Below are 453,918 nucleotides of genomic sequence, written 5' to 3'. Positions count from 1 at the left end.
TCGCTTTTTGCCGATGCCGCCGGCGAGATGTATGGCGGCAACCGGGGCGGTTTCTCCTGGGTGGTGGCCCGGATCGAGGTCGATTACCTGAAAGAGATGCATTATCCGGGGCAGGTCCGCGTCGGCACCCGGATCGAGAAGCTGGGCAACAGCTCCCTCGTCATGCGTCAGGCCATCGTGTTCGACGGTGATGTTGTCGGACTCGCCCGCGTTGTCGGTGTCTGCTTCGATTTGCAGGCGCGGAAATCGATGCCGATTCCGGATCATGTCCGGGCGGGTCTGACGAAACTCGCCGGTCCGATTGTCGCGGCCTGAGCTCTCACATCAATGCGTCAAAGCTCCATCCGGCGGCGAGCGAGCCGGCAAGGGCGACGAACAGGTAGAGCAGGAACGGCTTCAGCTTCAGGACCGGCAGGACGGCCATGGCCCCGTAGATGCTGACGACGCCTCCCGAAACCAGGAACCCCATGGCCGCGCCGGGTGACATGCCGTGGTCCAGCAAGGACCGCGTCAGGGGCAGGGCGGCGAAACCGTCGAGATAGAGCGGCCCGCCGATCAGCACGGCCAGGGGGATCGACCACCAGTTTCCCGACCCGACATAGGCGGACAGGGCTTCCGGCGTCAGCAGATAGCCGAGCAGATGTTCCATGGCGAAGGCCGGTATCAGGCAGATCAGGACGAGACGCGCCGTCGCCCGGATTTCGCGGTAGAAGCCCGCTCTCCTTTCCGCATGCTTCCATATCGCGAGGATGAAAGTGTCCGGCGGACAGATTCTGCCAAGACCGCCGACGATCGCATTATCCCGCAATGCCTCAACGGCCCATGGCCTGTGTGCCAGCAGCGCCGTCAGGCTTCCCCCGGCCAGTCCGATGCAGAAGGCGGCAAGCGTTTTTCCGACGGCGAATTCCACGCCGAGCGTGGCGGCCGTCGTGGCCAGCATGGCCGGGTCTGTGACCGGCGAGGACAGCCAGAACGCCATGACGGGTGCGAGCGGGACACCGCCGGCGAGGAGGCCGATCATCAGGGGCAGGACCGTGACACCGCAGACCGGCGTGACCGCGCCGATTGCGGAAGCAACCAGAACCGTTCGGTGAATGTTGCCCCTGAATATCTCGGATACCCGCCCACTGGCCCCACTGGCCCGGACCCAGGCCGAAAGCAGCACGCCGGGAATGACGAGGGGAGAAACCTCCAGCAGGCTCCAGCCAACGAAATGCAGCGTGGCGAGGCTGCGTTCCGGAAAAATCAGCGCGAGGCACAGCAATGCGGCCAATGCCGCACCAAGGGCCGAAATGGCGCGGCGTTTCGTGGCCGGGGCGGTGGGGACGCAATCGCTCATCGGGGCGACTCCTGTCTATGTTGACGGACAGATTGTTGCTTGAAGCGAAATTTGAAAAATGAATAATATGAAATCGAGATATTCAATTTATCGATGGATGTGAATGCCCCATCTTGAGAGCGACCTGCTGCGTACGTTCCTGGCGATCAGTGACGCGGGCAGTTTTGTTGGCGGCGCGGCGCGGATCTACCGGTCCCAGTCCGCCGCAAGCACCCAGATTGCCAAGCTTGAGACCCTGCTCGGGGCCAGTGTGTTCGACCGTCATGGTCGTGGCGTGCGTCTGACGGCAACAGGTGAGAAGCTGGAGCCGGTGGCGCGGGGGGTGGTGCGACAGCTCGATGAAACCCTGGCCGAGCTGACGGGGAATGCGCTCTCGGGCAGTTTACGGGTCGGTATTCCCGACGATGATCGCGCGGGACGGCTGTCCCGTGTGGTGGCCGACTTTTCCCGCAGCTATCCCGGTGTGGAACTGAGCGTGCATTGCACCTTCAGCGCGGGTTTTCCGAAGGCTCTGGCCCAAGGCCGCCTTGATCTTGCAGTGCATGAGGTTGGCTGCGTCGGCCCGGGGATGGAGCAGCTCTCTGCCGAGCCCATGGCCTGGGCGGGGTCGGCTGCTCATTCCGTGCAGTGTGACGACCCGCTGCCGGTCGCTCTCTTTGACCGTGATTGCTGGTGGCGGGACATGGCGATCTCGTCGCTGCGGGACAGCGGCCGCCGCTATCGCATTGTCTATTCCAGCGAAACCGCCGTCGGCGTGGCTGCGGCTATCCGTGCCGGGATTGCCGTGGGGGTTCTGAACCGCTCGGCAATCCAGAACGGCCTGGTAGCGCTTTCGCCCGCAGAAGGCTTTCGGGACCTGCCGCCGTCTTTTCTGGTTATAGAACAGGCGGCAGGTGCCGACCCGGCACTGTGTGCCGCGATGAGCGACAGTCTGCGCCGCGCCTTCGCCCGCACATGATCGATGATGCTCAGTTGACGGGAGTCAGCAATTCCTCCCCGGAAAAGAAGGCCTTGATGTTGTCATAAACGAGCATGCCCATGGCCATGCGGGTGTCGTGTGTGGCACTGGCGATATGCGGAGTCAGCACCACGTTTTCTGTCATTGCGAACAACTCTTCCGGCACATTTGGTTCGTCCGGATAGACGTCGAGAGCGGCCGCGCCCAGTCTGCCGTCCTTCAGACAGGCAATCATGGCAGCCGTATCGACGACGGAACCCCGGGCGACATTGACCAGTAATCCATCCTTGCCAAGGGCCTCTATCACGGTCTCGTTGATTAGGCCTTCGGTGGCCTTTCCGCCCGGTGTGATCACGATCAGGATTTCGGAGTCACGCGCCATCTCGACCAGGTCGGGGTAATACCTGTAGGGAACGTCCGGCTTCAAGGCGCGGTTGTGATAGCCGATTTCCATCTTGAAGGCGGCACAGCGGGCTGCAATCTCTGCCCCGATCCGGCCAAGGCCGACGATGCCGACCTTTGAGTGATGTACTTTTTGCGTGAACTGGAAATGGCCGGCCGGCCATTTACCGGCACGAGTGAATGCGTCGGCAAGGGGCAACTTGCGGCGTCCCGAAATGGTCAGGCCGAGAGCGAGATCCGCGACGCAATCGTTCAGCACGTCCGGAGTGTTTGTCACCTTGATCCCGCGCTCCGTTGCAGCATCCACCGCAATCCCGTCGTAGCCGACGCCGAAATTCGCGATCAGCTTCAGGTTGGGGAACCGGGAGACCATCTCCCTGTCGCAGCCCTGAAAGGTTGCAATGGCATCGATCTTGTCTGCGATCTTGGCGAGGAAGGCCGGTTTGTCATCAGCCTTGTGCAGGTGATGCACGACCGCAATCTCGTCCAGTCGGTCCAGTGCGCGCTGATAATAGGGCACAATTGTCAGAACATTCGGTTTGCCGCCCATGGATCGGGGTCCTTTCGGCTTTTAATCGTTCCAGGCTTCAGAAAGCAGAGCCCGGTTGTTTCAGGAATTCCTGCTCAGCGACGGTGCTTTCGCGCCCCAGAACGTCATTCCGGTGCGGAAAGCGCCCGAACCGGGCGATGATGTCCCGGTGGCGCATGGCGTAATCAGTCAAGCTGGCATTGCCGAGGGTCTCGAAAAGGGCAACGCTCCGCTCCTGGTCGGCAAGCTCTTCGCTATGTTCGAACGGCAGATACAGGAACGCTTTCTCCCTGTCTGGAATATCCTGGTCGTAACCGCCCGCGAGGGCCTTGGCGGCTGCGGCACGGGCCTTCGCATCGGCGGCGAAAGCCTTGCCCGATCCGCGGTGAATGTTCCGGGTAAACTGATCGAGCAGCAGGATGTAGGCGAGGGCGCCGCGTGGCGTGTCCAGCCACTCCTCCAGCTCTCCCCGGGACGCGGCTTCGACGAGTGCGCCGAACCGTTCCCGGATCTGCCGGTCGAATTCCGGGTCTTTTTCAAACCACTGCTTCTCGGAAGATTCCTCGAACCAGAAGCTGTGTATCTGATCAATGTCATGCATAAGTGATGTTGGTTCCGCTCCGTTGAAGGGGAACGATAAACCGGCGATGCATGGAAGGTAAATGCGCTGGATTTCCGCCTCGCGGATATCCAGATGATGACAGGACCGAACCCGCCATGGAACAGTGCGCCCGCACCGGAACAATCTTGGAGAAGAGATGATTCGCCCCCTCGGTAAATATACCGCGTTGCTTGCTGTCCTGACGCTTTTGGTCGGATGTGGCACGTCCGTTGTGCAGGCCCCGACCGGGGTCAGCGGAAATGCCAAGAAGACTGTGCTCGCCTTTGCCGGCAAGCAGGGGCCGGTGCTGCTCCAGGTGTCAGGTGAGCCGTTCCGGGAAGGCAAGGGCGAAACGGCAGCGGCGTCGGCACGCATCCTTTCCGGCGTCTATTCCGAGGTGCCGCGCGGTTTCACGCTGAATCCGTCGGCGGCCGGCGCCCCCCAGTTCCGGTTCCGGCTGGCATTCGACCCGCCGGCCGCGACCAGTGCGGAGCAGATCTGCACGGCCGGCGCCCGGAAGCCGCTGACCTATGATCGGCGCGGCGAACGGCAAAGCCTGTTCATGGTTTTCTGCCGGCAGGATGTGGCGATCGCGGCCGTGGTCGCCCGCTCGGACCGGATGGTTTCGGTGAATGATCCAAATTATCGAAATCTGTTGCTGCAGGCCGCCCAGGAGATGTTTCAGGGAGATTCAAATGACAATGGCAGCCTTGGTATTCTGGAATTCGATCCGAAGCCCGGTCTCAGGCTGAACCCCTTTGAGGGAATATTCTGAGGCTCTGTCCCGGTGGCTGTGCTGCGTCACTTCGCCGGGATTGATTGCAGTGCCGGAGCGCCCATGTTCCAACCAGAGGCGCGCGAACTGCGTCGAGCGAGGAGAGAACGGTGAAACAGAGATACAGAATCGGAACGGTGGCCGCTGGTTCCCTGTTGTCGGTCGTCTTGCTGACCGGTTGCGTGACGTCGATGCATGGTTATTCAGGCGTCGACAATGAAGGAAAGCGGGAATTCCTGACCTACGCTGCCGCCGAAACGCCGGTCTGCCTGACGGTTTCCGGAACGCCGTTTGCCGGCGACGAGGCCACCATGGCAACCGCTGCGGCGAAATATGCCAGCGGAGCGGTCTTCGGATCCTCCGCCACATTTACCGCAGATTGCGGCTCGACCGCACATCCGGATTACCGGATCGTGATTCACGCGAACAGGGCGCTGGTCGGCTCGCCGGATCAGCTGTGTGAACTTGCCCCGATGCCGAAAGCCGAGGAAACCGGAAAACTCAGGCTTGATGCCGCCTTCTGTTCGAAGAACGAGCCTCTCAGCACCGCCTGGTCGGAAGCACCGATGCCGTCCGGCATCGACGATCCGGCCTTCCGTCAGATGATCCGCACCACGGTGAACGAGCTCTTCCCCCGCGAGCGTGACCGGGACAGGAATCGCGAGGTCCTGCGTGTATCGACCCTGCCAGTGCCACAAGTCTGGAACTGACGCCTGGTTTCTCTAGGTGACGCCGTACCAGGATACGCGCGCAACCGCATCCCGGTCGGCGTCTTCTGCCGATCCGTACCGCAGTTCCCTGAAACCGCCCACGCCATACCATTCCGATGCATCTTCGGGATCGCGGCGAAACTCCTCGAACCCGAAACTGCCGTCGTGTCTCTGAAAAACGTCGACGCAGAGCAGCCCGTCTGGGCTGTTCCGCGATGTGACGACGAGCGGTTTCTTCACCGTGAGATCAGAACTGGTCCAGCGCCATGGCCATGACGCTGTCGCCCGATTCCGTCATCTGCGTCAGCAGCGACGGGGCCTGGCTCAGGTGATAGTCGGCGAAAAACCGGGCGCTGATCAGCTTGCTCTCCAGGAATGCCGCATTTCCGTTGGCGTTCTGTTTCTGCTCGGACGCTGCTTTCACGCCGCGGGCCAGCAGCCAGCCGGCACAGAGCAGACCCATCAGGTTCTGGAAGGAGACGCCGCCGGATGCCGCTTTGGCGGCGTCTTTGGGGAAGGTCGTGACCAGCCACTGCACGGCGCTTTCCGCAGCCTCCAGGCCTGCGTCCATGTTCCGGACAATGGCACGGGCGGACAGCTCTTCACTGGCGCGCAGCGGCTCCAGGTCGGCGCGAATGTCGGCAAACAGCTCTTTCGCCGCTTCACCGCCGTCTCGGGCGACCTTGCGGCCGATCAGATCCATTGCCTGCACGCCGTTGGTGCCCTCGTAGATCGTGGTGATCCGGGCATCGCGATAATGCTGTGCGGCGCCGGTTTCCTCGATGAAGCCCATGCCGCCATGGATCTGGATATTGGTTGAGGTGATGGCGAGGCCGGTGTCCGTGCACCAGGACTTCACCACCGGGATCAGCAGATCGACCCGGCGCTGGGCCCTGGCTTTCGTTTCCGGATCGGCTTCCCGGTTGGCCCGGTCGATCTCGGCGGCGGTGTAATAGCAGAGACCGCGCATGCCCTCGATCTGGCTTCTCATGCCGAGCAGCATGCGCCGGACATCGGGATGCTGGATGATCGCGACCGGCCCGTCGCTGCCCTGGATGGCGCGGCTCTGTACCCGGTCGCGGGCAAAGGCGACAGCCTGCTGGTAGGCCCGTTCGCCAATTGCCAAGCCTTGCAGGCCGACGGCGAGCCGGGCGTTGTTCATCATCACGAACATGTATTCGATGCCGCGGTTCTCTTCACCGATCAGATAGGCGACAGCGCCTTCATTGTCTCCATAGGACATGACGCAGGTCGGGCTGGCGTGAATGCCGAGCTTGTGTTCGAGCGAGACAGGACGAACGTCGTTCCGGGCACCCAGACTGCCGTCGTCATTCACCATGAATTTCGGCACGATGAAGAGGGATAGACCTTTGCTGCCAGGAGGGCCGTCCGGTGAGCGGGCGAGGACGAGATGGACGATATTGTTCGTCATGTCGTGGTCGCCCCAGGTGATGTAGATCTTCTGGCCTTTCAGAAGATAGTGATCGCCCTTGCGTTCGGACCGGGTACGGATGCTGCCGAGATCGGTGCCCGATTGCGGCTCGGTCAGGTTCATGGTTCCGGTCCATTCGCCGGAAACCAGTTTGTGCAAGTATTTTTCTTTCTGCTCGGCGCTCGCATGCTTGGTCATGGCCTCGATGCCGGCCTGCGTCAGCAGCGGGCAGAGAGCGAAGGCGAGGTTCGAGCTGTTCCACATTTCCCAGACCGCCGTGGTCAGGGACATCGGCAGGTTCTGGCCGCCGAACTCTTCCTCGAAAGGCATGGCGTTCCAGCCACCTTGCCAGAACTGGCTGTACGCCTCGGAGAATCCGTCGACTGGCCGGACAACACCGTTCTCCAGCCGAGCCTTTTCCTTGTCGCCTACTTCGTTCAGCGGGGCCAGGACATCGCGGGAAAATTTACCGGCTTCTTCCAGGATCTGGTCCGCGAGATCCTCGTCGGTGCCGTCGAAACCTGGAAGTGCAGCGATCTTGTCAAAGCCGACGATATTGCGCAGGGCGAATCGCATATCGTCGAGCGGGGCTGAATAGACGGACATTTGCTTCCTCTCGCCAAGTCTTTCTGGGCTGGGCTGCCCGGTTCGCTCGTATGCCGCAGTTTAGTGCCTGAGGCAGGCGTTGTAATTCAAATAGGGCGAATGCGAAATGGGCAAGGCGTGAGGGAACCCGGCTCCTTAGCGGAGCCGGGAAGAGGCATCAGGTGCCGATCTTGATCTTACGCTCGGCATGTGTGCCGTCCTTGCTCTTCGGCATCGAAATGGTGAGGACCCCTTTTTCGAAGGCGGCCTTGATTTTCGCCTCGTCGATATTCTCCGGGACCCTGAAGGAGCGCTGGAACTGGCCATAACGTCGTTCCGTGAGGTGATAATTGTCCTTCTCGTCCTTCTTTTCCTCTGTCTTCTCCCCCTTCACGGTGAGCATGCCGTTCTTCACCGTGACCTCCACATCGTCCTCTCCCATACCCGGAAGCTCTGTCGTGATGGTGATCGCGGTGTCGCCTTCCTTCATGTCCGTTGTGGGAACCACGAGCCCGCTCTGTGCTCCGGTGAACGGCAATGCAAGGGGGAAAGTCGGCGATTGCAGGAACGTATGGAACATCCGGTCCATCTCGGCGCGAAAGGCCGAGAAGGGATCCGCATACGTCTTCGCCGGCTCGGAACTCTTGCTCTCGGTAATGTTTCCCATGGCATCACTCCTTCGCTCAGAAACATTCGGAAATGCTCAATGATGCAAGGATATACGTCGCCGCCGGGCGCTCATTGACCTGAATCAAGCTCGGTCCGGCGAGGGTAACGAGGAGTCAGATAACCTTGCCGGGATTCATGATTCCATTGGGGTCGATCGCGGCTTTCAGCGTGCGCATCAGGTCGAGGGCGACCGGGTCCTTGTAGTGGGCCAGTTCCTCGCGTTTCAGCCGGCCGATTCCGTGCTCGGCGCTGATCGAGCCGCCGAAGGACACGACAACGTCGTGAACGGCCCGGTTGTACTCGTCCCAGCGATTGACGAATACTTTTGTATCGCCGCCTTCCGGCTCCGCCACATTGTAATGCAGGTTGCCGTCTCCGGCATGGCCGAAGGCGACGATCCGGGCCTTGTCGTCGACCTTGCGGATCGCCTCCGCAGCCGCGTCGTAGAATGCCGGCAGGCTGGCGACGGGGACCGAGACGTCATGCTTGATGGAGGCGCCTTCGATCTTCTGGGATTCGGACGCATTCTCGCGCAGTTTCCAGAATTCCTGACGCTGCTGTTCGTTCTGGGCAAGGGCGGCGTCGAGGATCAGACCGTCTTCCATCGCCGATGCCAGAATCGCCTCGAACCGCTCCTCGATACCCGCGTCATTGTCGGACGTGGTGATCAGCTCGATCAGCGTGTACATCTCGTACCGCTGCTCCAACGGGTCCTGGCAGTCCGGCATGTGCTTCAGGACGAGATCGATGACCAGCCGCGGGATCAGCTCGAAGGTCTCGACGCTGTCGCCGCTTTCCGCCCGGGCCCGCTGCAGCAGTTCGATGGCCGCGTCCACATCGCGAATGGCGCAGAAGGCGGTGCGGATATCGCGCGGCTTCGGAAACAGTTTCAGGACCGCGGCGGTGATGATGCCGAGGGTGCCTTCGGAGCCGACGAAGAGATGCTTCAGGTCGTAGCCGGTATTGTCCTTGCGCAGGCTGCCGAGCCCGTTCCAGATCCGGCCGTCCGGCAGCACTACCTCGAGGCCGAGCGTCAGGTCGCGGGTATTGCCGTAGCGCAGCACGTTGGTGCCGCCGGCATTGGTGCTGAGATTGCCGCCGATCATGCAACTGCCCTCGGCGGCGAGGCTGAGCGGGAAGTAACGATCCGCCTTTGACGCTTCTTCCTGCAGGAACTGCAGCACGCAGCCGGCTTCCACCGTCATGGTGTAGTTCAGCGGGTCGATCGACCGGACCTTGTTCATCCGCGCGAGCGACAGAACGATCTCGTTGCCGGTCTCGAACGGCACGGAGCCGCCGCAAAGGCTGGTATTGCCGCCCTGGGGAACGACAGGGATGCCCGCTTCGTTGCACAGTTTCAGAACGCCGGAGACTTCAGCGGCGCTGACGGGCTTGACCACCATCTGCGCACGGCCATGGAACAGCCCGCGATCTTCAATCAGGTAAGGCTCCATGCCGGCGGGATCGCAGGTCCAGCCCTTCGGGCCGACGATTTCCTTGATCTTGTCGAGCGCGGCGGCCTCTTCGGCGGTCGGCGCATAGGGCGCATCGGGTAGGGCCGTGGTGCGCGGGGCGGACATGACGCGGTCTCCGGAACTGCATGGGCGATATGATCGGCGGCAATATTAGTCGTCGGCGCGGGAACGGCAACCCGCCGCGGCGCGAAGGCACCTATGCGCGTGGCGCAGCGGCGCGGCGCAGACGGTCGTTGATGGCGATACCGAGGCCAGACTCCGGAATCGGGGCGACGGCGATGCCGGTCGCATCCGGCCGGTCGAGGACACGCAGCAGGGCGAACAGGCGGGCCGCGGCCTCGGTCAGGTCACCTGACGCGCTGAGGGTTTCCGAACCCGTGGGGCCGGTGACGCCGCCAAAGCCGAGAAACACCTCGCCGTCTTCCGGCGCTGTCGCATTCAGGCGAACCGGAAGCGCGGGCGCATAGTGGCTTTCCAGCATGCCCGGCGCGGTGATTTTCGTGCCGGATCCGGCCGCCTTAACATCCCCCAGCAGCGGCGCCAGCATCTCGGCGGTGATGGCCCCGGGCCGAAGGATGGATGGGATCGGTCCGGAGAGGTCCAGCACGGTGGATTCGAGCCCGACCGAGCAGGGGCCGCCATCCAGGATGATCGAGACTTTCCCGGCGAGACCGGCAAGAACATGCAGTGCCGTGGTCGGGCTGACGCGGCCGGAGGGATTGGCGCTCGGCGCCGCGATGGGCCGTCCGACCGCACGCAGCAGTTCGGCCGCAAGCGGATGGGCCGGCACCCGGATGGCGATGGTATCGAGGCCGGCACTGGCCAGCAGGGAGATCGGGCACTTGTCCCGCCGTTGCACCACCAGGGTCATCGGCCCCGGCCAGAAAGCTTCGGCGACGGTGTGGGCGCGGGCGTCGAAGGCGCCAAGCGCAAAGGCTGCTTCCAGGTCCGGCACATGGGAGATCAGCGGATTGAAACTCGGGCGGGCCTTCGCCTCGAATATCCTGGCGACGGCCGTATCGCTGGTCGCATCGCCGCCGAGTCCGTAGACCGTCTCGGTCGGAAACGCCACCAGGTCGCCAGCCGCGAGCGTTGCGGCGGCCTCGTAAAGCGCCGCGTCGGATGGTTTCAGAACCCGTGTTTCGATCATGATCGCCGCTTATCCGCCGGTCCGGTGGCCACGGTCAAGAGAAGCTCTCATGTTGCGCTGCACAATATTGGTGTTACCCTGACACTTGCGATACAGTCGTGATGCAGCCTGGGAGCGCCGCCATGACGGGAACCATCATCACCATTGCACAGCAGAAGGGCGGCGCGGGCAAGACCACGCTGGCGGTTCAGCTCGCTGTTGCCCTGGCCCATAGCGGCAGACGCGTCGTTGCCATCGATATCGATCCGCAGATGAGCCTTTCCACCTGGTTCGGCATGCGGGCCGAGATGCATGGAAACATTGCCTACAAGGGCAGCGGTGCGCTCGAGATCGTGCAGGTCACCGGCTGGCGCGCGGCGTCGGAAATCGAGCGCCAGGCGAAGAACAATGACGTCGTCATTGTCGATTCCCCGCCGCATGCGGAGACCGAGGCGCGGATCGCGGTGCGCAATGCGCATCTGGCGGTCGTGCCGGTGCAGCCGAGCCCGATGGATGTCTGGGCGACAAAGCCGACACTGGAGATGGCAGCGAAGGAGAAGACACCGGTGCTGCTGGTGCTGAACCGGGTGCCGTCGCGGGCGAACCTGACCGAGCGTATGGTTGCGGCGCTGACTGCGCTGAAAGTGCCCGTCGCGAAAACGCAGATCGGCAATCGCGTCGCCCTGGCCAGCAGCATGGCGGAAGGGCTCGGTGTCGTTGAATTCGCCAGGAGCAGCGTTGCTGCAAAAGAAATCAATGCTCTTGCCAGGGCGGTCCTGAAAGCCGCCGGTTAGTCGGTTTGCAGGCCTAGACGTTGCGGCCCTTGGCGATGAACATGCCGTTCAGGAATTTTTCTTTGGATTTGCCGTAACGGAACGGCGTGCCGTCAAACGCGGTCATGCTGCCGCCGGCAGCATTCAGCACGGCGTGGCCGGCGGCGGTATCCCATTCGCAGGTCGGGCCCGTGCGCGGATAGACGTCTGCGTCACCGCGGGCGACGATACAGAATTTCAGCGCCGAGCCGCGTGACACCGAATGGGCCGGCTTCAGGGTCTCGATATAGTCCTCAAGCTCCGGGGAGCGGTGGGAGCGGCTGGCGACGACGGTCAGCGTCTCCGGCGTGGCCTCACGCACCGCAATCGGTGTCCGGGTTCCGTCGGCTTCTTCCTCGAAGGCGCCGCCGCCGACGAAACCGGCCGATGCGCGCCCGTCCACGGGTGTCAGCACCACGCCAAGCGTCGGCTCGAAATTCTCTATCAGACCGATATTGACGGTGAAGTCGCCGTTGCGCCGGATATATTCCTTGGTGCCGTCAAGAGGGTCGACCAGCCAGAAAGTCCCGCCGGAGACATCGGGATTGTGACCGTCCGCGAAGCTTTCTTCCGAGATGATCGGGATTTCCGGCGTCAGTTTCTCAAGCGCCGGAAAGATCAGCGCATCCGCCGCCCGGTCGGCGGCGGTGACCGGCGAGCCGTCCGTCTTCTCGTCGACCGCAATTTCGCCCTCGTAATATTTCAGGATCAGGGCCGAGGCGTCCCGGGCAATCAGGATGACGTCGTTCAGCAGGGTCTGTTTGTCCATGATCTGTCCGGGAGAATGTTGATGCAATTGCCTGTGGGATCGTAGGGTCGATTTGAAATACTGGAATTGAACGGGTTTGAACAGGCATGTGCGGTCGTTACAGCATCACAACGGCGCCGGAGGCGCTGCGTCGCCTCTTCGCGGTGTCGGACATGATCAATCTCGAGCCGCGCTACAACATGGCGCCGATGCAGACAGCGCCGGTGATCCGTACCCGGGATGGCGAACGCCACATGGACCGGCTGCGCTGGGGATTGGTCCCCGCCTGGGCGCCGGACGAGAGCCGGGCCGCATCCCTGATCAATGGACGCTCGGAAACGGTCGCCGAGAAACCTGCCTTCCGGGATGCCTATGCGAAGCGGCGCTGCCTGGTTCCGGCCGACGGATTCTATGAATGGCAAAAGCGCGGAAGCGGCAAGCAGCCCTACCGGGTTTCGCTGGAAGGCAATCGCCCGTTCGCCTTCGCCGGCCTTTGGGAGCGCTGGCAGAAGGGGGTGGAGCCGGTCGAGACCTTCACGCTGCTGACCACGGAAGCGGATCCCCGGATCGCGCATATCCATCACCGGATGCCGGTGATATTGGCGAGTCCGGACGAGTTTTCTGTCTGGCTCGACGGAGAGTCCGCCGCCCGGTCGGCGTTGCTGCGGCCTTATGCAGAGGCCGACCTGATCTTTGCACCGGTCTCGAAACGCGTCGGCAACGTCCGAAACGATGATCCGGCACTGATGGAAGCCCTGGACGAAACGGAAGACGCGCGCGACGAGGCACCCCTGCCGCCGAAGCAGGGCTCTCTGTTCTGACTATCGCGCCCCCCGTTATTCGCGCGGGCAGCGGTTCAGGATCTGGATCGTGTTACCGCTCGGCATGAAGCCGCCGGTGCCGGTCGAGCCGGCCATCTGGATATCGTTCGGCCCGAGTTTCTGCAGATGTTCCACCAGCGTGGGCGAGCGACGCAGATAGAACTGGAAATCGTCTTCCATCGTTTCCGTGACATCCACTGTCTCCGGCGAGGTCTTGCCCTCGCGGGTTACCGTGTAGCCGGTATCTGTAAAGATGACGTAGTTCTCTGCGCAATTGTCTGGGGACCAGCGTCCCACCAGCGTCGGCGCGACGCCGCGATACCGGATCACATTGCCCGTGGTCAGCGGCAGAACCACCGGCTCGTCGGCGGTAGGACCGCCCATCGCGGACTCGTCTGGTGCCATAGAGGCATGCGGGAACATGCGGGCGTAATTGCCGAGCCCGACCTTGTCGGCAAGAGAGAGCATCGCCGGATGCTGCAGGTACAGCATGACCGAAACGGCGCCGCCGCCGACGAGAAGCAGAACCAGCAGCAGCAGGATAAGAGTCTTCAGCACCGAGCGCTTTTTCCGGGCGGGCGGCTTTTGGAAAATAGGCGGCATACCATCAAAGGCCCCACCGTCGGGATCGGCGTCCCGTTCCCCCCGCCACGGCTCAGGTTCCGTCTCGGGCTCATAGGCCATCGAGACACTCTCGTCCCGGCGCGGCGCCTCGCTGCGCTCCTCATAGGGATCTTCGTAAGGATCCGCGACTTCGGAGTCTTCTCCGAACCCGTCGATCGCATCGTCGTCGAAATCCGGATCAGCCTGTTCGGCTACTGAGGGCAGGTCGATGCAGGTCTGGTCGAGATAGAACAGCTGGGCGTATTGCCAGTCGCCGGATGCGTCATCGTGGTAGGCGCCGACCAGCCTGATTTCAGCGCCGCGATCATTCGCGATCTCCCGCGCCAGTCCGGATTTCAGGACGGAATAGACACGGGCCTGTTCGACGGTTTCCCAATGGCCGCCGCGGGCGGCGGCAGGGCGGGACTGGAGATAGTAATGTGCGTATCTTTTCATGACGGGACCGATGATAACCGCGCTACCAGTTCTTGTCTTCCGCAAGAAACGCCGTGGCGTTCTCGGCGTTCATGGGGCGGGAAAACAGATATCCCTGCGCGTAGTGACAGTCGAGCGCGCGCAGCTGGGCAAGCTGCTCCGGCGTCTCGACCCCCTCGGCGATCACGTCCAGGCGCAGGTTCTGTGCCAGCATCGTGATGGTGCGTACAATTTCATGGTTCTGAAAGTTGCTGGTCATGTCCTCGATGAAGGACTTGTCGATCTTCAGGGTGTCGATCGGGAAGGTGTGTAGATAGGACAGGGACGAATAACCGGTGCCGAAATCATCGACGCAGATCCTGATGTCCGCCGCCTTCAGGCGATCCAGCATCTGGGTCGACAGCGCGACATCCTGCATCAGGGTGCTTTCGGTGATCTCGATCTTCAGCTGGGTCGCCGGCAGGCCGACGCCTTCCAGACAGTCGATGATGCCGGAGACCACTTCGGGACGGACAAACTGGCGGCCGGACAGGTTGACGCTGATCTCCAGCTGGTCGCCCGCAGGCCGGTCGGCGTTCCAGGCTGCCATCTGCATGCCGGCTGTCCGCAGGGCCCATTGACTCAGCGGGAAAATGGTACCGGTTTCCTCGGCGACCGGAATGAATTCCACAGGTGAAATCTCACCGCGCTCGGCGTGGAACCAGCGGAGCAGGGCCTCGAAGCCGGCAATCTTGCCGCGCCGCATATCGATGATCGGCTGATAATGCAGCCGCATTTCATCGCGTTCGAGGGCACGGCGGAGATCCGAATCGAGGTCAAGCGGAGTCACCGGCCAGACCCGCATGTCGTTCTTGAAGGCGATGCTCTGTGACTTGCCGCGTTCCTTGGCCTTGTACATCGCGAGTTCGGCGTCGCGCAGGATGTCCTCGGGCCGCTCATAGCCCTGGTCGGAATGGGCGACGCCGAGGGATGCCGAAACGAAGATTTCCTTCCCGCCGAGACGGAACGGTGTATCCAGCGCCCGGTGCAGGCTTTCGGACAGCCGGGTAGCCTCTTCCGGCGTCTTGATGTCCTCCAGCAGGATGGCGAACTCGTCCCCGCCCAGGCGGGCCACCGTGTCGCTGTCGCGCAGGGTGTTCTCGAACCGCCGGGCCGTGGCGACGATCAGGTCGTCGCCGTGAACGTGCCCGAGGCTCTCGTTAACGATCTTGAACCGGTCAAGGTCAAGGAAGGCAATGGCGAACCGGGTTTCGGGCTCACGGCGCAACCGGGCCAATGCCCTGCGTACGAGATCGAGAAACAGCGTCCGGTTGGCGAGGCCTGTCAGGGAATCATGCAGGGCGTCATGCACAAGTTGCTGTTCGGCCCGCTTGCGCCCGGTGATGTCTGTCTGGCTGCCGGCGACGCGATGTGCGGTTCCGTCCTGGCCGCGGACCGCCAGGCCGCGGGTCAGCATCCAGAGGAAGGTGCCGTCGGCATGGCGGACGCGGAACTCGCACTCGAAATGGGAAATCGTTCCTGCCAGATGGGCATCCATCTGTGTGGTGACCCGGGCGACGTCGTCCGGATGTATCCGGCTGAACCATTCGACAGGGCTGTCTGTGACATCCTCGTCGGCCAGCCCGAGCATCGCCTTCCAGCGCGGCGACAGATAGATCTTTTCCCGCCTGAGATCCCAGTCCCACAGCCCGTCGTTGGAGCCGGCCGCGGACAGGGCATAACGCTCTTCACTCTCGGCTAGTCCCTGACGGGCCGTTTCGGCCAGCGTCACGTCCGTGCTGGCCATGATCACATCGCCGTTTTCCATCTGCATTACGGAATGTTCCAGAACGCGGCCGGAGGCGAGCTTCTGATTGCTGAGCACGGAACGTTCCAGGCGCAGATATCCGAGGACCTCTTCCAGAACCTTCTCCCGGTCCGTTTCCCGGAAGTCTCCCCGCGCCATCATGTAGTCGACCAGTTCGGAGACGGGGGTGCCGATGCGCATCATGTGATCGGGGAAGTCGAACATCTCCATCAGCTTTGCATTCCAGACCCTGAGCTTCAGTCCGGAATCGAAAACGGCGATCGACTGATCAATGCTGTCGAGCGTTGCACGCAACAGCATGGTCTGGTCTTCGGTGTGCTTGCGCGAGGCCTTCTCTTCGGTGATGTCCCTGTGAAAACTCAGCAGGCCACCACTTGCCGTCCGCTGTTCCGTGATCTCGATCCAGCGATCCTTGCGGTCGTGCAGCAGCACACGGCTGCCTGGCTCGCGATGGCTCCTAAGCCGATGTTCCCGCCAACTCTCCGAACGATGCGCGGCTCCGTCGGAAATCCAGCGTTCAATAACGGCCGGCTCATTCAGCAGCGCCGCAAGAGTTCTTCCGGCGAGCGGGATTCCGGTCAATTCGGGATAGAGTTCAAGAAACTGGGCATTCCAGGAGGAAATCCGGCCCGCACGGTCAAAATGGCAAAGCCCGACCTGAATCTCGTCCAGTGCGCTCAGCAGTTCGCTAGGGTGGTTTTCGAGAGCTGCCGGCTTGGTCATGCTCATTGCGTCACTTTGCTTCCCATGCCGCGCATACCCCTTTTCCTGTCAAACTACAGGAGTCGGTTGGTTTGCGTTGTTCTGATTCTCATTCCCGCTTCGTTCACGCATCCGCCAGACCGGAGGTGGCGGAAAGGAGATCGGCTTTTTGGGGTCGGCGGCCCCTGTTTCGTGTCAATTTCTCGAAAGATATCAGGGCGATGCCCGGTCTGTCACGGGAAACACTCCGATTTCGGAGGTTTTCCCGCCGAATTTCAGCATGCGATAGTACTGCCAGAGCAATTGCGCCGCCGCACCGCGGTAGGGGCGCCAGGGCTCGGCGATCGGATGGGTCTCTTTCTCCTTCGGGCGGCTGTCGAGATCCTTCAGGGCGCGCAGCGCTTCCTGAATCGCGAGATCGCCGCCAGGCCAGATATCGAGCCGGCCGAGACAGAACAGGAGGTAGATGTCGCAGGTCCAGCGTCCGATACCGGGAACAGCCGTCAGTGCGCGGGCTACGGCCTCGTCATCCAGGTTCTGCAGGTTATCCAGGTCAAGCCGCCCGTCCAGAACGTGTTCGGCAAGAGCACGGGCATAGCGGACTTTCGGGCGGCTGAATCCCGCCAGCTTGAAATCATCGTCGGTTGCAGTGGAGACAGCAGCGGGAGTGACATCCATCTGCTGGTTGAGCCGCGTCCAGATGGCGCTCGCCGATGCCAGAGAAACCTGCTGTGCCGTGAGGATGCGAACCAGGGAAGCGAAACCGGGAGGCTCCTTGCGCGATGGCGGCGGGCCGAGCCGGTCATACAGCGCTTTCAGGTCTGGATCGCGTTCCGCCAGCGCGATCACCGCCTGATGAAGCGCGTTGTTCTGGCTCTCGGTGCCGGTCATGACCGCCCCCTATTGTTCCGCTGCACGGGCGCGAGCATAGTTCGGACATCGCGTATTGATAAGAGCAGCGGGTCGGGGACGTCAGCATGATGGCATTGGAACGGCAGGCGCAGGACATCCTGACTGTTCGCACGGCGGGCCTCGGGTTCTACGATCTGACCCCGGACGCGTCCACGTGGCTTGCCGGGACCGGTGTCTCGACCGGGCTGCTGACCTTTTTCGTCCGCCACACCTCGGCGTCGCTGACCATCCAGGAAAACGCCGATCCGGACGTCCGCGCCGATCTGGCCGACTATCTTACCGAAATCGCGCCGGAAGACCCGGGCCGCTACCGGCACGGGATCGAGGGGCCGGACGATATGCCGGCGCATATCCGCACCATGCTGACCCAGACATCCCTGCCGGTCCCGGTGGCGAACGGGCGCATGCTGCTCGGTACCTGGCAGGCGGTCTACCTGCTGGAGCACCGCCGGGCCCCGCATCGCCGTGAAGTGGTTCTGCATCTGCTGGGTACCTGACCGGGGACGCGGCTTCATTTCGTCCTTGACCTTCTAGTCACTAGAACCTTTATGCAGGGACATGAGGCCGGATCCTGCCGGCTGGAAGAGTTTACCGACGGAGCCGTCATGTCCTGCCATGAACCGACAATTACCGAGTCACAGAAATCCTGCTGCCATGGCGAGGTGAAAAAGCCCGTCAGCTCCTGCTGCGGGCATGGTCACGAACATGCCGGCGGCGGTTCCGGCAAGGCGGTCATGACGGGCAAGCCGGAAGGCGCTGGCCCCGGCTATGTCTGCCCGATGTGCCCGAGCGTCTGGAGTCCGGAGCCGGACGCCTGTCCGATGTGCGGAATGGCGCTTGAGCCGGAGGTGATCTCGCGGGATACGCCGCCGAACCCGGAATATCTCGACATGCGCCGCCGGTTCTGGATCGGCCTGGTTCTGACCCTGCCGGTCTTTGTCCTGTCCATGGGCGAGATGGTGCCCGGGCTGGGTGATCTTGTTTCCGGTCCGTGGAACGCATGGGTGCAGGCGGTCCTGGCGACGCCGGTCGTCCTCTGGGTCGGCCTGCCGTTCTTCCAGCGCGGCTGGACCTCGCTCCGGACCGGCCATTTCAACATGTTCACGCTGATCGCGATCGGCACCGGCGCGGCCTATCTCTACAGTCTGGCAGGACTGATCCTGCCGGATCTGTTTCCCGCAGGTTTCCGGGGCGGCGACGGCCGCGTCGGGCTCTATTTCGAATCCGCGGCGGTGATCATTTCCCTGGTCGCGCTCGGCCAGGTGCTCGAGCTCGGCGCCAGGGAGCGGACGTCCGACGCCCTGAAGGCTTTGCTCAGCCTGGCGCCGGAGAAGGCACGCCGCCTGACCGGCAATGGCGACGACGAGGAGGTCGACGTTGCCGATATCCGCGCGGGCGACCGCATCCGTATTCGGGCCGGAGAGCGTATTGCGGTCGATGGCCGGCTGCTTGACGGTGCCGGAGCGGTGGATGAATCCATGCTGACCGGCGAACCCCTGCCGGTCGAAAAGAATCCCGGAGACAGCCTGGTCGGCGGGACTCTCAACGGCCGGTCTGCCCTCGTCATGGAAGTGGAGAAGGTTGGCCAGGAGACCGTGCTGTCGCGGATTGTTGCCATGGTCGCCGAGGCGCAGCGCAGCCGGGCGCCGATACAGAAAGTCGCAGATGCCGTTGCCGGCTATTTCGTGCCGGCAGTCCTGCTCTCCGCGGTCGTGGCGTTCGGGGGGTGGGCATTTTTCGGACCGGAGCCGGCTCTGGCGCACGGCGTTGTTGCCGCCGTCTCGGTGCTGATCATCGCCTGTCCCTGCGCGCTGGGTCTGGCGACGCCGATGTCGATCATGGTGGGCGCCGGGCGCGGTGCCTCTGCCGGCATCCTGATCCGCGATGCCGAAGCCATCGAAGGGTTCGAGAAGATCGACACGCTGGTGGTCGACAAGACGGGGACACTGACCGAAGGCCATCCGGAGCTGACCGACATAGCGGCCGCGGGCGATCAGGCAGAGGACCGTATCCTTGGGCTCGCCGCCGCCATCGAGCGGAGCAGCGAACATCCTCTGGCCGCGGCTGTCCTGCGCGCGGCCAAAGAGCGCGGCCTTCAGGTTGAAACCGCAACGGACACTCAGACGGAGCCTGGCCTCGGGCTTCAGGGAAAAGTCGACGGCGCTCCGGTGGCGGCCGGGTCGGCCCGCTTCATGGAGATACTCAAGATCGATATTGCCGCTCTCGCGGCAGCGGCGGAGACGTTCTCGGAGGCTGGGGCGACATTGCTCTATGTCGCCCATGACGGGACGGCGATCGGTCTGCTGGCTGTGCGCGACCGGATCAAGGACGGTGCGGCGGAAGCCGTGGCTGATCTTGGACGGGAAGGCATCCGGGTGGTGATGGCGTCGGGAGACAATCAGAAAGCCGCCGCCGTTGTCGGTGCCGCACTCGGGATTAAGGACGTGCATGGCGGGCTGATGCCGGCGGACAAGGCCGAGCTCGTCCGGCGTCTGAAAGCGGAAGGGCGGAAGGTCGCGATGGCCGGCGACGGTATCAACGACGCGCCGGCGCTGGCGCTCGCCGATATCGGTATCGCCATGGGCAACGGCACGGACATCGCCAAGGAAAGTGCGTCTGTCACCCTTGTGAAGGGGGATGTGCGCGGCCTTGTGAAAGCCCGGCGTCTCAGCCGAGCGACCATGCGCAATATCCGCCAGAACCTGTTCTTCGCCTTTGTCTATAATGCGCTCGGCGTGCCCGTGGCCGCCGGGCTGCTCTATCCGCTGTTCGGTCTGACCCTAAGTCCGATGCTGGCGGCCGCCGCCATGAGCCTGAGCTCGGTGTCGGTCATCGGCAACGCGCTCCGGCTCCGGTCGGCGAAACTCTGAGGAGACGCATGATGCAAATCAGGGAAGTCGAGCAGAGCGCAGGGCTGCCGGCCAAGACCATCCGCTATTACGAGGAAATCGGTCTGGTCCGTCCCGACCGGCGGGATAATGGCTATCGGGACTACTCGACGGAGGATGTGCACCGGCTTCGTTTTCTGCAGCGGGCGCGGGGGCTTGGCTTTTCCATCGAGGACTGCCGTGCGCTGCTGTCGCTTTATGGCGAGACCGAGCGGGAGAGCGCGGATGTCCGGGCCATCGCCGAGGCCCATCTGGAGGAGATCGACCGCAAGATCCGGGAGCTGAAAAGCATGCGCCAGACGCTGGCGCATCTGGTCCAGGCCTGTCACGGGGACGCCCGGCCGGATTGCCCGATCCTTGATGATCTCGCGGGCATCGGAGGCGGCACGTGAACTGGCGCTTTCTGGCCTCCGGTGTCGCCGTATTGGTCCTGCTTGGCCTCGCGGGCTATTCGCGGATCCAGGATCCGGAACGTCCATCCGTGATCTCCCGGTTCGCTCCCGGTGCGGCGGAGGCGGAGCAATCGACCGCTGTCCGGTTGCGGCCGGGGGATACCGGTCTGGTCGCGGATGGCCGCGAGATCTACGCAACCGCCTGCGCGAGCTGCCACGGCGCGAATCTGGAAGGGCAGCCGAACTGGAGACAGCGTAAACCGGACGGCCGCCTGCCGGCGCCGCCGCACGATCCCTCCGGCCATACTTGGCATCATCCGGACGACCAGCTTTTCGCCCTGACCAAGGCGGGCCCGGCCATGATTGTCGGTGACGGTTATGAAAGTGACATGCCCGGTTTCGCGGGATCGCTCAGCGACCGGGAGATCATCGCGGTCCTGTCCTTCATCAAGAGCACCTGGCCCGCGGAGATTCGCGCCCGGCATGACGGCATCAACCGGCAGGCGAACGGTCAGAACTGACGCGTTTGGTCACTTCTGCTGCGCCCGCTGGCCCTGCGCCCGCTTGTCCAGCCACCAGGCATATTGCGGCGGCCAGGTTCTGAATTCGGGATCCAGCCCGAAGGCGTCTGCGGCATGGCGCGGCCAAAACGGGTTGTAGAGCGCCTCGCGGCCGATGGCGATCAGGTCCGCGTCCCCAGCCTGCAGGATGGCTTCGGCATGGTGCGGATCGGTGATCAGTCCGACCGCCTGGGTCATCATGCCGACCTCGCGCCGGATCTCGGCGGCATAGGGCACTTGGTAGCCCGGCTCCCGGACCAGTTTGAAGTTCGTGGCGCCTTTCGGGGATTGTCCACCTGAGGAGCAGTCGATCACATCGACGCCGCGCGCTTTCAATTCCCGGGAGAAGGTCAGGCTGTCCTCCATTTCCCAGCCGCCCTCGATGGCGTCGACGGCAGAGATGCGGACAAACAGCGGCAGGTTGTCCGGCAGCGCGGCACGGACATCCTCGGCGATCTCCAGAGACAGGCGCATCCGGCCTTCAAGGTCGCCGCCATAGGCATCCTTGCGGAAATTGCCGAGCGGGGAGAGGAAGGTCTGCAGCAGATAGCCGTGGGCGCAATGGATCTCGACGGACTCGAACCCGGCATCGACCGAGCGCTTCGTCGCGTCGGCAAAGGCACCGCGCAGCCGTTTCATGTCATCGAGATCGAGCTCGCGGGGTGTCAGCCAGCCGTCGGCTAGGGGCACCGGGCTCGGCGCTTCCGGCTGCCAGGGCGTGGCGCCTCCGGCGATATCCTCGGGGGTGAGGGGCCCGTTACCCTTCCAGGGACGCTGCATGCTGCCCTTGCGGCCTGAATGGCCGATCTGGATCGCGGGAACGCTGCCTTCCGACTTCAGGAAAGCGGCGATCGGGGCCAGCTTTTTCGCCTGCTCGTCGGTCCAGATGCCGAGATCGCCGTGGGTGATGCGGCCGTCCCGGCTCACCGCCGTCACTTCCAGGATGACCATGCCGGCACCGCCGAGGGCGAATTTGCCGAGATGGGCCATGTGGAAGTCGGTGGGAAGCCCCTCTTCGGCGGAATACATGCACATGGGCGGGATCACGATGCGGTTCGGCAGGGTGATGCCCCGGAGCTGGATCGGCTGGAAAAGCAGCGGCGTGGATGCGGTCATTCGGTCCTCCCATTTTTTCGAAAGGATAACCGAAAAGCCTGCATTTCGCGCAAGGCTGGTAGGTTCTGCGATGGTATGTCTGAAGCGCCAGCTCGGCACTTGACAGGGCCGCCCGGCGCGCCATCGTGTGAGCTGTTCCATTTCCAGAGATTTCTTCCCGCCCGCGAGGAGCCATTTCATGCCTATCGTCAACCGTATCGCCGATTTCCATGCCGAACTGACCGGCTGGCGGCGCCATATTCACCAGAACCCGGAGCTCGGTTTCGAGGAGTTCGAGACCGCTGATTTCGTGGCGGAGCGGCTGACGGAGATGGGTCTTGAAATCCATCGGGGCCTCGGCGGCACAGGTGTGGTGGCGACCATCAAGGGAACGGGCGGTGACGGACCGGCCATCGGCCTGCGCGCCGACATGGACGCCCTGCCGATCCATGAGAAAGGCACGCCGGAGCATCGCTCGAAGAATGACGGGAAGATGCATGCCTGCGGCCATGACGGCCACACCACCATGCTGCTGGGCGCCGCGAAGTATCTCGCCGAGACCCGCAATTTCGCCGGCACCGTGCAGTTGATCTTCCAGCCGGCCGAGGAAGGCAAGGGCGGCGGCAAGAAGATGATCGAGGACGGTCTTTTCACGCTGTTCCCGGTGGAGGAGGTCTACGGCATGCACAACCGGCCGGAAATGCCGGTCGGCAGCTTCGGCGTCTCGGCCGGCCCGGTGATGGCGGCGCGGGACAATTGGGAGATCTTCATCTCCGGCCGGGGCGCCCATGCGGCCATGCCGCATCAGGGTGTCGATCCTGTTGTCGTCGGCGCGAACATCGTCATGGCGCTGCAGACCATTACCAGCCGCAATATCGATCCGGCGGAAGCGTTGGTCATCAGTGCGACCCAGTTCCATGCCGGCGACGCCTTCAACGTGATCCCGGACGACATCATCCTGCGCGGCACCTGCCGGGTGCTGAACCCGCATCTGCAGGCAACCCTGCCGGAGCGCATCAAGCGGGTGGCGGATGGCATTGCCGCGACCTACGGCGCGACGGCCGAGTTGAACTATATCTCCGGCTATCCGGCCACCGTGAATACCGAGAAGGAGGCCGATTTCGCTGCCTCTGTTTGTGCGGAGATTTCCGGCGGCATGGGAACGGTCGACCGCGAGCTGCCGCCGAGCATGGGTGCCGAGGATTTCTCCTACATGCTGCTGGAGAAGCCGGGTGCCTACATCTGGTGCGGCAATGGCGACACTGCCGGCCTGCATCACCCGGAATATGATTTCAATGACGAGGCCCTGACGGTTGGCGCCAGTTATTGGAGCAGGCTGGTCGAAACCCGGCTGGCGAAATCGGCCTGATGCGATGACCGGAGGCGGGGCTCTGCCGCCAAGACTGCATGTCTTCGGCGCCTCCGGCTCGGGCACGACCACGTTCGGGCGTGCCTGGGCAGCCCGCTTTGGTCACACACATCTCGATACGGACGATTTCTACTGGATGCCGACGAAACCGGCTTTCCAGGAAAAGCGTCCGGTCCCGGAGCGCCTCCGCCTGCTTGAACAGGCATTCGAGGCGGCGGGCAGGTGGGTGCTGACCGGCTCGATGGTGTCCTGGGGCGACCCGCTGATCGATCTCTTCGATCTTGCGGTCTTCGTCTACACGCCGTTCAATTTGCGTATGGATCGCCTGATCGCCCGCGAGGAAGCCCGGTACGGTGCCGAGGCCCTTGAGCCGGGCGGCGCGCAGTACGACGCCCATATGGCTTTCGTCGAATGGGCTGCATCCTACGATACGGGCGGACCCGAAATCCGCAGCCTGAAACTGCATGAGGCGTGGATCGAGCGGTTGCCATGTCCTGTTGTCAGGGTTTCGGGCACGGACACGACCGACCGGCAAATCGAGCAGGTGGCCTGCTTCGTAAAGGCATAGCATCGCTCGCTGCCGTCGTTACTCCCAATCACCCTCCTACAGCATATTGGAACAAATCCTGCCGCCGGACGTTTATCCATGGAACGAAGCGCACAGCGGTCCCCTGGGGCGCGCACAAGGAGACGAACCATGAAACGCACCCTGATCCTTCCCGCCGTTATTGCCGGCGGCCTGCTGGTCTCCGGCTGCTCCGGCATGGACACGACGGAACAGCGCGTTCTCTCCGGCGGCGCTATCGGCGCTGGCGTGGGAGCGGTCGGCACTGTGCTGACCGGCGGCTGCGTGACCTGCGGCGCGGCAATCGGTGCGGGCATTGGTGCCGGGGCCGGCTATATCCATGATCAGATGCAGAAAGAGGACGATTGATCCTCATACGGCCCGTTCAGAAAACGGCGGGAACCAATTCCGGCGTCCCGTGTTTTCCCTGCAAGCGAGGCAAAAAGCCTCCCCTGAATCCAAGTCGAGGAGATGACGGATGCGACGCACTCTTGTCCTCCCAGTTCTGATAGCCGCCGGTCTGATCCTGTCGGCTTGCGCGGATACCCATTCGACCCGCCAGCATGTGCTTTCCGGAGGCGGCATCGGTACCGGGCTGAGTCCGGAAAGGGCGCTTTACGATGGCTGCGTGACCTGCGGCGTCGGTGTCGGCACCGGCGTTGGCGCCGGAACCGTCTACCTCGTCGACTAGACTAAGATTAAAGACAATTTTCCCCGAGAGCACCTCTTCCCGAGAGAGGTCCTCCCACCGATCGAATGGCCGCTATTCCCCTGGCGGCCATTCTTCGTTTCCGGGCCGGATTCAGCTTTGCAGATGTTCGCGGGTGACAGCGGAAATTGCCGCGTCAGCACCGTCGCGGGCATCAAGTCCGGACATGACGCCTTCCTTGTCCGCCGCCGGGCGATTCTGGCTCAGTTTCCACTTGCCGTCGATCCGGGTGATCGGGATTTCGAAGCCGATGATGCCCTTGAGCTGCGACTGGACAAACTTCTCCGGCGCGTCGTTCAGCGCCCAGGGCTCGGCATTCGCGGCCTCGTGCCGGTCGGTCAGGCTTGAGACCTGGTCGCGCAGACGCTCCGCGTCCTCGAAGAAGCTGATCGGCCCGTAGGCATGCACGGCGACATAGTTCCAGGTCGGCACCACCTTGCCGTGCTCCTGCTTGGTCGCGTACCAGTTCGGGGTGATATAGCCGTCCGGCCCCTGGAAGATCACCAGCGCCTCCAGGTCCGACGCTTCGGTCTTTGTCTGGATATTCGCCTTGGCCAGATGGCCGGTCAGCGTGCCGTGCGTGCCCTTTTCGGCGTCCAGCAGCATCGGCACATGGCTGGCGACCAGGCCGTCCGGGCCGAGCGTCACCAGAGTGCCGAAGGCGATTCGGCGGATGGCCTCATGCATGACGGCGATATCGTCTTCGCGAAAATGCGGCGGTGTGTACATGAGGTCTCTCCGATCGTGAAACGCGCCGGCGCGATATGGCGCCGGCGCGTTCCTCTTTGTGCGTTTCGTCAGATCGGCAGAATATAGGCGGTCTTCACCGTTGTGTAGAATTCCGACGCATAGCGGCCCTGCTCGCGGGCGCCGTAGCTGGAGCCTTTCCGGCCGCCGAACGGGACGTGATAGTCGACGCCCGCCGTCGGCAGGTTGACCATGACCATGCCGGCCTCGGAATTGCGCTTGAAGTCGCTGGCGTATTTCAGGCTCGAGGTGCAGATGCCGGAGGACAAGCCGAAGGTCGTGTCGTTGGCAACGGCCAGAGCCTCGTCATAATCCTTCACCCGGATCACGCTGGCGACCGGGCCGAACACTTCCTCGCGGTTGATGCGCATGGAATTGGTCGTCTCGGTGAAGAGGGCCGGCTGCAGGTAGAAGCCCGGCGTGGACCGCTCCAGGCGCTCACCGCCAAAGGCGAGCTTCGCGCCTTCCTGCTGGCCGATCTTGATATACTCCTCGTCCTGCGCGAGCTGGCTGGCATCGACGACCGGGCCGATATGGGTGCCTTCGGCGAGCGCGTCGTCGATCTTCAGGCCTTTCAGCTTCTCGATGCAGGCGGCGACGAACTTGTCGTGGATGCCTTCGGTCACGACCAGCCGGGAAGAGGCGGTACAGCGCTGGCCGGTGGAGAAGAAGGCGCCGTTCACGGCAACATCGACGGCGGTTGCGAGATCGGCGTCGTCCAGGACAACGAGCGGGTTCTTGCCGCCCATCTCGAGCTGGTACTTCTTCATGGTGGCGGAGCATTTCGCCGCCACATGGGCGCCGGTCGCGACCGAGCCGGTGAAGGTCACGGCGTTGATCTTGGTGCTGGAAAGGATGGCCTCGCCGACGGTGCCGCCGCTGCCCATCACCAGGTTCAGCACACCGTCCGGCAGACCGGCCTTTTTCAGGATGTCGACCAGGGCCCAGGCGCAACCCGGCACTAGGCCGGCCGGCTTGAAGACGACGGCATTGCCGTAGCAGAGAGCCGGGGCGATCTTCCAGGCCGGGATGGCGATCGGGAAGTTCCACGGCGTGATGATGCCGACAACGCCGATCGGCTCGCGGGTGATCTCGACCTCGAGGCCCGGGCGGGTGGAGGCAATCTTCTCGCCGGACAGGCGCAGGCATTCACCGGCGAAGAAATCGAACACCTGGGCGGCGCGGATGGTCTCGCCGATACCCTCGGCCAGCGTCTTGCCTTCCTCGCGGGAGAGCAGGCGGCCGAGCTCTTCCTTGCGGGCCATGATCTCGGCGGAAGCGGCGGCCAGAATGTCGTGGCGCTGCTGGATCGGGCTTCGGGCCCAGGCATGGGAGGCGGCGACGGCGGCGTCGATGGCCTGTTCCGTTGCGGCAGCATCGGCCTGCGCGAACTGGCCGACCACGTCGCCGGTGTTGGACGGGTTGATGTTATCGCTGGCGTTCGTGCCCTCGACCCAGTCGCCGGCGATCAGATTGCGGTGCAGTGTCATGAGTTCCCTCTCTCGGTTCCGGCGCTGTTCGGGCCGGGTTTTGAATCGGAGGGGAGCTTACGCCGCACACGGCAGGGATCAATGGGGTCTGCTGTTTTTATTTTGTGACCGCACGGAAAGGGCCGGGATAGGCGCGCCTCAGACCGCGATGCCGCGTTTCGACAGAGAGCGGAACAGGGCCAGCGCACCGTCCTGCCATTCCGGCAGAGCGTCGGAACTGCCGACCACATTCTCCAGACACCCGAGCCGCGAGCTGGCGATCCGCACCCGGTCGCCGAACTTGTGGGTAAAGCCCTCGCCGGGCCGGTCCTTGTTACGGTCCTCGGTCGGGGCGAACAGGGTGCCGGTATAAAGCACGGCGCCGTCCGGATACTGGTGGCAGTCGAACATCTGCTGCGCCAGATCCTCCGGAGTGCGGCTGATGACCCGCATGGTGCTGGAGCCACTGAGGACGTAGCCGTCCGTGCCGGTGACCTCGAGCGACAGGTCCGCGTTGCGGATGTCGGACATGGTGAAATGATCGTCCAGCAGCCGGATGAACGGGCCGAGGCTGGCCGAGGCGTTATTGTCCTTGGCCCGGCCGAGCAGCAGGGCGCTGCGGCCCTCGAAATCGCGCAGGTTCACGTCATTGCCGAGGGTGGCACCGACGATCCTGCCGTCCGGCGCGCAGACCAGCACGACTTCCGGCTCCGGATTGTTCCAGTCCGAGCGCGGATGCAGCCCGACCCCGGCGCCGTGCCCGACGGACGACATCGGCTGGGCCTTGGTGAAAATCTCCGCGTCCACGCCGAAGCCGACTTCCAGATAGGGCGACCACAGATCCCTCGCCAGCAGGGTCTCGCGCAGTTTCATCGCCTCATCCGAGCCCGGCACGATGGAGAACACATCGTCGCCGATATCCCGGGCAAGCTGCGCCCGGGCCTCGTCAGCCTTCAACGGATTGCCCTTTGTCATCTCCTCGACGACGCGCTCGATCATGCTGTTCGGAAAGGTCACCCCGGCGGCCTTGATGGCCTGCAGGTCGATGGGGGAGAGCAGGCGCGGCCCGGTGGCCTTCGGATCGAAGCTGGTCTCCAGAATATCGCCGATCCTGCCGATCACCGTACCCTCGGCGCCGCGCACGATGCTGGCCGGGCAGGCGGCCTTCAGGGCATGGGTGATGGTCGGGATGCGGGCCGTGATGTCGACAACATCCTCGCCGCGCAGGGTGCACACAGCCGGGCCTTCCGGCGTCGAAACCCGGCCCAGGAGGACCGCCTTGTCCAGATCGACCGGCAGATCCTGCGCGATACGGTTGCTCATCTCTCGTTCCCTCCCATATCCGGTTGCATGACGCTTCGTGCGGCGCGGTGAACCGGTTGAATACTGACTTCGGATCGGATTATGGACTCTCTGGGATACAAAATACCAGAGAAATGAAAGCCTTTTGCACATGACGGAAACCGTGCAGCGCTACAGAGCGTACGGGACGTCTGAAGCATGGCGTCACAGGCTATGATAAGCGCGGAAATTATTCGAGCGGGAATGACGGACGCAACCGGATTCAGCCTGGACAATTGCGCCGTGGCAGCGTCGTATTATAGTATCTGGATGTGCTGCCGTCGTCCGGGATTGCTGGAAACCGGCGGAGGAACAGGGAATTATACATTCCGGAAAGAAATATGTTGCAACAAATGCCGGAACGTGATCGTTTGTCGTCAGTGCGCTGCGCGTGGATGGTGAGTTTTTCGTCAGCAGCGTCATGTTCTCGCAATACGTCGTATCGATCGTTGCCAGAAAGCCCATCCGGGCAGAATAACAAGACGGCAGCTGATCTACGCAAGCTTCCAGAACAAAGAGGTTATCTTCCGCAGCCAGTGTGGCGCGATTAGATGGTGACCGTTGAAAGAGCCTACTTGAAACAGTTTAACGACCTTGGCCTCGCCAAGTCCCTCCTTCGAGCCGTAACCGCCGAAGGCTACACCACTCCCACTCCCATCCAGAGCGAAGTGATTCCCGTCATGCTGGCCGGTCGCGATGTCATTGGCATCGCCCAGACCGGAACCGGCAAGACCGCCTCCTTCGTCCTGCCGCTCCTGCACCGCATCGCCGGACAGGAAGGCAAGCCCGCGCCCAAGACCTGCGGCGCTCTCATCCTGACGCCGACGCGCGAACTGGCCCAGCAGATCGCGGAAAACATCCGCATCTACGGCAAGTTCATGCAGGTTTCGGTGACGGTCGTCGTCGGCGGCGTCAAGCCGGGCCCGCAGATCCGGTCCCTGGCCAGCGGTGCCGATATCGTCGTCGCCACGCCGGGCCGTCTCCTCGACCACATGAACACGGGTGCCATCCGGCTGGACCGGACGACGCGCATCATTCTCGACGAGGCCGACCAGATGCTCGATCTCGGCTTCATGCCGGCGATCCGCAAGATCATGGGCAAGGTGCCGAAAGAACGGCAGACAGCCCTGATGTCGGCCACCATGCCGCCGCAGATTCGTGCCCTGGCCCGTGACTTCCAGACCGATCCGGCTGAAATCGCCGTGGCCGCCATTTCCCGGCCGATCGAGCGCATCGTGCAGACCGTTCGCCACACACCGGCGGCCAACAAGCGCGACGTGCTGACCAGGATTCTTTCCGATGCCGACTCCGTGCGGGCCATCGTGTTCACGCGGACCAAGCGTGGCGCCGACAAGGTCAGCCGCCATCTGGAGAGTGCCGGTCTTTCCTCCGCCGCCATCCATGGCAACAAGAGCCAGTCCCAGCGGGAACGCGCCCTGGCGTCGTTCCGCAGCGGCGGGACATCCATTCTCGTGGCGACCGACATTGCCGCCCGGGGTATCGACATCGACGACGTGTCGCACGTGATCAATTTCGAGCTGCCGAACGTGGCCGAGGCCTATGTGCACCGGATCGGGCGGACAGCCCGTGCCGGCCGCACCGGTATCGCCATCTCGCTGTGCGATCCGGCCGAACGCGATTTGCTGCGCGCCATCGAAAAGCTGATCGGCAACCGGCTCGACAGTGACGCCGGCCAGTCCGCCGCCGCGCCCGTCAATCGGGTGGCGCATCAGGCGGTTGCCGAAACCATCACGGAGAAGGCTCCGGCCAAGTCCCGGAACCGGTCCCAACCCAAGTCCCAATCCAAGCCTCGGCGCGCCGGCTCTGACCGGCCTGCGCCAGGCGACAAGAATGCGGCGCTTCCCGACGCGTCGGGAGAACGCATACCCGGCCCCGATACTTCGACAGCGGGCCTTGCCCGCATCCTCGGCAATATCGGCGCCGCAACACCGGCTGTCGCTGCCTGAGGGCGGCATACAGAAACGTCAATCCAGACGTAACGATCAGTATAAGGAATTACGATCATGGCTACAGGTACAGTGAAATGGTTCAACACCACCAAGGGTTATGGCTTCATCGCACCGGATGATGGCAGCAACGACGTGTTCGTTCACGCCACCGCCGTCGAGCGTGCAGGCATGCATGGTCTGAACGAAGGCGACAAGATCAGCTACGACATCGAAGAAGACCGCCAGCGCGGCAAGTCTTCCGCTGTCAACCTGCAGACCCAGTAATCAGTCTCTGCCGGTATAACCCTTAGGTCGCTGTTCTCCGGAACAGCGGCTTCGGGGCGGCCCTTCGGACAAGGCTCGCAGAGCCGCGTGCGTGACGGTCAAAAAACGCCAATCCATTCGTGGGTTGGCGTTTTTGTTTTCAGCTCAGCCGCCGTTGCGGACGATCCGTTCGCGGTGGAAGGTATAGATGCCGCTGGCGACGACGATGGCGGCGCCGATGATGGTCGCCAGGTCCGGCAGGTCGTCGTAGAACAGGTATCCCCACAACACGGCCCAGGGCAGCATCAGGTAGTTCAGCGGCTGCAGCACGCTCGCCGGTGCCAGCGACAGGGCCTTGATCAGCAGCCCGTGGCCGGTCATGCCGAGGACTCCGATCGCCGCCATAATGGCGAGCCCAGTCCAGTCCGGCGTGACCCAGAAGAACGGCCCGACGCAGCTCATGGAGACAAGCCCGGTCACCCCCGTATAGAGCACCGTCGTGCTGGCGTCGTCATAGCGGGCGGCCTTGCGGGTCAGCACCTGGTAGAGGGCGTAGAGCGCAATGCCGAAGAGCGGCAACAGAAGCATCGGATCGAAGGCGGCAAAACCCGGCCGGATGATGATGAACACCCCGATGGCGCCGACGCCGATCGCGCTCCAGCGCCGGATCCCGACCTGCTCCTTCAGCAGCGGGACGGAGAGCGCGGTGGTCATCAGCGGCCCGGCGGCGGCGATGGCCTGTATGTCCGCCAGCGGCAGGTAGCGGAAGGCGACGATGAAGATGAGAATCTCGCCGGACAGCAGGAAGCCGCGGAAGAGCTGCAGGACAATGGCGCGGGAGACGAAGAGATACCGGCCGCGGCGGCGCAGTCCGTGCGCCAGGGTCACACCCGCGAATACCATGTAGCGGATCCAGAGGATCTGAGGCGCCGGATAGATCTGCACCGCCATCTTGGTCAGCGCATCCATGACCGAGAAGGTGAAGGTGACGGCGAACATGATGCCGATGCCGGCACGGGTGCCCTCGGCATCCTCGCGCGCTCCGAACCGATCATTCGTCATGTCTGCACCGCGCTCCTGCCGGTGCCATGCAGTCCCAAACGCCTGCCGCTTCCGGAGAGAGTCAATTGACAGGGATCACCGCCCGCTGTCCAGCCAGTTACGGCAAAACAGACCTCACAAAAACTTCCGAACAAGCTGAAGTCCGAAGAGCTTCCCGGCCAGACGGCCAAACAGCGAGCTATCGCGATACCGGCAGAAAGCTTCCAGATATCCGTAGACTTCCGGTCTGGAAAGACGCGCGCGTGTCTGCCCGATATAGTTTTCGCAAACCCGGTAAGCCCCCTCCATCGGGCCCCCGCGCAGATGACTCGTCACCTTGTAATCCAGATTCCCCATGAATATGGACGTGCAGACCATTTCATAGAAATCGAGGAGATCGATGACGGTACTTTCCTCCTCCGTGCCGATGGTCTCGCCGTCAAATTTATGACCTGTCTTTATCCATTTCGCGAATTTCCGGTCCGCGACCGCCAGGCGCTCAATGCTTTCCAGGGATAAAAGAACACTGAGCGTTTGATTCCGGCGTTCCGCTTTTCTTCTTTGCCTCGATTGGATGAGGAAGATCAAAACCGCAGAAAAAACGGAAACACTGGTCCCGTATCCGCCGTCGTGAAACAGCGTTTGCAGTATTTGGAGTATGTTGTCCGGCATTTCGATCTTCAGCATGTCGCGATGTCTCAGGATAACCGGATTGTCCGGCAGGCGCGCATCTCAGTTCAAGCCGCCGTCCGGCCGGTCTTGACCGTTTCCCGCAGGCTCCAATTCACAGGGATCGCCGCCCGCTGTCCAGCGCAATGGCGGGCGGCGAAGACCTGAGCGGTCAGACCGTGGCGACCGGCGTGGCCGGCGAGCCGACGACGCCCGGCAGGCGCAGCGGCGGGGCGGTCAGCAGGAAGCGCGAGCGGTTTTGGGCGCGCAGCCACAGGGCCAGGTCGTGCAGGTACCAGAGCTCGCCGAGATGGACGCCGAGCTTGAAGATGCAATGGTGGTGCAGCGGCATGAACACCGTCGCGTCCTCCGGCAGCTCGGCATGCGGGTCCTCGACGCCGTAATTGTCGGCGATCAGGACCGACAGGCCGCTGTCGGTGATCCAGTTCAGCAGGCGCTCGTCCCGGCCGTCCAGCACGCAGCAGGCATGCAGCAGCGTGTCCTCGTCCGGCTCGAGCTGCATGTCCATGACGACCTTGCTGAAGGCGGTGTGCAGCAGCACCATGTCGCCCGTCTCGACGGTCACCTTGTCCGCCTCCATGATTTTCATCAGCTGGTCGTAGCCGACATAGGTCCGCTCGCGGCCGAGATGCTTCTCGATATCGATCAGCACGCCGCGGCCCTGGACGCAGGTCTCGGCCATGTTCTCGATGCCGAGCCGCTTGGCGTCTGTGCCCTCGAAGCGGGTATGCTCGTTGCCCGGCTGGTCCATGGTCGGCCCGGCGATATGCTCGCCGCCGCGCCAGCCGTTGTAATAGACGATCTCCGCCTCGCCATCGCCGTCCGCATCGAAGCGCGCGCCGATATGGCACAGGCTGTCCCACTGGGTCGAATATTGCAGGCAGAGCAGCACCGCATCGTCCGAGATGACATCGACCAGGCGTTCGTCGTTGAGGCTGAGCGGGAAGTTGAAATTCGCCAGCCCGCCGCGCGCGGTGGCGAAATGCCGGGGCGGGAAGCGCCGAGGGTTCAGCAGCCGCTTGCCCGGATAGTCCAGCGGCAGGGACAGGCAGAAGGTCTCGCCGGTCTGCACCTCGGCCACGCCCTGGCGGACCTTCTCGGCCGTCAGCAGGTTGATCCGGCCCTTCTCGTCATCCGCCCCGAAATCCCCCCAGGTCGACCCTTCGGGACGGTTTTTCCACCGCTTGTTCATGGTTTCCTCGCTATTGATTTTTGTTTATGGGCGCCGGTCGGGCGCAGGACACATTCAGATGGACCCGTTGCTTTAGTATAGCTAAAAGTTGATCACTCTATTTTCATAATTTTCACTCAATTCGCGCCGAAAACATCCGTCAACACGTGATTGAGTATCGTGTTTGTGGATGACCTCTGTGTTTTCGTGTTGATTGAGTCATGCTTAGGTTGTATTTATTAAGGTTGTATATCACGTTAAATTGGAGGGAGCGATGACCATGCTCGGGCCAATTGATGTCGCAGTTGTATTTTTTGGCTCTATATTAGTTTGTTTTTACGTCAGTTTTTTATTTCCTAATCATATTAAGGAATCGGGAAAGGGAGTTCTTCCTCCAAATTTTCGAGCACGCTTGTTGTTTTCGATGTTTAATTTATTTTTCTATTTATTCTTGCTGGGTTTTGTTTTTGTGGTGTCTCATTTTCCAGTATTTTTAGAGATTCTTTTGGCCGTTAGCCCTGAGGATTTTAAGAAAGTTATCTCGGTTATCCAAGAAAATGAAAAGCTTAGTATGGGAGGGGACGCGTTTGCTGTTACTGCGACCGCCGTTTTTTTTAGTCTCTTCGCGCTTCAAAGGTGGAGAAAAATTGAAGAAGGAATACTCCGGCAACTCCATAACATTAGTCTAATTGAAGAAGACGGTATAAATTTGGCAAAGAAACTGGAAACGGGTAATTTTGAACCTAATGATATCTCTTGGCCTGACGGTATTGCGGCTTTGGAATGGTTGGAGAATCGGACATTACAATCCGACGGGAAGCCAGGCGCCGGTTCAGATCTCGCCACAATTACACGAAAAGTAGATGTTCTTTTGAATCTAAGTGGGGATGCAATTTGGTTTGCCGCTTTACCTAATGATGAGATGCCAAATCGGGAAGTGGCAATAAATGCTCATGAGCGTAGAATGATTCTTGCATGTCGGATTAAGGGACATATTGAAAAAATTCAGTCTGGAGTTGCTGATCCGGAGGATTTGGAAAAATTAATATCTTTAGTTGGGAAAAATGATGAAATATTTTATCAATCTGTCGGAGATATAAAGAAAGCAATAGAAAAAAAACATCAATAAGCGCGAAATTTGTAAATCAAATGATTAGTCCTGTAATGGATTTTTTTAAAGATGGCTATGAAAAACTCTTATCGGAATTATCATTAGCTTTTGCGAGGTCGGTGATTTTATCTGGAGATAAATGTGAGTTGAAACTCTCAAAATTAAGAGAGTCTGGATTTAGCGGCTTGGGAAAAATTTACGTGATTGATGTGAATCGGGCTATTTTTATAGCGTTTTTGGTGTATGTGTTCGCTCTTTCAATTTTTTTTGTCGCTCCAATTGTGATTGGCAATAATATCCCTGAGCGGCCGCGGCCATTTATATTTGTGATTTCAGCAAGTATTATTCTGGCTGTTGTTGTTGGTGCAATGGTTGGAGGTCTGAGGCGTTTTGCAGAGTCGGAGAATGCGCCTTTTTTATGGTATGCAATTGCAGCAATTCTTACCGCAATTGCACATGTAATCGCGGTTTTTATGGCTGTATCTCTTAATATTTCTATTGAAGGCGGAAACCCAAATTACAGCCCTATACAATTTTCGATCGCCGCTTCGATTGTGCCAGCGTCTTTGGTTTTGGGGTTGTGCTGGCAGAGTCGGAAAAAATCTTCGACTTCAGCGGGGCTACAAAGATGTTGGGATGCCTTGTGGCTCGGAGGGATTTTGTTGGCGGGTGGGGTTATGTTTAATATGTTTGTACAAATTCTACATCTAGAGGCGCCGATGAAAGGTGCGGAGTTCTTTGATAGAATGAAATTGATAGGTTTTGTTACATTAGGAATTGGTGTTTTTGTCGGACTACTGATCGTACCGCATGTTCGAGCTGCTGCAACGTCCAGAATAGTCGCAAATGAACCGGAATATTGAGTGTAGACTCATTTAGGATTCCGAAACTAGAGAGACACAATACTCATTTTCGACGGTCAAAAAACCATAGGCGCCACAGATCGGTTACACGAACCTCCTGACTTAAACATCGTGCTCCCTCAACCGCAGTCGACATCGCAGTGATCCAGCTGGCGGTCCCTTTTCATTTATATCCTGTCTTCCATACTTTCCGTCACCCTTCCTTGCCCCCCAGCATCACCCTGTTCCGCGCGCCGGCGATCTCTGTCCAGTGTGCCAGGTCCGCCTCGGTCATCAGGCCCGTGGGCGGGCGGCAGGGGCGGAAGTTCTTGTGCCGGTCCGCTCCGCGCACCAGCATGGCCGCCATGTTGCCGCCCTCGGTCTGGCGTGCATGGGCCGGGATGTAGCGGATGGCGAGGCCGATGCGGCGGTCGTCGGTCCGGTTCGGGTGGGAGGCGTGGAAGACGCGGCCGTGATGGATCGACATCTGGCCGGCCTGCAGCGCGGCCTCGGTCGCCTCGGCCTCGTCCACCGTGACCGCGACCTCCTGGCCGCGGGTCAGCAGATTGTCCTCGGCGAAGGTGTCGCTGTGCTCGACCCGCCGGTCCTGCGAGCCGGCCACGAAACGCATGCAGCCGTTCTCCGTCGTCGCCGGCGTCAGGGCGACCCAGGCGGTGACCTCTTCCTCGGTCTCCAGCCCCCAGTAATGCAGGTCCTGGTGCCAGGAAACGAAGCTTTTGGTATTGGCCTCCTTGATGAAGAAGGGGGCGTCCAGCACCAGCAGGTCCGGCCCCAGGATCTCGGCCACGACATCGGTGATTTCCGGGCGCCGGCTGATCGCGTCGACGAAGGGCAGGACCAGGTTGGGATAGCGCCGGAGGATCTTGTGGAAACTCTTGTCGGCGCCGTACCGGGCCTCGGCCTTTTCCAGTTGCCCGCGATAGCCCGCCGCCTCCTGCGGCGACATCACGGTGATCGGGCAGACGAAACCGTCGCGCTTGAAGGTTGCCGTGATGGTGGTTTCGGGGGCGGTCGCCATGCTGCTCATGCCCCGATCTTCTCGCGCGGCGTGAAGGCGCTGCGGGCGCCGCCGGATTTCTGCGTCTTGAAGATCGAGCCCGCATCGGGGGCGGGAGGCAGCGGCAGGCGGACCGGCACGGCCTCTACCCGGGGCTGCATCGTCGCCTCGCCGGTGATGACGCTTTCCGTCACATGGTCCCAGAGAGCCTGCAACCCGCCCGCCGCGAGCTTGGCGAAATGCGCCGAGCCGACCAGCGGCCAGGCATCGGCGGCGCGGCATTCGTAGAACAGGATCAACCGGTTCCGGTCCGACAGGTTCGGCGCCGAGCCGTGCAGGGCGCGGACGTGATGCACCGTCATCGACCCGGCCTTGCCGGTCAGGGTGACGGCCTTCTCCGGCTCGAACAACGGGTCTTCCGGGTCGATCGCGCCGCAGAACACGCCGCTGTCCCGGCCGTGGTGGGAGAGCACCGGGCCCTTGTGGGTCCCAGGGATGACCTGCAGCGGCCCGTTCTCCTGCGCGACATCCTCCAGCATCAGCCCGAAGGCGAGCATATCGTCGTTGCTGTGCGGATAGAAGGCCCAGTCCTGGTGCCATTCGACCGCCGCCCCGCCGCCGGGGGCCTTGGTGTTCAGCTTGCTGGTCTGCAGCATGGTGTCCGGGCCGAGCAGGGCGGTCAGCACGCCGGTCATGCGGGAATCTTTCAGCACCTCCCAGTAGTACGGGTCCTGCTTGTGCGGCAGCTTGATCCGGGTCAGGCGCGGCGCGGCGGCCGCGTGGCCCTCGTCGAGATCGTAGACGTCGTCGCTCTCGGTGACGGTGCGGGATTTCTCGATCAGGCCGTAGGTGATGTCCCGCAGCCGGTCGAGCTGCGCGGCGCTCACCGCATCCTCGACCATGAGATAGCCGTTCTCGCGATAGAACGCGATTTCGTCCGCCGTCAGCATCGCCCTGTCCTCCCTGTTTGCCGGCGCCGTTTTCACCTGCCCCGATGGCGCCTGAAGGCGGGGGCAGGCCAGCGCGTGTCCTGTTTGAAGGGAAGTATGCCCCGGAAAGCGCGCGCGGGAAGCGTCAATTTGCCCGGGCGCGCAGTGAAGGAGCGGGGCACCGCATGGTTGCGGCCAAAAATCACAGGCTCCCGCAATCCGTTGCGGGCCTTCTTGAATTCGGTATCGTGTCTGTCCAACTCCAGATGCGTAACCGAAGAGAAAGAGTGTCACCGTGGCGGACGAACTATACGAGGTGCTGGGCGTCTCCAGGGATGCGTCCGGCGACGAGATCAAGAAGGCCTACCGCAAGCTGGCGAAGAAGTACCACCCCGACCTCAATCCGGGCGACCGGGCGGCGGAGGAGACATTCAAGAAGCTGCAGGCCGCGAACAACATCCTGTCCGATCCGGAAAAGCGGAAACAGTACGATGCCGGCGCCATCGATGCGGAAGGGAACGAGACCCAGCAGCGCTATTACCGGGACTATGCCGGTGCGGGCGGCGACCATCCGTACCGGTCGAGCGCGGGATACGACGATATCGGCGATATCTTCTCCGACCTGTTCCGCTCCCATGCCCGGGGCAGGGGTGCGGGGGGCGCCGACGGTGCTGACGGCGCCGAGTTCCGCATGCGCGGCGGCGATGCCCGCTATTCGATACAGGTCTCCTTTCTCGAGGCCGTGAACGGCGCGAAAAAGCGCGTCACCATGTCGAACGGCAAGGCGCTGGACCTCACCATTCCGCCGGGCCTGCACGAGGGCCAGATCCTCAGGCTGCGCGGCCAGGGCATGCCGGGATATGGCGGCGGCGCGGCAGGCGATGCCTATGTCGAGGTGCACATCGCGGCGCATCCCGGCTTTCGCCGCCATGGCAACAACATCCATTCCGACCTTCCGATCACCCTGCATGAAGCGGTGCTCGGCGCCAAGGTCCGGGTGCCGACCGTGACGGGCGCCGTGACCATGTCTGTTCCGGCCGGCTCCAACAGCGGCGACACCCTGCGGCTGCGCGGCAAGGGCGTGCCGGCCGCGGGAGGGCGTGCGGCGGGCGATCAGGTGGTGACGCTGATTGTGCAGCTGCCGAAGCAGCCGGACGAGGCGCTGAAGAGCTTCCTCGCGGAGTGGTCGAAGACCCATTCCTACGATCCGCGCGCCGAGAAGGAGGGCTGAGCCATGCGGGAAGAAGCAGAAATCCTCGGCCTGTTTTCCGGGCTGCGCCGCGAGACGCTGCATGTCTGGATCGAGCGCGGCTGGCTGGCGCCGGCGCGCGGCGGCGAGGGATATGTCTTCCGGGAAATCGACGTCGCCCGCCTGCGTCTGATTGTCGAATTCCGCACCGATCTGGCGCTGGAGGACGACGCCCTCGATGTCGTCCTGCCGCTGCTCGACCAGGTGCACGGCCTGCGCCGGGAGCTGAACCGGCTCGCCGACGCGGTCAATGCCCAGCCGCAGGACGTGCGGGCACGGATCACGGCGCATCTTTCGGAGAGCTGATTTCCATCCGGGAACGCGACCGGCAACCGCGGGTTTTCAGGTGATGAGGAAGCTCGCGCTGTCGAGCTGGACCGGTGCGATGCCGATCAGGGTGACATTGTTGCCCGAAGCGAGATCGAGTACGGCATTGCCGAACGCGTCCGTAATGACATGGGCCAGCATGTCGGCGGCTGTGGTGATGCCGTTGGTGCCGAGCGCGACTTCGATCTTGTCTTCGCCGACGGTGAAATCCAGTACCAGGTCGGCGCCGTCGCCGTCGCCGAAATGGAACAGGTCGGCGCCGTTGCCCCCGGTCAGGTGATCGTTGCCGCCGCCGCCGACCAGCGTGTCCGCGCCATCGCTACCAGCCAGCGTGTCCGCGCCGAGATTGCCGCACAGGGAGTCGTTGTCCGTGCCGCCGCCGAGATAATCCGCCCCCTGACCGCCATAGAGAATGTCGGCACCGTCATCGCCCCAAAGGGAATCCGGGCCCTGATTGCCGTAGAGCGTGTCGGCGCCATCCCCGCCATGTAGCCGGTCGGCGCCGAGATTGCCGCAGAGCAGGTCCGCACCCTGATTGCCGTAGACGACATCCGCATTCTGGCCGGAATAGACCCGATCGGCATCCTGTCCGCCATAGATCGTGTCCATGCCGGTATTGCCGTAGATGACGTCCGCGTCCTGGTTGCCGTAGATCAGGTCATTGCCTGTATACCCGGACAGAAGGTCCATCCCGGCGCCGCCGGAAATCGTGTCGTCGCCCTCGAGCCCGGAAATCGTATCGTCGCCGCCGAGCCCCCTTATATGGTCTGCGGCGGTTCCTCCGATGAGGAGATCGTTCCCCTCCGTGCCGGACGTCACCCCGTCATTGCCGGCCACGACAGGCGCGGCGGGCAGCGTCAGGACCACGTCGTTGCCGGTCCCGCCCGCATAGCTGATCGTGTAGGTGGCGCCGCCGGCGGTAATCGATGCGCCTTCCGCCAGGCCGGAGAAGGTCCCGGTGACCGCGTCCACCCCGTCATTGTCGATCAGGATGTAGCTGGCCCCGGCGGCGGGAATGTCGGTGACCGTCAGGCTCAGGGTGGCGCCCGAGATGGTGACGGTGCCGGTGACGGCGATCTGGTCGTAGCCGGTGCCCGGCACCGTGCCCTCGATCTCCATGTTCGCCGTGGAGCCGGAGGCCAGCGTCAGGTTGCCGGTCGAGATCTTACCCGGGCTGTTGCCGGGCGCGATGGTGCCGCCGCTCGCGACCGTGACCGCTGTCGAGAAGGTGCTGGTGCCGGCGAGGGTGGCGCCGGATGCGACCGTATAGGTGCCGCCGCCGGCGATCGTGCCGGTGCCGCTGATGGTGCCGGAGAAATTGGTCGCGGCGGCGTTCGTCAGGGTGAGCGTGCCGGTGCCGATATTGAGCGTGCCGCTGCCGGTGAGGCTGCCGACGGTCTCGCTCGTATTGTTCAGATCGAGCGTCGCCCCGGACGCGACGGAGACCGCGCCCGCGTCGGCGAGGGCGTTGCCGCCGGACACCTGCAGGGTGCCGCCGTTCACCGTGGTGCCGCCGGAATAGGTGTTCGTGCCGCTTAGGATGACGGTGCCGGTACCCGACTTCGTCAGGCCACTGGTGCCGGAGATGTCGTTGTCGATCGTGGTCGCGCCGGTCACTGTCAGCCCGCCGCCGTTCAGGGCCACATTGCCGGTGCCGAGATTGCTGTCCGTCGACACCGAAATCGAGCCGCCGGTGACGGTGGTGCTGCCGGAGTAGGTGTTCGTGCCGCTCAGCGTCAGCGTGCTGGCACCGGTCTTGGTCAGGTTCCCCGTGCCCGAGACCACCCCGCTCATGGTGACATTGGCGCCGACATTGACGGTGCCGTGCGACGCTCCGAGTACGATGGCATTATCGACCGTCGTCGCCCCGGTCACCGCCAGCGTGCCGCCGTTGATCGTGACCGCGCCCGCGCTCAGATTACTGTCCGCCGCGACCGAAAGCGTACCCTGGCTGACGGTCATGGTGCCCGAGGCGGAGTTGGTTCCGGACAGCGTCAGCGTGCCGGTGCCGGTCTTGGCCAGTACGTTCGTGCCGTCATCGGTTACGGTGCCGCTGATGCTGACGGTGTTGGCGCCGGTATCGATGGTCGCCGTATCCTCGATCTCGATGTTCGAGGTGTAGGCGCCGCTGGTCGTGAACCGCACGGTCGAGTTGCCCAGGATATCGATCAGGGGCGCCGAGGTCGTCGTCCCGATCTCGGCAGTCGTGCCGCCGAGGACCCAGATCTTGCTCGTCCCGCTGACCGAGCCGTTGAGGGTGACGGTGCCGCCGCCGGCCGTCTGAAGGATGTAGGACCCGCCGGTGAAAGAAACCCCGGAATTGAGGGTCAGCGTCTGTCCCGCTGATATATTGAAGTAGAGATGCGAGTTCGCGACGATGTCCGAGCCGCCGATCGTGAGAGATGTCGTCGTTCCGGTGAAGTCGAAGCTCGTGGCTGCGCCGTTCGTGAAAGTCGGCGAGGCCGCGAGGGTGATCGTGCTGCCCGCTCCTAGATTGCTGAAATGCACGATTTGATCGGGAGGTGTATCGGCGGCCTGGAGCGTTCCCGCGCTGGCGTCGCCGAGCGTGCTCGTGACATCCACGGCGAGCAGGCCGGGCCAGCGTGCGGCCCGTTCCGGATCGAGCAAGGCTGGGAATATGCCCGCGCGCGCACCGGCCGCGACATCGAAGATCCAGTCCCCGCCGCGTGCCTTGGCGCCGGTCGGCGTGCTGGAGGCGAAGACGGGCGCATCGAGCGCAAGCGAGAGCGCCTCGACGAACCTGCGCCCGGTCGCGCCTCGGCCGACGGAGCAGCCGTAGAGAGTAAGCGGCCTGCCGGCGAGCGCCCGCCGGAGACCGTCGATGAGGCGTCCGCCCCGCACCAGTGTCTCCAGCCCGATCTCTCCGGAGGAAAGCGCGAGCACCCCGGGCCTGCCATGACTGAACAGATGCATGGACGCGGCATCCGGTCCCGCCTCGCGCACCGCGCGGCAAAGGGTTTCGAGCGCGCCGGCGTCCCGGCCGAGCCGAACGATCTCCGGCCCGCCCGTCATGGCCCGGATCAGCAGATCGGGCGCGGGGAGTCCGGCGTCAACAAGAACCAGCGCCGGTCCGTCATGCCCCTTGATGGCACCGTTTACGCCGGACCATGGAGCGGAAGGTGACAGATGCCCCGGATTTTGTTTTGAAAGGAATATGTTCATTTCACTTTAATTCTTAAAATCAGAACGCCGGTTGATTTTAATGATTAATGATCAAGCCGCCAAAGGGCCATAGGAATAATTGGAATTCCAATAATGCTGATGATGGAAATTCCAAACGGTACGTCACCGGGTTTTGCAGGAGATCGGGGATGCCAAGCACGCCGCCGGTTCGGTTGAATGGCCGAGCACGGCGCCTTGGTCCGGGAAAGCGCAAACAGGCGGGGTAGCCGCGAAAGGGGTCGCGCCTTGTAGCCCCTGCTGTGTGACGGTGCGTCAGGCAAGCTGCTCTAGCCGGTGCGGTCACCGGCGAGACCCTGGGGCCGCAGCAAGCGGAAGACGACAAGCGCGGCGGTCATCAGGATGGCCACGCCGAGAAATGCGGAACCCCATCCCGTCGTCGACATCCCGCCGGCGAGATCCAGCGTCCAGCCGATCAGCAGGGGGCCGAGGAAGCCGCCGCTGTAGCCGAGCATGGAATGAACGGCGAGGGTGGCGCCCCGACGCCCCGGTTCGGCGGACCCGGCGGCGCCGGCGGTCAGGGACGACGAGTCGAGCCAGATGAAAATGGCATAGAAAAACAGCAGTGCCGCCGCGAGTGCATATGAGATACCGCCGAGAAACCCGATGCAGCCGCCGAACAGGATGGATGCCAGCATCGCCGTCTGAACAAGCCGGCGCCGGCCGAAGCGGATGGCTGCCTCGTTGCCGGCAATGCTGGCCACCGTTCCGGCGAGGCCGAGGCCGGTAACGACGACGGCCGGGGCGATCAGCGAGGCCGTGGCTCCCGTCGTCAGCGCGACGTAGCCGAGAAACGCGACGGCCCATCCCCGCACGGCACTCATCTCGAGGGTATGGACGGCATAGGCAATGGCATAGGCCATCGCCGAGCGGTTTCTGAAGACGGGCCGGAAGTCGAACAGGCGACCGCCATCCTTGCGCTGCGGCGGGTGCCCTTCGCGGCGCGGCATGACGACGGCGATGACCAGCCACGCGGTGCCGGCACTCGCGGCCGCGGCGATGAACGCCGCCTGCCAGCCGAAGGCCCCTGCGATGGCATCGCCGAAGGCGAAGGATAATGCGCCGGACAAGCCGATGCTCGCGGCATGCCCGGCCGTCGCCCGTGACATCATCCGGGCATCGACGCGATCGGCAAGCAGCTTCAGCCCGGTCATGTAGGTCCCGGCCCAGCCCATGCCGGTCAGCGCGCGGGCGGCCATTGCCGGCCAGAAACTGTCCGCGAAGAGGGCGAAGCCGAGATGGCCGATGACCGTCACGCCAACGCCGAACAGGTAGATGGCCTTCGGGTCTATCCGGTCCGTCGCCGTTACCAGGACCGGCACGGAGATCATGTAGGCACCGTAGAAGATGGCCGTGATCCAGCCGGCGTCGCTGTTACTGAGCGCCCATAGCGGCATCATGGTCGGCAACAAGGCCGGCCAGAAGAAGGCGCCGATCTGAACCATCACCTGTGCAGCGCACATGACAGCGACGAGGAACCAGGATTTCGCGGCAGGGACAGGGGTACTGTCAGACATGCACGGGGCAGCTCGATTTCAGGAACAAACAGCGCCGGAAAGGACGCTTGTTACGCTAGCAGTGCGGCTATGCCCCGTCAAAGGCGGCTGGATAACGGCCGCATCCGAAATTTTCGGCGGCTCTCTGCTAAGTATTTCGATTGAAAAAGCTGGTGGGCGCGACAGGGATTGAACCTGTGACCCCTGCCGTGTGAAGGCAGTGCTCTCCCGCTGAGCTACGCGCCCGTCGCTTGACGGACCGCTCTCTTAAGCGGAGCGCTTTTCCCTGTCAAGCCAGCGATGCGATGGCTTTCGGCAAATCGCGGAAATGGTCGAGCCGGGCGGCGGCGGGGATCTGCTCCAGCGGGGTGCGGGCATAGCCGTAGCGCATCAGGATGAAGGGCATGCCGGCGCCCCTGGCGGAATGGGCGTCATGCTCGTTATCGCCGACCATGCAGGCCGTCTCCGGCGTGGCGCCAAGGCGTTCCAGGACGGCGGCCGGGTGGGCCGGATCCGGCTTGCGCACGGGCAGGGTGTCGCCGCCGACAATGGCGTCGAACAGATGGTCGAGGCCAAGCAGGGCGAGCACCTTGTGGGTCGCGCGTTCCGGCTTGTTGGTGCAGATGCCGAGGCGGAAACCGGCGTCTTTCAGGGCGGTCAGGGTCTCCGGCACGTCCGGATAGGGGATGGTCCGGTTGCTGGCGTTGGCTTCATAGAGCGCGATGAACCGTTCCGTCGCGGCGCTGAGGGCGGCCGCGTCCGGTGTCTGGCCGCGCAGCTCCACGGCGCGCCTGACATAGACCTGCCCGCCATCGCCGATGAAGCTGCGCGCGGTCGCAAGGTCGATCGGGGCGAGGCCCAGCTCTTCCAGCAGCAGGTTGCCAGCGGCATGCAGGTCCTGCACGGAATCGATCAGGGTGCCGTCCAGGTCGAAGACGATGTGGGAGAGGGTGCGGGTCATGATGTTCGCCGGGATCGTTCGGGTGGGTGACGCGTCGGCTATAGCACGGACCGGTGCCGCATTGTGCCCGAATTCACCGCGCTATATACCAGATGAGCGATCGCGCCGTGCCGGTGCAGCAAGCTGTTGTGAAGAGTAAGAAATCGTGACTGTCCCGGCGCCGGGCCCTATGGCATTTTTGCCCTGCGATTAACCTTTTTGGACTCTCTCGGAAATTCGCCCCTTCATGAACGCTCCCGTCGCCGTCGTTATCCTTGCCGCGGGCAAGGGCACCAGGATGAAATCGGATCTGCCGAAGGTGCTGCACCGGATTGCTGGTAGACCATTGCTGCATCACGTCCTGGCCGCCTCGGAAACCCTCTCGCCGGAGCGCCGGGTCGTGGTGCTGGCGCCGGGCCAGGAGGACGTGGCGGCCAGCGTGGCGCCGATCCCGACGGCGATCCAGCATCCGCCGCGCGGCACGGGAGACGCGGTCCGGGCGGCGCTCGGGGAGCTGGACGGCTTTGCCGGCACCGTGCTGGTGCTGTTCGGCGACACGCCGATGCTGAGCCAGGACACGCTGACGCGGATGGTGGCGGAGACGGAGGGGCCGGACGGTGCGGCCTTCGTTATTCTCGGCTTCGAGAGCGACGCTCCGGGGCGCTATGCACGGCTGGTGCTGGATGATGCCGGGAACCTGCTGCGGATCATCGAGGCGCCGGATCTGACGGGCGAGGAATCCGCGATCCGGCTGTGCAATGGCGGCGCGCTGGCCGTCGACGGGGCCCGGCTGGCGGACTGGCTCGGCAAGCTGGAGCCGCATAACGCGCAGGGCGAGTTCTATCTGTTCGACCTGCTGCAGTTCGCGCGCGAGGAAGGCCGCCGGGGCGCCGTTGTCTGGGTCGATCCGGTGGAGACCATGGGCGTCGATTCCCGCCTGGGCCTGGCCGATGCGGAGGCCCGCATGCAGCAGAGATTGCGCCGCCGGCTGATGGAGGAGGGCGTCACCCTGGTCGCGCCGGAGACGGTGTTCCTCAGCCATGACACCAGGATCGGCCGGGACAGCGTGGTGCAGCCGCATTGCGTCTTCGGGCCGGGCGTGACCATCGGTGAAGGTGTCGAGATCAGGAGCTTCTCCCATCTCGAGGGCGCGACGGTCGCGAACAATGCCCGGGTCGGTCCATATGCCCGGCTGCGGCCGGGGGCGCATCTCGGGGCCGGCGCGCATATCGGCAATTTCGTCGAGGTGAAGAACGCCACCTTCGGCGCGGGTGCCAAGGCCAATCATCTGAGCTATGTCGGCGATGCCAGCGTCGGCGCGGGGGCGAATATCGGCGCGGGCACCATCACCTGCAATTACGATGGTTACGAAAAGCACCGGACCGAGATCGGCGCGGGCGCTTTCATCGGCTCGAATTCCTCGCTGGTGGCGCCGGTCAGTATCGGCGACGGGGCGCTGGTCGGAGCCGGCAGCACGATCGGCGACGATGTGGGGCAGGACGATATCGTGGTCGTGCGCGGGGAGCGGACGGTCGGCGAAGGCGCCGCCAAACGGTTCCGGGAAACACGGGCGGCCCGCAAGGCCGAGAAACGTAAATCTGACTGACTCTGACTGAAAGGACGCCCGACGGATGTGCGGCATCATCGGAATGATCGCGAACCGGCCCGTTGCCGGACCCATTGTCGACGCGCTGAAGCGGCTGGAATATCGCGGCTACGATTCCGCCGGGGTGGCGACGCTGAATGGCGGTCCGGCCGAGCGAAGACGGGCGGAGGGAAAGCTCTACAATCTGGAGAAATCCGTTACCGAACAGCCGCTTGCCGGTTCGATCGGCATCGGCCACACCCGCTGGGCCACCCACGGTGCGCCGACCGAGCGCAATGCGCATCCGCACCGGGCCGGCCGGGTGAGCATCGTGCATAACGGCATCATCGAGAATTACCAGGAACTGGGAGCGGAGCTCGCGGCCGAAGGCATCACGCCTGAAAGCGAGACAGACACCGAGATCGTCGCACTCTATTTCGAGAAGCTGCTGAACGAGGGCAAGAGTCCGGAAGCGGCGATGAAGCAGATCGCCCTCAGGGTGACCGGCGCCTATGCGCTGGTGCTGATGATCGATGGCGAGGAAGACCTGCTGCTCTGCGCCCGCCGGGCCTCGCCGCTGGCCATCGGCTATGGCGAGGGGGAGATGTTCATCGGCTCCGACGCGCTGGCGCTGGCACCCTTCACCCGGAAGATTTCTTATCTGGAGGACGGCGACTGGGCGATCATCCGCCGGGCCGGTGCCGAGATCCATGACGAGACCGGGGCTCCGGTTCAGCGCAAGATCAGCCTGACCGAGGCGACCGGCGCGCTGATCGGCAAGGGCAATTACCGGCATTTCATGGAGAAGGAAATCCATGAGCAGCCGGAAGTCATGGGCTATACGCTGTTCCAGTATTACAGCGCCACCGACCGGTCCATCAAGCTGCCGGACCTGCCGTTCGATCCGGTTACCCTGCCGAAACTCACCATTGTCGCCGCCGGGACCAGCTTCTATGCCGGCATGGTGGCGAAATACTGGTTCGAGACCCTGGCGCGTGTGCCGGTGGATATCGATATTGCCTCGGAATTCCGGTACCGGAATCCGGTGCTGCCGGACGGCGGGGCCGCGCTGTTCATCTCCCAGTCCGGCGAAAGCCTGGATACGCTGATGGCGCTGCGCCATGCACGAGAGGCCAGCCAGCATATCCTCTCGCTGGTGAACCAGCCGGAAAGCACCATCGCACGGGAATCCGACGTGGTGCTGGAAACCCTTGCCGGGCCGGAAATCTGCGTCGCCTCGACCAAGGCCTTCACAACCCAGCTCGTCGCCCTGCTGACCATGGCCGTGGATTTCGCCCGAAAGCGCGGCACCGCCTCCGACGCGGTGCTGAACGGGGTGCTCGACAGTCTTGTCCATCTCCCGGCGCAGGTCGGCGAGGTGCTGAAGGACATGGAGCGCTGGCAGCCGGTCTGTCACGAGCTTTCGAAGGTCCGCGACGTGCTCTATCTCGGCCGCGGCCTGTCCTATCCGGTCGCTCTGGAAGGCGCGCTGAAGCTGAAGGAGCTGAGCTACATCCATGCCGAGGGCTATGCCGCCGGTGAATTGAAGCACGGTCCTATCGCGCTGCTTGAAGAGGGCCTGCCGGTCATCATGGTGGCGCCGATGGACCCTTGGTTTGAAAAGGTCGCCAGCAACGCCATGGAAGTGCGCGCCCGTGGCGGCAAGGTGATCCTGCTGTCCGACAAGACCGGAGTTAAGCGGCTCGGCGACCTCGCGACATGGTCGTTCGAGTTGCCGGAATGCGACCCGATGGTGGCCCCGATCCTCTATACGGTGCCGGTCCAGCTGCTGGCTTATTTCACCGCGACGGAAAAAGGCACCGACGTCGATCAGCCCCGCAACCTTGCAAAGAGCGTGACCGTGGAGTAACGCGGTCGGGTACATTTGCAGCGGGAGCCTGGGCGATGACGATGGAACGAGAACTCTTGGCGCCGGAACTGCTGCGCCAGCACGTTGCGCATGGCACCGTCGGCGGCACATATCCGCGTGCTCTGGAGGCTGAATTTCCAACGGGGATGGCGGAAGCCGCTGTCGCGGAGATTTCATCCTGGCCGGGCTACGCGCCGACACCGCTCTATTCTCTGACAAAACTTGCCGACGATCTTGGCATTGGGGCGGTGCTCTACAAGGACGAGGGGCCGCGCTTCGGCCTCGGCAGCTTCAAGGCGCTGGGCGGCGCCTATGCGGTCATGCTGCTGGCCCGCAAGTGGCTGGCCGAGAGGGGGCACGGCGATGCGGCGCTGGCCGACATCCGTTCCGGCAGATTTGCCGACGCGCTGAAAGAGATGACCGTGACCTGCGCGACCGACGGCAATCACGGCCGCTCCGTCGCCTGGGGCGCGGAAATGGCGGGCTGCGGCTGCGTCATCTTCATCCATGCCGAGGTCAGCCAGGGCCGCAAGCAGGCCATGGAGGCTTTCGGCGCCGATGTCCGGCGGATCGAGGGCGACTACGACCTGTCCCTGAAACATTGCGAGAACGAGGCCACGGCAAACGGCTGGTTCGTGGTCTCCGATGCCTCCTATCCCGGCTATCTCGATATCCCGCGCGACGTAATGGCCGGCTATACGGTGATGGCGAGCGAAGTGCTGGGGCAGGCCGAAGAGGCGCCGACCCACATGTTCGTGCAGGCCGGTGTCGGCGGTTTCGCTGCCGCGATGGTGGCGCGGCTCTGGCAGGGTTACGGGGAGAAGGCCCCGCGCACAGTCATTGTTGAGCCCGACCTTGCCGCCTGCGCCATCGAGAGCGCCCGACAGGACAAACCCGCCATCGTGCCGATCCATGAAGAGACCCTGATGGCGGGGCTTTCCTGCGGAGAAATGTCCCTGGTTGCCTGGCCGGTCCTTTCCGCCGGATGCAGCGATTACATCACTGTCGGTGAAGAAGGCGTCGGCCCGGCCATGCGGCTGCTGGCCTCGGGGGAGACAGGCGCACGGATCACCGGCGGCGAGTCCGGCGTTGCCGGGTTGCTCGGCTTTCTGGCCGTCGCTGCCAACCCGGCGCTTAAGGAACAGCTCGGGCTCGGGCCGGACAGCCGGGTGCTGCTGATCGGCAGCGAGGGTGCGACGGATCCCGAAATCTACAAGGCGATTGTCGGCGATCTGGCGGCATGAGCACCGGACGCGGCTTTCCCGTCTCCGAATTCGAGGCACGGGTTGCACGCGCTCAGGCGCTGATGTTGGCGGAGGGGCTCGACCTGCTGCTGCTGACCACCGAGCCTGAGGTGCGGTATTTCAGCGGTTTTATGACCCAGTTCTGGCAGAGCCCGACCCGGCCCTGGTTCCTGATCGTGCCGCGTGCGGGCAAGCCGGTGGCCGTGATCCCGGCGATCGGCGCCGTCGCCATGCAGCGCACCTGGCTCGAGGATATCCGGACCTGGCCGTCTCCCCGTCCAGAGGATGAGGGGCTGTCGTTGCTGGCCGCGACGATGATCGAATTCGGCGGCAGGGCAGCTGTTGTCGGTATGGCGTCCGGGCCGGAAACCCATCTCCGGCTGCCCCTGTCGGACTATGCGGCGCTGCAGGCATCCTTGCCGGATGCCACCTTCCGGGATGACGCCGGAATTCACCGGCGTCTCAGGATGATCAAGTCCGAGGCGGAGATCGGCAAGATCCGGACCGCCTGCGAGATGGTCTCCGGCGTGTTCGAGGATTGGCCGTCCTGGCTCGCCCCGGGCATGACCGAACGGGAGATTTTCCGGGATTTCAAGATCGCCTGCCTGAAGGCCGGGGCCGACGATGTCTCCTATCTGGTCGGCGGCGCCGGGCCGGGCGGATATGGTGATATCATCTCGCCGCCCTCCGAGCGGCCTGTCCGGGACGGGGATGTCCTGATCCTCGATACGGGCACGCTGCATGACGGTTATTTCTGCGATTTCGATCGCAATTTTGCCATCGGAACGCCGACCGATGCCGTGCGTTCTGCCTATGCCACCGCTTATGCCGCGACCGATGCGGGCCTGGCCGCGGCCAGGCCGGGCGCGACCTGTGGCGACCTCTTCCGGGTGATGGCGGAGGTGCTGGAAGCGGGTGGTGCCCAGGTCGGCGATGTCGGACGGCTGGGGCATGGCCTCGGCATGCAGCTGACCGAATGGCCGTCGATCACGGCCAGCGACCGGACGGTGCTGGAGCCCGGTATGGTCCTGACCCTCGAGCCGGGCCTTGAATACGCGCCGGGCAAGATGATGGTGCATGAAGAGAATATCGTGATCCGGGAGGATGGCGCGGAACTCCTCACGCGCCGTGCCGCCCGCGACATCCCCGGTGTGACTTAGGATCCCCCTGCGACCTCGAGAACGATCTTTCCCGTGTGGGATTTTTCGGCGAAGGCTTTCTGCGCCGACACGATGTCGCGGAGCTGATAAGTCGCCGCGACGAGAGGGCGGATTGCGCCGCTTTCGATCAGACGCACCAGATTTGGAAACACCTCCGGCTCCAGACCGGTGCACCCGTAGAAGCTGAGATCCTTCAGATAGAGCGTTCGCAGATCGAGCGGGACGGTATGGCCGCCGATGGCGCCGGCGACGGCATAGCGGCCACCTGGCTTCAGGAGGTCCAGCAGGTCGGGCCAGAACTGACCGCCGACCAGATCGATAGCCACATCCACAGCATCCTCGCCCAGAGCCTCGGTCGGCTTCGTATCCCGGCCGACGGTGCGGGCGGCGCCGAGTGCGAGCAGGCTTTCCGCTTTCGACGCGCTGGTGACCGCGATCACCTCGGCGCCCCGGGCCCGGGCAAGCTGGACCGTTGCCGAGCCCACCCCTCCGGAGGCGCCGGTTACAAGGACCCGCTCACCGGATGTGACCCGGGCACGCGTGAGCATGTTTTCGGCGGTCGAGTAGGAGCAGGGGAAAGAGGCGAGTTCGATATCGGTGAGGCCGGTCTTTATCGGATGTGCGTGCCGGGCCGGAACGACAGCGTAATCGGCGAACCCGCCGTCACATTCCGAGCCGATATAGGCGAAATTCTCGACGGTTTCACCATGCAACTCCCGCAGGCAGGGTTCGATCAGAACTCTCTCGCCTGTCCGGGAAGGATCGATGTCGCTGCCGACGGAGACGATGTGGCCCGCGATGTCGGCGCCCTGGATACGCGGCAATTCAAGAGCGGAGCCGCCCCAGCCGGCGTCGGTTGAATCACTGTCGCCTTTCGAGTACCAGCCGTTTCGCGTGTTGATATCGGTATTATTCACGCCTGCCGCGCCGACACGGACAAGAACGTCCCGCGGGCCGGGTACCGGAACCGGGATATCGGTGCGGTAGCTGAGTTGGTCGTAGTCGCCATGCCCCGTCAGCAGGACTGCCTGCATTGTTTCTGGTCGTTCACTCATCACATAAACTATCAGTCTCCGGTTTCGCTTTGGAGATGAGTGTGGATCGGGTGTAGGAAAAGGAGCAATCCGTTCGTTGCGCGGGGTGAGCATTTTTGCGTTCCGGCGCGACACGAATCCCGTCCGGAGTTTCTGTAACGAGGCCAATATGCGCGATCACGAAATTGATCCGGACCTGCCCTGGCAATATCGGGTCGGGCTGATTGTCCTGAAGACGGACGAGACGATCGAGCAGGATTTCCGGCTCTTCGCCGCCGATCCTTCTATCGCGCTTTACCATAGCAGGATCGAGAGTGCCCCGAATGTGACTCCGGAAACCTTGCGCCAGATGGAAGAGCGCATTCCCGGCGCGGCCGCTCTGTTGCCGCAGGACACACCGCTGTCGGTTGTTGGTTATGGCTGTACATCCGCATCGACGGTGCTTGGAGAAGTGAGAGTCGCTGAACTGGTTCGTACAGCGCATCCGGCGAGTGCCGTGACGAATCCGCTCTCGGGACTGAAAGCGGCAGCGTCCGCACTTGGTATCAAACGATTGGGGCTGGTCAGCCCCTATATCCGCTCCGTTACCGATGCGCTGGAAAGCGAGATGGCCGAGAGCAGTTGTCCATTCGTTGAAGCAGTGGTGTTCGGTGAAGAAGAAGAAAGAGCCGTAGCAAGGATTTCGCTGAACTCGATTCTCGCTGCTGCGATAAAGGTCGCGGCGAATGCTGCCGTGGATGCGGTCTTTGCCTCATGCACAAATCTGCGCGCAGCATCTGTCATTAAGGAGGCGGAGCGGGTGACCGGAAAACCTTTCCTGTGCAGCAACCAGGTTTTGGCCTGGCACATGCTGCGTCTTGCGGGCATTGATCGCCCAGTGCCGGAACTCGGGCGGCTGGGAAGTCTCGGACTTGCCCCGGGGAATGCTGCGTCTCACGACCGTGATTGCGTGGCCTGAGGGCACATCCTGTCAGGCCTGAAATATTGAGCATCCCGGTGCCTCTTCGAAGGTGGCGGGATATATGGTCCGGTGATGCCCGGCTGGAAACGGTTGTCGGCTACCGGTTGAAAGAGGGAGGAGCCCCTTATGGATATCAGAAGCAAACTTTCCGATCCGTCCCTGTTCTGCGAGCAGGGCTATATCGACGGCGCCTGGGTCGACGCGGATGGCGGCGGCACGGTCGACGTCACGGATCCGGCGACCGGTGATCTGGTCGGCACGATCCCGGATATGGGAACGGACGAGACACGGCGCGCGATCGAGGCGGCGAATGCGGCCTGGCCGGCCTGGCGGGCCAAGACGGCGAAGGAACGCGCCGCGCTCCTGCGCAAATGGTTCGACCTGATGATGGCGAACCAGCGCGACCTCGGCATCATCATGACCGCCGAGCAGGGCAAGCCGCTGGCCGAGGCCATGGGCGAGATCGCCTATGGCGCCTCCTATGTGGAGTTCTTCGCTGAGGAAGCGAAGCGGATCTATGGCGACATCATTCCGAACACGGCCGATGGCAAGCGGATTGTCGTGCTGAAGCAGCCGGTCGGCGTCGTCGGCTCGATCACGCCGTGGAACTTCCCGAACGCGATGATCGCCCGCAAGGCTGCCCCGGCTCTGGCCGCGGGCTGCACCTTCGTCGCCAAACCCGCCAAGCTGACGCCGTTCTCGGCCATTGCAATGGCCGTGCTGGCCGAACGGGCCGGCATTCCGAAAGGCGTTTTCAACGTCGTGTGCGGCGCCAGCTCTTCCGCCATCGGCAACGAGCTGACCCACAGCCCGCTGGTTCGCAAGATCACCTTCACCGGCTCGACCGAGGTCGGCAAGAAGCTGATCGCGCAGTCGGCCTCGACAGTGAAGAAGGTCTCCATGGAGCTCGGCGGCAACGCGCCGCTGATCATCTTCGACGATGCGGATGTCGATGAGGCCGTGAAAGGCGCGATCATCTGCAAATACCGCAATGCCGGCCAGACCTGCGTCTGCGCCAACCGGATCTTCGTGCAGGACGGCATCTATGATGAGTTCGCCAGGAAGTTCGCGGCGGCGGCCAAGGCGATGAAGATGGGCAACGGATTCGATGACGGTGTCACTGTCGGCCCGCTGATCGAGGCGGCGGCCGTCGACAAGGTCGAGGAGCATGTTCAGGACGCGGTTGCCAAGGGCGCGCAGGTTGCCACGGGCGGTGCCCGCAGCAATATCGGCGCGCTGTTCTATGAGCCGACCGTGCTGACCGGGGCGACCCGCGACATGGCGATTTTCCGCGAGGAAACCTTCGGCCCGGTGGCCCCGCTCTTCCGCTTCAAGACGGAGGAAGAGGTGATCGAACTGGCGAACGATACCGAGTTCGGCCTTGCCTCCTACTTCTATGCCCGGGATATCGGCCGGGTCTGGCGGGTTGCCGAAGCGCTGGAATACGGCATGGTCGCGATCAATGAGGGCATCCTGTCCTCCGAAGTCGCACCGTTCGGCGGCGTCAAGGAATCCGGTCTCGGCCGCGAAGGCTCGAAATACGGCCTCGATGATTATCTCGAGATCAAGTACCTGCTGATGGGCGGCCTGAACGGCTGATCCATCCGGATGACTGGGGAAAAGGCGGTCCTCGGGCCGCCTTTTCTGTATGCGGCTCAGGCTTCGACGCGCAGGAAGCCGGTCAGCCCGGTTTCACGCAACAAGCGGACAGGGGCATCCTGTTCAGGGCGATTAGGTTCCGCTTCGTTGACTGTCTTGTGGCGGACAGGCATCAATTGCGTTCCTATTTGTGAGCCAGACATCAACCAGTCCTGAAATCCGACCCGACCCCTGGAGCGAGCCCGTGTCCGACTATGATTTTGACCTGATTACCATTGGTGCCGGCTCCGGCGGTGTTCGGGCAAGCCGTCTGGCGGCCGGATTTGGCGCGAAGGTTGCGGTGATCGAGGAAGAGCGTGAAGGCGGTACCTGCGTGCTGCGCGGCTGCGTGCCGAAGAAACTGTTCGTCTATGGCTCCCATTTCGGTCACGACATGCAGGACGGTGCCGGCTACGGCTGGTCTGCGGGCGATATCAGCCACGACTGGCCGGCCATGATCGCCGCCAAGGAAACGGAACTGGACCGGCTGCACGGCATTTATGTCAGCCTGCTGGAGAACGCCGGGGCGACCCGCATTCACGGGCGCGGGACGGTTGTCGACGCGCACACGGTGGCGGTGGGTGACAAGCATTATACGGCCGAACGCATCCTGATCGCGGTTGGCGGCTGGCCGAGCGTGCCGGATCTGCCGGGCGCCGAACATGCCATCACCTCGAACGAGGCGCTTGAGCTGACGAAGCGGCCGGACCGGATCGTCATCGTCGGCTCCGGCTTTATCGCCGTCGAATTTGCCGGGATCTTCAACAGCTTCGGCTCCGAAACCCATCTGATCTATCGCGCCGACAAGGTGCTGCGCGGCTTTGACGAGGATGTGCGCGACACACTGACCGTGGAAATGTCCAAGAAGGGCATGCATCTGCATCCGGGCACCCTGCCGGACCGGATCGAGAAGGCCGGTGATGTCTACAAGGTGCATCTGAATGACGGCTCGACCCTCGAAGTCGATGAAGTGATGTATGCCACCGGGCGGCGTCCTAACACCAAGGGCCTCGGCCTCGCCGAAGCCGGTGTCGCTCTGACCGGAGGCGGCGCCGTCGTGGTGAACGAGTGGTCGCAGACCTCCGTGCCCAGCATCTATGCGGTGGGGGACGTGACGGACCGGATCAACCTGACCCCGGTTGCCATTGCCGAAGGGCATTCCTTCGCCGAGACCGTCTTCAACAACCGGCCGATGCAGGCCGATCACCGGGACGTGCCGAGTGCCGTCTTCAGTCAGCCGCCGATTGGCACGGTCGGTCTGACGGAAGCCGAGGCGCGGGACCAGTACGGAGAGATCGACGTCTATGTCGCCGGGTTCCGGCCGATGAAATATTCCCTGACGGACAACCCTGAGCGCGGCATGCAGAAGCTGATCGTCGACCGGGCCTCCGACCGGGTGGTCGGTGCGCATATGGTCGGCCTCGACGCGCCGGAGATCATCCAGGGCCTCGGTATTGCCATCAAGGCCGGCGCGACCAAAGCCGAGTTCGACGCCACCATCGGTATTCATCCGACGGCAGCGGAGGAGTTTGTCACCATGCGCACGAAGCGGCCTGATCCGGAGCGTCAGGCGGCGGAATGAGCCGCCGCTTTTCGGCCCCGAAGCTATGGCTTTCTTTCTGACGGGTTGACGCCGGGGCGGTTGTAATGCGCTGCTAGGCTGTACTCGCACTGGTATTCGCGGAAAACCGCTGATACAAAACTCGTCCGTATTCGCCAAAACCGGCAGGAAAGCGGCAATTTCGAACCTTGGGAGAACAGCAATGTCCGGCACATGGAGCCCCGACAGCTGGCGCGGTAAACCGATCAAGCAAGTTCCGTCCTATCCGGATGCGGCCCGTGTCGCGGCCGTCGAGAAAGAACTGAGCGGTTATCCGACCCTGGTTTTTGCCGGGGAAGCGCAACGCCTGAAGGCCTCCCTTGGCCGGGTGGCAAAAGGTGAGGCATTCCTGCTGCAGGGTGGGGATTGTGCCGAGAGTTTTGCCGAATTCTCCCCGAACAATATTCGCGACACCTTCCGGGTACTGCTGCAGATGGCGGTGGTGCTGACTTTCGGTGCGGCCATGCCAATCGTGAAGGTCGGCCGGCTCGCCGGCCAGTTCGCTAAGCCGCGCTCGTCCGACGTGGAGACGATCGAGGGTGTCGAGCTGCCGAGCTATCGCGGTGATATGGTGAACGGCATCGATTTCTCCGAAGCGGACCGCGTTCCGGACCCGGACCGTCTGCTCAAGGTCTACAACCAGTCGGCCTCGACCCTGAACCTGCTGCGGGCTTTTGCCCAGGGCGGGTTCGCCAATCTGGAGCAGATCCATCGCTGGACCCTCAGCTTTGTCGAGAATTCGCCGCAGGGCGAGCGTTTCGAAAACGTGGTGTCGCGCATTGACGAGGCGCTGGAATTCATGCGGGCCTGCGGTATCACGGCCGAGAACAACCAGCAGCTGCGCGAAACTGAATTTTATACCAGCCATGAAGCCCTGTTGCTTGGCTACGAGCAGTCTCTGACCCGCAAGGACACCATCACCGGGCATGGCGGCTGGTACGGTACCTCCGCCCACATGCTCTGGGTCGGGGACCGGACCCGGCAGCTGGACGGCGCGCATGTCGAGTATTTGCGTGGCATCGCCAACCCGATCGGCATGAAGTGCGGTCCGAGCCTCGAGACCGACGACATGTTGCGTCTGATCGACATCCTGAACCCGCAGAACGAACCGGGCCGCCTGACCATGATCGTGCGCGTCGGCGCCGGTGAGGTGGACAAACATCTGCCGCGCTTCATCCGGGCCGTCGAGCGCGAAGGCAAGAATGTGGTCTGGTCGTGCGACCCGATGCACGGCAACACGATCAAGGCGTCCAGCGGCTACAAGACCCGTCCGTTCGATCGCATCCTCGGCGAAGTGAAGGAATTCTTCGAAGTACACCAGGCCGAGGGCACCCATGCCGGCGGCGTGCATTTCGAGCTGACCGGTCAGGACGTCACCGAATGTATCGGCGGCGCCCAGGCGATCACGGCTGATGCCCTGGCGGACCGTTACCATACGCATTGCGATCCCCGGCTGAACGCCTCCCAATCCCTGGAGCTTGCTTTCCTGATTGCGGATATGATGAAGCAGAGCCGGGCCAAAGGCGGCGCTGCCAGCATGGCTGCGGCTTCGTGACACGACTGACTGGGACTGTGGCTCATGGACGGCTCTGAAGGTATCGCGGCCCTGACGCCGAACGATGCTCCGCGGACGGTGGTCCATCCGGCGGAATCCGATCTGCCGCGTTTCGTCGACAAATACTTCCTGCGCACGAAGGAAGTGGTTGCGAAATTCGGGGATGTGGACGTGACTTACGCCGTCTTCATGCGGCGTCCCGTCACGTCTGCGCCACGGCTTGCCATGCAGTGGCTCGACAGGATGGCCTCTGCGCGCGGCGTCGCGCTCGATGTCGACCTGAAGCAGAAGGAAGGGTCCTGGGTTGGGGCGGGCGAGCCGATCATGTATGTCTCCGGCTCGCTCTATCATCTGATCGACCTGGAAACGCAGTTCCTCCAGAAACTCGGGGCCTGCTGCGTTGCCGCCTACAACTCCTATGTGATGTGTGCGGAAATGCCGAAGACCGCCTTTCTTGCCATGGACGCCCGGCATTGTGCCGGCACCGAAATGGCGGAGATGATGGCCTATGGCGCCAGCGTCGGCTCCGCCAAGGCACAGCGCAAGCTGGGCGCGATCGGCTTTATCGGGAACGCATCGGACGAGACGGCGCATTTCTTCGCCAAGGACCGGGGCTATGGCACCATGCCGCACGCCCTGATCGGCTATGCCGGCTCGACCGTACGTGCGGCGGAAATGTTCCATGAGACCCATCCGGAAGAGAACCTGACGGTTCTGGTGGATTATTTCGGCCAGGAATTTACCGATGCCCTGGCGGTGTGCCGGCGGTTTCCGGAACTGGCCGCGGCCGGCAAGGTGGCCGTACGGCTCGATACCCATGGCGGGCGCTATGTCGAGGGTATGGATATCGGCATGTCCTACGAGGTCCTCGATCGCACGGCGCCGCAGGCTATCCGGGGGTACCGGACGGACAACGAGCTGCGGTACCTGATCGGCACCGGGGTTTCGGCGGCGGCGATCTGGCATATGCGCGAGCGGCTGGACCGGGAAGGTTTCAAGGCCGTGAAGATCGTCGCCTCGAGCGGTTTCTCCCCCGAAAAATGCCGGGTCATGGCGCTGGCCAACGCCCCGATTGACGTCATCGGCACGGGCTCCTACCTCCCAGAGAAGTGGAGCGAAACCTATGCGACCGCCGATATCGTGCGCTATGGTGGCGAAGAGCGGGTCAAGGTCGGCCGCGAGTTCCTGTTGGACAAGACCAGATAGGATTGCCGTGACTTCCAAGGTCCTGATCGTCGTACACCAGAAAACCTCGGTCGCAGGACATGTCGGGGTTCTGCTCGAGGAACGCGGATACACGCTGGACCGGCGCTGCCCGATGATCGGTCACGAGTTGCCGGAGACCCTTGACGATCACGCCGGTGTCGTGGTCTTCGGCGGTCCGATGAGCGCCAATGACGAGCATCTGGATGGCATTCGGACCGAACTGAAGTTCATGGACACGGTGCTGGAGTCGGATACGCCGTTCTTCGGCATCTGCCTCGGCGGCCAGCTCCTGGCGCGGGCGCTGGGGGCGCGGGTCTATCTGCATGATGAAGGCAATGTCGAGGTCGGCTATACAAAGATCCATCCGACAGAACAGGGCCGGCCCTATTTCCAGCAGTCCGACCATTTCTATCAGTGGCACAAGGAAGGCTTCGATCTGCCGGAAGGCGCCAGCCTGCTGGCCACGGGGGCCCGTTTCCCGAACCAGGCCTATCTCCATGGTAGCAACAAACTCGGGATCCAGTTCCATCCGGAGATCACGCTGGAGATGATCCAGCGCTGGACGGCCGGGGCGGCGCATCGCATGGAATTTCCTGGCGCACAGCCCAAGGAAGCCCATATCAAAGGCTTCGAGATGTTTGGCGAGCGTATCGACCGCTGGGGCAGGGCAACGCTGGACTGGCTCGGTCTGGGCGGCTCCCGCAAGGCAATCATGGATGCGGCGGACTAGACGGAGTATCACCCCCCGCCGACGATGATCGGGAATTGGCGACGCCTTGCGCTCTGCCAATCCAATGCGCCTCCTGGAAGCGAAGAATGAATCAGAAGACATCGACCGTATTTCAGGCTCCGTCGGAGCTCAGCGACGACAAGTTGCTTGAACGGCTGCTGGAGCTCCAGCAGCGGACGCGCGGCGTGCTGATGAAGTACAAATTGCGGCCGGCCTCTTTCAGCGTCATGGCCCGGCAGGCACGGCAGTCCATTTCAAACACCGAAGAATTGTCGGAACTGTTCGAACTGCTGATCAATCTTCAGGAACTCGGCACCGAGGCAAAGCAGCGCAAGGTGCTGAATGAGGCATCGATGACGCAATCCGGCGAGCAGTCGCAGAGCGCCGTGGCGGCGACCTCCCGGCGCCGGAACGGACCGTCCGAAACCGGGGAGCCCGAAACGGCGGCGCCGGCGAAGAGTCCGGAAGAAATCAGGGTCACGCCGGAGACCACGTTCGACGAAGACGCCACGCGGGATTTCTTCAGCCAGCTCGACAAGTAATCGCCATCGGCTTGTCTGCCCGAAACGAAACGGGGCCGGAAAAACCGGCCCCGTTCCTGAATGATTTGTTTCGGGCTTATTTCAGCTCAAGGCTCAGGCCCTTGTAGAGGCCGGCACCGTAGATGCCGTGGGCCTCGACCGGCTTCAGGCGCGGGCCGGCGGCGACGAACATCGGCTCGTGCACGATCGGGATCCAGACCACGGCGTCATGCACCTGCTTCTGCACCTTGCCATAAGCCTCGGCGCGAGCGACGTCGCTCAGGGCGCCCCGGCCTTCCTTCAGCCATTCGTCGGTCTGGGCATTGTCCCAGTTCATCCGGTTCGGCGTCGGCATGTTGGTCGACGGGAAGTACAGGTTCAGCGCATCGCCGGCGGAAACATACGGATAGCTCATGGTGTAGAGATCGAAGTCCTGGGTCTTCAGCTTGCCCCAGATCACCGTGGCGTCGAACACCTCGACCTTGAGATCGACACCGACCTTCCGCAGGTCGCCCTGCAGGGCCTCCATCACCTGGCGCCAGATGTTGGAGAAGCTGTAGGCCACCAGTTCGAGTTTCTTGCCGTCCTTGTGCCGGAACCCGTCGTCGCCCATTTTCCAGCCGTCGGCATCCAGGATCGCGGCGGCCTTTTCCGGATCGTAGCCGAACAGGCTTTCGTCGATCACGTCGGCTGCATAGTCGAGCGTACCGGAATGGGTGTAGGCGTAGGCCGGCGCGGCCTTGCCGAAGAATGGACCCTCGGCCATGGCTTTCTGGTCGACTGCGAGATTGATCGCCTTGCGGACCTCGAGGTCATTCACGATGTCTCGGGTGATCTTGAAGCCGACATAATAGGTCCAGAAATAGTATGGCGGCGAGGTCACCGAGATCTGCGGATTGGCCTCGAGCTGGTCGACCGACCAGTAGGGCAGGTACTGGGTCACGTCGCCCTGGTTTGTCTGGATGCCGGCAACCCGGTTGTTGTCTTCCGGGACGATTTTCCAGACCACCTTGTCGATCTTTGCCGGTCCCTGGTTGGCATAGAAGTCTGGGCCCCAGTTGTAGGCGCCGTGTTTGGTCATGACCAGTTCGTTGCGCGGCTCCCAGTTTTCGAAGCAATAGGGGCCGGTGCCGTCAAAGCCCTTCACGCCGAAATCGTCGCCCAGCGTATTGACCTGGTCGATATTCAGGATCGTGTGGAAGTGCTGGGTCATTTGATAGAGCAGCTCGGAATAGGGCTGTTCCAGCTCGTACTCGACGACATAGTCGCCGACAGCACGGATTTCCTTCACGTCACCGGCGCGGTTCTTGACGACACCCTTTTCCAGTGCGAGCCAGCGGTCGATGGTGGCCTTCACATCGGCGGCGGTGAATTTCTTGCCGCTGCAGAAGGTGACGTCCTCGCGCAGCTTGAAGGTATAGAGCTTGCCGTCTTCCGAGACAGTCCAGGATTCGGCGAGCAGAGGACGGATTCCCTTCATGTCCGGAGCGAGCGCGACAAGCGTGTCGCCCATCATGAACATGACCTCGGCAGTCGCCCGGGACGTCGAGGTATGCGGATCGTACCGGTCCGTGTCGATGGTCCGCATGACACTGATCGAGGTTTCCGCGACGGCCGGGGCCGCGAAGGGCAAGCTCGCGGTCAGGGCTATCGCCCCGGCGCGGAGCAGCAACTTGCGAAGTTCCATTTTCAAGCCTCCTTTTATGGTTCCGGGGTGCCGGTCGGCATCCCGCTTCGGCCCGGGTTGTTCCCGGACGCGTTCCTACTGGCGCAACCGGGGGTCGAGAACATCCCGGAGCGCATCTCCCAGCACGTTGAAGCAGAGCACGATGACCAGGATCGCCAGGCTCGGGATCGTGGAAACATGCGGAGCGAAAAACAGAAAGTTTCGGCCTTCGGACGCCATCGTCCCCAACTCGGCGGTCGGGGGCTGAGCGCCGAGGCCGATGAAGCTGAGCGCGGCGCCGAGCAGGATGGTCTGGCCGAGCTGAAGCGTCAGATAGACGAAAATGGTCGAGGCGCTGTTCGGCAGCAGATGAAAGCAGATGATCCGGGCGTCGCTCATCCCGATGGCGCGGCTCGCCGTGATGTATTCCATCTGCATCTGGACCACGGCGGCGCCGCGGGTGATCCGGGCGATGGTCGGCACGGCGGAGACGGTCAGTGCGATGGTGATGGAGAAGATTCCCGAGCCGAGAACGGCTGCAATGGCAAGGCCGAACAGGATGGAGGGAAAGGACAGCAGGATGTCGACAACCCGCATGATCGGGCCTTCAAGCCATTTGTAGTAAGCGGCGAGCAGTCCGAGAAAAGAGCCGATGAGACCGCCGGCAAGGACAGCCATCAGCCCCATGATAAGGGTGGTCCGGGTGCCGTATAGCAGGCGGCTGAGGATGTCCCGTCCGAGGCCGTCAGTGCCGAGCAGGTGCCCCGGGATGGCACCCGGCGCCCAGATCGGCGGCTTCAGCATGTTTCTCAGATTATTGTCATAGGGGTCGTGTGGCGAGATCCAGGGGGCGAGAAAGGCCGCCAGCAGGACGATGGCAAGCAGGACCATGGAAATGACGGCCCCTTTGTCCCGCTTGAGCTTCTGCAGCGTGGTCCGGCGCGCCAGGATTGCCGAAACGGGCAATTCCTCGTCCGGTGCCATGGCGGGGGAGGGCGCGGGAATACTGTTCATGACACCCTCAGGCGCGGATCGAGGATCACATAGAGCAGATCGACGATGATGTTGACCGCGATGAAGGAGACGGCGAGGACAAGGATCGCGCCCTGGCTCAGGGCATAATCGGCAGAGACGATCGCGCCGACAGCGAGCCGGCCGACACCCGGCCAGGCGAACATCGTCTCGGTGACGACTGCGCCGCCGAGCAGGAAGCCGATCTGCAAACCGACCAGGGTCACGACAGGAATCAGTGAGTTTCGCAGCGCGTGACTCAGCACAATGGACCGCTCTGGCACGCCCTTGGCGCGCGCCGTGCGGACGAAGTCGCTGTTGAGCACCTCAAGCAGGGAGGTTCTGGTCATGCGCGCCACAGGACCGATAAAGACGCCGCCCAGGGTGATCGCGGGAAGCATGATGTGCTCGATGCCTTCAAGCGTCCAGAGCGGCCCGCCGCGGCCCTGGAATGGCAGCAACTGCCATTTGAAGCCGACATACTGGATCAGTATCAGGCCGAACCAGAAGATCGGCATTGAGACGCCGGCCACGGAGCCTGCCATGATGATGCGGTCGGAAATCTTGCCGCGCCGGACGGCCGCGAGGGTTCCGAACAGAATACCGAGCGGGATCGCCCAGATCAGGCTGGCGGCCATCAGCTCGATCGTCGGACCGACAGTATTGGCAAGTTCGTCGACAACGGCACTGTTGGAAATCATGGAACGGCCGAGATCGCCCTGCAGAACCCGTCCGAGATAGATCCCGAACTGCACGATGACGGGCTCGTTCAGCCCCATGGATTCCCGGATGGCCTCGATATCGGCCGCGCTGGCGGTGGGGCCGGCCAGGACCGTTGCTGGATCCGTCGGAACCACTTGCATCAGCATAAAGCCGATGAAGAGAACCCCGAACAGGACGGGGATCGAGACGAAGAGTCTTTTAACGATATGTCTGAGCATGATTCCGCGATCTGGTGTCGCTTGGAGGGTGGGGTGGGTAACGCAACGGATGTGCCAAGTCGCTGCGAGAAGGGAAAATCAGATGAATGTGGCAGGACGCCACCGAACAGAGTGACTGGAGATGACTTTCAGGACAATCCGGTTCGTTCCGGAGTGCCGATAATTTAGGCGCGAAGTGTGTTGCGGTGCACAAAAACATATCATTGTGCTCTCCCCGTTCAGGCGCCTGGAGAGAACGGGTGGTCTGTGCGGCTAGACGCCTTCTACCAGCACGGCATTCCCTGTCGAGGCCGCTTGACGCAGTGCCTTCGGCTTCTCGTATTCGTCTGAATAATACCATTTGCGTGCCTGCTCGAAACTGTCGAACCGAACCACCACTGTGCGCGGGTTGGGAGACCCTTCCAGGTTTTCCTGTTTCCCGCCGCGCACGATATATGCGCCGCCATATTGTTCGATCGTAGCGGGGACCAGGGCGCGATATTCCTCGAATGCCTTTGCGTCCGATACGTCGATCTGGGCGATGATGAAACCGGCCGGCATGATGTTTCCCCTCGTATTGTTTGCCTTTCCGATACTGTAGCTCTTCCGGACCTCCTGTTGCCAATCGACGGGGCGAATGCTTCAGTTCTCGACATGCATCAATCATTCGACGCGGGAGGACATTATGGGTGCAGGAGAAGGCGAAATTCTGCTGACGGTGTTTCTGAAGCACCAGAAGGATAAAAACCTTAGTGAAATCAACGAGAAGCTGGAGAATTCGGAGTTCTGGAAACTGTTCCCGCCGAAAGGGATCGAAGTGGTCAACTGGTACGTGATGATGGGGATCGGGCAGGTCGCTATCCTGCGTGTGCCGGGGCACCGCTTGCGGGAGGTCAATCTGGCGATTGAGAAAAGCGCCTGGGGGGCGTTCGACACGGAATTCTATCCGACCTATGACTTCATGCCTGTCCTGAAAGACATCAAAGCGCGGCATGGTGTGGAGATGTGAGGGCCGAGACCTCCGTTTTCGCTTTGTGAGCCTGCCCGCGCCGCGCTAAGAGAGGCGCCATGACCGAGACACTTACGATTGCATTGGCCCAGTTGAACCCGACTGTCGGGGACTTCCAGGGCAATCTCGAACGGTTGCGCGGCGCGCGGGCCGAGGCGGCGGCGCAGGGCGCGGACCTGCTGCTGACAAGCGAGCTGTATATCTGCGGCTACCCGCCGGAAGACCTGATCCTGAAGCCGATGTTCGTCGACAGCATCCGTATTGCCGTTGATGCCTTTGCCGGGGAAACTGCCGATGGCGGACCGGCCGTGCTGCTGGGCACGCCGTGGCGCGGCGACGACGGCCGGGTCTACAACGCGATGGTCCTGATCGAGGACGGCAAGGTCACGGGCGAACGCTACAAGGCCGATCTGCCGAATTACGGCGTGTTCGACGAGAAGCGCGTATTCGCCGCCGGCGACATGCCGGGGCCCATTGCCTTCAAGGGGGTGCGTATCGGTATCCCGATCTGCGAGGATATCTGGACCCCGGACGTGGTCGAGTGCATTGCCGAGACCGGTGGTGAGATCCTGCTGGTCCCGAACGGCTCGCCCTTCGAGGCGGGCAAGACGGACCAGCGCCAGCAGCTCGGCATCGCCCGGGTGATCGAAAGCGGCTTGCCGCTGGTCTATCTGAACCAGCTTGGCGGCCAGGACGAGCTGGTGTTCGACGGCGCATCCTTCGTGCTCAATGCCGACCGCACTCTCGCGGCGCAACTGCCGGCCTGGCAGGAGAAGGTCGTCGTCACGCACTGGCGGAACGGGCCGAATGGCTGGGTGTGTGCGCCGACGGAAACCGTCGAGGTCGAGACCAAGGATGCGGCGCTGTATCAGGCGCTGATCTGCGGTGTCCGCGACTATGTGAACAAGAACGGCTTCAAGGGTGTGCTGATCGGCATGTCGGGCGGGATTGATTCCGCCCTGAGCGCCGCCGTCGCCGTTGACGCGCTCGGCCCAGACCGGGTGCATTGCGTGATGATGCCGTCGCCCTATACCAGCCGGGAAAGCCTGGAAGACGCGGCCGAAGCCTCGCGGCTGCTCGGCGTGCGTCTGGACGAGATCAATATCGGCCCGGCCATGAGCGCGTTCGAGGAGATGCTGGCGCCGTTCTTTGAAGGCACCAGCAGGGATATCACCGAAGAGAACATCCAGTCCCGCTCGCGCGGCATGGCCCTGATGGCCCTGTCCAACAAGTTCGGCTACATGGTGCTTTCGACCGGCAACAAGTCGGAGATGTCGGTCGGCTACGCCACGCTCTACGGTGACATGTGCGGCGGCTACAACGTGCTGAAGGACGTCTACAAGATGTCCGTCTTCGCACTCTGCCGCTGGCGCAACGGGAACAGGCCCGCCGGCGCTCTCGGACCGGACGGTGCGGTCATGCCGGAACGGATCATCACCAAGCCGCCGTCCGCCGAACTGCGTCCGGACCAGAAGGACGAGGATTCCCTGCCGCCCTATCCGGTGCTGGATGCCATCCTGGAAGAGCTGATCGAGAACGAGACACCAATCGCGGTTATCGTGGACAAAGGTTACGATCCTGAGACCGTTCTCAAGGTCTGGCGTCTGCTGGACCGCGCGGAATACAAGCGCCGCCAGGCACCTCCAGGTGTGAAGGTCACACTCAAGGCCTTTGGCCGTGACCGTCGTTATCCGCTCACGAACGCATTCCTCGGCGCTTATATCGCGTCTCCCGCAGCCAAGGCGGCAGAATGATCTCTTCGAGTGATGTGATAGTCCGTTTCGCGCCAAGCCCGACGGGCCGCCTGCATGTCGGCAATACCAGGACGGCTCTGGTCAACTGGCTGTTTGCCCGCAAGGCCGGCGGGACCTTCCTGTTGCGCATGGATGACACGGACGACGAGCGCTCGACCAGTGAATACGAGCAGGGCATCAAGGAAGACCTGACCTGGCTTGGACTTACCTGGGATCAGTTCGCCCGCCAGTCAGACAGGCTGGACCGTTATGATGCGGCGGTTGAGCGTCTGAAAGACTCCGGGCGGCTCTATCCCTGCTACGAGACCCAGGACGAACTCGGCCTGAAGCGCAAGGCGCAACTCTCCGCCGGACGGCCGCCGGTTTATGACCGCTCGGCGCTGAACCTGACCGATGCAGAGAAGGCGGCGAAGGAAGCGGCGGGCATCCAGCCGCACTGGCGTTTCAAGCTGATCCATGAGGAGGAGCGCTGGAGCGATCTGGTGCGCGGCGAATCCCACTATCACATGGCCAGCCTCAGTGATCCGGTGCTCTTGCGGGCAGACGGAAGGCCGATCTACACGCTGGCCTCCGTGGTCGACGATATCGAGCTTGGCATCACCCATATTCTGCGCGGTGAAGATCATCTGACCAATTCCGCGGCGCAGATCCAGCTCTTCAAGGCGCTCGATGCCGTGCCGCCGCAGATGGGCCACCTGTCCCTGTTGACCGACGCCGACGGGCAGGGGCTTTCCAAGCGGCTCGGATCGCTCGGCCTGCAGCAGCTCAGGGACGATGGTCTCGAGGCCATGTCGATCAACACGCTGCTGGCCAAGATGGGCACGTCGGACCCGGTCGAGCCCCGGCAGTCCCTCGACCAGCTTGTCGCCGATTTCGAAATTTCCAAGTTTTCCCGGGCAACGCCGCGCTTTGATCCGGCAGAGTTGCATGGCCTGAATGCCAAGATTCTGCATGCAGCGGAATTTGCAGCCGTTTCGGATCGGCTGACGGAAATGGGCATCACCGGCGGAGAGCCGTTCTGGATGGCGGTGCGCGGCAATCTCGAACTGCTGCCGGACGCGAAACTCTGGTGGACCGTCTGCGCGGGCGAAATCGACCCGTTGATCGAGGACGCTGCCTATGCGGCGGCGGCTGCACCGCTTCTACCCGACGGCCCGTGGGACCAGGGGACATGGAAGGCATGGGCCGATGCGGTGAAGGCGGAGACCGGCCGGAAGGGCAAGCAGCTCTTCATGCCGCTGCGCGAGGCCGTGACCGGGCAAAGCCGTGGACCGGACATGGCCGACCTGTTACCCTTGATCCCGCGCGAAAAAGTGCTCGCACGGCTGCAAGGCTCTCGCGCCTGAGGAACAATTTCAATGTTTTCGCGCAAATTGCATGATGTGATCGGTGTTCCGGCTTTTCTGGCCGGTGATCTCTGTCGCGCCTAGGCGCCCGGACCGGCACCGCCCGGTTCTCCCCGATATTCTCTATTTAACGCGAAACGGAAGCCCGCGCGATGTCCGCCATCACTATCAAGTTGCACAACACGCTGACGCGTCAGAAGGAAACCTTCGAGCCGATCGATCCGTCAAACGTACGGGTCTATGCATGCGGCCCGACCGTCTATGATTATGCCCATATCGGGAATGCGCGGCCCGTGGTCGCCGTCGACATACTGTTCCGCCTGTTGCGCATGGCCTATGGCGAGGAGCATGTGCTCTATGTCCGCAACATCACGGATATCGACGACAAGATCAATGCACGGGCCAAGGAGTCCGGCATCACAATCCGCGAGCTGACGGACGGTACGGCCGAGATTTATCGCGCGGATATGGCCGCGCTGGGCGCGCTGACCCCTTCGGTCGAGCCGCGTGCGACGGAGAATGTCGCCGGCATGATCGAGATGATCTCGGTCCTGATCGACAAGGGCCATGCCTATGCGGCGGACGGCCACGTCCTCTTCAGCGTGCCGTCCATGGAGACCTATGGCGGGCTGTCCCGACGGAACCGGGACGAACTGATCGCCGGGGCCCGCGTCGAGGTGGCGCCGTACAAGAAAGATCCGGCCGATTTCATCCTCTGGAAGCCGTCGGAGGACGAAACCCCGGGCTGGGAAAGCCCCTGGGGATACGGCCGGCCGGGCTGGCATATCGAATGCTCGGCCATGAGTGCGCGCTATCTCGGCGAGGAATTTGACATTCATGCCGGCGGGCTGGACCTGATCTTCCCGCACCACGAGAACGAGATCGCCCAAAGCTGCTGCGCGCACGGTACCGACCGGATGGCCCGCTACTGGATGCATAACGGCTTCGTCACCGTCGAAGGCGAGAAGATGTCGAAATCGCTCGGCAATTTCTACACCGTCAACGACCTTCTGAAGGACTGGCAGGGCGAGGTGATCCGGTATCACCTTCTGTCCACCCATTACCGGGCGCCGATGGATTTTTCCAAGGACGGCCTGAAGGAGGCGAAAGCGGCGCTCGACCGGTTCTATCTGGTGCTGCGAAACGTTGAAGTCGACGAGCTTCCCGACGCGAAGCCTGACCGGCACATGGTCGACGCATTGGCGGATGATCTCAACACACCGCTCGCGATTGCCCGGCTGCATGTGATCGCGACCGAGGCCAACAAGGCACCGACCCGGCGCAAACGGGCGAAGGCCCAGGCCAAGCTGAAAGCGTCGGGCGAATTGCTCGGCCTTTTTGCCAGCGATCCGGACGCCTGGTTCCGCTGGACGTCCGACGCATCGGAAAGCCTCAGCGATGAAGCGATCGAGGAGTTGGTCGCGCAGCGCATCGCGGCGCGCAAGGCGAAGGATTTTGCCGAGGCCGATCGGGTTCGCGATCAGCTTACCGGGGCCGGAATCCTGCTTGAGGACGGACCCGGTGGAACGGCCTGGCGGCGCGGCTAGGGTGGAACGCGGCGCTCAGACGCTGTTGAAGGGGATCTCGGTCGCCACCATGCTGACCAGGATCCGCTTCACCTGGGCGTCTTCATCGACGAGGGGTAGGATCAGGCGTGACCAGCGGTCCCAGCGCGCGATCTTGTCCGGCTCCCGGGGCCTTTCCTTGTCGTGCTCGGTATAGACCGTGATGTTATTGCGCGCCGCGGCCTGATATTGCGGCCGTACATTCCGGGTTGCTTCGGTATTCAGCTGCTGGCTTGTCTGGCCTGTGAGATCTCTGCCGTATGTATCGGCCACTTGTGACCCATAAAGGCGGTAGCGATAAGCCGTGTAATTGTCCATCGGTTCAAGCACGACGATCGAACCAAGCGCCGGTCTGACATCCAGTGGATCGAACTGCTTGTAGAGGACACCGCCGACATCGCTGCGAAATCTTGACCTGAACCAGTCGGCAAGGCAGCGATGCTGCGGATGTATAAACTGGTGGCTGTGCAGCGCGTCGTTGCGGAATGCGACAATCGCGTAATTCTTCAGGGAATATTGCTTCGGATCAGGGAGCAGATCCTGCGTGGGCGTGTCGGCTGATTCGATATATGCATAGATAAACGGCTCGTCTCTGGGGGGAATGGTCATCGATATAGCCGCAGCCCAAATCATTTGGTTTTCTTGCCCATAGGTTTACAGGATTTTCCGGGTAAATTACTTCTGTTTTTTGCAAATCAGCTTTGTCTTGCACCCGGAACGGGTCGCCTGCAGCCATTGCCGCCGTTGAGCCGGCATATGCCTTTGTACCGGCGGCAATGGCGATGCTAGAACACCGATAGCAAATATTGGATCGGGCTTATGACGGACAACCGCATCTATCTATTCGATACGACCCTCCGGGACGGGCAGCAGACCCGCGGCGTTGATTTCACGCCTGCGGACAAGATTGCGATTGCGCGTGCCCTGGACGAGATCGGGATCGATTATGTCGAGGGCGGCTGGCCCGGTGCAAACCCGACGGATGACCGGTTTTTCTCCGAGCCGCCGGAACTGAAGCGCGCGACTCTGGTGGCGTTCGGCATGACGCGCCGCCCGGGGCGCAGCGCGGAGAATGATCCGGGATTGTCCGTTGTGCTGGGCTCGAAGGCCGGGGCCGCCTGCCTTGTCGGCAAGACCTGGGACTTCCATGTCGATGTCGCGCTGGAGATCGAACGGGACGAGAACGTCCAGATGATTCGGGACAGCATGGTGCTGGCGATCAAGCGCGGCTTCGAGCCGATGTTCGACTGCGAGCACTTTTTCGACGGTTACAAGGCCAACCCTGAATATGCGCTGTCCTGTGCCGCGGCGGCCTATGAGTCCGGCGCCCGCTGGGTTGTGCTCTGCGACACCAACGGCGGCACCTTGCCGCACGAGGTCGAGGAAATCGTTTCCGCGGTGATCAAGGTGGTCCCGGGCACGCATCTCGGCATTCACACCCATAACGACACCGAGAATGCCGTGGCCAACACGCTCGCCGCCGTGCGCGCCGGTGCGCGCCAGGTCCAGGGCACGATCAACGGTCTGGGCGAGCGCTGCGGCAACGCGAACATCGTTACCCTGACGGCGATCCTCGGCCTGAAGATGGGATACAAGACCGGCGTCGATGCGAAGGGCATGAAGCAGCTCAGGAAGCTGTCTCGGATGCTGGATGACCGCCTGAACAGGTCGCCGAACCCGCATGCGGCCTTTGTCGGCGAAGCGGCCTTCGCCCATAAAGGCGGTCTGCATGTTTCGGCTGTCCAGAAAGACCCGCGGACCTACGAGCATATCGATCCGGAGCTTGTCGGCAACCAGCGCCATATCCTGGTCTCCGATCAGGCCGGCCGCTCGAACATCCTCGCCCGTTTTGCCGAGATCGGGGTCGAGATCGACCCGAAAAACCCGAAGGTCCAGCGTCTGGTCGAGGATGTGAAGGAGAAGGAGTTTCTCGGCTATTCCTACGACACCGCCGAGGCCAGCTTTGAACTTCTGGCCCGCCGGACCATCCAGTCCGTACCGGACTATTTCTCAATCGAGCGTTTCCGGGTGATGGATGAACGCCGCTTCAATGCCAGGGGCCAGATGGTCATCGAGTCCGAGGCGACGGCTACCGTTGAGGTTGCCGGCCAGCGCCTGCACGAGGTCGCGGTCGGCAACGGTCCGGTCAATGCGCTCGACCTTGCCATCAGGAAGGCGCTGAGCAGTGCCTATTCGGATCTCGATGGGGTGAAACTGATGGACTACAAGGTGCGGATCCTGCCGCCGCCGCCGAACAGTGACGGCACGGACGCGGTGACCCGGGTGATGATCGAGAGTGCCGGGCCGGATGGCAGCACGTGGCGCACGGTCGGGGTTTCGGCCAACATCATCGACGCGTCCATCATGGCGCTCTCGGACAGCCTGAATTACCGGCTGCTGAAATCCGGCACCGTCGCGAAGGTCGACGCCTGAGCCATGGCCGGAACCGATCAGAGCAAGGCGGTCGCCCGCGGCGATGCGGACGTGCCGGTTGTCATTCTTGTGCGCCCTCAGCTGGGCGAGAATATCGGCGCCGCTGCCCGGGCCATGCTGAATTGCGGGCTGGACGAGATGCGTCTGGTGGCACCGCGTGACGGCTGGCCGAACCCAAAGGCGGAATCGATGGCCGTGGGGGCCATCGCGGTGCTGGAGAACGCGAAGGTCTACGAGACCACGCAGGATGCGGTCGCCGACCTCAATCTGGTGCTGGCGACAACCGCCCGGAGCCGGGAGCAGGTAAAGCGCGCCTTCACCCCCCGCGCGGCGGCGGCCGAGATGAAACGGCATATCGCCAGCGGCCACCGGGGCGGTCTCCTGTTCGGGCCGGAACGGTCAGGGCTGGAGAATGACGAGGTGGCGCTGGCCGATGCCATTGTCCATGTGCCGCTGAACCCGGCCTTTTCGTCCCTCAACCTCGCCCAGGCGGTCCTGCTGCTCGGCTACGAATGGTTCCAGACGGGAGACGAGACTCCGGATCTTGCCCTGAGCGGTGTCAGTGCGCCGGCCAGCGTCGAGGACCGGGAGTATTTCCTTGGCCGGCTCGAGAAGGAACTTCATGACGGCGGCTTCCTGTATCCGGAGACGCTGGCACCGACGATCCGCCGCAACATCCGCAACCTGTTCAACCGGGCGCAGCTGACGGACCAGGATGTCCGGACGATGCACGGCGTGGTCAGCACGCTGCTGAAGATGCGCAAGCGGGGCGACGGCACGGCCGACTAGGGTCAGTCGGCCGCCTTTCTTCTGCGCTCCCGTGCCACCAGGTTCAGCACCTCCACGGTCGCCGAGAAGAACACGGCGAAGTAGATGTAGCCGCGCGGGATGTGGAAATGCAGGCCGTCTGCGACCAGCGCCACGCCGACCAGCATGAGAAAGCTGAGGGCCAGCATCTTGGTGGTCGGGTGCTTTTCGATGAAGCTGGCGATCGGATTGGCGGCAGCGATCATCACCGCCATGGCAATGACGACGGCAGCGATCATGACGCCCAGATCGTCGACCATGCCGACGGCGGTGATCACCGAATCGATGGAGAAGACGAGGTCGAGGACGATGATCTGGCCGATCACGCCGGCAAACCCGGCAGAGACCTTCGCCTTTGTCTCCCCGTTATCGCCCTCGACGGAATTGTGGATCTCGTGCGTGCCCTTGTAGAGCAGGAACAGCCCGCCAAGCAGCAGGATCAGGTCGCGCCAGGACAGCGTGAAGCCCTGGATTTCCGCCAGCGGTGCGGTCAGGCCGACGATCCAGGCCAGCGCCGACAGCATCAGCAGCCGCAATATCAGCGCCAGGCCGAGGCCGATCCGGCGCGCCAGCGGCCTTTGGGATTCAGGCAGGGTTTCGGCGACGATCGAGACGAAGATGATGTTGTCGATGCCGAGGATGATTTCCAGCGCGGTCAGGGTGGCGAGACTCGCCCAGATCGCCGGGTCCAGAATCCAGTCCATGCGCGGAAATCCCTCTTTGGCTGCGTGGCTCTAATACGGGTCTAACAGCCTGCCTTTTATCCGGTTCCGGCGTGCCGCGCATTGTTTCCGTGCGGCAGCGGTTCCGGCGCTTGACTTGGAGGGTGCGATCCGTATAGTGCGCGCCTCAATTCCTGAGAATGTGGGGCAGGCGGATAAGCCGTCGGTCCCCGGCCCGAGACGGTCAAATGTCACGGGCACTATCGGGACAAAAGTAAAGAACTCTGAAGGAGATGGGTTATGGGCAAGCGCCTTAACTCGAAGCATAAAATTGACCGGCGCCTTGGCGTCAATCTCTGGGGCCGCGCGAAGTCCCCGTTCAACGTCCGTGAATATGGCCCGGGCCAGCACGGCCAGCGCCGCCGCAAGCCGTCCGATTTCGGCATTCAGCTCATGGCGAAGCAGAAGCTGAAAGGCTATTACGGCAATATCGGCGAGAAGCAGTTCCGCAAGTATTTTGCAGAAGCCGAACGGCGCCGCGGTGATACCGGCGAGAACCTCGTCGGCATTCTGGAATGCCGCCTGGACGCCGTCGTCTATCGCATGAAATTCGTTCCGACCGTTTTCGCCGCCCGCCAGGTTGTCAGCCACAACCATGTCCGTGTGAACGGCAAGCGCGTCAACGTGCCGTCCTACATGGTCAAGGAAGGCGATGTCGTCGAGCTGAAGGAAAAGTCCCGCGAGCTGCCGATGGTGATCGAGGCCGCGCAGTCCAACGAGCGCGACATTCCGGACTATATGGATGTCGATCTCGACAAGAAGACCGGCACCTTCACCCGCATCCCGAAGCTGGAAGACGTGCCGTATCCGGTCCATATGGAACCGAATCTGGTGGTCGAGTTCTACTCCCGATAAACCGGGTCCAGACAGTTACGGAAAAGGCCGCTCCTCGAAGCGGCCTTTTTTGATTCTATTCGGGTTTGTGTCGGTGTTTGGTGCCTTCGCTTATTCCCCGCCCGCCATGCTCGCCGCGCGCTTCGGCAGCACCCAGTTCGGGCGCGGGAAGTGGCAGGTATAGCCGTGCGGGATGCGCGCCAGGTAATCCTGGTGCGCGGGCTCGGCCTCCCAGAAATCGCCGGCGGGGGTCACTTCCGTCACCACCTTGCCGGGCCACAGGCCGGAGGCCTCGACATCGGCGATGGTGTCCTCGGCCACCTTCTTCTGATCCTCCGACAGATAGAAGATGGCGGAGCGGTATTGCGGGCCACGGTCGTTGCCCTGGCGGTCCGGTGTGGTCGGGTCGTGGATCTGGAAAAACAGCGCCAGGATGTCGCGGTAGCTTGTCTCCGACGGATCGAACTGGATCTGGATGGATTCCGCATGCCCGCTCTTGCCGGTCTTAAGATCCTCGTAGGTCGGGTTGGCGACCGTGCCGCCGGTATAGCCGACGCGGGTTGCGGTGACGCCCGGGTGCCTGCGGATCAGGTCCTGCATGCCCCAGAAGCAGCCTCCGGCGAGGAGGGCGGTTTCTTGTTCCGTGCTCATAATTCAGCTCCCTTTCCGTTCAGCATGGCTCATTACCCGTTATAGGGCAAAATTTCCGCATTTCAGGTCACAATGCCGCGTCATTGGATCGGCCTTTTCCTTGCCGATCATGACAGTTTGCCTATACTCCCGCGCCGTCGGTGGTTGTCGCATGCGTGTGCCGCACCCCCGCTTGTGTTTCACGGGCCCCGCCGGGCCCTCTACCATCTAAGGCGAACCCATGTCCGAGAGCGTCAAAAAAGTTGTGCTGGCCTATTCCGGCGGCCTGGATACCTCCGTCATCCTGCGCTGGCTGCAGGATACCTATAATTGCGAGGTGGTTACCTTCACCGCCGATCTGGGGCAGGGAGAGGATGTCGAGCCGGCGCGCGAAAAGGCCCGCATGATGGGCATCAAGGAAATCTATGTCGAGGATCTGCGCGAGGAATTCGTGCGCGACTATGTTTTCCCGATGTTCCGCGCCAACGCGCTTTATGAAGGCACCTATCTGCTCGGCACCTCGATCGCCCGGCCGCTGATCTCCAAGCGCCAGATCGAGATCGCCCAGGAGGTCGGCGCCGATACGGTCTCCCACGGCGCGACGGGCAAGGGCAACGACCAGGTCCGTTTCGAGCTCAGCTATTACGCGCTGCAGCCGGACATCAAGATCATCGCCCCGTGGCGGGAGTGGGATCTGACCTCCCGGACCAGGCTGATCGAGTTCGCCGAGAAGCACCAGATTCCGATCGCCAAGGACAAGCGCGGCGAAGCGCCGTTCTCCGTCGACGCGAACCTGCTGCACTCCTCCTCCGAGGGCAAGGTGCTGGAAGATCCGTGGAGGGCGCCGGAAGAGTACGTGTTCCAGCGCACGGTCTCACCGGAAAACGCCCCGGACAAGCCGACCGAGATCGAGATCGATTTCGAGCATGGCGACCCGGTCGCGATCAATGGCGAGCGGATGTCGCCGGCGACCCTGCTGACAGCGCTGAATGAATATGGCGGCAGCAACGGCATCGGCCGTCTCGATCTGGTCGAGAACCGTTTCGTCGGCATGAAGAACCGTGGCGTCTACGAGACCCCGGGCGGCACCATCATGCACCATGCCCATCGGGCGATGGAAAGCCTGACGCTGGACCGTGGCATGGCCCATCTGAAGGACGAGATGATGCCGCGCTATGCGGAGCTGATTTATAACGGCTTCTGGTTCTCGCCGGAGCGCGAGATGATGCAGGCCGCGATCGACCACAGCCAGCGCAACGTCACCGGCACCGTGCGGATGAAGCTCTACAAGGGCAACGTCACCTGCACCGGCCGCAAGGCGGACCGCAGTCTTTATTCCGAGGATATCGTGACTTTCGAGGAAGGCACCGGCACATACGATCACAAGGATGCCGCCGGTTTCATCAAGCTGAACGCCCTGCGTCTGCGCCTGAACAAGATGCTGCAGGGGTAGCCGGTCCGTTCCCTGTCGTCATCCCAATGAAAATCGGGATCCACGGATGGCGTATATCGCCTTATGATCCGTCGATCTCGGATCGGGTCCGGGATGATGAAGGGAGAGCCCGATGACCGGTCTGATCTTCTCGGAAGAGGTTGAGAGTGCCCTGGCAGAGGGCCGTCCCGTCGTCGCGCTTGAATCCACCATCCTGACCCACGGCCTGCCGAAGCCGGACAATCTTTCTATCGGCCGGGAAATCGAGGCGGAAATCCGGTCCGCCGGGGCCGTCCCGGCGACCATCGCCGTGCTGGACGGGACCGCCCGCATCGGGCTCTCGACTCCGGACATGATCCGGCTCTGTTCTGCGGACGAAGCGGTCAAGCTGTCGCGCCGCGATCTCGGCGTGGCGCTTTCCCAGGGCTGGTCCGGTGGTACCACGGTCGCCGCCACCATGATCCTCGCCGCGAAAGCGGGGATAGAGGTCTTCGCCACCGGCGGTATCGGCGGCGTGCATCGCGGCGCCGAGCTGGACTTCGATATTTCCGCCGATCTCGACGAGCTGGCCCGGACACCTGTGCTTGTGATCTCCGCCGGAGCGAAATCCATTCTCGACCTGCCGAAGACGCTGGAAGTCCTGGAGACGAAAGGCGTGCCGGTGATCGGTTACCGGACCGACGAGTTTCCGGCCTTCTTCTGCGGCTCCAGCGGGCTGCGGGTGCCGCTGCGACTGGAAAACCCGGAAGAGATTGCCGCTGCCTGGCGCGCCGGGCGGGATCTCGGCCTCGAGACCGGCATGCTGGTGGCCAACCCGGTGCCGGAGGAACATGCCTTGGACCGCGCGACGATGGAGCGGATCATCGACGATGCCCTGTTCGAGGCCAAGCGGACCGGCACCATGGGCAAGCAGGTGACGCCCTATCTGCTGGCGCAGATCCGCACCGCGACAGGCGGCGCCAGCCTGACAACCAATATCGAGCTGGTCCGGGCGAATGCCCGTCTCGGGGCCGGGATCGCGGTCGCACTCCGTGCGCTGCGGCAAAACTGACCAGCGTCAAAATCGCACATTGTTGCGGAGCGGCATCCTCGAATAGGCAGGGAGCCCGACGGCGGGATGCCGTCATGCCCATCTATCGAGGATTTTGAGAATGTTCAGGCTTATCTACACGGTGCCGGTCATCGGATGGTGTCTCCGCGACCTGCAAACCGGCGGAGCATCCGCTTTCACCTATTTCCTGGTCAATTGCGGGCTGCTCTGGGTCTTTTCCGCGGTCTTCTTCGGCTATCCGGGAATCATCATTCCGGCTCTCTGTGCAGTGCCGACGATGTTCGTGTTGCTGATCCTGCTGACGCGGGGCCGCTACGAGGTCAGCTGACCGATCAGGCGCACACGTTCAAGACGGTATCGCGCTGACTCCGGCGATATAGGGATGGGCGCCGTGCAGCACGGCCCAGAGCAGCAGCCCGCCGCCAAGGCGGCGCCAGCCGATACCGGGCCAGTCGAGTTTCGTCCGGCCTTCGATGATCGCCCTGAACGGCAGCACGGAGGTTGTGAGCTCGAACGGCGCCCATTTGGCGCCGAACTCGGCCCGCTTCTTGGCATCGATCTTCAGCATGCCACCGAAGGCCAGCACCGCCATACCGCCGAACAGCATGATCGAGGCCGCATCGCCGCGCACGGTCAGATGGGCCAGTGCCCAGAGACCGATGGCCATCATCACCGGATGGCGCGTCACTGTCAGGATGCCGCGCACCAGGTGCGGATCGTCGAAATCCTCTTCGGCCATCATCGCCGTCGGGCTGAACGGATTGTAGCCGCAGACCAGCAGGATCGCTGCCAGCGGCATCACCACATTCGGGATCCAGCGGGTCCAGTGCGGCGGTTCCCAGACCGTGACATAAGGCGCATCGCCATAAGCCAAAACCATCCAGACCATGGCGACACCAGCGGCGAGGGAGAACAGGCCCCGGAACCGGTTGGTGCCGATCTGTTCGATCAGGGCGGCGCGGACGCTCGGCCAGCCGAGCAGGAAATGTCCGCCGACGAAGGCCACGACAGCGGCGAAGAGTGCGTCCAGGCTTCCAGTCATACCGCTCCCCAAGGCAGTTGGTCCCGCGGCGCCCGACTCTTACGGTGGACGGGTCGCCTGTTTCAGGCCATCACAGGCCATATAAGTATAGCCGGTATGGATGCAAAGATGGATGACGATAACCTGAAAAAGCTGATGCGCGAGATGCTCGGCTCCGCCGGGGGAGACGGCCGGTTGTCTCCGAACCAGATCGGTGTTGCCGCTGGCGGCGATCCGGCCGGACCGAAACCGGCCTGGCGGGCGCTGCTTCGGCAGATAGAGCGTGTCGCCATGGTGCTGGAAGCCGAGGGCACGCTCGTGGCGCTGCGCAAGGGCAAGCCGGTTCCGCTGGCCGAGGCGAAGGGCGTGATTCGCTACGCGGCTGCGCCCGCCTCTAAGGTTTAAAGCCTGGAATCAGAGGTCCGGCATTTTCCAGCCGCGGCGGCGGCAGGCGGCTTCGACCGTGTTGCGCAGCAGGCAGGCGATGGTCATCGGCCCGACTCCTCCTGGAACCGGCGTGATCGCCCCGGCAACCTCGGACGCGCTGGTGAAATCGACATCGCCGACCAGCCGGGTCTTGCCCGCGCCCTTTTCCGGCGCGTCGATCCGGTTGATGCCGACATCGATCACGGTCGCGCCCGGCTTCACCCAGTCTCCCTTGACCATTTCCGGACGGCCCACGGCCGCGACCAGAATGTCGGCCCGGCGGCATTCGGCCGGCAGGTCCTTGGTCCGGGAATGGGTGACGGTGACAGTGCAGCTTTCGCGCAGCAGCAGGGCGGCCATCGGCTTGCCGACGATGTTGGAGCGGCCGACGATGACGGCATGCTTGCCGCTGAGGTCGCCCAGCCGGTCGCGCAGCAGCAGCAGGCAGCCGAGCGGGGTACAAGGCACCAGTGCGTCTCCCCCGGTGGCCAGACGGCCGGCATTGATGACATGGAAGCCGTCCACGTCCTTTTCCGGTGCGATGGCGTCGAGCACGGCCTGGGCATCGATATGATCGGGCAGGGGGAGCTGTACCAGGATGCCGTCGACCGCCGGATTGGCGTTCAGATCCGCGATCAGCTTCAGCAGGGCCTCCTGGCTGGTCGCCGCGTCGAGCTTGTGCTCGAAGGAAGCCATGCCGCTCTCGAGCGTCTGCTTGCCCTTGTTGCGGACATAGACCTGGCTCGCCGGATCCTCGCCGACCAGCACCACGGCAAGGCCGGGAACGGCGCCGTGCCTGGCTTTCAGATCCGCGATCGCGGCGCCGATACGGTCCCGCAATCCGGCCGCGAAGGCCTTTCCGTCGATCAGTGCGGCTTTGCCCATGGATGATGTTTCCCCTCTATGGCCCGGGCGCGTGCTGCGTGAGCCAGTGTTCCAGTTGTGCCGTCAGGGCCGTGCCGTCACCCGCGATCAGCAGGGTCTTGCGCCGCCGGGTTGCGCCGGAGCGGACCTCGAAGCTGCTTTTTGGAATCTTCCAGGCCTTCGACAGCAGCTTGATCAGCGCCTTGTTGGCGCGGCCATTCTCGGGAGCGGCGGTGACCGAGGCTGTCAGCCATGCGACCTCTTCCGCATCCATGGCGACACACCCGATGCCATCGCGCGATGCATTGGGTGTCAGCCGGACGCGCAGGCGCAGCCCTTCCGGGACGGCGTCGAAGGGCACGGTACTCACAACGTGCGCACAGGCAGCGGCGTCGCTAGACGAGATATTCCCACATCAGGCTGCGGATGAAACTCAGGGCGAGCACCAGGACGATCGGGGAGAGATCGAGGCCGCCGAGATTCGGCAGCACGTTCCGGATCGGCCGCAACAGCGGCTCGGTGACGCGGTACAGGAAATCCATCACCAGATAGACGAAGCGGTTCTGCGCATTGATCACATTGAACTGCACCAGCCATCCCAGGATGATGAAGATGAAAAGCGCGTAGATATAAAGCTGGATGACTGTACTAGCGAGTTGTACCAACGACATCATGAGCGAGTTTCCGTCCTTCGGGGAGGTTCAGTGAGTCGGACCGTACCGCCCGCTTGCGCAGACAGCAAGCTCTTGGCGCGGCTCACTTTAGCCTAGCATATATGGGACGTGTGCCAGCATATGCAAAGCCGCAGAGCGAGGGCGCTTTGGTCTTGCAAAGCAAAGATCCTTCGATTATCTGTCAGCACCTTGTCGGCAATGGATATTGCCTGGCATCGGTGGGGCCGTAGCTCAGCTGGGAGAGCGTCGCGTTCGCAATGCGAAGGTCGGGAGTTCGATCCTCCTCGGCTCCACCAAAATATCCCCCAAGATACTGACGTAGAAAAATGACTGCACGCTGCTGCTGGCCGCTTCTGCCATCAAGCAGAGCAGCGCGTTCTATCGACAGCAAGCCGGTCGGTCGGAGGCGAGGCAGAACATGACGTTCCGGGGCTGTCTGCCTGCACCGGAGCGAATGGTTGGGACGGGGCGAGTTCGGCAGCTCGCCCCGTGAAGAGCATGTCTCCGATCCGATCGCGCGCTCTGCCGGTTACAAGAACAGCGTCACGATCGACGGCCAGATCAGCAGGACAGACAAGGCCAGAAGCTGGAGCGCAATGAACGGCAGGAACCCCCGGAATATGGCGGTCAGGGTGATATGCGGAGGCGCCACCGATTTCAGGTAGAACGCGGCCGGACCAAATGGCGGTGACAGGAAGCTGACCTGCATGTTCATGCAGAAGACGACACCAAACCAAACCGCCACGAATTTGGGATCGAGGCCGCCCAGAAACCCGATCTCCTCGACCGGTAGCTTGAGGACGATGGGCAGGAAGACGGGCATGATCAGAAGCACGATCCCGATCCAGTCCATGAACATGCCCATCATCAGGAAGATCAGCATCATCACCAGGATGATTCCCATCGTCGGCAATTCCGCCGAAATGATGGTGTTGGCGACATAGGTCGGGCCGCCGGAAAGCGTATAGGCTGCGGCCAGAGACGCTGCGCCGATGGTGACCCAGATGATCGTTCCTGTGGACTTAAGGGTCCGCATGAGGCTGTCCCAGACAATCTCGAACGTCATCTCGCGCCGAAGCAGGCCGATGACGAAGACCGCCACAACGCCCATGCCAGCCGCTTCGGTGATGCCGGTGATCCCCATATAGATCGATCCCAGCACGACCCCGATCACCACGGTCGGTGGAACGAGCCCCTTGCCCATCTCCCAACCGAGTCGGGAGCGTTCCTTGCCAACCAGAAACAGCATGAGAGCGAGCGCGATGGCACCCGCCCCGGCAATGTAGGGAATGTCGGAGACCATACCGAGCGCGATCGGATCGACTCCTTCGCGCACGGCATTTTCTCCTGTGACGGTGAAAAACAGCGCACGGAGCAGCAGGAACCCGGTCAGCCAGAGCGCGAACCGTGACAGAAACCCGATGAACAACAAGGCTTTCTCGAGGCCTTTGGGCGCGTCGGGTTCCTCCTCGGGGAGCGGCGCCAGGCTGGGGTTCAGATTGGTCCGGATCAGAATGTAGAGGATGAAGAACGTGGCCAGGATAAAGCCGGGAAGAAAGGCGGCGGTGAACAGGGCCTTGATCGATGTCTCGGTCACCAGGCCGTAGAAGATCAGGACGATGGATGGCGGGATCATCGTGCCGAGCGAGCCGGAGGCGCAAATCGTTCCGATTGCGAGATTCTGATTGTAGCCGAGCCGCAGCATCTGTGGCAGGGCAATGAGGCCGAGCAGAACGACTTCGCCGCCGATGATGCCCGACATTGCCGCCATGATAACCGCCATGATCGAAGTCACGATCGCAATGCCGCCCCGCGTCCTGCTGAGCCAGACATTCAGGGAACTATACATGTCCCTGGCGATGCCGGAGCGTTCGAGCAGCGCCGCCATGAAGATGAACAGCGGCACGGAAATGAGGACGTAGTTGGTCATTTGTCGATAGACCGCCTGGCCGACGACCGAGAGCGGCCCGTGCCCGAACCTGCTGAACAGCAAATCCGGCCCGAACTTCATGATCAGGACCAAAACGGCGAGGAACGCGGAGGCGAAGCCAAGCGGCATTCCGATGGCAAGCAGGAAGAACATCACCAGCAAGAGAATGATGCTGAGTGTTGCAACGTCGCCGACCTTCATCCACGCGAGCAGATCGAGAAATTCCATGCGGTCAGGTTCCCAGCGTCTTTCGGATCTTATCGATCTCGGTTTCGTCGATCTCGTCCGCCGGGCTGTGATGCTCAGGCTCTTTGTTCCAGTCCGCGATCAGGTTCGAGACCGCCTGAATGGTGACGAGCAGAATAATTATCAAAATAGCGGGCTTCAGCGTGCCGGGGAGGGGCGGGTCCCAGGCCGTGCCAAAGGTCTCCAGGCGCATCATGCGCCGCATCGCATCCGAATAGCCGCCCCAGACGAGGGCGAAAGTGAAGAACAGGAGCAGATTCAGCGACAGCACGTCCGCCGTCTTCTGCATCCAGCGGGGCATCATGTCGTAGATCACGTAGATCCGGATGTGGCTGCGTTGCTGCATTGCGTACTGGCCGGCGAACAGGAACAGAAAGCCGGCGATCCATAGGGACAGCTCATTGGCCCAGAGCGTCGGCCGGGCGAATACGTAGCGGGAGACCACTTCGTACAGCATGACCAACACGATGCAGGCGACCATGATCATCGAAAGCCGCGATGTCACCAAGGACACGATGTCAAAGAAGCCGTCTGCTTCCTGTTCGATGGCACCTCGCGTGTCCGAAAAGTAGATCGATGCAAGCAAGATCGCACCGGCCAGGGAAGCCAGCATTGCCAGAACAACAAACCGTCCTTTCGGGCGGATCATGTCAAACATGTCGATGGCGTCTTCAAACAGAAGCGCGTTCACGACGAGCCATGCGTACAGCAGGAGGGTCGCACCGATGAAGACCAGCATGGCTAGCCGGACCGGTCTCCGCATGCCGCCCAGCCACAAGCTTTCCGAATTCATTCCAATTGTCTCCCCGGACATATGGATGGCCCAAGAAACCGAAAATACACGAGCCCTGCGGGGCTCGCGTTGTTCATTTTCCAGGAATTAGGTTGTCAAAACCTATTTCAGCAGGCCGAGCTGCTTCAGGTAGGCGCGGTGGCTCTCGACGAGCTTACGGGTCTGCTCGTTCTTCTCGGCCCAACGACCCCAGGCTGTCTGAGCGGCTGCGCGGAAGGTGGCGCGATCTTCAGCAGACCAGTCATACAGCGTGATACCTTCGGCTTCGAGCTTGGCTGCGGCTTCGGCATTCAGCTTCTCGTTTGCCAGGGCGACGTGGAAGCCCAGCTTCTGCATCGCCGTCTCGATGATCCGGCGCTGTTGCTCGGTCAGGCCGTTCCAGACATCCAGATTGCACGCCAGATGATCCGACGGCATCGAGTGGAAGCCGGGATAGGTTGCGTGCTTGACGATATCGTAGAGGCCGAGGCCCACATTGTTGTTGAGGCCTGAGGCATCGGCGCCGTCGATAATGCCTGTCTCAAGCGCGGTGAAGATTTCCGTGAAGTCCATCACGATCGGCGATGCACCCAGCTCTTCGAAAATCTCGGTCTCCATGCCGGGCGGGGACCGGAACTTCCAGCCCTTTAAATCCTCGAAACCGGCGATAGGGCGCGAAGAGGACAAGGATTCCTGACCGTAGATCGTCCAACCGACCAGATGCATGTTTTGCTCGTTGTAGAGCGCCTGCGCCGCGGCGTCGCCGCCGCCATAATGCAGCCAGCTGTATTGCTGCCACGGCGTGTCGTAGCCGCCCATAATGTCGCCGACGAACTGGAAGGCCGGGTTCTTGCCGGTCTGATAGGCGCCGCCGGTCATATCGCAGTCCAGAATGCCGCTGATCGCGGCATCGAAGGTCTCGGTCGTCGCGACGACCGAGGAGGCATAGAACATCTCGATCGTGATATCGCCGCCCGACATTACTTGAACATCATCGACGAATTCGGCGATGGCTTTGCCCATCGGGTGTTCAGTCGAATAGTGGTTCTGGATGCGCAGGGTAACCGGCTCCGCCATAACTGTGGTCGCCAGCAGTGCCGCTGCACCAACCCCCATGAATGCTGATTTAATGGTCACGATTTTCCTCCCTTGGCGATTGAGCTCGCCTGTCATTTGTTCGCGTGCCAGTTTTGGGCCGCTAATTTTGATGGTATGGTAGCCACCATCGGAAAACTATCGTGAGTGCGCCTTGCGAGCAATGTTTAGTATGATGTGTACATAATCAATTTCCGCCCAATTGACTCACCGTGCGATAATTGGTGTGACTTATTTTTTCTTGACTAATCGTCTCGCGCTCCGCGTTCAGCGAAGTTTGTTTGCGGTTGCATGGATGAAAAAAAATCGTCTGAAGGCCGTGCGGTGCATCGATCGACGACGGCAACGATCCTCCCTTATGTTTTTCAGACGTGAACCCGGGCGAGACAGCACCCGGGTTTGGTTAAGTGAGGCGTGTCACAGGCCGTTCACCATCAGCGAGGCGAGTCCTGCGCAAATAGCCGGTACAGCCACGCGCCAGTCAAATGTTGCACGCTCGGGAGCGCGATCCTCCTCGTCTCCACCAAATCTCCCCTCTGTTGCCATAGCCCGGTCCAAACCCGCCGCGTCACTCCACCGTCAGCAGTACATCGACGACGGTGACGTCACCGGAGCCGGCGTGGATCATGACCGGGTTCAGATCGCAGGACGTGATCCGGTCACCGAGATCCAGCGCCATCAGAGACAGGGTCGAGACCAGTGCGGCGAGGGGCCGCATGTCGGTTCTGGCGATGAGGTTCCGGTAGCCGTCCATGCGCGTGCCGAGCTTGGTCGAGGCGATGAGCGCCTGCGCATCCTCCACCGTCAGGGGCGCCAGGCCCATTGCCAGATCGTCTGTCAGTTCGACGAGCGTCCCGCCGGTGCCGACCATGACCTTGACGCCGAAGGGGGGCGAGGCGACGAAACCGACGACGGCTTCAAGGTCGCCGCGGGCTTCCCGCTGCAGCTCGTAGCCGTCGATCCTGGCGTTGGGTGCGGCCGCCGAGACGTTCCCGGCGATCTGTGCGATTGCCGCCGAAAGTCCCTCCATGTCACGCACGCCGAGGACGACACCGCCGAGTTCCGAGCGATGCGCGATGTCTCTGGATGCGATCTTGACGACCAGCGGGAAGGTGATCTCTGCGATCCGCTCCGCCGCTTCCGCTGCATTCCTGACTATCAGGGAAGAGGGGGTCGGAATGCCGTAGGCGGCCAGGATTTCCAAACCGCTTTCCGGTGTCAGCTGGGATCTGCCGCTCTTCAGTTCTTCCTGGATCAGGCTCAGGGCACGGGTCTTCCGGGCCGGTGTCCCTGGCGTTTCCGCCGCGTCGGCACGCGGGCACGGGTGCGGGCGTGAAATGGTTCCAGTTCCGACGATGCCCTCGCGCAGGCCGCTGACGATCGGAATGCCGTGGCTCTCGAATTTCGCCCGGATGTCGGGGTGAATCGCCTCGGAGGTGGCCGAGATCGCGACGATCGGTTTTGCGGCAGCGCGCGCGCTCCGGCAATAGGCGTCGATGGGTGTGCTGTAGGACTCGAGAGACTTCTCGTGCAGGCCTGCCTGACAATCCTGGATCACGGCCAGCATATCGACGCCGTCGTCATCCAGGATGGCCTTGATGGACCCGGCGATGTCGCGGGCGGCTTCGTCCGTCACCGAGCCGAAATCGATCGGATTCTGGGCCAGCGTACCGGGCGACACCTGGCCGATCTGGCGGACCACATCGTCGCTGAAACGCGCCAGCTCGATACCGGCAGTCGCGGCGACGTCGCAGGCGAGCGCCGTCTGTCCGCCCGAGATACCGACGATCGCGAGCTTTTCCCCGCCGTAACGGTGGCCGTGCCGGGACAGGATTTCCAGGGCTGCGTTCAGCTCGTCGTAATCCCCGACGGCGGCGATACCGTGCGCCTCGAAAAACAGGCGGTAGGTGTCGGCGTCGTTTGTCATGGAACCGGTATGGGCGAGGGTCGCGGCCGATCCGACCTCGGAATTGCCGACCTTCAGGATGACAAGGGACTTGCCGTTCTCGTAGATCCGGTGTGCGGCGCGGGCGAAGGCGTCCGGGTCCTTGATCGCTTCCAGGACCACGCCGATCGCTGCCGTGTCATCGTCTGTTGCCAGCCAGTTCATATAGTCGGCGGCGGTCAACTGGAACTCGCTGCCGACGGTGATGATCTTCGAGATGCCGAACTCGGCCGAGTTCATCAGGGTGATCGCCGCGGAGCCGGATTGCGCGATGAAGGCGACCTTGCCCGGCCTGATCTTGCTCGAGGTTGTCGCCGGATAGAGGAACAGCCTGTCGCTGAGATTGATCAGGCCCATGCAGTTCGGCCCCTGGATATTCATGGCGCTTTCGGCGGCGAGGGCACGGAAGGCGTCCGCCTCCTCCGGTGAGAATCCGGCGGCAAAGAAGATCGCCGATTTCACGCCTTGCGCCTCCAGCGCCCGCGCTGTTTCGGCGGCGGCGGAGGCCGGGACCGAGGCAATGGCGAGATCGACATTGTCGGGCAGGTCTCCGACGGAGGCGACGGTTGCCAGGCCCTGGACCGTCTTTGCGCTGCGATGGACCGGGATGATCCGGCGCGCGCAGTCGCGGCTCAGCAGATTGTCGATGACGGCGTTGCCCTGCGCCCTTTTCGTGGCGGACGCGCCGATGACGGCGATTGTCGCCGGGCGGATGAGGGAGGTGACATCCCTGATCATCGTGACCTCTTGGTTATGCGGTGACGGTAAGCGGACGGAGGCGGAGCGCCGGGTTCAGTTGCCTTCGAAGAAGCGTTTGGCGTTGTGATAGAACCATTTTTCCAGGACTTTTTCCTTCAGCTGAAGCTGGCTGTATTCCCTGATCAGTTCCTCGAACGGGCAGCCGAACAGATAGCGCGACATGCCGATCATGATCTTGTCCTGCAGGCGGCTGTTGCCGAACTGCATGAACATCTCCCACCCGGCGCCCGGCTGGGCGAAATAGCGCGGCCGGTGGGCCGAGGTATCGCAATAGAGGTTCGGATGGCGGGCGAGCAGGCCGACCATGTCCGGGACCCAGGGCCAGCCCCCGAGCCCGGCGACGATCTTCAGCTCCGGAAAGTCGATGGCGACCTGGTCGAGATGGCGCGGATGACCGAGATCATACGGCCGGTCGTTGGCGTAGTTCATGCTGCTGTAGATCTTCACCGGCAGGTTCAGCTCGACGCTCTTGGCATAGAGCGGATAGTAGCGCCGGTCGCTGGCCGGCAGGCAGTTGCTGAGCGCGGTCACGCGAAAGCCGTTGGCGCCGTCCTCCTTGACCAGCCGTTCGAGTTCCCGTACTCCGCGCATGCCGTCCATCGGGTCGATCAGGGCGAACATCCTGAAGCGGCCGGGATGTTTGCTGTGGATGGCGCCGATCTCACTGTTCAGCATGTTGCACAGGAAACCGTATTCGATGTTCGCCCGGTCCATGTCGGCGACGATCGCCGCGAGCCGCCGGTCCCAGTCCTCCGGCGCGTATCCTTTCGTCGCCGAACCGGTCGAGCCGCCGCCGAAGACGGTGCCGTAATTGGCGAAGCCGTACCCCGCCGGCCGGTCCAGGTGTTCTCCCGTCGGGGTGCCGGGCCGGCCCTTGCCGATTTCCTGGACGCGCAGCGCGGCCTCGGAAAGGGGGGCTTCGATTTCCATGTCGATAATGGGGGGCATGTTCTTTCCCTTCTGAATTTTCTTGAAGGGGCTGTCCCAGATAACCTGCTTTGAAGGTTGTCTGGGACAGCCCCATGGGTCTTGTTTTTTTGGGCCGGTATTCAGAGAGTGTCTTGATTTTGAGCGAATGCTCGGCTGATGCATTTTTATATCAAGAATTATGCTGAACGACGCGGGTGAATTACCGATTGCACATTGTTCGCCACTTGAGATCAATGGTTGGCCGGTACATGAGAAGATGTGCCCGAGCTGCGAAATTGGCACGGGCCAGTGTGATTGCTTTTCTTTAAAGGTCTGAATTTATTTATAGAATAAGGTTTCCGATGGATCGCTTCGGTCCTCATTGGCAAAATCGATCTGGCCTCAGTCAGCTCAGTACTGCCTGAACCTGCACCCGGGCGCGCAAGCGCCCGGGGCTGGCGTGTCACAAACCATTGACCATTAGCCAGGAGAGCCCCGCGCAAAGCGCAAGCACCCGGCCGATACCCCAGTGCAATCGTAACAGGAGCAGACCGCTGAGCGCGGCCAGCACGGCGACGCGCCAATCGAAGGTTGCAAGTTCGGGCTGCCAGAGCGTGAATGGGCCGAATTCCTGCCGAATGACGTCCCCGAACATCACATGCAGGCCGAACCAGAGCGACAGATTCAGGATCACGCCGACCACCGCTGCAGTGATGGCCGAGAGCGCCCCTTTCAGTCGGGGCTGGGCCGAAATCCAGTCGATATAGGGAGCGCCGGCGAATATCCAGAGGAAGCAGGGCACGAAGGTGACCCAGAGCGTCAGGATGGCCCCCGCTATTCCCAGCGTGATGCCGCCGTCACGATAGGCTGCGAGGAAACCGACGAATTCCGTCACCAGGATGAGTGGACCGGGCGTGGTCTCTGCGAGACCGAGACCGTCCATCATTTCGCCTGCATTGAGCCAGCCGAAGGCACCGACCACGTCCTGCGCCATATAGGCCAGCACGGCGTAGGCGCCACCGAAGGTGACCACCGCGAGCTTGGAGAAGAACAGGCCGAGGTCGGTCAGGACCTGAAACCCGGAGAGCTGGGAGACGAGCAAGACTGGAAGCCACCATATGGCGAGCCAGATGGCGATCGTGAGCATGGTTCCGCCGAGTGAGCGGCCAATCGGCACGGCGGCGGCATCCGATGGTGAAACTCTGCCGCCTGCCGCCCAACCCCAGAGGGCAGCGGCGACGACGATGAGCGGGTAGGGAAGGTCGAGGACGAAGATCCCTGCAAAGGCGAGACCGGCAATAATCCAGTCACCGCGCCCGCGGAGCGCTCGTTTCGAGACTCGCAATAGAGCTTCGATCACGATCAGCAGGACTGCCGATTTTACACCGAGGAACAGGCTGCCGATCAGCGGTAGCTCGCCGAACAGGGCATAGATTGCCGCCAGGGCAAGGATCAGTATGGCTCCCGGTATGACGAAAAGCAGACCACCGATCAGTCCACCGGCGATGCCGCGAAGACGCCAGCCGGCATAAGTGGCAATCTGCATCGCCTCGGGGCCCGGCAGAAGCATGCAGAAGCTCAGCGCGTTCAGGTATTGCTGCTCGGTGAGCCATTTCAGCTCCTCCACCAGCAGCCGGTGCATCAACGCAATTTGCGCAGCCGGGCCGCCGAAAGAGAGCAGTCCGATTTTCAGGAAAACCTGGAACAGGGTGCCGAGCGACGGGGCATCGCGCCCCGCCGCGACGGCTTCGGTCGATCTGTCGGTCATGATGCTATGCCTTGGCTCGGGAAGCGGGCCAGTTATGCCCTTCGTCGACCGCGTCCCGGCACCACCGGTAGAAGGCATCGTAAAGCGTCATGCCTGCCTCGAGTTGGCGCAGGTCGTCCCGGTACATCCGCGACAGGCCAAGCGACGCTGCCAGCAGTCCGGCTGCCTGCGGTGCCAGATCGTGACGGTCGGTATCAGCGCCGCGGACAATGGTTGCAAGCAGGTTCAGCGGCTCCGTCCCGAGCCCGAATTCCGAAACCATCGTGTCGAAACTGCACTCTTCGCCGCGGTGGCTCCAGAACACACCCTCAACATCGAACGGGGTGGCCCCGAACCGGTCGGCGACGTCGGTCACTTCGGCCGGGGCGACGAAAAGAAAACGTGCTGACGGATCGACGAAACGGCGAATAAGCCAGGGACAAGCAATCCGGTCCACCTTCGGACGATGGCGTGTCACCCAGAGAGTCTCGCCGGAAATCCTGCGCGGCGGTATGGCCGCTTCGGGGATCGCGGGTTCACCGGCCTCGTGCCAGGCAAGGACTCCGCCTTCCAGGCACTCGGCTGCAACTCCGTTGGTTCTTAGAAGTGCCGCAGCCCCTTGGCTGAGTTTGCGGCCCTTCTGGCAGACGATAACCACCCTGCGGTCCTGAAGCCGGGGTGCCAGCGCTTCGATGTCATTAAACGGGTACCGGAATGATCCGGGTATCAGGCGCGGGTCGGCATTGAAGTCATTATCGACGCATACATCGACAATGACCGGACCTTCTGGCGTCCCGATAAGGCGGGCGAGTTGGGGTACGGTAATAATGTCTGGTGACGGCATGGCGCGTCCTCCCAAAATGGGTTTAAAGGACGCGAAACTTGAGCTGTCGCCTCACGAGGCGCTCGCGAGCCCCATGAGACGAAAATGCGAGAAGAGATTGTGTCTGTCAAGGATGTCCGGGTCAGCTGACCCGGGCTGCCGAGAGCTTCCCTTCATCAATTCCGATCCCGAGGCCTGGTGTATCCGGTACAGTCAGATAGCCATCTCTCGGCACGGAAGCTGATCCGCTGATGCAACGGATGATCGACTCGTGGCCTTCATGATATTCCATCGCTCCATGCTCCAGAGCACCTGCCATCAGGTGCAGGTTGACGAAATCCCATCCCCCGGCAGGGCTGGTCTTGCGGTTGTGGCGGTCGGCCAGGCGGATGACGTCGAGCGCTTTCCGGAAACCGCCTGCAAAGACGGCGTTCGGTTGAATGACGGAGACTCCACCTTGCCGGATCAGTTGCTCGAACCGGTAGTCCGACTGTTCCATCTGACCGGCGCCGACGGGGCAGTCTATTTCGGCGGTCAGTTCCGCCAGTTGTCGCGGGTCGTTGTCACGCAAGGGCTCTTCCAGCCAAGTGAGGCGGGCGTCCGAAACGGCATAGGCAAAGTTGCGGGCAGTGGCGGGATCGAACCCGCAATTGGCGTCGGCGATGAGATCGGCGTCCGGGCCGATGGCCTCGCGAACCGCGAGAATGCGTTCTGCGTCTTCCTGCCAGGGGCGGCCCTTGGCGGCGATCACGATCTTCACTCCGGCAGCGCCGGCCGTGACGGCGCGTGCTGTGGCTGCCTGCAGGGCTCCAATGTCGAGATGGGGCAGGCCGCAGGTAACATGCACGGGAACGCGTGTGCGCTTGCCGCCTAGCAGGACGGCGATACTTGTTCCGGCTGACTGGGCCTGGATGTCCATCAGCGCGATCTCCAGGGCGGAAAGGGCGGAGACGACCACGCCGGTCATGGCACGTGGATTGAAGCGCCGCTCGATGGCGGTCATCAGACCCGGCCCGCGCGCATCTTCCCCGGCAGTGGCGGCGGCCAGCGCGTTGTTCAGGAAATGTGCGACCTCGGCGGCAAGGAAGCGTCCGGTGAAGCCGTTGCCGGTGATGCCCTCGTCTGTATCGACGCGGCAACGGACGAAGACCGGGCCGTCGGTTCCGGCATAGGTGGCCTTGCTTTCCTGCTCGCCTGCCGCGACCGGGCGATGGACGCTGGCGGCGATCCGGGTAACGCGCATCTTGGGGCCTCGTGATCGTGAAAAGCGACGGGGCGGCTCGAAGCCGCCCCGTGAAGAGTATGTCTAGTTCTGGGCCGCGTTCGCGGCCTTGCGTTCCTGCCGCCGGGTCCGGAACAGCGTGACCAGGGGCCAGATCATCGAGGCCATGGTCAGGACCAGGAAGGTCACCACGATCGGCCGTTCGAGGAACTGGATCCATTCGTGATCGAAGATGATCAACGACTGTTTCAGGCTGTTCTCGACCAACTCGCCGAGGATCAGCCCCATGATGATCGGGGCCGCGGAGAAGCCGTAGCGCTTCAGCACGAAGCCGAACAGGCCGGCCAGCACCATGATCCAGACATCCATGATCGACTGGTCCATGGCATAGGCACCGATGGACGCCAGCACAAACACGGAGGGCCAGAGGAACTCGGTCGGGATCAGGGTGACGCGGGCGAACAGCTTGGCGCCCAGGAAGCCGAACGCCGCGAAGGCAAAGTTCGCGATCAGCATCGACAGGAAGATGGCATAGAGCAGGGACGGCGTCTCGATGAAGAGATGCGGCCCCGGCCGCAGGCCATGCGCCAGCAGCGCGCCAAGGATGATTGCCGTCGTCGCGCTGCCGGGAATGCCGAGCGCCAGGGTCGGGACCATGGCGGCTCCGGTGGCGGCGTTATTGGCGGCTTCCGGGCCGGCAATGCCGCGGAGATCGCCCTTGCCGAACTGGCTCTTGTCCTTGGCCCAGCGTTTTGCCTCGTTGTAGCCGATCATGGCCGCAACAGTGCCGCCCTCGGCCGGAAGCAGGCCGATGAAGGAGCCGATGCCGCAGGACCGGCAAATGGTGCCAAAGCACCGCTTGAAGTCGGCCCAGCCGGGCAGTTTGACGGCTTCGAGGACGGCCCGCACCCTGCTTTGCTTGAGTTTCGATGCCTGGGTCAGGAATTCACAGCCTGCGAACAGGCCGATCATCACCGGGATGAAGTGAATGCCTTCCGTCAGTTCCCAATAGCCGAAGGTGAAGCGGTCGACACCGGTCGTGAAATCCATGCCGACAGTGGCAAGCAGAACGCCGAAGGCACCGCCGATCAGGTTCTTCAGAGCCGATTCACCACTGATTGTCGCCAGCATGGAGAGGCCGAAGAGCGCCAGGGCGAAATATTCGGGCGGCCCGAAATTATAGGCGACACGGGAGAGCAGGGGGGCCGCCACGATCAGAACGACGACGCTGAAAACGCCGCCGATCACGCTGCTGACAGCCGCCATGCCGAGGGCCATGCCGGCTTGTCCCTTCTGCGCGAGGGGATAGCCGTCGAACGCCGTTGCCGCGGCCGGCGGAGCGCCGGGAGCATTGACGAGGATCGCCGTGATCGATCCGCCGAAAGTGCCGGCGCAGTAGAGCGCGCTCAGCAGGGAGATCGCCGGGATCGGATCCATGGTCAGGGTGAAAGGCAGCAGCAGTGCCGTCGCCATCGTGGAGCTCAGTCCGGGCATGGCGCCGACCAGAACGCCACCCAGAGTCCCGATCAGAATGACCGTGAGCAGGTACGGGTCTGAAAAGGCAGAAAGTGCGGTGAGGAACGCATCCATCAGTTCGAACCAATCTGAACGCTAGAAACCGAGAATGCCGGCATCGAAATGCACACCGAGCCCGAGGGCGAACAGCGCATAGATCGCACCGGGGAAGAGCACGGCAAACGGAATGACCGCATGCCAGCGCCGCTCGCCCCAGATCACGGGCATGGTGAAACAGAACAGCACCATGGTCAGGATGAAGCCAAGGACCTCGAAGGAGATCACGAAGGCAAGCATCATGGCGCCGGTCATGGCGACCATCGCCGGCACGGATTTTCCGGGACGTGAATCCTTGCGGAACGAAATCGCCATAAGGACGACGGCAAGGATGGCGATCACGGAGATCACGAGACGGGGGAACGTCGCAGGTTGCACATTCTGGGCTACCGCAGCGGGAGCCTCGGCGATGCTGAGGGTGATCCAGTAGGCGATCGCGCAAAGGACCACGATACAGAAACCGATGACCATATCACGCGGAAACCGGGCTGCTGATGCAGCCCGGTCGACGGAGGATTTGCTCGACATGTTATCCTCAGAGCATTCCGAGTTCGGTCAGAGCGGTTGTGCTCTCGTCATAGATCCGGCGGATATGCGCAGTCCATTTCTCGGCGCCGATCACACTGGATTTCGGCATGCCGCCGGAAGCCAGATAGCCCTGGTAGACGCTGTGATTCATGGCTTTGACGAGGCCATTGCTGAGTATATCGATGCGGTCCTGCGGCACGCCGGAAAGGCAGGCGAAACCACGCACCGTGGAAGCGACTGCGTCGACACCGGCATCGCGGGCGGTCTTGACGCCGCCGAGGGCATCGATCGGCTCCTCCGAGAGGCTGACAACAGCGCGGAAATCGCCTGCGCTGTACTGGGATTCACCCTCTGCATAGTTCAGCAGGGCCACGTCGATGTTGCCGGAGACCAGGTTGGTGACGATGTCCCCGCCGCCTTTGAACGGAACGATCGTGTACGGCATCTTGCCGCAGGCCTTGGCGAAGTTGTGGATGCCGACATGATCGGCGCCGCCGGCGAAGGTGGTGCCCCATTTCAGGCCGCCTTCCTTGGCGCTGGATGCGGCGATCAGATCGTCGAGGGTCTTGATCTTGCTGTTCGCGCTCACGGTGACGATCTGCGGATCGTCGGTCGCACGGGCGAGACCGACCATTTCCTCGATCTTCAGCGGCACCTTCTTCTGAATGATCTGGAAGATGTGCGACTGGGTGATGGTCATGAAGGTGTAGCCGTCACGCGGGCGTGAGTTGGTGTACATCAGCGCGGCCGATCCACTGCCGCCACGCTTGTTCACGACCACGAGATCCTGTTTGAACTCCCTGCGGGCCCGCAGCATCATCATCCGTGTGGTGATGTCCGTGCCGCCGCCCGGACCCGCATGGGTCACGACGTTCAGGGTTTCTGCCGGAAAATCGGCGGCGAAAGCCCCATTGCCGAAAGTGGCGGCGGATGCGCCGGCGGCGCTTGCCAGTGCGGCGGACTTCAGAAAGTCACGGCGATTAAAGAAAGCTGAATTGGACATAATTTCCTCCACTGTCCTACTCGTAGAAAGGTGCATCGGATATTGCCCTGTTGCGGGACTCCCGTTTATGCACCGGTGATTGTTGGGTCGGCTGGTTTAAAGTCCGTCTATGTAAGTCTTTTGAGGGTCCGCCTTGGAGAGCCCGGACGGGTCTTCTGTCAGAGTGCCAAGGAAGCGCTTGCACCCCTGTTCGATATGAACGCGCCCGGCTTCGCGGGCCGCATCGGGATCCCCGCTAAATATGCCGTCCAGAATGGTCTCGTGCTCTTTCACCGACTCCGCGATGTTCGGCACGTTGGACAAACCGCGCCGGCGGAACAGGTGCATTTCCTTGACGACGCTGTGGTAGACTTCGATTGCCCGCTGGTTGCGCGAATGACCGATAATTGCGAAGTGGAAGTCGACATTGAGGCGGTAGTAAGCCTCCTTGTCGTCGCATGCGAGTGCCGCCCGCATCGCGCTCATGTTTTCGCGCAACAGCGTAACGGTTTCACTGTCGTGTCGGCGGGCGACTTCCTGACAGGCCAGGGCGAAAAGCGCGCCGCGCAGGGCGTAGAGATTCTTGACCTCGTCGAGACCGATCGTGCGCGCTATGGCGCCCTTGTTCGGCAGTATTTCCACCAGCCCCGATTGCGCCAGGCTCCGCAGGGCTTCCCTGACGGGACCGCGGCTGACGCCGAGCTCTTCAGCGATGAGTGCTTCCCCAATCCGCGCACCGGCAGCGATTTCGCCGGTCAGAACGCGCCTCTCGATCTCACGTTCGACGTGAGTTGTGAGAGTCGCGTATTCGCGAGCGTGGAAGGGTTTATTCTGCATTGCCATCTTTTTTATGAGCGTTTCCTCGTTCTGCAGACAGTAGATAGTCGAAATGCAGATTGTCAACAATCAACAAATTACATACTGTCTGCGCGCTGCCAGATTCGCTGCAACATTCTTCGCGGTGCCCTGCAAGCAGGGTCCCAAGCTGTTGAGAAACCGGAGGAAAGCGTTCAGATATGGGCATTTCTCATGCCAGTACGGTACTGAATAAATACAAGGTTCTTGATCTTACGCGGGTGCGCTCGGGCCCGACCTGTGTCAGGCAATTGGCCGATTGGGGTGCCGACGTTATCAAGGTCGAGATGCCCGCGACGGACAATGCCGGGCAACTGGGCGGTCCGCGCGAAGGCGCTGATTTCCAGAACCTTCATCGCAACAAACGGAGCCTGACGCTCAATCTGAAAGACAAGCGCGGACTCGAGGTTTTCCGGAAACTCGCCCGCGAGGTCGACGTGATCGTCGAAAACTTCCGGCCGGATGTGAAGAACCGGCTGGGTATCGATTACGAGACCTTGTCCAAGGATAATCCGGGTCTGGTCTATGCCTCGATTTCCGGATTCGGTCAGGACGGCCCGTTGGCCAAGCGCCCCGGATTCGACCAGATTGCACAGGGCATGGGCGGGCTGATGTCCATTACCGGAAAGCCCGGCGAAGGGCCGATGCGGGTCGGTATTCCGATCGCGGATCTGACAGCGGGAATTTTCTGCTCGCAGGCAATCTTGCTGGCATTGCTTGAACGTGAGCAATCGGGGAAGGGGCAGTGGGTGCAGACCTCGCTCCTGCAGGCCCAGGTCTTCATGCTGGATTTCCAGGCCGCGCGCTGGCTGGTTGATGGCGATGTCCCGAAGCAGGCCGGGAACAATCATCCGACCAGCATTCCGACCGGTGTCTTCAGGACGTCCGACGGCTACATGAACATCGCCGTTGCGGGACAGGCCATCTGGGAGAAATTCTGCGCTGCCATGGGCAAACCGGAATGGAACGAAAACCCGGACTACGCGACCGGCGACGCCCGGTCCGAAAATCGGGAGGCCCTGAATGCGGAGATCGAGACGGAGACGCTCAAGGATACCATGGTCAACTGGATCGAGCGGTTGAACGCCGCCGGTGTTCCGTGTGGTGAAATCAATGACATCCAGCAGGTCTTCGAAAGCCCGCAGGTGGCACATTTGGGCCTTGCGCAGCCGGTCAGGTCACACGAGCGAGGCGATACGCATCTGGTCGGCCAGCCGATTATCATGAGCCGGACCCCGTCGACCATTGCTTCCCCGCCGCCGATGGCCGGCGAACACAATCAGGAAGTACTGACAGATCTCGGCTTTACAGCGGATGACATCGAAACATTGAAACGCGACGGCGTTATCTGAGCGCCGAACTATCAAAGGGAAAGAGACAGACCATGACTGACAAGATCCTCACCAGCCAGGACGGCGCGATTGCCCGGATCATTTTCAACCAGCCGGAAAAACGCAATGCCGTGTCGCTGGAGATGTGGGAGGCGGTCGAGGCCGCGCTTGACCGGTATTCGGCCGACGACAGCGTCCGCATCCTGATCCTGTCCGGCGCGGGCGGGAAGGCCTTCGTTTCCGGAGCCGATATTTCCAAGTTCGAATCCGAGCGCGCCAGCGCCGACGGGGTTGCCCGCTACAATGCAACCACCAAGCGGGTCTATGACAAGGTCGCCGGCTTTCCGAAACCGGTCATCGCGCAGATCAGCGGCTTTTGCGTCGGAGGTGGTGTGGCGCTCGCGGTCTGTTGCGATCTCAGGATCTGCGGTGAAGGCTCCAAGTTCGCGATCCCGGCCGCCAAGCTCGGTCTGGGATACGGCTATCCGGGGATTGCCCGCCTGTCCGCGCTCGTCGGGCCGAGCTTTGCCAAGGAAATCTTCTTCACCGCCGGTCGTTACGACGCCGAGGATGCCCGCATCATGGGCCTCGTGAACCGGGTTGTTCCGGACGATCAGGTCGAGCAGTTCTGCCTCGATTATGCGAAGACCATCGCCGAGAACGCGCCGATGACCGTCAATTCGGTGAAGTTCATCGCCAACCAGACGGTGGTGCCTGAAAGCGAGCGGGATCTGCAGAAATGTGACGATCTGGTCACCGCCTGCTTCGCCAGTGAAGACTATATAGAAGGCCGTCGCGCCTTCATGGAAAAGCGTAAGCCCGAATTCAAGAACCGCTAAAATCAAGAGACATGCGGACGTGGCTTTGCTGCGTCCGCATTTTTTATGCCGGACGCTCATGGCCGGTGGATGATGGTAAACCTTTCTGAAATCCATTCTTAAACCCGCTGCTCAGGATGCTAGGTTTTCTCCAACAGAGGGAGAAAGCAGCAATGGCACACGAAAAAATCATACGGACCGATGGAAAAGTGTCCCGCAGCGGCGCGGTCAATGCGGAAAGCTATGATGAATGGGCCAGTGACTATGACCGGGAGCTTGCCAGCTGGGGTTACGATGCGCCGGAGCAGGCAGCCGGACTGCTAAAAGGTCATCTTCCCGGTTTCGAGAAAGCGGCGATCCTCGATTGCGGATGTGGGACCGGATTGACCGGCGCGGCACTTAGGGCCGCTGGCGCTCGTGGTGCATTGACTGGGTTGGATGCGTCAAAATCCAGTCTCGAGACGGCGAAACTCAAAAATGTCTACGACCGCCTGGAATACGCGGACCTCAACAAACCGCTCCCGCTTGATGACGTGTCCGTGGATGGCATCCTTTGTATCGGTGTTCTGACCTATCTTGAGGAAGCGGCCATCTTCAAGGAATGGCTGAGAGTGCTCCGTGCTGGCGGTGTCGCGGTGTTCACCAGCAGGGATGATTTCTGGCAGTCGCGCGGCATTGCCGAGATGCTGAGCCGGCTGGAGTTGGAGGGCCGCTGGGAGGCGTTGCACGTCTCTCAGCCCATGCCTTACTTGCCGGGCAACCCTGATTTTGCGGACAAGGTGAAAGCCATCTATGCCGTTTACGGAAAGCTCTGATCAGAGCTTTCCAGCGTCCAGGGGCCAAATGCAATAGCTTACCCCTGGAAGCTTGTTAGGTAAAAAAAACCTGCTGAAATCCAATCCTGAAAACCCAAATCTGGTCGGTACACAGGCGAACATTTGTTCGCCTGTAATGATTAATACAAAATCAACTATCTTGTTCTAACAGTTCTGCCACGCTCGAAAATCGAGGTACCGTACGGCGATTTCAGAACAGGAACCAGATATGAAAATAAGTCAAAAAGTCACTGCGGCGCTCGGTCTTGTCGTTGCGCTCATGATCGGACTTACTGTTTATATAGAATACATTGTCCTTGATGTGGTTCCGGATATCGAGTTGCAGGTCGAGAAGACGGTTGAGCAACGGGAGCACGTCTATCCCCTCGCGATCGAAATACAGAATATCAAGTTCCATGTCGTTCAGGTGCAGCAGTGGTTGACCGATATTTCCGCCACTCGTGGCCTGGACGGGCTGAACGATGGTTTTGACGTCGCGGCCGAGCATGCGGCTTCCTTTCGGAAGGCTGTCGCGGCGGTCGAAGGACACCTGCAATTTCTTGGGCTGGCGGAGCAACTGGCTTTGGTAGAGCCAGTCCGCGCCGCCTTCGGTCCATATTACAATGCCGGTCAGGCCATGGCGAAAGCCTATATCGAGGGTGGACCGGAGTCCGGCAACAAGATGATGGGCGGTTTTGACAGTGCCGCCGAAGGCATGGCCGAGAGTGTGGATGCGCTCGCCGGTTCGGTCTTCGCGGTTGTGAAGGACAGGATGGACCAGTCTGTCATTCAGTCCCAAGGGGTTCTTGATAAGCAGAATTCCATCAGTGGTGCCGTTCTTGGTATCTGCGGCGTCATTATCGTTCTTGTGATTGGTGTTAGCTTCTATATCCGTGTGGCTGCGCTCGCGAAGTTTGATCAGCTTGGCAATGCGATGCGGGAAGTCGCAGAGGGTAATGTTGGGCTGGACGTTCCATTCGTGGCGCGCCGCGATGAGGTCGGCACAATGGCGAAAAGCCTGGAAGCGTTCCGCCAAAACGAGATTGAGCGGCGCGCGCTGGAAGAGCGCAACAGAGAGGCCGAAATTCAAGCCAAGCAAGAACGTGACACTGCAGTCCGCGCTATGGCCGATATTGTGGAAAAGGAGGCAGAGAAAGCTGCTTCAACCGTTTCTGATACGTCCAAGCGCTTGTTCGATATTGCGAAATCGATGGCTGACTCCTCGGCGAATGTGCAGATGAAGGCATCTTCGTCAGCTGCCGCTGCGGAACAGGCTCTCAACAGTTCAGAATCTGTTGCCAGTTCTGCTGATGAACTCTTCGCTTCAATCCAGAGAATCTCCAGTCTTGTGAATAACGCGTCTGAAATTTCAGGCCGCGCCACCACAGAAGCGGGCCGATCACGTAAGGTCATTGGCGGTATGGCCGAGGCGGCCGGAAAGGTGACTGAGGTTGTCGGTCTGATATCGGATATTGCGGAACAGACTAACCTTCTTGCCCTGAACGCGACGATCGAAGCCGCGCGAGCTGGTGAAGCAGGTAAAGGTTTTGCGGTCGTTGCCAGTGAAGTGAAGGCTTTGGCCAACCAGACACAGAGCGCAACTGGCGAAATCACCTCTCAGATTTCGGAGATGCAAGCGATCACGAATGAGGCTGTTGCTGCGATTGAATCGGTTCTTGCCATTGTTAGCGATATTAGCTCGTCGACCGGCGATATTTCCGCGGCTGTCAATGATCAGCAAGTTGCGACCGGTGAGATTGCCAGCACTGTGCAGGGAGCGTCGGATGGCGCGCGCGAAGTGACGAAGCTTGCCGGGGATGTGTCTGACGTCGCTGACCAGGTCGATAGCAAGGCTGGCGAACTGCGGAGCGTTGTCTCATCTCTATCCGATGATATCAGCGGTCTTCGTAATTCCATCGTCAACGCGGTTCGCTCTGCGTCGAGTTAGTTCTCGCCGTCGTAATTATAGATATACGGCAGGAACAGGCGGGCTATCGATGGGTGCTTCAGGGCGAGATCGCGGATGTCGGTCTCGCCCGGATAGGTTTCGAGATGCAGGCCGACCTGGCTGGTGGCGACGATATTGATCTTCAGGCCGGAAACCTCATCGCCTATCGAGAGTAGGGCTTCGCCGCGGAATTCAATCGGCGTTTCCGATGTGAACAGAAAGCCGATCAGCGAGACGTTGACGATCTCACCCTTGATGACGGTTCCGTCCGGAAGTGCCAGTTCTGCGTCGACATGGAATGCCACGCGATCGAATGCGCGGCGCTCCTGGTCCGTCATGTCACGCATCCAGCCGGTCCTGTTGTATCTCTCGTTCAGCTTGTCACTCATGTTTGATCCCAGGGCGGTTGGCTGTACTGATTTGTCCGGTACGTTCTCTGATAACCCAACTTTCAAGTTAGCGGAATGGGGCGCGACGACCTTCTTCGAAACTATGCGTCATCCTGAAGCATTGAAAGGGCTCGTTAAAGGGGCCACTCTTCACGTGTATCTTCAGAAGGAGGCCGGGTCGTGCATCTCAAATCTCCCATGCTGCGGTTCCTGTTCGGTCACGGGGTGATCGGTGGCGGGGCCGGTATCGCGATTGCGATCAGCCTGCTCGTGTTCGATGTTGCCGGGCTTGCAAGTCTGAGCATGAAGTCCGAGCCGACGTGGCTTGGCCCGTTTCTGCTGTGCTTTTCCTTCTTTGCGTCCTTCAGTGCGCTGGCAATGGGGGCTGCGGTCATGAGTTATGGCGATGATGGGAATGATGGAGATGACGACGGAACGACCGTCCAGCATCGCATCGTCCCGGATACGCAAAACTCAGAGTCCGGCCGCGCCGAGAGAGCAGTTATCAGAGTCCGTAAATAGGTCTGGCTTCTAACGGGGCAGGGCAGCTTCAACGGCCTTGATCAGCTTTGCGGCAGAGGGGGAAGTCGTCGATGCAAACCAGTCGATGGCCTTGCCGTCCGGGCCAATCAGAATCTTGTAGAAGTTCCAGCGGGGCTTCGAGAGTGGCCCCAGTTCTTTCGCTGCCCAACGGTAAAACGGGTGCGCCTGTTCTCCGGAGACCGTCTGTTTTTCCGTCATGGGAAAGTCCACGGCAAAGTTTACCGCACAAAACTCCTTGATCTCAGCCGTTGTTCCGGGTTCCTGCGCGCCGAAATCGTTGGAGGGTACGCCGAGCACCACAAGGCCGCGCTCCCTGTAACGTTCCCAGAGTGCCTGCAATCCATCATACTGCTTCGTAAAGCCGCAGAATGAAGCTGTGTTCACCACGAGCACCGTCTTTCCTGCGTACTCCTTCATGGAAAGCGGATCGCCTTCTATCGAGACGAAGGAGAAATCGTGGGCACTCGTTGCCCCGGCTTGACCGGCGGGCATCAGGAGCAGCCCGAATAGGATTGCACATGCAAGGCGCGCTGCGCGAATGTCCATGTCCGTGACCTCCAATCCTTCTTGATACGAAGCCCGGCCCGCATCGGATGACCTTTCCGGTCGATCATGTCGACAGCAGCAGGAAGAAGATCCCGGTGATCACCAAGCCGATCCCGGCGAGTTCCAGCGGACTGCTTTTCTCCTTGAAGAAGAGATAGGAGGCCGCGAAGGTGAAGACGAGCTCAATCTGGCCGAGCGCACGGACATAGGCGGCATTCTGGATGGTCATGGCGGTGAACCAGCAGGCCGAGGCAGCCATGCCGCTGAGCCCGACGATGCCGGCGATCTTCCAGTTCCGCAGCGCCGCCGTGATCTGCCCTGGGTCACGGATCCGCATGTAGCTCGCCATGGCGACGGTCTGCATGATGGTGACGCAGGCGAGGGTGTAGCCGGCCTGTATCAGGAACCCTTCGCCGCCAAGGGAAAGCGAGGCTGCCCGGTATGACACCGCCGAAATGCCGAAGCAGGTACCCGACGCGAGACCGATCATGGCCGTCCGGCTGGTCAGGGAACGGACGATGCCGGAGATCCCTGTGGCCTGCTTGGCGGCGGAAATGGCCAGGACCCCGAAGAAGCTGATCAGGATCGCGACCATCGCGCCGGCAGTCAGGGGATCGCCCAGAATGACGATGCCGAAGACCGCCGCCTGGACCGTTTCGGTCTTGGAGTAGGTCGTCCCGACGGCAAAGTTCCGGAAGGCAAACAGATAGACGAGGAGGGCGGTGGCCGCGATCTGGGTCGATCCTCCGATGGCCGCATAGATCCAGAAGACCGGTTGCGGCTCTGGCATGGTGAGGCCGATGCCGTCATGCAGGAACCAGACATAGAGCCAGGCCGGCAGGATGGCATAGAAGAAGCGTATGAAGGTCGCTCCGGAGGTGCTGAGCTTCGATGTCAGATGCTTCTGCAGGGCAGAGCGCAGGTTCTGGCAAAAGGCCGCCGCGATGGTGATCGGAATCCAGAGTTCGATCATCAAAAAATGTCCATAAATCAGTATCTTGTTAATATTTCTAGAGTGAGGAACGGCGGATATGGCAATCCGGACGCTTGAGCGTTTCGGGCTGCAGGCTGAGCCCGTGCCCGCTGCCGTCGGGTGCCGAGATCTGGCCGTTGACGATCGGGGGGAGTTGGGTAACCAGGTCACCATACCAGCCGTAATAGAAGGCGCGCACCATTTCCTGGATGAAGCAGTTATGGGTGTGCAGGGCCAGGTGGGTCGAGGCGGCGAGGACGACCGGACCGGTGCAGTCATGGAAGGCGACGGGGACATGCCAGGCATCCGCCATGGCCGCCATCTTGCGGGCCTCGGAAATGCCGCCGCCCCAGGCAATATCGGTGATGATCAGGCTGAGGGATTCCATCTCGAGCAGCTGCCGGTAGTCGGCGCGGCCGCCGCGGGTCTCGCCGACCGCGATGGGGCAGGCAGTGGCACGGGCCACCTCGTCGAGGCTGGAGAGATTGTCCATGAAGACCGGGTCCTCGACCCAGAGCGGGTCGATGGATTCCAGGGCACGGCTGATCTTGATCGCGGTCGGCCGGTCCCACATGGAATGCAATTCGGCCATGATATCCATGCGCTCGCCATGCGCCTCCCGGATCTTCTCGAACGGCGCCATGGCGGTCGCCAGATCGCGCGGACCGATATGATGGCCGCGGCTTGCTTCGGCGGCATAGTCGAAAGGCCAGATCTTCATCGCCGTGATGCCCATTTCGAGCAGGCTGGCGGCGAGCTCGTCCGCATGATTCAGGAAGGCATCGAGATCTTCATAGCCGCCCCGGTTGGCATCCAGACCGAAATTGTCCGTTCCCTGGGTCGGCCGGTTCTGCACGTAACGCGTGCCGGCGCAGGTATTGTAGACGCGGATGCTGTCCCGCACCGCGCCGCCGAGGGCCTGATGCAGCGGCATGTCCTTTGACTTGGCGAACAGATCCCAGAGGGCGATGTCGACGGCGGAGCGGCCACGCATTTCCGCACCGGCGCCGCTGAAGCCGACATAGCCGGTCAGGTCGCGCTGGTGCTGTTCGATCCGGTGTGGATCCTTGCCGAGCAGGTAGGGGGCGATAATGTCGTGGATATGCGCCTCGGCGGCGCCCGGGCCGTAAAAGGTCTCGCCCAGCCCGTCCGATCCGTCATCGGCGATGATGCGGACCCACAGCAGGTTCGGGAATTCCTCGATCCTGATGGTCTCTATTGCGGTAACTTTCGCCGTCATTGCTTCTCTCCCCACCACATTCGCCGCGGTAATCCGCCATTGGGCTGATTGTGGAACGAAGAGGGGGCGAACGCCAGTCGGTGGCGGGAAAGAGGCGCGTTATTCTAGAGCACCAATCCAAGTCCGGTGCGGATGATTCCGATTGCCGTGCCGATCGCGTCTGCCCGGCGGGCTTCGGCGGCCGTCGCATCCTTTGCCGCCTGAATTTTCTGGTCGATTGTCTCCAGGTGCGGAAGCTCCATCCGGTTGAGTCGGTCGAGAATGTCCGCATTTGCGAGTCCGTCGATATCGTTTTCCAGATTTCGGATCTCGATCCGTTTCAGGACGCGCTCGGGCCCGGTGAGACTGGAAGCCGCGTCCATCAGCTCGCCGATCTTCCTTTCAAGCTCTTCTACATTCATATGGTGTCTCCTGACATGCGCCATATCCTGGTTGGGACGCTTAAGCCCTGGGCAGGTTTTCCAGCAAGCGGCGTAGACTGTCCGTGGTGCCGGCGATTTTCGGAAGTGTCGCGGAGACGGTGCCGAGCAGGTCATTCACGGTCGGGTGCTTCAGGACTGTGGTCAGGACACCCTCGCCAGCTTTCTCGGACTGGATATAGGCGTTCAGCGCCACCTGTACATCCTTCATCTTGACGATGTAGCTGTTCAGCTGTGCGACCCGGGCCTTGATCTCGCCGATATGTGCCTCGAGCTTGGCGATGTTCTGCTGTTCGCTCTCTTTGGCGCTTTCCAGCCCCTTGAGCAGGTCATCCACGGTCGTCGGGTCTGGCGGACTCTGGCCGGGCGGCGGACTCAGTGCGTCCCGGATATCCGTCCTGCTGCGTGCCGTGCGCGCCTTGATGCGCGCTTCCGCATCATTCCTGATCCTCTCGGCGGCCAGGATCAGCGCTTCTGACTGGGCACGGACGGCTTTGATCGCTGTGTCGAAATAGGCGATCTGCGCTGTGGAGAGTTCCTTGACCTGCGGCGGTGTCGCGCAGGCTGTGAGGCCGACCAGAAATATTGCGGTCAGGACGATCCGGAAAATGCGCATGCGATTTCCTTTCTTCGAAATTCACCGAATAAGTGTATTTCGAAGTGCGATCAACCGCAACGAAAAAATAAAAGGTTACTCACCTATTGGATGTGCCGAACGTGTAAAGCCACCTGTTCAGTCGTAGTTTCTGGCATCCTCGATCACCTTGCCGTCATTGGCGAGACTGCCTTCCGGGACCAGCGTGACCGTGCCGCGCAGCTTGGTGATGGTCTGCAGGCTCGTCGAGATCGCGTCGGCCAGGCCGTCGCCGCCTTCGGTCGTCTCGCAATGCAGGGTCATGACGTCCTCGCCGGTCCGTCCGGTTACGACCAGCCGGCCCTTGGCGATCTCTGGGTGCCGTTTCAGCACTTCGGCGACCTGACCCGGATGGACGAACATGCCCTTGACCTTGGTGGTCTGGTCGGCGCGCCCCATCCAGCCCTTGATGCGCCGGTTGGTGCGTCCGCACGGGCTGGCTCCGGCGAGAACCGCCGACATGTCCCCGGTCCCGAAACGGATCAGCGGATAGCACTGGTTGAGGCTGGTGACGACGATTTCGCCAACCTCGCCGTCGGCGACCGGATCGCCGGTGCCCGGTCTGACGATCTCCACGATCACGCCTTCATCCAGGATCATGCCTTCCAGAGCCGGGCTCTCGTAGGCGACGAGCCCGAGGTCGGCTGTGCCGTAGCATTGCAGCACATCACAGCCGAGCGCGGAGAGTTCCTTGCGCAGGCTCGGGGGCAGGGCTTCGCCGCCGACAAGCCCCTTTCTCATGCTGGAGATATCGGCGCCAAGGCCGCGCGCTTTTTCCAGGATGATCTTCAGGAAGCTGGGAGTGCCGCCATAGCCTGCTGGCTTGAGGTCGGCTGCCGCCTGGACCTGCATATCGGTGTTGCCAACGCCGCCTGGAAAGACGGCGCAACCGATGGCGCGGGCCGCGCTGTCTACCATCATGCCGGCCGGGGTCAGGTGATAGGAGAAACAGTTGTGCAGGATCTCGCCCTTGCGGAACCCGGCGGCGTAAAGTGTGCGCGCGAACCTCCAGGGATCGGACTCGGGGCCCTCCGCATCGTAGATCGGTCCGGGCGACATATAGAGCCGGGCAAGGCCGTTCGGTGCGACAGTCGTCATGCCGCCGAACGGAGGCGTGCTTTTCTGCAGGTCAAGCAAGTCACCCTTGCGGGTGACGGGCAGGGCAGCGAGGGCCGTGCGGCTGGTGATCGCGCCCGGATCGACATCCGCCAGCAGCCTGCCGAAATAGGCGGTCTTGTCTTTGGCCAGGGCGACCTGAGCGGACAAGGCCTCCATCTGGGCGGCCTCGCGTTCGTCTGTACTGCGGGTTTCCAGCGTGTCGTAAAAGTCGCCGCTCATTTCGGTACGGTCCCCAATTCGTGAATGCGTGGGATGGATCAGCCGAGCCAGCGCTTGCGACGGCGGTAATGCTTCACGTCGCGGAAGCTCTTCCGGCCGCCGGTGCTGATGCCGAGATAGAATTCCTTCACATCCTCGTTCGAGCGCAGGCTTTCCGCATCGCCTTCCATGACGACCCGGCCGCTCTCCAGAATGTAACCGTACTTGGCGTAGCGCAGCGCGACGTTGGTGTTCTGCTCGGCCAGCAGGATGGAGACGCCTTCCTGCTCGTTGATCTTCTTCACGATCTCGAAGATCTGCTCGACCAGCTGCGGGGCGAGGCCCATTGAGGGTTCGTCCAGCAGGATGGTCTTCGGCCGGCTCATCAGCGCGCGTCCGATGGCGACCATCTGCTGCTCGCCGCCGGATGTGTATCCGGCCTGGCTGGTGCGCCTGTCACGCAGGCGCGGGAAATAATTATAGACCATCTCCAGGTCCCGGGCGATGCCGGCCCGATCGCTGCCGCGGGTGAACGCGCCGGTCATCAGGTTTTCCTCGACGGTCAAATGCTCGAAGCAGTGCCGGCCTTCCATCACCTGGATGACGCCCCGCTCGACCAGATGGTGCGGGTTCATCGACTGGATCGGCTGGCCTTCGAATTCGATGGAGCCTTTCGTAACCTCGCCTCGTTCTGACTTCAGCAGGTTCGAAATGGCCTTCAGCGTTGTTGTCTTGCCGGCGCCGTTGCCGCCGAGCAGGGCGACGATGCCGCCGCGCGGGACTTCAAGGGAAACGCCCTTCAAGACCAGAATGACGTGGTCGTAGATGACCTCGATATTGTTGACGCGGAGTATCGGCTGATCCGCCCCGGTTTCCTGTTCGACCGCTGTCACTTCCTGTTCCTCCGGATGGTTGGATGCGGCGCCGGGTGTCGGCGCCGCATCCGTATCAGGTCATCAGCTGCAGGTGCGCGGCGTGATGTTGTTTTCCTTGGCGTAAGCCGCGGCATCTTCCTTCACGAGCGCCCGGACGACATCGTGCATCGGCTCGATCCACTCGGAGACGATGTTCCACTTGCCGGCAGCAGCATCCCACTGCTGGATCGCGATCGGCCCACCACCTTCGTGGTCTTCGCAGGTGATCTTGATCGGCTTCATGAAGTTCTTCAGGCCGAGCCTGTCGAAATCGGCTTCCTTGAGGTCGATTGCCTCGAAACCGTCACGCACATGCTCACCGCGAATGTCCTTCGTGCCATGGATCTTGATGGCATTCCGCATCGCTTCAGCCGTGAAAATGGCTTCGAGCATGCCACGGTTATAGAGAACTTCGCCTACACGACCTTCTTCGCCCGCGCCGTTGCCCTTGGCGTAAACGTGCGCCTTGATCTCGTTCAAAGCTTCGAAGTCAGCGCCCGGAGCGTGCATGGTGCCTGCGAGATAGCCGTTGGCAGCCGGCCCTGCCGGTGCGACGTCATTCTCTGAACCGGACCACCAGACGCCGATGAACTTGTCCATCGGGAAACGAATGGCAGCGGCTTCCTTGATGGCAACCTGGTTCATCACGCCCCAGCCCCACATGAAGATCCAGTCGGGCTTGCCGCGGCGAACCTGCAGCCATGTGGCTTTCTGTTCCTGACCCGGATGGTCGACCGGCAGAAGCATCAGCTCGAAGCCGTATTTCGCACCAAGGGTTTCCAGCGTCTTGATCGGCTCTTTACCGTAAGCGGAATTATGGAAGACGAGGGCGATCTTTTTGCCCTTCAGGTTCTCCATGCCACCTTCCTTTTCGCCGACATATTTGACGAAGGCGCTGGCCTGGGACCAGTAGGTGGCCGGGAAGTTGAAGATGTACGGGAAGACGGTGCCGTCAGCGGCGGAGGTCCGGCCGTATCCCATGGAGAGAATCGGAATTTTGTCTTCGCTGGCCTTCGGGATCAGCGCGTATGTCACTCCGGTGGAGTGCGGGTTGAAGACGAGGGCACCTGACTGGCCTTCGTTTTTCAAGTTCTCGTAGCACTCGACGGAGACCTTGGTGTTGTAGCCGGTCTCGCACTCGACGACATCGACCTTGATGCCTTCGATGCCGCCATCACGCTCGTTGAGCATGTTGAAATAGTCGATGAAACCGTTCGCCAGCGGAATGCCGTTCGGGGCATAGGCGCCCGTCCGGTAGACCAGGTTCGGAACGGTATATGCGTCGTAGTCCGCCCGGGCAGTTTCTGCCCATGCCGCGCCGGCGATAACGCCGGCCGCCGCGATGGCAATGCTTGCCTTCGTTAGTCTCATAGTCGCCTCCCTTATATGGCCGCACGTTTCGCGGTCCGTTTAGGTTAGTGCGTGAAGTGCCACGCGGAGCCAGTTCCCCTGCCCGAAGCGGCGGGTCAATAGGGGAAGGGCCAAAGTCGGAGCTTCTCCTTTGTGATCTGCCACATGCGTGCCAGACCGTGCGGCTCCTTGATGAGGAAGAAGATGATCAGCGAGCCGACGAGCATGAACTCGATATGTTTCGCTGTCACTGGAACCATCCCGATCCAGTCGACCAGAACAACCTTCAGCCCGACCGGCATCAGCGCCATGAATGCGGCACCGAGGAACGATCCTAGCACGCTGCCGAGACCACCGATGATGATGGCGAACAGCACGAAGAAGGATTGCAGGATGTCAAAGGCTTCCGTGGCTTCGACAGTGCCGAGCCAGATATGGAAGATGATTGCGCCGCCCATGCCGATATAGAAAGACGAGACCGCAAAGGCGAGCAGCTTTGTCTGCAGTGGCCGGATGCCCAGCAACTCGGCCGCGATATCCATGTCCCGGATCGACATCCAGCCGCGCCCGATGCGACCGCGGACCAGATTCAGGGCAATCCAGGTAAAGACGATGATGAAACCGAGCACGAACAGATACTGTGCGGCGGGCTCGGCCTGCGGTCCGGAGACGAGGAACCCGAACACCTCGCGCGGAGGCGCGGTGATCTGGCTCATTTCGTAATTGTAGAACCATGGCACTTTGTTGAACATCCAGATCAGGAAGAACTGGGCCGCCAGCGTTGCCACGGCGAGATAGAATCCCTTGATCCTGAGGCTGGGCAGGCCGAACAGCACCCCAACCGCCGCGGTGCAGCCACCGGAGAAAATGATCACGAAGATCAGGTTCAGCTCCGGAAAGGCCGTGCAGAGCTTGTAGGAGCTGTAGGCGCCGACCGCCATGAAGCCGCCAGTGCCCAGAGAGATCTGGCCGCAATAGCCGACGAGGATGTTCAGGCCGAGCGCGACCAGCGCATAGACCATGAAGGGCAGCAGGATTGCCTTCGACCAGTAGTCGTTGATGACAAAGGGGATGACGGCCAATGCCACCACCAGAATGGCTGCCAGCAGGATCTTGTCCTGAAAGATCGGAAAGAGCTGCTGATCGGCCGCATAGTTCCGTTTGAACTGGCCGGTTTCACGGTACAGCATGGACTTAAACCCTCTCGATGATCTTGTCGCCGAACAGTCCCTGTGGCCTGAACATCAGGAAGGCCAGAGCGAGCATGAAGGCGAACCAGTTTTCCACGGCACCGCCATGGACGCTGTACCAGAAGACTTCGACGACCTTTTCCCCAAGCCCGATAATCAGACCGCCGATAATGGCGCCGGGGATAGAGGTGAAACCGCCGAGGATGAGAACGGGCAGGGCCTTGAGCGCGATCAGCGACAGGCTGAACTGCACGCCGGACTTGCTGCCCCACATGATTCCGGCCACCAGCGCGACGATGCCGGCGACAGACCAGACAATGACCCAGATCTGCTGCAGAGAAATGCCGACGGAGAGGGCCGCCTGGTGATCGTCGGCCACGGCGCGGAGCGCACGGCCAATCCGGGTCTTGGTGAAGAATATCGCGAGGACGGCGACGAGTGAGCCGGCGGCGACGGCCGCGGTCACATCGAGTTGCTCGACATAAACTCCGCCGATATCCCAGATGTCGGTCGGCAGACCGATATCCAGAACCTTCACATCACTGCCCCACATCAGGTCGCCGGCGCCCTCCAGTACGTAGGAGAGGCCCAGCGTGGCCATGAAGAGGATGATCAGCTCCTGGTTCACCAAGGGTCTGAGCACGACCCTTTCGATTATCACGGCGAGAAGGATCATGATCACAACCGTGGCCCCTAAGGCGACGATAACGCTGAGCCATTTGGGCAGGCCGTCCGGCAGATATTCCATGATGCCTGTGAGGGTCAGCGCGGCAAACAAGGCCATCACGCCCTGGGCAAAGTTAAAGACGCCAGATGCCTTGAAGATCAGCACAAAGCCGAGGGCGACGAGGGAGTAAAGCACTCCGGCCATCAGGCCCTTGATTACGGTTTCGATGAAGATGAGCGGGTCGAGGTACATGTCCACGAAGGGCTGCACAAGCACTGCATAAATTAGTTCCACGTTCGGACTCCCTTGGCGCGCCGTTTCAGTCGTGGCTCACGCCGAGATAGGCATCGATGACATTCTGATTGGCGCGCACCTCGTCGGGCGTGCCATCCGCGATCTTCACGCCGTAATCCAGCACGACGACACGGTCGGACAGGTCCATGACCACGCCCATATCGTGTTCGATCAGGATCACGGTGGTGCCGAACTCCTCGTTCACGTCCATAATGAAGCGGGACATGTCCTCCTTTTCCTCGACATTCATGCCGGCCATCGGCTCGTCGAGCAGGAGGATGTCTGGGTCCATCGCCAACGCGCGGCCGAGCTCGACCCGCTTTTGCAGACCGTAGGGCAGGCGGCCGACCGGCGTACGGCGGATCGGCTGGATCTCCAGGAAGTCGATCACCTTTTCCACATGCGCCCGGTTTTCCATTTCTTCCTTCTGGGCCGGGCCGAAATAGAGGCATTGCCAGAAGAAATTCCTGTTCATCTTCAGCATGCGTCCGGTCATCAGATTGTCCAGCGTGCTCATGCCGCGGAACAGGGCGATGTTCTGGAAGGTCCGGGCGATGCCGTGTGAGGCCGCAAAGTGTGGATCCATTGACGGAAAGGTCTCGCCCGCGAAATGGATTTTCCCGGTCTGAGGCTTGTAGAAGCCGTTCAGGACATTCAGCATCGACGACTTGCCGGCACCGTTCGGGCCGATGATGGCGCGAATCTCGCCCTCGCGGACGTCGAAACTGACATCGTTGATGGCGGTCACGCCGCCGAACTTGACGACGATATTCTCGACGGCCAGAACCGGCGCGCCGATGGTGCGCGTATCGACGCTTCCGGAGGCGCCGGGGCTCCCGCCGGACTCTATTACCTTTGCTTCAGCCACGGCTCAGCCCGCCTTTTTCATTGCCGGCGCGCCTGCGCCGTCGACTTGCTCGATATGCATGGACGCCTTGATGTTGCCCTTGCGGCCATCCTCGAATGTTACCTCGGAATTCATCTCCGCCCGGTCGCCGTCGCCGTAGAGCGCCTCGATGATCGGGCCGTACCTGTCGGAGACGACGCTGCGGCGAACCTTGCGGGTGCGGGTCAGCTCGCCGTCATCCGCGTCCAGTTCCTTATAAAGGAGCAGGAACTTCCGGATCTTCTGGGTGTCCGGAAGACTCTCATTCACATGCGCAATCTCGCCGCGGATCAGCTCGTAGACTTCCGGCCGGTCCGAGAGATTGGTGTAGGAGGTAAACGGAATGCGGGCTTTCTCTGCCCATTTCGAGACGATCGAGAAACGTATGCAGATGATCGCTGTCAGATAATCCCGATCGGCCCCGAGGATCACTGCCTCGCCGATATAGGGCGAGAACTTCAGCTTGTTCTCGATATATTGCGGCGAGAATTTCGTGCCCGTGCGGGTCTGGGCAATGTCCTTCACCCGGTCGATCACAGTCAGCCGGCCCTTATCGTCGAAGAAGCCGGCGTCTCCGGTATGCATCCAGCCGTCCTTCATGTCTTCCTTGGTGGCTTCCTCGTTCTTGTGGAAGCCCCGGAACATGTTCGGGTGCCGGGTGATGATCTCGCCGACGCCGTCCTGGTCCGCATCGATGATCTTGATCTCGCAGCCCTCGAACGGAACACCGACCGTATCGACATCGATTTCCTTGCCATCCTGAAGGGTGTAGGCGCCAAGCAACTCGGTCTGGCCGTAGAGCTGTTTCAGCGGCACGCCCATGGCGAGGAACAGTTTGAAAGTGTCAGGGCCCATGGCGGCACCGCCGGTCGCGGCGGAACGGACATTGGCGAAACCGAGCCGGTCCCGCAGCGCGCCGAAGAGGGCGACTTCGGCCAGCCAGGAGCGGCCGCCGTTTTCGACCGCCTTGCGGCCGATCTCCACGCCTTTCTCGAAAATCCACTGGGTCAGCGGCCCGGCATCCATCACCCGGGCCCGCATGTCGGCGGCTATCTGTTCCAGTACACGAGGGGCCAGCAGCAGGAAGGTCGGGCCAATCTCGCGGAGATCCTGCATCGCCGTTTCCTCGCTTTCCGGGAAACTGACCTTCATGCGGGAATTCAGGCCGAAGCCTATAGTATAGACCTGCTCCATGATCCAGGGCATCGGCAGCACCGAAACATACTCGTCCGTCGCGTCTTTCGGATCGTGCTTCAGGTAAAGCTGCGTGTGGCGCACGAAATTACCGTGCGGCAATTCTGCCAGTTTCGGATTCGATGTGGTGCCCGATGTGGTGCAGAGAATGGCGACATCCTCTGCAGTCACATTGTTGACCAACTGGTCGAACAGCTCCGGTTTGGCGGCATGGATTTCGGCACCGCGGGCGACCAGATCGTCGAAGCTGACGATGCGCGGGTCGTCGAACTTCCGCATGCCGCGGGTATTGGAATAGATGATCTTCTCGATCGTTCCGGCGCGGTCGCCGAGATTGAGGAACTTGTCGACCTGTTCCTGATCCTCGGCATAGGCCATCCGGGCCGCGCTGTAGCCGGTAAGATAGGCGATCTCGTCTTCCAGCACGTCGCGATAGAATCCGATGGTCATCGCGCCGACGGACTGGGCCGCAAGCTCGGCACAGATCCAGTCGACATTGTTGTCGCCGATAATCGAGAAGACATCGCCCTTGACCAGCCCGGCTTCGTTCAGGGCCAGCGCGAGATTACGGACCCGCTCCAAATAGTCGGCCCAAGTGAATTCGGTCCAGACACCGAAATCCTTCTCACGCAGCGCAATGTCATTGGGAAACCGTTCCGCATTATAGCGGAGGAGCTTCGGCAACGTATCGTAAACCGAAGCGTCCGGGTATTCGTACGCCATGTTCCGTCCCTAATACACGGACCGAAACCGGGGCAGGTGCAGACGGAGTGCCGCAATCGCTGGTGGCTGTGGACAGACCCGTGGCCTGATGCCGCGAGCCGTTCCTCCCTGTCTGTCCTGGCCCTTGATCTCCCCGTTTGCCGCGGATGATCAGTTTCGGACCTTCGTTATTTTTTCCGGGTCCGACGGCATTGCGCCGGGCCGCGTCATCGGTGCCGATTTTTGGATGCACTCGTGCCGAGGTCAACAAGATAATTTCAACTGGGGCAATTTGCGGAACTGAATTTCGCAATTTCATAGGACCCATTGATGCACTGCGCGCTGGTACTCTTCGACGGAATTTTCTATAAACAACTGGCGCGGCTTGGAGCGCTCTCCGCCCGCGCCACAAAGACTAATGGAAGAGACCGGGCCGAGGCGCTCCTCGGGCGGCCGCCATCACCAATCATAGGAGATGATAGTGACTGCTGGCCAAGACAGCCTGAAAACCCGCCGTACGCTCAAAGCGGCCGGTAAAAGCTACGATTACTACAGCCTCGAAGCCATGGCGGATGCCGGTTTTCCGGAGATTCGCAAGCTTCCGCACTCCCTGAAGGTGCTGCTGGAAAACCTGTTGCGCTACGAAGACGGGCGCACTGTGACCCTGGATGACGTCAAGGCGCTGTCCGAATGGGTAAAGAACAAGAAGTCTTCCCGTGAAATCGCCTACCGCCCGGCCCGGGTCCTGATGCAGGACTTCACCGGTGTGCCGGCCGTCGTCGATCTCGCCGCCATGCGCGACGCGATGACTGCTCTCGGCGGCGATCCGGAAAAGATCAATCCGCTCTCGCCTGTCGATCTTGTGATCGACCATTCGGTCATGGTGGATGCGTTCGGCGGTGCCGACTCGTTCAAGAAGAATGTCGATCTGGAGTTCGAGCGCAACGGCGAGCGCTACGAGTTCCTGCGCTGGGGCTCCAAGGCATTTCGCAACTTCCGCGTCGTCCCGCCGGGGACCGGCATTTGCCACCAGGTCAATCTGGAGCATCTGGCCCAGACCGTCTGGACCAAGGACGAGGACGGCAAGACGATTGCCTATCCGGACACGCTGGTTGGTACTGACAGCCACACCACCATGGTGAACGGCATGGCCGTGCTCGGCTGGGGTGTCGGCGGTATCGAGGCGGAAGCGGCCATGCTCGGCCAGCCGGTCTCCATGCTGATTCCGGAAGTCGTCGGCTTCGAGCTGACCGGCAAGCTGCCGGAAGGCGCGACGGCAACCGACCTGGTGCTGATCGTGGTGCAGATGCTGCGCAAGAAGGGCGTGGTCGGCAAGTTCGTCGAATTCCACGGCTCCGGCCTTGGCCACCTGTCGCTCGCGGACCGGGCGACCATCGCCAACATGGCTCCGGAATATGGCGCCACCTGCGGTTATTTCCCGATCGATGACGAGACACTCAGCTACCTGAAGCTGACCGGCCGTGAAGACGACCGGATCGCGCTGGTGGAAGAATATGCCAAGGCCCAGGGCATGTGGCGGGACGATGCCCAGGAAATGGTCTTCACGGACACCCTGTCGCTCGATCTCGGCACCGTGGTGCCGTCGATTGCCGGCCCGAAGCGCCCGCAGGACCGCGTCCTGCTGACCGAAGCCGCGCCGGAATTCGCCAAGGCGTTCAAGGATCTTGCCGGCGGTGTCGCGCCGCGCACGATGGAAGTCGAGGGCGAGGACTACACGCTGAGCGACGGTGATGTGGTGATTGCCGCCATCACGTCGTGCACCAACACCTCCAACCCGTCGGTGCTGATCGCCGCCGGCCTGGTTGCCCGCAACGCGGCGGCCAAGGGGCTGACTGCGAAACCCTGGGTGAAGACCTCGCTGGCGCCGGGCTCCCAGGTGGTTACCGACTATCTGGTGGCCGCCGGTCTGCAGGCCGAACTCGACAAGCTCGGCTTCAACCTGGTCGGCTATGGCTGCACCACCTGCATCGGCAACTCGGGTCCGCTCGATCCGCATATCGCCGAGGCGGTGGAGAAGGGCGATCTGGTCGTTACTTCCGTGCTGTCCGGCAACCGGAACTTCGAGGGCCGGGTGAACCCGCACGTGAAGGCGAACTATCTTGCCTCGCCGCCGCTGGTCGTCGCCTATGCCATCGCCGGAAACCTGAACGTGGACCTGTACAAGGATTCGCTCGGTGAAGACCCGGACGGCAATCCGGTCTACCTGAAGGACATCTGGCCGACCAACAAGGAGATCAGCGAGATCCTTGAGGCCAATCTCAGCCGCGAAATGTTCCGGAACCGCTATTCGAACGTGTTCGAGGGCACCCCGGAATGGCAGGCCGTGCAGACCACCGGCAGCCTGACCTACAACTGGAACGACGGCTCCACCTATGTGCAGAACCCGCCCTACTTCCAGGGCATGACGATGGACCCGGATGCGCTGGCGGACATCCGCGATGCCCGCGAGCTGGCCATTCTCGGCGACTCGATCACCACCGACCATATCTCACCGGCCGGCTCTATCAAGTCGGACGGCCCAGCGGGCGATTATCTGCGCGAGCGGCAGGTCCGCCCGGTCGACTTCAACGCCTACGGCGCCCGGCGCGGCAATCATGAGATCATGATGCGCGGCACCTTCGCCAATATCCGGCTGAAGAACGAGATGGTGGAGGGCGTGACCGGCGGCTACACGGTGCATTATCCCTCCGGTGAGCAGATGGCGATCTACGATGCCGCCATGCGCTATGAGACGGAAGGCGTTTCCCTGGTCGTCATCGGCGGCAAGGAATACGGCACCGGCTCCAGCCGGGACTGGGCTGCCAAGGGCACCCGTCTGCTCGGTGTCAAGGCCGTGATCGTCGAGAGCTTCGAGCGTATCCACCGCTCCAACCTCGTCGGCATGGGCGTGCTGCCGCTGCAGTTCAAGGACGGCATGAACCGCGAGACGCTGGGGCTGAAGGGCACGGAGACGTTCGATATCACGGGGATTGCCGACGGCATCACCCCGGGCATGGACGTGCCGTGCAAGATCACCTACGCGGACGGTACGTCCAAGGACGTGACCCTGCTCTGCCGCATCGATACAGCGGATGAGGTGGATTACTACCGCCACGGCGGCATCCTGCAGTACGTGCTGCGGAACATCGCCAAGGCCGCGTAAAGCGTAAAGCGTTCACACGCCCGAGATCAAATATGGAGACGCCCAGCTTCGGCTGGGCGTTTTTTTATGCCGGACCGCGGCGGCTCACCTCCACGGGTTCCTTTTCTCACTTCTCACTCGCTCGTCTCTGGTGCCGGTGGCGGCACGCGCTCATTTGGGAAGCTTGAGCAACGTAAGGATTTCGGAGCAGTTCTCGACCTGGCCGTCGCAGCAGTCCGCGAGAAGGAAGCTCACCAGATTATTCACCGAGGCGAGGTTGGCGGCGTAGCGTATTTCTCGCTGGCGTCGGGTGGCGGTCAGGACATCGGCACGTTTGAGGATCGCAAGGTGACCGGACAGTGTCGAAGGCACGGTACCGAGCCGGCGCGAGATCTCCAGCGCCGGCAGCCCGTCGGGCCCGACCTGAACCAGCAAGCGGAAGACTGCAATTCGTGTCGGCTGGGCGAGTGCCGCGAAGGCATCTATGGCGCGTTCCTGATCCATGTTTCGGTAGTACCCAAAATATCGAACCTTGACTAGATCCATAATGCCGACGTACCCATAGACAATTCGGTAGTCGCCGAAATAACAGCTTCCGGAAAAGCCAGATCTTAGATCTCGTGACCCGGAATGCTGACTGAACGCAAGGAACCACGTTGCACATGACTCATCCGGTTTCACTCGAGGATATTCGCGAGGCGGCGCCCGCGCTGCACGGCATTGTCAACCGCACACCGCTTCTCGAAAACGCGGATGTCAATGCGATGCTGGGCGGCAGGCTGCTGCTGAAGGCGGAGAATCTGCAGAGAACCGGTGCGTTCAAGATCAGAGGCGCCTACTGGCGGATCCTGCATATGAGCGCGGAAGAACGGGCGACGGGCGTGGTGACCTATTCCTCAGGTAACCACGCGCTCGGCGTGGCCCGGGCGGCGCAGCTGCTGGGATCTTCCGCCGTGATCGTCATGCCCTCGGACGCGCCCGCAGCGAAGATGGCGGCGGTGCAGGCGCTTGGGGCGGAGATCGTGACCTACGACCGGGACAGCGAGAACAGCGCCGACGTGGTCCGCCGCATCGAAGAAGAGAGTGGACGGATAGAGGTTCCGCCGAGTGCGCATCCTCTGGTGCTGGCCGGCGCCGGAACGGCTGCTCTCGAACTGTTCGAGCAGGCCGGGGAACTGGAGGCGCGGCTCGATGCCGTGCTGGTGCCCTGCGGCGGCGGCGGGCTTACGGCGTCGACCGCGATTGTCATGGCGGAGGCCTCGCCTGGCACGAAGGTCTATGGGGTCGAACCGGTGCTTTTCGACGACACCCGTAGGTCTCTCGCGGCTCGTGAGCGGGTCGGCAATCCCAAGGGGCAGCGGACGATCTGCGACGCCATCATGACGCCAATCCCGAACGACGTGACCTTTCCGATCAACCTGGACCTCCTCGCAGGTGGGCTGGTCGCCAGCGATGCGGAGGTGCGGGAGGCAATGCGGTTCGCCTTCGAACATTTCAGGATCGTCGTCGAACCGGGAGCGGCAGTCGGTCTCGCGGCGATCCTCAGCGGGCATTTCGATATATCCGGCAGGACCGTCGCGACCGTGATCACCGGCGGAAATATCGACGCTCACCGCTTCCACACTCTCTTGGAGACCGAATGATGACCCTGGACCGGCGGCTGATGGCCGAATGGCTTGGAACCTTTTCGCTTTTGGCTACGGTGGTTGGCTCCGGTATCATGGCGGAGCGGCTGGCAGGCGGGAATGTGGCCGTCGCGCTGCTCGGCAATACAATTCCGACCGGGGCTATCCTGGTCGTGCTGATCACTGTGTTCGGGCCAATATCCGGGGCGCATTTCAACCCGGCGGTGACGCTCTGCTTTGTGTTGCGGCGGGAGATCGAGCGGAGGGATGCGGCACTCTATGTAGCGGTTCAGGTAATTGGCGGGATTTGCGGTGTGCTTGCAGCCCATTTCATGTTCGAGCACCCGCTGATCGATCCCTCGATGAAGGCGCGCACGGGGCCAGGGCAGTGGGCGGGAGAGTTCGTCGCCACCTTTGGTCTGGTCGGGACCATCCTGGCCTGCCTGAAGGCGCGGCCGGCAGCGGTGCCAATGGCGGTCGGACTGTATATTACGGCGGCTTACTGGTTCACCTCGTCGACATCCTTTGCCAACCCGGCCGTTACCATCGCACGTGGTTTTTCCGACACTTTCGCCGGAATCGCGCCGGCGGACGTGGGGGCCTTCATCGCGGTGCAACTGGCCGCGGCATTGCTGGCGACATACTTCTTCCGCTGGCTTCTCGACGAAGCCGGAGAAACACGATGACGGACGTCCCGAACCTCGAAGAGAGTTATTTCCGGGCAATCGACCCGGCAGGACTGTTTCCGGAAGAGCGCGCCATGCACGCGCCGCGAATCCTGCTTCTCTACGGTTCCCTGCGGGACCGCTCCTTCAGCCGCCTGATGACGGAAGAGGCGGCCCGGATACTGACACGGCTCGGTGCGGAAACACGGAACTTCAATCCAAGCGGCCTTCCGTTGCCGGACGACGCGGGCGCGGATCATCCCAAAGTACAGGAACTGCGGGACCTCGTCTCATGGAGTGAGGGCATGGTCTGGTGCTCGCCGGAGCGCCACGGAGCGATGACCGGGATCATGAAAGCGCAGATCGACTGGATCCCGCTCTCCCTGGGCGCGGTCCGCCCCACCCAGGGCAAGACCCTCGCGGTGATGCAGGTCAACGGCGGCTCACAGAGCTTCAACGCCATAAATCAGCTCCGCATTCTGGGGCGCTGGATGCGCATGCTGACGATCCCGAATCAGGCTTCGACACCCAAGGCGTTCCTTGAGTTTGACGAGAGCGGCCGGATGCTGCCGTCGCCCTATTACGACCGCATGGTCGACGTCATGGAAGAGCTGGTGAAATTCACCCTGCTGACACGGGACCGGACAGACTATCTCGTCGACCGCTACAGCGAGCGGAAGGAAAGCGGTGAGGACCTAATCGCACGGGTGAATCGGAAGGCTCCGGCTGCCACCGATGTCGATTCGAGGCCTCCGACCGCAAAGCGGGCAGCGGGCGCAGATCTGGCCAACGAATTACGGGACCACGGCAGAGGCTAGCTGCCACCCGGGACGTGACCCTGCTCAGGGCTTGTCTACGAAGATGGCGAGGAATACCTGGCTGGGATCGCCTTCCTCTCTTGACGAGACGGGCAGGAGAAGGCGGATCGCGGATGTGAAGTTTTTCTGGAAGATTGCAATCCGGTGGATCACGGGGCCTTGTGCCGCGTGTGCTGTCTGCAGGTCCTGCTTCAGGCTGGTGCCATAGCGGGCGTCAATCTCCGATGCCAAGCCGTTCGTCCAGTCTTCGCCGGTAAGATCCGTAATTCCCGTGCCGTCGAGACGGTTTCGGAAGTCGAGTGTGCCGGCTACCGGCTCGTAGATGCTTAACAGGCCAAGCCATTGCCTGAGGTTGAATGGATCGAAGGCGTCACGGTCCGGAATCCCGCCCTGTCTGACGGACGCATGCCAGTAATCCAGCAATGCCGTCGCTCGCGGATCGGCATCCACGGGCAGTCTCACCAGTCGTTGGTTTCAGGATACAGGTGGAAGGCTCATCGGCGCGCGCCCAACTGGACAGTGACAGGCGATGGTAGCCCAGTCACGACGCTACGGGCACACTGGAGCGCTGGCGCGGCACCTCTTTCAGAATTGCGGTCAATATGATCAAAGCGTTTCAGGAAATGTGCCGTTCCATGGTGGCAATCGTCTGCTCAAGGTTCGACGCAAGAACCGGCAGCTGATCGCTCACGCTTTCCATGTCGCGCTCGCGAATGTACCGTTCTATTTCGCTGGCGGTTTTCGAGACGGCCATGGCGCCAAGATTGCCGGAGACCCCCTTCAGGTTGTGCAGGAAGCTGAGGGCCTCGTCGAGTTTGTCGTCGCGGATGAGATCGCCGACCATCCGGCCGCTGTCCCGATTGCCATCGATGAAGCGCTGAAGCAGTGGTGCCAGGAGCTCTTTCGGAACGCCGAGGCGCTGGACGGTACTGTCAAAATCGTAGAATGGTTCGCTCTTGTCTTCGGAAGGGGCATCCTCGGTCGGGATTTGCGCGCCAGCGGTAGCCCTGTAAATGACGTTGTCAATCGAGCGGGCCAGTTCGTCGCGGTCAATCGGCTTCGCGACGCAGTCATTCATACCGGCCTTGAAATAGGACTGCCGGTTCTCGCTGACCACGTCGGCGGTCAAGGCAATGATCGGGATCTGCGCGCCGGGTCCGTCCTGGGCGCGGATGGCAAGCGTGGCGTCCAGTCCCGACATCACCGGCATCCGGATGTCCATGAGGACCAGGTCATAGGTATTGTTCTGCACGGCCGCGACGGCCTCGCGTCCGTTCTCCACGAAGTCTGACCTGTGGCCAAGTCCGCTCAGGATGGAGGCGATGATGGTGCGGTTCACGTCATTGTCCTCGGCGACGAGGATATGCAGGGGGGCGCTTTCGCCATCCGATGTTCTGTGCTTGACCAGGGCGTCCTGCGGAATGTCGTCGATGCTTGCGGCATCGTAGGGCAGGGTGAACCAGAATGTGCTGCCGGTGCCGGCCTTGCTTTCGACACCGATTTCACCGCCCATCAGTTCGACCAGCCGTTTGCAGATCGACAGCCCCAGGCCCGTGCCCTGATGGGTCCGAGATATCGAGCTGTCCGCCTGGGTGAACGCGTCGAACAGGGTTTCAAGCGCGTCCGGCGCGATGCCCATGCCAGTATCGCTCACCTCGAAGCGCAGCAACGAGCCGGCCGTGTCCGCATGGCATTTCAGATGCACCTGGCCGTTTTCCGTGAATTTTACCGCGTTGCCGACCAGGTTGACGAGGATCTGACGCAACCGCATGGGGTCGGCTTTTACGAATGGCGGAGTACCGTCGTCGATTGTGTAGCTGATCTGGACTTTGTCCTGCTTCGCCTTCGAGGATACTTCCTGGAACAGGCTGATGACGTCCGCAACAACATTCCGGGTCTCGAACGCCCGCCGTTCGAACGCCATTTTCCCGGCGTCGAGCTTGGAGATGTCCAGCACGTCATTGAGGATGCTCAGCAATGACTGGGTGGCGCTCTTGATCTGCCGAACCTTCTCTGCGCTGCCCGCAGGAAGACCGTCGTCCAGCAACATGTCGGCAAATCCCATGACGCCGGTCATTGGCGTCCGGATTTCGTGGCTCATGCTGGCAAGAAACTCGCTCTTGGCCTTCTCCGCGGCCTCCGCCTTGATTCTGAGCCCGGCCTCGTTCTCGGCGAGTTCGACGAGCTTGATCGATTGCTGCTCGATGCGGGCGTGCGCCTCCTGGGTCTGCTCGAGCTGTGCCTCGAGCTCGCGCCGGCTTTCCGCCAGCAGCAATTCGGTCGCCTTGCGCCGGGTAATGTCGCGTTGCATGGCAATGAAGCGGAGCGGCTCGTCCTCTTCTTCGATCGGCTGACACAGGATGTTGGCCCAGAACGGTTCGTTGTTCTTCGTGTAATTGAGAGCCTCGACCTCGAACCCCTTCTGTTCGGCCAGCCGCTCGTGCATGTTGGCGACAGCCTCGGGATCGGTGTCCTCACCCTGCAGGAAACTGCCCGGCTTCAGGCCGAGGACTTCATCAAGCTCATAGCCGGTCATCCTGGTGAATGCCTCGTTCACCCATTCCACTTCGCCGGCGGCATTGGTGATCACCACCGCGTTGGTCGTCTTCCTGGCCACTAGGGAGACCTTTGCATCTTCCAGTCGTTGCGTGGAGATCTTGTTCTGCAACCGGGCGAAGGTTTTGGCGTAGTCGACGGCGAGGCCGACGATCAGGGTGCTGGCGAGATTCTGCACCAGCAGCATGGCGCCGGCCTTCTTCAGGATGGCGATAGCGGTCGGCACGTCGGTACTGACAAAGAATGCGGGCAGCACGGCGAGCGTACCGGCGACGGCGAGGACCATGAAGGTAATGCCGTTGATCCGCAGGCTCAGTCTGCGGATCAACAGCCCCGCTGCAATGCCGAACAGGCCATACAGGGCAAACCCGACGACGCCGCCCGGGGCAAAAGGACCGCCGACAAGATAGTAGCGCCCGAGGGCACCGATCACGGCGGCGGTGACACCGCCGACCGGGCCGGCGAAGACGCCGGCCAGGATGGCCGGGCCGCCGCGCGGATCGAAAGTCGCGCCGCTGGGCAGGGAGATCGGGCTCAGCATCACCACAACGATGATCAGGCCGAACAGCAGGCCGGAGAGCAGGTCCCGCTGGATCCGCCCGGCCTTGCCAAGTGCAACGGTCTGGATATAGGCGATACCGGCGGCAAGAATCATCAGAACGCCCAGATTCTTGACGATATCCGGTAGCCAGCCAATCATCTCGTATTCCCGTCTTCGCGCGTTCAGTTTTCCCGGGACCGCGCCGCCGCCCGATCCCGCGCGGGCGGCTCATGGTCAAGCTCCCCGCATACGCACTGCAGACTAGACCGGGAACCGTTACCCAATGGTAAAGCTGGGTCGGGGATCCGGGATAGTGGAAGAGAACGGCGGAACAGGGCTCTTCAGGCGCTGCTCTCCAGCAGTTCCGTCAGCTCGAATTTCGTCACGTCCACCAGCCCGAGATCGCTGATCCTGAGCTCCGGAATCACCACCAGCGCCAGCAGGGAATGCTGCATGTAGGCGTTGTTCAGCGTGCAGCCGCATGCCGCCATGGCCGCGACCATGCGGTCCGCCTTGGCCGCGACCTCGATGGCCGGGCGGTCGGACATCAGCCCGGCGATGGGCAGCTCGACCAGGGCGATCTCTTCCCCGTCCTTCCACACCGTAATCCCGCCGCCGACCTCCCCGAGGCGGTTCGCGGCCAGCGCCATCATCTCCCGGTCGGTGCCGACGACGATCATGTGGTGGCTGTCATGGGCGACGGTGGAGGCCATGGCCATCCGGCCCGTGTAGCCGAAACCTGAGACGAAGCCGTTCACCACGCCGCCGGTGGCCCGGTGCCGCTCGACCAGCGCGATCTGGCAGACCTCTCCATCTCCCTCAACCACCCCGTCCACCACCGGCAGCTCGGCGGTGAGTGCCTTGGTCGGCGCCTGGTTCTCGACCACACCGATCACCTTCGCCGTGACCGCATTTGCGCCCTCCGGCGCCGGGACGGCGAAATCCGCCGCCGCCAGGGACTTGCCCAGATGCACCGTGTGACGGGCGGAGTCCGGCCAGTTGTAATGCGGGCAGTCGACGGTGATCTTGCCGTCCATCGCCACGGTCTGCCCGCGCGCGATGACATGCTCGATCGGCAGGCTGGTGAGGTCCGAAGTCAGGATCATGTCGGCCCGGCGGCCCGGCGTGATCGAGCCCAGCTCCCGCTCCAGCCCGAAATGGCTCGCGGTGTTGATCGTCGCCATCTGCAGCGCCACCAGCGGATCGCAGCCGCAGGCGATGGCATGGCGGACGACGCGGTTCATGTGGCCGTCATTCACCAGCGTGCCGGAATGGCAATCGTCGGTGCAGAGGATGAAGTTGCGCGGGTCCAGACCCTTCTCCGTCACCGCCGTGATCTGGCTTTCGACATCGTACCAGGCCGAGCCCAGCCGCATCATCGAGCGCATGCCGTTGCGCACCCGGGCGATGGCGTCCGCCTCTTCGGTGCCCTCGTGATCGTCCGCCGGCCCGCCCGCCACATAGGCGCTGAAGGCGATGCCCTTGTCGGGGGAGGCATAATGCCCGCCGACGGTCTTGCCCGCCCGCATGGTGGCCGCGATCTCCGCCAGCATCTGCGCGTCGCCATTGATGACGCCGGGAAAGTTCATCATCTCGCCCAGCCCGATGATCCCCGGCCAGGCCATGGCCTCGGCCACGTCCTCGGCGCCGATCTCGAAACCGGTGGTCTCCAGCCCCGGCGCGGAGGGGGCGCAGGAGGGCATCTGGGTGAAGATATTGACCGGCTGCATCAGCGCCTCGTCATGCATCATCCGGACGCCTGCGAGCCCGAGCACGTTGGCGATCTCGTGCGGGTCGGTGAACATTGTCGTGGTGCCGTGCGGGATCACGGCGGCGGCGAACTCGGCCGGCGTCAGCATGCCGGACTCGATATGCATATGCGCGTCGCACAGCCCCGGGATCAGATAGCGCCCGCCGCCCTCGATCACCCGTGTCTCCGGGCCGATGCAGTGCGAGAGGTCTGGCCCGATACCGGCAACCCGCCCCTCGGCCACGGCGACCTGCCAGTCCAGCACCTCGCGGCTGTGCACATTGACGAGGCGGACGTCGCGGATGACGAGATCGGCCGCCTCCCGCCCGGCGGCGACGGCCACCAGACGCGGCGCGGATTCGGGCCAGCTCTTGAGCGGGGTGGGGGACATGGGCGCGCCTCCGGAACAGGGGATGGCTCGGTGGAGCCTTGTTCTTATTTATGGCGGAGGCGGCGGGGATGCAAATGGGCAGGAACGGGTAAGGGTCGATTTGGCGGGCAATATATTACCCAACAATATATTGCCCATTGATATAACATATTTGCCGCGCTAGGATGATGGCATGAGCACGACACTTTCATCTGGCCGCGTGAAGGCGGCTCCGGTTACCGAGGTTGACTACACGGATCGCGGATACTGGAACGGCCTCATCAAGATGAGCCTCTCCAAGTTCTTCATCCTGTGCGTTCTCAACCAGCGCAGCCTGCATGGTTACGACATCACCAGGGCCGTCGAGGGGCATACCCGGGGCTGCTGCGCCCCGACTCCGGGCGCGCTCTATCCCGTCCTGAAGGAATTCGAGGCCGGCGGTTATGTGACGGCAGAGGAGCAGGTCGTGGGCGGCCGGCGGCGCAAGGTCTATTCCATCACCGACAGGGGCCGGACGGCATTTCGGGTTGCCGTCGAAGCCTGGAGCGATATCGGAGCCTGTATCTCGGCCAGTTGTCCGGACCAATGCGATCCAGGTGCCTGCGGCTGAGTTTTTTATCTTGTAATATCACCCATCGATATATCGATGGACAATATGGAGACATGCGGATGACCATGCCGAAAGCTTCCCCCCGCGCGCTGCCGGTTGCGATCATAGGCGCCGGGCCGGTCGGCCTCGCGGCCGCGGCCCACCTGGCGGAGCGCGGCGTGCCGTTTCTCCTGCTCGAAGCCGGCGATGCGGTTGGCGCGGCGATCCGCGCATGGGGGCATGTCCGGCTGTTCTCCCCCTGGATGTACAATATCGACCGGACCGCGGGCCGGATGCTCGCGGAGGCCGGCTGGACGGCACCGGAAGGCACCGCGCTGCCGACCGGTCTGGAGCTTGTCGAACGCTACCTCGTCCCGCTCTCCCGCCTGGACGCAATCGGGCCGCATCTGCGCTTCGGCGCCCGCGTCTCCTCTGTCGGACGCCGGGATTTCGACAAGGTCCGGACAGTGGGGCGCGAGCAGCAGCCCTTCGCGCTGCGCCTGGCGGACGGGAGCAGCGTGGAAGCCCGGGCGGTGATCGATGCCTCCGGCACCTGGCACACCCCGAACCCGGTCGGCTCGGGCGGCATCGGGGCGCCGGGCGAGGAGGCGCTGGCGTCGCGCATTTCCTACGGCATTCCGGACGTGCTCGGGCAGGCCCGCGCCGGGTTTGCCGACAAGCGCGTGCTGGTGGTCGGCAGCGGTCACTCGGCGATGAATGTGATCCTCGACCTGCTCACGCTGCAGGACCAGGCGCCCGGCACGAAAGTGACCTGGGCCTTGCGGCGCGACAGCCTCGATGCGGTCTTCGGCGGCGGCGCGGCCGACGCACTCCCGGCCAGGGGTGCGCTCGGCACCCGCGTGCGCGATGCGGTCGAAGCCGGCCGGCTGCAGATGCTGATGCCGTTCCGCATCCGCGCCATCGACGCGGACGGCGCGGCTTTGCGAGTGACCGGCCTGCTCGGCGAGAGTGAGCATGGCGTCCCGGTCGACCGGATTGTCGGGGCGACCGGGTTCCGTCCGGATCTCGCCATGCTGCGCGAAATCCGTCTCGGCCTCGATCCCTGGCTGGAGGCGCCGGCCGCGCTCGCGCCGATGATCGATCCGAACCTGCATAGCTGCGGCACCGTGCGCCCGCACGGCGCCCGGGAGCTGGCACATCCGGAACGGGATTTCTTCGTCGCCGGCATGAAATCCTACGGCAGGGCACCGACCTTCCTGATGGCGACCGGCTACGAGCAGGTCCGCTCCATCGCCGCCGCACTGGCGGGCGATCACGAGGCCGCGGCCCGGGTCGAGCTCGACCTGCCCGAGACCGGGGTGTGCAGCGCGCCTGCAGAACTGGAAGCCGCGGGCGGATGCTGCGGACCCTCCGCGCAACCGGAACCAGCCGAGACTTCGGCCTCGACCTGCTGCGGCGGCCCGCCGCCGTCCGGTGTGGAGGCGTGCTGCCTGCAGGATGCAACGGCAAAGGCCGCCGGCGAAGCGGGGTGCGGCTGCAGCGCAGCCTAGGGCATGCCGCGGCGCGGAAGGCGGACATGGGCGCCTCCGGGCACCGGAATACGGAAATACCGCTTCCGGATCGCAGCCCGGTGATGCTTTGATGACATCACATGGGTGAGCTGACCGAAGACCGCTATATGCTGGCCGGAAACCGCATTATTGAGGGCGACCTGATCGAAACCGGGGCGATGCAGGGGTTCGAATACGCCTCCTATCGGGTCGGGGCGGAGGTGCTGCACCGGATCCGGGCGGTCGCCCCGATCGGCATCAAGGAACGCCTGCCGCTCTTCCGTGCGCTCGCCCGGCTGAACCCGTCGGGCGCCATGTTCGCCATCCTCGACAACCGCCAGCGGCACGCGAACAGTTTCTCGATCCAGGACATGGACGCGATCGTCGCGGTGCTGAAGGCGGGCGGCATCGGCGCTTTCTACGGCGCTACCGTCACCCTCGATCCCGACTATGGCAAGATCGGCAAGCTCACCAACGCGCATATCTCGCTGAACGGCCTCGGGGGTCGGGTGATCGTGACCGGCGATCCGGAAGAGGCGGAAATCTTCATGCGGGAGATGCTCGCGGCCCGCGCCGCCGGCCGGAACGCGTGAGCGTAAGGCCCGAATTACTCCATGGCGGGGCAGGAATTGCGGGCGCTTCTCAGTCTGCAAACCGGGTCGAGGTCGACAGGAAGGTTTTGAGCAGGGCGGTCCCGGTGGTTTCTGATGAAGCGAGCCAGCCATTGCCGTCCCTGATCTGGCTGGCCAATGCCTCGAGGGGCAGGATATCCGAGTCGTTCGCAACATGTGCGGCCATGGACCAGGACGGGAAAGCCCGCTCGGATATGGTTCCTGACATTGCCTTGATGATGCCGGTATGTGAGCGCGCCGGCTCGATGTAGTTGTCGAATATGGTCTCGACGGAAGTGCGCGGCCCCTCGATGACCTGGAAGAACGACTGCTGCCAGTAGATCAGCATGCCCGTCACGCCGAGCTGGCTATTGCGACGGCGCGAGGCCCCGATGATGCGACGCAGATCGGCGGTCTCGTGCTGGTACGCGGCGGAACTGTAGTAGGCGACCTGCCAGATAGTTGCCTCTGTGCCCGGCTTAATGACTGTTGGGGAACCGCTGGCGCAGCCGGTGGCTTCGCTCTGTATTCGGGAGGGTGGCATAACGCTGTTCAATCCAGTTCGACGATGCTGGGCGGGATCCTAGGACTTAAGCGTTAAGGGCTGGTTAAGGGCGTGTGTCCGGAATGGCTTGGCGGCGCCGTGCCGTTCTTTATGGTGAAGCGGGCGGAAATCTGGATGCGGGAGGGACCGATAATGGCAGGACGCTACCGGATCTGCTGTCTGACCAAGAACAGAACCAATCCGGCCTATGTCGGCGCGCAAATCGCCGCAGCACGGCTGGCTGAGACCCTCGGCTGCGATCTGACCGGGGCCGCGCCGGACACCCCGGACGATATCGGCGAGCAGCGGGCATTGCTCTCCCGGGCCATCGACAGCCGCCCCGACGCCATCCTGATCGCCCCCGTCCACCCCTCGGCCCTCGACGAGAGCTTGCAGCGGGCAAAGGATGCCGGGATCCCGCTGGTCTGTTTCGTCGCCCATTCGGACCGGGTGACGCCCGCGAGCGTCGTCACCTCGGACAATTACGCCCTGGCAGTGGCGGCGGCGGAGACCCTCATCCGGGAGCTGGGCGGGCGCGGCCGGATCGGCATCATCGAGGGCGCACCGAACTCCCCGACCACGGCGCCGCGCACCAGGGGCTTTCTCGACGCCGCGGCGAAGCACCCGGAGATTTCCGTCGCGGCCCGCGAGACCGGCCAGTACCAGCGCCCCGGCGGTCGGGAGGCGATGGCGCGGATACTGGCGCAGCACCCGCAGCTCGACGGCCTCATCGCCGCCAATGACGCAATGGCCCTCGGCGCGCTGGAGGTCCTCGACGCCGCCGGCCTCGCCATCCCCGTGGTCGGCATGAACGCCATGCCGGAAGCGATCACGGCCATCCGCGCGGGCCGCATGCTCGCCACGGTCAGCTTCGACGCCCCGGCGCTGGTCTGCACCGCGCTGATGGCGGCGCTGCGGATTCTGGAGGGGGAGGCGGTGCCGGAGGTGATCGCGCTTCCGGCGGAGGTCATCGGGCGGGAGAACTGCGCGGTATGGGATTGCCCGTATGAGGAGCGTCCGTTGCCGGGGTGGGGGAGTTAAGTCGTGTGTCCCCTTAATTCCGGCACTGGTCTGCACCGCGCTGATGGCGGCACTGCGGATACTGGACGGGGAGGCGGTGCCGGAAGTGATCGCGCTTCCGGCGGAGGTTATCGGGCGAGAGAACTGCGCGGCCTGGGACTGTCCGTATGAGGAGCGTCCGTTGCCGGAGTGGGGGAGTGGTCTATAGAGTGACGGAGAGGGTGCGACGGAGCGATGAAGCAAGGCGTGCAGCCCCTTAATTCCATACTGGAACATCGTAGCAAAGCGATCATCTAAGCCTAAATTCCCTTCCAGCATCGAGGTCATCCACAAGAGTGGCTATTGCGCGGGCCGCTAAATGGCGACAGGGAACAACAGAAACTCGCTGTACGTCGCGTAGAGTCCCCAAGTGAAAACGCCGTAACAGGCAATGCCGCTCGCTATACATGCGATATTCAACCCGAAGCCCCATTTGCGTTGTCCATAAGCGCCGAGCCATTGCGACAGGTAGGTCATTCCCGAGACGATGGTTGCCAATAGAGCGCCAAAAACAAAGATGGCCATGCAGAATGCATAATCTGGAACAAGCGCTGGATGCCCTTTTGCCAAATCGGCGATGAAAGCCAGCATCGCGACTGAGGCACCGCCATTGAGCAGTATCGAGGCTCGTATCGCGTTCTGGCCCATGGTGATAACCGAACGGAAATTTTCCAAATCTTGCTCGGCGTTATGCCTATGATCTGCGATCCATTTCTGAAGCGAGGCCTTGTATTTTTCTATTTCAACCGCTGAAACATCTCCGTTCACCGACATTCGGATGAGGTTGTCCAAGTATTGGATTAGCGCGGAAGATGAGATTTGCTCCTGACCTTTTTCGAGTAAATCAATCACTTCTGTACGTATGTGAGTCAGGGTCTCAACGGTCTTCATTATGTTGCGCTCCTTCATGGCCTGCGGTTGTATCTGGGCGCCGCTTATCACGGTCCGTGAAATATGAGAATCCGTCTTCCTGGACGATGATCCACCTACCTTGACGGCATGGGCCTCTACGGCGATCTGCTCCGCAGCCCGGCCCGGGACTGGGAGTGAGGGGCTTTGGCTGTGGTGCCCCCGATGCTAGAGTTTTGCGTGCAAAGATAACTCATTCGGGGGAGGTGTCATGCGGAACGAGAGGGAAGGTGTGGCGCGATGACTGATGCGGATCTGCCTGAGACTCCGGAGCCGGTTGTTCTGAGAGGTGATGAGCCGGTCGATCGCGGCATGGAGCGGAAATCTCGTTTTTTCTACCTCGAACACTTGGACGAAGATGGTGGGACTCTCAATTGGAATGCAAATTGGGAAAGCATTTTCCTGTGTATTTATGCTCCGGAACTTGGAAAGTCGGAGAATCTTTACGGGGAAAAACGTGGTGTTTCTGGAGGCGATTTTGTCGAGTTTCTAAAGCCTGACGGGGAATTCGAATCTATTTTGGGTTGGCAGGAATTTGGTGATGCCGGATCTAGTGATGCCGACGCTGAGGAATTGAGACAGCTACTTTACAATAAAGCTTTCTCAAAAGAAGAGCGCACCGAGATATCCATTTCCGGGAGTTTTTCACTTTCTGACGACAGTCATATCGGTGTGCTGGAAGACGGGAAGGGGCCTTCAAGGTTCGGTGTTTCCAGGCGCGGTAGTATTAGAATTCATGCCAGCGGCGAGGATTCACTCGGGATGTTAAGCATTATTGGTGAATCGGACTTGAAATGGTCAGGCATGGATGGGGTGGAGGAAGGGGAGCTCGATGTCGATGTTTATATGCCTTTATCATCGGTTCAAAGAATAGCCGCGGATTTGAAAGATCACGACTATCGGGCACACATCATTGTCCGTCTGAGAGTGTTGGCTTTCCGATCTGAGATGGACCGAAGTCTTTCCGAGCCTTGGCACTCAACAACATATTATCTCGAAAAGAGGGAATACCGCACATACGGTGACGCGATTGTAGAAAGCGCTGCAGTCGTGGCGCCGGTCGATGAGCCTAATCAACCGGCGATAGGTTACCGAGATGCATTGGAAGAGCAAGATGAGTCGCAGGACCACGGACAGGAGAATTCCTCAAACCCTGATGTGGTTCCAAATAGTCAGATTTTTGCCGGTCTGAAATCCATCGAGAACGCTATTAGGGAGCGTGAAACCGTGATTTTCAAATTCGGTGTAGGGCCGTTTTTCTGGGCTTTGATTGGCGGTTTAATCGTGCTCGCGATCTACCAGTTTTGAGGCACCGGAAATAAGAGTCACTTTTTGCTGTCATCACGCCACGGCAAGGTATCGCAATTGGGCTGATAACCGCGATTGCGATAAAGCGATTCAGGTATAGGCATGTCTATTCCGCCATCAGTTACCTGCACATCGTCTTCCATACCATCGGGATTTTTGATTCGATATTGTCCTGTAGGTCTGACTGGAGTCATCGCTTTCTCCCGTTTATATTTTCAATCGTAGTTTGAGTGGACAGAAGACAATTTATCGAAAAATAAAGTGACGCAATACTTAATTGCCGATCAAGCCGTTCGCACCGCGATAGGGAACAAGCAGTCAATACCATCCACCCCTTTCCCTCACGCCCCCGCATGTCCTAATATCCCGCCCAAACAACCTGGCAGCCTCGCCGCTGCCGTCCGAGTGATATGCGCCCACCCTGAGGAAATGCTCCCGTGAAGAATTCAAAGACCGTCCTTATCGACCGCCATCCGGGCCGTTCGGCCCAGACCATCGGGCTTGCCAATGCGCTCGGCACCGATCCGGAGCTGATCCACGAGCCGTCCGTCGGCGTGGTCGGCACCAAGGGGGACAGCCAGTGCTATCTCGGCGTGGCGGAGAAGGTGGAGGCGATCCACGAGGCGCTGAAGGGCCGGATCGGCCGCGAGGCGGGCAAGCTGCCGTTCCGTCTGGTGCAGCCGGAATTCACCATCGCCACCTCGGACGGGGTGCGCAACGGCACGCCGGAAATGCGCTACTCGCTGATCGGCCGCGAAGTCACCAACGACGCGCTGTGCGAGCATCTGGAGGCCACCGGCCTCGCCGGGACCATCGCCGTCGTCGCCTGCGACAAGCCGCCGGTCGGCACGCTGGCCGCGCTCTTGGAGCATAACCAGCCTGCCATCATCATGTCGGACGGGCCGATCCATCCGGGCAAGGACCCGGAGACGGGCGAAGCGCTCGATATCGTGTCGGCCTACCAGGTCGCCGGGAACCCGGACGCCGAGTTCCGGCACCGGATCTCCTGCAATGCCTGCCCGGGCATGGGCAGCTGCGGCGGCATGTTCACCTACAACACGATGCAGACCTTCATCGGCGTCGTCGGCATGCAGCCGCTGCACATGGTGGCCCCGGCCTCCGACGATCCGCGCCGCCTGAACGAGTTCCCGGCCGAGCTGGTGCAGATCCTCTCCGAGATGATGAAGAACGACCTGAAGCCGCGCGACATCGTGGTCCGGGACAGCCTGCGCAACGCGATGATCGTCGCCATGGCCATTGGCGGCTCCACCAACGTGACGCTGCACGCGCCGGAAATCGCCCGCGCCGCCGGGTTCGCCGATTTCTGGAAAGAGGTGATCACGCCGGAAGAGTTCAACCATCTGGCCGAGCATGTCGTGCCGGTGCTGACCGACGCGCGGCCCTACGGCAAATACTCGATGGTCGATATCGACGGCGTCGGCGGCGTGCAGGTGATCGTGCGCGAGCTGCTGGAAGCGGGCCTCTTGAACGGCGACGTGCTGACCTGCACCGGCGAGACGCTGGCCGAACAGGTGAAGCGGCTGGAGACCAGGAAGGCCGACGGCACGGTGATCTATCCGGTCGAGAAGCCGTACAAGCCGACGGGCGGCCTGCGGGTGCTCGGCGGCAATCTCTCCCCCGATTTCTCCGCCATCCTGAAGCTGGCGGGCGTCGAGGGCGGTCTCGAGGACAACAAGTTCATCGGCAAGGCCCGGGTGTTCGAGGGCGAGCCGGCCCTGCTGAAGGCGCTGGACGAGACGCCGGACGTGTTCGAGAACAACGACATCATCATCATCCGCTATGCCGGCCCGAGCGGCGCGCCGGGCATGCCGGAAATGCTCGACCCGACCTCGCGCATCACCACGCTCTGCCGCGAGCGGGACATCGTCGTCGCCCTGATGACCGACGCCCGATTCTCCGGCGGCTCGGTCGGTCTGGTGATCGGCCATGTCGGTCCCGAAGCGGCGCTCGGCGGCCCGATCGCGCTGATCGAGGACGGGGACGAGATCGTCGCCGACCTGACCACGAACGAGCTGATCTGCACCGCGCTGAACGACAAGGCGGTGATGAGTGCCCGCAAGGCGGCCTGGGACAAGGTCGTGGCCGACAATGGCGGGGTGCATCCGCTCTGCGGCGTCGCCGACACCCGCCTGCTGCACCGCGCCCGGCACACGGCGGTCCCGGCAAGCCGCGGCGGCGGCCTGCACCCGAACCGCGAGGTCTGGGTCCGCGAGCCGCGCGAGGCGACACGCTCCGGCTTCGTGCCGAAAAACAAGTACCGCCCGGACAGCGTCAAGGCGTTCTGATCCGGGACGGGGTGAGAAAAGAGGGCCGGGGCATCGCGAGGTGCCCCGGCCTTTTTTATGTGCGGTGCTGCGGCTGGACCTCCCGCTGATCGTCATCCCCCGCCCTCATCGTCATCCAGACCTCCCTCGTTGTCATCCCGACGCAGGTCGGGATCCATAGCTCGGAGGGTAAGCCGCAACCATCCGGGCCAGATTTTCCGGTCTTGTTTCGCGTCACCACCGTGTGGATCCCGACTTGCGTCGGGATGACGGTGAGGGTGGGAGGGTGAAGGAGCGAAAGGACGAAGGGACGGGACCGGGGGCGGCTATTCCAGCGCTTTGCGGCGTTCCTCGAATTCTTCCCGGTCAATCTCGCCCTTGGCGAACCGTTCCCGCAGGATCGTCAGTGCGCTGTCATGCGCCGAGTCCGCGTCCGGCTTCGCCGTCTGGCCGAGATATCGCAGGGCGTAGATCCCGGCCCCGACCAGGAAGACGATCAGGACCATCATCATGAACGGCCCCATGAACCAGCCGCTGCCCATCATGTGGTGATATCCGCCATAGCCCTCTCCAGCGTCCGCCATTGCTGCCGGGGCGGTAAGGCTGAGGGTGGCGAGGGCGGCTGTCGCCGTCGCCAGTAACAGGAAGGGCTGCTTCATCGCGGATTCCTCCAACCGGTGTTTGGTAAAACTCCAGTCTGTCGCTTCAGGCAGGGGGAAGGTCAATAGAGAAATACGGGGGCTGGTTGCGCTGGGCCGTGAAGGCGACACCAGTTCTCTTCCCCGCCACCTGACCCGGTGCTATCCTTCGATTGTATACAAAAAAACATCAGGGAGACTCCCATGGCCAAGCTCGGCCTGTTCATGATGCCGCTGCATCCGCCGTCGCGGGAGTTCGCGGCCGTGCTTGAGGAGAACCGGCAGCTTGTGATCCTGGCGGACCGGCTGGGCTATGCCGAAGCCTGGATGGGGGAGCATTACACCTCGACCGCCGAGCCGGTGACCTCGCCGCTGCTGTTCAACGCCTCGCTGATCGCCGAGACGAAACAGATCACCTTCGGCTCGGGCGTGATCTCGCTGCCGCAGCAGCATCCAGTCGTGGTCGCCGGGCACGCGGCCCTGTTCGATCATCTGGCGCGCGGCCGGTTCATCTTCGGCATCGGCTCCGGCGGGCTGTCGAGCGACTGGGAGATTTTCGGCAATCTCGACCACAAGGCCCGGGCCATGGCCATGGTGGAAGCCGTCGACCTGATCCAGAAGGTCTGGAGCGAGGACCCGCCCTGGAGCCATGAGGGCGCGCATTTCACCGCGAAGATGGCTGACCGGGTGTTGCCGGAGATGGGCATCGGCCGGTTCATCCGGCCCTTCCAGCAGCCGCATCCGCCGATCGCCGTTTCCGTGCGCGGGGCTAATTCCATGACTGCGAATTTCGCCGGCCAGCGCGGCTGGTGCATGCTGTCGGGCAATTTCGTTCCCGCCGCCGATATCGCCACCCACTGGCCGACCTATGCCGCCGGGGCGGAGAAGGCGGGGCGCAAGCCGGACCCGTCGGTCTGGCGCGTCGGCCGGTCCGTGCTGATCACCGATACCGATGCGCAGGCCGAGGAGATGCTGGCCGATCCGGACGGCGTCTTTTCCTGGTACTACCAGTATCTCGGGGCGCAGGGCCGTCTCGCGAACGGCGACGCGCCTGCCTCCATCGACTGGCAGGCGGTCAGGCGCGAGGCGATGGAGAAGGCGCGGGAATTCGTCATTGCCGGCACCGTGGAGACCGTGCTCGACAAGCTGATCGCCTTCCGCGACGAAATCGGCGACTTCGGCACCCTGATGCTGACCGGGCATGACATGGAGGGAACGCAGGACATGTGGCGCCGCTCCTTCACGCGCATGGCCGAAGAGGTCTGGCCGGCATTCGACCGATACATGGAAGACAAGCGCGGCAGCCGGGCGGCGGAATAGGCCTGTCGCCGGAGCGGGCGTCGCCGGCCCGCCGCCGCGCTCACTCCGCCTTGCTTGTCAGCATCCGTTTCGTCAGGTCGGTCCCCGCCGTCATATATTGCTGCATCAGCCATTTCTGCGGGGTGTCCGCGCCGTAATAGACCGGCCGGGCGATGTTCTCGACATCGAACAGGGGGTGCCAGGGCTCCGGCGCGAGAAAGACCGGCAGGCCGCGTTTCTCGCTGAACGGGGTGGCCCCGTAGGTCGAGATGTTCCATTTCGTCGCCTGGTGGGTGGCATAGTCCGCACCGTGCCGGCCCTTGGCGCCGAAGCCGGTCCAGACGCTGCCGATGCCGGGCCAGCCCTCAAGCTGGAAAAACGTATTGTAGTCGCTGAAGCGGGACGCGGTGCGGTCCACCAGCAGGGCGCAGATGAAGGGGCAGGGAGAAGGAGCGCTGTCCGTGGTGATGTTCGCCGGATAGGCCCAGCCGGTCCGCAGGGCCACCGTCGATGTATAGTGGGAATGCCCGATCGCTGTGGAGGAATGGGGCTGCAGCGGGGCCTGGCCGAACAGGTCGTAGAAGGACGGCAGCGGATTGCGCAGATCGTCGGCGGAATGGATGACGACGACATGGGCGCCGGACAGGAAGAGGCGCAGGAACTTGGCGACATTGCCGGCCTGCGCGGTGCCACCGCCGGCGATCTCCGTCTGCGAGTGGTACAGCCGGAATTTCGAATACTTGTTGAGCGCATAGGCGGGAACGCCGCGGATCATGCTGAAAAAGCTGATGTCCGGGACCCACATGGCGAGGCTGTGAGCCTGGATGTACTTGACCAGCTCATAGATGAAGACCCAGTCGGTCTGCTGCGTGCCCGCCGGGGTCGGTGGCATCGGTGTCGGCGGCAACGCGGTCACGGTTCTGTTCCATGACGTCCAGAGGCTTTGCTGCATCAGCTGCAGGGCCTGATCAGTGACCAGCATGACGTCCGTCTCGTCGGCCGCGGCGGCCGTGCCGATGGCGGTTTCGAACCCGGCGGCGCCCCGGATCCGCGGCGCGAACAGGGCGTCGACAAAGGACGGCACGGAATTCTGACCGGCGGTGAAGGTATAGTTCGGGCTGAGATCGACTTGTGGCATGGCGTGCGGTCCTCTGCAGCGTTGCGGGCATTCATGACGGAGCGGGCGACGGGCTCACTCTCCGGCTCAGCTCGTCTTCAGCCAGTCGGGCGGTGGCAGGGTTTCTTCCTCGACCGGCAAGCTGATCGGCGCGTCCGAGGCGCTGCCATCCCCGCCCATCATCTCGATTTCCAGTGCCGTGCCGGCGGCGGCGAGCTGCCCGGCGAGCGCGGTCAGGCCGGGATTGGCGGTGGCGGCCGGGCCGTCCTGGGGCAGCTGGAACTGTCCGAGCGGCGTGGACTTGTTCGCGGTGATCTGCTTGTCGAGCGCGGATTTCAGAGCGCCCAGCTGTGTCTGGATGGCTTCGGCCCCGGCGCTGACCTTCTGCTGCAGTGGCTCCCGTGCGTCCGGCTTCGCGGCGTTATAGGCGACGACGAATTGCTGCCAGGAGGTGGCTGCGCTCTTCAACTTGTCGAGCATGCCAGGGATTTCCGCGGTGACGCCCTTGACCGTCACACCGAGTTTCAGGGATTTTCCAAGCTCCCAGACCTTGTCCCATTCGGCTTTCTGATCGTCATACATTCGTCGCCTCGCTTCCGGTGCCGTTGGCTGTTCCATCCGGTAGACGGCGCAAACGCGGATTCGTGAAACAGAACGCAAACCGATCCGTCGGTCCGGCGCGTCGGTCTTTCCGGGCTGATCACGGAAACCGGCGCCGAGGCGGCGGAGATCCTCGCCGATCCAGACGGCCCGGAAGGTCTGGCCGACGCGCTATCGCTGCATGGAAGACTGAGGCGGTCACTCCGGCATGGCCGAACAGGCAGCACGCTCATTCCTGAGAGAGCCGTCTTACCTCTGCTCGGAGTCATTGTTTGGGGGTAGAGTGACTGTCCGCCCTGCCGGGTCATGCGCTGCCTGGCGGACCACAGATGAAACCCCGAGCCGGAACGAAGGCCATGCGTCTGCATTCCTCATACACCTCTCCCTATGTCCGCAAGGTGAAGATCTTCCTGATGGAAACCGGTCTGATGGACAGCGTCGAGGAGGTCTACACGAACCCGGCGGAAGAGGTTGTCCTGAGGCCTCTCAATCCGCTTGGAAAGATCCCGGCGCTGGAAGTGCGGGATGGCAGCGCGCTGTATGATTCGACCGTGATCTGCGGCTATCTCGATACCCTGCACCGGGGGCCGCGCCGGATTCCGGAGGAGGGGCCGGAGCGCTGGCGGGTGCTCAGGACGGAGTCCCTGGCGGACGGACTGGCGGATGCGGCCAATCTGCGCCGCAACGAGGCGCTGCGGGAGCCGCGCAGCCTGATCTCCCGGGAATTTATCGACCGTCAGGATCTTGCGATCTCCCACGCGCTGCTGGCGCTGGATGGTGTGGCGGCCTCGTGGCATGCCGAAGCAGCCGTCGGCCATGACCAGATCGCGACCGCAGCGGCGCTGGGCTACATAGCCTTCCGCTACGAGGAGCTGGCCTGGCGCGGGCATTGTCCGGTCCTTGCAGACTGGTTCGGCCGGTTTGTCGCGGGCGACAGTTTCCGTCTCACCATGCCCCGTAACCCGCCGGGTCGCCCGGTTCCGCCGGCGCAGTCCGTGCCGCCAAAATGGTGTGTCGTCTCATGATGCTTTTACAATGACCGCGCCTGCCGGGAACGGCGATGCGGGCAGCCGGACCGCCGGTCCGCTTTCCCTGATCGCCGATCCGACCTTCCGCAAGCTCTGGCTGATCGGCGTGCTGATGGGCGCGATGCGCTGGCTCGAGATGCTGGCGGTCGGAATCTGGGTCTACGATCTCACGGACTCGCCGGTGCTGGTCGCGCTGATGACCATGCTCCGTCTGCTTCCCATGGCACTTTTCGGGTCGTTCACAGGGGTGATCGCCGACCGTCTCGACCGCAAGCTACTTCTGGTGCTGTCCCTTTCCCTGATGGCGGGGGCGGCCGGTGTTCTGGCACTCTCGGCCTGGGCCGGAACACTGACGATCTGGCAGGTCGGGCTCGGCGCCTTCCTGTCCGGTCTCGGCTGGTCGACGGATCTGCCGGTGCGCCGGACAATCCTCGGTGAATCCGTCGGTCACGATCGGCTCGGCCCGGCGATGTCGATGGACAGCGCCTCCAACAATGCAACCCGGATGGTCGGCCCTATTGCCGGCGGCGGACTTTATGCCGCGATCGGCATGGCCGGCACCTATGCGGTCGCTGCCACGTTCTATTTCGTGGCCGTCGTTCTGGCGCTGCTTGTGGTGTACCGGGTGGCGGACAAGGAGCCGCGCCCGTTCGCGCTGTTCCGGGAAATCGCCGAAGGCTTTGCCTATCTGCGGCGCAGCCGGGCCTTGCTGGGGCATCTCGGAATTACCATCATCGTTAACCTGTTCGCCTTTCCCTATGCCTCCATGGCGCCGGTTGTGGGGCGGGAGACCTTCGAGATCGATCCGGTGCGGATCGGCCTGCTGCTGACGGTCGAAGGGGCTGGGGCCTTTGCCGGTGCCATGCTGATTGCCTTTCTCACGTTCCCGAACCGGTTTCGCCGGGTCTATCTGCTGGGCTCGGTCCTCTTCGTCTGCTGTATCCTGGCCTTCTCTGTGGTCACCAGTTACACGGCGGCCCTGCTGATCCTCGCGGTCGGCGGTTTCGGCATCGCCGGGTTCGCCTCGATGCAGAGCGCAATCATGTTCTCGGAGGCGCCGCCAGAGATCCGGTCCCGGCTGATGGGGATACTCTCGGTCTGCATCGGTGCCGGGCCGCTCGGGATCCTGCATGTCGGCTGGCTTGCCTCGCTGATCGGCGGCTCCCAGGCCCTGACTGTGATCGCGCTCGAGGGGCTCGTGGCGATCGCTGTGCTGGTCTGGCGTGTGCCAGAGCTGCGCCGGTAACCGATCGGGGACCTGCGACACTATGTGTGCAGATTGTTTGGCATTTGCCTTTGCCTTCCGGCGTTCAAATGGCACTTATGGACATATCGTAAGCTCCGAGACGGGGAGATTTGCGGTGGCGTCATGAGCGTGAGGTGCGTTGCGTGCAGAGCTGGATCGATCACTTCCCCGAACTTTCGGGACTTGAGCCGGAACTGAGAGCTACGCTCGATCGGCAGAGCCGGGTCGTTGAGGTGCCGCGGGGCACTGTAATCTTCGGTCCGGGTCAGGCGCCTGATGCCCATCTGATGGTGCTCGAAGGCGTGGTCCGCGTTCACCAGGTGGCGGAGAACGGTCGGGAGATCGTGCTGTACCGGGTACATTCCCACGAGAGTTGCGTGCTGACCACGGCCTGTTTGCTTGCCTATGAGGAATACAGCGCCGAGGGGATCGCGGAGAGTGACGTCTCGGCTGTGGCCGTCCCGAGGACCTGCTTCGAGGAGATGATCGGGCGATCGGAAGTCTTCCGCCGCTTTGTCTTTGCGGCTTATTCGAAACGTCTCACCGACCTTTTCGTCACTATCGAGGAGGTTGCATTCCGCCGCGTCGATCTGCGCCTAGCGCAGAAGCTGCTGGAGCGGCAGGGCGAGGATGGCGATATCCTGTTAACCCATCAGCAGCTTGCGACGGAACTCGGCACCGCACGGGAGGTCGTCTCACGCCAGCTTCAGGAATTCCAGCGCCGGGGCTGGGTCGCGGTGGCGCGCGGCCGGGTTCATGTCGCGGATGCCGCAGCCCTGGAGGCATTCTCCCGTTCCGCCTGAGCGTGTTTCTGTCTGTTGGTGACTAAGTCACCGACCCGGCGCACCGCGGCGCCTAGTCTCCGGTTCTCGCATGTTCCTGACCGGAGAATTCACCATGACCGCGAATGTTGGAAATCTCGATCGCCTGCTTCGTCTGGCGCTCGGTGTCGTATTGATCGTCGCCCCCTTTCTCCTTGATTTGCCGCTCTTCGCCAACGCACTGGTGAAGTTCGGCATGCCGATGGTTGGCCTCGTCTTTGCCGGCACCGCGCTGTTCCGCTTCTGCCCGCTCTACGCGATGTTCGGTTTTAAATCGCATCGCGACTGAGAGTCCCCCCGCCCCGTAAGAGCTGGAGTTACCGATATGCGCATTTCTTCCTTCGCCTTTCTCGCTGCAGTTTTCCTCGCGATAGGCATGCAAACGGCCAAGGCTGATGACGATTACAGAGTTGTCACCGTGCTCACCTCACCCGAACCGCAGACCCAGCTGATGGCTATGGTGCTGACCATGCAGGCCGTTAAAGGCGGCGCGGCCGGACACATCCTGCTTTGCGGACCGGCCGGCGACATTGCTCTGAAAGACGCCCCGGCTTCTGCCACGGCACCGCAGCAGCCCAAAGGCATGAGCCCGAAAAGCCTGATGCAGCAGATCATGACAAAGACCGGCACCCGGGTTGAAGTCTGCGCCATCTACCTGCCGAACAAGGGTGTTGGGCCGGAAGCCCTGATCGAGGGTGTTACCGTCGCCCGTCCGCCGGAGATGGCGGCACGGCTGATGGCGGACGACACGCGCGTACTGAGTTTCTGAGGAGGATGGCGAGATGACCCGTTTCCGTATGTTTGTCGCGGCCCTATGTCTGCTCTGCCTCTCCGTTTCGGCCATGCCGGCTGTGGCTGCCGGGGCACCGAGTGATCCGAAGAAACAGACATCCTGGGGGCTCTATCTGACCGCGCGCGAAGCCTTCGATATGAAGACAGCTGAAGGAGATAAAGTGCTCTTCGTCGATGTGCGTGATCCGGTCGAGATCATGTTCACCGGCTTCACCGACGTGGTGGATGTGAATGTGCCGTTCCTGCTTTCGAACCCTGCGAAATGGAATGACAAAAAATCGGTGTTGTTGATGGAGCGCAATCCTGGTTTTGCAGACGGGATCGAGGCGGCCCTTGTGGCCAGAGGGCTCGAGAAGTCGGCGCCGGTCATCCTCATGTGCCGTTCCGGCGGGACGCGGGGGGCGCCATCTGCCAAATCCCTCGAGGGCCGGGGCTTCAAAGCGGTCTATGTCGTCGTCGATGGTTTTGAGGGGGCACGCTCAAGGGCGATCCGAGAGGCCCCTGGCGGCTCAAGGACGGCTGGAAGAATAGCGGTTTGCCGTGGAGCTACAAACTCGACCGCGAAAAGATTCATCTGCGCGACAACTAGTTCCGGCTTGCGAACCGGTTGCGGACCCTCAATCCTGATCCAGATCAAAGACCGTTGCATTCCTGCTGGTTACCCTTATCGGGAAACTGAAACCATGAAACGCAGGGTGACGGGATGGACGAAACACCGAAAGACTGGAGGCCGCACTTCATCAAATGGGCGATCATGGCGCTCGCGGTTATCGCCATCCTCTCTCTTTCCCGTCTCCTGCCCGGAACCGACACACGAACGACACGGAGCTACACGGACTTTAAGGCGCTGGTTGCTTCGGGACAGGTCGAGAGTGTGCTGTTCCGCGGGGAGCGGATCGAGGGTATGCTGCAGGATGGCTCAACGGGCCCGAACGGCATGCCGGGGACAGGTTTCGTTTCCTACCTGCCGCCGACCGGCGACCCGGCTCTTCTCGATTCCCTGCAGGCTGCAGGCGTCGAGGTTCAATCCCGCCCCGCTGACGAAGGATCCTGGCTCATCAGCCTGTTGCCGTGGCTGCTGATCGTGGGATTCTGGGTCTTCATGTGGTCGCGTATGTCCGGAATGATGCCCGGCGGGCTCGGCGGCCGGGGCGGTCCCGGTGATTTCATGCGTGGCCGGGTGAAATCCGTCAAGAAGGCGGAGACACCGACAATCCGTTTCGCCGATGTTGCCGGGCAGGAGAATGCCAAGGCCGAAGTCTCTGAATTGCTCGAGTTCCTGCGCGACGCGGAGCGCTACCAGCGGCTCGGCGCCGAAGTGCCGCACGGCATCCTGATGCAGGGACCGCCGGGCACGGGCAAGACCATGCTGGCCCGCGCTCTGGCAGGCGAGGCCGGGGTGCCGTTCTTTCATATGTCGGCCTCCGAGTTCATCGAGATGTTTGTCGGGGTTGGTGCCTCGCGGGTCCGCAATCTGTTTGACGAGGCCAAGAAGGCGGCGCCGTCCATCATCTTCATCGACGAGCTCGACAGCGTCGGACGGGTCCGGGGCGCCGGGCTTGGCGGCGGCCATGACGAGCGCGAGCAGACCCTGAACCAGATCCTGGCCGAAATGGACGGCTTCGAGGGGCACGAGGCCGTGGTCGTCCTCGCCGCCACCAACCGGCCGGATGTGCTTGATCCGGCGCTGCTGCGGCCCGGCCGTTTCGATCGGCATGTGACGCTGGAACTGCCGGACCTGAAGGGCCGTGAGGCCATTCTGAAGGTGCATTGCCGCAATGTGCCGGTCGCCGACAATGTCGACCTGCACAGCATCGCCGCCGGGACGCCTGGTTTTTCCGGTGCGGACCTGAAGAACCTGGTGAACGAGGCGGCGATGGCGGCGGCGCGGGAAAGCCTGACGAAAGTGGCGCCGCGGCATTTCGAAGAGATGCGCGACCGTATCATCATGGGCGCGGTGCGGAGCCTGGCCATTCATCCGGACGAGATGCATCGCCTCGCGGTGCACGAGTCCGGCCATACGGCGGTGGCCTATTTCCTGCCGGGCACCGACCCGCTGCACAAGGTGACGATCATTCCGCGCGGCCGTTCTCTTGGCGGCACGCACCAGCTGCCGGAAATCGAACGGCATACTTTGTCGGAAGCCTATCTCAGCGATCGGCTCGCCGTCATTCTCGGTGGCAGGGCAGCGGAAAAGGTCTTTCTCGGATCCGTGAGTTCGGGCGCAGACGAGGATATCCGCATGGCGACGCAGATTGCCCGTTCGATGGTTGGACGCTGGGGCATGTCAGAGGAGGTCGGTCCTGTGGATGTGCGCGAAAGCGATTCCCATCCCTTCCTCGGTCGGGAGATGGCGCAGCCCCGGCATTTCTCGGAAGCAACGGCAGCGCTCGCCGACGGGGCCGTGCGCAAGTATCTCGTCGATGCCGAGGAACGCGCAGTGGCGTTGCTCAAGGAGAATGAACCAAAGGTCGCGCGCCTGATCGCGGATCTGGAAGAACGGGAAACTCTCGATCGCAATGAGATTGCGGTCTCCCTAGGCCCGAAGGAAGTTGCTGGCGGGGCCCTGGACGGATCGACGTCGAAGGAAACAGCGCGGCGCAACGAAACCCACGGCGGATAGGGTGGCATCGTCGATCCGGGCGCCGCTGCGCCGGCGCCATCTTTTCGGCAGCAGGGCGGCGCACAGCCTGTCCGACGATTGGTGTAGGCATGGCAATTGAAAACCCGGACCTGCCGGCCGTGCTGAACCCACACGCCTTGCCACCCGAACAGGTGCTCGAAGGGTTCGGCGTTGACCTCGATACCGGATTGAACGATTCGGAGGTCCTGCAGCGGCGCCAAGGGGCTGGACCGAACCAGCTGCGCCCCGCCAGACGCAAGACCATATGGAGCATCCTTGCGGCGCAGATCCGGAGCGTTGTCGTCTACCTCCTGATTGCAGCGGCAGCGCTTGCTCTCTTCCTTGGCGAATGGGTCGAGGGGGGCGCCATTCTCGCCGTGCTCGCGATCAATTCGGCAATCGGCTTTGTTACCGAACTGCGGGCGGTCCGTTCCATGGAAGCGTTACACCGTCTGGCGAAAGTCCAGGCGACGCTGCGCCGCGAGGGACGCAGCGTTACGGTTCCGGCCGAGGAGATCGTTCCCGGAGACCTCGTCCTTCTGGACGCAGGGGATGTCATTCCGGCGGATCTCAGGCTGGTTGAGAATGCCGGACTGCATCTTGATGAATCGACACTCACCGGAGAGTCCGTGCCGGTCAGCAAGGATGTCGAAGCCGTGCAGTCCGATGCTCCGGTCGCCGACCGTCACTGCATGGCCTTCAAGGGGACCGCCGTTACACGCGGCAACGGGCTTGGTGTCGCTGTTGCAACCGGCATGGCCACGGAGCTTGGTCAGATCGCTGCCCTGGCCGACGAGGCCGAGGCGGAGATGTCTCCGCTGGAGAAGCGCCTGGACCGGTTGGGCGGACAATTGGTCTTCGTTACGCTCGGGCTGACTTTGCTCATTGCCGCAACGGGTCTCTATGCCGGGCATGCGTTGATGCCGATGATCAACACGGCCATCGCCCTGGCAGTTGCGGCTGTTCCCGAGGGGCTTCCGATTGTCGCAACGGTGGCCCTGGCCCGCGGCATGTGGCGCATGGCACGGCGCAATGCGCTGATCAAGAACCTGTCTGCGGTCGAGACGCTGGGTGCAACGACGATCATCCTGACCGACAAGACCGGTACATTGACCGAGAACCGGATGACCGTCGTGCGGCTGCACCTTGACGAGGGGGTGTTCGATGTCTCATCGGGCGTCGACGGTGCCCCGCCGACGATTTGCCAGAGCGGCGAAAGCGCCGATCTGCTTCCGGACTCGCCGATCCATATGGCGTTGCGCATCGGCGTTCTCTGCGGCAATGCCGAGCTTTCGGAAGGCAAGGACGGTACGCCGGGTTTTGGCGATCCGATGGAGACGGCCCTGCTTGTTGCGGGCCGTGCTGCAGAACTCGATCGTGACGCGCTGTTGTCCCAGATGCCGGAAGTGCGGGAGGAGCCGTTCTCGACGGAAACCAGGATGATGGCGACCATCCATGCGACGGGTGACAGCTTCCTGGTCGCGGTGAAAGGCGCGCCGGAGACAGTCCTTGAGCACAGCACACAGGTTTTAACGATGGATGGTCCTGTGGCGTTGAACCAGGCCGGCCGGCAGGCATGGATTCACCGCAACGATGCCATGACCGGCGATGGCTTGCGCGTTCTGGCACTAGCGATGAAGTCCGCCGGGACTGAGGAGGAAGCACCTTACCAGGATCTGACGCTGATCGGGCTTGTCGGCCTGCTTGACCCTCCCCGGGCGGACGTGGCGGATGCAATCGCTGCCTGCCGATCAGCCGGAGTCCGGGTCGCTATGCTGACCGGCGACCATATTGGCACGGCGAAGGCGATTGCCGTCCAGGTCGGTCTCGCCGACGCGGACGCTTCTGCCATGGTGCCGGACGATCTGAAAGGTCTGGGAGATGGCGCGCCGGCTGACCGCGCGCGGCTCCTCGCCACATCGATTTTCGCCCGGGTCAGCCCGAGAAGCAAACTGGAGCTGGTCTCTCTCCATCAGCAGAGCGGGGCCGTTGTGGCGATGACAGGCGACGGGGTTAACGACGCACCGGCTCTCAAGAAGGCGGATATTGGAATTGCCATGGGGCGTCGCGGCACCGATGTCGCCCGCGAGGCGGCCGACATGGTGCTGACGGACGACGCTTTTCCGTCGATCGTGGCGGCGATGCAGCATGGCCGGGTGATCTTCGCCAATATCCGCAAGTTCGTCATTTATCTGATGTCCTGCAATCTGAGCGAGATCCTGGTCATTGGCGTGGCCACACTTGCCGGCTTGCCGCTCCCGCTTCTGCCGTTGCAAATTCTCTATCTCAACCTCGTTACGGACGTGTTTCCCGCCTTCGCGCTCGGGGTCGGTGAAGGCGGGGCCGACGTCATGCGCAGGCCGCCCCGTCACGCGAAGGAACCCATCCTGGACGGCACGCACTGGCTTTCGATCACGCTATTCGCCGCCGCGATCACAACAGCCACGCTCGGCGCCTTCATTTTCGCGCTCGGAAGCCTTGCCTACGCGCCTGAGGACGCCGTGACCGTCGCGTTTTTGACGTTGGCCTTCGCCCAGCTCTGGCATGTCTTCAACATGCGGAATCCGGGCATGGGACTGATCCGGAACGAGGTCACCGCAAATCCCTATGTCTGGGGGGCGCTGTTGCTGTGTATGGCGCTGATCATCGGAGCGGTCCTGCTGCCCGGCCTGTCGTCGGTGATCGGTCTGCAGGCTCCGGGTCTCGAAGGCTGGGTATTGAGTCTTGGCGCCAGCGTGATTCCGGTGATCGCCGGACCGGGAATCAATCTGGTCACGCGATATGTCCGCACTGCCTCGGCTGTTTCCAAGCGTCACCAGAGCGCTGTTTCTTCCGGTCCGAAGGACGTCGCGGGCCACTCATAAGGGCGGGGAACGGAAGGTCCGCGAACTTGACTAGGCGCCGTCAAGGGGGCGGTCGGGGATTTGTTCGCGCTCTGCTGCGATCGACGCCTTCACTCGGTTCCGCCCCTCCTGCTTCGCCTTGTAAAGCGCTTCGTCTGCCTGCCTGATCTGTTCGGATATATCGATGCCGGGACCGGTCGCGTGGGAAACGCCGATGCTGACCGTCAGTCGCGCTGTCCCCGTATCCGGCAAGGCGAAGGTCTGGTCTTCAACGGTACGACGGATACGTTCCGCGACGATTATGGCGCTCTCGAGATCGGTTTCCGGAAGAAGGGCGACAAATTCCTCCCCTCCCGACCTGCAAAAGCAGTCGATTGTTCGCAGATCGTTGCGAACAAGTTCGGCGAAGCTCCGCAGAATGATGTCTCCCGAACTGTGCCCAAAGCGATCATTCAGAGCCTTGAAGTGGTCAATGTCGAAAAACAGGCAGGCCAGGCTCGTGCCGTGTCGGTTGGCGCGTTCACATTCATTTGCGGCAATCTCTAGGAAGCTCCGGCGGTTCAATTGCCCTGTCAGCGGGTCGAGCCTGGCCTGTTCCGACAAATCGTCAAGCAGCTCGATGCGCCAGCTTATATCCCGCAGGATTGCGGCATACACGTAACCGCTGCCGTTGCGAACGCGTACGATACTGGCGCCGAGTTTGATTTCATGGCCGTCGGCGTGGAGTCCAACGACATAGCTTTTTCGGTCTCCCATATATCGGGAATCCTGGTCCGTGTTCAGGAATTCCGCAATATCGGCATCATGTTTTTTGTGAAATCGGTCAGGTATAATTGTATTAAGATGTTTTCCGACAATATCATAAAGTTTTTTTCCAAATAAAATTTCAGCAGATTGATTTAGAAAAATGATACATTTATTTATATCTATGGCAACAATCGCATCACTTGTTTTGTTTATGATGTCTTTGTAGAAATTATCTTCAATCTTCATGAGAAATGTATCGTTCGTGCTGGCGTGGAGGCATGGCCAAATCCTAGGGAAGGTGGCCGGTCCATGGTCACTGAACCGGGTAAATTATCCGTTAATCTGTCGGCAACCGATACATTGCGATCATTTACCTTCGTTTCTTCCGGTGATGGAAACGCTGACGGTGCGCAGGCTGCGAGAAGCAGGACGAAGATGTTCTGGAATGTTATGTGAGGAAATATCATTCGAGACAGAGCGCCCATTCGGTGCGGGAATGTCCAATCTCTATGGGAGAGCAACATGAACAAAGCCATCGTCACCGGACACAGCAAAGGCCTCGGCGCGGGCATCACGGCCGCGCTGCTGGCGGAGGGATTCAACGTGCTCGGTCTCTCGCGCTCGGCCTTGCCCGGCTTCGAGGCGGGGCTGGAGCAGGTCGCGCTCGATCTTGGAGATGCGGACGCGCTTTCTGCCTGGCTGGATGGCGGCGAGCTGGAGAGTTTTCTCGAAGGCGCGGAGAGGGCGCTGCTGATCAACAATGCCGGGATCGTCGAGCCGATTGCGCCGCTTGGCCGGCAGGGAGCGGTGGCGATTGTGCGGGCCGTGACCGTGAATATCAGCGCCGCTCTGGTGTTGGCGGATGCTTTCGCCGCGGCGAGTTCCGGCATCGGCGACCGGCGGCTGGTGCATGTCTCCAGTGGTGCCGGCCGGCACGCCTATACCGGCTGGAGCGTTTATTGCGCAACCAAGGCGGCGCTCGACAACCATGCGAACGGGGTGCGCGAGGACGCGCTGCCGGGATTGAAGGTCGAAAGCCTGGCGCCGGGCGTCATCGATACCGGAATGCAGTCCACCATCCGCGGCACATCGGAAGAGGATTTTGCACTACGCGGCCAGTTCGTCGAGCTGAAGGAGACCGGCGCGCTGGCCGATCCCGATACAGTCGGCGCGAAGATTGTTGCCCATGTCATCGGGACCGGCTTCGGCAAAGAAACACTCACCGATATCCGTCAGGTCTAGGGGCGAGGAGACTATCCCCGCAGCCTTGCATCATATGCCGGCGCCGGAAATTAACGCGATTTCGATGAATTGAAGCATAGGTTCTATTGCGTTTGTGAGAGTGCACCGGTCGCGCAGGGACCCGAGTATCCGTATGTCGGCTTGAGGGCAGCCTGACCAATCATGGCTGCGTGATACCCTGCGTCTTCATATGTTCGCCATCCGCGATGCGTTCATCACTCTGTTGCCCCTGGCATTTTTCCGGGTGCTGCCATTGACCGCCATCTGTCATTCATCTCAGCCTTTGAGGCGGGACATCAGTCACTCGCCCGTGACGGATGGTGATTCGAGCCGGGACGAGAGTCTGCATATCCTCACCCACCATGATGATTACGCGACGCACTCTTCTCGGCGGCTCGGCTGCCGCAGGCGCTCTCGGCCTCGCGGCGCTGATTCGCCCGGCCCGGCCTGTGATGGCGGCAAGCAGCCGGTCCGGGCCGATCGTTCTGGAGCTGTTCACCAGCCAGGGCTGTTCCTCCTGTCCGCCAGCGGATGAACTGCTGGGCGAACTGGCGCAAGAGCCGGATGTGATCGCGCTCGCCTACCATGTCGACTACTGGAACTATATCGGCTGGGAGGACCCGTTTTCCTCCAAGGAAATGAGCGACAGGCAGCGGCGCTATGGCCATGCCATGAAGCTTCGCACGATTTACACCCCGCAACTGGTGATCGACGGCGAGGTGGATCTGGTCGGCTCCCGCCGCTCTCTGGTGCTGCAGGAGCTGGAGCGGCGCCGGGCACAGCGTAGCGGTCCCGGTCTTGCCGTCACGCTCACCCGGGACGGTGCGGATTTCGAGTTGCTGCTGAATGCGGAGCAGGGTGCCGATTATGCCGGCGCCGAGCTTTTCCTTGTCGGCAGCGACGAGCGTCATGTGACCGAAGTCCCGCGCGGAGAGAACCGGGGGCGCACGCTGGAGGATTTCGCCGTGGTCCGGTACTACCGGTCGCTCGGACACTGGGACGGCAAGGCGGGCACGCTACGCATCCCCGGCAACGCCGCCAGCATGCAGACGGACCGGCTTTCAGTGCTCGTGCAGGCGCCGGGACAGGGCCCGATCCATGGCGCTGGCTCGCTGGAGCTTCGTGCTGTCTGATCAGGCCCGCAGGGCGTCTTCGAAGGGAAAGTGCGAGAGCAATTCGATGCCGGTTTCCGTGACCAAAATCTGTTGCTCCAGTTTTACCCCTTCACCGCCACTCTCTTCGCCGATGAAACTCTCGACGCAGAGTGTCATGCCGGGCTCGATCACGCCGTCATAACCGGCGTCCGGGAAATCGGCGCGGTGGTAGAGATAGGGATATTCCCCGGTCATGCCGACGCCATGGGCCGAGAGGTAATAGCGGTTGGCGTGATATCGCTCCGGGATGTTCCAGGCTCGGTCGGCATAGTCCCGGAAGGACATGCCCGGCTCGATGATCCCCATATTGTGGTGCACCTGTTCATGCGCGGTCTTGTAGAGCGTGCGCTGGGTTTCGCTCGGTGCATCCGGGCCGGAATGGAAGGTGCGGGAGAAATCGGCGTAGTAGCCGTGGCAGCCGACCACGTCCGTATCGAGGGCGATCAGCTCGTTCTCCCCGATCACGCGCATCCCGGTTTCCTGGAACCACGGATTGGTGCGCGGCCCGGAATTCAGCAGCCGGGTTTCAATATAATCCGCGTCCTGTGCAATCACGGACTGATGCAGTACGGACCAGAGCGCATTCTCAGTCAGTCCGGGCCGGATTACCGCGCGCAGTTTACCGACACCGGTTTCGGTGGCCCGCAGTGACGCGCGGACGCATTTCATCTCTTCGGGCGATTTGATGCAGCGGGCCATCTCGAGCGGCTCCTGTGCATCGACCAGTCGAAACCCTTCCGCCGCCAGCGCTGCCGCCGCGCCTGCATTCATGCGCTCGACACCGATGGTGGATTTCGCGCCGACCAGCTCCCGGAGAGCCGCTGCCGTTTCCCGGGCCCAGAGTATTTCCCGCTCGGCGATCTTTTCCCCGGCGGCAACGAAACTCGCGGTGATCGCCGGGCGCACGTCGGTGATGGTCTCAAGCCCGTCCGCCAGATGCATGGCGCCGGTGAATTCGTAGAGGATCGCGTCGCGCTCGGTCAGCAGCAGGTAGCGGCCGGTATTGCGGGAGCTGAAGACCTGCATGTTCCGCGCGCCGGTAGCATAGCGGATATTGACCTGATCATGCAGCACACAGGCGGCGATACTGCGCTTTTTCATCTCGGCCCGGACGCGGCCGAGCCTGTAGGCGCGGACCGCTGCGAGATCGATCGGCTCGCCCGCATTGTCGGTATCCAAAAGCGCAAGATTATCCAGATCCGTGCGTTCTGCGTGCCAGTCCAGTTCCATGGTGGATCTCCCGAAATGCTGGGACCAGAATAAGAGAGACGGATCGCACCGGCTTCCCTCACGACGACTTTCCGTTGGTAGTGCTTGTCGCCCGTTCAATAACAACATGACAACGGTCATCCCCGCGCAGGTGGGGACCCAGAAATCGTAGAACTGCGACCTTTATTGCTAGGTTCCCGCTTTTATTCCTAGGTTCCTGCTTTCGCGGGAATGACGACTTAAGAAGAAAGAGCGATCGGGTTTGCCAACCCCTCGACCACTTCCGCCATGGGCTGGTCCGTCAGCAGTTTCGGGTCGACGATCAGTTTCGAGGTTCTGTTTCCGCCGCCGAGGATGATTTCCTTACGGGCCATGACGTCCGCATCAATCCAGAGCGGCAGGTCCGCAGGCAGGCCGAGGGCGGTGACACCGCCGATCTCCTGGCCGGTCAGCTCTTTTGTTTCCTCCGCGCTGGCGAAGGAGACTTTCCGGGCCTCGAGCTTCTTGCGCACCACCTTGTTCACATCCAGCCGATGCGTCGCCAGCACCACGCAGGCGGCATATTTCAGGTCGCCGGTCTTGGAGCGGACCAGAATCGTATTTGCCGAATCTTCCGGCGCCTTGCCATACCGTTCACAGAAGACGGCCGTGTCGGCAAGGTCGGGGTTGCATTCCATCACCTCGAAAGCATGAGGGGAGGCTTCGAGAATTGCGCGGATTTCCGGAAGGGTATCGGACATGGGTAAGGCCCCGGTCAAAGACTAACGACGATCTTGCCGATATGCCCCGCCTGCTTCATGTGGCGGAATGCATCTGCTGCTTTTTCGAGCGGGAATGTGCTGTCGATCACCGGCTTGATGCCATGCAGGTCCATCGTCCGGGCGAGATCGCGCAGCCCTGCCTGGGAGCCGACGACGACGCCCTCCAGCCGCACGTTCGGGCCGATGAGCTGCATCACGTTCAACGGCACTTCCGCGCCACCGACAAAGCCGATCACGCCGATAAAGCCGCCAAAGGCGACGGCCGCGAAGGACTGGGCAAGGGTGCTGCCGGTGGTTTCGACCACGATGTCGACGCCGTGCCCGCCGGTGACTTCCTTCACCGCGGGCCCCCATTCCGGCGTCTCGCGGTAATTGACCACCTGATCGGCGCCGAGCTTCTTCAGCATGGCCGCCTTCTCGGCTGTGGAGGTGAGGGCGACAACTTCAGCGCCCGCTGCCTTGGCGAGCTGCAGGGCGAAAAGGGCGACGCCGCCAGTGCCTTGCACAAGCACCCGGTCTCCGCTTTTCAGGCCGCCCCGCTGGAGGCAGGTCCAGGCGGTCAGGGCGGCGATCGGGAGTGTTGCGGCCTCGGCATCGCTGAGATTTGCCGGAGCCGGGATCACTTCGTCGGCGGGGACCGCGATATATTCCCGGAGCACGCCCGGGAGCGGGCCGCCGAGGGTCTGCTTCGTACGCTGCTGCTGGGTCACCTTGCCGTCGCGCCAGCCCTGGATGTAACAGGGCACAACCCGGTCGCCTTCCTTGAACAGACTGACATCCTCACCCAAAGCGACGACTGTGCCGCAGCAATCGGAGCAGGGCACATAGGGCATCGGCAGGGTCGGCATGTAGGTGCCGCTAAGCACGGCAAGATCGCGGTAATTCAGGCTGACGGCCTTCACCCGGATCAGGATCTCGCCGCGCCTCGGGGTTGGTATCGGTCGTTCCACGAGGCTCAGGCTGTCGATGGAGAAGGCCGAGGCCTCGATCGCTTTCATGGTGCCGGTCTGTTGGGGCATGTCTGTCTCGTTGTCTGGGGCGTGGTCGCGGCTCAGGCGGGCAGCACCTTGCCTGGATTCATGATGCCCTGCGGGTCGAGCGCCTGCTTGATCGCCTGCATGGTGTTGAGGGCCAGCCCGTGCTCGGCTTCCATGTAGCGAATCTTGCCCTGGCCAATGCCGTGCTCGCCGGTACAGGTGCCGTCCATGTCCAGTGCCCGGAATACCATGCGTTCGTTATGGCCCTTGGCGGCGGCAACTTCTTCGGCGTTGTTCGGATCGATGCAATAGCCGACATGGAAATTGCCGTCTCCGACATGGCCGACGATCCCGGCGGTCAGACCGTTCTCGATCAGGTCATTCTGGGCTTCCAGAATGGCTTCCGCCAGACGCGAGATAGGCACGCAGATATCGGTCGCCATCACCTCGCAGTTCGGGCGCATGGACTTGATGGCGTAATGCACATTGTGCCGGGCTTCCCAGAGCTTGTTGCGGTCCTCGGCCTTCTCCGCCCACTGAAAGGCGCTGCCGCCGAATTCGGTGGCGATCCCCTCGACCATTTCGGCCTGTTCCTTCACGCCGGTCTCGCTGCCGTGGAACTCGAAGAACAGGGTCGGCTTTGTCTCGTAGCCTTCCAGCTTGGAGAAGCGGATGCAGGCGCGCATCTGGTCGGCGTTCAAGAGTTCGATCCGGGCCATCGGCACGCCGGACTGGATGGTCAGGATTACCGTGCTGACGGCGCTCTCAAGATCGTCGAACTGGCAGACGGCGGCGGAGACCGCTTCGGGAATGCCATAGAGCTTGAGGGCAACTTCCGTGATCACGCCGAGCGTGCCTTCGGAGCCGACAAACAGCCGTGTCAGGTCGTATCCGGCGGAGGATTTCCGGGCCCGGCGGGCGGTGCGGATAATCTCGCCGCTCGCCGTCACCACGGTCAGGGACAGCACGTTCTCGCGCATGGTGCCGTAGCGCACGGCGTTGGTGCCGGAAGCGCGGGTCGCCGCCATGCCGCCGATGGAGGCATCGGCGCCGGGATCGATCGGGAAGAACAGGCCCTGGTCGCGCAGATGCGTGTTGAGCTGTTTGCGGGTGACGCCGGCCTGCACCAGGCAGTCCAGGTCCTCGGCATTGACTTCGAGGACCGCATTCATGTTCGAGAGATCGATGCAAATGCCCCCGGCGACGGCGCCGATATGGCCTTCCAGCGAGGTGCCGGTACCGAAGGGAATGACCGGAACGCCATGGGCGGCGCAGAGCGTCACCACTTCCGCGACCTCTTCGGTGCTGTTGGCAAAGACAACGCCTTCAGGCGGCAGGGCCGTGTGATAGCTCTCATCCTGACCATGCCGCTCGAGCACGGCGGGCGCTGTCGAGAGCCGGTCCCCGAAGCGGTCTTTCAGGATTTCCAGAACCGGTGCGATCTTTGATGCGCTTTCGCGGGCCTGCATGGTATTTTCTCCCTTGGATTTGCGCCCAGCCTAGAGAGAGGCGGGGCCGCGCTCAATCAATGAATTGGCATGAAGGACAAGCCGCGCAAGAAACGGAGATCCGTCCCGGTGCGGGTATGATATCAGCACGGTCAGTCATGCCCGTTCTGCGGCGGCACTCTTGTCCACGATCTCTAGAGAGCCAGCGGTGACGAAACCAATGTGAACCGAAAAGGCTTGGACCGGAGATGAATGCCAAGGTCAATCTCACCATGGGACCGGTGGAATGGGGTATCCTTATCCTGCTGTCCTCCGTCTGGGGCGGGTCGTTCTTTTTCGTCGAGGTGGCGATCCACGAGGTGCCGCCGCTGACCATGGTGCTGGTCCGGGTCGGGCTGGCGGCCATCGCCATGCAGATCGCCTTGCCGCTGTTCGGTCTGCGCATGCCGACGGACTGGAAAATCCTGCGGGCATTCCTGTTCATGGGGTTGCTGAACAATGCCGTGCCGTTTTCCCTGATCGTCTTCGGCCAGACCCAGATCGCCAGCGGCCTCGCCTCGATCTTCCTCGCCGCCACGCCGATCTTCGGCGTTCTGGTGGCGCATTTCCTGACTGACGATGAACGCATCACGCCGCTGCGTGTCTTCGGCGTGGTGTTCGGTTTCGGCGGTGTTGCACTGATGATCGGCGATGACGTGCTGGAAGGATTTTCCGGCACGCTTATCGGCCAGCTCGCGCTTCTGGGGGCGGCGCTCAGTTACGCCTTTGGCGGTGTTTTCGGACGCCGCTTCAAAGGTATGGGCGTCAAGCCCGCGCAGACAGCGGCGGGGCAGGTGACGGCGTCGAGCATTCTCATGATACCGGCTGTCGTTCTCATCGACCGGCCGTGGGAATTGCCTGCTCCAAGCGGGACAACCATCGCCGCTCTCATCGGTCTGGCCCTGCTCTGCACAGCCTTCGCCTATATTCTCTATTTCGAGCTGCTGAAGCGGGCCGGGGCGATGAACCTGCTGCTGGTCACCTTGCTGGTGCCGGTCAGCGCCATCCTGCTCGGCGTGACGTTCCTCGGCGAGTCCCTGGCGCCAAGCCATTTCGCCGGGATGGGGCTGATCGCGGTCGGGTTGCTGGCCATTGACGGGCGGTTGTTCCGGCCGCGATCCCAGAAGGGTTGAATTTACTTCGGGTTGCTCTCAATAAGTAAGAAACCAAGATCTATTGCGACGGCAGGGATATTGGGTATTCTTGTTCTGTAGCCAAAGATTAATCAACCGCTCCCCAAATACCCTTTTGCAATCTGACCGCCGGCGCCAACCGCATAGAGGGCATCGTCTTTATCTCTTGTCACCATTTTTACTGTCCAAGTACTTGGAATTTTTGTGGCTGTTAAGTATGGAGCGTCAGTATTGCTGATATTGTTTTGATCATCTACAATGTAAAATAGACTCTTGTATTCGAATGCCCAGATTGGTGTTTTTCCGCCTGGTCGCCCTTTCTGATAAGAAGTTCCTCTTTCCCTCATCGGTTTAAGAAACCAAGATCCGTTCAATGGTTTTGGAGCCGTTTCCCAACCGATCAGTCGATTGTCGCTTTGGATCGCGAAGACCTTATCGTCTGACATTGGGCAAAGCGCGTTGACGCTTCGGTCGCCAATATGTCCGAGGTCATAAATCTGTTCGTCTCCGGTGTAAACACCAACATTTCCCTCGGTACCAACAACAAACAAAATACCTTCAAAAAAAGATAATGAAGATAAAGACCAAGATATTGGAATCACCGTATCGTTTAAATTCTCATCAAACCGAATTAGTTTATTGTCATCTCGAACAGCCCACATCGCATTTGCTGTCCAATATGGTGAACTGTTGGGGGTGAACGCTATGGCGTTATATTCTTTGCCGTCATTGATATAAAAATCCCATATGAAAATGGGTGATTGAACTCTTGAGCTATCTGACACAGAGAGGACCTTTCTATCGTTTTCTTTCCGGATTCTCGGAAAGGTGCAGTTGCAGAGATTGTCGTGTGGTATGATTTGCATTAATTGTATTAAATTACAACCAAAAATAGTCAAGCTTGAGTTATCTGATTCTCGAGGAATTCAGATAGAAAATTCTCTATGAAAATGATTTTATTGGCCGCGCGCATCGATAAATGCGGCTTTCTTTGCATCAGAACATTTTTCTGCGGACTGACGTAATATCTGGGTGTGCCCGGAATAATTGTTGTTAGCCGCTTCTCTTTTTCCACTTCACCGGCATTTCCAGCGGACCCCGGAAGGCCCAGCCGCCGAACGGGACATCGCCCGCGAGCGAGAGGTCCGGTAGGCGCTCGAAGATCATCGGCAGAGCGACCTCCGCGATCAGGCAGCGGGAAGCCCAGGCGCCGGCGCAGAAATGCGGTCCCGCGCCGAAGGCGATGGAGGCGGATGTGTCGCGGGTAATGTCGAATTTCTCAGGCGCGTCGAACACGGACTCGTCCCGGTTGCCGGAACCGAACATCAGGAACACCCGGTCCTCCGGCTCGAAGGTCACACCTTTCAGCGTGTACGCTTGCGCAACCCGGCGCGGGGACATGCCGATGGGCGAAATCCAGCGGGCATATTCCTCGAAGGCCTGAAGCCAGGTGGCGCCGCCGGTGCGGATCAGCGAGAGTTGTTCCGGGTGGGTCAGCAGGGTCCAGACCAGGCCTGCGATCACGTCGCGCGGTTCGTTCTGTCCGCCGGAAATGGCCAGCTTGATATTTGCCCGGGCGGATGCTTCGGGCATTCCGGCCTGAATCTGCACGGAGAGCATCGAGCTGTCCGGCGTCTTGCGCAGCAGCGGAAGCATTTCGTCAATGTGGCGATCGATGGAGGCCGTGCAGTCGTGGCAGCGCGCTTCCACGTCCCGGTCGCCGGCATAATTGGCGCAGCCGTCGATCATGCCCTGGCTCACGCGGTCCATTTCCTGCCAGCTCATGTTGGTGAGCCCGGTGATGGATTTCAGCGCCTCGCCGGAGATCCGTTTCGCGATATCCTTCACCATGTCGGCCGCGCCGAGGGGGCGGAGCTCCTCGAGCGCCTTCCCGGTCTGCTTTTCGAACGCGGCCTTCCAGACCGCCTTCACCGTCTTCGGGGAGACCGAGGGAAAGATCGCCTTGCGCTCGGCCATGTGGGCGGCTCCGTCCTTGCGCATCAGATTCTGCCCCATGAGGACGGTCATCAGCCCCTGCGGCTGGTCGGAGGAGAAGATCTCGATCTTCTTCTCGTTCTCGAAGATGTCATCGCGGCGGGTGAGCAGGGTCGCGGCGAGCTGCGGGACATAGGCGATTGGCGCCCCGACGCGCATCCGTTCGAGGTCCGGATAGGGATCCTTCCAGAAGGCTTTCGGATCGATCTCGTAGGCGGGGGCGTTGGACATATGGTCTCTCCGTCGGGCGTCAGGGCACGCGCAGCAGGATGCCGTCGAGCTCCGGCACGGCGACGAGCTGGCAGGAGAGGCGGCTTGTCGAAGTGCGTTCCGGCTCGGCCATGTCGAGCATGTCGTCCTCGTCCGGCGCGATTTCCGGCAGGGAGGCTGGCGCATTTTCGACGATGACGTGGCAGGTCGCGCAGGCGAGGCTGCCGCCGCACTGGCCGACGATGCCATCGATCCCGTTGTCGAGTGCGGCCTGCATCAGGGTCCCGCCGGTCACGACCTCGGCGCTCTGCCGCGAGCCGTCCGCGAGGACCCAGGTGACGCTGATCGTTTCCATCCCAAAACCCTCTTTCTTCCATTTTGTTGTCATGTCAACAGAGCGGTGTTGTTGAGTCAACAAGCTCTCTCTGGGATGCTGGTCAAGAACGGTGCGGTGCGAAAAGGCGACACATGGCGGACGAGATAAAGGACCTACCGGATTCACTCTTCCTCGTTGCCGTGGAGGACATGGCGGGCGGGGAGACGCAGGAGACGCTGAGCTTCAGCCGTTCGCCGACAGTGCTGCTGACTTTTGCGGCCAACCGCTTCACCCGCAGCGCGGCGCGGCATTACCAGGAACGTTTCGGGATTGGAGCGATGGACTGGCGCATGCTGGTCATGCTCACCCGAGAGCCGGGCAGCAGCGTCAGCCATGCCGCGCGTACCATCGGCATCGACAAGGCGGCGGTCAGCCGCTGCCTGAAACGACTCGAGGCGGACGGCCTTGCCGCCCCGGACGATGTCGCGCGGCGGCGTGACTGGTACCTGACGGCGAAAGGCCATGCCCTGCATGCCGAGGTCCTGGCGGTCGCACTGGCGCGTCAACGCAAGCTGCTGGATGGGTTCTCCGAAGAGGATGTCGGCCGTCTGAACCGGTACCTCTCACGTTTCCTCGATAATCTGGACGCGCTGAGCGGGGAAGACCGGGAGGGGTAAGGCTGTTCGCGTGCTCCTGAAGCGTCGTCATCCCGCACCAATCGTGGAATATGGTTCACCAGCGGGGGGAAGAATAATAACCAGTCAGAGATTTGCTCTCGTTTTCGTGTTGTTTCCCAATCTGAAATAAATATTGCGTCTCTGTTTCCAGGTGTAGAACCCGTTGTACCGTCTGCAAGTGGCGCTGAAGAGAAGCCGGCGGTCGATGGCAGGCTCGAGACTGTCGCGCTCAGCCTCGTCGGTTATCTCCGCAATCTCAAGCAGAGCAAGGTGAGCGCGGAGCCGGGTGAGGGCACGGTGCTGACGCTGCGTTTCCAGGAGAGCGACCGGACACTCAGTGTTCTCCAGGGCGACCGGGTGCTCATGCAGGATGCCTGCGATCCGACCAAGTGAGGCCGGCATAGAAAGGGCCGGCGATGAGCCGGCCTTTTTGTTCTTTTCATCATTTGCCGTCATCCCGCACTTGATGCGGGATTTGTGTGGCGAAAGAGTAGCTCTACGATCATCGAGGTCCCGGCTCATTGGCCGGGATACGGGTAAAGATGGAAGCTGCTTACGCCTCGGCGCCGGTCTGGACGTCGATGCCCTTGCTGCTGAAGGCTTCCAGCAGTTCGCCGGTCTCATACATCTCGCGGATGATATCGCAACCGCCGACAAACTCGTTCTTCACGTAGAGCTGCGGAATGGTCGGCCAGTTGGAGAATTCCTTGATGCCCTCGCGCACGGCCGGATCCTCCAGCACGTTGATGCCCTTGAATTTGACACCGACATGGCTGAGCACGCCGACAACGGCAGCGGAGAAACCGCATTGCGGGAACACGGGCGTGCCCTTCATGAACAGGACGACATCATTGCCGTTGATTTCGTCCTGGATTCTCTGGCGGGTGTTTTCGTCAAGCATGGCGTGGTCCTTTCATGGGTCCGTGTGCCGTCGGGTTGGGGAATGAATTCTGTATGGTCAGATCAGACAGGCGTACCGGTTTGCAGGGCGAGAGCGTGCAGCTCGTTGCCCATCCGGCCCTGCAGGGCTGCGTAAACCATCTGGTGCTGCTGGATGCGGGTCTTGCCCTCGAACGCAGAAGACAGAACGTGGCAGGAATAATGATCTCCATCTCCGCGCAGATCCTCGATCGTGATCTGGGCATCGGGAAACGTCTCCTTGATGAGGCGTTCGATCTCTCCGGCTTCCATTGCCATGTGGTCTTGTCCTTGTTGCCCGTTGGGTTTCTTGTCTCGCCGGCCTCAGGATACGGCCATGTAATCCGGCAGCCAATTCTCGAATGTGGACCGTAGCACTGAGACGGATATGGAGTCACCGGTGCCGAGTTTCAATTCACCTGTGCCGGTTGTCGTCCCAATCACGGTGGCCGAAACGCCCGCATCCGCCGCCGCTTTCAGAATGCCGTCCGCGTTTTTGGCGGTGACAACATAGCGCGCCTGATCCTCGCCGAAGGCCCAGGCATGGGTGGGGAGACCGCTCTGCGGCGCAACATCCGCGCCGAGTCCCTTGGCGCCGAGGGCCATCTCCGCAAGGGCGATGGCGAGGCCGCCGTCGGAGACATCGTGGCAGGCAGTCACTTTGCCTGTTTCGATCAGGCCGCGAACGAAATCGCCGTTCTTCTTTTCCAGCGCGAGATCGACCGGCGGCGGAGCACCGTCCTCGCGGCCCTCGACTTCACGGAGATAGATGGATTGGCCGAGCCAGCCCGTGGTCTCGCCGATGACGATGATCGCCTCGTCCGTTGCCTTGAAAGCGACGGTGCCGCGCTTCTCGATATCGGCGATGACGCCGACGCCGCCGATCACCGGGGTCGGCAGGATCGCCGCGCCTTCGGTCTCGTTGTAGAGCGAGACATTGCCGGAGACGACCGGGTAGTCGAGCGCGTTGCAGGCCGCCCGCATGCCGTTGATGGCACCGACGAACTGTCCCATGATCTGCGGTTTCTGCGGGTTGCCGAAGTTCATGTTGTTGGTGATAGCAAGCGGCCTGGCGCCGGTTGCGGTGATGTTCCGCCAGGTCTCGGCGACGGCCTGCGCACCGCCGGTTTCAGGATCGGCTTTCACATAGCGCGGCGTGCAATCGACGGTGAGGGCGAGGCCCTTCTTGCTGTCGCGCACACGCACCATGGCGGCGTCGCCGCCGGGGCGGATCGCAGTATCGCCCATGATCAGGTGATCGTACTGTTCCCAGACCCAGCGCCGGCTGCAGAGATCCGGGGTGCCGATCAGTTTTTTCAGGGCGCCGGTCAGGCTGGCGGGCGCCGGGACTGTTGAGGCGACCACGACTGCGGAAGCCGGTGTCGGCTCCCACGGGCGGTCATATTCGGGGGACTCGTCGACCATCGGCGCGATCGGAATATCGCCGACCAGCTCGTCACCCATCTTCAGGACCAGGTGGCCCGTGGTGGTCAGGGTGCCGATGACGGCGAAGTCCAGCTCCCATTTGTCGAAGATCGCCCGGGCCTCGGCTTCCGATGCCGCATCCGGCTTCAGGATGATCAGCATGCGCTCCTGGCTTTCGGAGAGCATCAGCTCGTACGGCGTCATGTTCTCTTCGCGGGCCGGAACCTTGGCCAGGTCCATCTCGATGCCGAGACCCCCCTTGCCCGCCATTTCGACGGCGGAGGAGGTAAGGCCGGCGGCGCCCATGTCCTGGATGGCGATGATGGTGTCCGTCGCCATCAGCTCCAGGCATGCTTCCAGCAGCAGCTTTTCAGTGAACGGATCGCCGACCTGCACGGTCGGGCGCTTTTCTTCGGAATCCTCGTTGAACTCGGTCGAGGACATGGTCGCGCCGTGAATGCCGTCGCGGCCGGTCTTGGCGCCGACATAGATCACCGGGTTTCCGGCACCGGCGGCGGCGGAATAGAAAATCCGGTCTGCCGGGGCGAGCCCGACGGTCATCGCGTTAACGAGGATGTTGCCGTTATAGGCCGGGTGGAAGTTCACTTCGCCCGCGACCGTCGGAATACCCATGCAGTTGCCGTAACCGGCGATGCCGGCGACCACGCCGCCGACCAGATGCCGGGTCTTCGGATGATCCGGGCTGCCGAAACGCAGCGCGTTCAGGTTGGCGATCGGCCGCGCGCCCATGGTGAAGACATCGCGCAGGATACCGCCGACACCGGTCGCCGCGCCCTGATAGGGCTCGATGAAGCTCGGGTGATTGTGGCTCTCGATCTTGAAGACAGCGGCCTCGCCGTCGCCGATATCGATCACGCCGGCATTCTCGCCCGGACCCTGGATGACATGCGGCGCTTCCGTCGGCAGCGTCTTCAGCCATTTCTTCGAGCTTTTGTAGGAGCAATGCTCGGAATACATGGCGGAGAACACGCCGAGTTCCGTCATGTTCGGTTCGCGGCCGAGGATCTTCAGGATGCTGGCATATTCGTCTTCGGAAAGGCCGTGTTCGGCGACGATTTCCGGGGTGATCGCCGTATTGGAAATGCTCACGAGAGGGCCCTCACCAGTCCGTCGAAGAGGCCGCGCCCGTCGGTGTTGCCGACGGCGGGGTCGATGGCGTTTTCCGGGTGCGGCATGAAGCCGAGCACCGTCTTGTCTTTGTTAAATACACCGGCGATGTTGCGGGCGGAGCCGTTCGGGTTACCAGCTGCGCTGGTCTCGCCAGTCTCGTCGACATAGCGGAACGCGACCTGACCGTTCTGTTCGATCCGGTCCAGCGTCTCACTGTCGGCGAAATAGTTGCCGTCATTGTGGGCAACCGGGATTGACAATACCTGACCGTCTTCGTAGCCGCCGGTGAAGAGCGACCGGCTGGTCTCGACCCGGAGGCCGACATTGCGGCAGATGAATTTCAGGCCGGCATTGCGCATCAGCACACCCGGCAGCAGGCCTGTTTCGGTCAGCACCTGGAAGCCGTTGCACACGCCCATCACCGGTGTGCCCTTCGCGGCCTTTTCCTTCAGGCTGCGCAGCACCGGGGAATGGGCCGCCATGGCACCGGCGCGCAGATAGTCGCCGAACGAGAACCCGCCGGGGACCACGATCAGGTCCACATCGGGGATTTCACTGTCTTTGTGCCACACCATGAACGGCGCCGTGCCGCTCGCTTTTTCAAGCGCGATCGCCATGTCGCGCTCTCTGTTCGTGCCTGGGAAGACGATGATCGCTGATTTCAACGCGGGGGGCCTCTTATTTGGGGCTGGATCGGCGCGGCGGAAAGTACGGGAGGCCGGGCGGAAGTGCAAGCCGGGACACCTGATCGGCGGAGTATTTTGAATCATTCGCAGCGCGTCACTGCGCAGGAATCACTGCCGCCTCTGTCGTCCGGTGTTCCGTGTAAAAAGTTGATTTCCGCCGAACCTGAATAATAGAGTGTGATGGACCGGTGCAGGCGGCTCGGGGAGCACTGGCGAAAGGTGGGGACAGTGTCAGCGGAGCAAGTCAGGCCCTATTGCACGGACAAGATTGCGCTTATTGAATCGATACTGAACCCGATGAACCGTGGCATGCTGCTGCTGGATGATCGGCTATGCGTGCTTGCCGTGAACCCGCGTTTCTCCTGTCTCTTTCCGGATACTGGGAATCTCCCGCTGTTTGAAAAGCCGCTGGGGTCTCTGCTCGGCGCGATGGACCGGGCCGGTGCCGGCAAAGATGCCTGGGCTGAGGCGCTCCAGTCAGCCGCGAATGGCGGCAGCGCGTTCACCCACCGGCATGATTTTGGTGCAGGCGTGATCTGCGATCTGCTGGGAATTCCTCTTTCCGGGGTCGGGTATCTGCTGACTTTCGACGATGTCAGCGAGCAGGCGCGCGCCGAAAAGGCTGTGCTTCATCAAGACGGGCGAATCCAGGAGATTCTGGATCACAGCCCGATCGGGGTGAACATCATTGGCCCTGATGGCCTGCGCCGTTATTCGAACAGGAAAATGTCCGAGATACTGGGTTATGCGGAGTCGGAACTGAGGCAGACGAATGTCCGCGAGCACTATGTCGACCCATCCGATCGCGACCGGCTGTTCAAGAACATGAGTGTGACCGGCGCTATCGAGAACGAGGAGATCGAGCTTCTTCGCAAGGATGGTCAGCATTTCTGGGGCTTGCTGTCCTGCCGGCCGTTCCCGTTCGATGGCGAGGACTGCATCCTAGGCTGGGTCTACGAGATCACCGATCGTCTGGAGCTGGAGAGAAGCCAGATTCGCAGCCGCGAGGAACTGGAGATGCAGGTTCTGGAACTGCGGGACAGGGAAGACCGGATGACCAAGCAGGCAGCGGAGCTGGAATCCCTGGCATTCCGTCTTGCCGAGTCCGAAAAGAAGATGGCGGAATTCGCCAACCACGACACGCTGACCGGCTTGCCGACCCTGCGGCTTTGTCACGACCGCTTGCAACAGGCCATTGCCCAGTCGCAGCGTGGCCAGACCTTGATGGCGGTTTTCTATGTCGATCTCGACGGTTTCAAACTGGTCAACGATACTTACGGCCACGATGCCGGAGATCGGGTTCTGAAGGAAGCGGCGCTAAGGATGCGCAAATGTTTCCGGGAGGTTGATACGGTTTCCCGGATCGGGGGAGATGAATTTCTGATCGTCCTGACCGGTCTCGGGTTTCGTGACGCGGTTGTCCCACTCGCCCAGCGGCTGCTGAGCCGTTTCTCCGACGAGTTCATGCTTGATGACGGTGGCGCCATGATCGGCGCGAGCATCGGTATCGCTTTCTTCAACGGCGCTTCCGATACATCCGAATCCCTGATCAAGCGTGCGGACAGGGCGATGTACGATGCCAAGAAGAATGGGAAGAACCAGTATTCTATTGCCTAGCGGTGCAGGTCCTTGATCATCAGCGCGAACTCGTCAACATCGAGCTTGAAACGCTCTCTGACTGTCCAGCCGAGGCGCCGATAGAGTGTTTCGGCCGTGTGCGTGTAGAGGTGAAGACGCTCGATGTTCCGAGCGGCGGATTCACGCTCAACCGCACTGACCAGTTCGCTGCCGAGGCCCGTTTTACGAAACTCCGGCAAGACATAAACGCTGGCCAGCCAATGTAAAAGGTCCGGTCGCTCCGCAAGATCATGGTCGACGAGGCAGGCCATGCCGAGCACTGTGCCGTCCTGCTCTGCAATGACGCATTCCTCGCTTGGTTTCCGGATCATGTCCCGGAACCAACCCTCGCTATCGGACCGGGACCGGCCGGCAGTCACACCCCATTCGGTGTGGTTCCACTCGACAACGGTCTGTAGATGCCGCGGGGCGTCGGCAAGGCGAAGCAGATGAAGGCCAGCCATTGTGCGGCTCTTAACCTTCGATCTCGACCGTGTAGTTCTCGATGACAGTATTGGCCAGGAGCTTCTCGCACATGTTGGTGACCTGTGCGCGGGCCTTTTCCGTATCGGTCTCGCTGAGGTCAAGTTCGAGGAACTTGCCCTGGCGGACCTGATTGACACCGTCGAACCCAAGGGCGCCGAGCGCATGTTCGATGGCTTTGCCTTGCGGATCGAGGACGCCGTTTTTCAGCGTGACATGGACAGTGGCTTTCATGTTCTCACCAATTGATGTGTCGCTGTTTGCCGGCTTGCGGCGTTACTGGATGGCCTTTGGACCCTTGAGGTCCATCGGCCCGGCTTCGGGCAGCACGCCGAGACGGCGGGCAACTTCCTGATAGGCCTCGCGGACACCGCCGAGATCGCGACGGAAACGGTCCTTGTCGAGCTTTTCGTTCGTTTCCGTATCCCAGAGCCGGCAATTGTCCGGACTGATTTCATCCGCAAGCACGACCTGCATCGTGTCCTCGGTATAGAAGCGGCCGAATTCAAGCTTGAAGTCAACCAGACGCAGGCCGATGCCGACAAAAAGTCCGGTCAGGAAATCATTCACCCGGAGCGACAGGGCGACGATATCGTCGATATCCTGCGTGGTCGCCCAGCCGAATGCCGTAATGTGCTCTTCGGAGATCATCGGATCCCCGAGTTCATCGGACTTGTAATAATACTCGATGATCGAGCGCGGCAACGGAGTGCCTTCATCGAGTCCGAAGCGCTTTGCGATGGAGCCGGCAGCGACGTTCCTGATCACCACTTCGACGGGGATGATCTCGACTTCGCGCACGAGCTGTTCGCGCATGTTCAGACGGCGCATGAAGTGCGTCGGGATACCAATCTCGGCGAGTCTGGTCATCAGGTGCTCGCTGATGCGGTTGTTCAGCACACCCTTGCCGGTGATGATGCCCTGCTTCTCGTTGTTGAAAGCGGTCGCGTCATCTTTGAAGTACTGGATCAGGGTACCCGGCTCGGGGCCTTCGTAAAGGACCTTTGCCTTGCCTTCGTAAATTTTTCTGCGTCTTGCCATGAGTTCCCCGCCTGTCTGGCTGGCGGTCGGTTTCCGGAATGCGAAGACCCTGCATACCGCAGCGGCAGGAAAAGCGCGCTCCATATAAACATAAGGTAGGACAAACACAATCGGTGAAGCGGACAGGGGCCGGTCAGCGCTAAATTCCGGTGTGTCCGGAGGCAATTTGGAAGGGGCTGAAGGAGAGAGAAGGAGGGATTAAGCCGCATCCGGATTATGCCAATTTTGAGATAATCACGACGATCCGAAGATATGAATACTATTTTATGTTCAAACCAATCCAATCCGTAAAAATGGACTTATAAATCGCTTTGGTTCGGGTCCGCCTGGACCAGGGCACTCTTTTGCAGGGACGTATATAATGTCTATTATGCTTTTTGGCGGCAGCAATGCAGCCAAACTGGCTGCCTTGGACAAATCGCAAGCGATTATCGAGTTCAAGACAGATGGGACGATCATCCACGCCAACGAGAATTTCCTCAAAACGATGGGCTATGAGCTCAAGGAGATTGTCGGCAAGCACCACGGAATATTCGTCGATCCTGAATATCGCAGGAGCGGAGAATACAAAGAATTCTGGGACAGGCTCGGACGCGGTGAATTCCAGGCGGCGCAATACAAACGCGTCGGCAAGGGTGGCAAGGAAGTCTGGATCGAAGCATCCTACAACCCGCTGATGACCCCACAGGGCAAGCCGTTCAGGATCGTTAAATATGCGACCGACGTCACGGCAAAGACGGCCGAGCACACGGAATTGCTGGGCAAGGTAGACGCCATCAACCGTTCTCAGGCGGTGATTGAGTTCAATCTTGATGGCACGATCATTTCGGCCAACGAGAATTTTCTGACGACGGTGGGCTACCGCCTTGAAGAGATTGCCGGTCAGCATCACAGCATGTTCGTTGACCCCACGGAGAAGTCGAGCCCTGCGTATCAGGCCTTCTGGGAAAAGCTGCGGCGCGGTGAATTCCAGGCGGCGCAATACAAGCGCATCGGCAACGGTGGCAGGGAAGTGTGGATTGAGGCGTCCTACAATCCGATCTTCGATCCCAACGGACGGCCGGTAAAGATCGTCAAATTCGCGACCGATATCAGCGGCCGCAAGGATGACAATGCCCGGCTGGCCGATGAGTTTGAGCTGGGCGTCAAGCGCACCGTCGAAAACGTCTCCGCCTCGTCTGGGAACATGGAAGTGACGGCGCAGACCCTGGCCGCGACATCGGAGCAGAGCAACCAGCAGGCCGCGACCGTTGCCGCTGCGACGGAGCAACTGTCGGCCTCCGTTGATGAAATCGCGCGGCAAATCTCGGAATCCACACGCGCCGTGGGAACCGCTGTCGATGCCGCCGGAAAATCCGAAAAGATGGTCGGGGATCTCTTGTCGGCGGCCCAGAAAGTCGGCGAGATCACCAAGATCATCGCGGATATCGCGGAGCAGACCAATCTGCTCGCCCTCAATGCCACCATCGAGGCCGCGCGCGCCGGTGAAGCCGGAAAAGGATTCGCCGTGGTGGCCTCGGAGGTGAAGAGCCTGGCCAACCAGACCGCGAAAGCCACCGAAGAGATCGGGCTGCAAATCAAGGAGATCCAGGAAACCAGCCAGATCACGGCCAGTGCCATCGGCGAGATTGCGGGGATCATCGGGCAGGTCAACGAGATCGGAACGACGATTTCCAGTGCTGTCGAAGAACAGGCAGCAGCAACGCGGGAGGTCTCCCAGAACATCAACGGCGTGACCGAGGCGGCCGAGGAAAGCGGGCAGTCTGCCAAGAATGTCCTGCAGGTGGCCGAAGAACTATCCTCGCAGGCTCGGGATCTCAACGGTCAGGTAGACCTGTTCCTGGACAAGGTCCGCGGGATGTAGGCGGCCACCTGTCCGGTGACTTGAAAGGGCCGGTTGGACGCCCGGACCCCGGCCATGCCGGGGTCCGGAATCCCCCTAATCCGTCTCGCCGGACCGGGGTTGATAGATCTCGCTCCCCTTGTCGCGGAACAGCTCGGCCATGGTTTCCATGCCTTGCTTCGCCTCGTCCTTCAGTTCGTGCGAGATCCGCATGGAGCAGAATTTCGGACCGCACATGGAGCAGAAATGCACCGTCTTGTGCGCTTCCTTCGGCAGGGTCTGATCGTGAAAATCCCGGGCGGTTTCCGGGTCGAGCGACAGGTTGAACTGATCCTCCCAGCGGAAATCGAAACGCGCTCGTGACAGCGCATCGTCTCGCCGCTGCGCACCGGGATGGCCCTTCGCCAGATCCGCTGCATGGGCGGCGATGCGGTAGGTGATCACCCCGGTTTTCACGTCGTCCCGGTCCGGCAGGCCGAGATGCTCCTTCGGCGTCACGTAACAAAGCATGGCGCAGCCGAACCAGCCGATCATGGCAGCCCCGATGCCGCTGGTGATGTGGTCGTAGCCCGGCGCGATGTCCGTGGTCAGCGGGCCAAGCGTATAGAACGGAGCCTCGTCACAGACCTCCAGCTGCTTGTCCATGTTCTCCTTGATCTTGTGCATCGGCACATGACCCGGCCCCTCGATCATCACCTGCACATCGTGCTTCCAGGCGATCTTGGTGAGCTGCCCCAGCGTTTCCAGCTCGGCGAACTGGGCCTTGTCGTTGGCATCCGCGATGGAGCCTGGCCGCAATCCGTCCCCGAGCGAGAAGGAAACGTCATAGGCGGCCATGATCTCGCAGATTTCCTCGAAATTCTCGTAGAGGAAGCTCTCCTTGTGATGGGCCAGGCACCATTTCGCCATGATCGAGCCGCCCCGGCTGACGATCCCGGTGACACGGTCCACGGTCAGCGGGATGAAGGGCAGCCGGACACCGGCATGGATGGTGAAATAGTCGACACCCTGTTCGCACTGCTCGATCAGCGTGTCGCGATAGATCTCCCAGCTCAGCGCTTCCGGAACACCGTCGACCTTCTCCAGCGCCTGATAGAGCGGCACGGTGCCGATCGGCACGGGCGAGTTCCGGATGATCCATTCGCGGATATTGTGGATGTTCCGTCCGGTGGAGAGGTCCATCACCGTGTCGGCGCCCCAGCGGATGGCCCAGACCATCTTGTCGATCTCGTCCGCGACGGAGGAGGTGACGGCGGAATTGCCGATATTGGCGTTCACCTTGACCAGGAAATTGCGTCCGATGGCCATGGGTTCAGTTTCGGGGTGGTTGATGTTCGCCGGGATGATGGCCCGGCCCCGGGCTATCTCGGCGCGCACGAATTCGGGCGTCACCACATCGGGGATGGAGGCGCCGAAATCCTCGCCGTCCCGCGCGGTCCGTTTCAGCTCTTCACGGCGCTGGTTCTCGCGGATGGCGACGAATTCCATTTCCGCCGTCACGATACCGGCCCTGGCATAGGCGAGCTGGGTCGGCCGCTTGCCGCTCCTGGCACGCAGTGGCGGCTGAATGGCGCCGAATTCCGCCACCAGATTGCCGTCGCCGACATTGCCGTTATCTTCCGGCTTCACGACGCGGCCCTGATATGTCTCGACATCGCCGCGGGCCGTGATCCAGTCCCGGCGCAGGGCAGGCAGCCCCGCCTCGATATCGATCTTGGCATCGGCGTCGGTATAGGGGCCGGACGGGTCATAGACGGTCACCGGCGGCTCCCCGGCGGAGGGATGCACGGCGATTTCGCGCATCGGCACGCGGATATCGGGGTGGATGCTGCCGGGCACATAAATCTTGCGCGAGGCGGGCAACGGTCCCGTGGTGACGGTGGCGATGGGGGAGTGTTTGTTCATCAGATGGATCCCTTGCAGTCGGTTGCACAGAGATCCGGGGAGGCTTCAGGATAAATGGGGTGCGTGTGGCTGCAAGAGCGGTAACGCGTTTCCATCCCTACGCCGGCATGACCCGGATCAGGTTCGAAGGGTCGGCGCAATGCCTCTCAGCCCGTACGGGCACCCCTTGGAGTGCGTGAAGCCTAGGCGGGAACCATCCCGATGAAAAGGGTTAATCCAGCTCGTTTTCGAAGGCGGCGAGAGTCTTGCCGAGGCGGATGACGATTTCGTCCACCTCTTCTTTGGTGACGGTGAGGGGCGGGGTGACCATCAGCCATTCGCCATATTTGCCGTTCGCCGTGCGCCGGGAATAGAGCAGCAACCCGTTCTGCATGCCGATCTCGATCAGCCGGAAGACCGCCTGCAGGCTGGCGGGCAGGATTTCCTTGGTCTGCTTGTCCCGGACGATCTCGATGGCGTTCAGCAGGCCGAGGCCGCGCACGTCGCCGAGAATGGTGCTGCGGGTCTGCAGATCGCGCAGACCGGCCCGCAGGCGCTCGCCCATCTTCGTCGCATTGGCCATCAGTTCGTTGTCGATCAACTCGCTCACCACCGCATGGCCGACGGCGCAGCTCAGCGGGTTGGCGACATAGGTATGGCCGTGCATGAAGCCGCCATTGCGCGTGACGGCATCGACCATGGTGGCCGGCGCCAGCACCAGGCCAAGCGGGGTGTAGCCGGCCGCGATACCCTTGGCCAGGGTGATCATGTCCGGTTTCGCATCCGGCCAGTGATCGGCGCAGAGGAACGTGCCGGTGCGTCCGGCGCCGCACATCACCTCGTCATAGATCAGCAGCACGCCGTGTCTGGTGCAGATGTCCCGCACGGCCTTGTAATAATGGTCCGGCGCCACCAATGCGCCGGTGGCAAGGCCGCCGACCGGCTCCATGATGAAGGCCAGCACCGTTTCCGGACCTTCATCGAGAATGATCTGTTCCAACGCAGCGGCGGCATGGCGGGCATAACTGTCCGCGTCGTGATTGTCCGGCAGCCGGTAATTGAAGGGGGCGGGGACTTTCGGCATCACCCGCATCATGCTGGAAAACACCGAGTCCGAAACCGGATCGCCACTGATGGCGGCCGCACCGAGGGTGGAGCCGTGATAGCCGGGATCGCGGCCCAGCACCTTGCAACGCGCGGGCTGGCCTTGAGTGATGGCGTACTGCCGGGCCAGCTTGATGGCGGCTTCGTTCGCTTCCGATCCGCCGGAGCAGATGAACGCGCGCTCGAAGCCGGGGCCCGCATGTTCCGTGACGAGATCCGCCAGATCGATATTGGGCTGGTTCTCGAAATGCGGCTTGCCGGCGAAACAGATCTTCTGCGCCTGATCCATCATGGCGGCGATGACGCGTTCGTTGCCGTGGCCGATATTGGTCGCCACCGGCCCGCAGCAGGCATCCAGATACTGCCGTCCGTCCGTATCCCAGATCCAGGCGCCCTTGCCGTGGGAAACGGTTGGACGGCGCTTGCCGCCGTCCGGCGTATAGAAAACGTCGATCGGCCCGCCGTGGCTGCCGAATGTTCCGCCGGTGCTGTTGAGTTCTGCCGCCACTATCCGCTCCTTAAAAGACTGGAGATCATTTTCAGAGGGGAGGAAATCATATTATTGTACACTGTACAATAAATGTTATACGGGATTCCGCCCGTGCTCGATTTTCGCCGCAAGTCCGGCAATCAGTGCGTCGGTGAACATCTCGAAACCGGACTCAAGAGGTGCCTCCGTGCCGTTTTGCCAGCGCAGCACCAGCGCCCGGTTCAACAGGCGGTGGCGTTCCGCCGCCAGGGTCGGGTAAAGCGCCGGGTCTGCCTCATCGACGCTGGCCGTGAGGGAGGCTTCCAGGTCGCCGTCCGGATCGGGAAAGACATGGGCGAATTCCTGGGTGGCATAGCCGCACAGGCCGGTAATCACGGAGTTGTATGCGGCGACCAGATCCTCACCCGCGAACCCGGCCCGGGTGAGGGTGGCGAGAATGCCTTCAACCAGATTCAGGTCGACGCTGGCGCTGGAGACCAGATGGCCGCCGATTAGGGGAGATATGTTCGGATGCGTGCGGACCACGTCCCGGTAGCGCCGGAACAGGGTCTTCAGCCAGGCCTGCCAGTCCGGATCGGGCTCGGGCAGCACATCGGCGAACAGGGCAGCGATCAGTCGGGCGATCAGATGATGGCGGTTCGGCACATGCCAGTAAAGCGCGGTCGGATAGACGCCGAGGGCCTTGGCGATATTGCGGATGGAAAAACTGTCCAGCCCCTCCCGGTCCAGCAAATCGATGGCGGCGGCGATGATGGCATCGCTGGAGAGCGGGGTGCTCTTCGGTTTGCGTCTGGCGGGTTTCTCCTGGACCACAGGTTCAGCCTGACAGATCGACAGGGGAGAAGTCGGATTCGTCCGGCCGCCCGGGCGCGAACCGCCAGACCGGCTTACGGCCTGGATCGGCCGGCAAGGCGATCAGGGATGAGGAGATGGTGGCGAATCCGGCGCCGCTATCGAGATTGATTGCAGAGCCATATTCACCCGATACCGCGCGTGTCCGGTCGGCGAGCAACCTCTCCCAGCCTGCCCAGTCGTCATTATCCGGGTCTGGCACGTCCGCGATGCGGAAGCGGGGCAGGGCCCGCCGCACGCGGGGGCTGTCGGGGTCGTTGACATCGTAAGCCGTGAAAATCGAGACCCCGTCGGGGATCTCGAAGACATCGATCTCGCCGTCTTCCGTTGCTTCATTGCGGAGCCAGAAAGCCTTTTCCGCATCGGCGATCAGCATGTTGAAACTGCGGTAGCTGGTGCCGTCAAGTTCGCCCAACGCCTTGGCGGCTGCTTCCGCCTCGGCATGGTCCAAGGCTTCAAGGACGACTTCTCCGCGGGACCGTTTCCCGTCGGCCGGGCCGAGCGAGCCCTGGCGGTTGAGAATCCCGGCCGCAAGCCCGTATTCGTTCAAACCAATCCAGGAGCCGCGGCTCAGCTCATCGAGACCGGCGATGACATGCGGCCGATCGGGCCAGTGCCGGGCCGGTTTCTGCCAGGGCCGGGACTGCATTTCATCGCGGTTTGCGGCGATCAGGACCGGCCAGATGTGGCCTGGGCGGCGGAGGATGACGAGGGTACACATGGCCGAGACCCTACGCCGGGCGAAAGATCACCGAAACATTTTTTGACAAGCGCCGGAATTGCGGCAATCTGCCCTTTAACAGAACATGCCGCGCCTGATAGATTGCCGCCGCATTCAAGATTCTGAGCCATGCCGAAGTTTAGTCATTAGGCCGGTCTGGTGTTCAGCACGGGAAAGAGACGAAGGGGTATTCGACCGATGTCAGGTTTCGACAAACGCCAAAAAGGCGAAGAAGCAAAGTACGCGCACGATTCCGAACTAAACTTCAAGGCCAGCGCTCGCCGTAACAAGTTGCTTGGCCTCTGGGTCGCCGAGGAATTTCTCGGCAAGACCGGTGACGAAGCGGCTGCCTATGCCAAGGAAGTCGTTGTCGCAGACATGGAAAAGCCGGGCGTCGACGATGTTGTCGAGTTCATTCTGAAGAGCGTCGAAGGCACTGGTGCCGATCTTTCCGAACACCGCATTCGCCACAAGCTCGACGAGTTCATGGCGATTGCGCTGGAGCAGCTCAAGACCGAGGGCTGACAAGCCCGGCGTCTCAGAGACAGCACAAATGAAAACGGCGCCCGTTCAGGCGCCGTTTTTTATTGCCGGCTGCGGGAGTAGTTAGCTCTCGCCGAAAACCCGGTTGAAGATCGTGTCCACATGTTTGGTGTGGTAGCCGAGATCAAACAGGGATTCGAGCGCGCCGGCGTCGAGCAGCGCCGTCACTGCATCATCCGCCTTCAGCAGGGTGAGGAAGTCCTTGCCTTCCAGCCAGACCGGCATGGCGTTGCGCTGCACGGCCTGATAGGCGTCTTCCCGGCTCATGCCGGCCTGGGTCAGGCCGAGCAGCACGCGCTGGGAGTGAACCAGACCGCCGAGCTGGTCGAGATTGGCCTGCATGCCTTCCGGATAGATCAGCAGCTTGTCCACCACGCCGGTCAGGCGGGCGAGGGCAAAGTCGAGGGTCACGGTGGAGTCCGGGCCGATCATCCGCTCGACGGAGGAGTGGGAGATATCCCGCTCGTGCCAGAGCGCGACATTCTCCATTGCCGGGACAACGGCGGACCGGACCAGCCGGGCGAGGCCGGTCAGGTTCTCGGTCAGCACCGGATTGCGCTTGTGCGGCATGGCCGACGAGCCCTTCTGGCCCGGCGAGAAGTATTCCTCAGCCTCGCGGACTTCGGTGCGCTGCAAATGCCGGATCTCGGTGGCCAGCCGCTCGACGGAGCTGGCAATGACGCCGAGTGTGGCGAAGAACATCGCATGCCGGTCGCGCGGGATGACCTGGGTGGATACCGGCTCGGCGGTGAGGCCGAGTTTCTCGGCCACATGCTCTTCCACGCGCGGATCGATATTGGCGAAGGTACCGACGGCGCCGGAAATGGCGCAGGTCGCGATTTCCGCCCGGGCGGCCTGCAGCCGGGCCCGGTTGCGGTCGAACTCGGCGTAATAGCCGGCCAGCTTTACACCGAAGGTCAGGGGCTCGGCATGAATACCGTGGCTGCGGCCGACCGTTGGGGACATCTTGTGCTCGAACGCCCGGCGCTTGATCGCCGCCAGCAGAGAATCAAGGTCGGCCAGCAGCAGGTCGGCCGCCTGGGTGAGCTGCACCGCGAGGCAGGTGTCCAGCACGTCCGAGGAGGTCATGCCCTGATGCACGAAGCGGGCTTCGTCGCCAACGTACTCGGCGAGGTTGGTCAGGAAGGCGATGACATCATGCTTGGTCTCGCGCTCGATCTCGTCGATCCGGGCGATATCGAAATTGCCGCGTTCCCAGACAGCCTTGGCGGCTTCCTTCGGGATCACCCCGAGCTCGGCCTGTGCGTCGCAGGCATGTGCCTCGATCTCGAACCAGATGCGGAATTTGTTCTCGGGTTCCCAGATCTTGACCATCTCGGGGCGGGAATAGCGCGGGATCATGTGTATCCTCGGGTGACTGGTGCGTGCGATTGATGCCGGAATGCGTACCAGAATGCGTGATGGCAATCGGGCAGGCGGGGTTTTATCATTGCCGCCGCTTGGAGTCACGCTGCGGGCGGACTGGTAAGACGACAGCTCAAGAGGGAGCGTATCCATGAAGATCGACGGCAAGCCGCATCGCACGATCTGGCCGGCGCCGGACGGCAGTGCGGTCGAGATCATCGACCAGACGAAACTACCGCACCTTTTCGAGATTGCCAGGCTGGAGACGCTGCAGGACGCCGCCCATGCGATCAGGGCCATGCTGGTGCGCGGCGCACCGCTGATCGGGGCGACGGCAGCCTATGGCATGTGGCTGGCCATGCGCGAGGATTCCTCCGACGCGGGCCTGTCGAACGCCTATGACCGGCTTTATGAGACCCGGCCGACGGCGGTCAATCTGCGCTGGGCGCTGGATGCCGCGCGGACAAAGCTCGGCCCCCTGGCGCCGGATGCGCGGGCGGATGCCGCTTTCGCCCTGGCGGGTGAAATCTGTGACGAGGATGTGGAGATCAACCGCTCTATCGGCGAGGCCGGTCTCGCGGTGATCAAGGACATCCAGTCCCGCAAGAAGCCGGGCGAGACCATCAATGTGCTGACACACTGCAATGCGGGCTGGCTGGCGACGGTGGATTGGGGCACGGCGACCGCGCCGATTTATCTGGCGCATGATTCGGGCCTTCCGGTCCATGTCTGGGTCGACGAGACCCGGCCGCGCAACCAGGGCGCCAGCCTGACGGCGTGGGAGCTCGGCAATCACGGCGTGCCGCACACGGTGATCGTGGACAATGCGGGCGGCCATTACATGCAGCACGGCATGGTCGATCTGGTCATCACCGGCACTGACCGGACAACGCGCGCGGGTGATGTCTGCAACAAGATCGGCACTTACCTGAAAGCGCTGGCGGCGCACGACAATGGCGTGCCGTTCTATGTCGGTCTGCCATCTCCAACGATTGACTGGACCATCGCGGACGGGGTGCGCGACATTCCGATCGAGGAACGCGATTCCCGGGAGGTGACGGAAATCACCGGACGCCTCGCGGACGGCAAGGTCGCCACGGTGACGATCACGCCGGAGACGAGCAAGGCGGCGAATCCGGCCTTCGACGTGACGCCGGCGCGTCTTGTCACCGGCCTGTTGACCGAGCGCGGTCTTGCGGAGCCAAGTGAGGAGGGGCTGCTGCGGTTGTTCCCGGAAATGCGCCAGGCGGGTGAGGATTAATGACGGTGAAAATGGGCAAGAATGAACGTGCGTTGCGGCAGGAGGTGATCGATACCTGCCTGAACATGAATGCAATGGGGCTGAACCAGGGAACGTCCGGCAATGTCAGCGTGCGCTGCGGCGACGACCCGGCGGAAGGTTTCTTCATGACGCCGTCCAGCATCCGGTATGACAGGCTGGTGCCGGAAGACATCGTGCGGATGGATCTGGAGGGCAATGTCGAGGGCAAGCACAAGCCTTCCAGCGAATGGCGCTTCCATCTCGATATCATGCGGGCCCGGCCGGATGCGGGGGCCATCGTGCATACCCACGGCATGTTCGCGACCACGCTGGCCTGTCTGCACCGGGAGATCCCGGCTTTTCATTACATGATCGCGCTTTTTGGTGGGCCGACGATCCGCTGTGCCCCATATGCTACCTATGGCACCCAGGAGCTGTCCGACCATGCGCTGACGGCGCTGGATGGACGCAAGGCCTGTCTGCTGGGCAATCACGGCCTGATCGTGCTGGGACCGACCCTGGAGCGCACATTGGCGCTGACCCAGGAAGCGGAGACCCTCGCGGCCATGTACTGGCGGGCGCTGCAGATCGGCCAGCCGGCGATCCTTCCGGATGAGGAGATCGAGAAGGTTGCCGCGAAATTCGGTGTCACCGGCTATGGTGGGCGCTGATGCCATGTTTTCAGGAGAGGGAGCTGTTCAATGATCGGTAAGGGCCTTATCTGGGCAGCGGCCCGTCGCATTATGCAGAACCCGGAGGTTCAGCAACGTGCAACTGACATTGCCGCCGAAGCCTATACGCGGGCAAAGCCGAAACTGGAGAATGCGGGCCGTCAGATCAGCGAGTCCATGCGCGATGCTGCGGCGGAACACGACCCGGTGGCGGATCCGATCGGCTTCGTTAAGTCCCTGAAGAAAAAAGCGCTTCCGCCGCAGGATCGGGGCTGATGGCTGCGCCCCGACGCGGTCGGGCGTGTTCAGGTATCGGATATTGTGGTAACAATATTTGACATATTTATTTAAAATACAATATAAATAACTGGTTCATGGTGCTGGTGATGGATTTTTACACCGGTTTGCGGCAGAATGCGTGCTGGAGACCGGCCTGAAGGATCAGGTTTGGTAATGGCAATCGGTCCGATAAACAATTTTCCGCTGGTTCCGGTAACGACCGGGCAAAGACAAAATCCGGCACCGCTCGACGGCGCGGAAGATCGGCGGAACAATGCCCAAGCCACTGAAGACAGCCGATTTGCGCAGGAACTGCGCTCAACCGACCCGAATGCGGACCAGCGGACGCCGCAGCGTCAGAAGCCCGTGGCCCTGGAAGAGATCAGCGCCGATCTGCCCAGGGGCTCCATTCTCGACATCACAGTATAACAGGCATTTTCGATCCGCCCTCGCTGGCGGTTACGAGGCTGCGAAACAGCTTTTCCGGCTCGAACGGCTTCGTGATGTGATCGCACATCCCGGCGGCCGCGCTTTTTTCGATCTCTTCGGCCACTGCATGTGCGGTCAGGGCAATTACCGGCAAATCGCGGTAGCGGGGGTCGGCCAGAATGCATCGGGTCGCCTCGTGTCCGTCCATTTCCGGCATCTGCAGGTCCATCAGCACAGCGTCAATCGCAGGTGGCGCGTCGGCCAGCATGATATCGACCGCCTCCCTGCCGTGTTCGGCCGGGATCACCGTCATGCCGGCGCCCTGCAGGATGGCCGAGGCAATCTCCCGGTTGATGGCATTGTCTTCCACCAGGAGGATCTTTAAACCGTTGCAGGCGGCGCGCCAGTCCCGGTCGATATTCGCAACGGCATCAATGCCCTGCTTCGCGGACCGGAGGGGCAATTCGACGTGGAAGGTGCTGCCGTGCCCCGGCCTGCTCTCGACCCAGACGCGTCCGTTCATGGATTCCGCCAGGTCGCGCGAGATGGCCAGCCCGAGACCCGTGCCGCCGAAGCGCCGTGTCGTGGAGGCATCCGCCTGTTGGAACGGGACAAAGATGTGCCTGGCAGTGCCTTCGTCGATGCCGATCCCGGAATCCGCGACGGAAATCCGGACCAGGCGGAGGCCCTCCTTTTCCTTTTCTGCCGTGACGTCGAGACGGATATAGCCGGTATCTGTGAACTTGACGGCATTGCCGCAGAAATTGGTCAGAATCTGTGTGATGCGGTGCGGGTCGCCGATCAGGGCAAGGTCGTCGGTTCCGTTGGAATTGACGGTAAAGGCGAGGCCTTTTTCTTCTGCCCGCGTTGCGGCAATCGAGCTGACGTTTTTCAGGATGTCGCACAGATTGAAGGGGATTTCCTCGATTTCGACCCGGCCAGCCTCGATCTTCGCGAAGTCGAGCACATCGTTCACGATATTCAGCAGCGCGTCGGAAGAGGCGCGGACCTTGGCGATGATGTCGCTTTGCCTGTCGGTGAGACCGGTCTCGGCGAGAATCCTGATGAGGCCGACGATTCCGTTCAGCGGGGTGCGGATTTCGTGGCTCATTCGGGCGAGGAAATCGGATTTCGCCCTGTCGGCTTGTTCGGCCCGGCTCTTGGCGTCGCGCATTTCCGCCTCGGCGCGCTCGGTTTCGTGCAATTGGCGGTTCAGCGCCGAAGTGCGCTCCTCAACCCGCTTTTCCAGCTGTTCGTTGGTCGAGCGCAGCAGGGCCTCAAGCCGTTTTTCGTCCGTGACATCCCGATAGGTTGCCACGAAGCCGTTCTCGATCGGACGACGGTTGACTTCGATTATGGTCCCGTCCTTGCGTTGCCGAATTGAGGTATATGGCTCGGGTCTGGCTGCGGCGGAGGCGTGTTTTTCGACGATCTCATTGATATCGCCGGCTCCGAACTCTCCCATCTTCGCCTGATAGCGCAGAAATTCGGTGAAGTGGCGGCCCGGCTGATTGAAATGATGCGGGACGGCCATCAGGTCGAATGCCTGAGGGTTTGCGGCAATCAGGTTCAAATTCTTGTCGAATAGCGAAATACCGTAGCTCACCGCTTCCAGAATGGTTTCGAGCGCTGCGGTTTTCTCGACAAGCTCATTGTTGTTGGCACGCAGGAGGGCTTCCAGCTGCTTTTGTTCAGTGACGTCAATATAGGTGGTGACAAATCCGCCTTCGGTAGGCCTGCCCCAGGTATCGTAGATCTTCCCGTTCGACTGTTCCCGAGTATAGCGTAGGTTTTCGAACGTGCTTGCCAGGGCTATGCGCCCCTGTGCCAGCTCTTCCACATCGCCTGGCCCGTATTCACCACGCGCGGCGAGAAGCCGGACGAGATCGACAAGCGGTGTTCCCGGTCGGTTCAGTTCCTGCGGCAATTGCATCATGTCGAAGGCCTGACGGTTCGCAGCAACCAGATTCAGATCGCGATCGAACAGGGTAATACCGTAGTTGACTGCTTCGAGGATGGCTTCGAGGGCTTTGGTTTTGGCCGAAAGTTCCGTTTCCCGTTTCTGCAGGCGCGCCGTCCGTTGCCAGACGAGTTCGTCAAGCCGTTCGTTCGATTGCTCGAGCGCCTGCTGCGACTGCCTCAGCTCTGTGATGTCCTCGTAGGTGGTCACGAAACCGCCGCCTTTGACAGGCTTACGGGTGATGCGAAGAACCGAACCATCCGGCCGCACGGGTTCGTAGCTGTGTGCTCCTGTCTGCCGCGCCGCTGCAAGCCGCTCATTGACGAGGCTTTCGGTTTCCCCGGGACCGTATTCGCCGCGCTCCGCTTGAATCCGGAAAAACGCGGCTATCGGTGTGCCGGGCGTTCCCAGTCGGTGTGGGACGCGAAGCAGATCAAGATAACGCCGGTTGCAGACGACCAGATTGAGGTCCTGATCGAAGTAACTAATACCCAGGCTTATATTTTCGATCACGGACGAAAACACATCGATGTCCGTAATATCTGATTCCATGGTGCCGGCCCGGTTTCTCTGCAGAACTGTTCGGTACGATCGGGGACGAGTGTACCTTGCTATTATTAACGCTTTGTTTGCATCCAACCGTTCTGGAGAGTCAGGACGAATAGGCATCCACGAGTGCCTTGTAGTGAATCTGTAAAGCCCGGGATATTGGTCCGGGACCCCTTTCAGGACTGACTTGTATCCCGTCGATCTCGGCGACCGGTGTCAGTCCGCCGAAAGAGCCGGTCAGAAAGGCCTCGTCGGCGCCGTGGCATTCGACGAGCGAGAAGTTTTTCTGGAAGACCGGGATGCCATGTTGCCGGCAGAGATCAATGATCTTCTGGCGGGTCACGCCGTTCATGCAGTAGTCGCCGGTCGACGTCCAGACCTCGCCGCGCCGGACAATGAAGAAATTGCAGGCATTCGTTGTGTTCACGAAGCCGTGCGGATCCAGCATCAGGCCCTCGTCGGCGCCGGCCTGTTCGGCCTGCAGGCAGGCGATGACGCAATTCAGTTTCGAATGGGAATTCAGTTTCGGGTCCTGGGAGTGTGGCAGGCCCCGGACCTGGGGAACCGTTGCCAGCCGGATGCCGCGCTGGTGCAGCCCGCCCGCCGGTTTTGAATGTTCCAGGATGATTACAATCGTTGGACCGCTGTGGGACAGGGACGGGTGCTGGAACGGCCTCGCCTTCACGCCGCGGGTGATCATCAGGCGGCAATGCACATCGGAATGCATATCGTTGGCGGCGGCGGTTTCGTTCAGGGCGGCAAGAATACCGGCCCGGTCCATGCCGATATCGAGGCTGACCGATTTGCAGCTTTCGAACAGCCGGTCCATATGTTCCTCGAAGAACACCCACCTGCCATTGTGCAGCCGCATGCCTTCCCACATGCCGTCGCCGAGCATGAAACCGGAATCATAGACGGAAACCGTGGCCCGGGCGCGCGGAACCAGCTGGCCGTTCACATGGATCTTGATGTCCCGGTTGCGGGGATCGTCTTCCGCGTCATGGGTCGTCGTGCGCTCGTTCGTACCGCTTGCCTGCATGAAACCCTCGTGTCTGAAGTCACCGAGCGGCAAGTGTGTCGTGCAACGTGACTGATGACAATTCAATGCGGCTGTCCTGCCTCGCGGAATGATTGACCGGCGCCATGACGGCATGTCACTGAGATCGGCAGAGTCTCGTTACCGGAGCTGCCGCGTGACCGCCGAAGCCAAGACACCATCCTTCTCACCGTCTCGTGCGCTGTTGCTCGCCGGCTGGCTGTTTGCCTCGGTCTTCTTTCTCTATGCCTTCGTGCTCCGTGTGTCGCCGTCGGTCATGGTCGACGATCTGATGCGCGAGTTCGCTGTCGGCGGCGCCATCCTCGGAAATCTCTCCGCCGTCTATTTTTACGTCTATGCCAGCATCCAGATCCCGGTCGGTGTTGCCATCGACCGGCTCGGCGCGCGGCGCCTGGCGAGCGGTGCCGCGGCGATCTGCACTGTCGGGGTGCTGGTGTTTGCCGGAGCCGACTCGCTCTGGATGGCCTATTTCGGGCGGTTCCTGATCGGCCTCGGCTGCGCCTGCAGTTTTGTCGCCGCCCTGTCTGTCGCCGCCCTCTGGTTTCCGGGACGGTTTGCCCTGCTGGGCGGCCTTGCGCAGATGCTCGGCGTGCTTGGCGGTGTTCTGGGGCAGGGGCCTTTCGGCTATGCGGTAGAGCAGATCGGCTGGCGGGAAACCAACCTGTGGGTCGCGGTTGGCGGCGCTGTTCTCACCGTCTGCCTGTTTCTCACCGTGAGGGATCGCCCGCGCGGCGAGGCGGAGCCGGCCCGGCCGCTTCTTGACGGGCTGAAACACGCTCTGAGCAACCCGCAGACCTGGCTGGCGGCGAGCTTCGGCGTCGGCATGACCGGCTCCATGCTTGCATTCGGCGGTCTTTGGGGGGTGCCTTTCTTCATGGAGGCGCGGGGACTTGGCAAGCCCGAAGCTGCGGCCCTGGCATCGATCATGTTTTTCGGCTGGGGTGCGGGTGCGCCGCTCAGCGGCTGGCTTTCGGACAAGCTTGGCAAGCGCCGGCCGTTCATGGTGCTGGGCGGGGTGCTGGCGACGTCCGGGATCGCCCTGATCATCCTGTTTCCGGCCATGCCTCTGCCGCTTCTTTATGCGGTGCTGGCGCTGCAGGGGGCGGGGTCCGCGACCATGGTGCTGAGCTTCGCCGTGGCGCGGGAGCACAACCCGCCCTGGGCCAACAGCGCGACGCTCGGGATCATCAACAGCTTCGTTGTCGGCAGCGGCGCAGTCCTGCAGCCATTCATCGGTTACCTGCTGGATTTCTCATGGGACGGTCGTCTGCTGGACGGAGCCCGGGTCTATTCGATCGACACGTTCGGTTTTGCCCTTCAGGTCCTGCCATGGTGCTGCCTCGCCGGCACGGTGGCCGCCTGCTTCATCCGGGAGATCGACCGGACACCGAGAGGTCCTGAGCTGACCGGTTCCCCGGCCTAAAGCAGTCCGCGCGCCTTGAAACTGGTATGCGCGGCCCGGCCGACGATGATGTGGTCGTGCAGCACGATGCCGAGAGTGGAGGCCGCCTGCCGGATCTGCTCGGTCATGTCGATATCGGCCTTCGACGGTGTGGTGTCCCCGCTCGGGTGGTTGTGCACCAGGATCAGCGCCGTCGCTCCGTGATCGAGCGCGCGGGCCACGACCTCGCGCGGATAGACCGGCGTGTGGTCGATCGTGCCTTCCTGCAGCACCTCATCGGCAATGATCCGGTTCTTCTTGTCGAGGAAGAGCACCCGGAACTGCTCGCGCTTGGAGAATCCCATCGCGGCCCGGCAATAGGCGATCAGCTGGTCCCAGGAGGAAACGACGGCGCGCTCGCGCACACCTTCCTGCATCAGTCTGATGGCAGCGGCCCGGACGCTTTTCAGGGTAATGGCCGTGCTTTCGCCGACACCGCGGATTTTCATCAGGTCTTCGGCCGGCGCGGAGATGGTTTCGGCAAAGCTGCCGAAGCGTTCCAGCAGGCATTTGGCGAGCGGTTTCACGTCGCCGCGCGGCCGGGCCTGGAAGAGCACCAGCTCCAGCAGTTCATAGTCCTGGATGGTCTCGGGGCCGGATTTCAGGAACCGTTCCCGGAGCCGACGCCGGTGTCCCGAATGGTAGTCCTGGCTCAAAAGGTCGCGTGGCACGGATGCAATCCTCCCTTCCGATCACTCGATAGGGTGATCATGGGAAGGGCGGGCGCCTTTTTCCGCGAGGGGCGGGCGATCAGTCCTCGTAGGGCGGCTTTGTGTAGCCCTTGGGAGATTCCGTGAAGATTTCGCAGCCGTCCGCCGTCACGCCGATCGAGTGCTCGAACTGGGCGGAGAGGGAACGGTCGCGGGTCACGGCGGTCCAGCCGTCGGGCAGGATCTTCACCGCGTATTTGCCGTCATTGATCATCGGCTCGATGGTGAAGAACATGCCTTCCTGCAATACCGGGCCGGTGCCTTTCTCGCCGTAATGCAGCACGCTCGGTGCGGCATGGAAGGTGCGGCCGAGGCCGTGGCCGCAGAAATCGCGGACAACGGAGCAGCGCTCGCCTTCGGCATAGCTCTGGATGGCATGGCCGATATCGCCGAGGGTCGCGCCCGGCTTCACCACGGCAATGCCGCGCATCAGGCTTTCATAGGTGATGTCCATCAGCCGGCGCGCCTTCACGCCGACCTTGCCGACGCCGAACATCCGGCTGGTATCGCCGTGCCAGCCATTCAAAATGACGGTGACGTCGATATTCAGGATATCGCCGTCCTCCAGCTTCCGGGGGCCGGGAATGCCATGGCAGACGACATGATTGATGGAGGTGCAGATCGACTTGGGAAAGCCCTTGTAGCCGAGCGGCGCAGGCGCGGCGCCGTGCTCCAGGATGAACTCGTGGCAGAGCCGGTCGAGCTCCTCGGTGGTCACGCCCGGCTGCACGTAGGGCGTCAGATAATCGAGGGTCTCGGCGGCAAGTTTCCCGGCCAGGCGCATGCCGACGAAATCGAGCGGGCCGTGCAGCTTGATGGCGCGGTAATTCTCATCCTGGGCGAGTGAAGGATCTTGCATGCTGTTCCAAGGTGCGCAGCGTCGGCCGTGCAATTTAGGTCAATGTATGAGGCATAAATGCGACCCGCGGGCGCGAGCGTCAAGTCAATCCGGCCCGGAAAGAGCTGTCAGGGCCAGACAATCGGCAGCGGGCGGCGCACGGAAACAGCCTCGGTGGTGATCTCGGTATCGTAACAGATCGCCTCGACGCCGGCCTTGCGGGCGACCCTCAAGGCCTCGGCATAACCGGGGTCGATATCTTCGGCGATGCAGAACCGGTCGCAATCCATGCGTTGCACCAGATAGACCATGACCGCCCGGTTGCCTCTTGCCACCTCGTTGCCGAGTTCGGCCAGATGCTTGGCCCCGCGCTTGGTCACCGCATCCGGAAATTCGGCCGCGCCCGGGTTTGGGCCATTGTCGCGCTTCAGGTGGACATTCTTCACTTCCGCGTAGCAGATGCCCTTTTCCGGATCCTCGAGATAAAGGTCGATCCGGGAGTTCTCGCCGTATTTGACCTCGCGCCGGAGGCGTTCATATCCGGCAAGCTCGGCGATGGTGCCATCCCGTACCGCCTCTTCGACGATGGCATTCGGATGGCCGGTATTGATGCCGACCAGACCGCCGGAAGTCTCTATCAGCTCGAAGGTGTAGGCGAGCTTGCGCTTCGGATTGTCGGATTTAGAGAGCCAGACCCGCGATCCCGGGTCCTTCAGGCCGATCATGCCGCCGGGATTGGGGCAATGGGCTGTCACTTCGGTTCCGTCCACCAGCCGGACATCGGCCAGGAAACGCTTGTAGCGCTGGATCAATATGCCCTCGTAGAGCGGCGACGGAAGTTGCATCGGGGCGTCCGTTGTTTCATGGTTCCGGGGCTCTAAATTCCTGATCCGTCATAGCAATCCCGGGCAATCATGTCAGACGAAACCGTCACAGCCGCCTTTCTTATCATCGGTAACGAAATCCTGTCCGGACGCACCAAGGACAAGAATTTGGGTTTCCTCGCCGAGAAACTGACCGAAACCGGTATCCGGCTCTCCGAAGTCCGGGTGGTGCGGGACGAGGAGGGAGAAATTGTCGCCGCCGTCCGGGCACTGTCGGACGCATATACCTATGTCTTCACCTCCGGCGGAATCGGCCCGACCCATGACGACATCACCTGCGCCTCCATCGCGGCGGCCTTCAACAAGCCGGTGATCCGAAACCCCGAGGCGATGCGGCGCATGGCGGCGCACTACAAAACCATCGGACGGGAATTCAACGAGGCCCGGAAGAAGATGGCGGAAACCCCGGAAGGGGCCACGCTGATCGACAATGCTGTCTCGATCGCACCGGGCTTCATCATCGGCAACGTGCATGTCATGGCCGGTGTGCCGAGCGTGTTCCAGGCGATGGTGCTGGAGCTGCTTCCTGTGCTGAAGCACGGCACCAAGATGCAATCCCGCTCCGTCAGCTGCACAATCGGTGAGGGAACGGTTGCCGCCGCGCTCGGTACGATCCAGGACCGCTTTCCGGATGTCGAGATCGGCAGCTACCCCTATTACCGGGCCGGCGGGTTCGGCACCACGCTGGTGGCACGCGGGACGGACGAGACTGTGCTGGAGGAGGTCGCCGAGGCGATCCGGCAGATGATAAGAGAGTTTGGCGGCGAGCCGTTCGAAGCACGCCCGGAAGACATGGAGGAAACAGAGAATGCCGGTTGATATCGGCCGCAAGGAACGGGGCACGGGTACCGTCGTCACGATTACCTGGGACAACAGCCAGAAACTGAACATCGTCAATTCGCTGGCAATCGAGGCGCTGACCGCCGCCGTCGCCGGGCTTGAGGAGGACGACACCGTCCGTGCCGTCATCCTGCGCGGCGCCGGGAAGAAGGCCTTTATCGGGGGCGCCGACATCAACGAGATGGCGGCCTGCGATGCGGACAGCGCGGAAGCCTTCATTTCCGGCCTGCACGGCCTGATGAAGGCGATCCGGGAATGCCGGGTGCCGGTAATCGCGGCCATCGACGGATATTGTCTCGGCGCCGGGATGGAAATCGCCGCGTCGTGCGATATCAGGATCGCCGGCGAGGACGCCAAGTTCGGCATGCCCGAGGTCAAGGTCGGCATCCCGTCGGTGATCGAGGCAGCCCTGCTGCCGCGGCTGATCGGCTGGGGCAAGGCCTCCTACCTGATCTATACCGGCACCACGATCGATGTGCGTACGGCCCGCGACTGGGGCTTCATCGAGCGCATGGTGACGTCGGACTCCCTGTTCGAGATCGCCGAGGACATGGCCGCCGACATTGCCAAGGCCGGCCCGGCAGCGATCCGCATCCAGAAGCAACTGCTCAAGGTCTGGGAGGAGGAGCCCCTGGAAGAAGCTATCGAGGCCGGTATCGAGGCCTTTGCCGCCGCCTACCAGACCGGTGAGCCGCAGGCCATGATGCAGGCCTTCCTGGCGAAGAAGAAAGGCGCGGCCTGAGCCATGGCACGCGGGCGGGGAGTGGCGATCCTGCTGGGCTTCTCGCTCGCCCTCGCGGCCGGATCTGCCTATCCGGCCGGGCCGCAGGTCGAGGGTGTCTGGGGCATTGTCGGGCCGGACGGGACGCCGAAATGCAGCGGCACCGCGGTCATGGTGTTCCATCAGGGGATCTATGTGCGTGTCCTGCCGAAGCACGGCACGCTCTCCGGCGTCCGCGTGCTGGAGATGGGACGGTCGAGCTACCGGGTATCCGGCGACCGGGTCGAGGTCGATCAGGTCCTGACCTGGTCCGCTCCGGAGCCGCGGCGTACCTATCTGATCAGGCGTGGCGCTGAACCGAAGATGGTTCGCGAGGGAGAGAGCCCGGTTTCCCTGAAGCTTTGTCCGTCACTAGATGCCAAACAGTTGATTCAATGACGAAACAGGGCGCATAATGTCTGGTGACGGAGGGGCTGGAGGAGCGTTCCATGGCTGATGAAATGTCCAGGGCCGACCCGCAACGCGGGCGCCACGCCGCCGTGAAGCATGTGTCCCATCCGGACATCGATTCAGACACTCGCGAGGAGTTTCTGGCCCTCTATACAGATGCGTCGGCGAACATCCGTTTCGCCAAGGCGCAGCAGTGGCACACGCTGATCTATTTCTCCGCCCTGTGCGTTGGCGTCGTCGCCGTCGGCGTCTGGTTGCGCTGGGGCGATGTCAGCCTGATCAAGTTCCTGTTCTACCTGGTCTGGCTGTTCAGCCTTGCGACCGTCGGCACCATCCTGATGCTGCAGAGCTGGCAGGGTTCCGAAGCCAAGAAACAGGCTTTCATGCGCGCGCATTTCGGCGAGATGACCCGCACGGCACTGGCGCAGAAGTCCCGTTTCACAAGCGATGTGCACCGCTACATCATGCTTGGCTTCATGCTGCTCTATGTGGAGATGGCAACCTTCGCCGTTGCCCGCATGCTCTGGCCGCATTTCTAGCGCGGATTTCTCCCTCCGTCATATTGGGCACGCTTCTTGCTGCGGGATGGTTCTCTGTCACCCAGCAAAGGAGCGCATTTGTGAAAGCTGTTACCTACAGAGATTCGGTGCCGGGCATCGCGACCTCGGCATCAGCCACAAAAGGCTGGCAAAAGCTTGATCTTACGAAGCTTTTTGAAGGCGAATTCCGGATGTTCCCGACCGGACTGTACAGCAGCCAGGCTGTGGCAGAGTCTGCCGGGGCGGAAAAAAACTCCCAGTTGGACGGGCACACCGAACCAGAAAGCGAGCTCGTCTGAACCGGACTTTGGAAATGAAAGAGGGCGCCGTCGGCGCCCTTTTTTGTTGATCCTGTTTTCCGCGAAGGCGGAAACGGTTTTTGCGCGAACGATCAGCTCACGCCGCGGGCCGCCTCTTCCAGCAATCCCGGATTGCTGACGATTCCCGTATCGCCCGGCAGATTGGCGAGCTGTTCGGCGACGCTGCCGGCCAGCGCCAGAGCATCCGCGCTGGAGAGATTGTCGTTCACGCTTTCGCCAAGTGCGGCCGCCTGACGGCTTTCACCGGTGACGGAGACTGACACGGCGCCGGCCGAACCTGGCGCTTGTCCAGGACCCTGCGCGTCTTCCGGCTTGCGGGTAGACGGCGCCTGCGTGCGGGCAATATTGGCAGAGGCAACGGTGCTTTTGACGTCCATGGGAGTCTCCCCTCGGCTTGTTAGCCTGTTTCAATGCGCACTCTAGCGAGCATGACGCTTCTTGTCACCCGCACACTGGAAGTTCAGTGTGCGGGGATTGCGCTGAGGAATGCTTCCGGAGTCGGTTGCGTCCGTCAGTCTTCCGAGTCTGTTCCTGACGCGTGGGGCGCCGGACGTACCGAATAATTGTCAGATGTCGCCGGAATTTGAAGATGCATAGAACAGCGTTGCAAATCATCGTTCTCATCGGGCTGATTGCGCATGTTCCCGCTGCGCGGGCTCAGGATCGATCTGCGTTCGGCTTTGTACCGCGGCAGATTCAGGGCCTTTGGGAGATCGTGGAAGTCGATTTCTCCGGCATCTCGGCTGTTGGGCCCGAAGAGGCGGGACGTTTCGTTGGCCGTCGCATCGAAATCGGCAACAGTCATCTCGATGCCATCGGTTATCGGTGCCGGATAGACCGCTACGAGGCGGAAATGATTGACAACAGGACCGGGTATTTCGGAGAGCGCTGGCTGTTTTCCAATGACCTGAAGTCTGCCGGCCTGCGCAAGGCGCCTGATTTCTACCCCGACTGGCTGAAGCTAGAGCTGAACTGTGCCGAGGATGATCGGCCGGCCGTTGCGGACGAAGATGCCGTCTTTTTCTGCATCGCCGGCAACCGGCTTGACGGAAAGGGCTTCGACTATTTCGGCAGCGATTTCCTGGTGACGAGTTGCGACGGGCCGAATTACATCCTGCGCCGCAGCTCCGACTAGGGTGGTGGCCCCGGAGGGACTCGAACCCTCACGTCTATCGACTCGCGATTTTAAGTCGCGTGCGTCTACCAGTTCCGCCACGGGGCCGCCGGTCAGCTGATCGCGGATACCTACAGGAACTCAGCTGCCCCGCCAAGATGCCATGCTGCCGGTAGCGGCCGGAAATATGCTTGCCTATCCGCGATTTATTTTCGTAACTACCCGGCGTCCTGACCATTCCGTGAGCAACGATTCACGGAACCAGTCGCAGTCCTGTCCGGTAGCGAAAATAATAGAACGATCAAGGGAGTCGAAACCATGAAACGCACTTTGCTCGGCGCCGTCGCGGCGCTGGCCCTTTCCTCCAGTCTGGCCATCGCCGATTATCCCGAGCGGGAAGTGCTCGGCGTGGTGATGTGGGGCGCCGGCGGCGCGACCGACACGGTGGCCCGTGCGGTCAATCCGGCTGCCGAGGAGGCGCTCGGAAAATCGATCGTCGTGCTGAACAAGTCCGGCGGTGCCGGCGCGATCTCGACGGCTTTCGTGAATGCGGCTCCGGCCGATGGTTACACGTTCCTCTACGGGGCGGAAAATCCGCAGCTGCATCCGGTCATGGGGGTTTCCAGCCTCGATTATTCCTCTTTCTACCCGATCAACATCCTTGGCCGCGGCGTTGCCGTGATCGCCGTTCCGGCGGCATCGAAATACCAGACGATGGCGGAGCTGCTGGCCGATATCAAAGCCAACCCGGGTGCCGTGAAAATGGGATCGACGGGACCGGGCGGCTTGCCGAGCACCATCAGTGCGCTGATCGCCAACGCCGCTGATTTCGACGTCACCGCAATTCCGTTTGGCGGCGAGGGACCCGGCCTGACCGCCATGCTTGGCGGCGAAGTCGACTTCATGCCGTCCGGCATTTCCGCTGCAGCCGAGCAGATCAAGGCCGGGAAGATGCGGGCGCTCGCGGTGGTGAACCCGACCTCCGTCGCCACGCTGCCGAACGTGCCGCCGATCACCGACGCGCTCCCGGCAATGCAGAAGTTTCTGCCGTGGGGCCCGTTCTATGGTGTCTTCGTGCGCCAGGATACACCGGCAGACGTCAAAGCCGTTCTTGAGAGCGCCTTCAAGAAAGCCGCTGACAGCGCGCCGTTCACCACGCTGATGGCCAATCGCGGCAATGTCGTGATGAATATCTCCGGCAGCGAGGCCGAGGCATTCCTGAAGAAGTGGCAGCAGGTCACGGTCTGGGCGCTGCAGGATACGGGAGCGGCCAAGGTCGACCCGGCAACGCTCGGCATCGCGCGGCCGTAAATGGCAGGCCCCGGGGACCGTCTCAGGACGGGCTCGGGGCTGCTATTCATCCCGATGAAGTTTCACCAAAGCAAGGGACCGGGCGAGGCGGTATTCTCGCTCGTTCTGGTCCTGTTCAGCGCGGCCGCATTCTGGCAGTCATACGGTATTTCGGGGTTCGGCGGCCTGACGAGTGCGGGCGTGTTTCCCATGCTGGCCTCTGCGGCCATGCTGATTTCCGCCTCTGTTGTCCTGTCCCGGGCCGTCCGATCCCGCCTGTCCGAAGGCGATATGGCGCCCGCTGAAAATCCGGGGGACGCACCGGGCGGCGTTCGCCCCGGCAAGGTGTTCACGCGCGATCTGGTGATCGTCGCTGCGCTGGTTGCCGGCTATGTCGCCGCGATGCCCTATATCGGCTTCGTGCCGGCCTCGGCGCTGTTCCTGTTCGCCGCCTTCTCCTATCTCTGGCGCAAAGGCTGGCTCGTCTCTCTGGCGGTCACGGTTCTCTCGGTTACCGTGATCTATGTCGTTTTCCGTCTCGGCTTCCAGGTTGTCCTGCCTGGCGGGACGTGGCTGCGGGGAGTTTTCTGAAACGATGGAAATGCTCTCCAACCTGTCGCTCTCGTGGCTCGATCCCTGGCTGATGTTCCTGACGGCTGCGGGGACCCTGGCAGGGATCTATGTCGGAGCGATCCCCGGTCTCTCCGTGACGATGGCAACCTCCATCCTGATCTCCTTCACGTTCAAATGGCCGGTGAATGACGCGCTGGCGCTGATCGCGGGTGTCTTCGTCGGCGGTGTCTATGGCGGCGCCCGGACGGCCATCCTGCTGAACATACCGGGCGCTCCGAGCGCGGTGGCGACGGCCATCGAGGGATATCCGATGGCCCTGCGCGGCGAGGCCGGGCAGGCGATCGGCCTGACCACCGTCATGTCGGTGCTTGGCGGTCTGATAGGCATCCTGGCGCTGGCCGTCTCTGCGCCGGCCATTGCGAACTTCGCCCTGATGTTCCAGTCGCGGGATTATCTCTTGCTCGGACTGATCGGTATTCTGCTGGTGGGGGCGCTGTCTGGCGAAAGTTTTGCGAAAGGCGTCTTCGCGGGCGCTCTCGGCGTGCTGATCGGCATGGTCGGACTGGACCCGATGACGGCAGAGCAGAGACTGACCTTCGGGTCCGTGCAGTTGATGGGCGGCATTCCCTATATTGCCGCCATGATCGGCTTTTTCGGCGTGGCCGAGGCGCTGGTGCAGCTCCACAATCTCTCGCTGCCGCCGATCCGGCAGAAGATCGGCAGCGTCATCCCGGGGCTGGCGGATATACGCCGCTATCTCGGTCTGGCACTACGCTCCTCGGGCATCGGAACAATCATCGGCGCCCTGCCCGGGACCGGCGGCGATATCGCGGCTCTGCTGGCCTACGATCATGCCAAGCGCTCGACGAAGAATCCGGACGTTCCGTTTGGCAAGGGGGCGAAGGAAGGGCTGGTGGCGCCGGAGACGGCGAATAACGCGGCGGTGGGCGGCGCTTTCATTCCCATGCTTACGCTGGGGATCCCGGGAGACGCGGTGACTGCGGTGATCATCGGCGCGTTGTTCATTCACGGCCTGAAGCCGGGTCCGCTGCTGCTGATCGAGACGCCGCACCTGTTCTGGTTCATCGTCGGCAATCTCACGCTGGCAAACCTGTTCCTGCTGATCTTCGGGCTGAGCGGCATCCGTGTCTTCACCAAGATCGTCGAATGTCCGAAGGCGATCCTGATCCCGCTGATCATCGTGCTCTCTGCGGTCGGAACCTATGCCATCCAGAACAATCCGGTCCACATCACCTGGATGCTGGGCTTCGGTATCGCCGGTTATTTCATGAAGGTCTTCGGCTTTCAGGTCGGGCCGGTGATTCTGGGGGTGATTCTCGGTCCAATGCTGGACAGCAATTACCGGCGAACCATGATCGGTGCGCGGCACGACATCGGCGAGTTCCTGTGGAACTTCGTCTCCAACCCGATAACGCTTGTTCTGACGGTTTCGTTCCTGCTGCTGCTGGTCTCGCAGACGCCGCTCTGGCAGCGCTGGGTGCGCGATCGATAGCGTGGGCGGACTGGATGACCGGGCTCCTCCGCCGCGCTTGGATAGTTCCTGTGCGGCGGAGGAGCAGGGATTCGGGCTTGCCTATTCGGCGGCCTTGGCGGCGCGGCCGGCATAGACCGGCAGACGCCATTCCGGATGCTTCTCCGTCTTGCCTTCACAGACATCGAAATAGGTCTGCTGCAGATTCTTCGTGATCGGGCCGATGGCGCCGGTACCGACGGGCAGGCGGTCGATCGAGAGGATCGGTGTCACTTCCCAGGCGGTGCCGCAGAAGAAGGCCTCGTCGGCGGCGGCCAGCTCGCTGCGGTCGATATCCCGTTCCACGACCTCGTACCCTGCCTCGCGCGCGAGCTGCAGGGCGGTCTCGCGGGTGATGCTCTCCAGAATGTCGCTGGAGGTATGCGGGGTGATGACCTGGTTTCCACGGACCATGAAGAAACACATGCCGGGGCCTTCGGAGACCTTGCCGCGGCTGTTCAGGAAGAGCGCGGTATCGTAGCCGTCGACCGTCGCCTGCACGGTGGCGAGCCGGCCGTTATTGTAGTTGGCATTGCATTTCACCCGCATCGGCATGGCGTTGTCCGGAATCCGCATCCAGGAGCTGACCTGCACGTTCACGCCATTCAGCACATTCCCCGAGCGCGGCCGCTCCAGCGCGGTGATGGCAAGGCCGACCGGGCCGCACGCCCCGGGGCCGCCCATGTCGGCGACATAGCAGGAGGCCATGATGTGAAGGTTGGTGCCCTTGAAGCCGTTGGCCTGGATCAGCTCAAGGGTCTTCTCGGTGACCAGGCCGGACGGGATGGCATCCGTGTACCGCATGAAACGCTGGGAGAAATCCAGCCGGTCCATGTGTTCGGCCATGCGGAAAAGGTAGAAATCCTCGTCGTCGGCATTCCAATAGGCGCGCAGGCCCTCGAACACGGTGGTGCCGAATTTGAAAGCCGCCGAGGCGACATGCACAGTGGCGTTTTCCCAGGCCACGATTTTGCCGTCAATGACGGCATATTTCGGCGTCGACATAGCCGGTTCCTTCCATCCTGATTTGGGTGGGAAGCGGGTCTGCCAACAGGCGCGGCGCGCGCATTGGTAGTCTGCCCCCGTGAATTGTTCTGGTGACAATCGGGTGTTTGTCGCAGCATGCACCCGATGCCATATTCCGAGCGTAGAGCGTCAGCGTGTCTGTCACAAGTGTGCACCGCTCCTCCGGAAAAAATCGGGAACAAGCCAATGTCGGGTGCAAACGAAGGCCAAGAATACAACATGCGGCTCGCCTATGTTGCGCTGTTCTGCGGCGGCATTATCGGCGCTCTTGCCTTTGGGATACGGTCCGGATTCGGGGTCTTCCTGCCACCAATCACTGCGGAGCTGGGAGTCGGGCGCGAAGTTTTCGCCTTTTCTCTGGCCATCCAGAACCTGATCTGGGGCGCGACACAGCCATTCGCAGGCGCCATTGCTGACCGTTACGGCCCGTTCCGGGCGATCTGCGGCGGCGCTATTGTCTATGCTGCCGGTACGGTCCTGATCGCCTTTTCCGCGACGCCGTCGATGCTGCACCTGAGCGCCGGTGTGCTGGTTGGAGCCGGGCTCGCCGGCACCTCTTTCGGCATCATTCTGGGGGCGGTCGGCCAGCTCTTCCCGCCGGAGCGGCGGTCCTGGGCGCTTGGCGTCACCGGTGCGTCAGGATCTCTGGGACAATTCCTTCTGGTCCCGGTGGCGGGCGGTCTTGTTGCCGGCTTCGGCTGGAAGGATGCGGCGCTGTTCATGGGGCTGGGATCGCTGGTCATGATACCGCTGGCCATCGCCTTCTGGCCGGTCAAGGGTACCAAGGCGAACCCGCTGCCATCCGGCCAGAGTCTCGGTCAGGCACTGCGCGAGGCGTTCGGCTACAGAAGCTTCTGGCTGCTGACCGGCGGGTTCTTTGTTTGCGGTTTCCAGGTTGCTTTCATCGCCGTTCACCTGCCGGCCTATGTCACCGATCTCGGGATGCCGGTCACGATCGGCGCCAACGCCCTAGCACTGGTGGGGCTTTTCAACGTGATCGGGTCCTACAGTGCGGGTGTTCTGGGCGGCAAGTATTCGAAAAAATACCTGCTGAGCATGCTTTATTTTGGCCGCTCGGTGGTGATCGTGTTCCTGCTGCTGATGCCGCCGAGCGAGTTGATGATCTACGCCTTCGCGTCGGCCATGGGACTGCTTTGGCTCAGCACGGTGCCGTTGACCTCCGGGCTTGTCGGGCAGATTTTCGGCATGCGTTATATGAGCATGCTGTTCGGGATTGTCTTTTTCAGCCACCAGATCGGTTCGTTCCTCGGCGTGTGGCTGGGCGGAATCACCTTCGACAAGACCGGTTCCTATGATCTGATCTGGTATATCTCGATCGCTCTCGCGCTCTTCGCCGGCTTTATCCATTGGCCGATCCGTGAAGAGGCCATCGTCCGGGCATCGGCTCCGGCGGGATGAGGGGGCAGGCCTAATAATCCTGCAGCAGCTGTTCGCCTTCGAGACGTAGTCTGTTCGCGATTTCAGGTCCCATGAGAAGCTCCGTCAGCCGGACCTGGGTGAAAAGCTGGCGTTCGGCCTCTTCAGGTGAAAGAGCCGCGGAATCACGCTTCCTGATTGCCGCCAGCAATATCTTCGACTGTTCGTTGACGCTCTGTTCGAGTTCGGCCAGACGGCTGCTCACATCCCGGTCGAGGCCGAGCTCGTGCGCGAACCTGTCCGAGATCCGCAGGGAGACGATCCGGTCTTCCAGTCCTTTCTGGGCCGAGATCTGCTCGCTCGCGCTTCCGGTGCTGCCGATGCTCGCCAGGTTCGAGGACGTGAGACCGTCCTGCGATTCCAGCACCTCGCGCCGGACAAGATCGCTCATTTCGGTCTTGGTGCGGGCCACCTGCCGGCTTTGCATCCGCGATCCGGAGGTTCCGATGGCGCTGGCGGCACCGAGCACATCCTTCACAAAGGCTTCGGTTTGCAGCGCGACATTCTTGCCGCTGGTCGCCGCGTGGATTTTTTCCTCGAGCCCCCGGATCTTCGCTTCTGCCTGGCTGACGATGGCGTCATTGGCGGTTTGCGTCACGGCGGAAACGTCGGCCAGGGTGCCGGCTTCCTCGGCGCGCTGCATGATCTCGACGATCATGGCCGGGTTTTTCAGGCGGGCAAGGATCACGAAGACGACGAATTCGGCATTTGCCGGCCTCTGTTTATGCACCGTATTCAACGCCGTGCAGATATGCTCGAGGTACGTGTTGGTGACGTGGCTGATACCGGACGTCGGCAACGCATTGCGCAGTTCCATGACCGGGACGGCAACTTCCAGAACGCCGATGATTTCTTTCAGGGCGGCATAGATAAATGGCTCGCCAAGGGAGTCAAGCAGGGCTGCCTTGGCGGCTTTGTCCCTTTCCGCCGCGGCAAAAACGCGATGAAGCTGGCCCGACGCATAGCGCCAGAACCCGGTACCGAATGCCAAAAGGGCGTCTTCATCTCTCTGGTTTATCGCATCCAGGTCGTGCTGGTAACGCTGCAGCCGCTCCGGGTCGGAATTCTCCTGCAGAAGCCTGTAGCAGGGCATGATGGCGCTGCGCGGTATCCGCCCGACCGGTTTGCGTGGCTCTCCGGTTGTATAGAGCAAATCAGCGAACGGTTCTGCGAATAACCGGACCAGCGTTGCCTGACGTTGCGGTTTCAGGATGGCGAGGCGGGGGCGCAGTTGCTGAAGGATCTTGGCAACCGCTGGCGCCTTGCTCTCATCCATTGATCTGCGCTCAAGTTGCGCGACCAGTTTGGTCAGATCCTCTTCCGGGATCCGGAAGAGCTGCCCTTCCAGATCGCCGAGCGGAATATCCTTGGGGCCCGTACTCATGTCTGACTACCCAAGGCTCCTGGCGAGGACCTGCTCCTGCCGTAACATCGTCTCGAGATTGATATCCCCCTGGCTCCTTTGTTCGTTTCGCGCTGCAAACAGGCTCAGTCGTTTGGCAAATTCCATCCAGCGGGGATGAGTGTTCGGCGGCACTTCATCGCGCGGCATGAGGGGAAGTCCGGACATAATCGTCGCGACGGTTTCGAGACGATGTTCGTGACTTTCACGCAGAGCGGTTTCCCACATCGAAAATATGGCGGGCCACCCGTCTTCCAGCCAGGGGATCTGGACGCTCAGCGCTTCCAGTCTCGGTTTGGCATTGCGCCAGTTCTTGATCGTGGCGCGCGGGTCGTGCGCGTAATCATCCGTTGTCTGGAACGCTTGGGACCATGATTTGACGGTCTCTTCGAGAACGTCGGCGATAAGCGTCGCCGGATGGTCTTCTGCCAAATCGCCGGTGCGCAACCAGTCAGCGTAAGATGTCAGGAAGTGGTGCGCATCCTCCAAAACCTTCCGGAAACGTCCGCGCGGCCGATGTTCCAGCACGCCGAGCGCGTCAAGGAGGTCCCCCCATTCCGTCATGACCCTAGAGAGGGTTTCTGGATCGATGTTTTCCGTGCGGGCAATCCGGCCCAGCAGATTCTGCACTTTCTGTTGGCCGGACGGCATGAGGAGTTCGGCGAGGCCAATATCCAGATCAACACCGAGAATGGATTTTACCAGATGCTGGGTCAGCGCGAGGCTGGTCCGGATCTGGTCTTCGGTCACGCGCGTGCTTGAATTGAAGGCCGCCTCGGCCGCGTCGTCGCCGGCCAGGCCGGTGGCTGCGGCGCGCAGAGCAGCCAGTCGCACCTCTTCCGGGGTCACTGTTTCAATGTAGTTAATATGCTCGTGCAGCACCCGGTCGTAGACCGTGAGCTTGAAGGTTTCGGGCACGGCGCTCCATCCGATGACATAAACGCCGCGTCCTCCGGACAGGCCGGAGATTACCAGTTCAAGTCTGCCGCGCTCATCGTTCCGGACGCGCGCCATGGCGACGCTTGGCGTTGTGAATGGAACCGCGACTCCCCGCTCCTTGAAGCTGGTGGGCCAGAAATGGGTCGCTGTTGTCGAGCTGTTCGCCATACTTGAATGCGGTTCCGTTACTAAGCTCCACCAGTCGCGCCGATTCCGGTGCGAGCATTACTCTTGGCGGATACTGATAGGGTTTTCAATGGAATTTCTTGGCTTTTCTGTATAAAACTCAAGAGTTTACAAATCGTTTGCGCCCTGTGACTTGCTGCTTACCGTGGAATCGATATTGGTCAGCATATCATTCAACTGCTCAAACCGGAGGGCGCCCCGGGCACCTTCAGCAAGACAACGCTCGAAAATATTTCGAGTGTGTATCAGCGCGGTGCAGCAATAGCCAAGCAACCAGTACCGATAGTGCGATGTGATCAAAAAATTTCGAAATGCGACCGGATCCCCATCATTGATGAATTTTTCATAACATGAATCAAAATCTTTGAATATCTGGTTAATGTTCCCGATAACGTTGAGTGTTTTTTTCAAAACCTGTTGCTTGAACATCTCCTGTTGCGGCAGGAAGGCGCGATGTTCGCGATGGTCTATGGGCGTGGATTTCTCGGATTTGAGCCATCTTATGACTTCGGCAATCAGGGGTTTGTTCTTCTCGAACTGATATTGATAGAACGATACCCCTTTCCAGGCGCTGAACACATTCGCGACTTCTTTGTTGTCGATCTTGAATGCTTGGATGAACAGGGCTGCTTCGGGAATGGTCGGATCCCAGATCGCATCGATGAATCGCTGTGTTTTGGAGGTTTCATCGGCATCGGCGCCAAGCGCCTTGTTGACGATCGGGCGAACCTTGTTCCGGATAACGGACTTGATGTTGTCTTCTTCTCCATCCTCCATCTGCAGGAACGCTGGGTTGCACTGGACCTTGTCCCGCTCGAATGCGGTTTTCAGCAGGAAGGGGTCAAGCGACGGCAGATCGTCGATCATCCTGAGCAACGCAAAATCGCGCGTCATCGCGTCCGTCATGCCGTCGTGCGCGATGCCGACATAACGTTGCAGCAACTCTTTGGCGTCTTTCTGCCGGAGATAGACGGCGTACCCGCCCAGTTGCGGCTCTTCTTCGTCGTTCGGGATATAGAGCGCTGTCTCGACCGGGCGATCGTCTGACAGGGCGGCCTCCTTGTTCGAGAAATTTGTCGCCGCGGTGTCGGACACTTCAACCTTGAAGTTCGGGTATTTGAAAATGATCACCCGATTCAGGCTGGGAATTTGGAAAAACGGCTCCTCGACCTCCTGTTCTCGGGTCAACCCGAGGATGTTCCATGTGACACTGGGAGGACCATAAAGGATCTGGTCCAGAATCGGAGAAAGCTTGCGCTTTATTCCCCGTTGTTCGTTATCCTGGTCCTGCGCCTGCATCTCAAACTCCTGAATGAGCCGAACAGGCTCATCTTCCCTGATTGTCACTCCGAATTGTGCCGGAATGGGGTCACAAAAGCCAGTTTCAGACTTGGCTGCCAAGTCTGAGTCCGTTCACAGGCCGGTCAGATGCTCGATCCACCCAGAACCCGGAAACGCTTGAGATAGGCCTGCTTTGCCGCGGTCGGCGAAAGCGGCTCTATCACGATGTTGCAGGCAACTCTCGGTTTGCCGAATATCTTGTTCGCTTCGGTGATGGAGAATCCGGCGAGCTGGGTGGCTTCGAGATAGGCTGCGATCTTATCGGCGCGCTTGATTTTCTTGGCGGTTTCGGCCGGAAGGGCCGCCGGCAGGCCGAAACGGATATGGACAGCTTCTTCCAGCCGCCGCTCGACGCTTTTGTAGTCCGATCCGATGACCGCCTTGAACGGGGTGATCATGTCGCCGACGACATATTCGGGAGCATCGTGCAGCAGCGCCGCGAGGCGCCATTTCAGGGCAAGGTCCGGGTAGAGCCTGTGGACGAGCGTTTCCACCAGGATGGAATGCTCGGCGACGGAGTAGGGCCAGCGGCCTTCGGTTTGTCCGTTCCATCGGGCAACGCGGGCGAGGCCGTGCGCAATGTCCTCGATCTCGACATCGAGGGGAGAGGGATCAAGAAGATCGAGCCTGCGTCCGCTGAGCATGCGTTGCCAGGCGCGCGCGGGCGGTATTGAAATGGCAGTTTTCACGTCGGCAGTCCCTTTCTTCGTGACCGGCGGCGTCTCAGATAGACGAGAATTGTGAAACCGATCAAGGGCGGGGCGGCACAGGCGAGCACCCGGTTGGCAATCATGATGCTGCCGGATTGGAAGCGCTCCAGCCGCATGATTGTCAGGCAGCGATCCTGTGCCTCCTGGTCGCGATACCTGGCCTTGCAGGTCTGTTCGCGAAGCACGTAATTCCGCTCAACCGGTGCAAGGTCCTGTTCCCATTGGTTCAGGAAGAACGCGGCAAGCGGGAGCATCCAGATCAATGCAGGGACGATCCAGAGCAGGGAAATTCGGCCGTTTTTTGCCGAAGATTGGGCCATTCATTAATCCAAGTTAACTAGATTTCATAAAAATCAATACGTTAAAAGATTTTGTTCATGGTTCTTTTTGCTTCTGATACAGTTTTCAGAATAATGCGCACAATAAATACGGAGATATGCTGTGCATCTGAAGCCTTTTGCCAAGACCGCTCTGGCTGTCGCCGTGATGACCACATGTGTCTCCATTTTTTCAGACGTTGCCCGTGCCTACGACCCGCGAGCGATGACCGGGCCGGGATTTGTTGCCCTGGCATCCGGCCGGATGATTTCGGGTTGGCTGACCAAGGGCAACCGTGTCTTTTACTTCACCCTGGAAAAAGGCAAGGTCTATTCGATGCGGGTTCCGGCGCAGAACGGTTTTCCGGAAGTGCATGAGACCGGGACCGTGCGGCCGACCAAGGAACATTATTGCCTGACGCCCTATGGCGGGGCCAGCGAGAGATGCCTGCGGGTCAGACTGCTGGATAACAACGAGTTCGAAAGCACGGATGATTCCGGAAATCGGATTTCCCGTTGGTGGATGGCACAGCAGTAGTTCCGCGCCCGACGAACAGGCGCGCTTGACGTCCTGTTGCGGGCGTTCCAATTTGCGGGAGGTATATTTCCACCCGCCTGGATACCCAGATGACCGCCGAAATGCATGCCGCGCCGCCGGAAGGCGGCTTTCTCGCCGACTTCAAGGTCATCGGCCTGATCGGCGTCGCGCATTTTTTCAGTCACCTTTTCATACTGCTTCTGCCGCCGCTGTTCCTGACGCTTCGCGAGCAGTTCGGCGTCAGCTTCCTTGAGCTTGGTCTGATCATGACCGTGTTCAGCGGCGCAACGGCGAGCACGCAGCTTCCGTTCGGCTATCTGGTGGACCGGTTCGGAGCGCGCTGGATTTTGATCGGCGGCCTCGCTGCCGAATCTCTGGCCTTCGTGATGATCGGGTTCGGGGACGGTTTCTGGAGTCTGCTGGCGATGATGGCGGTCGCCGGCATCGCGAACGGGGTTTATCACCCGGCCGACTATGCCATCCTGTCCGCATCCGTCTCGGGACCGCGCATGGGCCGTGCTTTCAGCCTGCATACTTTCGCCGGATTTGCCGGCTTCGCTGTCGCTCCACCGCTGGTCATCTTTCTGAGCGAGGTCATCGGCTGGCGTATGGCCCTTGTCGGTTTCGGCCTTGCCGGTCTCGCGACCGCAGCCGTTCTGCTGGTATTCGCCGGCAGTTTGCACAACAAGCAGAAGGTCTCGGCAGAACAGGCAAAGCCGGCCGACGGCTCAAGCCGGGCGTTGCTGTTCTCGTTCCCGATCCTGATGTGCCTTGGTTTTTACATCATGACGGCGCTCGGATCGGGCGGACTCAACAACTTCCTCGTCTCCGCCCTGAACCTGCTGCACGGGACGGCCATCCCGATCGCCACCGGGGCGCTGACCGGTTATCTCGTTGGAACCACCGCCGGCATCCTCTTCGGCGGTTACCTGGCGGACAAGACATCAAATCACAATGTGATTGCCGCCTTCTGCTTTCTGGCGACTGCGGTGATGATTTCCATCGTTGCCCTTGTCGACATGCCCGAGCCTCTGCTGCTGGCATCCCTGACCCTGCAGGGCGTTTTGCATGGCATGATCATGCCGTCGCGGGACATGATCGTGCGCTCGGTCACGCCCGACGGTCAGTACGGCAAGGTCTTCGGGTTTGTCACCACGGGGTTCAGCATCGGCGGGATCATTGCGCCGATGATCTTCGGTTTCATTCTCGACAAGGATCAGCCTGCCCTGGTGTTCTATGCCATCGCCGGGTTCATGTTCCTTTCGATGTTCACCGTTTTCACATCGGTGCGCTGGCGGGGGCTTCGCTCGGCGTAACCTGCCTGATCCGGACCTCCCTCAGCCAGATATAGAGCCCGGCACCGACGATCAGGGTGGCGCCGATGCTGGTCCAGAAATCCGGCAGGCTGTTGAACACGGCCCAGCCCAGCAGCGTTGCCCAGAGCATCTGGATATACTGGAACGGCGCCAGCAATGATTCGGCGGCACAGCGATAGGCATGCACCAGGCAAAACTCGGCCAGCAGGGCGAGCAGGCCGATCAGCACCAGAATCCCCCAGCTTGAGCCGGAGGTGACAGGCCAGGTGCCGGCAAAGGGCAGCAGTGCCGCCGACCCGGCCACGCCAGTGGCGGCTGTCAGGAACAGGGTGGCGAGCACCGGTGTTTCATTCCCGGCGTGCCGGGTCATCAGTGAGAAGGCAGAGAAACAGAAGGCCGTGCCGAGGACCATGAGATGGGCCATGGTTAGAGCCTGCAGGCCGGGGCGCAGGATGATCAGCACGCCAAGGAAGCCGACGGCGACCGCACTCCAGCGCCGGATGCCGACAGGCTCCTTCAGGATTAGCGCGGACAACCCGACGGTCAGTATCGGCGCCAGGAAACTGATGGCCGCGGCCTCCGCGAGTGGCAGACTGGCGATGGCGCCGAAGAACAGAACGGTCGCCAGAAACAGAAAGCAGCCGCGGATGACCAGGAATCCCAGTTTCCCACCCCGGAGGACCGCCCTGATACCGACAAACGGAATGAACACCAGCAGCAGCGTCAGATGCGCTGCGTAGCGGATAAGGGTGATGTGCTCGATCGCAAAGGTCTGGGCGCTATGCTTTACCAGCGCATCCATTCCGGAAAACACCGTGAAGCCGGCAACGATAAGGCAGATGCCGAGGGCAGGGCGGTGTTGCTGAGCGCCTGACATGGTCTTTTCCGTTTTCAGTCTTTTTCGAGGTTAAGGCCGTGCCGGGCGGTTCGCCTTGATCTGCCGCTCCCGGACCCAGACATACAGCCCGGCGGCCACGATCAGAGCGGCGCCCGCGAAGGTCCAGATGTCGGGCAGATCGCCGAAAATCGCATATCCGTAAATCGTCGCCCAGATGATGACGGTATATTGGAACGGCGCCAGCAGGGAGGCGCTGGCGTAACGGAAGCTGAAGATCAGGACCTGGTGCGAGATCCCGCCGACGACGCCGATCACCATCAGGAATCCCCACTCATGGAGTGTCGGTGTTTCCCAGAAGAACCCGACCATGATGCCGGTGCCGACTGTTCCGACCAGTGCGCTGTGAAACAACATGGCCACCGGATCTTCGGTGCGATTGAGGGCCCGTGTCAGGAGGCCGAAAACACTGAACATCGCGGCCATGGCGAGGACCAGGAAATAGGCCCAGTGGATCTCGCTGAAGCCCGGACGCAGAACGATCAGGACGCCGGCAAAGCCGATCACCACAGCCGACCAGCGCCGGATGCCGACCTTCTCCCGCAGCACGAAGGCGGAAAGGGCGACGGTGATCAGAGGGGCGACGAAAACGATGGCATTCGCGTCCGTCAGCGGGATCAGCGAAATCGCGGTGAAGAAGCAGGTTGTGCAGCCGAGCAGCAGCAGCCCCCGGATGGTCACCTTGACCGGATCCTTGACCCGAAATGTCCGGCGAACCCCGAGCAGCGGGAGCATCACCACCATCGCGGCAAAATGAAAGAAATACCGGCCCCAGATGACCATTTCGACACGGATGGTCTCGGACGTGTATTTCGCCAGCGCATCCATAGTCGCAAACATGGAGATCGCAACGAGGATCAGCCCGATGGCGCGGGCAGGGTTGTTGAGCCCGCCATCGTCGGCGGCTGCGAAGGTATTTTCTTGATTCATGGAAAGGGCCCGCGTCGCGCATGTCGGAAGCGCGCCGGATGCTTAGCCTGTCCGGGCTGGCTAAGCAATCATTCCCGGTGCAAGCTGTTTGGACGCTTTAGCGCGCGATCCGGACAGCCTGGCAGAACTGGCGCTTGGCCTTGAGGGCGCTGCAGGCATTGAGGGCATCCGCCCGGGTCTTTAAGGCCGCGCCGACCAGCCGGACGAAAGTGCCGCGTCCGTCACCGGCATCAAACTCGATGGTCTTGAGGCTCAGGTCCTTCAACTCGTTCGGATAGCGCTTTTCGAGGGCGGACCACCCGCGCCGGGCACCCTGCATGGTTCTGTAGGATTCCAGATGGATGCCGAATTTTCCGTCCGGTACCGCCATATTGTCTTTCTGAGCGCCCTGATCGTCCGTTTTTGCGCCGGCTTTCATTCCCGGCGCTTCTTTCGGGGCCATGGTCTTGTCCTCGGACATGGTCTCCAGTTTGCCGACCACTGCCTCGAGCCGGGAGATCAGCATCAGCAGCCGGCTGTCGTCGGATGCGTCATGCATCTCTTTCGGCGCTTCCATCTTGGCGCCGGGTTTTGCCATGGCCGCATGTGTATCGGTGGCAGGGGCAACCATGTCCGTCATCTTCACCGGCTGGTCGACCGTGACCGGCATCTCCGCAGTCCGGTTCTCGGCCAGGGAAACGGACATCAGCTCTTTGCGGGAGCGGGAGTTCGAGAAGGTCCGCTCGCGGAGCACGTAATTCTGCGCCACCGGGGCGTAATAGAGACTGGTATCGACATTCTTGCGCTTGCAGTCGATCCGGAAGGTGGTGAAGGTCCCGGCGGGCACCGTCACATCTTCCTGACCGGCAACAACGCAGCGCACTTCATCTTCCCAGCCAGCCGGGACCTTTTCGCTGCTGCCGCGAACGCCGTAGGCGACGATATTGCCTTCCTGAAGCGGAAACAGCGTACCGGGATTGCCGATGATGTTCTGGCGGCCGCGCCCGAGCTCGGGATGGGACGACCAGGAAAGCTGCGGCGTGATCAATTCGTTCGTGGTGGTCCAGATCAGGCCCGAATCGTTTGTCCAGGTCACCCGGTCCGGCGTGACGCCGACCACCTGTTCCTGCACGACGTTGCCGTCGTCATTGAATACATAGGTGTCACCGGGCTGGTACAGCGGCTGCGGTGCCGGCGGGAGCTGGGCCAGCGGGGCCTTGGCGGGAAGCGTGTCGTTCCGGCTGAAGAGATCGAGGTCCGGCATCTCGAACGAACAGGCGGAGAGCGCGCCGGCCAGAACAACAGGAACAAAGCGTCGGAACATATGCCGCATCGCAATAAATCGCCGCCGAATGAAGGGGTGGAACCCCGGGTCAATAACTTGAAAAATATCCAATATCTTGGCGTTAGTGTCAACCAAACCCCAATATGATGTTGCAGTTTCAAGATTGAAAGGGACCCGGGGGCGGGGCGTTGACAGAGCGTGTCTTCATCCTCAATCTGGGCATCTCTCCTTGCAGGCTCCCCGTATCTCCTTAGGGTTCGAGCCGGCGACCACCGAAAGGACTTGTTATATGTCGACGGCGAAAGCGGATCTGGTATTGCGCGGCGGAAAGGTGTTTCTCGGCCTCGGTTCCGGATTCACCGAATCGGTTGCGATCTGGGGTGGACGTGTCATCGCCCATGGCAGCGACAGCGAGCTCGAATCACTGGTTGGCGGCGATACGCGCATCATCGAGCTGAACGGCCGGCTGGCTGCCCCCGGCCTGAACGACGCGCACCAGCATCTGATGGCCGTCGGTCTGGGGCTGTCGGAAATCGACTGCAAGAAGGACACCCGCCTGCAGGATATGCTGCGGAAGGTGAAGGAGAAAGCCGCGACCGCCAAGCCGGGCGAGTGGATTTTCGGACGTGGTTACGACCATTTCGAGCTGGATATGAAACGCCATCCGTTCCGCGAGGAACTGGATCAGGTGGCCCCGAACAACCCCGTTTATCTGAAGCGTACCTGCGGCCATATGGGTGTGGCGAACAGCGTGGCGCTGACGGCGGCCGGGATCGATGAGGACACGGCCCAGCCGGAAGGCGGCCATATCGAAAGCCAGAACGGAAAGCTCACCGGCCTGCTGCAGGAGCGGGCGCAGGAAATGATAACCAAGGTCCTGAGTGATCATACGATTGACGCGCTGGCCGAAGGTGTCCGGGCCGGACAGCAGCACAATCTCGCACTCGGCTTTACCAGTGTCACCGATCCGGGAGTCGGTCTGCGTCAGGGCTATGACGAATGGCTGGCCTATCAGCAGCTCCGCCGCCAGGGCGGTTTCGGTCTGCGCATGCATCTGATGCCGCTTGCCGGCGCCAGTGGCTGGCCGGATCGGGCCATCGATCTCGGCCTGATGACCGGGGACGGCGACGAATGGCTGCGGGTCGGTCCGATGAAGCTCTTCACCGATGGCAGTGCCGGCGGCAAGACGGCGGCGATGTTCGACCCCTATCTGGGTGAGCCGGAAAACCGCGGCATCATGATCTACGAGGATCAGCAGCTCTTCGATTACGTCAAAGACTATCACGACCGGGGTTATCAGGTTGCCGCCCATGCCATTGGTGACCGTGCCATCGAGCAGATCCTGTCGGCCTATGAGCTGGCCATCGGCAACGATATCGAGGGTCAGGGCAACCGCCGCCACCGGATCGAGCATTGCGGCTTTCTCAATGCGGACCAGCTTGCCCGCATGCAGCGCATCGGCGTGTTGCCGGCACCGCAATCGATCTTCATGTACGAGTTCGGCGATCTCTATATCGACGTGCTGGGTGAGGAACTGGCGGCCAAGGCCTATCCGTTCCGCTCCTTCCTCGATGCGGGACTGTATCCGTCGGCCAGCTCGGACGCGCCGGTCTCCAGCACCAATCCATTCCAGAACCTCTATTCGATGATCACCCGCAAGACCAGGCGCGGCACGCTTCTGGGGGCCAACGAGGCGCTGACGCTTGAAGAGGCGCTGCATTGCTACAGCTATTGCGGTGCCTACGGGTCCTTCGAGGAAGGAATCAAGGGCACCCTGAAACAGGGCCAACTCGGCGATATCACGGTGTTCGACCGGGATCTGTTCGCCATCGAACCCGCGGAAATTCTGGAAGCGTCGGCGGATCTCGCGATTGTCGGCGGAGACATCAAATTCGACCGGCAGGCGGAAGCCGCCTGATACAAGAGACGGGGCCGGTAAGGCCCGCGAAGGAGAACAGGGATATGTCGAAAACAACTCTTATCAAGAATGCTTCCTGGGTGATCGGCTGGGAGAAGGACAAGAACGGCAAGGATGCCGGGCACCGTTTCTTCCGCAATGCCGATGTCGCCTTCAAGGACGGCACCCTCATCCATGTCGGCCCGGGTTATTCCGGCACCGCGGACGAGACCATCGACGGCAGTCGCATGATGGTCATGCCGGGCTTCATCAGCATCCATAATCACCCGACGTCGGAGCCCGGTAACAAGGGCCTGAACGAGGAGCTCGGCAGCCCGAAACTGGGGCAGAGCGGGCTGTACGAATATATGCCGGTCTTCCGGATCATGCCGGAGGCCGCACCCTATACCAGCCGCTACGCCATCCACGAGATGCTGAAAAGCGGCGTGACCACTTATGCCGATCTGTCCGGGGCCCGGGAGAACTGGGTCGACGAAGTTGCCGATACCGGCATCCGCGGGGTGCTCTGCCCGATGTACCGCTCGGCCGTTTGGTCCACGAAAAACGGCCACTCGGTCGTCTATGATTGGGACCCGGAGGCTGGCGAGCGCGGCATGGAGCGGGCCATCGAGATCGTCGAGGAAGCGGATCGCCACCCGTCCGGCCGGATGTCTGGCATGATGGGCCCGTCCCAGATCGATACCTGCACGCCCGAACTGATCCAGGCCTCCCATGCGGAAGCCAAGAAGCGCGGTATCAAGATGCAGATCCATGCGGCCCAGAGCGTGGTCGAGTTCAACGAGATGACCCAGCGCCACGGTCTGACTCCGCTTGAGTGGCTGGACAGCATCGGCGTGCTCGACGAGAGCACCATCATCGGCCACTGCATCTTCCTGAACGATCATCCCTGGCTGCACTGGCCACAGGCGGATGACTTCAATTTGCTGGTGAAATCCGGAAGTTCTGTCGCCCATTGTCCCAACGTGTTCTGGCGCCGGGGCATCGCTCTCAATCATGTCGGCCGCTATGTGAAGGCCGGTATCCCGCTCGGGCTCGGCACCGACACCTTCCCGCACAATTTCATCCATGAGCTCGAAGTGGCGATGATCGTCGGCCGCATCATGTCTGGAGACTATTGTAACGCGACGACGGAAGAGATCTTCGATGCCGGAACCATCGGCGCCGCAAAGACCCTCGGCCGTACCGATATCGGCCGGCTCGAGGTCGGCTGCAAGGCGGACATGGTGCTGGTTGATCTCGACCATGCCTATATGCAGCCGGTGCGGGATCCGCTGCGCAGCCTGCTCTATTCCGCCGGCGATCGTGCCGTGAAGCATGTCTATGTCGACGGCACGCAGGTGGTGCGCGACGGCGAGGTGATCACCATCGACGTTGCCGAGGCGGCGGCCAAGATGACCGAGTATCAGAAGGTCACCATGTCGAGCGTGCGCCAGCGGGACTGGGCGCAGCGCCCGGTCGAGGAACTGTCGCCGTTGAGCTATCCGGAAGCGGCGAATTGAGGAACGGAGTCATGAGCGAATTTGATCTGGTTATCCGCGGCGGCACGGTCGTCAACGCCTCCGATACGGTGAAGGCCGATGTCGGTGTCCGTGATGGACGTATTGTCGCCCTGGGAGAGACCCTGGGCGCTGGCACGAAGGAGCTGGATGCATCCGGCAAGCTGGTGATGCCCGGCGGGGTGGACAGCCATTGCCATATCGACCAGCCCTCCAGCACCGGCGGCCGCAATGCGGAAACATTCGAGACCGCGACCCGGTCTGCGGCCTGCGGCGGGACCACCTCCGTGGTCTGCTTCGCCCCGCAGCAGAAGGGTGTCGGCCTGGCGGAGGGTGTTGCCGCCTATCACGAGCGCGCCAGGTCCGCCTGCATCGATTACAGCTTCCACATCGTCATCAACGATCCGAATGACGAGGTTGTCGGCCAGGACCTGCCGAAGCTGATCGGGGAGGGGCACCGGTCGATCAAGCTGTTCATGACCTATGCCAGCAACCGGGTCGATGACGGCCAGATCCTGCGCATTCTGGAAGTGGCGCGCCGGAACGAGGCGCTGGTCTGCGTGCATGCGGAAAACCACGACGCCATCATGTTCATGACCGAGAAGCTGCTGGCGGCGGGACATAACGGCACCAAGTACCATGCCTGGTGCAAGCCGGCCCTGGTCGAGCGCGAGGCGACCTACCGGATGATCGCGCTGGCCGAGCTGATGGACCAGCCGATCCAGATCTTCCACGTCACCTGTGGCGAGGCAGCGGAGGAAATCCGCCGGGCGCAGCAGCGCGGCCTGAAGATCTTCGCCGAGACCTGCCCGCAATATTTCGTCCTGACCGAGGAGGATCTCGACCGGGACGCGCGGGAGGGGGCGAAATATCTCTGCTCTCCGGCACCGCGTACCAGGGCGGAGCAGGAAGCGCTCTGGGACTATGTGAAGTCCGGCACGCTCGGAAACGTCACCTCGGACCACGCGCCCTACAATATCGGCGACCCGGACGGCAAGTTCTGGGCCGGCGACAACGCGCCTTTCAGCTCCATCGCCAACGGCGTGCCGGGCCTGGAAACGCGGATGCCGATCCTGTTCCATGAAGGCGTGGTGAAAGGCCGGATCGACCTGCAGGAATTCGTCGCCATCACCTCGACCAACGCTGCGAAACTTTTCGGCCTGCACCCGCAGAAAGGCGCCATCGCAGTCGGTGCCGATGCGGATATCGTGGTTTGGGACGCGGAGAAGAAAACCACCATCAGCCAGGACATCCTGCACCACGCCACGGACTATACGCCCTATGAAGGCATGCAGGTCACCGGCTGGCCGGCGGCGACTGTCTCCCGCGGGTCGGTTGTCTGGAAGGACGGCGAGGATTTCTGCGAGCCTGGATACGGCAAGTTCCTGGCCCGCGCGCCCTACGACTACATCAAGCCGCGCGGCATCTTCCCGACACCGTTCAATCCCGTGGCAGATTAAAAACTGATATAATCCGGCGAAAGCCAGAGAAACTTGAACAGGAGAATTCCCGTGTCCCGCATCGTTACCATCGGCGCCGCACAGCTCGGCCCGATCGCGCCGGATGAGTCCCGCGCCAGCGCCGTAAACCGCATGATCGAGCTGCTGAAGCAGGCGGGAGACCGCGGCTGTAATTTCGTCGTCTTTCCGGAACTCGCCCTGACCACCTTCTTCCCGCGCTACTACGAGGAAGACATCTCCCGCATGGATCACCATTTCGAGCGCGAGATGCCCGGGCCGGAGACGCGTCCGCTGTTCGAGGCGGCGGCGGAGCGGGGGATCGGGTTTTATCTCGGCTATGCGGAGCTGACGCCGGACGGGCATCGCTACAACACGGCGATCCTGGTGGACGAGACCGGCAAGATCACGGGCAAGTACCGCAAGGTGCATCTGCCCGGGCATTCCGAATACGATCCCAAACGGCCGTGGCAGCATCTGGAAAAACGCTATTTCGAGCCGGGCGATCTCGGCTTCGGAGTCTGGCGCCAGCATGGCGGCATCATTGGCATGGCGATCTGCAACGACCGGCGCTGGCCGGAGACCTACCGGGTGATGAGCCTGAAGGGGGCCGAGCTGATCGTGCTCGGCTACAACACGCCTGACGTCAACACCTCGGCCTTCGAGCCGAACCATCTCCGCATGTTCCACAACCATTTGACCATGCAGGCCAATGCCTACATGAACTCCGCCTTTGTGGTCGGGGTGGCGAAAGCCGGCATGGAAGACGGCTGCATGCTGATCGGCGGCTCCTGCATCATCCAGCCCTCGGGCGAGATCGTCAGCCAGGTATCCTCCGTTGATGACGAGCTCATCACCTATTCGGCGGATCTGGATCTGGCCAGGATGGGCAAGGAGACGGTGTTCAACTTCGCCAAGCACCGCCGGATCGAGCATTACGGCAACATCACCGCACAGACCGGTGTCGAGCTGCCGCCGGAACTTTCCGAGGCGGCGGAATAGCTTTCACGTCCTCGTCAGCAACGGTGAGGCGGACTTGCGGCTATAGTGGGAACGCAATAGACCGTAAGTCCGCCCGCCGGTGCAGGCGGCGCCCTTGGTTTCCGGAGTTTCAATGCCGCGGTTGGCCCGCCTTTTCCTTTTCGCCCTGATGCTGTCCCTGGCTGCCGCGCCGGGTGCGCGGGCCGGCGAGATCAAGCGGGTCACGGTCGAGGGCGAGCTGATCGATACCTGGTGCTATGTCACCGAGATCATGTATGCCCGCGGCTCGGCGCATTTCCAATGTGCGGTCTGGTGTGCGGTCGGCGGCATCCCGGTCAGCATCCGGGCCGATGACGGCACGCTCTATGTCGTGCTGCGGGTCGAGGATGACAGCCGGAACGTCTCCAACCCGGCAATGATCCGGATCCAGAGCCACCGGGTCACCGTCGACGGCGACCTGATCGAACGGGACGGCGTGAAATACCTGCTGGTCACCCAGGTGGCGGACGATCAGGGCATCGTCGATCTGACCCACGTGAAATACGGAATCCAGCCATGGGGGATGTGAGGATGCGCTGGCTGCGCTCACTGGCCCTCGCGCTCGCACTTATTTGCGTAACTGCCGCTGCACCGGCCGGCGCGGCCCAGAAATGGGGCATCGACGGGGAAATGGTGGCCCAGTTCGAGGCCACGGTGGTCGATCTGCTCTGTGAGCTGCGCGGTGATTGTCCGGCGGCCTGTGGTGGCGGCTCACGCCAGCTCGGCCTGGTCCGGGACGACGGCACCCTGCTCCTGGCGGTGAAGAGCAACACCCTGTTCGCCGGCGCGACGATGGATCTTCTGCCCTATTGCGGGCAGCGCGTGGAAGTCGACGGGCTGATCATTTCCCACCCGGCCATGGTCATCTACATGCTGCAGCGCCTGCGCAAGCCGGGCGCCACGGACTGGGTCCGGGCCACGGCCTTTGCCGAAGACTGGAAGCAGCGCAACGGCGCCGAAGATGCCAAGCGCTGGTTTCGTCGCGACGACAAGGCCAACGAGGTGATCCGCACCTTCGGCAAGGTCGGCCGGCCCGATATCATGCCGCCGCCTGCAGATTAAAGCGGATGTTCCGTCTTCGCGCCATCTCCGCCTTGCTGGTTCTGCTGGGCTGCCTGGCCCTTGCCGCCATGGCCGAGGCCGGGGAGAAAACCCCGAGGCTGCCGAGCCTGTTCGGCGGTCCTTTCCGGCTTTTGGACGAGCAGGGGCGGTATGTCGGCCCGGAAGACTATGCCGGCAAGTTCATGCTGGTCTATTTCGGCTACAGCTACTGCCCGGACATCTGCCCGACGGATCTTGCCGTGATGGCGGCAGCGCTGGATATTCTTGGCGAGGAAGCAACCCGCATACAACCGCTGCTGATCTCGGTCGACCCGCGCCGGGACACACCCGAGGCCCTCCGGGAACTCACCGCTGCCTTCCATCCGGCGCTGGTCGGGCTGACCGGAACCGAGGCGGAGGTCACGGCGGCGGCGAAAGCTTATCGGGTGCATCGCCGCAGGTTCCAGCTCGAGGGCATGGCAGACGCGGACTATCTCGTCGACCATTCGACCCTGACCTATCTGATGGGCCCGGACGGCGGGTTCGTGACCATGTTTCCGCGTGGCACGACGCCGGAACGGATGGCCGAGGTGCTGAGGAAGTATCTGGCCGGCGCCGGCTGACGCGGTCAGCCGTCCAGCGGAATGATGTCGGCCATGTAACTGTCGGCACCAGCCCGGAGCAGGACATTCAGGATCTGACCATAGGCGATCCGAAGCATCTGGTTGTTTGCATGCAGCAAATGGCTGCGCACCCTGTTCGTCAGGCGCTGGCCGGCGAGGGCGAGCGGGCCCTCGAAATCCACCGGGGCGAGACCCTGCAGCGCGCCGGAGGGAATGACTGTGAGCGTAAGCCATTGGCCGGGCACGCTGTCGGACCGGGTGAGCATGATGATGTCGTCGTCGGCGACCTGTGGAATGCCGAGACCGGCGGCGTTGACGGCGGCCGCATCCGTCACCTTGGCGAGCATGCGTAGGGGGAACCAGATCAGGTCGCCGATCCGGCTCGCCTTCAGCAGCAGCATGGCGGCGAGGGCCCAGTCGCAGTTGATCTTGTTCTCGTCGGCAAGGCCCCGGAATTTCGAGACCAGCGGTGCTTCGTCGACGCTGGCGGCGGGTACCATCTCGGCGATGCCGATCCGGCCGACTTCCCCGGCAGCATTGATCACGCGCTCCGCCGCGATGTCCGTCGGCCGCGGCAAATTGCCGAAGGCGGCGAGGGCGCTATGGAAGCGGAACAGGGGCTCGAAGACGAGACGGTAATAATCGTCGGTCAAAGGGGTCATGCCGTAGAGCCGCTGGTAATCCTCCGCGAAGTTGGAAACCAGCAGCGCGGGTGCATTGAAATTGCCGATACTGACCGGGGCCGGGATATTCGAGCCGGGGCGGGGAAATACCGCCGCCATGGTGCAGTTGCCCCAGGATTCCCCGAGCCGCGCGATGCGCTTGAAGGCCTTGCGGGCGCTGTGACTGTGCCCGGCGGCCAGTTCGATCAGCAGGTTGAAGTTCTCCTCGCACTGGTATTCCCAGTTGCAGACCTTGACATAGGCCTGGTTCGGCTGCGGGTTCGCCGGCACCTTGTCGTAGTAGTTCCGGCCCTGCAGGTAGAACCATTCCGGCGAGGCGATGCGGGGAATGGCGACATCCACGAATTCGCATTTCGCAGCGCCATGTGTGACCTCGGCCGTGTAGTCGTCTTCGGCGATATCGTCCGGCTGGCTGACCGCCAGGCCTGAGAACCGGAGGGCGGTGCGGATCAGGGCAAAATCGTCGATCAGATTGTTCGCATAGAGCGAGAGGTTGTACGGCGATTTGAGCCTGCCCTGTTCACGGCGCTCGGTGCCCGCCGTGTAGAGACTGTCCTGGAACGGCCCAAGCACGTTTCCGGTGCGGTCGGATTCGGTATAGGTGAAATCGGATGTCACCACCTTGAACACGTCGTAGGCCAGCTTTTTCCGGCCGACCTGGCGGTCCTTCTGCTGCGTGATGGCGAGCTCGCTGACCTCGTAGCCGAGACTGTCCATGCGGCCCGGCGCATAGGGAAAGAAGCTGTAATCGACATCAAACCATTCGGACTTCACGCGGCCGATATCGCAGACGAAGAACAGTTTCTCGCGCTGGTCGCGATAGACCAGGAACTGGTTGCTGGAGGCGCCGGAAATCATCTGGAACACCCGCTCGATATCCGGCCCCCTGATGCCGGCGAGGGACGGCGCGAGATCAGCCAGGCATTTCGAGATCGCCAGGGCGTTGTTCGAGGGCTGGAAGTTCGCGGCCTGGATTTCCGGTGTCAGGTCCTGCCCGAGAAACAGCACCAGCTGCGACAGCGCTTCGATCTGGGAGCAGAGATAGAGCGGCGGCTGCACCGTGCTGTTGGCCAGCAGCTGGGCGAGGGTGGCGAAGCGTGTCTGGGCGATGGTCTCGATCAGCAGGATCTTGATCCGCATGGCCACAGCGGCCATGACCTCGCCGGTCGGTATCCCGGGCGGGTAGGCGCTTTTCTCGATCAGCAGGTTGAAATCGCAGTCGCCGATATAGGCGTTCCAGACCAGATGGTTCGGTGCCGGGTTTTGCGCCTGCGCCTTCAGGTTGGCGATACCGAGTCCGCCCTTCACGCTGAGCGAGGACAGCTCGCCGAGCGTCGTCCGCGGTCCGTTCGGGCCGAACAGCGGCACCGTGTCCGCATTGAAGGCCGCGATAAAGGCCGTCGTATATTTCTCCAGCTCGCTGCGGATCGGCTGAATGCCGAGCAGCTGCTTGGTAACCGCGTCGTCGAGTTTCCGCTTGTGGTCGACTGAGATCTTTTTCACCTGACCGCCCCGTCCGAAATCCTGGGACGCGCCGCCCGGCACAGGCGACGGCGTCTTGCAGATCTATGACGCGCGGCGCGCGGCGGATGTGAAGCGGGTGCCGGCCGGCGTGCCGGCTCAGTCCGGGCGGTTCATCTCGAAGACTTCGGCGACCGCGCAATAGTCCATGTATCCGAGGCGGCCGACGGGCTGGTACCTGGTGACGTCGATGCGGCCGTCGGCGACATATTTCTCATCGATATGAATGCCGACCACTTCGCCGAGAATCATGCGGTTGACCACTTTGTCGCTGACCGACGGCAGATCGATGGTACGCACATACTTGCACTCCAGGTGCACGGGCGCGTCCTTCACCCGGAGCGGCTTGACGTACTGGGACGGCAGGCCTTCGAGACCGGCATGCTGCATCTCGTCGGTGCCGTGCGGGAAATGGATGGCGGTCTGGTTCATCTGCTGGGCCTGCGCCTTGCCGACGATATTGCAGACGAACTCGCCGGTCTTTGCCGCATTCAGCGCGCTGTCCTTCGGCGAGCCGTCGGGGCGCGAGCCGCTGGAGAAGATCACGCAGGGTGGCGCCCAGGAGACGGCATTGAAGAAGCTGTAGGGCGCGAGGTTGGTAACGCCATTCTCGTCGATGGTCGAAATCCAGCCGATCGGCCGCGGCGAAATGGTCGCCTTGAAAGGATCGAAGGTGAAACCGTGTTCTTTGTGGTTGCCGGGCTCGAAAAACATGCGGCTCATCCCTGTTCCTGACTTTTACGCTACAGCGGAATGCCATAAAGACCGGTGCCGTGCAACGCCGGGCAGGCGCATGGGTGCCATTCCCCGGTGCCGCATATCGTGCTACCGCAAGGCATGGAGAGAGCCCGATGAGTGCATCGCCGGACGATGATGAAGCCCTGCTGGATAACCTGCGCGCCGAGTTCGGCAAGAAGGAGACCATGGAGCGGCTGTTCCATACCGTCATCCCACATCTGGAGGAGGGTCGGCGGACGCTGGTCTATATCCTGGCCCAGGTCGACCGGATCGGCCATGCGGCGATGGAGCCGTTCTTTCTGAAAACCCTCTATGGTCCGCAGTATGACCGCATCATCCTGATCACCGGGTTGGGCGAGGGACCGGGTTACAACCCCTTCATCCTGCAATGCCCGGGGCCGGAATTCGTACATGTTCCGACCGCCGACTCGATCCTGCCGCTGCTCGGCTTCCTTGATGGTGGTGTGCTCGACCTGAAACTCTTCCATCTCTGCCTGTCCTCGCCGCAGCGCGTCGTGCGGGATTTCGGCCGCCATGCTACGGCAGGCGGGGAAATCCGCTTTTTCGCGCTGCCTGACTCCATCCGGGAGACCGGAGAGAGTTTTCTGGCACAGGTCGGCATGCCGCCGGATGCGCCATTCGTTGTGCTGCATGCCCGCGACATGAGCTATCTGCCGGAAAAGGCGCATCATGCCTTCCGCTGCGCCGATATCCGCACCTATGACGGCGCCATCCGGCACTTTGTCGAGGAAGGGTACTGGGTGTTCCGTCTGGGGGATCGGGGAAGTACTCCGCTGGAAGGCCAGCCGGAGCAGGTCATCGATCTGCCGCAGCATCCCGGCTACAGCCAGGCGCTGGACGTATTCCTGTCCGCCGACTGTGCCTTTGCCTTCAACCAGGCTTCCGGGCCGGAAGCCCTGGTTCGTGCCTTCGGCCGGCCGGCGGCGACGGTCAATCTGGTCTACGAACTCCTGCGCCTGCCGATGAAGAGCGATCTGCTGCTGTTCAAACACTATCTTTCGGCCCGCACCGGCGAGCCGCTCTCATATGCAGAGATTCTGGAGCTGGGGCTGCCCGCTCTCGGCAAGGGGGAGGATTTCGACGCGAAAGGCGTCCTGATCCGCGAGAACAGCCCCGAAGAACTGGAAGATCTCGCATTGCTCATGCTTGAGCGGGACCGTGCGGCGGCGGTGGCCGAAACGGACGCTGAAAGCCTTGCCCGGTTCCGTCGTCTCGGCCAGGACTACGAGCAGAAATTGCTGGTCGATCCTTCGATGCAGACCGACAATGCGGACTTCTACGCCTATGCGCATGCTTTCGGCCGTCCCGCACCTTCCGTCTTGCAGCGTAAAGGATTTCTGGACCGCTCCTGAGCGCTGGTCTATCACCGTCGCGCCCCGCTGCCAACGGAACCGCCCACATGTTCTATCAATTGTTCACGATCATCGTGCCGGTCTTCATCTGCGCCGGCATCGGCTTTGTCTGGGCGCGCCTGAAGCTGCAGTTCGATAACGAGACCATTACCTCGCTCGTGACCCTTGTCGGCACGCCGTGCCTGGTGTTCGGCACGCTGGTCGGGCTTGAATTGTCGATGGATTCCCTGTTCCGCCTTGGCGCCGGCAGCGCTCTGGTGACGGCCGTCACGGTTGTCATGGTTGTGCCGGTCCTGTTTCTGGCAAGGAAATCCGTACGGGCCTTCCTGCCCGCCCTGATGTTCCCGAATGTCGGCAATATCGGCCTTCCGCTGTGCCTGTTCGCCTTCGGGCAGGAGGGGCTGGCGCTGGCGATTTCCTATTTCGCCGTGCAGGCCGTGTTGATGTTCACGATCGGCACCGGCATCGCCTCGGGCCAGTTCGGTCTGTCGTCGCTGACCCGGAACCCGATCATTTACGCGGTCGTCGCCGCGCTGGTCTGCATTATCGTGGATATCGATGTGCCGAGATGGATCATCAAGACGGCCGATCTTGCCGGCGGGATGTGCATTCCGCTGCTGCTCATCGCGCTCGGTGTGTCGCTTGCCAAGCTACGGGTCTCGAACCTGCTGGAGAGTTTCGGGATCGCTGCGTTGCGGCTGGTCGTGGGCTTCGGTTCGGGCGTTCTCGCGGTCTGGATATTGGGCACCACGGCGATGGAAACCGGTGTGCTGATCCTGATGTCGAGCATGCCGGTCGCGGTTTTTCCCTATCTCTTTGCCGTTCGCTACAATCGCGAGCCGGAAACCATCGCCGGCTGCGTCATCGTCTCGACGGTGCTCGGGTTCCTCACCATGCCCGGTCTGCTCTATCTCGTTCTGGAACTCTCTGGGAATGCCGGCTGACCGGCTCATCTCGCACACATCTGTCCTGCGAAACGGGAGACGGAAGTCACCTCTATTGACTTAATAGGGAATTTATGATAGTAAAAATCCTATTGATCGACAGATCAATGCCGCATGGTCACTCCAAAAAATTCAGGTGTTCCTTCGAGCTTCTCCGGGAGACGTCATTTGGAGCCTAATCTGGACTGGGGCATCCTGTCCGATCTTGAAGGCGGGCAGGAACTTGTCGGTTACGTACCGACGCACAAGGGAAAGGTAATCGGCCGGTCGGGGCTCACGATCGCGACCGGGGTCGATTTCGGCCAGCGGAACATGTTTGAGCTGGAGCGGGCGCCGTTGACGGCTGACTCGAGACGCGCCATTGCCCCGTTTCTAGGCAAGACTGGAGAGGAAGCAAGAAGGCTGCTTGAGACGTTGCCGCCAGTCATCATTTCGCGTGCGGAAGCTCAGGCACTGGACCGGCATACTCGGCAAGGTGTCTTCCGACGATTGCGAGACCGCTATTCTCAGGACGTGTCGGTTCCGAGCAGTGGTGAAAGGGATCTCGCCCGGTTGTCCCAAGAAGTGCAGACCGTGATAGTCTCTGTCGCTTGGCAGCACGGTAGCGAGCTCTACGCGGCCACGCCGGTCTTCTGGCGAGCCGCGGCGGACCAGCGCTGGTGGGCTGTTTATGATGAATTGATGAATTTCGGCGACGAATTCGGAGCACGCCGGCGCCGTGAAGCAGGGTATCTGAAGAGATGGCTCGAAAGAGAGGGCAGGGAGCGACCGTCAGGCTGACCGGTTCAGGGGTGCTGATCCTTGTTGCCCTGCTGATTTCCGGCCCGGTCAGCGCCGGCCAACCGGTGCTCGCGCAGGTTCTGCATCACGGCTACCGGACGCCGGACCTTTTTGGCGGAGCGGCTGTCGAGACGCTTCGTCCGCCGCGCTGCGACGGGCTTCTCGAGGTGATCAGGGACTCCCGGCGTTGGGGCGAAGCGCATCACACGGCACCGCACTACAGGCGTTTCCACCCCTGCGCCTTGCTGGCATTTGCGCGTCTGTCCGCGCCATTCGAAAAGAATCCCTTCGATGATCGGTACGGCTTCATGTTTGATGTTTCGCAGCGTCTCGACCTGCGATTCAGTCCTGCCTGGCGCGGCGGTCCGGAACAGGCTGCCGATCACGCTGCGTTGGCGCCGCGGATTGTCGGGAAGGTTGCAGATCCGTCGTTACCCTGGAAAGACGCGCCGTTCTTCGAGACATGGGACGACGGCTTCTTTATCGCATTCCGCAAAGCGGGACTGGTCGAGCGCTATCGGAGAGTCCGCTTCCTCGGGCTTGCGGACTGGACCGGGGACGGCGTTGCCGATCTGCTCGTCGACTGGACAGAACACGAAACCGATCAAGCCGAACCGATCCGTCAGATCGTCTTGATATCGGTGGAAGGCGATGCCGGACAGCTTCGGTCGGTGAATTATTTCGACTGGTTCGCGACAGAGCCCGCGCGCGTCGGGAAGGCCCTTCGAGGCCAGGGAGATGCGGACGACTTCGTCCGGGAAACCGGTAAGCCGGACTTTTCCGACGCGTTTCGTCGCGCATCGATGCCGCGTTCACAGGATGACCTCGATTATCTCTCGAAGGCGTATGGCATGACGGGGGCAGAGCTGAAGGGGCTGACGCCGCCGGACTGCTCCGACCTCCTGCCGCTGCTCGACGATCTCGATCGCTTCCAGGAAGCGCAGGAGGATTTTGGCCGGTTCCGTCCGCGCTCGCGCTTCCATCCCTGCGCCTTAGCGGCTTTCCGGGAGTTGGCACGGCCGTTCGCGTCGGATCCCTTTTCGCCGGTTCGTCCCATGGCCGACATCTGGGCCGGACTGGATCTGCGGACGGCGCCCATGGTTCCGGCGCGCGCCTACAGCGAGGCGCCCGATCCCGTCTATCTCGCCGATCACGTTGCGCGCGTGCCGGGCGAGAACGATCGGGTATGGATGCTCGACCCCGAGCGCTTCGAGCTGACCTATATCCTGACCGACCGGGACTTCGAGGAGGATGACGGCCGGCCGGTTTGGTATCGCGCCGCGCACTATTATGGCCGGGCCGACTGGACCGGTGACGGCGTGGCAGATCTGCTGGTCATGTGGACGGAGCAGGCCCGTCAGGGAACCTACGCGATCGAGGAACCTGTGCTGATAACCTCACCGGCCCCCGGAGCCCCTCTTGAAGCAGTCCGATACGACACGTGGATGGTGCGGCAGAGAGACCAGGTACGGGCAGTGCTGCAGGCGCTCCCGGCGCACTGACTCTCAGGGCGTCAGGATCTGCCGGATCGCGGTGCCGTCTTCCATGCGGTCGAGCGCGGTGTTGACCTCCGAAAGCGGTAGCCGGTGGGTGATCAGGTCCTGGACCGGCAGCAGGCCGCGCTGGTGCATGGCGATGAAGCGCGGGATGTCGGTGCGCGGATTGCAGCTTCCGACATAGGAGCCCTTCACCGTCTTTGCGCCTGTGACCAGCGCCGCCACGTCGAGCTGGAACGGCGTTTTCGGATCGACCAGTCCGACGGAGACGACAGTGCCGCCGCGACGGGCGCTGTCATAGGCGATCTCGAAGGCTCCGAGTTTCCCGGCGGTCTCGAACGCAATGTCCACACCGCCCGAGGTCAGGTCCAGAACCTCCGCCGCCGCACTTCGGTCTCCGGAATTGATCGTGTCGCTCGCGCCGAGGCGTTTCGCGTGCTCCAGTTTCGCCGGATCGGGATCGACGGCAATGATCCGTGCGGCGCCGGCCGCGCGGGCGCCGAGCAGGGCGCTGAGCCCGACCCCGCCGGCGCCGGCGATGACGACGGTATCGCCGGCCTTGATGCCGCCGGTGTTGAGAACGGTTCCCGCCCCGCACATGACGGCGCAGCCGAACAGGGCGGCGATATCGAGCGGCAGGTCTTTCGGGACCCGCACCACTGATTTTTCGGAAACCAGCGCATATTCGGCAAAGGCAGAGAGGCCCATGTGATGGTGCACCGGGGCGCCGTCGAGCGAGAGACGGGGCCCGCCGGAGAGCAATGCGCCCTTCCGGTTGGCCGCGAGCCCGGGGCCGCAGAGATGGGCCTCGCCGTCGAGGCAGGCGGGGCAGGCGCCGCATTGCGGCTGGTAGACCAGGACCACGGGATCGCCCGCGCCGACAGAGGTCACGCCCGCCCCGGTCTCGAGCACGGTTCCGCTCGCCTCGTGGCCCGGCACAATCGGCATCGGCCAGGCCCGCACCCCGTTGATCACCGAGAGATCCGAGCGGCAGAGGCTCGCCGCGGCGATCTGGACCAGCACTTCGCCCTCTGCGGGCGCGGGAACACTGACGGTCTCGAGCGACAGCGGCTTGTGCTCGGCGTAGGGACGTGCCGGACCGGGCGCCTTCAGGAGCGCGGCTTTGAAACTGAGGCTCATGCGAATTCGAGCGCCAGGTAGGAATTCATCACGCTCTGCATCGTCTGCTTTTCCAGGTCGCGGACGATGAAGACCAGACGGGAGCGGCGGTCGTCGCTCGGCCATTTCTCGATCTTTGCCGGAGGATGGAACATGTGCTGAACCGCGTGCACCACGACAGGCTGGTCGTCGTCGAGTTCCTTCAGGTTCAGCAGGCCCTTGATGCGCAGGATGTTGGCGCCGTGGGTCTGCGCCATCATGTCCAGCGCACCGGCGATCCGGTTCCATTCCAGCGGCTCGTCGAAATACAGCACGAAGGAATGGATGTGGTCGTCGTGCCGACTGACATCGTGATGTCCGTGATCGTGACCGTGGTGGTCATGATGGTGCACATGGCCCTCGGTCGCCCGGTAGGCTTCCTCGCGCAGCCACTGGCCGACATCCGCGCTCTTGGTCTTGGGATTATAGAGCCCGGCATCGAACAGGACCGATGGCGAGACGTCGCCCAGCACGGCCCTGACGACGGGCGCCGCAGGGTTGAGCTCGTGGAGCCGCTTTTCAACCGCTGCAACCGTTTCGGCATCCGTGACATCGGTCTTGGTCAGCACGATGCGGTCGGCGACGGCAGCCTGCTTGATGCTCTCGAACTGCCTGTCGAACTGCTCCATGGCGTGATGGGCGTCAACCACGGTGATGACACCGTCGAGCCGGAAGCGGGTGACCAGGAACGGATCGGCCATCATGGTGTGCAGGATCGGCGCCGGGTCGGCCAGCCCGGTTGTCTCGACCACGATCCGGTCGAAGTCGGGGATGATGCCTTTCGCCCGGTCCTTGAACAGGCGCTTCAGCGTATCCACGAGATCGCCGCGCACGGTGCAGCACAGGCAGCCGCTATTCAGCAGCACGACATCCTCGTTCGACTCCATGACCAGCGCGTCGTCCAGCCCGACCTCGCCGAATTCGTTCACGATAACGGCAATGCGGTCCATTTCCGGGTGATGCAGCAGCTTTGACAGCAGGGTGGTTTTGCCGCTGCCGAGAAACCCGGTGAGAATGGAGACCGGAAGCCGGTCCGGCTCGTTTGTCGTGCTCGTCATCTGAATGCTCTTGGCGCTGGGGTGAATCGGTGGGGGCGGATCAGTGGTGATGGCCGCAATGGGGACCGTGTTCATGGTCATGGGTGTGATCGTGGTCGTGACGATAGGGCACCACGGCGGCTTCGTCCAAACGTCCGAACAGGGCACGGAAACTCGGGTTGCGCTCGACTTCGGTGGGATGGCCGGTGCAGCAGACATGGCCGTTCAGGCAGAGCACCCGGTCGGTGCCGCGCATGACCAGATGCAGATCGTGCGAGACCATGATCACCGCCGCGCCGGTTTCCTCGCGGATCGTCCCGATCAGCCGGAACAGTTCCGACTGGGCGGCGACATCCATGCCCTGTGTCGGCTCGTCCAGCACCAGGAAGTCCGGCTGTTTCATGATCGCCCGGGCAAGCAGCACACGCTGGGTCTCTCCACCGGACAGGCCGGTCAGCTGCTGATCCAGCAGGTGGGTGATGCCGGCCCGCTCGGCGGTCGTCTCCACCCGTCCGCGCGCCGATTTCATGCCGAGCGAGAGAAAGCGCCGGGATGTCAGCGGCATGGAATTGTCGAGTGCAAGCTTCTGCGGCACGTAGCCGATGCTGGTGCCGGGGGCGAGCCTGGCGGTTCCGTTGTCCGGGGAAAGCAGTCCGAGGATGACCCGGAGCAGGGTGGTCTTGCCGCCCCCGTTCGGGCCGATCACGCTCATGATCTCGCCGCGGCCGAGGCTGAAACTGATCTTGTCGAGGATCGGACGGCCGTTTCTGAGCACGGTGAGATCGGCGACGTCGAGCAGCGGGGGCGCTTCTTCCAGCATGGCCTAGCGCGCCTCCGATCTGCAGGACGGGCAGAGGCCCTCAATCTCGACGGTGCTCCGCTGGGCCTCGAAACCGTGCCGGCTGGCCAGGCTGCCGAGCAGCGCGCTGAGCGTGTCATCCTCGATCTCGAGCGCCGCGCCGCATTCCCGGCAGATCAGGAAACCGCAATCGTGGTTTCCTTCCGGGCGGCTGCAGCCGATATAGGCGTTCTGGGATTCGACCTTGTGCACAAGGCCTTGCTCCATCAGGAAATCCAGGGCCCGGTAGACGGTCGGCGGCGCGACTTTCGCACCCGGCTTGCCGTCTTTTTCCGCGTCGCGCTGCATCTCGGACAGGATGTCGTAGGCGCCGACCGGGGCATGGCGTTGCCAGACCAGTTCCAGCACCCGGCGCCGGGCGGGAGTGATGCGCACGCCGCGTTTGGCGCAGAGCCGTTCCGCGGCACCCAGAGCGTCATGCAGGCACCGTCCGTGGTCATGGTCGGGGCCGGGAAAACTGTTGCGGGCTAATGCCAAGATATGGGGTCCATCGCTGTCGTGGCCGGGGTAATGCAATAGTATAATGTTTCAGGGCACCGATCCAAGGCCCGGCATTGATCCGGACGACTGACTTGCACGTAAAACACTGTGCATTCCGGATGTTGATGTTCCGGCCTTTGGGGCCAGTCGAGGACTTGTCAGATGAGAAACCCGCGCTTCAGCAGGATTCGGTTTTTCTCCGTGGTCCTGCTTTCCTTGTTGGTCAGTCTGCCCGCCATTCCGGTTGCGCTGGCAACCGTTCCACCCGGCTGGGCCGAGGACGGTCTGATCAAGTTCCGGGCCTTCAGAAACGGCTCTCCGCTGGGTGTCGTAATGTTGAGATTTAACATTAAAGAAGATAAATATATCGTTGATACACAAACATTATTTGATTATAAAATAGGACCGTTTACGCTCTATTACTATGCCTTGCGCGCCCGTGATGAATGGAAGGATGCACAGCTTCTGTCAGCGCGCGGCATGGTCAATGACGACGGGGATTTTTTCAAGGTCGACGGCAGGGCAGAGTCGGGCGGTTTCCGGTTTGCCGGCCGGGAGGGTGAACATCTGGCGCCTTTCGCCGCGTCGGTGCCCTCGACCTACTGGAACACGTCACTGACCCGGGCGAGCAAGCTGATCGATCTGCAATATGGCCGGCTCCGCGACATCGCCATGACAAAGCTCGGAACGGAAACCATCGAATCCGAAGGCAGGCAGGTCGAAGCCACGCGCTACGAGATGCGTGGAGAGCTCGATCTCGACATCTGGTACGACACACGCGGCGAGTGGGTAAGGATGAGCTTCACCGTCGACGAGTCCGACTTCGACTACGTCCGGATCGTGCCACGACCGGGTGACGAAACCCGTTTCCTGGATCTGGAGAGTGTGAAGGATATCGGCTCGGAAGAGGTCCGGAATGCTCTCAGGGAACTGGAATAGACCGTTATCCCGAAGCGGTGCGGCGGGGCTCAACTGAAGGGACTGACATGACAGTGCGATGTGTCTGGATTACCGGGGCGAGTTCCGGCATCGGGCTTGCCCTGGCGAAGCGGATGATGCGCGACGACTGGATCGTCGCGGGCTCTGCCCGGTCGGCCGAGGCGCTTGAGGCGCTGGAGAGAAAGCATTCCGGACAGTTCTTTTCCTATCCGCTCGACGTGACCGACGAGGCAGGCGCTGCCGCCACCGTCGCCCGTATCCGCAAGGAGCGGGGCGGGCTGGACATGGCCGTTCTTGCCGCCGGAACGCACAAGCCCGTGGAAATCGGGGACTTCCGCCCGGATGTTTTCAGATCCCTCCTTGAAATCAACCTGATGGGGGTGGTCAATTGCATCGCCGCGGTTGCGCCGGGTTTCCTCGCCGACCGTGCCGGGCACCTCGCCGTGGTCTCTTCGGTTGCAGGCTATGGCGGCTTGCCGACCGCGGCCGCCTACGGTGCGTCCAAGGCCGCGCTGATCAACATGACCGAGGCGCTCAAGCCGGACTTCGACCGGAACGGCGTGAAACTGCAGCTCGTCTGCCCGGGCTTCGTGCGCACACCGCTGACGGACAAGAACCCGTTTCCGATGCCGTTCCTGATGGAGCCGGAGGATGCTGCCGATGCCTTCTATCGCGGTCTGCAGTCCAACCGGTTCGAAATCACCTTCCCGCGGATCTTCGCCATCATCCTGCGCTGCCTGAACGTGCTGCCTTACAGCCTGTATTTCCGGCTGGTGAAGCGGGGGACTGGCAAATGAGCGCGCTGGACAGAGCGGCTGCGCTGGCGGCTTATGCGGATTGCTTCGAAGGATTGACCCTAGGCCGGCTCGAGACCCTGTCCGCGCTTCTGGCGGACGAGGTTCGGTTCAGGGACCCATTCAGCGATGTGCAGGGCCGTGAGGCCGTCCTCGGTATCTTCCGGCATATGTATGAGGCCATGGAAGCGCCGTCCTTCACCGTGCTGGATCAGGCCGTCGGTGCCGAGGCCTGTTACCTCAAATGGCGGTTCTCGGGACGGGTGAAGGCGGCGGGATCGCGTCCGATCGAGATAACCGGGATGAGCGAGGTGGCGTTCGACGATCACGGTCGCGTCCTCCTGCACGTTGATCATTGGGACGCGGCGTCCCAGGTCTATGGCCTGTTCCCTGTGCTCGGCCCGGTTCTGCGCTTGCTAGGCCGCCGGTTTTCGCCGGTCGAGTGAGGATTCCTTCGGCAACGCGTCTTTCTTGAAGAACAGGGTCACTGTGCCGATCGTGATGCCGAATTTCGAGACATCGGCCTTGTTGATCAGAACGCCGTCCGGCTGCAGGAACATCCAGTCATCGAACCGAACCTTGATCCGGCTGTCGCCGACCTTCAGCATCAGATCGTAGGACCAGTTCAGAGCATTGCCCCGGGCGAAACCCTTGGCGACGCCAACCACATCGTCGGCGCGGCCGTCATAGGTGCCGTCGCCGGTCTTGGTGATGCGCCAGATCCGCTGCTCTTTTTCACCGTCGGAATAGTCGAAATCCTCGGTCAGGGTCAGCGTGGTTCCGTCCCAGTCGCCCTGCAGGTCCACGGTGAACTCCCGCTTCAGGTTGCCGAAGCGGTCCTGGAACATGCCCCACGCCCGGCTTTGGCCGGCGAAGTACACTTCCGGGCTGAACACGGGCCGGGTTTCGGCGAAATCATCGATCTTCATGGAACTGCACGCTCCGAGGCTCAACAGCACTACAAGCAGATACGGCAGGGCGCGGGGCATGGATCATCTCCGGACAGTGATTGGCTGGATGTTTGCTGTAATTTTCCGCTGCAGGTCGGCCTGACGCTCCGCTGTAATCGGAAAGCCGCGCATGATGAGTATGGCTGTCAGTTTCAGGATGACCGGGGCCACGCCGTAGAGCAGGGAAAGGGTCAAGAGTGCATCGGCATCATTGCTGCCGCCGGCCTGGAAACCGGCAGCGTCCAGAACGGGAAAAGCGATGCCGACGGCAAGGGCAAGGGCGAGCTTCGTTGCCATGCCCCAGAGAGCGAAATAGAGACCGGCGCGGCTGCCGCCGCCGTCCGCCGTGTCAACGTCCACCACGTCGGCCTGCATGGAGGGGGGCAGCACCAGATCGGCGCCCAGGCAGGCTCCTGTACCGATGCAGATGGCGAGAAAGGCAAGGTAGTCGCCGGGACCGAGCAGCGGGACGAGGGCGAAGATCGCGCTGTTTGCCAGCATGGCCGCGATCCAGGTGCGGTGCTTGCCGGCCCGGCGGCTGACGGCAAGCCAGACCGGCACGCCGAGAATCCCGGCGAGGAAATAGACCAACAACAATATGTCCGTTTCGCCCGGCAGACCCAGCCCCTTGTCCACGAAGAGCACGAACAGCGTGGCCGCGAACCCGTTGGCCAGACCGTTCAGCAGATAGGCCAGGATGAGCCGGAGAAAGGGTTTGTTGCGGAGCAGGAGTGCGGTGCCGGCGCGCCAGTCGAGCCGTATGTGTATCGGGGTGGCGGGCTTGGGCCGTTCCGGCATGAAGCGGGCGGCGATGGTGATCGCGGCGGGCAGGGCGATCACCAGAAACAGTGCGAGCACGGTGAGAACGGTGCTGGTTTCCTCGCCGCCGCCCGCTGCGGACACGATGGCCGGCATGCCGGCGGCGACCAGTGTGCCGAGGACCAGCATGCCTTCACGATAGGCGGTGATGCGCGAGCGCTCGTGATAGTCGCCGGTCAGCTCCGCGCCCCAGGCTGTGTAGGGCAACTGCACCATGGTCCAACCGAGATAGAGCAGGGCGCTCCAGCCGAACAGGTGGAGTATTCCGGCGCCTTCGGGAGGCACGAAGAGCATGTAGATGGCGACACAGGTGATCGGCGCCCCGGCGAAGAGCCAGGGCTTGCGACGGCCGAACCGGGTTGTGATCCGGTCGCTCAGCAGGCCGATCAGCGGATCGGAGACCGCATCCCACAGCCGGGCCAGAAGCAGGGCGAAGCCGACGGCCTCGAGGCTGAGGCCCCGGTTCTGCGCATAGAAGGCCGGCAGGAAGATGAAAAGCGGCACGCCCAGCCCGGCCAGCGGCAGGCCCGGCAATCCGTAGGCAAGCAATTGCCATCGGGAATAGCGCGCGGGGGAGCGGCCGGCAGGAGCTGTGGCGGTCATCCGCTCAGGCGTGCTTCAGTGCGATCTGGCGGACATCGATGAGGCCGGCGCGAAACCCGCCCTCGCAATAGCAGAGATAATATTCCCACATCCGCCGGAACCGCTCGTCGAAGCCGAGCGGGGCGATCTCCGGCCAGCGGGAGAGGAACCGCTCCCGCCAGATGGCGAGCGTGCGCGCGTAATCCGTGCCGAACCCGTCATTGGCGACGCATTTCAGGCCGGAAGCGTCGAAATGCCCGGCCAGACGGTTGGTCGATGGCAGCATGCCGCCCGGAAAGATGTATTTCTGGATGAAATCCGGGTTCCGGCGATAGGATTCGAAGTCCCTGTCGTTGATGGTGATGATCTGCATGGCGGCGCGGCCGGTATCCGTCAGCCGCGCCTTCATCTGATCGAAAAAGACCGGCCAGTATTGCTCGCCGACGGCCTCGAACATCTCGATGGAGGCGATATGGTCGAAGCGACCGTCCACATCGCGGTAGTCGCACAGCTGGATCGAGACCTTGTCCGAAATGCCCTCGCGTTTGGCCCGTTCGATCGCGTAGTCGTGCTGTTCCTGAGACAGCGTGATGCCGACGACGCGGGCACCGTATTCCCGGGCGGCGACGGACGCGAAGCCGCCCCAACCGCAGCCGATTTCCAGCACGGTCTGGCCGGACTCCAGCTGCAGCATGTCGGCGATGCGCCGGTATTTCCGGCGCTGCGCCGGCTCAAGGTCGTCCACACCCGGCTCGAAAACGGCCGACGAGTAGGTCATGCTTGGGTCCAGCCATTTCCCGTAGAAGGCGTTGCCGATGTCGTAATGATGGGCGATGTTGCGCCGGCTTCCGCTCCTGGTGTTGCGGTTGGAGAAGTGCCCGAGGGTTTTCATGAAACGGCCGAAGCGGGTTCCGTCGATCGCTTTGGCGAGCGCGGTTCGGTTGGCGGCGCCGAACGAGAGCAGGCTTGTCAGGTCCGGGGTGTCCCAGGCGCCGTCCATATAGTCTTCGCCGAAACGAAGGTCGCCGCCGAACAGAAGGCGCCGGCATACCGCATCGCTCCGCAACTGCAGATGCGCCTTCGGACCGGGTTCGGCCCCCTTGATGACATGCAGCTGCCCGTTCGGAGCCAGCACATGCAGCTCGCCGACGCGGACCGCTTTCAGCATCATCAGCACGGCCCGTGTCCAGGGCATGAATGCATCCCGTTTCGTCGGAAAAGTGCCGCCCATCGTGGCAGATAATTCATAGATCTCGCGATCAGTCATTCCAGCTCGCCCCATTCGTGGTCACTCGACTTACGCAGTGCGTTGTCCAGTGGATGATTTATTGATGACGGTGATTGGTTTTTCCGGTGCATCCGGCCGCTTGTGGAAAATCGCCCCCTTGATCCAGAGCCTCAAGGCTTCCCAATGGATGCCCGCCACCACCTTTGCCGTGAGCAAGGGATAGAGCAGGGCCATCTTCAGCAGAGTCCGGTCCGTCATGGCCTCTCGCGTGCCCGTGTGGGTCGCAACCAGGATCTCGCCTTCCGGGGTATCCTGACGGATCAGGATGGAGAGTCTGTCGCCGGGTTCCTTCAGCCGGAACCGATAGGTCGCGGTCATGTCCATGAAGGGAGAGACATAGAAACCCTTCTCGCAGCTCTGCCGGATCGTGCCGCCTGTGGCCTGGTCCGGTTCGACCGGTATCAGGTAGCAGTGCTGCTGGCCGAATGTGTTCTTCACCTCGTAGAGAATGGCCTGGAGAGGGCCCTCCTCATGATGGCAGAAATAGATCGAGATTGGATTAAAGACATATCCGAAAATTCTTGGAAAACAATGTAATAAAACTTTTCCTTCATGTGATTCAAAGCCAGCCGCATGGAGCTGTTCCCGGACCCATTCTAGGGCGGGCCTGCCATCGCGTGTTGCATGGTCCCTGTCGAAGAAGGAGAACAGGTTGAACCGGTTGTGGGAGAAAAGACGGAGCCTGGCGGAGAGCGCATCGACCTCCTGCAGATCAAGCAGCATGGAGAAAACCCGGTAGGCGAAACGGTGCCTGAACGGGATCAGCCGGGCATGCGTGACCATGCCGCGATAAAGCCCGGACCGCAGCTGAGCGGCTGTCCCGGATTGCGTGCTTGCCGCCGTCTCAGTCATCACCGGCCGCCTGCCCTGCTGCATCGGTGCCGGACCAGACCTGCAGGTGCCCGTTGGCCGGCGCAACATCCGATTCCCACGGCGGTGATACGCCAAGGTTCAGGGCGACGGCGATGGCCGCTTTCAGGCCGTCCTCGTGGAACCCGTAGCCGCAATAGCTGCCGCAGAACCAGGTATCCCGGACGCCCTGAATGGTGTCGAGATTTCCCTGCGCCGCCACGGCGGCAGTGTCAAACACCGGGTGGGTATAATTGAAACGCGCGAATTCCAGAGCCGGGTCGGGGTCCGTGAGCGGGTTCATGGTGACGAAGAGCGGATATTTCTCGTCGATGCCCTGCAGGCGGTTCATCCAGTAGGTCAGCGCGACGGCACGGTCCATGTCCCGCCGGCCTTCGGCCAGATAGTTCCAGGAAGCCCATGCCATGCGCCGTTTCGGCATCAGCCCCGGATCCCGGTGCAGGACTGCGACATTATCCTGGTAGGAAAAGCAGCCGAGCAGGGCGCGTTCAGCGTCGTCCGCATCGCTCAGCATGGCCAGGGCCTCGTCGCCATGGGCGCCGATGACAATCTGATCGTAATAGGTTTCCGAGCCGTCCGGCTCACCGACCATGACGCCGGATTCGAGGCGCCGGATGCGGCGGACCGGGTGCCCGGTCCTGATCTTGCCGCCGCGCTGTTCGATCGCCGCGGCGAGGCGCTCGACATAGCACCGCGCGCCACCGTCGACGGTAAACCATTGCGGCCGGTTGACATGCTGCAGCAGGCCGTGATTGACGAAGAAACGCACGAAGCTGCGCGCCGGAAAGGCCAGCATCGTCTCGACCGGACAAGACCAGATCGCGGCGGCCATCGGCAGCAGGTGATCATAAAGGAAACCGTCGCCATACCCTTCGCGCTTGAGGAATTCCCCGAGAGTCAGGTCCGGCGCGTTCTCCTCCTCGAGCAGGCGCGGGGCAGCGGCGAAGAACCGCGCGACATCGGCCAGCATCCGGTAATAGCCGGGTTTCAGGAGATTGCCCGGCTGAGCCAGCAGCCCCCTGAGTGAGCCTTCATATTCGAGCGCGCCGTTGCCCACGGAGACACTGAAGGACATGTCGCTCGGCTTCGTTGGCACATCAAGTGCGCCGAACAGGCTGATCAGGTTCGGATAGGTCGCTTCATTATAGACAATGAACCCGGTATCGACCGGTATCTGCTCGCCGTCATAATCCACGGAAACCGTGTTGCTGTGGCCGCCGAGCCGATTGTTCGCTTCATATACGGTCACCTGATGGCGCGACGACAACAGCCATGCCGCGCTGAACCCGGCGATGCCGCTTCCGATAACAGCTATGCGCATTCCCATACTCCCCGGGCGAAAACTTTATTCATAATTTTCCATATTGTGCAGGTTTTGTATGTGCTTACGCACACGCGGCGATATCGGGCCAGGATCCGTTTTTCAGATCCTTGAAAGCGGCAAGCGCTCTGGCCCGGCCAAGACCGAGATCGATGATCGGGGACGGGTAATCCGGTGCCGGGTTCCCGGGAGCCTCCCATGGCTTGTGCAGGTACCGGTCTGGGACGTCGGCGAGTTCGGGCACCCAGTGGCGGGTATAGCCGCCGCCGGAATCGAATTTCTCTCCCTGCAGCACCGGGTTGAAGATCCTGAAATAAGGAGCGGCGTCCGCACCGGACCCGGCGATCCATTGCCAGGATGCGGCATTGTTGGCGAGGTCGGCATCCACCAGCGTATCCCAGAACCAGGCCTCGCCCGCGCGCCAGTCGACCATCAGATGCTTGACCAGAAAGGACGCGCAGATCATGCGCACCCGGTTGTGCATGTAGCCGGTCTGCCAAAGCTCGCGCATGCCGGCATCGACGATCGGAATGCCGGTCTGCCCGCGCTGCCAGGCATGCAGGGGCTTCTCGGCAGTGTCCCACGGAAAGTTCTCATATTCCGGACGCAGGCAGGCCTCCGGCAGATCCGGGTTGTGGAACAGCTGGGCATGGGAAAATTCGCGCCAAACCAGCTCTTTCAGAAAATGCTCCGGCGATCCACTGAACGGGTCGCGACCGGTCATGAGGCAATGCGCTATTGTGCGGTGCCAGACCTGGCGCGGCCCGATTTCGCCGAAATGCAGATGTGGAGAGAGGCGTGAGACCAGCGGTTTGGACGGGAAATCCCGTCCCTTCCTGTAGTCGTCGAGTGCCGTCTCCAGGAACCAGTCCAGCCGGTCCCGGGCGCCGGTTTCGCCGGGATGCCATATGGCCTTGAAGCCGGATGCCCAGTCCGGATTGCGTGGCGTGAGCTGCCAGTCGTCAAGCCGGTCGCCGGCCAAGGGGCCCTCAAAGCCGGTTATCGCCTCCGGAACGGCAAGTTCAGGCGGCGGATCGCCGAGAAGGCGCATGGCCCGCCAGTAGGGCGAGTAGACCTTGGGCGGCGTGCCGGTCTTGGTCTTTACCTCCCAGGGTTCGAACAGCAGTGCCGCATTGAAGCTCTCCGCCGCGATGTCGTCTTCCCTGAGGGCCTTTTTAAGGGTGCCGTCCCGGCGTGTGGCGTACGGCTCGTAGCACCGGTTCCAGTAGACGGCCTGTGCGCCGGTTTCGGCCGCCAGGGTGCGGATCTGCACGGCCGCATCGCCGCGCCGCAAATGCAGGGTGCAGCCATGTTCTGAAAGAGCGTCGGCAAGCGCGTCGAGGCTGTGGTGCAACCACCAGCGGGAGGCACCGCCGAGGGCCCATTTCCCCGGTGTCTCGTCATCGAGGACAAAGACAGGAAGGATCGGTGCACCGGTTGCGGCGGCAGCCGTCAGGGCCGGGTTGTCCGCCAGTCTGAGATCCTGACGGAACCAGAGAATTATCGGTTTTTCACGCACGCATCCATCCTTCCCAGAACCCGAAAGCGATACGCCGGCGCGCGGCGGGCGGATCACTTCGTCTCAACAAAGCCGATCGACCGGAAACCGGTAAAGGCGCTTCGGGCCGAGGAAGAGAACGTCGAGATTTCTGCCGAGGACGGCGCGGATGGCCGCGTCCCGGACATTCAGGCCACCGGTCAGGGCGCCGAAGGCCGGCATGATCAGTCTTTGTCCGTTATGGGCGAAACAGCGGCCGCTCAGAGATTTCTGGCGGGTCCGCACCCGCGCCGAGGGATGATAGTGGCCGCTAACCTCGCCGCTGACCGGGGCCTTTGCGGCCTCGTGCCGGAAGGTGAGGGCGCCCACGGTCATTTCGGACAAATGTCTGCCGGGCAGGTCACCGGGCAGTACCGGGTCGTGATTGCCCGTGATCCAGCACCAGTCACGCCCGGCGACCAGCGGGGCGAGCGACGCGCGGTCGCTGTCCGCCATCCGTCCCGGCCCGCCGGTATCATGAAAATTGTCGCCAAGGCAGATCACGGTCCCGGGCCGGTAATGGTCACAGGCCGTAGCCAGCCGCTTGAGGGTCTCCGCCGTATCGTAGGGGGGCAGATGGATGCCTTTCGCGGCGTAACTCGATCCCTTTTCCAGATGCAGGTCTGAGACGACGAGCAGGGACCGGTCCGGCCAGAACAGGATGCCGGAAAGATCCGCGATCAGGGTGACGCCGTTGAGGATAAGCGGTTCAGAAGCCATGGCGCTGCTTTGGCCGATCCCCGGAACCGGGTCAAGGGGCATCCAACCTGGCCCGCTGACCAATATATTTAACAATCCTGATTTCAGGGCGGGATTCTAACTTAATGCAACAATACCAATTGACTATCTGGTTGTCCCTTGTTGCAGTGCGTCTCTCTTTGCATTCAAAAACATGTGACCGTACCTAAAAGGACTTGCGCATATGCGCTCAAGTCCTATGTATCAGCAACGTTTAGAAGTCGCTGTTAAAAGACTGCCTCGCCGCCTTGCCGGTCGACCAAGTTCCTTCTCCGACATTTTTGAGCGTTAACTTCGGTCTGTGGCATTGTGCGGCGGACCGCTTAATCTGTCGTGAAAGGTATTAAATCATGACGACTGGTACTGTTAAATGGTTCAACGCAACCAAGGGCTATGGCTTCATCGAACCGGAAGACGGCTCGAAGGATGCTTTCCTTCACATCACCGCGCTTGAGCGCGCCGGCATCGCCAGCGTCGACGAAGGCCAGCGGGTCTCGTTCGATCTGGTCCCGGGCCAGGGCGGCAAAATGTCCGCCGAGAATGTGAAAGTCCTCTAAAGACGCCGAATACATTGAACGGGGGCGGTTCCTGATCGCCCTCGTTCGGTCTTTCTATCTACGGGCCGCGTTCGATCAATTGTGATCCGCCGCCGACTTTAAAATCTTCAAGGTAATTATGAACTTCGAGACTACTTTCCTGACCAATTATGGCCTGCAGAACTACGTTTCCTTTTCCCGATCAAGCGGTACGAACCTGTTTTCGATCAAGGGCTCGGAGAGCCCGAAAATGATCAACCATGCCCGCTACATCATTTCTGAAATGTATGACGGTATCCCGGACGTCGTCGTCAACTAGCGCGACGTTTCTGCGAGAGCCTCCACCCCCGTCCCTCCAACCTGATGCGAAGTCGCCGGGCCTAGATCGGCAGCCGCGCCTGGAGTGTTCCTCCGGTCGCCTCGGCAACCAGATCGGCCTCGGCTTCTTCGAGCAATGTATCGAGTGCGCCGCCATGAACCTGTTCCTTGCCGATTTCGAGCAGGATGGGCACCGCTAGCGGGGAAACCCGGTCGAGCGGGCGTATGTCGATCTTTCCCTGCACCTGAACCAGCAGATCCGCCAACCGGCGGATGTCGGTCAGGCCGCGGGCGGCGTCCGCCCGGGTGGCGCGCAGCAGGACATGGTCCGGCTCGTGACTGCGCAGCACGTCATAGATCAGATCCGCATTGAAGGTGACCTGACGGCCGGTCTTCTCATGTCCGGGAAGCTTGCGCTCGATCAGGCCGGCGATCACCGCGACGTTGCGGAAAGTCCGCTTCAGCAGGGTCGATTCCGCCATCCATTCCTCAAGATCATCGCCCAGCATGTCCTGGTCGAACAGCGCCGCCACATCCTCCGCCCGCGGCGCCTTCAACCCCCAGATCGCAATCACATAATCGGTGGCAACGAAACCGAGCGGGTCGAGGCCCGCCCGTTCCATCCGCCGGGTGAGCAGCATGCCGAGGGTCTGGTGCGCGTTCCGTCCGGCAAAACAATAGGCGACCAGATAGTACTTTCCGGCGCGCGGAAAGATTTCCACCAGCAGCCGGTCCCGTTTCGGCATGACCGAGCGCCATTGCTGCATGCGCAGCCAGTCCTCGACCGGTGCCGGCAGGGCTGGCCAGTTCCCGTCATCCTCCAGCATCGCCCGGACCCGGTCCGACAGGTGCGTCGTGAAGGGCAGGCGGCCGCCCATATAGGCCGGGATCTCCGGCTCCTCGCCTTTTCCGGGACTGACTTCCACGACGGTCTCGCGGACGCCTTCAAATGTCAGCAGCTGTCCGGCGAACAGGAAGGTGTCGCCCGGTGTCAGGCCCTGAACGAAATATTCCTCGATCTCGCCGAGGAACCGGCCTCGGCGCATCCGGACCTTCAGCGTGATGGCCTCGACGATGGTGCCGACATTCATCCGGTAAGACCGGGCGACGCGCTGATTGACGACGGTCAGCAGCCCGTCCGGTGTCGGCCGCAGCCTCCGGAACCGGTCATAGGTGCGCAGGGCGTAGCCGCCGTCCGTCACGAAACGCAGAACGGCGTCGAAATCTTCCCGGCTGAGTTCGGCGTAGGGCGCGGCGGTGCGGACTTCCTCGTAAAGCTGATCGGGATGAAACAGGCCTGCGCAGGCGGTACCGAGGATATGCTGGGCCAAAACGTCCAGTGCGCCCTCGCTCGGCAGGTCCCCGTCGAGGGTCATCTCGTTCACCGCATCGATGGCGGCCTGGCATTCCAGCACCTCGAACCGGTTTGCCGGGATCAGGATGGCCCGGCTGGGCTGATCGAGCCGGTGATTGGCCCGGCCGATCCTTTGCAGCAGGCGCGAGGAGCCTTTCGGCGCACCAACCTGGATGACCAGATCGACCGCCGCCCAGTCGATCCCGAGATCGAGCGAGGAGGTGGCGACGACGGCACGCAATCCACCTTTCGACATTACCGCTTCCACCTTGCGCCGCTGTTCCGCGGCGAGCGATCCGTGGTGCAGGGCGATCGGCAGGTTCTGTTCGTTGATCTTCCAGAGCGCCTGGAACAGGATCTCCGCCTGTGCCCTTGTATTGACGAAAACCAGCGTGGTCGCGGCGCCGCAGATCTGCTCGTAGATATCCTCAACCGCGTAGCTGCCCATATGGCCGGACCAGGGGAAATGCCCGCGCCCGATCATGATCCGGACCTCGGCGGCGACGGCACCGCCGCCGCTGACGCGTTCGACCGTGCCGCTGCCGGTCTTGCCCGTTGGCGACAGATAGGCTTCCAGCGCGTCCGGATAGGCGACTGTGGCAGACAGCCCGACGCGGCGGGCCTCCGGTGCCAGCTTTGCCAGGCGGGCCAGGCCAAGTGACAGCAACTCGCCCCGCTTGTTCGGTGCCAGCGCATGCAGCTCGTCGATGACGATGGTGCGCAGCCGCCGGAATATCCGGGGGGCATCGGCATAGGAAATCAGCAGGGCGAGGCTTTCCGGCGTGGTCAGCAGGATATTCGGAGGATTTCCGCGCTGGCGCTGCTTCTTCGATTGTGGCGTATCGCCGGTCCGGGTTTCCGCCGTGACCGGCAGCGCCATCTCCTCGATCGGCAGCGTCAGGTTGCGATGAATATCGACGGCCAGAGCCTTCAAAGGCGAGATATAGAGAGTGTGGAGGCCGTCATAGGGCGCGTCGGCGAGTGCGATCAGGCTGGGCAGAAATCCTGCGAGGGTCTTGCCGCCGCCGGTCGGGGCAATCAATAGGGTGTGCTTGCCCGCCGTCGCCGCGCGCAGCATGTCGAGCTGATGTGGATGCGGGCTCCAGCCTTTTTCCGCGAACCAGTCGCGGAATGTGTCCGGCAGACCGGCCATGTCCGGTGGTATCTGGGCGGCGGTATCAGGCATTCTGGAAAGGTGGCTGCCGGACCGGGTTTCGGCAAGAGACTAAAGTGCCCCGGCTTTGTCCGGTCCGGCGCCGAACCGGATCGTCACACTGCGCCCGGATACCACGCCGGCTGGCGCTTCTCCGCGAAACTTTTCAGGCCTTCGGCCGCTTCCGCCGACTGCCGTTTCGCCGCGTGCTGGGCAACAAGTTGCTCGAAATAGGATTCGGACAGGGTGATATTGGCGTGTTCCAGCACGACCTGTTTGGTCTGAGCCATGGCCTCGGGGGCGGAGAGCAGCAATTGCTCGATCACTGGTGCGGCGGCCTCGTCCAGGGAGCCGGTCGCGCAGACCTCATGTACCAGACCCATGTCCGCGGCCTTTGCAGCGCCGAACCGTTCGCAGGTAAGGGCGTAGCGGCGGACATTGCGCGGACCCATCGCGGCGTTCAGATGCGGCACTATGATGCCGGCCATGACGCCCCAGCGCGCCTCGGTGATGGCGAAAATGGCGTCCTCGCTGGCGATCACCACATCGCACGCCGCGACAATGCCGACACCGCCGCCGAAACAGCCGCCATGCACCAATGCGATGGTCGGTTTCGGGAAATCGTTCAGGCCGCAGACGGCCGACGCGGTGCGGCGGGAAACCGCAACATTCTCTTCCGGCGAGAGTGCGCCGATGGCATTCAGCCATTTCAGATCGGCGCCGGCCTGGAAATGCTTACCGTTGCCCCGAAGCACGACGACACGGACCTTGTCGTCCGCGGCGCAGTCGCCGAAAGCATCGATAAGCCCCTGGATGACGTCGCCGTTATAGGCGTTGTTCACGTCCGGCCGGTTGATGGTGACTGTGGCGACGCCGCGTGCGTCTTTGGCAAGCAGGACAACGGGTTCGGACATGGAGAGCCTCTTCGTGCGCTGGAAATCGACTCCGGACGGAGCCCGCGAAGAGTAGGCGCTGATGCCGAACTGTCAAACCGCAGTCTGGATGTGGACACTAAATAAGCCGGACGCGCGTCTCCGACGCTGATCCGGCTTTGTTGTTCGTGGCTGCGAAGGTCAGGCGGCTTTCTGGGCCGCCTGGGCGTTTTTACCGAGCGCGCCGGTTGCATCGTTATGGCGCGCCAGCCCGTCTATCATTTCCAGAGCGGCTTCAGCCTGCAATACAGACCATTTCCGCTGGGTTTCGGCAAAGTAGACCCGTGGGCGCTTGGTGTTTTCGGTAATCATGTGGAACTCCTCTGGCGGCGATCGTCTCTCTTAATTCTGCATACAAGATCGTTATTGGCCGGTGAAATGAGAATGCTGCATTGCAGCATTGAATTGATGCTGAAACGAGAGCAATAACGTCGACTACTATCCATTGATGCAAGAACGGCCATCTATGTCGGACTGGCCTCGCTGGCCGCTCTCAGTTAAGTTCCGGCATCTGCAAAACCCGAGATTTCGAGGCTCCCTTGAACAGTTCCGATATCACTTCCCGCATCAAGATGATCCTGGATGCGGAAGCCGCTGCCATCAACGCGATCACGGTCGATGAGAGCTACGAGAAGGCGCTGGATTTTCTTCAGGGCACGCCGGGCAAGATCATCACCACAGGCATGGGCAAGGCCGGCTTCATCGCCCATAAATTCGCGGCGATTCTCAGTTCCACGGCGTCGCCTGCCTTCTTCATTCATCCCAGCGAGGCCGCTCACGGCGATCTCGGCATGGTCGCGCCGGGGGATTGCATCGTCGCCTTCTCGACCAGCGGCAAGACCCGGGAAGTGCTGGAATTCATCGAACTCAGCCGGCATGTCGATGCGGGCAAGGTGATCGGCATCACCTCGCATCCGGACAGCGGCCTGCGGGATCTTTCCGATGTGATCATCGATATGGGCGCGGTGAAAGAGCCATGCCCGCTTGGTCTGACGCCGTCGGCCAGCATGGCCGTCATGTCTGCTGTCAGCGACGCGCTGGCGCTGGTGCTGATGGAGCGCAAGGGCGTGACCCGGCACGAATATGGACTTCGCCACCATGGCGGCTATCTCGGTAAGCAGGCACGAACGGACAATATCGAGTAGGGATGGCCAAAGCCGCGCGCAGGGCAAGCTGGATCACGGTCAGGCCGGAAGGCCTGCTTGTCGAGCCGGGCGGCTTTTATGTCGACCCGACCCGCGTGGTTGATCGTGCGGTCATCACGCACGGACATGCCGATCACGCCCGGCCGGGCCACGGTGCCGTTCTGGCGACCGCCGAGACGCTCGCCATCATGCGGGTGCGCTATGGCGAGGCTCCCTTCACAAGCGGCCAGGCGCTCCGCTTTGGCGAGAAAATCACCATCAACGGCGTGACGGTCTGGCTGGCGCCGGCGGGCCATGTGCTGGGCAGTGCCCAGGCCGTGCTGGAGTACCGGGGTGAACGGGTCGTGGTTTCCGGCGATTACAAACGCCGCGCCGACCGGACATGCGCCGCTTTCGAGCCTGTGCCCTGCGATGTCTTCATCACCGAGGCAACCTTCGGCCTGCCGGTGTTCCGGCATCCCGAGGACAGCCACGAGATCGCGACACTGATGCATTCCCGGGAGCTGTTCCCCGAGCGCTGCCATGTGATCGGCACCTATTCCCTCGGCAAGGCGCAGCGGCTGATTTCCCTGATCCGGGCCGCCGGATATGACCGGCCGCTTTATCTGCACGGCGCGCTTCTGCCACTGTGCGACCTCTATCACGCGCATGGTGTTTTCCTTGGCGATCTTCAGCCGGCGACAGCCGGAGAGAAGGGGCAGCCGCGTCCGGACCTGAAGGGCGAGATCGTGCTGGCACCTCCATCCGCCATCGCCGATCGCTGGGCCCGCCGGTTGCCGGACCCGGTGATTTGCATGGCGTCTGGCTGGATGCGGGTGAAGCAGCGGGCGAAGCAGGGCGGTGTCGAGCTGCCGCTGGTCATTTCGGACCATGCGGACTGGGACGAATTGCTGGCGACGCTGGACGATGTCGGCGCGCCGGAGGTCTGGGTCACACACGGCCGGGAAGAGGCGCTGGTGCATGCTGCCCGGCTGAAAGGCCTGGAGGCACAGGCGCTGCGGCTGGTCGGGTATGAGGAGGAGGGCTGATGGAGCGTTTCGCCCAACTGCTCGACAGGCTGCTCTATGCCCCCCAGCGCACCAGCAAGCTGAAGCTGATGGGCGATTACTTCACCCACGCGCCGGATCCGGACCGGGGAATCGCGCTTGCGGCGCTGGCAGGTGCGCTTGATCTGAAAAGCGCGAAGCCGGCCCTGATCCGGCAATTGGGCATGCAGCGGGTCGATCCGGAGCTGTTCGGCTGGTCGTACGACTTTGTCGGCGACCTCGCCGAGACCGTGGCCCTGATCTGGCCGGAACGGCCGACAAATGCCGCGCCTCCCTGCCTCGGCGAGATCCCGGACCAGCTCGATGGTCTCACGGCGACAGCGGCAGGTGCGCTGCTGGAGTGCTGGCTCGACACGCTGGATGCGACCGGGCGCTGGGCATTACTGAAGCTGGTCACGGGCGGGCTCAGGGTCGGGGTCTCGGCGCGTCTGGCCAAGACGGCGCTGGCCGAGGCCTTCGGCAGGTCGGTGGACGAGATCGAGGAGATCTGGCACGGGCTGGAGCCGCCCTATGACGCGCTGTTTGCCTGGCTTGAGGGGCGGGCATCGCGTCCGGACATGAGCGATCGCGCCGTGTTCCGTCCACTGATGCTGGCCAATCCACTGGACGAACAGGAACTGGAAAAGCTGCCGCTGGCGGAGTATGCGGCGGAATGGAAATGGGACGGGATCAGGGTCCAGCTTGCGGCCCGGGGCGGCGAGCGGCGGCTCTATTCCCGCACCGGCGATGATGTTTCCGCGGCCTTTCCGGACATCGTCGATTTCATGACGTTCGAGGGCGTGCTTGATGGTGAATTGCTGGTGCTCCGGGACGGAGAAATTGCCCCCTTCAACGACCTGCAGCAGCGTCTCAACCGCAAGCGGGTGACGGCGAAGATGCTGCAGCAGCACCCGGCGCATATCCGGCTCTACGACATTCTGTTCGACGGGCCGGAGGACCTGCGCGGGGCTTCGTTTGTGCAGCGCCGCGCGCGCCTGGAAGCTTTCTGGGAACGGGAGCTGCCGGTGCGCATGGATCTGTCCGAACTGGTTCCGTTCGACGGCATGGCGGCGCTTGAGGCGCTCAGGGCCGGCTGCCGGGATGGGCAGATCGAAGGCCTGATGCTGAAGCACAGGGAGAGTACTTATCAGGCCGGGCGGCCGAAAGGACCGTGGTTCAAGTGGAAGCGGGATGCCCTGACCGTCGATACGGTCGTCATGTATGCCCAGCGCGGGCATGGCCGGCGCTCGTCCTTCTATTCCGACTTCACGTTCGGCGCCTGGCGGGACGGTGAGGCGGGACCGGAACTTGTTCCTGTCGGCAAGGCGTACTCGGGCTTCACCGACGAGGAGCTGAAACGGCTCGACAAATGGGTGCGCGACAACACGGTGAACCGGTTCGGCCCGGTCCGCGAGGTGACACCGGCGCTGGTCGTCGAGGTGGCGTTCGACAGCGTGCACCGGTCTTCGCGGCACAAGAGCGGCGTTGCCATGCGGTTTCCGCGCTTTCACCGCATCCGCTGGGACAAGCCGGCGGAAGAGGCGGATCGTCTGGAAATCCTCGAACGGCTGATTGTCTGAAGAGATTTCTTCATCCGGTCTTTGCAAACCAAGCGTTTTCTTGATAAAGGCGGGTAACGTCTTGGAAAACCGATATGAATGACCGTGCAGCCGATCGCATCCTGTTCCAGCTGAAGACCCGGGGTCCGCAGACCATCGGCGATCTCGGCGCGCATTTCTCGATGACCGGGGAAGCCGCACGCCAGCATCTGGCGAAGCTCGCCGATGCCGGGCTGGTCGAGCCCGAGGACAGACGCCAGGGGCGCGGCCGGCCGCGACGCTACTGGATGCTGACCGAGACCGGCCACGCCCGGTTTCCGGACAATCACGCGCAGCTCACCGTCGAGCTTCTGCGGTCGGTGCGGGAGCTGTTCGGGGAAACCGGGCTCGATCGTCTGATCGACAAACGGCGCACGGAAACCCTCGACGCCTACAAGGCCGAAACCGGGAAGGCCGGAAGTCTCCCGGCTCGGCTCGAGCGGCTGACCGCGATGCGGGAGCGGGAAGGCTATATGGCGGCGTGGTCGCAGGCGGAAGACGGCTCGTTCCTGCTCGTCGAGAACCATTGCCCGATCTGCGCCGCGGCGGCTGAATGCCAGGGTATTTGCCGGGCCGAGCTGGAGCTTTTTCAGGATGTTCTCGGGCCGGATTGCATGATAGAGCGGACCGATCACATCCTCGCCGGCGCGCGTCGCTGCGCCTATCGGATCACGCCTCGATGAATCGCATTGACCGGAAGAAGGTTTCCGCCCTTGTCGGGTTGCGGAAGCGGGCCCCCATTGGCATCGGCCACAATATGGGCCCGCCGCTGAGCAATGCCTATCAGCTCAGATACTGGAAGAAGGCCGTCGCCAAGGCGTGGGAGCCGCCGCCGGACCGGCTGATCCTGCAGCGCCGACTCAAGCGGGCCGGGGAACTCGGCATGACCTATCGGGAATACATGCTGGAGATCCTGGAGCGCGGCAAGCATCTCTAGCCGGGCGCAGGCGGGTCTCTTTTCAGTTGAGATGATTCAACAGCTGGCTCGCTCCGTTGGAGATTTGCTCCGGGTTGCCGGAATTATCGACCAGGACATAGGCAGAATGCCTGTTTGTGAAAAGAGCGACCGACCGCCCCTCATATTCAAACGCAGTTGGCGGCGCTTCGCCGTCGTTCTTGTCGCGGGCGATGGCGAACAGCAGGATGCGGCCGAGCTCCGGGGTATCGAGCGCAATGGCGACACCGGGGCGTTCGGGCGAGGAGACCACCTGCACGTCGCGGACGATCCAGCCATCCGGCAATCTCGGCAGTTCGATTCCAAGCGCGCCGACAATTTCACTGGTGTCCAGGACGGTGCTCTCGGGCTGCGATACCATCCAGTGCCTCAGGTCGAGCGCTGCCTGGGCATCAAGGGCGGTTTCGACAAGCGGGTGGCCGCCGGCCTCCTCAAGGGCCTGCAACGCGACATGGGCCGCCCAACCTCCCGCGAAAAGAACCACCGCCGCTGCGACCGGCGCGATGCGCTTCATAACGCGTCGGCGCCAAAGTCTGTCCTGCAACTGGCGGGCTTCCGACAGCAGTTCCGCCGGCGGCGGGTCGGAGGGCGTCGAAAGTGCGAGCCGAAGTCCTTCGGTGTTGCGGGCATCGGCGAGTACCTCGGCCGCGCGTTCCGGTCTGTTGGCAAGGTAGTCGGCAACGGCATAGGCCCGTTCCGGATCCAGCTGTCCCTGCAGCAGGGCCTGCACGTCAGCTTCGATATCGCTGTGGTTATCGGTCTGCCTGTCCATCTCGCCCTCCTACAAGTCTGAAAGAACGCACCTTCCCGTCAGCACCGCTTTTCTCCTCGAAATCCCTCAACGCAGCCCGGGCGCGACCCACCCGGGACATCACGGTGCCGGCCGGCACGCGGAGTATTTCCGCTGCTTCCGCGACACTGAGCCCTTCCACGGCCACGAGATGCAACGCTTCTCTTTGTTCCTGACTGAGTGCGAGGAACGCATTTCGGAGCTCGGAGAGCCGGACCGCCATTTCGCCTGACGGTGCAACGAAGCCGGGTTGCAGATCTGTCCAGGCGCGCTCGCGCGCGGCCGTCGTCAATCCGCTGCGGCGTTCGTCGATGAAGATATTGTGCAAAATGGACATCAGCCAGACACGGACATCCGCGCCGTCGCGAAAGGTGGCGCGGCGTTCATGGGCTCGCAGGAACGCGGATTGAACAAGGTCGTCGGCCGCTTCGGCGTTGCGGGTCAGGACCCGTGCATAGCGCCGCAGGGGCTCCAACTGTCCGACAATGTCCAGATCATCAGTGCCCATGTTCTCTCAAACAGCCTCCATGCGGTCTTTTCATGTCGCGGCCTCGGCGGCGGGCATTGCCATCTTTTCGGGGGCCGGGTCGTTTCCACCGATAAGGTGGGCGTTCTCCTTGCGGATGCGGGCTGCCTCCTCATCATAGAGAAAGGGCAGGAAAGCATATCGCCGCCCCCGGGTGACCTTGCTGACCCTGTGCAGCAGCGTGCAAGAGAATACCACGGCGCCGCCGGGCGGTGCCTTGAAGCTGCGGGAACCATATTCAGGGAAATTCACCTCTCCGCCATCGAAATCGTCGTTCAGGTTCACTGAAACGGCGAAGCGGCGATGGGCTGTCCCCATGGTCGTATTGTCACGATGTGCCGAGAAATGGCCGCCATCTTCGGCGGCGTAGCAGGACACGATATACCGTTCCATCCGGGTCGCTTTGAACTGGTGTATTTTCGCTATCTCGGGAACGACACGGCGATGGAATCGCTTCTGCAGCGCCACGATCAGCTCCCGGTCTGCCAGGCAGTAATCCTTGCGCCGTTTGAATTTGTGATCCGTGACGCCCATCGTGCGGCCGTCGATCTCACGCATAAAGCCGCTTTCCTGGCCGCCCTGCGCTTCATACAGGTCGATCAGATGCCGGCACAGATCGGGTTCGAAAACTCGGGGCAGAAACAGGATCGGTGCCATCAATTCCGGCCCCGCGAAGCGTTCGGGTGGAGGCAGATTATCAAGAACGGAAAAGACTTCGACGAGATCGCTCTGGTCGTCATGGAACGGGATGGAGGCAATCACGCGCATGGTCGGGTCTATGATGACCCACTGCCGCGACAGCGGGAACTCTCCTGGAACAGGATGGGCGTCCGTCGGCACGACGCAATAAAGCTTCGAAGCGCGCAGGTCGAAATCCCAGAAATGCCGATAGCCGGGGGCTCGGTTTGCCACCCGGCTGTGGGTCTCGTCCTCAGGATCGATGCTGACGCCGAAAAAGGATGCCTGCGTGTCGTTGAAGATATCCGGGCGTTCATGGACAGCCCGGATGGCGGCCTGAGCGCGGGCATTGCCTGCGCTGCCGTAGAAACATAGTACAAGATACCGCCCGGCAGCCGAGTCAAAGGAGTAACGTGGGTTCTTTATGCTGCGCTGTATGAAGTTCGGTGCGGTGTCGCCAGGCAACAGGCGCGTTGCACCTGTGATTTGTAAGGAAAAGGTCATAATGGTGCATCCCGGTTTACTTGATTGGGATACGGAATCGCCGCCCTGTTTCATCCTCAAAAAAAATGAGGCGGGGAATATTTTTATCAGGATGACTGGCTGATCGGCGCGTCCGGCTCCATAAGGGCCGGGTGCCCTGAAAATACCGGCAGTGGAAATGGTATCCGACTGAAGCTAGCGGCCGCCGTTCTTTTTCACCATGCTGAAATTCTCTTCCACATATGCCATCAGCTCGGCGACGGATTCGTTCACTGTCCTGTCCGCCGTTTCGACCGTGACCTCCGGTGTCACAGGCTCTTCGTAGGGCGCTGAAACGCCCGTGAATTCCTTGATCTCGCCGGCCCGGGCCTTTTTGTACAGGCCCTTCGGGTCGCGCCCTTCGCAGGTGGCGACATCGGCGGCGACATAGACTTCATGGAACAGCTCCGGCGCGATCGAGCGGGCCCGGTCGCGGTCGGCACGGTAGGGGGAAATGAAGGCGGTGACGACCAGCACGCCGGCGCTGGCGAAGAGCTTCGCCACCTCGCCGACGCGGCGGATGTTCTCCACCCGGTCTTCCGGTGAGAAACCGAGATCGGATGACAGCCCGAAGCGGACATTGTCCCCGTCCAGCACATAGACCTGGTAGCCCTTGGCGAAGAGCTGCTGTTCCAGCTCGATGGCGATGGTCGACTTGCCGGCGCCGGACAGGCCGGTCAGCCAGAGTATGCCGCCTTCATGCCCGTTGGCACGGGCACGCAGCTCCGGTGTCACCCGGTGCTCGACCGCCGTGATGTTGGCCGAACGCACGTCGCTGCGGCTGCGCTGGTCCGGATAGCCTTCCATGAAGATGGTGCCGCCGCCGACCGTATCGTACTCGTCCACCAGGACGAAGCGGCCGGTCTTCGGGTTGTTGGAAAACTCGTCCAGGGCCAGCATGGAGCGGGCCCGGAGCGTGACCTCGCCGATGGCGTTGCGCTCCAGAGTGTCGCCTGCATGGGTCGTCAGGTTCTCGACGTCGATCACCGTCTCGATCGACTGCACCTCGACGGTCTGTTCGTTGGTGGCAAGCTTGAGTTTGTAGCGCTTGCCGACTTCCAGCGGTTTCCGGCCCAGCCAGAAGATGCGGGCACGGAAAACGTTGGTTTCGAACGGCGCATTCGCCTCGTGACTGATCATCTGGCCGCGTTCGATAAACAGCTGCTCGCTCAGCGTGATGCCAACGGACTCGCCGGCCGAGGCACTGACGGCCGCAGCGCTGCTGTTCCAGCTCTCGATGCTCTTGACCGTCACGGTCTTGTTGGATGGAGAGATCAGGACCGTGTCGCCGGTTCGGATGCGGCCACTCTCGATCCGGCCGGCAATGATCCGGCGCTCGTCGAACTTGTAGACGTCCTGAACCGGAAAGCGCAGCGGTCGTTCGGTCGGCAACACCGGCGGTGTGAAATTGTCGAGCACCTCGACGAGGGAGGGACCCTGATACCAGGGCATCCTTTCCGGTGCGCTGATCAGGCCCTGCCCCTCGCGGGCGGAGACCGGAACGATGGCGGACGCTTCCAGGCCGAGTTCCGAGAGATAGCTGCGGATTTCGGTTGTCAGTTCCTGAAAGCGCTCCTCGCGATAATCAGCAAGGTCCATCTTGTTGATAACGACCGCGACTTGCCGCACGCCGAGCAGGTGCAGGATGTAGCCGTGCCGCCGGGATTGTTCCTGCATGCCGTCCTTGGCATCAATCACCAGCACCGCCGCATCGGACAGGGCCGCGCCGGAGACCATGTTCTTCAGGAATTCCTTGTGGCCCGGGGCGTCGATGATGACGTAGTTGCGCCGCTGGGTATTGAAGAAGATCTGCGTCGTGTCGATGGTGATGCCTTGGTCGCGCTCCGCCTGCAGGGCGTCAAGAACGAAGGCCCACTCGACCGGCATGCCGCGCCGTTCGGACATGGCAATCACGGCCTCGGCCTTGCCGTCCGGCAGCGAGTTGGTCTCGTGCAGCAGGCGTCCGATCAGGGTCGACTTGCCATGGTCGACATGGCCGACGACGACAAGCTTGAGAGTAGGGATCTTGGAAGAAGCGTGCATTTTGGAACTCTTGACCGATCTGATGCGGCGAAGGGGGGCTTACATATAGCCTGCGGTGCGGAGCCGTTCGAAGGCGTCTTCCGCCTCGTGGTCCATGGCACGACCGCTGCGTTCGGCAATACTTGTGCCTTCAAGCTCGGTGATGATCTCTTCGATCGTGCTGGCCTCGCTCTCGATCGGATTGGTGATGTCCTGATCGCCGAGAGAGCGGTAGCGTTTGCCGTTTTTCGAAAAATACAGATCGACAATCGGAATGCCCTCGCGCTGGATGTAACGCCAGATATCCAGTTCGGTCCAATGCAGGATCGGGTGAATCCGGATATGGGTGCCGGGGGCGAAGTCGGTCTTGAACTGGTCCCAGAATTCCGGCGGCTGGTCGCGGAAATCCCATTCGGCATTCTCGCCGCGCGGGCTGAAAACGCGTTCCTTGGCCCGGGTTGCTTCTTCGTCGCGGCGGATGCCGGCGACCACGGCCTGCATGTTCTGCTCGGCAATCAGGCGTTTCAGCGCCTCGGTCTTGCGGGCGGCGGAGCGAGTGGCCGGCGGCAGTGTCGGATCAATCTCCTCGATCGGCGGGCAATCGCGGACAATGAGATTCACACCCCATTCGACGGAGTATTTCTTCTGAAAGTCGTACATTTCCGGAAATTTCTTGCCGGTGTCGCAAAACATCAGCGGAAACGGTACATGACCGAAGAACGCCTTGCGGGCGAGCCAGACCATGACGTTCGAATCCTTGCCGAGGGACCAGAGCATGCCCATGCGGTCGAACTTGTTAAAGGCCTCACGCAGAATGTAGACACTCTGCGCTTCCAACGCGTCGAGATGATCCATCGGGCCGGGTATTCCGTTAAAATCCAAGTGGAGCGCGGTTTCTAGGCGTCATATGGCATCTTGTCAAAAGTGCAGAAGAGGGCGGGGAATGATTTGCACATATCGGTCGCCATTTCACGATGCTTGAGGACAGTCCAGTCGGCAGACTTCGCCTTGGCCGCATTCTTTTTCCTTCTCAGGACTCTTCCCCGGAGAAATAGACGGCCTCGGCAAGGGACGGACGGTGCGGCGCGAGATCCGTCACCGCCAGACCTTCGGCTGCAACCTGATCCGGCAGAGGTTTGCCCTGCGCCAAAGCTGCCGATGTCATTCCCATGGCTGCCGAGGTCTGAATGCCGTAACCGCCCTGGCCGGCAAGCCAGAAGAACCCGTCCAGGCCGGGCTCGAACCCGACGACCGGTGACTTGTCACCGACGAAAGAACGCAGGCCGGCCCAGCGGCTGTGGAAGCGTCCGACCTTAAGGGTGGTGGCATTCTCGATTCGGTCAACGGCGATGGCGAGATCGAGATCCTCGGGCTGGGCATCCGTCGGCATGGATGGGGTTTCGTCTGCAGGCGAGCCGAGGAAACGGCCGCCTTCCGGCTTGATGTACCAGTCCTCATCGACATTCACGACCGCCGGCAGTACCTCCGGGTTGATCCCTTCCGGCGGATCGAACGTGAAGGCGGTTCGCCGTTTAGGCACCAGCCCGATCGGTTTGGCCCCGGCCATCTTGCCGATCTCGTCCGCCCAGGCGCCGCCCGCGTTGATGACGACCGGCGCGCGGAAGGTTCCGGCCCGTGTCTCGACCGTCCAGCCATCTGCCGTCCGTGTCAGTCCCTGGATCTCGGCATCCGTCACCAGTTCGCCGCCACTTGCCCGCATGCCGCGGATGAAGCCCCAGTGCAGGGCGTGGACGTCCATATCCATGTCGTTTGGATCGTAGAGGCCGCGCACGATCTTTGCCGGATCGATGGCCGGGAACAGCTCCAGCAGACGGTTGCCCTCGACGATTTCCGTTCCGCTGGCCTGGGCTGCCAGCTCCTCGTGCATCCGGGAGAGCGAGTCGAGCTGATCCATCTCGGCCAGAACAAGGGAGCCGCGCGGTGTCAGGATCGGATTTTCTGCAAAACCGGCCGGCGGGTTCAAGAAGAACGGCTTTCCCGCACGGTTCAGTGCCCGGATGGCTGCATTGCCATAACTCTCGATATAAAGCGCGGCCGATCGCCCTGTCGTGTGATAGCCGGGCTGGCTTTCCCGCTCCAGCAGCAGGACGGAGCCGTGCGGCGCAAGGAAATACGCGCAGGATGCGCCCGCCATGCCGGCGCCGATGATGATGTAATCCGCGTGACGGTTCGTGCTGGAGGTCATGTCGTGATCCACTTCGAGAAGGAACCCGAACCTACGCCGTGACTTTCCCCAATCTCAAGGCTTGTCCTACTTGTGCCGGCGGGGTTCGGCACAAGTTCCGCCGAGACCATTGACTTGACCGCCGTCTCCGCTGTCCGATCGAGGCTTGAGATCACAGGTACCGAAGGGATCGGGAGATGGCTGAGGCAGGGTTCGATATCGTTCTGGAAGGTGGCGAGGTTGTCGATGGCACCGGCGCACCGCGCCGGCGCGCGGATGTCGGCATCCGGGACGAACAGATCGCCGCCATCGGAGATCTTTCCGGGTCGCAGGCAGGCAGCAGGGTCGATGTCAGCAACCGCATCGTCGCGCCGGGCTTCATCGACGTGCATACGCATGACGACCGGATGTTGCTGTGCGAGCCCGATTTCGACATGAAGGTCAGCCAGGGTGTCACGACTGTGGTCGTCGGCAATTGCGGAATCAGTCTCGCACCGCTGGTGACAGACGTGCCGCCGCCGCCGCTGGACCTGATCGGGGACGCCGACTGGTACAAGTTCGCCACCTTCGATTCCTTCCTGCGCGCCGTCGAGCAGGCACCTGCGTCCGTGAACGCGGCCTTCCTGGTCGGCCACTCGACGCTCCGGGTCGGCACCATGGACCGTCTCGACCGGGGCGCGACCAATGAAGAGATCAAGGCCATGCGCGGCCTGCTGGAAGAGGGGCTGGAGGCCGGTGCCGTGGGTTTCTCAACCGGGCTGTTCTATGCCCCCTCGCAGAAGGCGCCAACCGAAGAGGTGATCGAGCTGTCCCGCAGCCTGAAGGCCTTTGGGGCCCGTTATGTGACGCACATGCGGAACGAATCGAATCATGTCATGGAGTCCCTTGAGGAGACTTTCACCATCGGCCGTGAAGCGGATGTCCCGGTGATCGTTTCGCACCACAAGGTGCAGGGAAAAGACAATTTCGGCAAAAGCTGCGAGACGCTGGCCTGCTTCGAGAAGCATATGCACAATCAGGATATCGGCCTCGACATCTACCCCTATGCGGCATCCTCGACGGTCCTGAAACCCGATGCGATCGCGCTCGCCGAGAAGGTGAAGATCACCTGGTCGAAAGCGCGCCCGGATCTGGCCGGACGCATGCTGTCCGACATTGCCACGGAGTTTGGCTGCGACATCTTTGAGGCGGCCGAAATGCTGCAACCGGCCGGCGCGATCTATTTCAGCATGAGCGAGGAGGATGTGCAGCGCATCCTCAAGTTCAAACATGCCATGATCGGCTCCGACGGGTTGCCGCATGACGAGTTCCCGCATCCCCGGCTCTGGGGCACATTTCCCCGTGTGCTGGGCCATTATTGCCGCGATCTCGAGCTGTTTCCGCTGGAGGAGGCCGTGCGCCGGATGACCGGTCTTTCCGCCGACAAGTTCGGCCTGAAGGGACGGGGACTGATTGCCGAAGGCAATTTTGCCGATATCTGCGTGTTCGACGAGAAGACGGTGATTGACCGGGCGGATTTCGATAACCCGACCGCACATTCAGGCGGGATCGAGAGCGTGTTCGTCAACGGCCGCATGGTCTGGGGCGCGGGCGCCCATACCGGGGCACGCCCGGGCAAGGCCCTGCGCCGGGGTATGGGACCGCTTGCCGCCTAACGCGCCGAAATGTGCACCAGGAAGGAAACAAAAGTGAGTGATACGCCGAAAACACTGCTCCAGATGGCGGGTGTGCCGAATACGCCGCCGGCCATGGAAGAAGCGGTTCTGTTGCTGATCGATGCACAGAATGAGTATGTCAGCGGCGCTCTGGCATTGCCGGGGGCGGCACCCGCAATCGACGTCCTGGAAGCCGTGCTGGCCAAGGCACGGGCTGCAGGGACTCCGGTGGTGCATGTACGTCACAAAGGCAATCCGGGCGGGGCGTTCGATCCTGAGACGGACCGGTTTGAGATCATCGGCGCGGTCGCACCGGAAGCGGGCGAGGAGATCGTCGACAAGAAACTGCCGAATGCCTTCGCCGGCACCAACCTTCAGGCTGTCCTTGAAGCGACCGGACGCAAGAAGCTGATTATTGGTGGCTTCATGACCCACATGTGTATCAGCTCGACCACCCGCGCGGCACTCGATCTCGGGTGGAGTTCAGCGGTGATTGCGGATGGCTGCGCAACCCGCGCGTTGCCGAGCCCGACCGGCGGCAAGGTGGTCGATGCCGAGATGCTGCACGAGGCCAGCCTGGCCGGGCTGTCGGACCGGTTCGCAGTTATTGCGCCGGGCTCCGCCTTCTAGGAGCCGCGGGGGCCTATTTGAAATAGTGCGCCTTGAGGCTGTTGGTGATGGCGATGAGCTGTGGGTCGCTCATGCGTTCGAACTGTACATGGACGCCATGCTCTGTGCTGCTCACGACCCGCGCTGAGATCTTCCCGGCCTCTGGAATGTTCAGCTCGATCGCCGTGTCCGGGCGCATCGGCCATTCGGCGACGATATAGGCGCCGCCGATGGACAGGTCCTGGATCGCACAATCGACTTCCTTGCCGTCGATCCGGAAGATGGAGATATCGCGGCGCGGTTCTCTCAGGTCGCGCCGCCGGTCTCCGTCCTGCGGCAGGTCGACAAGCAGCCGGAGCGCGCTGACTTCGTGCAGCAGGTCGGCGATCTGGGACGCCATGTTTTCGTCCTCGACCTTACCGAGCAACCGTTCGGCTTGCCCCTGGATGCTGGAGAGCCCCTCGGAGAGAGTCTTCGTTTGGTCGGCATGTCGATCAGGCATGGTCGCTACCTCTCACTCTGGTGAGATCATTGATCTACCCGGAGTGAGTATTCGCGTGTTTTCCCGATCTGTACAGCCCGGCGGTTGAGCGCATTCAGTCAGGGGTTGGCATTTTGAACGGGCAGAGTGCTTCGTAGGCGGCGCTCGCCCGAAACACTTTGTCCTCCCGGTATTTCTGCCCGACGATCTGCAGACCGGCCGGCAGGCCATCTTGGGTAAAACCGCAAGGGACGGAGGCAGCCGGATGTTGTGACAGGTTGAATGGATAGCTGAAGGCGGTCCATTCGGTCCAGCGCCGCATCCCCGAGTCTTCCGGCACTTCGACGCCTGCATCGAAGGCGGCGGTCGGCATGGCCGGCGTCAGCAGCAGGTCATAACGGTTCAAGAGCTGGTTCACTTCCAGCCCGAGCGCCTCCCGCGCCCGGATCCCGTCCTGGTAGTCGGGGAGCGTGATCTCCAGCCCTTCGCGGCAGACTTCGGCGAAACCGGGATCGAGCATTTCCCGCTGCTCCGGACTGAGCGCCCGGTATGCGTTTGCCGCCCCCGTGAACCAGTGAAGCCTGAACGTCTCGGAGGAGGACGAGAAGTCGAGATCGACCTCTTCGACATGGGCGCCGAGTTCGGAAAAGCGTTTGACGGCCGCTGTGACCAGCGCGGCGATTACCGGGTCGACCTTGGCAAATCCCAGATCGGGGCTGTAAGCGATCCGCATGCCCCTGACCGACTGGCCGGAGATCTGCCGGAAATCACACCGGTCATCGGCGGCGGAATACCAGTCCCTGACATCCGGTCCGCTCATGACGGTCAGCATCAGGGCGGCGTCGGCGACCGTCCGGGTCATCGGGCCGACATGGGAGACTGTGCCCATCACGCTGGCTGGAAACTGTGGCACGCGACCGAAGGTCGGCTTGATACCATAGACGCCGCTATAGGCCGCGGGAATGCGGATCGAGCCGCCGCCATCGGTGCCCTGGTTCAGGGCGGCCATGCCGAGCGCCGTCGCGACCGCCGCGCCGCCGGAAGACCCGCCCGGGGTCTTCTTCGGGTTCCAGGGGTTCCGGGTGATGCCGCTCAGCGGGCTGTCGGTCACGCCCTTCCAGCCATATTCCGGTGTCGCGGTCTTGCCCATGAAGACCGCGCCATGGTCGCGCAGGCGGGCGACGAAAGGCGAATCCGCGACACTCCTGAAATCCGGGTCGCTGGTCTTCGACCCGCGCCGGACCGGCCAGCCGGCGACCTCGGCCAGATCCTTGATCGTGGTCGGGACGCCGTCCACGAGACCGAGCGGCCTGCCGGTCTTCCAGCGCGCTTCGGACGCTTTCGCGGCGGCCAGAGTGGACGTCTCGTCAATGAAGACAAAGGCCTTTAGCGTGTCATTGTGCTTCCCGATCTCGGCAAGTGATGCCTGCGCCACCTCGACCGGCGAAATGGTTCCGGCGGCATAGGCCTGGACCAGATCGGTCGCACCCATCATCGCGAGGTCGCGGCTCATTCTATTGCTCCTTGCACATGAAACGGTTCAGCGGACCGGCGCCGGCCAGCTCGGGTCGCGGAATTCCTGGATCTCGAAACGGTAATTGCCGATACCGCGGAAAAAGGCGGAAAAGACATTGAAGGTCTCGCTGTAGGCGGGCGGAGCATCGAAGACGACTCCCTTGGCTTTCATGCGCTGGTAGAAACCGTCCACATCGTCGGATACGAACGAGATGGTGACAGCCGGATCGTCGGCGGGCGGGCGGTTTGTGCACACACCGAGAAAGGCATTCGGCGCCACTTCGAATATATGGCAGCGGTCGTTCTGATTGAGCGCGAAACGAAACCCCAGGATCTCACCGAGGAATTCGGAGGAGGATGCGAGGTCCTCCGTATAGATGAAGGACAGCATCTGACCGACTGATGACATTGTTTTTTTCTCCCGGGGCCGTGGCGAAGGAGATGGGCCACGGAAAATCGAACGAAGCGGGAGTTTAGGACGTGAATTAACCCGGACGCAATTCGGTCAATCAAGCAATTCAGTATTCGTATGGGGTGATGGCGTCAGCCTGAAGGCTGTAGCCGACTTCGGCCAGGTCCGTTTCCTCTTCGAGAATGCCAAGCACGCCAGAGACATAAACCGGCTCGAACATCTCGCGCGGATTATAGGACTGCTCGACCCGAACCAGGATAAGCTGGTTCGGCGGCGGCGGCGGGACGTGGATGCAGGCGCCGACATAGGGCACGAGGATAAGCTCTTTCACGCCTTCGCCATTATAATCCAGCGGAATGATATATCCGGGAATCCGGATATTGGTTCCGACAAGCTCTCGAACAACGTCTTTTCCGTCGGTGCTGTATGCTGGCGCGGCGCCACTATGATCTGGAGCCGGACCGCTATTGTCGAACAGCGACGTGCTCTTGCTGGTTGATTGGGTGGGACTGTTGATGTCAGGGATAAGATCCTGCCAGAGGATATCGCGGGGCTCACCAGAGGCCTGTGCTGAAAGGCTTGGCACCACCAGTGTCATGGCGGACGCTGCGGCAATGCGCAACGCGGCTCGACGGTTGAATGCTGATTGTTTCAAAACATTCTCCTCATTGCCGAACAGTCATACCATCGGCCAGAGACATCCGGTAGGCACCGATGGCTGGAACAAGACCTGATAGGATACCGCCACACACGAATCCGCCCAAAATCAACATTTCTCTTGTCGAGGGTAACGAAAAAGGCAGGTAGAGCCCATAGGCTTGGTCGACAATCGGGCCGGCGATCGCAAGTCCTGCAAGAAACAGGAAAATTCCAAACAATGCACCGGCGAAAGCCAGTGTTCCAGCTTCAAGGACCATCAGGTACCCGACGATCGACGGCCCGGCGCCGACTGCCCTCAGGATGGCCATTTCCCGGCGTCGTTCCGACAGGCTGGACAGGATTGCCGCTACCATGCCGATCAGGGCGGTCAGCACCACCATTCCTGAAACCCCGGCCAATGCCGACTCAGCGACGCCGATCAGGGACCAAAGCTCCTGCAGCGCAACTCCGGGCAGGACAGCGAGCAAGGGTTCTTCCGGATACTCGTTGATCAGGCGCTGAAGACGGAAGGTTTTCAGCTTGGATGTGACGCCGACCAGCACGGCCGTGATGCTCTTCGGTGTCAGATCCATAGTCCGAACCACATCGGCACCAGTGGACTGGCCCGGCTTGCGCGCGCCGCTTTGCCAGTCGACATGGATCGCTTCGATCGCCTTCAGGCTGACATGGACCGTGCGGTCGACCGGCGTGCCTGTCTTGTCGAGGATACCGGCGACACGGAACGGCATGTCCTCGTGTTTCGTGAAGCCGACGGCACCGAGACCGTGCGCGACGACAATCGGATCTCCGACCTTGTAGCCGAGATCCGCGGCCACGTCGGCGCCGAGAACGGCGTCGAACAGATCGTCGAAACGTTCCCCCTTGGAGAAGGTCAGCGGGGCATTGCCGCGAAACCGGTAATGCTCGAAATAGGCGCCTGTCGTGCCCATGACCCGAAAGCCGTGATGACTGTCGCCGAGCGAGATCGGCACGGTCCAGGCCACTTCCGGCCGGTCCGCGATGTCGCGGTAGCTTTCCCATGTGATGTTGTTCGTGGCGTTGCCGATCCGGAACACCGAGTACAGCAGCAACTGGATGCTGCCGCTCCGGGCGCCGACGATCAGATCCGTGCCGGCTATGGTGTTCCCGAAGCTGGCGCGGGCGCCGGTCCTGACCCGCTCTACGCCCAGGAAGAGGGCGATACTGATGGCCAGAGCGAGAATGGTGAGCAACGCCGTCGAGCGCCGGTTCGCCAGTGACTGGAGGCTAAGCCGGAACAGCATCTGGCATCTCCGTGTGCTGCTGGATGTCCGTCAGCCTGACGACGCGGTCGAACCAGCCGGCCAGCCGCTCGTCATGGCTGACCATAAGAAGCGACGAACGGCTTCGGTCCAGTTGCTGGAAGACAAGGTCGAGAAAGGCCTGTTGCGACTCTCCGTCGAGCGCGGACGTGGGCTCGTCCGCAATCACCAGCTCGGGGTCGCCGATCAGGGCCCTGGCGGCGGCCACCCGTTGCTGTTGGCCGGTACTGAGGCTGGAGGCGACCTGCCCGGTCTGTGCGTCCTTCGGCAGGCCAAGCGCGGTCAGCAGCCGCTCCGCCGCGTCTTGATCCGGTCCGTGCTCGCGCACCCGGCGGGCCCGGTCGGGCGCGAAGCTGAGGCCGAGACGGACATTGTCGAGTGCCGTCGCGTAGGGCAGCAGATTGAACATCTGGAAAATCACGCCGAGATGCTCCGCGCGAAAACGGTCCCGTTGCGCCGAGGACAATGTGCCCAGGTCAGTTCCGAGGATCTGGATTCGCCCTTCGCGGGGAGAGGAAATTCCGGCGATCAGGCCGAGCAAAGTGGATTTTCCGCCGCCGGACGGGCCGAGCAGCAGAACACGCTCGGCCCTTTCGATCCGGAACTGATCGATCCCGATCCGGAACCTGCTGCCGGGCCATTGGAACGCGATATCTTCGAGCAATACGGTCGGGGCATGCGGGGCAGGTTCAGACTCGGACATGACTTCAATCCAGCGTTAGCACCGGCGAATCTGGCTCGACCTCGAACTGGAACTGCCCGTTCGGAGAGACAATTTGCACGTCGAGCTCCTCGCTGCCCGGGAACCGGGCAAAGAAGGGAAAGGCGAAGCCGGAGATCTTCCCGGTGTCGTCGCAGGCGAACCGGTAAGTTACATGAAACTCCATATGTTCTGCTTCATGATCTTCCTCGCCGGACTTTTTGTCGTGATCGTGGTCGTCATCTTCCAGAAACGTAAATTCGCTGAGGCGGCAACTGGCACTGCCGGTGACCGTGAACAACGCGTCACCCGCAGCGAGAGCGGCCTTTGCCGCGTCAAACGCGTCCTGCTGGGCGGGTGTTTCCGGCTGATGCTCGAAACCGACTATATCCGACCCGGGAACCTCAAGCTCCATTTCGATGACTGAGTCGTCTATGGCGATCGTGAGTTGGCCATGGCCATGTTCATGCGCATCGGCATGACGCGGCTCTTCGGCCATGGCGATTGTGCTCGTCACGGCAAACATGGCCGTGAGGTAAAGGGAAAGTCGGTTCATCGGGCGGCTCCGGGAAGGGCGAATGCGTGATGTTTATATATGTTATAACATTACAGAAAAAATGCCCGTGCAACATCTTTCTGCACCCTTCAGCCCGAGGATTGTATTTTGATCCGGCTTCCCTCGCGGGGCGTGCAGTCGCCGCTAAGCCACTGCTGAACCATACTTTCCTTGCAAGCCGCCCACGGGCGATCAATGCCGCCACCGATTTCCTGCTGATAGATCATGGCAAAAACGATGACCAAAAGAATGGCCGCTAGAATCCACATATTCCGGCTCATGGCGTCGCTCCTGTGTTCGTCCTTCAGGTAGGTACTGTCGGATCGCGAGAAAAGGGTTAACGCTGCATTTCCCTATTCGGCCCATTCGACAATATGGTCGGGGAGTTTTTCGTCCGGCACATATTTCTCGGAGACGGCCCGGCCGCGGACGGAGATGCCCGCGACATGGACCATGTCCGGATCGCCGCAGACAAGATGATGCCAGTGCGGCAGATCCCGGCCTTCCTTGACCAGCCGGTAGGCGCAGGTCGACGGCATCCAGATCAGGTCTTCCAGAACGTCCGGCGTCAGAATGACGCAATCGGGAACCTGCGCCTTGCGGTTCGGATAATCGCCGCACCTGCAGGAATGACAGTCCAGCAGAGTGCAGGCCACGTCCGTGTAGTGCAGGTCGTCGGTGACATCGTCGATCAGTTTCACGAGGCAGCACTTGCCGCAGCCGTCACACAAGGCTTCCCACTGCGCCGAGCTCATCTGCTCCAGCGGCGTGGTTTTCCAGTATGGCGTTTCAGCTTCGTCCCGATCTGCAGCCATTCAACCCTTGTCCGCGATTTTCGCCAGCACCGGGAGAATGTGATCCCGGAAAGCGGCCGGATTTTCCGACATCGGGAAATGCCCCATGCCGGCCATGATGATCGCCTCTGCACCGGGAATGCGCTCCGCTGTACGCAATGTGTCTTCCGGCGTGCAGGAGTAATCATACTCTCCGGTCATCAGATAAACGGGACAGGCACCGGTGTCGATGGTGTTGCTGGCGCGCTTGTAATCACTGTCGGTGCGATAGAAATGCATGTCGCCCTTAAACACCTCCGGGCCGCCCTGATAATAGTGCCAGAGGGTTTCCCAGCGAAATTCGTTCGGGCTCTGCGGCGCGACGAGGCCGGAAACCAGGGCGGCGCAGAAGTCGCCACGCAGGAATTCCGAGCTGTCCAGCCAGCTGTTGTCGTACCAGGGCGAGGGGCTGTCGGAACCTTCGAGGCCGATGACGCCGCGCAACGAGCTGCCTTGCTCCTGGGCCAGACGGACCACCACGCGACCGCCCATGGAGCAGCCCATGACCACGGGCCGCTCAAGTGCCATCGCCTGCGAGAAGGCGGCGATTGCCGCGACATAGAACTGGCTGGTGAGTTTGTACTCCTCACCTTCCCAACCGACCGGCGGGTTCGACTTGCCGTGCCAGGGGAGGTCGAATGCAATGACCCGGTAACGGTCCGTCACCGCGTCGTCGCACATCAAGTGGCGGTACTGGCTGGAATGTGCGCCTGCGGTGTGCAGGCAGAGCAGGGGGATTCCGGTGCCGGCCTCCTCGAAATAGATCCGGTAGGACCGTCCCTCGATCTCGAGATGGACATAGCGTCCGGTGATCGGCTCGATCCGCGCGCTCATTGGCCGGCCTCCTGGCGCAGGGAACGCGGCAGGGCCAGCAGTTCCTTCACGTAACGCAGATTGTGCAGAAGCGGTGCCGTGTTGCCCTCAAGGCTGGCATGGCCATAGCGGGTCATGGCGAAAAGGTCCTGGTAGCCCGGCGGCGGCATGTCCGAGCTGAACACGTCCCAGACTTCCTTCGGTGCGCGGATGGCGAAATCCCAGCTCCGCATCTTGAACGGACCGATATCGACCGTCGTGACGTGACCGTTCTCGACCGTGACATGATACGGCGTGTCGCCGACTTGCAGCAGGAACCGGGAATCCATGTAACGGCCAATCCGCTGCAGGTCCGGCCGCGCGGCGACGGCGTCTTTCAGGCATTCGAACACGAAAATTCTCCTCCTTGCAGGGAGCTTTGGGTCAATAGACGGTACGGCCGCCGGAAACGTCGAAACAGGCGCCGGTACTGAAACTGCATTCCTCGGACAGCAGCCAGCACACCATGGCGGCACATTCCTCTGCCGTACCGAGGCGCTTAAGCGGGCTTTTCGAGACCATGACCTTGACATGCGCCGGGTCCATCCGGTCCACCATCTCGGTATCGAGGGCGGCGGGAGCAACGGAATTCACCAGCACGCCGGTGCCGGCAAGTTCCTTTCCCATCGATTTTGTCAGGGCGATGACGCCGGCCTTCGCCGCGCTGTAGGCGGGCGCGTTCGGCGTGCCTTCCTTGCCGGCAAGCGACGCTATATTGACGATCCTGCCATAGCCGCGCCCGACCATGCCGGGGGCAATGGTCTTGGAGCACAGGAACACACCGGTGAGATTGACATTCAGCACCCGCTGCCAGTCCGACAGGGCATAATCGATGGTGGAGACCGTCGGGCCGGCAATACCCGCGCTGTTGACCAGCAGATCGATCGGGCCAAGCGCTCCGGTGGCCGAGGCGTGAGCGATGCAGACATCGGATTCGGACGACACGTCGACTTTCGTGGTGATCATCCTCTCCTGCAAGCCGATGGCTTCGGCCGCAGCGGTGAGTGCGGAACCGTCCTGGTCCCACAGGGCGACTTTTCCCCCGTTTTCCAGAATACGTATGGCAACGGCAAGACCGATGCCCTTTGCGCCGCCCGTCACAATCGCGGTGCGGCCGCTGAATTCCCCATCCTTCAAGGCGTTTCTCCCGAACGCGTTTAATTCTGCAACCCGGGCTCGTGACGGCCCGGTTGTTAGGTGATCCCGATGGTTATTTTGTGGCGAGTGTAAACTCTCCCTCGCGAATACGGTGCGGCCATTCGGCCACCATGTCCGCGACGGCCTGCTCGCCGTAATTCTCGATCATATCCGTCAAGGCAGCAAAGATCGCAGATGAGGCGACCATTTCCGGTGCGCAGCCGCTGTCGACCGCTTCGTCCCAGGCCTCCAGGATGAGTTTCAGGGCGACACGTTTCTGTTCGTCGTCCGGCAAAACGCCCGCATCTGAGTTGGACATCTGTCTCTCCAGCAAGTCTTCAATTTCGGCCCCAACGGAAGCAGTAAAGTGTTTTAGCGTTGCTTGAGGCTGGCGCCGGTCGAACGCTAGACTGTAACGATAAATAGTGGGAGGAAAAACATGTCAGAAAATCATGACTTCTTGCATCACGTCGGAGACGAGCATCCATTCGTTGCACGCGGCCTGAGGAATTATTTCGAATATCGCGATCTGGGAATCGAAGAAGCATCGAAAGGCGATGTGGTTTCGCACGTCATCCGCGCCCGCGAAGGGCACAACGCGACAGGTGCCTGGCACGTGCATGACTGCAAGTTCCAGATGTTCTATGTGCTGAAGGGCTGGGCCCGGTTCGAATATGAAGGGCAGGGCGTGCATACCATGAAGGCGGGCGATTGCGTCATGCAGCCGCCGATGATCAAGCACCGGGAGATCGAACATTCGGCGGATCTTGAACTTATCGAAGTGGTCTCCCCGGCCGATTTCAAAACCTATGAGGTTGACGGGCCCGACGCCTGACGCCACCCGTTCGCAGCATGTCTGAGCGGCCGACCTTGACGGACCTTTCCGGTTCCATGTCGGCCGGTCTTGCTTGGAGGGCGGACAACACGCCGTTTTCCGAACGGTTTGGCGAGGTCTATTTCCCGGCGGAGGATGGACTGGCGGAGGCCCGTCGCGTTTTCCTCCAGGGGAACGGATTGCCGGCGGCGTGGGCAGGCCGCAGCGATTTCACCATTGGTGAAACCGGTTTCGGGACCGGGCTGAATTTCTGCGCGGCGGTTCAGGCCTGGCAGGAGACCAGGCCGTCGGGCGGTCTCCTGCACTATATCGGCATAGAAGGGTTCCCGCTGAGCGCCGATGATTGCTTCAGAGCGCTGTCGCGCTGGCCCGAGCTGATCCCTGTCGCGACGGAATTACGGGACAAGTATCCCGCCCCCGTTCCCGGCCTGCATCGAATCCATTTCGATGACTGGGGCGTCATCCTCACATTGGCGATCGGTGAGGTCGGGGAAATGCTGGCCGCACTGCATGGACAGGTCGACGCCTGGTTTCTGGACGGTTTCACACCCCGGGAAAATCCGGAAATGTGGAGCGATCCGGTTCTGGCAGCCGCCGGAAGACTGACAAATCAGGGTGGGAGTCTTGCGGCCGCAACTGCGTCCGGCGCGGTTCGGAGCAGTTTTGCCGCGCAAGGCTTTGCTTTGGCTGAAATGCCCGGCTCCGGCGGTGCGCGGGAGGGTGTGGTTGCCAGGAAGTTGACGGAAGTGCCGGGTGACCGGAGGCCTTTGTCTGCGCGCGCCGCGCCCACCCGAGAGCGGTCGCGGAAGGACCGGGTTGCGATTATCGGCGGCGGGATCGCGGGTGCGTCTTTGATCCGGGCCTTGCGTCGGCGCGGCATGGAGTCGGTGCTTTACGACGGTGCCGGCACCGGCGGTGGTGCATCCGGCAATGCCTATGCACTCGTGACACCGCGCATGGATGCGGGCGACAGCACGACCGCACGGTTCTTCGCGGCGGCCTACCGCTACGCTGTTGCGCAATATGGTGAGGGGAGCTGGTGGGATCCGTGTGGGTTGCTCCAGATGCTCGAGGACGAGGCCGCCCTGGACCGGGCCACAAAGGCACAGGGCTTTGCCTGGCATCCGGCGGCCGGATGCCAATTGCTCGATCGGGCGCAAGCGAGCCTGCGTGCCGGAGTAGAACTGGATTGCCCGGGCCTGTTCTATGAATCGGCAGGGCAGGTCCACACCGCAAACCTGCTGCATGACTGGATCGGGCCAACCAGGATTGTCGGGACCAACATCGATCATATTGTGCGCACGGACCGGGGATATATCCTGCTGGATCCGGACGAAGACGTCGCCGGGGAAGCCGATGTCGTCATTTTTGCCGCCGGGGACGGCAACCGGCGCTTTGCCGATACCCGCTGGGTCCCGATTGCCCCTGTCCGCGGGCAGGTTTCCGAGGTTCCGGCCACGGATGCAAGCAAGGCATTGAAATGCGCTTTGTCCTGGAACGGATATCTCTCGCCGGTTCGCGACGGACGGCACATGCTCGGCGCCACCCATGACCGGATAAACAAGATAGGCAATGACTGGGATCGGGCGGTCATTGACGCGGACCATCGCTTCAATCATGCGAACATGCCGGATTGCCTGGCGCATCTAGTCGTAAAGCCGAATGACTCCTGGTCCGGGCGCGCCCGATTGCGCTCGGTGACGCCCGATCACGTTCCCCTGTTCGGCACCGTTCCGGATGCCGCCGCCATGGCTGACGCTTTCCTGCGGCGGATCCGCTGGGGTCCTGTGACTTTTCCGGGCGGCGACCTGCTGATCCTCGGAGGACTGGGCTCGCGCGGTTTCGTTACGGCACCGCTCGCTGCCGAACTGCTCGTCGCCCGCCTGCTGGGGGAAGTCTGGCCGATGGAAGAGGCGCTAGGTATCTCCGGTGACCCCGTGCGGTTCGCCGAGAGGGCCTATCGGCATGGCCGGGTAGAAGAATTTCTCGGCTAACGTGTCAGTTTGGAAAAGGCATATTAACCAATAAAAAAGGAGTTTCTGTAATGCTTGGGTTTAGAAACTCCTGAGCGGCACCTTAAGCCGCTGGTTCCGGGGTGTTTGTGGCTGCTGCGGAAATCTGATGAGAGGGGAGAAAAGTGAACGGTTCGACGAAACCGGGAAACGAGTCTCCTCCTTCGAGGATTCTAGCAAGCCTCACGGCCTCGCCATTTGCTGTTGCCTCGGCAGCATTTCTCATTGTGCTTGCAGTGACGCTTTATGCCCAGTTTGCGATCGATGCACGCGAGGATGAAGAGCAAGCCGCTCACCATAACTTCGCGCGCGCGCATGTTGCCCAGAATTTACAGAACTACCTGCATTTCCGGTTCTTTGAGGTCAGCAACATGGTAATGGCTCTGGAGAATTCCAGCGCACCGCCGACTGAGCGCGTGTTTACCGGGATGGCCGAGCATTTTCTTGGAAGCTTCAGCGGCGTTCAGGCCGTCAACTGGGTCGACCAATCCGGCACGGCGCGCTGGATTGTTCCGCTGGCAGGAAATGAGCCGGTTAAGGATAAGGACCTGACGGCTCTCATTGTACCCGGCGAAGCCATTGCTGCGGCGCGGTCAGATGGATTGGCGCATGCTACCCCGCCGATCACCCTGCTTCAGGGCGGATCCGGGGTTGCGACCTATTTCCCGGTCACGCGCGGCGGAGAGATTTCCGGTTTCATCAATGTCGTCTTCCGCTTTGCCGATCTTTTCGACAGCATCGCGGGCCTCGATCCGCGGGGGTCGATTTCGGTAGCGCTTCACTTCGACGGGAACCACGTCCTGTCACAGTCGGAGGAACCGCAAGGTCGGGTGGAACGATCTCTCTATGCTGATCTTGCCATTCTCGACCAGACCTATCAGCTGGAGATCAGGTCGCATGAAACCTCGGCCAGCTATTTCAATCCGATCATGCTTGTTCTGGTGGTCAATCTCCTGTTCGCAGGCGCGATCTACCGCCTTGTAACGCAGATCGGACTCCTGGCCCGCAGTGAGTCGCGCTTGCGCGACTATATGGACATCGCCTTCGACTATTTCTGGGAGTCAGACCGGAATCACCGGATCACATACCTTTCGTCCCGGTTTGAGGAAATTGTCGGGTGTCCAGCGAGTGAATTCCTTGGCCGGACATTGAGTGAGTGCAAAATCGAGCCTGCTACGGATAGCGATCTCGGAGACCATGCCAGGACCATGGACCGCAGACACCCGTTCGAGAATTTCATGTTTTCTTTCAAGGCACCGGATGGGAGCAGAATCTGGATATCATCGTCAGGTAAACCGCTCTTTTCACCGCACGGCCGTTTTCTCGGCTACAGGGGAGCCGATCGCGTCATCAACGAGCAGGTGACAACTGAAAAGCGTCTACGCCGCGCCTGGGAGCACGCGGAAGCTGCAAACCGCGCAAAGAGCAACTTTCTTGCCGGGATGAGCCACGAATTGCGCACGCCGCTCAATTCGATCATCGGGTTTTCAGAGATCATTCGAGATCAGATGCTGGGGCCGGTCGGCAAGCCGCAATATGCCGAATATGCGAGTGACGTCGTCTCGTCCGGCCGTCATCTGCTCTCGCTGGTGGATGACGTGCTGGATCTGTCGAAGATCGAATCCTCAACGTTCGAGCTGTCCGAAGACGAGATCGAACTCGCAGATGCTTTCGAATTTGTCCGGCGCGGATTCAGGCGGCATGCCGAAGCGCGTGGAGTGAGCATAGAGATGAAAGTCGCCGATAACGCAGCTTTCGTCCGCGCTGATATGCGGCTGGTGCGTCAGATGGTGATGAATCTGGTCTCGAATGCCATAAAATTCACGGATTATGGCGGCAAGATCAAGATCGAGTCGATGCGGGATGAAGACGGGCGCGTCCACATAAGAGTGACTGATACCGGAACCGGTATTCCGGCGGAACAGCTGTCCCGTGTGCTGGAGCCGTTCTTTCAGGTTCGCGAAACAGCCTTGCTGAGCCACGAAGGGTCCGGCCTTGGGCTTTCTCTCGTGAAAAGGTTTATTGAGCTACACGAGGGGACAATCGACCTGGAAAGCCGTGTCGGCGAGGGCACGCTGGTCGACCTTACCTTCCCGGCAAGCCGCTCCTGTTGAGTTTTCAGCGGAATGGCGGGGAGTGGACCATTATTGTCAGTCTACCGAACGGAGGCGCGCGGCAAAGCGAAGACGCATTGTCATGGGAACAGAGTGGAAACGGTCCGTGTTACGGAGTTGAGCCCGAATGCAGGCTGGTGATGGTGCCGGTTGAGGGACTCGAACCCCCGACCCTCTGATTACAAATCAGATGCTCTACCAACTGAGCTAAACCGGCGCGCCAACATTTCTGCGGGATACAGCGAGTTGCCTCTGTCGTCAACGGGTTTGGCTTCCCGGAGTCTGGAAAACAGTGTGCGTTCCGTCTCCGCCGGCAGATGTTGATGGAAACTGCCGTGCCCTGTCGACCGGGAAAGCGTGTCCTAACCGTTTGAGACCACCAGTTGCGGCCGTGCGAAACGTGGCTGTGAGCCTGCCGCGACAACCATGCGGGCTGCCTGCACCAGGGACGCAACTTGCACATCTCGATCGCATAGGTCTTTCAGAATGCTTGTCGCCTGTCGCACATTGGTAATCTGGGTGTCCGAATAGTCCGGTGCCTTGTGGCCCGGAGTTGCAGCCTCTTCAAACCGTGTGACGAGTTCTGAAATCAGAACGGATATGACCCTAATCGCATCATCAAACTCTGATACACGCTCGCCCCTGCATTTCAACTGGCTGAGCCGAACATTCAACTCGAGCAGTGCGTAAACCTGTTGGTGGCGAACATAGAGCTCGCGTCCGCAGGGTTCCCGATTGTTCAATTCTAAACTTTCGAGCATCCAATCACTCCGGGCCTTGTAGCGGCCGTTATCTAGATTTCGTCGGGCATTTCAGCCTGGCAGCTGACAGAATCGTTCTGCAGGGACTTTACGCATGAAAACGTGAATCGCTCGTGAATCATGACGCATGAAAATCCACGAAAATTCGAAACGGATTAAGCGTACCGATTTTAGTTCCTTTTTGTTCCCTTTATGTTTCCGTATTGCATATTTTAATGTGTCAATGGGCGCTGTTTTTTTCGAAAAATTGAGATCGAATTGATGTCGAGAACCTCTTGGTGGGCGATGTGCTTGCGGTAGAAACCCGGTCGTGGCTTTTAAAACTCAAAGCGTTTCGGGATTTGATGTATCGTTCTTGTTAACCATCATCGGTGTCCGGAACAGCGCTATTCCGGTCACCGATGATGCAGCAATGTTTATGAATTCTTAAGCTCGATACGGGATTATGAAATATGGGCTGGACCAGGAAGAGCGCTGATTAATGAGTGTCAAGTTGCAGGAAGCGAAGGCGAAAAAGAGTGCAGTCGACGAGGAGGCCCTCGACTCTCTGCACACGTTGCCTCTCTCTATCATCCCCTTGCAGACGCCAGGCCTGAAGAAAGCATTCATGATCAAGAATGCGCGCCTGGAAAGCGCCATAGAACTGTTTCGTGATAGCGGTTCCGGCAGCGGGCAGGTCGAGGCGAAGGAGTTGCATGGATATTTCCAGGATGTCGGTGGGGCACTGACCCACGACCTGATCATCCTTGAAAAACTTTCCTCCTTGGAATCGTTCGATATTTATTCCCTGCGCCTTGAATTGCGCAATCTGGATATCGGTTTTGAGGATTTCTCCGCGCTGCAGCTTTCCGAAGCCAAGCGTGCCGAGCTGACCGAGTATATGCGCGCCTTCACCCGGCCATTGATCCAGCGTGTTTACGGCGGCGACCAGTCAGAGGGCGTCAGTGATGTCGGCGAGATCATCAAGATGGTGGCGTCGCCGGACCGGAACGAGGCGGTCGCTAAGCTGAAGCGCCTTGCCGAGGAACTGAACACCGAGCTGACCGAGGTGCCTAAATTCCTGGAGCGGTATGGCGACATCTTCCTGTCCCTGTCGTATTTCCGCAATTGCCTCGACAAGATTATGCGGCAAATCCCGACTTTCATCTCCTGGATGGAGGAGCTGCATAGTAACTACCAGATCCAGAACGACAGGAACCAGCTCAAGGTTCTGATCGAGATCGAGTCGGACCTGAACGAGATCTCGACATCTCTGGTCGGACGGTTTGAGTATTTCAACCACCGGTCCCACGATTTCTGGGACAATATCAGCGCGGATTCCTTCCAGTCATTCCAGGAACTGGTCACGGCACACCATGTCAGTATCGGTGCCGTTTTGTGTGGTCTCGCTGTGAAGATGAACCTTTATGAAGCCCGCTTTCCCAATCACGGCGGGGGGCCGGTGAAGCGCCTGGAATTCATCAATTCCGAGATCAAGCCAGGTCTAAAACGCATCAAGGATATCGAGCAGCGGGTCGGTGCTGTAAAGTAAGCTGGTTATGTCCCGATCGCGTGATCTCGAAGCCCACGGCACACTAGACAAGCAGCGGCACCTGTCTTCTGTGGCAGAAGGACCCCCGTTAGAATGACAAGCTCGAAGATGGTTCAGTCCGGATCGGTCGACGAGACGATGACTCAGGACTACGAAAATCGTGGCCGATTGCTGAGCATCGCTGAGAAGCTGGCGAAAATCGGGTATTGGCGCCTCGATCTCACGAACAACAGTGTTTACTGGTCCGATGCAGTATTTTTGCTGCACGGCCTGGACCCGGGATCTGGCGCGCCGGACCTTGAGGCCGCCATTGATTCCTATCTGCCGGAAGACAGGCCAAAGGTTCGTGCCGAGCTCGAAGAATGCATAAAAACGAAGGAGCCGTTCGAGTTTTCCTTGCGGATTCGGCTTCCCGACGGCGCAATCAGGAACGTTCGCACCTACGGGGTTCCGGAGCTTGGAAGAGATGGAGACGTTTCTGCCATCATTGGTGTCTTCCAGGACATCACGAACCGCGATGACATCGAAAAAGCGCACCGGGTCAACGAGTTGCTGCGCCAGACGATCGATGCTCTTGACGAGGCCGTTAGCATCTACGATGCGGATGATCGCTACGTATATGCCAACCCTAAATATTTCGAACTATTCCCGTATCTGAAAGATATCGAAGACCTCGAAGGCAAGTCGTTCGAGGCGGTGCTGCGCATCAGCCTGAAGAACGGTGTCATTGACAGTCCGCTCGCGCGGAACGATCCCGAGACCTATGTCGCGCAGCGTTTGCAGGCGCGGGCTGACGGGCCTTCCGACCTCGGGGACCGCAAGCACAAGAGTGGACGCTGGTATGCCGCGCGCGAGTTTCGCACCGACTCGGGCGCGCTTATCACCATGCGTCGCGATGTCACGGAACACCGGATAGCCAGCACAGAGCTGGAACGTGTAACCGAGCGATATGAACTTGCTGTATCGGCCGGCGGGATTGGCGTCTGGGAATATGACCGTTCCGCGGACAGCTTCTACTGGTCGGATTTTGCCGTCGGTATCCTGACGGGCGGGCTGGAGAAGGCACCCGCCGACATGGCGTCTCTGTTCTCCGCAGTTTTCGATGCGGATCTCAGCAATTTCAAGGGCCAATACTGGGCGTGCGTAACACATCGGGCGGTGATGGATATCGAAGTCCGGATGCGCTCTGACGATGGCCAGGTAACATGGGTGCATTGGCGTGGCCGTCCGGTCGCCGGGGACGACGGCAGGATCCTGCGGATCGTTGGCTCGATCGTGGATGTGACACGTCGGAAGCTCGATCAGGAGAGGATCGTCCGGAGCGAGGCGCGTCTGAGTGAAATCGCGCGCACGGTTCCCGGCGTTCTGTGCCAATGGTCACGGGGGGAGGATTTGTTCCCCCGCTTCTCGTATCTCAGTCCGAAAGCGACTGAGATATTCGGGTTCGAAGACACGAGCCCCGGCGCTGTGTCATCGGAATTACGGCCGGTTGCCGAAGATGAAGAAGCTGTGAGAACCGCCCTGGAGGCCCCTTTGCGTACGGGGGATCAGGTTCGCTTTGAAGCACGCTATAAGCTGCCAATGCGCGGAACCCGCTGGATCCGAAACATGTCGGAGGTTGTCCGGGTTGCGCATGAACGCATCGAGTTCACCGGCGTAATGGTCGACGTCACGGAGATCAAGGAAGCACAGAACAGGATCTTCGAAAGCGAACGACGGATGGCTGATGCCATTGAATCGATCAGTGAGGCCTTTGCGTATTTTGATGCAAACGACAGGCTGATGATCTGCAACGACACCTATCGATACTTGCGTCCTGCAATTGCCAGTCAAATCGTCCCTGGATTGCTGTTTGAAGATTTCCTCAGACTTGTGGCCGATTCGGGTCAGATTCCGACCGACTTCGGCGAGATGGGATCCTGGTTGCGCAAGCGCCTCGACATGCACCGCGATGCTGATGGCAAGCCGGTTCAGCAGACCTGGCCGGACGGCAGGGTTCAGTTGGTTTCCGAACGCCGGACAAAGGACGGCGGGACAGTTATTACGCTCACAGATATTTCAGACCTGAAGCGACGTGAAACAGCGCTGGAGGAAGCGCATGCACGTCTGTCCGATCAGCACGAGGCACTCGAGAAGCTGGCCGATGATCTTGACGCAGCCCGCCGGGCAGCGGAAGCGGCGAATGACGCCAAGTCTCAGTTCCTTGCGATGATGAGCCACGAGATACGGACACCAATGACCGGTTTGCTGGGGATGGTCTCGATGCTGCGGGAAGAGCACCTCAGTGATCAGCAGCGTGGTTATCTCGACGTTCTGGGGCAATGCGCCGACACATTGCTCAGCCTGCTGAATGACATTCTCGACCTATCGAAGATCGAGGCTGGTCAACTGAAGCTGGAGAGCATCGACTTCGATCTTGAAAGCACTGCAAGAGAGATTATTGATCTGTTCGGCGGAGGAGCATCTGACAAGGGTGTCTCGCTGCTCTTCCGGATGTCCGACACGGCCGTGCGCAGGGTACGTGGAGACCCGCTCCGCTTTAAACAGGTGCTCGCAAACCTGGTCAGCAACGCCATCAAGTTTACCGCCGAGGGGCATGTATTGTTGCAGTTGGATGCTGTCCCGGAAGGAAACAATGTTCTGGTGTCCGGTAGCGTTTTGGACACAGGGATGGGGATTCCCGAAGACGCCATCCCGAGGTTGTTCAAACGGTTTGATCAGGTTGATACGTCGACGACGCGGAAATTCGGTGGAAGCGGTCTCGGGCTTTCGATCTGCCAGCGGCTTCTTCATTCGATGGGGGGTGACATTGCCGTGAGTTCCGTATCGGGAGAAGGCAGCACGTTTTCCTTTTCGCTGACCCTTGAAAAGGGGCAATCCGAAGAGGCCGGGTCGCCCATTGCCGATGAGAAGAATGATGGCGTCCAGCCAGATGTTGAAGCGGTTCCGGACCTGCGCATCCTGCTTGCTGAAGATAACAGTCTCAACGCCGACCTGATTGCGATGATGCTTGCGAAATGGGGACACCAAACAGAGATCGCGGCGGACGGGCGTGTTGCGGTGAACAAGGCCTCTGCCTCCGTGTTCGACCTGATCCTGATGGATATGCAAATGCCGGAGCTGGACGGTCCGGACGCGACGCGTGAAATCCGCGCCGGAAGCGGCCCGAATCGCGAGACGGCGATTGTCGGTCTTTCCGCCGATGCCATGCCGGAACATCGGGCGAAATATCTTGAGGCGGGCCTCACCGATTTCGAGACCAAGCCTGTCGATTGGGATCGGCTTCGGCTCTTGATCGCGCGGCTCTATGCAGGTGGCATGATGCCCCATCGTTGATCACCCGCAAACGCCGGCAGGCAATCAATTTGCCGGCGCCGGACCCGCCGGACCTATTCGTCAGGAATGCGCTTGTCGCGCCCCATTTCTCTGATGGAATAGGCCGCTCCGGCAAAAATCACCATGGAGCCCAGGATGGTGAGCGTGCTCGGGGTCTCCAGGAAAAACAGCACCCCGATCAAACCAGCGAATATCAACCGGGTGAATTCCATCGGCTGCACTGCGGATGCCTCGCCATGTTTGTAGGCCTGGATGTTCGAGTACTGCGCCATGGACATCAAGGCGCCGGTCAGCACCATGGCGAGCAGTTCACCGCTCGTCGGCGTTTCCCAGTAAATGAACGCGGGTATGCCGAACACGATAGCCAGCCCGAATGACTGATAAGTCATGATCGTGACCGGTGATTCGGTCTTGGTCATGAACCGGGTCAGAATCATGACGAAGGCGACGAAGACCGCGGAGGACAGCGCGAGAAAAGCGTAGAAATCAATGCCGTCGAAAGTGGGTTGCAGGACGATCAGGACACCGATGAACCCGATAACCGTCGCCCCCCATCGTTTCAGATCGACAACTTCCTTCAAAATCAACACGGCAAGTACGGTGATAAACAATGTGCGCGCGAAAGAGATTGCCGTTGATTGGGCGAGCGGCATGTGGATGACGGCCGTGAATCCTGTCGCCATTGCACAAAGAGAACAGAAAATACGACCTGCATGCAGTGACAGGCGATCGGTCCTGAAAGCGACCGGAAAGGATTTAACAAGGCGCGGTGACAAGATCAGAATCACGCAGATCTGACGAATGAACAGGATTTCCCAGACCGGGATCCGTTGTCCAACATCCTTGATGGCCGCAGTCATGACCGTGAACAAAAGAGAGGCGAGCACAAGCCACGCGCAACCCTTGAGATTCTCGGGCACGCGGCCCCAAAGTCGGTACAGTTTGTTAAGCACCTGACGGGACCCAATCAGGTGTTGCTGAGACTCTAAACTATCCGGCATCAGGTCCGCTTACATATTTAATGACGACGCTATTCGGGGTGTATTTTTAGTTGTTGTCAATCGGTTTGTAGCAGAGGCCCATCCGGCGGATTGATGCCGCATGGCCCCAAAAATCGTTCAGATAACAGCGAACCGATCCAGGACGGAATATGTTACAGGTTTTCCCGGTCTCTATCCTGCGATTGAAATTCCGCGATTCACATGTCTGATTTTACTGAAGCGAGGGCTATGACTGGGCCTTTGCAGGCCAATATTCTCAAGGTCCTCAACGAAGCGGCCACGGTGGTTGAAACGCCGTGCGGCAATGGCCGTATGGTCTGGCGAAAGTGGGGGGAAGGGCCGAGCGTCGTTCTGATTCATGGCGGCTTTGGGTCCTGGAATCACTGGTGTCGGAATATCCTGGCACTGTCGCGTGAATTTACCGTGATTGCACCGGACCTTCCGGGACTTGGGGACAGTGATCGGCCGGAAGGAGAGAGTACGGCGACGCATATCGGCGAAATTCTGACCGCCGGACTGGAGCGGGTGATTGATCCGAGCTCCAATCTCCATATTGGCTGCTTCTCTTTTGGTGCCGTCCCCGGAAGCGAGGCGGCGGTCCGTCTCGGTGACCGTGTCCGCAGTTTTACGCTGATTGGTGCGGCCGGATTCGGCCCGCGTGAGCGGTCGACGGATGGACTGGTCCGAATTCTTCCGGAGATGGATGATGCAGTGCGCCGGATAACAGCTCGCAACAATCTGGAGGTCCTGATGTTCGCGGATCCTGCAAATGTGGACGATCTTGCCGTCGACATTCAGCTGGCGAATACGGCGCGGGCCCGGTTCCGGTCACGGCCGTTATCGCTCTCCGATACGGTGCTGCGGAATCTTCCAAAGATCGCCGCGCGCCGGAATGCGATCTGGGGGGGCGAGGATGTTACGGCGGCTGGCATGGTGAGCGTGCGGAATGCCGCTATTAAGGGGGCCGATCCAGACGCGGAGATCGTGGTCATGGATGGTATTGGTCACTGGGTACAGTACGAAGCGGCAGATGCCTTCAACGAGCGGTATCTCGGAATGCTTGAACGGGCATCCTGAAGCCAGGCGATTCGGTATTGAAAAGCCGGACGTGAAAAACAAAAATAACGGAGGAAACAAAGCATGAAGCTGGTCGTATTACCTGGAGACGGGATCGGTCCGGAGATTGTCAGCGCGACGATGACTGTCTTGCGGGCGGCCGACGAGCGGTTCGGGCTTGGGCTGGAACTGGCGGAGCACGCGATCGGCGAAGCATCGCTCGCCCGGCACGGCTCGACCCTGCCGGAGCCGGTATTTGAGAGCGCGTCGGCGGCGGACGGCGTTATCCTCGGTCCGGTCTCGACAGCAACCTATCCGCCCGCCTCTGAAGGTGGTCTCAACCCGTCGGCCGAATTCAGGCGCCGGCTTGATCTGTTCGCCAATATCCGTCCGAGCCGCTCGGTTGGGCACGATGCGGCATTGGTCAAGGATATGGACCTGGTGATCGTGCGCGAAAACACCGAAGGCTTCTATGCCGTGCGCACGATGTTCGCGGGCAGCGGGGAATTCATGCCGGACAAGGATATGGCCCTTGCCGTGCGCAAGATTACCAGGCAGGGCGCGCAAAGGATCGGTCGCGCCGCCGCGGAACTGGCCATGACCCGGCGGAAGAAACTGACGATCGTGACAAAGTCGAACGTCCTGAAACTCAGCGACGGGCTTTTCCTTGAGGCGGCCACGGAGGGCGCGAGCGCGTTTCCGGAGTTGGAGGTCGAGGAAGTCCTGGTCGATGCCATGGCCTCGCACCTTGTCCGGAAGCCCGGTGCATTCGACGTCATCGTGACTTCCAACATGTTCGGCGACATTCTTTCCAACGAAGCGGCGGAGCTTGCCGGCGGTCTTGGCTTCGCGGGCTCGCTCAATGCCGGGCTCCGGCATGCCGTGGCGCAGGCTGCCCATGGATCGGCGCCGGACATTGCTGGCAAGAATATCGCCAATCCGAGTTCCGTGATGCTGTCGACGGGCATGTTGCTCGAATGGCTGGCGGACCGCAGCGACAGCAATGCGTTGCGGGAGAGTGCACGGGCCATCGAGGCCGCGGTCATGGCCTGCGTCGCCGATGCGGCCACACGGACCCGGGATGCCGGCGGTGCGCTGGGCACGGATGCTTTCGGTAAAGCGGTCGCCCGCCGGGTCGCTGAAGTCTAAGTCTGCAAATGGAAACAAGGGAACCGACAATGCGCTCCATTACGCTGCCGGACGGCAGGACGGTACCGGCCCTCGGCCTCGGCACATGGTATATGGGCGAAAGCGCTGGTGCCCACGATGGCGAAGTCAGGGCATTGCAGACAGGGATCGATCTCGGGATGACCTTGATCGATACGGCCGAGATGTATGCCGATGGCGGGGCGGAAGAGGTTGTCTGCGACGCGGTCCGGGGGCGCCGGGACCAGGTTTTCATCGTCTCCAAGGTGCTGCCTTACAAGGCGAGCCGAAAGGGGACGATCGCTGCCTGTGAAGACAGTCTGCGGCGGCTCGGAACGGACCATATCGATCTCTACCTCCTGCACTGGCCGGGATCGCATCCCCTGGCAGAGACAGTCGCGGCTTTCGAGGCCTTGCAGGCGGACGGAAAGATCGGCGGCTACGGTGTCAGCAACTTTGATGTCGCTGAAATGATTGCCTGGGAAAAGGTGGCCGGAGCCGGTGCCTGCCAGACAGACCAGGTTCTCTACAACCTGTCACGCCGGGGTATCGAATGGGATCTGCTGCCATGGGCCCGGGAGCGGAAGATGCCAATCATGGCCTACTCGCCGCTCGAGCAGGGCCGGCTGGCAGATCGCACCCTGCGTTCCATCGCGGAAAAGCATGGCGCGACGGCCATGCAGGTCGCGCTCTCCTGGGTGTTGCGCAATCCTTCGGTGATTGCGATCCCGAAGGCGTCCAACCCTGTTCATGTGCAGGCAAACAGGGCTGCGCTTGACCTTGGTCTCGACGCGGAAGACTTGCGCGTGCTGGACGATAGTTTTCCGCCGCCGCGCCGAAAACAGGCGCTGGACGTGCTCTAGCGGGGTGATCCAGGTTGAGGGTGCGGTATTTAAGGTACATTCCATGTTTGGCTTAGAGGACGGAACGCATTACGGTTTTTGGCACTCTTGCCGCAGCAGATTTCCAGGCAGGTCACGTTTACTTTAAAAAGGCCTTGGAAAAAAATCAGCGAATCACCACAATATAAGATAGTACGGCTTGAATACGCGACGACTTGGAGTACAGGCCATGAGTGCCGTTGATAGCAAACATGTTGAGCGTAAGAGTCTCGAAATTCTCGCCGAGGCGGTCGATCGCACGGTTGGAACAGGTTTCGTCCATGCAGCCATCGCGAAAGCGGCCAAGACGCTTGCAGAGAAGGAATTCAGTGCGGCCGACAAGGCCTTTCGGATGCTGAACCCGCGCGAGACTCGAAAAGTCGAGAAAACGGCTCTTGAAAGCGCGTCTATCCTTGCCGAACATGGCGAATATACGGATCCGACGGACGACATGAATCCAAATCCGAAATTCGGCGATATCCGGGCGCGCTCCGTGAAGCTCGGTTCCTGATTACTCAAAGACTTTTCCGCGCGCCCTTTGCTGCCAGCAGGACTGTGCCTGTCCCGGCAAGAGCGAGCAGGGCCGTGACCATGAAGCTTCCGCTATAGGTGCCGACCAGCTGATAGCCGAGCGTGAAGACGGCCGGCCCGACGATTACCCCAGAAAACGTGAAGAACAGCGCTGCACCGGTCATATTGCCGGCCTTGCCCTGCGGGCTGTGCTCAACCACTGTCGATGCAAACACCCCGTTCCAGCCCATCGCCGTGAACCCGAATATGAAGAACAGGACGTAGACGACGCCAACCGGCCAGTCGGGAGCGACGAAAACGGTTGCCAGCGCCGATAGCGCAGTGAGCAAAGCATTGACGATGAGGGCTTTGAAGCCGCTCCGGATGCGGTCTGCGAGGACGCCCCAGGCAATACGGCCGATCACGCCGGCGACCTGCACGGCGGTGAGGGCAAGCCCGGCGGCGACCAGCGTGTATCCGGTCTCCTCCACCAGGAAGGTGACGGCAAAGGCATTCAGGGATAGCTGGATCGCGGCGAGGAACAGCCCGGTGAAGCAGAGCCAGCGGATCGCCGGCAGCTTCAAGGCCGCCGTGATGTCGGCGAGCGGCGAGCGGAAGAGGGGGGCGGCTGCGGACCGGTCGCTGTCCCAGCGTTTCCGCAACAGTTCCATGAAGAGCGCCATGGCAAGCGCTGCGCTCATGGTGACCAGCATGCTGGTCTGCCAATCGAGCGCAAGGGCGATGGCCGGTGCGAAGGTACTGGCCGCTATCCCGCCCAGCGGCACGCCGGTAAAGCGGATCGAAAACACGAGATTGCGGTTCTTGGGCGTGACCACTTTTGACAGCAGGTGGGCGGCCGGCGGATTGATCAGGCCGTAGCCGAAGCCGATGATGAAGGATCCGAACGCCATAAGGGGCAGCGATCCGCTGGCGATCACCAGATGCGCCAGGGCGAAGAGCACAAGGCTGACCTGCGAGACCCGCCAGGCGCCCAGCCGCGCCACCAGACCGCCGGCAAACAGGCTGGTGACCATGCCGCCGAGATAGACCACGACCACCTGGAGGCCGATCATGGACGCGTCGATGCCGAGAGCGGCTGCAACCTCCGGCGCGATGGCGGGCAACCAGAGCGACGCCATCGATCCGATCAACTGCACCCAGATCATGAAGAAGACGACCGTCACCGTGTCGCGGAGTGGCGGTGACGGCCGGGTTTCAGTGGGATGTGCCATGCTGACCCTGGCCGTCAGCGCGGGTACAGCGCTTTGTCAGGGCCGAGGACCGCGCTGCGGAACGTGTTTTTCACGAATTTCCCGTCGCGCGGCGGCATGACGGTTTCCCCGGTGGTTATGTCGATCTTGATCACGGCGACCAGCGGGAAGCGCCCCTGTTTCAGCAATGCGAGCAGCTCATCGAGGCCGGCCTCGTCCCCGACCGTCATACTGTTCCTGATTCCGGCGCCCGCCGCCATGGCGGCGAGGTCCGTGCCGCGGCCGGTCGGTGCGGCCTGCATGCCGGTCTCGCCGTAATGCTCGTTGTCGAGCACCAGGATCGCCAGGTTCTTCGGCTGCTGCAGCGCGATGGTCGAGAAGCTGCCGACCCCCATGAGCTGCTCGCCGTCGCCTGTCAGCACCCAGACGGCCCGGTCCGGTTGCGCGAGGGCAAGGCCGAGCCCAGTCGGTGCCGCGCCGCCCATGCCGCCCCAGATGTAGAAATTCTCCGGCCGATGATCGACCGCCGCCAGATCCCAAGTCGGGGAGCCAAGACCGCTGATGCACAATGCATCGCCGCGTACGGTCATCAGCTTTTTCACGACATCGCGGCGGAAGAGTTTGTTTTTGCTCATGATTGCACTCCGGTCGCGTCCTGTGCCGCTGGCGCCGAGAAGGCTTTCGCGCCGATCAGTTTCTGGCCGATCAGGACTGCGACAGCCTCGCCGCCATGGAAGGACATCATCAGCCCGGCCTGGATAGCCTCCGCGGCAGCCTCGGTGGTGTCCGCGCGCAGGCAGCGCACACCGACCGCTTCGAGCACCGGCTGGACTGCCCGGCCCATCGGCATTTGCCAGGGGTTCGATTCCCCGTAATCGCCGCGCATGGTGACGATCATGAAAAGCGGGAAGGCACAGGTCGTGGTCAGCGACGCGATCATGTTGATGGTGTTGCCGACGCCGCTGCTCTGCATCAGCACGGCGCATTTCTGGCCGCCGAGCCAGGCGCCGGCAGCAACCGCGATGCCTTCTTCCTCTGTCGTCAGCGGAACCGTCTGCATGTCGTTATCCGCGAGGCTCGCCTTGATGATGCCGCTGAGGCCGGCATCGGGCACGTAGGCCACCTGGCGGATATCGTGCTGTTTGAAGAGGCTGTGCGCATCTGCGCTCCAATCGCCGCTCATGAGTTTCCCCGATTGTTATTATTCGTTGATTGCAACTCTGCCCGGCGGGGACCGGCCTGTCCATGCGGGGGGCGGGCCTTATTCGGCACCGGTCCCGTTCCGCGATGTCCGTATTGCCAAGCGGCGCATTGTCTTGCGGCGTTGGCTGTCACATAGTCGCCGCAGACAGAATCCGGGAACGCACCATGGCCCTCAAGACCGACCGCCGCCTGATACCGACATCCGCCCATTGGGGTACCTATTTTGCCGAAGTCGAGGATGGCAAGCTCGTCGCCATGCACGATTACGACAAGGACCCGGCGCCGGCCATCATTGGTCCAGGCATTGTCGATGCGATCGATGATCAGGTCCGGGTGCGCCGACCGATGATCCGCAAGGGCTGGCTGAAGAACGGCCCGGCCTCCCGTGAGGGGCGGGGCAGCGAGCCGTTTGTCGTCGTTCCCTGGGACGAGGCGCTCGATATGGCCGCCGCCGAATTGAAGAGGATTGCCGCCGAGCATGGCAATGAGGCGATCTTCGGCGGGTCATATGGCTGGTCCAGCTCGGGAAGGTTTCATCATGCGCAGAGCCAGGTGCACCGGTTCCTGAACTGCATGGGCGGCTATGTCCGGCATGTCGGGACTTACAGTTATGCGGCAGGGCAGGCGATCACGCCGCATGTTGTCGGTCCTTTCAAGGACCTGCTCGATACTCACACCACCTGGCCGGTGATTGCCGAGACGAGTGAACTGGTCGTGATGTTCGGTGGCGCACCGGTGAAAAACGGCCAGGTGACCTCCGGCGGGGTCGGCCGGCACACTGTGTTCGAGGGCCTCAAGAACGCCTACGAAATGGGGGTCGAGTTCGTCAATATCAGCCCGATCCGGAATGATGCGATCGAAATGATCGAGGCCGAATGGATCGCTCCGCGTCCGAATACCGATGCGGCGATCATGCTGGCGCTGGCCTATACCCTCTATACAGAGGGACTGCATGACGAAGGTTTCCTTGCCGACTATTGCGTCGGCTTCGACAGGTTCCTGCCGTATCTGCTGGGCAAGACCGACGGCCAGCCCAAGACGCCGGAATGGGCGGAAGGGATCTCCGAGGTTCCCGCTGAAACTCTGCGAACACTCGCCCGCCGCATGGCCGATGGCCGTACCATGATCATGGTCGCCTGGAGCCTGCAGCGCGCCGATCATGGCGAGCAGCCTTACTGGCTGGCCATCCTGCTGGCGGCGATGCTGGGGCAGATCGGCCTGCCGGGCGGCGGTTTCGGGCTCGGATACGGCTCCGAGAACGGCATCGGCAATCCGGTGGAAATGTTCAAATGGCCGGCCCTGCCGCAGGGCCGCAACGCGGTTGATAAATTCATCCCGGTCGCGCGCATCTCCGACATGCTGCTCAATCCCGGCGCCAGCTTCGAGTTCGATGGCGGGACGCATTCTTATCCGGACATCAAGGCGGTCTATTGGGCGGGTGGTAATCCGTTCCACCACCATCAGGACCTGAACCGGCTGGTACAGGCAATCCGCCGGCCCGACACCGTCTTCGTCAACGAGATCTGGTGGACGGCGATGGCCCGGCATGCCGACTTCGTCTTTCCGACGACCACGGCCCTGGAACGCGATGATCTCTCCATGACCCACTGGGAGCAGACCATCGTCGCCATGCAGAAGGCGATCGAGCCGATCGGCGAGTCCCGCCACGATTACGACGTCTTTACCGGCTTGGCCGAGCGGATCGGAGTCGCCGACGCCTTCACTGAAGGACGGGATGCGGAAGCCTGGTTGCGGCATCTCTGGGATCAGGCCCGGCAGCGTGCGGCGGAAGCCGAATTCGAGCTGCCTGACCTCGAGGCCTTCCGAGAGATTGGCGCGATGGAAGTGCTGCAGCCGAAAACGCCGGTCGTACTGTTGCGAAAATTCCGGGAAGATCCGGAGACGAATCCGTTGCCGACCCCGAGCGGCAAGATCGAACTGTTTTCCGATGCCATCGCTGAATTCGGCTATGACGACACACCGGGCCATCCGGTCTGGGCGGAGCCCTATGAATGGCTCGGCGCGCCCCTGGCGGAGACATACCCGCTGCACCTGATCTCGAACCAGCCGAAAACGCGGCTGCACAGCCAGCTCGACAGCGGCGGCGTCAGCCGCGGCTCGAAGATCCGGGATCGCGAGCCAATGACCATGAACCCGGCCGATGCGGCAGCGCGCGGTATCGAGAATGGCGATGTGGTCCGGCTCTATAATGACCGCGGAGCCTGTCTTGCCGGGGTGATCATCTCCGACGCGGTGCGGCCGGGTGTCGTGCAGCTGTCGACCGGGGCCTGGTACGATCCCGAAGAGCCGGGCGTGGTTGGCTCGCTCTGCAAGCATGGCAACCCGAACGTGCTGACCCGCGATATCGGGACATCCCGCATCGGACAGGGGCCAAGCGCGCAGTCGGTTCTGGTCGATGTCGAAAAATATCAAGGAACGCCGCCGCCGGTGACCTCGTTTGTGCCGCCGCCAATCGAAGAAAAGGTTTGAGAGACGGAAGAACATGCTGGTCGGTAAGATGACCCGGAAAAGCCTGATCGGCTGCCTGCCCGCAGGTGGCGTCGGGATCGAGATCGGTGTCGCTGAAGGTGTATTCTCCTCGGATATTCTCGAGATGGTCAGGCCGTCCCGGCTTCACCTGGTGGATCCCTGGGTCCACCAGGACCGGCCCGACTACCAGTTGGACGCCAATAATGTGGACGACGAGACGAACGAGGAGCGTTATGGCGCGGTCCTGAGGAAATTCAGCGCCGAAATCGAAACCGGCGTTGTCCATGTCCGGCGCGGTTTCTCGAAGGACGTGCTGCCGGAATTCGATGACCATACCTTCGACTGGGCTTATGTGGACGCCATGCATACACGCGACGCGGTGCGCGAGGACCTTCATCTCGTCTGGCCGAAGGTAAAGCCAGACGGGCTGATACTCGGGCATGATTTTACCAACAGCCCGGTGGCGCGGGCACGGGGCTTCGGCGTCGTTGAAGGTGTGCGTGACTTCATCAGGGATTCGGGAGCGCATCTCGTCGCCATGACGATGATCTCGGAATCTTTTCCCTCCTACGTTCTGGCCAAATCGCCTCATCCGGGACTCAGGGAGTTTGCCGAGCGGTTTGTGTTGCGATCGGAGGCGACGGTTGAAATCCGCTCGCAATCCGCCGATTACCAGCACAAGCTGGTCAAGGTTGGCGACAAGATTATAGCCTACCCTTCTTTCTAGTGCCTTCCGGACGGGAGAGTGAAATGGTCCATGCAGCCCCTGCGCCGCGCACCAAGACCGAAGAGTTCTATCCGGGGTTCCGCTTCCCGGAGCGGCCCGTGACCCGCACGCGGGACTATCAGGCGAGCCGGCTGAAAGCCTGCGGGGTCAATCCCGCGCTCTACGGAGACCAGGCGGCGGCCGGCCTGTTTGGCCAGGATTGTTTCAAGGCGATGCGCGAGGCCGGGCACCAGGTCGACGGTCTGGTACAGACCGAGCAGCGCTTCAGGCAGCTTGAACCGATCGCCATCGGCGAGACTGTGACGCAGCGCGGCTGGATCGAGGCATATGAAGAGGTCTCCCGGGGCCACCGGTTGCACCGGACTTTCGAATTCGTTTTGAAGGATGGCACCGTCGCACTCACAGCCGATGTGATCGGTCTGGTGCCGGACAAGGAAAAGTGGGCGGCGGCGGCAAAGACGCCGTCGGCCAGCCCATCCGACCCGCGCGACGGCTTCGATCCGGTTTCGGAAAAGTCCATGACGCCGGAAGACGTCACGCTGTTTTCCTCCGACGTCGGCAACCTGATCCATTTCGAGTCGGCCTTTGCCGCCAGGCTCGGGTATCGCGCGCCGCTGGCACAGGGGCTTCAGACCATGGTCTGGATGATGGGGCTGCTGACCGAAGACGGTCCGCCGAAATCTTTCGAGGTTTCGGCGAAATTCAGGCGCCCTGTTTTCTGGGACGAGGAAACGAGCCTCTGGCGGCACCGGGCGGACACCGGTTTCATTGACAGCATCCGCGCCTTGAATGCCGCTGGAAAGATGGCGTCCGAGCTCACCGTCTCGTCGCTTTCCTACGTCTGACCCGATGAGCGCCAGGACGGTTCGGAACATTCTATTCGTGATGTGTGACCAGTTGCGCTGGGACTATCTCTCCTGTGCCGGCCATCCTCACCTGCATACCCCGCATATTGACGCGCTGGCGGCCCGCGGGGTTCGCTTTGACCGCGCGTTCTGCCAGTCGCCGATCTGCGGGCCATCGCGGATGTCCTTCTATACGGGGCGGTACATGTTCAGCCATGGCGTGGGCTGGAACAATTATCCGCTGCGTGTCGATGAATGGACCCTCGGCGACTATCTCCGGCCGCTCGGCCTCAAGGTTGCGCTGGCCGGCAAGACCCATATGACGGAAGACCGCGCCGGCATGGCGCGGCTCGGCCTCGACCCTGTTTCCGAATTCGGCGTGCTGGTTTCCGAATGCGGCTTCGAGCCATTCGAGCGGGATGACGGCCTGCATCCGGACCGGCGTGCCGACCCGGATATGCCCTACAACCGCTATCTCCGTCAGAAGGGCTATTCAGGCGAGAACCCATGGTCCGGTCATGCGAATTCAGTGCGTGACGGGGACGGCGAGACGCTGGATGGCTGGTATTGGGGGCATTCGAACGGGGCCGCGGACATCCGCGAGGAAGACAGCGAGACGCCCTACATGACCGATCGGGCGATCGACTTCATTACCGGGATGGGGGACCAGCCCTGGTGCCTGCACCTGTCCTACATAAAACCGCACTGGCCCTATATCGTTCCCGAACCCTACGCCTCGCTCTACGGGCCGGAACAGGTGCTGCCGGTGCACCGGGACGCGCGCGAGGGGAGGGATCCGCACCCGGTCTACGGCGCATTCATGCGGCACAAGGACAGCCGGCTGTTCCGGCGTCCGGAGGCGCGGGAGACCATCGTTCCCGCCTATATGGGACTGATCAAGCAGATCGACGATCATTTCGGCCGTCTGATGGCTGAACTGGAACGTCTCGGCCGGATGGAGGACACCATGATCGTCTTTACATCCGATCACGGGGACTATCTCGGCGACCATTGGCTTGGAGAGAAGGACCTGTTCCACGAAGCGTCCGTGCGCATCCCGATGATTGTCTGCGACCCGCGTGCCGCGGCGGACGCAACGCGCGGTACGGTGTCGCAGAAGCTGGTCGAGGCCATCGATCTCGTGCCGACTTTCATCGAAGCGGTGGGGGGAGAGGTTCCGTATCATCGCCTCGAGGGGCGGTCCCTGACGCCGCTGCTTCATGGCCAGGAGGCGGACTGGCGTTCTTTCGCGGTCTCCGAAAGCGACTATTCGGGTCGGGATGCCCGCGCCGATCTTGCTCTCGACCCGATGGATGCCCGCTGTTTCATGCTGCGGACCGAGCGCTGGAAATATGTTCTGCATGAGAAATTCCGCCCGCAGCTCTTCGATCTCGAAGCCGACCCGGGCGAATTCTCGGATCTCGGGGCCGACCCGGACCATGCCGCCATCCGGGCCGAATTGCACGAGACCCTGTTCACCTGGTTCCGGAACCGCCGGCTTCGCGTCACCATCTCGGACGACGAGATCGTCGCCAGGACCGGCGCCGCGGATCGGCAGGGCATCCTGATCGGCTACTGGCGGCCGAACGATCCCTGATCTCTATCGGGGACGGGTGCCGAGCAGCGCCACGGCGTCGTTATGGCGCGGGCCCCAGCCAAGCTCCCGTTTTATCTTCCTGCCGCTCATCCGTTGCTGCAGCGCCGGACCGGCAGCCCACGCGCCGTGGCGGGCAACCGCCTCGGAGACTGGGAGGATTATGTGCGGGGCAAGAGAGCCGGCCCGTTTTCTGATCGCATCGGCAAGCGCGCCGGTCGGCACGCCGTCTTCGGCCGCAACGCAATAGCTTTCCCCGGGAATTCCCTTTTCCAGCGCGAGCCGATAGGCGGAGGCGAGATCCGTACGGTGGACGAGCGGCCAGCGCACATCCGCCGATCCCCATATCTCTATCGAGACGCCTTTCAATGCCGCATCGATATAGCGATGCAGAACACCGCCGGCCTCGTCATAGACCATTGCCGGGTGAATCAGGATCGGGGCGATACCCGGTGCCTTGCGCAACCATTCCCAGTTCTCCACCATCCAGGCAAAGCTTGGCAGCGGGTCAAACGGCATGCTTTCGCTGGCGACCCGGTTGCCGGTTTCGCCGAAGAGCCAGCACCCGCCTGTATAGAGGACGCGGAGCGGAGCATCACGTCCGGAGGCCGCGGCGGCGATCGCTTCAAGCGCTGCCTTGTCGATCGCCTCCATGTCGGTGTCGAACGCGGCGGCAGCCTGAATGACAGCATCGACTCCGGTGACGGCCCCCGCCCATTCGGCGGGCCTGGTCAGGTCGCCGGCGAGCGGCTCCGCCCCTCTGGCGCGCAGCTGCTCCGCCGCTTTGCTGGAGCGGGCGAGGGCTGTCACCTGGTGCTGATGTGAAAGCAGCTCTTCGAGTATGGCGGAACCGATCGAGCCGGTGCCGCCGAGCAGGAGGACGTGCATGAGGAATGTTCCGGGCTGGATGACGTGGAACGGAGAGGATACACCCGGGGCCCGAAATAAATAACAAGAAATATCTTGAAGAAGTAGCGCGCCGGGCGGGATGTCGGCCGCCCGGCGCTATTTGTCTAGTCGTTGGTCAGCACCACGCGCCCGACGATCTTGCCGGCGCGAAGCTCATCCAGACTTCTCTGAACCTGGTCCATCGGCCGGTTCTCGATCGGCACCTGCTTCACCTTGCCTGCCTTGACCAGTTCCATGAGCTCCTTCAGCTCCTTCAGGCTGCCGACATAGGAGCCGATGACCGCGGCCGCGCGCAGTGGAAGGGTGGGCAGCGGGATGGTGAAATCGCCGCCATACAGGCCGACGATGACATAGCGGCCGCCCTTGACGAGCGATCCATAGCCGAGCTTTGCGGTCGGGTTGGCTCCGACCGTATCGACGACGGCACGGGGGCCGCCCCCGGTGGCCGTGGCCAGAGCCTCGGCCGCATCATCCCCGGAAATATTCAGGGTTGCCGTCGCGCCCATATCCTTCGCTGCAGCCAACTTTTTATCGTCGATGTCGCAGGACAGGATCTGCTTGAAGCCCATGGCACGGGCGATGCCGACAGCCGCAAGGCCAAGCCCGCCGGCGCCCATGATCACCAGCCACTCATCGTCAAGCACCGGCTGCGCCTTCCTGAGGGCGCTGTAGACCGTGACGCCGGAGCAGGCAAAGGGGGTTGCCTCGGAAGGATCGACATCGCCAATATCGACCAGGAACATGGCATGCGGAACCAGGACATATTCCTGATAACCGCCGTCGCGATAAACGCCGAGGGTGCGCGGCTTGGCGCAATGATTCTCCTGGCCTGATTTGCAGATCGAGCATTCGCCGCAGCCGATCCAGGGATGGATCAGCTTGGTCTCGCCGGTCGGGACCGGACCCGCGTCCGGGCCGCCTTTGACCACCTCACCGAGGATCTCGTGGCCCAGCACGTGGGGCAGGGGAACACCGCGGTCGCCCATGTTCAGGCGCCCGGCGGAGCCAAGGTCGAAATAGCCGTCGCCGATATGCAGGTCGGAATGGCAGACCCCGCAGCGTGTCACCTTGACGAGAACTTCGGTTCCGGTCGGCTCCGGGATTTCCTGCTGGATCATTTCCAGCGGCTTGCCGAAATCGGTGACTTTCCAACTACGCATTTGCATGGACCGGTTTCCTCCTGTTAATCGCTATTGCGAAATTCAGTTTCGTTTTCGTAACTCTAGGCGGTCTTATATGCCGCCAACAAGGTGCGAGACTGGCATTGTCTTGAAAAACAATCGCGCGGAATCCGAACCGGTGGCCGCGAAAGGATCGGTGACAATTCGGCAAGAGACCGAAATCGGCCGGATCCGGGGGAAGGGAAGAATATGGGCGCTAGAACCGTTTTGGTTACGGGCGCGAGTCGCGGAATCGGACGCTCCGTTGCCGCGTATCTTGCAGATCGTGGATACAGCGTCGTTGGTCTTGCACGGACAGCGCCGACCGGCAGTTTCGACGGCGCGTTCAGGACGGCGGATCTGGGCGATGCGGATGCGACCCGGGAGACGCTGGCCGCGATCGTGGACGAGTTCGAGATCGATGTGCTGGTGAACAATGCGGGCATCGCCCCGCTCGGCACCATCGAGGAGGTGACACCGGAAACCCTGCAGCACCTGATGTCCGTCAATATCCGGGCGCCGTATCAGTGCATGCAGGCGGTTCTGCCCGGCATGCGGCAGCGCGGTTTCGGGCGGGTGATCAATATCGGCTCACGTGCCGCGCTCGGCAAACATGGACGCAGCGCCTATGCGGTCACCAAGGGCGGCATCGCGGCCGCCACCCGGACCTGGGCCATCGAGGCGGGGCCGGACGGGGTTACCGTGAACTGCGTCGCGCCGGGACCGATCGCCACCGAGATGTTCGAGGACGGCAATCCCGTTGGGTCCGACAGCCGCAATGCCATCGAGGCGGCCATCCCGGTCGGCCGGATCGGCCAGCCGCAGGATGTCGCGTCGGCCGTTGCGTTTTTTGCCGGCGAGGATGCCGGCTTCTGTACCGGCCAGGTGCTTTATGTCTGTGGCGGTCTGACAATTGGGGCTGCGCCGCTATGAACGATCTCAGCGATCTCCGGAAACGCAACCTGGCCCGGCTCGTCGCGCCGAAATCCATCGCCGTCATCGGCGCGTCCGACGATCCGATGCGGATCGGCGGCCGGCCGATCGATTATTCGGTGCGTCATGGCTACAAGGGCGCGATCTATCCGGTGAACCCGAAGCGGGAGACTGTGCAGGGCTTCAAGGCCTATCCGACGATCAGCGATGTTCCGGAGGCCGTCGATGTCGCCATCGTCGCGCTGCCGGCCCCATTGGTCGCGGAGACGATCGAGGCCTGCGCCGCCAAAGGCGTCGGGGCATGCATCGTGTTCAGCTCCGGTTTCTCCGAACTGGGCGCCGACGGCGAAGCCATGCAGGCGCGCCTGACGGAGATCGCCAAACGCACGGGCATTCGTGTGCTCGGGCCCAATTGCCTCGGTGCCTTCAACGCCTCCATTGGCTGGACCGGGACCTTCTCCTCATCGCCACAGGTCGATCCACCGGAGCCGGGCCCGATCGCCATTGCCAGCCAGAGCGGTGCCTATGGCGGCCATATCTACAACCTTGCCCGCAAGCGCGGCCTGAAGGTCGGGCGCTGGATCACCACAGGCAACGAGTCGGATGTCGAGCTTTCAGAATGCATTTCCTACCTGCTTGATGATCCAGAAGTGAAGGTGGTGATGTCCTATGCCGAGGGCATCCGTGACGGCGCCGGCTTGAAGGCCGCTTTCGAGAAGGCGCGGGAGCTGCGCAAGCCGATTGTCATGGTCAAGGTCGGTCGCAGCGATATCGGCGCCGCGGCGGCGGCCTCGCACACGGCGGCCCTGGCCGGGACCGATGCCGTCATCGACGGCATGTTCAAACAATACGGCGTCTATCGTGCCGACGATGCGAACGAGATGCTTGAAGTGGCCTATGCCTGCCAGCACGGGCATTTCCCGGACGGCAACAAGATCGGCTTCATCACCATCTCCGGCGGTCTCGGCGTGCAGATGGCGGACAGTGCGTCGGCGCTCGGGCTCGACGTCTCGGAATTCTCTGAGGCCGGCCAGAAGAAGATGCTCGAGCTCTTCCCCTTTGCGGCACCTCGCAATCCGGTGGACGTGACGGGGCAGGCCTTCAACCAGCGCGATGCGATCGCGAAATGCCTGAAGATCATGATGGAGGAGGGGGACTATGACGTTGTCATCTCCTTCTTCACTGCCGTCGCGGCGCGACCCGAAATTGCCCTGGACATTTTCGAGACCCTGAAACCGATCCGGGAGAGCCGTCCGGACAAACATCTGTTCTTCTCGATCCTGGCGAGCGAAGAGAACACGCGGTTCTACGAGGCCAACGGCTATCCGATGTTCGACGATCCGGTGCCGGCAATCACGGCGGCGAACGGGCTGATGTATTTCGGCCGGGCCTTCGCGGCAAAAAACGGAGCCCTGCCGGAGCTTCCGGCGGGGGCGGAGCCTGTTCCGGACCATCCGACGGCCGAGCATGAGGCGAAACGCATTCTGGCCTCCGCCGGCATTCCCGTGGTGCGGGAGACGCTGGTGACCTCGGCGGATGCAGCCGTGGCGGCAGCAGAGGCGTTTGGCGGCAAGGTTGTGCTGAAGATCGCCTCGCCGGATATCGCGCACAAGACGGAGATCGGTGGTGTGCTGGTCGGACTTGAAGGCGCCGACGCCGTGCGGGACGGGTTCGCCACCCTGATGGCACGGGCCGCGGAAAAGCGCCCGGACGCCAGCATCGACGGTGTGATCGTCTGCGAGATGGTCTCCGGCGGTGTGGAAACCGTCATCGGCGTGCAGGTCGATCCGGTGTTCGGCCCGGCGGTCATGGTCGGGCTCGGCGGCATCCTGATCGAAGTCCTGAAGGATGTCAGCTTCCGGCTGGCGCCGTTCTCGGTCGAGGAAGCGTACCGGATGATCCGGGAGATCAAGGGCTACAAGGTTCTGGAAGGTGTCCGGGGTGCTCCGCCTTCCGATATCGCGGCGCTGGCCGAGGCCTTGTCGAAACTATCCGTCTTTGCGGCCGCGAATGCTGACAGGCTGGACAGTATCGACATCAACCCGTTTATCGTGCTTCCGGAAGGCCAGGGTGCCGTTGCCGTCGACGCATTGATCGTTCCCCCGGCAAGCAGAAAGGATTGAGCGCGATGAGACCGCAAAGCGTTCGTACCCGGATCACCGATCTCTTCGGCATCCGCCACCCGATCCTTTGCGGCGGCCTGATGTGGCTTGCCGATGCGAACTATGCTGCCGCCGCGGCCAATGCCGGTTCTATCGGCTTCATGACGGCGAAGACCTTCCCCGATCCAGGCCGCTGGAAGGAAGAACTGGAGAAGGCGCACGCGCTTGCGAACGGCAATCCCATCGGCGTCAATCTCTACATCTCCCAGCGTCCGGAAGAGAACGAGATGCTGTCGGGGCACGCGGACCTCGCCCTGCAGGCCGGTGTGCGCCGGTTCGAGACTGCCGCCATGCCGCCGGCGGAACTGGTGAAGCAACTGAAGGATGCCGGGGCTGTGGTGATTCACAAGGTCGCCTCGGTCCGGCATGCGGTTTCGGCGGCGACCAAGCTCGATATCGATGCGGTGTCGGTCGTCGGCATGGAATGCGGGGGGCATCCCGGGCTGAACATGATCGGGAACATGGTGCAGGGCGTGCTGGCATCGCTCCGTGTCGATATCCCGGTGGTGATCGGCGGCGGGATCGGTCACGGCAGGCAGGTTGCCGGTGCATTGTCCTTCGGTGCGGAAGGCGTGATCCTGGGAACCCGGCTACTGGTCGCATCCGAGATATGGAGCCACGACGCCGTGAAGAAACGCGTGCTTGAGGCGGACGAGACCAGTTCCCGCCTGGTGCTGGCCTCCATGCGCAACACCTACCGGGTGCTGGATAACCAGACCGCGCGGAGTGTCGCTGATCTCGAGGCAGCGGGGGCGAATGACTACGAGAGTTACCGCGAACATGTCCGCGGAACCTTGCAGCGGGAGGCCTACGAGGAAGGCAATCCGGAAAAGGGGTTGCTTTCGATGGGACAGTCAGCGGTTTTCGCCGACCGGATCGAGCCGCTGGGGGCGATCATCGACCGCATGGTCGACGAGATGGACGAGGCGCTTGATCGCCTTGCCAGGCTGCGCGTCGGCCGGGATGCGGCGGCAGAGTAGGAAACCTGTATTTTCTGAGTGGCTGCCCGATTTCCCGGATGCTCGTTCAGCCCATTGATGGCAGCGCAATCTAGTCGTCGATAAAATAGATCGCGGTGAGAAACTTGTCGCAGACCGCACCGTCCTTGCTGAGCGGCAGGAGCAAACGTTCGGCGGTCCGGTAATCCCGGGCTCCGGTATGCTTGAAGAAGGCGCCGCAGACGCGGTGCGGCATCATTGCGTTCGCGACAATGTTGTATTCGGAAAGGATTTCCAGACTGCGCCCGGCAAAATCGATCTCCGAGGCCGTCTTCCCGGAATGATCCTTGCCATACTGCTCGACGATCCAGGTACCAACCACCCGGAACCGGGCGTCGGTGCCGTTATCCAGATAATCGGAGAGCAGGATGTGCGGCAGCCAGGGAACAAGTTCTGAAACATCGAAGTCGGAGCGGGCGGGTGCACGCCGTTTGCCGGCCTTTTCTTGCCACAGGCTGTAGAGGGACTTGAGCTCGGGCCTGATCAGGTCGCTGGTATTGCGAATGCGGGCGCAAATCGTATCGGACGAGGATGTTCTTGCGGCCGTGCTGCCTTCATCGTAGAGCAACAGTTTATCCTTTGGTCAGGAACGCTTTGCCAAATTCAGGGGAACGCACGCTTCAAGTCAGCTGGCACAGGTCTGTCGGCCGTATCCGTCCACACGCTGCGATCCTCACGCTGTCAGTCCGGAATTTCTGCGAAAGAATTCCAGCAGCGATGGCGGCGCATATTGGTCGGATTTCCTGGTCGGTCAACCTTCGCATGTGCGAAATTGCTGATTTCATGGCAGCCATGCACCTTGGTGATGGTGCCGCGGAAATTTTGGGAAAATAATAATGCGCGGAATACGGCAGCATGTATGTATCAGATCGCTGCGGTGAGGTAATACAGGCCTGAAATTACCTTGTCGCCGGTATGGCTATCGGTGATCGCAGGCAGCATGATCTGTCCGTTGGAAGAGAGTTCTCTACCTGCATTTCAATTGGTTATTGGCCTGATAAGACAGGGTAATCGGGTTTTGTTACCGGGTTAGAGTCTTACGGTGAACGGCCTTCGAACACTCGGTCGCGTCACTTTCCGGAATCATCTTGCCCGTACCGTCTCCGCTGAACCCTTTCTCGATCCAGGGGTCGATTACGCGAAAGCGGATATTTGTATGATTCTGAATGACATCAATAAGTTGTATGTGCGGAACCCGTCTCTTCAGCTTCTGGGCCTGCAGGTCTTGTCTCGCAGGTGCGATGTTGCCGTCGGCCCTCTGGCGCCTTCATTCGTCAAGCGCTCGCAGTTCGGGGATGATGTAAAACAGACACCTGTCTGGCAGGTGACAGCGCAAAGCGGGTGCGCACGATGATGGTCATGCACGCGACTCCGGAACAACATAGGACCATGGCTGGATAGCCACGCCTGAGTGCTATGATATTGCTGACTCTACTGGAGGGCCTGTTCCAGATCCGCGATGATGTCTTCTGCGGTTTCCAGCCCGACGGATATCCGCATGACGTCGTCACCCGCGCCTGCGGCCACCCGTTGCTCTTCGGTGAGTTGCCGGTGCGTGGTCGATGCCGGATGCAGGATCAGGGAGCGGGTATCGCCGATATTGGCGAGGTGGCTGAGCAACTCGACCCGCTCGACAATCTTGACGCCGGCCGCATACCCGCCCTTGATTCCGAAGGTGAAAACGGAACCGGCCCCGCCGGGCAGATATTTCTGCGCCAGTGCATAGTAGGGGCTGCTCTCGAGGCCGGCATAGGAAACCCAGGATACGGCCGGATGCCCCTCCAGATAGGCGGCAACCTTTGCCGCGTTGGCAACGTGACGCTCCATGCGCAGCGGCAGGGTCTCTATGCCGGTGATGGTGAGATAGGCATTCATCGGCGCCATCGTCGGCCCAAGGTCCCGGAGTCCGACCGCGTGGCCGTAGGTGGTGAAGGCCAGGTCACCGAAGCTCTCCCAGAAGGAAATCCCGTGATAGGCGGGCTCGGGCGCGGAGAGGGAAGGGAACTTGTCGTTCTGTCCCCAGTCGAACTTTCCGGAATCGACTACCGCCCCGCCCATGGCATTGCCATGACCGGACAGGAACTTGGTGGTCGAGTGCACGATCAGGTCGGCGCCATGTTCGAATGGCCGGCAAAGATAGGGGGTGGCCATGGTGTTGTCGATGATCAGCGGCACGCCCGCCTGGTGCGCGATTTCGGCGAGCAGAGCGATATCGCTGATCACACCACCTGGATTGGCGAGAGATTCGGCAAAGAGCGCCTTGCAGGACGGATTGGCGACGGCGGCCTGCACGGCATCCGCATCGTCCATGTCCACGAAATCGCACTCCCAGCCGAATTTCTTGAAGGTCTTGCCGAACTGGGTGATCGAGCCGCCATAAAGCCGGGTGGAGGCGACGATCCGGTCGCCCGGCTGCATCAGCGGAAACAGGGCGAGCATCTGCGCCGAATGGCCGGATGCGGTGCAGGTCGTGCCCCGGCCGCCTTCAAGGCTGGCAATCCGTTCTTCCAGCACCGCCGTTGTCGGGTTGGACAAGCGCCCGTAGATGTTGCCGAAAGTCTGCAGATTGAACAGCGAGGCGGCGTGGTCCGCGTCCTCAAAGACATAGGCCGTGGTCTGGTAGATCGGTGTCGAGCGGGCACCGGTGGTCGGGTCAGGCGCGGCACCGGCATGGATGGCACGGGTCTCGAACCCGGCCGACTGTTTCGGGGCATTGGAAGTGCCGGTGCCGGGCGCCGTTTCCGAGGCCTTACCGACGGTGCGGCGTTTCGACGAAATCACCTTGCTGTCGAAGCCATGCCAGGAAAGCTCGCCATAGAGCCGGGAGAACTCGATCTTCGGGCAGCGGTTCATCACCACCTTGAGACCGGCCCTTTCCGCTTTCTCGGCGCCGGCGTCATGGCGCACGCCGAGCTGCATCCAGACCACGTCGGCGCCGATCTCGATCGCTTCCTCGGCGATCGGTCCGGCGGCTTCCGAATTGCGGAAGATATCGACCATGTCGATCTTGAAGGGAATGTCCTTCAGGGAGGCATAGACCGGCTCGCCGAGGATTTCCTGGCCGGCGAGACCGGGATTGACGGGGACGATCCGATAGCCCTTGCCCTGCAGGTATTTCGCCATGAAATAACTCGGCCGGGTCCATTTTTGGCTGGCCCCGACCACGGCGATTGTGTGCACGGAGGAGAGGATCTCCTTGATGTAGCTGTCCGGATAAGTCTCGTGATCGATCTTCTGCGGCGCTTCGTTTTCGGCCATGTCTATTCTCCGGTCCATTCGGGCGCGCGCTTTTCGATAAAGGCGTCGATCCCTTCCGCTGCATCGCGGGCTTGCATGTTGTCGACCATCACCTGGCTGGTATAGGCGTAGGCGTCCGCGAGCGGCATCTCGAGCTGCCGGTAGAAGGCCTTCTTGCCTGTCTTCAGCACCAGCGGCGACTTCGAGGCGATCCGGCCGGCCATTTCCTGCACGGCATCTTCGAGGTCCGCTTCCGGAACCGCGCGGTTGATCAGGCCGTGCGCGACCGCCGTCGCGGCATCGATCATCTCACCGGTGAGCAGCATTTCCATCACCTGCTTGCGCGGGATGGCGCGGGACACGGCGACCATCGGGGTGGAGCAGAACAGGCCGATATTGACGCCCGGGGTGCCGAACTTCGTGCTGTCGGCGGCGATGGCCAGATCGGCCGTGGCCACGAGCTGGCAGCCTGCGGCGGTCGCGATGCCGTGCACCTTGGCGATGACCGGCTGGGGCAGGCCAGTGATGGTCAGCATCAGTTTCGAGCAGGCCGCGAACACCGTCTGATGGAAGCTTTCATCTGTCCGGGAACGCATCTCACGAAGGTCGTGTCCCGCGCAAAAACCTTTGCCGGCCCCTTCGATCACTACGGCTTTTATGCTCCTGTTGACGGAGATCTCCTCCAGTTCGTCCTGAACAGAGGCCATCAGACCGAGCGAGAGCGCGTTATAGGCCTTTGGCCGGTTCAGGGTGAGGCGGGCAATGCCGTCCCGGTCCTGGCGCAATACTAGCCTGTGCTCGGTTTCTTCGGCGACTGACATTGTTTCCTCCCGGTTGGCTATTCCGCCTTGCTTCGGCGCGAATACTAGCGTCCTAGGGCGTCAAGGAACAGACATGGTGATGGCATCACCATGATCGGAATGGCGATTTGATCAGCCGACCCGCAGCCATGTCATCATGCCTGCCGCCGAATGCTCGACCATGTGGCAATGCAGCAGCCAGTTCCCTGGATTGTCCGCGACGAAGGCGATTTCCGTGGTCTCGCCCGATTGCATCAGAAGAGTGTCCCGCAGGGGTCCCATGCGCTCTTCGTCGAGCACCTGCCGGAAATGGTGACCGTGCAGATGCATGGCGTGGGGCCAGCGAGTTCTATTGTCCATGCGAATGCGGATGGTCTCGCCGGTCCGGGCCGACAGGAGAGGGGTATCCGTCATCTCTGCCTGCCCGTTGAAGGCCCAGGCCTTGCCCTGTCTCACCAGTGTGCGGATGTCGGTGTCCTGCCCGTTTAGCACCGCGCTGCGCATCCCGCCCATGGCACCGCCATCCATCACGAGATCGACCGATCGGGCGGTTGTTAGCGGCCCTGGCATGGTGAGGGGATTTGCCGGCAGCGGCCCCGGTGCTTCCGTTCTCCGGTCTGCTGTGGCCTGACCCACGCGATAGACGGCGGCGGCATAACTGCCGCCGCGCTCATGAGAGACGAGAGAGGCCTCCGTACCGGCATCCGCAGTGACATCGACGATCAGATCTACGCGTTGCGCCGGCGCCACGACGAGTTGCCCTGCAGTCTCGGGGACGGCGAGAGGCTGCCCGTCCAGCGCGACGACCCAGCCGGAAAGCCCCTTCAGGCTGAGACTGAAGATACGCGCATTCGACGCGTTGATCAGGCGGAGCCGCAGCCGGTCATTCTGCCGCGCTTCCGAGCTCCAGTAACCGTTCCCATTGACCGTGATCCAGTTGCCGATGCGACCGCCATGGGACCAGTCGTGCATGGCGCCGAAATCCTCCGCGATCTCCGCGGTTTCGGTCAGGCGCCAGTCGTCGATCAGCAAGACCTCGTCCCGGTCCACGTCGGGCCCCTCGGCCTCCTCGACGATGAGGGCGCCATAGAGCCCGCGTGCCAGCTGCTCCCATGTCCGGTTATGCGGATGGTACCAGTAGGTGCCGGCATCGGGCAGGGTGAAGCCGTAATCGAAGCTTCCGCCCGGCGGCACGGCGCTCTGGGTCAGTTCCGGAACCCCGTCCATGGCATTGTCTATCCTGATGCCATGCCAGTGAATTGTGGAGGGTTGCGGCAGATTGTTCAGAAACACCCGGTCAAGGCGCTCGCCCTGCCGCACCCGGATGGTCGGGCCGGGCACGCCGCCGTCATATCCCCAGATCGGTGTCGGCTTGTATTCGGCCGGCGCCAGACGCGCTGTTCCCGGCCGCGCTTCCAGGGATGTTGCAGGTGAGGCGGCAGCAGATACCGGTCGGGCCGTGACTGCACTTGCAATACCCGCCGCACCCATGGCTTTAAGCACATTCCGTCTGGAAAGATTTCGCACCTGTTCTGCCTTTCCCGGTTCTTCCGACTTTCCCGGTTCTTCCGACCGTCGCTGCATTTCAGCGAACACCAATGATATGGGGCTACCGGACGCTGAGAAAATGCAAAAGGAAACCAATCGTGCCGAAAGACAGGAAGGTGGAGATCAGCATGGATGTCGCAGCGGCGGGGGCACCCGCCTCGTAGCGGTCGGCGAAAAGATAGACATTCACCCCGACCGGCAGCGCGGCCATGATCACCGCAATGTCGCGCCAGAGCGGGTCTATGGCAAAGATATATGTTGCGATTGCATAGGTTATGGCCGGAAAGGCGATCAGCTTCAGAGCGCTGCCGGCAAGCGCCTCCCAGATCGCGCCGGAGATCCGGTATCGGGCGAGCGAGGCGCCCATGGCGAAGACCGCACAGGGCAGGGCGGCGCGGCCGAGAAAACCGGTAATGTCGACGACGGGCTGCGGAAGCGGCAGATCGAACATGTTCCAGGCGAGGCCCAGCATGAGACCGATCAGGATCGGGTTGGTGACCAGGCTCTTGGCGATGGACCAGGGGATACTGGCCAGAGCGCCTTTCTCCCCGCGGCCGGCTTCCACCAGCACGGTGACGATCGCGAACCATTGCCAGGAATGAAAAGCGATGATCAGGAAGACGGGCAGCGTCCCGGCATCGCCGAAAGTGGTCAGGATCAACGGGATGCCAAGCAAAACCGTATTGCCGAAGGCGCCAGTCATCCCTGCCAACGAAGCATGAGCGAAGTTCCGGCGGAACACCCACACTGACACCAGCATGCCGAGAATCCAGACAATATAGCCGGCGCCGAAGAACGAGATCAGGAATTCCCATTCGATCGGGTCCGGCAGAGTCTGGCGGGACATGGTGTGAAACAGCATGGGCGGTATGGCGAAGGTGAAGACGAACTTGGAAAGGCCGTCGACCGCCGTCTCCGGAAACAGCCCGAAACGGGTGGCGAAATAAGCAATGAAGACGGTACCGAAGACCGGCAGGATGATGTCGATCAGGATTTCCATGGAGAGTCCGAATTGGGAAATGGCGCCGGTGAACCGGTCAGTGACTCCATTCTCGATAGCGGAAAAAGACCTCCGATGACAGTCAAGACAAACATCGCCGGCGCCGTATCCCATCCGTTCCTGGAGGGACCGATCGCGCGCCGGATCGTGCGTCTGGCGGTCCCGGGTTTGCTCGGCGGTCTGATGCAGTCCGCCCTCTACATCGCGGACGGCTGGTTCATCGGCCGGCTCGGTCCGCTGGCATTGGCCGGTGTTGCGCTGGTGTTTCCGCTGTTCGCGCTCTCTGTGATGTTTTCCGCCGGCGCCATGGGCGGAGCCGTGGTCGCCGCCACGGCACGGGCGCTGGGTAGGAAGGATCATGAAGCAGCGGGCGCGCTTGTCCGGACCGCGCTCATCCTTGCCATTTCCGGCGGGGTGTTCAGTGCCGTGATCGTCTGGCTTTTCGGACCGGCCCTGTTCCGGCTTCTCGGCGCCAGCGGGGAGGTCCTGCAGGTCGCTGTTGATTATGCTGCGGTGCTGTTCCCCGGAATTGTCATCGTCTGGGTTTTCAACATGCTGGCCAGCCTCCTGCGGGGTTCCGGAGACATGGTGCGGCCGGCTTTGGGGCTCGGTGTATCGGTATCGGTGCATTTCCTGGCCGCATCGCTGCTGGTCGCGGGTGCCGGCCCGTTTCCTTCCATGGGGATTCCGGGGGCGGCTCTCTCGATCCTGATCGGCTTCGGCGCGGGCAGTCTCTATCTCGCGGCCTATCTGTTCCACATCAACCGGCCGGAATGGGTGCAGGTTGTCGGGCAGATCCGCTGGCAGCAGGTTCTCACGGTCGGCCGACGGGGGGCGTTCGCCAGCGTGCAGTCCGTGCTGACTGTTGCAATGGCGATGGTGGTGACCGGCTATATGGCGCGGATCGGCCCGCAATCGCTTGCGGGGTACGGCATCGGGGTCCGTCTGGAGCTTGTCCTTATTCCGATCATATTCGCTTTCGGCAGTGCCAGCATCGCCATGGCGGGTGCCAATGTCGGCGCGGGGCTCCGTGCGCGGGCCCTGCGGGTGAGCTGGATCGGCAGCTGGTTCGCCGCCCTGTCCGTCGGGTTAATCGGGACAGGGCTCGCGGTGGTGCCGGGGCTGTGGAGCGGGTTGTTCACGAGCGACCCGGAGATCGCCGTCACGACGGCACGCTACCTGCGCTTCGTCGGACCGAGTTACACCTTCTTCGGACTTGGTCTGTGCCTCTATTTTTCCAGTCAGGCAATGAACACGCTGGTCCTGCCGGTCACCGGTGCCGGTCTGCGGCTGGCAGTGTTGCTGGGCGGCGGTGTCTTGTTGCTGGACCGGGCCGCGACGGACGAAGGAACCGTTTTCCTGCTCGTGGCGGGGGCCATGACGACCTATGGCATTTTCAACGCCCTGGCCCTGAGGCTGGGGCCTTGGAGGCATTAGAGTCTGAGGCCTGCGTGACACCCCGCAAAGGGAGACTGTCGCGCCGCCTGGTAACAAGAGAGGTGCTCCATCCCGTGGCTGGCAGGGGCTAAATTCTGAGCTTATAGTCGTCAAAAAAGTATGGATGGGAGGATAAAATGGCCAATCTGGAAATCAGCGCCGGCAACAGTCTCTACTATGAGTATCAGGCGCCGGGCGCGAAGGGGCAGACCTTCGTTTTCGTGAATGCACTGACCGGCAATACCGGGATGTGGGAGGTCGAGGCAATCGGTCCGGCCCTGCGCGCGGCCGGATACGGCACGCTCGCCTATAATTTTCGCGGTCAGGCGGAGAGTGCGTTTAGCCCGGATACCGACCTCGGCCCGGTGACCATCGTCGAGGACCTGAAGCGGATCGTCGATCACGTGGCACCGCCGCGACCCATCCTGGCGGGCCTGTCGATCGGCGGCCTGTTTGCGGCCCAGGCCTATCTGAAAGGCGCGCGCGCCGAAGGGCTGGTGCTTATCAATACCCTGCGCAAGCCCAGCCTCAGGCTGGAATGGATCAACAGCGCCATGGTCCGCATGGCGGCGACCGGCGGGGGGCAGCTGATCATGGAGGCCAACCTGCCGATGCTGGTCAACCCGGAGCAGCTGGCGAAGATGCGGCCCACTCTGCTGCAGGGCGACTACCAGCCGATGAAGGACGGCGAGGGACTTTATGAGCTGATGAAGGGATCCGTCAGCACGGATTGGGATTTTCCCTACGAGAAGCTCGACATACCGGTTCTGCTGATGACCGGGGAACATGACCGGGTTTTCCGTATCGAGGCGGACATTGCCGAACTTGAAACCCGGATCGCGAAGAAAACCCATCTGGTGTACAGCGATGCGGGCCACCTTATCCCGGCGGAGCGGCCAGCGAAATTCGCGGCCGATATCATGGCGTTCGCCGCGACGCTGTAGGCTTATGTCAGCGGAGGAGCGCCGCTTTCCGGTGTTCTTCCGCCCTGGCTTCGCGCACGGCGCTTTCGATACTTTCGGAATAGCGCACCAGCGGCGGCCGAAGCCCATGTGCTTCCAGGTCCCGGCGGGAGCCAGGAACGGCGCCTGTCAGATAGACGGAGACGCCGCTGCGGCCGGCCTTGTGAGCGAGCACCTCGATGGTGTTCGCCGCCGTTGAATCGACAAAGGGAACGGCGCTGAAATCAATAATCAACGCCCGGTGGGTGTCGGCGATCCGGTCGAGGACAGACCCGATGGATGCGGCTGCGCCGAAAAAGAACACTCCCGAAATGCGATAGATGACGATCTCCGGATCATTCTCCGCATCCTCTTCATAGGGCGCGCGGGCGCCGTCCGAACTGTCAGCCTCGTCCTCTGCCACGAAGGGACGCTGGGTCTCGATCGCGGTGGTCTTCGACATCCGGTGGATGAACAGGACGGAGCCGAGTGCAAAGCCGACGATGATGGCTTCCGTCAGATCCCGGAAGATGGTCAGGAAGAAGGTCGCGAGCAGTACGGCCGCGTCGCCGCGCGAGGCGCGTATCAGTGTGGCGAAGGCGTGCTTCTCGACCATGTTCCAGGCCACCAGGGCCAGCACGCCGGCCAGGCTCGCGAGCGGGATATAACCGGCGAGCGGGGCGGCGACGAGGATAAAGCCGAGCAGGAACAGCGCGTGCAGCATGCCCGCTATCGGACCGTGCGCGCCGGCCCGGACATTGGTGGCCGTCCGGGCGATGGTGCCGGTGACGCAGATGCCGGAGAACAGGCCCGACACCACATTGGCGATGCCCTGGGCCACCAGCTCACAGTTCGAGCGGTGCCGCCGCCCCGTCATGCCGTCGGCCACGACTGCCGAGAGCAGGGACTCGATTGAGCCGAGCAGGGCGAAGGCAATTGCATTCGGCAGAACGGCCACGATCTTTGCCGCGTCCAGGGTCGGCAGGGACGGCAGGGGCAGGCTGCTCGGCACGCCGCCGAACTGTGAGGCAATGGTCGAGACCGGGAGGTCAAGAAAGATTGTTGCCAGTGCGGCACCGGCGACCACGATGAGCATGCCCGGCCAGTGCGGGCGAATGCGTTTCAGGCCGGAGATAAGCGCGATGGTTGCCGCGGCAAGGATGATGGTGGCCGGATCGGCGGTCGGCAGGTCACCCCAGAGTGCGGGCAGCTTCTCCAGGAGCGGTCCCGGTTCCGGTTCGGACATGCTCAGGCCAAGCAGTTCCTTGATCTGGCTGGCAAAGATGATGACGGCGATTCCGGCAGTGAATCCGACGGTTACCGGATAGGGGATGAACTTGATGTAGGTGCCGAGCTGGAACAGGCCGATTGCCGCCAGCATCAGCCCGGAGAGCATGGTGGCGAGGATCAGCCCGTCCATGCCATGCACCTGAACGGTGGTCGCCACCAGAACGATGAAGGCGCCTGCCGGCCCGCCGATCTGGAACCGGCTGCCGCCGAGGGCGGATACCAGAAAGCCCCCGAAGATCGCGGTATAGAGCCCCTGAGCCGGGGTTGCCCCCGACGCGATGGCGATGGCCATGGAGAGCGGCAGGGCGACGATGGCGACGGTGAGGCCCGCCATGGCGTCCGCCCGCAGGTTCGCCAGGCCGTAACCCTCGCGCAGGATGGTCACCAGCTTCGGGGTGAAGGCTTCGACAAAGGTTGGCGCCCTGTTGAGGGGCGGCGGTGCTGTATTTCTGCTCATGCGATGAATCCGGTTCCGGCCGGATGGCCGAAATCGGTCAGTTCAGGTTGATGCGATAGCGTATGAAAGCAAGAAAGGCCGGGAGTGTCCCGGCCTTTCCGCGCGTGATATTGCCGCAACTCAAAGCGCGTCGTCGCCGTCCTCGCCCGTGCGGATGCGGACAGCCCTGGCGACATCGAGCACAAAAATCTTTCCGTCGCCGATCTTACCGGTCCTTGCGGCCTGGGTGATAGCCTCGACGGCCTGATCCGCGAGCGCGTTACTGGTGACCACCTCGACCTTTATCTTTGGCACGAAATTCACCGTATATTCCGCGCCACGGTAGATTTCACTGTGGCCGCCCTGGCGGCCATATCCCTTGACCTCGCCTGTGGTCATTCCGTGAACGCCGATCTCCTGCAAGGCCGCACGCACCTCGTCCAGGCGATGCGGCTTCACGATTGCGATAATCATCTTCATGATCAGTCTCCTCAGGTTAGATCGTAGCCGCGCTCGCCATGCGCGATGATATCAAGGCCTTCAATCTCGCTCTCTTCGCTGACTCGCAGGCCGATTGTCCGGGCGATGAGCTGGGCAATGATCCAGGTTACCACGCCGGACCAGAGCGCGACGGACAGGACGCCGATTACCTGGACCTGAAGCTGGTCTGTGATCGTCGTGCCCTCGGCGAGACCCAGACCTCCGAAACCCGGTGCGGCGAAGACGGCCACCAGCAGCGTGCCTATGATGCCGCCGATACCGTGAACGGCAAAGACATCCAGAGAGTCGTCGATCTTGATCCTGAATTTGATCCAGGTGGTGAACCACTGGCAGACGAAGCCCGAGACCAGGCCGATGCAGATTGCCCCCATCGGTCCGACGAACCCGGAGGCCGGAGTGATCGCCGCCAGCCCGGCAACCATGCCGGTGACGATGCCGATCACGCTTGGCTTTCCGAAACGGAAATATTCGGTGACGGCCCAGACCAGAGCAGCGACCGCCGCCGAGATGTGGGTGACGGTCATCGCCATCCCGGCATTGCCGTCCGCAGCGAGCGCGGATCCGGCATTGAAGCCGAACCAGCCGACCCACAGCATGGCCGCGCCGGTTACCGTCATGCCGGGGCTGTGCGGCGGGCGAATTTCCTGAGGGAATCCGCGTCGCGGACCGAGCACTATCGCGAGTACGAGTGCGGATACGCCGGCCGTCACGTGAACCACGATACCGCCGGCAAAATCCATCACGCCCATATCGGCAAGCCAGCCTCCGCCCCAGACCCAGTGGCATGCCGGCGCATAGACGAGGAATAGCCAGGCCAGGCTGAAGGCGACGACCGCGCCGAAGCGAATGCGCTCGGGATAGGCGCCGACGATCAGGGCCGGGGTGATGATCGCGAAGGTCATCTGGAACATGAAAAAGACGGTTTCAGGGATCGACCCCGAGAGGGTGTCCGGGCCAACTCCATCCAGGAACGCCTTCCCGAGGCCGCCGATCCATGCCTGCTGGGCCCCGCCATCGTCGAAAGACAGGCTGTAAACCGCGACAAGCCAGGCAATCGAGGCCACGCAGGCGACGGCAAAACAATGCATCAGGACGGACAGCACATTCCTGGCGCGCACCAGCCCACCGTAGAAGAGTGCCAGACCAGGCAGGGTCATAAACAGAACGAGCGCGGTGGCCGTCAGGATCCAGGCCGTATCCCCGCTGCTCAAAGCATCTGCCGCCCTGGCTTCACCGATGCCGAACCCGAAGGCGGCGGCAGCGGTGAAGCTGAGGGAGGCGAGCCTCCGGATATGTGTCATGAAAAATGCTTCCCCCCCTGAAAGTCGATTTCCGGTGTGGGTACCCCCGTACCCGCCAAGCGGGAAGACTATGCAGCGTTGCTCGTTCTGCAAGCAGAAAAGCGCCGTGCCTAATAATTGATCAAACAATGATCTGCCGGCCTTCATGTTTCCAGGTGAAATTGTCTCGATACATTTGATGACGAGTCCCGTTCCCGGCTGCTATACCGATTTCATGGAATGTGAACTCGTGATTTTCGATTGCGACGGCGTGCTGGTCGACAGCGAGGCGATTGCCAACCGCTGCACCGCTGAAGCCATGACCGAGGCCGGTGTGCCGATTCTGGCCGAGGATGCGCTCAAGCAGTTTCTGGGTGGCAAGCTGACATTCATCCAGAAGGATGTGGAAGCGATGATCGGCCGGGAACTCGGTGAGGACTGGGTTCCCAAAATCTATGCCAAGCAGTTTGCTCTTTATCGCAAGGAACTCCGTGCCATTGCCGGGATCGACCGGACCTTGGCGGTGATCGCCGATGCCGGAATGAAGATCTGTGTCGGCAGTAACGGCCCGGTGGAAAAGATGGACGTGACCCTCGGGGTCACCAATCTGAAACGGCATTTTAACGGCCGGATCTTTTCCGCGGATATGGTCGGCATTCCGAAGCCCGAGCCCGATCTGTATCTCTATTGCGCGGAACGCATGCGGGTGGCGCCGGAGCGGTGCGTGGTGGTGGAAGACAGTCCGGTCGGAGCCCGTGCGGGGATCGCGGCCGGCATGCGGGTCTTCGGGTATCATGGCCCCCATGACCCGGAAGGGCTCGCCGCCGTCGGCGTGCATGAGCTGTTCGGCGATATGACTGAATTGCCGGGGCTGCTCGGAATTGCCAACCCGGACATTCCCTCCCGCGAAGTCGGCTGACCCGGAAGCCGATCAGCCCCGCTCGAGCGGGCGGGTCAGGCAGGTCGGACCGCCGCAGCCCTTGGCGGATATTTCCGAGCCATCATAGGTATGAATCTCGACACCGACCTTTTCCAGGCGCCTGCGCGTCACCGGATTGCCTTCCAGCATCACCGCCACCCGCGGAGCAACGGCCAGAACATTGCAGCCCATGCTGTCATATTCCTCGTCGGGCACTTCGATGAGGGTGATGCCGCGCTGTTGCAGCCACTCGCGGAACAAGACCGGCATCATCCGGGAATAGACCAGCGCAAGGTCCGGTGCGATCGGGCTGATGAAGGACATCAGGTGCAGCACGTCGCCGGGGCCGTTCCAGTGCGGCAGCGGCACGGTGATGATCTCCGAGACGGAAGCCCCGAGATACTCCTTCAACTGGCGGACGCCTTCCGCATTTGTCCGATAGCCGTCGGCGACCGCCAGGATATCCCCGTCAAGCCAGATCAGGTCCCCGCCCTCGATCTTTCCGCTGCCGTCGATTCGGCCGAGTAGCGGAACGCCGGCCTGTTCCAGCCCCGGAGCCATGGCGGCGGGTTCCGGCCGCCTTGCCTCCTTGCCCATCTGGCAGAGGATCATGCCCTGGTCGCTGGCGATGGCGTTATCGCGCACATAGATGGAATCGATTCCAACTGTCTGGTCAGCGCCAAGCCATTCAATCGAGCAGCCAAGCCCGGTCAGGATCTCTGCTAGCGCATCCGACTGGGCGCAGGCTCTCAAGAAGTCAGGTTGAGACAGGTAATTCAGGGCGTGCCATTCAGAAGCCAGTTTTTGTTGAGAAACAAATGCTTGCTCTGCATGCTTCATTAAAACCCGGCGAATCTGGCTGGTTTCATTCTGCATGCGCATGTCTCCGGTTCGCCGTATGAGCGGTCTTTCAATTTCAAGTGAACGGGGTCTCAATAGCGCATATGTTGAACCAAACCTATCAGCGAATATGGGAAAAGTTCTTGGCGATTGAGATTGTCGACAATGGTGATTTTGTTGAGGTTCTGGGGGCGGGGTTCCTAAGCCCGGACGAGGTGTACAAAGCCGTATCGGACTATTTCTTGGGATCGCCCAGAACTAACGTGCTCTGGAATTTCCTCAACGCTGATCTCTCCGGGTTCTCAGCAGATAGGTTCAAGGACGTTGCGAGCGATAGTGCCAGGTTTGCCCAGAAAAGAGGTGGGAGCGCACGCTCGGCAATCGTTGTTAAATCTAAAATGGAATATTTTCTGATGCAGGCGTATGTCGCCCGGGCAGGTGCGGAATCCCCTGTCATTTTTAAAGTTTTCACTGAACGCGAATCTTCCATTCAGTGGCTACAGGAAGAATGACCAAAAAGGGCGTAGGGGACGGAGCCCGACACGGGCCCGGTCAGGCTTTCTGAAAATTTGGCCGACTGGGTGTATCTTTCTTAAAATCAAGATCCGCCAGATACCTGGCAGGCCACTCACTGGACAGTTTCTCTAGGAAGAGAAATACATCCTGCGCATGCTTCATCGGCGCCTAGCGGAACTGGCTGGTTTCATTCTGCAAGCGTTTGCCTCCTCAGATATTGCGTATGGAGCGCCCGGTGAGACGCGTCTGCTTCCGTGGTTGATGTCCGGACCGCCGATTTAATCTACTTGAAAAAACTTGGAGAGTTCAGGAATTGCCGGTGAATGTCCGTGAGCATGGTGACTTTGTCGAATTTGTGGGCTCTGCAACCTGTCAGTGGATGAAGTAACCGCCGTCTCCGTATCCCATCACACAAATGGCCCGATAGAATGGGCTCTCTGGAATTTTCTCGGGGCACGGGTTTCCTTCTTCAGGGCCGAATAATTTCAGAACTTGACGACCAAAAGCGCGTAACGCGATTGTGGTCAGCAATCAGGCCGAGCGTCAGCTTTTGCAGGCTTGCAGCAACCTGACGAGCGCGTTGTCTCCCGTGGAGCATGAAGCCTGCTTCACCAGGGATGAAGCAATCGCCTGGCGCAGAAGTCCATTGCCCGACCATAAGACACGTTTATCTTGACTCAGCAAAAGGCAAACCTGCCGTCCTGTCCGTCGGTTGCTGACTAATTTGGAAACTGGAGATTTCCGTTGGGTATCCAGATTGAAGATCATGGAACTTTTGTGGAGTTTGTCGGCTTGGAGACGGTCAGGCCGAGCGATGTATTTGAAGCGGTCTCCGGTTATTATCCAGAATCGCCAAAGAAACTTGCCCTCTGGAACTTCATGGCTGCCGATCTGTCGGGGTTCTCAGCAGACGAGTTCAAGATTGTTGCAGCGAACGGTGCCAGATTCGCTGCGAGCCGGGGTGATGGCGCCCGAACGGCTGTGGCCACCAAGTCAAATCCTGAGTTTCTGCTCATACGAGCATTCATTGCCAGGGCTGATCTGGCCTCGACGATAACGTTTGAAGTCTTCACCAGCCGGCAGGACGCGGTTCGATGGCTTTTCCAGCAGAACAGCGCACCGTTTACGACGGGTTGAGGGATTTTGATTTACATGCCCGCCTGATCATTTCAGTGCTGCACCCGGCCAGACATTGGGCGCACAACGGGCATATTGCGCGGGGTAGGGGATGCTCTCGCCCAGCTCCTGAGCCGCATGCCAGACCCAGCGCGGGTCATCCATCACCCCGCGTGCGAGCGCGACCATGTCGGCTTCGCCACCGGCGATAATGCTCTCCGCCTGCCGCGCACCGACAATCATGCCAACCGCCATGGTCGGAATGCCGGCTTCCTTCTTGACCTTTTCGGCCAGGAAAACCTGGTAGCCCGGCTTGACCGCGATCTGCTGGCGCGGATCGAGGCCGCCGGTTGTCACGTCGATAAAATCGCAGCCGAGGTTTTTCAGCTCCTTGGCATAGATCACGGATTCTTCCGGCGTGAAGCCGCCCTCAACCCAGTCGGTGGCGGAGAACCGGACTGCATAGGGCTTTCCTGCGGGCCAGACGGCGCGGCAGGCCTCAAAGACCTCGAGCGGAAAGCGCAACCGGTTCTCCAGACTGCCGCCATAATCGTCCGTCCGCTGGTTGCTCAGGGGTGAGACGAACTGGTGCAGCAGATAGCCGTGGCCGCCATGCAGTTCGGCCAGATCGAAACCGGCCCGGTCCGCCCTGATGGTGGTCTCGACGAACTCCGCCTTTACCTTGGCCAGCCCGGCATCATCGAGGCCGAGCGGTGCCGGCCAGTCGGCATAGCCAAGCGGGGAGGGGCCGAGGGTCTGCCAGCGGCCTTCGCCTTCGGCGACCGGTTTGCCGCCCTTGCCGGGAGGGTTTGTCGAGCCTTTCCGGCCGGAATGGCCGATCTGGATGCCCAGTTTCGCCGTTCCGTATTTTTTGCAGAAATCGACGAAGCGCTTGATGGTTGCTTCGTTCTCGTCGGAATAGAGACCAAGGCAATTCGGCGAGATCCGGCCTTCGGCGGAAACATGCGTCGCCTCGGTGATCAGCAGTCCGCCGGCACCCATGGCGAGGTTGCCGTAATGCATCAGGTGCCAGTCATTCGCGGATCCGTTCTCGGACGCGTACTGGCACATGGCGGAAACGGCGATCCGGTTATCCAGTGTCAGGTCGCGAAAGGTGATGGGGGAAAAGAGATGACTGCTCATGGGGCTCTATCCTAGTTTTCCAGGCGCACATGCTGATGCGTAAATTACCGAATGCACACAACAATATCGGCATCGCGCGCCCGGGGGAGACTGTAATGACGAAGTTGAGCAATGCCGAAATGGACCGGATCGCGCGGGAGGAAGTCCCTGCGGTCGGCCAATACGGTATCAGGTTCGAGGAAATCGGGGACGGAACGGCACGTGCGGTGCTGCCGTATCAGGAGGATTTCCTGCGGCCCGGCGGCACGGTCAGCGGCCCGGTCATGATGGGGCTGGCGGATGTGGTGGTTTATGCCTGCGTGCTGTCGCGCATCGGTATCGTGAAACTTGCCGTCACCACCAGCCTGAATGCCAATTTCCTGCGCCGTCCGAAACCGGCCGACCTGGTCGCCGAAGGCCGGTTGCTGAAATGCGGAAAACGGCTGGCCTATGGGGAAGTCACCCTGTTCAGCGCGGGGGAGGAGGACGATCCGGTCTGTCACGTGACGGCGACCTATTCCATTCCGCCTCGTGACCAGAAGTGAGTGCTGAAACTGTCATCCGGCTTTCCGACGGCCTCCTGAACGTCGAGATCCTGCCGGAAGCAGGCGGCCGCATCGCTGCTTTCTGGAGCGAGGCTGAGGGGGCACGGACGGACTGGTTCGTGCCGCGCCCGCATTCCGGTGCTGCTGGCGGCGGATCAACCGCATGGGGCAGCTTTCCCCTGGTGCCGTTTTCCAATCGTATCCGGGACGGTCATTTCGTCTGGAATGGTGAAGAACACACAATTGCCGTGACGGAGAAGAGCGCGCCGCATGCCATCCATGGCCATGGCCGCGCGGTGCCGTGGAACGTGGATGCCCTTTCTGATACCCGCGCCGAGCTCTCCTATGCCTATCCGGGCGACGACTGGCCTTTTCCCTACAGGGCCCGGCAGGTACTCGATCTGGCCGGTGGTACGCTCGGCATTTCGATGGCGCTGGAAAATACAGGGGCGACATCCATGCCGGGCGGGCTTGGTCATCACCCTTATCTGCCCTGGCGGGGCGGTCCGATGCTGGAAACGCGTTTCGACTCGATCTGGCCAGCGGTTGACGGTGTTATTCCTGCAGGGCCGGAGACTGTTCCCGGCGATCTGGAATTCTCAGGGGGGCAGGGACGGGTATTGGTTCGCGGGCTTGATACCGGTTTCGGGGGCTGGGGCGGCCATGCGCAGGTGCGCTGGCCGGCCGAAGGACTCAGCCTTGAAATCAACGGCAGCGATACGCTCGCCCATGCCATTCTTTTCACGCCGGAAGGCAGGCCGTTCTTCTGTGTGGAGCCCGTCACGCACTGTATCGACGCCATCAATCTTGCGGCGTCAGGTGTTGCCGAAACCGGCATGCAGGCTGTTTTGCCGGGCGAAAGCATTGCCGCGTCAATGAGGTTTCGACCGGGTATCGACAAGCGCTAAGTCTTTCATTCGGTTGTAAAACGACTTACGTATGCGGTAATATAATACCGTTACTGTAAAGCTATTGAAAAATAGCGCTTTTTCGCGCTTGACTTCACTGCGCGCATCCGTATTTTACGCCGACCGCTGCAGGGGGCTCCGGCTTCCGTGCGGCTATTAGTTTTCGCAGCATCACTGGATGGTTAAAGAGATGCGTACTTACTCGGCTAAACCGAGCGAGATCGAGAAGAAGTGGTGGATCGTCGATGCCGAAGGCATGATCCTGGGCCGCCTCGCCTCCGTCCTCGCCAACTACCTGCGCGGCAAGCACAAGCCGACCTTCACCCCGCACATGGATTGTGGCGACAACATCGTCGTGATCAATGCTGAAAAGGTGAAGCTCACCGGCAACAAGCGGACCGACAAGACCTTCTACTGGCACACCGGTTATCCGGGCGGCATCAAGTCCCGCACCATGGACAAGATCCTGGACGGCAAGCATCCGGAACGGGTTCTCGAGAAGGCCGTTCAGCGGATGATCAGCCGTGGTCCGCTCGCCCGCGACCAGATGCGCAACCTGCGTATCTATTCCGGTACCGAGCATCCGCATGAGGCGCAGCAGCCCGAAGTGCTGGACGTCGCCGCGATGAACCCGAAGAACAAGAGGTAAGCCATGTCCGTTGAGACTGAAGCGACCAACGAAGGCGCAGGCATGGAAGCGCTCGAGGCTCTTAAGCAGGACGTTGCCGAAGAGGCGGTGAAAGCTGAGCCGAAGCTCGACAAGTTCGGCCGCGCCTATGCCACCGGCAAGCGTAAGAACGCGATCGCCCGTGTCTGGATCAAGCCGGGTACCGGCAAGATCGTCGTCAATGGCCGGGATGACAGCGTGTATTTCGCCCGTCCGGTTCTGCGCATGGTGATCAACCAGCCGTTCGACGTGACGGAGCGCAAAGAGCAGTTCGACGTCTATTGCACCGTCACCGGTGGTGGCCTTTCCGGCCAGGCCGGTGCCGTGCGTCACGGTATCTCCAAGGCACTGACCTATTTCGAGCCGGGCCTGCGCCCGCCGCTGAAGAAGGTCGGCTTCCTGACCCGTGACTCGCGTGTGGTCGAGCGTAAGAAATACGGTAAGGCGAAAGCGCGCCGGAGCTTCCAGTTCTCCAAGCGTTAAGGCGTTACAGCATATTCGACGGAAAAACGCGGCCTTGTGCCGCGTTTTTTGTCTTTTCAAACCAGCGCGTTGTGTGATGTCGGGTACCATGTTCCCGGCAGGCTGGCCGGGTTTGATGACTGGACCTGTCCTGTTTGACGAAGTTTGGCCCGGCACCTGGCGAACTGACGATTGCAATGGATTTGACGGAGTGTCTGTGGCGTGAGGATTGATGCCGAAAAATCGCTGGTCAACGCGTCCGAAGACAAGAATCTCTGCCGTGGCGGGCGTCGGCTTCATTTCCTGCATGTGCCGAAATGCGGCGGAACAACTACGCGCTATCTGCTCGAAGCGGCTGCGACCATTCGGGGCGACACTGTCTTCAATGAGGCCGGCGCCTTTTCGCGGGATGAAGTGAAGCCCGGTGATGAGGCGACCGCCCGCATCGTGCTCTCCCATTCCCCCCCGAAGCGCCGTTTTGATGATGAAGACACGGCCTATTTCACCGTTTTGCGGGACCCCGTGAGCAGAGGTACCTCGCTTTTGCAGCATGTTACGGCCCGCAATTCGGGGGCTCGCTGGAATCCGGAGAAGATACTCGAGGGCCTCGGCCCCGCTGCGTTCAATCATGCGACGCACTTGATCGGCTGGCAGGCCGGAGATGACGATCTTGAACGATCTCTCGCCAGGGCGAAGCGTCGTATGGAGTCCGATTTGGCGTTCTTTGGGTTGCAGGAGAGGTTTTCCGAGTTCGCGTCCTTGCTGGCCGGCTTTGTTGGTCTTGAGGGCTTTATCTATCCGCGGTTCCAGGTTGCCGAAGTGGAGTGCGATATCACGGATGTCATGCTCGAGAGGCTGCACGAGAGATCGTGGCTCGATCGGGAGCTCTACCGGTTTGCTGAAACCCTTTATGAGGAGCGCTATTCCGGGATTTTCGAGGATGATCGATATCTCAAACTTCACCCAGAGCGCTCCTATGTCTCACTTGAATATGACGGCCAGAACGATGTTGTCGAGCAGTCCCTGGTGAAATTTCGGTGAGAGAATGCGTATGGGACCTGTGAGTGCTGCGATTGCAGGTTGAACAGGGGCGGAAGTGCCGCTGACAGTGATTTAATGGAATCTGATTGTTGCTTCGGCGGAGTGGGGTTGTCATGGAGAGACGCGACGGCGCAGTCCTTGTCGGCCTGATTGGCAACGGGATCGGATCTTCTCGTACTCCGGCGATGCATGAAGCCGAAGGCGCCGCGCAGGGCATCAATTACCGCTATGATCTGATCGATACCGAACGGGAATCCGCTGCCGATCTTGGCGTGGAACTCGCCAGAGTCCGGGCCGCCGGATTTACCGGTGTCAATATCACCCATCCGCACAAACAGCGCGTCCTGGAGCATGTTGACGTCCTGTCGGAGGAGGTGTCTCGTGTCGGCGCATCCAACACGCTCGTGTTTCAGGATGGTCTGACGCACGCTTACAATACCGATTTCCTCGGGTTCCATGATGCGTTCGTCTCGGAAATGGCGGGGCAGCCTCTTGGTCGCGTCTTGCTGACCGGCGCCGGCGGGGCCGGCCGCGCCGTCGGTATGGCCCTGGCGCAGACCGGAGTGTCTTGCCTTGTCGTGGCTGACAGGGATGCGGCTTCCGCAGTCCGTCTTGCCGAGGATGTTCGGTGCGGTTGGCCGGACATGTCAGTCGAATTGCTCGACCCGGATGATCTGACCGGTCACGGTTTTGATGGCATCGTCAATGCCACACCGATGGGAATGGCTCGGTACCCGGGCATGTCGGTACCGCAGGATCTGCTGGCGGGACGTCCCTGGGTGGTCGATATCGTCTACTTTCCGCTCGAGACAGCGCTGCTCAGAGCCGCGCGCTCAATGGGATGTGTCACGATGTCAGGCCGCGGTATGGCTATCATGCAGGCGGTAAGGGCGTTCGAACTCTTCACCGGAGCGACCGCGGATGTCGATCGAATGGGCGCCGTTTTCGACAGCTTCGGATCGTGACGATGCCGCCGGAATTCCGCGCGGCAGGTAAGGTCAGGCAAAGCTTTCGGCAGCAGTGGGCCAGGAAAAAACTAAAGGATTTGCGGGGGAGATCAGGTGAATATCTTTCTGACTGGAGCAAGCGGGTATATCGGTGGGTCCGTCGCGACGCGTTTCCTCAGGGATGGTCTGACGGTCCGCGGGCTGGTGCGTTCGCAGGAGAAGGCGTCCTTGGTTCGGGCGCTGGGCATTGATCCGGTTGTCGGGGAACTCGATGACAGTGCACTTCTGACTCGGGAGGCGCTGGCCGCCGATGCTGTCGTGAATGCGGCAAGCGCGGACCACCGGCCGGCCGCCGAGACCATGCTCAAGGCACTGGCGGGAAGCGGCAAGACCTTTGTCCATACCAGTGGATCGAGCATTGTCGGCCGGCGGGACGGGGGCAGGTACGCGCCGACGGTATATGACGATCATACGCCGTTCGAGCCGTCTCCGGCCCGGGCCGCGCGTGTCGCGCTCAACCGGGACATTCTGGCGGCATCGGAAAGCGGTGTGCGGACCGTGATCATTGCCCCCAGCCTGATTTACGGAGCGGGACTGGGTGCCAGTCCCGACAGCATGCAGGTGCCCTGGCTGATCGATCTCGCGCGGCGCACGGGCGGGGCGCGTCACATCGGCCCTGGCAGCAATGTCTGGTCCAACGTTCATATCCGCGACCTCGTCGAGCTCTATCTTCTGGCGCTTGAGAATGCCCCGGCCGGGACGTTCTTCTTTGCCGAGAATGGCGAGAATGCGATGCGGGAGGTCTGCACCGCGATCAGCAATATGCTCGGCTTCGGCGGCGGCACCGTCGACATGTCCCTCGCGGAGGCCACGGAGTACTGGGGCGAGGGGCCGGCAAACGACACGATGGGGTCAAACAGCCGGGTCCGGGCGCGCCGCGCCCGCGCGGAACTCGGCTGGGCGCCGAAATCGCCCAGCCTGATCGACGAAATTGAACATGGATGCTACGCGGCGACCGATCAGGCAGAGTAGTAGGTCGACGTTTCAGAGCGCTAAACGAGGCAGTGTTTGGCGAAGTCGGTGGCTTCGTTAGCGGTCCAATCTCCTTTGGACTTTTCTTTCATGTCCGCACACCAGGCGTCCGATCCGATTTCGGGGGAACAGCCAGCAAGCCCGGCAAAGAGCAGGATGGCCGGTAAGATCTTCAGTTTCGTGCCCATGGAATCAGTCCTTTTGCAAAATCATCCGCTCGCAGCGCACCTGACTGCCGATTTGGATATCTATTAAATCAGAATTTATGGTTTTGAATCGGTGTTATTGAGCACACCAGTGAATTTGGCGTTACGGTCATTCGGGTACCGGCATTATACGGAAGAACATCCAGTGGATGAAAGGGGCACGCTATGAGGTTTCTGCTTATTGCCGTGATGACATGCGCGCTTGCGGCGTCACCGTCGTTGGCAAATGCGGGTCAGGCACCGTCCGGTGCCAGATTTTCCCAACAGGATATCCAGGTCATCACCGATTTAGTAGGAACCCTCTTGGGGCCAGCCGGAGACGACATCCAGGACCAAGGGAAAGCCAAGGGCAAAAAACCGGGAAAAGGAACGGCGACCGGCCGTGCGAAGGACGGGAAGCTGCCGCCCGGATTGCAGAAACGTCTGGACCGTGGCGAGCCGCTGCCGCCGGGTTTGTCCGGACGTCCGTTACCGCCCGGTCTGACGGCGCGACTGGGGCCGGCGGTGCCGGGAACGGAGCGGCTGATCGCCGGGACGGACGTGGTGCTGATCGAGAAGGCGACCGGGATCGTTCTTGATATCGTGCGCGATGTGCTCAAAGGCACCAGCAAATGACACGCACCTTGAAGGTTATCCGGGCGGGAAAACCCGGTCGTCCCTAACGTGGTCGGCGACCCGGTTTGTCGCTGGCCTCAGAGTGGGAGCGTGGGAGTCACGGGAGTGATTCGAATGCTCCGCTGTCCATACGGTGTCTAGGAAGTCCAGGTGTCTGGTCTGGATGGAATGTTCGAGTTCGCGAAGTCCTTTTTCGTGATCAGCCGCCTGTCTCGTTGAAGGAACAAGTTGTACTGACTGTGTTAATACATCCGACGGCCGGGCCGCCCTAAACGGAAGAGTGTCTGATTATCCGCTGCCTTCGCTATCATGACCGCGCCGGACAGACTGTTTGCCGTGGAAGGGGTCGAGCGTTTCGCAGAACCGCCGCCGAACTCTTGGCCCGGCGGCGTTTCTGAGAAAAAATTTCCCGCATTTAAAGGCCGAGCTTGTTGATGTCGGCAGCGGAATGCCGCTCCTCAAGCTGTTCGCTCGGATCACCCGAGACCCGATTGACGACGCGTCCGCGCTGTACGGCCTTGCGGGCAGCGATCTCTTTGGTCCAGCGCTGCACGTTCTTGTAGGTGTCGACCTCAAGGAAGGTGCCGGAATCATTGTAGATCTTTCCCTGGGCCAGGACGCCATACCACGGCCACACGGCGATATCGGCGATCGTGTACTCGTCGCCTGCGAGGTAGGGCGTTTCGGCAAGGCGGCGGTCCAGGACGTCGAGCTGGCGCTTGGTTTCCATGGCAAAGCGGTTGATCGGATACTCGAATTTCTCTGGCGCATAGGCATAGAAATGCCCGAAGCCGCCGCCGAGATAGGGCGCGCTTCCCATCTGCCAGAACAGCCAGTTGAGGCATTCGGCCCTCGTTGCCGGATCTTTCGGGATGAAGGCGTCGAATTTGTCGGCGAGATAGAGCAGGATTGCGCCGGACTCGAAGACCCGGGTCGGCGTCGGCGTGCTGCGGTCGAGCAGGGCCGGGATCTTGGAATTCGGGTTGATCGCGACAAAACCGCTGCCGAACTGATCGCCGTCACCGATACGAATGGTGTAGGCGTCATATTCCGCGCCTGTGTGACCCTGCGCGAGAAGTTCCTCGAGCATGACAGTCACCTTCACGCCGTTCGGCGTCGCCAGCGAATAGAGCTGCAGCGGATTGTCGCCCACCGGAAGTTCCTTGTCATGCGTGGCACCGGCGATCGGCCGGTTGGTGCTGGCGAACTTGCCGCCATTCTCTTTGTCCCAGGTCCAGACTTTCGGAGGTGTGTAGGGCGTTTGGTCGTTCATGAAGCCTCATCCGTTCCAGTGTTTGCAGGCCCGGGCCGACGCCCCGGTTCTTTCCCAAATGGGAGATGGCCACATTTGGACAAGGTTAAAAAGGGGATTCCCGCATCGGGAAACGGACTGTTTCCGTTTCATGGAGAAGTTACGCGGGATAATTGGCCGGCGTTTCCGCTGCTCTCTTTCCTTCCGCAATCCAGCGCGATAGCCTCCTTGCGACAGGGCGGCTTGGTACCGTTCGCGTGAGGAGAATCCATGTCCTTCGACCAGTCTCGTGTTACGGCATTCTATGAAACCCATCCCTATCCCTATCGCCCTGCAGGGATCGTCGGCGACGAGACGCTGATTGGCATTCCGGGCGATCTCAGATTCATCAATCACTACATTTTCGGCGGGCGCCGGGATTTCAAAAAGCCGATGCGGGTGCTGGTCGCCGGAGGCGGGACGGGCGATGCCATTGTCGGTCTCGGGCGCCAGCTGGCGACGCTCGGGTGCCCGGCCCGGCTGGTCTATATCGACCTGTCGACGCGCTCCCGCGAGATTGCGGAAGAACGATGCCGTAAACTCGGGCTCGATGGCGTCCGGTTCCATACCGGCCGGATCCAGGACCTGCCGGATCTCGAGCCGGAGCCTTTCGATTACATAGATTTTTGCGGCGTCATCAATCACGTCGGCAATCAGCAGGAGGTTGTCGATGTGCTGGCGTCGCGGCTGGCGCCGGGCGGCGGCATGGGGATCATGGCCTATGGTCAACTGGGGCGGACGGGTGTCTACCATGTCCAGGAGATGCTCCAGCTCGCCGGCGCAGCGCAAGAGGATGTTAAAACCGCCCGTTCCTTGCTGGCCGCCCTGCCGGGAACCAACTGGCATCGGCGCAACGACATCTTCAAGGACACTGCGAACGAGCCGGATGTCGAGGTTGCGGACCGGTATCTCAATCCGGCCGACCGGGCTTTTACCGTTGCTGAACTGCGCGACATCATGAACGCGGCCGGGCTGGATATCGCGGCCTTCGTTCCGTCGCTGTTTTATGAGCCGGCAGCCCATATCGGCGATCCCGCCCTGCGTGAGCGGGTGGCAAAACTCTCCTGGATCGATCGCTGCATCTTCGCGGAGCTGTTCCATGGCGATATCGCCATGCATAACTTTTATGTCGTCAAATCCGGCCAGCGGCCGGACGCGGCCCGTCTGCTCGGAGAGAAATCCGCAATCCCGATCATGGCAAGCATCCCGGCCGGCCTCGCGCCCGCAGTGGAAAATGGCCGTTTCGGTATCGCCATGCGGTGCGGCCCGCTGACACGGCAGATCACATTGCCTGCCACGGAATATTCCGCGCCGATCCTGAGGGCGATCGATGGCCAGAAGACGTTGCAGCAGATCCACCGCACCTTGCCCGGAAACCTGAGCTGGCGTGCTTTTCAGCGTGAATTTGCGCTGGTATTCAACGGCATGAACGGTATTGGCGAAATGGTTCTCTCGATGACGCCGATTCCGCGCTAGCGGCGGCCATGCGCCAGTCGGACGGAGTCGGGCATGGCACGCAATTTCGCCATGGCCAGGACGCCGAGGAACGGGCCGGCGGCCAGCGGCACGAAGGCGCCGCTCCAGCCCAGCCAGTCGACCAGGAAGGGCACGGCATGGATCGTTGCAATGGTCAGCATGAAGCCGATGCAGGTCTGCGTCGTCACCATCGTGCCGACATATTCGGGCGGTGACAATTCAATGACGCTGGCCGAGAACTGGGCGGAATCGGCGACGATCGAAATGCCCCAGACGACACAGAGGATCACCAGGATATAGGTCGGCATGCCGAACGCAAAACCTGCGAGAAGACAACAGGTTCCGCTGATTGTCATGGCACCGATGGTGAGCCAGGTCCGGCCGATACGGTCGGCGAGCAGGCCGCCCGCAATACTGCCGACCGCGCCTGAGCCGATCATGGTGAAGGCGAGCAGCTTCGCCAGCTCCGGTGCGTTCTCGGTGGCCGGATAGACAGCGAGACTAGATGCCAGGAACAGGCCGATCCAGGCCCAGACGGCGTAAAGCTCTATCATGTGCCCGAAATAGCCGAAGTTCGCGAGCCGCAGCGCCGGGTCCGTCAGGGCCTGAAGCATCTGTCCGGGTTTGAAGGCTGCTGCCTTGCCGAAGGGCCGGCCAGGTTCGAACAGCAGGCAGAGCAAGCCGGCGACGGCGGCGAGCGCCGAACTGGCAACAATGGTAAAGCGCCAGTCCAGGCCGCCGAACAGATCGATCAGGTGCGGTGCGCCCGACCCCAGGGTCAGCGCCGCCACGAGCAGGCCGACCAGCAAACCCCGGTCTTTCTCGGTCCAGGAGGAAACCAGAACCATGCCGACCGGATAGATTCCGGCCATGCAGACGCCGACGACGAATCGCAGGACCGTCATCCAGGGGCCGACCGGGTCGATCACAAGTGTGGCCAGGTTGGCGGCCGCTGCCGTCAATGACGCGAGCATGAAGAGATGTTGCGGCCGGACCCGGTCCACCAGGGTGAAAAAGGCGCTCGTCAGGGTGCCGGCAACGAACCCGAATGAGACGGCGCTGGCCATGGCCGCTGCCTGCCCGTCGCTCAGGATCATTTCCTGGCGGAGCCCGGGTATGATCGCCGAGCCGCTGAACCAGAGGGTCATGGCGAGAACCTGACAAGAGGTCAGCAGCGCGATGTTGCGCCATTTGCGGCTCAGCATGTCAGGGCGTCCGCGCAAGGATCGGTCAATGCCCCCGCATCGACCTGACCGGCGCACTGCAATTCTGTTTTCATTGAAAGTCCAACATCGACATCGGAACTGGTGGAGCGGTTTTGCTCTCGCATCAGGGACAATTCAAGCCTTGATGCTGCAATCGGCGCGGGACTCGGCTAAGGATGTGAAAACTCATTCAGGAATTCGGGAGACTGAAGTGCCGGCACTTCTAAGACGCGTGAAAGGGAAGACGCCCAGCGTCTCCGCTCCTTCTTTCATCGCGGAGACAGCCGCGCTGATCGGCGATGTAACGGTCGGCGCCGAAAGCAGCATCTGGTATGGCGCCGTCCTTCGGGGAGACGACAACCCGATCCGGGTCGGCCGCCGCAGCAATGTCCAGGACGGCACGATCGTGCATGTCAGCTCGAAGGGGCTGGGCACGGAAATCGGTGACGATGTCTCCATTGGCCATGCCGCGATCATCCATGCCTGCATTCTGGAGGACAGGTCCTTCGTCGGTATGGGCGCGACGGTGATGGATGGTGCCGTGGTCGAGAGCGGGGCGATGGTTGCTGCGGGCGCGCTGATTGCACCCGGCAAGATCGTCCGTACCGGACAGCTCTGGATGGGCAATCCGGGACGGCATGCCCGCGATCTGACCGAGGACGAGAAGAAGTACCTCGCCTATGTCGCTGTGCATTACTGGGAGCTGGCGCAGGACTATCTCTGAGAAACCTCCTGCATGGAGAGTGATCCAGTATCGGTATCCGGCCGGCGGCAAAGCCGGATACCGGTGACGGCCTTCACCTAGAAGAAGATAAAGCCGTCGGCGTTTACGCTTGTCGCATTGACTCCGACAAGCTGGATCGTGGACCCATTCGACAGGGTCAGTGTGGTTCCCGCTTCGGTTTCCGCCACCTGCATGCTCTCGAATCCGGTCGTGCCGGTTGACGATGCAATCGCGATATCGTCTTCAGACACATTGAAATCCATGATGACGTCATTGCCCGACGTGCCTTCAAAGACAAAGAGATCCCTATCAGCACCGCCGACGAGAACGTCGTTGCCTGCACCGCCGTTCAACGCATCATTTCCGTCGCCGCCGAAAAGGATGTCGTCACCCTGGCCGCCGTGCGCCGCGTCTTCCCCGCCGTTGCCTGCAATCGTGTCGTTGCCTGCATTTCCGAACAGCCTGTCGTCGTCACGGCCGCCAAACAAGAGATCACCACCATCACCTCCGTGGATCGTGTCCTCGCCGGTATTGCCGTAGATGATGTCATCACCGTCGCCGCTGATGGAATCATCTCCGCCATCTATGCTGTCGTTTCCGTCGCCGCCGGAGAGCGTGTCGTTGCCGAATCCGCCGTCGAGCGAATCGTCGCCGATATCTCCGCTGATCGTGTCGTCATCGTCCGTGCCGGAATGTCTCCTCAACTGACCTGGCGGAACCGAGCCGCCATGCCCGGGTGGCAAGATGCCTTCCCCGAAATGGCCAGGCAAGCCGTCCCTGAGCCCCGGCGGAAGCCATGACACGTCCGAAAACTCGTCCTCATCAATCGTATCGATGAAAGAGCCTGATCCTGATGACGACACGGTGTCCTCGTCATCATCATCATCGTCGTCGTGAGCCGGGTCGTCATGGTCGTTGTTCCCGCGTCCCCGATTAGATCTATGATCATCGTCGTCATCCCGTTCTCGGTGGGAGAGACTCACATAGCCATCAAGGTTCAGAAAGTTGTTCTCTTTAAATTCGGTATCCATATCACCCTCATTCTGAAGCGAACGGTAAGTGATATAAGGTTATGGCTTTAAATTCGGATCAAGATTTATCGCATTGCTTTTTAGGTTTATTCTATGCGCTTTAATTTCGGGATTCTGGCAATCCCAATTCAAGTTATTCAAAAACCTGATTGTCGTTGGTTAATTTTGGTGTGCGAAAGAGAAAGCCGTCATGTGATTTTTTTCACAGATGCTCAACGCCCGCTGTTCGGAGGCATCTTTGTGCTTCGTGAGAATGATCGGAGAAATAGTCTTGAGGCGTGGTTTGTTCAGGCCTTCGCCTTCAGTTTGACGTAACTCCCGGGCGCGTCCTCGATCACTTTCAGTTTGCCGTCCCCCGGAACCCGAGCGTCGACTTTCCCGGCGCCGTGTCGGGACATCCATTTCGCCCACTCCGGCCACCATGAACCTTCATGATGGGTGGCGCCTTCAAGCCATTTCTCAGGAGACTTCGGCTTACGGCTGTTGCTGTAGTAACCGTATTTCGGCTTGTCGCTGGGCGGGTTGACCACGCCGGCAATATGTCCGGAGCCAGCGAGGCAGAACTTGACCGGGCCGGAAAAAATCTGTGTCGCCCGGTAGGTCGATTTCCAGGGGGCGATATGATCTTCCTTGGTCGACAGCATGAATGTCGGAGTCTTGATCGTGGTGAGATCAATCGGTGTCCCCGCGAGCGTCAGGGCGCCTGGCTCGATCAGCTTGTTCTCCTGATACATCTTGCGCAGGTAAAAACTGTGCATGACCGCAGGCATCCGGGTTGAATCAGAGTTCCAGTAAAGCAGGTCGAAAGGGAAAGGGTCCTTGCCGAGCAGGTAATTGTTCACCACGAACGACCAGATCAGGTCATTGGCGCGCAACATATTAAAGGTCGTGGCCATTTCGGAGCCGTCGAGATAGCCGCGCTTGTTCATCTTCTCTTCAAGCGCGGCAAGCTGCACTTCGTCGATAAAGACACCGAGCTCTCCGGCTTCCTCGAAATCGACCATGGTCGTGAAAAAGGTGATCGATTTTATGCGCTCGTCCTTCTTGGCCGTCATATGGGCCAGTGTGGCCGCCATCAGGGTGCCACCGATGCAATAGCCGATGACATTTGCCTCTTCCTCGCCGGTCGCCTGCTTCATGGCGTCGAGAGCGGCGAGGGGGCCTTCGAGCATGTAGTCCTCGAAGGATTTCCGGCTCAGATCCTCGCCCGGATTGACCCATGACACGACGAAGACCGTGAAGCCCTCGGATACAGCCCAGCGGATGAAGGAGTTTTTCTCCCGCATGTCGAGAATGTAGAACTTGTTGATCCACGGCGGCACGATCAGCAGCGGCCGGCGATAGACCTTCTCGGTCGTCGGCGTGTACTGGATCAGCTGCATCAGGTCGTTCTGGTAGACGACCTTTCCCGGTGTGGTGGCGAGGTTCTTGCCGACTTCGAAAGCATCGGGATCGGTCATCCGGATCGACAGCTTGCCTTTGCCGCGCTCCAGGTCATCAAGCAGGTTCTGCAGTCCATGGACCAGATTGTCGCCCCGGGATTCCATCGTGGTCCGGAGGACTTCAGGGTTGGTCATCAGGAAGTTCGTCGGCGCCATGGCGTCAACGAATTGCCGCGTGTAGAAATCGACCTTCTGTTGGGTTTTCGAGTCGAGGCCTTCGGTCTCCCCGACGAGATCCTGCGTCCAGCGCGAGGTCAGAAGATAACTCTGCTTAATGAAATCGAAGACGACGTTTTCCTGCCAGGCATCGTCGCGGAACCGCCGGTCGCCCTGGTCCGCTTCAACAGCGGGGTCAGTGTCATTTCCGAGCCAGCGTTGTGCGGACCGGTTCCAGATGTCCATGTAACCCTGCCAAAGGTCAATTTGGGCCTGAACGATCTTGGTGGGATTGTGCATCATCTGGTTTGTCAGCGCCATGAAGGCGTCTGTCAGATGCTGCTGACCGGACTCGGCGTTTTCGCCCTCAAGCTTCTGGCGCTCCATGAAGTCGCCCATGAGCTTTTGCGATCGTGTCGCGATGTCCTGCATGGTGTTGGCGAACTCAACCGGGTCGATCTGCTTCATCTCCTCCGAATGCTCGGACATCCCCTACCTCACTCATCGCCGCTTAATTCGTGAAAAAGCATAGTAGCAGTAGTAAGCGGATAATGTGTCGATTCAAAGATCCTAGGCCACAAAAGCAGATAGTAATCTGTGTTTTTCAAAGCAACTATGGTAAATCCGACCGCGGTATGTTTTCCGCCGGTGGCAGGTATCTTGTGAGGCCGACTCAAGGGTCGGAGGTTCTGAAGGATGACGGGAATGATTAAAGAGCGTCGCAAATCGGCTTTGTGTCTGGCCACTGCGTTGAGTTTGACGCTGGCGGGGTGCTCGTCGGTGCCGGACGCGCTTAATCCGGTCGAATGGTACAATAGTTCGGCGGACGCCGTCGGCGGCTGGTTTGACGATTCGGATTCCGAAAGCACAGGGGACACCGGCACCTATCCGAATGTCGCGTCCGTTCCGGCGAATCCAACGCCGCGTACGTCTGCCGTCGAACGGACGGTTATCAAGGAGGAGCTGGTCGCCGACAGGGCGAACGCACAGTATGACGACAGTGCGGCGAAACCATCCGTCTCGGATGCGAGCGCAGGCTCGCTTTCCCAGGTCCAGCCGACGATCCCTGCCGCTCCGTCCCCGATCACCGAGGACGTTGTCGCAGAGGAGCCCATCAAACCTGTACGGATGACCGCGTCGGACGAAGCCACCAAGCAGATGGAAGAACCTGCAAAGTCTGTGGTCCAGTCTCTGCCGTCGCGGGCTGTGACGGATGCCGGGACCGGTTCGCCGCGTTCCAGCCTGTGGCCAAATTCGCCGGCACCGGTGTCGGCCGGCGATCGCCCGGTGACAAGCGCAAATGTCGGTGAGCCGACAACGCGCAAGAGCCGTGCGGATCTGCCGCGCACTGGAGGAGCCACCGGATCCCGCTACGAGCGCCTGTCACAATCCAATGCTACCGGTGACGATACGGTCGCGGCCAAGCCTTTGGATACGGCGTCAGAGGCGGTGCAGCCCGCGACGGAAGCCATGTTGCCGCCTGTCGAGGCTCCGGCGGCACCGGAACCTGTTCCCGCACAGGTTTCTGCGCCTGCGGAGATAGCGCCGGCGGCAGTCGGCACGGGCGCCCTGACGCTCACCATTCCGGATGGCGGGGCGTTTAATTTTGATGATCCGAGTGTGATTGTTGACGAGAGTGCGCTGCCTGGAAATGCCGGTACCTATTCAGCCGGCGGCGGTTCATACCAAGCTGGCGTCATTCGCTTTTCAACGGGGTCAGCTCGGCTTTCCAGCGCGGATCAGGGTGTCGTCCGGGAACTGGTCTCGTTGATTCGCGAGTACAATGCGAGCGTGGAGATTGTTGGTCATGCGTCGAGCCGGACCCGGAACATGGATCCGTTCGAGCACAAGCTGGTAAATTTCGAAGTTTCCTTGCAGCGCGCAAACGCGGTTGCCGAAGCATTGGTGAATGCCGGTGCGCCGCCTGACCGGATTTCCGTACTCGCTGTTGGCGACAGCCAGCCGGTATCCTCCGAGGCGATGCCGGCCGGCGAAGCGGAAAATCGTCGGGCAGAAATCTATCTCATCTATTGACCCGGGCTCCCTGCGGGGTATGAAAGCGGGGCCCTGGCGGTTTCGCTGCCGGGCTGTGCGTCGAAACCGGTGCGACACAGGGTCACTGAAGTGGCTGCCCGTGGCGCAAGTCCGTTAGGGAGAATCCATCCATGCAGCCGTTCAGAGTAGCAATCGCCGGACTGGGAACTGTCGGGGCGGAGACGGCGCGCATTCTGCAGACGGACGCGGAGATGCTGAGCGCCCGAGCAGGGCGGCCGATTGAACTGGCGGCGGTCTCGGCCCGGGACAGGAACCGGGATCGCGGCATCGACCTGGCCGGTATCGACTGGCTCGATGACACGGTGGCGCTCGCAGGCCGTGAAGATGTCGATTGCGTGCTCGAACTGATCGGCGGCTCCGACGGTGTCGCCTATGATCTCGTGCTCGGTGCGATCAAATCGGGCAAGTCGGTCGTTACAGCAAACAAGGCGCTGATTGCCCATCATGGCTCGGAGATTGCCAAACTCTGCGAAGAGAATGATGTCGGTCTCGGCTTCGAAGCGGCCGTCGCCGGCGGTATCCCGATCATCAAGTCTCTGCGCGAAGGGCTGGCCGGAAATCATATCAGGCGGGTTTACGGAATTCTGAACGGAACCTGCAATTACATCATGTCGGTGATGCGCGAGACCGGCCGACCGTTCGAGGATGTCCTGGCCGACGCGCAGCGGCTCGGCTATGCCGAGGCCGATCCGTCCTTCGATGTCGACGGGATCGATGCGGCCCACAAGCTCGCCATCCTGTCCGCCATCGCTTTCGGGCATCATGTCGATTTCGAGAATGTCCATGTCGAAGGCGTGCGTCACGTATCGCCGCAGGACATCGCCTTTGCCGAGGAACTCGGCTACCGGATCAAGCTGCTCGGCATCGCCGAGGAAACCGACGACGGCGTGCAGCAGCGGGTGCATCCCTGCATGGTCAAGGCGGAGACGCCGATCGGCCAGGTCGAGGATGTGTTCAATGCCGTTGTCGCGGAAGGCAGTGCCGTCGGCACGACCCTGTCCTATGGACGCGGTGCCGGTGCCGGACCGACGGCATCCGCTGTGATCGCCGATGTGGTTGATCTTGCTGCCGGACGCCGGGTGCCTGTCTTCGGTCTTGATTCAAGCAAGCTGTCTGCGGCCCGGACAGCACCGATCTCATCGTTGACGGGGTGCTATTATCTGCGCCTGATGGTGATCGACCGGCCGGGGGTGCTCGCCGACGTGACGGCGGTCTTCCGGGATCATGCGGTCTCGATCGAGGCGATGATCCAGAGAGCCCGCAACCCGGACGAGGCCGTGCCGCTTGTCCTGACCACGCACGAGACGTCGGAAACGGCGATCAAGGCGTCGTTCGAGGAACTGGCGCGGCTTGATTGCGTACTGGAAGAGCCGAGGCAGATTCGGATAGAAGACTTCTGATTTCCGGTTAGCGAAGGCGCCGGACAAAGATTTATCAAAACAAAGACGACGAAAAAAGGACGACAATTATGGCCGAGAGGGAAACGCCAGGCGCGCTGACCATGGACCGCAACCTGGCACTGGAAGCAGTGCGGGTGACGGAGGCAGCAGCGCTAGCGGCATCGCGCCTGATGGGGCGTGGCGACGAGAAGGAAGCCGACCAGGCCGCGGTCGACGCCATGCGGCGTGCCCTCAACAATCTGGAGATTGACGGCACGGTGGTGATCGGCGAAGGCGAGCGCGACGAGGCGCCGATGCTCTATATTGGCGAGAAGGTCGGCAATGGCGGTCCGAAGATCGACATTGCGCTCGATCCGCTCGAAGGCACCACCATTACCGCCAAGGGCGGCCCGAACGCGCTTGCGGTTGTCGCCATGGCGAATGAGGGCGGTTTCCTGAATTCCCCGGACGTCTACATGGACAAGATCGCCGTCGGTGGCGATCTGCCGGAAGGCGTTGTCGATCTCGACAACAGTGTGTCCCAGAACCTCGCCAATCTCGCCAAGGCGAAAAAGATGGAAATCGAGGATCTGGTGGTCTGCATCCTGGACCGTCCGCGTCACAGCGAGCTTATCGCCCAGGTCCGGGCTGCGGGCGCCCGCATCATGCTGATTGATGACGGTGACGTATCCGGCGTGATCGCCACCTCCCAGCCGACCAGCGGCGTCGACCTCTATATGGGGTCCGGTGGCGCACCCGAAGGCGTTCTCGCGGCTGCGGCTCTGCGCTGCATCGGGGGACAGATGCAAGGCCGCCTGCTGTTCCGCAATGACGACGAACGTGGCCGCGCCACCCGTCTCGGCATCACCGATTTCGATCGCAAATACGGCCTGCTGGATCTGGCCAGCGGCGACGTGATGTTCGCGGCGACCGGCGTTACGACAGGCACAATGCTGCAAGGCGTGCGGAAGTTCCAGGGCGGGGCGATCACCCATTCGATCATCATGCGCTCCAAGACCGGCACCGTGCGGACCGTCGAGGCCCATCACGACTGGACCCGGAAGTCCTCCGAAACCGGTTTCGACAAAGACCAATAAGGCCGTGCAGAGTTTCCTCGGGGTCGACCGCTCCTTTACCGGCAAGCGCTGGATCCCGAGGCATGGCACCGACGCCGAGACCGACCGTGTCGGCCTGGCGATCGCCCAGAGGTTCGGGTTCCCTGAACTGGTCGGACGGCTTATAGCCGCCCGTCACATCGGTCTTGACGAGATAGAGGCCTTCCTCGATCCGACGCTGAAATCCCTGATGCCGGATCCGGGTCTCCTGCAGGACATGGCGCCGTGCGTCGAGCGGCTCGCGAAAGCCGTTCGGGATGGCGAACGGATTGCGGTTTTCTCGGATTACGATGTCGATGGGGCGACATCCGCAGCCGTCCTGATCCGATATCTTCGCTGGGTCGGCGCCGATCCTCTGCTCTATATTCCGGACCGGATCAGTGAAGGCTACGGCCCGAACGCGCCGGCATTGCTGAAGCTCAAGGCGCAGGGCGCCTCCCTGATCCTGACCCTGGATTGCGGCGTGACCGCCTATGATGCGCTCAGAGACGCCGCTGAGGCCGGCATCGAGGTGATCGTGATCGATCACCATATGGCCGAGCCGGAGCTGCCGAAGGCGCTCGCCATCGTCAACCCGAACCGGATCGATGAGGATGGATCGCTCGGCCATCTTGCAGCCTGCGGCGTCACGTTTCTTGTTGCGGTCGCGTTGAACCGCACTTTGCGGGAAAGTGGCTATTTCACCGGCCGCCAGGAGCCGAACCTTCTGCATCTGCTGGATCTGGTGGCGCTGGGCACGGTGTGCGACGTGGTGCCGCTGAAGGGGCTGAACCGTGCCTTCGTGATCCAGGGTCTCAAGGTCATGGCCAAGCGCGGCAACAAGGGGCTGGTGGCGCTGGCGGATGTCGCCGGTGTCGATGCCAGGCCGGAGCCCTATCATCTTGGCTATGTGCTGGGGCCGCGGGTGAATGCCGGCGGACGGGTCGGCAAGAGCGACCTCGGGGCCCGGTTGCTGCTGACGGACTCGCCGGAGGAGGCGGCCGCTTTGGCCGCCGAACTCGACAGTTTCAATACGGACCGGCGGGAGATCGAGGCGCAGGTTCTGGCAGAGGCCGAGGCCCTGGCGGCGGAGCAGCCGGAAGATGTGCCCGCCATTGTCGTGGCTGCCGAGAACTGGCATCCCGGCGTGATCGGCATCGTGGCGGGACGGCTGAAAGAGCGTTACGACCGCCCGGCCTGCGTAATCGCCCTGGACAACGGAATCGGCAAGGGCTCCGGACGCTCGGTTCCGGGAGTTTCGCTCGGGCCGGCGGTGATCGCGGCGCACCAGGCTGGACTTCTGCTTGCCGGCGGAGGCCACGCCATGGCGGCCGGTTTCACCATCGAGGCGGGCAAGCTGGATGCCTTCCGGGCCTTTCTCGGAGAGCGGATTCACAGCGAGCTGGAGGGCGAGCCCATGGTGCCGACACTTTCCGTCGATGCGCCGCTCGCCATTGGCGGCGCCAGCCGCGAGCTGGTCGATACCATCCAGAAAGTTGGGCCCTTCGGTGCCGGGAATTCCGAGCCGCGCTTTGTGCTGACCGATGTCCGCCTGGTTGACGTCCGAGAGGTCGGGACAGGCCATGTTCGCTGTGTGTTTACAGGCCCAGACGGTCGCCGGCTGAAAGGCATCGCCTTCCGGGCACTTGAGGGTGACCTCGGCCCGGCCTTGCTGAAAAGCAGCGGGCGCCCTGTCCATGTCGCCGGCCACCTGCGGCCGGATGACTGGAATGGCCGCAGCGACGTGCAGATCCTGATCGACGATGCGGCCGACGTTTCCTGACAAAGATAAAACGGCGCCCTGAGGCGCCGTTTTGCTGGCAGTGTCTGTCTTTTAATGAATCGCGAGAGGTGCTCCCATTGAACCTGTAGCGCCTTTGATGGGGGTCGGCGTATAAACGTAGGCGAACAGGTAGACGCCATCGGCAGCCAGTTCGGAAAGCTTCATGTTTTCCTGATTCACAATACCGTGCCTTGTCTGCAGGAACGTATGGACACAGAAGACGCAGGCAGGATCTGGATTCGGCACTGCATCGACCGGCCAAGTATCAGCCCCGGTGACGCCAGCCTTGACTTCTTCAGCCACCCACCGAGCGACTTCCATGCCTATCCCGGGGCAACCATTGTTGTATGTCGCCGCATCGTTCCAGTGTTTTTCCCAGCCAGTTCTGAAGATGATCGCGTCACCCTCTGCGAACTTGAAACCTTCCATCCCCTGTTTTTTCAGCGCCGCCTGCACATCGGCCATGGTGATGACTTCACCGGCAGCCATCGACTCGACTCCACGCACAGCCGCGATATCCAGCAGAATGCCGCGGGCCACAATGGGATGCAGTTTTTCGGTGCCGAGCTTGGTTAGACCGTAAGGCGTAATCATCTCGTCGGCGGTGAAGCCGTTGTACCAACGCATTTCACCTTTGTTGCCGCCTGTTCCGCTGTTGACGCCGATATGGCCAAGGCCGTCGAACTGGGTACCTACCTGACCAATCTCCGTGGCCAGGAAGTCATCGTTCCAGAGTACCTGGTTGCCGCCAAAGGCCCCTCCGGACGGCGCCCCCGGGATACGAAGCGAAAACTTGCGCGCGCCGAAAAGCGGCATATCAGCCGTGTACGGATGTCCGAGTTTGTAGGTTTTCCCGGTCTTGATCTGGGAAATTGCCCGCATCACGACTTCCGGCTTCAGGTACCAGTTCGTCGAACCGGCTTCGTCTTCGGCGCCCCAGAGCTGATTCGGCCACCATTTCGCGCCGAGCGGGGTCTCCATCTTGTCCCCGTCCACCCAGGGCTTGCCGGCGCAGCCTTTCCAGTTGGCCGGCGTGCATTCGGCATTGGCGGCGCCGAAAAATCCAAGCGTTCCAGCGAAAGCCATTGCGGCGACTATATATTTTTTCATGATCTCCTCCCTCGTTTGCGGACGGCGCCGTAAAGGGACCGAGAGGCCGTCCGAGCTCCCGATGGTGATTATTCTCGACTTTTGAAGGAACATCAAAAAGGATTTAACGCGTAATTCGGGAATGAGGATTCTGGGCTTGATTTCCCATGAGTGAACGAGTACACCAACGCCTCGCTCGACGACGACCCCTTCGTCTAGAGGCCTAGGACACCGCCCTTTCACGGCGGCAACACGGGTTCGAATCCCGTAGGGGTCGCCACTTCCCTCAGTGTGTCGGGTGTGCTGTTCGCCGAAATGCGTTCGCCGACGACCCCTTCGTCTAGAGGCCTAGGACACTGGCCTTTCACGCCGGCAACACGGGTTCGAATCCCGTAGGGGTCACCATCAAAGAATATATTCTTTGATGACGTTGTGATTGGTCACGATAGGGCGATGCGAACAGCGTTCATCACTTATTCCAAGGTTATCAACCGTGACGGAGAGCCTTACTTTCTCTCTGCCGGGAACAGACTGCGTCTCATTCCCGCCTACAATGCGATGCGCCGCGCCGGCTTCCGCCCCGTCATATTTGGTTCGGCCGAAGAAGCGGAAATCCTGAAAACCAGGGAATTCCAGGAGGCAGGTCAGGTTGTATTCGGCAAGATGCTGACGCCGATGCCGCGTTTGCTGAAACAGTGCCGGGCTGACGGCAAGCGGGTGGTTTTCGATATATGCGACGATCCCTGGGACTATCCCGAACTGCACGACATGATACCGCTGGCGGCGACTGCGGACTTCTGCACGACAAGTTCTGACGGGCTTGCGGCCAAGCTCCGCGCCCGTCTCGGGGTTTCGGTCAGGGTTGTGAACGAGCCCCCGGATTGCGCCTATGGGGAGCCTGCGCGGGTGTCGACAGAAGGGCCCCTGCGGCTGGCATGGTACGGCTCCGACATGAATGCCGCATCGCTGTCCGGTATCCCGGAGGCGCTCGCGCCCCTGGCAGCCGAAAGGCGGATTGAACTCACCCTGTTGTCCGGGTTCAAGACATCGTTCGAGCAGATTCTGGCATCAAGCTCGCCCGATTTCGCGATCCGGTTCGAGGAGTGGGTGCCTGGACTTCAGGACGAGATTCTTGCCGAAACCGACCTGGTGCTGATCCCGAAGCGAAATGACGGTTGGAGCGAACTGAAGAGCGAAAACCGTCTGGTGACGTCAATCGTCGCCGGCCGGCTCGCCATCGCGGCGCCGATCCCGAGCTACCAGCCGCTTGCCGACTGGTGCGTTCTGACGACCGATTTTCTTGGCGGAATAAGGGATGTTTTGGCGCGGCCCGATTTCTATCTCGACAAACTGCGTCAAGGTCAGGCATATACCCGCGGCAAGTATGATTTGCGCGTCATTGAAGCGGAGTGGAACGCTCTGCTGACGTGACTGTCTCTGACTTGCCCGCGTACCGGACGCATGACACACTCCGATTGACGGCCCCTTCGTCTAGCGGTCTAGGACGCTGGCCTCTCACGCCGGAAACACGGGTTCGATTCCCGTAGGGGTCACCAACTTTTCCAGTTTCAGTTACCAACTTTTCTCCAGCCGTCCCAGCCACCATCTGTATGCATGAGCAGGGGGAGCGTCTGATGTTCAAAAACACGTTATGTATCGCGGCTGTGAGCCTGACAATCGTCGGGTTTTCCGCGCGTGCGTCCGACATTCAACCAGAAGGCTCCAGCGGCCTGACGGCGCAATCCGGCGGAACGGCCGAACATTTCATGGTCGCGGCCGCCAATCCGCATGCGACCGGTGCCGGATACAAGGTCCTCAAGGCCGGCGGGGGTGCTATCGATGCGGCGGTGGCCGTGCAGATGGTACTCAACCTGGTGGAACCGCAATCCTCCGGGATCGGCGGCGGCGCTTTTCTGGTTTATTGGGACGCAGCCACCGGAAAACTGACAACCTATGACGGCCGGGAGACTGCTCCCGCTGCGGCGGATCCGGATTACTTCCTGAAGCCGGACGGCAGCAAGAAAGGCTTCTGGGAGGCGGTGAATGGCGCTGGCTCCGTCGGCGTCCCGGGAACGGTCGCACTGCTCCAGACGGCGCACAGGGCGCATGGGACGGTTCCCTGGAAGGATCTGTTCCAACCGGCGATCCGGATGGCGCGCGACGGGTTCGAGATATCCCCCAGGCTCGGCGGCGCCATTGCCGCAGCGGCGGGCCGCGGACTGCCGGACCAGCCCGCAGCACGGGACTATTTCTTCACGCCGCACGGTGTCGCAAAAGCACCCGGATCCACGCTCAAAAACCCGGCGTTTGCCGATACTCTGGAAGCGGTTTCCTCCGGCGGCGCAAGCGTGTTCTACAAGGGTGCGATCGCGGACCAGATCCTGGCAGCCCTGGTTACGACCCCGGACAATCCAAGCCTGATGACTGCGGCAGACCTGGCCGGCTATCGGGCGGTTGAGCGGGAGCCTGTCTGCGTGACCTACCGCGCATACGATATATGCGGGATGGGGCCACCCAGCTCGGGAGCGCTTACGGTCGGCCAGATCCTTGGCATGCTGACGCATTTCGACATGAAATCCATCGGCTACGGGCCCGTTGCCGCGCATATCTTTTCCGAAGCATCCCGCCTCGCCTTTGCCGACCGGGCTCTCTACATGGCCGATGACGACTTTGTCGATGTGCCGGTGCGTGGCCTGCTTGACCCGCATTACCTGCGGGCCCGCTCTGCATTGATTGAAGCGGAACACAGCATGGCCGTGGCGGCGCCGGGCAAGCCGCCCTTTGCGCGGAAAGGCGATCTGTTTCCGGACCTGCAGCCGGAGCGCGCGGGGACCAGCCATTTCGTCATTGTCGACGCGGCCGGAAACGCCGTGTCCATGACCACGACGATCGAGACCGGCTTCGGCAGCCGGCTGATGGCCGGCGGTTTCCTGCTGAACAACGAGATGACGGATTTCTCCTTTCTGCCCGAACAGGATGGCAAGCCGGTCGCCAACCGGGTCGAGGGCGGCAAGCGCCCGCGCAGCTCCATGGCCCCGACGATCGTGCTGAAAGACGGCAAGCCGGTGATCCTGATCGGCTCACCCGGCGGCAGCCGGATCATTCCGTATGTGGCCTGGGCCCTGGTCGGCATGATCGACTGGGGGATGGACCCGCAGCAGGCCATCGACATGGGGCATGTCAGCAACCGGAACGGGCCGACGGACCTGGAGGAGGGCACACCTCTCGCCCGCTGGCGCGGGGCGCTGGAAGCAAGGGGGCATGTGGTCAAGGTCCAGTCGATGAATTCAGGGCTGCACGCCATCAGGATCGGCGACGGCATTCTTACCGGCGGCGCGGATCCGCGGCGTGAGGGCGCAGTGATGGGCGACTAGATCAGTCACCAGTAAACCGGGTACCTCTTCCCTCGACGCATGTTGTTGAAAAGCAGCGCGACAACGACGATCAGAAGCGCTCCGGACAGAACGGGCGTTATCAAAAAATCCAGGCCGGGCTGCAGAACGAAAATCACAGCGGGATCGGCGCCCGCCGGGGCATGTCCGGTCCCGCTCCACATCATTGCGGAAACGGCGAGGCCGACAGCCAGCGCCATACCGGGCCAGCCCGGCCCGAATATCGACAAGACCGCAAGGCCGACGAGGCTTGAGATCAGGTGGCCGAAGACAATGTTGCGCGGCTGCGCCAGCGGGCTTTCCGGTACGGCAAAGGCAAGAAAGCAGGACGCCCCGAAGGGGGCCATCATCAGAATGGTGTCCAGTAACTCCGAGAGGCCGGCGGCAAAGCCTATTGCCAGCATGGCGCCAAGACCGCCGAGGAGTGCGGCGGCTGGTCGGGCCGGTTCAGGACAGGCGCCGCCACCAGCCATTTTCTTGAACAGAAATGTCATGGGATCACGCCTCCAGCTCGGCCAGCCGGGCTTCCAGATAACTCAACCGGTCACGAAGTGGCGCAACGGCCGCGTTGATGTCGGCTTCCGTGAAGCGGGGCGTGATGTGTTGCGGGCAATTCCAGTCCTTGGCCGCGACGTGAAGCACGACCGCGCGTTCGACACGTGCCCGGTAATCCGGAAGCTGCAGGCGTTCCAGCATCTCCGGCGCATCCTCGTGATGCAGGATTTCCGCCCGTGCCCAGAGCTTTAGCCGGCGCCGGTTGGCGTAATCCATCAGGATCAATGCGACCCTGTCGTTTCCGGTTATGTTGCCGACGCTGAGATATTGCCGGTTGCCCCTGAAATCGGCGTAACCGATGGTCTTCTCGTCGAGCACCCTGAGAAAACCCGCTGGGCCGCCGCGGAACTGGACATAGGGCCAGCCGGTCTCGGAGACGGTTGCCTGGTAGAAGCCGTCCCGGGCCTGGATGAATGACGTCTCGGCCTCGGTCAGTGCGGTGACCCCGTTCTCCCCGGACGAGAGGAGGCGGCTCATCTGCACCCGGCTGCCATAGCGCTCCTGCGCTGCCTGGACGTTCGGGGTAAAGCTGATGTCTGCAAATGGTCTGGGCATATCCCGGTTCTCCTGCTGGCGGGGGAGGAGGGGCGGATTGCACACCGCCCCTCCGGAAGTCATGGATCAGGCGGCGCGCGCCGTCAGCGCGACCTTTGGGAAGTCGATATCGACCTCGGTCGATTTGGCGAGGATGTTTGTCAGCAGGTTCATGCCGACATGGACAACGATCTCGACGATTTCCGCGTCCGAATAGCCCGCGTTCCGGACTGCGCTGAACTCGGCCTCGGTCAATTCTCCCTTGTGCTCGCTCAGAGCCAGCGCGAAGGCAACGGCCGCGGCGGCGCGTCCGTCGGTCGATCCACCGGATCGGTTCGCGGTCATGTCCGCGTCGGACAAACCGGATTTGCGGCCAATTGCGGTATGGGCGGAAAGGCAGTACTGGCAGCCGTTGCGGTCGGCCAGGGCAATGGCGATCCGTTCCCGGGTCTGTGCATCGAGAGCGCCGGAGCCGGCAATTTCATGCAGGCCGAGGAAGGATGTCAGGGCCGCCGGAGACTGGGCGAGAACGGCGAGGAAATTAGGAACCATTCCCAGCTTGCCCTTGATGGCAGCGAGCAGGGCGCCCTGTTCATTATCTGCGGTTTCCATGGTGACTTTGGTAATCCGGCTCATGTCAGATCCTTTCAGCGCCGGCGATTGTGAATGGGGGAAGCTGTGATGTCCGGCGCCCCCATGAGATCGTCTATTCCGTTAAGAGAATGAATTGGTATATTATGGAAATAACTGTTCCAATTATTGGAATAAAATGGATCGATTTCGCGAATTGCAGGTCTTTGTGAAGGTGGCTGAAACGGGTGGCTTCGCTGCGGCAGCGCGGTTGCTTGCCATGTCACCGCCTGCGGTCACCCGTGCTGTCTCCGCCCTGGAGGCGCGTCTGAATACCCGGCTGCTTGTCCGCACGACCCGCTCCGTGCGCCTGACCGAGAATGGCCGGAGGCTGCTGGCGGACGGGCGGTCGATTCTGAATGCGCTTGAGCAGGCCGAGGAATCGGTTGGAGGCTCCCCGCAGGCCCCGAGAGGACATATCCGGGTGACGGCACCTGTTCTGTTCGGCTGTCATGTGGTGACGCCTGTTCTCGGGGCGTTTCTTGACCGGTTCGAAGATGTGACGGCTGAAACGCTGTTTGTTGACCGGGTGGTGCATGTGGTGGAGGAGGGGCTGGATGTCGCCATCCGCATCGGCGAGCTGCCGGACTCTTCCCTGACGGCCATTCGCGTTGGATCGGTCTGCCGTGTCGTCGCCGGGGCACCGGCCTATTTCGACAGGCATGGCACACCTGGACATCCGTCCGAGCTGGCCGGCCATCGCCTTATCAATCCGCTGGCGTTTGGCAACAGGATCTCATGGACCTTCCAGCAGGACGGAAAACCGCTTCATTTCGATGCTGAAACCCGTCTGGCGCTCAATACCAATGACGCGATCCTGAAACTGTTGCGCGGCGGTTGGGGCGTATCCCGGCTGCTGTCCTATCAGGTCGCAACCGGTGTCAGGGAAGGCTCGCTGACGACCGTGCTGGACAGTTTCAGGCCCGCACCGGTGCCGGTGCATGTGGTTCATCCGGAAGGGCGTATCGCATCGGCAAAAGTGCGGGCGCTGGTGGATTTCATGGTGGAAAATCTCAGGCAGAATGAGATCCTGCAGATGACCTGAAGCACTGGATGCCGGTATCTCCCGGCATGGAATGGCCATGAAACTGACCACACTCGGCTTCGATGCCGACGACACGCTCTGGGAGAACGAGCGTTTCTTCAAGCTGACGGAAGAGCGTTTCACTGAGCTTCTCATCGATTTTGCCGAACCGGGTCATCTCCGGGAACGGCTGCTGGCGGCGGAGAGACGCAATCTCAGGACCTACGGATTCGGCATCAAGGGCTTCACCCTGTCGATGGTGGAGACCGCGATCGAGGTGACCGAAGAGCGTGTGCCCGCGCGCGTCATCGAACAGATCCTTTCGGCCGGCAGGGAGATGCATGCCCATCCGGTTGAAACCCTGCCGAACGTGGGGGAAACCCTGGAACAGCTCGCGCCGGATTACCGGATGATCCTGATTACCAAGGGTGATCTGTTCGATCAGGAACGCAAGCTGGCGGCATCGGGACTGGGTGAGTTGTTCGATGCGGTCGAAATTGTCAGTGCCAAGACGGCGGACACCTACGACCGGATATTCACCGAAGCGGGAGATGGCCCGGAACGGGCGATGATGGTCGGAAACTCGCTGAAGTCGGATGTCGTCCCGGCGATCGAGGCCGGAAGCTGGGGCGTGCACATTCCCCATGACCTGACCTGGGCACTCGAGCATGCCGAGGAGCCAGCAAGAGCGCTAAGGTTTCGGCGGTTGGCAAATCTTGGCGAGATACCGCTGCTGTTACGGGAAATCGCCTAGCGCGCCTCGGCAGACGATCCAGTGTCGATCCGCTCCAGATAAGGGGTCATATGCGGGGGCGGAGGGGCTTCTGCATAGACCGGCGGCTTGCTCTGCTGCAGGGGCAGGCGCAGGCTGCGGGAGTGCAGTTGCATCGGCGCGCCATCGGATGGCGTGCCGTAGAGAGGATCACCGATGATCGGGCAGCCGATGGCGGCCAGATGGACGCGGATCTGGTGGGTCCGGCCAGTGCGCGGGAAGCATTCGATCAAACAGGTCCCGTCCGCTTCACCGAGCACCCGGTAGTCGGTCACGCTCTCCTGCCCCGTGCCGTCGACCTGCATGCGCCAGCCTGTGGTTTTGCTGCTGACCTTCTTCAGCGCCAGGTCGATGCGGCCTTCCGGCTCTTTCGGGACGCCTTGTGTAATCGCCCAGTAGGTTTTCTCGACCAGACCTTCGCGGAAGAGTTTTCCGAGTTTCTTGAGGCCTTTCGGGTTTCGCCCGAGAGCCAGGCAGCCGGTCGTGTCACGGTCCAGACGATGGCCGAGTGCAGGGACATGCTGAATCCCGTATTTCAGATGATCGAAATAGGCTTCGAGACTGTCCCCGCCGTCGGGGCCGGCATGAACCGGGAGACCGGCCGGCTTGTCGACGATCAGGATCAGCCCATCCCGATGCAGCACCCGTTCCCGGATTTCCTCAGGGGTCATGATTAGGCCTTTCAAAATGAAGACGGCCCCGCGCCGAAACCGGGCGGGGCCGTCTCGTATTGGTGCCGGGATATGGCTTAGTTCGGGATCTTGCCCTGAACGCCCTCGACATACCAGTTCATGCCAAGCAGGGCGCCATCGTCGAGCGTCTCGCCCTTTTTCACTTTGACCGCGCCGGTCTGGTCCTTGATCGGGCCGTCGAAGGCGTGGATGGACCCGTCCGTCAGCCCGGCAATGGCGTCATTTGCCAGTTTCTGCACGTCGGCCGGAATGATTTCGTTGAACGGTGCCATCTCGACCATGCCCGATTTCAGGCCGCCCCAGACGTCCTGGGATTCCCAGCTGCCATCCAGCACAGCCTTGGCTCGCTCGACATAATAGCCGTCCCAATTGTCGATGATCGCGGAAAGCTGGGCCTTCGGCGCGAACTTGGTCATGTCGGAAGCCTGACCGAAGCCGTAGACGCCGCGGGACTCGGCGACCTGAAGCGGTGCCGGGGAATCGGTATGCTGCAGGATGATGTCGGCGCCCTGGTCGATCAGTGCCTTGGCCGCATCACCTTCCTTGCCCGGATCGTACCAGGAATTCACCCAGACGACCTTGACTTCGGCCTTCGGGTTGACCGAGCGCAGAGCAATCGTGAAGGCGTTGATGCCGCGGATGACTTCCGGAATCGGGAAGGAGCCGACATAGCCGATCACGTTCGACTTGGTCATCTTGCCGGCAATCAGTCCGGCGACATAGCGGCCCTCATAGAAGCGCGCGGCATAGGTCGAGACGTTCTTGTCGCGCTTGTAGCCGGTCGCATGTTCGAACTTCACATCCGGAAATTTCTTGGCGACCTTGATAGTCGGATTCATGAAGCCGAAGGACGTGGTGAAAATCAGCTTGTTCCCGTCACCTGCGAGCTGGCGGATGACGCGCTCGGCGTCCGGGCCTTCCTGCACGTTCTCGACAAAGGTGGTCTTCACCTTGCCGGCCAGTTCCTTCTCGATCGCCAGGCGGCCGATATCATGCCGATAGGTCCAGCCGTGGTCGCCGACCGGGCCGACATACACGAAGCCGACCTTGAGTTCGTCCGCGTGTGCGCCTGAGGGCGTCATGCCCGCAGCAAGCACCATCGCCGTCAAACCAGCGCTGCCGAGGAGGCTGCGCACGATGTTTCGAATCATTGAGATCTCCTGAATTGGTGAAGCCTTTGAGGCGATGGTCGCCGGCTGTTTGCCGATCTCCTGGCGCCTTGAGGGGTATCCTCCCGCGTTCATATTCCGCAATCGCCGACATGATGGCGATTGACCGACCACGGATTGTGATCGGCCCGGACAGGCAGCAAATATGACAATTCGTCCGCACTCTGTGAAGCGGCATCGCGTCTTGGCCGGTGTAAATATCTCTGGTCGGCCAGGGATGCATGGCAGTCGCGGTTTATTTAGGCCGCGACCGGCAGGAGAGCGGACGGTGAATCTCGGCCGGAAGAGGGGAGGTGTCGCAGAAAAAACAACAACGACGATCCGGCTATTGCCGGATCGGAGGATCTGGTCCCAGAGTGACGCCACCGCAGGTGCGGGTAGCGTCTGGTCGTTCTCAGTCGGCGAACGACAGATTGACGGCTTTCGGTCCGCGGGCGTCTTCCTGAATTTCAAAATTCAGTTTCTGTCCCTCGGAAATTGTGTCCAAACCGGAGTTCTGGACTGCGGAAACATGGACGAAGACATCACGCGTTCCGTCATCCGGCGTGATGAACCCATAGCCTTTGTCGGTCTTGAAGAATTTGACTGTACCCGTCGACATGGTTGGATACCTCTCCTGCTCACAAACTAGAAACCCACATACTCAATCTTCCACCTTCAGACACGCTTTAGGAGAGATGCTCGGTCCGGACCGGTAAAGGCACTCCATTCTTAAAGCCGTCTACAGACAGTTTTGAGATAGGTTGTGGATGACGGTGCGGCAAGTGAAGTTGTGATTAAAAATAATGCGGTGCCGGAGGCAGTCTTGTTCGCCACCTAGTGCTGTGGCGCGGAATCAGGGCAAAAAAGAGACCGCACCGGAACGATATGGGGGGCGGGGGTGCCCGGATCGAACGCTCTATGGTGCGGTCCTGAAGATGACTCTCAGGGTAAATTACCCAATGCATCGAGGAAGGTGAAATACCGCCAACGCGGGGAAAACGTTATCACGGCGGCTGTCTGAACCCCGTCCTCGTGTTACCCTATAGATAAGGGCGTTTCTCGCCGGTCGGTGTGGGAATCCGCACGATGATGGCGGGCGGGCGGCCTGACGCGGGAAATCGCGCATTCGCCGGGAGGTTGTGGGCCACCCCGTCCTCTTGCAAGATGATATCGGCACGCGTGGGGATGCGTGGTCCGGGACGCGACAAGAATGTCCGGCGCATAGAGCGGGGAGAAACTGGTGTCGAGTATCAATCGCAGCCTGGCGGTGAGCAATCTGCTGGGGTGCCTGCCCGAGGCGAAAATCGCCGATCTGGACAAGAGATGCCGCTGGCGCAACTTTGAAGCGGATCAGGTTATCATCAATCTCGATGACGACTCGACCGACGTTTATTTCATCATCTGGGGCGATGTCAGGGTGACGGTCTTTTCCGAGACCGGAAAGACCGTGATCATTCACGACATGAAGACCGGAGATCATTTCGGAGAATTCGCTGCAATCGATGGCGGACGGAGGTCTGCCAGCATCGTTGCGCAGAGCCGCACGATTGTCGCCTGCATGCCGGACCAGATGTTCCGGGATCTGCTCGCCGAAGTTCCGGAAATGTCGCTGATCGTCATGAAACGCATGGTGGGCTCCCTGCGCACACTGGTGGAGCGGGTGGTCGAGTTCAGCACGCTCGGTGTGCGCAACCGCATCCATGCGGAGCTGCTGCGGCTTGCCCGGGCGGGCCGGATCGTCGACGGCACCGGGCGGATCTCCCCGCCGCCGACCCATGCCGAGATCGCCGCCCGGATCAGCACGCACCGGGAAGCGGTGACCCGGGAGCTCAAGGCTCTGGAACGCAGCGATTTGCTGGAGCGGACCCGCGGGGCCTATGTCGTCAAGAACATGGCGGAGCTGGAACGCATGGTCGACGATGCCCGTGCCGGCCGAGAGTCGCACTGATGCCCGGCCCTGATTGTGCACTGCGACAAATCAGCTCCGGTGTGCATTCAAACTGACATATTTTCGGGCTAATACTGTTATATTGCATCGCAACATAACGAGGCCGGCCAATGTCGATCAGAAATCTGGACAAACTCTTTCAGCCGACCTCGGTCGCCATTATCGGGGCGAGCAACCGGGAGCAATCAGTTGGAAAAGTACTGTCCCGGAATCTTCTGGGCGGGACGTTCAACGGCCCGGTGCTGCCGGTCAATCCGCACGAGACGGCGATCGGATCGACGCTCTGCTACAATAGCATAGCGGAGCTTCCCATCGTCCCTGACCTCGCCGTGATCTGCACGCCGGCGGCATCCGTTCCCGCGGTGCTGGAGGATCTGGTGGCGAAAGGAACGAAGGCGGCCGTTGTGGTCACCGCCGGTTTCGGCGAGGCGGATGGGCACGGTGCCGATCTGGCGGGCGAGATCAAGCGCATCAAGTCGGAATCTCCGCTCCGCGTGGTCGGGCCGAACTGCGTCGGCATCATGGTGCCCACCCTCGGACTGAATGCCTCCTTTCTGCATATCGCGCCGCCTGCGGGCAATCTTGCGTTCGTCACGCAGAGCGGGGCGGTCGCGTCCGCCGTCGTCGACCATGCGGCGCACCACAATATCGGCTTCTCCCACGTGGTGTCGCTCGGCAACATGACCGATGTGGATTTCGGCGACATGCTGGATTATCTGGTCGCCGATCCGAACACCAAGGCAATCCTGCTCTATATCGAGTCGATCAGCAGTCCGCGGAAATTCATGTCCGCCGCGCGTGCTGCTGCCCGGAACAAGCCGGTGATCGTCATCAAGTCGGGGCGCAACGAGGCTGCCGCCAAGGCCGCGGCCTCCCATACCGGCGCGCTTACGGGCTCGGACAAGGTCTATAACGCCGCCTTCCGCCGCGCCGGCATTCTGCGTGTGTACGATCTGCTTGAGCTGTTCGATGCGGTGAACACGCTCGGCACGGGCCTGAAGGCCGCGAACGACAGGCTGGCGATCATCACGAATGGCGGCGGCCTCGGGGTGCTGGCGACCGAAAGCCTCGTTGAACTCGGCGGGCGTCTGGCGGAGCTTAGCCCGGAGACCATCGCCGCGCTCGACGCCAAGCTGCCTTCCACCTGGTCGCGCGGCAATCCGGTCGACATCATCGGTGACGCACCGCCGGAGCGCTATGAAGCGGCGCTGGACGAGGTGGTGAAGGATCCGAATGTGGATGCAGTGTTGGTGCTGAACTGCCCGACCGCGATCGCGGACAGTTTCAAGGCGGCGGAAGTGGTGCAGCGCGCCGTGGCCAGAAAGCCGCGTGTGCCGATCCTGACGAACTGGGTCGGCGAGGGCGCGCAGGAAGAGGCGAAGAAGGCTTTCTATCGGGCCTCGGTGCCGTCCTACGACACGCCGAACCAGGCGGTTACCGGCTTCATGCATCTGGTGCGCTACAAACGCCGCCGCGACATGCTGATGCAAACGCCGCCTTCCCTGCAAGAGGGCTATCACCCGGAGACCGAGCGGGCGCGCAAGGTCGTCCAGAAGGCGCTCGACGATGGCCGGGAGTGGCTGACCGAGCCGGAAGCCAAGGATGTTCTGGATGCCTACGGCATTCCGGTGGTCGAGACCATGATTGCGCAGACGCCGGAAGAGGCCGGTCTGGCTGCGGTCGAGCTCGGCAACCATGTGGTCCTGAAGATCCTCAGCCACGACATCACCCACAAGAGCGATGTCGGCGGGGTCCGCCTCGACCTGACCGGACGGCAGCAGGTCGTTGCCGCCGCGGAAGAGATGCTGCGGACCGTGAAGCGGGTGAAGCCGGACGCGAGGATCGACGGTTTTGCCGTCCAGCGCATGGCCGTCATGCCCCATGCCGTGGAACTGATCATCGGCATCAGCACCGACAGCGTCTTCGGGCCGGTCATCCTGTTCGGCAAGGGCGGGGTCGAGGTCGAGGTTGTGGATGACAGCGCCGTGGCATTGCCGCCGCTCGACATTCCGCTGGCCCGCGACATGGTGCAGCGGACACGGGTCTGGTCGCTGTTGCAGGGCTACAGGAACCGTCCGCCGGCGGCGATCGAGGAGCTGACCGGGGCGCTGGTCAAACTCTCGCAGATCGCCATGGATCTTCCCGAGATCAGGGAACTCGACGTCAACCCGCTCTATATCAACGATTTCGGCATTCTGGCCCTGGATGCCCGGATCCGTGTGCAGGATGCGGCGAGGGCGATCCCCGTCGCCATCCAGCCCTATCCGAAGCATCTGGAGCGGCATGTCAGTCTCGATAACGGGAGGGCCCTCACCGTCCGGCCGATCCGCCCGGAAGACGAGCCGGCCCTGCTGGAGCTGATCCAGAAATCCTCCCAGGACGATCTGCGCCGGCGGTTTTTCGCCCCGGTAAAGACCCTGCCGCACGAGACGGCGGCGCGGCTGACCCAGATCGATTATGACCGGGAAATGGCCCTGATCGGGGAAAGCCAGGGGGAAATTCTCGGCGTCGCCCGGCTCACCGCCGACCCGCATTTCGAGACCTGCGAGTTTGCCGCCCTGGTCCGGACCGACCAGCAGGGGCAGGGGCTTGGCCGGCGGCTGATGGGCGATCTCATCCGGCATGCCCATTCCCGCGGCCTGAAGAAAATGTTCGGCTACGTGATGTCGGAGAACCGGGCGATGCTGGCGCTCTGCCGCGATCTCGGATTCGTCGAGGCGCCGTCGCCGGACGATGCCGGCACCCGGCTCATGAGTCTCGACATCAAGCAGGGCGCTTAGGAACCTGATTCCGGTCGGTCCGGCTTCAATGTCGACACCGGACGATGTATGCATGTGGGGTGATTTAACCGGAGCCTGAAACCATGCGCGTCGATCTGAATTCCGATCTCGGGGAAAGCTGGGGCACCTACGCGCTGGGGGCCGATGCGGACATGCTGTCCATCGTCTCCAGCGCCAATGTCGCCTGCGGCTTTCATGCGGGTGACCCCAATGTCATGCGGGACACCGTGATCCGAGCCCGGGACGGCGGCGTCGGCATCGGCGCGCATCCGGGCTATCTCGATCTCTGGGGTTTTGGCCGACGCAAGATTTCCGGCGACAGCCTGGCCGATCTGGAGAAACAGACCGCCTACCAGATCGGCGCCCTGATGGGGCTGGCCGCGCTTGAGGGCGCGCGCGTGACCCATGTGAAGACCCATGGCGCGCTCGGCAATCTGGTGGCCGAGGATGACGGCGTTGCCGGGGCCGTCGCCAGGGCCGTGAAATCCGTCGACCCGACGCTGATCCTGGTGGTCATGCCGGGCATGGCGACGGAGCGGGCGACGGATGCGGCCGGTCTGCGCATGGCCCGCGAGATCTATGCCGACCGGGCCTATCAGGATAACGGCAACCTGGTGCCGCGCAGCGAGCCGGGCGCCGTGATCCACGATGCCGAAGCGGCTGCCGCCTCCGTGCTGGCCATGTTGCAGGAAGGCGCGGTCATCACCAAGAGCGGCACGCGCATCAAGGGCCGGATCGATACGATCTGCGTGCATGGCGACAATCCGGCCGGTGTCGAGATGGCCCGGGCGCTCCGGGCCTCCCTGGAAGCCGCCGGTGTCGAGATCGCGCCGTTCCACCGTTTCGTCTGACCTGCACCAGCGCCGCAATCCGAACGGTTCATTCGCGATCCTGCCTCTTGGGCCCGCCCGCCCGATCCTGCATAGTCACTGCCAATCAGAAAATAACGGGGAGGCAGGAATGGGTTATGTGACAACGGATGACGGGATCTCGCTCTATTGCGAGACGACCGGTGAGGGAACGCCTGTCGTCTTCGTGCATGAATTCGCCGGGGATCACCGGAGCTGGGAGCCCCAGGTCCGGGCGCTGTCCCGCTACTACACCTGCATCACCTACAGCGCCCGCGGCTATCCGCCGTCGGACGTGCCGGAAGATGTCGCTCGCTATTCGCAAGCCCGGGCGCGGGACGATATCAAGGCCGTGTTGGATGCCAATGATATCGAGGCGGCGCATATTGTCGGCCTCTCCATGGGCGGCTTCGCCACCCTGCATTTCGGCCTCGCCTATCCCGATCGCGCCCTGTCCCTGGTTGTCGCGGGCTGCGGCTATGGCGCCGATCCGGACCGGCGGGACGATTTCAAGAAACAGTCGAACCTGCTCGCGGACAGGATCGAGGGCGAGGGCATGGACAAGGTCGCCCCCGTCTACGCCCTGGAGCCGGCCCGGGTGCAGTTGCAGAACAAGGACCCGCGCGGCTGGGCCGAGTTCGCGGCCCAGCTCGGCGAGCATTCCGCGAAAGGCTCCGCCAACACCCTGCGCGGCGTGCAGGCAAACAGGCCGTCGCTCTACGAACTGCAGGAGCAGATGGCGGCGCTGACCGTGCCGACCCTGATCGTGAACGGGGACGAGGACGAGAGCTGCCTTGAGCCGGGCCTGCTGATGAAGCGCACCATCCCGTCCGCCGGGCACGCCATGTTCCCGAATACGGGCCACACCCTGAATATTGAGGAGCCGGCCCTGTTCAACCGCACCATTCTCGACTTCTTCCACGAGGTCGAGGCCGGCCGCTGGGGCCTGCGCGACCCGCGCTCTCTCAAGGGCGGCACGCTTGGCCGCTGAAGAATTGGGCCGCTGAAGAACTGGGCCGCTAACACACCGGAGAGACGCCATGACCGACCTCCCCATCATCGAGCTTCGCCGCATCGAGGCGAGCGTGATCAAGCCGCTCTACGAGGAGATGGTGGCGGAGGTCGGCAAGCCGGCGGCGCAGAAGATCCTCGGCAACGCCATCCGCAAGGCCGCCATCGCCCAGGCCCGGACCTTCGCCGACCGCGACGGCCCGGACCGCGACATGCGCAGCTTCCAGGCGCTCTACAGCCTCTGGACCCATGGCGGGGCGCTGGAGACGGAGGAGCTGGAGCGGACGGAGGAGAGCTTCCACTTCAACGTCACCCGCTGCCGCTATGCCGAGATGTACAAGGAAATGGGCCTCGGGGAGATCGGCCACCTCTTGTCCTGCAACCGGGACGGCAGCTTCTGCGAGGGCTATTCGGACAAGATCACGATGCAGCGCGGCCAGACCATCATGGGCGGGGCGAGCCATTGCGATTTTCGCTATCGGTATGAGGGGGAGTAAGCTGCCCCCCTCGACGCAGCCTGCAAATCTTGGTCCCGTATCTATGGTTGGCGATAGAGTGCTGTCCGTATTGAATAACGAATCTGGATCATCGTTCAGGCGCGTTTTACTGGACCGGACCGACCATGGATGTACACCCGAGCCTGCCACGAGCCAGGGAAATCAGGGACCGCGCGCAAACCGCAGCAGTGCGCGAGCTGCTCTCATACTGGATGGCAATTCATCCCGGCGACCGGATCCCGGCCCGGGCCGATTTTGATCCGCTGGCAGTCCCGAAAACCCTGCCAAATCTCGTGCTGACCGACGTCGAGCGGGAACCCTACCGCTTCCGGGTGCGTCTCATGGGGACGGGGATCGTACAGGCCAGGGCGAGGATTTCACCGGCAGGTATCTCGACGAGGTCTGGCCCGATGCAGGCGAGCAACTTATCGTGCGCGACAGGGTCGCGGTCGTCGAGAAGGGCTTGCCGAACTACAGGTACGGGGTGTCTCCGACAAAGTTCAGGCTGGATTTCGCTGCGCTCGAGCGCGTGTTCCTGCCCTTCGCATCAAACGGAGAGGATGTTGATATGATCCTGAGTGTCGTTGTGTACGAGCAACCGAATCCGCGGAGGGATGAGTAGACGGCGGACCCGCCGAGCGCGGCCGCGGGACCGGGTCAGACGGCGCCTCCGTTCCCGCGCAGAACGTCCTGAACAGCATCGGCTGTTGGAATAATTTCTTATTAAATTAATCCCATACTGGTTTTATAATGCCAAGGTTGACCGCCGCCGGAACCAACCTTGGATGTTTCTCTGTGGGGAAAGACAGATTGAAGCGGCAGTCCCGCTACACTGAGCAGATCCTGGAAGTGATCGATGACCTGGCCGAGGCCATCGCGATCTACGATGCGCAGGACAGGCTGATCTTCTACAACCGCGCCTTCCTGAAAATAAACCCGCGGGCCGAGGAATTCGTTGAGCAGGGCATGACCTACGAGGCCGGCCTGCGCATGAATGTCGCGCTCGGCAAGGTAATCGAGGCGCAGGGCCGGGAAGAGGAATTCATCCGAGAGCGGGTTGAGGCGCACCGGAACCCGACCGCCGACATCACCGTGCGCGATTACGTGGATGGCAGCCGCCTGCTGGTCAAGGAGGCGAAGACCGCGAGCGGCGGCATCGCACTCTGTATCACCGTTGCCACCAATCTCCGCAAGGCGGAGGAAACACTCCGGCAGCACGAGATCGAGCTCACCCGCTCGAAGGCAGAGATCGAGACGGCCCTGGAGGAGAACCAGCGCCTCAGCCGCTCCCTTGCCGAAAAGGTCAGGGAGCTGGAAGTTCTGGCCGTAACGGATCCGCTGACCGGGCTCTACAACCGGATCAAGCTGGATGAGGAGATCGGCCGGGAAATCGACCGTGCGCTCCGCTACGGCAATGCGTTCGGCGTGATCATGATGGACATCGACCATTTCAAGCAGGTCAACGACATGTTTGGCCACCAGACCGGCGACCGCGTGCTGGAGGAAGTGGCGCGGGTCCTGACGGAAACTTCCCGTCCGACCGACATCGTCGGCCGCTGGGGCGGCGAGGAGTTCCTGGTGGTCTGCCCGGAGACGGACATGCCGGGGCTGACGGCGAAGGCCGAGCGCTTCCGCCGGGCGCTCGAGGCCTACACGTTCCCGGGGGTCGGGCAGAAGACCTCCAGCTTCGGCATCGCCGCCTACCAGCCCGGCCAGGACGCGAAGGACCTGCTTTCCCGTGCCGATGCGGCGCTCTATCGCGCGAAGGAGTCCGGCCGCAACAGGGTTGTTCAGGCGGCTTGAAGGGGGCAGGGGGCTTGCCGGTTAAATCGGTGTCCCCCTAAATCGACCGGGACAGCGCCGCTTCCAGGCGCTCTGCAGCCTCTGGACCCATGGCGAGGCGCTGGAGACGGAGGAGCTGGAGCGGACGGAAGACAGCTTCTGTGAGGGGTACTCGGACAAGATCACAATGGAACGCGGCCAGACCATCATGAGCGCGGCGAGCCATTGCGATTTCAGGTACCGGTATGAGGGGGATGAAACCGGCTGAACCCGGTCTTGTGTCCCCGTAAGCGCTAAATTTCCCGGAATTCAGAAATGTCCGATCCAGTCCGCCTGTCCCTGATCCACGCAACGCCGTTCGCCATAGCCCCGATAGAGACGGCGTTCCGGGAGGCATGGCCGGAGGCCGAGATCCGCTCGCTGCTGGACGAGGCTCTTTCGGTCGACCGCGCGAAGGAGGCGACCCTGACGCCCGCGCTGGCGGGCCGGATCGTCGCGCTCGCGCGCTATGCCGAGGGAACGGGACCGGCCGGAATCCTCTTCACCTGTTCGGCCTTCGGCGAGGCGATCGAAGAGGCCGCGCGCACATCGCCGCTGCCGGTCCTAAAGCCGAACGAAGCCATGTTTGAGGAGGCCTTCGGCCACGGCCCCCGTGTTGCGATGATCTACACCTTCCCGGCGGCGGTCGGGGGCATGGCAGAGGAATTTCGCGAAGAGGCGGCGCGGCGGAAGTCGGATGCGTGCCTGACGACAGTGTTCGCCGAGGGGGCGCGGGAGGCGCTGGCTGGCGGCGACGCCGAAACCCACAACTGCCTCATCGCCGAGGCGGTCGCCCGCACGAAAGACGCGGATGTCTTCCTGCTGGCCCACTTCTCCATGGCCCCTGCCGCCCCGGCCTGCCGGGCGGTGACCGACCGGCCGGTGCTGAGCGCTCCGGAAGCGGCGGTGCGGAAGATGAAGGCGTTGGTTGAGGTGCGGGAGCGGTTCGGCTGACGGGCTTTTCGTGGAATGAGCCGGGTGAGGGGATACGAGACTTGGGCTTTTGGACTGTGAATTAAGTCGTGTGTCCCCTTAATTCTTTCCTTAATTCTTTAATTCTAGTTCGCATCACTATGTTTGCTGAAATAATTAGCTGGAAGAAATTTCCTTCCACCAATCATAAAGTGGCGTAAAACGCTAGAGTACTTCTGGTGGTCGATTTCAACAGCGTTCCTTCCTAGGTGTGGGAGCCCAATACAACATTCTCCTCTACCCCAATCTACCATCAGTGAGGGTAGGGGGCCCCAACCGCTTTTTCTCAAATTACCGACTAGTGCTCGCCTGATTCCATTCGTAAGGATATCTACGGCTTCTAAACCGGGTTCCGGTTCGCTTGAGAAACGAAGATCTTCAGTAAAAATTGGGCGAAGCAAAACTGCTTCTCCCCTCGATTGCTTTTGAGCATGAGCCTTGAGATATTTCGGAAGCTCTGATTCAAGATGCTTTTGGAAGGAGTAGTTTCCTCCCTCAATTTTGAAGAAAGACTCAGATCGTAGTGATCTAGATTGGATCATAGGCATCACCGTCTTATGCCAAAATATTTCCCAGTTCGTCGCTTTCTGTTTGTTTTTTCCGTCGATAGCCCAGTGGTACTCAGAAAGTTCGCGAGGTCGGTGAAATGCAAAATAGTTTGTGCTCAAATTTAATGTCCGAACGATCGCATCGTTTAAAGTAGCGAGTTGTACATACTGGGGCATAGACATGATTTCTACTTGGTGTCGGAGCTTCCAGAGATCTTCAATCATTCGCGGGTGGTGCTTTTTTGATAGGTGAATTGTTATTCCTTTAGCTTGTCCGCTTCTGTGGGACTCGAGTTCCTCCAGAGAGTGGAGGGAGAGATCGATAGCCGAAGAAAAGAACAGGCATCCAGTTTTTCGCAGAACGTCAATTGTACTGGATACTTGCCTTTCGGTTAGCGTCTTGCCTTTTACTTCGCCGCGCAGCTTTGGGAGGTTTTGCCGATGTCGTCTGAATAGGCGCTCAAACCTGACCATGTTTGTGCTTGGTACTACTAAAATTCCAACAGTCGAAATCAAAGCGTCCGCGTCGGTACGGTGAGTAAAAGTGCCAGATTCATCTATGAAAAAATGCATGTATCGTATCTTTTATAGTTTTGGATAAGACTATGGGTGAAAAGGGGACACGAAACCAGTCTACTGCAGGCGCGGGAGAAAAGGGGACACGGGGTGAAAAGGGGACACGAAACCTTTCTCCTGCAGGCGGGAGGTCAGTCACGTGTCCCTTGAGCGGCTTGAATGGTCTTATTCCGTTGCGACCATGCCGCGCGCGATGACCAGCAGATCGTCGGCATATTGGTAGGCGCCGGCCTTGCAGCGCTCGGCGGCGAGCTCAAGCAGGCTTTCGAAGGCTGTTCCGGCTTTCGGACCGAGGGCAGGATTTCCCTCGCGGGCTTCCTGCGTATCCCTGATCGCGGCCTCACAGGTTTTCAGGCTGGTGATTGTCGTCGGGTTTTTTCCGGCGGCATATGCGGTTCCGCCGAGCGCGACGGCGAGAGCGGTCGTGACGATGAGCAATCTCGTTAAAGACAACATCATGTTTCCCTCATGGCGTCCGTGACATTTCCTGAACACGTGACGTGCTCTTGAGATAATCCGTTGAACGCGGAAAATAAGGGGTGTCACCGGCACCGTACGAAAGATTTCGGACCTTCTCCGGGCCGCACGGCGCCGCCAGGTCGGACACCATTCCCGACAATTGCATGCCGGCATGTCGCAATCAGTCGCGTTGGCAGGCGTAATCCGGACAACGTCTTCAAATCATTACCCTTAAATTGGCAGGCTGGATCCTGTCGCCGAAAGAGTCCGGCTCGCCAAAAGAGCCGTTCATCTGTTGCCCGGCACCAGGGAGGAGGGCGCGATTGCGTCAAGGAGTCCGAGGAAGCACCCATGAAGCAAATCTCGCTTTCGCGCCGTCTCAGGCGCACCCCGTTCAGCGATGGAGTTGAGGCCGCCGGCGTGAAGGCCTACACCGTCTACAATCACATGCTGCTGCCGACGGTCTTTCACTCCCTGGAGGAGGACTATCGTCATCTGAAACAGGCCGTGCAGGTATGGGACGTCGCCTGCGAGCGTCAGGTCGAGATCCGCGGCCCGGATGCCGGCAAGCTCGTCCAGATGCTGACCCCGCGCAGCCTGACGCGGATGCTCCCCGGACAATGCTACTACGTGCCCATCGTCGACGAGACCGGCGGCATGCTGAACGACCCGGTCGCGGTGAAGCTGGCGGAGGACCGCTGGTGGATCTCCATAGCCGACAGCGATTTGCTCTACTGGGTCAAGGGCATCGCCTATGGCTACCGGCTGGATGTCCTGGTGGACGAGCCCGACATCTCGCCGCTTGCCGTGCAGGGGCCGAAGGCGGAGGACCTGATGTGCGCGATTTTCGGAGAGCATATCCGGTCTCTCCGGTTTTTCCGGTTCAGTCTCTTCAGTTTCCACGGCCGGGACCTGGTGATTGCCCGCTCCGGCTATTCGAAACAGGGCGGTTTCGAGATCTATGTCGATGGCAGCGATATCGGCATGCCGCTCTGGCATGCGCTTATGGAAGCCGGCAAGTCGATGGATGTCCGGGCCGGATGTCCGAACCAGATCGAACGGATCGAGAGCGGCCTGCTGTCCTACGGCAATGACATGACCGACGACAACACGCCCCATGAATGCGGTCTCGGCCGTTTCTGCAATACCGAGTCAGCGATCGGCTGTATCGGCCGGGACGCGCTCCTCAGGGTCGCCAGCGAGGGGCCGGTGAAACAGGTGCGCGCCATCGCCATCGACGGCCCGCCCGTGCCGGCATGCGATCGTCACTGGCCGATCCTGGTGAAGGGCAAGCGCGTGGGCCGGGTTTCGTCAGCGGTCTGGTCCCCCGATTTCAAGACCAACGTTGCGATCGGAATGGTAAAAGTGACCCACTGGGATCCGGGAACGGCGGTGACGGTCGAAACCCCGGAGGGGTTACGAGACGCGGCGGTTCAGGACGGATTCTGGAATTGAGCAGGGGCGGGGAATTAAGCCGACATACTTCTTCGTTCACCAAGGCGAAATAAGGGGCGGCACGAGATACTTCCCGTCTTCAGACGGCTCGGGAATGTGGTCATTCCGGATATCGTGATTTAACGCATCGAAAAATTCGAATATGATGATTTGAGCCGGTCCCATTCATGCGGATCGGAAAAATCGGCTGCTGCCGACCCTCGACTTTGGACGGTGGCGCCAAAATGTTGGGAGGTAACAATGCGTGCTTTTGCTCTTATTCTGTCGGTTCTCAGCCTCGCGGTCATTCTCGCGACACCGGCGGACGCAAATCAACGGTATGGCAAGCAGAAGGTCGTATATCACATCAATTACGATGGTGGCGATGCGGACAAGAAATACCGCGGCGCCATGCGCAACATCCAGAACCACATCAACGCGGTCGGCGCGGAGAACATGGAGATCAAGGTGGTCCTGCATGGCAACGGTGTCGGTCTGCTGAAAAGCGCGGCCTCGAACCAGCAGGTGCAGAGCGGTGTCACCAGCCTGAGAGCGCAGCAGGTCTCGTTTCATGTCTGCAACAACACCCTGAAGGGCAGAAAGATCAGTTACGAGAACGATCTCTTCGAAGTCTTCGAAGACGACATCGTTCCGAGCGGCGTGGCCGAACTGTCCCATCTTCAGCAGCAGGGTTATACCTACATCAAGCCTTGATCTGAATTCCGCCAATTCAGGGGGCGCGCGACTCAATTCTGACACCGGTTTTGAGGTAAACCGTGCGCAGGAATGGAGTCGTGTGTCCCCCAATCCTCCGTGTGTCCCCCAATCCTCCTCCCTTTCTTCCCAACCAGCTCCGTCGAAACCTTCCGCCCGAACAGCCGCTCCCCATTCCGGTACGCGATCATCCGCGTGACGTACCAAGCGCTTCAGGTTTCGGCGTCAGCCGCACCTTCCTGCTCTGCGATGACCAGGAACTCGCTATCGGCGAGCGGCCGGTGCCGGGAGGCGCCGGCGCGCTGGCTGCGGGTGAGGATGCGGCCGACCTGCTCGGGTGTCGCCTTCAGGCCGTATTCCGCCAGTTTCTGGAGGACGGCGCCGGAATCACTCCACTTCCCGATGACCAGCTCTGCGGTCCGGCCGACGACTTCCGGCTCGAACGGGAAGGCGAAGCGGCGTTCGTCCGCCGCGGTGAACGCAGTGATGGCGCGCCATTGCTCGTACCGGAACGCGCCTTTACCGACGATCGGCTTGTAATAGTCGATCGGCAGGCCGCTGATGCGCTCGACGAGCTGGCACACCTCCGGCAGCCGGTCCAGCTGCAGGCCCGTCTCGGCGCCGTAGATCATCTTTAGCGCCGACGCGACGGACTCCATGGCGGCGTTTCCGGCCCGATAGCCGATCCCGTTGATCGAGACCTGAAGCACATCGGCGCCGCCCTCGTAGCCGCCAAGCACGTTGGCGACGGCCAGGCCGAAATCGTTGTGGCAATGCACTTCGACTTTCAGGCCCGTCTGTTCCTTCAGATGGCTGACCAGGAAGCGGATCGCGGCGGGCCGGGCGATGCCCTGGCTGTCGACAACGGTGACGTAGCTCGCGCCTTCCGCCTCAGCGGCCTTGGCGGCGCGCGTGATGTGCTCCAGATCGGCGCGGGTGGTCTCCGGCATGAACAGGTTCACGACACAGCCCGCCGCCCGGGCCGCGCGGACCTCCCCGATCATCTTTGCGAACTGCGCCTCGCGGCTGGTCTTGAAGACGTGGCGCTGCATCTCGTCGCCGATATGGTACCAGACCATGACATGCCGCACGCCGAGCTCAAGCGCCTTCTCGACCCGTCCCGGCTGCCAGGTGACCCAGAAATCCATGCCGAGATCCCGGCGCATGATTTCGCGAATGACTTCCTGCCAGCCCGGAACCGTCAGGAAAATTTCGGTGCGCTTGATGCCGAGCCGGGCCAGGGCCTCGGCGATTTGCACCTTGTCCGCCGTGGTGAACGCGAGATCGGCCGATTCCTCGCCGTCGCGGAGTGTCAGGTCGTGCAGTTCGACCGGGCGGGGCGGTACGGCGATCGCCGGATCGAAATTATGCCGGCTGGTGGCCCAGCGGGGACCGTTCCAGGGTTCACCCTCAGTATTATCTCGCTCGTTCGACATGAACATCCCTCCTTTTTACTCTCAGGTCTTCCTGGCCTGTTTCGGCAGCGTTTGCGGCACATTTTGAACAATGGCGGCTACCGCGTCCCGATCTGTTCCATCGAGATCTCCCGCCCGAACAGCCGCTCCGCATTCTGGTAGGCGATCTTCCGCGCCACATCCTCGGGCAGTCTGGCGAGCCAGGCCCTGTTTGAGTCCATGATGGATGTATAGTTCTCCCATTGGCCATTGATCCAGGTGTCGCTGCCCACCATCAGCCGGTCCTGGAAGGCGAAGATGATCTTTTCCCATTCCGGGTCGAGCTGCCCGTCATATCCGAGAATGGCGTGCTCCTTGAGGGATGTGTCTGCAACCAGTTCCGGGAATTCCTCCATCAATGCGAAGACACCGGCGGCAGACTCGCCGAGACCGGCATGGGCCCATATGATTTTGACATCCGGGTCGAGGCTATAAAGCCACTTGATGGGGGCTGAGTCGGAATGGACATGAAGGTATATGTCCCTGGCTTTCGCCAGGCCGATCACGGTGCGGAAGAACGGCTCGTCGGATATGTCCAGCCTGTGTATGTGAAATTCCCCGATCCCTTCATGGGGGTAGGTTTCCAGGCGCTCTGCCAGATAATCGCCCATGCCCGATGACTTGGACCAGTTCGACGAGCCTGCAGTGCCGTGATAGGGGCGCAACTCCGGGACAATCCGGTTGGGGGCATATTCCCACAGCATGATGGTGCCCTCGTCGGGCGTCGAGGAGACGAGCGCCATGGCAACACCGTTCCGGTCCATCAGCTCGACGATGCTCTCGACGGGGAACTGCCGCCATGCGGGCTCCTTGTAATGCATGTGCGCATCGAAGAGCGGCAGCTCGTTAACGGCGTCTCCGATCGGCTTCTTGTCATGCGCGCGCGCCGGTGCGGGGCCGAGCAGGGAGATGAGCCCAATGGCCAGTCCGATGGCAAGTATGGTGGATGAAAGGCGGCTCACAGCATTCTCCTCTCGGGCGATCCGTGCCGGCGATGTCCGGCCGGTGTTGCTTCAAGAGTATACGCCGCGTTCGTCTGGTCCACCTGTTCGTGCCCGGGCAGGGGCTCTTTTGTTCGGGAGCTGATCAAGAAGGTGCGGGTCTTGCGCTTCGCCAGGTTTCACGTCCGGAATCGACCAAGGTCTGCCGCTTCAGCCGCACGCGGGGTTTCCTGTCAGTGTTTGAACAGCCCCGCGGTCTCAAGTTCCCCGATTTTGGCTATGACGTCATCAACCGCGATACCGTCCATCAGATGCGTCACCGATGCAGGATCGCTGCGCAGCCGGGCCATCAGGGTATCGGCGCTGTCCGGGGTGCGAACGACAAAACCGTTGTCACCCCAGGGCCGGTAATGCTGATCCTTGGTCGGGCCGAACAGGCCGACGGTCGGGATGCCGGAGGCGGCTGCGAGATGCATCATGGCCGAATCGTTGGCCACCATCAGGCGGCATTTTTTCAGCAGCTCGTGGGTCGAGAGAACGTCCAGCCCGAAGGCGTCGATTACCGGTCCTGCGCCCTGGTTTTGTAGCAGCGTCGCCCCGGCTTCCCGCTCGTCGGGGCCGCCGACGAGCACGATCTCCGTGCCCCGACCGAAGGCTTCCATCTGCCGGATGCGGTCCGCCAGCGCCGCGAAACGGTCCGCGGGCCAAGTCTTGCCGGCCCAGTTGGCGCCGACGGCGAGCGCGACGGGGGTCTGCGCCCCGGCAAGCAGCTTTTCCGCCGCCTCCCGGTGCTCTGGCGCGGTCCAGACCTTTGGTTCCAGCGACGGCTCGCCGAACATCGAGGCGTTCAGCTCGACCCGGTGCCGCCCGGTACGGTCCTTCGGGACGCTGTAGCGTTTACCGGCCAGCAGCAGCCACGGCATGGCGGAGCGGCGCAGATCGACGACGACGCGCCACTTCCGGGGTGCCATGGCCCGCCAGAGCTGCCACCAATGCCCGTGATGGCGCTGCTTCCTGATGATGTGCAGCGCCTCCAGGTTGGGTACCTCGCCGAACACCTTCGATGCCGGGCCGCCGCAGGCGATGGTGATGCCGTCCTCGGGATATTTTTCGTGCAGCCAGGCGAGAATCCCGGTCGAGAGGATCGCGTCGCCGATCCGTGTGGAGGTGATGAACAATATCGACATCGGGTCTCTCTGGTTTCTGTCCTGTCGCGGTATCCAGGCCAGCTTATTTCGGCATCGAATCCAGCGCGCCCTGCAGGATATAGGCGGCGGCGAGCTGGTCGACCCGCTCTGCGCGCTTCTTGCGGGTCATGTCCGCCTCGATCATTGCCCGCTCGACGGCCATTGTGCTCATCCGCTCGTCGAAAAACGCGACCGGCAGGTCGATGCGCAGGATCAGCTCGCGGGCGAAATCGCGGGTCGACTGGCAGCGCGGGCCTTCAGTGCCGTCCATGTTCAGGGGCAGGCCGATGAGGAAGGCGCCGACATTGCGCTTGGCGACGATCCGGGCCAGCTCCTCGGCATCCTTGGTGAATTTCCGGCGCTGGATGGTGGTGATCGGCGAGGCCACGCTTAGGAATGGGTCGGAGATGGCGATGCCAATGGTCTTGGAGCCGACGTCCAGCCCCAGAATACAGGTGAACTGGCGCATCAATCCTGGCAGGTCGGCAGGGTTGCAGAATGTCATGTCCGGGTGATACCTTCGCCACCGTTTTTGCGGCTCTTTGCTTACTGTAAGGGGCTGCCGCGAAATTCCGAATATCACGGAGAGCCTTATCCGATGTCGCTTGACAAAGCCACTGTCGCGAAAATCGCGCATCTCGCGCGGATCAAGACCGACGACGCGCAACTCGACGCCATGGTCGGGGACCTGAACACCATTCTCGGCTTCGTCGAGCAATTGAGCGAAGTGAATACGGACAATGTCGAGCCGCTGGCAAGCGTCACCGGGCACGGCCTGCCGTTGCGCGCGGACGAAGTCACCGACGGCGCCTATCCCGAGCGGGTCCTGGCCAACGCGCCGGACCGGGCACATGGCTATTACGCGGTTCCGAAGGTGGTCGAATAATGAGCGATCTTCTCTCTCTCAGCCTGACCGAGGCGCGCGACGCGCTGAAGGCGAAAAAGACCTCCTCCGTCGAGCTGACCGAGGCCTATATCGGCGCCATGGAGGCGGGCAAGAGCCTGAACGCCTTCATCACCGAGACGCCGGACAAAGCCCGGGCGATGGCCAAGGCGTCCGACGAAAAGCTGGCCAAGGGTGAAGGCGGGGCCATGGAGGGCCTGCCCATCGGCATCAAGGACCTGTTCTGCACCCAGGGCGTGCTGACCTCGGCCGCGTCCCATATCCTCGACGGCTTCAAGCCGGAGTATGAATCAACGGTGAGCCAGAATCTCTGGAATGCCGGCGGGGTGATGCTCGGCAAACTCAATCTCGACGAGTTCGCCATGGGCTCTGCCAACATCACCAGCCATTACGGCCCGGTCGAAAACCCGTGGCGCCGTACCGGCGGGGGTAACCAGAAATTCGTGCCGGGCGGCTCGTCCGGCGGCTCCGCAGCGGCCGTTTCCGGCCGTCTCGCCATTGCCGCGACCGGCACCGATACCGGCGGCTCCATCCGCCAGCCCGCCAGCTTCTGCGGTATTGTCGGCATCAAGCCGACCTATGGCCGTTGCTCGCGCTGGGGCGTTGTCGCCTTTGCCTCTTCGCTGGATCAGGCCGGCCCGCTGACCCGGACCGTCTCCGACGCCGCCCTGATGCTGGGCGCAATGGCCGGGCACGATCCGAAGGATTCCACTTCGGCCGACCTTGCCGTTCCGGATTTCGAGGCGGCGCTGACCGGCGACATCCGCGGCATGAAGATCGGCATTCCGAAGGAATACCGGGTCGACGGCATGCCGGAAGAAATCGATGCGCTCTGGCAGAAAGGCGCGGCGATGCTGAAGGATGCGGGGGCGGAGATCGTCGATATCTCCCTGCCGCACACCAAATACGCGCTGCCGACCTACTACATCATCGCCCCGGCCGAGGCTTCGTCCAACCTGGCCCGCTATGACGGCGTGCGCTACGGTCTCCGGGTCGATGGCGACAGCCTGAGCGAGATGTACGAGAACACCCGGGCCGAGGGTTTCGGCGACGAGGTGAAGCGCCGCATCCTGATCGGCACCTATGTGCTGTCGGCCGGGTATTACGATGCCTATTACCTGAAGGCACAGAAGGTCCGGGCGCTGATCCAGAAGGATTTCAACGACGCCTACGAACAGGTCGATGCGATCCTGACACCGACCGCGCCGTCGGCGGCCTTTGCCATCGGCGAGAACCAGGACGATCCGATCAAGATGTATTTGAACGACGTCTTCACCGTTCCGGCCAGCCTGGCCGGCCTGCCGGGTATTTCGGTTCCGGTCGGGCTTTCCGGCGACGGCCTGCCGCTCGGCCTGCAGATCCTCGGCAAGGCGTTCGACGAGCAAACCGTCCTCAAGGTCGGCCATGTACTGGAACAGGCGGCGGGCTTCGATGCCCTGCCGGGCTTCCTCGCGGGAGGGAAGTGAGATGAGTGCGGAAAAATCCAACCTGATCGCCGGCAATACCGGTGACTGGGAGATCGTCATCGGCCTCGAGGTGCATGCCCAGGTGACCTCCAGGTCGAAGCTGTTCTCCGGTGCGTCGACGACGTTCGGCTCCGAGCCGAACAGCCAGGTGTCGCTGGTCGACAGCGCTATGCCGGGCATGCTGCCGGTGATCAACGAGGAATGCGTCCGCCAGGCGGTGCGCACCGGCCTCGGGCTGAATGCCGCGATCAATCGCTTCAGCGTGTTCGACCGGAAGAACTATTTCTACGCCGACCTGCCGCAGGGCTACCAGATCAGCCAGTTCAAGCAGCCGATCGTCGGCGAAGGCGTTATCACCGTCGATCTGCCGGGCGGACGCTCCAAGACCATCGGGATCGAGCGGCTGCATCTGGAGCAGGATGCCGGCAAGTCGATCCACGACCAGAGCCCGACCAAGAGCTATATCGACCTGAACCGCTCCGGCGTTGCGCTGATGGAGATCGTCTCCCGCCCGGATATGCGTTCGGCGGAAGAGGCGGCGGCCTATGTGAAGAAGCTGCGGTCCATCCTGCGCTATTTGGGCACCTGCGACGGCAACATGCAGGAAGGCTCCATGCGGGCCGACGTGAACGTTTCCGTGCGCAAGCCCGGGGACGAGCTCGGCACCCGCTGCGAGATCAAGAACGTCAACTCGATCCGCTTCATGCAGCAGGCCATCGAGTACGAGGCGCGGCGCCAGATCGAGATCATCGAGGAGGGCGGCATCATCGATCAGGAAACCCGCCTGTTCGATGCCAACAAGGGCGAGACCCGCTCCATGCGCTCGAAGGAAGAGGCGCACGATTATCGCTACTTCCCGGATCCCGACCTGCTGCCGCTGGTCTTCAGCGAGGAGTTCGTCGCGGCGGAAAAGGCGAAGCTGCCGGAACTGCCCGACGCCAAGAAGGCCCGCTTCATGGCCGATTTCGGCCTCAGCCTGTATGACGCGGCCATTCTGGTCGAGGAGCAGGAAACGGCGGCCTTCTACGAGAAGGTGGCGGCCGGACGCGATCCGAAGATGGCGGCGAACTGGATGATCACAGAGCTGTTCGGCAACCTGAACAAGGCCGGCAAGGATCTGTCCGAGTCCCCGGTCGACGAGGCGAAGCTGGGCGGGCTGATCGACCTGATCACCGACAACACGATCTCCGGCCGGATCGCCAAGGATGTCTTCGCCGAGATGTTCGAGAGCGGCAAGGACGCGCCGACCATCGTTGAGGAAAAGGGCCTGCGTCAGGTCACCGACACCGGTGCGATCGAGGAACTGATCGACAGCGTGATGGCCTCCCAGGCGGAGAAGGTCGCGGAATACCGTTCCGGCAAGGACAAGCTGTTCGGTTTCTTCGTCGGCCAGGTGATGAAGCAGAGCCAGGGCAAGGCCAATCCGGCCATGGTGAACGAACTCTTGAAGAAGAAGCTCGCCGGCTGATTGCGGGTATCTCTCTGTAGGGAAAAGGCGGCGCGGGTTTCCGGCCGCCTTTTTCGTTTCCGCGATGCGGATGCCCGCTTCGTATCGTGGCGCGGCGGGGCGATGTTATAAGCGGTGCAGCATTTACACCGATGACCTTGATTCAGGGGGACTAACTATGGCCGGGAACTTTCCGCTCCACGTCGCATTGCCACTCGCCAAGGCGGAAATTATCGCCGACGAAGCGCTGCGTATCGCGAGTGCAGAAAAAATGATGCCGATGACGGTTGTCGTGCTTGATGCCGGTGGCCAGGTTGTGTGCCTGAAGCGCCAGGACGGCTCCGGGATCGGCCGGGTCGAAATCGCCACGGCGAAAGCCTGGGGCGGCCTCGGCTTCGGTGAATCCTCCCGCAATCTCGGTGCCCGGCTGAAAGAGCGCCTCGGTTTTCAGGTTGCGGCGGCTTCTGCCTTCGATGGCCGGTTCGCGGCGGTCCCGGGCGGTGCGCTCATTCTTGAGAACGGGGCCGTGATCGGCGCCGTCGGTGTCAGCGGCGATCTGTCGGAGAAAGACGAATACTGTGCCTGCAAGGGCATCCAGAAAGCCGGCTATGCGAGTGAGCCAGCCGAGCTGGACGAGAGCTGGCGCTGAATCTCGACTGACTAATCTGTAACTATATACACATCAATACCGTCATTCCCGCGGAGGCGGGAACCCAGGGATCTTAGATCAAAGACTGTTTTCCCTGGGTCCCCACTTGCGTGGGGATGACGGTATTGTTTTGTGGCGGCGAGAGCTAATTACAGCCAGTACGGCGTCGGGTTGTACAGATCGACCAGGAAGTCGACGAAGGCCCGGACCTTCGGCGAGAGATGCCGGCCGCTCGGATAGACGGCGTAGATCGGCACGTCCTCGCGGACATAATCATCCAGCAACGTCACCAGCTGCCCGGTCTTCACATGCTCACCGGCCATGAAGGCCGCCAGCATGGCGAGGCCGCCGCCGGCCAGCACGGTCTGCAGCACCGAGTCGCCGTTATTCATGGCCAGCGTGCCCTTGGCCCGCAGGATCTTCTGCTGGTTGTCGACCATGAAGTGCCAGTCGTTGATCGGGTTGCCCGGCGCATAGGTGATCAGCGAGTGATCGCTGAGCTGATCCGGCGTTTCCGGCTGGCCCCATTTCTTCACATAGTCCGGGCTGGCCACGATCATGCGGTGGTTCACGGCCAGCTTGCGGGCAATCAGGCTGGAATCCTTCAGTTGCGCGATCCGGATGGCGAGATCGATCCCCTCATCGACGAGATCCACCACGCGATCATTCACCAGCAGCTGCACCTCGACTTCGGGATAGCGGTCAAGAAATTCCGGAAGGTGCGGGGCGACATGCCGGTGCGCGAAAGTCGTCGGTGCGGTCAGCTTCAGCAACCCGCGTGGCGCGGAGTGCGCCTGCGAGACGGCGATCTCCGCTTCGTCCACATCGGCTAGGATTCGCTTGCAGCGTTCGTAGTAGGTGGAACCGACCTCGGTCAGGCTGACCCGTCGCGTCGTCCGGTTCAGCAGGCGTACGCCGAGCCGGTCCTCAAGTCCGGAGAGCTGTTTGCTCACCACGGAGGGCGAGACATTGAGGGTTCGCGATGCGCCGGCGAGACTATCGTTCTCAACCACGGAGCAAAAAACCTTCATCGCCGTCAAAGTGTCCATTTCAGCGCGTTTCCCCTGAGTGATAGCGAATTATTAATTCGTTATAGGAACTAATACGGTGCTTTAAAAGAGAATTATCAGTTTGCATGCTCGGTCCGTATTCTGAGAATGACAGTGCTCGTCAATCGACCTGTTCAATTGCCCCGCCGGGCAGATTGTACGTACTGCGGCAGTGCCCCTCATCGCCGCGTATCGGAGACCCACCCGATAGCTGGTGTTCATCTGACTCAGATGGCCACCCGGACAGTCTGATTGGCTTTTTATGAGGCTGCAGCGATTTCCGGACACGGAAATCCCTGCAGCCTTATTTGTCTCGCGACAATCCGGGCAATTCCCACTCTTCCCGCCTCGTGATAGAGGCATGTGACGTTCGGCCCCTGATGGGCCGACGGTGCAACCCTACGCCGGAGCCGGTAATGCGCAATAACGACCTGAAGCCCGAAACCCTCTCGGCGCAAGCCCTCGGTCATGTCGATGCGACCACGGGGGCGGTGACCCCGCCGATCCATCTGTCGACGACCTTTGAACGTGATGCGGACAACTCTTATCCGAAGGGCTTCGTCTATACCCGCAGCGGAAACCCGACCTACGATGTCGCCGAAGACCTGCTGGCGCGGCTGGAGAATGGCGCCGGCGCGCTGATCTTCTCCGCCGGCATGTCTGCGGCGGTTGCGCCCTTCATGACCCTGCGGCCGGGAGACCATGTACTGGCGCCGACCGTGATGTACTGGGCGCTGCGCAGCTGGCTGCTGGATTTCACCGCGCAGTGGAACATCGAGATCGATTTCTTCGATGTGAACAAGCCGGAGAGTGCTGCCGCCCTGGTGCGTCCGGGGAAGACCAGGCTGGTCTGGATCGAAACCCCGGCCAACCCGCTGTGGGATTGCCTCGACATCGCCTGGTTCGCCCAGCTGGCCCACGGTGCCGGCGCTCGTCTCTGCGTCGATTCCACAGCAGCCAGCCCGGTGCTGTCCCGGCCGATCGAGCATGGCGCGGATCTGGTCATGCATTCGGCGACGAAATATCTGAACGGGCACAGCGATGTGCTCGGCGGTGCCCTGATCGCGGCCAAGGCCGATCAGTGGTGGACCGACATCCGGCGGGTCCGGACCGATCATGGCATGGTCATGGGGCCGTTCGAGGCCTGGCTGCTGCTGCGCGGCATGCGCACCCTGCATCTGCGGGTCCGCAAGGCGTCGGAGAACGCCATGGCGATCGCGGAGCATTTCCACAACCACCCCAAAGTCGCTTCGGTGCTCTATCCGGGGCTGCCGACCCATGCCACGCACCATGTCGCGGCGAAACAAATGGAAGGCGGTTTCGGCGGCATGCTGTCCCTGCGGATCGAAGGAGGCGAACAGGCCGCGATCAAGACCGCCGCGAATCTGGCGCTGATCCATCGGGCCACCTCGCTCGGCGGCGTCGAGAGCCTGGTCGAGCACCGCGCCTCCATCGAGGGCAAGGGCACACCGGTTCCGGCCGACCTGCTGCGCTTCTCCATCGGCATCGAGGACCTGGGCGACCTGATCCAGGATCTGGAGCAGGCGCTCGATATGCTTTAGGTGTGAATTCAAAGGAGGCTGCTAATTCCAGCCTCAAGCTTGGCTGGCCGGGTGGGTCGCTCCAGCTGCCTTCCAGTTTCACGTCAAATAGACAACATGCTTGAGGGCCACAGATCACTGGTGCTCCGGAACTCATCCGTCGCGGCCGCGCGGAGAGAGATCACGGAATGCGCACAGAATGGTTACATTTCCTGAATTCAGCCGGTCCAATGGTTCCGCGTAAGGTTCCGTAAGGTTAGGTGTCGGCAATTTGAGCTCGGTCAAGAGGCATGCTGCCGGCTTCCATCGATCCGATGATCAATTGCATGGCGGATTCAATGTCGAAAATGCAATTACTTTCCGTTGATATCCCGCTTTCCACGTTGACGTGTCTTTCCTGTTCTGCCGTCGCTGGAGACGCGGTGTTGGGTGAGAAAGGATTTCATGAGTGCAAGGCCTGCCGCGGCGTCGGGGCGGAGACGAACGGGGGCGGTCCGTCCCTGTTCGGCCTGGTCGGGCGACGTCCGGGAAAGAGAAACGCGGAGATGCGATCTGGCGCGGAATGAGCCCTGAGAGCCGCGTGCCTCTATTTGACTGATGCTTTCACGTGAAAGCTTTGAAGGTCGAGCGTGATTAGGAAGTCTGACAGCATTTTGAAGCTCATGTTGACGCTCGACTCAGTGTGTTCAACACGAGGAGGTCATGATGTCGCGAAACAGTCTTTACAGATCAAAGCGTATTTCCCGTCGGGATCTCACGGTCGCATGGTTACTGGCTGGAGCAATGCTGGCATCTCTGGCGCTCTTTCCGGCGCCCGAGAAGGATTTCGTAGCCGACTTCTCGGGACCTTGTGATGTCGCCTATCGGGAAGTGCCCTATGTAAGCTGATGCGGGCAGCGCAGATTCTCGGCGCGCACGGTCACGACATAATCACAAGGTGGTGCAATTGCGTGAATAGCGCACTGCCAACGGTCTTCTTACATTCCGTGTAGAGATTGCCACAGGTCTCGCCGCGCTTTGCGCGAACAAGAAAAAAATCTGGAGGAAACATGCGCCGTCACAGAAACATGCGCCGTCACATATGTTTTGCCATGCTTGCGGGCGTCTTCGCGACTGCTGCCGCCATCATACCATTCGGCGGCGCCCAGGCGGCTTCTTGCGAAGCGGGCAAGAGTCGCGCCGATATGACCGAGGCTGATGCACAGGCCGTCTATGACTGCCTGCAAAGCGTGATGTACGAAAACTACAACAAGGGCGGCAAGAACTGGATCCCGGCGGAATACGTGAAGAATTACCGGGACTGGAAACTTGCGAATACAGCTCCCGCCGCGCCCGGGTTCCACGGCGATCGCTATCTGATGACCTGGGTCAACCCGGTCGGCTATGACGCCTATGTCGAATTCCGAGATGAGAATGTTGAGATTCCCGCGGGCACGATCATCGCGAAGGAGTCCTTCGACGTGGCGGAGAACGGATCGGCCAAGGCGGGCCCGCTCTTCATCATGCAGAAGGTCGAGGAAGGGCGCTCTCCTGAAACGCTGGACTGGTACTACATGATGGTCTCGCCCGGAGGAGCGCCCGTGGCCGTCGATGTGATTTCAGCCTGCAGCGAATGCCACAAGGAGAATTTCGGCCATCAGGGCGGCCTCGGTTATCCCGTTCTGGATGTCCGGGTGGGGAACTAATCTTCCTCCTGGTTTCGAACCCGGCAATGCAGCCGGTCGATCAGAATGTTCAGGCGGCTTTCGCCGCCTGAATTGCCGTCCAGACCTTCTCCGGTGTTGCCGGCATGTCGATATGCTGCACGCCCAGTGGGGCCAGAGCATCGACAAGGGCATTCATGATCGAGGGCAGGGAGCCGGCGCAGCCCGCCTCGCCGCAGCCCTTGGCGCCGAGCGGGTTCGTTGTCGCCGGGACGGCATGGGTGGCGAATGTGAAGCTGGGCACGTCGCTGGCCCGGGGTATGGCATAATCCATGTAACTGCCGGTCTGCAGCTGCCCTTCGGAATCGTACAGCGCGTTTTCCATCAGTGCCTGGCCAAATCCCTGCACGATGCCGCCATGGGCCTGGCCCTCGACCAGCAGCGGATTCACCACGGTGCCGAAATCATTGACCATATTGTAGCGGTCGATCTCGACCACGCCGGTATCCGGATCGACTTCCAGCTCGCAGATATGACAGCCGTTCGGGAAGGCTGACGGGGCGGCGTCGAAAATGTGTTTCACGCTGAGATCCCGGGGCAGGCCTTCCGGCAGTTCAAGGCCGCTACGCAGCTGTTCGGCCAATTCCGTGACGGTCACTGTACGGTCGGTGCCGGCGATCTGGAACGCGCCGCCCTCGAAGACGATATCCTCGACCGCCGTCTCGAAAATATGGGCGGCGATCTTCCTGCCCTTGTCGATGACGATGTCGCTGGCTTCAAGAATCGCTGCGCCGCTGGCCATGATGGATTTCGAGCCGCCGGTGCCGCCACCGGCGATCAGCTCGGCGCTGTCGCCCTGGATCAGCCGGATGCGCTCGAAGGGGACGCCGAGTTTCTGGTGCAGCACCTGGGCGAACGGTGTCCAGTGTCCTTGGCCGTAATCCAGCGTGCCGGTGATAATGGTGACGTCGCCGTTCTCCTCGAACCGGATGCCGCCCATTTCCTGCTGCACCGGCGCGGTGACCTCGAGATAACAGCCGACACCGCGTCCGCGCAGCTTGCCGCGCTTCTCGCTCTCCGCCTTGCGGGCGGCGAATCCGTCCCAGTCGGACGCGTCGACGGCTTTCTGCATGATGGTGGGGAAATCGCCGCTGTCGTAATTCATGCCGTTGGCTGCGGCATAGGGGATTTCGCTCGGCAGGATCTGGTTGCGGCGGCGCAGTTCGATGGCGTCGATGCCAATTTCCCGCGCGGCGGTCTCGATCAGCCGCTCCATATAGTAGTTTGCTTCCGGCCGTCCGGCGCCGCGATAGGCGGTGACGGGCGTGGTGTTGGTGAAGACGGCCTTGGAGGCGACTTCGATCAGCGGCAGCCGGTAGACGCTGTTGGCATTCTTCAGGGTGTTGAAAGTCGGCATCATCGGCGAGACGGCGGTCAGGAAGGCACCGACATTGCCGTATCCGGTGATCCGGAGCGCGGTGAACCTGCCGTCCGCGTCGAGCGCCAGCTCTCCGGTCATGTCATGGTCCCGGCCATGACAATCTGACAGGAAACTGCCGGAGCGGTCGTCGGTCCATTTCACCGACCGCCCGAGCAGCTTCGCGGCGTGCAGCACGCAGATATATTCCGGGTAGGCGCCGGCCTTCATGCCGAACGAGCCGCCGACATTGCCGGTGATGACATGCATCTTTTCCGGCGCGATATCGAACACCTGCTTGGCCAGCGTGTTCATCATGCCGAACACGCCCTGACAGCCGACATGCAGGGTGTAGCCCTCGCTTGCCGCATCGAACGAAGCGACGGCCGAGCGCGGTTCCATCGCACTGACCACAATCCGGTTGTTGCGCAGGGGCAGGCGGGTGACATGGGCGGCGCTGGCAAAAGCCGCGTCGACCTTCGTCGTGTCGCCATACTGGAAGTCGAGGGCGGTGTTGCCGGGGATGCCGTCATAGAGCTGCGGTGCGCCGGTTTGGGCGGCCGCCCGGGCATCCGTGACAGCGGGCAGAGGATCGATGTCGAGCGCGACCAGTTCGGCCGCGTCGCGGGCCTGTAAGGCGGTCTCCGCAATCACGATGGCGACCGGGTCGCCGACAAAACGCACCCTGTCTGTTGCCAGGGCATGGCGCGGAACATAGCTGATCGGGCTGCCGTCACGGCTCTTCAGGGGCAGGCCGCATTTCATGCTGCCGAGACCGGCGGCATCGAGATCCGCACCTGTCAGGATGGTAATAACGCCGGGCGCCGCGCTCGCTTCTGCCGTGTCGATCCCGTTCAGGGTGCCATGGGCGTAAGGGCTGCGCACCATCACGCCATAGGCCTGGCCGTCCAGATTCACGTCGTCGGTATAATTTCCCTCGCCACGCAGCAGCTTCGGATCCTCGGAGCGGGGCACCGGCTGGCCGATCCCGAATTTCATCATGCCGAGCTGATTGTCTTCGACGACAGAATCCATGGTTCTTTCCCTGTAAGGCCGCTCGCGGGCGCGGCGGATTGTGTACAAATATCGTAGTGGGCGAGGCGCGTCGGGCAAGGACTTTTCCATTTATTACGCTGCACCGCGGCATGCTGTGCTATCCCGATGGAATTCGCTTCCGGCGCTCCGCCGGCCGAGCCGTCGATCCCTCCCGTCGACCCGGAATCGCGGTCATGCTGTCAGCGTCTGCCAGGAGAAAGTCTTCGATGCTTGCGAATGCGCGTTTTACGCTGCCCAGATCGGGACTCGTGGTGCTGTTGGCGGTGCTTGCCGCCTTCGCGCCGATGTCGATCGACATGTATCTGCCGGCGATGCCCTCCATTGCCCGTGACCTTGGCGTTCCCGCGAGAGAGGTTCAGGCCACGCTGGCAGTCTTTATGATCGGTTTCTCCGCTGGCATGCTCCTCTACGGCCCGATCTCGGATCGATTTGGCCGCCGTCCGGTCATGCTGGCGGGTGTCTTTGTTTTCATCATTGCCTCTCTAGCCTGTGTCTATGTTGAACGGATCGATCAGCTCATCATTGCGCGCCTGTTTCAGGCAATCGGTGGCGGGGCGGCATCCATCCTGGCCCGCACTGTCGTGCGGGACCTCTTCACCGCGCAGGAAGCGGCCCGTGTGCTTTCCCTAATGATGATGCTGACCACTCTGGCGCCGATTCTGGCACCGCTGGCGGGCGCGGCCCTGCTTGAGTTTTCTGGTTGGCGTGCAATCTTCGCGGCGCTCTTCGGATTCGGGTCTCTGTCCATAATGGCCGTTGTGTTGCTGTTGCCCGAAACACATCTGAAAGAGGCCCGGGGTGGGATGACCATCGGGCAGGCGCTCGGAGCCTACTGGCATATCCTGTCGGACGGACCGGCCTTCGGTCTCACTGTTACCAGCGCCGCCGTTTTCGCCGGACTGTTCGCCTATATCGCAGGGTCTTCCTTCGTGTTTATCGAGCATTTTGGAACCACACCGGGCTTCTACGCGACATTGTTTGCGTTGAATGCGGCTGCGGTCATGGCTGCCGCTTTTGCCAACAGCCACCTGACCCGGCATTTTGAGCTGAAGAGCCTGCTTTCGGCGGGCGTCGTCATTTCATTCCTGGCGGGACTCTATCTGGTCGTGATCGATGTGGCGGGGCTTGCGGGGCCGGTGACGGTCATGGCCGGGCTCATGTTGTTCGTCGCCATGGTGCCGATTCTCGGCGCCAATGGCATGGCGCTGTTGATGGCGCGCTATCCGAAGAATGCCGGCGCCGCCGCGGCCACCCTCGGGGCGGCCCAGTTCGGCACCGGCGCACTGGCGGCGCTGGTTGTCGGGGCGCTGCATGACGGCACCGCCTTTTCCATGTGCGCCGTGATGGGCGCCTGCGGCCTGATCGCGCTGGTGGCTTTCTTCACGCTCTGCCGCAGGCTCTGACCGTCTGACTATCCAGCCCGCGCGGCGGCGAGGATCATGTCGCTGGCTTTCTCCGCGATCATGATGGTCGGGGCATTGGTGTTGCCGGAGGTGATGGTCGGCATCACCGAAGCGTCGACCACGCGCAAATTCTGGAAGCCCTTCAGCTTCAGCTCCGGATCGACCACCGCCGTCGCATCGTCGCCCATGCGGCAGGTGCCGACCGGATGGAAGATCGTGGTGCCGACCTGACCGGCGGCTTCCGCCAGGGACTCGTCCGCATCCGAATATTCCGGGCCCGGTTTGAATTCGTCCGGGCTGTAGCGGGATAGGGCCGGTTGTGCGGCGATGCGCCGGGTCAGCCGGATCGCATCGGCGGCGACCTTCTTGTCCGCTTCGGAGGCAAGATAGTTCGGCCGGATCGCCGGGGGCGCCATCGGGTCGGCGCTCCTGATCGAGACCGTGCCGCGGCTTTCCGGGCGCAGATTGCAGACGCTGGCGGTAAAGGCTCCGAACGAGTGCAAGGGCTCCCCGAAGGCATCGAGGGAGAGCGGCTGGACGTGATATTCGAGGTCCGGTGTCTCCTTGGACGGATCGGACTTGGCGAACAGGCCGAGCTGCGACGGCGCCATGGTCATCGGGCCGCGCCGGAACAGGGCATATTCCAGCCCGATACCGAGCTTGCCGATCAGCGAGTTGGCGCGTTGGTTCAGCGTCTCCACGCCCGACACCTTGTAGGCGCAGCGGATCTGCAGATGGTCCTGCAGATTGCCGCCGACCTCTGCATTTGCGTGCCGGACATCGATGCCGTGCTGCTTCAGCAGTTCCGGATCGCCGATGCCGGAGAGTTGCAGGATCTGCGGGGAGCCGATGGCGCCAGCGGAAAGCACCAGCTCGCCGCTGCAGGCGGCGCGGGCGTCCTCGCCCTTCACCGAGAGCGAGAGTCCGGTGCAGCGCGTGCCGTCGAACTCCAGCGCCTTGGCATGGGCATGGGTGACGATATGCAGGTTGGCGCGGTGCTTGATCGGCTTCAGGAAGGCCGTGGCGGCGCTCCAGCGGATACCCTTGCGCTGGTTGACGTGGAAATAGCCGACGCCTTCGTTATTGCCCCGGTTGAAATCGTCCGTCTCCGGGATGCCCGCCTCGACGGCGGCCTGCTTGAAGGCGTCGAGGATCTCCCAGGAGAGCCGCTGGCCCTCGACCCGGAGTTCACCGTCCGGATTGCGGCCTGCTTCCTCCCGGACGTGAAAACCTTCGGAGCGGGTGAAGTATGGCAGCACATCGTCCCAGCCCCAGCCGGGATTGCCGAGCTGGCGCCATTGATCATAGTCCCGCGCCTGGCCGCGCATATAGATCATGCCGTTGATGGACGAGCAGCCACCGATCACCTTGCCGCGCGGATAATTGAGGGCGCGGCCGCCGAGCCCGGGCTCCGCCTCGGTCTTGAACAGCCAGTCCGTGCGCGGATTGCCGATGCAGTAGAGATAGCCGACCGGGATGTGGATCAAGTGGTAGTTGTCGTTACCGCCGGCCTCCAGCAGCAGAACCTTGTTCGCCGGATCGGCGGACAGCCGGTTCGCCAGCACGCAGCCCGCGCTGCCGGCGCCGACAATGATGTAGTCGTAGGTCCCGAGGTCCCTGGTCACGGCGTTCCATCCCTGAAGTCGTTTTTATAAGTCTTGCAGTCCGTCCGATGGCAGGCAAGCGCCGCCGGCAGCGTCAGTTCGTCATGGCCTGATAGATCAGCGTGCGCAGCTCCCGGCGCAGTGGGTAGGAGGAGGAAGGCATCAGCTGGGTCATGTGTACCACGCTCAGCTCTTCGGCCGGATCGATCCAGAAGCCGGTCGAGGCGACGCCGCCCCAGGCCCATTCACCGGCGCTCCCGAGGACCTGCGCCTTTGCCGGGTTGAGCACGACCGAGCCGCCGAGACCGAAGCCGATGCCGTTCATCGGCATTTCGCTGAACACGGACTGGCCCATCGAGGCCATGTCGCCGGGCAGGTGGTTCATCAGCATGAGCTCGACGGATTTGCGGCCGATAATCGGATCGCTGCCACTGCCGCCGTGGGTGCGGATCATCTCCATGAAGCGGAGATAATCCATTGTCGTCGAGCACAGGCCGCCGCCGCCGGAGAACATGGTGACCGAATTCGCGTAGCGGCTGTCCTCGATCTCGTCGATCCGCCGGATACCTTCATCTTCGGTCTTGGCGTAACAGGCGCTGAACCGGTCCAGCCTGTCGGATGGCACGGCGAAGAAGGTGTCCTCCATGCCGAGTGGCTCGAAGATCCGGTCATGCAGGAATTCCGGCAGGGACATGCCCGACGCGGTTTCCACCACCCGGCCGAGCACATCCGTCGAGACGCCGTAATTCCAGCGCGTGCCGGGCTCGAAAACCAGCGGGATGTCGGCGAGCTTGGCGACGGTCTCGTCCAGCCGGCCATGCTTCTCGGAGAAATCGATCTTCGCCTTGCGCAGGGCCTTGCCGACCGGTCCCGGATCGAAGATGCCGTAGGTCAGCCCGGAGGTGTGGGTCAGCAGGTGGTGCAGGGTCGGCTGGGTCCTGGCGACATGCGTGCTCTCGCCATCCTCTTCGAGCACCTTCAGGTTCGCCAGTTCCGGAATGTGCCGGGCCAGCGGATCGTCGAGCTGCAGCTTGCCGTCTTCCAGCAACTGCATGATCGCCGTGCTGACGATCGGCTTGGTCATGGAATAGATCCGGTGAATGCCGTTCGGTTCCGCCTTCAGGCCGTTCTCGACATCGCGATGACCGACGGTTTCGTGAAACACGATCTCGCCCCGGCGGGCCACCAGGGTCTCGGCGAAGGGCAATTTGCCGCCATCGACATAGCGGCGCATCCAGTCGTTGATCCGCCCCAGGCGCTTGCTGCTGAATCCGAGCGCGGAAGGTTTGGCGGTCCGGAAGTCGGTCATGAGATGTGTCCGTACTGAGAATGAAGGAAGTCAAAAGAAGGGGATTAGACGTTGCCCTGCCGCTTCCGGTCAACCTCCGGCGCGCGATTGCAGTCACGTCTTCTCCACACTAACGTTGCGCATAAGAACGAAGCTGCCCGCGATGAGGCGGCACGATATGAGGGAGGCAGGCGTGCGGGATATTGCGCCGAAACGTGAAGATCTGGATCCGATCGAGCGGGCCAGCCGGGACGAGCTTGAAGCGTTGCAACTCGAACGCCTGAAATGGAGTCTCGGGCACGCCAATGAGCATTCCCCGGTCTACCGGAAGAAGTTCGAGGATGCGGGGCTGCATCCCGACGATGTCTCTTCGCTTGCAGACTTGGCGCGGTTCCCTTTTACGCGGAAGGCCGAACTGCGCGAGAACTATCCGTTCGGCATGTTCGCCGTGCCGCGGGAAAAGCTTGTCCGTATTCATGCCTCCTCAGGCACGACGGGAAAACCGACGGTCGTCGGCTATACGAAGAACGATATCGATGTCTGGTCGGAGGTCATGGCCCGCAGCATCCGCGCGTCCGGCGGCCGGGCGGGCGATGTGGTGCATGTCGCCTATGGCTACGGGCTCTTTACCGGCGGACTGGGCGCGCATTACGGCGCGGAGCGGCTTGGCTGCACCGTGGTGCCGGCATCGGGCGGGATGACCGAACGGCAGGTCACGCTAATCCGTGATTTCGGCGCCCAAGTGATCATGGTTACGCCGTCCTACATGCTGTCGATCCTGGACGAGTTCCGCGAGCAGGGAATTGATCCGAAAGACACGCAGCTGAAGGTCGGGATTTTCGGTGCGGAGCCCTGGACAGGCTCCATGCGGACCGAGATCGAGGAGGCCTTCGGCATCCATGCCGTCGATATCTACGGGCTGTCGGAGATCATCGGGCCGGGCGTGGCGAACGAATGCGTCGAGACCAAGGACGGGCTGCATATCTGGGAGGATCATTTCTTCCCGGAGGTGATCGATCCCGTGACCGGCGCGGTCTTGCCGGACGGCGAACGCGGCGAGCTGGTGCTGACATCCCTGACGAAAGAGGCCTTCCCGGTGATCCGCTACCGTACCGGCGATCTTACAAGACTGCTGCCGGGGACCGCTCGGATTATGCGGCGGATGGAGAAGGTCACCGGCCGTTCCGACGACATGATGATCGTGCGTGGCGTGAACGTGTTTCCGACCCAGATCGAGGAGCTGATCCTGAAGTGTGAGGGCCTTGCGCCACACTATCAGATCGAACTGACCCGCTATGGCCGCATGGATAGCATGACCGTGCTGAGTGAGGCTGCGCCGGATGCAGCCGGTCAAGAGGCGCGGAAGGCCAGCGGTGCGGAGCTGGCACATCACATCAAGAGTGTGATTGGTGTCACGGCAACGGTCCGGGTGGGCGAGCCTGGGAGCGTCGAGCGCTCCCAGGGCAAGGCCCGCCGGATTATCGACAGGCGCAGTTCGGGCTGACGCTCAGGCGATGTGCGCGGCGTTGCTGTCGTCCGGGGCTTCCGCACGGTCGTTGGGACCGTAGTCCCGCAGGATGGTGGCCACCTTTAGCCGGTAGTCCTTGAAATACTTGCTGCGGCCCTGCGCCTGCGCCTGGCGGTGAGCGACAAGATTCCGCCAGTCCTCGACCGCCTTTTCGTCGCGGAAATAGGAAAGGGAAAGCAGTTTCCCCTCGTTGGTCAGGCTCTGGAACCGCTCGACGGAGATGAACCCGTCCACCTGGTCGACTAGTGCGCGCATGCTGGCAGCGATTTCCAGATACCCGTCCTTGTGGTCCGGATGCGGTTCAACCTCGAAAATGACGGCTATCATGGTTTGTCTCTCCCTATGCGTTTCACTTTGGCGCCGGATTTGACGCATTGATCAGAAAGGTCCGGTCCTCGCGCAGCAGGAATTTTTCCGTCTGCGCGAACTCGTAATTCTCCCGGCCGAGAGGGTCTGCGGAAAGCCGTGCGCGATAGGCTTCGTAGGCGGCCAGGCTCTCGATATTGTAGACACCATAGGCCAGCGTCGTGGAACCCTCATGTGGGGCGAAATAGCCGATCAGATCGGCGCCGCAGCGCGGGATGGCTTCGCCCCAGTTCCGGGCATATTGATTGAATTGCGCTTTCTTCGTCGGATCGATGTGATAGCGGATAAAGCAGGTAAGCATGTGGTCCTCCATGTGAGATGAGCGGACATTCTCATGTTGGCGTGTGGTTATGCTTCGGTTATGATCGAAGTATGAAAGAAGGACCTGACATCGCTCTGATCGGTGCCCTGATTGGGGACCCGGCCCGGGCCAACATGCTGACCACATTGATGACCGGTAAGGCCCTGACGGCGAGCGAACTTGCCGCCGAGGCTGGCATTACGGCACAGACGGCGAGCTCCCATCTCTCCAAGCTAGAGACGGCTGGTTTGCTGACCCAGCGCAAGCAGGGGCGGCACCGCTATTTCGCGCTGGCGGATGACGAGGTCGGAAATCTGCTGGAAGCGATGATGGGGCTGGCGGCAAAACGCGGCCATATGCGCGCCCGCACCGGTCCGCGCGATCCGGCGCTACGGAAGGCCCGGGTTTGCTACAATCATCTTGCCGGCGATTACGGTGTGCGCATGTTTGACAGCATGGTGGCGCGGGACCTGCTGGCGGAAGAAGGCGAGGAAATCTCCCTGACGGAAGCCGGAGAGGCATTTGTCGGTGAACTCGGCATCGCATTGTCTGAATTGACAACGACACGCCGCCCATTATGCCGCTCCTGCCTCGACTGGAGCGAGCGCCGCAGCCATCTGGCGGGCGCGCTCGGCACCGGGCTGCTGGACCGGTTCTACGATCTCGGCTGGGCGCACCGGATTGAAGATTCCCGTGTGGTTTCTTTCACCGGAGAGGGGGAGCGCCGGTTTCGGGAGTGTTTTCCAGAAGCTTAGGTGACCGCCGCCCGGGCATGGAATTCCGGCTGGTCCCAACTGCCGGTCTCAAGGATGTCGCGCAATTGTTCGACGGCGTCCCAGACGTCGGTGAACCGGGTGTAGAGCGGTGTGAATCCGAATCTCAGAAGATCCGGCGCGCGAAAGTCGCCGATCACGCCACGGGCGATCAAGGCCTGCATCACCGGATAGCCGTTTTCATGCGCGAAGGAGACCTGGCTGCCGCGTCGAGCCGGATCGCGCGGGCTTGCCAGAGTCAGGCCGAGACCAGCGCAGCGCTCTTCGACCAGCGTAATGAAGCTCTCGGTCAGCGCCACGGATTTCTCCCGCACGGCATCCATGTCGGCGCGCGCCCAGATATCCATTGCCGCATCGAGTGCTGTCATGGCCAGGACAGGCGGCGTACCGCAGAGAAACTTCCCGATCCCGTCCGTCGGCGCGAACCGATGATCGAAGGCGAATGGCGCCTTGTGCGAGAACCAGCCGGTAAGCGGCTGGGCGGCCGCTTCCTGATGGCGCGGGGCGACATAGAGGAATGCCGGGGCGCCGGGGCCGCCATTCAGATATTTGTAACCGCACCCAACGGCGAAATCCGCATCTGCGGTGGCGAGACCGACCGGAACGGCCCCGGCGGAATGGGCGAGATCCCATAGCGTCAGCGCGCCGACTGTGTGGGCGGCCTCAGTCGCCGCCTTCATGTCGTGCATGTAGCCGGTGCGGTAGTTCACATGGGTCAGCATCAGCACGGCAACTTCGTTCGTGAGAGCCGCCGGCAACTCGGAGGGATCCTCGATCAACCGGAGTTCATGCCGCCCGCCAAGCAACGCGGACAGGCCCTCCGCCATATAGAGATCGGTCGGGAAGTTCGATTTCTCCGAGACGATGATTGTGCGGTTCGGCTGGAGTGCAAGCGCGGCGGAGAGGCATTTGAAGAGGTTGATCGAGGTCGAATCTGCCGCGACCACGCTGTCCGGCGCGGCGCCAATCAGCGCGCCGATCTTGCCGCCGACGCGCGCGGGAAGGTCGATCCAGCCTGCATCGTTCCAGCTTCGTATCAGGCCATGGCCCCATTCCTCTGAGACGCAGCTGGCAACCCTGTCCCGTGCGATCCTGGGCAGCGGGCCAAGGGAGTTGCCGTCGAGATAGATGACGCCCTCCGGTAGCTCGAATTCAGCGCGAAACAGGGCGAGGGGATCGGCAGCATCGAAGGCCGCGAAATCTTCTCGTGTCATTTTCGAGTGTGTCATGGTGGGGCTCAGCTTGTGTGATCGGGGCCGGCGACGATGCCATCATCGTGCAACCGCCCGATGGCGCCGCTGTCGAGGCCGAGAAAGTCCGCCAGGACCTCGTCCGTGTGTTGGCCAAGGCGGGGGGCCGGTGTCGGATTTTCGGAAGCCTGTCCGTAGAAATCTATGGGCGTGTCGGAGGTCGGGTAGGTCAGCCCACTGCCATGGGTGACATCGCTGTACGGCTTGCCCATGGTCTTGAACCGCTCGCTCGCGACTGCCTCCCGCACAGTGCGGTAAGGCTCCCAGCAGACACCGTTCTCCTTGAAGCGCGGTGCGAGGGCGTCCAGGGTCTCCGCCGCGACAACGCGCTCGACGACCGGATTGATCTTCTCCCGGTAGTCGAAGCGCAGACCTTCATCCTTGGCAAAGCTGACACCGGTCTCCGCCTCGATGGCCGCGATTTCCGCTTCGATGCCAAGGGATGTCAGCAAGCCGGTCCATTGCCGGGGAGAAAGGGCGATGAGCATGATGTAGTGGCCGTCGCTGGTCCGGAAATCTCGCCCGAAGGCGCCGAACACGTCATTGCCGTAGCTTGGACGGTCTTCCTCCTCCGTCATCACTTCGGCGACCTGGCCGAGGGTGCCGAGGGTGGTGAGCGCGACATCGCCAAGCGGCAGGCGGATTTCTGCACCCTGGCCGGTCTTCTGACGCTCCCGCTCCGCCGCCAGCATGGCAAAGGCCGCGTTGGCACCGGCGATCAGGTCCCAGGCAGGCAGCACATGGTTCACCGGGCGCTTTTCACCGACGGGACCGGGCGCGCCGGTCATCAGCGGGAAGCCGGCACCGGCATTGGCCGTGTAGTCGACGCCCTGGGTGCCGTCGGCCCAGCCCATGACGCGGACCGTGATGATATCCGCGCGCCGTGCTTTCAATGCCTCGTGGGAGAGGAAGCCGGAGACCGGGTAGTTTGTGACGAACAGGCCGCGTCCTTCGCCGGGGGCCGTTGCCAGCTGCAGGGCCAGCTCCCTGCCTTCGGGATTGCGCAGATCCAGGGCCACCGACTTCTTGCCCTTGTTCAGGCCTTCCCAATACAGGCTGGCGCCGTTCGGGGCCTTCGGCCAGCGCCGGTAATCGAGCCCGCCGCCGATGGCGTCGAAGCGGATCACCGTCGCGCCCATCTGCAGCATGTTCAGGGTGCAGGAGGGGGCGGCGATGAAAGAAGCCCCCTCGACGACTGTCAAATCTTGAAGGACCGTGTACATCCGTGTTTCTTGGCCAGCTCAGTGATGATTGCGATCAGATTGGGCGCGGAGCCTAGCATGGTTGGTCGCCTGCAGAAGGGGCAAAGCACGCAATGAAGTCTGTCTATGTCGACGCCGATGCCTGTCCGGTGAAGAACGAGATCCTGTCGATTGCCGACCGGCACGACATCAAGGTCTATGTTGTGAGCAATCGCGGCTTCCGGACCGGCGACCGGGCGAATGTGCAGAACATCCTGGTCTCCGACAAGTTTGACGCGGCGGATGACTGGATCGTCGACAGGGTGGCGCCGGGCGATATTGTCATCACCGGCGATATTCCACTGGCCCGGCGGGCGATCGAGCTCGGCGCCAAGGCGATCGGTCATTCCGGCAAGGAATTCACCGAGGCGGGAATCGGCATGGCCATGGCCATGCGGGGCCTGATGTCCGACCTCCGGGCCATGGGGGAAGTTTCCGGTGGTGGTCCGGCCTTCTCGAAAAGAGACAAGGAAACCTTCATCCGCGAGCTGGAGCGGCTGATCCGCGAGTGATTTCCCGGCCTGCTGCCTTGACACAGGAGGCGGCAAAGACGAGCCTTCCAGCGTTGGTGTCCTTCGGGACAAAAGGGAATCCGGTGCGCGGTTTTATCGCCGCAAGTCCGGGACTGCCCCCGCAACTGTAACCGGCTAGATCCGACCGGTAGGCCACTGGCCCCCGTGGGCTGGGAAGGCGGCGCGGATCGAAGAGCCGGGAGTCAGGAAACCTGCCAACGCTGTGTCCATTTTTTACCCGGGCGGGGTGCACCGGAGGAGGTCTAGATGTCCCGACTATTTGCCCAAACTCTCCCCGACGATTCGGAAAAAGAGCCGGATCGCGAGCTGGCAACCCTGATCCTGACGCTGCTGAGCGTTGTCGAGGATGACAAAACCCTCTCGCAATCTCTCTCCATGGTGCGGGCCGAGACGTCGAAGGAGGATTTCGATGGCGGCATGCAGGAGGCGGCCCGGCGCATCGGCGCGCTCTTCGGTGCGGCACAGCGTCTGGAACTGACCGAGAGAATTTCCATAAACAGATTGCCGGTCTGATTGGCGCCTCCAGTGATCGCTGATAGCCTCCTGTCTGAAGTTATCTCAACGGGAGAGAGTGGGTGAACGATCAAACGCCCCAGTCCATCGATGCGGCGCTTACGGAAATCCGGTCCATTCTTGGGCCGAAGGGCTGGCTGGAAGATCCGAATGACACGCTGAAGTACCGCACCGACTGGCGCGGCGGCCCGACTGGCGAAGCACTCGGTGTCGCACGGCCTGCCTCGACGGAGGAGACGGCAGCCGTCGTCAGGATGGCGGCGAAGGCGGATATCGCCATCGTGCCCCAGGGCGGCAATACCGGCCTTGCCATCGGCTCGATCCCGACCGAACCGCGTCCGACCATCGTGGTGTCGACTGACCGTCTGACGGCTGTACGCGCTCTCGATCCCGATAACTATGCCATGGTCGCGGAAGCGGGATGCGTGATCCAGACCATGCAGGCTGTTGCGGCGGAGGCGGGGCGGTTGTTCCCGCTCTCTCTTTCCTCTGAAGGCTCCAGCACGATTGGCGGGACGCTTTCGACCAATGCCGGGGGCAACAACACGATCAAGTACGGCAATACCCGGGAGCAGATCCTTGGCATCGAGGCGGTGCTGCCGGACGGCTCCGTCTTTGACGGGCTGGAAACGTTGCGCAAGAACAATACCGGCTATGACATGAAGCAGCTTTTCATCGGCGCGGAAGGCACGCTGGGGATCGTTACCGCTGCCGCGTTCCGCCTCATGCCCCTGCCGCGGATCCGCGAGACGGCGATGCTGGCCGTGCCATCCCCGCATGAAGCGCAGCACCTGCTGGCAAGTGCGCGCGAGCTTTCCGGCGACACGATCCTCGCCTTCGAGATCATGCCGCGCGCCGCTTTCGACCTGGTGCTGAAGCACATCGAGGGGATCACCGATCCGCTGTCAGATTCGTCTGCCTGGTATGTGCTGCTGGAGATGGCGACACCGTCTCCGCTGGACGATCTCCGCGCCAAGCTGGAGGCGATCTTCACCGAGGCGATGGAGAAGGGTTGGGTAACCGATGGCGTGATCGCCGAGAGCGAGGGGCAGCGCCGGGATCTGTGGCGTATCCGGGAAGAGCAGGCGGAAGCCGGACGCCGGGACGGTTTCCCGCGTATGGCAGGCGATGTCTCGGTCCCGGTCTCCAAGGTGGCGACCTTCATCGATCAGTCGCAGGCCGCTTTAAGCGCGTATGTGCCGGGTCTGACTTTCAACTGCTTCGGTCATATGGGTGACGGGAATATCCATTACACGGCCCGCAAGCCGGCAAGCATGAGCGACCAGGAGTGGGAGGTTAAGCGCCCCGGGCTCTCCGAGCGCATGTATGAAAGCACGGTTGCGCTTGGCGGAAGCATCTCCGCCGAGCACGGGATCGGCTCGGAAAAGCTTCCCTATCTGGTCAAATACGGCTCGCCCTCGAAGATCGCCCTGATGCAGGCGGTGAAGAAGGCGATCGACCCGAAGGGAATCATGAACCCGGGCAAGGTTGTGCCTGAGTCCTGAGTCTACTTGATCCCGGCTCGCATGAAGCTCTGAACGAATTGCCGCTGGAACAGCAGGAAGGCGATCAGCAGCGGACCGGATGTCATCAGCGTTGCGGCGCTGATGACGGCCCAGTCGATGCCCTGATCGGTCGAGGAGAAGATGCTGAGACCGACGGTCACTGGCCGTGTCTCGACCGAGTTGGTGATGATCAACGGCCACAGGAAGTTGTTCCAGTGATGGCTGACCGAGACCAGGCCGTAGGCGAGGTAGGTCGGCTTGGCGAGAGGGACATAGACCCGGAGCAGGATGGTTATGAAGCCCGCGCCCTCGACCCTTGCCGCGTCGTCCAGCTCCTGCGGGATGGTCTTGAAGGTCTGTCGCAGCAGGAAGATGCCGAACCCGGACGCCATGTAGGGCAGGCCGATGGCGAGGATGGTGTCCACCAGACCGAGAAAGCGCATGGTCCGGTAATTCTCGACGATCAGGATATCCGGCATCACCAGCAATTGCAGCAGCACCAGCACGAAGACGGTATCCCGCCCGCGAAACTCGAACCGGGCGAAAGCGAACGCGGCAAGGGTGCAAAGCACGAACTGGCCGATCAGGATCGACGTCACCAGCAGCATCGTATTCAGGAAATAGCGCGCGAACGGCGCGGCGTTCCAGGCGGCGGTGAAGTTGTCCAGCGTCAGCGGCGCTGTCAGCATGAACCGGGTGGAAAATTCCGTCGGGTGAAACGCTGTCCAGGTGGCGTAGATCAGCGGCGCGAACCAGACGAGGGCGAGTGCCCATGCGGCTGTTGTGTTCAACGCCCGGTCATAGTCGAAGCGGAAGGCTCTGGCGGCACTCATCGGTAATGTACCCGTTTGTCGAGAAGCAGGAACTGGCCGATGGCCACGGTGAACAGGATCAGAAGCAGAACGACCGTCAAGGTCGAGGCATAGGCGGTGTCCCAGAACCGGAACGCGGTCTCGTAGATGTAGAACAGCAGCAGGGAGCTGGCATTGTCCGGGCCGCCTTCCGTCATGATGAAAATATGGTCGACCAGCCGGAACGAGTTGATGATCGCATTGACCGAGACGAACAGGGTGGTCGGCATCAGCAGCGGGAGGGTGATGCGGCGGAAGAAGTACCAGCGCCCGGCGCCTTCTATGGCGGCAGCTTCCCGGAGGGAGGTGGGGATGGTCTGCAGAGCGGCCAGATAGAAGATCATGAAGAAGCCGGCTTCCTTCCAGATCGCCACCACGATGACGGCGTTCAGCGCGCTTTCCGGATCACCGAGCCAGTTCTGCTGCGCGAAACCGAAAGCGCCGCGGATCTGGTCGATCAGGCCGAAGCCGGGCGTATAGAAGAACATCCAGATATTGGCGACGGCAATCAGCGGCAGCACGGTCGGCGTGAAATAGGCCATCCGGACGAAGGACCGGCCCTTCAGCTTGCTGTCGACCCAGAGGGCCATGACAATGGCAATCCCGACCGAGAGCGGGATGGTGGCAAGCGCGTACCAGAGATTGTTGAGCAGCACGGTCCAGAACGTGTCATCCGCGATTAGCGTTTGATAATTTTCGAGACCGACGAACTTCGCCGGGCGTTTGCCGCGCGGCGTTGAGAAGAAGCTGTGGAAGAGGGTGACCGCTGCCGGATAGTGGGTGAAGGCAATCAGCAGGATCATGGCCGGACTGAGAAACAGCCAGGCATGGATCCAGGTTCTCTTTGCTGTGGAGCCCATGGCACGCGGTGCTTTCGGTGGTCGAAAAAAAGTCCGGCGGCGGGCCCAAGCCCGCCGCCGGGTCCCGGAGCTTTAGCGGTAGTCCTTGAGGATCTTGTCCGCCTTCTGCTGCGCATCGTTCATCGCTTCTTCCGGCGAGGATTTGCCGGTAATGGCGGCTTCCAGACCGTCATTGAAGATGCTGGTGATGCGCTGATTCTGATAGGTGGAAAGCTCGGCAACCGCATGGTCGAGCTGATCGCGGGCAACCAGGGCCGGCGGAAAATCGGCGACATAAGCCCTCATTTCCGGCGTTTCCCAGGTATCCGGACGCGGCGCGACATAACCGGTCGCAATGGTCCATTTGGCTGCCTGCTTCGGTGCGGTGATCCACTTGATGAAGTCGAGGGATGCCGCCTTCTGCGCGTCCGTCGAGTCCTTAAAGATGTAGAAGTTGCCGCCGCCGGTCGGCGCCCCGCGGCGCTTGTTGGCCGGAAGCATGGCCACACCGAAGTCGAACGGCGCATTGGCACGGACGTTGGTCAGATTGCCGGTCGTGGTCCACATGATGGCGGACTCGCCCTCGAAAAAGGCTTTTGGGGTGGCGCCCCACTCGATGATGCCCGGTGCCATGACTTCATGCTTGGTGCTGAGGTCGACGAGATACTGCAGGGCTTCGATCACTTTCGGATCGGCGAAGTTGGTCTTGTTGCCATCGCTGTTGGCCAGAATGACGTCGTTCTGGGTCGTCAGGCCCTGGAACAGCCAGTACGGGAAGCCGGAGCTCGGGATGCGCACGCCCCACTGGGTGACGTTGCCGGAGGCGTCCTTGACGGTCAGCTTCTTGCCGAACTCGACCAGTTCCTTCCAGGTCGCCGGCGGGGTGTTCGGGTCGAGACCGGCTTTCTTGAAGGCGTCCTTGTTCCAGTACATCACCGGGGTGGAGCGCTGGAACGGAATGCCGTAGGTCTTGCCGCCGGTCTGGCTGTTTTCCATGAAAGCCGGATAGAAGGCTTTCAGCCATGTCTTGTCTTCGTCGGTCTTGATCAGATCGTCGAAGGCGACGATGGCGTCTTCCTCGATCAGGGTGAACATGTCGACAGACAGGATCACAGAAAGCTGCGGGGGCTGGCCGCCACGCGCCGCCGTAAGTGCCTTGGTGACGGTGTTCTGATAGCTGCCCGCATAGACGGCGTCGATCTTCACGTCCGGGTTGGCAGCAGCATATTCGTTGGTCAGGGCTTCAATCGTGTCTGCTGCCTTGCCGCCGACGGCGACCGGGAAGAAGAACTGCAGGTCGACGGCCTGGGCCGTGCCGGCGAGGGAGAGTGACATCGCGGCCGCGACGGCGCCAATCCCCAGTTTTTTCGTGAAGTGCATCGCTTCCAAGTCCTCTCGTCTGAAAAGATTGCCGGACGGATTCCGTCCGGCATGCTCCGGAGCCCGGGGAATGGGCTCCAATCCCTGGCCAATGCTCGCGCTAGGCGTTCGCACGGGTCAGGAGATCGTCCCGCCGCCTGCCAGAGGCGACTTCGAAGAGGTGAACGGCGTCACGCGGCCAGGAGAGGCCAACATCGCTGCCCGTTGTGAGGTCGTCAGCATTCCGGGCGCTGACTGTCAGGCGCTCGTTGCCGATACGGCAGTCGACCAGAGTATCGGCGCCGAGATATTCGACGGCCTCAACCGTGGCCCGGCACGGGCTGTCGGCCCTGAAACTGATCTCTTCCGGCCGGATACCGATGGAAACGGGGATATCCGGCTTGCCGGAAAAAACGGGAGCCGTGCTGCCCGCATCCTGCCCGCTGAAGCGCGCATCATTGCCGCTCCAGTCGAGTGCAAGCACGTTCATCGGCGGTGTGCCGATAAAGCGCCCGGCAAAGCTCGTGGCTGGTTTCCTATAGGTTTCCGCCGGTGTGGCGTTCTGCTCGATCCTGCCGTCCTTCAGCAGGATGATGTGGTCAGCCATGCCCATGGCTTCGGCCTGATCATGTGTGACGTAGACCATGGTCATGCCGAGCTTGCGCTGCAGGGCGCGGATCTCCACCCGCATCTCGTGCCGCAGTTTGGCGTCCAAATTCGACAGCGGCTCGTCCATCAGGCATATCGGTTTTTCGGCGATGATCGCCCGGCCGAGCGCGACCCGCTGCTGCTGGCCACCGGAAAGCTGGTTGGGGCGCCTGTCGAGCAGGTCAGAGAGGCCAATCAACTCGGCCACCCGGGCAAGCCGGTCTTGCTGATCTTTCTTGCCGGTCTTGCGGACCTTGAGTCCGAACAGGATGTTCTCGGCGACAGTCAGATGGGGAAAGAGTGCATAGGACTGAAAGACCATCGACAGATCGCGGTCCGCCGGGGGCAAGTCGGTGACATCCCTGCCGCCAATGGTGATGGTTCCGCAGCTGGCGCTCTCCAGCCCTGAAATCAGTCTCAGAATAGTGGATTTGCCGCACCCCGACGGTCCAAGCAGAACGGCGAACGATCCTGGCTCGACCTCGAAGGAAACAGTGTCCACGGCCATTGCCGTGTCCCAGCGCTTTGTCAGCCCCGTAACGGAGATTCCGGTCATTCGCCGGCTTCCGCGAATTCGGGGAGGAGGGCCAGCGCGGCACTGTCATCTCCGGCTGTGACCAGCTCGTGCCCCGCATCGCGGATCATGGCGCTGACGTCCTCCGGCGGCTCGCCATCGCAGAACACGAGATCGGGATCGGAGATATGGCCGCCACGGACATAGGCCGCCCGTCCGAACTTCGTGTGATCGAGAACGACGACCCTGGTCCGGCAATTCTGGCTGATGGTTTCGCGCGCACGGATTTCGTCCTCTGTGAAGTCCAGCAGGCTGCCATCCGCATCCACACCACCGACGCCAAACAGGCCGAAATCCACTTTGTAGGCGGAGAAGAACTGCTCGACCTGCTGCCCCAGCACGTCACGTCCCTCCTGTCGGATACGCCCGCCCGCGATGGTGACTTCGAAGGTCGGGTTCGCGCTGGCTGTGAGGGCCGCTGCGATATTGTTCGTGACGATCCGCAGCCCGGTATGGGAGTGCAAGGCCCGCACGACCATTTCCGGTGTCGTGCCGATGCCAACGGCAATCGAGACCCCATCGGGGATACGCGCTGCCACGGCGTTCGCTATCCGAGCCTTGGCACCGGCATTCAGAATCATGCGCTGGTCGAAATCGATGTTCGTGTTCGGGGACGGGAGCTCGACCCCACCATGCCGCCGACGCAGCAGCCCGCTGTCGCAGAGTCGGTTCACGTCCCGGCGGATGGTCTGTTCGGTCACGGCAAACCGGTCCGCAAGTTCGATAATCGCCTGGTAACCGGCGGCACGCACCAGTTCGGTGATTTCAGCCCGGCGTTTGGATGCGTTCGAGGAGAAACTGGGAGCCACGGAATTACCTTCGCATTGGTGTTCGAATGAATGCGATGCGAAAACTAGCGAGGCATTGTTACGGGAATACGGTTCGTTTTATGACGGTTCGGTAACGGTGAATGCGCGTTCGAACCCGGGGCGAGCGGTGTGAACTTTGGGGGCAAAGAAAAAGCCGGGGAACATATTGCTCCCCGGCTTTTGTCTGATCCCATTCGCGGATGGGTTAGAAGTGCAGCGAGATATCCTTGTGATCGGACTGGCACGCGGCGACTTCCAGCGCAACGTCGTGTGGAAGGCGGTCCTGCAATCTCAGGCCGATCGTGTTCCGGATAGCCGCGTCATAGTCGGCCAGCTTTGCGCTAAGCGATTGGTTCGCCGCCTGACGCCAGGAGACTTCCTCGTCGTAGATCGCTTTGGCAGCTGCGAGTTCCTCGAGAGCTTTCTCGGTATCCACCGTCTGGCCCCGCAGGGCCCGGCGGACCTGGCTGAGGGCTGACCGTATGGCACCGGCCTCATAGATCTGGCCAATCTTGGACTCGACCTCCTTGATGAAGTCTTCCGCCTCTTTCGGACCGAGGTCTGTGAGGGCCTTGGAAATCGAGTCGATCTCACCGGAGAGGGCGGCCAGCGCATCCGTGTCGCTGAGAGTCAGGCGCAGAACCTGGATCGGCTCATAGGCGGAATCGGCGGTCCGGCGATAGCTCAGGCGGGCCTTCTTCTCTGTCGCGAGGACCTTGCTGAATGTTTTGTGATCCAGCTCCCAATTGGCCGGGATTTCGGCTTCAAGTCCGGTTTTTTCCGCCTTCAGTGTCTCGATTTTGGCGATGGCCTTGTCAATGGCACCCGGTTTTGCGTCGTTCTGACGCTTCCAGCGGTTTACGCGCTGCTCAAGTGCCTTGATCTCATCCTCGTGCTTGGCGATGTCCCGCTGCAGGGCGCGCACGGAGACATGCAGAGGTCGGTAATCCACGGCGGCAGCATCAATTGCATCCGTGGCCGCAACGGCCTCATCAAGTGCCGGGAAGACGGCTTCTGCGGCTGCAAAGCTCTTGCCGAGGTCGTTTTGCACCGACTTCGGCAGGTTGGACAGATCCCAACCCTTTGCGCTGGCGATGACAGCACGCAGCGTGTCGCCCTGTTCAGCGAATGCGCTCTGGATGTATTCCTCGACGCAGACCTGAAGCCGCGGGTTCTTGGGCGGTGGCGAGCTTTCGGACGTCAGGGACATCCGGTTCGGCAGATAGTTCACCAGCTGTGGCGCCATGCCAACGATGAAGAGCGCGAACAGCTGCAGCGAGATGAACGGGATCACGCCCTTGTACATGGACAGGGTCTTGACCGCCGACGGGGCGACACCGCGGAGATAGAAGAGGGCGAAGCCGAAGGGCGGGGTCAGGAAGGATGTCTGGATGTTCATTCCGATCATGACGCCGAGCCAGACCGCGGTGATGTTCGCGGACGGATCTGCAAGCAGGATCGGCGCGACAATCGGCACAACAACCACGGCGATCTCGATGAAGTCGAGGAAGAAGCCGAGAACGAAGATCACCGCCATGACGATAATGAACTGCGCCCAGAAACCGCCCGGCAGACCAGTCAGGAATTCGCGAACGAGTTCCTCGCCGCCGAAGGCGCGGAAGGCCGACGTCAGCATGGCAGCGCCGAGCAGAATGATGAACACCAGGGCAGAGGTCTTGGCCGTTTCAACCATGACCCCGCGCAGCGTGTTGTCGATCTGGAAGGTGCGGATGCCGCTCCAGACGATACCGATCAAGAAGACGGCGACGGCGGTGACGGCAATCACTACCGAGACGACATCGGCTGTGGTCTGAAGGTTCCGGATATTGATCGGGTTGACGTTATTGATAATAAGGATCGTCAGCAGCGAGCCCATCGCGAGGATGGCCGGGTAGAACGCGCCTTTGCGGCCCTCATAAAGGCGATAGCCGGCCATGACCATGGCGCCGACTGCGCCGATCGCACCGGCCTGGTTCACGGTTGCGATGCCTGTAATGATGGAGCCGAGGACAACGAAGATCAGGGTCAGCGGTGGCACCAGTGACAGCAGGACACGTCCCGCGAACTTGCGATCGTACTGGCCCTCGAACGGAACCGACGGTGCAACCGAGGGCCTGAAGAAGGCAACAATCAGGATGTAGGCCATATAAAGACCGACGAGGACGAGGCCGGGCAACAGGGCGCCCATGAACATGTCGCCTGCACTGGTCGAACTCACGCCGAAGGAGCTCGGCATGGAAAAGTCGCCGGTCGTTTCGGTGAAGTAGGCTTTCCGTGCCATGCCGGCCTGATCGACGGCGCTTGACAGCTGATCGGCCAGGATGATGAGCACGATGGAGGGCGGAATGATCTGGCCGAGGGTGCCGGACGCCGCAATCGTGCCCGTCGCGAGAGAATGCGAATAGTTGTTGCGCAGCATTGCCGGCAGGGAAATCAGTCCCATGGCGACAACAGTCGCACCGACGATACCGGTTGTTGCTGCCAGCAGGGCACCGACAAAGACGACGGAAATGCCAAGGCCGCCACGGATCGGGCCGAACAGCTGGGCCATCGAGACCAGCAGGTCCTCTGCGATCTTCGAGCGCTGCAGCATGATGCCCATGAAGACGAAGAGCGGGATGGCTATCAGCGTATCCCGTTCAACCTCCCAATAGACGCCGCGGAAGTTCGTCACCCCTGCCGTGAGCCAGTTTACCGGCCCTCCTTGGGCGAAGTAGGCCGAGGCATCACCGGCGAAGATCTCACCGGTCGCGGCCGCCAGGCCAATGGTGATGATTGCGGAGCCGGGAAGCGCGAATGCGACCGGAAACCCGGACGCGAGCGCGCTTGCCATGATCACGACAAGCAGGAGGAGAAAGAAAAGTTCCATCGGTCAGGTCCGCTCTTCAGATCTTAATGTGCCGAGGACCCGCCGATTTCGCGTCGGCCGGGTTCATCTCGATAATCGGCAAGGCTTTCCAGGATGTAGCTGGCAAACTGGATCATCATGGTCACGGCAAAAATTCCGAGGAAACTGGCCATCAGATATTTGACGTACATACCGAAGCCGGACTGAGACACTTCGAAGCTCAGCATAGGGCTGTTGATGATGGCTGACTTGCTCCACATGCCGAGAGTCATGACAGTGACACACAATGTCATACCGAGCAGCAGCGAGCCCCAGATGTTGATCAGGCCGCGTATCCTCGTTGTCAGGCCAGCATACAGTACGTCAACCCGGACGTGGCCGTCCTCATATAGCGTGTAGGCGCTCGCAAACAGGAAGAGGGCACCGTACCAGAACCGGACGAGATCACCCTGGAAGGCCTGTTCGTACGAGAAAATGAACCGGCTGATCACGATTGACAGTTCAGCACCGACGACCAGCAGAGCAAGCCAGGTGAAGCCGAGCGAACGGGTGAAAGCGGCCACGACAAATCCAACCAGTATGAGCGGGATATGAACGTAGGCACCACGGAACTGTGAGCGTCCAAGGGACGTTGTGAGCTCGCTGCCGACCAGAGTTGTGAGCCAGTCTTCAACGCGCATGAAAGAAATGATCATATCCGCCAGCCCGACGAAGATGACTCCCCAGAAGGCAGAGCGGACGATATAAGCCGCTATTTTGACCATGGCCTCCGAATCATGCCGCAACGGCCGATTGGGGGTGCGTGCTGTGAATAACGCTGCGCCAGCAATACAGGCAAAGTAGCTCAGGGCCTGCAGCCAGCCGAGCAGCAGCGCAGTTCCCTCCAGTGGCGTTTTCAAGCTGCTTGGGCCGAAGAGTCCCAGATGCTCCGCGAGCGTGAGGAAGCCCGGCCAATCCCGCCAGAAGATCAGGTAATTGTTGAAGATGAACATCAGCGTGAGTGCGACACTTGCCCAGCAGAATGTGCGGGTCAAGGCGGAGACAGGCGTCTGGTAACGCGCGCCGTTCCGGTCAAACGCGGAGACGTTGGTCGATTCGGACATTTCTTGAAATCTCTTATAGGTCCGAGGCGGGATCCGGGGATCCCGCCTCGGTACGCGTTAAGAAAACGCTGAGTTTAGAGGCCAAGCACCCGGTTGCGCTTCTGCGAGTAGCCGATATCGGCGAGCTTCAGCCAGCCACCAGCTTCGCTACGGGCTTTCTCGAAGCTTTCGTGGACACGAAGCGCGAGATCGCTGTGCGCCTTGGTTTCCTCGAAGACTTCCTGGGCAGCCCCACCGAACGCGTCATAGACATCGTCGTTGAACTCTTTAACGACAACACCCTGCTCGTCGACCAGCTTCCGGAGGTATTCACCGTTCTTGGCGTTGTATTCAGCCATCATCCAGTCATTGGTCTGGTGCGCGACCGCGGTGATGAGGGCCTGATCGGCCTTGCTCAGCGTACCCCACCAGGAGGCGTTCATGCCGAGGGAATCGTACCCGCCCGGCTCATGCATGCCCGGGAAGTAATAGTACTTGGTGGCTTCGTAGAACTTCATCGCATAATCGTTCCACGGACCGACCCATTCCGTTGCCTCGATGGCACCGGAAACCAGGTTTTCATAGATCTGGCCGCCTGGCAGGGAAACCGGAGAGGCGCCCAGCTTGGCCATGACGTCGCCGCCGAGGCCCGGGATACGCATCTTCAGACCCTTGAGGTCGTCGGCGCTGTTGATTTCCTTGTTGAACCAGCCGCCCATCTGCACGCCGGTATTGCCGGCCGGGAGGCATTTCAGGCCGTATTCGCCGGCCAGTTCGTCCCACAGTTCCTGACCGCCCATGTGATGGATCCAGGCGCCCATTTCGCTGGCGGTGAGGCCGAACGGAACGGATGTGAAATAGGCCCAGGCCGGGTGCTTGCCTTTCCAGTAATAGTCGGCGGCATGATAGGCCTGCGCGTTACCGGAAGCGACTTCGTCGAAAGAGTCGAAGGCGCCGACGCGTTCGCCGGCGGCGAAATACTGAACCTGGATACGGCCGTCGGACACGTCTCCGAGACGCTTGGCCATAAGCTGGGCGTTGGTTCCGAGACCCGGGAAGTCACGGCCCCAGGTGGAGACGATGACCATCTCGATGCGTTCTTGCGCAAGAGCCGGTTTCGGGAAGGAGGACGCGGCAGCAACGGTAGCTGCACCGCCAACGCTGGCCAGCCCGGCTTTGGTGATAAAATCGCGACGTTTCATTATTGAAGCTCCCTAGTCGTTTGTTTCGTTCATCGGTGCGAATTGGGTCGCAGAGTGAAGCCACTAACCGAACGCTGGACACGCGCTTATTCGCAGCTCGCCGAAATTAGTGCGTTCGATTTCGCATTTTGGCAACCATTCTTCACTGCGTTTGCCGCAATGCGGTAGAAATTTGCTCAAGTGACCCTCTCTAGGGTTCGATAATATCAAATTCCGCGATTTTAAATCTTGAAATGTGGTCGAATCACGGCGGGCCTCAAACTGGCAATGCGGTTGTCTGTTTGATTGTCTCCATGGAAAACCGCGATGTGACTTCGCTCAATGCTGTGAGCTCGACCAGCTTTTTGTAGAACAAGTCGAAACTCTTCATGTCCGGCACGACAACTTTCAGCATGTAGTCCACCTCTCCGGCCATGCGGTGAAATTCGAGCACTTCGGGCATTTCCTGTACCGTTTCGGCGAAAGATTTGAGCCAGCCGCCCGAATGTTCTCCCGTCTTGATGCTGACGAAAACGGTAAGCCCATATCCGAGTTTTTCCGCATCCAAAACCGCAACCTGACGCTTGATCAATCCGTCCGATTGCATCCGGTTGATGCGCTTCCAGCACGGCGAGGCGGAGAGGCCGACATGCCGGGCAATATCCGAGACGGAAATACTGCTGTCTTCCTGCAGGAGCCGCAGGATCTTTCTGTCCATGTCATCCATTCTCAAAAATCCTGATCTGTGACAGCGGTGTTCTTGGTTTGCTGCGTGTGGGAACAATATTTTCTTTTTGGTGGGGTCTTATTGTAGGTTTGAGAAAAATAATGATATTTCAGAGGCGATGAGAGTTCAATAGTTCTCCTGTCTGATGTCGGCCATAGGCCGGTTCCCAGACGGGGATTTCGCCAGGCGGACAATTCCGATGAAGTATTTTCCGATTTTCGCCGATCTCGCCGGACAGAAGGCGTTGTTGATCGGCGGCACCGAAGACAGCGCCCGCAAGCTGCGGCTGCTGCTGAAAACGGAAGCGATCATCCGGGTTGTGTCAACCGCACCCAACGCCGAGATCGAAGCCGAGGAAGAGGCCGGCCATATCGAGCTGTGCCGGCGCGGCTTTGAGCCGAGTGATCTGGATGGCGCCCGCCTGGCCATTATCGGTGACGCCGAGGGCGTGGACGTCGAAGAATTGGCGCAGCAGATCCGTGACGGCGGAGTTCCGACAAATGTTGTCGACCGTCCGGACCTTTCGACCTTCATCATCCCCGGCATTGTCGACCGAGACCCGATCGTGGTCGCCATCGGCAGCGAGGGAACGGCCCCGGTCATGGTCCGCCGTATCCGGGAGCAGATCGAGCGCAGCCTGCCGGTTCGGCTCGGCGCTCTGGCCCGGTTCGCCCAGAGTTTTCGCAGTGCGGTGATGTCCGCCATCTCGGACGGCGGTGAACGCCGCTTGTTCTGGGAGACTGTTTTCGACGGCGGCATCGCGAATGACGTGCTCGCAGGCCGGGAAGCGGCCGGGCGGGAAGCGATGTTGCGGCTGGTCAACGGCTCCCGGCGCCGGCGCGGCAACTCTTCGGGCAGTGTTGCCCTGGTCGGCGCAGGACCGGGAGACCCTGACCTGCTGACCCTGAAGGCATTGCGTCTGATGCAGGACGCGGATGTGATCGTGCATGACGCGCTGATCGGCCCGGCGATGCTGGATTACGTTCGGCGTGATTCTGTCCGGATCGATGTCGGCAAGCGGGCCGGGCAGCATTCTTACAGTCAGGACGATATCAACGCGCTGCTGGCCGAGCATGCCGCAGCCGGCAGCCGCGTGGTGCGCCTTAAAGGCGGAGATCCATTTATCTTCGGCCGGGGCGGTGAGGAACTGGCTTACTTGAGGGAGCGCGGCATTGCCGTACAGGTCGTGCCGGGTGTCACCGCGGCGCTCGGCGCGGCATCCGCTGCAGGGCTGCCGCTGACCCATCGTGATCACGCCAACCGGCTGACAATCCTGGCCGGGCATGACCGGAATGGTTTGTCCGAATTCGACAGCCATGTCCTGGCGGATACCAAGGGCACAATCGTCATCTATATGGGCCTCGGCGCGGCACCTCGGATCATGGAGGCGGCGCTCGCTGCCGGCCGTGCACCGGAAACGCCGGTCGCTGTGATCGAAAAGGCGACCCTGCCGGACCAACGCGTCTTGAAAACGACCCTGGCCGATCTCGCCGGGATGGTCGACGCGCGGCAGGTATCCGCTCCCGCGCTGATCATCCTCGGTGATGTGGCCGCGCTTGCCGAAGGTGAAATTTTTGAGGCCGTTGCCCCCGAGGGCCGGCGCCTCGCCGTTTAGGAACTGAAGAGAATGAAAGTGACGACCAGGGTCATGACCGCAAACCGTCTGGGAGACGGTGCTGTCGTATATCTCGCCGAAGAGGATGACTGGGTCTTGGTGCTCGACGATGCAGAGGTCGCCGATGGCGACGAGGCGGCAGCCGCCCTTGAGGCGCGTGCCGCTGCGTCAGCAGCCCGGCAGGAGGTTGTCAGCACTTACCTATTTGCCGTGTCGGTTACCGAAACCGGCATTGCACCGGTCAGCCAGCGCGAAATCATCCGCGCGGCCGGGCCGACCGTCGGCACCGATCTTCCCGCAACCACCCCACTGGTCTGACGCGATGTATACCTATAACGAATTCGATCACGCCTTCGTCCGGGACCGGACCGCGGAATTCCGGGATCAGGTCGCGCGCCGGATCGCCGGTGAGCTGACCGAGGACGAGTTCAAGCCGCTGCGCCTGATGAACGGCCTCTATCTGCAGCTTCATGCCTATATGCTGCGGGTTGCGATCCCCTATGGCACCCTGTCCGCCAGGCAGATGCGCCAGCTCGGCTATATCGCCCGGCGCTGGGACCGCAACTGGGGGCATTTCACCACCCGGCAGAACATCCAGTACAACTGGACGAAACTGGACGACGTGCCGGACATTCTGGACGCGCTCGCCGATGTCGAGATGCATGCTATCCAGACGAGCGGCAACTGCATCCGCAATGTCACGGCCGACCAGTTCGCCGGTGTTGCCGCCGACGAGATCGAGGATTCCCGTGTCTGGGCCGAGATCATGCGGCAATGGTCCACGCTGCACCCGGAATTCACCTTTCTGCCGCGCAAGTTCAAGATCGCCATCACCGGGTCTGAAAACGACCGGGCGGCCGTGAAGCTGCACGATATCGGCCTGCGCATGCGCCGCAACGATGCCGGCGAAGTCGGCTTCGAAGTGATTGTCGGCGGCGGGCAGGGGCGTACGCCCATCGTTGGCGAGACGATCCGCGAGTTCCTGCCGAAGCAGCATCTGCTGTCCTATCTCGAGGCGATCCTGCGGACCTATAACCTGCTTGGCCGCCGGGACAATCTCTACAAGGCCCGGATCAAGATCCTCGTCGCCGCCGTCGGTATCGAGAAATTCGCCGAAATGGTCGAGGAGGAGTGGCACGAGATCAAGGACAGCGCACTGACGCTGGACGCCGCGAAGATCGCGGAGATCGAACGGCATTTCGCCCCGCCGGTCTACCAGGAGATAGCGGAGCCGGTTGCCCCCTACGACGCCGCGCGCTTCACCGATCCGGCCTTTGCCGCCTGGACCCGGACCAATCTGTTCCCGCACAAGCAGCCGGGCTACACCATTGTCACGGTGTCTCTGAAACCCGCGGGCGGGGTGCCGGGCGATGCCACGGCGGAGCAGATGGAAGCGCTGGCCGACCTGGCAGAGAAATACTCGCTCGGCGAACTGCGCATTGCGCATGAGCAGAATGTGGTGCTGCCCTATGTCCGCAAGCAGGATCTGCACACGCTCTGGCAGGCCCTTGGCGAGCATGGCCTGGCGGATGCGAATATCGGCCTGATCACGGATATCATCTCCTGCCCGGGCCTCGACTACTGCAACCTGGCAAACGCCCGGGCGATCCCGATCGCGCAGCGCCTGAGCCGGCATTTCTCTGACCCGGCACTGCAATCCGAGATTGGCCCGATCACGCTGAACATCTCCGGCTGCATCAATGCCTGCGGGCATCACCATGTCGGCAATATCGGCATCCTCGGTGTCGATAAGAAAGGCGTGGAACATTACCAGATCACCATCGGCGGGATCGCGGACGAGAATGCCGCGATCGGCAAGATCCTCGGCCCGTCCTTTCCGGCGGAAAGTGTCGTTGACGCTATCGACACATTGATCGGGACGTTCCGCAAAATCCGCACCGAAGGCGAGACCTTCATCGACACGGTCACCCGTGTCGGCATCACCCCCTTCAAGGAGACTCTCTATGCCAATCATTAGGAATGGCCGTATCCAGGAAGATGTCTGGGTTTCGCTGACGGACCGGGAGGCTGAAACGCTTGGCCGGGACACGCCGGTGCTGGTCAGCCTCGAGGAATGGAAGGCCGGCCGCGAGACGCTGATCGCCAATTTCGACCGGCGCGCCATCCGGCTTGAGAATGCCGATGATGTCGAGGATATCCGCGAGGATCTGGCGGATCTCGATGCGGTGATCCTGGTATTCCCGAAATTCAATGATGGCCGGGCCTTCTCCCAGGCCCGCCTGCTGCGGGACCGTTTCGGCTTCAAAGGCGAGATCCGGGCCACCGGTCATGTGATCCAGGACCAGTTCCTGTTCCTGCAGCGCTGTGGTGTCGATGCGGTCGAGGTCATGGACGAGAAACTGCTGGACGCCTGGCAGCGTGCGAACCGCCGTTTCAAGGGCTACTACCAGCCGGCGCTTGATGTCGTGGAAGGGACCGGCCGCGACACGGCCGAGACCGTTTCGTCCGGTCACGGTGCCGCGTATGCCCGGGTCGAGCCCGCTGTTTTGGCAAGCTGGGCCTATTGACGCGCGTCGGCCTGTCTATTCGCAGATCAGTCGATCGCCGGGGGAGCTCAGCTTTCCCGGCGATTTTTTATGCACGGCAACCGCGTCTTCAGTTTGACGTCGTCTCAGATTTTTGATCAGATAGTAAAAAACGAGTGCAAATGCACCGTGGCTTCTGAACTGGAGAGACTATGCCGTCTGATATCCGTGGGGACAGATTGTCCCCGGCGGAGGTCGAGTCGAATTTCGCCGATCTCCATCCGTTGCTCAGCAAACACGAAGCTGTCGTCGAGGCTGACCGCTGTTATTTCTGCCATGACGCACCCTGCGTCACGGCATGCCCGACAGGCATCGATATCCCGCTCTTCATCCGCCAGATCCTGACCGATAATCCGTCCGGGTCGGCCAAGACGATCCTGAGCGAGAACATCCTTGGCGGTATGTGCGCCCGGGTTTGCCCGACCGAAACCCTGTGCGAGCAGGCCTGCGTGCGGGAGATAGAACAGAAACCGGTGCGGATCGGCGAGCTGCAGCGCTATGCCACCGATCACCTGATGGAAAAGGGCGCGCAGCCGTTCGAGCGCGCTCAACCAACGGGCAAGACAATCGCCGTCGTTGGCGCGGGTCCTGCCGGGCTTTCCTGTGCTCATCGGCTCGCCATGCTGGGCCATGACGTGACCATCTTCGAGGCGAAGGAAAAGGGTGGCGGGCTGAACGAGTACGGCATCGCGGCCTACAAGGCGGTCGATGAGTTCGCCCAGAAAGAGCTCGACTTTGTGCTCTCAATCGGCGGTATCGACCTTAAGAACGGCATGGCACTTGGGCAGGACGTGACGCTCGATAGCCTGGTCTCGGATTTCGATGCCGTCTTCCTCGGGCTCGGCCTTGGGGCGACCAATGGTCTCGGTGTCGATGGCGAAGATCTGGAGGGAGTAGCGGACGCGGTCGACTTCATCGAGGAGCTGCGTCAGGCGCCGGCGATGGAGAAAGTTGCGGTCGGAAGCAATGTCGTTGTCATCGGCGGCGGCATGACGGCGATTGATGCGGCGGTACAGTCCAAGCTGCTCGGCGCAGATGAGGTGACGCTGGTCTATCGCCGCGGGGCGGACCGGATGAATGCCAGCCCATATGAGCAGTCTCTGGCGAAGGAAAAAGGCGTTGTGCTGCGGCACTGGGCCCGGCCTGAGAAGATAGCGGCCGGGGAAGACGGCAAGGTCGGCGCGGTCAGTTTCGCCCGGACGAAAGACGAGGGCGGGAAGCTCGCCGATACCGGCGCGCATTTCACGCTTGAGGCGGACATGGTGCTGAAAGCCATCGGCCAGACCATTGTGCCGGTGCCGCTTCAGGGCAGTTCGGTCGAGGTTGCGCTGGAAGCCGGTCGGATCAAGGCCGGGGACGACCGGCGCACCAGTCATCCGAAAATCTGGGCGGGGGGCGATGCGGTTGCCGGCGGTGAGGATCTCACCGTTGCGGCCGTTGAAGACGGCAAGCAAGCCGCGCTTTCCATTCATAACGCGCTGACAGGCGCGTAGGCCGGATCGGGAGAGAGATCATGGCGAATCTGCAGACGACTTTTCTCGGTATCAAATCCCCCAACCCCTTCTGGCTCGCTTCGGCGCCGCCGACCGACCGGGAGGTGAATGTCACCCGCGCCTTCAAAGCCGGCTGGGGCGGCGTGGTCTGGAAGACGCTCGGGGAAGATCCGCATATCGTCAATGTGAACGGACCGCGCTACGGGGCGATCCATTCAAACGATCGCCGCCTGATCGGCCTCAACAATATCGAGCTGATCACCGACCGGCCGCTGGAGGTCAATCTCCGTGAGATCAAGGCGGTGAAGAAGGCGTGGCCGGACCGGGCCATCGTCGTCTCGCTCATGGTGCCGTGCGAGGAGGAGGCCTGGAAGAAGATCCTGCCGCTGGTCGAGGATACCGGCGCCGACGGGATCGAGCTGAATTTCGGCTGCCCGCACGGCATGTCGGAACGCGGCATGGGCGCGGCTGTTGGCCAGGTACCGGAATATGTCGGGATGGTCGCCCGCTGGTGCAAGCAGCACACCCGCATGCCGGTGATCGTGAAACTGACGCCGAACATCACCGATATCCGGGCCCCGGCGCGGGCGGCGAAAGAGGGCGGCGCGGATGCTGTCTCGCTGATCAACACCATCAACTCCATCATGGGCGTCGATCTGGACGTCATGGCGCCGTCGCCGCATATCGACGGCAAGGCGACCCATGGCGGTTATTGCGGCCCGGCGGTGAAGCCGATTGCCTTGAGTATGGTATCGGAAATCGCCCGCGACCCGGAGACCCATGGTCTGCCGATATCGGCCATCGGCGGTATCACCACATGGCGGGACGCGGCGGAATTCATGGCGCTCGGCGCCGGGACGGTGCAGGTCTGCACGGCCGCCATGACCTACGGTTTCAAGATCGTCGAGGAGATGAAACTGGGGCTGTCGGACTGGATGGACGAGAAGGGCTATACCTCCGTCGACCAGTTCGTCGGCAAGGCGGTTCCGAACGTCACCGACTGGCAGTACCTGAACCTCAATTACGTGGTGAAGGCCCGGATCGATCAGGAGTCCTGCATCAAGTGCGGCCGTTGCCACATCGTCTGCGAGGATACCTCGCACCAGGCGATCACGGCGGAGAAGGACGGTGTCCGGCATTTCGAGGTGATGGACGACGAATGCGTCGGCTGCAATCTCTGCGTCAGCGTCTGCCCGGTCGAGAACTGCATTACCATGGAGCAGCAGACCGACGGCGTCGATGCCCGCACCGGCCAGCCGATCGATCCGGCATACGGCAACTGGACGACCCATCCGAACAACCCGATGCGGGTCGCGGCGGAGTAGGGAGCGGCATCATGCAACCAACGCCGTCATCCCGACGCAGGTCGGGATCCACGATGACGGTCTCGTTCGATGAGCCATGGATCCCGTCCTTCGACGGGATGACGGCGTTGGAGCTTGGGATCGTTCAGGTTCAGCGCGGCTTCAGTCCATTGAAGAGCACGGTGAACAGCGTTCGTTCGGCAGCTTCGAAGCGCTTGGCCCGGGTGTCGGAATCGGTGCCTTCGAGCGCATCCATCTGGGTCTCGAAATCGGCATAATGCTGGGTCGCGGCCCAGATCATGTAGATCAGGTGCAGCGGGTCGACCGGAACCATCTTGCCGTCTGCGATCCAGGTCCGGATGGCTTTCGACTTGGTCTCGACCAGATCCTTGAGCGGCCCCTTCAGGGTGTCCTCAAGCAGGGGAGCCCCTTGCAGGATCTCGTTGGCGAACAGGCGGGAGGCCTTCGGGTTGATCCTTGCATGGGCCAGCTTGGCGGAAATATAGGCGCCAAGTTCTGAGGCCGGATCGCCTTGCGGGTCGAGTTTGGCGAAGGGGGTCAGCCAGTCGTCCAGGGTTTCCTGCAGGACGGTCTGGTAGAGTTCCTGCTTGGTGCGGAAATAGTACAGCAGGTTGGGTTTGGACATGCCCGCCGCTGCGGCAATCTGGTCCAGCGTGGTGCCGCGATATCCGGATCGGGAGAACATATCGAGTGCCGCCGTCAGGATACGCTCGCGGTTCTCCTGCTGAATACGGGTGCGCCCACCATTCGGTGTCGCCATTGTCATTGGCTCAAACCAGCCATTTTGGAAACCTTTTCAAGGAGATACCGAAAGGAAACGCAGTGCTGGCAAGTCCGGGAGACGGCACTGGAAAATCTGCGTGTTTACTGGGCAAGCGGCGCACTCAATTGCCTACACTTTAATCTTGATCAAATGGTCAACTTTGTCTTTGCTTATACCCCAGAAGGGCGTGAGCACAAATGCCCTCAAAAACCGGCAATCGCCAAGGCCCTGTTCCCGGATGGAGCTTTGCCGATGCCGATCAAAATCGTCCCCGCCGAGGGACGGAGCGAACAGGAGAGTTTGGGATGACTGAACCGGCCAGCAATATCCGGATCAACGGGCAGCGGCTGTGGGACAGCCTCATGGAAATGGCGAAGATCGGCCCCGGTCTGCGTGGCGGCAACAACCGCCAGACGCTGACCGATTCCGACAAGGAAGGCCGTGATCTTTTTGCCCGGTGGTGTAGGGAGCAGGGGCTCAGCATGGGCGTCGACAGCATGGGCAACATGTTTGCCCGGCGCGAGGGCACGGACCCTGACGCCCTGCCGGTCATGCTCGGCAGCCATCTGGATACCCAGCCGACCGGCGGCAAGTATGACGGTGTGCTCGGCGTTCTCGGCGCGCTGGAGGTGATCCGCACGCTGAACGACCTCGGCATCAGGACCAAGCACCCGATTGAGGTGGTGAACTGGACCAACGAGGAAGGCACCCGGTTCGCCCCGGCCATGGTCGCCTCCGGCGTTTTCGCCGGGGTGCATACCCAGGACTGGGCCTATGACCGGACGGACGCGGATGGCAAGCGTCTTGGGGACGAGCTGGAGCGCATCGGCTACAAGGGGGATGAGCCGGTCGGCCAGCGCAAGATGCACGCCTTCTTCGAGCTGCATATCGAGCAGGGCCCGATCCTTGAGGACGAGAGCATCGATATCGGCGTGGTGACCCACGGCCAGGGCCTGAAATGGATCCAGATCACCCTGACCGGCAAGGAAAGCCACACTGGCTCCACCCCGATGCCGAAGCGCATCAATGCCGGGCTCGGCATGGCGCGTGTGACCGAACTGGTGAACGAGATCGCCCTTGAGCACGGCCCGAACGGCGTCGGCGCTATCGGTCATCTCGAACTCTATCCGAATTCCCGGAACATCATCCCGGGCCGCACCGTCTTCACGGTCGATTTCCGGCATCCGGACAAGGCGTCCCTCGAAGAGATGGACGCCAAGCTGCGCAAGGGAGCGGAAAAAATCGCCGCTGAAATCGGGCTCGGTATCGAGATCGAGCAGACCGGCGGCTTCGATCCGGTTACCTTCGATGAGGGGTGTGTCACAGCCGTGCGCAATGCGGCGGAGAGCCTTGGCTACACGCACCGGAACATCGTTTCCGGCGCCGGGCACGATGCCTGTTGGATCAACCGGGTGGCACCGACGTCCATGATCATGTGCCCCTGTGTCGACGGCCTCAGCCACAACGAGGATGAGGAAATCAGCATGGAATGGGCGACTGCCGGTGCGGATGTGCTGTTCCATGCCGCGGTCGAGACCGCCGAGATCGTCGAATAAAGCCGGAGAGGAGCGCGTTCATGTCGAAAGTCATCAAGGGCGGCACAGTCGTCACCGCAGACCACAGTTTCGAGGCCGATGTCCTGATCGAAGGCGGTGTGATCACCGCCATCGGCAAGGGCTTGAAGGGCGACCAGACCATCGACGCGACCGGCTGCTACATCATGCCGGGCGGCATCGATCCGCACACGCATATGGAAATGCCCTTCATGGGCACCTATTCGGCGGACGATTTCCACAGCGGCACCTCGGCGGCGGTTGCCGGCGGCACCACCATGGTGGTGGATTTCTGCCTGCCGGTACCGGACCAGTCCCTGATGCAGGCTTTGCAGAGCTGGGACCAGAAAAGCTCCAAGGCGGTGACCGACTATTCCTACCACATGGCCATCACCTGGTGGTCGGAGCAGGTCTTCGACGAGATGCAGCTGGTGGTGAACCGCGGCATCAACACCTTCAAGCATTTCATGGCCTACAAGGGCGCGCTGATGATCGAGGATGACGAGATGTTCTCCTCGTTCCGGCGCTGCGCGGATATCGGCGGCATGCCGCTGGTGCATGCGGAGAATGGCGATGTCGTCGCGCACCTGCAGGAAAAACTGCTGGCCGAGGGCAATAACGGGCCGGAGGGACACGCCTATTCCCGGCCGCCGGAAGTCGAGGGCGAAGCCGCGAACCGGGCCATCATGATCGCCGACATGGCGAATGTGCCGCTCTATATCGTGCATGTCTCCTGCGAGGAGGCGCACGAGGCCATCCGCCGGGCCCGGCAGAACGGCAAGCGCGTCTTCGGTGAGCCGCTGATCCAGCATCTGGTGCTGGACGAAAGCGAGTATGCCAATGCCGACTGGGACCATGCCGCGCGCCGTGTCATGTCCCCGCCGTTTCGGGACAAGAAGCATCAGGACGGGCTCTGGGCCGGTCTGGCTGCCGGCTCGCTGCAATGCGTGGCGACCGACCATTGCGCTTTCACCACGGACCAGAAGCGCATGGGGCTGGGCGATTTCACCAAGATCCCGAACGGCACCGGAGGGCTGGAAGATCGGTTGCCCGTGCTCTGGACACGCGGCGTGAATACTGGCCGTCTGACCCCGAACGAATTTGTCGCGGTGACATCAACAAACATCGCCAAGATTCTGAATTTGTTCCCGAAAAAGGGTGCGGTAATGGTCGGGGCAGATGCCGATCTGGTGGTCTGGGACCCGAAGGCGTCGAAGACCATCACGGCGGCGAAGCAGGTCTCTGCCATCGATTACAATGTCTTCGAAGGCATTGAGGTGACCGGCCTGCCGCGATTCACCTTGAGCCGCGGCGACGTGGTGGCGACCGAGGGCAAGGTCGATGCGGCGGAAGGGCGCGGCAAGTTCGTCGGCCGCGATCCGTACCCGGCAACCAGCAAGGCGCTTTCCAAGTGGAAGGAACTGACGGCGCCCCGCAAGGTGGTGCGCTCGGCCGCGAATATGCCGGCCGGCGTCTAGACCGGACCAGAAGATACCGGACAAAATGGAAGCGGACCGCCGACAGGGGTCGGACGGTCCGCCGATTTGGAGAATATGGTGACAGAGATCCAGGCAACCGGTGCCGCCTCTACGGCAGGCGCGGCCGAAGCCGATGCATTCCGGGTTATCGAGGCGCGGGAGCTTTGCCTGACCTTCGAAACGAACGACGGGCCGGTGCACGCGCTCTCGAATGTGGACCTGGCGGTCGACCGGGGGGAGTTCGTCTCCTTCATCGGCCCGTCCGGTTGCGGCAAGACCACGCTGCTGCGTGTCATCGCCGATCTGGAGAAGCCGACATCCGGCAGCATCGCGGTCAACGGCATGACACCGGAAGAGGCCCGGCGGAAGCGTGCCTACGGCTATGTGTTCCAGTCGGCGGCGCTCTATCCGTGGCGCACGATTGCCGGCAATGTCGCGCTGCCGCTGGAGATCATGGGGCTCGACCAGGCCGAGCGCGAAGAGCGGATCGCCCGCAATCTGGCGCTCGTAAATCTCGCCGGCTTCGAGCGGAAATTTCCCTGGCAGCTGTCCGGCGGCATGCAGCAGCGGGCCTCGATCGCCCGGGCGCTCGCCGTGGAACCTGACCTGCTGCTGATGGACGAGCCCTTCGGCGCGCTGGACGAGATCGTTCGCGACCACCTGAACGAGCAGCTCAACCAACTCTGGGACCGGACCAACAAGACGGTCATATTCGTGACGCACTCGATCCCGGAAGCGGTGTTCCTGTCGACCAAGATCGTCGTCATGTCGCCACGCCCCGGACGGGTTCATGACGTTATTGACTGCAATCTGCCGCGTGTACGGACCCTCGATATCCGGGAGACACCGGAGTTCCTGGCGATCGCCCACCGGGTTCGTGACGGTCTCAGGGCGGGGCATGCCTATGACGATCAATAAACTGTTGAAATCGCAGGGTGCGGCGGTTGCGGCCGTCGTGCTCATCCTGATCGTGATCTGGTATCTTGGTGCGGCTGTGCTGAATGCACCGTTTCAGCGGGACCAGAACGAGCGGACGCAGCAGACGCAAACCAGCGGGGCTTTCATAGAAGCTACCCTGAACCAGAAACGGCCGGTGCTGCCGGCACCGCACCAGGTTCTGGTCGAGATCTGGAACACCACGGTCGAGAAGCGCATAACATCCAAAAGAAGTCTGGTTTATCATAGCGGTATAACGCTTTCTTCGACCATGTTGGGCTTTGTTCTGGGCACACTTCTGGGAATTACGCTGGCGGCGGCGATCATTCATGTCGAGAGCCTAGAGCGCAGCCTGATGCCGTGGATCATCACGTCCCAGACGATCCCGATCCTGGCCATCGCGCCGATGGTCATCGTGGTGTTGAACGCGATCGGCATCTCCGGCCTGATCCCGAAGGCGATGATATCGACCTATCTGTCCTTCTTCCCGGTGACGGTCGGGGTGGTGAAAGGGCTGCGTTCGGCGGATCCGATGCAGCTTGACCTGATGCGGACCTACAGCGCGTCCACCTTCCAGACATTCTGGAAACTGCGTTGGCCGTCATCCATCCCGTTCCTCTTCACCTCGATGAAGGTGGCGATAGCCGCCAGCCTTGTCGGCGCCATCGTCGGCGAGCTTCCGACCGGGGCCGTGGCCGGACTGGGCGCGCGGCTTCTGGCCGGCTCCTACTACGGACAGACCGTGCAGATCTGGTCGGCCTTGCTGAGTGCGGCCTTCCTCGCGGCCATGCTGGTAACCATTGTCGGGGTCGCGGACAAGGCGGTGCGCCGACGCATGGGGATAGCACGATGAGCAGGTCCCTGCCTTTGACCATCCCCCTCGGTGCCGCAGCTTTGCTTGTTGCCGTCGTGCTCCAGATCGTGTCGCCCGAGGCTTTGTGGTCGCCGTCCTACGGCCTCGCCGCGGGATTGCTGGCGTTCTCCTATGCCATGGCCGCTATCTGGCGCCGGGGGGCGCCGGCCGCATTCCTGCTGCTTGTGACGGTACATCTTGCCGCCATCCCTCTGGTCGCGCATGTCAGCCATGGCGAGGGCAGCATGGGACCGGCTTACTGGGCCCTGCTGGTTTCCGGCTGGCTGGCAGCCTGGAGCTGCGTGACCCTGCTGACGGCGGCCTCCAAGGTCCTGCCGCCGTCGGCCAGGCAGGCAATCAACCTGTTGATTCCGCTGATTTTCGGGATCTGGCTGATCCTGATCTGGGAGGCGATCACGCGCGGTGCCGGTGTGCCGCAGGTGCTGCTGCCGTCCCCGAGCGCGGTCTGGGGCACGCTGATTACCTCGCTGCCGACTCTCTGGGCGGATTTCGTGCAGACCTTCCTGAAGGCGGTGCTCGCCGGCTATGTGCTTGGCTGCGGCATCGGTTTCGCCGTCGCGATCCTGGTTGACCGCTCGCCTTTCCTGAAGCGCGGGCTGATGCCGGTCGGCAATATGGTCAGCGCCCTGCCGATCATCGGCGTGGCGCCGATCATGGTGATGTGGTTCGGCTTCGACTGGCAGTCGAAGGCGGCGGTTGTCGTCATCATGACCTTCTTTCCGATGCTGGTGAACACGCTGGAAGGCCTCTCGGCCTCCAGTGCAATGCAGCGCGACCTGATGCGCACCTATGCGGCCGGCTACGGCCAGACGTTGCTGAAGCTGCGTCTCGTCGAGGCGCTGCCGTTCATATTCAATGCCCTCAAGATCAACTCCACGCTGGCGCTGATCGGCGCTATTGTCTCGGAGTTCTTTGGAACACCGACTGTGGGCATGGGGTTCCGCATATCAACCGAGGTCGGCCGCATGAATGTCGACATGGTTTGGGCGGAAATTGCGGTTGCGGCGCTCGCCGGTTCCGCTTTCTACGGGGGGCTCGTACTGATCGAGCGCACCCTTACATTCTGGCACCCGTCAAACAGATAAGTCCGGGGTCAGGCAGGCTTCATCGAATGAGGAGAGTAACCATGCAAAAGATGCTGACAGGATTGCTCGCGGGAGCATTCAGTCTGGCCGCCGCCACGGCGATGGCCGAAGGCGACGACCATGTCACGCTGCAGCTCAAATGGGTGACCCAGGCGCAGTTCGCCGGCTATTACGTCGCTGCGGACAAGGGTTTCTACGAGCTGGAAGAACTGGTCGTCGAGATCAAGCCGGGCGGCCCGGACATCGCGCCTCCGCAGGTCATTGCCGGCGGCGGGGCAGACGTGGTCATCGACTGGATGCCGTCCGCGCTGGCCAGCCGTGAAAAAGGCGTGCCGCTGGTCAATATCGCCCAGCCGTTCAAGACTTCGGGCATGATGCTGACCTGCCGGAAGGATACCGGCATCAAATCTCCGGCGGACTTCAAGGACAAGACACTCGGTGTCTGGTTCTTCGGCAACGAATATCCGTTCCTGTCCTGGATGTCCCAGCTCGGTATCAAGACCGATGGCAGCGCCGGCGGAGTCACCGTGCTGAAGCAGGGTTTCAACGTCGACCCGCTGTTGCAGAAGCAGGCAGACTGCGTCTCGACCATGACCTACAACGAATATTGGCAGGTCATCGATGCCGGCCTGTCGCCGGACGATCTGGTGGTTTTCAAATACCAGGATCAGGGCGTGGCCACGCTCGAAGACGGCCTCTACGTGCTTGAGGACAAGTTGAAGGACCCGGCTTTCGTTTCCAAGATGGCGCGCTTCGTGAGAGCGTCCATGAAAGGCTGGAAATATGCGGCCGAGCATCCCGACGAGGCGGCTGATATCGTGCTCGAGAACGATGCCACCGGTGCCCAGACTGAAAAGCACCAGCGCCGCATGATGCGTGAAATCGCCAAGCTGACGGCCGGCACCAACGGCGCGCTCGATCCGGCGGATTACGAACGGACGGTCACCACCCTGCTGAAGGGCGGCTCCAGCCCGGTCATCACCAAGAAGCCGGAAAACGCCTGGACGCACCTGATCACGGACAAGGCGCTGAAATAGGCGACGTTTGTTGCAAAGATCCGGAAAAGGCGGCTTCAGGGCCGCCTTTTTCATGCGCTCACGGGCGGCTGGCGGCGCTTGACTGGATGTTTCCGCCCGCGCCGGAGTAATCTGGGTTCCATCCATTTCCTTCCGTGCATCCTCAGGGCTTTAAATGACCGACATCCTGTTTCTCCCCGGATTTATGTGCGACCAGCATCTCTGGGATGATGTCGTCGATGGCATGCGCTTTCTCGGACATCTGCATTTCGGCGATCTCACGCGGGACCGGTCGTTCGAGGCGATGGCGGAGCGGGTCCTGGCCGACGCGCCGGAACGGTTTTCCCTGGTCGGCTTCTCGATGGGCGGATTCGTTGCCCGAGAGATTGCGCTGATGGCGCCGGAGCGGGTCGAGAGACTGGCCCTTGTGAATACCAGCGCCCGCGGCGACAGTCCGGAACAGGCCGGGCGCAAGGCCGGTCTTGCGAAGGCGGCCGAGGGCAGGGGCTTTCGCGGCCTGTCCCGTCATTCCATCCTGTCGTCGCTGCATCCGGACCGGCGTTCGGACGAAACTCTGGTGGCGAGGATCCGGGAAATGGCGGACCGGATCGGCAAGGATGGGTTCGTGAACCAGATCGGCGTCGTCCGGCAGGACGGGCACGGCCGTCTCGGTGCGATCGCCTGTCCCACCCTGGTGGTCTGGTGCCGGCAGGACGAGTTGCGCAGTCTGGGCGAGGCAACAGAACTCGCCGACGGCATCCCGGGCGCGCGTCTGGAGATCGTCGAGGGATGCGGTCACATGCTGCCGCTGGAGGCGCCGGAGCAGATGGCGGCCCTGCTCGGGGCCTGGCTGGAATAACGCCGGGCCGTTCCGGTCATCCTCCATCTTGTATTCGATGGCATGGCGACTACACTGGCCGGGTTAGTACACTCACTTCTGGTCGTTTCATGTCGCGAATCATCTGGCTTGCGTCCTACCCCAAGTCCGGGAACACTTGGATGCGGGCCCTGTTGGCGAATTACATTCTCGATCACGATGAACCAATCTCAATCAATGAATTGCGCGGTTTCACGCTGAGCGACACACGCCCGCGCTTTTTCGACGGCCTGACCGAGAAATCCCTGACCAGCCTGACGATCGAGGAAGTGCGCGCCCTGCGGCCGGAAGCGCAGCGCCGGCTCGCCGCCGCCCGGGATCACGATCATTTTGTGAAGACTCATTCCCAGCTTGCCGAATATGGCAGCGTGCCACTGATCAATACGGCAGTGACGGCGGGCGCAATCTATATCCTGCGTGACCCGCGGGACATGATCCTCTCCTATGCGGCGCATTTCGGTGTTGACGTCGATGAGGCGATCGACCGGATCGCGAGCGACCAGAACATCACGACCGCCGGCGATTTCGAGATGAGCACCATCCTGGGGCGCTGGGATCGGCACGTGGAGTCCTGGACGGATCAGAAAGTCATTCCCGTCTGCGCGGTGCGTTATGAAGATCTGCATCGTGACACGGAAGCGGCTTTCGGCTCGATCCTGAAGACCTTGGGCATGCCGGTATCCGCCGACCGGCTGGCGAAAGCGGTGCGCAACAGCGCCTTCGAGACCCTAAGCCGCGAGGAATCAAAGGACGGATTCATCGAACGACCGCCGCATATGGAGCGGTTCTTCCGATCAGGAAAACCGGGCGGCGGCGTGACCGGGCTGACGGCGGCGCAACGCACGCGGATCGAAACAGACCATGGGGCTGTCATGACGCGTTTCGGTTACCTGCCCTGATCAGGTCCGAGGTGGGGGGCAATCGGCATTGTCTGCATACCGCAAAGAAAAGCGGCCGCATCAGGATGATGCGGCCGCTCCTGGTATAGTCTCGGAACGCTATTCGGCAGCTTCGGCCGGCCAGCCGGAGACAGCCTTCACTTCTAGGAATTCAATCAGGCCGTATTCACCGCCCTCACGTCCGTTGCCGGACTGTTTGTAGCCACCGAACGGGCTGCCCGGCGCACGGCCGGCCCCGTTAAGCTGGATCATGCCGGCCCGGAGCTGACGGGCGAGGCGCTTGGCCCGCTCCGGATCACCGGTCTGCACATAGGATGTCAGGCCATACGGTGTGTCGTTGGCGATCCGGACCGCGTCCGCTTCGTCCTCGAATTTCATGATCGAGAGCACCGGGCCAAAGATTTCCTCCCGGGCGATGGTCATGTCTTCCTTCACGTCCGCGAACACCGTCGGCTTCACGTAGTAGCCGCGATTCAGTCCATCCGGACGGCCGAGGCCGCCGGCGAGGAGGGTCGCGCCTTCCTTGATGCCGGATTCGATCAGGCCCTGGATCTTGTCGAACTGGGCCTGTGAGACCACCGGGCCGATCTGACGGCCTTCCTGGGTAGGGTCGCCGATTTCCTGCGCTTCGGCCAGGGATTTGGCTGTCGCGACAGCTTCATCATAGGCAGACTTTTCGACAATCATCCGGCTTGGAGCGTTGCAGCTCTGACCGCTGTTGTTGAACATGTGCAGCACACCGCGCTTCACGGCCTTGGCGACATCGCTGTCGGCGAACACCAGGTTCGGACCCTTGCCGCCCAGTTCAAGCGCAACGCGCTTGACCGTGTCGGCCGACGCCTTGGTGACGGCGATACCGGCGCGGGTGGAGCCGGTGAAGCTCATCATGTCGATGTCGGGATGCTTGCTCATCGCTTCGCCGACGGTCGGGCCGTCGCCGTTGACGAGATTGAACACACCGGCCGGGAAACCGGCCTGTTCCATGAACTCGGCGAAGAGCAGGGAGGACATCGGTGCGATTTCAGACGGCTTCAGCACCACGGTGCAGCCGACGCCGACGGCCGGGATCACCTTCAGGGTCACCTGGTTCATCGGCCAGTTCCACGGCGTGATCAGGCCGCAGACACCGATCGGCTCATGCATGATGTATTCGGTCTGGAATTTTTCATTCAGCGGATGCTCGAAGGTGAATTCCTTCAGCGCCCGGATGAAGGCCTTGATATGGCCCAGGCCAGCGGCGGCCTGCTGGCTGCTGGCGATGTTCTTCGGCGCGCCCATTTCGTTGGAGATCGCGGTCGCCATCTCCTCGATGCGCTCCTGGTATATCTCCGCCAGCTTCTCGACATAGCCGACACGCACATCGTGTGGCGTGACGCTCCAGGTCGTGAAAGCATTTTTCGCGGCTGCGACAGCCTTATTCACGTCGGCTTCGCTGCCGAGGGAAATCATCGCGAAAGGGGTCTCGTTGGCCGGGTTGATGACCTCAAAGTCATTGGCGCTGGCCGGCGCCACCCATTTTCCGTCGATAAAGAAATCGGTCTTTCGTTCCATTTGATCCTCCCGCGGCAATTCGTCGATCCGCGCGCTCTCTCAGTGAATGTTGACCCGTCTCAGGACTGGACGGCTCTGAAGCCGCATTTGGGTAGTGGGAAGGGCCGGTACAAGGAGCCTTTCGTAAGAAGGCATAGCTCCCATTAGCCCATGGAATTGTTCGGTGCAACATACGCAACTGCAACCAGACCAATTGAAGCATTATGGAATCATCGGCAATGTTTCATTCGAAGAATCATATTGTTGCGCCGCAATATCTCGGTCTAGAGTTCGAGACCAATCGTTTGGAGCTTCTGATCTCCGAACAATTCGCTTCTGCGAAACAGGCGCGCGTCCTGCGTTCCTGTCAGTGGAGCCCAGCCGAAATGGCGTCTGTCGGGACAGACATCATTGAAAACGAAGCGGCGGGCAGGCGGTTCAAAAACAAGGAGGCTAATTATGAATTTCATGAGAATTGCGGCTATCGGCGCAGTCACTGCGATCATGTTTGCAGGCGGCGTTGAAGCGAAGACCTACAAGGTCGCGCTGGACGGAACCTTTGCTCCGCACGCCATGCCGAAACTTTCCGGTGGCGTCGAGGGATTCAATGTCGATTTTGCCGAGGCTCTCGGAAAACGACTTGGCGCCGAAATGGATATCACCGCGGCCCAATGGTCCGGATTGCTCCCGGGCATGCAGGCGGGAACCTATGACTTTCTCGTTGCGCCGACCACGCTGACCGAAGACCGCTCCAAGAGTATGCTGTTCAGCGAGGGATATCTCGATACGGACTTCCAGTTTGTCGTGAAGAAAGGTTCGGCCAAGATAGAGTCTCTGAAAGAGTTCGCCGGCAAGGTGATCGCGGTGAACAAAGGGTCTGCCTACGATAAATGGGCCAGGGGCCTGGAGGGCGAGATCGGCTGGAAGGTCGAATCCTACGGCACCCAGACAGATGCCGTTCAGGCGGTTATTTCCGGGCGGGCGTTCGCCAATGTCGCAGGCAATACCGGCGTTGCCTGGGCGGTGAAGAAAAACCCCATGATTGAGCTCTCCTACCTGCATTCGACAGGCAAGGTGTTCTCTGTGCCGTTCCGCAAGGACAGCGTGGAGCTGCGCAACCAGGTGGATGCGGCGATCGAGTGCATGAAACTCGACGGAACCCTGGTGGCATTAAGCGAGAAATGGTTCGGCGTGACGCCTGCTGCCGGTTCCACGGCAGTCACTGTTCGGCCCGGATATGGCGAGCCGGGTTTCGAAGGTTACGACCCGACCGCGCACACGCCGTCCTGTAACTGATAGCTCACTTCGTCACGGCGGCGCCTGCGATCCGCTGCGCGCCGCCGTGATGCGCTCCGATACCTTTAGAAAGAAATCCTGACTATGGCAGCGATCCTCGAGGCGCGCGGTCTCTGGAAGTCATTCGGTGACTTCGATGCCTTGAAAGGTGTCGACTTTACCCTGAATACCGGTGAGTTGGTCTTCGTTATCGGGCCATCCGGGTCCGGCAAGAGCACCATGCTGAGATGCTTCAACCGGCTGGAAGAGCCGACCGGCGGTTCCGTCTTGTTCGATGGTGTCAATCTGATGGACCGGTCAGTGGACATCAATCTGATGCGCCGCCGCCTCGGCATGGTTTTCCAGCAGTTCAACCTCTATCCCCACCTGACGGCGCGGGACAATGTCACACTGGCCTTGCGCAAGGTGCTCGGCAGATCACGGGCAGAAGCGAACGAGATCGCCGAAGCCATGCTGGACAGGGTCGGTCTGGGCGACAAGGCGGATTCCCATCCGGGAGAGCTTTCCGGCGGACAACAACAGCGGGTCGCGATTGCCCGTGCATTAGCGCTTGAGCCGTCCGTCATGCTGTTCGACGAGCCTACCAGCGCACTCGATCCCGAACTGGTCGGCAGTGTCCTGCAGGTCATGCAGCAGCTGCGCGAAGCCGGCATGACGATGGTTGTCGTAAGCCACGAGATGCGCTTTGCCCGCGCGGCCGCCGACCGGGTGATCTTCATGGCGGACGGGCAAATTCTTGAAGAAGGAACGCCGGACAAGATCTTCGAATCTCCCGAACACGTCCGAACCCGCGAGTTCATGCAAGAGATCGCTCAATGAGCGCGGCGCCGGAAACCAATATGTGGGCCCGCTTCACTGAAACCTTTTTCCGGCCGGACCTGATCGATCAATATGCCGGCGCCATCGGGAATGGCGTCATCGTCACCTGCGAGATCGCGCTGCTTGTGGTCGTCTGCGGGTTGGCGCTTGGCATGGCGCTGGCGATCGTGCGGGCCTACCGGATAACCGCATTGTCCCTGGTCATCGTGGGGCTGGTCGACCTGTTGAGGTCCATGCCGCCACTGGTCATCATCCTGTTGATGTATTTCGGCTTGCCAACCGTTGGCCTGACGCTGTCCGGCTTCGTCGTCCTGTGGCTGGTTCTGACGCTGGTGCTCGCGGCCTTTGCTGAGGAAATCTTCTGGGCCGGTATCCTTTCGGTCCGCAAGGGGCAATGGGAAGCGGCACGCTCTACCGGACTCGGATTCGGTCAGTGTCTGATTTATGTGGTGGTGCCCCAGGCGGTCCGTATGACGGTCGCCCCACTGACAAACCGGACAATCGCAATTACCAAGAACACGGCCCTGGGTACCGTGATCGGGGTCGGAGAGATCTTGAACGAGGCCTCGACGGCGCAATCCTTCTCCGGCAGCGCCACGCCGCTGATGATGGGGGCGATCGCCTACATCCTGCTTTTCATTCCGGTCGTCATTGTCGGCCGCTGGATCGAGACACGGTTCCAGTGGAGGCGCGCCTGACATGGAAATGCTGATCTTCAATTTCTTTAACTGGGAAATCATGACGGAAGCCTTTCCGTTGCTGCTTCGCGGCGCCGGTCTTACGCTTCTTCTATGTACGGCTGTAATTCCGCTCGGTTTGCTCGGCGGACTGGTTGTTGCGCTTGCGGCCCGCAACCGCAGTCGGGTAGTGCGATATGCAGTCATCGCCTTTATCGATCTGTTCAGAGCCGTTCCGCCTCTGGTGCTGCTGATTTTCGTTTATGCCGGACTGCCCTTCGCCGGTCTGGATATCTCGCCATTCGCGGCGGTCTGCATTGCCTTCTTGCTCAACAACTCAGCCTATTATGCGGAGATCTTCCGGGCCGGTATCGAGAGTATTGGCGCCGGTCAGGCCGAGGCGGCCCGATCCACGGGGCTCGGGCGACTTCAGACCATGGCCTATGTGGTGCTGCCCCAGGCAACGCGGAACGTTTTGCCGGATCTGCTCAGCAACAGCATTGAAGTCGTGAAATTGACCTCGATCGCCAGCGTCGTATCGTTTCAGGAACTGCTCTATTCCGCCGATATGGCGCGATCGCTGACATACAATTCCTCGCCGCTCGTCATGGCGGCGGCGATGTATCTGGTGATCCTCTGGCCAATTGTCAGACTCCTCAGCAGAATGGAGCATAGAGTCGGCCAATAAATGCCCCGAACAGGGCGCTGGCCCCGGCGCTCAGCGCGTCGTCAGGCCAGCGCGTTCCAGGCTGTGCTTCATGTGCAAATAGTCCTCGGGATTGCGAAACGGCTGGACGGAGAGGAACCATCGGGCGATGTCGCCGGGCAGAGGCGACACATCGCCGGCCCAGTTCTCGCGCGCCGCGGCAAGAAATTTGCGGGCCTCACGGTCCGCCGTGGCGCTATTCCCAAGCTGGGCGAAAGCCATCGCGGCCCAGATTTGCGGATAGTATGCGCCGTCTGTCGCTTGCGCCGCGGCCCACAATGTTCCCGGATAGTCGCGGCAGATAAAGCGGCACGCGGCTTCAATGGACCAGTGCAGCGGCTGGTAGTCGAATCCGGAATCCTGAAAGTGATCGAAGCGTCGCAACGCTTCCTCTGATTCGCCACAATAGGCGAGCCCCAATGCGGAAGATGCCGCGACACCGATATCGCTCTCATTCAGGGTTTCCGAGATACCAAAACAGAGGTGTGCCCGCTCGAACTCACCATTTGTGATATGGGCCCAGCCGGATGCCTGATAGCTCTTCGCATCTCTTGGCCCCAGTTCTATTGCCCGCTGGGCGCGTCTGAGAGCGAGTTTGGAAAGACCGGGATTCTCACGCAATCCCGGAGCGACAAACCGGATCATGCTGGCGCAGAAGGAAAGGCTGGAATGGCCCGGTGCAAAGTCGGGACGTTCCAGGCTGACCGACGTGAAGATCTCTTCAGCCTGACTCCAGCTTGTCGCGGTCCAGCGGTGCATCAGCCGGCGCCCCTGCATCCAGCGGTCATAAACCGGCGAGGATTCGGCCAACTCTTCATGCTTTGGCGATTGCCGCGCAGGTGACACATGAATGTTGATTGCTATGGCGAGTTTCTGGACGAGTTGCCGGAGTGTCCGAGGCCAGGTATCGAGGTTGGCCGGGTTCTCCTCGCTCCAGAGGATGGTGTCGCTGGCCATGTCGCGAACTGAAACCAGCACATGAAGAACCGTGTCCTTGACGAATGCATCGCCCGAAATCCTGTAAGTTGGATCGGTCGGGAGGACAACTCTCTGGCGTTGACTATGCTCGTTATCAAGCACCAGCCATTCCCTGAACTTCAACAGGCTCGACATGAACTGATGCCGGAAGGCGCGGGCCATGAATTTCAGCGGGTCCGGTATGCCTGTATCGGTGAAGGGTTCGATGATCAGGCGCGGTGTACCGCTTGGGTCGAGACTGGTGAGGCCATCGCCTGAGCGTTTGTGATGTTCGTCATCCTGCCCAAAACCGGTCTTGATCAGGGCGACCAGCGCCTTGGTCTCGTCGGAAGGTTCCGTGTCGTAGTCGCTTTCAAGAAGCGACCAGAGGCGGTTGTAACGCTTCAGGGCCGAGCCGGTATCGCCCGAATGGACATGTTGCCGCATGAGTTCCCGACACGCACCTTCATGCGTCGGGTCGAGATTGGAAAGAGCCAGCGCCGCGTTTCTCGCGCTCTCTGTCACCTCATAGACGGAAGCGCCCGGCCGTTGTTTCAGCCGTCGCTCAAGGCTGGAGACGAGCCGATCATGCAGATTTTGCCTCTGTGTGAGAATCCAGCTGTGCAGCGCCTGGTCCAGATCTTCGAAGCCGAGCAGCAGCGAGGACGAGATATCCGAGCGTTGTACAAGGATCGGATGAACCGGTGCATTGGCATCGTTCTCGAGGACGGCCCACAGGTCCGTTTCAAACATTTTGGCGTTCAGGCAGATTTCGTTTCGCGTGACGTCGATCCCGACGACGCCAACGATTTCAAAATACCGGTTCAGTTTGCGGAGTGCCTGCCTGAGAGATGCCCGGGCACGGTCTTCCGCCGCACCGCTCCAGAGCAGACCAGCAATGCTCTCGCGCGTCGCTTTCCTGGACGGAAGCAGCATCAGGTAGGCGAGGATGGCCTGCGCCTTCCTGCCCGGCATGGCTTTCATTCCGCCAGGAGCTTCAATGAGAAAACCGCCGAACAGGCTCACTCTGAACCGTTCCGACGTCGGACGTGCACCGGCATTCGCCACTGCACTTTCGAGAGGGGTGGGGTCGTTGGTCAGATGATGGGGAGAGTCGACCATGGTATCCGGCAAAGTGACATCTGGCTTCATCCAGAGTGCAGGCATTCCTGTCAGGTACCTAATGATTAAGCCTAAACGAGATTGCTTCCCGTTCAATCCCCAAAAGGACGATTGCTTGTGATAGAGCGCTCCGACACACCCGGCGTGAATCTGTTGGCGTGGCGCTGTTTCGGTTTGGTAAACCGGTTTGCAGACCCGTCGGCCAAACCAGTATCGAATTGCTGCACTGAATCGGTCATCACGCTGTCATCGGCTGCCGCTACCTCTTATCTCTTGTACAAAGGTGCGGTAGTGAAGTGTTGCGGAACCATAGGGCGGACTGGCTCCGTCGGGAGTTCGAAAAACGGACGCCGGTCGTCTCCTGCTGCAATCCGGATGACATCCTGCCCCGGTCTTGTGTCAGGGCTTCCGGTGCGTCCCGCGTAGGAGTGATTTCCAAGATGCCCGGGGCCATTCCGAGATCAAGACAGCTATTCGTCGAGAAGTCGATACGGGACCCAAATATCACACCGGCAAGACGAGCCCTGCAGGCGTGGCCAGAATGAAAAAGCCGGCCACACAACGGGGCCGGCTTTTCTCTTGAGTGAAACGCGGATCAGGCGGAACGATAGAGCTTGGTCATGGAGAATTCACGGTGACCAAGCGCTTCGGCTGCTGTGTTCCGGCCGTTCGCGGTCCGGATGATCATGTCGATCAGCGAATCCCCGGCCTGGTCGATGGTCATCTCCCGGGTCAGCACGCCGGTCACGTCCACGTCGATATGTTCCGACATGGTGCGCAGGGTTCGCGGGTTGCCGGAGATCTTGATGACCGGCACGATCGGGTTGCCGACCACGTTGCCCTGTCCCGTCGGGAAGGTGTGGATGACGTAACCGCCGGCCGCCATCAGGGTGACGCATTCCGCCGCCGCCGATGAGCTGTCCATGAAATAGAGACCGGGGCCTTTTTCCGGCGTCTCGGCCGGGCCGATGGCGTCGATATAGGTCGAGGTCCGTCCGATCTTCTCCAGATTGCCCAGCGCCTTCTCCTCGATGGTCGTCAGGCCGCCGAGAATGTTGCCCTTGGTCGGCTGGCTGTCCGACAGGTCGTCCGTCTGGTGGGCGAAGATGACCTCATCCTGATAGGCCTGCCAGATCTTGCGGAACTTTGCGCCGATCTCCGGCGTTGCCGCGCGGGCCTCGCAGATATGTTCGCCGCCGGTGATCTCCGAGGTCTCCCCGAAGCAGCCATAGAGGCCGTGCGGCAGCAGCTTGTCATACATGTTGCCGACAGTCGGGCAGGAGGAGAGGCCGGTGGTGGTGTCGCTCTCGCCGCATTTGGTCGAGACCCAGATGTCTGTCAGCGGCACAGCTTCCTTCTGCAGTTCCGTGGCCCAGTGGACATATTCCTTGGCCTGCCAGGAAGCGGCCCGGATTGTCTCGAAGTCGCCTTTCTGCTCGATGGAGAAGCCGGTGACCGGCTTGCCGGTCTTGGCGATGCCGTCGACGATTACCTTGGTCCATTCCGGCTCGATGCCGATCACCACGACGGCGGCGACGTTCGGGTTCGCGCCGGTGCCGATGATGGTGCGGAAATGCAGGTCCAGGTCCTCGCCGAACTGCAGGCGGCCATAGGCGTGCGGGATCGCCATGGTTCCCTTGACGTTATTCGTCACGGCCTCGCAGGCGGCATTGGAAATATCGTCCACCGGCAGGATCAGGATGTGGTTGCGGACACCGACGCGGCCGTTTTCCCGGCGCCAGGCATTCACGCTCGTGTTTGCAAGATCGGCCATTTCTACCACCTCTTGGTTTTCATGTTGTGGGTATGGACGTGCTCGCCGACACCGGCACTGCCGACCATCTTGCCGATATCCTCGCCATATTTGATGACTGTATCGCCGGCGCTGAGATCCTTCAGGGCGACCTTGTGGCCGATCGGGATGTCCGCCTTGGCGGTCAGCCGGAAGTCCGAATTGTCGTGCGTGACGACGCACAGCATCTCGGTGCCGGCTTTCAGGTCCTCCACCACGACGACACCGACCGTGTCGTCCGGGTTGTGGACCAGCAATTGCGGGATATTGCTCATGTCAGGGGCTCCCTCTGGTTCGTTTCTCGAGTTTCGCTAGATACGTCCATACATCTAGCAGAATTCTTATACAAGACTGATGCGTGACGATCTGCTAAACGGACAGCCGAATGTTTGATGAAAACTGACGGGGTCGGGCGCACCGCATGACGGAGCCACTCTACAAGATCGTGATCGGGACCGTGATCGACCGGATCGTTACGGGCGACCTGGTGCCGGGTGGCATGCTGCCGAGCGAGACCGACCTTGGTGCGGAGCTCGGCGTCAGCCAGGGGACCGCGCGCAAGGCGCTTGAGGAGCTGGAGCGGAGAGGGATCATCAAACGCCGGCAGGGCGTCGGAAGTTTCGTTTCCGTCCGGACCCCCGAGAATGCCCTTTTCCAGTTTTTCAGGCTGCGCAATCCGGATGGAACGCAGGCGGTTCCGGATCTGGCAGAGGAAACGGTGTCGTCGCGCCGGGCCAGCGCTGCCGAACGTGAGGCACTGACAGGCGCACCGGATGAGGTTTATGAAATTGTCCGGGTGCGGACGATTGACGGCGCCCGCCTGATCTTTGAAAGGTCAGTCGTTCCGGAGCTCTTGTTCCCGGGGCTCGCCCTCCGAGTGCCGCTGCCGAACGCGCTTTATGTGCTGTATCAGCACGCTTTTAGGATCGCGATCGTCCGCGCGGACGAATGTATCAAGGCCTGTGCGGCGGGCGATGAAGCTGCCGGTGCGCTCCGGGTTGATCCGGCCCGTGCCGTCATGCAGGTTGAGCGAAAAGCCTATGACATTGCCGATCGTTGCGTCGAGGTGCGATCAAGCATCTATCTGACCGACCATCATGCCTACGGCGTCTCTCTGACCTGACGCACGCTGCCTCCGAAGGTCAAGGGCCGGGGGAGAAGGTGTTTGTTGACCACAAGCTCTGCAGACAGACGAGATGGATGAAGCGCGGGACCCGGCGCTGGGTGCGGATGGCCGTTTTCAGGAAACCCGGAATATGGATTTCTGACTGGCGGTTATACAGAGGAAGCAGAAGGTAGAATTGGCGGAGGGGAAGAGATTCGAACTCTCGATACCAGTTTCCCAGTATAACGGTTTAGCAAACCGCCGCCTTCAGCCACTCGGCCACCCCTCCGCACGGAGTGAAACAGCAGGTAAGCCCGCTGCTCGACGTATGCAGCGCCTCTTCTATGCGGCGGCCTGCTGGCTGTCAATCAATGCGATTCATCGGAGCATGTTTTTTTCCGGGGCAGGCGGTCCGTGCATGGCCTGCACGGGAGGAAGGTCGCGGTTCTAAAGGGTTTTGCCGGCTTGCAGGATGATGTCGCTCGCCTTCTCGCCGACCATGATCGAGGGGGCATTGATGTTTCCTGACGTCACCGTCGGGAAGATGGAGGCATCGGCCACACGCAGAGTCTCCACACCATAGACGTTCAGCCCGGCATCGACGACGCAGGTCTGCGGGTCCGGGCCCATCATGCAGGTGCTGCTCGGATGGAAAACGCTGCCGCCCCTGGTCCGGATGTAGTCCAGCATGGCCTCGTCGCTGTCGACATGGGGGCCGGGGAAAAGTTCCTCCAGGACGATGTCCTTCATCGTCGGCGTGCTGGTGAGCTGGCGCAGGAATTTAAGCCCTTCCAGATTGTCCTGCAGGTCATGCTCTGTCGCCAGGTAATTGGGGTGAATTTCCGGCGCGGCCTCGGGATCGGTGGAGCGGAGACGCAGATAGCCGCGGCTGGTCGGACGGCAGGGAGAGATGCTCAGGATGAAGCCGGCAAAGGGGTCGGGATGCATCAGGGCGCGTTTGCCCGGCGGGCCCTTCAGGTAGCTCAATGGCGAGAAGTAGAGCTGCATGTTGGGCCGGTCGAGATCCGGACGGGTTTTGAAGAATCCGCCGCCCTGATTGAGGCTGAGGGACATCGGCCCGCGCCGTGCCGTGACATATTGCAGCCCGGCCCAGAGTTTCCCCCACCATGGCGTCAGCGTGTTGTTGAGTGTCGGCAGCCTGGATTTCAGCGTCTGGTCGACGATGTAGTGATCCTGCATGTTCCGCCCGACGCCGGGGCGGTCGACACGCGCGTCGATCCCGGCCGCCTTCAGGTCTGCCGCCGGGCCGATGCCGGAGCGCATCAGCAGCAGGGGGCTGCCGACCGCCCCGGCGGAGACGATCACCTCGGCATTTGCATGGGCGCGTTTCAGCGCTCCGCGGCATCTGTATTCGACGCCGGTCGCACGGGTTCCGTCGAACAGCAGGCGCTCGGCCATGGCGTGCTTCTCGACCCGCAAATTCGCCCGCCGCCGGGCGGGCCAGAGATAGGCGCGGGCGGCGGACATGCGCAGGCCGTCCCGGGTTGTCACATGATAGGTGCCGACACCTTCCTGGCTGGCGCCGTTGAAATCATCGTTGCGCGGCAGGCCGGCCTCTTCCCCGGCCTTGATATAGGCCTCGCAGAGCGGATGCAACTCGTCCTTCGGGGCACTGACATGGAGCGGGCCGGAGCTGCCGTGCCAGGGGCTTTCGCCCCATGCGTGGGACTCCATCCGGCGATAGACCGGCAGAATATCGTCCCAGCCCCAGCCGGGATTGCCCGCCTCGCGCCAGTCGTTGAAATCCTCGGCCTGACCGCGGATATAGACCATCGCGTTGATCGAGCTCGAACCGCCGATCACCTTGCCGCGCGGCCAATAGCTCTGGCGGTTTCCGGCAGTCGGCACCGGCTCGGTCATGTACATCCAGTTCACCGACGGATCGTAGAAGGACTTGCCGTAGCCGATGGGCACCTGGATCCAGAATTTCCGGTCATCCCCGCCCGCTTCCAGCAGCAGCACCCGGTGCCGGCCGTTTTCGCTGAGGCGCCCGGCAAGCGCACATCCCGCCGAGCCGGCGCCGACGATGATGTAATCAAACTGCTCTTCCAAGTCTCAAACCCTTACTGTCTTTGTCTTCCGACTGTCCCGGAAGATAGTGTCGAGAACATTTACCAGGACGTTGGTCCCCGCTTCCATATCGCTTGGTTGTACCCTGCTGGAACCAAGCACGCGGTCATTCAGGGTGAGGGGCGGTCACATATCGCCTGGATAGTGTCACCGCGATGCCGGCCCTGTCTGCTGCCTCCGCGACCAGTCTTTCGTCAAGATCGTCAGGCAGATGCGCAATCCTGTGCAGTCCGGCATCGGCCGGCTTCAGTTTCGGCAATCCCGCGAGATTCCGCTCGGCTACATGCTGGTGCCGACTTAAAACACTCGGTCGGCGTGGTCGATGCTCTTCAGGGTCGGGACCGGCTGCTCGCCATAATAATACGCACCGTCACAATCATCCTCGATGATCCAGGCTTCAGCCGCTCCCGCGGCTCGTCTTACCATCGCTGAACTTTCAACCGCCTGAGGTGCAGATATTACCCTATTGCCAAATTTGGTCTGGCGATTTGCCGATTAATGGACCTTAAATCTCAGCCAAATTGCCGGTCAAGATCAGTCATCACTCAGTCTCGGGCGGCGGCCAGTTTCCGGCATCGATCCAAACGCATGGGAAGCCACGGATGAAAATCACCAAGATCGAGACCTTCAGTACGGAGTTCGTTGGGTTCGTGCGGGTCAGCACGGAAGACGGCAGCGAAGGATGGGGACAGGTCTCGACCTATAATTCCGATATTTCCTCTCTCGTACTGCACAGGCAGGTGGCGCCTTACGCGCTCGGTTGGGATGCGTTCGATCTGAACGGGCTGGTCGATATCATTCCGGAGAAGGAGCACAAGTTCCCCGGCGCCTATCTCCGGCGGGCCATCGGCGGCGTCGATACCGCGCTCTGGGACCTCTACGGCAAGCGCGAGGGCAAGACGGTCTGCGAGCTGCTCGGCGGCACACCGCGGCCTCTCCGGGTCTATGGCTCGAGCATGCGACGGGATATCTCCCCGGCGGATGAAGTGGAGCGTCTGAAGAAGCTGCAGGACGAATGCGGCTACGATGCCTTCAAGATCCGGGTGGGCAGTGAATACGGGCATGATGTCGATGAATGGCCCGGCCGGACTGAAGAGATTATCACGGCCATGAGCGCGGCCTTCGGCGGCAAGGCAACCTTGCTGGCCGACGCCAACAGCTGTTTCACCCCGAAGCGCGCGATCGAGGTCGGCCGGATGCTGGAGGATAACGGCTTCTCCCATTACGAGGAGCCGTGCCCCTATTGGGAGCTGGACTGGACGAAGGAAGTTGCCGACGCGCTCGATATCGACGTGACCGGCGGAGAGCAGGATTGCGATCTGGCGACCTGGCGCCGCATGGCATCGATGGGGGCGGTCGATGTGCTGCAGCCCGACATCTGCTATCTCGGCGGGATTACCCGGACCATGCGGGTGGCGGAGCTGGCCAAGCGGTACGAGATGGCCTGTACGCCGCATTCGGCGAATCTTTCCCTTGTGACGGTTTTCACGCTGCACCTGATGGGGGCGATTGAGGCGGCCGGACCGTATGTCGAGTTTGCCATCGAAGGGCTTGATTACTATCCGTGGCAGAAAGGTCTTTATGACCCGTTCCCGATAGCCAGGGACGGCAAGGTTCACATACCCTCCGAGCCGGGCTGGGGCATTCAGGTCAGGCGCGATTGGCTGGAGAATGCGCACTATCAGTGCAGCGAGCTCGACAGCTGAAACGCGGACACGGAACCATGCAGAGCGATATCTTTACCGAGGATTTCAAGACAGAGCCCTATTGGTGGGAGAAATCCCCGAGGCCAAGGCTCAGGAAGACGGCGGTGCCGGAGAAAATCGATGTCGCCATTGTCGGGGCCGGTTACACCGGCCTCTCTGCGGCACTGGTGCTGGCCCGGGCGGGCCGGTCGGTTGTGGTGTTCGACGCGGAGGATGCCGGTTGGGGCTGCAGCACCCGTAATGGCGGGCAGATCAGCCGGTCGATCAAACCGGGTTATGAACAACTGACCCGGCGCTACGGTGCCGATACGGCGTTCGAGATCATCCGGGAAGGATCGCGCGCGCTTGAGTGGGTGACGGACTTTGTTGCATCGGAGAACATCCAGTGTGACTTCGCCGTTCCGGGCAAGTTTACCGGTGCGCACAATCAGGCCCAGTTTGAAGCCATGGCCCGGGCCGCCGACCACCAGCCCGAGGGTCTGGAAGAACCGCTTGAAGTGATTCCGCGGGCCGAGCAGCACCGCGAGTTGGGAACGGACGCCTATTACGGCGGCGTGGTGAACACCAGCACCGCCTCCCTCGATCCGGGGCTGTTTCACCAGGGGCTGCTTGAGCGCGCCCGCGCGGCCGGTGTGAGTGTGGTGACGCATTGTCCGGTTGCCGGGATCGAAGAAACGGCACCCGGCTTTCGCGTGAAGTTTCCCGGCGGTTCTGTCAGAGCCGGAAACGTGCTTGTCGCCACGAATGGCTATACGGGAGCGGAAGCGGGCTGGCAGCGCCGGCGCGTTATTCCGATCGGCAGCTATATTATCGCGACCGAGGCATTATCTCCGGACCTGATGGACCGGATCATGCCGACGAACCGGATGCTCGGGGACAGCCGCAAGGTTGTTTACTACTACCGTCCGTCGCCGGATCGCAGCCGAATCCTGTTCGGCGGGCGTGTGTCGGCCAGCGAAACCAACCCTCTCAAGAGCGCGCCCTTGCTGCGCCGGGACCTGATCGGTCTTTTCCCCGAACTGGAGAATGTCCGGATCAGCCATTCCTGGATGGGGTTCGTCGCCTATACCTTCGACACGCTGGCGCATGTCGGCACTCATGAAAACATTCACTATGCGATGGGATATTGCGGTTCCGGTGTCTCCATGTCGGGATATCTGGGAATGCGCGTGGCGCAAAAGATTCTGGGCCTGAAGGAAGGGCGCACCGGGTTCGACGGGATCAGCTTCCCGACCCGTCCGCTCTATACCGGACGGCCGTGGTTCCTCTCCGCATCCGTAGCGTTCTATCGATGGCGTGACAGCTTCAACCGATAGGCGGGAGACAGGTTTAGAATCGATTTTGGAAACAATTGGCCTGATCTATTATCGAGAATGGACCTGTTCTGAAGTCCAATCTGGGCGTTATGCCCGTCTCGGGCGGTGAGAGCCTCACGCCCGATCCCGATCCAGCTTTGCAGGAAGTCGCGCGACTGAAGTGCCGCACCGGCGTCTTTCGGCGACGGCAATCAGCGCCTAGGGTGACGGCAACATTGGTTCCGTTGCCGGAGTATTCTCCAAATGCCGCTGTTTCGCGGAGTGACCGCCGTCATGGCCGGCGCTCTGGGTGTCCTTGCCCTTTGCCTTGGCATGACCGCACTCGGCCGCGGGGCCGGGGAGAGCTATGCCGTTTTCCTGCTGCCTCTTTCCGGTGACCTCGGTTGGGACCGGTCTTCGGCAACATCGGTTTATTCCCTGTTCATGGCGGCGACGGGCTTCTTCGCGCCGCTGGCGGGGTATCTGTTCGACCGGTTTGGCGGGCGCCTTGTTTATGCAATCGGCCTCGGTGCACTCGCGATCGGCTATTTCGCCGCCGGATCCCTGTCGGAACTCTGGCAGTTCCAGGTCGCGATCGGGGGATTTTGCGGGTTCGGTGCCGCGCTGATCGGCCTCGCACCGGCCCAGGCCGTGGTCAGCCGCTGGTTCGACAAGGGCCTGGCAACGGCGCTCTCGATGACTTATGGCGGTCTCGGTATCGGCACCCTGATCATGGCGCCGCTGGCGGAATACCTGATCGCCCGCAATGGATGGCGGGATGCCTATGGCTGGTATGCCATCGTGTTCGCTGTGCTTTGCGTTTTCGTCCTGTTTCTGCCCTGGCAGCGCATCGCGGAGGGCGCACCGGGCAATCCGCGCCGCCACAAGGCGTCACTGGGGCGATCCGGGCCGACGCTGGTCAGTGCTCTCAAAACCATGGAATTTTGGGCATTCTTCGTCATATTTTTCGTCACGGCCGCCTCCATATATGGCGTCAGCCTGCAATCGGTCGCCTATCTGGTCAGTGGCGGGATGAGCGACCAGCAGGCGGCGTTCGCCTTCGGCACCGCCGGTATGCTGTCCTTCTTCGGGATGACGGCGACGGGAATGTTGGCGGACCGGTTCGGGCACCGGATCGTCGCGACAGCGAGCTATGGGCTCACCGTGGTCGCCATCGCGGCGCTGGCTCTGGTGCCTGCAGACAGCACCGGCATCCTGCTGGCCGTTTATATCGTCTGTTTCGGTCTGAGCATGGGGGCTCGCGGTCCGATCATTACCACACTGATGGCGCGGCGCTTTTCAGGATCGGGGATCGGCGCCATTCTCGGGGCAGCGAATTTCGGGCAGGGACTGGGAGCCGCGTTCGGCGCCTTTTCCTCCGGCTACCTGTTCGATCTGACGGGCGGATACAGCGCCGCTTTCATCAGCTGTACGCTGGCCGCCGTGATCGGTGCCGGCCTGTTCTGGACAGTCGGCACCGCATCCGATCCCAAGTGACAAGGCGGTTATTCTTGACGGACTTCCGCGAGGAATTCCTCGACCTGACGGTTCAGGGCCTGGATCTGCGTGCTCAGTTCCCGTGCCCGTCCGCTGACGGCATCCGCAGCGCTTCCTGAAACCTGGGCACTCGCATTCACACCCTCAATGTTGCGCGCGACATCATCGGCGCTGACGCTGGCTTCCTCGATATTGCGCGCGATTTCCTGTGTGGCGGAGGTTTGCTCTTCCATTGCGGCCGCGATACTGGCCGAAATCTCGCCCAGTTCCTCGATCACTTTGGAAACGGATTCCATGTTGGTCGACGCACTTTCCGTTTCATGCTGGATGGCAGCCACACGCTCGGAGACGCGCTCGGTTGCCTGCGCGGTCTGGGTCGCGAGATTCTTCACCTCGGAGGCAACGACGGCAAAGCCCTTGCCGGCATCGCCGGCCCGGGCAGCCTCGATGGTGGCGTTCAGCGCCAGCAGATTGGTCTGTTCCGCGATTTCCTGGATCAGCTGAACGACTTCGGTGATCTCGCCAACCGCCTTGCGCAGATTGCCCATCAGGGCAACAGATTGTTCGGCGCGCTGCGATGCGTCGTGTGATTTATCGTTCGAGACGGCGATCTGCCGGCTGATCTCCTGGATCGAGGAGGTCAGTTCCGATGTTGCGGCGGCCACTGTCTGGACATTGGCGCTGGCCTCGGTTGACGCGGCGGCAACGGCGGCAGCCTGATCGTGGGTTTGCGCGATGGCCTGGCTGACTTCTCCGGCGGAGCCTTCCATGGTGCCGCCGGCATCTGAGACGCGCTGGGCGATGGATTTGACAGAGCTTTCGAAATTGTCGGCCAGTTCCGCCATCTGACGGCGTTTTTCTTCCGCTGTGCGGCGCGTGGATTCCTCCTGCTCCCGCTCCATGCGCTTCATCTCCAACGCATTGTCCTTGAAGACCTGGACTGCGCGCGCCATTTCCGCGATTTCGTCCTTTCGCTCTGTCATCGGAATATCGCTGTCGAGATCGCCGCCGGCAAGACCGTTCATGGAACCCGTGATCGTGCCAATCGGTCTGACGATGCTGCGGGCGATCAGGAAGGAGAGAACGATGCCGATGGCCACACCAAGAGCGGTGCCGAGCAGGATCAATTGAACGGATTCTTCCTTCAGCTCCTTGAGGGAGGCGAGTTTATCGCTCTTGAAGATGGCGGTCCGCTCAACGCTCTGCGTTTCGAGTTCCTTCATCTCCGATTCGATCGAGGTCTGTTTCGCCAGAGCCTCGTCCACGGTATCGACGCGACCCCGAAAACTCTTGGCGGCTTTCGCGGCTCCAATGGCGATCTTCCCGAATTCTTCCGAAAGCGCTTTCTTGACGACAAGTGCTTTCGAGAAAATCAGGGCAACCTGGGCACCGATGATTTCTTTTCCGGCGGCGCGTTCCGCCTCGTCATGAGTTGCGATGTAGGCCAGGGTTTTGGCTGCCATGACGTCCGCCGCGACCACCATTTCAAGAGCGGCGACACGCGCGCTGACCGCATCCTTGCCGCGCTTTGATGCCTCTTGGTAGGCTGCATTTGCTTCACCCAGCGCCACGCCGCGGTCTTTCAGAATTGCACGTGCGGTCTGTGTCAGGGCGTTGCTTGTGTCATTCAGCTCTTTGAACAGCGACTCTGCTTGGGTGTCCCCCTCTTGCACGGCTTGCACCAAGGTGGAGAAGGTTTTCCGGTAGGTGCCGCTCAACTGGGCAATCTTCCCGGCCGCAGCTTCCGCCGGAGTACCCTTGGCCGATTTCCGCAGCGACAGCGCGTCAAGGAAGAGACGTTTCGTCCCGGCTTCCAGTTCGGTCCTGTTCCCATCGGTTCGCTCCAGCCGGTAGGCGGCTTCGGATGCCCGGATACCATTACTGTTGGCAAGCAGCGCGTTCGAGGCATTCATGATCGCGAGGCTGCTGTCACGCGCCGCTGTGGCGGCCTCCACGGCGGCCGAACTCGACTTAAAAGCATCGGCCGCAGCGGCGCTCAGTTGAGCTGCACTATCTTTGATGGCCTCCGCTTCGGAAGCCATAGCTGCGGTGATGGTAATGGTTTCGTTGTTGACCGTATGCAGCTCGTCAAGTTTTGCCTGATACGATTCAACTTCATTATTCAAGTCAGTAACGGCGGGGTCAGCATTGCCTTCGGAGAGAATAGTCGTGAGCGTCTCGTTGGTTTCCCGGGTCTGGGCGATTGCCTTATCGAAGAATCCCTCTTCGCGGCTTAGCTTATACAGACCGGCTTCGGAATTGGCGCTTCTGAAGGTGTCCACCGCGCCCAGTAGGTCGAGTGTCAGTGTGATGTCCCTGTCATATCGTGTAAGGCCGAAATACCCGACGAGGCCAACGCCACCTGCGATAATCAGTGTGACTGCGAACCCTGAAGCGATTCGAAACCCAATGCGCATGACAAGCTCCAACAAAGTTGATTGTACTAAAATTTTGGTAAAACAACGCTAGCAATGAGCACTTAATTTTGGGTTAACGCTGTTCCTCTTGGTCCGTTAATCATATTTTTACATGATTGGTGTTGGATGCTCCTGTGTTTTCTATGGAGGAGAAACCCATGAGACTGATCGTAAACGGACTTGCTGCCATTGCACTGGTTGTAACTTTTGCAGCGCAGGCACGGGCGAATGACTTCGAACCGCAGATCAAGGAGTTCTACAACAGCACCGTTAAAGCGTGGCTGACGGATCCGGCGGTAATCGAAGCCATCAAGGCGCAGAACGCGGAAACGTCCGGTTTTGATGCGGCGAAGATTGATGCTCTCGACAAGCAGTGGCGCGCCGAAGCAAAGGCGGGCAGCGGTGACCTCGTGAAAAAAGTCTCCGGCAATGCACTTTCCGCTTGGCTCACCAAGAAGAAAGAAGAAGCCGGCGGCAAGATCGCCGAAGCCTTCGTGATGGATGCGAAAGGCCTCAATGTCGGTATGAGCGACACAACGTCGGACTACATGCAGGGCGATGAAGGCAAGCACCAGAAGACATACGGCGCGGGTCCGGATGCGGTCTTTATCGACGAAGTTGAGTTCGACGAGAGTTCCGGTGCATTCCAGTCCCAGCTGTCAGCGACCATCAGTGACGGCGGAAAGCCGATCGGGGCAATCACCGTTGGCGTCAATGTCGAAAAGCTCTGATGCTTTGACAAGACAGCATACCTGATCTGAGAGGCCGCCTTCGGGCGGCCTTTTCTGTTCTGTCAGTCAGTTCTGTGTTTCAGCGGGTTCATGACCGGGTGCCTGTCGGCCACCTTGAATCCGAGCGCATCTTCCGCGATCAGGATGCGCTGCACGTTCGGAGTCCCTTCACCGACGGTCAGCATATTGATATAGGCGGACAGCGTGCTGATCGGATATTCCTCCGTGAGGGCATAGGCGGCAAATGTGTCCTTGGCTGTCTGTGCGGCTTTCTGGGCAACATTCGAGGCGAGATATTTCGCCCGCGCAGCGGCCCGGGTTGACCGTTCTCCCTGATCCATCAGCCAGGCCATGCGCCGCATCATCAAGCGGGCCGCGTCGATGCCCACGGCAACATCGGCGATCGGATGCTGGACCATCTGGTACTCGCCGATCCGTTTCCCGCCGACTTCCCGTTCCCGGGCGTAGCGCACGGTTTCGTCGAAACAGGCCTGGGCCAGACCCACGAGACGACCGGAGACCGTCAGCCGGCCGTATTCCAGGGCATTCAGCGCGACCTTCAGGCCGTCACCCTCCCGGCCCAGCAGATTTTCCGCCGGCACCCGGAAATCCTCCAGGAAGATCTCGCAGGAACGCAGGCAATTGGAGAGCGGCCGCATCTCGATCGGCCGCGCGGTGAAACCGGGCGCACTCTTGGGCTCGACAATGAAGGCTGAGATGCCGCGCTTGCCGGCGGCCGGATCGGTTTTCGCGAACAGCACGCCGACATCCGCGGCATTGGAGAAGGTGATCCAGATCTTGGACCCGTTCAGGACGTAACTGTCACCGTCGCGCCGGGCGACGGTCCGCATGGCACCGCCCGGATCCGACCCCCCGCCGGGCTCGGTCAGGGCGAACATGCCGATCTTCCGCCCGGAAATCAGTTCCGGGACAAAATGCCGGGCCTGTTCCTCTGTGCCCCAGTTGAAGATGGTGAAGGGACAGGTCATGGCCTGCATGTTCATGGCGTAGCCAAAGCCGGGCGAAAGGCGTGATATCTCCTCGGAAATGGTTCCGACAGCCGCGAACCCCATGGCGGTCCCGCCCATCTCCTCGGGGAAAGCGGCGCCGAACAGGCCGGCATCGCCCATAGCCCGGATGATTTCGTAGGGAAAGTCGCCGGAGGCCTCGAACGCGGCAATCTTGGGTTCTATCTCCGTCTCATAGAGACGCCTGACCGTATCGCGCACAGCCTCGATAATTGGATCCTCGGTGAAATCCATCCTGTTTGCCCCCTATGGCGTTATTGTTATGTCTGCTGGCATCATGCCGCTCCGGGCTCTTTCGGCCATGGCTTGGTAGGCACGTTCAAGCGCGTGCGTATAGGCTCCCATATCGAACAGGGGCGCTGTCCTGACGGCGCGCTTCAGGTGGGTGCAGAGCGCTGCCATGCGCCGTGGTGACTGCGCCAGCGCGATGGCAATCTCCGCCTGCTCATCCGGAGAACCTGCGACCAGGTCGGGCATTCCGGCGGCATGAAGCAATGAGGCGCCGACGCGGGAGGCGAAGGTCTCCCCCGCAATTGTGACAAGCGGCAGGCCGCACCAGAGCGCATCAGCACCGGTCGTGTGTGCATTGAACCAGCTATTGTCGAGATAAAGATCTGCGAGCGGGAGTCTTGCGAGGTGATCCTTGTTGTTCAGCTTTTCGGCGAAAACAATACGCTCCGGTGCCACCCCATGGTGCCGGGCGGAGGAGAGCAGGTTCGTCCTGTGAGTGTCGCCGTGATCGAGCATCCAGAGAACGCTTTCCGGGACCTCCCGCAAGCAGCGCATCCAGGAGGCAAAGGCGTCAGCGGCGATCTTGTTCTGACTGTGAAAACCAAGGAAGACGAACGCCTTTTCCGGCAAACCGGCGCTCGACCGGTTCGGAATAGGTGAAATCGGTCGAGCGCCATCGAACGGCATATAGCAATGGGGCAGGCGGACAATCCGCTCACCATAGCCAGATTGCGCCGATTCCGGAATGAGTCTGGCATCCCCAATGATGTAGTCGTGTAACCTGCCGCAGGTTCCCGGGAAGCCGAAATAATTCACGCAGATTGGTGCCGGATCATGCCGTGCTACGGCGAGCGGAGCCTGGGACAGAAAGCCATCGAGATCCGATAGGATATCCACGCCATCCCTTCTGAGGCGCTCCGCTTGCCGGGCGCCGTCCAAGTTGGAAAGACTGACGATCTCGATGCCACAATCGTGGAATGCGTCGTTGCACATCGTCTCTCCGGCTGGATTCGGCGCAATATAGAGGGTGACCCGGAATTTCGTCCGGTCATGCCGCCGGAACAGTTCCGGCAAGGCAAGGGCGAGAGCGTGCTCCTTCAGATAACTGCCAATATAGCCGATATGCAGCGGCTTGTCGGGAGGAGACAGCCGCGTGGCGATATTGCTGCACGGGCCCCGTTCACCGCCGGCCTTGATGGCAGCGTCCAGCTGATCCTGCAGGATGGCGAAGGGGTGGAACAGCGTAATCGGATGGCCCGGCACCCCGGTTGTTCGCGCAAGGATATGAAGGCTCCGGTCGAGCAGGCAATCCTGATCATCCAAGAGGCCGGCCCATCGTGTCTCGATGACGAGCCCATGCATGGCTTCTGAGTAATCCGGTCTGAGGAGCAGGGCGCGTCTGGAATGATCTAGGGCAGCCGTGAACCGAAGGTCCACCCGTTCTTCCTGTGCATGTTTGTGATGGGCCACACTCAGCATCGCCCAAGACAGCGGCGCTTGCGGGTTGGCTGTTATCCCCCGCTTTGCGAAACTGAAAATATCGGCCCCGTCACCGGAACACTGAGCCAGGTTCGCCCACGCACTTGCACGTTCGGGCGACAGCAGCAGAGCTCTGCGGATTCGATCTGTAGCCCGCCGCGGCTGCCCGGCCTCCGCGTCCATCAATCCCGCAAAATGCAGTGCCTGAGCCACTTCGGCGGCATCTGTACTTGATCGAGCGACAGCCTCCGCAGTTCTTGCTGCTTCAGCAGTCTGGCCGCGGCCAAACGCGGCCTTTGCCTGGGCAAGTGTCGGGCGCTTGGAGGCGGGCGTCATGAACCCCGGTTGTCCTCCAGGATCATTGCCGAGGCTTTCTCGCCGATCATCATGGCCGGCGCATTGGTGTTGCCGGAGACCACGGTCGGCATGATCGCGCAGTCGGCGACCCGCAAGCCGGCAATGCCGTGGACCCGCAACCGGGCATCGACCACGGCTTTAGAGTCGGAGCCCATGCGGCAGGTGCTGGTTGGATGGAAGATGGTGCCGCCTTTCTCGCGGGCATAGGCCAGCAGGCCTTCATCGTCCGTCCGGTCGAGGCCCGGTTCGTACTCGTTCTTGAGATACTTGCTGAAGGCCGGGGACTGGGAAATCTTCCGGCTCAGTCTCATGCCGTCGATGATTGTCCGCCGGTCTCCCTCGGTCGAGAGGTAGTTCGGCTTGATACTCGGATAGTCGCGCGGGTTGCCGGATTTCACCATGATGGTGCCGCGGCTTTCCGGACGGAGCTGGCAGATCGACGATGTGACGCCGGGGAAGGGGTGCAGTAGCTGTCCCGGCTTATCCGCGCTGAACGGGATGAAATGGAACTGGATATCCGGTGTTTCCAGCTCAGCGCGAGTCTTGGTGAAAACGTAAACCTGACCGGCGCTGACGGTCAGCGGTCCGCTTCGGGTCAGGGCATATTGCAGGCCCATGGCGATCCGTTTCAACGGATTGCCGACATCGGTGTTGAGGGACTCAAGGCCGTCCAGCTCATAGATTGCCCGGACCTGGAAATGGTCCTGCAGATCGTCACCGACCCCGGGCAGGTCATGCTGCACCGGGATGCCGACGCTGCGCAGATGATCTGCCGGGCCGATACCCGAGAGCTGCAGCAATTGCGGGGAATTGATGGCGCCGCCGCACAGCACGATCTCGCGGGTGGCTTCCGCTCTGTATTCGATGCCGTCGCGCAGATAGGTAATCCCGCTTGCGCGTCCGTCCTTCAGCTCCAGCTTGGATGCCAGGGCGCGGGTTTCGATGCGCAGGTTCTTCCGGCTTTTCACCGGGTTCAGATAGGCAACGGCGGCGCTGCAGCGGCGGCCGTTACGGCTGGTTGTCTGGTAATACCCGGCGCCGTCCTGCACCGCGCCGTTATAATCCTCGTTGCGCGGAATGCCGACTTCCGCGCAGGCTTCGAGGAAGGCTTCGCAGACCGGCCGCCGGTCGGCGATGTCGGAGACCGAAAGCGGGCCGTCGCCGCCACGCAGCTCATTGCCGCCGCGCTCGTAGCTTTCGGATTTCTTGAAGAAGGGAAGCACGTCATCCCAGCCCCAGCCCTCGTTGCCGAGCTGGCGCCAGTGATCGTAATCCTGATGCTGGCCGCGGACATAGAGCAGACCGTTGATCGAGCTGGAGCCGCCAAGCACCCGGCCGCGCGGCCAGACCATCACCCGGTCGTTCACGCCAGCATCGGGTTCTGTTTCGTAACCCCATGAAATATCGGGGTGATACATGGTCCGGTAATAGCCGACCGGAATATGGATCCAGGGATTGCGGTCCTTGCCGCCGGCTTCCAGCAGCAGGACCCGGTTCTTCGGGTCCGCTGACAGCCGGTTGGCGACGACGCAGCCCGCCGAGCCCGCGCCGACCACGATATAGTCGTAAATGTCGCTCACCCCGTTACTCCCTTGCTCTCTTAGTCACGTCTTTTGCGGGGAGAATATGCGCCCGGTCGCGGGGCGTCGATGGGTTTGGGCCCGCCTGCATGGGAAACGATGTCATGACGGGTTGCCGCTTTATTCCGGCCACTGTTCGCGTAGGATGCGGGAAACATTCTGGGAGGAATGACAATGGATGCCATCCGGCTCGACCTTGAAGGGTTGGCTGCACGGGTGAGTGACGGTGCGAAAATCGCCTTGCCGCCGGATTACTCCTACTGCGCCATGGCGCTGGTGCGTGCCATCATTGCCCGCAATGTCCGGGATCTTCATCTGGTCGGTGTCCCCGCCCTTGGTTTTCAGGCGGATCAGCTGATAGGCGCCGGGTGCGTCAGCACCGTGGAGACGGCGGCGGTTACGCTCGGCGAGTTCGGCTTGGCGCCGCGTTTCAGTGCCACCATCAAGGCCGCCAGCATCCGCATGCTGGACGCGACCTGCCCGGCGATCCATGCGGGCCTGCAGGCGTCCGAAAAGGGCGTGCCCTTCATGCCGCTGCGCGGCGTGATCGGCTCCGACGTCGAAAAGCGCCGGGATGACTGGGTGATCGGCCAGAATCCCTTCGCCGAGGACGACCCGATCCTGATGGTCAAGGCGATCCAGCCCGACTTCGCGGTGTTTCACGCTCCCCTGGCGGACAGGTTCGGCAATGTCTGGGTCGGTGTCCGGCGTGAGCTGATGCTGATGGCGCACGCGGCAAAATCCAGCCTGGTCACGGCCGAGAAAATCGTCGACGGGAACCTGCTGGACGATCCTGTGCGCGCCGCGGGGACGATCCCGGGGCTCTATGTCGGTGCCATTGCGGAAGCGGAGCAGGGCGCCTGGCCGCTCGGCATTCCGGGCGGTTATGACGCGGACCAGGACGAGCTGGCGCGCTATGTCGATATGGCGCGCACCGAAGAAGGCTTTGCCGCCTATATGGCCGGCATCAAGGCCGTGGCGGCGGAGTAGAATCGTGACGACAACAAGTGACGGCGTGCGCGCCGAGGAAATCCTGATCGCCTCTATCGCCGACATGCTGGACGGGCTTGGCCATATCGCGGTTGGCGCGTCTTCTCCGGTTCCCGGAGCGGCCGCGATGCTGGCGCGGGCGCGGCATCCGGACAGGACCCGGGTTTCTGTGCTTGGCAGCGAGGCGAATAACTTCTTCACCGATGGCGGCAAGGAGCTGTTCGATTGCGCCGGGCAGGGCCGTATCGATGCGTTTTTCCTCGGGGGCGCGCAGATCGACGGGCAGGCGAATATCAACCTTGTCTCTGTCGGCGATCCGGACAAGCCGAAGGTGCGGTTTCCGGGCTCCTTCGGCTCCTCCTACATGTATTTCACCGTGCCCCGCGTGATCCTGTTCCGTCTGGAACACACGCCGCGCACTTTGGTGGAAAAGGTCGACTTCATCAGTGCACCGGGAACCTCCGAGCCGAATATCTACCGGCCGGGCGGACCCTACGCCCTGATCACCGACCGCTGCCTTTTTCAGTTCGACCGTGCAAAAGGCCGCTTCAGCCTGGCGAGCGTCCATCCGGGGCATACGGTCGAGGAGATCCGGGAGCAGACCGGGTTCGATTATGACGAGCCGGCCGACGTTCCCGAGACACGGCTACCGGATGCCAAAACCCTTGAGATCATCCGGGGGCCGGTTGCCGCCCAGATCGCTGAAATCTATCCGGGCTTCGCGGCCGAGGTATTCGGGATAGAGAAGGCAGCCTGACAACAGACCCGGCATCACCGGGTTCCCAAATTGACCGGATCGCATTTGACCGGTTCCAGCCTTGAGAATTGAGGAGTTACGGAATGAGTGGCACTGCGGCATCTGCCGGCGCGCTCCAGGGGATCAAGATCATCGATTGCACGCGGGTGCTCGGCGGTCCGTACTGCACCCAGATGCTTGGGGATCACGGCGCGGAGATCATCAAGATAGAACCGCCGCAGGGCGACGAGGTGCGGGACTGGGGCCCTCCGTTCCATGAAGGCGATGCCTCCTATTTCATCGGCGTGAACCGGAACAAGAAGTCCCTCGGACTCGACCTTTCGAAGGAAGAGGGCAAGCAGGTGCTGCTGCGCCTGCTCGAGGACGCGGATGTGCTGGTCGAGAACTACAAGCCCGGCTCGATGGAGAAATGGGGCCTCGGCTATGAGGATGTGCTGAAGGAGAAATTCCCGAAGCTGGTGCATTGCCGGATTTCCGGTTTCGGCTCCGACGGTCCCTATGGCGGCTTTCCGGGCTATGACGGCATCATCCAGGCCATGACCGGCTGGTTCTCCGTCAACGGTTCTTCACCGTCCGAGCAGACCCGTGTCGGCATTCCGATGGTCGATATGGGAACCGGCCTCTATGCCGCGAACGCGATCATGATGGCGCTGTTTGAGCGGCACAGCTCCGGCCTTGGCCAATATGTGGACATGACGTTGTACGATTGCGGCCTGTCGCTGATGCATCCGCACGTCGCCAATTACGAGCTGTCGGGCAAGGTGCCGGGGATCACCGGCAACCAGCATCCGAATATCAGCCCCTACGATAAGTTCTCGACCCAGACCGGGGACATCTTTGTCGCGGGCGGGAACGATCGGGCCTGGAAGCGCATGACGGCGGAGCTCGGCAAACCGGAACTCGGCACCGATCCGCGGTTTGCCAGCAATGCTGACCGGGTAACGAACCGGGACGCCCTCAGGGCGGAGCTTGAGGTTCTGCTGCAGGACAAGGACGGCAACGAGATCTGTGACCGGTTGCTGCGGGCTGGTGTGCCTGTCGGGCCGATCCGGAACACGGCGGATGTCATGGAGCATGAGCATACAAAGCACCGGGACATGGCGGTCGAGCTGGATTGGTACAAGTCATGGGGCATCCCGGTGAAGCTTTCCCGCACACCCGGTTCGGTGAAATCGGTGCCGCCGAAATTCGGCGAGCATGGCCGCGCCATTCTTGCCGAACATGGCTTCAGCGAAGCGGAAATCCAGGCTCTCGCCGATCAGGACGTGCTGGTCGAGACGCGCCGCAAAGGGCAGTAGCTGGGTATAACGGATTGGGCGCGCCTGCCTTGCCCGGAGCGGCGGCGCACCCAATTTCTGCATCGGAGCAATGACGGAGAGTCTGATGGACAAGATCAAGAAAACCGATGCCGAGTGGCGGGCGCAGCTCACCGATGAGCAATATCAGGTGACGCGCAAGCACGGGACGGAGCGTCCTTTTACGGGCAAGTATGCCGAAACCACGGACCCGGGGACCTATACCTGCGTCTGCTGCGGTGAGCCGTTGTTTGAAAGCGAGACGAAGTTCGACGCCGGGTGCGGCTGGCCGAGCTTCTATCAGCCGATCGAGGGAGCGAATATCGAAAGCACGACGGATCGCAGCCACTTCATGGTCCGGACCGAGGTGCATTGCGCGAAGTGCGAAGCCCATCTCGGGCATGTGTTCCCGGACGGGCCGCAGCCAACCGGCTTGCGCTACTGCATCAATTCGGCGTCGCTCGATTTGCAGAAGAAGGACGGATAAACGTTTCGTGAAACGGGTAAAAATACCCGTGAAACAGATAATTATAAAAAATAACTAAAGTGACGGGTGAGGAAATGCCGAAGATTGCGATTCTGGACGATTATGCGAATGTATCCCTGCGCATGGCGGAATGGGGAAGCTTGCCGGAGGGGTATGAGCCGGTCGTCTTCACCGACAATCTGGTGGAGCACGATGCGCTCGTCGACCGCTTGAAGGATTTCGAGATCGTCTGCGCCATGCGGGAACGGACGCCGTTTCCGGCCGAGATCTTCCAGCGTCTGCCGAACCTGAAACTGTTCGTGACCAGCGGCATGCGGAACAACGCTGTCGATTTCGCGGCGGCGCGGGCCTGCGGCATTCCGGTCTGCGGCACGGCGACCAGCGGGAACACCACGAAGGAACATACCTGGGCCATGCTGATGGCGCTGGCCCGGCAGGTCGCGCATGACGACCGGATGATGCGGGAAGGCAAGTGGCAGACCCGCATCGGTGTCGATTTGATGGGCCGGACGTTGGGTGTTATCGGGCTCGGGAAGCTTGGCAGTCAGGTGTCTGGGGTTGCGAAGGTATTCGGCATGGATGTCGTCGCCTGGTCTCCGAACCTGACTGAGGAACGATGTGCGGAAGTTGGCGTGCGTAAAGCGGATAGCAAGGAAGATCTGCTGCGGCAGGCTGACATTGTCACGATCCATGTTGTGCTCAGCGATCGGTCCAAAGGGCTGATTGATGCCGCGGCGCTGGCGGAGATGAAGCCGACGGCGCTGCTGGTGAATACCGCGCGCGGCCCGATCGTCGACGAGGATGCGCTGATCGATGCGCTGAAAAACAACCGCATCGCCGGTGCCGCCGTGGACGTTTTCGAGCCGGAACCGCTTCCGGCGGATCATCCGATCCGCACGCTCGACAACATCCTGCTCACGCCTCACATGGGCTACGTGACCGAGGAAACCTATCGGCTGTTTTACGGCGAGATGGTCGAGGATATAAAAGCCTGGCACGCGGGAGAGCTCATCCGCGTCCTGAACTGAGCCGCAAAGGCCTGAAGCCAAGGGAGGGGTGAATGAATCTGTCACGTATGCTGGCGCAGAGGGAGGCCGCAGGCGATCCGGTGAAAGTCGGAATTATCGGCTGCGGCAAGTTCGGGGCGATGTACCTGTCGCAGGCGCGCCTGACCACGGGCATCCATGTGGTCGGCATTGCTGACCTTAATGTGGCAGGCGCGCGGGAAACCCTGACCCATATCGGCTGGGAGGCGGAGCGGTTCGCCGCCCGCAGTTTCGACGATGCCGAAAAGCACCGAAGCACCTTCATCACCGATGACAGCACGTCCCTGATCCAGGATGGCGGGCTCGATGTCCTGATCGAAGCGACCGGCGATCCCGCCGCCGGTATCCGCCATTGCCTGATGGCGATCAGCCACGGGCTGCATGTCGTCATGGTCAATGTCGAGGCGGATGTGGTGGCCGGCCCGCTGCTCGCCCGTAGGGCAGAGCTTGCCGGAACAGTTTACAGCCTCGCCTGGGGAGATCAGCCGGCGCTGATCGCCGAACATGTCGACTGGGCCCGGGCCTGCGGCTTCAAGGTCGTCTCGGCAGGCAAGGGGACGCGCTATCTTCCAAGCTTCCATCAGTCGACGCCGGACACGGTCTGGGACCATTTCGGCTGGGACCTCGAGGTGGTGAAACGCGGCCGGCTGAACCCGAAGATGTTCAACAGCTTCATTGACGGGACCAAGTCCGGCATCGAGATGAGCGCTGTCTGCAATGCCACGGGATTGACGCCGCAGCCTGACGGGCTTGCCTTCCCGCCCTGTTCGCGCTTCGACCTCGCCGAGGTCTGCAAACCGACCGAAAATGGCGGAACTCTGACGCATTCCGGTACGACCGAGGTGGTTTCCTCCCTGCATCGGGATGGCACCGAAGTGGAGGGGCACCTGCAGTACGGCACCTTCGTCGTCATCGAGGGCGAGACGGATTATGCCCGCTATTGTTTCGAGGAATATCACATGCTGCCGGACAGCAGCTTCCGCTTCGCCTCGCTGTATCGCCCGACCCACATGATCGGACTGGAGCTGGGTGTTTCCGTTGCATCCGCCGCATTGCGCGGGGAGCCGACGGGCTCACCTGTTGCCTTCAATTCCGACGTGGTGGCGACGGCAAAACGGGATCTTGCCGCGGGCGAGGTGCTGGACGGAGAGGGCGGGTTCTGTGTCTGGGGAAAACAGACTGCTGCGCGTACCTCGCTTGATGAAGGTTACCTGCCGCTCGGTCTGGCGCAGAATGTCAAAATGAAGAGATCCGTGGCCATCGGCGAGCGGCTGAAATGGGCCGATGTCGAGATCGATTCAGACGACGATGCGGTGAAGGTCCGGCGCGAAATGGAGGCGATGTTCGCGGCTCCGAATAGCTGATCCTGTCTGCCGGGACGAAAGACAACCGCTTCAGGCGCTTCCGGTTCCAGGCCATTCGGTGTAACAGTCCCCGCCAGATGTCAGTTACCGGAAACCGGGAGTGCAATATGGGCGGCGCCATCGTGGCACCGGACAGGTCGGCCAAACCAGTCAGTCTGGCAGGCGCGCTTGTCGCGTTGTTCGGGAGCCTCCGCAGCAACGGATTCATCCTGCGCAGTCTCGTGCGCAACGAGGTGGTTTCACGCTACCGGAACACATTGCTCGGCTTCCTCTGGTCGCTGGTCACTCCGCTGGTGATGATCCTGGTCTATTCCGTTGTCTTCGGGCTGATCTTCAAGGTGCGTTTCGGTGATGTGCCGGAGCGCGCGAACATTCCCTACGGTATTGTCCTGTTCTCCGGTCTGCTCCTGCATGTTCTGCTGGCGGAAACGCTGCTGCGGGCACAGTCGGTCGTGCTGGAGAACCCGAATTACGTGAAGCGCGTCGTCTTCCCGCTGGAGATTCTGCCGATTGCGATCCTGATCGGCAACCTGGCGAACGTGCTGATGGCCTTTGTTGTGCTGATTGCCGTGATCCTGGCGTACAGCGTGCCGCTGCACTGGACCGCTTTGCTGCTGCCCCTGGTCTGGCTGCCCTTCATCATCATGCTGGCGGGGCTATCCCTGCTGGTCGCCTCGCTGGGTGTTTTCATTCGCGACATCGGCCAGGTGCTCGGTTTCATGATGACGATCCTGCTGTTCGGCAGTTCGATTTTGTTCCCGCCGGACCTGCTGCCGGAGGCCGTGCGTCCGTTGTTATTGCTCAATCCCCTGACGCTGCCGGTCGATGCCACCCGTGATGTCTTGCTGTGGGGAACGATGCCGAACTGGAAGCTGCTCGGCTATTACAGCGCCGGGGCGGTTGCATGTCTGTGGATCGGCGCCTGGTGGTTCCTGCGCACAAAGCGCGGTTTTGCCGAGGTGATGTAAGATCGCTGCCATGAGCTCTGTTTCAAACCAGTCCATAGCCGTGCCAATTCGGATTGTGATCGCCGTATGAACAACCAGCCGAAAGACAGCGCCGCGTTGCGCGCGGGGACGGATGCTGAGGGACAGGACCTTCCCGCAATCGACATTCGCGGCGTGCGGAAAGTCTTCAACGTCTACAACCAGCCGCTCGACCGGCTGAAACAGGCGCTGCTGCGGGGCAGCCGAACCTTCTTTACGCCCTTTGTCGCCCTGGACAATGTGTCCTTTCGTGTCGGACGGGGGGAAACGGTCGGCATCATCGGTCGCAACGGGTCCGGCAAATCCACGCTGCTGCAGATTGTTGCCGGTCTGCTGACAGCGACCGAAGGAGATGTTGCGGTCAACGGCCGGGTGTCTGCTTTGCTCGAGCTTGGCGCCGGCTTCAATCCGGCTGCAAGCGGCCGGGAGAACGTCTATATGAACGGCGCAATCCTCGGCCTCTCGAAAGAGGAGATCGACGGGAAGTTCGACGAGATTGTCGCATTTTCCGGCCTTTCCGACTTTCTCGACCGGCCGGTCGAAACCTATTCGAGCGGTATGTATGTCCGTCTCGCTTTCGCCGTCGCGATCAGCGTCGACCCGGAAATTTTCATTGTTGATGAAGCCCTTGCGGTTGGAGATGAAGGTTTCCAGAGAAAATGCTTCGCCCGGATCGAGGAGATGCGCCGGCGCGGCACGACCATCCTGTTCGTCAGCCATGCAGCGGGTATGATCACCCAACTCTGCGACCGGGCGGTCCTGCTGGATCGCGGCGAGATGCTGATGGATGGCGATCCGAAAACGGTGATTTCAAGCTATCACAAGCTGACGCATGCGCCGGCCGCCCAGTTCGACAGTGTCCGCGACGAAATCCGCCGGGAAGTGGCGGGACGTCAGGATGCGAGCGAGTCCCACGACGCGGGGTTGGTTCCGGAAAGCCGGACGGCCTATGTCAGCCTCGGTGCGGAGATCAGTGAGGCAAGGGTCGAGACGCTGGACGGTACACCGGTGAATCTGCTTGTCCGGGGACGGCACTACGCCTTTCGCTACAAGGTCCGGTTCGCCGAGGATTGTGCGCAGGTCATGTGCGCGATGATGATCAAGACCATTCAGGGGGTCTTGCTGGCCGGCCGGACCACGGACAGTCTGCGGCGCGGCCTGGCGGACTATCGCGCCGGCGAGGAAATCGATGTCAGCTTCGAGTTCGAATGCAGTCTGACGGCCGGAACCTATTTCCTGAATGCCGGGGTGAACGGGCTCTACGAGAACGAGCGAAAATCCCTGCACCGGATCATGGACGCAGCCATGTTCAAGGTGCTGCCGGATGACGATGATACCATCACCGGGATTGTCGCGCTCGGGATCGTGCCGAGCATAAGCCGCCAAGGCGCCTGACCGGGATGACGGTACCCGATAACGAGGCTCAGGCCGGACTGCAGTGGGGGGAAGGCGCCGCGGCCCTCTGTCTCGGCGTGGCATTCGCCGCTCTTGCCGTGACGCAGATGCCGGCTGCACCGGAACCGCATCCGGCACTCGTGGTCGGCGAGCTGACTTTCTCCGGTGCCGGCAAGCGCCTGGATTTCCTTTTTGTCTGGCTGATGACAGCAGGTTCGCTGGCCGCCTATTTCGGAATTGCGCAGGTCCGGGCGCTGATATCCGGCGGCACCGGAACGGCGGCCCGGTTTCGGGAATACCTTGTTTATTGCTGTTTGCCGGCGATGCTCTGGTGCGCGCAGCAGGTCCTGGGGGCGCCTTTCGCGACGCCGCCCTATGGTTCCGATCTCAGTCTGATCTGGCTTTCCGTCCTGTTGATCTGCCTCACGTTGGCGGCCAGCCTGATCTGGCGGGCCGGCGGGTGCCGAACTCATACCGATTTCGATGTTGCGGTCGGCAATGCAGTGACCGCACCGGTGCTGGCCATGTTTGCCTGGATCGCGCTGACCGTCGCGGCGTCCCGGCTATTCCTGCTGCAGGACATCCTCACGGCCAGATTTGTCGGCGTCGGTGCCGCAATCACCCTGTCGGCCGTATTCGCAGTCGGTCTTCTTCTGCTGTCCGGCCGGATGCAGGTGCGGGACCACGGAATCGCAATCCGCCGGTTGAACCTGATTGTCCAGTTGGGGCTGCCGCTGGCTGTCTTTGCCCTCATCCTGCCGCCGGCCGCGGGCGGCCTGCCATGGCCGCGGATAGCGCCGCTGGGAGCGGGGTTCGTCTCCGTGCTGACATTGCTGATGCTGGCTGGGTATGCTTGCCACGCGATGGCCTGGCGCGGCCTCGAGAGCGGCCGAAGCAGCACCGCAATATCCGCCGCGAGTGTCGCCGCGATTGCCGTTCTGGTTCTTTTCGCCGATGGCCGGCCGACGCCCTATGGCATGGACAACCCGCTCGATTACTATCACCACGGTGAATGGCTGATTCCCTGGCAGCAATGGTCTGTCTTCGGCAAGGTACCCTATATCGATTACAGCCCGTCCCATGGCCTGGTTGATTACCTCTCGGGAATGGCAAACGAACTTCTGCTGGATGGCACGCTCGCCGGGTTTCCGGAGGCGCGGCAGCTGATCAGGGGATTCTGCGCCATTGCTGCAGCCTTTGTGCTGACCCGTGTTGCCGGGCCGCTGCCAGCCTTGCTGGCGCTGCTGCTGTTTCCCGTCACCGGACGCTACCCGATCTTTGTCGCCATTTTCTGCGGGCTGGCACTGCTGACCGGCAGGCCGCTGCAACAGCGCCCGGTGCTTTGGCTTTTCGCCTATTTTCTGGCCGGGACCGCGCTGGTCCTGCTGGCGCCGGGACCGGGGGCGATGCTGGTGGTCGCGTTTGCGCCCGTTGCATTGCTGCATCTTGTCTGGAGCGCGGGTGCCGCGCCGCGCAGTCTGGCCGTCGCCGTCGCCGCCGTTGCGGCGATTTGCGGGTTGTCCCTGCTGCTCGGGCCCGGCAAGGTCGTGGTGTACCAGATTCAATTCATGTTGGAAAACAGACCGTTATACGGCGCGGTTCACGGACTGGACTGGGCGCGGAGCCTGGCGCATGACTGGCCGGTCAACAGCATGTTCTGGGAGTTGATCCGGACGTTGTGGCTGCCGGCCATGCTGGTCCTGCTTCTGGTGGCAGTGCCCCGGATCCGGCAAAAAAGACGCTCCCTCAGGGAGCTGCTGACGGAAGATCCGAGAGCGGTGTTCGCTGTGATGGCGGCTTTGTATCTGTTTCTTGTCATCCCGCACACGATAGGCCGGATTGATGCCGGGGGACCGTCGCGCGGGGGCGCGATGACGGTGTTTGTGCTGGCCTTGATCTGCTTGCCGCTCGCCGCGCATTTTCCGCTCCGGTCGCGGGTTGCCTCTGTGGTCGGGATTGCCCTGGTGCTCGGGATGCTCGCACCGGCATTTGATCACAGGCTCAGTTTCCGCAGCGCTTTTGCCGTGGCATCCGCAACCTCGGGAGCGCTACACGGCGAGATGCCCGTGGACGGCCCCGCAATCGGTATCCCGGCGCTCGGCCGGACGCTGGTATCGCCGTCGCTCGTCGAGCGGGTTTCGATTCTGAAAGCGGCGCTCGACGGCTGGCTGCGGCCGGAAGAGACCTATCTCGACCTGAGCAATGCGAATGCGCACTATTTCTACACCGGCAGGGCCGTGCCGATCGAAAGCGGTGCCTTCCTGACCCTGCCGGCGGCAGGCATGCAGGCGCGGTCGGTGACCCGGCTCGTTCAGGACCCGCCACCGGTCCTGCTGCTCGGCACCCTGCCAAGCGGTACCGGCCCATTCACCCTATTGCTACGCGCTCCAGTACTGGCGGAGTGGGTGTTCTCAGAGATCCGGTCCGGGCGCTACCAGGTGGTCCAGCGCGGCCCCTTCATCTTCGCGATCGACGGCGGACGCCTGGATGAACCCGCTCCGGCCCCTACCGAACAGACCGCACTTCTGCTTCAGGTTTTCGCCCCGCCGAAGCTCGCCCGGTTGCCGAGCGTATGGGGCGGGTCCTTCGGGGATTCTGACAGAGCTGTCGTCCTCCGACACGTCACCGAACCCCATGTGGAGCAGGTCGGGGCTGATCCGGCAAAGCGGGCGCAGGGCAGTTTTGACATTGTTCCCGGCCAGTCCCGGTTTACAATCGCGCACGAGCGTGAAGGAGCCGCCAATCTGCTGATATTCGAGCTGACCTGCAGCGCCGGTAAAGACCGCCAGAGATCTGTCGGATCGGGCAGGGTGATTGCGGAGCATGGTGGCTATCTTGAATTCGACCTGCAGCCTGGAGCACATATCGTTCCCCTGGACGCCGACCCCATGACCTTGCTTCAGGCAAGCGTGGAAGGTTTCCGGCTTGAGCTCGCGCTTGACCAGCACTGCGGCGCGGGGATTGTGGGTGGCTTCCGGCTGGCCGCGCGCGCTGGGCCGCACGGAGACGGACAATGAGACGCTCACTGATCCTTCTCGGGATCAAACTGCTGGTCAGTGGCAGCTTGCTCTACTGGGTCTTGAGTTCGATCAATCGCGAGGATCTGTTCGCGGCCGTGCTGTCCCTCGACCCGGTCTTGCTGGCCGTCGCATTCGGCGCGCTGGTGCTGCAATATCCGGTCGGTGCGCTGCGCTGGTACGAAATTCTCAAACTTCTCGGCTTCACCCTGGGCTGGCGTGAGATATTCAGGGTCCATCTGGTTGGCGTGTCCCTGAACCAGATGTTGCCGTCCGCGCTTGGCGGGGATGCCTACAGGGTCTGGCGCATCGGCCGAACCGGAAACGGCTGGGGCCGGGCGGTCTCGTCGGTCCTGCTCGACCGGGTCGCGGCCTTGGCCATTCTGATTCTCCTGCTGCTGGCCATGCTGCCGCAGCTGGTGACGATCCTGCCGGACGGATCTCTGGTGCGGTCTCTGACGATCTTGGTCTGCGTCGCCGCGGCGTCCATGCCTGTCTTGTTTTTCAGCGCGCGTGCCGTGGCGCGTCTGCTTGAGATGAACCGGTTTACCCGGCGCCTCGCACCGATCGCCCGCAACGCGGATCTGCTCTGGTCGAAGGGCACCGCGAGTTTGCGGATCGCCGGTTTCGGTTTGCTCACACAACTTTCCACAGTCCTCTGTGTCTGGCTGATCGCATCGGCAGCCGGTGCCGGCGTCGATTTCTTCACGATGCTCGGGCTGACCCTTCCGGTTCTGCTCACCCTGGCGCTGCCGATTTCCATTGCAGGGTGGGGCGTCCGGGAAGGGGCGATGGTGTTCGCGCTTGGGCTGATTGGCGTTCCGGCTGAGACCGGTTTGCTGGTGTCCCTGGTCTGGGGCGGTCTGTCTCTCTTCGGCGGGGTGGTCTGCGGGATCGCTTTCCTGCTGCAGGATTCCGAACGGCAAAGGCTTGCCGTTTACGCCGCGGAGAGCACGCATTTGTCCGAGCGGAAAGACTGACTCATGAACCTGCGGGCGAAACAGCGCCTCGATGCGGTTCTCGGCGGGACTGCTATCTTCTTCCTGAAACCACTGGCACGTTTGTTGGGAATGGCGTTGCGCCGTGACCACGATATCCGGCCGCGCGGCGATATCGTCATCGTGAAGATGCTCGGCGGCGGCAGTCTGGTGCTGGCTCTGCCCGCTCTGCTCGGACTGAGGCGCCGTTACCCGGATCTCACGCTCCGGCTGGTCTGCACCGGTGCGACGCGGCAATTCGCCGAGCTTCTGGGCGTGTTCGACGAGATCATTGTCGTGCAGGATGGCGGTTCCGTTTTTCGTCTTGTGCAGAGTGGGTTACGGGCACTTCTTGCTGTCTTCAGATGCGATACGATCGTCGATCTGGAGGTCTACAGCCGGCTCTCCACAGTGTTCTGCCTGATGAGTTTCGCCCGCAATCGGATCTGCTTTTATCTGGAGTCCGCCTATTGGCGGAAGGGCGTGGCGACGCATCTTTTCTATTTCAACCGCTCCGGTTCCGTCCCGAAACATTACGAGCAGGTCGCCCGGGCCCTTGGTGCTGACGTTCCGTCTCAGGACGAATGCCGCGCGGCATTTCTTGCGGTCAACAATCTCAAGCGAACCGCTGGAACTGACGGAGACAGACTCGCGCTCGGCCTCGCCGGTTTCTGCTCGGATCTCGCGCTCGAGCGGATGTTCAGCGCGGAGGAGTGGGCCGAGCTTGCAACCAGGGAACTGCAGGGCCGTCCGGTATCAATCACCCTGTTTGGCGGGCCGGCAGACCGGGAGCAGGGCAACGCGTTGGCCGCAGCCCTCCGAACGGCCCTTCCGGGTGCCGAGATCGACAATGCCTGCGGGAGATGGCCGCTCCGGGAAACCGCGTCCGAGATCGCGAAGATGGACCGCTTCTGGAGCATCGATACGGGGCTGCTGCATATCGCGCGGCAGATCGGCGTGCCGACGACCTCTTACTGGGGCCCGACAGATCCGCAAACGCTCCTGCAGGATCTGCCCGGCGTCGACGAGGCGGTGCACTACCGGAGACTGCCCTGTTCTCCCTGCGTCCATGTCTCTGACGAGCCGCCCTGCGCCGGCACACGTCCTTGCATGGTCGGCCATGTCCGGAAGCTCAGCGAAGAAGAACGCAATCCGGTCTGGATTGAAGTTTCCTGAAAATCATCTCTAGAGAATTGCCAGAACGGCTTCCGGCGGGCGGCCGATCGCGGCCTTGCCGTTCGCGATGACGATGGGCCGCTCGATCAGCACCGGATTCTCATGCATGGCCTGAAGCAGCGCGACACGGCTTTTTGTGCCGTCGCCGAGGCCGAGCTCCTTGAACGGAGCTTCCGTGCGCCGCATCAACCCGACAGGCTCCAGGCCGAGGCGTCCAAGGAGGTCCTCGAGTTCGGCCGTGCTCGGCGGCGCCTTGAGATATTCCCTGATTGTCGGCTCGACGCCCTTGCTGAGCAAGAGTTCCAGTGTCTGCCGCGACTTCGAGCAGCGCGGATTGTGATAGATGACAACGCTCATCGTGAGGCTCCGGCCTATTTGCCCTGGAAGTTCGGCGCGCGCTTTTCCAGGAAGCTGGCGATGCCTTCCTGATAGTCGTCCGTATAGCCGCACTGGCGCTGGAATTCCGCTTCCAGATCAAGCTGTTCCGCCAATCCGTTATCAAGCGAGGCGCGCATGATCTTCTTGATCCCAGCGAGCGCCAGCGGAGCTTTCGCGGCGAGAGTCTTTGCCAATGCCTCGGCTTCCGCCATCAGAGTCTCATCTTCGACTGACGACCAGATCAGGCCCCAATCGGCGGCCTGTTTGCCGGTTACCGGCGCGCCGATCAGGGTCATGCCGAGCGCCCGCGCGAGGCCGACCCGGCGGGGCAGCACGTACGTTCCGCCCGCATCCGGCACCAGGCCGATATTGACGAAGGCCTGCACGAACTTGGTGTTGTGGCCGGCCAGAACGATATCGGCGGCCAGCGCCAGACTGGCGCCGGCGCCGGCGGCGACGCCGTTCACCGCGGAAATGATAGGCATTGGCAGCGCGGCCATGCGCTTGATCAGCGGATTGTAGTTTTGCTGGATGGACTGGCTCAGATCGCGGCGCTCGGCCGTACTTGATGCCTTGCGATCGGCGAGATCCTGTCCCGAGCAGAAGCCGCGTCCGGCGCCGGTGACGATGACGCAGCGGGCGGAGCCCGGTTTCTCAAGCAGGGTGAAGACGTCGCGCAACTCCTCGTGCATCACCGTTGTGACGGCGTTGATCCGCTCCGGCCTGTTCAGGGTGATGCGGGCGATATTGTCTTCAATCGAGAAGAGCAAGGTTTCATATGTCATTGAATTAACCTGATTTCGTCAGAATGAGCCGGGTGAAGGATACGCTGTCGCGCCCCATTTCGTCCGCGTTTCCTTCGCGATGAATAAGGGAAAGCCCGTGGTTTTCGGCCAGGGTCAGAAACGGATCGGCATCGGACTCGTGCATCGGCCGGTCCGCCGGCGCGGGACCATGTCGCAGCAATACCGAGAATTTTCCGCCCGGCGCCAGAAGCGCGGCGAGGGACGCCATGCCCTGATCGCGCAACTCCGGCAGCAGGTGCATCCAGACCGAATTCATCAGCATGAAATCGAACTGGCGTCCGAGGGCATGCACCTTGGCAAGACCGGGTAGGCGATCATCAAGCCATGTCGCCTGCGAGTCGGGATAATGCGTCCTGGCTTCGGCGCGCATACCGGCAGCGGGTTCGACCGCGACTACGGTGAGTCCCCGCGACTCGAGCCCGTACACATGCGCACCGTACCCGGCGCCGATATCCAGCGCATGTCCGCCGGGCGGCGGAAGGTATGGCGCATGAAATGTAACGAACTTGTCGCTGTGGACGGCGGAATCCTCGGCTGCGGACCATTCCGTCCGCAGCCGCCGCGCATCACGATCATAGACGCCGATCAGCGCGTCATTGTCCGGAACGCCGGTGCTCACGCTTCGGCGTCCCGTTTCTTCTGCCATTCCACATAGCGCGCCTTGGTTGCCTCGTCCGGCGGGTAGGTGCCGCGCAGCGGTTTGCCGCTTGCGACCTCTTCGTGGATGAAGACTTCCATCTTTTCCTGCTCGAAGGATTGCTCGGCAATCTCCTCGGCGAGATGGGCCGGGAGCACGACAAGGCCTTCGGCGTCGCCGACCAGCACATCGTCCGGATAGACCGCGACACCACCGCAGGCGATCGGGGTGTTCAGCTCTGCCACCGCATGATGCTTGATCAGGCTGGTCGGGGCGGACGGGCCGCCGACATAGCAGGGAATGTCATATTCAGCGATCTCGTAGGAATCTCGGATACCGCCGTCTGAGACAAAGCCGCCGACGCCGCGTACCTGCAGCCGTGTCAGCAGGATATTGCCGGCGGATGCGGCGCTTGCGTCCTGCCGGCAGTCCACCACCAGGATCTTGCCGGCCGGGATGGTCTCGATCGCCTTGCGCTGGGGATGGTCGTAATCGTCATAGGCGCTGATCCCGTCGATATCCTCGCGCGCCGGAATGTTCCGCAGGGTGAAGGCCTCGCCGACCATGTTGCGGTCATGTGTCGTCAGCCGGCTGACGCCCTGGAGACACTGGTTGCGCAACCCGCGCTTCAGCAGCTGCGTGGTCAGGGTCGCGGTGCTGACATGTGCCAGCTTTTCCCGTGCCGTATCGCTCAGTCCGGTCATTGAAGGCCCTCCCGGTGCCGGTTTTTCACTCAGCGGCATCAGAGCACGGAGCTTCCGCGATCCTCAAGTGCGGTCATCACCCATCCCGGCTATTCTGTCGTTCCGGAACCGCAACTGAAGCAATCAGGAGCGTAATCTAGGGGGAGGAAACCCATGGAATACCGCAATCTCGGCCGCTCCGGCCTGAAGGTCTCGAAACTCTGTCTCGGCGCCATGATGTTCGGCGGGCCGACCAGCGAAGCCGATTCTCACGAGATTATCGCCGAGGCGCGGGATTTCGGAGTGAACTTCATCGACACCGCCGACGCCTATCACGATGGCAATTCTGAACGGGTGGTCGGTCGCGGCATTGCCGCCCACCGGGATTACTGGGTGCTGGCGACGAAACTCGGCAATCCGATGGATCCGGCCGACCCGAATGCACGCGGCCTGTCCCGGAAATGGGTGCTGCAGGCCTGCGAGGAATCGCTGGAACGGCTGGATACCGACTATATCGATATCTACTATCTGCATAAGGAAGACCATACGACGCCGCTGGAAGAGACGGTGAACGCCATGGCAGATCTGGTCCATGCCGGCATGATCCGGCATATCGGCATCTCCAACCACCGCTCCTGGCGGGTGGCGGAGATCTGCAATCTCTGCGATGCGGCGGGGATCGACCGGCCGGTGGTCAGCCAGCCCTATTACAACGCCATGAACCGGATGCCAGAAACCGAGCATCTGGCGGCCTGCGACTATTACGGTCTCGGCGTCGTGCCCTACAGCCCACTGGCAAGAGGCATTCTCTCCGGCAAGTACAAGCCAGGCGCGGAGCCCGCCGAAGGCAGCCGCGCCGCCCGTGCCGACAAACGCATGATGCAGACCGAGTGGCGCGAGGAAAGCCTGGTGATCGCCGAGAAGATCAAAGCGCATGCGGAAGCCAAGGGCGCAACCATCATCGATCTTGCCGTCGGCTGGGTGCTGAATAACGGCCTCATCACCGGCACCATCGCCGGCCCGCGCACCATGGAGCAGTGGAAAGCCTACGCGAAGGCGCTGGAATACGAGTTCACGGAAGAGGACGAGGCGCTGATCAACGGCCTGGTGCCGGAAGGCCATCCGTCGACACCGGGCTACAACGATCCGGCCTATCCGCTGGAAGGCCGCGTGGCATTGACGGGGTGAGGGCCGGTCGCTCTACTTCGCGACATCCTGCTCGAAGAAATCTCCGAGGCTGTGGTCAGGCTCGAACACCTCCCTGACCTGGCCGCGGGTGGCATTTTTATAGTTCTTCATGATGAAGCCGTAGGTCGCATCGAGCTTGTGCGCCTGATTGAGGATGATCATGCGCGGCAGTTTCGCGCATTTCAGGACCGCGGCGCGGACCCGGTCCGAGCGCACCCTGGCGTAGGAGCCTTTGCTGAAACCCACGAGGGTGCCGACATAGGGACGTTTCAGGATGGCTGAGTATTCGCCGAGCATGGACCCGCGTTTAAACGTCGAAACCTCGCCGTCGAATTCGATGTACAGGCCTGGGCTGTGTTCCATGGCGATCTCGCCGCTGAGGACGTAGATCACGTAATCCGATGGATCGCCGTGTTCGCAGATAATGTCGCCAGCCTCGAATGTGATGCGGTCCGATTCCGGAACCATGAGGACTCCCCGGGGATCAAAATGAGAAACTCGATGGTTATAATTTTTAATCAAATGTTAATTAAATGCAATTCCGTCGATGCTGATTTAGGCCGATGACGACCCTTTGCGTTTTCGTTTTTTCGTAGGCTTGTGCGCCTTTAGCGCGGCGTCAATTGCCGCCCGTGCCCATTCAAGTAACAGCTCCGGATCTTCCAGAATATCTGTCGGGACCTCCCAGTAACTGCCAACCGTGACGTCTCCCTTCTTCGTGCTGTAGCGGAATGGCTCGCTGCCATGTTCTTCAAATCCCTCACGATTCCGGTCGTCGACGCGGAAGTAGGGCAGGTCGTTCAGCAACAGGGCGAAATTCACGTCCCCATATTTGATGCCGTAGCCGCCGAACATGCGCTGCACCCGTATATCCCCGAGAGGTTCGAGCATGTCTGTGATGTAGGCGGCAAATTCCTTTGACGTTGCCATGCTGCTTCTCCCCGGAGCGTGTTCCTGTAGTGTTCTGGCAACGGGAGGTCCTGGCAACCCGGTAATGCACCGCATCGAAATGGGATGCAGCCATGCAATCCAGCGCTTGTTTTGCGCTGCAATATAAGTATGTTACGGGCCAGTCATTTTGACACTGCCGGGCCTGAACCGCCCTGGGCCATTCAATACAGATTTGCACGCCTGGCACCGCGCCGTAATAGCGGCGCGCGGCGGACCTGTTCGGAGCCGTTTCCATGCAACTTAGAAATATCGCCATCATCGCGCACGTTGACCACGGCAAGACCACGCTTGTCGATGTGCTGTTGAAACAGACCGGGACGTTCCGCGAGAACCAGCAGGTTCAGGAACGGGCCATGGACAGCAACGATATCGAGCGCGAGCGCGGTATCACCATTCTGGCCAAATGCACCTCGGTCGAGTGGGGCGGAACCCGTATCAATATCGTCGACACACCGGGCCATGCCGATTTCGGCGGCGAGGTGGAGCGTATCCTTTCCATGGTGGACGGCGTCGTGGTTCTGGTGGACGCGGCCGAAGGGCCGATGCCGCAGACCAAGTTCGTGCTCGCCAAGGCCCTGAAGCTGGGCCTGCGTCCGATGGTCGTGGTCAACAAGGTCGACAAGCCGGAGCAGCGTGCCTACGAGGTGCAGGACGAGATGTTCGATCTGTTCTCCGCGCTGGAGGCGACCGAAGAGCAGCTCGATTTCCCGACGCTTTTCGCCTCCGGCAAGGCCGGCTGGGCGAGCCTGACGCCGGACGAGACCGGTTCCGACATGACGCCGCTGTTCGAGCTCATCCTGCGCCATGTGCCGGAGCCCACAGTGGTTCCCGACGCGCCGTTCCGGATGCTGGCGACCACGGTTGAAGCAGACCCCTATCTCGGCCGTCTGCTGACCGGGCGGATCGAGGCCGGAACCGCCAAGTCGAACATGACCATCAAGTCGCTGTCCCGTGACGGCAAGATCCTGGAGCAGGGCAGGATCACCAAGATTCTCGCCTATCGCGGTCTGGAGCGGGTGCCGCTGGACCAGGCGGAAGCGGGCGATATCGTGGCCCTTGCCGGCATGTCCAAATCGACCGTCGCCGACACCATCTGCGTGCCGGAAGTGACCGAGCCGATCGCGGCACAGCCGATCGATCCCTCCACCATTGCCGTGACCTTCTCCGTCAATGACAGCCCGCTCGGCGGTCTGGACGGCGACAAGGTGACCAGCCGGGTGATCTGGGACCGCCTGCAGAAGGAAGCCGAAGGCAACGTCGCCATCCGGGTTTCCGAGACTGCCGACAAGGATGCCTTCGAGGTTTCCGGGCGCGGCGAGTTGCAGCTTGCGGTGCTGATCGAACAGATGCGCCGGGAAGGCTTCGAGCTGTCGATCAGCCGTCCGCGCGTGCTGTTCCAGTCCGATCCGCAGACCGGACAGCGCCTGGAGCCGATCGAGGAAGTCGTCATCGACGTGGATGAGGAATTCTCCGGCGCCGTGGTCGAGAAGATGCAGCAGCGCAAGGCCGAGCTGATCGATATGCGGCCGTCCGGCGGCGGCAAGCAGCGGGTGACCTTCCGCTGCCCGTCCCGTGGCCTGATCGGCTATCACGGCGAGTTCATGACCGACACCCGCGGTACCGGCATCATGAACCGGGTGTTCGATTCCTACGGTCCCTACAAGGGCCCGATCCCGGGCCGCCGCAACGGCGTGCTGATCAGCCTGGAAAAGGGCAAGGCAGCGGCCTACGCGCTGTTCAACCTGGAAGAACGCGGCCCGCTGATGATCGGCGGCGGCGAGGATATCTATCCGGGTATGGTGATCGGCGAGACCAACCGGGGCAACGATCTCGACGTCAATCCTCTGAAGTCCAAGCAGCTCACCAACTTCCGGGCCTCGGGCAAGGACGATTCCATCGTCCTGACCCCGCCGATCCGGATGACGCTGGAAAAGGCGATCTCCTATATCGGTGATGACGAGCTGGTCGAGGTGACGCCGAACAACATCCGCCTGCGCAAGCGCTATCTCGATATCCACGAGCGCAAGAAGCACGCCCGCAAGACCGCGGCCGAAGGCTGATCACACCTGTCGCCCTTCAGGGAACCGGCGCACCAGTCCGGTTCCCGAAAGGGCATTCCGTTTGCGCCTCGCGCGCACTAGGCTCTCCTGCAGAAACACGATCCTGAGGGAGGGCCTCAATGGCCGAGAAAACCATCAAAACCGTCGACTCCATGGTGGCCGAAGCCAATGAGCAGGTTCGCATCGTCTCCGTTGAGGATGCAAAGGCCATGATCGGCAGCGACGACGTGACCTTTATCGATGTCCGCGATGTCCGCGAGATCGCCAAGAGCGGCCGCATTCCGGGCGCGCGCCATGTGCCGCGCGGCATGCTGGAATTCTGGATCGACCCGGCCAGCCCCTATTACAAGGACTTCTTCGGCGAGGAGAAGACCTTCGTCTTCTATTGCGCCGCGAGCTGGCGTTCGGCCCTGTCCGCCAAAACGGCGCAGGATATGGGCCTGACGCCCGTCGCCCATCTCGAGGGCGGCCTCGGGGAATGGCTCAAGGCGGATGGACCGGTAGAGCATAAGGAATAACAAGAACGGCCGGGCAATAGACCCGGCCGTTTCTGATTCCGGGCGCCGGGCAAGGACCCGACGCTTGTTACTTGTCCGCTTCGGCGTCGATCGGCCAGATCGGCCGGCGCAGGTGCTTGTAGTCGAAGCTGGCGTAATCCTGCGAGACGAGGCAGCCGCTATCCACCAGCACGACGTCGCGGGCAACCGGCTGGAAGGCCGCGCGGAAATGGTGCGAGGATTTGACGGCGATGACGTCCAGCGCCGCAGGATCGAGCCCGAACAGCTTCAGGGCCTGCTGGTCCGTGACCTGCAGGTTGCTGCTGGCGATTACCACCTTCACCCCTGAAATGTCGAGCAGGGCGGAGCGGCCGAGGCGCACTTCCATATTGGCCCACATCGGCCCGTCGCAGACGAAGGCCCCGGTCTCACTGAGCGCGAGCACCGTGGCCGCTGTCTCGATCGGCGGGCCATAGCTGTCCGGATCGACCTTTGCGCCGAGCGAGATGGTGATCGTCGCTCCCATCCCGGCGGCATGGGCCTGTTCGGCAACGGTGGGATCGCAGATCGCGGCCAGCGCCGCGTTCGGGGCACCTGTCGCGATGATGCTCTCCAGCAGGCGCACACCGTCGCCGTATCCGCCGCCACCCGGATTGTCCGTGGTATCCCCGATGACCAGCGGCCCCTTGCCCGTCGGGCCGTCCTTGATCTTGTCCGAAAGCTCGGTGAGGGAGAGCAGGGGGACGGTGTTGATCGCGCGGGTATCCCAGACGAACTGCATCAGCTCGTCGGCGATCTTCCGGCCCTTTTCCGCAGCGCCATCCGTGGTGACGCTGACGGACGGGCCTGCTTCGGCAATGTCCGACCAGGCGAAGCCGGCACAGAGGCCGATTTCCAGAACGGCCGGATCGGCGGCCTTGATCTCCGCTGCCCGGGCCAGCAGCTCGACCATCGGGCCTTCCTGGGTCCGGCCGTGATTGAGGCCGTCCAGGGTCGGCCGACGGGCAACAATTGTGACCGGCCGGATCTCTTTGTCCATTGCCCGCTGGAGCAGGGAGGCAGCCTCCGTCGCGGCGTCGTACTGGTCGATATGCGGATATGTCCGGTAGGGCACCAGGATATCGGCCAGTGCGGCCATCTCGTCCGTCACGTTCGCATGCAGGTCGAGCGTGACGGCAATTGGAACATCTTTGCCGAGGCGGTCCCGCAGCCGCTTCAGCAGGTCGCCTTCCGCGTCCTGGCCGCTCTCGGTCACCATGGCGCCGTGCAGGGCCAGCATGACCCCGTCGACCGGTCCGGTATCGAGACCGGCCAGCACGATGCTGCAAAGCTCCTCCCAGGCCTCCGCCGTGGTCATCCCGCTTGGCGTGGCATGGGCCGCGACGGTCGGGATCAGCTCCCAGCCGTAGGTCCGCGCGGCGTCGATATGGGCCGCCACTTCCGTCGCGGTGCCGGACATATGCTCTGCTATCGCGTCGCCGAAATAGCATTGCCGGCGCAAATAGGCGTCCATACCGGTCCGCAACACACTGAAAGTATTGGTCTCGTGGCTGATCTCAGCCGATAGCACACGCCGCGCGGTCATTGGATTACCAGCTTTCCGGCAATGTGCCGTCGCCGATATCCCAGAACAGCCCGGCGGTCAGTTGCAGACCCTCGCGCAAAACCGGCTTCAGCGCATGCTCGTTCGGCGCATGCTGGGAGCAGGAGGCATAGGAGTGGGGCACCCAGATCGTGGCCAGGCCGAGGATTTCGCTGAACACGTCGTTCGGCAGCGAGCCGCCGAGGTTTGGCAGGATAGCGGTCTTCTTGTTGGTCGTGCGCTGGATCGAGCTCGCCGCCCACTGCACGAGCGCATGGTCGGGATCGAGGCGGGTCGCCCTCATATAGCCGCGGTCGGCATCCGAGACGGTGACCATCGGGAAGCCTTCGCGCTCCAGATGCCGGCGCAGGGCCGGAACGATGTCCTCCGGATCGGTGCCGACGACGAAGCGGAGCTGGCCGCGACAGGTCGCCCGGCCCGGGATCGCGTTCACCGGCTTGTCCGGCAGGCCGGCCGTGTAGGCCAGGATCTCGAAGCTGTTCCAGCCGATCACCCGTTCGATCGGGGTCAGGGACTCTTCCCCCCAGTTCGGATCGATCTGCGGGCCGTTCGCTTCCGCCTCCAGCTCACACTCGGCGAGCGCCGCCCGGATCGCCGGGGTGAGGGTGGTCGGACGCCATTCCGGCACACGGATCTGGCCGCGCCGGTCGGTGATGCTGGCAAGGGCATGGGCGAGGATGACCGCCGGGTTTGCGAGCAGGCCGCCCCAGTTGCCTGAATGGTGGGCGCCCTCGCGCAAATCGCAGGTGATATCCATCGGGTAGGCACCGCGCGATCCCATGAAGACGGTCGGGTGATCGGCACTGATACGCGGGCCGTCGGAGGCGATCAGGAAATCGGCCTTCAGCCTGGCTTTCTGCTGTTTTGCGAAGTCCGCCAGTCCCGGGGAGCCGGATTCCTCGCCGCACTCGATCAGGATCTTGGAATTGAAGCCCAGCTTGCCCCGGGTCTTCAGGACGGCGTTGAGGCCGGCGATATTGATCGAGTGCTGGCCCTTGTTGTCGACGATGCCGCGGCCATAGACCCGCTCACCGACCTCGGTCAGGGTCCAGGGATCGCGGCCCTCGGCCCATTGCCCCTCCATGCCGCGGACCACGTCGCCATGGCCGTAGGTGAGCACGGTCGGCAGGGTGTCGCCCTCGTGACGGGTGGCGATCAGGAAGGGGCCGCCCTTTGGCGAGGGGTTCGGGAACTGCTCACAGACATATCCCATCGGCTCCAGGGCCGCGCGCATTTCGGCCATATAGGCCTCCATGTCGGGCTTCCGCTCCTCGTAGAGCTGGCTTTCGGTGCGGATCGCCACCCGGCGGCTCAGGTCCTTGAGGAAATCGCCGCTGTCGAAATGTTCGGCGGCGGCTGAGATGGCTTGCTCACGACTCACTTGGGTGGCTCCTGGGTTGGAAAACTCGATATTCAGTTAAGCGGGACTTCGGGAAGGGTGACGACCTCGATGCCCCTGGCCTCGAGCGCGGCCCGGACGGCGGCTGCGACGGCAGGACCGGTCGGCTCGTCCCCATGGATACAGATGGAATGAACCACCACGGGCACCTCCACGCCGTCGGTCGAGCGGACCTTGCCGGTCTCGACCATGCGCAGCACATGCTCCACGGCCTGCCCGGGATCGCGGATCATGGCATCGTCGCGCTTCCGGCTGGTCAGGCTGCCCTTGGAATCATAGGTGCGGTCGGCGAAAACCTCCGAAGCGGTCGGCACGTTGAGCGTTGTGCCGGCTTTCATCAGCTCGGAGCCGGTCGTCGCCAGCAGAATGATGGCCGGATCGACGGCCTTGGTGGCGCGCACGATGGCCTCGGCAAGCTCCCTGTCTTCGGACGCCATGTTGTTCAGCGCGCCATGCGGCTTCATGTGCGTGACCTTCATGCCGTGCAGTGCCGCCATCGCCTGCAGCGCGCCGATCTGGTAGGCGATCATCGCCTCCACCTCGCGCGGGGACATGGAAATCCGGCGGCGGCCGAAACCCCAGAGATCGTTGAAGCCCGGATGCGCACCGATGCTGACGCCTTCCGCCTTGGCCGTGCCCACGACCCGGTCCATCACATTGGCGTCCCCGCCATGGAACCCGCAGGCCACATTGGCGGAGCCGACGATCTTCAGCATCGCCATGTCGTCGCCGATATCGTAGGCGCCGAACCCTTCGGCCATGTCGGCGTTCAAATTCACTTTGGTCATGGTTACGGTCCGTGGCTATTGTCTCGAAGCGCGGGTTGCGCGTCCGGACGCTTGGTCGATGGGCGGTTGGACGTGAAGACTAGCGCCAAACCCTTCTTACGGTCCATGTCCGGAACAGAACCATTGTGATGTCGGAACCTGTCTTTCTCCCCGCCGGGGATACCGCCCTTGTCGTGCAGTTCGGCGAAGCCGTCGATGCGGCCGTAAACCGCCAGGTGCGCCATGTCGCCGCCAAGCTGCGCGAGCTGTCCTTGGCCGGCATCGTCGATATCGTCCCGACGATCCGCTCCCTGATGGTGCATTACGACCCGCTGCTGACGCGCTCCTCCGCGCTGCAATCGGCGATCTCGGAAATCCTGCATCACCAGCATGAGGGCGAGGACGGCTACCGGCTCTGGACCATTCCGGTGTGCTACGAGGGCGAGTGCGCGCCCGATCTGGAAAGCGTGGCGCGCGAGATGAAGCTGGATCCGTCGGAAGTGGTGCGCGGCCATACGGCGGAACCGCAGGAAGTCCTGATGATGGGATTCCTGCCGGGCTTCCCCTATCTCGGCCTGCTGCCGGAAGCGTTCGATGTGCCGAGACGGTTCGAGCCGCGCGTCAAGGTACCGGCCCGCTCGATCTCCATCGCTGTGCGGCAGACCACGATCTACACGGTCGAGAGTCCCGGCGGCTGGCATCTGATCGGCCGCACGCCGATCGAGTTTTTCGACCCGCACAGGGATGAGCCCATCCTGGTCGCCGCCGGGGATCGGATTCACTTCGAGGCCGTGCCGCTCGCCGAATACGAAAAGCTGCGCAAAGCCGTCGAGGCCGGAGACTATGTTCCGGTCGTACAGGATATCGCAGCGGGAGAGGGCGCATGAGCGGGCTCAGGGTGATCCAGGCCGGTTTCGCGCCGACCCTGCAGGATTTCGGCCGCCCGGCCTTCCAGAGCCGGGGCGTGCCCGTGTCCGGCGCGCTCGATCCCGTGTCTCTCCGGATCGGCAATGCGCTGGTCGGAAATGACGGCGGGATGGCCGCCATCGAGTTCCGGCTGATCGGACCGGTTCTTGAGGTACTGGCGGAAAGCGTCCGCGTGGCGCTGGTCGGCACCCGCG

Annotated in this window: 426 protein-coding genes, 8 tRNA genes and 2 riboswitches (2 of these 436 only partly in view); of the genes, 218 read left to right on the top strand and 216 right to left on the bottom strand. The window is 61.7% G+C overall.

Annotated elements, in window-relative coordinates:
- On the top strand, nt 1-315 hold the 3' portion of the coding sequence (locus RH950_RS15575) for an acyl-CoA thioesterase (RefSeq protein ID WP_350058357.1). The gene continues 144 nt to the left of window position 1, outside the view; the window shows 315 of its 459 coding nt (coding positions 145-459); the start codon falls outside the window, past its left edge; the stop codon is at nt 313-315.
- Nucleotides 316-319: 4 nt separating this feature from the next.
- Here the strand turns inward: RH950_RS15575 and RH950_RS15570 are convergent, their stop codons facing one another.
- Nucleotides 320-1,339 carry a permease gene (locus tag RH950_RS15570; RefSeq protein WP_350058355.1) on the bottom strand — a complete coding sequence of 340 codons (1,020 nt, stop codon included), beginning with the start codon at nt 1,337-1,339 and terminating at the stop codon, nt 320-322.
- A 103-nt stretch (nt 1,340-1,442) separates the two neighbouring features.
- Between RH950_RS15570 and RH950_RS15565 the strand changes: the two genes are divergently transcribed.
- On the top strand, nt 1,443-2,297 hold the full coding sequence (locus RH950_RS15565; RefSeq protein WP_350058353.1) for a LysR substrate-binding domain-containing protein: 855 nt from the start codon (nt 1,443-1,445) through the stop codon (nt 2,295-2,297).
- 10 nt (nt 2,298-2,307) lie between these two features.
- Here RH950_RS15565 and RH950_RS15560 read toward each other — a convergent pair whose 3' ends face one another.
- Nucleotides 2,308-3,249 (bottom strand): 2-hydroxyacid dehydrogenase, encoded by a 942-nt coding sequence (locus RH950_RS15560; RefSeq protein WP_350058351.1) that lies wholly within the window; start codon nt 3,247-3,249, stop codon nt 2,308-2,310.
- Nucleotides 3,250-3,286: 37 nt separating this feature from the next.
- Complete coding sequence (locus tag RH950_RS15555; RefSeq protein WP_350058349.1) at nt 3,287-3,829, bottom strand: DUF924 family protein; 543 nt, start codon at nt 3,827-3,829, stop codon at nt 3,287-3,289.
- A 157-nt stretch (nt 3,830-3,986) separates the two neighbouring features.
- On the opposite strand from RH950_RS15555, the gene RH950_RS15550 reads away from it, so the two are divergent.
- Together RH950_RS15550 and RH950_RS15545 are read left to right on the top strand one after the other, a co-directional pair.
- Nucleotides 3,987-4,604: a hypothetical protein gene (locus tag RH950_RS15550; protein ID WP_350058347.1), complete on the top strand. Its 618-nt coding sequence runs from the start codon at nt 3,987-3,989 to the stop codon at nt 4,602-4,604.
- 110 nt (nt 4,605-4,714) lie between these two features.
- Nucleotides 4,715-5,314, top strand: a complete 600-nt coding sequence (locus RH950_RS15545; RefSeq protein ID WP_350058345.1) for a hypothetical protein — start codon at nt 4,715-4,717, stop codon at nt 5,312-5,314.
- 12 nt (nt 5,315-5,326) lie between these two features.
- Here RH950_RS15545 and RH950_RS15540 read toward each other — a convergent pair whose 3' ends face one another.
- From RH950_RS15540 to RH950_RS15520, 5 genes are all read right to left on the bottom strand, one after another.
- Complete coding sequence (locus tag RH950_RS15540) at nt 5,327-5,554, bottom strand: hypothetical protein (protein WP_350058343.1); 228 nt, start codon at nt 5,552-5,554, stop codon at nt 5,327-5,329.
- A gap of 7 nt (nt 5,555-5,561) precedes the next feature.
- On the bottom strand, nt 5,562-7,352 hold the full coding sequence (locus tag RH950_RS15535; RefSeq protein ID WP_350058341.1) for an acyl-CoA dehydrogenase: 1,791 nt from the start codon (nt 7,350-7,352) through the stop codon (nt 5,562-5,564).
- A 157-nt stretch (nt 7,353-7,509) separates the two neighbouring features.
- Nucleotides 7,510-7,998, bottom strand: a complete 489-nt coding sequence (locus RH950_RS15530) for an Hsp20/alpha crystallin family protein (protein WP_350058339.1) — start codon at nt 7,996-7,998, stop codon at nt 7,510-7,512.
- Between the two features lie 115 nt (nt 7,999-8,113).
- On the bottom strand, nt 8,114-9,580 hold the full coding sequence (locus tag RH950_RS15525; RefSeq protein WP_350058337.1) for an FAD-binding oxidoreductase: 1,467 nt from the start codon (nt 9,578-9,580) through the stop codon (nt 8,114-8,116).
- 91 nt (nt 9,581-9,671) lie between these two features.
- Nucleotides 9,672-10,625: an L-threonylcarbamoyladenylate synthase gene (locus RH950_RS15520; RefSeq protein ID WP_350058335.1), complete on the bottom strand. Its 954-nt coding sequence runs from the start codon at nt 10,623-10,625 to the stop codon at nt 9,672-9,674.
- A gap of 122 nt (nt 10,626-10,747) precedes the next feature.
- On the opposite strand from RH950_RS15520, the gene parA reads away from it, so the two are divergent.
- Entirely contained in the window at nt 10,748-11,398 is a 651-nt protein-coding gene (gene parA, locus RH950_RS15515) for a ParA family partition ATPase (RefSeq protein WP_350058333.1), read from the top strand.
- A 13-nt stretch (nt 11,399-11,411) separates the two neighbouring features.
- On the opposite strand, the gene cysQ is transcribed toward parA, so the two are convergent.
- Nucleotides 11,412-12,185 carry a 3'(2'),5'-bisphosphate nucleotidase CysQ gene (cysQ, locus tag RH950_RS15510; RefSeq protein ID WP_350058331.1) on the bottom strand — a complete coding sequence of 258 codons (774 nt, stop codon included), beginning with the start codon at nt 12,183-12,185 and terminating at the stop codon, nt 11,412-11,414.
- Nucleotides 12,186-12,271: 86 nt separating this feature from the next.
- On the opposite strand from cysQ, the gene RH950_RS15505 reads away from it, so the two are divergent.
- Nucleotides 12,272-12,985: an SOS response-associated peptidase gene (locus RH950_RS15505; RefSeq protein ID WP_350058329.1), complete on the top strand. Its 714-nt coding sequence runs from the start codon at nt 12,272-12,274 to the stop codon at nt 12,983-12,985.
- A 15-nt stretch (nt 12,986-13,000) separates the two neighbouring features.
- Here RH950_RS15505 and RH950_RS15500 read toward each other — a convergent pair whose 3' ends face one another.
- From RH950_RS15500 to RH950_RS15490, 3 genes are all read right to left on the bottom strand, one after another.
- Entirely contained in the window at nt 13,001-14,044 is a 1,044-nt protein-coding gene (locus RH950_RS15500; RefSeq protein WP_350058327.1) for a hypothetical protein, read from the bottom strand.
- Nucleotides 14,045-14,066: 22 nt separating this feature from the next.
- Entirely contained in the window at nt 14,067-16,559 is a 2,493-nt protein-coding gene (locus RH950_RS15495) for an EAL domain-containing protein (RefSeq protein ID WP_350058325.1), read from the bottom strand.
- A gap of 186 nt (nt 16,560-16,745) precedes the next feature.
- On the bottom strand, nt 16,746-17,423 hold the full coding sequence (locus RH950_RS15490) for a DNA-3-methyladenine glycosylase family protein (protein WP_350058323.1): 678 nt from the start codon (nt 17,421-17,423) through the stop codon (nt 16,746-16,748).
- An 86-nt stretch (nt 17,424-17,509) separates the two neighbouring features.
- On the opposite strand from RH950_RS15490, the gene RH950_RS15485 reads away from it, so the two are divergent.
- The 4 genes from RH950_RS15485 to RH950_RS15470 are packed head-to-tail and all read left to right on the top strand — an operon-like array spanning nt 17,510 to nt 21,245.
- Nucleotides 17,510-17,941: a secondary thiamine-phosphate synthase enzyme YjbQ gene (locus tag RH950_RS15485; protein ID WP_350058321.1), complete on the top strand. Its 432-nt coding sequence runs from the start codon at nt 17,510-17,512 to the stop codon at nt 17,939-17,941.
- A gap of 51 nt (nt 17,942-17,992) precedes the next feature.
- On the top strand, nt 17,993-20,314 hold the full coding sequence (locus RH950_RS15480) for a copper-transporting P-type ATPase (RefSeq protein WP_350058319.1): 2,322 nt from the start codon (nt 17,993-17,995) through the stop codon (nt 20,312-20,314).
- A gap of 11 nt (nt 20,315-20,325) precedes the next feature.
- On the top strand, nt 20,326-20,724 hold the full coding sequence (gene cueR / locus RH950_RS15475) for a Cu(I)-responsive transcriptional regulator (RefSeq protein WP_350058317.1): 399 nt from the start codon (nt 20,326-20,328) through the stop codon (nt 20,722-20,724).
- Nucleotides 20,721-21,245 (top strand): c-type cytochrome, encoded by a 525-nt coding sequence (locus tag RH950_RS15470; protein ID WP_350058315.1) that lies wholly within the window; start codon nt 20,721-20,723, stop codon nt 21,243-21,245. Before cueR ends, RH950_RS15470 begins: the two co-directional genes overlap by 4 nt.
- A gap of 9 nt (nt 21,246-21,254) precedes the next feature.
- On the opposite strand, the gene RH950_RS15465 is transcribed toward RH950_RS15470, so the two are convergent.
- Nucleotides 21,255-22,400, bottom strand: a complete 1,146-nt coding sequence (locus tag RH950_RS15465; protein ID WP_350058313.1) for an NADH:flavin oxidoreductase/NADH oxidase — start codon at nt 22,398-22,400, stop codon at nt 21,255-21,257.
- A 178-nt stretch (nt 22,401-22,578) separates the two neighbouring features.
- Between RH950_RS15465 and RH950_RS15460 the strand changes: the two genes are divergently transcribed.
- From RH950_RS15460 to RH950_RS15445, 4 genes are all read left to right on the top strand, one after another.
- The gene (locus tag RH950_RS15460; RefSeq protein ID WP_350058311.1) at nt 22,579-23,748 is read left to right on the top strand and encodes a M20 aminoacylase family protein; all 1,170 of its coding nucleotides are present in this window, start codon (nt 22,579-22,581) and stop codon (nt 23,746-23,748) included.
- Between the two features lie 4 nt (nt 23,749-23,752).
- On the top strand, nt 23,753-24,316 hold the full coding sequence (locus tag RH950_RS15455) for a P-loop NTPase family protein (RefSeq protein WP_350058309.1): 564 nt from the start codon (nt 23,753-23,755) through the stop codon (nt 24,314-24,316).
- 129 nt (nt 24,317-24,445) lie between these two features.
- Nucleotides 24,446-24,682, top strand: coding sequence for a YMGG-like glycine zipper-containing protein (locus RH950_RS15450; protein WP_350058307.1), 237 nt, complete (start codon nt 24,446-24,448; stop codon nt 24,680-24,682).
- A 109-nt stretch (nt 24,683-24,791) separates the two neighbouring features.
- Nucleotides 24,792-25,004, top strand: coding sequence for a hypothetical protein (locus RH950_RS15445; RefSeq protein WP_350058305.1), 213 nt, complete (start codon nt 24,792-24,794; stop codon nt 25,002-25,004).
- A gap of 111 nt (nt 25,005-25,115) precedes the next feature.
- Here RH950_RS15445 and RH950_RS15440 read toward each other — a convergent pair whose 3' ends face one another.
- From RH950_RS15440 to RH950_RS15430, 3 genes are all read right to left on the bottom strand, one after another.
- Nucleotides 25,116-25,751 (bottom strand): FMN-binding negative transcriptional regulator, encoded by a 636-nt coding sequence (locus RH950_RS15440; protein WP_350058303.1) that lies wholly within the window; start codon nt 25,749-25,751, stop codon nt 25,116-25,118.
- Between the two features lie 68 nt (nt 25,752-25,819).
- A complete protein-coding gene (locus tag RH950_RS15435; protein ID WP_350058301.1) occupies nt 25,820-27,259 on the bottom strand; it encodes an aldehyde dehydrogenase family protein in 1,440 nt (479 codons plus the stop codon).
- Between the two features lie 138 nt (nt 27,260-27,397).
- Entirely contained in the window at nt 27,398-28,561 is a 1,164-nt protein-coding gene (locus RH950_RS15430) for a fumarylacetoacetate hydrolase family protein (RefSeq protein ID WP_350058299.1), read from the bottom strand.
- A 593-nt stretch (nt 28,562-29,154) separates the two neighbouring features.
- Here RH950_RS15430 and RH950_RS15425 point away from each other — a divergent pair.
- Nucleotides 29,155-30,546, top strand: a complete 1,392-nt coding sequence (locus RH950_RS15425; protein ID WP_350058297.1) for a DEAD/DEAH box helicase — start codon at nt 29,155-29,157, stop codon at nt 30,544-30,546.
- A gap of 57 nt (nt 30,547-30,603) precedes the next feature.
- Nucleotides 30,604-30,813 carry a cold-shock protein gene (locus RH950_RS15420; RefSeq protein ID WP_350058295.1) on the top strand — a complete coding sequence of 70 codons (210 nt, stop codon included), beginning with the start codon at nt 30,604-30,606 and terminating at the stop codon, nt 30,811-30,813.
- Nucleotides 30,814-30,957: 144 nt separating this feature from the next.
- Here the strand turns inward: RH950_RS15420 and RH950_RS15415 are convergent, their stop codons facing one another.
- The 3 genes from RH950_RS15415 to RH950_RS15405 all read right to left on the bottom strand — a co-directional run bounded on the left by RH950_RS15415 (nt 30,958) and on the right by RH950_RS15405 (nt 33,715).
- Complete coding sequence (locus RH950_RS15415) at nt 30,958-31,854, bottom strand: DMT family transporter (RefSeq protein WP_350058293.1); 897 nt, start codon at nt 31,852-31,854, stop codon at nt 30,958-30,960.
- A gap of 114 nt (nt 31,855-31,968) precedes the next feature.
- Nucleotides 31,969-32,520 carry a DUF4760 domain-containing protein gene (locus RH950_RS15410; protein ID WP_350058291.1) on the bottom strand — a complete coding sequence of 184 codons (552 nt, stop codon included), beginning with the start codon at nt 32,518-32,520 and terminating at the stop codon, nt 31,969-31,971.
- 154 nt (nt 32,521-32,674) lie between these two features.
- Complete coding sequence (locus RH950_RS15405) at nt 32,675-33,715, bottom strand: cyclase family protein (RefSeq protein WP_350058289.1); 1,041 nt, start codon at nt 33,713-33,715, stop codon at nt 32,675-32,677.
- A gap of 253 nt (nt 33,716-33,968) precedes the next feature.
- On the opposite strand from RH950_RS15405, the gene RH950_RS15400 reads away from it, so the two are divergent.
- Nucleotides 33,969-34,823 (top strand): hypothetical protein, encoded by an 855-nt coding sequence (locus RH950_RS15400; RefSeq protein ID WP_350058287.1) that lies wholly within the window; start codon nt 33,969-33,971, stop codon nt 34,821-34,823.
- A 35-nt stretch (nt 34,824-34,858) separates the two neighbouring features.
- Nucleotides 34,859-35,668 (top strand): hypothetical protein, encoded by an 810-nt coding sequence (locus tag RH950_RS15395; RefSeq protein WP_350058285.1) that lies wholly within the window; start codon nt 34,859-34,861, stop codon nt 35,666-35,668.
- A 193-nt stretch (nt 35,669-35,861) separates the two neighbouring features.
- On the opposite strand, the gene RH950_RS15390 is transcribed toward RH950_RS15395, so the two are convergent.
- The gene (locus RH950_RS15390) at nt 35,862-36,695 is read right to left on the bottom strand and encodes a phytanoyl-CoA dioxygenase family protein (RefSeq protein WP_350058283.1); all 834 of its coding nucleotides are present in this window, start codon (nt 36,693-36,695) and stop codon (nt 35,862-35,864) included.
- Nucleotides 36,692-37,615: a phytanoyl-CoA dioxygenase family protein gene (locus RH950_RS15385; RefSeq protein ID WP_350058281.1), complete on the bottom strand. Its 924-nt coding sequence runs from the start codon at nt 37,613-37,615 to the stop codon at nt 36,692-36,694. Before RH950_RS15385 ends, RH950_RS15390 begins: the two co-directional genes overlap by 4 nt.
- A 274-nt stretch (nt 37,616-37,889) precedes the next feature.
- On the opposite strand from RH950_RS15385, the gene RH950_RS15380 reads away from it, so the two are divergent.
- Nucleotides 37,890-38,825 (top strand): DnaJ C-terminal domain-containing protein, encoded by a 936-nt coding sequence (locus RH950_RS15380; RefSeq protein ID WP_350058279.1) that lies wholly within the window; start codon nt 37,890-37,892, stop codon nt 38,823-38,825.
- Between the two features lie 3 nt (nt 38,826-38,828).
- The gene (locus RH950_RS15375) at nt 38,829-39,149 is read left to right on the top strand and encodes a chaperone modulator CbpM (protein ID WP_350058278.1); all 321 of its coding nucleotides are present in this window, start codon (nt 38,829-38,831) and stop codon (nt 39,147-39,149) included.
- A 36-nt stretch (nt 39,150-39,185) separates the two neighbouring features.
- Here the strand turns inward: RH950_RS15375 and RH950_RS15370 are convergent, their stop codons facing one another.
- From RH950_RS15370 to gph, 4 genes are all read right to left on the bottom strand, one after another.
- Entirely contained in the window at nt 39,186-42,353 is a 3,168-nt protein-coding gene (locus RH950_RS15370) for a DUF4347 domain-containing protein (protein ID WP_350058276.1), read from the bottom strand.
- Nucleotides 42,354-42,640: 287 nt separating this feature from the next.
- Complete coding sequence (locus RH950_RS15365; RefSeq protein ID WP_350058274.1) at nt 42,641-43,888, bottom strand: MFS transporter; 1,248 nt, start codon at nt 43,886-43,888, stop codon at nt 42,641-42,643.
- A gap of 150 nt (nt 43,889-44,038) precedes the next feature.
- Nucleotides 44,039-44,113: transfer RNA gene (locus RH950_RS15360), tRNA-Val, on the bottom strand.
- A gap of 43 nt (nt 44,114-44,156) precedes the next feature.
- Nucleotides 44,157-44,828 (bottom strand): phosphoglycolate phosphatase, encoded by a 672-nt coding sequence (gene gph, locus RH950_RS15355; protein WP_350058272.1) that lies wholly within the window; start codon nt 44,826-44,828, stop codon nt 44,157-44,159.
- Between the two features lie 226 nt (nt 44,829-45,054).
- On the opposite strand from gph, the gene glmU reads away from it, so the two are divergent.
- The 4 genes from glmU to RH950_RS15335 are packed head-to-tail and all read left to right on the top strand — an operon-like array spanning nt 45,055 to nt 50,666.
- The gene (glmU, locus tag RH950_RS15350; RefSeq protein WP_350058270.1) at nt 45,055-46,413 is read left to right on the top strand and encodes a bifunctional UDP-N-acetylglucosamine diphosphorylase/glucosamine-1-phosphate N-acetyltransferase GlmU; all 1,359 of its coding nucleotides are present in this window, start codon (nt 45,055-45,057) and stop codon (nt 46,411-46,413) included.
- 25 nt (nt 46,414-46,438) lie between these two features.
- Nucleotides 46,439-48,262, top strand: a complete 1,824-nt coding sequence (glmS, locus tag RH950_RS15345; RefSeq protein WP_350058268.1) for a glutamine--fructose-6-phosphate transaminase (isomerizing) — start codon at nt 46,439-46,441, stop codon at nt 48,260-48,262.
- Nucleotides 48,263-48,297: 35 nt separating this feature from the next.
- On the top strand, nt 48,298-49,506 hold the full coding sequence (locus RH950_RS15340) for a diaminopropionate ammonia-lyase (RefSeq protein WP_350058266.1): 1,209 nt from the start codon (nt 48,298-48,300) through the stop codon (nt 49,504-49,506).
- Nucleotides 49,503-50,666, top strand: a complete 1,164-nt coding sequence (locus tag RH950_RS15335) for a M24 family metallopeptidase (protein WP_350058264.1) — start codon at nt 49,503-49,505, stop codon at nt 50,664-50,666. Before RH950_RS15340 ends, RH950_RS15335 begins: the two co-directional genes overlap by 4 nt.
- Here the strand turns inward: RH950_RS15335 and RH950_RS15330 are convergent.
- Nucleotides 50,663-51,721, bottom strand: coding sequence for an alcohol dehydrogenase family protein (locus tag RH950_RS15330; protein WP_350058262.1), 1,059 nt, complete (start codon nt 51,719-51,721; stop codon nt 50,663-50,665). The genes RH950_RS15335 and RH950_RS15330 overlap by 4 nt on opposite strands.
- Before the next feature lie 148 nt (nt 51,722-51,869).
- On the opposite strand from RH950_RS15330, the gene RH950_RS15325 reads away from it, so the two are divergent.
- From RH950_RS15325 to RH950_RS15295, 7 genes are all read left to right on the top strand, one after another.
- Nucleotides 51,870-52,658 carry a maleate cis-trans isomerase family protein gene (locus RH950_RS15325; RefSeq protein WP_350058260.1) on the top strand — a complete coding sequence of 263 codons (789 nt, stop codon included), beginning with the start codon at nt 51,870-51,872 and terminating at the stop codon, nt 52,656-52,658.
- A gap of 129 nt (nt 52,659-52,787) precedes the next feature.
- Nucleotides 52,788-54,260 (top strand): NAD-dependent succinate-semialdehyde dehydrogenase, encoded by a 1,473-nt coding sequence (locus RH950_RS15320; protein WP_350058258.1) that lies wholly within the window; start codon nt 52,788-52,790, stop codon nt 54,258-54,260.
- Between the two features lie 244 nt (nt 54,261-54,504).
- Nucleotides 54,505-55,881, top strand: a complete 1,377-nt coding sequence (gene gor / locus RH950_RS15315) for a glutathione-disulfide reductase (protein ID WP_350058256.1) — start codon at nt 54,505-54,507, stop codon at nt 55,879-55,881.
- Nucleotides 55,882-56,062: 181 nt separating this feature from the next.
- Nucleotides 56,063-57,454, top strand: coding sequence for a class II 3-deoxy-7-phosphoheptulonate synthase (locus tag RH950_RS15310; protein WP_350058254.1), 1,392 nt, complete (start codon nt 56,063-56,065; stop codon nt 57,452-57,454).
- Between the two features lie 24 nt (nt 57,455-57,478).
- The gene (locus tag RH950_RS15305; protein ID WP_350058252.1) at nt 57,479-58,660 is read left to right on the top strand and encodes a nicotinate phosphoribosyltransferase; all 1,182 of its coding nucleotides are present in this window, start codon (nt 57,479-57,481) and stop codon (nt 58,658-58,660) included.
- Nucleotides 58,661-58,667: 7 nt separating this feature from the next.
- Nucleotides 58,668-59,390, top strand: coding sequence for a glutamine amidotransferase-related protein (locus RH950_RS15300; protein WP_350058250.1), 723 nt, complete (start codon nt 58,668-58,670; stop codon nt 59,388-59,390).
- A gap of 86 nt (nt 59,391-59,476) precedes the next feature.
- Nucleotides 59,477-59,932, top strand: coding sequence for a hypothetical protein (locus RH950_RS15295; RefSeq protein WP_350058248.1), 456 nt, complete (start codon nt 59,477-59,479; stop codon nt 59,930-59,932).
- Between the two features lie 76 nt (nt 59,933-60,008).
- Here RH950_RS15295 and RH950_RS15290 read toward each other — a convergent pair whose 3' ends face one another.
- From RH950_RS15290 to RH950_RS15275, 4 genes are all read right to left on the bottom strand, one after another.
- Nucleotides 60,009-61,598: an ABC transporter substrate-binding protein gene (locus RH950_RS15290; protein ID WP_350058246.1), complete on the bottom strand. Its 1,590-nt coding sequence runs from the start codon at nt 61,596-61,598 to the stop codon at nt 60,009-60,011.
- A gap of 75 nt (nt 61,599-61,673) precedes the next feature.
- A complete protein-coding gene (locus tag RH950_RS15285; RefSeq protein WP_350058244.1) occupies nt 61,674-62,591 on the bottom strand; it encodes an ABC transporter permease in 918 nt (305 codons plus the stop codon).
- Nucleotides 62,588-63,529 carry an ABC transporter permease gene (locus RH950_RS15280; RefSeq protein ID WP_350058242.1) on the bottom strand — a complete coding sequence of 314 codons (942 nt, stop codon included), beginning with the start codon at nt 63,527-63,529 and terminating at the stop codon, nt 62,588-62,590. The genes RH950_RS15285 and RH950_RS15280 overlap by 4 nt, the downstream gene beginning before the upstream one ends.
- A 252-nt stretch (nt 63,530-63,781) precedes the next feature.
- Nucleotides 63,782-64,069, bottom strand: coding sequence for a DUF1330 domain-containing protein (locus RH950_RS15275; protein ID WP_350058240.1), 288 nt, complete (start codon nt 64,067-64,069; stop codon nt 63,782-63,784).
- A gap of 124 nt (nt 64,070-64,193) precedes the next feature.
- Here RH950_RS15275 and RH950_RS15270 point away from each other — a divergent pair, with 124 nt between their 5' ends.
- The 4 genes from RH950_RS15270 (at nt 64,194) to cysS (ending at nt 69,164) form a co-directional block, all read left to right on the top strand.
- Nucleotides 64,194-64,517 (top strand): hypothetical protein, encoded by a 324-nt coding sequence (locus tag RH950_RS15270; protein ID WP_350058238.1) that lies wholly within the window; start codon nt 64,194-64,196, stop codon nt 64,515-64,517.
- A 59-nt stretch (nt 64,518-64,576) separates the two neighbouring features.
- Nucleotides 64,577-66,271, top strand: coding sequence for an NAD+ synthase (locus RH950_RS15265; protein ID WP_350058236.1), 1,695 nt, complete (start codon nt 64,577-64,579; stop codon nt 66,269-66,271).
- The gene (gene gltX, locus RH950_RS15260; protein ID WP_350058234.1) at nt 66,268-67,617 is read left to right on the top strand and encodes a glutamate--tRNA ligase; all 1,350 of its coding nucleotides are present in this window, start codon (nt 66,268-66,270) and stop codon (nt 67,615-67,617) included. Before RH950_RS15265 ends, gltX begins: the two co-directional genes overlap by 4 nt.
- A gap of 161 nt (nt 67,618-67,778) precedes the next feature.
- A complete protein-coding gene (gene cysS / locus RH950_RS15255; RefSeq protein WP_350058542.1) occupies nt 67,779-69,164 on the top strand; it encodes a cysteine--tRNA ligase in 1,386 nt (461 codons plus the stop codon).
- 15 nt (nt 69,165-69,179) lie between these two features.
- Here cysS and RH950_RS15250 read toward each other — a convergent pair whose 3' ends face one another.
- Nucleotides 69,180-69,791, bottom strand: coding sequence for a PAS domain-containing protein (locus RH950_RS15250; protein WP_350058232.1), 612 nt, complete (start codon nt 69,789-69,791; stop codon nt 69,180-69,182).
- Between the two features lie 210 nt (nt 69,792-70,001).
- Between RH950_RS15250 and cimA the strand changes: the two genes are divergently transcribed.
- Together cimA and RH950_RS15240 are read left to right on the top strand one after the other, a co-directional pair.
- The gene (cimA, locus tag RH950_RS15245) at nt 70,002-71,615 is read left to right on the top strand and encodes a citramalate synthase (protein ID WP_350058230.1); all 1,614 of its coding nucleotides are present in this window, start codon (nt 70,002-70,004) and stop codon (nt 71,613-71,615) included.
- A 3-nt stretch (nt 71,616-71,618) separates the two neighbouring features.
- Nucleotides 71,619-72,404, top strand: a complete 786-nt coding sequence (locus tag RH950_RS15240; protein WP_350058228.1) for an RNA methyltransferase — start codon at nt 71,619-71,621, stop codon at nt 72,402-72,404.
- A gap of 2 nt (nt 72,405-72,406) precedes the next feature.
- On the opposite strand, the gene RH950_RS15235 is transcribed toward RH950_RS15240, so the two are convergent.
- Complete coding sequence (locus RH950_RS15235; protein WP_350058226.1) at nt 72,407-73,126, bottom strand: TerC family protein; 720 nt, start codon at nt 73,124-73,126, stop codon at nt 72,407-72,409.
- A gap of 258 nt (nt 73,127-73,384) precedes the next feature.
- On the opposite strand from RH950_RS15235, the gene rpsD reads away from it, so the two are divergent.
- On the top strand, nt 73,385-73,999 hold the full coding sequence (rpsD, locus tag RH950_RS15230) for a 30S ribosomal protein S4 (RefSeq protein WP_350058224.1): 615 nt from the start codon (nt 73,385-73,387) through the stop codon (nt 73,997-73,999).
- A 90-nt stretch (nt 74,000-74,089) separates the two neighbouring features.
- On the opposite strand, the gene msrA is transcribed toward rpsD, so the two are convergent.
- The gene (gene msrA / locus RH950_RS15225; RefSeq protein WP_350058222.1) at nt 74,090-74,629 is read right to left on the bottom strand and encodes a peptide-methionine (S)-S-oxide reductase MsrA; all 540 of its coding nucleotides are present in this window, start codon (nt 74,627-74,629) and stop codon (nt 74,090-74,092) included.
- Between the two features lie 220 nt (nt 74,630-74,849).
- Here msrA and RH950_RS15220 point away from each other — a divergent pair, with 220 nt between their 5' ends.
- The 3 genes from RH950_RS15220 (at nt 74,850) to RH950_RS15210 (ending at nt 77,419) form a co-directional block, all read left to right on the top strand.
- A complete protein-coding gene (locus RH950_RS15220; RefSeq protein WP_350058220.1) occupies nt 74,850-76,061 on the top strand; it encodes an argininosuccinate synthase in 1,212 nt (403 codons plus the stop codon).
- Nucleotides 76,062-76,173: 112 nt separating this feature from the next.
- Nucleotides 76,174-77,091, top strand: a complete 918-nt coding sequence (locus tag RH950_RS15215) for a pseudouridine-5'-phosphate glycosidase (protein WP_350058218.1) — start codon at nt 76,174-76,176, stop codon at nt 77,089-77,091.
- A 100-nt stretch (nt 77,092-77,191) separates the two neighbouring features.
- On the top strand, nt 77,192-77,419 hold the full coding sequence (locus RH950_RS15210; RefSeq protein WP_350058216.1) for a hypothetical protein: 228 nt from the start codon (nt 77,192-77,194) through the stop codon (nt 77,417-77,419).
- 18 nt (nt 77,420-77,437) lie between these two features.
- Here RH950_RS15210 and RH950_RS15205 read toward each other — a convergent pair whose 3' ends face one another.
- Nucleotides 77,438-78,133 (bottom strand): NnrU family protein, encoded by a 696-nt coding sequence (locus RH950_RS15205; RefSeq protein WP_350058214.1) that lies wholly within the window; start codon nt 78,131-78,133, stop codon nt 77,438-77,440.
- A gap of 108 nt (nt 78,134-78,241) precedes the next feature.
- On the opposite strand from RH950_RS15205, the gene RH950_RS15200 reads away from it, so the two are divergent.
- Nucleotides 78,242-78,517, top strand: a complete 276-nt coding sequence (locus tag RH950_RS15200) for a DUF3253 domain-containing protein (protein WP_350058212.1) — start codon at nt 78,242-78,244, stop codon at nt 78,515-78,517.
- Between the two features lie 9 nt (nt 78,518-78,526).
- Here RH950_RS15200 and folD read toward each other — a convergent pair whose 3' ends face one another.
- Genes folD through RH950_RS15185 form a run of 3 tightly spaced genes read right to left on the bottom strand, consistent with a single transcriptional unit; the run spans nt 78,527 to nt 80,076 of the window.
- Nucleotides 78,527-79,423, bottom strand: a complete 897-nt coding sequence (folD, locus tag RH950_RS15195) for a bifunctional methylenetetrahydrofolate dehydrogenase/methenyltetrahydrofolate cyclohydrolase FolD (protein WP_350058210.1) — start codon at nt 79,421-79,423, stop codon at nt 78,527-78,529.
- A gap of 16 nt (nt 79,424-79,439) precedes the next feature.
- Nucleotides 79,440-79,772 carry a DUF167 domain-containing protein gene (locus tag RH950_RS15190; protein ID WP_350058208.1) on the bottom strand — a complete coding sequence of 111 codons (333 nt, stop codon included), beginning with the start codon at nt 79,770-79,772 and terminating at the stop codon, nt 79,440-79,442.
- A gap of 25 nt (nt 79,773-79,797) precedes the next feature.
- Nucleotides 79,798-80,076, bottom strand: coding sequence for a YggT family protein (locus tag RH950_RS15185; RefSeq protein ID WP_350058206.1), 279 nt, complete (start codon nt 80,074-80,076; stop codon nt 79,798-79,800).
- Between the two features lie 220 nt (nt 80,077-80,296).
- Between RH950_RS15185 and RH950_RS15180 the strand changes: the two genes are divergently transcribed.
- Nucleotides 80,297-80,372: transfer RNA gene (locus RH950_RS15180), tRNA-Ala, on the top strand.
- A gap of 233 nt (nt 80,373-80,605) precedes the next feature.
- Here RH950_RS15180 and RH950_RS15175 read toward each other — a convergent pair.
- The 12 genes from RH950_RS15175 to RH950_RS15120 form a co-directional block, all read right to left on the bottom strand.
- Nucleotides 80,606-82,234 carry a TRAP transporter large permease gene (locus tag RH950_RS15175; RefSeq protein ID WP_350058204.1) on the bottom strand — a complete coding sequence of 543 codons (1,629 nt, stop codon included), beginning with the start codon at nt 82,232-82,234 and terminating at the stop codon, nt 80,606-80,608.
- Between the two features lie 4 nt (nt 82,235-82,238).
- Complete coding sequence (locus tag RH950_RS15170) at nt 82,239-82,991, bottom strand: TRAP transporter small permease subunit (protein WP_350058202.1); 753 nt, start codon at nt 82,989-82,991, stop codon at nt 82,239-82,241.
- Nucleotides 82,992-83,147: 156 nt separating this feature from the next.
- The gene (locus tag RH950_RS15165) at nt 83,148-84,197 is read right to left on the bottom strand and encodes a TRAP transporter substrate-binding protein (protein ID WP_350058200.1); all 1,050 of its coding nucleotides are present in this window, start codon (nt 84,195-84,197) and stop codon (nt 83,148-83,150) included.
- Nucleotides 84,198-84,687: 490 nt separating this feature from the next.
- Nucleotides 84,688-86,802, bottom strand: a complete 2,115-nt coding sequence (locus RH950_RS15160) for an acetate--CoA ligase family protein (protein ID WP_350058198.1) — start codon at nt 86,800-86,802, stop codon at nt 84,688-84,690.
- Between the two features lie 54 nt (nt 86,803-86,856).
- Nucleotides 86,857-87,771, bottom strand: a complete 915-nt coding sequence (locus RH950_RS15155) for an amidohydrolase family protein (RefSeq protein ID WP_350058196.1) — start codon at nt 87,769-87,771, stop codon at nt 86,857-86,859.
- Nucleotides 87,772-88,195: 424 nt separating this feature from the next.
- A complete protein-coding gene (gene chrA / locus RH950_RS15150; RefSeq protein ID WP_350058194.1) occupies nt 88,196-89,500 on the bottom strand; it encodes a chromate efflux transporter in 1,305 nt (434 codons plus the stop codon).
- 4 nt (nt 89,501-89,504) lie between these two features.
- Nucleotides 89,505-90,323: a chromate resistance protein ChrB domain-containing protein gene (locus tag RH950_RS15145; RefSeq protein ID WP_350058192.1), complete on the bottom strand. Its 819-nt coding sequence runs from the start codon at nt 90,321-90,323 to the stop codon at nt 89,505-89,507.
- A gap of 121 nt (nt 90,324-90,444) precedes the next feature.
- Nucleotides 90,445-91,545, bottom strand: a complete 1,101-nt coding sequence (locus RH950_RS15140) for a mandelate racemase/muconate lactonizing enzyme family protein (protein WP_350058190.1) — start codon at nt 91,543-91,545, stop codon at nt 90,445-90,447.
- 63 nt (nt 91,546-91,608) lie between these two features.
- A complete protein-coding gene (locus RH950_RS15135) occupies nt 91,609-93,114 on the bottom strand; it encodes a tripartite tricarboxylate transporter permease (RefSeq protein ID WP_350058188.1) in 1,506 nt (501 codons plus the stop codon).
- A gap of 21 nt (nt 93,115-93,135) precedes the next feature.
- Nucleotides 93,136-93,624: a tripartite tricarboxylate transporter TctB family protein gene (locus tag RH950_RS15130; RefSeq protein ID WP_350058186.1), complete on the bottom strand. Its 489-nt coding sequence runs from the start codon at nt 93,622-93,624 to the stop codon at nt 93,136-93,138.
- Between the two features lie 7 nt (nt 93,625-93,631).
- Nucleotides 93,632-94,627, bottom strand: coding sequence for a Bug family tripartite tricarboxylate transporter substrate binding protein (locus tag RH950_RS15125; protein ID WP_350058184.1), 996 nt, complete (start codon nt 94,625-94,627; stop codon nt 93,632-93,634).
- A gap of 96 nt (nt 94,628-94,723) precedes the next feature.
- Nucleotides 94,724-95,443, bottom strand: a complete 720-nt coding sequence (locus RH950_RS15120) for a GntR family transcriptional regulator (RefSeq protein WP_350058182.1) — start codon at nt 95,441-95,443, stop codon at nt 94,724-94,726.
- A gap of 179 nt (nt 95,444-95,622) precedes the next feature.
- Between RH950_RS15120 and RH950_RS15115 the strand changes: the two genes are divergently transcribed.
- From RH950_RS15115 to RH950_RS15100, 4 genes are all read left to right on the top strand, one after another.
- Entirely contained in the window at nt 95,623-96,813 is a 1,191-nt protein-coding gene (locus RH950_RS15115; RefSeq protein WP_350058180.1) for a CaiB/BaiF CoA transferase family protein, read from the top strand.
- A gap of 32 nt (nt 96,814-96,845) precedes the next feature.
- Entirely contained in the window at nt 96,846-97,631 is a 786-nt protein-coding gene (locus RH950_RS15110; protein ID WP_350058178.1) for an enoyl-CoA hydratase, read from the top strand.
- 116 nt (nt 97,632-97,747) lie between these two features.
- Nucleotides 97,748-98,425 (top strand): class I SAM-dependent DNA methyltransferase, encoded by a 678-nt coding sequence (locus RH950_RS15105; RefSeq protein WP_350058176.1) that lies wholly within the window; start codon nt 97,748-97,750, stop codon nt 98,423-98,425.
- Nucleotides 98,426-98,654: 229 nt separating this feature from the next.
- Complete coding sequence (locus RH950_RS15100) at nt 98,655-100,373, top strand: methyl-accepting chemotaxis protein (protein WP_323795164.1); 1,719 nt, start codon at nt 98,655-98,657, stop codon at nt 100,371-100,373.
- On the opposite strand, the gene RH950_RS15095 is transcribed toward RH950_RS15100, so the two are convergent.
- Nucleotides 100,370-100,762 (bottom strand): hypothetical protein, encoded by a 393-nt coding sequence (locus tag RH950_RS15095; protein WP_350058174.1) that lies wholly within the window; start codon nt 100,760-100,762, stop codon nt 100,370-100,372. The two genes, RH950_RS15100 and RH950_RS15095, sit on opposite strands and share 4 nt — an antisense overlap.
- A gap of 180 nt (nt 100,763-100,942) precedes the next feature.
- Here RH950_RS15095 and RH950_RS15090 point away from each other — a divergent pair, with 180 nt between their 5' ends.
- Nucleotides 100,943-101,284 (top strand): hypothetical protein, encoded by a 342-nt coding sequence (locus RH950_RS15090; RefSeq protein ID WP_323795166.1) that lies wholly within the window; start codon nt 100,943-100,945, stop codon nt 101,282-101,284.
- A gap of 9 nt (nt 101,285-101,293) precedes the next feature.
- On the opposite strand, the gene RH950_RS15085 is transcribed toward RH950_RS15090, so the two are convergent.
- The 12 genes from RH950_RS15085 to RH950_RS15030 form a co-directional block, all read right to left on the bottom strand.
- Complete coding sequence (locus RH950_RS15085) at nt 101,294-101,851, bottom strand: glutathione peroxidase (protein WP_502889786.1); 558 nt, start codon at nt 101,849-101,851, stop codon at nt 101,294-101,296.
- A 64-nt stretch (nt 101,852-101,915) separates the two neighbouring features.
- A complete protein-coding gene (locus RH950_RS15080; protein WP_350058172.1) occupies nt 101,916-102,824 on the bottom strand; it encodes an EamA family transporter in 909 nt (302 codons plus the stop codon).
- A gap of 37 nt (nt 102,825-102,861) precedes the next feature.
- Nucleotides 102,862-104,064 carry a mandelate racemase/muconate lactonizing enzyme family protein gene (locus tag RH950_RS15075; protein WP_350058170.1) on the bottom strand — a complete coding sequence of 401 codons (1,203 nt, stop codon included), beginning with the start codon at nt 104,062-104,064 and terminating at the stop codon, nt 102,862-102,864.
- A 104-nt stretch (nt 104,065-104,168) separates the two neighbouring features.
- The gene (locus RH950_RS15070) at nt 104,169-104,465 is read right to left on the bottom strand and encodes a hypothetical protein (protein WP_350058168.1); all 297 of its coding nucleotides are present in this window, start codon (nt 104,463-104,465) and stop codon (nt 104,169-104,171) included.
- Between the two features lie 40 nt (nt 104,466-104,505).
- Nucleotides 104,506-105,099: a hypothetical protein gene (locus RH950_RS15065; protein WP_350058166.1), complete on the bottom strand. Its 594-nt coding sequence runs from the start codon at nt 105,097-105,099 to the stop codon at nt 104,506-104,508.
- Nucleotides 105,100-105,216: 117 nt separating this feature from the next.
- The gene (locus RH950_RS15060) at nt 105,217-106,455 is read right to left on the bottom strand and encodes a phenylacetate--CoA ligase family protein (protein WP_350058164.1); all 1,239 of its coding nucleotides are present in this window, start codon (nt 106,453-106,455) and stop codon (nt 105,217-105,219) included.
- A gap of 38 nt (nt 106,456-106,493) precedes the next feature.
- Nucleotides 106,494-107,327: an ABC transporter ATP-binding protein gene (locus RH950_RS15055; protein WP_350058162.1), complete on the bottom strand. Its 834-nt coding sequence runs from the start codon at nt 107,325-107,327 to the stop codon at nt 106,494-106,496.
- Nucleotides 107,328-107,390: 63 nt separating this feature from the next.
- Complete coding sequence (locus tag RH950_RS15050) at nt 107,391-108,719, bottom strand: ABC transporter substrate-binding protein (protein WP_350058160.1); 1,329 nt, start codon at nt 108,717-108,719, stop codon at nt 107,391-107,393.
- 95 nt (nt 108,720-108,814) lie between these two features.
- Nucleotides 108,815-109,888 (bottom strand): branched-chain amino acid ABC transporter permease, encoded by a 1,074-nt coding sequence (locus RH950_RS15045; protein ID WP_350058158.1) that lies wholly within the window; start codon nt 109,886-109,888, stop codon nt 108,815-108,817.
- Nucleotides 109,889-109,892: 4 nt separating this feature from the next.
- Nucleotides 109,893-110,849, bottom strand: coding sequence for a branched-chain amino acid ABC transporter permease (locus tag RH950_RS15040; protein ID WP_350058156.1), 957 nt, complete (start codon nt 110,847-110,849; stop codon nt 109,893-109,895).
- A 25-nt stretch (nt 110,850-110,874) separates the two neighbouring features.
- Nucleotides 110,875-111,717: an ABC transporter ATP-binding protein gene (locus tag RH950_RS15035; RefSeq protein WP_502889785.1), complete on the bottom strand. Its 843-nt coding sequence runs from the start codon at nt 111,715-111,717 to the stop codon at nt 110,875-110,877.
- Nucleotides 111,718-111,720: 3 nt separating this feature from the next.
- Complete coding sequence (locus RH950_RS15030; protein ID WP_350058154.1) at nt 111,721-113,652, bottom strand: AMP-binding protein; 1,932 nt, start codon at nt 113,650-113,652, stop codon at nt 111,721-111,723.
- 454 nt (nt 113,653-114,106) lie between these two features.
- Between RH950_RS15030 and acnA the strand changes: the two genes are divergently transcribed.
- Complete coding sequence (acnA, locus tag RH950_RS15025; protein ID WP_350058152.1) at nt 114,107-116,794, top strand: aconitate hydratase AcnA; 2,688 nt, start codon at nt 114,107-114,109, stop codon at nt 116,792-116,794.
- Nucleotides 116,795-116,944: 150 nt separating this feature from the next.
- Here acnA and RH950_RS15020 read toward each other — a convergent pair whose 3' ends face one another.
- A complete protein-coding gene (locus tag RH950_RS15020) occupies nt 116,945-117,277 on the bottom strand; it encodes an ArsR/SmtB family transcription factor (protein ID WP_350058151.1) in 333 nt (110 codons plus the stop codon).
- Nucleotides 117,278-117,435: 158 nt separating this feature from the next.
- On the opposite strand from RH950_RS15020, the gene RH950_RS15015 reads away from it, so the two are divergent.
- From RH950_RS15015 to arsH, 3 genes are read left to right on the top strand one after another with little or no spacing between them, the layout of a single operon-like run.
- Nucleotides 117,436-118,416, top strand: a complete 981-nt coding sequence (locus tag RH950_RS15015; protein WP_350058149.1) for a threonine ammonia-lyase — start codon at nt 117,436-117,438, stop codon at nt 118,414-118,416.
- Complete coding sequence (locus tag RH950_RS15010) at nt 118,413-119,084, top strand: aquaporin (RefSeq protein ID WP_350058147.1); 672 nt, start codon at nt 118,413-118,415, stop codon at nt 119,082-119,084. The genes RH950_RS15015 and RH950_RS15010 overlap by 4 nt, the downstream gene beginning before the upstream one ends.
- Nucleotides 119,081-119,881, top strand: a complete 801-nt coding sequence (gene arsH / locus RH950_RS15005; protein ID WP_350058145.1) for an arsenical resistance protein ArsH — start codon at nt 119,081-119,083, stop codon at nt 119,879-119,881. The genes RH950_RS15010 and arsH overlap by 4 nt, the downstream gene beginning before the upstream one ends.
- Before the next feature lie 24 nt (nt 119,882-119,905).
- On the opposite strand, the gene RH950_RS15000 is transcribed toward arsH, so the two are convergent.
- The 3 genes from RH950_RS15000 to ade form a co-directional block, all read right to left on the bottom strand.
- Complete coding sequence (locus RH950_RS15000; protein WP_350058143.1) at nt 119,906-120,331, bottom strand: PAS domain-containing protein; 426 nt, start codon at nt 120,329-120,331, stop codon at nt 119,906-119,908.
- 166 nt (nt 120,332-120,497) lie between these two features.
- Nucleotides 120,498-123,137, bottom strand: a complete 2,640-nt coding sequence (locus RH950_RS14995; protein ID WP_350058141.1) for an ATP-binding protein — start codon at nt 123,135-123,137, stop codon at nt 120,498-120,500.
- Nucleotides 123,138-123,319: 182 nt separating this feature from the next.
- Nucleotides 123,320-125,119: an adenine deaminase gene (ade, locus tag RH950_RS14990; protein ID WP_350058139.1), complete on the bottom strand. Its 1,800-nt coding sequence runs from the start codon at nt 125,117-125,119 to the stop codon at nt 123,320-123,322.
- Between the two features lie 172 nt (nt 125,120-125,291).
- On the opposite strand from ade, the gene RH950_RS14985 reads away from it, so the two are divergent.
- The 3 genes from RH950_RS14985 to RH950_RS14975 all read left to right on the top strand — a co-directional run bounded on the left by RH950_RS14985 (nt 125,292) and on the right by RH950_RS14975 (nt 127,791).
- Entirely contained in the window at nt 125,292-125,708 is a 417-nt protein-coding gene (locus tag RH950_RS14985) for a PadR family transcriptional regulator (RefSeq protein WP_350058137.1), read from the top strand.
- Between the two features lie 59 nt (nt 125,709-125,767).
- A complete protein-coding gene (locus RH950_RS14980; protein WP_350058135.1) occupies nt 125,768-127,198 on the top strand; it encodes an FAD-dependent oxidoreductase in 1,431 nt (476 codons plus the stop codon).
- Nucleotides 127,199-127,299: 101 nt separating this feature from the next.
- Nucleotides 127,300-127,791: a hypothetical protein gene (locus RH950_RS14975; RefSeq protein WP_350058133.1), complete on the top strand. Its 492-nt coding sequence runs from the start codon at nt 127,300-127,302 to the stop codon at nt 127,789-127,791.
- A 49-nt stretch (nt 127,792-127,840) separates the two neighbouring features.
- Here RH950_RS14975 and RH950_RS14970 read toward each other — a convergent pair whose 3' ends face one another.
- The gene (locus tag RH950_RS14970) at nt 127,841-128,353 is read right to left on the bottom strand and encodes a BLUF domain-containing protein (RefSeq protein WP_350058131.1); all 513 of its coding nucleotides are present in this window, start codon (nt 128,351-128,353) and stop codon (nt 127,841-127,843) included.
- 153 nt (nt 128,354-128,506) lie between these two features.
- On the opposite strand from RH950_RS14970, the gene RH950_RS14965 reads away from it, so the two are divergent.
- Nucleotides 128,507-129,394, top strand: coding sequence for a sugar ABC transporter substrate-binding protein (locus tag RH950_RS14965; protein ID WP_350058129.1), 888 nt, complete (start codon nt 128,507-128,509; stop codon nt 129,392-129,394).
- Nucleotides 129,395-129,727: 333 nt separating this feature from the next.
- Here RH950_RS14965 and RH950_RS14960 read toward each other — a convergent pair whose 3' ends face one another.
- The gene (locus RH950_RS14960; protein WP_350058127.1) at nt 129,728-130,303 is read right to left on the bottom strand and encodes a hypothetical protein; all 576 of its coding nucleotides are present in this window, start codon (nt 130,301-130,303) and stop codon (nt 129,728-129,730) included.
- 258 nt (nt 130,304-130,561) lie between these two features.
- Between RH950_RS14960 and RH950_RS14955 the strand changes: the two genes are divergently transcribed.
- Nucleotides 130,562-131,629, top strand: a complete 1,068-nt coding sequence (locus RH950_RS14955) for a hypothetical protein (RefSeq protein WP_350058125.1) — start codon at nt 130,562-130,564, stop codon at nt 131,627-131,629.
- Nucleotides 131,630-131,646: 17 nt separating this feature from the next.
- Here RH950_RS14955 and RH950_RS14950 read toward each other — a convergent pair whose 3' ends face one another.
- Nucleotides 131,647-131,823 carry a hypothetical protein gene (locus tag RH950_RS14950; protein WP_350058123.1) on the bottom strand — a complete coding sequence of 59 codons (177 nt, stop codon included), beginning with the start codon at nt 131,821-131,823 and terminating at the stop codon, nt 131,647-131,649.
- A gap of 243 nt (nt 131,824-132,066) precedes the next feature.
- On the opposite strand from RH950_RS14950, the gene RH950_RS14945 reads away from it, so the two are divergent.
- Entirely contained in the window at nt 132,067-133,935 is a 1,869-nt protein-coding gene (locus tag RH950_RS14945) for a dihydroxy-acid dehydratase domain-containing protein (RefSeq protein WP_350058122.1), read from the top strand.
- 305 nt (nt 133,936-134,240) lie between these two features.
- Here RH950_RS14945 and RH950_RS14940 read toward each other — a convergent pair whose 3' ends face one another.
- Nucleotides 134,241-134,573, bottom strand: coding sequence for an SHOCT domain-containing protein (locus RH950_RS14940; RefSeq protein ID WP_350058120.1), 333 nt, complete (start codon nt 134,571-134,573; stop codon nt 134,241-134,243).
- Nucleotides 134,574-134,756: 183 nt separating this feature from the next.
- On the opposite strand from RH950_RS14940, the gene RH950_RS14935 reads away from it, so the two are divergent.
- Nucleotides 134,757-135,872, top strand: coding sequence for an LLM class flavin-dependent oxidoreductase (locus tag RH950_RS14935; RefSeq protein ID WP_350058118.1), 1,116 nt, complete (start codon nt 134,757-134,759; stop codon nt 135,870-135,872).
- 40 nt (nt 135,873-135,912) lie between these two features.
- On the opposite strand, the gene RH950_RS14930 is transcribed toward RH950_RS14935, so the two are convergent.
- Nucleotides 135,913-136,989: a hypothetical protein gene (locus RH950_RS14930; RefSeq protein ID WP_350058116.1), complete on the bottom strand. Its 1,077-nt coding sequence runs from the start codon at nt 136,987-136,989 to the stop codon at nt 135,913-135,915.
- A 66-nt stretch (nt 136,990-137,055) separates the two neighbouring features.
- The gene (locus tag RH950_RS14925) at nt 137,056-137,550 is read right to left on the bottom strand and encodes a hypothetical protein (protein WP_350058114.1); all 495 of its coding nucleotides are present in this window, start codon (nt 137,548-137,550) and stop codon (nt 137,056-137,058) included.
- 374 nt (nt 137,551-137,924) lie between these two features.
- Here RH950_RS14925 and RH950_RS14920 point away from each other — a divergent pair, with 374 nt between their 5' ends.
- The 7 genes from RH950_RS14920 (at nt 137,925) to RH950_RS14890 (ending at nt 146,942) form a co-directional block, all read left to right on the top strand.
- Entirely contained in the window at nt 137,925-138,593 is a 669-nt protein-coding gene (locus RH950_RS14920; RefSeq protein ID WP_350058112.1) for a glutathione S-transferase N-terminal domain-containing protein, read from the top strand.
- Between the two features lie 10 nt (nt 138,594-138,603).
- A complete protein-coding gene (locus RH950_RS14915; protein ID WP_350058111.1) occupies nt 138,604-139,842 on the top strand; it encodes an MFS transporter in 1,239 nt (412 codons plus the stop codon).
- A gap of 143 nt (nt 139,843-139,985) precedes the next feature.
- A complete protein-coding gene (locus tag RH950_RS14910; protein ID WP_350058110.1) occupies nt 139,986-140,645 on the top strand; it encodes a Crp/Fnr family transcriptional regulator in 660 nt (219 codons plus the stop codon).
- A gap of 94 nt (nt 140,646-140,739) precedes the next feature.
- Nucleotides 140,740-140,952 (top strand): YgaP family membrane protein, encoded by a 213-nt coding sequence (locus tag RH950_RS14905; RefSeq protein WP_350058108.1) that lies wholly within the window; start codon nt 140,740-140,742, stop codon nt 140,950-140,952.
- Between the two features lie 36 nt (nt 140,953-140,988).
- On the top strand, nt 140,989-141,432 hold the full coding sequence (locus tag RH950_RS14900; protein ID WP_350058106.1) for a DsrE family protein: 444 nt from the start codon (nt 140,989-140,991) through the stop codon (nt 141,430-141,432).
- A 726-nt stretch (nt 141,433-142,158) separates the two neighbouring features.
- Nucleotides 142,159-144,078, top strand: coding sequence for an ATP-dependent zinc metalloprotease FtsH (ftsH, locus tag RH950_RS14895; protein ID WP_350058104.1), 1,920 nt, complete (start codon nt 142,159-142,161; stop codon nt 144,076-144,078).
- An 89-nt stretch (nt 144,079-144,167) separates the two neighbouring features.
- Entirely contained in the window at nt 144,168-146,942 is a 2,775-nt protein-coding gene (locus RH950_RS14890; RefSeq protein ID WP_350058102.1) for a cation-translocating P-type ATPase, read from the top strand.
- Nucleotides 146,943-146,972: 30 nt separating this feature from the next.
- On the opposite strand, the gene RH950_RS14885 is transcribed toward RH950_RS14890, so the two are convergent.
- On the bottom strand, nt 146,973-147,914 hold the full coding sequence (locus RH950_RS14885) for a sensor domain-containing diguanylate cyclase (RefSeq protein ID WP_350058100.1): 942 nt from the start codon (nt 147,912-147,914) through the stop codon (nt 146,973-146,975).
- A gap of 276 nt (nt 147,915-148,190) precedes the next feature.
- Between RH950_RS14885 and RH950_RS14880 the strand changes: the two genes are divergently transcribed.
- Together RH950_RS14880 and RH950_RS14875 are read left to right on the top strand one after the other, a co-directional pair.
- Complete coding sequence (locus RH950_RS14880) at nt 148,191-148,910, top strand: SDR family NAD(P)-dependent oxidoreductase (RefSeq protein WP_350058098.1); 720 nt, start codon at nt 148,191-148,193, stop codon at nt 148,908-148,910.
- A gap of 362 nt (nt 148,911-149,272) precedes the next feature.
- On the top strand, nt 149,273-150,043 hold the full coding sequence (locus RH950_RS14875; RefSeq protein ID WP_350058096.1) for a DUF1223 domain-containing protein: 771 nt from the start codon (nt 149,273-149,275) through the stop codon (nt 150,041-150,043).
- Here RH950_RS14875 and RH950_RS14870 read toward each other — a convergent pair whose 3' ends face one another.
- The 4 genes from RH950_RS14870 to RH950_RS14855 form a co-directional block, all read right to left on the bottom strand.
- Entirely contained in the window at nt 150,044-151,294 is a 1,251-nt protein-coding gene (locus tag RH950_RS14870; RefSeq protein ID WP_350058094.1) for a M24 family metallopeptidase, read from the bottom strand. It abuts the gene before it with no gap.
- Between the two features lie 218 nt (nt 151,295-151,512).
- Nucleotides 151,513-152,013, bottom strand: coding sequence for a YbaK/EbsC family protein (locus RH950_RS14865; protein ID WP_350058092.1), 501 nt, complete (start codon nt 152,011-152,013; stop codon nt 151,513-151,515).
- A 14-nt stretch (nt 152,014-152,027) separates the two neighbouring features.
- Nucleotides 152,028-153,053, bottom strand: coding sequence for a zinc-dependent alcohol dehydrogenase family protein (locus RH950_RS14860; protein ID WP_350058090.1), 1,026 nt, complete (start codon nt 153,051-153,053; stop codon nt 152,028-152,030).
- A 32-nt stretch (nt 153,054-153,085) separates the two neighbouring features.
- Nucleotides 153,086-154,480, bottom strand: coding sequence for an FAD-binding oxidoreductase (locus RH950_RS14855; RefSeq protein WP_350058088.1), 1,395 nt, complete (start codon nt 154,478-154,480; stop codon nt 153,086-153,088).
- Nucleotides 154,481-154,707: 227 nt separating this feature from the next.
- Between RH950_RS14855 and RH950_RS14850 the strand changes: the two genes are divergently transcribed.
- A complete protein-coding gene (locus RH950_RS14850; protein ID WP_350058086.1) occupies nt 154,708-155,631 on the top strand; it encodes a DMT family transporter in 924 nt (307 codons plus the stop codon).
- A gap of 92 nt (nt 155,632-155,723) precedes the next feature.
- Here the strand turns inward: RH950_RS14850 and RH950_RS14845 are convergent, their stop codons facing one another.
- The 3 genes from RH950_RS14845 to RH950_RS14835 all read right to left on the bottom strand — a co-directional run bounded on the left by RH950_RS14845 (nt 155,724) and on the right by RH950_RS14835 (nt 158,191).
- On the bottom strand, nt 155,724-156,416 hold the full coding sequence (locus RH950_RS14845; protein ID WP_350058084.1) for a hypothetical protein: 693 nt from the start codon (nt 156,414-156,416) through the stop codon (nt 155,724-155,726).
- A 268-nt stretch (nt 156,417-156,684) separates the two neighbouring features.
- On the bottom strand, nt 156,685-157,857 hold the full coding sequence (locus RH950_RS14840; protein ID WP_350058082.1) for a cytochrome P450: 1,173 nt from the start codon (nt 157,855-157,857) through the stop codon (nt 156,685-156,687).
- A 19-nt stretch (nt 157,858-157,876) separates the two neighbouring features.
- Nucleotides 157,877-158,191 (bottom strand): 2Fe-2S iron-sulfur cluster-binding protein, encoded by a 315-nt coding sequence (locus RH950_RS14835; RefSeq protein ID WP_350058080.1) that lies wholly within the window; start codon nt 158,189-158,191, stop codon nt 157,877-157,879.
- Between the two features lie 113 nt (nt 158,192-158,304).
- On the opposite strand from RH950_RS14835, the gene RH950_RS14830 reads away from it, so the two are divergent.
- Nucleotides 158,305-158,829 carry a MarR family winged helix-turn-helix transcriptional regulator gene (locus RH950_RS14830; protein WP_350058078.1) on the top strand — a complete coding sequence of 175 codons (525 nt, stop codon included), beginning with the start codon at nt 158,305-158,307 and terminating at the stop codon, nt 158,827-158,829.
- A 270-nt stretch (nt 158,830-159,099) separates the two neighbouring features.
- A complete protein-coding gene (locus tag RH950_RS14825) occupies nt 159,100-159,222 on the top strand; it encodes a hypothetical protein (RefSeq protein ID WP_350058076.1) in 123 nt (40 codons plus the stop codon).
- Nucleotides 159,223-159,382: 160 nt separating this feature from the next.
- On the opposite strand, the gene grxD is transcribed toward RH950_RS14825, so the two are convergent.
- The 4 genes from grxD to purQ form a co-directional block, all read right to left on the bottom strand.
- Complete coding sequence (grxD, locus tag RH950_RS14820) at nt 159,383-159,730, bottom strand: Grx4 family monothiol glutaredoxin (protein WP_350058074.1); 348 nt, start codon at nt 159,728-159,730, stop codon at nt 159,383-159,385.
- A 62-nt stretch (nt 159,731-159,792) separates the two neighbouring features.
- On the bottom strand, nt 159,793-160,026 hold the full coding sequence (locus tag RH950_RS14815) for a BolA family protein (protein ID WP_350058072.1): 234 nt from the start codon (nt 160,024-160,026) through the stop codon (nt 159,793-159,795).
- 45 nt (nt 160,027-160,071) lie between these two features.
- Complete coding sequence (purL, locus tag RH950_RS14810) at nt 160,072-162,282, bottom strand: phosphoribosylformylglycinamidine synthase subunit PurL (protein WP_350058070.1); 2,211 nt, start codon at nt 162,280-162,282, stop codon at nt 160,072-160,074.
- Nucleotides 162,279-162,968 carry a phosphoribosylformylglycinamidine synthase subunit PurQ gene (gene purQ / locus RH950_RS14805; RefSeq protein WP_350058068.1) on the bottom strand — a complete coding sequence of 230 codons (690 nt, stop codon included), beginning with the start codon at nt 162,966-162,968 and terminating at the stop codon, nt 162,279-162,281. The genes purL and purQ overlap by 4 nt, the downstream gene beginning before the upstream one ends.
- Nucleotides 162,969-163,217: 249 nt before the next feature.
- Here purQ and RH950_RS14800 point away from each other — a divergent pair, with 249 nt between their 5' ends.
- Nucleotides 163,218-164,606, top strand: coding sequence for a diguanylate cyclase domain-containing protein (locus RH950_RS14800; protein ID WP_350058066.1), 1,389 nt, complete (start codon nt 163,218-163,220; stop codon nt 164,604-164,606).
- Here RH950_RS14800 and RH950_RS14795 read toward each other — a convergent pair.
- From RH950_RS14795 to purC, 3 genes are read right to left on the bottom strand one after another with little or no spacing between them, the layout of a single operon-like run.
- A complete protein-coding gene (locus RH950_RS14795) occupies nt 164,603-165,070 on the bottom strand; it encodes a GNAT family N-acetyltransferase (RefSeq protein ID WP_350058064.1) in 468 nt (155 codons plus the stop codon). The two genes, RH950_RS14800 and RH950_RS14795, sit on opposite strands and share 4 nt — an antisense overlap.
- Before the next feature lie 10 nt (nt 165,071-165,080).
- Nucleotides 165,081-165,323 carry a phosphoribosylformylglycinamidine synthase subunit PurS gene (gene purS / locus RH950_RS14790; RefSeq protein WP_350058062.1) on the bottom strand — a complete coding sequence of 81 codons (243 nt, stop codon included), beginning with the start codon at nt 165,321-165,323 and terminating at the stop codon, nt 165,081-165,083.
- Between the two features lie 42 nt (nt 165,324-165,365).
- Nucleotides 165,366-166,130: a phosphoribosylaminoimidazolesuccinocarboxamide synthase gene (gene purC / locus RH950_RS14785; protein ID WP_350058060.1), complete on the bottom strand. Its 765-nt coding sequence runs from the start codon at nt 166,128-166,130 to the stop codon at nt 165,366-165,368.
- A 361-nt stretch (nt 166,131-166,491) separates the two neighbouring features.
- Here purC and RH950_RS14780 point away from each other — a divergent pair, with 361 nt between their 5' ends.
- Nucleotides 166,492-167,994, top strand: coding sequence for a methyl-accepting chemotaxis protein (locus RH950_RS14780; RefSeq protein WP_350058058.1), 1,503 nt, complete (start codon nt 166,492-166,494; stop codon nt 167,992-167,994).
- Nucleotides 167,995-168,069: 75 nt separating this feature from the next.
- On the opposite strand, the gene thiC is transcribed toward RH950_RS14780, so the two are convergent.
- The 4 genes from thiC to RH950_RS14760 form a co-directional block, all read right to left on the bottom strand.
- On the bottom strand, nt 168,070-169,878 hold the full coding sequence (thiC, locus tag RH950_RS14775; protein WP_350058056.1) for a phosphomethylpyrimidine synthase ThiC: 1,809 nt from the start codon (nt 169,876-169,878) through the stop codon (nt 168,070-168,072).
- A gap of 77 nt (nt 169,879-169,955) precedes the next feature.
- A riboswitch (TPP riboswitch) is annotated at nt 169,956-170,055 on the bottom strand.
- A gap of 34 nt (nt 170,056-170,089) precedes the next feature.
- On the bottom strand, nt 170,090-171,469 hold the full coding sequence (locus tag RH950_RS14770) for an aminotransferase family protein (protein ID WP_350058054.1): 1,380 nt from the start codon (nt 171,467-171,469) through the stop codon (nt 170,090-170,092).
- A gap of 75 nt (nt 171,470-171,544) precedes the next feature.
- Nucleotides 171,545-172,264 (bottom strand): TetR/AcrR family transcriptional regulator, encoded by a 720-nt coding sequence (locus RH950_RS14765; protein WP_350058052.1) that lies wholly within the window; start codon nt 172,262-172,264, stop codon nt 171,545-171,547.
- A 4-nt stretch (nt 172,265-172,268) separates the two neighbouring features.
- The gene (locus tag RH950_RS14760) at nt 172,269-173,024 is read right to left on the bottom strand and encodes an NRDE family protein (RefSeq protein ID WP_350058050.1); all 756 of its coding nucleotides are present in this window, start codon (nt 173,022-173,024) and stop codon (nt 172,269-172,271) included.
- A 198-nt stretch (nt 173,025-173,222) separates the two neighbouring features.
- Here RH950_RS14760 and RH950_RS14755 point away from each other — a divergent pair, with 198 nt between their 5' ends.
- Nucleotides 173,223-173,549: a DUF1476 domain-containing protein gene (locus RH950_RS14755; protein WP_350058048.1), complete on the top strand. Its 327-nt coding sequence runs from the start codon at nt 173,223-173,225 to the stop codon at nt 173,547-173,549.
- A gap of 81 nt (nt 173,550-173,630) precedes the next feature.
- On the opposite strand, the gene purB is transcribed toward RH950_RS14755, so the two are convergent.
- Complete coding sequence (purB, locus tag RH950_RS14750) at nt 173,631-174,929, bottom strand: adenylosuccinate lyase (RefSeq protein WP_350058046.1); 1,299 nt, start codon at nt 174,927-174,929, stop codon at nt 173,631-173,633.
- 154 nt (nt 174,930-175,083) lie between these two features.
- On the opposite strand from purB, the gene mtnA reads away from it, so the two are divergent.
- From mtnA to RH950_RS14730, 4 genes are all read left to right on the top strand, one after another.
- Nucleotides 175,084-176,193, top strand: coding sequence for an S-methyl-5-thioribose-1-phosphate isomerase (mtnA, locus tag RH950_RS14745; protein ID WP_350058044.1), 1,110 nt, complete (start codon nt 175,084-175,086; stop codon nt 176,191-176,193).
- A complete protein-coding gene (locus RH950_RS14740) occupies nt 176,193-176,864 on the top strand; it encodes a class II aldolase/adducin family protein (protein WP_350058042.1) in 672 nt (223 codons plus the stop codon). Before mtnA ends, RH950_RS14740 begins: the two co-directional genes overlap by 1 nt.
- A gap of 30 nt (nt 176,865-176,894) precedes the next feature.
- Nucleotides 176,895-177,140 carry a hypothetical protein gene (locus RH950_RS14735; protein ID WP_350058040.1) on the top strand — a complete coding sequence of 82 codons (246 nt, stop codon included), beginning with the start codon at nt 176,895-176,897 and terminating at the stop codon, nt 177,138-177,140.
- 177 nt (nt 177,141-177,317) lie between these two features.
- Nucleotides 177,318-177,572 (top strand): hypothetical protein, encoded by a 255-nt coding sequence (locus RH950_RS14730; RefSeq protein ID WP_350058038.1) that lies wholly within the window; start codon nt 177,318-177,320, stop codon nt 177,570-177,572.
- Here the strand turns inward: RH950_RS14730 and RH950_RS14725 are convergent.
- Both RH950_RS14725 and RH950_RS14720 read right to left on the bottom strand, forming a co-directional pair.
- Entirely contained in the window at nt 177,562-180,084 is a 2,523-nt protein-coding gene (locus RH950_RS14725; RefSeq protein ID WP_350058036.1) for a PAS-domain containing protein, read from the bottom strand. The two genes, RH950_RS14730 and RH950_RS14725, sit on opposite strands and share 11 nt — an antisense overlap.
- A 100-nt stretch (nt 180,085-180,184) precedes the next feature.
- Entirely contained in the window at nt 180,185-181,120 is a 936-nt protein-coding gene (locus tag RH950_RS14720; protein ID WP_350058034.1) for an aminotransferase class IV, read from the bottom strand.
- 154 nt (nt 181,121-181,274) lie between these two features.
- On the opposite strand from RH950_RS14720, the gene RH950_RS14715 reads away from it, so the two are divergent.
- On the top strand, nt 181,275-182,561 hold the full coding sequence (locus tag RH950_RS14715; protein WP_350058032.1) for an MFS transporter: 1,287 nt from the start codon (nt 181,275-181,277) through the stop codon (nt 182,559-182,561).
- Here the strand turns inward: RH950_RS14715 and radC are convergent.
- From radC to sfsA, 3 genes are all read right to left on the bottom strand, one after another.
- Complete coding sequence (radC, locus tag RH950_RS14710) at nt 182,558-183,250, bottom strand: RadC family protein (protein ID WP_350058030.1); 693 nt, start codon at nt 183,248-183,250, stop codon at nt 182,558-182,560. The two genes, RH950_RS14715 and radC, sit on opposite strands and share 4 nt — an antisense overlap.
- 79 nt (nt 183,251-183,329) lie before the next feature.
- Nucleotides 183,330-184,148 carry a type I methionyl aminopeptidase gene (gene map / locus RH950_RS14705; protein WP_350058028.1) on the bottom strand — a complete coding sequence of 273 codons (819 nt, stop codon included), beginning with the start codon at nt 184,146-184,148 and terminating at the stop codon, nt 183,330-183,332.
- Between the two features lie 107 nt (nt 184,149-184,255).
- Entirely contained in the window at nt 184,256-184,972 is a 717-nt protein-coding gene (sfsA, locus tag RH950_RS14700; RefSeq protein WP_350058026.1) for a DNA/RNA nuclease SfsA, read from the bottom strand.
- 69 nt (nt 184,973-185,041) lie between these two features.
- On the opposite strand from sfsA, the gene RH950_RS14695 reads away from it, so the two are divergent.
- The 5 genes from RH950_RS14695 (at nt 185,042) to RH950_RS14675 (ending at nt 187,860) form a co-directional block, all read left to right on the top strand.
- Complete coding sequence (locus tag RH950_RS14695) at nt 185,042-185,830, top strand: competence/damage-inducible protein A (protein ID WP_350058024.1); 789 nt, start codon at nt 185,042-185,044, stop codon at nt 185,828-185,830.
- Complete coding sequence (locus RH950_RS14690; RefSeq protein ID WP_350058022.1) at nt 185,820-186,593, top strand: enoyl-CoA hydratase; 774 nt, start codon at nt 185,820-185,822, stop codon at nt 186,591-186,593. The genes RH950_RS14695 and RH950_RS14690 overlap by 11 nt, the downstream gene beginning before the upstream one ends.
- Nucleotides 186,594-186,596: 3 nt before the next feature.
- Nucleotides 186,597-187,010: a hypothetical protein gene (locus RH950_RS14685; RefSeq protein ID WP_350058020.1), complete on the top strand. Its 414-nt coding sequence runs from the start codon at nt 186,597-186,599 to the stop codon at nt 187,008-187,010.
- Between the two features lie 50 nt (nt 187,011-187,060).
- Nucleotides 187,061-187,561 carry a hypothetical protein gene (locus RH950_RS14680; protein WP_350058018.1) on the top strand — a complete coding sequence of 167 codons (501 nt, stop codon included), beginning with the start codon at nt 187,061-187,063 and terminating at the stop codon, nt 187,559-187,561.
- Between the two features lie 80 nt (nt 187,562-187,641).
- Complete coding sequence (locus RH950_RS14675; RefSeq protein ID WP_350058016.1) at nt 187,642-187,860, top strand: hypothetical protein; 219 nt, start codon at nt 187,642-187,644, stop codon at nt 187,858-187,860.
- A 92-nt stretch (nt 187,861-187,952) separates the two neighbouring features.
- On the opposite strand, the gene RH950_RS14670 is transcribed toward RH950_RS14675, so the two are convergent.
- Nucleotides 187,953-188,258, bottom strand: coding sequence for a hypothetical protein (locus RH950_RS14670; protein WP_350058014.1), 306 nt, complete (start codon nt 188,256-188,258; stop codon nt 187,953-187,955).
- A 212-nt stretch (nt 188,259-188,470) separates the two neighbouring features.
- Here RH950_RS14670 and RH950_RS14665 point away from each other — a divergent pair, with 212 nt between their 5' ends.
- Nucleotides 188,471-189,016, top strand: coding sequence for a hypothetical protein (locus tag RH950_RS14665; RefSeq protein ID WP_350058012.1), 546 nt, complete (start codon nt 188,471-188,473; stop codon nt 189,014-189,016).
- A gap of 2 nt (nt 189,017-189,018) precedes the next feature.
- Here RH950_RS14665 and RH950_RS14660 read toward each other — a convergent pair.
- Nucleotides 189,019-189,103: transfer RNA gene (locus tag RH950_RS14660), tRNA-Leu, on the bottom strand.
- A gap of 210 nt (nt 189,104-189,313) precedes the next feature.
- Here RH950_RS14660 and RH950_RS14655 point away from each other — a divergent pair.
- Genes RH950_RS14655 through RH950_RS14645 form a run of 3 tightly spaced genes read left to right on the top strand, consistent with a single transcriptional unit; the run spans nt 189,314 to nt 192,371 of the window.
- Nucleotides 189,314-190,306, top strand: a complete 993-nt coding sequence (locus RH950_RS14655) for a tripartite tricarboxylate transporter substrate binding protein (RefSeq protein WP_350058010.1) — start codon at nt 189,314-189,316, stop codon at nt 190,304-190,306.
- 54 nt (nt 190,307-190,360) lie between these two features.
- Entirely contained in the window at nt 190,361-190,876 is a 516-nt protein-coding gene (locus RH950_RS14650; RefSeq protein ID WP_350058008.1) for a tripartite tricarboxylate transporter TctB family protein, read from the top strand.
- Between the two features lie 4 nt (nt 190,877-190,880).
- A complete protein-coding gene (locus tag RH950_RS14645) occupies nt 190,881-192,371 on the top strand; it encodes a tripartite tricarboxylate transporter permease (RefSeq protein WP_350058006.1) in 1,491 nt (496 codons plus the stop codon).
- A gap of 81 nt (nt 192,372-192,452) precedes the next feature.
- Here the strand turns inward: RH950_RS14645 and RH950_RS14640 are convergent, their stop codons facing one another.
- Nucleotides 192,453-193,394 (bottom strand): branched-chain amino acid transaminase, encoded by a 942-nt coding sequence (locus RH950_RS14640; RefSeq protein ID WP_350058004.1) that lies wholly within the window; start codon nt 193,392-193,394, stop codon nt 192,453-192,455.
- A gap of 207 nt (nt 193,395-193,601) precedes the next feature.
- Here RH950_RS14640 and RH950_RS14635 point away from each other — a divergent pair, with 207 nt between their 5' ends.
- Nucleotides 193,602-194,834 (top strand): MFS transporter, encoded by a 1,233-nt coding sequence (locus tag RH950_RS14635; RefSeq protein WP_350058002.1) that lies wholly within the window; start codon nt 193,602-193,604, stop codon nt 194,832-194,834.
- A 10-nt stretch (nt 194,835-194,844) separates the two neighbouring features.
- On the opposite strand, the gene RH950_RS14630 is transcribed toward RH950_RS14635, so the two are convergent.
- The 5 genes from RH950_RS14630 to RH950_RS14610 all read right to left on the bottom strand — a co-directional run bounded on the left by RH950_RS14630 (nt 194,845) and on the right by RH950_RS14610 (nt 199,750).
- On the bottom strand, nt 194,845-196,236 hold the full coding sequence (locus tag RH950_RS14630) for a hypothetical protein (protein WP_350058000.1): 1,392 nt from the start codon (nt 196,234-196,236) through the stop codon (nt 194,845-194,847).
- Between the two features lie 6 nt (nt 196,237-196,242).
- Nucleotides 196,243-197,361 (bottom strand): hypothetical protein, encoded by a 1,119-nt coding sequence (locus tag RH950_RS14625; RefSeq protein ID WP_350057998.1) that lies wholly within the window; start codon nt 197,359-197,361, stop codon nt 196,243-196,245.
- A gap of 126 nt (nt 197,362-197,487) precedes the next feature.
- Nucleotides 197,488-198,780, bottom strand: a complete 1,293-nt coding sequence (locus RH950_RS14620; protein ID WP_350057996.1) for a hypothetical protein — start codon at nt 198,778-198,780, stop codon at nt 197,488-197,490.
- Nucleotides 198,781-198,803: 23 nt separating this feature from the next.
- Complete coding sequence (locus RH950_RS14615; RefSeq protein ID WP_350057994.1) at nt 198,804-199,409, bottom strand: YfbR-like 5'-deoxynucleotidase; 606 nt, start codon at nt 199,407-199,409, stop codon at nt 198,804-198,806.
- Entirely contained in the window at nt 199,406-199,750 is a 345-nt protein-coding gene (locus RH950_RS14610; protein WP_350057992.1) for a hypothetical protein, read from the bottom strand. The genes RH950_RS14615 and RH950_RS14610 overlap by 4 nt, the downstream gene beginning before the upstream one ends.
- Before the next feature lie 121 nt (nt 199,751-199,871).
- Between RH950_RS14610 and RH950_RS14605 the strand changes: the two genes are divergently transcribed.
- Nucleotides 199,872-200,285 carry a hypothetical protein gene (locus tag RH950_RS14605; protein ID WP_350057990.1) on the top strand — a complete coding sequence of 138 codons (414 nt, stop codon included), beginning with the start codon at nt 199,872-199,874 and terminating at the stop codon, nt 200,283-200,285.
- Nucleotides 200,286-200,374: 89 nt separating this feature from the next.
- The gene (locus RH950_RS14600; RefSeq protein WP_350057988.1) at nt 200,375-201,601 is read left to right on the top strand and encodes an MFS transporter; all 1,227 of its coding nucleotides are present in this window, start codon (nt 200,375-200,377) and stop codon (nt 201,599-201,601) included.
- On the opposite strand, the gene RH950_RS14595 is transcribed toward RH950_RS14600, so the two are convergent.
- The 3 genes from RH950_RS14595 to RH950_RS14585 all read right to left on the bottom strand — a co-directional run bounded on the left by RH950_RS14595 (nt 201,564) and on the right by RH950_RS14585 (nt 204,729).
- On the bottom strand, nt 201,564-202,478 hold the full coding sequence (locus tag RH950_RS14595; protein WP_350057987.1) for a DMT family transporter: 915 nt from the start codon (nt 202,476-202,478) through the stop codon (nt 201,564-201,566). The two genes, RH950_RS14600 and RH950_RS14595, sit on opposite strands and share 38 nt — an antisense overlap.
- Nucleotides 202,479-202,508: 30 nt before the next feature.
- Nucleotides 202,509-203,426: a DMT family transporter gene (locus tag RH950_RS14590; RefSeq protein WP_350057986.1), complete on the bottom strand. Its 918-nt coding sequence runs from the start codon at nt 203,424-203,426 to the stop codon at nt 202,509-202,511.
- Nucleotides 203,427-203,523: 97 nt separating this feature from the next.
- Entirely contained in the window at nt 203,524-204,729 is a 1,206-nt protein-coding gene (locus RH950_RS14585) for a hypothetical protein (protein ID WP_350057984.1), read from the bottom strand.
- A gap of 250 nt (nt 204,730-204,979) precedes the next feature.
- Between RH950_RS14585 and RH950_RS14580 the strand changes: the two genes are divergently transcribed.
- The 7 genes from RH950_RS14580 to RH950_RS14550 all read left to right on the top strand — a co-directional run bounded on the left by RH950_RS14580 (nt 204,980) and on the right by RH950_RS14550 (nt 212,245).
- A complete protein-coding gene (locus tag RH950_RS14580) occupies nt 204,980-206,608 on the top strand; it encodes an amidohydrolase (protein ID WP_350057982.1) in 1,629 nt (542 codons plus the stop codon).
- A gap of 44 nt (nt 206,609-206,652) precedes the next feature.
- Nucleotides 206,653-208,107: an amidohydrolase family protein gene (locus tag RH950_RS14575; RefSeq protein WP_350057980.1), complete on the top strand. Its 1,455-nt coding sequence runs from the start codon at nt 206,653-206,655 to the stop codon at nt 208,105-208,107.
- Between the two features lie 11 nt (nt 208,108-208,118).
- Nucleotides 208,119-209,564 (top strand): dihydropyrimidinase, encoded by a 1,446-nt coding sequence (gene hydA, locus RH950_RS14570; RefSeq protein WP_350057978.1) that lies wholly within the window; start codon nt 208,119-208,121, stop codon nt 209,562-209,564.
- 51 nt (nt 209,565-209,615) lie between these two features.
- Complete coding sequence (locus tag RH950_RS14565; RefSeq protein ID WP_350057976.1) at nt 209,616-210,563, top strand: N-carbamoyl-D-amino-acid hydrolase; 948 nt, start codon at nt 209,616-209,618, stop codon at nt 210,561-210,563.
- Nucleotides 210,564-210,675: 112 nt separating this feature from the next.
- A complete protein-coding gene (locus RH950_RS14560) occupies nt 210,676-211,110 on the top strand; it encodes a hypothetical protein (protein WP_350057974.1) in 435 nt (144 codons plus the stop codon).
- The gene (locus RH950_RS14555) at nt 211,098-211,643 is read left to right on the top strand and encodes a hypothetical protein (RefSeq protein ID WP_350057972.1); all 546 of its coding nucleotides are present in this window, start codon (nt 211,098-211,100) and stop codon (nt 211,641-211,643) included. The genes RH950_RS14560 and RH950_RS14555 overlap by 13 nt, the downstream gene beginning before the upstream one ends.
- A 5-nt stretch (nt 211,644-211,648) precedes the next feature.
- Nucleotides 211,649-212,245: an SCO family protein gene (locus tag RH950_RS14550; protein ID WP_350057970.1), complete on the top strand. Its 597-nt coding sequence runs from the start codon at nt 211,649-211,651 to the stop codon at nt 212,243-212,245.
- Between the two features lie 5 nt (nt 212,246-212,250).
- On the opposite strand, the gene RH950_RS14545 is transcribed toward RH950_RS14550, so the two are convergent.
- Nucleotides 212,251-214,431 (bottom strand): hypothetical protein, encoded by a 2,181-nt coding sequence (locus RH950_RS14545; protein ID WP_350057968.1) that lies wholly within the window; start codon nt 214,429-214,431, stop codon nt 212,251-212,253.
- 117 nt (nt 214,432-214,548) lie between these two features.
- Nucleotides 214,549-215,172 (bottom strand): flavin reductase family protein, encoded by a 624-nt coding sequence (locus RH950_RS14540; protein WP_350057966.1) that lies wholly within the window; start codon nt 215,170-215,172, stop codon nt 214,549-214,551.
- Nucleotides 215,173-215,300: 128 nt separating this feature from the next.
- Between RH950_RS14540 and RH950_RS14535 the strand changes: the two genes are divergently transcribed.
- From RH950_RS14535 to RH950_RS14520, 4 genes are all read left to right on the top strand, one after another.
- Entirely contained in the window at nt 215,301-216,560 is a 1,260-nt protein-coding gene (locus RH950_RS14535; RefSeq protein ID WP_350057964.1) for a TIGR04372 family glycosyltransferase, read from the top strand.
- A 47-nt stretch (nt 216,561-216,607) separates the two neighbouring features.
- Nucleotides 216,608-217,504, top strand: a complete 897-nt coding sequence (locus tag RH950_RS14530; protein ID WP_350057962.1) for an AEC family transporter — start codon at nt 216,608-216,610, stop codon at nt 217,502-217,504.
- 168 nt (nt 217,505-217,672) lie between these two features.
- Nucleotides 217,673-218,284, top strand: coding sequence for a pesticin C-terminus-like muramidase (locus RH950_RS14525; protein WP_350057960.1), 612 nt, complete (start codon nt 217,673-217,675; stop codon nt 218,282-218,284).
- Complete coding sequence (locus RH950_RS14520) at nt 218,245-219,786, top strand: hypothetical protein (RefSeq protein ID WP_350057958.1); 1,542 nt, start codon at nt 218,245-218,247, stop codon at nt 219,784-219,786. The genes RH950_RS14525 and RH950_RS14520 overlap by 40 nt, the downstream gene beginning before the upstream one ends.
- 3 nt (nt 219,787-219,789) lie before the next feature.
- On the opposite strand, the gene RH950_RS14515 is transcribed toward RH950_RS14520, so the two are convergent.
- Genes RH950_RS14515 through RH950_RS14500 form a run of 4 tightly spaced genes read right to left on the bottom strand, consistent with a single transcriptional unit; the run spans nt 219,790 to nt 223,311 of the window.
- Nucleotides 219,790-220,920: a zinc-binding dehydrogenase gene (locus RH950_RS14515; RefSeq protein WP_350057956.1), complete on the bottom strand. Its 1,131-nt coding sequence runs from the start codon at nt 220,918-220,920 to the stop codon at nt 219,790-219,792.
- The gene (locus RH950_RS14510) at nt 220,917-221,996 is read right to left on the bottom strand and encodes a CobW family GTP-binding protein (protein ID WP_350057954.1); all 1,080 of its coding nucleotides are present in this window, start codon (nt 221,994-221,996) and stop codon (nt 220,917-220,919) included. The genes RH950_RS14515 and RH950_RS14510 overlap by 4 nt, the downstream gene beginning before the upstream one ends.
- 40 nt (nt 221,997-222,036) lie before the next feature.
- Entirely contained in the window at nt 222,037-222,795 is a 759-nt protein-coding gene (locus tag RH950_RS14505) for a metal ABC transporter ATP-binding protein (protein ID WP_350057952.1), read from the bottom strand.
- A gap of 3 nt (nt 222,796-222,798) precedes the next feature.
- Nucleotides 222,799-223,311: a Fur family transcriptional regulator gene (locus RH950_RS14500; RefSeq protein WP_502889783.1), complete on the bottom strand. Its 513-nt coding sequence runs from the start codon at nt 223,309-223,311 to the stop codon at nt 222,799-222,801.
- A gap of 165 nt (nt 223,312-223,476) precedes the next feature.
- Here RH950_RS14500 and RH950_RS14495 point away from each other — a divergent pair, with 165 nt between their 5' ends.
- Genes RH950_RS14495 through RH950_RS14485 form a run of 3 tightly spaced genes read left to right on the top strand, consistent with a single transcriptional unit; the run spans nt 223,477 to nt 225,493 of the window.
- Entirely contained in the window at nt 223,477-224,253 is a 777-nt protein-coding gene (locus RH950_RS14495; protein WP_350057950.1) for a DUF6134 family protein, read from the top strand.
- Nucleotides 224,254-224,300: 47 nt separating this feature from the next.
- Nucleotides 224,301-225,050, top strand: coding sequence for an SDR family NAD(P)-dependent oxidoreductase (locus tag RH950_RS14490; RefSeq protein ID WP_350057948.1), 750 nt, complete (start codon nt 224,301-224,303; stop codon nt 225,048-225,050).
- On the top strand, nt 225,047-225,493 hold the full coding sequence (locus RH950_RS14485) for a nuclear transport factor 2 family protein (protein WP_350057946.1): 447 nt from the start codon (nt 225,047-225,049) through the stop codon (nt 225,491-225,493). Before RH950_RS14490 ends, RH950_RS14485 begins: the two co-directional genes overlap by 4 nt.
- On the opposite strand, the gene RH950_RS14480 is transcribed toward RH950_RS14485, so the two are convergent.
- The 7 genes from RH950_RS14480 to pdeM all read right to left on the bottom strand — a co-directional run bounded on the left by RH950_RS14480 (nt 225,464) and on the right by pdeM (nt 233,134).
- Nucleotides 225,464-226,036 carry a DUF3833 domain-containing protein gene (locus tag RH950_RS14480; protein ID WP_350057944.1) on the bottom strand — a complete coding sequence of 191 codons (573 nt, stop codon included), beginning with the start codon at nt 226,034-226,036 and terminating at the stop codon, nt 225,464-225,466. The two genes, RH950_RS14485 and RH950_RS14480, sit on opposite strands and share 30 nt — an antisense overlap.
- Before the next feature lie 3 nt (nt 226,037-226,039).
- Nucleotides 226,040-227,419 (bottom strand): MFS transporter, encoded by a 1,380-nt coding sequence (locus RH950_RS14475; protein ID WP_350057942.1) that lies wholly within the window; start codon nt 227,417-227,419, stop codon nt 226,040-226,042.
- A gap of 4 nt (nt 227,420-227,423) precedes the next feature.
- Nucleotides 227,424-228,665, bottom strand: coding sequence for a class I SAM-dependent methyltransferase (locus RH950_RS14470; protein ID WP_350057940.1), 1,242 nt, complete (start codon nt 228,663-228,665; stop codon nt 227,424-227,426).
- Nucleotides 228,666-228,695: 30 nt separating this feature from the next.
- Nucleotides 228,696-229,538 carry a DUF1365 domain-containing protein gene (locus RH950_RS14465; RefSeq protein WP_350057938.1) on the bottom strand — a complete coding sequence of 281 codons (843 nt, stop codon included), beginning with the start codon at nt 229,536-229,538 and terminating at the stop codon, nt 228,696-228,698.
- A complete protein-coding gene (locus RH950_RS14460; protein WP_350057936.1) occupies nt 229,531-230,877 on the bottom strand; it encodes an NAD(P)/FAD-dependent oxidoreductase in 1,347 nt (448 codons plus the stop codon). The genes RH950_RS14465 and RH950_RS14460 overlap by 8 nt, the downstream gene beginning before the upstream one ends.
- A gap of 64 nt (nt 230,878-230,941) precedes the next feature.
- Nucleotides 230,942-232,396 carry a cryptochrome/photolyase family protein gene (locus tag RH950_RS14455; protein WP_350057934.1) on the bottom strand — a complete coding sequence of 485 codons (1,455 nt, stop codon included), beginning with the start codon at nt 232,394-232,396 and terminating at the stop codon, nt 230,942-230,944.
- A 63-nt stretch (nt 232,397-232,459) separates the two neighbouring features.
- Nucleotides 232,460-233,134, bottom strand: a complete 675-nt coding sequence (gene pdeM / locus RH950_RS14450) for a ligase-associated DNA damage response endonuclease PdeM (protein WP_350057932.1) — start codon at nt 233,132-233,134, stop codon at nt 232,460-232,462.
- A gap of 368 nt (nt 233,135-233,502) precedes the next feature.
- On the opposite strand from pdeM, the gene RH950_RS14445 reads away from it, so the two are divergent.
- Together RH950_RS14445 and RH950_RS14440 are read left to right on the top strand one after the other, a co-directional pair.
- Complete coding sequence (locus tag RH950_RS14445) at nt 233,503-233,709, top strand: cold-shock protein (RefSeq protein ID WP_350057930.1); 207 nt, start codon at nt 233,503-233,505, stop codon at nt 233,707-233,709.
- A gap of 118 nt (nt 233,710-233,827) precedes the next feature.
- The gene (locus RH950_RS14440) at nt 233,828-234,007 is read left to right on the top strand and encodes a hypothetical protein (RefSeq protein ID WP_350057928.1); all 180 of its coding nucleotides are present in this window, start codon (nt 233,828-233,830) and stop codon (nt 234,005-234,007) included.
- A 61-nt stretch (nt 234,008-234,068) separates the two neighbouring features.
- On the opposite strand, the gene RH950_RS14435 is transcribed toward RH950_RS14440, so the two are convergent.
- The 3 genes from RH950_RS14435 to RH950_RS14425 all read right to left on the bottom strand — a co-directional run bounded on the left by RH950_RS14435 (nt 234,069) and on the right by RH950_RS14425 (nt 237,757).
- Complete coding sequence (locus RH950_RS14435) at nt 234,069-236,546, bottom strand: ligase-associated DNA damage response DEXH box helicase (protein ID WP_502889782.1); 2,478 nt, start codon at nt 236,544-236,546, stop codon at nt 234,069-234,071.
- 83 nt (nt 236,547-236,629) lie between these two features.
- The gene (locus RH950_RS14430) at nt 236,630-237,427 is read right to left on the bottom strand and encodes an enoyl-CoA hydratase-related protein (RefSeq protein WP_350057926.1); all 798 of its coding nucleotides are present in this window, start codon (nt 237,425-237,427) and stop codon (nt 236,630-236,632) included.
- A gap of 159 nt (nt 237,428-237,586) precedes the next feature.
- On the bottom strand, nt 237,587-237,757 hold the full coding sequence (locus RH950_RS14425) for a hypothetical protein (RefSeq protein WP_350057924.1): 171 nt from the start codon (nt 237,755-237,757) through the stop codon (nt 237,587-237,589).
- Nucleotides 237,758-237,984: 227 nt separating this feature from the next.
- Here RH950_RS14425 and RH950_RS14420 point away from each other — a divergent pair, with 227 nt between their 5' ends.
- From RH950_RS14420 to RH950_RS14400, 5 genes are all read left to right on the top strand, one after another.
- Nucleotides 237,985-238,590: an SIS domain-containing protein gene (locus RH950_RS14420; protein WP_350057922.1), complete on the top strand. Its 606-nt coding sequence runs from the start codon at nt 237,985-237,987 to the stop codon at nt 238,588-238,590.
- A 2-nt stretch (nt 238,591-238,592) separates the two neighbouring features.
- Nucleotides 238,593-239,618, top strand: coding sequence for a ligase-associated DNA damage response exonuclease (locus RH950_RS14415; RefSeq protein ID WP_350057920.1), 1,026 nt, complete (start codon nt 238,593-238,595; stop codon nt 239,616-239,618).
- Nucleotides 239,618-241,195, top strand: a complete 1,578-nt coding sequence (locus RH950_RS14410; protein ID WP_350057918.1) for a cisplatin damage response ATP-dependent DNA ligase — start codon at nt 239,618-239,620, stop codon at nt 241,193-241,195. Before RH950_RS14415 ends, RH950_RS14410 begins: the two co-directional genes overlap by 1 nt.
- Nucleotides 241,196-241,269: 74 nt before the next feature.
- Nucleotides 241,270-241,896 (top strand): helix-turn-helix transcriptional regulator, encoded by a 627-nt coding sequence (locus tag RH950_RS14405; protein WP_350057916.1) that lies wholly within the window; start codon nt 241,270-241,272, stop codon nt 241,894-241,896.
- The gene (locus RH950_RS14400; protein ID WP_350057914.1) at nt 241,893-242,150 is read left to right on the top strand and encodes a hypothetical protein; all 258 of its coding nucleotides are present in this window, start codon (nt 241,893-241,895) and stop codon (nt 242,148-242,150) included. The genes RH950_RS14405 and RH950_RS14400 overlap by 4 nt, the downstream gene beginning before the upstream one ends.
- Before the next feature lie 22 nt (nt 242,151-242,172).
- Here RH950_RS14400 and RH950_RS14395 read toward each other — a convergent pair whose 3' ends face one another.
- The 6 genes from RH950_RS14395 to RH950_RS14370 form a co-directional block, all read right to left on the bottom strand.
- On the bottom strand, nt 242,173-242,940 hold the full coding sequence (locus RH950_RS14395; RefSeq protein ID WP_350057912.1) for an anti-sigma factor family protein: 768 nt from the start codon (nt 242,938-242,940) through the stop codon (nt 242,173-242,175).
- The gene (locus RH950_RS14390) at nt 242,921-243,466 is read right to left on the bottom strand and encodes a sigma-70 family RNA polymerase sigma factor (protein WP_350057910.1); all 546 of its coding nucleotides are present in this window, start codon (nt 243,464-243,466) and stop codon (nt 242,921-242,923) included. Before RH950_RS14390 ends, RH950_RS14395 begins: the two co-directional genes overlap by 20 nt.
- Nucleotides 243,467-243,496: 30 nt before the next feature.
- Nucleotides 243,497-244,720 (bottom strand): 2OG-Fe(II) oxygenase, encoded by a 1,224-nt coding sequence (locus tag RH950_RS14385; protein ID WP_350057908.1) that lies wholly within the window; start codon nt 244,718-244,720, stop codon nt 243,497-243,499.
- Between the two features lie 120 nt (nt 244,721-244,840).
- Nucleotides 244,841-246,727, bottom strand: coding sequence for an adenylyl-sulfate kinase (gene cysC, locus RH950_RS14380; protein WP_350057906.1), 1,887 nt, complete (start codon nt 246,725-246,727; stop codon nt 244,841-244,843).
- A gap of 39 nt (nt 246,728-246,766) precedes the next feature.
- On the bottom strand, nt 246,767-247,561 hold the full coding sequence (cysD, locus tag RH950_RS14375) for a sulfate adenylyltransferase subunit CysD (protein WP_350057904.1): 795 nt from the start codon (nt 247,559-247,561) through the stop codon (nt 246,767-246,769).
- A gap of 175 nt (nt 247,562-247,736) precedes the next feature.
- Nucleotides 247,737-248,912, bottom strand: coding sequence for an NAD(P)/FAD-dependent oxidoreductase (locus RH950_RS14370; RefSeq protein WP_350057902.1), 1,176 nt, complete (start codon nt 248,910-248,912; stop codon nt 247,737-247,739).
- Nucleotides 248,913-249,088: 176 nt separating this feature from the next.
- Here RH950_RS14370 and RH950_RS14365 point away from each other — a divergent pair, with 176 nt between their 5' ends.
- Both RH950_RS14365 and RH950_RS14360 read left to right on the top strand, forming a co-directional pair.
- The gene (locus tag RH950_RS14365; protein WP_350057900.1) at nt 249,089-250,546 is read left to right on the top strand and encodes an N-acyl-D-amino-acid deacylase family protein; all 1,458 of its coding nucleotides are present in this window, start codon (nt 249,089-249,091) and stop codon (nt 250,544-250,546) included.
- A 33-nt stretch (nt 250,547-250,579) separates the two neighbouring features.
- Entirely contained in the window at nt 250,580-251,176 is a 597-nt protein-coding gene (locus tag RH950_RS14360; protein ID WP_350057898.1) for a cysteine hydrolase family protein, read from the top strand.
- 13 nt (nt 251,177-251,189) lie between these two features.
- Here RH950_RS14360 and RH950_RS14355 read toward each other — a convergent pair whose 3' ends face one another.
- From RH950_RS14355 to RH950_RS14295, 13 genes are all read right to left on the bottom strand, one after another.
- Nucleotides 251,190-251,657 carry a PilZ domain-containing protein gene (locus RH950_RS14355; RefSeq protein ID WP_350057896.1) on the bottom strand — a complete coding sequence of 156 codons (468 nt, stop codon included), beginning with the start codon at nt 251,655-251,657 and terminating at the stop codon, nt 251,190-251,192.
- A 94-nt stretch (nt 251,658-251,751) separates the two neighbouring features.
- Nucleotides 251,752-253,149, bottom strand: coding sequence for an amidase (locus RH950_RS14350; RefSeq protein WP_350057894.1), 1,398 nt, complete (start codon nt 253,147-253,149; stop codon nt 251,752-251,754).
- 27 nt (nt 253,150-253,176) lie between these two features.
- Nucleotides 253,177-253,560 carry a VOC family protein gene (locus RH950_RS14345; protein ID WP_350057892.1) on the bottom strand — a complete coding sequence of 128 codons (384 nt, stop codon included), beginning with the start codon at nt 253,558-253,560 and terminating at the stop codon, nt 253,177-253,179.
- 109 nt (nt 253,561-253,669) lie between these two features.
- Nucleotides 253,670-254,218, bottom strand: a complete 549-nt coding sequence (locus tag RH950_RS14340) for a DUF3299 domain-containing protein (RefSeq protein ID WP_350057890.1) — start codon at nt 254,216-254,218, stop codon at nt 253,670-253,672.
- Between the two features lie 10 nt (nt 254,219-254,228).
- Nucleotides 254,229-255,485 (bottom strand): ABC transporter permease, encoded by a 1,257-nt coding sequence (locus RH950_RS14335; RefSeq protein WP_350057888.1) that lies wholly within the window; start codon nt 255,483-255,485, stop codon nt 254,229-254,231.
- Entirely contained in the window at nt 255,469-256,206 is a 738-nt protein-coding gene (locus tag RH950_RS14330) for an ABC transporter ATP-binding protein (protein WP_350057886.1), read from the bottom strand. Before RH950_RS14330 ends, RH950_RS14335 begins: the two co-directional genes overlap by 17 nt.
- Nucleotides 256,207-256,210: 4 nt before the next feature.
- Nucleotides 256,211-256,759 carry a ZrgA family zinc uptake protein gene (locus tag RH950_RS14325; RefSeq protein WP_350057884.1) on the bottom strand — a complete coding sequence of 183 codons (549 nt, stop codon included), beginning with the start codon at nt 256,757-256,759 and terminating at the stop codon, nt 256,211-256,213.
- Between the two features lie 89 nt (nt 256,760-256,848).
- Nucleotides 256,849-257,040, bottom strand: a complete 192-nt coding sequence (locus RH950_RS14320) for a hypothetical protein (protein WP_350057882.1) — start codon at nt 257,038-257,040, stop codon at nt 256,849-256,851.
- Nucleotides 257,041-257,112: 72 nt separating this feature from the next.
- Nucleotides 257,113-257,574, bottom strand: a complete 462-nt coding sequence (locus tag RH950_RS14315; RefSeq protein ID WP_350057880.1) for a YcgN family cysteine cluster protein — start codon at nt 257,572-257,574, stop codon at nt 257,113-257,115.
- Entirely contained in the window at nt 257,575-258,426 is an 852-nt protein-coding gene (locus RH950_RS14310; RefSeq protein WP_350057878.1) for an alpha/beta fold hydrolase, read from the bottom strand.
- A complete protein-coding gene (locus RH950_RS14305) occupies nt 258,423-258,797 on the bottom strand; it encodes a hypothetical protein (protein ID WP_350057876.1) in 375 nt (124 codons plus the stop codon). Before RH950_RS14305 ends, RH950_RS14310 begins: the two co-directional genes overlap by 4 nt.
- 31 nt (nt 258,798-258,828) lie before the next feature.
- The gene (locus tag RH950_RS14300) at nt 258,829-259,581 is read right to left on the bottom strand and encodes an SDR family NAD(P)-dependent oxidoreductase (protein WP_350057874.1); all 753 of its coding nucleotides are present in this window, start codon (nt 259,579-259,581) and stop codon (nt 258,829-258,831) included.
- Between the two features lie 73 nt (nt 259,582-259,654).
- Entirely contained in the window at nt 259,655-259,900 is a 246-nt protein-coding gene (locus RH950_RS14295; protein ID WP_350057872.1) for a hypothetical protein, read from the bottom strand.
- A 120-nt stretch (nt 259,901-260,020) separates the two neighbouring features.
- Here RH950_RS14295 and RH950_RS14290 point away from each other — a divergent pair, with 120 nt between their 5' ends.
- From RH950_RS14290 to RH950_RS14280, 3 genes are all read left to right on the top strand, one after another.
- On the top strand, nt 260,021-260,416 hold the full coding sequence (locus tag RH950_RS14290) for a cupin domain-containing protein (RefSeq protein ID WP_350057870.1): 396 nt from the start codon (nt 260,021-260,023) through the stop codon (nt 260,414-260,416).
- A 35-nt stretch (nt 260,417-260,451) separates the two neighbouring features.
- Nucleotides 260,452-262,410, top strand: coding sequence for a bifunctional tRNA (5-methylaminomethyl-2-thiouridine)(34)-methyltransferase MnmC2/FAD-dependent 5-carboxymethylaminomethyl-2-thiouridine(34) oxidoreductase MnmC1 (mnmC, locus tag RH950_RS14285; RefSeq protein WP_350057868.1), 1,959 nt, complete (start codon nt 260,452-260,454; stop codon nt 262,408-262,410).
- 143 nt (nt 262,411-262,553) lie between these two features.
- On the top strand, nt 262,554-264,542 hold the full coding sequence (locus RH950_RS14280; protein WP_350057866.1) for an ATP-binding protein: 1,989 nt from the start codon (nt 262,554-262,556) through the stop codon (nt 264,540-264,542).
- Between the two features lie 141 nt (nt 264,543-264,683).
- Here the strand turns inward: RH950_RS14280 and RH950_RS14275 are convergent.
- Both RH950_RS14275 and RH950_RS14270 read right to left on the bottom strand, forming a co-directional pair.
- Nucleotides 264,684-264,759: transfer RNA gene (locus RH950_RS14275), tRNA-Thr, on the bottom strand.
- A gap of 145 nt (nt 264,760-264,904) precedes the next feature.
- Nucleotides 264,905-265,303, bottom strand: a complete 399-nt coding sequence (locus RH950_RS14270) for a hypothetical protein (protein WP_350057864.1) — start codon at nt 265,301-265,303, stop codon at nt 264,905-264,907.
- 481 nt (nt 265,304-265,784) lie between these two features.
- On the opposite strand from RH950_RS14270, the gene RH950_RS14265 reads away from it, so the two are divergent.
- Together RH950_RS14265 and RH950_RS14260 are read left to right on the top strand one after the other, a co-directional pair.
- On the top strand, nt 265,785-266,834 hold the full coding sequence (locus RH950_RS14265; RefSeq protein ID WP_350057863.1) for a hypothetical protein: 1,050 nt from the start codon (nt 265,785-265,787) through the stop codon (nt 266,832-266,834).
- 93 nt (nt 266,835-266,927) lie between these two features.
- Nucleotides 266,928-270,170 carry a PAS domain-containing protein gene (locus tag RH950_RS14260; RefSeq protein WP_350057861.1) on the top strand — a complete coding sequence of 1,081 codons (3,243 nt, stop codon included), beginning with the start codon at nt 266,928-266,930 and terminating at the stop codon, nt 270,168-270,170.
- A 53-nt stretch (nt 270,171-270,223) separates the two neighbouring features.
- Here RH950_RS14260 and RH950_RS14255 read toward each other — a convergent pair whose 3' ends face one another.
- A complete protein-coding gene (locus RH950_RS14255) occupies nt 270,224-271,090 on the bottom strand; it encodes a DMT family transporter (protein ID WP_350057859.1) in 867 nt (288 codons plus the stop codon).
- 309 nt (nt 271,091-271,399) lie between these two features.
- On the opposite strand from RH950_RS14255, the gene RH950_RS14250 reads away from it, so the two are divergent.
- The 4 genes from RH950_RS14250 to RH950_RS14235 all read left to right on the top strand — a co-directional run bounded on the left by RH950_RS14250 (nt 271,400) and on the right by RH950_RS14235 (nt 274,765).
- Nucleotides 271,400-272,248 (top strand): alpha/beta fold hydrolase, encoded by an 849-nt coding sequence (locus RH950_RS14250; RefSeq protein ID WP_350057857.1) that lies wholly within the window; start codon nt 271,400-271,402, stop codon nt 272,246-272,248.
- A gap of 63 nt (nt 272,249-272,311) precedes the next feature.
- Entirely contained in the window at nt 272,312-273,376 is a 1,065-nt protein-coding gene (locus RH950_RS14245) for an isocitrate/isopropylmalate dehydrogenase family protein (protein WP_350057855.1), read from the top strand.
- Between the two features lie 29 nt (nt 273,377-273,405).
- Nucleotides 273,406-274,236 (top strand): aldo/keto reductase, encoded by an 831-nt coding sequence (locus RH950_RS14240; protein ID WP_350057853.1) that lies wholly within the window; start codon nt 273,406-273,408, stop codon nt 274,234-274,236.
- A gap of 208 nt (nt 274,237-274,444) precedes the next feature.
- Entirely contained in the window at nt 274,445-274,765 is a 321-nt protein-coding gene (locus RH950_RS14235) for a hypothetical protein (protein ID WP_350057851.1), read from the top strand.
- Nucleotides 274,766-274,769: 4 nt separating this feature from the next.
- Here the strand turns inward: RH950_RS14235 and RH950_RS14230 are convergent, their stop codons facing one another.
- Genes RH950_RS14230 through RH950_RS14220 form a run of 3 tightly spaced genes read right to left on the bottom strand, consistent with a single transcriptional unit; the run spans nt 274,770 to nt 277,158 of the window.
- Complete coding sequence (locus tag RH950_RS14230; protein WP_350057849.1) at nt 274,770-275,996, bottom strand: MFS transporter; 1,227 nt, start codon at nt 275,994-275,996, stop codon at nt 274,770-274,772.
- A gap of 14 nt (nt 275,997-276,010) precedes the next feature.
- Nucleotides 276,011-276,610 carry a thiamine pyrophosphate-dependent enzyme gene (locus tag RH950_RS14225; protein ID WP_350057847.1) on the bottom strand — a complete coding sequence of 200 codons (600 nt, stop codon included), beginning with the start codon at nt 276,608-276,610 and terminating at the stop codon, nt 276,011-276,013.
- Nucleotides 276,607-277,158 (bottom strand): phosphonopyruvate decarboxylase, encoded by a 552-nt coding sequence (locus RH950_RS14220; protein ID WP_350057846.1) that lies wholly within the window; start codon nt 277,156-277,158, stop codon nt 276,607-276,609. Before RH950_RS14220 ends, RH950_RS14225 begins: the two co-directional genes overlap by 4 nt.
- Before the next feature lie 185 nt (nt 277,159-277,343).
- Between RH950_RS14220 and RH950_RS14215 the strand changes: the two genes are divergently transcribed.
- Genes RH950_RS14215 through RH950_RS14200 form a run of 4 tightly spaced genes read left to right on the top strand, consistent with a single transcriptional unit; the run spans nt 277,344 to nt 282,837 of the window.
- Nucleotides 277,344-279,668 carry a molybdopterin guanine dinucleotide-containing S/N-oxide reductase gene (locus RH950_RS14215; protein WP_350057844.1) on the top strand — a complete coding sequence of 775 codons (2,325 nt, stop codon included), beginning with the start codon at nt 277,344-277,346 and terminating at the stop codon, nt 279,666-279,668.
- A gap of 13 nt (nt 279,669-279,681) precedes the next feature.
- Nucleotides 279,682-280,395, top strand: a complete 714-nt coding sequence (locus RH950_RS14210) for a class I SAM-dependent methyltransferase (RefSeq protein WP_350057842.1) — start codon at nt 279,682-279,684, stop codon at nt 280,393-280,395.
- A 23-nt stretch (nt 280,396-280,418) separates the two neighbouring features.
- Nucleotides 280,419-281,240, top strand: a complete 822-nt coding sequence (locus RH950_RS14205) for a MaoC family dehydratase (protein WP_350057840.1) — start codon at nt 280,419-280,421, stop codon at nt 281,238-281,240.
- Nucleotides 281,185-282,837 carry an alkaline phosphatase family protein gene (locus RH950_RS14200; RefSeq protein WP_350057838.1) on the top strand — a complete coding sequence of 551 codons (1,653 nt, stop codon included), beginning with the start codon at nt 281,185-281,187 and terminating at the stop codon, nt 282,835-282,837. Before RH950_RS14205 ends, RH950_RS14200 begins: the two co-directional genes overlap by 56 nt.
- Before the next feature lie 3 nt (nt 282,838-282,840).
- Here the strand turns inward: RH950_RS14200 and RH950_RS14195 are convergent, their stop codons facing one another.
- Both RH950_RS14195 and RH950_RS14190 read right to left on the bottom strand, forming a co-directional pair.
- Complete coding sequence (locus RH950_RS14195) at nt 282,841-283,722, bottom strand: NAD-dependent epimerase/dehydratase family protein (protein ID WP_350057836.1); 882 nt, start codon at nt 283,720-283,722, stop codon at nt 282,841-282,843.
- A gap of 125 nt (nt 283,723-283,847) precedes the next feature.
- Nucleotides 283,848-284,909 (bottom strand): alcohol dehydrogenase, encoded by a 1,062-nt coding sequence (locus tag RH950_RS14190; protein WP_350057834.1) that lies wholly within the window; start codon nt 284,907-284,909, stop codon nt 283,848-283,850.
- A 204-nt stretch (nt 284,910-285,113) separates the two neighbouring features.
- Here RH950_RS14190 and RH950_RS14185 point away from each other — a divergent pair, with 204 nt between their 5' ends.
- The 3 genes from RH950_RS14185 to RH950_RS14175 are packed head-to-tail and all read left to right on the top strand — an operon-like array spanning nt 285,114 to nt 288,978.
- Nucleotides 285,114-285,836 carry an SDR family oxidoreductase gene (locus tag RH950_RS14185; RefSeq protein WP_350057832.1) on the top strand — a complete coding sequence of 241 codons (723 nt, stop codon included), beginning with the start codon at nt 285,114-285,116 and terminating at the stop codon, nt 285,834-285,836.
- Nucleotides 285,833-287,959, top strand: a complete 2,127-nt coding sequence (locus tag RH950_RS14180) for an acetate--CoA ligase family protein (protein ID WP_350057830.1) — start codon at nt 285,833-285,835, stop codon at nt 287,957-287,959. The genes RH950_RS14185 and RH950_RS14180 overlap by 4 nt, the downstream gene beginning before the upstream one ends.
- Nucleotides 287,960-287,964: 5 nt before the next feature.
- Nucleotides 287,965-288,978: an NAD(P)H-dependent flavin oxidoreductase gene (locus RH950_RS14175; protein ID WP_350057828.1), complete on the top strand. Its 1,014-nt coding sequence runs from the start codon at nt 287,965-287,967 to the stop codon at nt 288,976-288,978.
- A 70-nt stretch (nt 288,979-289,048) separates the two neighbouring features.
- Here RH950_RS14175 and RH950_RS14170 read toward each other — a convergent pair whose 3' ends face one another.
- The 5 genes from RH950_RS14170 to RH950_RS14150 form a co-directional block, all read right to left on the bottom strand.
- On the bottom strand, nt 289,049-289,564 hold the full coding sequence (locus RH950_RS14170; protein WP_350057827.1) for a PAS domain-containing protein: 516 nt from the start codon (nt 289,562-289,564) through the stop codon (nt 289,049-289,051).
- Between the two features lie 863 nt (nt 289,565-290,427).
- Nucleotides 290,428-292,254, bottom strand: a complete 1,827-nt coding sequence (locus tag RH950_RS14165; protein ID WP_350057825.1) for an O-acetylhomoserine aminocarboxypropyltransferase — start codon at nt 292,252-292,254, stop codon at nt 290,428-290,430.
- A gap of 2 nt (nt 292,255-292,256) precedes the next feature.
- Nucleotides 292,257-293,054, bottom strand: coding sequence for an enoyl-CoA hydratase (locus tag RH950_RS14160; RefSeq protein WP_350057823.1), 798 nt, complete (start codon nt 293,052-293,054; stop codon nt 292,257-292,259).
- 111 nt (nt 293,055-293,165) lie between these two features.
- Nucleotides 293,166-294,524 (bottom strand): multicopper oxidase family protein, encoded by a 1,359-nt coding sequence (locus RH950_RS14155; protein WP_350057821.1) that lies wholly within the window; start codon nt 294,522-294,524, stop codon nt 293,166-293,168.
- A gap of 118 nt (nt 294,525-294,642) precedes the next feature.
- Nucleotides 294,643-295,581: an AEC family transporter gene (locus RH950_RS14150; RefSeq protein WP_350057819.1), complete on the bottom strand. Its 939-nt coding sequence runs from the start codon at nt 295,579-295,581 to the stop codon at nt 294,643-294,645.
- A gap of 75 nt (nt 295,582-295,656) precedes the next feature.
- Between RH950_RS14150 and RH950_RS14145 the strand changes: the two genes are divergently transcribed.
- A complete protein-coding gene (locus RH950_RS14145) occupies nt 295,657-297,018 on the top strand; it encodes an MATE family efflux transporter (RefSeq protein ID WP_350057817.1) in 1,362 nt (453 codons plus the stop codon).
- A gap of 137 nt (nt 297,019-297,155) precedes the next feature.
- Entirely contained in the window at nt 297,156-297,962 is an 807-nt protein-coding gene (locus tag RH950_RS14140; protein WP_350057815.1) for an alpha/beta fold hydrolase, read from the top strand.
- A gap of 7 nt (nt 297,963-297,969) precedes the next feature.
- Here RH950_RS14140 and RH950_RS14135 read toward each other — a convergent pair whose 3' ends face one another.
- The 3 genes from RH950_RS14135 to RH950_RS14125 form a co-directional block, all read right to left on the bottom strand.
- Nucleotides 297,970-299,706 carry a SulP family inorganic anion transporter gene (locus RH950_RS14135; protein WP_350057813.1) on the bottom strand — a complete coding sequence of 579 codons (1,737 nt, stop codon included), beginning with the start codon at nt 299,704-299,706 and terminating at the stop codon, nt 297,970-297,972.
- Between the two features lie 120 nt (nt 299,707-299,826).
- Nucleotides 299,827-300,165, bottom strand: coding sequence for a P-II family nitrogen regulator (locus RH950_RS14130; RefSeq protein WP_350057811.1), 339 nt, complete (start codon nt 300,163-300,165; stop codon nt 299,827-299,829).
- 11 nt (nt 300,166-300,176) lie between these two features.
- Complete coding sequence (locus tag RH950_RS14125) at nt 300,177-301,487, bottom strand: ammonium transporter (RefSeq protein ID WP_350057809.1); 1,311 nt, start codon at nt 301,485-301,487, stop codon at nt 300,177-300,179.
- 178 nt (nt 301,488-301,665) lie between these two features.
- Between RH950_RS14125 and RH950_RS14120 the strand changes: the two genes are divergently transcribed.
- Entirely contained in the window at nt 301,666-302,385 is a 720-nt protein-coding gene (locus RH950_RS14120) for an HAD family hydrolase (protein ID WP_350057807.1), read from the top strand.
- 12 nt (nt 302,386-302,397) lie between these two features.
- Here the strand turns inward: RH950_RS14120 and RH950_RS14115 are convergent, their stop codons facing one another.
- Nucleotides 302,398-303,261, bottom strand: coding sequence for a dimethylarginine dimethylaminohydrolase family protein (locus RH950_RS14115; protein ID WP_350057805.1), 864 nt, complete (start codon nt 303,259-303,261; stop codon nt 302,398-302,400).
- A gap of 107 nt (nt 303,262-303,368) precedes the next feature.
- Here RH950_RS14115 and RH950_RS14110 point away from each other — a divergent pair, with 107 nt between their 5' ends.
- Together RH950_RS14110 and RH950_RS14105 are read left to right on the top strand one after the other, a co-directional pair.
- Nucleotides 303,369-303,737, top strand: coding sequence for a hypothetical protein (locus tag RH950_RS14110; protein ID WP_350057803.1), 369 nt, complete (start codon nt 303,369-303,371; stop codon nt 303,735-303,737).
- Nucleotides 303,738-304,485: 748 nt separating this feature from the next.
- Nucleotides 304,486-304,878 carry a hypothetical protein gene (locus tag RH950_RS14105; RefSeq protein ID WP_350057801.1) on the top strand — a complete coding sequence of 131 codons (393 nt, stop codon included), beginning with the start codon at nt 304,486-304,488 and terminating at the stop codon, nt 304,876-304,878.
- Between the two features lie 27 nt (nt 304,879-304,905).
- Here the strand turns inward: RH950_RS14105 and RH950_RS14100 are convergent, their stop codons facing one another.
- Nucleotides 304,906-306,000, bottom strand: a complete 1,095-nt coding sequence (locus RH950_RS14100; protein ID WP_350057799.1) for an NADH:flavin oxidoreductase/NADH oxidase — start codon at nt 305,998-306,000, stop codon at nt 304,906-304,908.
- 95 nt (nt 306,001-306,095) lie between these two features.
- On the opposite strand from RH950_RS14100, the gene RH950_RS14095 reads away from it, so the two are divergent.
- The 7 genes from RH950_RS14095 to RH950_RS14065 all read left to right on the top strand — a co-directional run bounded on the left by RH950_RS14095 (nt 306,096) and on the right by RH950_RS14065 (nt 311,581).
- Nucleotides 306,096-306,524, top strand: coding sequence for a PaaI family thioesterase (locus RH950_RS14095; protein WP_350057797.1), 429 nt, complete (start codon nt 306,096-306,098; stop codon nt 306,522-306,524).
- Nucleotides 306,521-307,432, top strand: coding sequence for an aldose 1-epimerase (locus RH950_RS14090; RefSeq protein WP_350057795.1), 912 nt, complete (start codon nt 306,521-306,523; stop codon nt 307,430-307,432). Before RH950_RS14095 ends, RH950_RS14090 begins: the two co-directional genes overlap by 4 nt.
- 190 nt (nt 307,433-307,622) lie before the next feature.
- Nucleotides 307,623-308,081: a 50S ribosomal protein L13 gene (gene rplM, locus RH950_RS14085; protein ID WP_350057793.1), complete on the top strand. Its 459-nt coding sequence runs from the start codon at nt 307,623-307,625 to the stop codon at nt 308,079-308,081.
- A gap of 42 nt (nt 308,082-308,123) precedes the next feature.
- Entirely contained in the window at nt 308,124-308,582 is a 459-nt protein-coding gene (gene rpsI, locus RH950_RS14080; protein WP_350058536.1) for a 30S ribosomal protein S9, read from the top strand.
- 201 nt (nt 308,583-308,783) lie between these two features.
- The gene (locus tag RH950_RS14075) at nt 308,784-309,602 is read left to right on the top strand and encodes a hypothetical protein (protein ID WP_350057791.1); all 819 of its coding nucleotides are present in this window, start codon (nt 308,784-308,786) and stop codon (nt 309,600-309,602) included.
- 113 nt (nt 309,603-309,715) lie between these two features.
- A complete protein-coding gene (locus RH950_RS14070) occupies nt 309,716-310,567 on the top strand; it encodes a shikimate dehydrogenase (RefSeq protein WP_350057789.1) in 852 nt (283 codons plus the stop codon).
- A 96-nt stretch (nt 310,568-310,663) separates the two neighbouring features.
- Nucleotides 310,664-311,581, top strand: a complete 918-nt coding sequence (locus RH950_RS14065) for an NAD-dependent epimerase/dehydratase family protein (protein WP_350057787.1) — start codon at nt 310,664-310,666, stop codon at nt 311,579-311,581.
- 20 nt (nt 311,582-311,601) lie between these two features.
- Here RH950_RS14065 and RH950_RS14060 read toward each other — a convergent pair whose 3' ends face one another.
- On the bottom strand, nt 311,602-311,769 hold the full coding sequence (locus RH950_RS14060) for a DUF3012 domain-containing protein (protein WP_350057785.1): 168 nt from the start codon (nt 311,767-311,769) through the stop codon (nt 311,602-311,604).
- A gap of 321 nt (nt 311,770-312,090) precedes the next feature.
- On the opposite strand from RH950_RS14060, the gene RH950_RS14055 reads away from it, so the two are divergent.
- Entirely contained in the window at nt 312,091-312,402 is a 312-nt protein-coding gene (locus tag RH950_RS14055) for a hypothetical protein (protein ID WP_350057783.1), read from the top strand.
- Between the two features lie 415 nt (nt 312,403-312,817).
- On the opposite strand, the gene yghU is transcribed toward RH950_RS14055, so the two are convergent.
- Nucleotides 312,818-313,675, bottom strand: a complete 858-nt coding sequence (gene yghU / locus RH950_RS14050; protein ID WP_350057781.1) for a glutathione-dependent disulfide-bond oxidoreductase — start codon at nt 313,673-313,675, stop codon at nt 312,818-312,820.
- Nucleotides 313,676-313,924: 249 nt separating this feature from the next.
- On the opposite strand from yghU, the gene RH950_RS14045 reads away from it, so the two are divergent.
- The gene (locus RH950_RS14045) at nt 313,925-315,169 is read left to right on the top strand and encodes a class I SAM-dependent methyltransferase (protein WP_350057779.1); all 1,245 of its coding nucleotides are present in this window, start codon (nt 313,925-313,927) and stop codon (nt 315,167-315,169) included.
- Here RH950_RS14045 and RH950_RS14040 read toward each other — a convergent pair.
- Nucleotides 315,166-316,374, bottom strand: coding sequence for an MFS transporter (locus RH950_RS14040; protein ID WP_350057777.1), 1,209 nt, complete (start codon nt 316,372-316,374; stop codon nt 315,166-315,168). The two genes, RH950_RS14045 and RH950_RS14040, sit on opposite strands and share 4 nt — an antisense overlap.
- 211 nt (nt 316,375-316,585) lie before the next feature.
- On the opposite strand from RH950_RS14040, the gene RH950_RS14035 reads away from it, so the two are divergent.
- A complete protein-coding gene (locus tag RH950_RS14035) occupies nt 316,586-317,098 on the top strand; it encodes a gamma carbonic anhydrase family protein (protein WP_350057776.1) in 513 nt (170 codons plus the stop codon).
- Nucleotides 317,099-317,175: 77 nt separating this feature from the next.
- On the opposite strand, the gene RH950_RS14030 is transcribed toward RH950_RS14035, so the two are convergent.
- Both RH950_RS14030 and RH950_RS14025 read right to left on the bottom strand, forming a co-directional pair.
- Entirely contained in the window at nt 317,176-318,129 is a 954-nt protein-coding gene (locus RH950_RS14030; RefSeq protein ID WP_350057774.1) for a calcium-binding protein, read from the bottom strand.
- Nucleotides 318,130-318,416: 287 nt separating this feature from the next.
- The gene (locus RH950_RS14025) at nt 318,417-320,216 is read right to left on the bottom strand and encodes a PHA/PHB synthase family protein (protein WP_350057772.1); all 1,800 of its coding nucleotides are present in this window, start codon (nt 320,214-320,216) and stop codon (nt 318,417-318,419) included.
- Between the two features lie 216 nt (nt 320,217-320,432).
- Here RH950_RS14025 and RH950_RS14020 point away from each other — a divergent pair, with 216 nt between their 5' ends.
- From RH950_RS14020 to recJ, 4 genes are all read left to right on the top strand, one after another.
- Complete coding sequence (locus RH950_RS14020) at nt 320,433-321,761, top strand: OmpA family protein (protein ID WP_350057770.1); 1,329 nt, start codon at nt 320,433-320,435, stop codon at nt 321,759-321,761.
- A 131-nt stretch (nt 321,762-321,892) separates the two neighbouring features.
- Nucleotides 321,893-323,182 carry a homoserine dehydrogenase gene (locus tag RH950_RS14015; protein ID WP_350057769.1) on the top strand — a complete coding sequence of 430 codons (1,290 nt, stop codon included), beginning with the start codon at nt 321,893-321,895 and terminating at the stop codon, nt 323,180-323,182.
- A 101-nt stretch (nt 323,183-323,283) separates the two neighbouring features.
- Nucleotides 323,284-324,258 carry a class II fructose-bisphosphatase gene (gene glpX, locus RH950_RS14010; RefSeq protein WP_350058534.1) on the top strand — a complete coding sequence of 325 codons (975 nt, stop codon included), beginning with the start codon at nt 323,284-323,286 and terminating at the stop codon, nt 324,256-324,258.
- Between the two features lie 4 nt (nt 324,259-324,262).
- The gene (recJ, locus tag RH950_RS14005; RefSeq protein WP_350057767.1) at nt 324,263-326,038 is read left to right on the top strand and encodes a single-stranded-DNA-specific exonuclease RecJ; all 1,776 of its coding nucleotides are present in this window, start codon (nt 324,263-324,265) and stop codon (nt 326,036-326,038) included.
- Between the two features lie 51 nt (nt 326,039-326,089).
- Here recJ and RH950_RS14000 read toward each other — a convergent pair whose 3' ends face one another.
- Nucleotides 326,090-327,148, bottom strand: coding sequence for a cyclase family protein (locus tag RH950_RS14000; RefSeq protein ID WP_350057765.1), 1,059 nt, complete (start codon nt 327,146-327,148; stop codon nt 326,090-326,092).
- A 183-nt stretch (nt 327,149-327,331) separates the two neighbouring features.
- Here RH950_RS14000 and RH950_RS13995 point away from each other — a divergent pair.
- The 5 genes from RH950_RS13995 to ggt all read left to right on the top strand — a co-directional run bounded on the left by RH950_RS13995 (nt 327,332) and on the right by ggt (nt 330,501).
- Nucleotides 327,332-327,407 (top strand) — tRNA-Glu (locus RH950_RS13995).
- A 49-nt stretch (nt 327,408-327,456) separates the two neighbouring features.
- Nucleotides 327,457-327,532: transfer RNA gene (locus RH950_RS13990), tRNA-Glu, on the top strand.
- A gap of 48 nt (nt 327,533-327,580) precedes the next feature.
- Nucleotides 327,581-328,558 (top strand): hypothetical protein, encoded by a 978-nt coding sequence (locus RH950_RS13985; protein ID WP_350057763.1) that lies wholly within the window; start codon nt 327,581-327,583, stop codon nt 328,556-328,558.
- A gap of 49 nt (nt 328,559-328,607) precedes the next feature.
- Nucleotides 328,608-328,683: transfer RNA gene (locus tag RH950_RS13980), tRNA-Glu, on the top strand.
- A gap of 78 nt (nt 328,684-328,761) precedes the next feature.
- Nucleotides 328,762-330,501, top strand: a complete 1,740-nt coding sequence (gene ggt / locus RH950_RS13975; RefSeq protein WP_350057761.1) for a gamma-glutamyltransferase — start codon at nt 328,762-328,764, stop codon at nt 330,499-330,501.
- Nucleotides 330,502-330,506: 5 nt separating this feature from the next.
- Here ggt and RH950_RS13970 read toward each other — a convergent pair whose 3' ends face one another.
- From RH950_RS13970 to RH950_RS13960, 3 genes are all read right to left on the bottom strand, one after another.
- The gene (locus RH950_RS13970; protein WP_350057760.1) at nt 330,507-331,013 is read right to left on the bottom strand and encodes an HPP family protein; all 507 of its coding nucleotides are present in this window, start codon (nt 331,011-331,013) and stop codon (nt 330,507-330,509) included.
- A gap of 4 nt (nt 331,014-331,017) precedes the next feature.
- Nucleotides 331,018-331,629 carry a pyridoxamine 5'-phosphate oxidase family protein gene (locus RH950_RS13965; RefSeq protein ID WP_350057758.1) on the bottom strand — a complete coding sequence of 204 codons (612 nt, stop codon included), beginning with the start codon at nt 331,627-331,629 and terminating at the stop codon, nt 331,018-331,020.
- Between the two features lie 66 nt (nt 331,630-331,695).
- Nucleotides 331,696-332,244 carry a carboxymuconolactone decarboxylase family protein gene (locus tag RH950_RS13960; RefSeq protein ID WP_350057757.1) on the bottom strand — a complete coding sequence of 183 codons (549 nt, stop codon included), beginning with the start codon at nt 332,242-332,244 and terminating at the stop codon, nt 331,696-331,698.
- A gap of 133 nt (nt 332,245-332,377) precedes the next feature.
- Here RH950_RS13960 and RH950_RS13955 point away from each other — a divergent pair, with 133 nt between their 5' ends.
- Together RH950_RS13955 and RH950_RS13950 are read left to right on the top strand one after the other, a co-directional pair.
- On the top strand, nt 332,378-333,283 hold the full coding sequence (locus RH950_RS13955) for a LysR substrate-binding domain-containing protein (RefSeq protein WP_350057755.1): 906 nt from the start codon (nt 332,378-332,380) through the stop codon (nt 333,281-333,283).
- A 37-nt stretch (nt 333,284-333,320) separates the two neighbouring features.
- Entirely contained in the window at nt 333,321-334,016 is a 696-nt protein-coding gene (locus tag RH950_RS13950; protein WP_350057754.1) for an HAD family hydrolase, read from the top strand.
- On the opposite strand, the gene RH950_RS13945 is transcribed toward RH950_RS13950, so the two are convergent.
- The 3 genes from RH950_RS13945 to RH950_RS13935 form a co-directional block, all read right to left on the bottom strand.
- On the bottom strand, nt 334,013-334,705 hold the full coding sequence (locus RH950_RS13945; protein WP_350057752.1) for an RluA family pseudouridine synthase: 693 nt from the start codon (nt 334,703-334,705) through the stop codon (nt 334,013-334,015). The two genes, RH950_RS13950 and RH950_RS13945, sit on opposite strands and share 4 nt — an antisense overlap.
- A gap of 77 nt (nt 334,706-334,782) precedes the next feature.
- The gene (locus RH950_RS13940) at nt 334,783-335,877 is read right to left on the bottom strand and encodes a BMP family ABC transporter substrate-binding protein (protein ID WP_350057750.1); all 1,095 of its coding nucleotides are present in this window, start codon (nt 335,875-335,877) and stop codon (nt 334,783-334,785) included.
- Nucleotides 335,878-336,289: 412 nt separating this feature from the next.
- On the bottom strand, nt 336,290-336,496 hold the full coding sequence (locus tag RH950_RS13935; protein WP_350057748.1) for a cold-shock protein: 207 nt from the start codon (nt 336,494-336,496) through the stop codon (nt 336,290-336,292).
- A gap of 621 nt (nt 336,497-337,117) precedes the next feature.
- Here RH950_RS13935 and RH950_RS13930 point away from each other — a divergent pair.
- The 9 genes from RH950_RS13930 to RH950_RS13895 all read left to right on the top strand — a co-directional run bounded on the left by RH950_RS13930 (nt 337,118) and on the right by RH950_RS13895 (nt 345,736).
- A complete protein-coding gene (locus RH950_RS13930; RefSeq protein ID WP_350057747.1) occupies nt 337,118-337,825 on the top strand; it encodes a Crp/Fnr family transcriptional regulator in 708 nt (235 codons plus the stop codon).
- A 110-nt stretch (nt 337,826-337,935) separates the two neighbouring features.
- Nucleotides 337,936-340,605 carry a bifunctional acetate--CoA ligase family protein/GNAT family N-acetyltransferase gene (locus RH950_RS13925; protein WP_350057746.1) on the top strand — a complete coding sequence of 890 codons (2,670 nt, stop codon included), beginning with the start codon at nt 337,936-337,938 and terminating at the stop codon, nt 340,603-340,605.
- A gap of 83 nt (nt 340,606-340,688) precedes the next feature.
- Nucleotides 340,689-341,456, top strand: a complete 768-nt coding sequence (locus RH950_RS13920; protein ID WP_350057745.1) for a LamB/YcsF family protein — start codon at nt 340,689-340,691, stop codon at nt 341,454-341,456.
- Nucleotides 341,457-341,565: 109 nt separating this feature from the next.
- Entirely contained in the window at nt 341,566-342,444 is an 879-nt protein-coding gene (locus RH950_RS13915) for an alpha/beta fold hydrolase (protein ID WP_350057743.1), read from the top strand.
- A 49-nt stretch (nt 342,445-342,493) separates the two neighbouring features.
- On the top strand, nt 342,494-342,961 hold the full coding sequence (locus RH950_RS13910; protein ID WP_350057741.1) for an L-2-amino-thiazoline-4-carboxylic acid hydrolase: 468 nt from the start codon (nt 342,494-342,496) through the stop codon (nt 342,959-342,961).
- Nucleotides 342,962-343,086: 125 nt separating this feature from the next.
- Nucleotides 343,087-343,533 (top strand): PAS domain-containing protein, encoded by a 447-nt coding sequence (locus tag RH950_RS13905; protein ID WP_350057739.1) that lies wholly within the window; start codon nt 343,087-343,089, stop codon nt 343,531-343,533.
- Between the two features lie 238 nt (nt 343,534-343,771).
- Complete coding sequence (locus RH950_RS13900) at nt 343,772-344,764, top strand: GGDEF domain-containing protein (RefSeq protein WP_350057737.1); 993 nt, start codon at nt 343,772-343,774, stop codon at nt 344,762-344,764.
- A gap of 25 nt (nt 344,765-344,789) precedes the next feature.
- Nucleotides 344,790-345,011 carry an L-2-amino-thiazoline-4-carboxylic acid hydrolase gene (locus RH950_RS21005; protein WP_502889794.1) on the top strand — a complete coding sequence of 74 codons (222 nt, stop codon included), beginning with the start codon at nt 344,790-344,792 and terminating at the stop codon, nt 345,009-345,011.
- 47 nt (nt 345,012-345,058) lie between these two features.
- Nucleotides 345,059-345,736 carry an arylsulfatase gene (locus RH950_RS13895; RefSeq protein ID WP_350057735.1) on the top strand — a complete coding sequence of 226 codons (678 nt, stop codon included), beginning with the start codon at nt 345,059-345,061 and terminating at the stop codon, nt 345,734-345,736.
- A 104-nt stretch (nt 345,737-345,840) separates the two neighbouring features.
- Here the strand turns inward: RH950_RS13895 and RH950_RS13890 are convergent, their stop codons facing one another.
- Nucleotides 345,841-346,875 (bottom strand): hypothetical protein, encoded by a 1,035-nt coding sequence (locus tag RH950_RS13890; RefSeq protein ID WP_350057733.1) that lies wholly within the window; start codon nt 346,873-346,875, stop codon nt 345,841-345,843.
- Between the two features lie 168 nt (nt 346,876-347,043).
- A complete protein-coding gene (locus RH950_RS13885) occupies nt 347,044-347,334 on the bottom strand; it encodes a hypothetical protein (RefSeq protein WP_350057731.1) in 291 nt (96 codons plus the stop codon).
- A 354-nt stretch (nt 347,335-347,688) separates the two neighbouring features.
- On the opposite strand from RH950_RS13885, the gene RH950_RS13880 reads away from it, so the two are divergent.
- Both RH950_RS13880 and RH950_RS13875 read left to right on the top strand, forming a co-directional pair.
- On the top strand, nt 347,689-348,792 hold the full coding sequence (locus RH950_RS13880; protein WP_350057729.1) for a dimethylsulfoniopropionate demethylase: 1,104 nt from the start codon (nt 347,689-347,691) through the stop codon (nt 348,790-348,792).
- A gap of 240 nt (nt 348,793-349,032) precedes the next feature.
- Nucleotides 349,033-349,485, top strand: a complete 453-nt coding sequence (locus RH950_RS13875; protein ID WP_350057727.1) for a DsrE family protein — start codon at nt 349,033-349,035, stop codon at nt 349,483-349,485.
- Nucleotides 349,486-349,697: 212 nt separating this feature from the next.
- Here RH950_RS13875 and RH950_RS13870 read toward each other — a convergent pair whose 3' ends face one another.
- From RH950_RS13870 to ruvX, 4 genes are all read right to left on the bottom strand, one after another.
- The gene (locus RH950_RS13870; protein ID WP_350057725.1) at nt 349,698-350,921 is read right to left on the bottom strand and encodes a LeuA family protein; all 1,224 of its coding nucleotides are present in this window, start codon (nt 350,919-350,921) and stop codon (nt 349,698-349,700) included.
- Nucleotides 350,922-350,998: 77 nt separating this feature from the next.
- Nucleotides 350,999-351,901: an amidohydrolase family protein gene (locus RH950_RS13865; protein ID WP_350057723.1), complete on the bottom strand. Its 903-nt coding sequence runs from the start codon at nt 351,899-351,901 to the stop codon at nt 350,999-351,001.
- Nucleotides 351,902-352,113: 212 nt separating this feature from the next.
- Nucleotides 352,114-353,067 carry a glycosyltransferase family 9 protein gene (locus tag RH950_RS13860; protein ID WP_350057721.1) on the bottom strand — a complete coding sequence of 318 codons (954 nt, stop codon included), beginning with the start codon at nt 353,065-353,067 and terminating at the stop codon, nt 352,114-352,116.
- Between the two features lie 43 nt (nt 353,068-353,110).
- A complete protein-coding gene (gene ruvX / locus RH950_RS13855; protein WP_350057719.1) occupies nt 353,111-353,572 on the bottom strand; it encodes a Holliday junction resolvase RuvX in 462 nt (153 codons plus the stop codon).
- Nucleotides 353,573-353,665: 93 nt separating this feature from the next.
- Between ruvX and gatC the strand changes: the two genes are divergently transcribed.
- The 4 genes from gatC (at nt 353,666) to RH950_RS13835 (ending at nt 357,533) form a co-directional block, all read left to right on the top strand.
- Nucleotides 353,666-353,953, top strand: a complete 288-nt coding sequence (gatC, locus tag RH950_RS13850) for an Asp-tRNA(Asn)/Glu-tRNA(Gln) amidotransferase subunit GatC (RefSeq protein WP_350057717.1) — start codon at nt 353,666-353,668, stop codon at nt 353,951-353,953.
- On the top strand, nt 353,953-355,437 hold the full coding sequence (gatA, locus tag RH950_RS13845) for an Asp-tRNA(Asn)/Glu-tRNA(Gln) amidotransferase subunit GatA (RefSeq protein WP_350057715.1): 1,485 nt from the start codon (nt 353,953-353,955) through the stop codon (nt 355,435-355,437). The genes gatC and gatA overlap by 1 nt, the downstream gene beginning before the upstream one ends.
- A gap of 1 nt (nt 355,438) precedes the next feature.
- Complete coding sequence (gene gatB / locus RH950_RS13840) at nt 355,439-356,905, top strand: Asp-tRNA(Asn)/Glu-tRNA(Gln) amidotransferase subunit GatB (RefSeq protein WP_350057713.1); 1,467 nt, start codon at nt 355,439-355,441, stop codon at nt 356,903-356,905.
- Between the two features lie 157 nt (nt 356,906-357,062).
- Nucleotides 357,063-357,533: a GlcG/HbpS family heme-binding protein gene (locus RH950_RS13835; protein ID WP_350057711.1), complete on the top strand. Its 471-nt coding sequence runs from the start codon at nt 357,063-357,065 to the stop codon at nt 357,531-357,533.
- 149 nt (nt 357,534-357,682) lie between these two features.
- On the opposite strand, the gene RH950_RS13830 is transcribed toward RH950_RS13835, so the two are convergent.
- Entirely contained in the window at nt 357,683-358,582 is a 900-nt protein-coding gene (locus tag RH950_RS13830) for a LysR family transcriptional regulator (RefSeq protein ID WP_350057709.1), read from the bottom strand.
- A 416-nt stretch (nt 358,583-358,998) separates the two neighbouring features.
- Here RH950_RS13830 and RH950_RS13825 point away from each other — a divergent pair, with 416 nt between their 5' ends.
- A complete protein-coding gene (locus RH950_RS13825; protein ID WP_350057707.1) occupies nt 358,999-360,144 on the top strand; it encodes a trans-sulfuration enzyme family protein in 1,146 nt (381 codons plus the stop codon).
- Nucleotides 360,145-361,172: 1,028 nt separating this feature from the next.
- Nucleotides 361,173-361,808 carry a cytochrome P460 family protein gene (locus RH950_RS13820; protein ID WP_350057705.1) on the top strand — a complete coding sequence of 212 codons (636 nt, stop codon included), beginning with the start codon at nt 361,173-361,175 and terminating at the stop codon, nt 361,806-361,808.
- Between the two features lie 49 nt (nt 361,809-361,857).
- Here the strand turns inward: RH950_RS13820 and RH950_RS13815 are convergent, their stop codons facing one another.
- The gene (locus RH950_RS13815) at nt 361,858-364,218 is read right to left on the bottom strand and encodes a xanthine dehydrogenase family protein molybdopterin-binding subunit (protein ID WP_350057703.1); all 2,361 of its coding nucleotides are present in this window, start codon (nt 364,216-364,218) and stop codon (nt 361,858-361,860) included.
- A gap of 227 nt (nt 364,219-364,445) precedes the next feature.
- Between RH950_RS13815 and RH950_RS13810 the strand changes: the two genes are divergently transcribed.
- The gene (locus tag RH950_RS13810; protein WP_350057701.1) at nt 364,446-365,642 is read left to right on the top strand and encodes a Bcr/CflA family multidrug efflux MFS transporter; all 1,197 of its coding nucleotides are present in this window, start codon (nt 364,446-364,448) and stop codon (nt 365,640-365,642) included.
- An 8-nt stretch (nt 365,643-365,650) separates the two neighbouring features.
- Here RH950_RS13810 and RH950_RS13805 read toward each other — a convergent pair whose 3' ends face one another.
- Entirely contained in the window at nt 365,651-367,267 is a 1,617-nt protein-coding gene (locus RH950_RS13805; RefSeq protein ID WP_350057699.1) for a GMC family oxidoreductase, read from the bottom strand.
- A gap of 73 nt (nt 367,268-367,340) precedes the next feature.
- On the bottom strand, nt 367,341-368,555 hold the full coding sequence (locus RH950_RS13800) for a serine hydrolase domain-containing protein (RefSeq protein ID WP_350057697.1): 1,215 nt from the start codon (nt 368,553-368,555) through the stop codon (nt 367,341-367,343).
- 157 nt (nt 368,556-368,712) lie between these two features.
- Between RH950_RS13800 and paaK the strand changes: the two genes are divergently transcribed.
- Complete coding sequence (gene paaK / locus RH950_RS13795; protein ID WP_350057695.1) at nt 368,713-370,038, top strand: phenylacetate--CoA ligase PaaK; 1,326 nt, start codon at nt 368,713-368,715, stop codon at nt 370,036-370,038.
- A gap of 3 nt (nt 370,039-370,041) precedes the next feature.
- Here paaK and RH950_RS13790 read toward each other — a convergent pair whose 3' ends face one another.
- On the bottom strand, nt 370,042-370,389 hold the full coding sequence (locus tag RH950_RS13790) for an antibiotic biosynthesis monooxygenase family protein (RefSeq protein ID WP_350057693.1): 348 nt from the start codon (nt 370,387-370,389) through the stop codon (nt 370,042-370,044).
- A gap of 22 nt (nt 370,390-370,411) precedes the next feature.
- Nucleotides 370,412-370,729, bottom strand: coding sequence for an NIPSNAP family protein (locus RH950_RS13785; RefSeq protein WP_350057691.1), 318 nt, complete (start codon nt 370,727-370,729; stop codon nt 370,412-370,414).
- A gap of 71 nt (nt 370,730-370,800) precedes the next feature.
- Between RH950_RS13785 and RH950_RS13780 the strand changes: the two genes are divergently transcribed.
- Nucleotides 370,801-371,484 carry an ArsR/SmtB family transcription factor gene (locus RH950_RS13780; protein WP_350057689.1) on the top strand — a complete coding sequence of 228 codons (684 nt, stop codon included), beginning with the start codon at nt 370,801-370,803 and terminating at the stop codon, nt 371,482-371,484.
- Here RH950_RS13780 and kynU read toward each other — a convergent pair.
- Together kynU and RH950_RS13770 are read right to left on the bottom strand one after the other, a co-directional pair.
- A complete protein-coding gene (gene kynU / locus RH950_RS13775; RefSeq protein ID WP_350057687.1) occupies nt 371,481-372,731 on the bottom strand; it encodes a kynureninase in 1,251 nt (416 codons plus the stop codon). The two genes, RH950_RS13780 and kynU, sit on opposite strands and share 4 nt — an antisense overlap.
- Nucleotides 372,732-372,739: 8 nt before the next feature.
- On the bottom strand, nt 372,740-373,975 hold the full coding sequence (locus RH950_RS13770; protein ID WP_350057685.1) for a CoA transferase: 1,236 nt from the start codon (nt 373,973-373,975) through the stop codon (nt 372,740-372,742).
- 92 nt (nt 373,976-374,067) lie between these two features.
- Here RH950_RS13770 and RH950_RS13765 point away from each other — a divergent pair, with 92 nt between their 5' ends.
- The 3 genes from RH950_RS13765 to RH950_RS13755 all read left to right on the top strand — a co-directional run bounded on the left by RH950_RS13765 (nt 374,068) and on the right by RH950_RS13755 (nt 376,544).
- On the top strand, nt 374,068-374,505 hold the full coding sequence (locus RH950_RS13765) for a YaiI/YqxD family protein (protein ID WP_350057683.1): 438 nt from the start codon (nt 374,068-374,070) through the stop codon (nt 374,503-374,505).
- 37 nt (nt 374,506-374,542) lie between these two features.
- Nucleotides 374,543-374,739: riboswitch (cobalamin riboswitch) on the top strand.
- A 33-nt stretch (nt 374,740-374,772) separates the two neighbouring features.
- A complete protein-coding gene (locus tag RH950_RS13760; RefSeq protein ID WP_350057681.1) occupies nt 374,773-375,039 on the top strand; it encodes a hypothetical protein in 267 nt (88 codons plus the stop codon).
- A 62-nt stretch (nt 375,040-375,101) separates the two neighbouring features.
- Nucleotides 375,102-376,544, top strand: a complete 1,443-nt coding sequence (locus tag RH950_RS13755) for an FAD-binding oxidoreductase (protein WP_350057679.1) — start codon at nt 375,102-375,104, stop codon at nt 376,542-376,544.
- A gap of 2 nt (nt 376,545-376,546) precedes the next feature.
- On the opposite strand, the gene RH950_RS13750 is transcribed toward RH950_RS13755, so the two are convergent.
- The 9 genes from RH950_RS13750 to RH950_RS13710 all read right to left on the bottom strand — a co-directional run bounded on the left by RH950_RS13750 (nt 376,547) and on the right by RH950_RS13710 (nt 387,462).
- On the bottom strand, nt 376,547-377,377 hold the full coding sequence (locus RH950_RS13750; RefSeq protein WP_350057677.1) for a carbohydrate ABC transporter permease: 831 nt from the start codon (nt 377,375-377,377) through the stop codon (nt 376,547-376,549).
- Complete coding sequence (locus RH950_RS13745) at nt 377,374-378,255, bottom strand: carbohydrate ABC transporter permease (protein WP_350057675.1); 882 nt, start codon at nt 378,253-378,255, stop codon at nt 377,374-377,376. Before RH950_RS13745 ends, RH950_RS13750 begins: the two co-directional genes overlap by 4 nt.
- 72 nt (nt 378,256-378,327) lie before the next feature.
- Nucleotides 378,328-379,614: an ABC transporter substrate-binding protein gene (locus RH950_RS13740; protein WP_350057673.1), complete on the bottom strand. Its 1,287-nt coding sequence runs from the start codon at nt 379,612-379,614 to the stop codon at nt 378,328-378,330.
- 100 nt (nt 379,615-379,714) lie between these two features.
- Entirely contained in the window at nt 379,715-380,797 is a 1,083-nt protein-coding gene (locus RH950_RS13735; protein ID WP_350057671.1) for an ABC transporter ATP-binding protein, read from the bottom strand.
- Complete coding sequence (locus RH950_RS13730; RefSeq protein WP_350057669.1) at nt 380,794-381,624, bottom strand: DeoR/GlpR family DNA-binding transcription regulator; 831 nt, start codon at nt 381,622-381,624, stop codon at nt 380,794-380,796. Before RH950_RS13730 ends, RH950_RS13735 begins: the two co-directional genes overlap by 4 nt.
- Before the next feature lie 205 nt (nt 381,625-381,829).
- Nucleotides 381,830-384,493 (bottom strand): TRAP transporter large permease subunit, encoded by a 2,664-nt coding sequence (locus RH950_RS13725; protein WP_350057667.1) that lies wholly within the window; start codon nt 384,491-384,493, stop codon nt 381,830-381,832.
- Nucleotides 384,494-384,516: 23 nt separating this feature from the next.
- Complete coding sequence (locus tag RH950_RS13720) at nt 384,517-385,575, bottom strand: TRAP transporter small permease subunit (RefSeq protein ID WP_350057665.1); 1,059 nt, start codon at nt 385,573-385,575, stop codon at nt 384,517-384,519.
- Nucleotides 385,576-385,649: 74 nt separating this feature from the next.
- Complete coding sequence (locus RH950_RS13715; RefSeq protein WP_350057663.1) at nt 385,650-386,756, bottom strand: TRAP transporter substrate-binding protein; 1,107 nt, start codon at nt 386,754-386,756, stop codon at nt 385,650-385,652.
- Between the two features lie 256 nt (nt 386,757-387,012).
- Nucleotides 387,013-387,462 (bottom strand): Lrp/AsnC family transcriptional regulator, encoded by a 450-nt coding sequence (locus RH950_RS13710; protein WP_350057661.1) that lies wholly within the window; start codon nt 387,460-387,462, stop codon nt 387,013-387,015.
- Nucleotides 387,463-387,661: 199 nt separating this feature from the next.
- Here RH950_RS13710 and cysG point away from each other — a divergent pair, with 199 nt between their 5' ends.
- From cysG to preA, 6 genes are all read left to right on the top strand, one after another.
- Nucleotides 387,662-389,077 (top strand): siroheme synthase CysG, encoded by a 1,416-nt coding sequence (gene cysG, locus RH950_RS13705; RefSeq protein WP_350057659.1) that lies wholly within the window; start codon nt 387,662-387,664, stop codon nt 389,075-389,077.
- A gap of 12 nt (nt 389,078-389,089) precedes the next feature.
- Nucleotides 389,090-389,395, top strand: a complete 306-nt coding sequence (locus RH950_RS13700) for a DUF2849 domain-containing protein (RefSeq protein WP_350057657.1) — start codon at nt 389,090-389,092, stop codon at nt 389,393-389,395.
- 4 nt (nt 389,396-389,399) lie between these two features.
- Nucleotides 389,400-391,055, top strand: a complete 1,656-nt coding sequence (locus tag RH950_RS13695) for a nitrite/sulfite reductase (protein WP_350057655.1) — start codon at nt 389,400-389,402, stop codon at nt 391,053-391,055.
- Nucleotides 391,042-391,605, top strand: a complete 564-nt coding sequence (locus tag RH950_RS13690) for a DUF934 domain-containing protein (RefSeq protein WP_350057653.1) — start codon at nt 391,042-391,044, stop codon at nt 391,603-391,605. The genes RH950_RS13695 and RH950_RS13690 overlap by 14 nt, the downstream gene beginning before the upstream one ends.
- 170 nt (nt 391,606-391,775) lie before the next feature.
- Nucleotides 391,776-393,116, top strand: a complete 1,341-nt coding sequence (locus RH950_RS13685) for an NAD(P)-dependent oxidoreductase (RefSeq protein WP_350057651.1) — start codon at nt 391,776-391,778, stop codon at nt 393,114-393,116.
- Nucleotides 393,117-393,136: 20 nt separating this feature from the next.
- Nucleotides 393,137-394,441: an NAD-dependent dihydropyrimidine dehydrogenase subunit PreA gene (gene preA / locus RH950_RS13680; RefSeq protein ID WP_350057649.1), complete on the top strand. Its 1,305-nt coding sequence runs from the start codon at nt 393,137-393,139 to the stop codon at nt 394,439-394,441.
- Between the two features lie 130 nt (nt 394,442-394,571).
- Here the strand turns inward: preA and RH950_RS13675 are convergent, their stop codons facing one another.
- Nucleotides 394,572-395,201, bottom strand: a complete 630-nt coding sequence (locus RH950_RS13675; protein ID WP_350057647.1) for a TetR family transcriptional regulator C-terminal domain-containing protein — start codon at nt 395,199-395,201, stop codon at nt 394,572-394,574.
- Between the two features lie 308 nt (nt 395,202-395,509).
- Between RH950_RS13675 and RH950_RS13670 the strand changes: the two genes are divergently transcribed.
- From RH950_RS13670 to RH950_RS13635, 8 genes are all read left to right on the top strand, one after another.
- Entirely contained in the window at nt 395,510-396,760 is a 1,251-nt protein-coding gene (locus tag RH950_RS13670) for a Zn-dependent hydrolase (protein WP_350057646.1), read from the top strand.
- Between the two features lie 20 nt (nt 396,761-396,780).
- On the top strand, nt 396,781-398,235 hold the full coding sequence (gene hydA, locus RH950_RS13665; RefSeq protein WP_350057644.1) for a dihydropyrimidinase: 1,455 nt from the start codon (nt 396,781-396,783) through the stop codon (nt 398,233-398,235).
- Nucleotides 398,236-398,322: 87 nt separating this feature from the next.
- Nucleotides 398,323-399,153, top strand: a complete 831-nt coding sequence (locus tag RH950_RS13660; protein WP_350058532.1) for an ABC transporter ATP-binding protein — start codon at nt 398,323-398,325, stop codon at nt 399,151-399,153.
- Nucleotides 399,140-400,024 carry an ABC transporter permease gene (locus RH950_RS13655; protein WP_350057642.1) on the top strand — a complete coding sequence of 295 codons (885 nt, stop codon included), beginning with the start codon at nt 399,140-399,142 and terminating at the stop codon, nt 400,022-400,024. Before RH950_RS13660 ends, RH950_RS13655 begins: the two co-directional genes overlap by 14 nt.
- Nucleotides 400,021-401,130, top strand: coding sequence for an ABC transporter permease (locus tag RH950_RS13650; RefSeq protein WP_350057640.1), 1,110 nt, complete (start codon nt 400,021-400,023; stop codon nt 401,128-401,130). Before RH950_RS13655 ends, RH950_RS13650 begins: the two co-directional genes overlap by 4 nt.
- Before the next feature lie 41 nt (nt 401,131-401,171).
- The gene (locus tag RH950_RS13645; RefSeq protein ID WP_350057638.1) at nt 401,172-402,167 is read left to right on the top strand and encodes an ABC transporter substrate-binding protein; all 996 of its coding nucleotides are present in this window, start codon (nt 401,172-401,174) and stop codon (nt 402,165-402,167) included.
- A 154-nt stretch (nt 402,168-402,321) separates the two neighbouring features.
- On the top strand, nt 402,322-403,005 hold the full coding sequence (locus tag RH950_RS13640; protein WP_350057636.1) for an alpha/beta fold hydrolase: 684 nt from the start codon (nt 402,322-402,324) through the stop codon (nt 403,003-403,005).
- Nucleotides 402,936-403,922 carry a sulfotransferase domain-containing protein gene (locus RH950_RS13635; protein ID WP_350057634.1) on the top strand — a complete coding sequence of 329 codons (987 nt, stop codon included), beginning with the start codon at nt 402,936-402,938 and terminating at the stop codon, nt 403,920-403,922. Before RH950_RS13640 ends, RH950_RS13635 begins: the two co-directional genes overlap by 70 nt.
- Nucleotides 403,923-404,021: 99 nt before the next feature.
- On the opposite strand, the gene RH950_RS13630 is transcribed toward RH950_RS13635, so the two are convergent.
- Nucleotides 404,022-405,473 carry an aldehyde dehydrogenase family protein gene (locus tag RH950_RS13630; protein ID WP_350057632.1) on the bottom strand — a complete coding sequence of 484 codons (1,452 nt, stop codon included), beginning with the start codon at nt 405,471-405,473 and terminating at the stop codon, nt 404,022-404,024.
- 438 nt (nt 405,474-405,911) lie between these two features.
- Between RH950_RS13630 and RH950_RS13625 the strand changes: the two genes are divergently transcribed.
- The 4 genes from RH950_RS13625 (at nt 405,912) to RH950_RS13610 (ending at nt 408,932) form a co-directional block, all read left to right on the top strand.
- A complete protein-coding gene (locus tag RH950_RS13625) occupies nt 405,912-406,748 on the top strand; it encodes a transporter substrate-binding domain-containing protein (protein ID WP_350057630.1) in 837 nt (278 codons plus the stop codon).
- Between the two features lie 84 nt (nt 406,749-406,832).
- Nucleotides 406,833-407,567 carry an amino acid ABC transporter ATP-binding protein gene (locus RH950_RS13620; RefSeq protein WP_350057628.1) on the top strand — a complete coding sequence of 245 codons (735 nt, stop codon included), beginning with the start codon at nt 406,833-406,835 and terminating at the stop codon, nt 407,565-407,567.
- Entirely contained in the window at nt 407,564-408,265 is a 702-nt protein-coding gene (locus RH950_RS13615; RefSeq protein WP_350057626.1) for an amino acid ABC transporter permease, read from the top strand. Before RH950_RS13620 ends, RH950_RS13615 begins: the two co-directional genes overlap by 4 nt.
- Nucleotide 408,266: 1 nt before the next feature.
- Nucleotides 408,267-408,932, top strand: a complete 666-nt coding sequence (locus RH950_RS13610) for an amino acid ABC transporter permease (protein WP_350057624.1) — start codon at nt 408,267-408,269, stop codon at nt 408,930-408,932.
- Nucleotides 408,933-408,962: 30 nt separating this feature from the next.
- On the opposite strand, the gene RH950_RS13605 is transcribed toward RH950_RS13610, so the two are convergent.
- The 3 genes from RH950_RS13605 to RH950_RS13595 form a co-directional block, all read right to left on the bottom strand.
- On the bottom strand, nt 408,963-411,059 hold the full coding sequence (locus tag RH950_RS13605; RefSeq protein WP_350057622.1) for an AfsR/SARP family transcriptional regulator: 2,097 nt from the start codon (nt 411,057-411,059) through the stop codon (nt 408,963-408,965).
- Nucleotides 411,060-411,624: 565 nt separating this feature from the next.
- A complete protein-coding gene (locus tag RH950_RS13600; RefSeq protein WP_350057620.1) occupies nt 411,625-412,803 on the bottom strand; it encodes a UxaA family hydrolase in 1,179 nt (392 codons plus the stop codon).
- 2 nt (nt 412,804-412,805) lie between these two features.
- On the bottom strand, nt 412,806-413,096 hold the full coding sequence (locus RH950_RS13595) for a UxaA family hydrolase (protein ID WP_350057618.1): 291 nt from the start codon (nt 413,094-413,096) through the stop codon (nt 412,806-412,808).
- Nucleotides 413,097-413,242: 146 nt separating this feature from the next.
- On the opposite strand from RH950_RS13595, the gene RH950_RS13590 reads away from it, so the two are divergent.
- Nucleotides 413,243-413,944 carry a GntR family transcriptional regulator gene (locus RH950_RS13590; RefSeq protein WP_350057616.1) on the top strand — a complete coding sequence of 234 codons (702 nt, stop codon included), beginning with the start codon at nt 413,243-413,245 and terminating at the stop codon, nt 413,942-413,944.
- 179 nt (nt 413,945-414,123) lie between these two features.
- On the opposite strand, the gene RH950_RS13585 is transcribed toward RH950_RS13590, so the two are convergent.
- Both RH950_RS13585 and RH950_RS13580 read right to left on the bottom strand, forming a co-directional pair.
- A tRNA-Ser gene (locus tag RH950_RS13585) sits at nt 414,124-414,215 on the bottom strand.
- A gap of 158 nt (nt 414,216-414,373) precedes the next feature.
- The gene (locus RH950_RS13580; RefSeq protein WP_350057614.1) at nt 414,374-415,999 is read right to left on the bottom strand and encodes a GMC family oxidoreductase; all 1,626 of its coding nucleotides are present in this window, start codon (nt 415,997-415,999) and stop codon (nt 414,374-414,376) included.
- A 620-nt stretch (nt 416,000-416,619) separates the two neighbouring features.
- On the opposite strand from RH950_RS13580, the gene RH950_RS13575 reads away from it, so the two are divergent.
- The 3 genes from RH950_RS13575 (at nt 416,620) to RH950_RS13565 (ending at nt 420,515) form a co-directional block, all read left to right on the top strand.
- Nucleotides 416,620-417,723: a mandelate racemase/muconate lactonizing enzyme family protein gene (locus tag RH950_RS13575; protein WP_350057612.1), complete on the top strand. Its 1,104-nt coding sequence runs from the start codon at nt 416,620-416,622 to the stop codon at nt 417,721-417,723.
- A 17-nt stretch (nt 417,724-417,740) separates the two neighbouring features.
- On the top strand, nt 417,741-419,039 hold the full coding sequence (locus RH950_RS13570; RefSeq protein ID WP_350057610.1) for an NAD(P)/FAD-dependent oxidoreductase: 1,299 nt from the start codon (nt 417,741-417,743) through the stop codon (nt 419,037-419,039).
- A gap of 243 nt (nt 419,040-419,282) precedes the next feature.
- The gene (locus RH950_RS13565; RefSeq protein ID WP_350057608.1) at nt 419,283-420,515 is read left to right on the top strand and encodes an MFS transporter; all 1,233 of its coding nucleotides are present in this window, start codon (nt 419,283-419,285) and stop codon (nt 420,513-420,515) included.
- Nucleotides 420,516-420,523: 8 nt separating this feature from the next.
- On the opposite strand, the gene RH950_RS13560 is transcribed toward RH950_RS13565, so the two are convergent.
- On the bottom strand, nt 420,524-422,932 hold the full coding sequence (locus tag RH950_RS13560) for a methyl-accepting chemotaxis protein (protein WP_350057606.1): 2,409 nt from the start codon (nt 422,930-422,932) through the stop codon (nt 420,524-420,526).
- A gap of 158 nt (nt 422,933-423,090) precedes the next feature.
- Here RH950_RS13560 and RH950_RS13555 point away from each other — a divergent pair, with 158 nt between their 5' ends.
- Nucleotides 423,091-423,663, top strand: coding sequence for a hypothetical protein (locus tag RH950_RS13555; RefSeq protein ID WP_350057604.1), 573 nt, complete (start codon nt 423,091-423,093; stop codon nt 423,661-423,663).
- A gap of 62 nt (nt 423,664-423,725) precedes the next feature.
- Here RH950_RS13555 and RH950_RS13550 read toward each other — a convergent pair whose 3' ends face one another.
- The 3 genes from RH950_RS13550 to RH950_RS13540 all read right to left on the bottom strand — a co-directional run bounded on the left by RH950_RS13550 (nt 423,726) and on the right by RH950_RS13540 (nt 428,338).
- On the bottom strand, nt 423,726-424,925 hold the full coding sequence (locus tag RH950_RS13550) for an acyl-CoA dehydrogenase family protein (protein ID WP_350057602.1): 1,200 nt from the start codon (nt 424,923-424,925) through the stop codon (nt 423,726-423,728).
- A 12-nt stretch (nt 424,926-424,937) separates the two neighbouring features.
- Nucleotides 424,938-426,284 (bottom strand): O-linked N-acetylglucosamine transferase, SPINDLY family protein, encoded by a 1,347-nt coding sequence (locus RH950_RS13545; protein ID WP_350057600.1) that lies wholly within the window; start codon nt 426,282-426,284, stop codon nt 424,938-424,940.
- 449 nt (nt 426,285-426,733) lie between these two features.
- Nucleotides 426,734-428,338 carry a GMC family oxidoreductase gene (locus RH950_RS13540; protein WP_350057598.1) on the bottom strand — a complete coding sequence of 535 codons (1,605 nt, stop codon included), beginning with the start codon at nt 428,336-428,338 and terminating at the stop codon, nt 426,734-426,736.
- Between the two features lie 174 nt (nt 428,339-428,512).
- Between RH950_RS13540 and RH950_RS13535 the strand changes: the two genes are divergently transcribed.
- From RH950_RS13535 to RH950_RS13485, 11 genes are all read left to right on the top strand, one after another.
- Nucleotides 428,513-429,328, top strand: coding sequence for a CoA transferase subunit A (locus RH950_RS13535; RefSeq protein WP_350057596.1), 816 nt, complete (start codon nt 428,513-428,515; stop codon nt 429,326-429,328).
- Between the two features lie 4 nt (nt 429,329-429,332).
- Nucleotides 429,333-430,085 (top strand): CoA-transferase, encoded by a 753-nt coding sequence (locus RH950_RS13530; protein ID WP_350057594.1) that lies wholly within the window; start codon nt 429,333-429,335, stop codon nt 430,083-430,085.
- Between the two features lie 83 nt (nt 430,086-430,168).
- Nucleotides 430,169-431,383: a CaiB/BaiF CoA transferase family protein gene (locus RH950_RS13525; protein WP_350057592.1), complete on the top strand. Its 1,215-nt coding sequence runs from the start codon at nt 430,169-430,171 to the stop codon at nt 431,381-431,383.
- A gap of 85 nt (nt 431,384-431,468) precedes the next feature.
- Entirely contained in the window at nt 431,469-431,867 is a 399-nt protein-coding gene (msrB, locus tag RH950_RS13520) for a peptide-methionine (R)-S-oxide reductase MsrB (RefSeq protein ID WP_350057590.1), read from the top strand.
- A 74-nt stretch (nt 431,868-431,941) separates the two neighbouring features.
- Complete coding sequence (locus RH950_RS13515) at nt 431,942-432,895, top strand: D-2-hydroxyacid dehydrogenase family protein (protein ID WP_350057588.1); 954 nt, start codon at nt 431,942-431,944, stop codon at nt 432,893-432,895.
- 32 nt (nt 432,896-432,927) lie between these two features.
- Nucleotides 432,928-434,277: an NAD(P)H-dependent oxidoreductase gene (locus RH950_RS13510; protein ID WP_350057586.1), complete on the top strand. Its 1,350-nt coding sequence runs from the start codon at nt 432,928-432,930 to the stop codon at nt 434,275-434,277.
- A gap of 107 nt (nt 434,278-434,384) precedes the next feature.
- Entirely contained in the window at nt 434,385-435,245 is an 861-nt protein-coding gene (locus RH950_RS13505) for an ABC transporter permease (protein WP_350057584.1), read from the top strand.
- Nucleotides 435,246-435,311: 66 nt separating this feature from the next.
- On the top strand, nt 435,312-436,658 hold the full coding sequence (locus tag RH950_RS13500; RefSeq protein ID WP_350057582.1) for an ABC transporter ATP-binding protein: 1,347 nt from the start codon (nt 435,312-435,314) through the stop codon (nt 436,656-436,658).
- A gap of 5 nt (nt 436,659-436,663) precedes the next feature.
- On the top strand, nt 436,664-439,675 hold the full coding sequence (locus tag RH950_RS13495) for a hypothetical protein (RefSeq protein WP_350057580.1): 3,012 nt from the start codon (nt 436,664-436,666) through the stop codon (nt 439,673-439,675).
- Entirely contained in the window at nt 439,672-440,655 is a 984-nt protein-coding gene (locus RH950_RS13490; protein ID WP_350057578.1) for a lysylphosphatidylglycerol synthase transmembrane domain-containing protein, read from the top strand. Before RH950_RS13495 ends, RH950_RS13490 begins: the two co-directional genes overlap by 4 nt.
- A 3-nt stretch (nt 440,656-440,658) precedes the next feature.
- Complete coding sequence (locus RH950_RS13485; protein ID WP_350057576.1) at nt 440,659-441,828, top strand: glycosyltransferase family 9 protein; 1,170 nt, start codon at nt 440,659-440,661, stop codon at nt 441,826-441,828.
- Nucleotides 441,829-441,837: 9 nt separating this feature from the next.
- On the opposite strand, the gene arsC is transcribed toward RH950_RS13485, so the two are convergent.
- Genes arsC through RH950_RS13465 form a run of 4 tightly spaced genes read right to left on the bottom strand, consistent with a single transcriptional unit; the run spans nt 441,838 to nt 444,353 of the window.
- Nucleotides 441,838-442,185 carry an arsenate reductase (glutaredoxin) gene (gene arsC / locus RH950_RS13480; protein WP_350057574.1) on the bottom strand — a complete coding sequence of 116 codons (348 nt, stop codon included), beginning with the start codon at nt 442,183-442,185 and terminating at the stop codon, nt 441,838-441,840.
- 14 nt (nt 442,186-442,199) lie between these two features.
- On the bottom strand, nt 442,200-442,991 hold the full coding sequence (locus RH950_RS13475; protein WP_350057572.1) for an enoyl-CoA hydratase-related protein: 792 nt from the start codon (nt 442,989-442,991) through the stop codon (nt 442,200-442,202).
- A 4-nt stretch (nt 442,992-442,995) separates the two neighbouring features.
- Nucleotides 442,996-443,631, bottom strand: coding sequence for a class I SAM-dependent methyltransferase (locus tag RH950_RS13470; protein ID WP_350057570.1), 636 nt, complete (start codon nt 443,629-443,631; stop codon nt 442,996-442,998).
- Nucleotides 443,628-444,353 carry a ribonuclease activity regulator RraA gene (locus RH950_RS13465; protein ID WP_350057568.1) on the bottom strand — a complete coding sequence of 242 codons (726 nt, stop codon included), beginning with the start codon at nt 444,351-444,353 and terminating at the stop codon, nt 443,628-443,630. Before RH950_RS13465 ends, RH950_RS13470 begins: the two co-directional genes overlap by 4 nt.
- Before the next feature lie 153 nt (nt 444,354-444,506).
- Between RH950_RS13465 and RH950_RS13460 the strand changes: the two genes are divergently transcribed.
- Complete coding sequence (locus tag RH950_RS13460) at nt 444,507-445,520, top strand: aldo/keto reductase (protein WP_350057566.1); 1,014 nt, start codon at nt 444,507-444,509, stop codon at nt 445,518-445,520.
- 12 nt (nt 445,521-445,532) lie between these two features.
- Here RH950_RS13460 and RH950_RS13455 read toward each other — a convergent pair whose 3' ends face one another.
- Entirely contained in the window at nt 445,533-445,988 is a 456-nt protein-coding gene (locus RH950_RS13455; RefSeq protein WP_350057564.1) for a cyclic nucleotide-binding domain-containing protein, read from the bottom strand.
- A gap of 87 nt (nt 445,989-446,075) precedes the next feature.
- Nucleotides 446,076-446,450 (bottom strand): TfoX/Sxy family protein, encoded by a 375-nt coding sequence (locus RH950_RS13450; RefSeq protein WP_350057562.1) that lies wholly within the window; start codon nt 446,448-446,450, stop codon nt 446,076-446,078.
- Between the two features lie 254 nt (nt 446,451-446,704).
- Here RH950_RS13450 and typA point away from each other — a divergent pair, with 254 nt between their 5' ends.
- Together typA and RH950_RS13440 are read left to right on the top strand one after the other, a co-directional pair.
- Nucleotides 446,705-448,531 (top strand): translational GTPase TypA, encoded by a 1,827-nt coding sequence (gene typA, locus RH950_RS13445; RefSeq protein ID WP_350057560.1) that lies wholly within the window; start codon nt 446,705-446,707, stop codon nt 448,529-448,531.
- A gap of 119 nt (nt 448,532-448,650) precedes the next feature.
- On the top strand, nt 448,651-449,049 hold the full coding sequence (locus RH950_RS13440; protein ID WP_350057558.1) for a rhodanese-like domain-containing protein: 399 nt from the start codon (nt 448,651-448,653) through the stop codon (nt 449,047-449,049).
- Nucleotides 449,050-449,116: 67 nt separating this feature from the next.
- Here RH950_RS13440 and RH950_RS13435 read toward each other — a convergent pair whose 3' ends face one another.
- From RH950_RS13435 to RH950_RS13425, 3 genes are read right to left on the bottom strand one after another with little or no spacing between them, the layout of a single operon-like run.
- Nucleotides 449,117-450,613, bottom strand: a complete 1,497-nt coding sequence (locus tag RH950_RS13435; RefSeq protein WP_350057556.1) for a M81 family metallopeptidase — start codon at nt 450,611-450,613, stop codon at nt 449,117-449,119.
- A 4-nt stretch (nt 450,614-450,617) separates the two neighbouring features.
- Nucleotides 450,618-452,012 carry a M20 family metallopeptidase gene (locus RH950_RS13430; protein ID WP_350057554.1) on the bottom strand — a complete coding sequence of 465 codons (1,395 nt, stop codon included), beginning with the start codon at nt 452,010-452,012 and terminating at the stop codon, nt 450,618-450,620.
- Between the two features lie 32 nt (nt 452,013-452,044).
- Nucleotides 452,045-452,818 (bottom strand): LamB/YcsF family protein, encoded by a 774-nt coding sequence (locus tag RH950_RS13425; protein ID WP_350057552.1) that lies wholly within the window; start codon nt 452,816-452,818, stop codon nt 452,045-452,047.
- Nucleotides 452,819-452,946: 128 nt separating this feature from the next.
- Here RH950_RS13425 and pxpB point away from each other — a divergent pair, with 128 nt between their 5' ends.
- Together pxpB and RH950_RS13415 are read left to right on the top strand one after the other, a co-directional pair.
- Entirely contained in the window at nt 452,947-453,684 is a 738-nt protein-coding gene (pxpB, locus tag RH950_RS13420) for a 5-oxoprolinase subunit PxpB (RefSeq protein ID WP_350057550.1), read from the top strand.
- A protein-coding gene (locus RH950_RS13415) for a 5-oxoprolinase subunit C family protein (RefSeq protein WP_350057548.1) crosses the window boundary here: on the top strand, nt 453,681-453,918 show its beginning. 794 nt of this gene lie beyond the right edge of the window; the window shows 238 of its 1,032 coding nt (coding positions 1-238); the start codon lies at nt 453,681-453,683; its stop codon lies beyond the right edge, outside the window. Before pxpB ends, RH950_RS13415 begins: the two co-directional genes overlap by 4 nt.

It is taken from the genome of Nisaea sp. (assembly GCF_040217065.1).
Lineage (GTDB): Bacteria > Pseudomonadota > Alphaproteobacteria > Thalassobaculales > Thalassobaculaceae > Nisaea.
This window is presented reverse-complemented; position numbering and strand designations above follow the sequence as displayed.

What these genes read in the sequence shown, in the direction of transcription:
- RH950_RS14995 (WP_350058141.1), bottom strand. Translation starts at nt 123,137, where the DNA reads ATGATTGGCTGGCTACCGGATATCGTCAAGAATCTGGGCGTTCTGATG.
- arsH (WP_350058145.1), top strand. Translation starts at nt 119,081, where the DNA reads ATGACGGACGTCCCGAACCTCGAAGAGAGTTATTTCCGGGCAATCGAC.
- RH950_RS13950 (WP_350057754.1), top strand. Translation starts at nt 333,321, where the DNA reads ATGAAACTGACCACACTCGGCTTCGATGCCGACGACACGCTCTGGGAG.
- RH950_RS14940 (WP_350058120.1), bottom strand. Translation starts at nt 134,573, where the DNA reads ATGAAGCAGCCCTTCCTGTTACTGGCGACGGCGACAGCCGCCCTCGCC.
- RH950_RS15050 (WP_350058160.1), bottom strand. Translation starts at nt 108,719, where the DNA reads ATGAGACTAACGAAGGCAAGCATTGCCATCGCGGCGGCCGGCGTTATC.
- RH950_RS15030 (WP_350058154.1), bottom strand. Translation starts at nt 113,652, where the DNA reads ATGGCGTACGAATACCCGGACGCTTCGGTTTACGATACGTTGCCGAAG.
- RH950_RS14760 (WP_350058050.1), bottom strand. Translation starts at nt 173,024, where the DNA reads ATGTGTACCCTCGTCATCCTCCGCCGCCCAGGCCACATCTGGCCGGTC.
- RH950_RS15220 (WP_350058220.1), top strand. Translation starts at nt 74,850, where the DNA reads ATGTCCGAGAGCGTCAAAAAAGTTGTGCTGGCCTATTCCGGCGGCCTG.
- RH950_RS13830 (WP_350057709.1), bottom strand. Translation starts at nt 358,582, where the DNA reads ATGGACACTTTGACGGCGATGAAGGTTTTTTGCTCCGTGGTTGAGAAC.
- RH950_RS15285 (WP_350058244.1), bottom strand. Translation starts at nt 62,591, where the DNA reads ATGAACAGTATTCCCGCGCCCTCCCCCGCCATGGCACCGGACGAGGAA.
- RH950_RS13815 (WP_350057703.1), bottom strand. Translation starts at nt 364,218, where the DNA reads ATGGATTCTGTCGTCGAAGACAATCAGCTCGGCATGATGAAATTCGGG.
- RH950_RS14190 (WP_350057834.1), bottom strand. Translation starts at nt 284,909, where the DNA reads ATGCAAATGCGTAGTTGGAAAGTCACCGATTTCGGCAAGCCGCTGGAA.
- RH950_RS14430 (WP_350057926.1), bottom strand. Translation starts at nt 237,427, where the DNA reads ATGTCCGAACCCGTTGTCCTGCTTGCCAAAGACGCACGCGGCGTCGCC.
- RH950_RS14145 (WP_350057817.1), top strand. Translation starts at nt 295,657, where the DNA reads ATGACAGTCAAGACAAACATCGCCGGCGCCGTATCCCATCCGTTCCTG.
- RH950_RS13710 (WP_350057661.1), bottom strand. Translation starts at nt 387,462, where the DNA reads ATGGATGACATGGACAGAAAGATCCTGCGGCTCCTGCAGGAAGACAGC.
- RH950_RS15240 (WP_350058228.1), top strand. Translation starts at nt 71,619, where the DNA reads ATGGCCGGAACCGATCAGAGCAAGGCGGTCGCCCGCGGCGATGCGGAC.
- RH950_RS13525 (WP_350057592.1), top strand. Translation starts at nt 430,169, where the DNA reads ATGAGTGGCACTGCGGCATCTGCCGGCGCGCTCCAGGGGATCAAGATC.
- map (WP_350058028.1), bottom strand. Translation starts at nt 184,148, where the DNA reads ATGCAAGATCCTTCACTCGCCCAGGATGAGAATTACCGCGCCATCAAG.
- RH950_RS15075 (WP_350058170.1), bottom strand. Translation starts at nt 104,064, where the DNA reads ATGACGGCGAAAGTTACCGCAATAGAGACCATCAGGATCGAGGAATTC.
- RH950_RS15135 (WP_350058188.1), bottom strand. Translation starts at nt 93,114, where the DNA reads ATGGATGCGTTCCTCACCGCACTTTCTGCCTTTTCAGACCCGTACCTG.
- RH950_RS15070 (WP_350058168.1), bottom strand. Translation starts at nt 104,465, where the DNA reads ATGAATGTAGAAGAGCTTGAAAGGAAGATCGGCGAGCTGATGGACGCG.
- RH950_RS15400 (WP_350058287.1), top strand. Translation starts at nt 33,969, where the DNA reads ATGACCATGCTCGGGCCAATTGATGTCGCAGTTGTATTTTTTGGCTCT.
- gatA (WP_350057715.1), top strand. Translation starts at nt 353,953, where the DNA reads ATGAGCGATCTTCTCTCTCTCAGCCTGACCGAGGCGCGCGACGCGCTG.
- RH950_RS15480 (WP_350058319.1), top strand. Translation starts at nt 17,993, where the DNA reads ATGCAGGGACATGAGGCCGGATCCTGCCGGCTGGAAGAGTTTACCGAC.
- sfsA (WP_350058026.1), bottom strand. Translation starts at nt 184,972, where the DNA reads ATGCAACTTCCGTCGCCGCTCTACGAGGGCATATTGATCCAGCGCTAC.
- RH950_RS14220 (WP_350057846.1), bottom strand. Translation starts at nt 277,158, where the DNA reads ATGAGCGGCGATTGGAGCGCAGATGCGCACAGCCTCTTCAAACAGCAC.
- RH950_RS14345 (WP_350057892.1), bottom strand. Translation starts at nt 253,560, where the DNA reads ATGTCATCAGTCGGTCAGATGCTGTCCTTCATCTATACGGAGGACCTC.
- RH950_RS14880 (WP_350058098.1), top strand. Translation starts at nt 148,191, where the DNA reads ATGAACAAAGCCATCGTCACCGGACACAGCAAAGGCCTCGGCGCGGGC.
- RH950_RS14210 (WP_350057842.1), top strand. Translation starts at nt 279,682, where the DNA reads ATGCTGGTCGGTAAGATGACCCGGAAAAGCCTGATCGGCTGCCTGCCC.
- RH950_RS15520 (WP_350058335.1), bottom strand. Translation starts at nt 10,625, where the DNA reads ATGATCGAAACACGGGTTCTGAAACCATCCGACGCGGCGCTTTACGAG.
- RH950_RS15565 (WP_350058353.1), top strand. Translation starts at nt 1,443, where the DNA reads ATGCCCCATCTTGAGAGCGACCTGCTGCGTACGTTCCTGGCGATCAGT.
- gatC (WP_350057717.1), top strand. Translation starts at nt 353,666, where the DNA reads ATGTCGCTTGACAAAGCCACTGTCGCGAAAATCGCGCATCTCGCGCGG.
- RH950_RS15095 (WP_350058174.1), bottom strand. Translation starts at nt 100,762, where the DNA reads ATGAGTGACAAGCTGAACGAGAGATACAACAGGACCGGCTGGATGCGT.
- RH950_RS13890 (WP_350057733.1), bottom strand. Translation starts at nt 346,875, where the DNA reads ATGCATTTTTTCATAGATGAATCTGGCACTTTTACTCACCGTACCGAC.
- RH950_RS14240 (WP_350057853.1), top strand. Translation starts at nt 273,406, where the DNA reads ATGCGCTCCATTACGCTGCCGGACGGCAGGACGGTACCGGCCCTCGGC.
- RH950_RS15250 (WP_350058232.1), bottom strand. Translation starts at nt 69,791, where the DNA reads ATGACCATTCCCCCCAGAGACGAGCCGTTTATCTATGCATATATCGAA.
- RH950_RS13910 (WP_350057741.1), top strand. Translation starts at nt 342,494, where the DNA reads ATGACCGACCTCCCCATCATCGAGCTTCGCCGCATCGAGGCGAGCGTG.
- RH950_RS14885 (WP_350058100.1), bottom strand. Translation starts at nt 147,914, where the DNA reads ATGAAGATTGAAGATAATTTCTACAAAGACATCATAAACAAAACAAGT.
- RH950_RS13455 (WP_350057564.1), bottom strand. Translation starts at nt 445,988, where the DNA reads ATGGTTCCGGAATCGGACCGCATCACATTCGAGGCTGGCGACATTATC.
- RH950_RS14150 (WP_350057819.1), bottom strand. Translation starts at nt 295,581, where the DNA reads ATGGAAATCCTGATCGACATCATCCTGCCGGTCTTCGGTACCGTCTTC.
- RH950_RS14625 (WP_350057998.1), bottom strand. Translation starts at nt 197,361, where the DNA reads ATGGCGAACAGCTCGACAACAGCGACCCATTTCTGGCCCACCAGCTTC.
- RH950_RS13425 (WP_350057552.1), bottom strand. Translation starts at nt 452,818, where the DNA reads ATGACCAAAGTGAATTTGAACGCCGACATGGCCGAAGGGTTCGGCGCC.
- RH950_RS13460 (WP_350057566.1), top strand. Translation starts at nt 444,507, where the DNA reads ATGGAATACCGCAATCTCGGCCGCTCCGGCCTGAAGGTCTCGAAACTC.
- gph (WP_350058272.1), bottom strand. Translation starts at nt 44,828, where the DNA reads ATGACCCGCACCCTCTCCCACATCGTCTTCGACCTGGACGGCACCCTG.
- RH950_RS14095 (WP_350057797.1), top strand. Translation starts at nt 306,096, where the DNA reads ATGACGAAGTTGAGCAATGCCGAAATGGACCGGATCGCGCGGGAGGAA.
- RH950_RS15550 (WP_350058347.1), top strand. Translation starts at nt 3,987, where the DNA reads ATGATTCGCCCCCTCGGTAAATATACCGCGTTGCTTGCTGTCCTGACG.
- RH950_RS15200 (WP_350058212.1), top strand. Translation starts at nt 78,242, where the DNA reads ATGGATGACGATAACCTGAAAAAGCTGATGCGCGAGATGCTCGGCTCC.
- hydA (WP_350057644.1), top strand. Translation starts at nt 396,781, where the DNA reads ATGTCGAAAGTCATCAAGGGCGGCACAGTCGTCACCGCAGACCACAGT.
- RH950_RS15280 (WP_350058242.1), bottom strand. Translation starts at nt 63,529, where the DNA reads ATGCTCAGACATATCGTTAAAAGACTCTTCGTCTCGATCCCCGTCCTG.
- RH950_RS14350 (WP_350057894.1), bottom strand. Translation starts at nt 253,149, where the DNA reads ATGAGCCGCGACCTCGCGATGATGGGTGCGACCGATCTGGTCCAGGCC.
- RH950_RS14980 (WP_350058135.1), top strand. Translation starts at nt 125,768, where the DNA reads ATGACCATGCCGAAAGCTTCCCCCCGCGCGCTGCCGGTTGCGATCATA.
- glmS (WP_350058268.1), top strand. Translation starts at nt 46,439, where the DNA reads ATGTGCGGCATCATCGGAATGATCGCGAACCGGCCCGTTGCCGGACCC.
- RH950_RS13565 (WP_350057608.1), top strand. Translation starts at nt 419,283, where the DNA reads ATGCCGCTGTTTCGCGGAGTGACCGCCGTCATGGCCGGCGCTCTGGGT.
- RH950_RS14415 (WP_350057920.1), top strand. Translation starts at nt 238,593, where the DNA reads ATGGCCAAAGCCGCGCGCAGGGCAAGCTGGATCACGGTCAGGCCGGAA.
- RH950_RS14155 (WP_350057821.1), bottom strand. Translation starts at nt 294,524, where the DNA reads ATGGGTGCGGCGGGTATTGCAAGTGCAGTCACGGCCCGACCGGTATCT.
- RH950_RS15145 (WP_350058192.1), bottom strand. Translation starts at nt 90,323, where the DNA reads ATGCCGTCACCAGACATTATTACCGTACCCCAACTCGCCCGCCTTATC.
- RH950_RS14435 (WP_502889782.1), bottom strand. Translation starts at nt 236,546, where the DNA reads ATGCCTGATACCGCCGCCCAGATACCACCGGACATGGCCGGTCTGCCG.
- RH950_RS14535 (WP_350057964.1), top strand. Translation starts at nt 215,301, where the DNA reads ATGAGTGCATCGCCGGACGATGATGAAGCCCTGCTGGATAACCTGCGC.
- RH950_RS14695 (WP_350058024.1), top strand. Translation starts at nt 185,042, where the DNA reads ATGTCAGACGAAACCGTCACAGCCGCCTTTCTTATCATCGGTAACGAA.
- RH950_RS15265 (WP_350058236.1), top strand. Translation starts at nt 64,577, where the DNA reads ATGACCGAGACACTTACGATTGCATTGGCCCAGTTGAACCCGACTGTC.
- RH950_RS14230 (WP_350057849.1), bottom strand. Translation starts at nt 275,996, where the DNA reads ATGGCACATCCCACTGAAACCCGGCCGTCACCGCCACTCCGCGACACG.
- RH950_RS13915 (WP_350057743.1), top strand. Translation starts at nt 341,566, where the DNA reads ATGGGTTATGTGACAACGGATGACGGGATCTCGCTCTATTGCGAGACG.
- RH950_RS14555 (WP_350057972.1), top strand. Translation starts at nt 211,098, where the DNA reads ATGGGGGATGTGAGGATGCGCTGGCTGCGCTCACTGGCCCTCGCGCTC.
- RH950_RS13575 (WP_350057612.1), top strand. Translation starts at nt 416,620, where the DNA reads ATGAAAATCACCAAGATCGAGACCTTCAGTACGGAGTTCGTTGGGTTC.
- RH950_RS13690 (WP_350057653.1), top strand. Translation starts at nt 391,042, where the DNA reads ATGCCAATCATTAGGAATGGCCGTATCCAGGAAGATGTCTGGGTTTCG.
- RH950_RS13545 (WP_350057600.1), bottom strand. Translation starts at nt 426,284, where the DNA reads ATGCATGGGCTCGTCATCGAGACACGATGGGCCGGCCTCTTGGATGAT.
- ade (WP_350058139.1), bottom strand. Translation starts at nt 125,119, where the DNA reads ATGTCCCCCACCCCGCTCAAGAGCTGGCCCGAATCCGCGCCGCGTCTG.
- RH950_RS14640 (WP_350058004.1), bottom strand. Translation starts at nt 193,394, where the DNA reads ATGTCGACGCCGAAATATGCCGTCATTGACGGCAAAATCGTGGCCTGG.
- RH950_RS15375 (WP_350058278.1), top strand. Translation starts at nt 38,829, where the DNA reads ATGCGGGAAGAAGCAGAAATCCTCGGCCTGTTTTCCGGGCTGCGCCGC.
- RH950_RS14385 (WP_350057908.1), bottom strand. Translation starts at nt 244,720, where the DNA reads ATGAAACAGGGCGGCGATTCCGTATCCCAATCAAGTAAACCGGGATGC.
- RH950_RS15080 (WP_350058172.1), bottom strand. Translation starts at nt 102,824, where the DNA reads ATGATCGAACTCTGGATTCCGATCACCATCGCGGCGGCCTTTTGCCAG.
- RH950_RS13670 (WP_350057646.1), top strand. Translation starts at nt 395,510, where the DNA reads ATGACTGAACCGGCCAGCAATATCCGGATCAACGGGCAGCGGCTGTGG.
- RH950_RS14020 (WP_350057770.1), top strand. Translation starts at nt 320,433, where the DNA reads ATGATTAAAGAGCGTCGCAAATCGGCTTTGTGTCTGGCCACTGCGTTG.
- RH950_RS13985 (WP_350057763.1), top strand. Translation starts at nt 327,581, where the DNA reads ATGCGAACAGCGTTCATCACTTATTCCAAGGTTATCAACCGTGACGGA.
- RH950_RS15130 (WP_350058186.1), bottom strand. Translation starts at nt 93,624, where the DNA reads ATGTCGAGCAAATCCTCCGTCGACCGGGCTGCATCAGCAGCCCGGTTT.
- RH950_RS15045 (WP_350058158.1), bottom strand. Translation starts at nt 109,888, where the DNA reads ATGCTGTACCGTGAAACCGGCCAGTTCAAACGGAACTATGCGGCCGAT.
- RH950_RS14900 (WP_350058106.1), top strand. Translation starts at nt 140,989, where the DNA reads ATGCGCATTTCTTCCTTCGCCTTTCTCGCTGCAGTTTTCCTCGCGATA.
- RH950_RS15020 (WP_350058151.1), bottom strand. Translation starts at nt 117,277, where the DNA reads ATGGATCAGGAACGCGCCATAGATGCCTTCGCGGCACTCGCCCAGCCG.
- RH950_RS14955 (WP_350058125.1), top strand. Translation starts at nt 130,562, where the DNA reads ATGACTGATGCGGATCTGCCTGAGACTCCGGAGCCGGTTGTTCTGAGA.
- RH950_RS14510 (WP_350057954.1), bottom strand. Translation starts at nt 221,996, where the DNA reads ATGACGAGCACGACAAACGAGCCGGACCGGCTTCCGGTCTCCATTCTC.
- RH950_RS14405 (WP_350057916.1), top strand. Translation starts at nt 241,270, where the DNA reads ATGAATGACCGTGCAGCCGATCGCATCCTGTTCCAGCTGAAGACCCGG.
- RH950_RS14000 (WP_350057765.1), bottom strand. Translation starts at nt 327,148, where the DNA reads ATGAAAAAATATATAGTCGCCGCAATGGCTTTCGCTGGAACGCTTGGA.
- RH950_RS14135 (WP_350057813.1), bottom strand. Translation starts at nt 299,706, where the DNA reads ATGAGCAGAAATACAGCACCGCCGCCCCTCAACAGGGCGCCAACCTTT.
- RH950_RS15100 (WP_323795164.1), top strand. Translation starts at nt 98,655, where the DNA reads ATGAAAATAAGTCAAAAAGTCACTGCGGCGCTCGGTCTTGTCGTTGCG.
- RH950_RS15500 (WP_350058327.1), bottom strand. Translation starts at nt 14,044, where the DNA reads ATGAAAAGATACGCACATTACTATCTCCAGTCCCGCCCTGCCGCCGCC.
- RH950_RS14310 (WP_350057878.1), bottom strand. Translation starts at nt 258,426, where the DNA reads ATGAGCGCGCGGATCGAGCCGATCACCGGACGCTATGTCCATCTCGAG.
- RH950_RS14475 (WP_350057942.1), bottom strand. Translation starts at nt 227,419, where the DNA reads ATGACCGCCACAGCTCCTGCCGGCCGCTCCCCCGCGCGCTATTCCCGA.
- RH950_RS13675 (WP_350057647.1), bottom strand. Translation starts at nt 395,201, where the DNA reads ATGGCGACACCGAATGGTGGGCGCACCCGTATTCAGCAGGAGAACCGC.
- RH950_RS15170 (WP_350058202.1), bottom strand. Translation starts at nt 82,991, where the DNA reads ATGCTGGTCTTCATCGGTGCGACCCTCCTGCTGTACGCATGGCTCGTC.
- paaK (WP_350057695.1), top strand. Translation starts at nt 368,713, where the DNA reads ATGAGGGAGGCAGGCGTGCGGGATATTGCGCCGAAACGTGAAGATCTG.
- RH950_RS15295 (WP_350058248.1), top strand. Translation starts at nt 59,477, where the DNA reads ATGAATCAGAAGACATCGACCGTATTTCAGGCTCCGTCGGAGCTCAGC.
- RH950_RS14070 (WP_350057789.1), top strand. Translation starts at nt 309,716, where the DNA reads ATGGAGAGACGCGACGGCGCAGTCCTTGTCGGCCTGATTGGCAACGGG.
- RH950_RS13620 (WP_350057628.1), top strand. Translation starts at nt 406,833, where the DNA reads ATGGCAGCGATCCTCGAGGCGCGCGGTCTCTGGAAGTCATTCGGTGAC.
- RH950_RS15210 (WP_350058216.1), top strand. Translation starts at nt 77,192, where the DNA reads ATGTTCAGGCTTATCTACACGGTGCCGGTCATCGGATGGTGTCTCCGC.
- RH950_RS15290 (WP_350058246.1), bottom strand. Translation starts at nt 61,598, where the DNA reads ATGGAACTTCGCAAGTTGCTGCTCCGCGCCGGGGCGATAGCCCTGACC.
- RH950_RS13960 (WP_350057757.1), bottom strand. Translation starts at nt 332,244, where the DNA reads ATGAGCCGGATTACCAAAGTCACCATGGAAACCGCAGATAATGAACAG.
- RH950_RS13880 (WP_350057729.1), top strand. Translation starts at nt 347,689, where the DNA reads ATGAAGCAAATCTCGCTTTCGCGCCGTCTCAGGCGCACCCCGTTCAGC.
- RH950_RS15175 (WP_350058204.1), bottom strand. Translation starts at nt 82,234, where the DNA reads ATGGAATTTCTCGATCTGCTCGCGTGGATGAAGGTCGGCGACGTTGCA.
- RH950_RS14125 (WP_350057809.1), bottom strand. Translation starts at nt 301,487, where the DNA reads ATGACACATATCCGGAGGCTCGCCTCCCTCAGCTTCACCGCTGCCGCC.
- RH950_RS14860 (WP_350058090.1), bottom strand. Translation starts at nt 153,053, where the DNA reads ATGCCCCAACAGACCGGCACCATGAAAGCGATCGAGGCCTCGGCCTTC.
- glmU (WP_350058270.1), top strand. Translation starts at nt 45,055, where the DNA reads ATGAACGCTCCCGTCGCCGTCGTTATCCTTGCCGCGGGCAAGGGCACC.
- RH950_RS13605 (WP_350057622.1), bottom strand. Translation starts at nt 411,059, where the DNA reads ATGAAGCCAGATGTCACTTTGCCGGATACCATGGTCGACTCTCCCCAT.
- RH950_RS14160 (WP_350057823.1), bottom strand. Translation starts at nt 293,054, where the DNA reads ATGTCAGTCGCCGAAGAAACCGAGCACAGGCTAGTATTGCGCCAGGAC.
- RH950_RS14290 (WP_350057870.1), top strand. Translation starts at nt 260,021, where the DNA reads ATGTCAGAAAATCATGACTTCTTGCATCACGTCGGAGACGAGCATCCA.
- RH950_RS14690 (WP_350058022.1), top strand. Translation starts at nt 185,820, where the DNA reads ATGCCGGTTGATATCGGCCGCAAGGAACGGGGCACGGGTACCGTCGTC.
- RH950_RS14295 (WP_350057872.1), bottom strand. Translation starts at nt 259,900, where the DNA reads ATGTCCAACTCAGATGCGGGCGTTTTGCCGGACGACGAACAGAAACGT.
- RH950_RS14540 (WP_350057966.1), bottom strand. Translation starts at nt 215,172, where the DNA reads ATGAGCCGCATGTTTTTCGAGCCCGGCAACCACAAAGAACACGGTTTC.
- RH950_RS14735 (WP_350058040.1), top strand. Translation starts at nt 176,895, where the DNA reads ATGATCGGTAAGGGCCTTATCTGGGCAGCGGCCCGTCGCATTATGCAG.
- RH950_RS13550 (WP_350057602.1), bottom strand. Translation starts at nt 424,925, where the DNA reads ATGGATTTCACCGAGGATCCAATTATCGAGGCTGTGCGCGATACGGTC.
- RH950_RS15085 (WP_502889786.1), bottom strand. Translation starts at nt 101,851, where the DNA reads ATGGACATTCGCGCAGCGCGCCTTGCATGTGCAATCCTATTCGGGCTG.
- RH950_RS14635 (WP_350058002.1), top strand. Translation starts at nt 193,602, where the DNA reads ATGTCGGGTGCAAACGAAGGCCAAGAATACAACATGCGGCTCGCCTAT.
- cysQ (WP_350058331.1), bottom strand. Translation starts at nt 12,185, where the DNA reads ATGGACAAACAGACCCTGCTGAACGACGTCATCCTGATTGCCCGGGAC.
- thiC (WP_350058056.1), bottom strand. Translation starts at nt 169,878, where the DNA reads ATGAACAAACACTCCCCCATCGCCACCGTCACCACGGGACCGTTGCCC.
- RH950_RS15555 (WP_350058349.1), bottom strand. Translation starts at nt 3,829, where the DNA reads ATGCATGACATTGATCAGATACACAGCTTCTGGTTCGAGGAATCTTCC.
- preA (WP_350057649.1), top strand. Translation starts at nt 393,137, where the DNA reads ATGGCGAATCTGCAGACGACTTTTCTCGGTATCAAATCCCCCAACCCC.
- RH950_RS13780 (WP_350057689.1), top strand. Translation starts at nt 370,801, where the DNA reads ATGAAAGAAGGACCTGACATCGCTCTGATCGGTGCCCTGATTGGGGAC.
- RH950_RS13715 (WP_350057663.1), bottom strand. Translation starts at nt 386,756, where the DNA reads ATGAAACGTCGCGATTTTATCACCAAAGCCGGGCTGGCCAGCGTTGGC.
- RH950_RS14320 (WP_350057882.1), bottom strand. Translation starts at nt 257,040, where the DNA reads ATGAGCCGGAATATGTGGATTCTAGCGGCCATTCTTTTGGTCATCGTT.
- RH950_RS13695 (WP_350057655.1), top strand. Translation starts at nt 389,400, where the DNA reads ATGTATACCTATAACGAATTCGATCACGCCTTCGTCCGGGACCGGACC.
- RH950_RS14370 (WP_350057902.1), bottom strand. Translation starts at nt 248,912, where the DNA reads ATGACCTCCAGCACGAACCGTCACGCGGATTACATCATCATCGGCGCC.
- RH950_RS14040 (WP_350057777.1), bottom strand. Translation starts at nt 316,374, where the DNA reads ATGCTGAGCCGCAAATGGCGCAACATCGCGCTGCTGACCTCTTGTCAG.
- RH950_RS13745 (WP_350057675.1), bottom strand. Translation starts at nt 378,255, where the DNA reads ATGGGCTCCACAGCAAAGAGAACCTGGATCCATGCCTGGCTGTTTCTC.
- ruvX (WP_350057719.1), bottom strand. Translation starts at nt 353,572, where the DNA reads ATGACATTCTGCAACCCTGCCGACCTGCCAGGATTGATGCGCCAGTTC.
- RH950_RS15205 (WP_350058214.1), bottom strand. Translation starts at nt 78,133, where the DNA reads ATGACTGGAAGCCTGGACGCACTCTTCGCCGCTGTCGTGGCCTTCGTC.
- RH950_RS14200 (WP_350057838.1), top strand. Translation starts at nt 281,185, where the DNA reads ATGCCGCTGGAAAGATGGCGTCCGAGCTCACCGTCTCGTCGCTTTCCT.
- glpX (WP_350058534.1), top strand. Translation starts at nt 323,284, where the DNA reads ATGGACCGCAACCTGGCACTGGAAGCAGTGCGGGTGACGGAGGCAGCA.
- RH950_RS15460 (WP_350058311.1), top strand. Translation starts at nt 22,579, where the DNA reads ATGCCTATCGTCAACCGTATCGCCGATTTCCATGCCGAACTGACCGGC.
- RH950_RS15440 (WP_350058303.1), bottom strand. Translation starts at nt 25,751, where the DNA reads ATGTACACACCGCCGCATTTTCGCGAAGACGATATCGCCGTCATGCAT.
- RH950_RS15215 (WP_350058218.1), top strand. Translation starts at nt 76,174, where the DNA reads ATGACCGGTCTGATCTTCTCGGAAGAGGTTGAGAGTGCCCTGGCAGAG.
- RH950_RS13475 (WP_350057572.1), bottom strand. Translation starts at nt 442,991, where the DNA reads ATGACATATGAAACCTTGCTCTTCTCGATTGAAGACAATATCGCCCGC.
- rpsD (WP_350058224.1), top strand. Translation starts at nt 73,385, where the DNA reads ATGGGCAAGCGCCTTAACTCGAAGCATAAAATTGACCGGCGCCTTGGC.
- RH950_RS15185 (WP_350058206.1), bottom strand. Translation starts at nt 80,076, where the DNA reads ATGATGTCGTTGGTACAACTCGCTAGTACAGTCATCCAGCTTTATATC.
- hydA (WP_350057978.1), top strand. Translation starts at nt 208,119, where the DNA reads ATGAGCGAATTTGATCTGGTTATCCGCGGCGGCACGGTCGTCAACGCC.
- RH950_RS14265 (WP_350057863.1), top strand. Translation starts at nt 265,785, where the DNA reads ATGAGTGTCAAGTTGCAGGAAGCGAAGGCGAAAAAGAGTGCAGTCGAC.
- RH950_RS13790 (WP_350057693.1), bottom strand. Translation starts at nt 370,389, where the DNA reads ATGATAGCCGTCATTTTCGAGGTTGAACCGCATCCGGACCACAAGGAC.
- RH950_RS15140 (WP_350058190.1), bottom strand. Translation starts at nt 91,545, where the DNA reads ATGCGCGTTACCCGGATCGCCGCCAGCGTCCATCGCCCGGTCGCGGCA.
- RH950_RS14920 (WP_350058112.1), top strand. Translation starts at nt 137,925, where the DNA reads ATGCGTCTGCATTCCTCATACACCTCTCCCTATGTCCGCAAGGTGAAG.
- RH950_RS14550 (WP_350057970.1), top strand. Translation starts at nt 211,649, where the DNA reads ATGTTCCGTCTTCGCGCCATCTCCGCCTTGCTGGTTCTGCTGGGCTGC.
- RH950_RS15450 (WP_350058307.1), top strand. Translation starts at nt 24,446, where the DNA reads ATGAAACGCACCCTGATCCTTCCCGCCGTTATTGCCGGCGGCCTGCTG.
- RH950_RS14530 (WP_350057962.1), top strand. Translation starts at nt 216,608, where the DNA reads ATGTTCTATCAATTGTTCACGATCATCGTGCCGGTCTTCATCTGCGCC.
- RH950_RS14925 (WP_350058114.1), bottom strand. Translation starts at nt 137,550, where the DNA reads ATGTATGACGATCAGAAAGCCGAATGGGACAAGGTCTGGGAGCTTGGA.
- RH950_RS14470 (WP_350057940.1), bottom strand. Translation starts at nt 228,665, where the DNA reads ATGACTGATCGCGAGATCTATGAATTATCTGCCACGATGGGCGGCACT.
- RH950_RS13535 (WP_350057596.1), top strand. Translation starts at nt 428,513, where the DNA reads ATGGATGCCATCCGGCTCGACCTTGAAGGGTTGGCTGCACGGGTGAGT.
- RH950_RS15455 (WP_350058309.1), top strand. Translation starts at nt 23,753, where the DNA reads ATGACCGGAGGCGGGGCTCTGCCGCCAAGACTGCATGTCTTCGGCGCC.
- RH950_RS14595 (WP_350057987.1), bottom strand. Translation starts at nt 202,478, where the DNA reads ATGTCAGGCGCTCAGCAACACCGCCCTGCCCTCGGCATCTGCCTTATC.
- RH950_RS14965 (WP_350058129.1), top strand. Translation starts at nt 128,507, where the DNA reads ATGGCAGGACGCTACCGGATCTGCTGTCTGACCAAGAACAGAACCAAT.
- RH950_RS14140 (WP_350057815.1), top strand. Translation starts at nt 297,156, where the DNA reads ATGGCCAATCTGGAAATCAGCGCCGGCAACAGTCTCTACTATGAGTAT.
- RH950_RS13510 (WP_350057586.1), top strand. Translation starts at nt 432,928, where the DNA reads ATGAATCTGTCACGTATGCTGGCGCAGAGGGAGGCCGCAGGCGATCCG.
- RH950_RS15320 (WP_350058258.1), top strand. Translation starts at nt 52,788, where the DNA reads ATGGATATCAGAAGCAAACTTTCCGATCCGTCCCTGTTCTGCGAGCAG.
- RH950_RS13725 (WP_350057667.1), bottom strand. Translation starts at nt 384,493, where the DNA reads ATGGAACTTTTCTTTCTCCTCCTGCTTGTCGTGATCATGGCAAGCGCG.
- RH950_RS14585 (WP_350057984.1), bottom strand. Translation starts at nt 204,729, where the DNA reads ATGTTCCGACGCTTTGTTCCTGTTGTTCTGGCCGGCGCGCTCTCCGCC.
- RH950_RS15010 (WP_350058147.1), top strand. Translation starts at nt 118,413, where the DNA reads ATGATGACCCTGGACCGGCGGCTGATGGCCGAATGGCTTGGAACCTTT.
- RH950_RS13570 (WP_350057610.1), top strand. Translation starts at nt 417,741, where the DNA reads ATGCAGAGCGATATCTTTACCGAGGATTTCAAGACAGAGCCCTATTGG.
- cimA (WP_350058230.1), top strand. Translation starts at nt 70,002, where the DNA reads ATGACGGACAACCGCATCTATCTATTCGATACGACCCTCCGGGACGGG.
- RH950_RS14685 (WP_350058020.1), top strand. Translation starts at nt 186,597, where the DNA reads ATGGCACGCGGGCGGGGAGTGGCGATCCTGCTGGGCTTCTCGCTCGCC.
- RH950_RS14865 (WP_350058092.1), bottom strand. Translation starts at nt 152,013, where the DNA reads ATGTCCGATACCCTTCCGGAAATCCGCGCAATTCTCGAAGCCTCCCCT.
- RH950_RS13615 (WP_350057626.1), top strand. Translation starts at nt 407,564, where the DNA reads ATGAGCGCGGCGCCGGAAACCAATATGTGGGCCCGCTTCACTGAAACC.
- RH950_RS14030 (WP_350057774.1), bottom strand. Translation starts at nt 318,129, where the DNA reads ATGGATACCGAATTTAAAGAGAACAACTTTCTGAACCTTGATGGCTAT.
- RH950_RS14205 (WP_350057840.1), top strand. Translation starts at nt 280,419, where the DNA reads ATGGTCCATGCAGCCCCTGCGCCGCGCACCAAGACCGAAGAGTTCTAT.
- RH950_RS13700 (WP_350057657.1), top strand. Translation starts at nt 389,090, where the DNA reads ATGAAAGTGACGACCAGGGTCATGACCGCAAACCGTCTGGGAGACGGT.
- RH950_RS14025 (WP_350057772.1), bottom strand. Translation starts at nt 320,216, where the DNA reads ATGTCCGAGCATTCGGAGGAGATGAAGCAGATCGACCCGGTTGAGTTC.
- RH950_RS14060 (WP_350057785.1), bottom strand. Translation starts at nt 311,769, where the DNA reads ATGGGCACGAAACTGAAGATCTTACCGGCCATCCTGCTCTTTGCCGGG.
- RH950_RS13640 (WP_350057636.1), top strand. Translation starts at nt 402,322, where the DNA reads ATGACCGACATCCTGTTTCTCCCCGGATTTATGTGCGACCAGCATCTC.
- RH950_RS14215 (WP_350057844.1), top strand. Translation starts at nt 277,344, where the DNA reads ATGGCCCTCAAGACCGACCGCCGCCTGATACCGACATCCGCCCATTGG.
- RH950_RS14485 (WP_350057946.1), top strand. Translation starts at nt 225,047, where the DNA reads ATGAGCGCGCTGGACAGAGCGGCTGCGCTGGCGGCTTATGCGGATTGC.
- cysG (WP_350057659.1), top strand. Translation starts at nt 387,662, where the DNA reads ATGAAGTATTTTCCGATTTTCGCCGATCTCGCCGGACAGAAGGCGTTG.
- purC (WP_350058060.1), bottom strand. Translation starts at nt 166,130, where the DNA reads ATGGCAAGACGCAGAAAAATTTACGAAGGCAAGGCAAAGGTCCTTTAC.
- RH950_RS15235 (WP_350058226.1), bottom strand. Translation starts at nt 73,126, where the DNA reads ATGGACTGGATTCTGGACCCGGCGATCTGGGCGAGTCTCGCCACCCTG.
- RH950_RS15335 (WP_350058264.1), top strand. Translation starts at nt 49,503, where the DNA reads ATGAGCACCGGACGCGGCTTTCCCGTCTCCGAATTCGAGGCACGGGTT.
- RH950_RS15505 (WP_350058329.1), top strand. Translation starts at nt 12,272, where the DNA reads ATGTGCGGTCGTTACAGCATCACAACGGCGCCGGAGGCGCTGCGTCGC.
- RH950_RS14915 (WP_350058111.1), top strand. Translation starts at nt 138,604, where the DNA reads ATGACCGCGCCTGCCGGGAACGGCGATGCGGGCAGCCGGACCGCCGGT.
- RH950_RS14480 (WP_350057944.1), bottom strand. Translation starts at nt 226,036, where the DNA reads ATGCCCCGCGCCCTGCCGTATCTGCTTGTAGTGCTGTTGAGCCTCGGA.
- RH950_RS15105 (WP_350058176.1), top strand. Translation starts at nt 97,748, where the DNA reads ATGCTAGGTTTTCTCCAACAGAGGGAGAAAGCAGCAATGGCACACGAA.
- RH950_RS15155 (WP_350058196.1), bottom strand. Translation starts at nt 87,771, where the DNA reads ATGCCCCCCATTATCGACATGGAAATCGAAGCCCCCCTTTCCGAGGCC.
- acnA (WP_350058152.1), top strand. Translation starts at nt 114,107, where the DNA reads ATGATAGTGACTGCTGGCCAAGACAGCCTGAAAACCCGCCGTACGCTC.
- RH950_RS13905 (WP_350057739.1), top strand. Translation starts at nt 343,087, where the DNA reads ATGGATGTACACCCGAGCCTGCCACGAGCCAGGGAAATCAGGGACCGC.
- RH950_RS14195 (WP_350057836.1), bottom strand. Translation starts at nt 283,722, where the DNA reads ATGCACGTCCTCCTGCTCGGCGGCACCGGCTCGATCGGTTCCGCCATA.
- RH950_RS15405 (WP_350058289.1), bottom strand. Translation starts at nt 33,715, where the DNA reads ATGAACAAGCGGTGGAAAAACCGTCCCGAAGGGTCGACCTGGGGGGAT.
- RH950_RS13625 (WP_350057630.1), top strand. Translation starts at nt 405,912, where the DNA reads ATGAATTTCATGAGAATTGCGGCTATCGGCGCAGTCACTGCGATCATG.
- RH950_RS14655 (WP_350058010.1), top strand. Translation starts at nt 189,314, where the DNA reads ATGAAACGCACTTTGCTCGGCGCCGTCGCGGCGCTGGCCCTTTCCTCC.
- typA (WP_350057560.1), top strand. Translation starts at nt 446,705, where the DNA reads ATGCAACTTAGAAATATCGCCATCATCGCGCACGTTGACCACGGCAAG.
- cysD (WP_350057904.1), bottom strand. Translation starts at nt 247,561, where the DNA reads ATGGATCATCTCGACGCGTTGGAAGCGCAGAGTGTCTACATTCTGCGT.
- rplM (WP_350057793.1), top strand. Translation starts at nt 307,623, where the DNA reads ATGCGTACTTACTCGGCTAAACCGAGCGAGATCGAGAAGAAGTGGTGG.
- RH950_RS14590 (WP_350057986.1), bottom strand. Translation starts at nt 203,426, where the DNA reads ATGAATCAAGAAAATACCTTCGCAGCCGCCGACGATGGCGGGCTCAAC.
- RH950_RS14580 (WP_350057982.1), top strand. Translation starts at nt 204,980, where the DNA reads ATGTCGACGGCGAAAGCGGATCTGGTATTGCGCGGCGGAAAGGTGTTT.
- kynU (WP_350057687.1), bottom strand. Translation starts at nt 372,731, where the DNA reads ATGACACACTCGAAAATGACACGAGAAGATTTCGCGGCCTTCGATGCT.
- gltX (WP_350058234.1), top strand. Translation starts at nt 66,268, where the DNA reads ATGATCTCTTCGAGTGATGTGATAGTCCGTTTCGCGCCAAGCCCGACG.
- RH950_RS15060 (WP_350058164.1), bottom strand. Translation starts at nt 106,455, where the DNA reads ATGAGCGGCGACTTTTACGACACGCTGGAAACCCGCAGTACAGACGAA.
- RH950_RS14755 (WP_350058048.1), top strand. Translation starts at nt 173,223, where the DNA reads ATGTCAGGTTTCGACAAACGCCAAAAAGGCGAAGAAGCAAAGTACGCG.
- RH950_RS13970 (WP_350057760.1), bottom strand. Translation starts at nt 331,013, where the DNA reads ATGACATTTCTGTTCAAGAAAATGGCTGGTGGCGGCGCCTGTCCTGAA.
- RH950_RS13825 (WP_350057707.1), top strand. Translation starts at nt 358,999, where the DNA reads ATGCGCAATAACGACCTGAAGCCCGAAACCCTCTCGGCGCAAGCCCTC.
- RH950_RS15325 (WP_350058260.1), top strand. Translation starts at nt 51,870, where the DNA reads ATGCGCGATCACGAAATTGATCCGGACCTGCCCTGGCAATATCGGGTC.
- RH950_RS15310 (WP_350058254.1), top strand. Translation starts at nt 56,063, where the DNA reads ATGTCCGGCACATGGAGCCCCGACAGCTGGCGCGGTAAACCGATCAAG.
- RH950_RS14015 (WP_350057769.1), top strand. Translation starts at nt 321,893, where the DNA reads ATGCAGCCGTTCAGAGTAGCAATCGCCGGACTGGGAACTGTCGGGGCG.
- RH950_RS13650 (WP_350057640.1), top strand. Translation starts at nt 400,021, where the DNA reads ATGAGCAGGTCCCTGCCTTTGACCATCCCCCTCGGTGCCGCAGCTTTG.
- gatB (WP_350057713.1), top strand. Translation starts at nt 355,439, where the DNA reads ATGAGTGCGGAAAAATCCAACCTGATCGCCGGCAATACCGGTGACTGG.
- RH950_RS13515 (WP_350057588.1), top strand. Translation starts at nt 431,942, where the DNA reads ATGCCGAAGATTGCGATTCTGGACGATTATGCGAATGTATCCCTGCGC.
- RH950_RS15120 (WP_350058182.1), bottom strand. Translation starts at nt 95,443, where the DNA reads ATGCAGAATAAACCCTTCCACGCTCGCGAATACGCGACTCTCACAACT.
- RH950_RS13440 (WP_350057558.1), top strand. Translation starts at nt 448,651, where the DNA reads ATGGCCGAGAAAACCATCAAAACCGTCGACTCCATGGTGGCCGAAGCC.
- RH950_RS14330 (WP_350057886.1), bottom strand. Translation starts at nt 256,206, where the DNA reads ATGTCCGAGTCTGAACCTGCCCCGCATGCCCCGACCGTATTGCTCGAA.
- ggt (WP_350057761.1), top strand. Translation starts at nt 328,762, where the DNA reads ATGTTCAAAAACACGTTATGTATCGCGGCTGTGAGCCTGACAATCGTC.
- RH950_RS14795 (WP_350058064.1), bottom strand. Translation starts at nt 165,070, where the DNA reads ATGGCTGGCCTTCATCTGCTTCGCCTTGCCGACGCCCCGCGGCATCTA.
- RH950_RS13495 (WP_350057580.1), top strand. Translation starts at nt 436,664, where the DNA reads ATGACGGTACCCGATAACGAGGCTCAGGCCGGACTGCAGTGGGGGGAA.
- RH950_RS13875 (WP_350057727.1), top strand. Translation starts at nt 349,033, where the DNA reads ATGCGTGCTTTTGCTCTTATTCTGTCGGTTCTCAGCCTCGCGGTCATT.
- RH950_RS14830 (WP_350058078.1), top strand. Translation starts at nt 158,305, where the DNA reads ATGGCGGACGAGATAAAGGACCTACCGGATTCACTCTTCCTCGTTGCC.
- RH950_RS14425 (WP_350057924.1), bottom strand. Translation starts at nt 237,757, where the DNA reads ATGATTACCGAAAACACCAAGCGCCCACGGGTCTACTTTGCCGAAACC.
- RH950_RS13895 (WP_350057735.1), top strand. Translation starts at nt 345,059, where the DNA reads ATGTCCGATCCAGTCCGCCTGTCCCTGATCCACGCAACGCCGTTCGCC.
- RH950_RS14575 (WP_350057980.1), top strand. Translation starts at nt 206,653, where the DNA reads ATGTCGAAAACAACTCTTATCAAGAATGCTTCCTGGGTGATCGGCTGG.
- RH950_RS13590 (WP_350057616.1), top strand. Translation starts at nt 413,243, where the DNA reads ATGACGGAGCCACTCTACAAGATCGTGATCGGGACCGTGATCGACCGG.
- RH950_RS13635 (WP_350057634.1), top strand. Translation starts at nt 402,936, where the DNA reads ATGCGGTCACATGCTGCCGCTGGAGGCGCCGGAGCAGATGGCGGCCCT.
- RH950_RS13500 (WP_350057582.1), top strand. Translation starts at nt 435,312, where the DNA reads ATGAACAACCAGCCGAAAGACAGCGCCGCGTTGCGCGCGGGGACGGAT.
- RH950_RS15330 (WP_350058262.1), bottom strand. Translation starts at nt 51,721, where the DNA reads ATGAGTGAACGACCAGAAACAATGCAGGCAGTCCTGCTGACGGGGCAT.
- RH950_RS14115 (WP_350057805.1), bottom strand. Translation starts at nt 303,261, where the DNA reads ATGCAGAATGAAACCAGCCAGATTCGCCGGGTTTTAATGAAGCATGCA.
- RH950_RS13735 (WP_350057671.1), bottom strand. Translation starts at nt 380,797, where the DNA reads ATGACCGGAATCTCCGTTACGGGGCTGACAAAGCGCTGGGACACGGCA.
- RH950_RS13770 (WP_350057685.1), bottom strand. Translation starts at nt 373,975, where the DNA reads ATGTACACGGTCCTTCAAGATTTGACAGTCGTCGAGGGGGCTTCTTTC.
- cysC (WP_350057906.1), bottom strand. Translation starts at nt 246,727, where the DNA reads ATGCACGCTTCTTCCAAGATCCCTACTCTCAAGCTTGTCGTCGTCGGC.
- RH950_RS14850 (WP_350058086.1), top strand. Translation starts at nt 154,708, where the DNA reads ATGAATGCCAAGGTCAATCTCACCATGGGACCGGTGGAATGGGGTATC.
- RH950_RS15465 (WP_350058313.1), bottom strand. Translation starts at nt 22,400, where the DNA reads ATGACCGCATCCACGCCGCTGCTTTTCCAGCCGATCCAGCTCCGGGGC.
- RH950_RS15410 (WP_350058291.1), bottom strand. Translation starts at nt 32,520, where the DNA reads ATGCTGAAGATCGAAATGCCGGACAACATACTCCAAATACTGCAAACG.
- RH950_RS14260 (WP_350057861.1), top strand. Translation starts at nt 266,928, where the DNA reads ATGACAAGCTCGAAGATGGTTCAGTCCGGATCGGTCGACGAGACGATG.
- RH950_RS13645 (WP_350057638.1), top strand. Translation starts at nt 401,172, where the DNA reads ATGCAAAAGATGCTGACAGGATTGCTCGCGGGAGCATTCAGTCTGGCC.
- RH950_RS14670 (WP_350058014.1), bottom strand. Translation starts at nt 188,258, where the DNA reads ATGGACGTCAAAAGCACCGTTGCCTCTGCCAATATTGCCCGCACGCAG.
- RH950_RS14335 (WP_350057888.1), bottom strand. Translation starts at nt 255,485, where the DNA reads ATGCTGTTCCGGCTTAGCCTCCAGTCACTGGCGAACCGGCGCTCGACG.
- RH950_RS14355 (WP_350057896.1), bottom strand. Translation starts at nt 251,657, where the DNA reads ATGCCTGATCGACATGCCGACCAAACGAAGACTCTCTCCGAGGGGCTC.
- RH950_RS15305 (WP_350058252.1), top strand. Translation starts at nt 57,479, where the DNA reads ATGGACGGCTCTGAAGGTATCGCGGCCCTGACGCCGAACGATGCTCCG.
- RH950_RS14390 (WP_350057910.1), bottom strand. Translation starts at nt 243,466, where the DNA reads ATGGGCACTGATGATCTGGACATTGTCGGACAGTTGGAGCCCCTGCGG.
- RH950_RS15415 (WP_350058293.1), bottom strand. Translation starts at nt 31,854, where the DNA reads ATGACGAATGATCGGTTCGGAGCGCGCGAGGATGCCGAGGGCACCCGT.
- RH950_RS14325 (WP_350057884.1), bottom strand. Translation starts at nt 256,759, where the DNA reads ATGAACCGACTTTCCCTTTACCTCACGGCCATGTTTGCCGTGACGAGC.
- RH950_RS14495 (WP_350057950.1), top strand. Translation starts at nt 223,477, where the DNA reads ATGAGAAACCCGCGCTTCAGCAGGATTCGGTTTTTCTCCGTGGTCCTG.
- RH950_RS14680 (WP_350058018.1), top strand. Translation starts at nt 187,061, where the DNA reads ATGGCTGATGAAATGTCCAGGGCCGACCCGCAACGCGGGCGCCACGCC.
- RH950_RS14165 (WP_350057825.1), bottom strand. Translation starts at nt 292,254, where the DNA reads ATGGCCGAAAACGAAGCGCCGCAGAAGATCGATCACGAGACTTATCCG.
- RH950_RS13800 (WP_350057697.1), bottom strand. Translation starts at nt 368,555, where the DNA reads ATGACCGACTTCCGGACCGCCAAACCTTCCGCGCTCGGATTCAGCAGC.
- RH950_RS13785 (WP_350057691.1), bottom strand. Translation starts at nt 370,729, where the DNA reads ATGCTTACCTGCTTTATCCGCTATCACATCGATCCGACGAAGAAAGCG.
- cueR (WP_350058317.1), top strand. Translation starts at nt 20,326, where the DNA reads ATGCAAATCAGGGAAGTCGAGCAGAGCGCAGGGCTGCCGGCCAAGACC.
- RH950_RS15535 (WP_350058341.1), bottom strand. Translation starts at nt 7,352, where the DNA reads ATGTCCGTCTATTCAGCCCCGCTCGACGATATGCGATTCGCCCTGCGC.
- RH950_RS13750 (WP_350057677.1), bottom strand. Translation starts at nt 377,377, where the DNA reads ATGAGTGCCGCCAGAGCCTTCCGCTTCGACTATGACCGGGCGTTGAAC.
- RH950_RS13820 (WP_350057705.1), top strand. Translation starts at nt 361,173, where the DNA reads ATGCGCCGTCACAGAAACATGCGCCGTCACATATGTTTTGCCATGCTT.
- RH950_RS13740 (WP_350057673.1), bottom strand. Translation starts at nt 379,614, where the DNA reads ATGCACTTCACGAAAAAACTGGGGATTGGCGCCGTCGCGGCCGCGATG.
- RH950_RS14665 (WP_350058012.1), top strand. Translation starts at nt 188,471, where the DNA reads ATGCATAGAACAGCGTTGCAAATCATCGTTCTCATCGGGCTGATTGCG.
- RH950_RS14315 (WP_350057880.1), bottom strand. Translation starts at nt 257,574, where the DNA reads ATGGCTGCAGATCGGGACGAAGCTGAAACGCCATACTGGAAAACCACG.
- RH950_RS15430 (WP_350058299.1), bottom strand. Translation starts at nt 28,561, where the DNA reads ATGAGCAACCGTATCGCGCAGGATCTGCCGGTCGATCTGGACAAGGCG.
- RH950_RS15370 (WP_350058276.1), bottom strand. Translation starts at nt 42,353, where the DNA reads ATGAACATATTCCTTTCAAAACAAAATCCGGGGCATCTGTCACCTTCC.
- RH950_RS14400 (WP_350057914.1), top strand. Translation starts at nt 241,893, where the DNA reads ATGAATCGCATTGACCGGAAGAAGGTTTCCGCCCTTGTCGGGTTGCGG.
- RH950_RS13965 (WP_350057758.1), bottom strand. Translation starts at nt 331,629, where the DNA reads ATGCCCAGACCATTTGCAGACATCAGCTTTACCCCGAACGTCCAGGCA.
- RH950_RS14395 (WP_350057912.1), bottom strand. Translation starts at nt 242,940, where the DNA reads ATGGACAGGCAGACCGATAACCACAGCGATATCGAAGCTGACGTGCAG.
- RH950_RS13600 (WP_350057620.1), bottom strand. Translation starts at nt 412,803, where the DNA reads ATGGCCGATCTTGCAAACACGAGCGTGAATGCCTGGCGCCGGGAAAAC.
- RH950_RS15435 (WP_350058301.1), bottom strand. Translation starts at nt 27,259, where the DNA reads ATGACACTGCACCGCAATCTGATCGCCGGCGACTGGGTCGAGGGCACG.
- RH950_RS14235 (WP_350057851.1), top strand. Translation starts at nt 274,445, where the DNA reads ATGAGTGCCGTTGATAGCAAACATGTTGAGCGTAAGAGTCTCGAAATT.
- RH950_RS14365 (WP_350057900.1), top strand. Translation starts at nt 249,089, where the DNA reads ATGGCTGAGGCAGGGTTCGATATCGTTCTGGAAGGTGGCGAGGTTGTC.
- RH950_RS14905 (WP_350058108.1), top strand. Translation starts at nt 140,740, where the DNA reads ATGACCGCGAATGTTGGAAATCTCGATCGCCTGCTTCGTCTGGCGCTC.
- RH950_RS14835 (WP_350058080.1), bottom strand. Translation starts at nt 158,191, where the DNA reads ATGGAAACGATCAGCGTCACCTGGGTCCTCGCGGACGGCTCGCGGCAG.
- purB (WP_350058046.1), bottom strand. Translation starts at nt 174,929, where the DNA reads ATGATCCCGCGCTATTCCCGCCCCGAGATGGTCAAGATCTGGGAACCC.
- RH950_RS14840 (WP_350058082.1), bottom strand. Translation starts at nt 157,857, where the DNA reads ATGTCCAACGCCCCCGCCTACGAGATCGATCCGAAAGCCTTCTGGAAG.
- RH950_RS13465 (WP_350057568.1), bottom strand. Translation starts at nt 444,353, where the DNA reads ATGACCGGACTGAGCGATACGGCACGGGAAAAGCTGGCACATGTCAGC.
- RH950_RS13860 (WP_350057721.1), bottom strand. Translation starts at nt 353,067, where the DNA reads ATGTCGATATTGTTCATCACCTCCACACGGATCGGCGACGCGATCCTC.
- RH950_RS14130 (WP_350057811.1), bottom strand. Translation starts at nt 300,165, where the DNA reads ATGAAGATGATTATCGCAATCGTGAAGCCGCATCGCCTGGACGAGGTG.
- RH950_RS14505 (WP_350057952.1), bottom strand. Translation starts at nt 222,795, where the DNA reads ATGCTGGAAGAAGCGCCCCCGCTGCTCGACGTCGCCGATCTCACCGTG.
- RH950_RS14610 (WP_350057992.1), bottom strand. Translation starts at nt 199,750, where the DNA reads ATGGCCCAATCTTCGGCAAAAAACGGCCGAATTTCCCTGCTCTGGATC.
- RH950_RS15445 (WP_350058305.1), top strand. Translation starts at nt 24,792, where the DNA reads ATGCGACGCACTCTTGTCCTCCCAGTTCTGATAGCCGCCGGTCTGATC.
- RH950_RS14645 (WP_350058006.1), top strand. Translation starts at nt 190,881, where the DNA reads ATGGAAATGCTCTCCAACCTGTCGCTCTCGTGGCTCGATCCCTGGCTG.
- RH950_RS14960 (WP_350058127.1), bottom strand. Translation starts at nt 130,303, where the DNA reads ATGAAGACCGTTGAGACCCTGACTCACATACGTACAGAAGTGATTGAT.
- RH950_RS15560 (WP_350058351.1), bottom strand. Translation starts at nt 3,249, where the DNA reads ATGGGCGGCAAACCGAATGTTCTGACAATTGTGCCCTATTATCAGCGC.
- RH950_RS14560 (WP_350057974.1), top strand. Translation starts at nt 210,676, where the DNA reads ATGCCGCGGTTGGCCCGCCTTTTCCTTTTCGCCCTGATGCTGTCCCTG.
- RH950_RS14890 (WP_350058102.1), top strand. Translation starts at nt 144,168, where the DNA reads ATGGCAATTGAAAACCCGGACCTGCCGGCCGTGCTGAACCCACACGCC.
- RH950_RS13810 (WP_350057701.1), top strand. Translation starts at nt 364,446, where the DNA reads ATGCTTGCGAATGCGCGTTTTACGCTGCCCAGATCGGGACTCGTGGTG.
- RH950_RS15390 (WP_350058283.1), bottom strand. Translation starts at nt 36,695, where the DNA reads ATGAGCAGCATGGCGACCGCCCCCGAAACCACCATCACGGCAACCTTC.
- RH950_RS13935 (WP_350057748.1), bottom strand. Translation starts at nt 336,496, where the DNA reads ATGTCGACGGGTACAGTCAAATTCTTCAAGACCGACAAAGGCTATGGG.
- RH950_RS15065 (WP_350058166.1), bottom strand. Translation starts at nt 105,099, where the DNA reads ATGCGCATTTTCCGGATCGTCCTGACCGCAATATTTCTGGTCGGCCTC.
- RH950_RS13560 (WP_350057606.1), bottom strand. Translation starts at nt 422,932, where the DNA reads ATGCGCATTGGGTTTCGAATCGCTTCAGGGTTCGCAGTCACACTGATT.
- arsC (WP_350057574.1), bottom strand. Translation starts at nt 442,185, where the DNA reads ATGAGCGTTGTCATCTATCACAATCCGCGCTGCTCGAAGTCGCGGCAG.
- RH950_RS15340 (WP_350058266.1), top strand. Translation starts at nt 48,298, where the DNA reads ATGACGATGGAACGAGAACTCTTGGCGCCGGAACTGCTGCGCCAGCAC.
- RH950_RS15160 (WP_350058198.1), bottom strand. Translation starts at nt 86,802, where the DNA reads ATGATCAGGGATGTCACCTCCCTCATCCGCCCGGCGACAATCGCCGTC.
- RH950_RS14855 (WP_350058088.1), bottom strand. Translation starts at nt 154,480, where the DNA reads ATGCAGGCCCGCGAAAGCGCATCAAAGATCGCACCGGTTCTGGAAATC.
- RH950_RS14120 (WP_350057807.1), top strand. Translation starts at nt 301,666, where the DNA reads ATGACGAGTCCCGTTCCCGGCTGCTATACCGATTTCATGGAATGTGAA.
- RH950_RS14175 (WP_350057828.1), top strand. Translation starts at nt 287,965, where the DNA reads ATGAGACCGCAAAGCGTTCGTACCCGGATCACCGATCTCTTCGGCATC.
- RH950_RS15165 (WP_350058200.1), bottom strand. Translation starts at nt 84,197, where the DNA reads ATGACAGGCGAGCTCAATCGCCAAGGGAGGAAAATCGTGACCATTAAA.
- RH950_RS15270 (WP_350058238.1), top strand. Translation starts at nt 64,194, where the DNA reads ATGGGTGCAGGAGAAGGCGAAATTCTGCTGACGGTGTTTCTGAAGCAC.
- RH950_RS15485 (WP_350058321.1), top strand. Translation starts at nt 17,510, where the DNA reads ATGATGGCATTGGAACGGCAGGCGCAGGACATCCTGACTGTTCGCACG.
- RH950_RS14180 (WP_350057830.1), top strand. Translation starts at nt 285,833, where the DNA reads ATGAACGATCTCAGCGATCTCCGGAAACGCAACCTGGCCCGGCTCGTC.
- RH950_RS13630 (WP_350057632.1), bottom strand. Translation starts at nt 405,473, where the DNA reads ATGGAACGAAAGACCGATTTCTTTATCGACGGAAAATGGGTGGCGCCG.
- RH950_RS13885 (WP_350057731.1), bottom strand. Translation starts at nt 347,334, where the DNA reads ATGTTGTCTTTAACGAGATTGCTCATCGTCACGACCGCTCTCGCCGTC.
- pxpB (WP_350057550.1), top strand. Translation starts at nt 452,947, where the DNA reads ATGTCGGAACCTGTCTTTCTCCCCGCCGGGGATACCGCCCTTGTCGTG.
- RH950_RS14515 (WP_350057956.1), bottom strand. Translation starts at nt 220,920, where the DNA reads ATGAGCCTCAGTTTCAAAGCCGCGCTCCTGAAGGCGCCCGGTCCGGCA.
- RH950_RS13720 (WP_350057665.1), bottom strand. Translation starts at nt 385,575, where the DNA reads ATGTCCGAATCGACCAACGTCTCCGCGTTTGACCGGAACGGCGCGCGT.
- ftsH (WP_350058104.1), top strand. Translation starts at nt 142,159, where the DNA reads ATGGACGAAACACCGAAAGACTGGAGGCCGCACTTCATCAAATGGGCG.
- RH950_RS13955 (WP_350057755.1), top strand. Translation starts at nt 332,378, where the DNA reads ATGGATCGATTTCGCGAATTGCAGGTCTTTGTGAAGGTGGCTGAAACG.
- RH950_RS15570 (WP_350058355.1), bottom strand. Translation starts at nt 1,339, where the DNA reads ATGAGCGATTGCGTCCCCACCGCCCCGGCCACGAAACGCCGCGCCATT.
- RH950_RS13595 (WP_350057618.1), bottom strand. Translation starts at nt 413,096, where the DNA reads ATGAGCAATATCCCGCAATTGCTGGTCCACAACCCGGACGACACGGTC.
- RH950_RS15395 (WP_350058285.1), top strand. Translation starts at nt 34,859, where the DNA reads ATGGATTTTTTTAAAGATGGCTATGAAAAACTCTTATCGGAATTATCA.
- RH950_RS13655 (WP_350057642.1), top strand. Translation starts at nt 399,140, where the DNA reads ATGACGATCAATAAACTGTTGAAATCGCAGGGTGCGGCGGTTGCGGCC.
- rpsI (WP_350058536.1), top strand. Translation starts at nt 308,124, where the DNA reads ATGGAAGCGCTCGAGGCTCTTAAGCAGGACGTTGCCGAAGAGGCGGTG.
- RH950_RS14045 (WP_350057779.1), top strand. Translation starts at nt 313,925, where the DNA reads ATGTCCTTCGACCAGTCTCGTGTTACGGCATTCTATGAAACCCATCCC.
- RH950_RS15420 (WP_350058295.1), top strand. Translation starts at nt 30,604, where the DNA reads ATGGCTACAGGTACAGTGAAATGGTTCAACACCACCAAGGGTTATGGC.
- yghU (WP_350057781.1), bottom strand. Translation starts at nt 313,675, where the DNA reads ATGAACGACCAAACGCCCTACACACCTCCGAAAGTCTGGACCTGGGAC.
- RH950_RS13450 (WP_350057562.1), bottom strand. Translation starts at nt 446,450, where the DNA reads ATGGCAACGTCAAAGGAATTTGCCGCCTACATCACAGACATGCTCGAA.
- RH950_RS13835 (WP_350057711.1), top strand. Translation starts at nt 357,063, where the DNA reads ATGGCCGGGAACTTTCCGCTCCACGTCGCATTGCCACTCGCCAAGGCG.
- grxD (WP_350058074.1), bottom strand. Translation starts at nt 159,730, where the DNA reads ATGCTTGACGAAAACACCCGCCAGAGAATCCAGGACGAAATCAACGGC.
- RH950_RS13945 (WP_350057752.1), bottom strand. Translation starts at nt 334,705, where the DNA reads ATGACCCCTGAGGAAATCCGGGAACGGGTGCTGCATCGGGATGGGCTG.
- msrA (WP_350058222.1), bottom strand. Translation starts at nt 74,629, where the DNA reads ATGAGCACGGAACAAGAAACCGCCCTCCTCGCCGGAGGCTGCTTCTGG.
- RH950_RS14730 (WP_350058038.1), top strand. Translation starts at nt 177,318, where the DNA reads ATGGCAATCGGTCCGATAAACAATTTTCCGCTGGTTCCGGTAACGACC.
- RH950_RS14245 (WP_350057855.1), top strand. Translation starts at nt 272,312, where the DNA reads ATGAAGCTGGTCGTATTACCTGGAGACGGGATCGGTCCGGAGATTGTC.
- RH950_RS14185 (WP_350057832.1), top strand. Translation starts at nt 285,114, where the DNA reads ATGGGCGCTAGAACCGTTTTGGTTACGGGCGCGAGTCGCGGAATCGGA.
- RH950_RS14720 (WP_350058034.1), bottom strand. Translation starts at nt 181,120, where the DNA reads ATGCAGGCAAGCGGTACGAACGAGCGCACGACGACCCATGACGCGGAA.
- RH950_RS14100 (WP_350057799.1), bottom strand. Translation starts at nt 306,000, where the DNA reads ATGAGCAGTCATCTCTTTTCCCCCATCACCTTTCGCGACCTGACACTG.
- RH950_RS14875 (WP_350058096.1), top strand. Translation starts at nt 149,273, where the DNA reads ATGATGATTACGCGACGCACTCTTCTCGGCGGCTCGGCTGCCGCAGGC.
- pdeM (WP_350057932.1), bottom strand. Translation starts at nt 233,134, where the DNA reads ATGGCTTCTGAACCGCTTATCCTCAACGGCGTCACCCTGATCGCGGAT.
- RH950_RS15385 (WP_350058281.1), bottom strand. Translation starts at nt 37,615, where the DNA reads ATGCTGACGGCGGACGAAATCGCGTTCTATCGCGAGAACGGCTATCTC.
- RH950_RS14630 (WP_350058000.1), bottom strand. Translation starts at nt 196,236, where the DNA reads ATGAGTACGGGCCCCAAGGATATTCCGCTCGGCGATCTGGAAGGGCAG.
- RH950_RS13555 (WP_350057604.1), top strand. Translation starts at nt 423,091, where the DNA reads ATGAGACTGATCGTAAACGGACTTGCTGCCATTGCACTGGTTGTAACT.
- RH950_RS13870 (WP_350057725.1), bottom strand. Translation starts at nt 350,921, where the DNA reads ATGTCGAACGAGCGAGATAATACTGAGGGTGAACCCTGGAACGGTCCC.
- RH950_RS14445 (WP_350057930.1), top strand. Translation starts at nt 233,503, where the DNA reads ATGACGACTGGTACTGTTAAATGGTTCAACGCAACCAAGGGCTATGGC.
- RH950_RS14740 (WP_350058042.1), top strand. Translation starts at nt 176,193, where the DNA reads ATGACGGTGAAAATGGGCAAGAATGAACGTGCGTTGCGGCAGGAGGTG.
- RH950_RS14410 (WP_350057918.1), top strand. Translation starts at nt 239,618, where the DNA reads ATGGAGCGTTTCGCCCAACTGCTCGACAGGCTGCTCTATGCCCCCCAG.
- RH950_RS14650 (WP_350058008.1), top strand. Translation starts at nt 190,361, where the DNA reads ATGAAGTTTCACCAAAGCAAGGGACCGGGCGAGGCGGTATTCTCGCTC.
- RH950_RS15530 (WP_350058339.1), bottom strand. Translation starts at nt 7,998, where the DNA reads ATGGGAAACATTACCGAGAGCAAGAGTTCCGAGCCGGCGAAGACGTAT.
- RH950_RS13610 (WP_350057624.1), top strand. Translation starts at nt 408,267, where the DNA reads ATGGAAATGCTGATCTTCAATTTCTTTAACTGGGAAATCATGACGGAA.
- RH950_RS14780 (WP_350058058.1), top strand. Translation starts at nt 166,492, where the DNA reads ATGTCTATTATGCTTTTTGGCGGCAGCAATGCAGCCAAACTGGCTGCC.
- RH950_RS13765 (WP_350057683.1), top strand. Translation starts at nt 374,068, where the DNA reads ATGAAGTCTGTCTATGTCGACGCCGATGCCTGTCCGGTGAAGAACGAG.
- parA (WP_350058333.1), top strand. Translation starts at nt 10,748, where the DNA reads ATGACGGGAACCATCATCACCATTGCACAGCAGAAGGGCGGCGCGGGC.
- RH950_RS14815 (WP_350058072.1), bottom strand. Translation starts at nt 160,026, where the DNA reads ATGGCAATGGAAGCCGGAGAGATCGAACGCCTCATCAAGGAGACGTTT.
- RH950_RS14460 (WP_350057936.1), bottom strand. Translation starts at nt 230,877, where the DNA reads ATGCGCATAGCTGTTATCGGAAGCGGCATCGCCGGGTTCAGCGCGGCA.
- folD (WP_350058210.1), bottom strand. Translation starts at nt 79,423, where the DNA reads ATGGGCAAAGCCGCACTGATCGACGGAAAGGCCTTCGCGGCCGGATTG.
- RH950_RS15275 (WP_350058240.1), bottom strand. Translation starts at nt 64,069, where the DNA reads ATGCCGGCCGGTTTCATCATCGCCCAGATCGACGTATCGGACGCAAAG.
- RH950_RS14250 (WP_350057857.1), top strand. Translation starts at nt 271,400, where the DNA reads ATGACTGGGCCTTTGCAGGCCAATATTCTCAAGGTCCTCAACGAAGCG.
- RH950_RS14970 (WP_350058131.1), bottom strand. Translation starts at nt 128,353, where the DNA reads ATGCCACCCTCCCGAATACAGAGCGAAGCCACCGGCTGCGCCAGCGGT.
- RH950_RS14490 (WP_350057948.1), top strand. Translation starts at nt 224,301, where the DNA reads ATGACAGTGCGATGTGTCTGGATTACCGGGGCGAGTTCCGGCATCGGG.
- RH950_RS14930 (WP_350058116.1), bottom strand. Translation starts at nt 136,989, where the DNA reads ATGCCACAAGTCGATCTCAGCCCGAACTATACCTTCACCGCCGGTCAG.
- RH950_RS13925 (WP_350057746.1), top strand. Translation starts at nt 337,936, where the DNA reads ATGTCGATCAGAAATCTGGACAAACTCTTTCAGCCGACCTCGGTCGCC.
- RH950_RS14520 (WP_350057958.1), top strand. Translation starts at nt 218,245, where the DNA reads ATGGCTCGAAAGAGAGGGCAGGGAGCGACCGTCAGGCTGACCGGTTCA.
- RH950_RS13435 (WP_350057556.1), bottom strand. Translation starts at nt 450,613, where the DNA reads ATGACCGCGCGGCGTGTGCTATCGGCTGAGATCAGCCACGAGACCAAT.
- RH950_RS13485 (WP_350057576.1), top strand. Translation starts at nt 440,659, where the DNA reads ATGAACCTGCGGGCGAAACAGCGCCTCGATGCGGTTCTCGGCGGGACT.
- RH950_RS14870 (WP_350058094.1), bottom strand. Translation starts at nt 151,294, where the DNA reads ATGGAACTGGACTGGCACGCAGAACGCACGGATCTGGATAATCTTGCG.
- RH950_RS14725 (WP_350058036.1), bottom strand. Translation starts at nt 180,084, where the DNA reads ATGGAATCAGATATTACGGACATCGATGTGTTTTCGTCCGTGATCGAA.
- RH950_RS15490 (WP_350058323.1), bottom strand. Translation starts at nt 17,423, where the DNA reads ATGACCGGCACCGAGAGCCAGAACAACGCGCTTCATCAGGCGGTGATC.
- RH950_RS15125 (WP_350058184.1), bottom strand. Translation starts at nt 94,627, where the DNA reads ATGTCCAATTCAGCTTTCTTTAATCGCCGTGACTTTCTGAAGTCCGCC.
- RH950_RS14600 (WP_350057988.1), top strand. Translation starts at nt 200,375, where the DNA reads ATGACCGCCGAAATGCATGCCGCGCCGCCGGAAGGCGGCTTTCTCGCC.
- RH950_RS15365 (WP_350058274.1), bottom strand. Translation starts at nt 43,888, where the DNA reads ATGTCTGACAGTACCCCTGTCCCTGCCGCGAAATCCTGGTTCCTCGTC.
- RH950_RS14950 (WP_350058123.1), bottom strand. Translation starts at nt 131,823, where the DNA reads ATGACTCCAGTCAGACCTACAGGACAATATCGAATCAAAAATCCCGAT.
- RH950_RS13490 (WP_350057578.1), top strand. Translation starts at nt 439,672, where the DNA reads ATGAGACGCTCACTGATCCTTCTCGGGATCAAACTGCTGGTCAGTGGC.
- RH950_RS15115 (WP_350058180.1), top strand. Translation starts at nt 95,623, where the DNA reads ATGGGCATTTCTCATGCCAGTACGGTACTGAATAAATACAAGGTTCTT.
- RH950_RS14440 (WP_350057928.1), top strand. Translation starts at nt 233,828, where the DNA reads ATGAACTTCGAGACTACTTTCCTGACCAATTATGGCCTGCAGAACTAC.
- RH950_RS13505 (WP_350057584.1), top strand. Translation starts at nt 434,385, where the DNA reads ATGGGCGGCGCCATCGTGGCACCGGACAGGTCGGCCAAACCAGTCAGT.
- RH950_RS15015 (WP_350058149.1), top strand. Translation starts at nt 117,436, where the DNA reads ATGACTCATCCGGTTTCACTCGAGGATATTCGCGAGGCGGCGCCCGCG.
- RH950_RS15525 (WP_350058337.1), bottom strand. Translation starts at nt 9,580, where the DNA reads ATGTCCGCCCCGCGCACCACGGCCCTACCCGATGCGCCCTATGCGCCG.
- RH950_RS14225 (WP_350057847.1), bottom strand. Translation starts at nt 276,610, where the DNA reads ATGAGCAAAAACAAACTCTTCCGCCGCGATGTCGTGAAAAAGCTGATG.
- RH950_RS14985 (WP_350058137.1), top strand. Translation starts at nt 125,292, where the DNA reads ATGAGCACGACACTTTCATCTGGCCGCGTGAAGGCGGCTCCGGTTACC.
- mtnA (WP_350058044.1), top strand. Translation starts at nt 175,084, where the DNA reads ATGAAGATCGACGGCAAGCCGCATCGCACGATCTGGCCGGCGCCGGAC.
- purS (WP_350058062.1), bottom strand. Translation starts at nt 165,323, where the DNA reads ATGAAAGCCACTGTCCATGTCACGCTGAAAAACGGCGTCCTCGATCCG.
- RH950_RS15110 (WP_350058178.1), top strand. Translation starts at nt 96,846, where the DNA reads ATGACTGACAAGATCCTCACCAGCCAGGACGGCGCGATTGCCCGGATC.
- RH950_RS14975 (WP_350058133.1), top strand. Translation starts at nt 127,300, where the DNA reads ATGGGTGAGCTGACCGAAGACCGCTATATGCTGGCCGGAAACCGCATT.
- RH950_RS13685 (WP_350057651.1), top strand. Translation starts at nt 391,776, where the DNA reads ATGCCGTCTGATATCCGTGGGGACAGATTGTCCCCGGCGGAGGTCGAG.
- RH950_RS14935 (WP_350058118.1), top strand. Translation starts at nt 134,757, where the DNA reads ATGGCCAAGCTCGGCCTGTTCATGATGCCGCTGCATCCGCCGTCGCGG.
- RH950_RS14465 (WP_350057938.1), bottom strand. Translation starts at nt 229,538, where the DNA reads ATGACTGAGACGGCGGCAAGCACGCAATCCGGGACAGCCGCTCAGCTG.
- RH950_RS13920 (WP_350057745.1), top strand. Translation starts at nt 340,689, where the DNA reads ATGCGCGTCGATCTGAATTCCGATCTCGGGGAAAGCTGGGGCACCTAC.
- RH950_RS14270 (WP_350057864.1), bottom strand. Translation starts at nt 265,303, where the DNA reads ATGCTCGAAAGTTTAGAATTGAACAATCGGGAACCCTGCGGACGCGAG.
- chrA (WP_350058194.1), bottom strand. Translation starts at nt 89,500, where the DNA reads ATGACCGACAGATCGACCGAAGCCGTCGCGGCGGGGCGCGATGCCCCG.
- RH950_RS15495 (WP_350058325.1), bottom strand. Translation starts at nt 16,559, where the DNA reads ATGAGCATGACCAAGCCGGCAGCTCTCGAAAACCACCCTAGCGAACTG.
- msrB (WP_350057590.1), top strand. Translation starts at nt 431,469, where the DNA reads ATGGACAAGATCAAGAAAACCGATGCCGAGTGGCGGGCGCAGCTCACC.
- RH950_RS13940 (WP_350057750.1), bottom strand. Translation starts at nt 335,877, where the DNA reads ATGATTCGAAACATCGTGCGCAGCCTCCTCGGCAGCGCTGGTTTGACG.
- RH950_RS13760 (WP_350057681.1), top strand. Translation starts at nt 374,773, where the DNA reads ATGTCCCGACTATTTGCCCAAACTCTCCCCGACGATTCGGAAAAAGAG.